Raw genomic sequence first — 440,139 nt, forward strand, 5'->3', positions numbered from 1 at the left:
GAAGACCCGGTAGTAGGGCTCCTCGGCGATGGCCAGCATCTCGGTGTCGCCCCCGGTGTCGCCATAGGCGGCGCGCACGCGGAGAGCGTCGCCGAACGCGGCCTTCAGGCGAATGACCTTCTCGGCACCGCGGTTGTTGGGGGACGCGAACGCGCCGGTGACTCGATCGCGCTCGTCGAAGACCAGTTGCGTGCCGAGGAGGTCATGCGCGCCGAGGCCGCGGGCGAACGGCGCCACGACCAAATCCGGCGAGGCGGTGACGATGACCAGCCGGACGCGCTCGCGCTGCCATCGCTTCCAGGCGAGCACGGCGTCCGGTCGCAGGAGGCGGCGCGAATAGAGCTCGGCGAACTTGCGGGCGTCGGCTTCCAGTCGCTCGCGGGGCGTTCCGCCAAGGAACACCTTGGTCGCGGCGGCCTTTATCCGGCCCCGATCGCGGTGGAACAGATAGGCGACGGCGGCGGGAATCAGCTTCAGGCCACCCGCAATCCAGGCCGCCTGCGGCGTGCGCCATTTGAGAAAGGCCGTGTAGCTGTCCCTGACCGTCAGGGTGCCGTCGAAATCAAACGCCACAAGGGGCGGAGCGGCCACCGGATCCTCTGGCAGGTCGTCACGCTCTTGTGCCATTTCAGCGCGTTTCCCATTTGGTAAGGCGAGCCGCCCGAGGATCGGGGGTCTGCGCCGCACAATGTCGCTCCCGCGAGCGAAGGCTTGTGATCCTGGCGCGGATCGGGGAATGTCAAGACTTGGACAACCCGCGGCGCGTATCCTGCAAGGCTAGGGCGCAGGCGTCCCGGGTCGGCGCGGGCCTGACCATCGGCCGGCTCCGTCGAAAGAGTGAGATGAGACCATGACCAAGGCCGCCAGCGGAGATTCGAAGAGCACGCTGTATTGCTCTTTCTGCGGCAAGAGCCAGCACGAAGTCCGCAAGCTCATCGCGGGCCCGACTGTGTTCATCTGTGATGAATGCGTCGAACTGTGCATGGACATCATCCGCGAAGAGCACAAGATTTCCTTCGTGAAGTCCAAGGACGGAGTCCCGACGCCGAAGGAAATCCGCGAGGTCCTCGACGATTACGTGATCGGCCAGGACCACGCCAAGAAGGTGCTCTCGGTCGCCGTCCACAACCACTACAAGCGCCTGAACCATGCGACGAAGAACAACGACGTCGAACTGGGCAAGGCCAACATCCTGCTGATCGGTCCCACCGGCACCGGCAAGACCCTGCTGGCGCAGACCCTGGCCCGAATCATCGACGTGCCGTTCACCGTGGCCGACGCCACGACGCTGACCGAGGCCGGCTACGTCGGCGAGGACGTCGAGAACATCATCCTCAAGCTGCTGCAGGCGGCCGACTACAACGTCGAGCGCGCCCAGCGCGGCATCGTCTACATCGACGAGGTCGACAAGATCAGCCGCAAGTCGGACAACCCGTCGATCACGCGCGACGTGTCGGGCGAGGGCGTCCAGCAGGCGCTGCTGAAGATCATGGAAGGCACCGTCGCCTCCGTGCCGCCGCAGGGCGGGCGCAAGCATCCGCAGCAGGAGTTCCTGCAGGTCGACACCACCAACATCCTGTTCATCTGCGGCGGCGCGTTCGCCGGCCTGGAGAAGATCATCTCCGCGCGCGGGCAGGGCACGTCGGTCGGTTTCGGGGCCAAGGTGTCGGACCCGGACGAGCGCCGCACGGGCGAGATCTTCCGCCAGGTGGAGCCGGACGACCTCCTGCGCTTCGGCCTGATCCCGGAATTCATCGGCCGTCTGCCGGTGATCGCCACCCTGGAAGACCTGGACGAGAAGGCCCTGGTGAAGATCCTCACCGAGCCGAAGAACGCGTTCGTGAAGCAGTACTGCCGCCTCTTCGAGATGGAGAACGTGGGCCTGACCTTCACCGACGACGCCCTGATGGCGGTGGCCCGCAAGGCGATCCAGCGCAAGACGGGCGCCCGCGGCCTGCGGTCGATCCTGGAAGGCGTGCTGCTCGAGACGATGTACGAACTGCCGACCTACGACGGCGTCGAGGAAGTGGTGGTCAACGCGGAAGTCATCGAGGGTCGCGCCCAGCCGCTGATCATCTATGCCGAGCGGCGGGACAAGGGCGGCGCGGCCTAGACAGTCTGCGACTTCGTGTGACTCGGGAGGCCCTGCAGGAAATCTGCAGGGCCTTTTCGATTCCCGGACCTTGCGCAGATATGATGACCATCATCTAATCGAAGCATGAGCGGATCTGTTGTCGTTATCGGAGCCGGCGATGCGCTTGGCGGCGCCATCGCCAGAAGGTTCGCCCGCGAGGGTTTGCAGGCCGTGGTCGTCCGCCGGCACGCAGACCAGTTGGAGCCGCTGGCCGCCCGGATCCGAGCAGAGGGCGGGAAGGCGCATCCCTTCGGCGTGGATGCGCGGGACGAGGATCAGATGGTCGCCCTGTTCCAGCGCGTCGAAACGGAAATCGCTCCGATCGAGGCATGCGTCTTCAACATCGGCGCGAATGTCCGCTTCCCAATCGCCGAGACCACGGGCCGGGTGTTCCGCAAGGTGTGGGAAATGGCCTGTTTCTCGGGGTTCCTGACCGGCCGGGAGGCGGCGATCCGCATGACGCCGCGCGGGCGGGGCACCATCATCTTCACCGGCGCCACGGCCAGCGTGCGGGGCCGCGAGGGGTTCGCCGCCTTCGCCGCGGCCAAGCATGGCGTCCGCGCCCTGGCCCAGAGCATGGCGCGGGAACTCGGGCCGAAGGGCGTGCATGTGGCCCACACGATCATCGATGGCGCGATCGACACCGCCTGGATCGCCGAAAATTTCCCGCAGCGATACGCGCTCAAGGACCAGGACGGGATTCTCGACCCAGACCACATCGCCGATGCCTACTGGATGCTGCACGCGCAGCCGCGGGACGCCTGGACGCATGAACTGGACCTGCGCCCCTGGATGGAGAGCTTCTGATGGGAAAGACGGTCGAATTCCTGTTCGATGTCGGCAGCCCGGCCAGCTACATCGCCTTCAAGCGTCTGCCTGGGATCGCCGAGCGGACCGGGGCTGAGATCGACTATCGGCCGTTCCTGCTAGGTGGCGTGTTCAAGGCGACCGGCAACCGGTCACCCGCCGAAACGCCGGCCAAGGCCGCCTGGACCAGCCGGGACCTGGCGCGGTTCGCGGCGAAGCACGACGTGCCTTTCGAGCGAAACCCGCACTTTCCGATCAACACCCTGCACCTGATGCGGGGCGCGGCGGGCCTTCAGGGCGACCCCAGGTTCATGCCCTACCTGGAGGCCGTGTTCGAAGCGATGTGGCGCACCCCGCGCAATCTCGGGAATCCGGCCGAGATGGCGCCGGTTCTGGAGCGCGCCGGCATCGGCGCCGAGGCGTTCCGCGAGCTGATCGAGGACGAGGCCACCAAGGCCCGTCTCAAGTCCACGACGGAGGACGCCGTCGCCCGGGGCGCCTTCGGGGCGCCGACGTTCTTCGTCGATGGCGAGCTTTATTTCGGCCAGGACCGGCTGGACTGGGTGGAAGAGGCGCTCTCCGCCTGAGGCCTGGGGTGGTGGCGTTCGGCGCCCGAATCCCTATCTGAGGCGCGTGTCCGGCACGGCCTTCCGTGTGGCGGGCGCTTCCGCCGTTCGGCCCTTTGGGCCCAAGGCGTGGGGCGCAGTGTCGCGCAGGGGTCTCGCAGCGCTTGAAAGGCGGGCGAAACCGTCCACATAAATCGTTGAACACGCCGCCGGTCCGGCGGACGGGTCGTCCGACTCAAGCGCATCGTTTGAGTGACCACGATCCGGCAGGCGAGGTCGCCACTTGAGGGGCCCGCCAGGAGTAAGAGCATCATGTCAGAGATCAAGATCCTGCCGATCCTGCCGCTGCGGGATATCGTGGTGTTCCCGCACCAGCCGGTGCCGCTATTCGTGGGCCGGGAAAAGTCCGTGCGCGCGCTCGAAGAGGCGATGCGCGGCGAAGGGAAGCAGATCCTCCTCGCCACCCAGAAGGACAAGGACGACGACGATCCGTCGCCGCAGTCCATCTATGACGTCGGTGTCGTCGCCACGATCCTCCAGCTGCTGAAGCTGCCCGACGGGACGGTGAAGGTCCTGGTGGAAGGCAAGGCGCGCGCCGGGATCACCCGCTTCACGAGCTCGGGCGAATACTACGAGGCCGAGATCGCCTTCGTGCAGGAGGATGGCGTCGGATCGCCCGAGGCCGAGGCGCTGTCGCGTGCGGTCGTCGAGCAGTTCGAGAACTACGTCAAACTCAACAAGAAGGTCCCGCCGGAGGCGCTGGCCGCGATCCCGCAGATCGAGAACCCGTCCGAGCTGGCCGACCGCATCGCCGGCCACCTGAGCGTCAAGATCGCCGAGAAGCAGCAGCTGCTCGAAATCTTCAACGTCGTGAAGCGCCTGGAGAAGGTCTACGCCCTGATGGAGGGCGAGATCTCGGTCATGCAGACCGAGAAGAAGATTCGGAACCGCGTGAAGCGGCAGATGGAGAAGACCCAGCGCGAGTACTACCTCAACGAGCAGATGAAGGCGATCCAGCGCGAGCTGGGCGAACAGGACGACCATCGCGACGAGCTGATCGAGCTCGAGAAGCGTATCAAGAAGACCAAGCTGTCGAAGGAAGCCCGGACGAAGGCCGAGGCGGAGCTGAAGAAGCTGCGCAACATGAGCCCGATGTCGGCCGAGAGCACGGTCGTGCGCAACTACCTCGACTGGCTGCTGTCGATCCCGTGGGGCAAGGCCAAGCAGAAGACCATCGACCTGCAGAAGGCCGAGGACATCCTCAACGAGGACCACTACGGCCTGGAGAAGGTGAAGGAACGGATCCTCGAGTACCTGGCGGTCCAGAGCCGCGTGGGGACGCTCAAGGGGCCGATCCTATGCCTCGTCGGCCCGCCCGGCGTCGGCAAGACCTCGCTCGGCAAGTCGATCGCCAAGGCGACCAGCCGCGAGTTCGTTCGCGTTTCCCTGGGCGGCGTGCGCGACGAGGCCGAGATCCGCGGCCACCGTCGGACCTACATCGGCTCGATGCCCGGCAAGGTCATCCAGTCGATGAAGAAGGCGAAGACCACCAACGCCTTCTTCCTGCTCGATGAGATCGACAAGATGGGCTCGGACTGGCGCGGCGATCCGTCGTCGGCGCTGCTCGAGGTGCTGGACCCGGCGCAGAACTCCACCTTCGCCGACCACTACCTGGAGGTCGACTACGACCTGTCGCCGGTGATGTTCGTCACCACGGCGAACTCGCTGAACATGCCCCAGCCGCTGCTGGACCGCATGGAGATCATCCGCATCCCCGGTTACACCGAGGACGAGAAGGTCGAGATCGCCAAGCGGCATATCCTGCCGAAGCTGACCAAGGACCACGGCCTGAAGCCGGAAGAGTTCGTGGTGCCGGAGGACGCGATCCGCGGCCTGATCCGCTACTACACGCGGGAAGCCGGCGTGCGGAGCCTCGAGCGTGAGCTGGGCAACCTGGCCCGCAAGACGGTGCGCGACCTGGGACGGGAGAACCTCAAGTCGATCACCATCGACGAGGCGCGGCTGGGCAAGTACGCGGGCGTCAAGAAGTACCGCTACGGCGAGACGGACCAGGACGATGCAGTCGGCATCATCACCGGCCTGGCCTGGACCGAGTTCGGCGGCGACATCCTGACTATCGAAGCGGTCAAGATGCCCGGCAAGGGGCGCATGTCCATCACGGGCAACCTGAAGGACGTGATGAAGGAGTCGATCTCGGCGGCGAACAGCTACGTCCGCAGCCGGGCCACGAAGTTCGGCATCGAACCGCCGATCTTCGAGCGAACCGACGTCCACATCCACGTTCCGGACGGCGCCACGCCCAAGGACGGTCCGTCTGCCGGCGCGGCCATGGCCACGGCCATCGTCTCCGTGCTGACGGGCATTCCGATCCGGGCCGACATCGCCATGACCGGCGAGGTCACGCTCCGTGGTCGGGTCACCGCCATCGGCGGCCTCAAGGAGAAGCTCCTGGCGGCGCTTCGCTCGGGCGTGAAGACGGTGCTGATCCCCGAGGAGAACGAAAAGGACCTCGCGGACATCCCGGACAACGTGAAGTCGGCGCTGGAGATCATCCCAGTGACGACCATGGACGAAGTATTGGCCAAGGCGCTGACACGGCAACCGACGCCGATCGAATGGGATGATTCGACGCCGGTCACGGTGGCCGCGGACGAGGCGGCGGAGGCCGACGCCGCCGACGCCATGGTTACCCACTAAGTTCGAAGGCCCGGTATCGCCCGGGCGCGATCAAAACTTGTGTCAACGAGGCGGCGCGGGGTCATACCCGCGCCGCTGGCGTTTGACGGCGCCGCTTCCTTTGGGCCTAATCGCCTTAAGGCGTAGGCGGGCGCGGCCCAGACCCTCCACGCCAAAAACGAAGAATTGGGGCTGGGAGAAAACAGAAGATGACAAAGGCCGAACTCGTCTCGGCGATCGCCGATCGTGCAGGATTGAACAAGGCTCAGGCCAAGGAGGCGCTGGACGCCTTCATCGCCTCGGTGTCGCACTCGCTGAAGGATGGGAAGGAAGTCCGCCTGGTTGGCTTCGGCAGCTTCGTGCCCGTGAAGCGCGCCGCCGGCACCGCACGTAATCCGCGCACGGGCGAGAAGGTGAAGCGACCGGCCACGCAGACTTGCCGCTTCCGGGTCGGCGACTCCTTGAAGAGCGCGCTCAACAGCTGACGACGGCGATCGTCGCGAAGAAGCAGCGGCCGTGCGACGCGGCCGCTGTTTTCGTTTGAGGCGAACGCCCACCGCGGCTAGGAGGATGCTGTCCTTCGGGGAGTAGCCGTCCGCATTTCAGCGGAGCCTTGCGTCAACAGACTTGGACCTTCGGGGCCATGGCGCAGGCGGCGGGCCTTCGGGCCCGGATTGGCGAGACCGGCGGCGCGGCTCCTTCAGCCTACGGGCGCGGCGGGAGTCTGGCGTCGTCGTGTCCATGCCGCGTCCCGATGTGTGTGCCCTTGGAAGCCTTCCTCGTCTCCACCGGCCTCGTGGCCGTCGCCGAAATCGGCGATAAGACCCAGCTCCTGGCCATGATGTTGGCCGCGCGATACCGCAAGCCGGTCCCGATCATCTTCGGGATCTTCTTCGCGACGATCCTGAACCATGCCGGCGCCGCAGCGCTGGGGTTCGTCGTCGCCAAATGGCTCAGCGGTCCGACCTTCCAGTTTCTCGTGGCCGCGGGCTTCATCGGCATGGGCCTGTGGGCCCTGGTTCCGGACAAGGAGGACGAGGACGCCGGCGCGCGGACGGCGGGCGGCGTGTTCCTCACGACCCTGGTGGCGTTCTTCCTGGTGGAGATCGGCGACAAGACCCAGATCGCCACAACGCTGCTCGCGGCGCGCTTCCAGGAGCTGTTACTTGTTACCGCCGGGACCACCCTGGGGATGATGCTGGCCAACGTGCCCGCGGTGTTCCTGGGCGAGGCCGCCACGAAGGTCGTGCCGTTGAAATATGTGCGGATCGCGGCCGCGCTCGTTTTCATCGCGATCGGCATTTCCGTGATGGCGGCGGCCTTTCTCAAGCCCGGCATTTTCTTCTAAGGTTCGGTCGAATTCGGAGCATTCCATGACGACCAGGTCCGCCGGTGACGGCGATACGGCCTTCCTCGGCCATCCCCGCGCACTGGGCTACCTTGCGTTCACCGAGGCGTGGGAACGTTTCTCCTACTACGGGATGCAGGCGCTCCTGGTCCTCTACATGACCAAGACCCTGCTGCTCGCTCCGCGCGTGGAGAATATCGTCGGCTACGCGGCGTTCGAGCAGGTCATCCAGTTCGTGTACCGGCCGGGCGCGTCCACCCAGGCCATCGCGTCGGCGATCTTCGGGCTCTACACCAGCCTCGTCTACCTGACGCCGATCCTGGGGGGCTTCCTGGCCGATCGCCTCCTGGGCAAGACGCGGACCATCATCATCGGCGGCCTGCTGATGGCGGCTGGCCATTTTCTGATGGCGTTCGACGAGACCTTCCTGCTGGCCCTCCTGTGCCTGGTGCTCGGCACCGGGTGCTTCAAGGGGAACATCGCGGGCCAGGTCGGAACGCTCTATGGCGAAAAGGACCTGCGACGGGCCGACGCCTTCCAGATCTTCTACCTGGCGATCAACGCCGGCGTGATCGCCGCGCCGCTGGTGGCCGGCACGCTGGGCGAGACGGTGGGCTGGCACTACGGCTTTGGCGCCGCGGGGGTCGGGATGCTGATCTCGCTGGCGATCTACCTCTGGGGACGTCGCCACCTGCCGCCCGAGCCGCCGCTTCGCCGCGGCGCGCGTGCGGAACGGCCTCGACTTCAGCCAGGCGAGGGGAGGACCGTGGCGCTGCTTGTCCTTCTGCTGCCCGTGCTGACCGCATCCGTCCTGTGCAATCAGCAGATCTTCAACGCCTACCTGATCTGGGCGGATACCGGCGTCGACCTGACGTTCGGCGGCGACAAGGTTCCGACGACATGGCTCGTCACGCTCGACAGCGTCGTGTCGGTGTCGTTCCTGGCGGGCATGGTGATCTTCTGGCGGCTGTGGGCGAGACGTTTCCCCGAACCGGACGAGATCGGGAAGCTGACCATCGGCGCCTTCATCTCGGTGACGGGCGTCCTGGCCCTGGCGGCGGGCGCGGCCATTGCGGAGTCGACGGGAACAAAGGTCAGCATCTGGTGGTGCGTGCTGTTCCATGTCCTCAACAGCATCGCCTTCGCCAACATGATGCCCGTCTCGCTGGCGCTCTACGCCCGTGCCGCGCCGGCGGCCCTCGGGGGAACGATCATCGGCGTCTACTACCTGCACCTGTTCGCCGGAAATCAGACGGTAGGGATCCTCGGTCGCTACCTCGAGCGGATGCCGGCGAGCCAGTTCTGGTTGATGCACGCGGCGATCGCGCTCGGCGCGGCCGTGGTGTTCCTGGTGGTGGGCCGGTTCTTCTCGGCGTGGCTGAGGGCCGACAACGTGGGCAAAACCCTCGCCAACCCGGCCTAGGCTGCTCTAGAAGCAGCGCCAAGGGCGGCTAGCTCAGCTGGTTAGAGCACCTCGTTTACACCGAGGGGGTCGGGGGTTCGAATCCCTCGCCGCCCACCATCCCGGGCAGACCAAGAGGACGCCGGACCCGCGGCGGAGCCGCAAATGGTGATCGGCGCGCTTTCCGAGAGCTGGGACTGATGCGCTACCGCGATCTGGGGCGCACGGGCTTGCGGGTTTCCGAACTCGGCTTCGGCTGCGCGAGCTGGTGGGGCAAGCCGCGGTTCGAGGAGCGGACGGCGCTGGGCCTGGTCCACGAGGCGATCGACCTCGGCGTCACGCTGTTTGACACTGGCGCGAGCTATTCGGCGGGGGAAGCGGAGCCACGACTCGGGCGGGCGCTGAAGGGGCGCGATACCTCGCAGCTCGTGATTGCGACCAAGGCCGGGACCTATCACGCCGGCGGCGGGCGCATCGCTCGCGACATGAGCCCATCCGCCATCGTCGCCAGCGCCGAGCGCAGCCTGGTCAATCTGGGCCTGGACGCCCTGGGACTGCTGCAACTGCACGGACCGTCAGCCGCCGAGCTCGATGCGTTGCTTCCGACGCTGGAAAGCCTGAAGGCTCGGGGGGTGGCGCGCGCCGTCGGCCTGAACAGCTTCGATCCACTCGTCATCGAGCATGCCGTCGGCCTGCCGCAGGTGGACGTCGTGATGGTCGACTACAACGTCCTCAGGCCCGAGCGGGAGCCGCTGATCGCGCGCGCGGCCGCGGGGGGTAAAGGCGTCCTCGCAGGGATGCCGCTGGCGATGGGACACACGCGGCCGCTGCTGGCGCGCCTCAAGGGGCCGCAGGACATCTGGTACGCCGCGCGGGCGCTAGCGAAGCACCGGGGCGAACTCGCCAAGGGTCGGCGCTTCAGCTTTCTGCACGACCTGCCCGAGATGACCGGCGCTCAGGCGGCGCTGGCCTATGTGCTGTCCAATCCGGGGGTCAGCGCGGCCGTGTTCGGGGCCACGCGCTCAGGACATCTGCGCGAAAACATCGCCGCCTCGGGCCTGGCGCTGTCTGCAGACCTCATCTCGCGCATACGCGCTGCGCAACAGTAAGCCTTTGACGTGGCGTGAGGACTTCCGCGACGCGGCGGCGGGAGTCATTCTGCCTTCCAGAACAACGATAACCTATGGGCAGGAGCGCATGTCGGAGATCCCGTCGAACCTGGAAGACGTACTGAAAGACGCTCACCTTCCGGCGCTGATGACCGCCATGGTCCACATGACCGGCGACACGAGCTGGCTGAAGGCGGACTGGACCCCGGTCTACAACCCGCTGTCGCGAGGCGACACCGGCCTGCCTGAAGACGTTCAGGCCGACATCCGCAAACGCGCCGCGGCGGCGATTCGGGAATATCTCGGCGGCAAGCCCCTGCAGATGCCCAATCCCCCTACCGAGATCCTGCGCAGGCAGATGGACTTCGTGGCCGGCGCGCCGATCCCCGAGCAGTACGTCGACTTCCTCATGGATGAGCTTGCCCTGAAGGGGGAGAGCTCCAAGGATCCGAAGTTCGACAAGCCAATCCACCAGGAGGCCGCGCGACGGCTGAAGGTGCTGGTGATCGGCGCCGGCATGTCGGGCATTCTGACGGGCATCCGGCTCAGCCAGGCGGGCGTGCCGTTCGAGATCGTCGACAAGAACCCCGACGTTGGCGGCACCTGGTTGGAGAACACCTATCCGGGCTGCCGGGTGGACAACTCGAACCACATGTACAGCTACTCGTTCGAGCCGAGCCACGAGTGGCCGCAGCATTTCTCGCCCCAGCCCGTGCTGCTGGAGTACTTCCGCAAGGTCGCCGCCAAGCACGATCTCAAGAAGCATATCCGCTTCGAGACCATGGTCGAGCAGGTGGCGTGGGACGACTCGCGCGGCGTGTGGCGCGCCACGCTGAAGGGCAAGGACGGCAAGACCGAGGTGGTGGAGGCCAGCGCCGTCGTGACGGCCGTGGGCCAGCTCAACCGCCCCAACTATCCTGACATCGAGGGCATCGGCAGCTTCGCGGGGCCGGCGTTCCACTCAGCCGAATGGCGGCATGACGTCGACCTGAAAGGTAAGCGCGTCGCCGTGATCGGGACCGGCGCGTCGGCCTACCAGTTCGTGCCCGAGATCGCCCCCACGGTCGGCAAGCTGAAGGTCTTCCAGCGCACGCCTCCCTGGGGCCTGCCCGTGCCGCACTACCACGAAGACGTTCCCGAAGGGATGAAGTGGACCCTCGAGCACGTACCGTTCTTCGACAAGTGGTACCGCTTCTGGCTGTTCTGGATGACCACCGAGGGCTTCCTGCCGATGGTGAAGTCCGACCCGAATTGGAGCGGCCCGACCTACGCCGTGGGGCCGGAGAACGCCATGCTCCGCGAGATGGTGATGGAATCCTACCGGGCCCAGACCGCCGACCGGCCGGAGCTTCTTGAGCGGGTCACCCCCAACTACCCGATCGGCGGCAAACGCTCGGTGCTCGACAACGGAACCTGGCTGGCGGCCCTGAAGCGGCCGAACGTCGAGCTGATCACCGACAAGATCGTGCGGATCACGCCCAAGGGTGTCGTCACCGCCGACGGGACCGTGCACGAGGTCGACGTGCTGATCTACGGCACCGGTTTCCAGGCCTCGAACTTCCTGTCGTACCTGAAGGTGAAGGGCCGCGGCGGCCGCGACCTGCATGACGCCTGGGGCGGCGACGCCCGGGCTTATCTGGGGATCACCCACCCCGGCTTCCCGAACTTCTTCACCCTGTACGGGCCGAACACCAACATCGTGGTCAACGGCTCGATCATCTTCTTCTCGGAGTGCGCGGTCCGCTACGTGATCGGCTGCCTGAAACTGCTGGCCGAGACCGGGGCCAGTGCGATCGAGCCGAAGCAGGAGGTCTACGACGACTTCAACCGTAGGGTCGACGAGGCCAACGCCGGCTGGGCCTGGGGCTCGCCTCACGTGTCGAGCTGGTACAAGAACCAGTTCGGTCGGGTCAGCCAGAACTGGCCCTTTGGCCTGATCGACTACTGGAAGGCGACGCTGGCGCCCAACCAGGACGACTTCGTGCTGGAGAAGGCGGCCGAGCCGGTCGCCTGACCGGCGTCAGCCGGTCAGCAGGGCGAGCAGGGCGAACGAAGCCAGCCAGTGCTCGCCCATGTAGTCGCCCGCCACATGGGGCAGGGCGGCGTTCAGGTGGTCCTGCGCCGCTCGCCTCATCACGGACTGGGCCGGGTGATCCATAGGCAGCGCCGCGGCGACCTCGCGCCAGCACCAGGCACGCGACAGGTTCAGGCCGTCGAGGTGGGCGATCTTGCCGTCCGTGCGGTCCGTCGGGGCGACCGGTGCGAACAGGCTGGCGGGCTGCTCGGCCGCGACGTCGGGCAGAAACTCCCCGAACCAGAGCTCGAAGCCCGCGGGCGCCATGAGGCGGGCCATGCAGGCGGCTTCCAGGAGAGTGGGCGATAAGAAGTCGTCGAGCGACGGCTCCCAGGCCTGCGCGCCGCGGTCGGCGGCGTACCAGCCGGCGGCGCGGCCGGCGAGGAGCAGGTGCATCTCCGCGTCGCCAGCCGCTTCGGCATAGTCGGCGGCCAGGCGCAGGGCGAAGGCGGTGGAAGAGTGGACGCCAGTCCGGATCGGGTAGGCGGCGATCGGCAGGAAGTCGCGCAGGCGCTGGGCGAAGGCGTCTGCGAGCGGCCGATGCGTCGCCGCCCACGGCGCGTCGTGGGCCAGCAGTTCGGCCTGCAGCTTCAGCAGCCAGCCCCAGCCATACGGGCGCTCGAAGCCGCGCGTGGAGGGCCGGGCGAGGTAGTCGAGTTCCGCGCCCACCTTGGCTTCAGTGAAACTGTCGTCGAACAGGGCGCGGATCGCCGGCCCTTCCGGGATGCCGGGAAACAGGCGCAGGAGCGTCGCCAGTGTCCAGTAGCCGTGGACGCAGGAGTGCCAGTCGAAGCTGCCGAAGTAGATCGGGTGCAGGTCCCTGGGCCCGCGCACGTCGGCTGGACCGTCCAGCACGTGGTCCATCTTGTTGGGGTACTCGCGGCCGACATGGCTCAGGGCGATGCGGGCGAAGCTGGAGGCCAGAGCTGGCGTCAGCTCAGAAGGCGAGGACATACATCAGCACCAGGTTGCCGACGAGTAGGGGCAGGGCGGTGGGGATCTGCGCCTTGATCACGGCGTAGCGGTCGGGCAGCTCCAGCAGGGCCGCGGGCACCAGGTTGAAGTTGGCCGCCAGCGGGGTCATCAGGGTCCCGCAGAATCCCGAGAGCATCCCGATGGAGCAGACCACGGCCGGGTCTCCCCCGAACTGTCCGATGAGGATCGGCAGGCCGATCCCCGCGGTCATCACCGGGAAGGCGGCGAAGGCGTTGCCCATGATGATGGTGAAGCCCGCCATGCCGAGGCAGTAGACCGCGACGGCGGTGAGGCGCGCGTCCATCGGGATCCAGTCCGTGACGAGTTGGCCGATCAGTTCCCCGACACCGGCCAGGGCGAACACCGCGCCTAGGGCGGCGAGCATCTGGGGCAGGAGCGCGGCCCACCCGACCGTGTCCATCAGCCGCCGGCCTTCCTGCAGCGGGCTCATCGGCGGCTGCCGCAGAAGGATGAGCGCGACAGCGACGGCGACGATGGCGGCCAGGGCGAGGGAGAGCAGCGTCGCCTGCTTCGGATCCAGCAACGGCTGGCCGCCGAGCTCGATGGGCTTCAGGACGAGCACGCCGAACGCCACCACGACGGGCAGCGTCAGAGCTGGGACGAAGAGCTTCTCACCGAACCGCTCCGCCAGGGCGCGGCGCTCCTCGGGCGAGGTGGTGGCGGGCTGGCCCCGGCCCAACATCCCGAACCCGGCAATGGCGGCGAGGCCCAGCACGAGGACGCCGTTGCCGAGGTCGCCGAGATGGTCGCCCGCCAGGAAGCTGAGCGAGACCAGCGCCCAGAACAGGGCGTTGCCGAACCGCTTGCCATTGTTGCGGTCGAGCGCGCTGAGGACCGCGAAGGCGGCGAAGACCAGCCCGGCCAGGACATAGACGGCGCCGAGCTTGATCATGGGCCGGCCCTCCGACGCAGGCGGCGGTCGAACAGGATCAGCCGGGCGGCGTGAATGACGAAGGCGACGATCGCGGTGGGGATGGCCCAGACCGACAGGTGGATCGGGTCGACGGTGATGCCGCTGGTGGCCAGGAAGCCCACCATCAGGAGGATCGACCCGATCGCGATGAATATGTCCTCCCCGAAGAAGAGGCCGATGTTGTCCGTGGCCGAGGCCATGGCGCGGGTCTGCTGCCGGGCGTCGTCATCCAGAGGGCCGGTTCGGGCCTCCACGGCCCCCTCCGCCATTGGGGCCACCATGGGGCGAATGCTCTGGGCGTGTCCGGCGATGGAGGTCAGGCCCAGCGCCGACGTGATCTGGCGGAAGGCCAGGTAGCCGATCAGGAACGGTCCGACCGAGACCCCGCGGAAGCGGGCGATCAGGGTGCGGGCGCGTTCCTGCAGCCCGGCGCGCTCGACCACGCCGATCACCGGGAGGACGAGATAGGCGGCGCTGACGAAGCGGTTCTCGTTGAACGCCCTGCCGAAGGCTTCCAGCACCTCGACGGGCGACAGGCCCGCGGCCAGCCCGGTGACGAAGGCGGCGATCACCACCACGAGGAGTGGATTCAGCCGCACGGCGAATCCGACCACGACGGCCGCGACGCCCAGGAGCGTCAGCATGGTTCCCCCTCCGAATCCCCGCTCATGGGACCCGCTGGATCAGCGGCGCGCAAGCCAGGCGTCGGCCAGCGCCAGGAAACCTTCGATGGAAATGACTTCGGCCCGGGCTTGCGGATCGAGCCCTGCCGCCACGATGAGCTCTTCTCCGCCCAGCGCCTTCAGGCTTGATCGCAGCATCTTGCGCCGCTGGCCAAATGCGGCGGCGGTGATGCGCTGGAGGGCGTCCAGCCGCTCGGAGCTGGGCCGGTCGGCGCGGGGCTCGAGGCGGACGACCGCCGAGTCCACCTTGGGCGGCGGCGTGAAGGCCCGGGCCGGGGCGTCCAGCACCCGCTGGGCGCGGCAGGTGGCCTGGACGACGACGCCGAGGCGGCCATAGGCGTCCTCTCCGGGCCCCTCCGTGATGCGGTCGACGACCTCACGCTGGAACATCAGGGTGAGTGATGCCGGCGTCCATGGGCCCGTCAGCCACTTGATGAGCAGCGGCGTGCCGACGTTGTAGGGCAAGTTCGACACAAGGTGCGCCGGTGCGCCGGCCGCGATGAGGGCTTCATCCACCTTGAGCGCGTCGTCGAAGATCAGGGCCAGGCGCCCCCCGGCCGCGGCGGCCACGTCTTCCAGCAGGGGGCGGAACCGTTCGTCCTTCTCAATGGCGGTCACGCGCGCGCCGGTTTCCAGCAAGGCGCGGGTGAGACCGCCAGGGCCCGGGCCCACTTCGATCACATGATCGCCTTCCCCTACCTGGGCGAGGCGGGCGATCTTACGGGTGATGTTGAGGTCGAGCAGGAAGTGCTGGCCGAACGCCTTCTTGGCCCACAGGCCGTGCGCCTCCAGCGCCGCGCGCAGGGTCGGCAGGTTGTCGAGGCTCATGGGCGGCGGCGGGCGATGTCGGCCGCCATCCGAATGGCGGCGATCAGGCTGTCCGCCCGGGCGATCCCGCGCCCGGCGATATCGAAGGCGGTGCCGTGGTCGGGTGATGTGCGCACGATGGGCAGGCCGAGGGTGACATTCACGCCCCCCCAGAAGTCGAGCATCTTGACGGGGATCAGCGCCTGGTCGTGGTAGAGGCAGACCACACCATCGTAGGTCTGGCGCGCCTCGGCGTGGAACAGGGTGTCTGCAGGGTAGGGACCTCGGGCGTCGACGCCGAGGTCCTTCAGCGCGCGCACCGCAGGGTCGACGATATCGATTTCCTCGCGGCCTATCGTCCCGCTCTCGCCGGCGTGGGGATTCAGGCCGGCCACGGCGACCCGCGGGCTGCCGACGCCGAAATCCCGCCGCAGCGCCTGGGCGGTCACGAGACCGGCGTTGACGATGGCCTCGATGGAGAGCTTGTCCGCCACCCTGGCCAGCGGCTCATGGACGGTGACCAGCGTGGCGCGCAGGCCGCCGGCCGTAAGCATCATCACAGGGCCGCGGGCGCCGTCATAGCGGGTGGCGGCGGTGAGCTCGCCCAGGAACTCGGTGTGGCCGGGAAACTTGAAGCCGGCCTCGTACAGAGGCGCCTTGGAGATCGGCGCCGTCACCACGCCAGAAACCGTGCGCGACAACGCCAGACCAACGGCCGTCTCGATCCACTGGATGATGGCCTGGGCGGCGCTGGGGTTGGGCTGGCCGGCCACCACGGGCGAACGCAGGGGCAGGTCGAGCACGGGCAGGCCATCGCGGAACGCGATCTCGGCCTCGGCGGGCGCAGAGATCGCGCGGATCGGCGTGGAGCCGGACGCGGGGGCAGAGGCGAGTGCGCGCGCATCGCCGACGACGAAGAACGGCGGCCCCTGATTCCGGAGCGCCCGCCAAGCCTTGACCACGATCTCGGGCCCGATGCCGGCCGGATCGCCGAGGGTCAGGGCGAGCGGTCCGGCGGTCACCGGGTCTCGATGGTGGCCGAATTGCGCAGGTCGCGCATGTAGCGGCGAGCGATCATGCTGAGCTGCTGGCTGTAGAGGCGCGCCTCGATTTGCTCCTTGTCAGCCTGGGCTCCGCCCGCCGAGCGACGGCCGCACACCGCGACGAGATGCAGGCCGGCTGAGGTTCGGATCGGATCGGAGATCTCGCCGACCTTCAGGTTCTCGGACGCCTCGCGGAAGGGCGGCGCCAGGTCGCCCGCCTCTGCCTCGCCGAGGTCGCCGGCGACCACGCCCTGAACGGCGCCGGCCGCGGCTTCCAGGCTGGCGCAGTCCTTGATCTGCGGCTTGAGCGCCAGCAGCTTGGCGCGGGCGGCGGCCTCGTCTGCGGCGGAGGCGCCCTGAGGCAGCGGCACGGCGGCCTGCTTGAGGTTCACGAGGGTCGTGTTGCCGCCAGCGCGCTTGTCCCGCAGATAAAGGATGTAGACGCCGTCCTTGACGGGGATCGGCTGCGAGAGTTGCCCAGGCCGAAGCTGTTCGAGCACTGGCGCGACCTCAGCCGGGACCTCGCTGGCGCTGACCCACCCGGCGTCGCCGCCCGCGGCCGCCGTGGGCAGGGCAGAGAACTGCCGGGCGACGGCCGGGAAGGGCGCACCCTGCTGCATCTGCGCCACGAGCTGCTGGGCGCCAGCCATGGCCTGCTGCATGCCGCCCACGCGCGTGGCGTCGATCAGCACTTCACCGATGTTGTACTGTGGCTTGGCCGCCTGGGCCGCGAGGCGCGCCTGGGTCGCGGCGATCTGGTCGTCGCCCACCCGAAGGCGGCTGCCGTAGCGGCCGCGGATCCAGCGGGTCCAGCTGATCTGGGCGCGCAGCTGCTGGCGGAGTGTGTCGGCGCCGATTCCACGGGAGGCCAGATAGCCGAGGAACTGCTCGGCGCTCATGTTGTTCTGCTTGGCCATGTCCGCGATCTCTTCGTCGATCTCGGTGTCATCGGCGACGATGTCGATCTTCTGCTCGCGCTCGACCCGGCGAAGCTCCTGGAACTGCAAGCGCTCGTCGACGAGGGAGATCAGCGCCTCACGCTGGAACTGAGGCACGTTCTCCTGCGTCGGCTGGACGCCGGACGTGGCGATCAGCAGGCGCATCCGCTGCCCGAGGTCATAGGTCGAGATGATGTCGTCGTTCACGACAGCCGCCACCGACTCCGACAGTCCCTCGGGGCGCGCAGGCGCGGCGGGAGCGGCGTCGGGCTGTTGGGCGATGGTGGGGCTGGCGCCCACGGTGGCGAGCGCGCAGGCCAGCGCGACGCTCCGCGCGGTCGGGCCCGTCAGGTAACGCATCATGGACGAGAGTCTTCCTTCATGGAGCCGCACGAGGCCCATTTTATCTGTCATTGAATGACCCGCCCAATGTGGCGAGCGTTAGGCGCACCGAAACGGACTCGCTGGGTAGCAGACGCCCGAGGATCGTGTCTTCGCGGCGATAGATCACGTCCACCCGCAGGCAATCGTCCCGGTAGAAGACGCCGACGTCCCGGATCACCCACGAGTCCTGCTGCAGGTCGCGGTTGCCGTACACGCTGACGCCGAAGTTCTTGCCGAGATAGACCTCGCCGCCAAGGTCGAGGTTCTCGCGCTTCACGCCATTGATATCGAAGTCGTCGGTCAGGTAGCGGACGAAACCGGAGCCGTACTTGTTGTAGGCGTTGGCGCCGGCTTCCAGGCGATGGATGTCGAAATTGTCGTTGTCGAGACGCGCCCGGGCGAACATCGACAGCCCGCGGATAGGCTGGACATCGGCGGCGACGATCCAGTCCGAGGTCTTGGTGCGCAAGCCGGAGCGATTGGTGAAGATCGCGTTTTCCTCGGTGCGGAAGCTGCGGCCGACCAGCAGGTTGGCGCGCCGGCCGTCATCCCAAAGGACCGTCGCGCGGCCGGCGAGGTTGAGGCGCACCCCGTCCTCGTAGAGGTCGTAGCCGGGGAACTTGTTGGGCCGGAAGAGCGTGGTCTCGTCGAACTCGAACGCGACGCTGTCCTCGTTGAGATAGACCGGATCCCCGGCCGCAGTCCTGCCGATGACGATCTGCTTGGCGTCGGGCGAGGCCGCAACCTGGGCCACGGGCTCGAGCACGATCGTGGCGTCCGAGGTTCGCTTGAACAGCGGATAGCTGATGTCGACCCCGGCAGTGGCCAAGCCACGGGTCATGTCATCCTTGCGCGTGGCCGAACCGACGCCCGTCAGGATGTCGCGGATCGCATAGGCGTCCGCCCGGACATTCACAAACGGAGACACCCGCAGACCGCCGGCCGAGGTGAACGACCGGCGCCAGTCGAGTTCGCCCGTGACGCGGGCGCTGTCGAGGCCGGGCAGCCGTTGGGTCAGGTCGCTCTGCGATTGCTCGCGGCTGAGGACGACAGCGCTCGTATGAGCCCGCAGGCGGCCGCCGGCGATCTTGGGCGCGGGTTCATAATGCCCCTCGATCAAGGGGCCGATGATCGGAAAGACCCGATCGTTCTCGCCGGATGCGAAGCCCGTGACCGGGTCGATCGACCCGGGGCGCAGGCCCTGGATCGTCATGGCCGCAGCCGAGAAGTACGACCGTTCGTCCTGGCGGATCGTGTAGAGCTGCGAGATCAGCCGCCGGTCGTCCGCCACGTAAGGGCCGCGGCTGATGTAGACCTTGCCGATCTCGTACTTGTCGAAGATCAGGTCGTCCGAGGCCCGCTCGGCGGTGAAACCCCAGAGCCACTTCTCGTCGATCTGGAACGAGCCGCGCCCCAGGATGTAGCTGCGATCGGTCTTGGTCCCGACCAGCTCGTTTCCCTTGCCGTCGAAGTCGCGGGCGTGGGTGTACCCGAACCGGACGTCGACATCGCCGGAGTAGAAGCGCTTGCGCACCTGGCCGTTCAGAAACGGCGCGATCTTGGTGTTGATCTGCGGGCTGATCGTCAGGTCCGTGGAAGGCGAGACGACCCAGTAGTAGGGCTGCTCGTACGACAGGCCACGACGATCCGAAACCGAAGCCTTGGGCACGAGGAATCCGGACGAGCGATCAGCGGCCGGGTCGGCGTGCCAGAACACCGGCAGGTAGGCGACAGAAACGCCGAACAGTCGGAAGCGGGCGTTGCGATAGTAGACGATGCGCCGCTTCTTATCGCGCACCACGCGCTCGGCCGCGACGGACCAGGTCGGGGTCTTGGGCGAACCATCCGCCGCGCAGGTCTCGCAGGGGGTGTAGATCGCCTTGTTCAGTTCCTCGATCGTCTCGCTGCGGCGGGCGACGCTGGCCGCGGCGATCTTCACGTTCTCCTGCAGGCGGGCCGAAAAGCCGAGAGCCACGCCCGCGCGCATCTTGTCGTCGAGCACCATCTCCTGGGCGAATTCGAAGGTGCCGTCGGAATTCACGACGGTGATGTCGCCATAGGCGCGGATCACGCCCGTCTGGTCGTTGTAGACGAGCTTGTTGGCGCGCAGGGTGCGGCCGTCATAGCGGATCTCGATGTTGCCCTGGGCGGTCGTGATCCCGGCGTCATCCTCGCGGATGACCTCGTCGGCCTCCATGTACATTTCGTCGGGCTGCAGCCCGTCGGGCGTCGCCGCCGGCTGGCCCGGCTGGGCGAGAGCCTGTGTGGCGCAAAGGAGCGCCAGAGCAGCGCCTGCCAGGAGTGCGCGCTTGCCTGCGGATCGCGGCGGTCGCCGACGCGGACTCATCAACCTTCTCGATCCCCTAACGGCGGCAGGTGCGGCGACAGTGCGCCGATTTCTTGTTCAGGCCTGCGATGCATAGCGCTGCAGGCCGGCGATTCAACCGTCTTCGGTATAGCAGAGGAGGGTGATCCCGAAGAGCAGGGCCACCACCGCAGGCGCCCAGGCAGCGGCGAACAGCGGGATGATGTCGGCCTTGGCCAGCGCGCCGGCGAACTGGTTGAGGAAGAACATCACGAAGCCGAGCGCCACGCCGGCCCCCGCGAGGCCTGCCAGTCCGCCCAGGCGGGCAAGACGGAGCGAGAAGGCCGCCGCCAGGATGGACATGGCGGCGAACAGCAGCGGCGTGGCCAGAAGCTGGTGCAGCCGTAGCCGGTAGCCCGACCCGGAGAAGCCCGCTTGCTCCGTGAGGCGGATCGCCCGCGGAAGACGCCAGAAGGCGATCGCTTCAGGCGAAGCGAGGCTCTCCATCGCCGCCTCGGCGTCGAGCGTGGAGCGGATCGAAAGCGTCGCGGAGCGAATCGACGAATCGCCGGCAGACGCCTCCCGGACGTCCTTCAGGCGCCAGAACCCCGGCATCAGCGTCGCCTCGGCCGCTTCCAGCCGCCGCCGGAATTCCAGGCGGCCCGAGGGGTTCTTCTCGTAGATGAACAGCGACACGCCCTTGAGGGTCGGCACGCTGCCCTGGAGGTCCCGGTCCCGGGCATGGATCACGATCTGGCTCGTGTCGTCGCCCTGCCGCAGCCAGATGTCCTGGGGCTGGTCCCCCAGGTAGTTCTCCATGAGGCGCGCGCGCTGGGCTTCGAAGCGGGCGTTGAGCGCAGCGGAGAGCGGGTTGAGCCCCCCGACCGCAAGAATCCCCAACACGAAAGCAGCGGCGGCGGAGGGCAGGATGAACCGCCAGGCCGACACGCCGGCGGCACGCATCGCGACGAGCTCGCTGCGACGGTTCAGGCCCACGAACGCGCCCATGCAGCCGAACAGGAAGCAGAACGGCAGGAGGATCTGCATCAGTGACGGCAGACGCAGGAGGGTGAGCTGGAAGATGCTGTCGGCGCCCACGTCGGCGCGGGTCCCGACCTGGCTGGTCAGCTCCACGAACTGAATCAGCAGCACCACGGACGACAGGATGGCGAGCGACGTGGCGACGCCCAGCAGGACGTAGCCCGCGACGTAGCGCTCGATGCGACCGAGGCCCATCATGCCGCCGCGCCTGCGGGCGGCCGGGAAGGGCGGCGGCTCATGGGGATGCGCCGGCCCACCTTCTGGCGGAAGATCATCGCCATGCCGGCCCATACCGCACCCAGGGGCACGGCGTATTGCAGCACGTTCAGCCAGGCGCTGTCCTCGCAGGCCGACTGCACCAGGAAGCCGACCAGCCGGACGCCCGCGGCGGCGGCGCCCATGATGGCGATCCGCCGCCCATAGCCCAGGCGCGAGAAACCGCCGCCGATGATGGCGGCGAGCGCCAGCGACATGAAGGCGATGTTGTAGAGCGGGGAGGCGATACGGGCGTGCCCCTCCGCCAGCAGTTCGAGACGGTTCCGGCGTTCCCAGTCCTGCTGGAGGTCGGGGAAGAACAGCTCGTGCAGCCAGCGGTCCGACGGCTTGAAGTGGATCAGCTCGTCCGAGTTGGCCATGGGCGAGAGGTCGAAGATGTATTCCTCGAAGGTCAGATAGTTGAGCACACCCCGGCTGGAGAATTCCTGGTTCGAACCGTTGGTCATGAACAGCACCGGCCGGCCTTGAGCCCTTCCGACGCGGCCCTTCTCGGCGGTGTAGGTCGTCGTCGCGCCGTCCGGCTTCACCTGGTGGATGAACAGGTTCTGCAGGTTGCCCTGGCCGTCGACGCTCTGCGCATAGACCGTGAGCCCGGGCGCCGGCTCGGTGAACTCGCCCTCGCGGACCAGGGTGGCGGCGAGGTCGGTCCTGACCTCGAACAGCTCCTGGCGCAGCGTGCGGAATGCGGCCGGCTGCACGAAGAGGTTCATGAGCAGGGCCAGGAAGGCCACGGTGCAGGCGAGCCGGATCGCCGGCGAGATCACCCGCCACCGGCTCATCCCGCCCGCGAAGCAGACGACGATCTCCTGCTCGGTGTGCAGGCGGTTGAGTGCGACCAGGGCGGCCACGAACACCGCGACGGGGAGGATCAGGTTGATGAGCTGCGGCATGTAGAGCAGCGTCACCTTCAGGAACACGAGCGCGCTCTGGCGCTGGTTCACGATCAGGTCGAGACCCGCGAGGCTCTGGGACAGCAGGGCGACCGCCGTCAGCGCCAGGGTGGCCAGGGCCACCGGCCCTGTGAGCTGGCGCAGCAGGTAGCGGTCGATCAGGCGCATCAGTCTTGCGAAAAGCAGCTAGCCCGGAGATTTAGACGCGCCCCGGCCGCGGAGCTGTTCTAAACCATGCGTCGCCGGTCCCGGCAACCGCACGCCGGACGGCTACGCCAGAGCTTCAAGAGAGAGTATCGATGGATATCCAATTCGTCGCCGCCAGCGCGGCGCTTCCCGCGAAGGCCGCGCTCGCCCGCATCGTCTTCGAAGGGGAGGCGCACGAGGGCGCGCTGGCGCAGGCGGTGGCGGCCAGCCGCTTCACGGGCGCCAAGGGGCAGACCCTGGACATCTTGGCGCCGCAGGGCGTGGACGTGGGCCGCCTGGTGCTGGTCGGCGCCGGGAAGCGGGAAGCCTTCGACGCGCTGGGCGCCGAACATGCGGCGGCGTCGGCCTATGCGGCCGTGAAGGCCTCGGGCCTCGAGGTGCTGCGCATCGAGGGCGTCGCCGGCGCCGAGATGGCGGCGCGTGCGGCGTTGGGCGTGCGCCTGGCGAGCTATCGCTTCGACAAGTATCGGACCAAGGAAGCGGCCGACAAGAAGCCGTCGATCGTGAAGACCGAGGTCGTGTCCGACGACCCGGACTCCGCGCTCGCAACCTTCCCGCCGCTGGCGGCCCTGGCGGACGCGGTCAGCTTCAGCCGCGACCTGGTGTCCGAGCCAGCGAACGTGCTCTACCCCGTCGAGTTCGCGCGTCGCGTGAAGGAACTGGAGCGGCTGGGCCTCGAGATCGAGATCCTCGGCGAGGCTGAGATGAAGGCCCTCGGCATGGGCTCTCTCCTCGGCGTCGGACAGGGCAGCATTCGCGAGAGCCAGCTTGTGGTGATCAAGTGGCTGGGCGCGGCCGACAAGGCGGCGCAGCCGGTGGCCTTCGTCGGCAAGGGTGTCTGCTTCGACACCGGAGGCATCTCGCTCAAGCCTGCCGACGGCATGGAAGACATGAAGTGGGACATGGGCGGCGCGGGCGCCGTCGCGGGGCTGATGTACGTTCTGGCCGCCCGCAAGGCCAAGGTGAACGCCATCGGTATCCTGGGTCTCGTAGAGAACATGCCGGACGGGAACGCCCAGCGCCCCGGTGACGTGGTGACGTCCATGTCCGGCCAGACCATCGAGGTGATCAATACCGACGCGGAAGGCCGGCTCGTGCTCGCCGATGCGCTCTGGTACTGCCAGGACCGCTTCAAGCCGAAGATCATGGTCGACCTCGCGACGCTGACCGGCGCGATCATCATATCGCTCGGCAACGACTACGCCGGCTGTTTCTCCAACAATGACGAGCTGGCGGGGAACCTGCTGGCCGCATCGGAAAAGGAGGGCGAGCCCCTGTGGCGGCTGCCGATGCCCGAGGCCTACAACAAGCAGATCGACTCGGTGATCGCCGATGTGAAGAACACAGGCGGGCGTCCCGGCGGCTCGATCACCGCGGCGTTGTTCCTACAGAAGTTCGTCAACGGCCTGCCCTGGGCGCACCTGGACATCGCCTCGACCGCCTGGAAGAAGCCGTCGAGCGTGCCGACCCTCCCTGAGGGCGCCACCGGCTATGGCGTGCGGCTCCTGAACCGGATGGTGCAGGACAAGTACGAGGACTGACGTCCGCGACCATGACCGCGCGCCTCGTTCTCCTGCACAGCCCGTTGCTCGGACCGCTCTCGTGGCGACCGGTGGCGGCTGCGCTGGCGGCGCAGGGGCGGGCGGTCGAGGCGCCGGCCTGGCCGCGCCTCTCGACGCTGGGGGAAGACTGCTATGCCGCGCTCGCGAACAGCATGGGCGCGACGCTCGCCGCGGGCGGTCCGGCGATCGTCGTCGCCCACAGTGGGGCGGGTGCGCTGATCCCGTCGGTCGCGGCGCTGGCCAAGGGCGTGCTGCAGGGAGTGATCTACTGCGACGCGATCCTGCCGCATCCGGGTCTGTCCTGGTTCGATACCGCGCCCCCGCAGCTCGCCAGCCAGCTGCGGGCCGGCGCCGAGGCGGGGCGGCTGCCATCGTGGGACCGCTGGTGGCCTCCAGGCGCGTTGGAACGACTGATCCCAGACTTTGTCCAGCGGACGGCTTTGATAGACGAGCTTGAGCCGATCCCCGTCGGCTACTTCGAGGAGCTGGCGCCCGAGCTGCCTTTGTCCGTCCCGGCCGCCTATCTCCAGCTCAGCGGCGCCTACATCGAAGAGGCGCAGATCGCCGGCCGCAAGGGCTGGCCCGTGGTGCGGCTTCCGCTGCATCATCTGGCCATGCTGACCCACGCTGAAGCGGTCGCCAACGCGATCCAGGGCCTTTCCATGCGGTTGGAGCCCACCGATGGCTGACACGCCATGTGAGGTCTGGTTCTACCACCTGGAGCGGACCGGGCTGGATCAGGCCTTGCCCGAACTGCTGGAGAAGACGCTGCAGCGGGGTTGGAAGGCCATCGTGCGGTCTTCGGCGAGCGAGCGGATCGAGCACCTGGACGGTTGGCTCTGGAGCTACCGCGACGACAGCTTCCTGCCGCATGCGCGTGCTGATGAGCCTGGCGCCAGTCGTCAGCCGGTGCTTCTGACTACGGGCGCGGACAACCCGAACGGCGCGGACGCGTTGTTCCTGGTCGACGGCGCAGAGCCTGGAGATCTGAACGGCTACCAGCGCTGCATCGTCCTGTTCGACGGGGCCGACGAGGCGCAGCTGCAGAATGCCCGCGGGCAATATCGGGCCGCCAGGTCGAGCGGTCATCCCGTCTCGTACTGGAAACAGCAGGCGCGCGGCTGGGAGAAACAGGGATGAGGCGATCGATCCTGGCGGCGTTCCTGGTGCTGGGCGCCTGTTCCACCCCGGCGCCTGACCCTGCCCCGGCGCCGCCATCCGCGCCGCCGCCGCCGGTCGCATCCGCCCCTCCGCCGGAGCCAGACACCTGCGGCGCGAAGGCCCATCAACATCTCGTCGGGAGGCCGAGGAGCGAAGTCCCCGTCCCGGTGCGGCCTGAGCTCCAGCGCGTGGCCTGCACCACCTGTCCGGTCACGATGGATTTCAACGAGAACCGACTGAACTTCTTCTTCGACGCGGCGACGGGGCTGATCAGGGAAGTCCGCTGCGGCTAGGCGGCCGGGATGTCGAGCCCCATCTCCCGCAGCAGGGAGATCCAGGCCTCACGTCCCTTCGCCCGGTCGAACTTGTCGATCGCCGTGTCCCGGGCCGCGGCGCGCATGGGTGCGACCGAGGCAGGATCCCGGCAGGCCGCGATCAGCGCGTCGGAAAGCGCCTCGACGTCGAAGAAGGGCAGGAGCCGGCCGTTCACGCCGTCCTCGATCGCGTCGTGCAGGGGCGGCGTGTCCGAGCCGATCACATAGCATCCGCTGGCCATGGCCTCCGCCAGCGACCACGAGAGCACGAACGGATAGGTGTAGTAGACATGCGCCGTGCTCAGGCGGAGCGCCGCGAGCATGCGGTCATGGGGGACGCGCCCCAGGAAGTGGACCCGCGCGGGATCGATCGCAACGCCTTCGAAGCATACATCCTGCCAGGTTCCGCCCCCGGGAGGCGCGCCGCCGTAGGCCTGCTTCCGAGGGTCGCCGATCAGGATGATCTGGGCGTCCGGAATCTCGGCCAGCAACCGGGGTAGGGCGCGGGCCAGGATGTGGAGGCCGCGCAGGGGCTCCATATGGTTGTTCACGTGCGTGATCACGGGCGTCCCCGGCAGGATGGTCCGGGTCTCGTCGACCACGAACGGCTCGGCCTGCCCGGGCCGGATCGCCTCCGTGTCGACGCCTTCGTGGATCACTTGCGCGATGGCGCGAAAGGCGGGGGGCAGGGCGCCGGCCTGGAAGGCGGTGGGCGCGACGATCGCGTCCGCCTCGGCATAGGCGAGGGCCATCACCGCGTTCTTGGCCTGGGCCCGGAAGACCGCTTCCGGCTCGAAAGGGAAGAACTCGGTGTCGAAGCCCACGTCGTAGCCGCGCCCGTGGTAGTAGAACTCGGCGAAGGCGACCCGCTTCGCAGCGGGCCAGAGGTCGGCCAGGAAGCTCATCTCACCCCAACCGGGATGGCCGACGATGACCTGCGGATCCCATCCCTCGTCCTTCAGGGCCCGCGCCGCATCCAGTGCATGGCGTGCGCGGATGAGATCGGCCTCGGCGCGCACCGCCAGCGGATAGATTCCCTCCGTCGTGCCGCGGGTCAGGCGGTAGCGGGCCGTGCGGACCCCCGGCAGCACCGCGGCGTGCTGCTGGCCGATGGCGGCGCAGGGAACGCCGCGCGCGACCAGCGTACGCGCCAGGTCGGCGAACTGGGCCGGGAAGTTGTTGTGAACGAAGACGACGCCGCTCGGCATTGCCGTCTTCTGCCCGGCGTCGCGCCGGCTGTCACGCCGCCAGAGGCCGGCTGGTGCGGATGAGAGGAGTCGAACCTCCACGCCTCGCGGCGCTGGAACCTAAATCCAGTGCGTCTACCAATTCCGCCACATCCGCACGCAGCGATCCTGCCATCGCGGCCCCGACGTCCCGCGTCAAGAGGGAGGGGCTTGGACGGGCCGGCCGACCGTGACATAAGGGCCGCTTCGCGCCGCCGGGCCCTGTCCGGCGGCCTTCCCCGTTTGACGTCAGAGGCGGACGAAGCGCATCGCGCGCCGGGTCCGGGAAACTAGAAAATGTCGCTGCAAATCGTTGAGAAGTCTGGCGAAGGTCTGAGCCGGGTCTACGGCGTCACGGTCCCCGTCGCGGAGCTGGCCGAACGTCTTGAGGCGCGGATCAAGGAAATCGCCCCGACCCTCAACGTGAAGGGCTTCCGCCCCGGCAAGGTGCCCGCGGCCCACGTGCGCCGCCTCTACGGCAAGGCGCTGATGAGCGAAGTGGTTCAGCAGGCCCTGACCGAAAGCACCCAGAAGGTGCTGGACGACAACAAGCTGCGCCCCGCTGGCGATCCGAACCTCACGCCGGAAGGCGACATCGAGGCCGTGATGGACGGCAAGGCCGACCTGGCCTTTGAGCTGGCCGTCGATCTGATGCCCGAGTTCGAGCCGGTGGATGCGGCGACGCTCTCGCTCGAGAAGCCGGTCTACGAGCCGACCGACGCCGAGGTGGACGAGGCGGTCGCCGACCTCGCCAAGCAGAACCGCACCTTCGAGCCCCGCACGGGCAAAACGGTCAAGGCCAAGGACGGCGATCAGGTGGTCATCGACTTCATCGGCCGCGTGGATGGCGAGGCCTTCGAGGGCGGGACGGCCAACGACGTGGAGCTGGTCCTGGGCTCCGGCCAGTTCATCCCCGGGTTCGAAGAGCAGCTCGTCGGCGCCAAGCCCGACAGTGACGTGACCGTTAAGGTGACGTTCCCGGCCGAATACCAGGCCGCTCACCTGGCCGGTAAGGACGCCGAGTTCGAGACCAAGGTGAAGGAAGTCCGCGCCCCCGTGGACGCGCCCGCCGACGACGAGTTCGCCAAGCGGCTGGGCCTCGAGAGTCTCCAGGCCCTGAAGGACCTGGTGAAGGGCAACCTCGAACAGCAGTACGCTGGCGCGTCGCGTTTCAAGCTGAAGCGCGCGCTGCTGGACCAGCTGGACACCAAGCACGACTTCCCGCTGCCGCCGAAGATGGTCGAGGCCGAGTTCGGCTCGATCTGGCAGCAGGTGCAGCAGGACAAGGAAGCCGGCTCGCTGCCGCCCGAGGACAAGGACAAGTCCGAAGAGCAGCTTGAGAAGGAATACCGCAAGATCGCCGAGCGCCGGGTCCGCCTGGGCCTCGTGCTGGCCGAGATCGGTCGGGGCGCCAATGTGACGGTGACCGAGCAGGAGCTGAGCCAGGCGATCCTGGCGGAAGCGCGCAAGTACGGTCCGCAGGCCCAGCAGGTGTTCAACCTGCTGCGCGAGAACCCGAACGCCCAGGCGCAGCTTCGCGCCCCGATCTTCGAGGACAAAGTCGTCGACCTGATCCTGTCCAAGGCGAAGGTCGAGGAGAAGGCCGTGTCGAAGGACGAGCTGCTGAAGGAAGACGACCTGCCGGAAGGCTACACCGGGTAGGCGCGACCCCTCGCAACAGATATCCGAACGGCGTCATCCTCTCCGGGGTGACGCCGTTTTCGTATCGAGGCATGTCCCGACATTCGCGCGCGCAGCAGCGGCGGCTCGTGACCGAGCTAAACCCGATTTCAGACGTGCGAAATATCTCGCCTCGGTGCGCTCAGAGAGAGCGAAGCCGGCGCAGCATCTCGGCGTTCTCCACCTGGGCCCGGCGCTCGTTGATCGCGCGGTGCAGGTCGAACGCCTCGGCCGGGTCCAGCGGCATCGCGCTGGCCGCGACGTCGTCGAACGAAGGGGTCGCGGTCTCGGGCACGCGTTCGGTCGGCATGTCCATGAAGGCTTCTCCCAGTCTCCCCGCACGGCGGGGGCCTCTCCCGTCGATTAAGGTATCATTTACCTGTGACGTCCGCCAAGGCGTGTTTGCGTGCAATCGTCGGCCCGCTGTTCACAGTTGCGTTGGAGGGATCGTGCCGAACGACGCCTGATGGGGTGATGGCCCGCGAAGTTGCTGCAATTGATTTCAGTGAACCGCGATCAGGAATCGGTTGGCTTCCCCAGCGTACCGGTCGTACCGTTCTCAGATGAACGCCGCGTCGGGGCGCGGGGCCAACTCTGCCGCGGGCAGGGTTCGTCTTCCAGGCCCCGGGAGTAGAGCGTCCCGGGAAGGAAGCGAGTTTTGCAGCGCACGGGTAAGCTTGAGTCCGACTATTTTCATAAGGTCGTAGACTGCCAGTGGGCCTGTCCCGCCCATACGCCGGTTCCTGAATACATCCGGCTGATCGCCGACGGGCGCTATGGCGACGCCTACCTGGTCAACTGGAAATCCAACGTCTTCCCCGGCGTGCTGGGTCGCACATGCGACCGGCCTTGCGAGCCGGCCTGTCGACGCGGGCGCGTCGAGGACGAGCCAGTGGCGATCTGCCGGCTGAAGCGCGTGGCCGCGGATAACAAGGGCGAGGTGGTCTCGCGCATGCCCGAGCCGGCGACGGCGCGCAACGGCAAGCGGGTGGCCCTGGTGGGGGCCGGCCCGGCCTCATTGACCGTGGCTCGGGACCTGGCGATGCTCGGCTACGATCTCGTGCTCTACGATGCAGAAGCGAAGGCCGGCGGTTTCATCCGCAGCCAGATTCCCCGCTTCCGGCTGCCGGAGGAGGTGATCGACGAGGAGGTCGGATACGTCACCCGCCTCGGGGGCATCGAATTGCGGCTGGGACAGCGGGTGGACAGTCTCAAGGCGCTGGTCGCCGAAGGCTACGACGCCGTTTTCGTGGGCTCCGGCGCGCCGCGCGGCCGGGACCTTGACTTGCCGGGCCGGCAGGAGGCCGCCGCCAATATCCACATCGGCATCGACTGGTTGGCCAACGTGTCGTTCGGGCACGTGGACAGGATCGGGCGACGGGTGATCGTCCTGGGCGGCGGCAACACCGCCATGGACTGCTGCCGCACGTCGCGCCGCCTCGGCGGCGAGGACGTCAAGGTGATCGTGCGGTCGGGGTTCGAGGAGATGAAGGCCTCGCCCTGGGAGAAGGAAGACGCGCTGCACGAGGACATCCCGATCCTCAACTACCGGGTTCCGAAGGCCTTCACCCACGAGAACGGCCGGCTCACCGGGGTCCTCTTCGAGGTGGTGGCCGCGGAATACGACGCGCGCGGCCGACGCAGGCTCGTGCCGTCCGGCGAGCCCGACGAACACTACGAATGCGACGATGTGCTGGTGGCCGTCGGGCAGGAGAACGCCTTCCCCTGGATCGAGGACGACATCGGCCTGGAGTTCGACGACTGGCATATGCCGAAGGTCGATCCCATCACGTTCCAGTCGACGCTTCCGAACGTCTTCTTCGGTGGGGACGCGGCGTTCGGGCCCAAGAACATCATCTGGGCGGTGGCCCACGGGCACGAGGCGGCGGTCTCCATCCACAAGTTCTGCCACGGGGAGGACGTTGCGGAGCGTCCGAGGCCCGGCGTGACGCTGGTCAGCCAGAAGATGGGCATCCACGAGTGGAGCTACGACAACGACATCTCCAACGACATGCGCCACCGGGTGCCGATGCGCGAGAAGGCCGAGGCGCTGCGAGACGTGCGGTTGGAGGTGGAACTCGGCTTCGACCGGGAGCTGGCGCTGCGGGAGGCCCAGCGGTGCCTGAACTGCGATGTGCAGACCGTCTTCACCGACAAGCTCTGCATCGAGTGCGATGCGTGCGTCGACATCTGTCCGATGGACTGCATCACCTTCACCGACGACGGCGAGGAGGGGGACCTCCGTGACCGGCTGAAGGCGCCGGCCCAGAACCTGACCCAGGATCTCTACGTCTCGGGGCGTCTGGCCACCGGCCGCGTGATGGCCAAGGACGAGGACGTCTGCCTTCACTGCGGCCTGTGCGCCGAGCGGTGCCCGACCGGCGCCTGGGACATGCAGAAGTTCTTCCTCGAGATGACGCACGCGGGGCCGCAATGCCTGACACGCTGAAGGCCCAGGCGGGCAAGCCCCGGATCAACGACTTCGTCGTCAAGTTCGCCAATGTGAACGGTTCGGGATCGGCGAGTGCGAATGGTCTCTTCGCCCGCTCCGTGATCCGGATGGGCGTGCCGGTCGCGGCCCGGAATATCTTCCCGTCGAACATCCAGGGACTGCCGACCTGGTACGAGGTGCGCATCACCGAGGCGGGCTATCTCGGCCGCAGGGGCGGGGTGGACCTGATGGTCGCGATGAACCCGCAGACCTGGGACCGCGACGTGGCCGAGATCGAGAGCGGCGGGTTCCTCTTCTACGACTCCACCAAACCTCTTCCGGGATCCAAGTTCCGCGACGACATCACGGTCATCGGTGTGCCGCTGACGGCCATGTGCAACGAGGCCTATGAGCTTCCGCGCGAACGCCAGCTCTTCAAGAACACCATCTATGTCGGAGCCTTGGCGGCGCTTCTTGGCATGGACACCGATGTGATCGAGGCGCTGCTGGCCGAGGATTTCGCCGGCAAGGACCGGCTGATCAGGGCCAACGTCGAGGCCCTGCACATGGGCTACGCCTATGCCCTCAAGCACCTCTCGCCGCTGCCGCTGCAGGTACGGCGCTCGGACGGGGTGGGCGACCGGATCTATGTGGAAGGCAACCAGGCCGCGGGCTTGGGCGCAGTCTACGGCGGCGCCACGGTATGCGCCTGGTACCCGATCACGCCGTCGACCTCACTGGCGGAAGCTTTCATGAGTTATTGCGGCGAGTTGCGCGAGGATCCTGAGACTGGAAAGTCGCGCTACGCCATCATCCAGGCCGAAGACGAGATCGCTTCCATCGGCATGGTCGTCGGCGCGGGCTGGAACGGCTGCCGCGCCTTCACGGCCACCTCTGGGCCAGGCGTGTCGCTGATGACCGAGTTCATCGGGCTCAGCTATTTCGCCGAGATCCCGGCGGTGATCTTCGACGTGCAGCGGGGCGGACCGTCCACGGGCATGCCGACGCGCACCCAGCAGGCGGACCTGCTGGCCGCCGCCTACGCCGGTCATGGCGACACCAAGCATGTGATGCTGCTGCCGGCCGACCCCGGCGACTGCTTCGAGATGGGCGCCCAGGCCTTCGACCTCGCCGACCGCCTGCAGACGACCGTCTTCGTGATGCTCGACCTCGATATCGGCATGCAGGAGTGGCTCACCAAGCCGTTCTCCTGGGACGACAGCCGCAAGCTGGACCGGGGCAAGGTGATGACCGCCGAGATGCTCGAGGCGGGCGCCGACTTCGGCCGATACAAAGAGGTCGATGGCGACGGAATTCCGTACAGGACCTATCCAGGGACGCACCCGACCAAGGGCGGCTACTTCACCCGCGGCACCTCCCGGAACCCGTACGCGCGCTACTCCGAGGAAGGCGCGGTCTACGTCGACAACATGGAGCGGCTGCTCCGGAAGTTCGAGACAGCCAAATCGCTCGTGCCGCAGCCGGTGCTGAAGCCGGCCAAGGGCAAGACCAAGGACGGGGTGATCTATTTCGGCTCCACCACCCCGGCGATGGACGAGGCGCTGGAGATGCTGGAAGCGCAAGGGCGCCGGCTCGACGCGCTGCAGGTGCGGGCCTTCCCGTTCCCGGATCTCGTCTACGAGTTCATTGCGGCGCACGAGCGCGTTTTCGTGGTCGAGCAGAACCGCGACGCCCAGCTTCGCACCCTGATCGTAAACGAGGGTGACGTGAACCCTGCAAAGCTGGAGCCGGTCCTCCACTACGACGGCACCCCCATCACCGCGCGCTTCATCGCGGGCGCCATCGCCCAGCGGATGGCGCTGGGCCAGATCGAGGCGGCGGAATGACCTACATCCTGAAGCCCCAGCTCCATCACCCGAAGCTGCCTACCAACAGTCTCGGCTATACGCGCCGCGACTACGAAGGTTCGGTCTCGACGCTGTGTGCGGGCTGCGGCCACGACAGCATCTCCGCAGCGATCATCCAGGCCTGTTTCGAGCTGGAGTTGCCGCCGCATCGGGTGGCCAAGCTGTCGGGTATCGGCTGCTCGTCGAAGACGCCGGACTACTTCCTGGGCAACAGTCACGGGTTCAACACCGTCCACGGCCGGATGCCGTCCGTTCTGACCGGCGCGAACCTCGCCAACCGAGACCTGATCTACCTGGGCGTTTCGGGCGACGGGGACTCGGCGTCCATCGGCCTCGGCCAGTTCGCCCACGCCATCCGGCGCGGCGTGAACATGCTCTACATCGTCGAGAACAACGGAGTGTACGGCCTGACGAAGGGCCAGTTCTCGGCCACGTCGGACAAGGGCTCGAAGTCGAAGAAGGGCGTCGTGAACCACGACGCCGGCATCGACATGGTCAGCCTGGCCCTGCAGATGGGCGCCACCTTCGTCGGACGGAGTTTTTCGGGCGACAAGGCGCAACTGGTTCCGCTGATCAAGGCGGGCCTGGCGCACAAGGGCGCGGCGTTCATCGACTGCGTGAGCCCGTGCGTGCAGTTCAACAACCACAACGGCTCGACCAAGAGCTACGACTATGTGCGCGAGCACAACGAGGCGGTGAACCGGCTCGATGTCATCACCCCGCGCGACCCGATCCACGTCGACTACAAGCCGGGGGAGACGGTCCGAGTGCAGCAGCATGACGGCTCGATCCTGTCGCTGCACAAGCTGAACGAGCTCTACAACCCGAACAGCCGTGCGCAGGCCCTGGGCTATCTCCAGGCCCGGCAGGCGAGGGGACAGATCGTCACCGGGCTGCTCTATGTCGATCCGGATGCGGGCGACCTGCACGAATCTATCGGCACCGTCGACACGCCGCTGAACCAGCTCGGGGAGGCAGAACTCGTGCCGGGGCAGGCGGCGCTGGACCGGATCAACGCCGGACTGCGCTGAGGCCAGGGGTCAGGAGGCCGGCGCGCGAGACCGGGCGAGCCAGGCCGCGAAGAGGCCGATGACAATCGCGGCGGCGAGCGCGGCGGCGGCGACCAGCGGCTGGTCGCCCTTCTCGGCGACCCACACGGCCACCAGGCCCCACGCGACGGGAACCCCATAGGCGATCAGTCGCGAGATCTTGAGGATGGCCAGGGTCACCCCGGATACGGCAAGGATCCCGAGGCCGGCGGCGGGTAGCGCCGAGGCCGGGGTTATGTACCCCTCCGCCGTCAGGACGGTGAGGATGTTCAGCGCAGAGGCGATGGTCAGCCAGCCCGCAAGAAGGCCCAGGGGCCACCAGGCCAGGAGCCAGTCCAGCAAGGCTCCGGTATCGTATCGTCTGGCCGCGAGCAGGCCGCTGATCAGGACGACGGCCGACACGACGATGATCGCGACGGTGGCCCAGCGCGCATCCAGCGCCGACGCCCAGATCCACAGGCCGATACCTACGATGGCGGCGGTGGCCGGCCAGCCGAGCCGACTCGTCAGCGGGGCGTCGCGATTGCGTGGCGCCGCCTGCCAGACCGCAAATGCCATGAGCCCGGCGTAGATCAGGCTCCAGATCGAGAAGGCGTAGCCGGCGGCGCGGAGGGTCTGGTCGCCGCTTCTGGAAAATTCTGAGGCGCTCAGGCCGATGTTCCCGAACGCCTGGATGATCGGCGACAGGACTGCAAAGACGACGGCGGCGATCACCGCGATCTGGCGAGCGTTCATTTGGTCTCCTCGCCCTCCGCCTTCTTGCCCTTCGCAGCGCTTGCCTGGGGGATGTAGAGACCCGTGGCGAACGAGGCCAGCCAGCCCTCGGGCCGGAAGCGCGGGCCGTACTGGGCGCAGGGATCGGGGTCTTCGATCTTCCGGTCCTCACGATCCTTCGGCGTCATCGCCGCGCCCACCGCATCGCCGAATGGCTCGGCGAACTGCAGGGCGTCCCCGATGCGGCTGAGCGAGGGATCGTCGGTCCCGATCGGCGTGGCGTTGCGGTTCCAGACGACGGCCGCCGCTTGTTTGCCGTCAGCCGTGATCATCTCGGCTTCGGCGCCCAGCCCGCCTACCGTGCCCGGCACGCGAATGCCGATCGGCCCGGGTATGAAGAAGCCGCTGGCGGCTGAGATGGCCGAGGCCGCGCGTCCGGTGGGTTCGACCCGCGAAACGACAGCGCGCACGCGTGCGTCCGCCGTCTCGCCGGGCGAGGCCAGAGCGAACCGCTCGGTGAGTTCGAAGCAGAGCTGCGCGTCGACTTCGCGTAGTAGACCCTCACGTTCGGCCTCGGAGAGCCATGCGGCGCTCTTGCCGGTTAGCAGCTGGGTCGGCTCGATCGTGATGCGCGATACGGCGGCGAGGCTAGCCTGGTCGCTCCGGCGCGCCACACTCGTGCGCAGGGCGCCGTCCTTGAGTTCGAGTCCCTCGTAGCTGGACAGATAGCCGGACTGGCGTCCCGGCGTCGCGCAAGCGCCCAGCAATAGGGCCGGGATAAGCAGAAAAGCGTAGTGCACGCGGAACCTCGTGACGCGCGGAGGTCCTGCCCGAACGCCGCGCGACGCGAGGAGGTTGCGGTCAGCCGGCCGCGAGCTCGCCCATCACGAACGCGTCCTCGCCGTCTTGGACGAGACCTTCCAGAACGTCCGGCAGATCGTGAGGCTCGACAATCAATACAAGGCCCACGCCGCAGTTGAAGGTGCGCCGCATCTCATGTTCGGCGATCCCGCCCGCTTCCTGCAGCCATTGGAACACCGGCGGCATGGTCCAGGCGTTCCAGTCGAACTGCGGGACGAGGCCTCCTGCGATGGCGCGCGGCGGGTTCTCGATCAGGCCGCCGCCGGTGATGTGGGCGAGGCCCTTCACGCGCCCGGCCTTCAGGTGGGGCAGCACGGAGCGGATGTAGATGCGGGTCGGCTCCAGCAAGGCCTGGGCGAGCGTTCGATCTTCGGCGAAGGGCGCAGGGGCGTCCCATGCGAGGCCGGAGCGCTCGACGACGCGGCGGATCAGCGAATAGCCGTTGGAGTGCGGCCCGGATGAGCCGATCCCGATGAGCAGGTCGCCGGCCTTCTGGTCTCCCAGGCGGGGCAGCACCTTGTCGCGGTCGACAGCGCCGACGCAGAAGCCGGCCATGTCGTAGTCGCCCTCGGCGTACATGCCGGGCATTTCAGCCGTCTCGCCGCCGACCAGGGCGCAGTTCGCCTGGCGGCAGCCCTCGGCGATGCCGGACACGACCGCAGCCGCGGCCTCCACGTCCAGCTTTCCGGTGGCGTAGTAGTCCAGGAACATCAGCGGCTCGGCGCCCTGGGCCAGCAGGTCGTTCACGCACATGCCGACGAGATCGATGCCCACCGTGTCGTGGATGCCCGTCTCGATGGCGACCTTCAGCTTCGTGCCGACGCCGTCGGTCGTCGTCACCAGCAGCGGGTCGTCGTAGCCGGCGGCCTTCAGGTCGAACAGGGCGCCGAAGCCGCCGAGCGACGGCTCGGACCCGGAGCGCCGGGTCGACTTCGCGAGCGGCTTGATGCGTTCGACCAGCTCATTGCCGGCGTCGATTGAGACCCCCGCCTGGGCGTAGGTGAGACCGTTTGGCCGTTCGGACATTTACGAACCCGGACTTGGAGTGCAGAGAGACGCGCGTGCGGCCTTGCAGAGTCGGCCGCGCGCGGGGCTATAGCTGATTTATGACGCCAATCACTACCACAGCGGAACTCGCAGCCTTCTGCGACCGGATCAAAGGGCAGCCTTTTGTCGCGGTCGACACCGAGTTCATGCGCGAGACGACCTACTGGCCGAAGCTTTGCCTGATCCAGGCCGCGACCCCGACCGACGAGGCCGTCATCGATCCGCTCGCGGACGGAATCGATCTGGAACCGTTCCTGGCCGTGCTGCGCGATCCGAAGATCCTCAAGGTGTTCCACGCCGCGCGGCAGGACGTCGAGATCTTCAACAATCTTCAGGCTATGCCCCGGCCCCTGTTCGACACCCAGATCGCGGGGATGGCGGCGGGCTTCGGCGAGCAGATCGCGTACGACGCCCTCGTGCGGCAGATGCTGAAGATCGAGCTCGACAAGAGTTCCCGCTTCACCGACTGGGCCCGCCGGCCGCTGACCGACAGCCAGCTCACCTACGCCATTGCGGACGTCACCCATCTGGCGCGGCTTTATCCCATGCTGCGCGAGCGTCTGGAGCGGGAAGGGCGCCTGGCCTGGGTCACCGACGAGATGGCCGACCTTACCGACGCGGCCAACTACGATGTGGAGCCCGAGAACGCCTGGAAGCGGCTGCGTCCGCGCCGGCACACGGCCAAGTATCTGGCGGTGTATCGCGCCGTCGCCGCCTGGCGCGAACGGACCGCCCAGCTTCGTGACCAGCCGCGCGGTCGGATCCTGAAGGACGAGGCGATCGACGAGATCGCCACCCAGGGTCCCACGGACGCTGAGGGCTTGGATCGGCTGCGCTCGGTGCCTAAGGGCTTCTCTGGCTCGCGCTTCGGGCCCGATCTCGTCGCCGCCATCCGGGAGGCGCTGAGAGACCCCGAGGCCTATGCCCCGGTGATCGAGAAGACGCGACAACACGCTTCCCCCGCCGCCGGGGCGGTCGTCGAGCTCCTGAAGGTGTTGCTGAAGGCGCGGGCCGAGGAGGCCGGGGTGGCGTCCAAGCTGATCGCGACGGTCTCCGACCTGGAGCAGATCGCCAACGACGACGACGCCGATGTCGGCGCGCTGAAGGGCTGGCGGCGGGAGGCCTTCGGCGAGGACGCCCTCAAACTGAAGAAGGGCGAACTGGCGCTCGTGCTGGATGGCGCCAGGGTCCGTGTCGTCGAGGTCCGGCGCGCGCCTCGTCAGGCCAAGCACGACTGACCGACGGATCCTGGGGACAACGGCAAGCCCCAGACTTGCAGAGCTTTTCCGGATCGGTCCCCGGATTGTCCACAGCTCGCCCACCGAGCTTTGCCTTGACGCTCCACAGGTGGCGGCGGAGCGGCCATTGCGGGGGCGGCGGGATCGCGTGAACCTCCACTTGCCGAGAGGGACTGCGGCGCGGCTGACCGGGCGACCGGGAGGCAGGCGGGCAGGAGGCTCTCCAGATCGGATGGTTCCGGGGCGACCCGGGGTCCTCGAGACGGAGGCGGCACGGAAGACGGTGCAGCGGTGGCTGGGCGACCAGCAGGACGATGCGGCGCTTCCACCTCGAAGGCTCAGGTCCCCCAACGGATCTGGTTCAGAGGGCGGTGTTCCGGGTGACCGGAGCGCCGCCTTCTTCATTTGCCCTCCGGCTTCAGATCCAGCACCCCGGATCGCGTCCTGCCGAAGGCCAACTGAAGGGGGGACGGGCGACCGCCCCCCAACTCCTCATCCGAACTCCAGCTTCAGCCTCAGCGCCTGAGCAAGGGCCTGCGCGCGCCGAGCGGTCTGCTCGCCCAGAAGCATGTCCTCCCAACCGGCCAGGACCGACAGGACGAGGCGGTCGCCGCGGATGGCGACGGCGGACATCTCCAGCAGGCGCGGATTGTGGCCGGACAGGTCGCACCCCAGGCGGATGGCTGAGCCCAGGGCCCGCGCGCGCTGGCGCCGCTCGTTGGAGAGGATCCGGCTAAGCGCCGCAGCGCCCGGCGGCTGGCTGGCGGCCGAGTGTCTCGAGAAGGCGACGCAGGCGAGGAAGGCCCGCTCGGGATGGCTGAGACCTGCCAGCGGCGCTCTGAGGACCTGTTCGAACGCGAGGTCGGCCCTATGGTCGGGGTGCAGCCGGGCGCCGAGATCGGCCAGGCGGCAGGCCGCGGACGTCAGGAGGGCGTCCCGGCCGTCGAAGAGGGGCGGTAGCCGTTCGAACATCGGCGCCAGCCACACTTCCAGCGCGTGACCAAGGGCCGGCGAAATCCCGCGCTGGGCGGTGAGCGCCTCGCAGCCCTCGGTCAGCGGATCGAGCTGCCGCACCTCGGGAGGCATGGCTTCGAGCAGCATGCCTTCGCGGACCCCATAGGCAGAGATGACGAGCCGCTGGATCCCCATGCGCTCGATCGCCCGCTCCAGCACCAGCGCAGAGTAGGGCAGGGTGTCGTAGCGCTTCTTGGAGAGGCCCTGGATGCCCTCGAGCGACGAGCGGGACTGGCGTTGCACGAAGCGTGTCAGCTCGAGCGCGTCGGCGCGAGTGATCTCATACTGATGGGCCACGTGCAGCGGGTAGTCCGCGACCTGCATGTGCAGGAGGGCGAGGTTTCGCCACGCGCCCCCGACGGCGTGAAACTCCGGGCTGGCGTAACGGCTTGCGAGGGGCGACAGATGGTCGTCCACCAGCCGACGGATACGGTCGGCGACCAGGGGCTTGGGAGCCCCCAGGGCGAAGGGGCCGAGCGGCAGGGTCACGCCCTCGGCGTCGGCCATCCCGTTCAGCCGGACCAGTTCCAGGCTCGAACCGCCGAGGTCGCCGACGACGCCCTCCGCGTCCGGCTGGCCGCAGATCACGCCGAGCGCGGCGTACCTTGCCTCCTCCTCGCCTGACAGGATGCGGATATCCAGTCCGGTCTCGTCATGCACCCGCTTCAGGAACGCGCGGCCGTCCGCCGCCTCGCGCACCGCGGCCGTCGCAGCGGTCGTCACTTCGTCGGCCTTCCAGCCGTCGAGAACCGCGCGGAACCGCCGGAGAGCCCCGATCGCGGCCTCTACGCCTTCCGGCGAGAGGCGGCCCGTCGCCGGCAGGTCCCTGCCAAGACCCGCGACCACCTTTTCGTTGTAGATCGTCCAGAGCGCGCGCCCGTCGACCCGGTAGATCACCAGGCGAACGGAGTTGGATCCGACGTCGATGACCGCCGCCTGGCGACCGTCGGGACGAACGGCGCTATCCCCGCGAGGCCACATTTTCGATCGCGCGCGGCATGTCCTTCACTTTCTGCCCGCGACCGGAAAGGCTGGGATTGGTCATGAAATACTCATGCGCCGAGAAGGCGTTCGGGTGGTCCCAGGCAGGATCACGCCTATAGCGGCCGTCGGCGTCCAGGGTCCAGCTCTGCGCCTCATCCTTCAGGTTGGCGAGCATGATCTGCTGGAGAACCTGCTGGTGCACTGTCGGGTTCTCGATCGGGGTCATAACCTCGACCCGCCGGTCCAGGTTTCGCGGCATCCAGTCCGCCGAGGACATGAACACGCGAGCATGCTGCGAGGGGATCGCGTGACCGTTGGCGAACGCGACGATGCGCCCGTGTTCGAGGAAGCGCCCGACGATCGACTTGACCCGGATGTTCTCGGACAGGCCGGGCAGGCCGGGGCGCAGGCAGCAGATGCCTCGGATCACCAGGTCGATGGGCACGCCAGCCTGACCGGCGGCGTAGAGCGCATCGATGATCTCCGGATCCACCAGCGAGTTCATCTTCGCCCATATGCCGGCCGGCTTGCCGGCGCGAGCGTTGTGCGCCTCGTCACCGATCATCCGCAGCAGGTCGCGCTTCAGGGTGATGGGCGAGAACGACAGCCGCTCCAGCCCGACGGGCTGGGCGTAGCCGGTGACGTAGTTGAACAGCTTCGCCGCATCGCGTCCGAACGGGGGCTCGGTCGTGAACAGGGAGAGGTCGGTGTAGATGCGCGCGGTGATCGGATGATAGTTGCCGGTCCCGAAATGGCAGTAGCTGCGCAGCTGCTCGCCTTCCTTTCGAACCACGACCGACAGCTTGGCGTGCGTCTTGTACTCGATGAAGCCATAGACGACGTGGACGCCGGCCCGCTCAAGGTCGCGGGCCCACTTGAGGTTGGCCTCCTCGTCGAACCGCGCCTTGATCTCGATGACCGCGGTGACGTTCTTGCCGTTCTCCGCCGCCTCGATCAGTGCGGCCACGATCGGACTGTCCTTCGAGGTGCGGTAGAGAGTCTGCTTGATCGCGAGGACGTTCGGGTCCCGGGCGGCCTGGCGCAGGAACTGGACGACCACGTCGAAGCTTTCGAACGGATGGTGGACCAGGATGTCCTTCTCGCGGATTGCGGCGAAGCAATCGCCGCCGTGGTCGCGGATCCGCTCCGGGAAGCGGGGCTCGAACGGCTTGAACTTGAGGTCGGGGCGGTCTGAGGGGATCAGCTGGGTGAGTTCGTCCAGGCCCAGGAGACCATCGAACACGATCACGTCCTCGGGTTCGACGCCCAGGCTCTGCAGGATGAAGGCCCGTAGCTCCTCGGGCATGTCGTCTTCGATCTCGATACGCACCACCGAGCCCAGCCGGCGCTGCTTGAGGCGCGCCTCGAACTCGCGGACGAGATCTTCGGCTTCTTCCTCGATCTCGACGTCGGAGTCGCGGATCAGGCGGAAGACCCCCTGCTGTTCGACCTCGCAGCCAGGGAAGAGATGGTCGAGGAAGAGCGTGACCATGCTTTCCAGCGAGATCACCCGACGCTGCGCCTTGCGACGCGTGGACGGGCGGCCGGGCGCCACATCCCAGAAGCGGGCAACCTGCGCGGGCAACGGCGCCAGGGCGTAGAGCTGCCGGCCATCCGCGATGCGGCGGATCTTCAGCACCAGCGAAAACGCCAGGTTGGGGATGAACGGAAAGGGATGCGCCGGGTCGATCGCCAGCGGGGTCAGCACGGGGAACAGTTCGGACAGGAAGCGGCGTTCCAGATGGACGCGCTCGCCCTCTGTGACCTCGTCCGCGGAAATGTAGCGCAGGCCTTCGCCCGCTAGCTCGTCGCGCAGTTCGCTCCACCGCTTCTGCTGGTCGGCCATCAGGTCGGCCGCCGCCTCGTTCACGCGCACGAGCTGTTCGGCGGGCGTCAGGCCGTCCTGGCTCAGCACACGCACGCTTTCGCGCACCTGCGCCTTCAGGCCCGCCACCCGGACCATGTAAAATTCGTCGAGGTTGTTGGCGCTGATGGCCAGGAACCGCAGCCGTTCGAGCAGCGGATGGCGGGGATTCATGCTCTCGGCGAGCACCCGCCTATTGAAGGCCAGCCAGGATAGTTCGCGGTTGAAGAAGCGCGCCGGCGAGGCGGCAAGGTCCTCGACAGACGCCGCGGCCGCATCGGGGACAGCCGGCGCCGTAGCGGAGACTGTCATTCGAGCGACGTCGTTGGGCGGCGGCATCTATGAATTCTCGACCAGCGTCAGGCGGGGCGCAAGCGTGGCCGGGAAAGGTTAAGGTCCTCATCATCGGCCGGGGCCGACCAGAAGGGGCGTGTGCGCCGATACGCCTTCAACGCGTCGTTGGCCGCGGTGAGCAGCTCTTCCTCACGTCGGCTGGCGCGGCCAAGCTCCAGGCCGGCGGCGAAGGCCAGTTCGCTGGAGCGCTTGCCCGCGGCCCGCGTGATCACGGCCTGCGCCACGGCGAGGTCGTTCAAGTCGCCCAGCCTGTCCTGGACCAGCTTGAGGGCGGCTGTGAAGCGTTGCCGTCGCTTCGGATGCTCGGGGAAAGCTTCCGCGAAGAAGGCGGTCGCATAGCGAAGCTTTTTCGCCTGTTTGCGCACGTCATGCCGGGCGTCGACGTCCAGCTTCGTGAACTTGTGCGAGCGACGACGCAGGCGATGATCCAGCCGATCCATGACGGGGGCCGCAAGAGCGGCGGCGGGCCCCTCCCTGAGGGTCTTTCGGCGACCGTCCGACGTCGCGCGCCAGGGACCGATTTCGATCCACTCCGCGAGGGTGAGGAGCAGCCTGCGGAATCGTTCCGAGCGCACCGCGGCCAGGGCGCGTTCGTAGGCCTCCGCCTGAGCGTGGCGCAGGGCGCGGAAGAGCGCAGCGCGGCCGGGGTTCTCCTCGATCTCGTCCTGATCGCGAGCCTTTTGTAGGAAGACGTCGATGTCGCGGGCTTCGGACAGCTCGGCGGCGAGCCAGCGGCTCTCTGCGCGGGCGACGTTGAGGCCTTCGGCATCCAGCATAGCCTTGAAGACCGACAACGCGGCGCGCAGGCGGCGTAGGCCGACCCTCAGCTGATGCAAGACGTCGGGATTGTGCGCGCGTTGTAGCAACCGGGCGTTGCCGGCGATCTGCACGAGGGCTTCCCGGGCGATGAGCTGGAAAGCCTCGCCACCGCTGGTTCTCGGCCCGACCGCTGTCTTCTGAGCGCGGAGCGCCGCCACCCCATCATGGCCCACGAGCCGATAGCCCCGCTCCGCCTTGCTCTCCAGCAGCAGGGTCAGGTCGGCTTCGTCCAGCAGGCGACGCGCCAGATCGAACAGGGCCTGCGGCGCGCCGCTCAGAAGCTCCAGCTCGAGCTCGCCGACCGGCTCGGTCCGACCGTCGGCGGTGATCAGCCCGGTATCGAAGCTGACCTCGATCCGCGTCTCGCCTTCGGACCAGATGTGGATCCTGCGCTCGACCTCGACGGTGAACGCGGGGGAGAGCTGCCCGTCACCCACGGTGGCGGGCGCTGGCGTCTCGGCCAGGGCCGTCAGGTCGAGGTCCGGACCCGCGACCGGGACTTCCCACTCGTTGCGTTCGAAGAGGGCGCCCGCGCCCCGGTGCTTGAGAGTCTGGATGTGCGCCTCGCCCTTGCGCCGCACCCGAAGGCTGAAGCCCCCATCACGCAAGGTGTGCCGGGCTGTGTCGAAATAGATCGCGTGTAGTCTGGAGGTCTTGGCCTGGTCGGCGGGAAACAGCTCCCGCTCCAGCGCCTCCACGGCGCCGACGCCAAGCTGAAACTTGATTTCCAGCTCCGGGGCGGCCGTTGCTGGAGCGCGCGCGAGCATCCTGGATGTCCGGCCGGACGTGGCCCGATGCGCCACGCGTCAGGACCACTGCCGGAAAACGAATCGGTTTGTCTATCGCGCCGCCGAAGAATCTTGGCCGCACCGCCGGATTTTCAGTCGAGGGGCAGTCCGGCTTCAAGAATCTGGCGCGCCAGCACCCGCGTCACCGGCCGGAAGCCCTCGTCGCCGGCCTCGTCCAGGCGGCGGACGATTTCCTCGGCGTCGGGGATAGAGCGGCTCATCCGCGCCAGCAGATAGGGATAGACCGCTTCCGGCGGCCGGATGTTCCGTTCCCGGAAGAACCGCCGCAGGACACCTTCCAGCACCTGGTCGTCGGGAGGAGATATCTCTGCCACCGGCAGGGCGTTCAGCCGCGAGCGTAGGTCGGGCAGGGCCGTGGGCCAGGACGCGGGCAAGGTGCGCGCGGTGAGGAGCAGACCACCACCTTCGCGCCCGGCCAGATTGATGAGGTGGAAGAGACTCTCGCTGGGCAGACCCTGGTCAGCGTCCTCGATCAGCACGTGACGGCCCATCGCCGACGTGAGGTCCGGCGCGGCGCGGTCGATGGTGACGGCGCCGGCCGTCTCGGCCCATGCCTTGGCCAGATGGGTCTTCCCCGCGCCCTTTGGGCCGACCAGGGTGAGGCAACCACCCGGCCAATTCGGCCAGCGGCGCACGGCTTCGAACGCTTCCGTATTGGACGGACCGCGAACGAAGTCGTCGAACGAGGGCAGGCTCTGCCGTCCCAGGCTCAGCCGAAGCTGTCGCGCCATGGCGGATGTCGGACGGTTGATCTCACGCGTCCAACTTAGGCTTCGACGATCGCGTGCGCCACCTGCGTGGTGGAATGGTCCACAGTCAGTCGACGGGGGGAAGGTCTCGCGCAGAGGCGAGCATCCAGCCATCCGGCCGGAGCAGCTCGATGGGCGTGAAGCGCACCTTGTAGGCCATCTTGTCGGACCCGCGGACCCAATAGCCGAGGTAGACGTAGGGCAGGCTGGTGAGCGTGGCCTGACGGATGTGGTCCAGGATCACGAAGGAGCCCAGGCTCCGGCGCGTCGCTACAGGGTCATAGAAACTGTATACGAGGGACAGGCCGTCATCCATCAGATCGACCAGCGCGCAGGCGACCAGATCGCCCGGCCCGCCATCCGCCGGCTTCATGCGGTACTCGATGATGTGGGTCCGGACGGCCGTATCCTCGACCATCGCGACATAGTCCGGCCAGGTCATCTCGGCCATGCCACCGTCGGCGTGACGGGCGAGAAGGTAGCGGCGGAGCAGATCGAACTGCTCCATCGTCGCCTCGGCCTCCACCAGGGCGCCCTCGAGGTCGCCGTTTCGCGCCAGGGTCTTCCGTTCTGAACGTGAGAACACGTAGTCCGCCGCCGGAATGCGCGCCGACACGCAGGCCGAGCAGGCCTCGCACGCCGGCCGGTAGGCGATGTTCTGCGACCGGCGAAACCCTACCTGTGTCAGGCTGTCGTTGACGACCGCGCCGTCGGACAGCGGGAGGTGGGCGAAGACTTTCCGCTCGAAGCGTTCGGGCAAGTACGGACACGGCGACGGCGCGGTGAGAAAGAACCGGAGCTGTCGGGTCGGAAAATGCTGCGTCACGGAGCTGCGTTCGCCTTCGAAGCCAAGCGCTTGATCCGATTAGGCGTCATGCCGGCCCTCCGCGCAAGCGCCCGCTAGAGACCCGGGTCCGCCGGAAGGACCGGCGCCTCCCGCAACAACACGATGGCGATGCGGCGGTTTCCAGGCAGCATGGGGTCGTCCGGGTAGAGCGGCTCGGACGCCGCCTTGCCGGACACCTGATAGACGCGGTCCCGGTCGACTCCGGCGCCGGCCAGCACCTTGCGGGAATTGTCAGCCCGAGCCGCGGACAGGGCCCAATCGGTCTCGGGTTTGACCCCGCCGGCGCTGGCGCTGGTGTGGCCATAGATGCTGATGCGGTTGGGCAGCTGATTGATGATCTTCGAAATCGCCCTCAGCAGCAGCTTGGCGCGCTCGTTCGGCTGCGAGGCGCCTTGGTTGAACATCGAGCGGCCTTCCTGGTCGACGAGCTGGATGCGCAGCCCCTCGGGCGTCTCGTCGATGATGATGTTCTTCGACAGCTCGGCCAACTCGGGCATGTCCTGCAGCGCCTGGCGCAGCGACTGGGCCGCTGAGGCGAAGGCCGCGGCCTCGCGCCTCGCGGCGGCCTGATCCTCGGCCGCGGCGGCCGCCTGCTCCGGCGTCATGGGCTTGGCGCCGTCGGCGGACTCGCCGTCGTTCGGGTTGCGGGATGAGGGCGCCAGCTCCTCGATCACATCGCTGGAGCCCGAGGCCTTTGCGCCATCGTTGCCGAGCGCGGTCCCCGCGAGGATGCCGCCGGCGCCGGAGGAGGTCTGCGAGACACTCGCCGGAGCGAAATAGTCGGCGATGCCGCGCTTCTGTTCGGGGCTGGTGGTGTTGATGAGCCACATCAGCAGGAAGAAGGCCATCATGGCCGTCACGAAGTCGGCGTAGGCTACCTTCCAGGCGCCGCCGTGGTGACCCCCGCCGCCGCCCTTCTTGATCTTCTTGATGATGATCGGCTGCTCGCCCACAGCCATGGTTCACCCGCCTTAACGCTGTTTCGCGGGCAAAGTCGGCGACGCACGTTAAGATGACGTTTCGCGATCCTTGCGGAGGGCGTTCGAGTGCGCGTGGTTCTTGAGACGGAACGGCTGATTCTTCGTGAGGTCGAGGCGGCGGACGCGCCCTTCGTGCTGGAACTGCTGAACTCGCCCGGCTTCCTCGAGAACATCGGCGATCGGGGCGTGCGCAGCGAGGATGAGGCGCGCGACTACATCGAGGAGCGGATGCTGGCCAGCTACCTGGAGCACGGATTCGGCATGTGGGTGGCGGTGCGGAAGTCGGACGGCGCCGCCGTCGGGCTGGCCGGGCTCGTCAAGCGCGACGGGCTGGACACGCCCGACGTCGGCTACGCCTTCCTGCCGAAGGCCTGGGGTCAGGGCTTCGCCCAGGAGGCGGCGGCGGCCGTGCTTCGGCACGCGACGGATGTCCTGGGGATTCCGAAGCTGGCGGCGATCACGACGCTCGAGAACTTCGCTTCGATGGCGGTGCTCAGGAAGATCGGCTTCACCTACCAGGGCACGATCCAGCTTCCGGGGATCGACAGAGAAAGCACCTACTTCACCGCGCCATGAACATCACGACCCACACCATCGAAGCCAACGGCTTCCGCTTCGCCGTGGACGAGGCCGGGGAGGGCGACCACCTGGCGCTCTGTCTGCATGGCTTTCCCGAAAGCCGCTTCTCCTGGCGGTTCCAACTGCCGCTTCTGGCGGAGCTGGGCTACCGGGCCTGGGCGCCTGACCTCAGGGGCTATGGCGAGACCGAGCCGAAGCCGCAAGACGTGGCCAGCTATCGCGTCGAACGGCTGATGGAGGACGTGGCGTCACTCATCGACGCCAGCGGGGCCAAGACGGTCACCCTGCTGGCCCACGACTGGGGCGCGGGCGTGGGCTGGACCTTCGCCATCAATCGCATTCGGCCGCTGGATCGGCTGGTGATCATGAACCTGCCACACCCGGCGGTGATGCAAGCGAACCTCCGCCGCAACTGGGCGCAGCTCAAGCGGTCCTGGTACATGTTCTTCTTCCAGCTCCCGGCGATCCCCGAGCGGGCGCTGACGCGGAACGACGCGCAAGGAATCCGTCGCGCCTTCTTCGACATGGCGGTCGACAAGAGCAACTTCGGCCCCGAGGTGCTCGACCGCTATGCGCGGGACGCTCAGCGGCCAGGCGCGATGCGGGCGATGATCAACTGGTACCGAGCCGCTTTCCGCACGCCGGGCAAGCTCGCGGGCCCGTTTCCGGTGCTCGAGACGCCGACGCTCGTCATCTGGGGCGAGCAGGACAGTGCGCTCGGCGTGGAACTTCTGGACGGGACCGATGCGTACGTTCGCAACCTGACCATCGAGCGCCTGCCGGGCGTGTCGCATTGGGTCCAGCAGGAGGCGCCCGAGAAGGTCAATGCGATCCTGAAGTCCTGGCTTCCCCGGGCAGGGTAGACAGGCGCACCGATCGGCCGTTCCATCCCATCCGGGAGGACGAACAGATGGCGACGGCCACGACTTTCGAGGGGGATGGGGCTCAGCGCTCACGCCGGCCTGACTGGAAGCGAGCCCGGGCCGCGGCGCGCATCCTGAGGCGTGACCCGAACCGGACCGAAAAGGCCTTCGAGGTCATCCAGGCGCTGGACCCGGATCGCAACGAGCGGGGCTTTGCCCGGCTTGTCGCCCAACCCGCGGGGCGGGCGCTCTACGAACGCCGGCCGGACCTGATGGCGGCCCTGCAGGATCGTGCGGTCCTGGAGCGACTGCCGGCAGGCAGTTTCGGGCGCGCGTTCCTGGACCATATCGATCGGTTCAGGTTGTCTCCGACCAAGCTCGTTGAGATGGGGAGGGCGGCGCGCGGCGGCCAGCCGCCGGAGGAAGGGCCCGCATGGTTCGCGGAGCGGCACATCCTGATCCACGACCTGCGACATGTCCTGACCGGCTATGCCGCCGATCCGCGCGGCGAGACCCTGCTCCTGTGGTGGAGCCACGGCCACGACGGCGGACGGTCGAACCGCCTCCTGATGGTCTCCTCGCTGCAGGCGCGGCTCCGCGATGAGGGGCTGGGCTTCGTGCTGGATTGCCTCAAGGCGTGGTGGCGGGGACGGCGGGCGAACCGGCTGGAGGTCCTACCGTTTGAAGACCTGCTCCCGAAGCCGCTCGGAGACGTCAGGCGCCTTGCGGGGGTGAAGGGTTAGCCCGCCAGGCGGGGCAGGATCTGGCCTAGCAGCAGGGGCGCCAGGGGCGTATCGCCTGGCGACGTCGGGTCGATCCAGCGCATCGCCTCGATCTCAGCCTGAATCTCAATTTCGCCTTCGATACCAACGATGTAGGCGTGGGATCTCACCGTCGCGTCAGGTTCGTTGGCCGCCGGCGCTTCGAAACGGCCCAGCAGATCCGCTCGGACCAGCCGGACGCCAAGCTCTTCGCGAAGCTCCCGCTCAAGCGCCGTCAGGTCGTCCTCGCCCGGCTCGCGCTTTCCGCCAGGCAGCATGAAGCGGGACGTCGCACGTTTCCTCACGGTGAGCACACGGCCCGCCGGATCGCGGATGACAGCGCCGACCACGTCGACGATCATCGCGCCAAGACCTTCCACAGAAAGGCGAGCGCATGGGACGGACGACGCGGATCCTCACCGAGGGCATCTATTTCGGCGAGGGGCCGCGCTGGCGTGACGGCCGGCTGTGGTTCAGCGACTTCTACGCCCATGCGGTGAAGTCCGTGTCGCTGGCCGGCGACCTGCGCACCGAGGTCGAGATCGACGACCAGCCCTCAGGCCTGGGCTGGATGCCCGACGGGTCGCTGCTGATCGTCGCCCAGATCAAGCGCCAGCTCCTGCGGCGGTTTCCAGACGGCCGGATCGCCGTCCATGCGGAACTCGGCCACATCGCCGACTTCCACTGCAACGACATGGTCGTCGATTCCCGCGGCGGGGCCTATGTGGGCAACTTCGGCTTCGACCTGGACGCCGCGATCCACGCGCGGGGCGTCGAGAGCGTCATCGCCGACCATCCGACGGTGAAGCTGGCCTATGTCTCGCCGACGGGGGACACACGGGTCGCGGCCGAAGACCTGCACTTCCCTAACGGCCCGGTGATCACGCCAGACGGCAGGACCCTGATCCTCGGCGAAACCCTGGGCGGCGTGCTGACGGCCTTCGACATCGGCGCTGACGGCGCCCTCTCGAACCGGCGGGTGTGGGCGCAGACCTGGCCGCGGGTTCCGGACGGCATCGCCCTGGACGCCGAGGGCGCCATCTGGATCGCCAACCCGATCGCTCCGGAGTGCGCCCGGATCGCCGAGGGCGGCGAGGTGCTGGAGGTGGTCGAGACCGGCCAGCCCTGCTTCGCCTGCATGTTGGGCGGCGACGACGGCCGCACGCTGTTCATGCTCACCGCCGCCAGCTCGGACCACGAGGCCGCGGCCGCGAAGCAGACTGGCCGCATCCTGGTCACCGAGGTGGACAGCCCGCGGTCGGGACGTCCCTAGGCCCCCAGCAGCCGCGCGGCGCGGGGCGCGAAGTAGGTGATGACCCCTGCGGCGCCCGCACGCTTGAAGGCGCCCAGGCTCTCCAGGATCGAGCGCTCCTCGTCCAGCCAGCCGTTCTGGGCGGCGGCCATGATCATGGCGTACTCGCCCGAGACCTGGAACGCGAAGGTCGGCACGTTGAAGGCGTCGACCACCTGCCGGACGATGTCGAGGTAGGGCATCCCCGGCTTGACCATGACCATGTCGGCGCCTTCGGCGATGTCGAGGGCCACCTCGCGCAGGGCCTCGGCGTGGTTGGCCGAGTCCATTTGATAGGTCTTCTTGTCGCCCGGGTTGTCGACGCTGCCCGTCCCGAGCTTTCCGGAGCCGATGGCCTCGCGATAGGGACCATAGAAGGCCGAGGCGTACTTGGCCGCATAGGACATGATCATCACGTCCTGCAGGCCCTCGGCCTCCAGCGCCGAGCGCAGGGCGCCGCAGCGGCCGTCCATCATGTCCGAGGGGGCGAGGATGTCGCAGCCGGCCTTGGCCTGGACCAGCGCCTGGGCCACCAGAGCCTCGATCGTGGCGTCGTTGACGATACGGCCGTTCTCCAGCAGGCCGTCATGGCCATGGTCGGTGAAGGGGTCGAGCGCGACGTCGCACATGATCCCGACCTCGGGCGCGGCGTCCTTCATGGCCTTCACGGCCCGGCAGACAACGCCGTCCGGATCGGCCGCCAGCTTGCCGGTGGCGTCCTTCTTCGACCCGTCGATGTGCGGGAAGACGGCGATGGCCGGAATACCCAGGGCTTTTGCTTCCTTGGCGGCCGCGGCGGCGTCCTTCACCGACAACCGGGAGACGCCGGGCATGGAGCCCACCGGGATCTGGCCCTCGCCCTCGTGGACCACCATCGACCAGATGAGGTCGTTCGGCGTCAGCACCGTCTCGCGCACCAGGCGTCGGACCCAGTCGGCCTGGCGCAGGCGACGGAGGCGCAGGGCGGGGTAGGCGGCGAGGGGGGCTTTGCTCATGGCCCGGGGGTTTGGACCCGCGGGGGTCGGGCTGGCAAGGGGCGCCGGCGCCGTCGCGGCAGATTGACAGTCCGGGCGGTCCGCGCGACGTCCCCGCCATGGACTTCAACCTCACCGAGGACCAGCGGGCGATCGAGGACGCGGCGCGCGCCTTTGCCCAGGCCGAGCTGGCTCCCAATTCCGCCCGCTGGGACGAGGACAAGCACTTCCCCGTCGACGTGGTGCGCAAGGCCGCCGAGCTGGGCTTCGCCGGGCTCTATGTCCGCGAGGACGTGGGCGGCTCGGCTCTTTCGCGGCTGGACGCCTCGATCGTGTTCGAGCAGCTCAGCTACGGCGACGTCTCGGTCGCGGCGTTCATCTCGATCCACAACATGGCCTCGTGGATGATCGACCGGTTCGGCTCGGAAGAGCTGCGCCGCCGCTACCTGCCGCGGCTGACCAGCATGGAGCTGATCGCGTCGTACTGCCTGACCGAGCCGGGTTCGGGCTCCGACGCCGTCGCCATGAAGACGACGGCCCGGAGGGACGGCGACCAATACGTCCTGAACGGGACCAAGGCGTTCATCTCCGGCGCCGGGACGTCGGACCTCTACGTCGTCATGGCACGGACAGGGGGCGAGGGCGCCAAGGGGGTCTCGGCCTTCGTGGTCGAGAAGGACATGCCGGGCATCTCGTTTGGCGCCCAGGAGCGGAAGATGGGCTGGAACGCCCAGCCGACCGCCCAGGTGAACTTCGACGACTGCCGCGTGCCCGAGGCCAACCGTATCGGCAACGAGGGCGAGGGGTTCAAGTTCGCCATGGCCGGCCTGGACGGCGGCCGGATCAACATCGCCTCATGCTCGCTGGGCGGCGCCGGGCTCGCGCTCGACACGGCCAAGGCGTACCTGGAGACCCGCAAGCAGTTCGGGCAGGCGCTCAAGGAGTTCCAGGGCCTGCAGTGGCGGCTGGCGGATATGGCGACCGAGCTGGACGCTGCCCGGCTCATGGTCCGCCGGGCTGCCCATGCCCTAGACACGAAAAATCCCAAGGCGACCCAGTACTGCGCCATGGCGAAGCGCTTCGCCACTGACGCCGGCTTCGAGGTCGCCAACCAGGCGCTGCAGCTGCACGGCGGCTACGGCTACCTGCGCGACTATCCACTGGAGCGGATCGTGCGCGACCTGCGGGTTCACCAGATCCTCGAAGGCACCAACGAGATCATGCGCGTCATCACCGCGCGGGAGCTGTTCCGGGCATGAGCGAAGCCGAAGTCCTCTGTCGCGTGGAGGGCCGCGTCGGCCGCATCACGCTGAACCGGCCGCAAGCGCTGCACGCGCTGACCACCAACATGTGCCGGCTGATGACCGAGGCGCTGCTGGCCTGGCGGACAGACCCGACCGTCGAGCTGGTGCTGTTCGACCATTCGGGCGAGCGGGGCTTCTGCGCCGGCGGCGACATCCGGATGCTGGCCGAGAGCGGGGCGGCCGACGGCAGGCTGGCGCGCGAGTTCTTCTTCATCGAGTACCGGCTGAACCACCTGCTGTTCGAGTATCCGAAGCCGACCGTGGCGATCATGGACGGCGTCACGATGGGCGGCGGCGTGGGGCTGGCCCAGCCCTGCCGGTTCCGGGTGGCGACCGAGCGGACCACCTTCGCCATGCCGGAGACGGGGATCGGCCTGTTCCCCGACGTCGGCGGCGGCTGGCACCTGTCGCGCATGCCGGACCATCTGGGTTTGTGGCTGGCGCTGACCGGCGCGCGGATCAAGGCGGCGGACTGCGAGCTGCTGGGCATCGCCACCGACTATGTGGAAAGCGCCCGGATCGCCGAACTCAAGGCCGCGATCATCGCCGAGCCCGATCGCGTCGAGACCCTCCTGACCGAGTTCGAGGCCGACGCGGGCCGCCCGCCGCTGGCGCAGCATCAGGACGAGATCGCCCGCCTGTTCGTCGGCGACAGCGTGGAAGCGATCCTTTCCGCGTTGGAGGCTGCCGGGACGGACTGGGCCAAGGACCAGCTCAAGGTGCTGGCGACCAAATCCCCCCAGACCATGAAGGTCGCCTTCCGCCAGCTTCAGCTAGGGGCAAAGGCCAGGTCCTTCGCCGAGAACATGGCGATGGAATACCGCATCGGCGCCCGCGTCGTGCAGCGGCACGACTTCATCGAGGGCGTGCGGGCGGTGATCGTCGACAAGGACAACGCGCCGAAGTGGAACCCGCCACGCCCGCAGGACGTGGACGAGGCGACCCTGGACGCCATCTTCGCGCCGTTGCCGGCCGACCAGGAATGGACCCCTCTGGAGGAGATCCGGGCATGACCCGCGTTGCGTTCATCGGCCTCGGCAACATGGGCGGCGGCATGGCCGCGAACCAGGCGAAGGCCGGTCGCGAGGTGCTGGCGTTCGACCTCTCGGCGGCCGCCCTGGACAAGGCTGCCGGCGCGGGCTGCGCGAAGGCGGGCTCGGTGGCCGAGGCGGTGAAGACGGCGGATGTGGTCATCACCATGCTGCCGGCCGGTCCGCACGTGCGCTCGGTCTACGCCGAGCAGATTCTGCCGAATGCGCCGAAGACCGCGCTGCTGATCGATTCCTCGACCATCGACGTGGAGAGCGCCCGGGCCGTGGCGGCCCAGGCCAAGGCCGCGGGCTTCCGATTCGCCGACGCCCCCGTCTCGGGCGGCACGGCGGCGGCCGATGCGGGGACGCTGGCGTTCATGGTCGGCTGCGACGAGGCCGACTTCGCCGCGGTGGAAGACGCCATCCAGCCGATGTCGCGAATCACCATCCGCGCCGGCGACCACGGGGCGGGGCAGGCGGCGAAGATCTGCAACAACATGGTGCTCGGCATCTCGATGATCGGGGTCTGCGAGGCCTTCGCCCTGGCCGAGAAGCTGGGCCTGGAGGGCGAGCGATTCTTCGAAATCGCATCCAAGTCCTCGGGCCAGTGCTGGAGCCTGACCAGCTACTGCCCCTGGCCGGGCCCGGTGCCGGCCGCGCCCTCCAACCGTGACTACGAGGGCGGTTTCGCCACGGCGATGATGCTCAAGGACCTGAAGCTCGCCCAGGAGGCCGCGGCGAAGGCCGGTGCGGCCACGCCGCTCGGCGCATCGGCGGAAGGACTCTACGCCCTGTTCGACAGGCTCGGCGGCGGGCCCAAGGACTTCTCGGCAATCCTCGAGATGCTGCGGGGGCGGTCCGTCCAGTCGGGTTGATAAACATCAAGGCGCGCGCCGCCCGCGAACTCTATGCGGCTGTTCACGAAACTTCGGGCCCCTGCGACCCGCGGTATTGTGGACAACCGAGCACCGCGGCGCCAAAAGGCTGGCAGATTTAAGGGGCCGGGCAGGGCGCGCCCAACAAGACGCGCTACCGGGATCAAGTCGATGGATTACAGGGCCGCTTTCCGCAATGCTCTCGACCGCGTCCGGTCCGAGGGGCGCTACCGGGTCTTCGCCGACCTGAAGCGACACCGCGGCGAATTCCCGCGCGCCACCTGGACCCGGGGCGACGGCTCCACCAGCGACGTGACGGTCTGGTGCTCGAACGACTACCTGGGCCAGGGGCAGAACCCCGTCGTGCTCGACGCCATGCACCGGGCGATCGAGGAAGCCGGCGCCGGCTCGGGCGGCACCCGCAACATCTCGGGCACCACCCACTACCACGTTGAGCTGGAGCATGAGCTGGCCGACCTGCACGGCAAGGAATCGGCGCTGCTGTTCACCTCGGGCTACGTCTCCAACGAGGCCTCGCTCTCCACGCTGTACAAGATCCTGCCCGGGCTGATCGTCTTCTCGGACGAGCTGAATCACAACTCGATGATCAGCGGCATCCGGGCCGGGAAGCGCGAACAGCGCCGGGTCTTCCGGCACAACGATCTGGAGCACCTCGAACAGCTCCTGATCGAGGCCGATCCCGAGGCGCCGAAGCTGATCGCCTTCGAAAGCGTCTACTCCATGGATGGCGACATCGCCGACATCCGCGGAACGATCGCGCTGGCGAAGAAGTACGGCGCGATGACCTACATCGACGAGGTCCACGCCGTCGGCATGTACGGCCCGCGCGGCGCCGGCGTTGCCGAGCGTGACGGCATGATGGCCGAGATCGACATCATCGAGGGCACCCTCGGTAAGGCGTTCGGCGTCATGGGCGGCTACATCGCCGCTGACAGGGTGATCGTGGATGCGATCCGCAGCTACGCGGATGGCTTCATCTTCACCACCTCGCTGCCGCCGGCCCTGGCCGCGGGCGCCGTGGCCTCGATCCGCTACCTGAAGGAACACAACGAGGTCCGCGTCGCGCACCAGGAGCGCGCGGCCGCTCTGAAGGCGCGCCTGAAGCGGGCCGGCCTGCCGGTGATGCCCTCCGTCAGCCATATCGTGCCGGTGCTGGTGGGCGACCCGGTCCACTGCAAGATGATCTCGGACATCCTGCTCGAGGACCACGGGATCTACGTCCAGCCGATCAACTATCCGACCGTGCCCCGCGGGACCGAGCGGCTGCGATTCACACCGTCGCCGGCCCACACGGACGGCATGATGGACGAGCTGGCCGAGGCGCTGGAAGCGCTCTGGGTCCGCTGCAACGTCAAGAGGATCGGTGGCTACGCCGCCTGATGCGGGAGCCGAGAGCCTGAGGATCGGGCCTCCCGGGCGCAACCTGGGAGGCCTTTTTCGTCGGGCTCACCTGAGGGGTGCGGCAAGTTCGACCGCGGCGTCTTGGCGCAACGGCCAAACCTGCGAAGCATGATCAACTTCAGATCAAGACCGGCGCCGACCACAACCCGACACGGTCCGGTCCCGGGCGCCCCTGCAGACACAGGGGCGCTCTCACTCCCAGAAGCTCTCACTCCCTAGAAGACGTCGGTGACCCGGCACGTTGCGCGCCAGCCACTGGGCGACTGGTCAAGCGCGATCACGGACACCTCCCGCACGACCCCACATCCTTCCAGGGTGAAACGGTCGCCGAGCCGGGGCGTGAGCGGGTCGTCGGCCAGGATCGCGAATTCGGCTCCACCGCGGGCCGCGCCGGCGTCCCGGATCTCGTAACCGCACGCGAAGAACGGCGCGATCCGCGGGTCCATGCGCGGCATGGCGAGGCTCACTTCCTGCGGCGCACGCCGCGTCCGAGGCCGATCTTCTTGGCGAAGTCCGAGCGACGCGCCGCGTAGGCGGGCGCGACCATGGGATAGTCGGGCGCCAGGCCCCAGCGCCGGCGATAGTCATCGGGGCTGAGATTGTAGCGCGAGCGCAGGTAGCGCTTGAGCATCTTCAGCTTCTTCCCGTCCTCGAGGCAGACGATGTAGTCGTGCTGGACCGAGCGGCCGACGGGCACGGCGGGCTTCGGCCGCTCCTCGGGCGTAGCCGCAACGGCATGTCCGTTGAGTTGCCGCAACGCCTGGTGGACCGAGCGGATGATATCCGGCACGGCGTCCGCGGGCACGGCGTTCCGACTGACATAGGCCGCGACGATGCCGGCCCCCAGGCGCATCAGATCCTCGCCGGCTGGTCCGGTGGAATCGGGTGCTTCGTTCATCAACTTCCCCTCTCGACACGCCTGTTGGCCGTGGCGCGAGCCTGCTGCGCCCCGGCATTTGCCGGTCAACGCGCGACCTGCCGGAAGGGTTCCCGAAAATCTCGCGTTCCGTCGCGGTTGGAAGCGACGGCGTTCGGGAGTAAAGGAGGCGCCTCCGCCGCCCAGCGATCCAAATGACCAGCGAAGGGACTTGCCCTTGAACCTGCACGTGTCCGCTCAGCCCTCCACCCAGGACTTCTTCAATCAAGGCGTCGACCAGGCGGATCCCGCGCTGGCGAAGATTCTGGCGGGCGAGCTCAAGCGGCAGCAGGACCAGATCGAGCTGATCGCCTCGGAAAACATCGTCTCCAAGGCGGTGCTGGATGCGCAGGGCTCGGTCCTGACCAACAAGTATGCCGAGGGCTACCCTGGGAAGCGCTATTACGGCGGCTGCGAGGTGGTGGACGAGGCCGAGCTTCTGGCCATCGAGCGCGCCAAGCAGCTCTTCGGCTGCGAGTTCGCCAATGTGCAGCCGCACTCCGGCAGCCAGGCGAACCAGGCGGTGTTCATGGTCACCATGAAGCCGGGCGACACCTTCATGGGCATGAACCTCGACCACGGCGGCCACCTGACCCATGGCAAGAGCGTCAATCAGTCGGGCAAGTGGTTCAATCCGGTGGCCTACGGCGTGCGGACCCAGGATCACCTGATCGACTATGACGAGGCCGCCGCCGTCGCGCGCGAGCACCGGCCGAAGGTGATCATCGCTGGCGGCTCGGCCTATTCGCGCCAGATCGACTTCGCGAAGTTCCGCCAGATCGCCGATGAGGTCGATGCGATCCTGATGTGCGACGTCGCCCACTATGCCGGACTTATCGTGGCGGGCGAGTACCCGAACCCGTTCCCCCACGCGCACATCGTCACCACGACGACGCACAAGACGCTGCGTGGTCCCCGCGGCGGTCTGATCCTGACCAACGACAAGAAGCTGGCCAAGAAGATCGACAGCGCCGTCTTCCCCGGCCTGCAGGGCGGGCCGCTGATGCACGTGATCGCCGGCAAGGCCGTGGCCTTCGGCGAGGCCCTGAAGCCGGAGTTCAAGACCTACGCCAAGCGGGTCATCGAGAACGCCCGCGCGCTGGCCGACAGCCTGCAGAGCGTCGGCTTCAAGATCGTCTCCAACGGCACCGACAGCCATCTGATGCTCGTGGACCTGACCCCGAAGGGCGTCAGTGGGGCGCAGGCGGAGATCGCCCTGGAACGCGCGGGCATCACCACGAACAAGAATTCCATTCCCGGCGATCCGCTGCCGGCGATGCAGACCTCGGGCCTCCGCGTGGGGACGCCGGCGGGCACGACCCGCGGTTTCGGCGTCGAGGAGTTCCGGCAGGTGGGGCGCTGGATGGGCGAGGTGCTGGACGCCGTCGCCACGGGCGAGGACTCCACGGCGGTCGAGCAGAAGGTGCGTGCCGAGGTGGTTCAACTCACCCAACGCTTCCCCATCTACAGCTAATAGCGTTTATTGGCCGCCGGGAGGCTAGATTATGCGCTGCCCGTTCTGCGGCCACGACGAGACTCAAGTGAAGGACAGCCGCCCATCCGAGGATGGCGCGGCCATTCGTCGGCGTCGGCTGTGCCCCCAGTGCGAGGGCAGGTTCACGACATTTGAGCGTGTGCAACTCCGCGAGCTGACCATCCTCAAGCGGTCGGGCCGGCGGACGCCGTTCGACCGAGACAAGCTGGCCCGCTCGATCGCCATCGCGATGCGCAAGCGCCCGGTCGAACCGGACCGGGTAGAGCGGATGATCTCGACCATCGTCCGCCAGCTGGAAAGCATGGGCGAGACCGAGCTGCCTTCGTCGACGATCGGCGAACTGGTCATGAAGCAGCTCAAGCAGCTCGATGACGTCGCCTATGTCCGCTACGCCTCGGTCTATCGCGACTTCAAGGAGACCGAGGATTTCGCCCGTTTCCTGGGTGAAGAGGGCCTGAGCGACGAAGTACGCTGAGAGCGGCGACCGTCGGCCGCCGCTCCCCATACGCTTGGCGATCTGCCTAGCAGAAGGCCGGCGCGACCTCCTCGATCCGGCGCCTCGCCGCGGGGCTCACCTCGCCCAGGGCCTTCAGGAAGCCCTGGTTTGACAGCGCAGAGCCGAGGAACGTCCAGCGCTGCGCCTGGTGCTGGCGAGCCAGGAAGGTGTCGCGGTCTGCCGGGACAAGCTTGCGCCCGATGGCCGCTTCCAGCGACGCAAGGTCCAACTCGGTCTGTTGCTTCAGGCGCCCGTCGATGAAGAGGCCGATTTCGAGGAAGTCCTCGACCCCCGCCACCACGCCTTCCGATCCTGCCGAAGCGGCCAGCTCGAAGAAGACCAGGGCGTCGAGCTTGGCGTGCTGGGACTCCTCCATCCAGTGATGCTGGAGCAGGCTCTTGATCTGGGGATCCAGGTCCTCGTCGCCCTGGACGCTCTCCAGCCAATGCTGCTGCGTCGCCCATTCGATCGCGAGGATGAAGAGCGAGACGCCCATGTCGGTGTGACTCCGGACGGTTGCGCCGATGTGCTCAGCGGGGCCGATGAAGCCGCAGTCGACGTCGAACCCGGCCTGAAAGGCCTGACGGAACGCCACGAAGAGCTCGATGTGCTTGGCCTCCTCGACGACGAAGTTGTTGAGGGCGGCCGTCCGGTGGGAATCCTGATCCGGGCGCGAGGGCGCATGGGCCTCGATCACCGGCAGGATGCAGCGTTCGACGAGTTCGAACATGGCCAGATAGCCAAAGCCGCGGATCTGGTTGAACTTGAGCCGCTCGGCGGGCGTGAGGAACTCGAGTTCGGCCGTCCGTGCGAAGCTCTCAGGCAGGAAAGGCTTCGTGAAATCCATCGGCTTGTCGGGACCGATGATGTCGTCCACGCGCCAGTTGATGCGCTTGGATATCTCGAGCAGTCGTTCGTAGTTGTAGCCTTGAAACATAGGTCTTCTCCACGCGCGGGCCGCGCCCGTCGCGCGTACGCCGCGATGGGAGGCAGGCCGCCGCTAGTTGTTGGCGGTTGTCGGGTCGATGATCTGCGGCACCTCGGTGATGCGCGTCACCGGGAAGCCGCTGAGTTCGGCGTGGGCATGGATCGTGTCCTCGCGTCAGCGAGGTAGATGCAGTACGTCCGGTCTCCAGCCACGTAGCTGTGTTGCCACTGGATGGCGCCGCCGATCTTGTCGATCGCCTGGTTCGAGGCGCGGGCCACCCCGCATAGTTCGACAATCGACATGCCGCCTATGCCGGGGACCTCCCGCTCGACCAGGAAACGTTTGAGTTGGCCCATGGCGCCGCCCCCTGCATTTCCTCGATGACGCCAGTGTCGCCGGACGACGGGTGCGGCTCAATCTAAACAATTTAGACTCAACTAAAGGTTTTGCTTAGTGTGGGCCATGGTCGCGCCCTCGTACCTCCGATCCCTGCAGGCCCTCGAGCTGGCCGTTCGTAAGGAGTCCTTCGTGGCGGCCGCAGAGGGGTTGGGCATCACGCCCGCCGCGGTCGGGCAGCGGGTGAAGGCGCTGGAGGATTACCTCGGCGTCGAACTGCTCTCCCGCGGTCGCACGGGACTGCGCCCCGCGCCAAGCCTCGAAGCGGCGCTCCCGCACCTGACCCGGGGTTTCGAGGCGCTCGAAGCGGCCGCGCGCGAGCTTGAACTCCAGCGTGGGCACGAACTGCACATCGCGGCGGCTTCAGACTTCGTCGAGCTCTGGCTGCGGCCGCGCCTGCACCGCTTCCGGTCCGAACATCCGAACATCCGCTTCAACATCAACGGCGAGGGCGATGCGCCGATGCGCCTAGGGCGCGTGGACTGCGAGATCAGCTTTGGCGGGCCCCGCGACGGCGTTGTCGCCGACCTCCTGTTCCGAGACTTCGTCGTCCCGATCACCTCTCCCGAGAACGTCCGGCGCACGTCCCAGATCGTCGCGGAGACGCGACTGGAAGGGTTTCCGCTCGTGCACCTGGACTTCTACAAGGACGACCCGGCGGGCCTGTCCTGGCCTGATTGGGTGCTCGCCAACGGGGTCAAGCGCACCGGACCGGAACGCGGCATGAGGTTCCGGCGCATGACCGCGGCCCTCGATGCGGTGGCGGCCGACGCCGGGGTGACCCTCTGCGGCCTGGCGCTCATCGGCGATCAACTCGAGAGCGGACAGGTCGGTCTCCCATTTCCGGTCGGGACTGGACGCTGGAGCGCGCACGGCTTCAGGGCGCGCTTCCGTGCGGATATCGAGGGACGGCGTCACGTCCAGCGCTTCCGCGCCTGGCTCCTGGCGGAGAGCGCGGCGACGGCGTCGGCGCTCGAAGCCAGCGTCGGCGTCTCATCCGATTGAAGTCGGCTTGGCGCCTCGGCGGTTCTCGGCCATTTACGAGCCGCATGACCGTCACCCTCAAGCTGGCGACGTCGCTGGACGGACGCATCGCCACCGCGGCGGGCGAGAGCCGCTGGATCACGGGACCCCAGAGCCGGGAGCAGGTCCACCGCCTGCGCGCCGCGCACAGCGCCGTCGTGGTCGGGGTGGAGACCGCACTTGCCGACGATCCCGAGCTCACGGTCAGGCTTCCCGGGTATCGGGGCCGCCAGCCGGCGCGTGTAGTCCTCGACAGCCGCCAGCGCCTGAATCCCGACTGCAAGCTCGTGCGGACGGCGGGGGAGATTCCGACCTATGTGATCGCGACGGGCGCGCCGGATCCGACCCTCGTCTCACACGGCGTGCGGGTCCTCTCTGCGCCCGCCGTCAGCGACGAGCGACCAGACCTGAGAAGTGTCGTCCAGATGCTTGGAGATGAAGGGTTGTCGAACCTGTTCGTCGAGGGGGGCGGCCAGGTGGCGGGCAGCTTCCTGCGCTGTGGGCTGGTCGACGCGCTCGAGTGGTTTCGGGCGCCGATCCTGCTCGGGGGGGAAGGGCGGCCGGGCGTCGGCGCGCTTGCGGTTGCGGCGCTTGCCGAGGCGCCCCATTTCCGGCGCGTGGAGGTCAGCGTCCTGGGCGAAGATCTCTGGGAACGGTACACGAGGGGCTGAATGTTCACCGGGATTGTCACAGACGTGGGACGCGTGCGCGCGGTCCGCGACACCAACCGCGACCGGCGGTTCGAGATCGAGACGAAGTTCGACCTCTCCACCGTCGACATCGGCGCCTCCATCGCCCATGCCGGGTGCTGCCTGACCGTGGTCGAGAAGGGCGAGGGCTGGTTCGCAGTGGAGGTCTCGGGCGAGACTCTGGGCCTGACCACCCTTTCCGACTGGAGTGAAGGCCGTCCGGTGAACCTGGAACGCGCGGCGCGGGTCGGCGACGAGCTGGGCGGTCACATCGTGTCAGGCCACGTCGATGGCGTGGGCGAGGTGCTGTCGATCGAAAGCGATGGCGGTTCTCACCGGATGCGGATCCGGGCGCCGCGCCCGCTTCACCGTTTCATCGCGCCGAAGGGGTCGATCACCGTCGAGGGCGTCTCGCTTACGGTCAATGAGGTCGAGGATGACGTCTTCGGGGTCAATCTCATCCCGCACACCTGGGATGTGACCACCCTGGGTCAGCTGAAGACCGGCTCACGCGTGAACCTCGAGATCGACATGCTGGCGCGCTATCTCGCGCGTTGGCGTGAAACGGCCTAAGAGCGTCCGCGAACCATCGAAGGACACTCCATGAGCGACGATCCGATCCGCATCCTGGTCGTGGAGGCGCGCTTCTACGACGACCTCGCCGACGCGTTGCTGGAGGGCGCGACGCAGGCCCTGTCCGCATTCGGGGCTGAGTTCGACGTGGTGACCGTGCCCGGCGCCCTGGAAATCCCCGGCGCGATCGCCTTTGCGGAGGAGGCGGGCCACAAGCCGGCAGGGAAGCGCTACGACGGCTACGTGGCCCTCGGAACCGTGATCCGCGGCGAGACCTATCACTTCGAGATCGTTTCGAACGAGAGCGCGCGCGGGATCATGGACCTCACCGTCGGGAAGCGTCTGTGCATCGGCAATGGCGTGCTCACGACCGAGGACGAAGAACAGGCCTGGGCCCGCGCCCGAATGAGCGAGGGCGACAAGGGCGGCGGCGCCGCGCGTGCGGCGCTGACCATGATCGCCCTTAAGCAGCAACTGATGGGCCACGCCCGGTGAGCGGTCATGCTTCCCGCTCGGTAGCCCGGCTGGCGGCGGTCCAGGCCCTCTACCAGATGGAGGTGTCCTCCATCGGTGTTGAGCATGTGATCCGCGAGTTCACGGACCACAGATTCGACCGCGATATCGAGGGCGTGACCCTGGCCTCTGCCGACGAGGCGTTCTTCGCCGAACTGGTCCGTGGCGTCGTCGCCCACCAGGCCAAGGTGGACGCCGCCATCGTGAAGCGGCTGGCTGACGGTTGGCGTCTGGAGCGACTGGACGCCACCGTTCGCGCCATTCTCCGCGCTGGCGTGTTCGAGCTGTCGCAACGATCGGACGTGCCCACCGAAGTCGTGATCGACGAGTACGTCGAGGTGGCGAAGAGCTTCTTCGAAGGGACCGAGCCCGGCTTCGTGAACGGCGCGCTCGACGCGGTGGCCCGCGATGTCCGGCCAGGCGCCTGACCGTCTCGACGAATTCGGCGAAATCGCGCGGCTGTTCCGCCCGCTGACCCGGGGCGCGCCGGGGGCGTTCGACCTGCTGGACGATGCGGCGGTCGTTCCGCAGCGCGCGGGTTGCGATCTGGTGGTGACGAAGGACGCCATCGTGGAGGGCGTCCACTTTCCCGTCGGCGAGGCGCCCGACCTGGTGGCGCGCAAGCTGGTCCGGGTCAACCTGTCGGACCTGGCGGCCAAGGGGGCGGAGCCATTCGGCTGCTTCCTGGCCGTGAGCTGGCCGCCGAACTTCGGCGCCCGCGACCGGGAACGGTTCGCCATGGGGCTGGCCTCAGATCTCGAGGCATTCAATGTGGACCTGTTGGGCGGCGATACGACGTCCACGCCGGGGCCTTTCACCTGCAGCCTGACCGCCCTGGGCTGGGTTCCGGCCGGCCGAATGATCCGCCGCGGCGGCGCGCGGCCCGGCGACCGGGTCCTGGTCAGCGGGGCCATCGGTGACGCGACGCTCGGGCTCGCCGCGGTGAAGGGGCAGATCGAGGATCCTAACGGCCGGCTGGGCCACCGCTACCGCCTTCCCGAACCCCGGTTGGACCTCCGCGCAACGCTGCGCCGGCACGCTACCGCGGCGGCCGACGTCTCCGACGGGTTGATCGCTGACGCGCGCCACATCGCCGAGGCCAGCGGCGTGGGCCTGTTCCTCGACCTCGACCAGATCCCGCTCTCGGGGGCCGCCGCCACGTGGCTTGAAGGCCAGCCGGACGTGGCCGCCGCGCTCGTCCGCCTCGCGACGGGTGGTGACGACTACGAGATCGTGTGCACCATGCCCTCGGGCGTCACCCGACCGCGCGGCTTCACCGTGATCGGCGAGGTGAGGGAAGACCCGGGCCTCGAAGTCCGGGCGGCGGGCCGGGCGGTGGATCCCGGCGACGGGGGGTGGAGACATGGCCAGGCGCCAGCCGAACGTGATCCTGATCCTGGCCGATGACCTCGGCTATGGCGACATAGGCTGCGACGGCGGCCGTTTCATTCGGACGCCCAACATCGACCGCATGGCGGCCGAGGGCGTTCGGCTCACCGACTTCTACGCCTCCGCCAACGTCTGCACGCCGTCGCGCGCGGGACTGATGACCGGCAGGTTCGCCATCCGCTCCGGCCTGGCGCACGAGGTTCTGCAGCCTGCCGACACCAAGGGGCTTCCGCTGTCGGAGGTGACGCTGCCCCAGGCGCTGAAGCCGGACTACGCCACGGCGCTGATCGGCAAGTGGCACCTGGGCCACGTCGCCCCGCACTGGCCGCCGACCGCCTACGGCTTCGACACCTTCTACGGGCTGCCCTACAGCCACGACATGCGCCCGCTGTCGCTCTACGAGGCGGCGGGTGAGACGCTCTCGGAGCACGAGGGACGCGTCGATTTCGCCACGCTGACGCAGCGGTTCTTCGAGCAGACGTTCGCCTTTGCGCAGTCCAACCGCGACCGCCCTTTCTTCGTGCTGCTCGCCCTGACGGCGCCGCACATTCCGCTCGTTCCGAACCCCTCCGACCCGATGGGGTCGCCTGCCGGGCTGTACGGCGAGGTCGTGGAGGAGATCGACCTCAACGTCGGCCGCCTGCTCGAGCGGCTCAGGGGCCTGGACCTCGACGAGGACACCCTGGTCATCTTCACCTCGGATAACGGCCCATGGTTCGAGGGCTCCTCCGGCCCGTTCCGAGACCGGAAGGGTGGATCGGCCTGGGACGGTGGATTCCGGGTGCCGTTCGTGGCGCGGTGGCCGCGGAGGATCGCACCAGGCACGGTGGCGAGCGGCCTCGCCAGCAATCTCGACCTGCTGCCGACTCTGACCAGCCTCGCGGGCTGTCCGCCTCCTGAGGGCGTGGATCTGGATGGCCGCGACATCTCTGGCCTCCTGACGGGGGAGGGCGGGTCGCCGCACGACGAGATCCTGTTGTTCGACAACAACCACGTCGCGGCGGTGCGGACCGAACGGTGGAAGCTGGTGACCCGGTCCTACTATCGCACCTACGACATCCCCCTGGATCGTCTGCCGTTGCTGTTCGACATGCGCGCAGACCCCGGCGAGACCTACAGCGTCGCTTCGCTGCATTCTGAGGTGTTGGCCGACATGCAGGCGCGGATCGCACGCGCCCGGGCGAAGTACGAGCCGATGGCCCACCTGTTTCCGCCCCACGTGGCGCCGCCGAGCGCCCGGGATCATCCCGACTAGCTTCCGTCTAACGACCCGGGGGCGCGAACAGGTCCGCGATCTCTTCCAGGGATGTCACGATGTGGTCAGGCGTCGCCCGCGGGTTCGGCGGCAGGCCGCGACGGAAGCCGTCGCACCAGATGGCGCGGATCCCGAGACGCTGGGGCGCCGCGACCTCCCACTCCAGATTGTCGCCCACGATCCAGGTCTCATGGGGCGCCGCATCGAGCGCCTGCATGGCGTGCCGGTAAGCCGCTTCCTCGGGTTTGCCGAAGCCCACCTCACCTTCGATCTGGATGTGATCGAAATACGGAGCGAGGGCGAAGCGCTCCACCTTCGCCCTCTGCGTCGCGGCCGACCCATTGGTCACCAGGGCTAGCTTGACGCCATGGGTGCGAATGGCCTCCAGGCCCGCTATGGCGCCCGGGAAGCAGACCGTATTCGTATCTCGCAGCTCGGAGAAACGTTCTGCGTAGCGATCGGCCAGGTCCGTGGGGAGCCCAATCTCCGCAAACGCCTCGCGCGCCACCTGCCGCCGAGCTGCGGGGATTCCGAAGCGCGCCACCCGGTGTCGGGACGGATCCGACCAGAACGATTCCAGCGCCGCCTCGAGTCGTCCGGCGACGACCTCGGGACTATGGGGACCGAGTTCCCCGCTCAGTTCGTCCGCGACCTGGCGAAGGATTATCGGCCGCTCGCCGGCGGCGATGATCGTGTCATCGAGGTCCACGAGAAGCGCACGCGGGACGGGCTGCATCATTCGCACGGGTCATTCAATCGCGTGGCGGCGCCAAAGGCGCAACCTACACGAAGTCGAACCGCACCTGCGACCGGCCGAAGTCGACGGCGACCCGTTCGAACTGAGTGAGGAGGTCCATGCCGATCACCAGGGCCGGCGTCTCCTCCAGGTCCCATATGCGGAACACGTGAGTGTCGGCGCAGGTGACCGGGACATTCCCCAGATGAAGCCCGCCCAGCCGCAGGAACGGCAGGAACACCGACTCGCCCGTGAACGGTTCGCCGGCCAGGGTTTCCATGCGGACGAGGACCGGCGCGTCCCGTCGCCCTTTGCGCGCCTCCTGAGCGCGGACGAGGTCGCGGAGTCTGCTGTTGCAGAGGCTGCCCTGGGCGCCGGAGTCGATGATCGCGCTGATCCGCCGTCCGCTCAGATCGGCGTCGACGATCGTCAGTTGCCCGTGCCTCCGGCGCGCGGGCACCACGACGACCCGACCGGCCTGGCTGGTGTCAGACTGTGAGCGGGTGATCTCCAGTCTGCGGGCCTTGAAGTCCAGAACCAGGCGCTGGCCCTTCAGCCAGTCGACACCAAGGATTCCGTCGATGTCAGCCCCCTTGATCGGCAGGGCAGGGGCGCGGACCTGGCGACGGTTTCGCGGGCCGACGCGAAGTTCGTCCAGCAGGACGATAGGCCGGTGACGGACGCCGACGACCGTATGAACCGGCGCCGTTCCGCCAGCTTCGAGATCGAGGCGCTCCATCAGACGGTGCGAGACGCAACTGGCGTTGGCGCCCGTGTCCAGAAGGAAGTGGAAGGGCCCCTGGCCATTGATCTGCACCGGAGCCAGCATGTGCTCGTTGCGGCTCTCGCGGGTCGCCAGCTCGGTATGCGGGTCGTCGTCGCGGTCCGGGCGCTCCAGCGGCGCCTCAGGGGACAAGGGCTGGGCCCAGGCGCGTGCGCCTGACAGCCCTCCGACGGCCGCGAGCAGACCGAGCGAGGCGTTCCGGCGGGTCGGCGACATGATCGGCGTCCTCCCTGAATGTGCAAGAATACCATCGTTCCGCCGGCGTCGCCATTTCGGGACCGGCTACCAATCTGAAACGGATGGGCTCCAGGATGCCCCCATGTTCCTTCGCGCCATCCTCGCTGTCCTCGCCCTCGTCAGCCTCGCCGGTCCCACTGCGGCCGCAGGCGCGAAGAAGGAGGAGAAGAAGGGCGACGCCGGGCAGTATGTGGATCTGCAGCCGGTCGGGCTGCCGATCGTCCACAACCGACGCCTGGTGAACTACGTGTTCGTCTATGTGCGCATCAACCTGACCAGCAGCGCCAACGTCGCCAAGCTGCGAGAGAAGGAGCCCTTCTTCCGGGACGCCTTGGTTCGTTCCGCGCATCGCACGCCGTTCACCCATCCGACCGACCTGTCGCAACTGGACGTTCCGAAGTTGAGCGCGGCGCTGGTCCGCGATGCGACCGCGATCGTCGGGTCCGGCCAGATCCGCTCAGTCGAGGTCACCTCCCAGGCCCCGCGTCGACGCATTGCGACGCCCCGCGCCTGATTTCCCCTGCGGCCGGTTGCGCCCTCCGAATAAACCCTATTAGCTTCGCCTCCTCCCGGGCGCGCCATGCGCTCGCGGAATAACAGTTGGGGAAACGCGTAGGGGGTAAGGGAGAGCCGACCGACGCACGCCCGACGTGCCGGCGAGCAATCACCCCCGCGAATAACACTCGCAAAGGGGCGAAACGCACTATGAGTTCGGTCTTATTACTGGTGATCGGCGCAGGCGCGCTGGCGGTGCTCTACGGCATCGTCCAGACGATGTCGCTGATGCGGGCCTCGCCCGGCAATGCCCGCATGCAGGAGATCGCCGCCGCGATCCAGGAGGGGGCGCAGGCGTACCTGAACAAGCAATATACGGCGATCGGCATCGTCGGCGTGGTGATCCTCATCGCCCTGGGCGTTCTGCTGGGCGCGCTGCCGGCGGTGGGCTTCCTGATCGGCGCGGTGCTGTCGGGCCTTGCGGGCTTCGCCGGGATGTTGATCTCGGTGCGCGCCAACGTCCGGACCGCCCAGGCCGCTTCCGAGAGCCTGGCCAAGGGGCTTTCCCTCGCGTTCCGGTCCGGCGCCATCACGGGCATGCTGGTCGCCGGCTTCGCACTGATCGGCGTGGCTGGATACTACTACGTCCTCACCGACGTCATGGGCCTGGAGAACACCAGCCGCGAAGTGGTGGACAGCCTGGTCGCGCTGGGCTTCGGCGCGTCGCTGATCTCCATCTTCGCCCGCCTGGGCGGCGGCATCTTCACCAAGGGCGCCGACGTGGGCGGCGACATGGTGGGCAAGGTCGAGGCCGGGATCCCCGAGGATGACCCGCGCAACGCCGCCACCATCGCCGACAACGTGGGCGACAACGTGGGCGACTGCGCCGGCATGGCCGCCGACCTGTTCGAAACCTATGCGGTGACCACGGTCGCCACCATGGTGCTCGCGGCGATCTTCTTCCGCGCCATCCCCGAAGTCGTCGGCAGCATGATGCTGCTGCCGCTCGCCATCTGCGGCGTGTGCATCGTCACCTCGATCCTGGGCACCTTCGCGGTGCGCCTGGGCAAGTCGAACAACATCATGGGGGCCCTCTATCAGGGCCTGATCGTCACCGGCGTCCTGTCGGTCGGCGCGCTCTACTGGGTGATCAACAGCCTCGTCACGGGCCCGGTCACCGTCGGGGACAAGACGTTCGGCGCGAGCGAGCTGTTCTACTGCGGCCTTGCCGGCCTGGTGGTCACGGCCCTGATCGTGGTGATCACCGAGTACTACACCGGCACCGGCTTCCGGCCGGTGAAGTCGGTGGCCAAGGCCTCGGTCTCCGGTCACGGCACGAACGTGATCCAGGGTCTCGCCATGAGCCTGGAGTCCACGGCCGCTCCGGCGCTGGTGATCATCGCCGGCATCATCGTCACCTACGGCCTTGCGGGCCTGTTCGGCATCGCCATCGCCACGACCTCGATGCTGTCGCTGGCGGGCTTCATCGTCGCCCTCGACGCCTTCGGCCCGGTCACCGACAATGCCGGGGGCATCGCCGAAATGGCCGGCCTGCCGCCGGAAGTCCGCGTCACCACCGACGCGCTCGACGCGGTGGGCAACACCACCAAGGCCGTGACCAAGGGCTACGCCATCGGTTCGGCCGGCCTGGGCGCGCTCGTGCTCTTCGCCGCCTACACCGAGGACCTGAAGTTCTTCGCGGCCAATGCCGCGGCGGGCTCCTTCTTCGAAGGCCTCGGCGCCGTCGCCTTCGACCTCTCCAACCCCTACGTGGTGGTGGGCCTGCTGTTCGGGGGGCTGCTGCCCTTCCTGTTCGGCGGGATGTCCATGACCGCCGTGGGCCGGGCCGCTGAATCGGTCGTCGCCGAAGTGCGGCGCCAGTTCAAGGAGAACCCCGGCATCATGACGGGCGAGGTGAAGCCCGAATACGGCAAGGCGGTCGGCATCCTGACCAGCGCGGCCATCCGCGAGATGATCGTGCCGTCGCTGCTCCCAGTGGCCTCGCCGGTCGTCCTGTTCTTCGTGATCAACGCCATCGCCGGCAAGGTGAACGGCTTCGCCGCGCTCGGCGCCATGCTGATGGGCGTTATCGTCACCGGGCTGTTCGTCGCGATCTCGATGACCAGCGGCGGCGGCGCCTGGGACAACGCCAAGAAGCTGATCGAGGAAGGCCACCACGGCGGCAAGGGCTCCGAGGCCCACAAGGCCGCGGTGACCGGCGACACCGTCGGCGACCCCTACAAGGACACGGCGGGCCCCGCCGTGAACCCGATGATCAAGATCACCAACATCGTGGCCCTGCTGCTGTTGGCGATCCTGGCCCACGGCGTGGCGTAAGCCGCACCGAAGCCAGAATGAAAAGCGCCCCGGAGAGCGATCTCCGGGGCGTTGTTCTTTCTCGACGGTCCCGGGACGGGCTTAGCGGCGGTCCCCGGGTCGCGTGCCGGGCACGCCCTCGTCATCCTGAGGCAGCATGGTGCCGCGGCCGACGCTGCCCAGAAGCTGTTCCAGCACCGTCATCTCGCGCCCACGGGTCGGCGTCTCGCGCGTGTTGTAGGCGATCACCTTGCCGTCCTTGAGCGTGTAGACGTTCACGCTCTCCACCATCTCGGTCTCCTTGTTGAAGGCGATGGCGGTGACGTTGCGGGCGGTGACGCGTGGCCGGCGGAACGCGACGCGCTCCTTCACCTGGTTCACGTAGAACCAGACATTGGGATCGAACGTGGACTGCACCGATGGCGAGCCCAGCTTGGCGCGAACGGTCGACTTCGTGTCGGTTCCGATCTTCACGTCCTTGGGGTCGCTGTCGATCGCCTGGAACCCGGAATAGCTGGTGATCGGCGAGCAGGCCGAAAGGCCGCCAGCGGCCAGGACGGCGGCGAGGGCGGCGGTAGCGAGGCTGCGGGACATTCGGACTCGTTTCTCGATGCCAGGACGGCAAGAGGCTTTGACCTATCGCTGGCCGCCCCTTAGTTCAATGCCGCCTTTACGCACGCCCTTCGGGCGAAATCGAGGCCGATTGATGCTCAAGCGCCTGTTCAAGCCTAAACCCGCGCTGGCCGCGGGGCGCGCGCTGTATGCATCCGTGGTGGCGCAGGCGCGGACGCCGGCGCTCTACGCCGACCTCGGCGTGCCCGACACGCCAGAGGGGCGGTTCGAGCTGTACAGCCTGCACGTCTACCTGATCCTGGAGCGACTCAAGGATCAGGGGCCTCAGTCCGCCCAGGTGGGACAGGCGCTGTTCGACACCTACCTCAGCGGCCTGGACCACGGCCTGCGGGAACTCGGTGTCGGCGACCTGTCGGTGGGCAAGCGCATGCGCAAGCTGGGCGAGGCCTTCTACGGCCGTGTCCAGGCCTTCGAGGGGGCGCTGGCGGCGCTGCCCGACCGCCAATTGCTGCAGGCGCTACTCGCGCGGACGGCCTATGCGGGCGCTGAGAACGCGGACCCAGCCCCCTTGACCGCCTATGTCGTTGACCAGCGCGCCGCCCTGGCGACCCAGCCCCTGGAGCGTTTCCACGCCGGGCAGATTGCATGGAGCGCCGCATGACCTGGGACAAGCCGCTGAAACTGCACGAGCTGGCGCGGGGACCCGTCCGGCTCCACCTTGAGCCGGAACCGGCCGAGCGCGAGGCGATCGGCAAGCGACTGGGCCTCAGGAGCCTGCCGGCGCTCACCGCCGACGTGACGGTCAAGCCGTGGTTGGATGGTGTGGAGATCACCGGGCGTTTCAAGGCCGTGGTCGAGCAGGTCTGCGGCCTTTCGCTGGAGCCGTTCGAGCAGCCGGTCGAGGGTGAGATCGAGGTGCGCGCCGTGCCAGCCGGCAGCCCGGGGGCGCCGACGGGCGACCTGGATGAACTGGAGTTGGACCTCGACGCTCCCGATGCGCCGGACGTTCTCGAAAACGACTCCGTGGATGTCGCGGGCTACGTCGTCGAACACCTCGCCCTGGAAATCGATCCCTTCCCGCGGAAGCCGGGCGCGACCTTCGACTATTCGCCACCGGAAGGTGAAACCTCGCCCTTCGCGGCGCTGGCCAAGCTGAAGGATCCGAAGGGCTGATTTCCTGTCCGCAATGCGGCGGGCTATGGTGCACGCGAATCCGGCAGGGGCTGCCGAGGGACGAAGCGCAGACTTGACCCAGCCATTGGTGATTTCCATCGACGCCATGGGCGGCGACCACGGTCCGTCCGTGGTCGTTCCGGCCTGTGCGCAAGCACTCGCGACCCTGCCGTCGGCGGCGCGACTTATTCTCCACGGAGACGAGGCGGCCGTCCGCGCCGAACTCGGGCGGCATGCGGCCCTGGCCGCTCGCGCCGAAGTGCGCCACGCCGAACGTGTGATCGCCATGGACGAGAAGCCCGCCCAGGCCCTGCGCCGCGGCAAGGGCACCTCCATGTGGGCGGCGGTCGAGGCGATCCGCGAGGGGCAAGCCGTCGTCGCGATCTCGGCCGGCAATACCGGCGCCCTGATGGCGATCTCCAAGCTCATCCTGCGCATGAGCGCCGACCTTGATCGCCCGGCGCTGGTGGCCAGCATTCCACAGACCAGGGGGCTCACGACCTTCCTCGACGTCGGCGCCAACGTCGACTGCGACGCCGGTCGGCTCGTCGAGTTCGCGATCATGGGCGAGGCCTATCATCGCGCCGCCCATGGCGTTGCGCGGCCGACGGTCGGGCTCCTCAACGTGGGGTCCGAGGACATGAAGGGCCACGAAGAGGTGCGGGAGGCCCATCGCATCCTGCGGGAAGGCGGCATCGAGCTGGACTACCGCGGCTTCGTGGAAGGCGACGACATCACCAAGGGAGCCGTCGACGTGGTCGTCACCGACGGCTTCACCGGCAACGTCGCCCTGAAGGCGATGGAGGGGGCCGCGCGCTTCATGTACGACGAGCTCCGCGGCGCCCTGACATCAGGCCCGCTGGCTACGCTCGGGGCTTTGATGGCGCGGAGTTCGCTTCGCCGGTTCCGTGACAAGATGAGCCCGCCGCCGGCCGCTCCGTTGCTCGGTCTCAACGGCCTTGTGCTGAAGTGCCATGGCGGCGCCGATGTCCGGGATTTCGCCAAGGCCATCCAGGTTGCCGCCGACATCGCGCAAAGCGGGTTTGCCTCAGAGATCGAACGGAATATGAGGCGGCTTCCCGCAGCGCTCGCCGACGCGGGCCCCGCATCCGCGGATGGAGCTGCCTGAATTGCCCAAAGTCCTGCGTAGCGTCGTCACCGGGGTCGGCGGCTTCCTGCCCGACCGCATCGTCACGAACGACGATCTGGCCAAGTTCGTGGACACGTCGGACGAATGGATCCGCGAACGCACGGGCATCCGCCAGCGGCGGCAGGCCGAGGACGGCACGCCGGTTTCGGATCTGGCTGTCGAGGCGGCGCGCAGGGCCTTGGCGGCTGCGGGTCGTACGCCGGACGATGTCGACCTGATCATTGTCGCGACGACGACGCCCGACCTGACTTTTCCAGCGGTGGCCACCATCGTTCAGCGCAAGCTGGGCTGCCCCATCGGCATCGCCTTCGACGTCCAGGCCGTGTGCTCGGGCTTCGTCTATGCGCTGTCGGTGGCCGACGGCTTCGTGGCCCGCGACCGAAGCAAGTGCGCGCTGGTCATCGGCGCCGAGACCATGACCCGGCTGATGGACTGGACCGATCGCGGCACCTGCGTGCTGTTCGGCGACGGGGCCGGGGCCTTCGTGGTCGAGCCCGGGGAAGGCGAGGGGGCGACCTCCGACCGCGGCCTCCTGGGCTTCGCTCTGCGCGCCGACGGGACGAAGCAGGACCTGCTCTATGTGGATGGCGGGGTCTCCACCAACCGCCAGACCGGATATCTGCGGATGCAGGGCAACCAGGTGTTCCGCCACGCGGTCGTGAACATCTCGGAGGCGGTCGTCGCCGCGGCGGCCGATGCGGGCATAGAGGTGCCCACCGTGGACTGGTTCATCCCGCATCAGGCCAACCAGCGCATCCTGGAAGGGGTCGCCAAGCGCCTGGGCATCGATGAGAGTAAGGTCATCTCGACCGTCGCCGAACACGCCAACACCTCGGCCGCTTCAATTCCCCTTGCGCTCGACCAGGGGCTGAAGGACGGTCGCATCAAGCCGGGACAACTGCTGCTGCTCGAGGCGATGGGCGGAGGCCTGACCTGGGGCGCCTGCGTCCTGCGGCTTTGAGGATCTCTTAGGCTTAAGCTGTAAAGCGTTACTTGAAGTCTCTGTCGCGATAGGACAATCAGGACTCATGAACGACGTGTCGGCGGGGGCCAGGGCGATCATGAAGGGCGCGACAGTTACGCGTGCGGATCTCTGCGAGGCGGTGCACGAGCAGGTCGGCCTCACGCGCCAGGATTGTTCCGAACTGGTCGAACGCGTTCTCGAACTGATGTGCCAGGCGCTTGAGCGGGGCGAGCAGGTGAAGCTCTCGGGGTTCGGCGTCTTCCAGGTCCGCGCCAAGCGGGCCCGTATGGGTCGCAACCCCAAGACTGGCGAGCCCGCCGCAATCGATCCGCGCCGCGTGATCGGCTTCCGCGCATCGCAGGTGATGAAGGCCCGGGTCGACCGCGCCTTGTCGCGGTGAGGACCGCGTAGGCGCCGTGGCCAAGGGGCCCGAAGCCTTCCGCACGATCTCCGAAGCGGCGGACGAGCTTCACGTGCCCCAGCACGTGCTCAGGTTCTGGGAAACCAAGTTCACCTTCATCAAGCCGATGAAGCGCGCTGGCGGGCGCCGCTTCTACCGCCCGTCCGACATCGCCGTGCTGCGCGGCGTGCGCCGCCTCCTCCACGAGGAGGGCTACACGATCAAGGGCGTGCAGAAGCTGCACCGCGAGCACGGGATCAAGCACCTCGTGGCCGCCGGCGAGGGCGACGCCGTGGCCCCGCCTGCGTCAACCGAGGCCAAGCCGGCCGCCGCCAGGCGCACCGCCGCTGGTCACACCGCGGCGCTGCTGGAAGCCCTCAAAGACCTTGAGACCGCCAAGCGCCGCCTGGACGGCCTTCTGAGGAAGTAGGGAAATCTCGCCGCCGGCCGCTGGTCGGAGCGACAGGATTTGAACCTGCGACCCCTTGACCCCCAGTCAAGTGCGCTACCAAGCTGCGCCACGCTCCGCGGGCCAGACGGCGAGGGCGGTCTTCTAGCGGAAGCGTCGATGAGGGCAACGGGAAAGTTTGTCGCCGCCCTTGTGGTTTGGCTTGCAGGCTCAGGCAGCGCGGTTGGCGCGGATCAGATCTGGGTCCGCGCGCCGACCCCGGTGGAACTCCTGGCGGCGTTTCCCCGGGACGGGGACAGGCTCGTCGAGGGCGTGGCCCAGCTTCGATGCGCCGTTGGCCCTGACCGCAAACTGGCCGACTGCGTCGTCGTCTCGGAGGCTCCGGCAGGCGTGGGCGTTGGCGCCGCCGCGCTGAGCCTGGCGCCGAACTTCGAAGTCGCCGCCGCGGCCGCCCACAAGCTGGCGGGGCGGGCGGTGGCGTTTCCGATCCGGTTTCAGGAGGGGCCACCCGCGCCACCTGCCCGACAGGCGAAGTTCCAGACCTCGAGGGCCTATCAAGGACTGGGGGACGCCGGCCCCTACTATCCCGAGCGGGCGGCAAGAGGCCGTGTCACCGGCGTCGTCGTGATGGACTGCAGGGTCCTGCCGCAGGGCGAGTTGAAGGCCTGCGAGGTGGTCCAGGTGTCGCCGAGCGACTATGGCTTCGACTTCGCAGCGGTCCGCATGGCGGAGCGAAAATGGATGACGGCGGGAGAACCAGCCGTTCCCGGCACGCCCGAGCCCGCAGACGGGGTCTGGCGCTTTCGTGTGGAGTTTTCGGGCCGGCGCTCGGCGCCCTGAGGGTCAGCCCTCGCGGTTCATCCAGCGGATCAGCGGAAACAACGGCACGCCCCAGAGTGTCCCGGAGAGGCCGTAGTAGACCAACTGGGCCAGCCAATGGTCCGGCACGTAGTCGCCGATCGTCGAGACAACGATCACGTAGACGGCCATGAACGCTAGGATGGCGATCATCCCGACGAATTTTCGCACCCGAGGAGTCATGCGCGGCTCATAGCGGGCTGGGCGGGCGGACGTAAGCCCGCTAAAGGGGGCTCGCCAAAGTTCAGCCGGATTGCTGCGCCAACCGCGCCACATGATTTCGTTCCTGAGTTCAGACCGCTCCAAGCCCGTCGCCATCTGGCTGTTCGCCGTAGCGCTGCTGGTGGTGGGCATGATCGTGGTGGGTGGCGCCACGCGCCTGACCGATTCCGGCCTGTCGATCACCGAATGGAAGCCGGTCACCGGCGCGATCCCGCCGATGAGCGACGCCGACTGGCAGTCGGAATTCGCGCTCTACAAGCAGATCCCTCAATACGCCCAACTGAACGCCGGCATGAGCCTCGCCGAGTTCAAGGTCATCTATTGGTGGGAGTGGTCGCACAGGTTCCTGGGCCGGGTGGTCGGCCTGGCTTTCGCCGTGCCGTTCGCCATCTTCGCCTTCCGCCGCCAACTACCCCGGCGCCTGTTGGTCCGGCTGGGGCTCATCTTCCTCCTGGGCGCGGCGCAGGGCGCCGTGGGATGGTGGATGGTGGCCAGCGGGCTGTCCGAGCGGGTCTCGGTGGCTCCCGAGCGGCTGATGGTTCACCTGGGCCTGGCGTTCGCCTTGCTGGGCGCCCTGCTTTGGACGGCCTTGGACTGCTGGGCCGGAGCGGCGCGGCAGACCCTGCCAAGTCCCTGGGGCCGGCGTGCGGCCTGGCTCCTTGGTCTCATCTACCTGCAGATCCTGCTCGGCGCGCTGGTGGCCGGAAACGACGCCGGTTTCGTCTACAACGACTGGCCGCTGATGAACGGGCGCCTGCTGCCCGATGACTATGTCCACGAGACGCTGTGGCAGACTCTGGCGCACAGCCAGGGCGCCGTGCAGCTCCACCACCGCCTTGTGGCCTATCTGCTGATGATCGCCGCCGTCGTCGTGGGCCTGGCCGCGTGGCGGTCGAACTACCTGGCGAGGGAATCCAAGCTCCTGGCGGGCGCCGTGGCGATGGGCGTCCTGGCTCAAGCGGTCCTCGGGATCGTGACCCTGATGGCTCGGGCGCCGGTCGGCCTTTCGATCGCTCACCAGGTTGCCGCCGCCCTCGTCCTCTCGCTCGCCGTGGCGTTTGCGTGGCGCGTTCGCCGCATCTGACGAGATAAAGGCGCGGTATAATATTACCGCATTTGAAATGTCGTTCAAATACAATGATATGAGAGAGGTGAGGCCCAATCTGTCGTGTTGACAGTCGCGGGCCGCTCCGGCATATGCCGCGCCTCACGCCGGGAGCGCAGTCCAGCGCCCCCGCAAGTTATCGGATCGTCCCTCATGCTGAAGAGCACTACGGCTTCTCTGAAGCCCGCCGAGGTCGAGAAGAAGTGGATCGTGATCGACGCCCAGGACGCCGTGGTCGGCCGCCTGGCTTCGTTCATCGCCATGCGTCTTCGCGGCAAGCATCGGCCTGACTATACCCCGCACGTCGATTGCGGCGACTTCGTCGTCGTCGTGAACGCCGACAAGGTTAAGTTCACCGGCAAGAAGCTGACGGACAAGATCTTCTACTGGCACACGGGTCACCCGGGCGGCGTCAAGCAACGCAACATGGGCCAGATCCTCGGCGGCAAGTACCCCGAGCGCGTTCTGGAAAAGGCCGTCGAGCGCATGCTGCCGAAGGAAAGCCCGCTGGCCCGGAAGCAGATGACGCACCTGCGCATCTACGCCGGCGGCGAGCATCCGCACGCGGCTCAGAACCCCGAGACCATCGCGTTCGCTGACCTGAACGCCAAGAACGTGCGGAGCGCGTAATGAGCGAAGCGACCACCGAAGCCACCGGTTTCGACGCCCTGAAGGGCCTCGGCACGCAGGCCGCCGAAGAGGCGATCGTCCGCGAACCGAAGATCGACGCCCAAGGCCGCTCCTACGCGACCGGCAAGCGCAAGAACGCCGTCGCCCGCGTGTGGATCAAGCCCGGCAAGGGCAAGATCACCATCAACGGCCGCGACCAGGAGATCTACTTCGCCCGCCCCGTGCTGCGGATGATGATCGCCCAGCCGCTGGAGATCGCCGATCGCCTCGGCCAGTTCGACGTCGACGTCACCGTCGAGGGCTCGGGCCTGTCCGGTCAGGCCGGCGCCGTGCGTCACGGCATCGCCAAGGCCCTGACCTACTACGAGCCCGGCCTGCGCACGGTCCTGAAGCCGCACGGCTTCCTGACCCGCGACCCGCGCGTCGTCGAGCGGAAGAAGTACGGCAAGGCCAAGGCCCGCCGCAGCTTCCAGTTCTCGAAGCGCTAACTCCTACGCTTCAATTTGTTTAACGAAAACAGGCGCTTAACGCAAGTTAAGCGCCTGTTTTGCCATTCACAGATGACTCACAAGCGGTTGTATTTTCCGCTCTTTCCAGTTAGCGTTTTGCACAGTTCCTTCACAGGAATTGGCGAGGCGCGCGATGCCTGGGAGCTTCTATCAAGAGGTCCACCGCCTCCGTGACGGGGCCGTCATGGTCTACCGCCGCGGCGACACCAAGCAGCAGGTCTACCAGGCCCGCCTGAAGGTGCCCGGGGTCAGCGGCTACGTCATCCGCTCCCTCAAGACCCGCGATCTCCCCACGGCGCTCAACCAGGCCGAAGACCTCTTCTACGAACTCCGCGCCGAGCAGAAGCTCGGCATGGACGTGCGCGTCTCCGGAAACCTGAAATTCAAGGAGCTGTGGAAGCGCTTCTACGCGGCCCACGAAACCGGGCTGTCGGTCCACCGCCAGCGGCTGCACCGGTTCATGGCGGAGAAGTACTTCAACCCGTACTTCGGCGAAGCCCGCGTCAACGACATGCCGGACGCCTTCGTCGAGCGGTACTGGGACTGGCGCATCAACTACCACAATCCCGAGCGGTGGGAGGGCGACGAGGAGATCCCGGCCAACGCCGTCAAGGTCCCCGCGCAGAAGACCCTCGACATGGAAGCCGGCATGCTCCGGCAGATCTTCCGCTGGGGTAAGCGGATCGGCTTCGTCAAGCGCGAGCCCTGGGTCAAGGCCACTAAGGTGAAGCACACCAAGGGCGTGGAGCGCCGGCCGACCTTTGACGAGGCCGAGTGGAAGACGATCTACACCTTCCTGCGGGACTGGGTGAAAGAGGACATGGTCTCGGCGGCCGGGGAGGGCGGCGGTCGGCTGCACCGTTCCGGCCCCACCGCCATGCACCGCTATCAGCGCGAGCTGCTGCGCGACTATCTTCTGTTCATGGCGAACTCGGGCCTTCGCCCCAACGAGGCCCGCCAACTCTGCTGGCGGGACCTGCGGATCGAGAAGGACGCCGAGAACAAGCCGGCGCTGGTCGTGGAGGTGGCGCCGACAACGAAGACGGGCGCCCGCACCGTCGTTTGCCGCGAAGGCACACAGACGTATCTGGACCGGCTCAAGAAGCTCTCGCGGCACAGCGCGCCCGACGACCTCGTGTTCTGCGGGTATGACGGCAAGCCCGTGGAGAACTTCAACAAGACCTTCGCCAGCGTCCTGTCGCGGCTGAAGCTCCTGGACGACCGCTGGGGCAAGCGGCGAACGGTCTATAGCCTGCGCCACTTCTATTGCACGCAGTGCCTGCTTTCCGGCATTCCCGTCCATGTCCTGGCCAAGAACATGGGCACCTCGATCACCTACATCGAGAAGCACTACAGCCACGTGCTCACCGTGATGCAGGCGAAGGAATTGCGGACCAAGAAGTTCAAGGCCAAGGCGTAGCTCGTTTCGCCAATAGGCGAGGGGGCGTCAGATGACGCCTCGTTCTCGCCGCCATGAAGATGGCGGCTGTCATGCGCCGCCCGTAGGGGCGGTGCGGATTGGGCAGGGAGGCCCGCTTGTGAACCAATTGCGCGCGCATCACTCGGCGCGGCAGCAGTGGGACGTGACGAAGGCGAAGACCTGACTCGTTGCTGACTGTCTGTGGGTCCGCTTTGAGGCCCGGCCGCGAGGACTTTGCCCACCGTACAGCTCGCGCGAGCTGAGCCGCCTGCGCACTTGTCAGATGTCGGCATCGGAGGCGAAGGTCGTTTCACCAGCTCCAGAACAAACCAGGTCCTAATCCGGGGTTCGCAACGGATTGTCCCGTGCGCCATACCCTATTAGGCTCGCGCCGTGCGCTACACTCAGGGACAGATTCGCGAACTGCTCTCCGTTCCGGTGGAGACCTTCCGGGCGTGGCGATCAGCCTTGCCCGCGCTGGCTCGTCACAAGGGCCACGGGCCGACGTTCACCCCCGGCGATCTCGTGGCTGTCGCGCTCGTGTCGGAACTCGTGCAGGTGTTCGGAGTGCGGATCGGGTCGGTGGCAAACCGCCTCAATCCGCCGCTTGAGGCCTGTCATGGATTGTCCTGGCCAGTTCTGGAGGAGTGCTGGCTCGTTCTCGACGCCGAAGGCGGCCGACTGGTCCAGGCCGACGAGGTAGCGCTGCGCCCTGCAGGGCGGGGTTCTTTCGTCATTGGCTGCGCGTCGATCGTTGAGCGCCTGCGCAGCGGGCTGGCCGCGGCGGAGGTCGAGGTGGCCCAAGGGTCGCTGCCATTCCCGCCGGCCGTCATCTCCGCGGCTGGGGGCTGAGATGAATCCCCCCGAAAATTCGGCCGCACGGACCAGGGACATGACGCCGCTTGCCGCCCAGGTGCTCGCCGCAACCGGCTACCTGGATTCCGATGGGACGCCGACGGAAGGCTTGGTGCTGCCGGAGGGGGCCGATCGCTCTGCCGCCGACGGAACGCGTATCGCGCCCCTTATGTCGACGGAGGATGGCGGCCTTGCCGCCGACGCCGTCTTCAAGGTGGGAACCGCCCCGATCATCGTCTTCAAGTCGACCGACCGCCTCGACGGAGACGAGGTTCAGTGGCACCGGCTGGCGTGGAACGCTGGCGTCGCGCCGCTCTTATGGGTGACGACGCCGCAGTATGTGCGAATCTACAACGCCTATCAGCCGCCCGCCGACTATGGCGGCGAATCGCCTGTCCTCGGGACCTTTGGCCTGGAAGACGATGTCGACGCGGTGCTCCGAAGCATCCGTGACATCTGCGGTCGCCGCCACGTGGCGATGGGTGGCTTCTGGCGATCTGCCTTCGCGCGGCCCGTGGACCGGCGCAATCGGGTCGACAACGTCCTCCTCCGTGAACTCACAGCGCTGTTACGCAAGCTGGTGGCCAAGGGCCTCAGCGCCGGCCTGGCCCAGAAGCTCGTCGGGCGCTGCATCTTCTTCCAGTACTTGGCGCACCGCGGCTACGTGGCGCCTGTCGAGTTGGAGCAGCGCTTCGGGCGGCCAGATCTGCATGCGATCCTGGAGGATCTCGACAGCACCTACCGACTCTTCCGCTGGATCCGCACGACCTTCAACGGCGACCTCTTCCCGATCGAGAACGAAGCCGCCGAGCGTGAACAACTCGGCGGGACGGCCGCTCCGCTGGAGCCGCTCAACGCCTTCTTCGGCCACTTCAATGTTTCGGACGCCCAGGGCCAGCTGTTCCCGTTCCGCTTCGAGGCGATCCCGGTCGAGCTGATCAGCTCGATCTACGAGAAGTTCGTGCACATGGCGGAGACCGACGACGCTCCCAAGCGGGGCGTTCACTACACACCGATCAACCTCGTGGATCTCGTCCTCGACCCGGTGTTCGAGGGCTTGTCCTCCGATGCGCGGGTGCTCGACCCGGCGTGCGGCTCGGGCGTCTTCCTCGTCGAGAGCTTGCGGCGCCTGGTCTGGCTTCGCTCCCGAAGCGGTCCGCTGACGCGCCAGGCGGTCCGGGACATCCTGATGGGTCAAATCCGGGGCATCGACATCAGCCCCGCGGCGTTGTCGGTGGCGGCCTTCAGCCTGTATCTCGCCTTGCTTGAGCTGGACCCGGACCCGCCCCGCGGCATCGACGCCCTCGACTGCTTGAGGTTCGAGCCGCTTGAAAATCAGGTGCTGTTCGCGACCAGCACCTTCGATCCGCGATTGGCAGAGCGCCTGGCAGGTTCGGGCGTCGACGCGCGTTTCGACGTTATCGTTGGCAATCCGCCATGGACGCATGACCCCAAGGCCAAGGCCTTGGACCGGGCGCTTGTGAAGGCGAGCCGGGATGCGACGGCGGCGGATGACGCTCCCGCTGCCGAGGAGGAGGATGAGAGCCGTCGCTCCGGCGTGACCTATGCGCGCAAGGCGGGCTTGACGCTTCCACAGCGGTCCAACGATTGGGCCTTCCTCTGGCGCTGTCGGGACTTCGCAGGTCCCGCCACGCGCATCGCGCTCGTCATGAAGGCTACGCCGTTCTTCAGCCTCGAGCGCGCTGCCGCCACCCGTGACCGGCTGTTGCGCGCGTTTCCCGACATTAGCCTCGTAAACCTCGCCCAGCTGCGGTTGTCGCGCCTCTTCCAGGAGTATGAAGGCGACCGAGGTGACGCCAAGGCGGCGGCCGGCCCGGCGCTTCTGTTCTTCTCGAACGTGCTGGCCGGCAATCCGGGCGCGATCACGGTGATCAACATGCCGTGGACCTCGGTCTTCCAGAGCACAGGGATTTTCGAACTTCCGGCCGATCCGCCGACGACGATGGCGGTAGATCTCCTCGCCAAACACCCGTCGCTGTTGAAGGCGGCGGCCTATGGCGAGGAGCGGGACGTCTGGCTTCTGCAGCGGTTCAGACGCAGCAAGCGGATGGCCTGTTTCGCGGACCTCGTGCGAAGCATGGGAGTCATAGCAGGGCAAGGCTGGCAGCCGGGGACGAAGTATCCCGCGTCGCACCTGCGCGGACTACCTGTCCTGACGGCCAAAACGTTCCAGGCGCTGCGCATCGCGGCCCCTTTGCCGCCGTTCAACGCGGATCGCGCTAACCGCGCCTACGCCCTTGATCGCTACAAGGGTCCGCTGGTTATGCTTCCAGAGGGTGGGCTGACCCACGCCCTCGAGCGCGGCCGCTACACCGCCGCCTTCGACACGCGGACGATTGCCTACAACGAGTCCTTCATTGGCGTATCGTTCAAGACCGCGCGGGCCGCGCGGGCCTTCAATGCGGTGATGAACAGCGCGATCGTCGCCTACCAACTCGCGTTCACCGGCTGCACGCTGGGCATCAAGCAGACGAAGGTCGAGCGAGTCGATCTGGACGAAGTCTGGTTGCCGCGTCTCGATCTGCTGAGCGAGTCGCAGATCGATCGCCTGGTGACGTTGGAAGGTGAGCTAGCGGAGGCCCACGGCCCGGGGCTCGACCTCATGATCCCGTCCTTGCTCCAGGAGCTCGACGCGCTGGTGTATGACGCTTGCGGCCTCGACGCGGCGGAACGCGCGATCCTGGACGATGCGGTCCGCCGCGCCCGTGCGGTGATGTTCGAAACGGCCAATGACCGCGGCCCGATGGATGCTGCGCCCACGGCCGAGGACGTCCAGGCCTACGCGAAAAACCTCTGCGCCGCCCTGAACGCCTACGCCGACGCGCCGGGAGATCTAGTCCTGATCCCGGACTGCTACGCGCCGGCGGCGAACGACATGATCGTCATGCGTTTCAGGCTCACGGCCGACGCTCGTCCCCAACCGGCTGAATTGAGCCTCGCCGCGGACACAGCCGCCGTCACCCCCTACGAACTTTCCGAGCAGATGGGCGGTCCCGATCTGCCGTACCTGCGGCCCTTGCAGAGCCTCAGGCTCTATGTCGGCGACATCCTGATCATCGCCAAGCCGGCGCGCTTCCGGTGCTTTACCGCCGCCGCGGCTTGGTCGGACGGAGACCGGGTTCTCGCCGACCTGATGCAGCCGAACGAGACCGTGCTGGTAGGTGGCGCGGCGGCGTGAGCGTTCTCGGAGACTTCGCGGATCAGCGTCCCAGCGTCCTCGCGGGGGCGCCGGCGTTTCATCAGGTTCGCCCGCAGGTGCTTCGGCGGGTTTTGAGCACGCTTGATGATGCGATCGGCGAGACGGTTCGGCTGCTGGGTGACGTGCCTCAGATCGAGCCGCGCTTCACCCGCCAGCTCGCCGCGTGCTTCGAAGACGCCCGTGACGCCGTGGGCGGCGTCCGTTACCACATCGACCATCAGGCCGAACTCCCGGTCGTCGACGCCAGCGGCCGCGTGATCGCTCATCGCCGCCTCGACATCAGGCTCCTCTTCACTCAGCAGGTCGGTCGGCGCGGCGACTACCTGGGCATCGAGTGCAAATATACCGATGCGTCTGACCGGCGGACGGACGACGACTACGTCGGCGAGGGTGTCGACCGAATCGTCTCAGGCGCCTACGCGGCTGGTCACCCGTTCGCGATCATGGTCGGGCTTGAGCGCGTCGGTCCACTCGCACGCACCATCGCCAACATTGATGCTCGGCTCCAGGCGCGATACGGGTCAGATCAAGGTCTGCGCGCGGCGTCGCTCTGGCGGCTCCCGATGGTCCGCGAAAGCGAGCACCCCCAGGCTGGCGGGCCACATCGCATCGTCCTCGTCCACGGGTTCTGGCCGGTCACGTCGGCCGCCACCGCCTAGGCTGGCAGGGCTCCGGCGGGTGCGCCAGGCTGGTCGGCTGCACCGGCTCAGGCCTTCTCACTTCCTCAGCGCCCCGCCCCCGGATCCAGGACAAAGGTGCGCCGGAGGCCGGTGGTTCAAGGCGTGAGATACTTGAGGACGGCCGCGCAGGCCCGAGCGGAACCCAGGTCGGAGAGCATCGCGTCGTCGGGATGCGGCCCCTTTCCCGTAAGGGCCCACTTCACTGCGGGATGACCCTTGGGCAGCAAGGCCGCGAGCGCCTTTGGGAGGTCGGTCGCACGGTCCTTGGCGGCGCAAATCATGAGGAGGATGAAGACCCGGCGCTCGGGGTGCGGCGCCAGCCGCTCGGCCGCGGCGCGAACTGCCGAGGGGTCGGCTCGCCACGCGACGATGATTGCGAGCGTCGCGGCGATGACATCCGCACGGCTGGTGAGGAGCTCGGGCGCAATGCTCTCGATGATCGAGCCGGCGAGGTGGTCGCTGGCGCCCAGCAAAGCTGACGCCGCCGCGCGTCGGACGTGCGCCCGGCCGGGCGTGATCGCCTGCTCCAGCAAGCGGGCCTGCGCCTTTGTGCCGCCATGCTCGGCCAGAAGATCGAAAATGGCCCCAAGCAAGGTAAGGTCGGACGTCTCAAGCGCGAGACTGTACAGCGCGCGTTCTGCCTCGGACGATAGCGGAAGCAGCTTTGCGATGGCCGTGACCGCTGCCTGTGCGATGGGAAAGTGGTCGTCCTCGCCGTAGTAGCGGGCGCTGGCGGACCAGGTGTCCTCGGCGAGCTTGAGCAGGGTGGGCAGGTGCTCCGCGTGGGGCTTGGCCAGGAGGAGCGCCGTCAGCGCCTTCCGGACCGGGCTGCCGGTGTCGGCGGCCTTTGCCAAAAGGCGCTCCGGCAAGGGCGCGGCAAGGGACTCTCCGACGAAGGTGAGCGCGGCGGCGCTCACGTCGGCGAACCGATGGTTGATGGCCTGGTCCACAGTTGCGGCCATGCCCTTCCGGATCGCGGCCTGAAGCGCCTCGACGGCGACGTCGGCGTCGTCGGTATGCGCCAGCAGTGCGTGAATGTCGTCCTCGACGCTCATTGGATAGTGGGCGTCCACCTGCAGGCGGAAGCGGCGGATGTCCTCGGCGTTGACCCGCAGAGTGGCGAGAACAGCGACCGTGTCGGCATTGAGCTTTGGCTTCCGCTCCTCGGCCAACGCCACCGCGGCGTCGCCGAGGTTCCGGAACACGCGCGGCAGATGGAGACGCGCCGCCTCGGCCGCCGCGGCGTGGCGCTCGCCATCCAACGCGCGGCGTCGTCCCAGGACGGCCAAGTCCAGGGCGATTTCGAGCAGACGCGCGGTCATGCCCTTGGCGACCAGCTGGTCGACAAGTCCGGCAAATTCGGCGGGCGCACGTTCCAACAGGCAAGCTAGCGCAGCCTGCCGCACGTCCGGGTCGAGGTCGAATGAGAGAAGGCGCGTTCTGAGTGGGTCGAGGTGAATGGCCCGCCAATGACGGCACAGGACGTACCACAGCAGATGTTCGTCGACGGTGCCGTAGCCGGCCGCGAAGGCGCCTTCGAGTTCCTCATCGTCGGGCGTTCCTCGCTCCACCTCGCGCAAGAGTTCGCCGAACCATTCCGCTCGCAGCCGGTCGCGGTGCCGGTGCTGCGCCAGCACGCGCCATCCCACTGTGGTCCGGGTCTTCTGGGCATAGGCCTTCAGGAATTGTTGGGCGGTGTACCCCTCGTCGTTGTCAGCGAGATGCTCGGCGTAGTCCTCGCTATAGACGCCGTTGACGACGTCGAGCCGCGTCTTGGCCGCCGCGGCGAGATCGGCGGCGCTCGGCGTCAAGACCTCGATGGCCCGGTCGATGACGTGCTCGAACCCTTCGCGGTCCCGCAGCGCGCCCGCCGCGATCACGTGATCGGTCGATAGGACGCCATACCTTACGGCTGTCTCAGCTGCGGCGAGGAAGGCTGGCGTCAAGCCGGGCGCAAGTCGCTCAAGCTTGGTAACGAGGGAAGTGGGATAGGAGACGCGCGCTTGGGGCAGGACCTCGCGCACGTATCGATCGAGCATCGGCTTGGTGGCCGGATCCTGCCGAATGCGCTCGCGCCAGGCCTCGTCCTTCCGGGGCTCGCCCCAACGCATGAGGCCGCCGAACGATCGGTCCGGGCGATGGCGCAGGTAGCGAGCGAGCTCCGCCACCGCGCTGTCGGCGGAGCCTGATGCGGCGGCGGTTTCGAGGAGCGCTTCGAAGTCCTTGCCATGGACGGCGGCGACTTGTTGCGCCAGCCATGCGTCGATCCTGCCGGCCGCGGTCGGCGCGAGGGTCGGACTAAGATCGGGCTTGTGGGCGGCCGCCGCGAGAAGCCGCGCCGCCACTCCGGCCCCCCACGCTTGGCCAGGTCCGTCGGGAGACACGAGAATGTCGACCACGCGCCGCAGGGTCTGGCGCACGAGGGGGGCATGGCGCGCAAGCGCCTGTTCAATCCCGGCCTCGACCCGGGGATGATAGTAGGCGACGGAGTCGTCGACCTGCCTGAGGTTGCGCGCGGCGACGAAGAACTCGATGAGCGGGGAAATTCCCCGGCTCATGTTGGGGTCGCGGTCCGCGAGCATGTCTTCGAGCGTGCGGACGAGCCGGCCGGTGACCTTGTCAACCGCCTTGAGTAACCCCCAGATGACGGCGGCGGCGCGGACGTCGTCGCGTTGCTCGATCTGCTCACGCACCGTCAGCTCGATCGAGTCCTGGTGGGCCCTCCGGATCGCCTCCGCGACGAAGCCCGGGGGGTTTTGGAGCGACTTGCGGTCGATCGTCGGCAAGGCGTCGAAGAACTTCTGTATCTCCAGGGGCGTCGCAAGTTGGGAAAGCACGTCCGCCTGGCTGTTGGCGGCGAGCAGTTGCAGGTCGCGGGGCAGGCCAGGAACGCGGGAGGTGTAGAGGCGTGCACGCTCCCGCTTCCCATAGTGCTCGGCCTCGAGGGGGATGATGAAGGCCTTCACACTGTCGAGCGCGCCGGCTTCGCGCGCCACGTCCAGACGCGATGTGGCGACGACCATGCGATCCGGGCGGGCCTTGCTCAGAATCTGCGCCAGCTGGTCATTCCAAGGCCGGCTGGCCGGGTCGAAATCGAAGCGACCCCAAGGATCTTCGACGTCGTACAGGACCGGCCCCTCGGTCTGATCGTCCCGCAACTGGTGCGGTCCGAGCTTGATCGGTACCCGCTTCAGCCCCGGGATCTGGTCCCGGAGCTCTTCAAACAGCTTGCGGGTGGCGAGCGTCTTGCCGGTGCCCGATTGCCCAACAATCAGGGCTGCACTGCGGTCTCCCATGGCGGTGCTGAGATCGGCCCAGTTGGTGGGGTAGACGTAGTGGTCGAGTTCGGGGGAGCTGGCGATATACCCCTCGTGCGCACGAATAACCGCCTCGATCTCCTCGCGGCGCCATCGTCCCGATCCGCCTTGAAGGATCCGAATGCGGGCCTCCTCCCTCAGCGCTGCGCGACACTCTCGCCAACGGGCGAAGGGCACCCGGAAGCTTTGGACGAGGAGGCGCTCGATGTCGGTGGCGACGCGTTCCTCGTCCTGTCCGCCGATGATCGCGACCCGACCCGCGGATCCAGGGGGCAAGGCGTTGACGAGGCTCGTCGGCATGCGGTCGGCCTTGGGCCAGACGCCCGCGCGGCGCACACCCAAGCCTCGGGTGCCACCGTTCAGGCCCACACTCGTCACCAGGAGGTAGCGCACCCCCGTTGCTTTGAGCCGTTCCGCTGCGGACAGGCGGCTTTCGCTGCCATGCTCGAGCAGGCGTTTTACGCCGGGCGCGGTCCACGCGTCCCCTGTGCGCAGCTTGACCTGGACGACCAGCGTGTAGTCGCCCATCGACGCATGGCTCGCGACGCGGCCCGGCTCGTGCTCCAGGAGCTGCGCTTCGACGTCCTCTTCCGTCGCGGGCTCCAGCACAAGCTCATGCGCGAGCTTGCCGGCCAGGACCACGTCGAGGGCGAGCCAGACCGACACGTCGATCTGATAGTCGTAGCCAGCAAGCGACGCGCCTCCCGAGCCTCGCTCCGCTGAATCGTCCTCTAACGCCATTGCGCCTCCTGGTGCGCTCACGTCTAGGTCGATCAAGCGGCGCGCTCAACCTGGCGGGCGGGAAGCTTCAAGCGATGCCGCGCGCATCGTGTCACCGCCTTCAGGGGGTGGCGCGAAGCGGTCCGATGCCTGCGAGGAGCAGCTTGGCCAGCAGATCATCACGCGGCTCGCGGCTGACCTGCGCCAGATCGACGAGCGCGGCTACGACGCGACGGGCGAGCTTGCGCGCCGTGAGGCGGGCGGCGCTCGGGATGTCCCCCATAATCCGGCCGTGAACATACTGGCTGCGGAGCTCGAAGAGCGTCTCATAGTCCCTGCCGGCGCGGACGTCGTCTAGGAGCGCGGTGATGCGCGCGGCGACGCGGGTCTTTGCGCCCGGATTGTCTGATCGGCTGAATTTCAACCGCCCCTTCGCGTCATAATCCTCCGGCGTGCCCAGGCTGGCCTCCAGGGTCATCACATGTGCGAGGAACTCGTCGATGGGCTCACCGAAGAAGGCGCGTACGAAGAAGTGGGCGATGGGCGGGCCGAACGCCGGATGGCTGAGGGCGGTTTGGTGACGGGACCAGGCCGCTGCATCGAGTTGCGCCGCCATGGGCTCGACCGTCTCCGCTAGGTCGATGACATAGGGACGCAACTCGGTGACGGTCTCGAGGCCGTCGTCATACGTGAAGTCCACTTCGGTGAGCGCATCGACGTCGGGACGGGCGGGCAGCCGGCCGAACAGATCGTCTTCGACGGTGTAGATCCACGGCACCCGGAACACGCGCCACTCCGGATTGTGGTGCGTATCGTGCTCTTCCCAGGGGAGCAGCAGCAGCGCCAGGAGGGCGTCGTCCACGGCTTGGGGACGGGCCTGCGCGTGCGGGACGATCCGTCCGAAGTCCTGGTTGAAGTTGATGGAGAGTTCCGGCAGCGCGCGGCGCTGCAGGTCGGGCGAAGTCACCGGTGAGGTCTCGTGAACCACCAGCCATTGCAAGGCCGAGAGGCGTTCGAGGTCGAGGCCGCCGGTGCGGCCGCGCGGCCCCGCCGGCCCCTGAAACAGGTCGGCCAACTCCGTCTTCGAGAACTGCCCCGCCCGGGCCGATCCAAAGCTGATCGTTGGGAAGCGGTCGGCCATGTCGAGGGGGCAGAGATGGGTCCGCGTGACTTCGGTTTGGCGGAAGGCAGCATTGAGCCGCCCAGCCGCCTCCTCTGCCGACATTGGGCTTTGCCCGGCGACAGGGTCGGTCGCCGGACAGGCAAGCGCCCGCATTGCCCGCGCTAGCGCGAAGTCCAGGGTCGAGGCTGAGCCGCTGTCAGGGAAGAGCCTCTCGCACGTCGCCCGCACGTGTCGAAAGGAAGGCGCGCGATAAAGGTCCGCGCGAATGGGCGAAGCCGCCCAGAGATCGCCGAGGGCGGCGCAAAGCTCCGGGGGCGGGTCATGTGGCTCGATGGTCGGCATCGTCGCTCTTCTCCTCGAAGGGTTCATACCGATTCTAGTGCCGGGCCGTGATGGCAGCTCCGCCGCCAGCCTCATTGTGAGCTAGGACCTTGGAAACATTGAAGGGCGCGACGCTGGCCCCCACGCCGGTGGCCCGGCGCATCGGGTGTCTTGCAGGCCGACTCGCTGAGGCCCAGCGCCGCGGTGAGGTCGGCCGTGCCGTGGCTGACCGCGCCTGGCGCGATCGGCTTGTCGTTGGAGTGAGGCGAGGAGAACAGATGGTCGCTGGCGCTTTGTGCCGAACTTTGTGAAGCTTGGAGCACCCGACGAGTTCCAAGGTCCGCCTCCGGCAGCTAGCCAACTTCCGCAACTGGCGCCGAGCGGTCTTGTCGGCGCTTTAGCCTGGCGAGCCCTTGGGGTCTTTGGATCGGGGGTAGGTGCGCTCTTCTTGAATGGTGTTGTCGACTTTGCGGATCCGCACTGACCCGCCGGTTGGACCCACGGCACCGCGCAAGTCTTTGAGAGCCTCGGACTTGGTGTCGAAGACCCGCTTTGCGCGGTCAGAGCCTTCCCTCTCGAGGCGCCACTTCTCGCTCTTGGAGTCCTTGTGCAGAGTGTATTTGTCGACAGCCATTTCGGTTTTCCCAGTCTATTGTTCCGACGCTTAGCTTTGGCCACGCCGCCCGAATAAGATCTCAGACACTCTCCCGCCATCGATTTGGAACCGCCTTCCGATGTCGCGCTGAGGGAGATCGGGATGCTCGCGGGCGAACTCGTGGACTCGCGCGGCCAATTCAATGTCCACCGCGCGAGACCGCACAGAGGCCCGCCGTCCGTGGTACTGACGCTTAGTCTCCTCCGCTAGGGAGGAGAGTTCCTGAATCCCGTGTTCAAGCGCGAGTTCATGAAGCCTCGCGCGGATCTCAGGCATCGTTCGGCTCATCGAAACTTTCTCGATTTGTTCATGCTCCAATCGAGATAGGCGCCAATGGCGCAGCTTCAAGTACGTTCGACGAACAAAGTTCTGGGCTCGCAGGCGATCCTGAGATCCGCTTCCGGGCACGGTCGCGTTGTTCGACACCGTGACGAAGAAGTCGTTCTCCCGCACGCACAAGAACACGGCCGAAGCCGCGCACTTCCTGATCCGGTGGCAGGAAGAGCAGCTCGTCGCGCAGAAGAGCAAGAAGGCGGCCTGAGGCTTCGGTCCGGCGTCTGAGGCCGGTTGAGTCCGGCCAGGGTGGCGGGGGCCGCGTTGCCTGGGAGGCGAAGCGAGGGCGCGTCCGGGCGGTCCCGATGTGGGGCCGTCACCGGGAGCGCCCGACATGTCCTGCCTTCTGCCCGTCGTTCCGGGCGCCGCCACGACGCCCGAGCTTTCTCAGAGGTTGTCCGCGTCCGGTCCCGAAGGCTTGGACGACGCCGAGGCGCTGCAGCTGGCGAGCGGGGCCTCGCCGGGGCAGATCCGGGCGCTGATCGACGAGTTCGGCTCCCTCCCGCAGGTGCTGGCGGCGTCGCCGGCGGCGCTGTGCCGGTTCGTGCGGCCCGCGGCGGCGGCTCGCCTGGCGCTGGCGCGGGACCTCGCGCAACGGCTGCTGCGGGCGCCGCTCCGCGAGCGGCCCGTGCTCAGCAGCTGGTCGGCGCTGACGGACTATCTCCGGGCCGGCCTGGCCGGCCGGTCGCGCGAGCGGTTCCACGTCCTCTACCTCGACAAGAGGAACCGGCTGATCCGCGACGAGATCGAGGGCGATGGCACGGTGGATCACGCGCCGGTCTATCCGCGGGAGATCCTGCGTCGGGCGCTCGAGCTCGACGCGAGCGCGCTGATCCTGGCCCATAACCACCCGGCCGGGGATCCGACGCCGTCGAGCGCCGACGTCGAGATGACCCGACAGGTGGTCGAGGCGGCGGGGGCGCTGCGGATCAGCGTGCACGACCACGTCGTGGTCGGCGGCGAAGGTGTCGCGAGCTTCCGCGCCCTGGGCCTGCTGTGAGCCGCGGTGGACTGGCGGCGATCGTGCGGGCGCTGGGCGGCGACCTCTACGCGGATGGCGGCCGCGCCAACGTGCCGGGACCGGGTCACAGCGCCGCCGACCGGTCGGTGTCGCTGATGCTGAGCGACGGCCGGGTGATCGCCCACAGCTTCGCGGGCGACGGCTGGCGCGCCGTGCTCGACGACCTTTTCGAACGCGGCCTGGTCGACCGCGACGGTCGTCTCGTTGACGCGGGCGTCGCGTCCGCCACGTCGGGCCCGTCGGCGCGGGCGCGCCGGGCGATCGCGCAGGATTTGTGGGCAGAGGGCCGCCCAATCACAGGGACCCTGTCGGAGATCCATCTGCGGCGCCGCGGCGTGGCGAGCGCTTCGCCGACGCTCCGGCATCATCCGGGCGTGCCCGCGGCCGTCTATGCGGCGCGGGGGCTCCGGCGACCCGCGCTGCTGGCGGCGATCACGGCGCCCGCGGGTGAGATCACTGGGCTTGAGGTGACGTACCTCGCGCCGAATGGCGGGCGGGCCCGCATGAGCCTGGCGCGGAAGACCATCGGGGTGCGGGCGTCGGGCTCCGCCGTCCGGCTCGACCCGCCGGCCCCGCGGATGCTGGTGGGGGAGGGGATTGCCACCTGCCTGAGCGCGGCGGCCCGCTTCGGCCTGCCGGCCTGGGCGCTGCTGTCGACCGGAAATCTGCGCGCCTGGCGGCCGCCGCCGGGGGTCGAGTTCGTGTTGATCGCGGCGGATCGCGGGCGGGACGGCGAGCGATCGGCTCTTGTCCTGGCGGCCGCGCTGCGGGCGATGGGCGTGCGGGGGGCGGTCCGCTGGCCGCCGGCGCCGTTCGGGGACTGGAACGAGGCCTGGGTGGCGAGCCGGGAGGGGAAGTGAGGCTCGGGCGGGCGGGCGCGGCGGACGGGTGGTCCGGGCCGCCGGCCCGGAGCGCCTGCCCATGACCCCGATGATGACCTCCGACACCGGCCTGGTCCTGATCCCGGACGACCTGCGCCCGACCCTGATCGCCAACGGTTTGCGTGACGGCGACCCCGTCCCGGTCCTGAAGCTGTTCAATCCCGTCGGGCCCGGGACCTGGCTAATCACCGAGCTCGGCGACGACGGCGACACCCTGTTCGGGCTCTGCGACCTCGACATGGGCTTCCCGGAGCTAGGCTCCGTCAGCCTGTCGGAGATCACCTCGGTGAAGCTGCCGCTGGGCCTGACCATTGAGCGCGACGTAAGCTTCCAGGGCCGGGTGCCGATCTCGCGGTGGACGGAGATCGCCCGGCAGACCGGCTCGATCCGCGCCGCCGAGGCCGTGGTCCGCGCGCTGCCCGCGATCAACGGAGCCGCCACGTCCTGACATCGAATTCGCCGGGCGTGTCCCGGCGATCCGTGGTCCGGCGCCGCCGGCCGCGAGCCGCGCCATCCCGGCGCAAGAGCCCTCGCCGTTGTCCCGCCGAAGCGTGGGTGGCGAGGGCCGACTCACACCCCTGACCCCCAGGAGTCCGACCATGAGACTGGCCTTTGCCGATCCCCGCAACCTGCGCCTTTCGCCGCTCAACATGCACCATGGGCGCCCCGACCCGGACGTCTCCGACATCCTGCCCTCGGTGCGCCAGCGTGGCGTCCTCCTCGCCCTGCTGGTCCTGGAGACCATGGCCGACGGCGAGGTGGTCCCGGATCACTTCGATGTGGTCGCCGGCCGGCGGCGCTGGACGGCGGCGCTCGCGGCCCTCGCCGAGGGCGTCGAGCTCGACCCGGTGCCGATCGCCATTCTCGAGCCCGGCGACGACGCCGCGGCGATCGAGGCCTCGCTGATCGAGAACCTCAATCGACTGCCGCCGGACGAGGTGGCGTGCTGGGAGACCTTCGCGCGCCTGACCAAGGCCGGCCGCACGGTCGAGGCGATCGCCGCCACCTTCGGGATGTCCGAAGCGGTAGTGAAGCGGACCCTGGCCCTGGGGGCGCTGCTGCCGCGGATCCGCGCCCTCTACCGCAAGGAGGCGATCGACGTGGCGACGGTGCGGTGCCTAACCCTGGCGAGCAAGGCGCAGCAGAAGGCATGGCTGGCGCTGTTCGACGGTCCGGAACAGCGGGCCCCGACGGGGTCGCAACTCAAGGCCTGGCTGTTCGGCGGGGCCTCGATCCCGACCAAACACGCCCTGTTCGCGCTGGACGACTACCCCGGCCAGGTGGTCGCCGACCTGTTCGGCGAGGACAGCTACTTCGCCGATCCGGACCTCTTCTGGACCCACCAGAACGCCGCCATCGCCGCCCACGTCGAGGCGCTGCAGGCGGCGGGGTGGAGCGAGGTGGTCGTGCTGGACGTGAGCGACCGCTTCGCCACCTGGACGCACGAGCAGGTCGGCAAGCGGGCCGGTGGCAAGGTGTTCATCGAGGTGAGCGGACGAGGCGAGGTCACCGTGCACGAGGGCTGGCTCACGACCAAGGAGACCCGCAAGGTCCGCGCCGCCGCCGAGAAGGCGGCGCGGGGCGAGGCCGGGGTGACCCCGCCGGCCGTGGTGCGGGCGGAGGTGACCAACGCCCAGGAGACCTACATCGACCTGCACAGGCTGGCGGCCGTGCGTGTGGCGCTGACCGAGGCGCCGGGAGTGGCGCTCCGCCTCCTGGTGGCGCACGCGCTGGGCGGGTCCACGCACTGGCGCGTGGAGGCGGACGGGCGGCACGGCGACGCCGCGCTCTCGGCCAGCCTCACCGCCAACACCGCCACCGCCGCGTTCGCCGAGCGCCGGCGGGCCGTGGCCCGGAGCCTGGGTCTCGATCCGGACCGGCGCGCTCTCGTGGGGCAGCGCCCGGAAGGCGGGGTCAGCGGCGCCTTCGCGCGGCTGCTGGAGATGCCGGACGACGAGGTGCTGGGCGTTGCGGCGGTGGTGATGGCCGAGACCCTGGCGGCCGGCAGCGCCGAGGTGGAGGCCGCCGGCGCTTGGCTCAAGGTCGAGATCGGCCGCTTCTGGTCTCCGGACGAGGCCTTCTTCAACCTGATCCGTGACCGTGAAGCGGTCAACGCCATGCTGCGGGAGGTGGGCGGCAAGCGGGTCGCGGACGGCAACCTCACCGAGCGGGTGAAGACCCAGAAGGCGATTATCCGCGACCACCTGGAGGGCGCCAACGACCGGCCGAAGGTCGAAGCCTGGACGCCGCGCTGGATGGCCTTCCCACCCACGGCCTACACCAAGCGGCCGTTCGCGCCGGCGGCGCGGGCCAGGTCGGTGGCGCCGCTGCTGCGGCGGGTGCGGCCGCCCGCTGATCCCACGGCGATCGCCGCCGAGTAGCCACGGCCAAGACGGCGAGGCCCCCGCGCCCGCGCGGGGGCTTTTGTCGTGCTGGCGTGCGGGAGGCGGAGGCAGGGCCGCCGCGGGTGAGCCGGCCCGCGGTGGGCTGGCGGTGGAGTGCCCTCCCATGACTCCTTCCTCTTGCGCCGCCGGATCGTCCGGCGGCTGGACCGACGACGCCGTCGAGACCCTGGTCCGGCTGTGGCGTCAGGGCGACCTCAGCGCCGCGATGATCGGCCGCCGGCTCGGCGTCACCCGCAACGCCGTCCTCGGCAAGATTCATCGGCTAGGGCTGTCGCAGCCCCGGCGTCCGCGACCGCCCGCGATCGCGCCGCCACCCAGGCCGGCGAAGCCCAGGCCGGTCGCATCGGCTCGCCGGGCGTCTGCCTCGGCGCCGGTTCGGATGTCGCCGCAGCCGACCGCCGAGATCGCTCAGGGTCTGGTGGCGCGTCTGGAGGACCTGCCGACACAAGCCTGCCATTGGCCGCTCGGCGATCCGCAGGCGGCGGACTTCGCGTTCTGCGGCCGGCGGGCCGAGACGAGGCCGTACTGCCCGGCGCACGCGGGCATGGCCTACCGTGGTCGGGGCGTCGACGTGGCGGAGCTGGCGCGGCTGCTGCGGCGCTGAGCGGGGCTCTCAGGGACCGCCGAAGCAGACGGTCGCGACGGAGCGCCACCGCGGCCCGCCGCCGGCAAGGGTGCGCTCGCGCCGCCTGACGGCGCCCTGGCCTGCGCCGGCTCCGCGGCGGCCGGAGGTCGCGAGCTTCGGCTCGTGACCCTTTGAGGAGCCCCCCCATGCGCACCGCACCTTCCTTCTTCAACACCGCCGACCTCGACGGTTTCGACGCCCGGACCGCCGCCCTGCAGGATCCCAGGCCACATCCCACCGAGCCGCAGCTCGTCCAGCTCGGCCGCAGCCTGATGACCGAGGTCCTGGACGTGGTCCTGGCGGGCGCGCTCGAGGATCACGCATCCACGATCTGCGAGACCCTGATCGGCGGACTGCACGCCGGCGTGCAGCGGCTGGAGCGCGACGCGGACCGCGAGCGCGAGGCGCTGGCCAACCTGCTGCACGACTTCGACGGCTCGGAAGTGGCCGACGTCGACCTGCAGGAGGCCAAGACGCGGGCCGACGCCCTGGACGTGGCGGCAGCTGCGCTGGAGTTCGTGCGCGATGCCGCGGCCGAGACCTACGGCTCGGCGACCGGCGAGGTCTGGAGCCCGTGGCGCGGGAGCGTGCGGGGTGGCGCGACGAGTGCGGCGCAGATCGATGCGCAGTCGGCGCTGCGGTCGCGGGAGGCCCGGCGGCGTTCGCAGACCGATCCGGGCGACGCCGTGGTGGCGTTCCGGGCGTCGCCGCGGAGCGACGCGCCGGAAGACGCGCGGCGGATCTTCGACGCCCTCAACTGGGCGCGGGCCGAGTGGCCCGACATGAGCCTGGCGCTGACCGACGCCAAGGGCGGCGAGCGGCTGGCCAAGCGCTGGGCGCAGCAGAAGGGCGTGCGTCTGGTGCTCGCGAAGCCCGACTTCGCCCGCTTCGGGCGCGCAGCGCCGTTCCGCGCCAACGACCAGATGTTGGCGCTGTCGCCCGTGTGTGTGCTGGTCTTGCCTGAGAGCCTCGGCCGGGCCGCCGCGGCGGGCGCGCCGCCGTTCGGACCGGCCATGAACCTCGCGGACGAGGCACGCCGCCGGGGCGTGCGGTGCGTGCGCATCGCACCTCGCTCCCAAGCTGATAGGCTAGATCCCTGGTTGGGCTGACAGGCCCTTGGGAAGGGCTCAGCCTCGCCTGACGAGAGGCTTTCGGATGCGAGTTGCTCAGTACGTCCGCATGTCCACGGACCATCAGGACTGCTCGATCGCCTACCAAGTGGCGCACAACGCATCTGCGGCGGTTGAGATGGGGTGCGAGATCGTCGAAACCTTTGCGGATGAGGGTATCTCCGGCCTGGAGCTGGAACCCCGCGAGGGACTGCGGAACCTGATCGAGCGCGTCACTGATGGCTCGGCGCGCTTCTCATCCATCCTCGTCTATGACGTCAGCCGCTGGGGCCGCTTTCAGAACCCGGACGAGGGCGCCTACTACGAGTTCCTCTGCGCGCGCGCCGGCATTCCCGTCATCTACACATCCGATCGGGCGCTGAACGACGGCAGCCTGACCGCGACCCTGCTTAAGTCGATCAAGCGGGTAATGGCGGCGGAATACAGCCGGGAACTCTCGGGGCGTCAGACCGCGTCGAAGCGCTCGCTTTGCCATCGCGGTCTCTGGGCCGGGGGACCCGCGCCGTTTGGCTACGTCCGCCAACTCGTCGGCCGGAACGGCATGCTGGGGCCGCGGCTGTCCTACGGCGAGCGGGTCATCATGCCGGGCTTCCACACCGTGCTCGTCCCCGGCGACGCCTCCGAGATCGAGACGGTGCGTCACATCTATCGCCTCTGTTCGCGAGGCCGCGGCGTCAATGCCATCACCCGCAAGCTGAACGCCGAAGGCCGGTTCTTCCGCTATCGGAAGTATTGGTACCCAGGCGCGGTCAGATGCATCCTCCGGAACGAGATCTACATCGGAACCCTTGTTCACGGCCGACAGAGGAAGCTGCTCGGGCGCACCCTGAAAGGGCCGGCCGCCCAGCAGGTTCGGATCGAGGGTTTCGTCGACCCGCTGATCAGCAAGGCGCTGTTTGCCCGCGCCCAAAGGCAGATGAGGGCGCGAACCACGACGAGCTTCCGCGGCGACCAGGCGCAGCTCCTAACGCAGCTCGCGTCCGTGCTCGCGCGTCATGGCCATCTCAGCGCGAAGATCATCGATGCAGACGCCGACTGTCCCTGCAGCACGACCTACAAACGCGCGTTCGGAACCCTGGCCGAGGCCTACCGTCGCGTTGGCTTCGTTCCCTCGGAGCATGGGCAGATGCTGGTCGAACGGATGCTGCACTGCCGTGAGGTGGCGCAGCAGCACCGGAATAAGTTGAGTGAGGCGAGGCTGCTGAACGATCTCCGGGGTCTGCTCGCGCGTGAGGGACGGATCAGCTGGGAGCTGGTTCGGGGGTCGTCTGAAATGGCAGCGCCATCCACCTACCTGAGACACTTCGGCGGGGCCGCGCGGATCTACGAGCTTCTGGGATATGCCCCTGACCGCAGACAGGCCGCGGGCATACGCCAGCAGGACAAGCGTGTACGAGTGGGCGCGTCCAGGAGCGTCCACTGAGCCTTCGCTAGGGTTCCAGGCGGCGGCCCTTTGGGGCGGCGCCGCCGCCCCACTTGGGGCGGGGATCAGGCGCGGCGAACGGCGGTTTGGCTCGGCCCGACGCCCGCTTCCACCAGCGACCAGGGATGGCAGCCCAGCGCCCCGGCGATCCGCCGAAGCCATGCACCGTCAGCTCGCGCTTGCCTAGTTCCAGGTGGCTGAGCTGCTGGTTGGTCGTCCCGATCCGCTCGGCCAGCGCCTGCAGCGTCAGCCCCGCGGCCTCGCGCTGTTCACGGATGCGGTTCGGGGGAGGAGCGGGGTGAGCATACAAGGTACCTGAAGGGGGAGTGGGACCATCGCCCTGGAGGTGGTCGCCGTTCAAGCCTTCCGTGGGCATGGACGAGTCGTGACTCAGTGCTGCCCCGCGAAAGTCCGCTGATCGGCAGATCAGTGGTGGGCCTTATCGAGGACACATAAGACGTCCCGCGTCCGCTAGACTAGTCTGAGCGATGGTCGGGCAGGTCGGTCGGGTGAGTGTGCGTCCGATTTTGTCGTAGATCGCTTGCCTAATATGCGCCGTAGATGGCGAGAGGGCCGATGTCGGGCTGGTTCCGAGTTCTGTTTCTATTCAGCTCGTTTGGCCCGCTCTACGGGGTGTTGTGCGTCGGTCTGGCGGTCCAGAAGCACTTCGCGCCTGCGGCGTTCGCAGGAGCAGCCGCGATCGCTTCGATCTACGTGTTTCTCTATCTACGATCCGGCTTCAAAGACAGCCAGCCATTTCAAGATTCAGCGGAAGTACAAGCTCAACTCGACGAGAACATACTGAGCTACTTAGTGGCCTACCTGCCGCCGCTACTCATAGATGATTTTCAGAATTTGGCGAAGGTCGCCCCCGCAGCTGGCTTCTACGTATTGGTCCTCGCCTTGATGCTCAGAACGGACACCTTGTACGTGAATCCGTTTTTCATCCTCCTCGGGTATCGCATCTATCGCGTGAAGCTCATCTCAGGCCGAACAGTGACCATAATCACCAAGAAGCTTGAGATAGTTGGTAGCGAGAAGCTCAACCTATACGAGGTCCAGCCGTCCCGCCTATATTTCGCTGACTGAACACGGCGGGAGGGCGAATGCCACTGCTAGACGATGGATATGCGGCGCTCGCCGATTTGCGCAGAGCGATCAACGCCGGGGACGGCTTGGCCTGTCACGTGTTTCTCAACGCGCGACCATCCCGAGAGCGGAGGGAGCCCTGGCATCGGATCAGCATGGACATCGCGCTCACGGAACGTCTGGCCGACGCCGCCCGCCAATCGCTTTCGGAGATCGAGGCGCGCGCAACAGATGCCGATGCTCTAGCCGAGTTCGATTTCGACGCCATGGTGGAAGGAAGCATTGGCGTCCTGAACGTGCGTGAAACGCCAGGTTTGGCGGAATGGCTCGAGGCGCTCCCCCGGCCCGACTGGCCGGTTGTGTTCGATGGCAGCGAGGAAACGCTGGGGCGGTCACGATTCTATGCCTTTCGGCTGGCCCTACCTGACGGCCGCACTGTCCGGGCCTTTCGGGGCAAGGCTGGCCTGGAAATCGCCGCGCGCAAGCGAAACGCAGTTTCCGCCGCGTTCCGGCGGGACACCCTGCAGATGGTACCCATCGAGGGCGCGGTGATCACCTTCGATCAGACCGTGGACTTCTTTGAATGGGATGGCCTGGTGTTCGTGCTCAACATCCGCACGTTTGAGTCCGTCACGAACATCCGCGAGGTCACGATCCGCAAAGCGGTTCAGGCTGTTGATGCGCTGGCTGCGCGGTTCGATCTTGGCGATGTGGATGCGCTGAAGACCCATGTCGAGCAGCGGACCCGCCTAGGAAAGCGGCTTGCGGCAGCGCACAAGCACGGGCTGGTGGGGGACATCAACGCGCCGGAGGTGACGAACCTCATTGCGGCGCGGGGCCTTAGGTTCACCTGTGTGGCGGACGATGGTGGTGTCAGGTTTGGCCTCGATCACGCCGATCCCCGGTCCGTCGAGGACTTCGTCGATCTTGTGAGTGACGTCTTTCTCGTTTCACCGACGACGAGAAGGGACTGGGAAGCACTGGCAAAGCGTCCGCCGCGCCGTCGGTAGATAGCAGCGGTGCTCATCATGCCGTTGGGTGATCAGGGTGCCCTGTCCGTTTTCGGCATTCGGGAGAGCGCGACAGATCGTAGCGCAGGCCGGCGCTCGTCCAGCGCGAGATCAGAGACGTCACCGCAACACCCCCTGGTCCAGATCAGGGCGACTTCCCAGCGATTACCCGGGGATGGCCTCGCTCGCGCAACGCGGTCAGCAAGCCGCGCGGCCGCGCTGTGCTTAGCGCGGCGTCGGGAGCGTTCCGAGGAACCCCACCAGCGCCGACTGCTGCGCGCGCGGCAGCCGGCCGTAGGTCTTCAGCAGCTCCAGCGCGCCGGGCGCGCCCAGCAGGTCGGCGAGTTCGTCGGTGAGGCCGCTCGCGGCGGCGTCGGTCCCGAAGAGCTCGGACACCGAGACCTGCAGGAAGGCGGCGATCTCCGCCAGCTTCGAGGCGCTGACCCGGTTGGCGCCGCGCTCGTACTTCTGGATCTGCTGGAAGGTGAGGCCGACCGCCTCGGCGAGCGCCTGCTGGCTGACCCCGCGCGCCTTGCGGGTCAGACGGATGCGGGCGCCGACGGCCATGTCGACGGGGTGGCGTTGGGATTCGGGCTTCAGGGGCATGGTCTCATATCGGATTGTGCGCACGGCGGACGCAAGGGTCCGGCCAGCGGCGTGGCGGTTGTTGGGCGGGGTTCACCAGAGGGCCTTGAGGTCGCGGACGGCGGTGTGGAGCAGGCCGTAGATGACCGGGAAGTCCTGCACGAACAGCTCGGCCATCACGACCTCGAACTTCAGCAGCACGCCGTCGCGCGTGGTCGCCGTGGACAGGGGCAGGCTGGGGGCGAGCGCCTCGCGTTCGGCGTGCAGCTGGTCGAGCCGGGCGTCGATCGCCCGTAGGGGCGCGGCCGGCGGTCCCGCCATCAGGGCGTCGCCCGGTCGTGGAGGGCCCTGGAGCCGCATCAGCTCGGCCTCGATGTCACCCCAGCGTTCCAGGAGCCGCATCGTCTCGGCCTTGTTCGCCAGCCAGGTCCGGCAGAGGGCGACGGTGTCCGCGTCGGCCCGAGCGGGGAGGACGGGCGGCGCAAGCCCGGCGGCGGGGGCGGCGAGCAGGGCCCGGCGCGACAGGCGGGGCGGGCGGGGGTGAGGATCGTCGGTCATCTCGCGTCCTCCAGCGTCAGCCATGGCGGTCACGGACGAGCGTGAGATAGGCCTCGGCCGCGGCCAGGGCGCATCGCGGGTCCGGCAGGGGCCAGGTGAGGAGCGCCGGGTAGCGGAAGGCCTGGGCGTGGTGCGGTCGGCTGAGCTGGCGGATGACGCCGCCGACCGCTCTGGCGCCGTGGACCTCGAAGCCGGCGTCCGACAGCGTCACGCGCCAGGCCCAGTCGAGGTCGTGGCCCAGCCACATCAGGCGCTCGTCGTCCCAGCCCGTGCGCGCGGCGACACTCTTCAGGGCGAGCTCCATCCCGTGGCCCAGGAGGCCGTAGAAGGGCAGCCGCACCTGTTCGAAATCGGGCGCAGCCAGGACGCCACGCGCCGCCGAGATATAGGCTTCGCCCAGCCTGAGGTAGCGGGCCGCCCGCATGTTGGTTTGTGGCGTCATCGCCGGTCTCGCGTCATGGGGCCGCCGCTCAACGCGGGGTGTAGATGCGCCAGGGGCCGGCGCAGTGTTGGCGGAGGAACTCGCCCACATGATCCAGGGCGACCAGCTCGTCGTCGTCGCCATTGTTTTTCATGAGCCAGCGGAGGTAGCCGAACTTGGCCCGGATCGCCGGTTCGTCGGTCGACGGCGTGAGCAGGATCAGCCGGTCCAGGTCGTCCACGCGCCGGAAGAGCTGGTCCCGGGGTCCCTCCGGGTCTTCCGGCAGGCTCCAGGCCAGGTCCATGGCGGCGTAGGCCTCGGCGACCCAGCGATCGAAGGGGTGGAGCCGAGCGCTGACATTCGGAGCGGGCAGGAGAGGTGCGGCCGTGACGCCGGCGAGAACGCCGCGACGGTTCAGGTTGAAAGGCGCTTTCCTGGACTCGCGCGTCATCATACGTCTCCTCTACCTGGACCGCGCAGCGCGGGCCCCGGGATGTGAGGCTGATAGTCGGTACGTTGAGCGCATTAATGATGTCATTGAGCGCGGAAGTCAACGCCATGAGCGCGTTTTGAGCGTGCCATGCTGACGCCGCTGCAAGTCAAGCTCGGCCGGACGGCGGCCGGCCTGGGCCTGCGCGACCTCGCCAAGGCGGCCGGTGTCGCGCCGTCGACCATCACCCGCTTCGAGAACGGCCGCGGCGGCATGCACAGCGGGACGATGGACCGCGTGCAGCAGGTGCTCGAGGAGGCCGGCGTGATCTTCATCCGCGCGGACGCCGAGGGCGGGGCCGGGGTCCGGCTGAAGCTGTAGGCCCGACCGGGCAGAGCCTCTCACGCCGCGGGCCGCTGGGATCGAGGGGCGGACGACACCGGGGCGGCGGCAAGACCTGTTGCGGGCGGGTGACGGCGTGGCGCTTCCGGCGCCGTGCCTGGGGGTGGCTGGGCGAAGACGGTAAGCCCTGCGGTCGTGCTCATGCCGCGGGCGGGGCTGGGCAGACGTCGCGGGACGGCTCGTTCGGCCGTGGGGCCCGTCGGCGCTTCTGGAGACCGGTGGGCGCGGGGTGCGGCTCCGGGTGTCGGCTTCGGCCTGCGCGGCCTCTCGTTGGCGCAAGGGGTTCAAGGTCCGGCGGGCGGCGCAACGGCGTCCGGCGGCTTTCTTCCCCTGGGCTGACGCCCATTCCTCGCGGCCCAAGAAAGCCGCCGGCCGCCATCCTCCGCTGACGCTGCGGGCCTTCAGCTGCGCCGCCCGCCGGCCCTCGACTCCAGGTCCGCCATCGAGGCCGCGGCAGGCGCGGTCCGAAACCCCAAGGAGACTTCCCATGGCGACCATCGGCACCTTCATGAAGAGCGGCGACGGCAGCTACAACGGCTCGATCCGGACCCTCAGCCTCAACGTCAAGCAGGCCCAGCTGAAGCCCGTCAGCAAGGAGAGCGAGAACGCCCCGGACTTCCGCATCTTCGCCGCCGGCACCGAGTTCGGGGCGGCCTGGAAGAAGACCAGCCGCGAGAACCGCGACTACCTCTCGGTCAAGCTCGACGACCCCAGCTTCCCGGCGCCGATCTACGCCAACTTGGTGGACGCGGAGGAGGGCTACAGCTTGGTCTGGTCCCGCAACACCCGTCCGGCGAACTGAGGCCTCAGGCGGCGGTGCTTCCGGGCGCCGCCGCCGATCTCCCGCGCCGCGGGCCGTGACGGGCCGCGGGTGCGAAGCGCCGGGGCGGCGATGGGTTGTCGATACGTATGGGTGTACGTATATTGGGCGCAGGGTTCGCCAGCCCTGAACCGGAGAGCACATGTCCACCAGGCCTACGCAGCGGTCCACGTCCCGTGGGGGCGCGACCGGTCGTTTCATGGCTCGCGCGCCGGCGGCGGGCGGGACGGAAGTTCGCGCCTACAAGGGCAAGGTCACCACGACCGGGAGCTCCAAGGCGGTGCGCCTCGGCAAGCAATTCTTCACGGACCACCCGGAGTTCGAGGTGAGCGCCGACGTGATGGTCCGCTCGGTGTCCCCCGGCTACGTGCTGATGGCCGTCGAGGCGCCGAAAACCACCGGCCGGAAGACCGATGAGCTCGATCCGGTCGTGGGCGCCTTCCTGTCGTTCATGGAAGCCGACCTGAAGGCCAACCCGCACAAGGTCCAGCCGCTGGACCTCTCCCGTGTGGCGGCGCTCGTCGAAGGCGTCGAGCCTTTGCGCGACGCCGAGGAACTGCCGGCGGACTTCACGCTCTGACGATGGGGGAGGGCGCGGCGCCGGTTCGGAACGGCTGGACCCTGCTGGCGACCGAGGAATTCAATCGCCAGCTCGCTCGCCTCGCCGCCGACGTCGAGGCGGTGCGGACGGCCGATCCGAAGGGGTGGCCGGCGCATCCGAAGGCCAAGTTCCTGGCGCGGGTGGTGGATATCCTGACGACCGAGGTGCCCGCCGATCCGGCGCACAAGGCGTTCCGGCAGGGCGCGACCCTGGGCGACAGCTATAAGCACTGGTTCCGGGTCAAGTTCCTGAGTCGCTTCCGCCTGTTCTTCCGCTGGGACGGCAAGGCGAAGGTGATCATCTTCTGCTGGCTGAACGACGAGAGCACGTTGCGCAAGGCCGGGTCCAAGACCGATCCCTATGCGGTCTTCACTAAGCGCCTGCAGAGCGGTGACCCGCCTGACGATTGGGCGGATCTGCTCAAGGCGGCCAAGCCGCTGGTGCCCTGAGCCGTATGAACCGGGAGTTGGAATAGGCCTCAGGCCGGCGCCGAGGCCGGTCCCGACGCAATCTTCCGTTCGAGCCTTTCGCATCGTAGCGTGCCCTGGGGGACTGGGATGGACGACGCAGAGGAACCGAGGACGTTTGCGGCGGTGCGCCGCAAGCTTGTCGACGCCGAGGTCGCGCAATGGGCCCCGGACGTGGAGCCTTCCAAGCGACGCTATTCCGAATACCACCGCGCTATCGATGCGATCACGGAAGCAGGCGTGGACTACGCCGAAGAGGTCGGCGCCTCACTTGAATGGCGGGATGACCGGTCGATCTATGGAATTCTCGAACAGGGGATGAGCGTTCTCTCAGACCTCAGATTCGCGGTCCGGGCCGGGGAGTACGACAAGAAGGATGAAGAGCCGCTGCGGCTTTGGTCCCACCGCAGCCAGCCGCTCTACGACCTCAAGATCAAGAAGACTCCGAGCCTAGCTCGGCAGGACATTGAGGCGGTCGTTGGAAGCTATCTTCGGCTGCCCTATCGCGCCCAGCCCATCGACAGGATGTTGGTCGATCTGCTCATCGCGTTGGAGCTCTACGGCTATGGCAATGAAATCCTGAATCCGGACTACATCAAAGGGCTCACGCCGACGCCTCCGCTAAAGCAGAGCGCGGTGCTCGGCTGGTTGACAGAAATCGGCGGGAGCTTGGCGGTGTGGGTCGTCATCGCTCTCCTCCTGTGGGGACTGAGTGCAGCCCACCTGTTCCCGACCGACTGGTTGTTGGGAGCCAATGCGCTCCTCGCGGTGATCTTCTTCGTCTACGCCGTATGGGTCTCCGTCCAGTTGCCGGGCGCCATGCTCGCGCTGCGCAAGCGGAAGCAGGCGATCCTGGGACTTCTCACCCAGATGAACAGCGTCTACGTCGAACTGAATTCGGACGGTCCGATCAGCGCGCGGCACATCGAGGAACGCGCGAAAAGGGCAGCCGACGCAGGCGTGGTTTGGCCGGGGCCACTGTTCGCGTTGCTCGACGACATCAATCGACGTGACGGCCGGTTTTAGGTCCAGGAGCGCCGCCTTGCGTCCCGCGACCAGAGAGCGCCACCATCCAGAGCCGCCGCGGGAGACTTGAAACATGTCCGACCAGGTGGAGCCGCACGCCGTGCGCGTCGCCCGTCTCTTGGCGTCGTCGCCGGAGGCGGTCTTCGAGGACATGCGAAGAGCCGCGGAGGGTCGCCGTTCGCTGTTGTCGACGGCGCTGGACGAGGAACTCGAAACGGCTCTCGGCCAGCGGCGCGAACCCCTCATCGACCTCGCCCTTGCACAGTTCGGCACATCGAGAGCGGTGGTGGCTCCCCTTCTCGCGACCGGCTTGTCCCAAGCCGTCCGGTCCGAGCGACGCTGCTCGTCGGCGTGGGTTAAGGGTGGCGTGTTACGCAAACACGCAGTTGGACTCGTTCCTGTCGCATGGCCTGCTGCATGAGCTTGCCCCGCTCCAGACCAAGGCGCGCATACTCGCGAGCGGCGCCTTGGATGAACTGGCAGTGCTGCTCCGGAATCCCGCGGTCGGGGACGAGGCCCTGGCCGATCTCTACCGAAAGGCGGGGCCGTTTCAAAAGCTGAGCGATGAGCGTTGGCGAAGACTGGTCGAACTGGCTGCTGACAATCCGAGGATTGTCGCCCCCGGCGACGAAGAGCACGGACCGGATTGGGGCTTCTGGGACATTCACAAGGCGTTGTTCGAGTTGGTGGTCAGCGCCCCGGTCACCGACGAATGGTGCAGGGTGCTGCACCGGACCTTAGTCCGGGTCCATCCGCCGACAGTGGCGATCAAGGTCCCGATCAATCCGACGCTCCAGAAGTGGGAAGCGTTCGAAGCCAAGGACTACAGGGGCGATCCAGCTGAGGGCGAGTTCACAGACCTCCCGCTCGCCGAGGAGTTCCGCTGCATCGTCGCGGCCGTCTACGGGACACGGCTCGTGGATTCCGCCTACGAGCGTGCAGGAACCCCGAACTCGGCGACGCTTCCCGAACGGTGCGCATACTACGCGGGCGCGTCCCTCACCAAGAAGGAGGTCGCGCAGTTTTCGGCGAGGGACGGCGCAGCGTTTGGCCTGGCCTTCTCGTTCAATGAGTCGGCCATGTGCTCACGCGAGTCGCGAGAGGCGTTCGAGGAGCATGCGAACTATCCGCTGCCTCTCTACCGCTCGCGCCTGGAGGTCATAGCGCGCCGGTGGAAGTACCTGCGAACGGTCATTGCGCGCTGGGATCAAGATGAGGACGAAGCAGACGATCCCGTCGGCACCTCGCTCCGTCGGATCGATCAGGGCGTGACGGCGCTGGCGAGGGAGGTGCGGCGCCTCTGGTGGCTATTGGTGGCGGGCCTCGCGGTCCTGGCCTGGATCGTTCGCAGGTAGGGCTCGTTCATGACCGGCCCTTCATCACAGGTCGAACAGCCCGGCGAATTCCCGGTCGGCGTAGTGGCGGATTTTGCCGGCGAGGAGCGGGTCGCGGCCTGGGCGTAGCACCAGCATCATGTGGTCGGGGAGCCGGATGACTTCGTCGGGCGTCAGCAGGTCGCGACGCACCCGCTGCTCGCTCCAAGACTCGCCATCGCCCGAAGAGCTCGAGCCGCCCTTCAGCGACGTGGTCGAGCCGGAGTTCATCGAGGTGCCGTGGGCGATGAAGGTCTCGGTGGTGACGCCGAGCGTGCGCGAGACCCACTGGGCGGTGTCGATGTCCGCGACGTTGAAGACCTGGGTGACGGCGGCGTTGGCGAGGAAGGTGCCGTGTCGCTCGCCATACAGCGCCTTCAACTGATGCAGGTCCTGCAGGATGGCCCAGAGCTGGACGCCGTAACCGGCCATCAGGCCATAGGCCTGGGCGAGCGGGTCGAGCCGCCCCAGCGTCGCGAACTCGTCGAGCAGGAAGAGGACCGGGGAGGGCTTCGCGCCGCCGCGCGTGGGGCCGCGGGCCAGGCTGTGCAGGGCCTGGGCGACGAGCAGACGCAGCCAGCGGGCATGCGTGCCGAGCCGTTCGGGCGGCAGCACGAGGAAGATGGTGGCGCGCTCGTCGCGCAGATCCTCGAAGCTGAAGTCCGCGCGGGCCAGGCTGTCGGTGATGCGGCGGCTGTCGAGGAAGTGGGTATGGCGCTGCGCGGCGGAGAGCACGCCGGTGGCTTCGCGATCCGCCTTGCCCAAGTGGCGGTTCGCAGCGCGGGCGACGAGGCCGTCGGCCGCGGGGCTGGCCTGCATCGCCTTCAGGGTTGCGGCGAAGCGCGCGGGCGCCGCCGTGAGCAAGTCACGCACCGCCGCCAGCGTGGGGCCCTCCGGAGGCGGGCGCGTGACGACGTGCATGATCACGCCGGCGATCAGCGCCTTGGCTTCCTCGTTCCAGTGCGCCTCGCTCACCTGCTCCGGCGGATCATAGACCAGCGCTTCGGCGATCAGCGCGGCGTCTTCGGCGAGGTCGAGGCCGAGCGGGTCCAGGGCGTCGAGGGGATTGTAGCTCGCGGTCGGCTGGCCCGACGCTTCGAAGGGATCGAGCACATGCACGGGCCCGAATCGCGCCCGTGCGCGGGCGGCGATGCGCGCGTTCTCGCCCTTGGGATCGACGCAGAGGATCGCGCTCTCGGAGAGCAGCAGGTTGGGGAGGACGACGCCCACGCCCTTGCCGGAGCGCGTCGGCGCAAACGTCAGTAGATGGCCCGGCCCGTCGTAGCGCATCAGCCAGCCGCCGGCGGCGCGGCCGATGATCAGGCCGTCAGGCCCGCCAAGCGCGCCGCGGGCGCGGCGCTCGTCCGCAAATTGCGCGCTGCCGTGGGTCGTGACCGGGCCTGTGGGGCCGTAGCGCCCCAACCAGAGCAGATAGCCCCACGCGCCGCCCACGAGCGTCGCCGTCAGTGGGATCACCCATTCGACGAGAAGGTCGGGCAGGCCGAAGTGATCCCGCACGATCAGGAAGGGAAGGTTGGCGACGACATTTCCCCAGAAGGCGCCGACCAGGGTCGGCCAGATCGCGCCGAGGGCGAGCCTCATCCGACCCGTTCCGCCTCGCTGGCGAAGGCGCGCTGGCCGCGGCGTCGCCACAGCAGCTTCGTCCCATCGCCGTCGGGCGCCTGCAGCCGATCGGCGAGCTCCAGGAAGGCTCCGTAAAGCGCGGCGCGATCGTCCTGCGCGAGATCGACGAGGCCGGCCTTGGCGACCAGGCCGCCGAGCTCGATCAGCTGATGGGTGCGTTCGCGGCGCTGCACGACCCAGGCCCTCGTGTCCGACCTTGCCTGCGCCGCCTCAAGCCGGTGGCGCGCCGCCGCCATCCGCCGGGCGGCCTTGGCCGTTGCGGCCAACGCTCCCGCCAGTCCGGCTCTGTCCCTGAAAGAAGCCGGCGCCGGCGCGCCGCCAGGCCTCCCGCGTGGACGCGTCGGCCTTGGCGGCCGCGACGAGCGCCCCCGCCAGTTCTTCGATGGACAGGTGATCGGCGCCGGTGGCGATCACCAGCTCGCCGAACTGGGTCACGCGCCGGCCCTTCAGCGCCTTGGCGCGCTGCTGCAGGGCCTGAAGTTCGGCGTCGAGGTCGCGCGGCTTCTTCATGACATTGCCTCCGTGCAAACGGAGCCCGAACCCTGCGCGGCCGCTCGTCGGACCGCCATGGGTAAGCTTACGCATGGCGGTCCCGTCACTCACGGCCGAAGGTCTGAGTGCGCGCTTATACGTCGCTGGCGCGACGTGCTTGGGTGGGGAGGGATCGCATGGCGATCTACCACTTCTCGGCGAAGGTGATCTCGCGGGCCAAGGGCTCGTCGGCCGTCGCGGCCGCGGCCTATCGGTCAGCGTCGCGGCTGCAGGACGAACGTCTCGATCGCGCCCACGACTTCTCGGCCAAGGCCGGCGTCGTGCATTCGGAGGTCATGCTGCCCGAGGGCGCGCCGGAGCGGTGGCGCGACCGCGAGACGCTCTGGAACGAGGTTGAGGCGCGCGAGGTCCGCAAGGATGCGCAGCTCGCGAGGGAGGTGGAGTTCGCCTTGCCGCGGGAGCTTTCGCAGCGGGATGGCGTCGAGCTCGCGCGGTCGTTCGTGCAGCGCGAGTTCGTCGGCAAGGGCATGGTCGCGGACCTGAACGTCCATTGGGACGTGGGCGCCGACGGCGAGGCCAAGCCGCACGCGCATGTGATGCTGGGGCTTCGCTCGGCGGGGCCGGAAGGGTTCGGCGGCAAGGTCCGCGACTGGAACGCCACGGACCAGCTGGTCGCCTGGCGGGAAGCCTGGGCGAATCACGCGAACCGTCGTCTCGCGGAACTTGGCATCGACACGCGGATCGATGCGCGCGCCCTCAAGGACCAGGGCATCGACCTGGAGCCGCAGAACAAGATCGGCGCGTCGGGCGCGCGGCGCGAGATCCATGGCGAGGCGGCGGAGCGCGCGGAAGATCACCGCGCCATCGCCCGGCGCAACGGCGAGCGGATCCTGGCGGAGCCGCAGATCGCGCTGTCGGCCATCACCCATCAGCAGGCGACGTTTACCGACCACGACCTGGCACGGTTCCTTCACCGGCACACCGACGGAAAGGCGCAGTTCGACGCTGCGTTGGCGAAGGTCCGGACCAGCGATGAGATCGTGCGGCTGGGACGTGACGGGCGCGGACGGGCGCGCTTCACCAGTCGCGAGATGATGCGCGTCGAGCGCGGGTTAGAGCGGGATGCGGACAGCCTGGCGGAGCGCCCCGGCCACCGCGTGAGCGAGCGCGACAAGGCGGCGGCCCTGGCGCGGTCGTCCGCCGCCGGCTTCGATCTGTCGACCGCGCAGCGCGACGCGCTCGACCACGTCACGCGCCGGGGCGATCTCGGGTTGCTGGTCGGCTACGCCGGAACGGGCAAGAGCGCCCTGCTGGGCGTCGCGCGCGAGGCGTGGGAGGCGCAGGGCTATCGCGTCCGTGGCGCGGCCTTGTCGGGCATGGCCGCCGAGAGCCTCGAAGGGGGCTCCGGAATTCCATCGCGCACCTTGGCGAGTCTGGAGCATGCGTGGGCGCGGGATCGCGACACGCTGGGGCCGCGCGACGTGCTGGTGGTGGATGAAGCGGGGCTGGTCGGATCGCGGCAGCTCGGCCGGGTGATGGCCCAGGCCCAGGCGGCGGGCGCGAAGGTGGTGATGGTGGGCGACGCCGAACAGCTGCAGGCCATCGAGGCCGGTGCGGCGTTCCGGGCGCTCGCAGAGCGCCACGGCGCCTACGAGCTCACCGAGATCCGGCGCCAGCAAATCGACTGGCAGCGGGATGCGACCCGCCAGCTGGCCACGGGCCGCACCGTGCAGGCGCTGGCGGCTTACGCGGGGGCCGGCGCGGTGCGCGGGCACGAGGACCCGGGCGACGCACGAGAGGCGGTGGTGGCGGGCTGGTGGGAAGCCAAGCAGACGGCGCCCGAATCTTCGCAGGTCATGCTGGCCTACACCCGCGATGACGTGGCCGCCCTCAACAGCCTGGCGCGTGCGCGGATGCAGGGCGCGGGGGCGCTGGGAACGGACCACCGCGTCGAGACCACGCGCGGCGCGCGGCTGTTGGCGGAAGGTGAGCGGATCGTCTTCCTGCGCAACGAACGCGAGCTCGGCGTGAAGAACGGGACGCTGGGCACCGTCGAGCAGCTGAGCGAGACGCGTATGGCGGTGCGGCTGGACGACGGCAGGCGCGTGGCCTTCGACCACAACGCCTACACGGACCTCGACCACGGCTACGCCACCACCATCCACAAGTCGCAGGGTGTGACCGTGGATCGGGCCCACGTGTTGGCCAGCGGCTTCATGGACCGGCACGCCACCTACGTGGCGCTGTCGCGGCATCGGGAGGCTGTGACCTTGCACTATGACCGCACGACCTTCGCCGATGACGCGGCTCTTGCGAAGGGGCTGGCCCGCGAGCGCGCGAAGGACTCGACGCTCGACTATCCCGACCTCTTCGCGGAGCGCCGTGGCATCGGCGCGAACTCGACTTCAGGAATCTTCGCACAGTTCCGAGGCGCGGCGCCCAGCGAGGGGCCGCTGCGCGAGGCTCATCAGGATGACCTGGCGAGGACGCAGGCGTTCGCACGGGCCTGGCGGGACATGCACCGTATGCAGGCCTCCGGACTGGAGGTCCTGCCGCACCAGCAGGTGGCGTTCGATCGGGCCGCGGGCGCGCTGGATCGGGCGCGTCCCGGACTGGCGGCGGGCATGGACGCCGCGCTGATCCGCGAACCGTCCCTGGCCATGGCGGCGGCGCGGGGCCGGCCGGAGGCGCTGATGCGCGCCGCCGAGCGTCATGTGGAGCTGGGCCGGGGCGGGCCAGACCTGTCGCGCAGCCTCGAGCGGGGCCGAGACACGGGGCTCGAGCGGTGAGCCTGCAGCCCAGCGATCCGGCGAGCGAGGCCTTCGAGCGGCTACGGCTGGAGGTGGCGCTGCTGCGGCGCGCCGTGGAAGGGCTCGCCGCCGAGCGCGATCAGCCGGCGCCGGACTATAGTCCGACTTTGGCGGCCTTGAAGAAATCGCTCGCCGACGTGCAGGCGGCCCTGGCGAACCTCGGCGAACGTCCAGCCCTGGTTCTCGGGCCGGAGCATCTCGGCCCGCTGTTCCATCAGGCCGCCGGGCGCCTGCTTGCGAAGCCGATCGCCGAGCTCGAGCGCGACAGGACGCTGCTGGCGCAGGCGACCGATGCCATCCGGGAGGCCCAGGCCGCGGAGGCGGCTCGGGTCGCGTCATGGCGCCGGCGACTGCGCCTCGTCGGCGGCGGTGCGGTCCTTGGGGCGTTCCTGTGGGTCCTGCTGGCCGGCCCGGTGGCGCGGTCGTTGCCGGCCGGTTGGCGCGTGCCGGAGCGCCTCGCCGCGGCCACTCTTGCCCTGCCTGGGGCGGCGGCAGGCCAGCGTATGCTGCAGGTCCATGATCCGGGGAGGTGGGAGAAGGTCGAGCTGGTCCAACGCCTCGGGGCGGACGAACTGAAGGAACTCCGGGGATGCGCCGAGGCGCGGGACCGCTCGTCGAAGCCGGTCACGTGTACGCTTAAGCTCAAGAGGAGATGAGTGGCAGAAATTCTGCCGGCCCCCGGCGAAGAAACTGTCGTCGGTGAATAGACGCTAGGTTGTGTTTGTCTGTGTTGCGTTGTTGAGGTAGCGTGCGCCCAGGTTTACGAATGCGCGGTGGGTCCATGCGTATGCTTAAGCTTGCCGATGCTTCGGCGTCATCTGTTGCGGATGAAGGAGCCTTGAGGCCCCGGCAGATCGAGTGCCTGACCTGGGCAGAGAAGGGAAAGAGCGCTCGCGACACCGGCCAGATCCTGGGAATTTCCCAGCGGACGGTCGAGAAGCATCTCGAGCAGGCTTGCGAGGTTCTCGGCGTACGCACGCGCATCCAGGCGGTCGTCAGAGCCCGGGAGTTGGGCCTGCTTCACTGATCGCGCGTGCGACACCAGAGGGCGTCGCCGGCGCGACTTAGGAGCGTATGCGCTGTTCGTTGGCCGGATCGTGTTCCGTCGCGCCGGGCGCAACGGCCGGCGGTGCAGGGGCGAGCCTCACGCCGATGGTGGCGAGACGGCGGTAAAGCCGCCGTTTTCGCACCAGCGGCTGCCAATCGTAGAGGAAGATCTGCACCGGGCGCCAGTTCGCCACCCATCCCAGGATGATCAGGCCTTCCTCGGAGATGCGGCCGAGATCCCCCGGCCCGAAGAGGTCGCCGAGCGCCCGGGCCACCACGACAGAGCTCACGAGCACGGCAATGCCCACGGCCAGCGAGCTCCGCCCGACGCGGAAGAGCTCTCGCAGTTCCCAGCCCAGCACTTTCGCCCGGTACGCAAAGTAGTTGCGAATGGCGTCTCGGACGTGCGCGGCTTCCTCGCGTGCGCACTGTTCTGCCGGCAGGTGAACCACGATCTCGCTCGGTCCGTGGGGCATCTCTCCCGCCCAGCCGACCACGTACTCCTCCACCCGCTCGTCCAGGTCCCGCTCGCGGTAGGGAAGGGGATCGAGGCTGTGGAACAGCTGACCGATGTCATGGACCCGCAGCTCGATGGCGCGGGCGCCGGTGGTCGCAGGTTTCAATGGATCACGAACAGGGGCGTGGGAGGGCCGGCGAGCAGCTCCCGACTGACGCCGCCGAGGATCAGTTCGCGCAGGCGCGTATGGCCGTAGAGGCCCATCACCACGAGATCGGCGCCGCGTTCAAGGGCTTCGCGCCGCAGGATATCGCCGGCCAGGGCGTCGTCGGCGTCATGCTCGACGAGGTTCGGCTCCACGCCGTGCCGCTCCAGGTGGCGCTGCAGGAGGTGGTCCGGGCCGATTCGGCCACGCCCCACGATCACTACGTCCACCGCGTCGGCCCTGCGCAGCATGGGCCAGGCCGCGTGGAGGGCGCGGGCCGATTCCCGGCTCCCGCTCCATGCGACCAGGACGCGGGCGAAGACACCCGGGGCAGCGGTTCGCGGAACCACCAGGGTGGGCACGCCGCTCGCCATGGCGAGCGCAGCCGGCGTGAGCGCGTCTGCGGTCCTGGCGTCGCCGGCGGGCAGGATCAGCAGATCGGCTCGTCGGGCGCAGGCCGCGAGCGCTGCAGCGTCCACGACGTCGGTCCACTCGCTGGCGACGCCTTGCGCCTGCGCGGCCCCTTCCAAGGCGCTTTGCGCAGTCTCCAGCGTTTTCCGGACGTCATCTTCGTGGGCGTCGAAGATGCGCTGGATTTCAGACGCCGAGAGGAAGGCGGCGCCGTCGGCCGGAACGAACGGCGGCGGGATCCGGCTGCGGGCGAACGCGCCGAGCAGCACTGCGTCGAACGTCGACGCGAGATTGGCCGCGTAGTGGGCCACTGCGTGTTGCGCGGGACTGCCGTCCAGGCTGACGAGGATGTCGCGGTAGGTCATGAAACGCTCCGTGGCTCCATCGTGCAGTGTGGCGCGTCCAGCCTGGGCGGCCTTGATCGCGCTCAAGCCTCAGGCGGCGCTGCTACTCGCACACTAGCGAGGCTGGAGACGCTCAAGCACGCCGCGGGCGATCACCACTTCCTCGTTCGTGGGGATCACGGAGACCTTGACCCGGCTGTCCGGGGCGCTGATGACGGCGGCGCTCCCGGCATTCGCGTTCGGGTCGAGCTTCGCGCCCAGCCAGGCCAGGCGGTCGACGACGCGCTCGCGGATCGCCGGCGCGTTCTCGCCGACGCCGGCGGTGAACACGACGGTGTCGAGGCCGCCCAGAGCGGCGGCGAGGCTGCCGACCTCCCGCGCCACGCGGTAGACATACACATCGAGCGCCTCCGCCGCGCGGGGGTCGGCGCTGGCGAGCAGCGTGACCATGTCGCCGCTGATGCCGGAGAGGCCTAGCAGGCCGGAGCGGTGGTAGAGCAGGTCCTCGATGGCCTCCGGGTCCATGCCCTTGGCTCGCATCAGGTGCAACATGACGCCGGGGTCCAGCGAGCCGCTGCGCGTGCTCATGGGCGGCCCCTGCAGCGCCGAGAAGCCCATCGTGGTGGCCACGCTGCGCCCCCGATCCAGGGCACAGAGCGAGACGCCGCTTCCGAGGTGCAGCACGATGGCGCGCCCGCCGGCGTCCCGTCCCTCCTGGTCCCGGAGCACCCCGGCGATGTACGCGTATGAGAGCCCGTGGAAACCGTAGGCGATGACCCCTTCGTCGATCAGCTCGCGCGGCAACCCGTAGAGCCGCGCGGTCCGGGGCTGGGTTGCGTGGAAGGCCGTGTCGAAGACTCCGACCTGCAGCGCCGACCGAAACCGCTCGGTCGCTGCGGCGACGGCGCTCAGGTTGAACGGCTGGTGCAGCGGCGCCAGCGCGGAGAGCCCCTCCAACTGCTCGACCACCCTCGAGCTTAGCACGGTCGGGGCGTCGAATTTAAGCCCGCCGTGGACGATGCGGTGCCCGACCGCCTCGATCCCGGCGCCCCAGCCGCTCGACTCCAGCCAATCGAAGACGCGGTCCAGCACCCGCTCCAAGCCCGAGGGCTGCGGCCAAGCCTCGTCCGCGAGAACCTCGCCGTGCGCGCGGGCCCTGAACCTCGGGGCGGTGTTCAGGTAGGACACCTGACCGGACATCAGCAGCGGCAGGTCGGGCTTCACGCCATAGACCGCGAATTTCAGACTCGATGAGCCGGCGTTCAGCGTGAGGAGGCGGCGCCCGGTCACCGGACGTACTTGCTCGGCGTGTGTTGGCTGACCAAGATGGCGAGGGTGCAGGACGCCAGCCTCGAGGCTTCGGGATCCGAGCGGCTGGTGAGCATGATCGGCACGCGGGCGCCCATGACGATCCCCGCCGACTGGGCGGGCGATAGATAGGACAACTGCTTGGCGAGCATGTTCCCGGATTCGATGTCGGAGGCCGCGCCGCTCACGGTGAACCGTTCCGCGCCGGCGGGGCTATGAATATGTCCCGATCTGCGGAGGCCAAGAGCGCCGTGGCCACGCTGCCGAGGAGAAGCGTTTCCAATGTGCTTCGACCGCGCGCGCCAATCACGACGAGGTCGGCCCGAAGACGGCGAGCGACAGCCTGGACAGTCTGTGCGGCATCGATGTCGATGGGTTCGGCCAGCCGCTCGTCCGCAGAGATTTCGGATTGATCGAGAAAGCCCTGAAGCTCTCGGACTGAGTGGTCGGCTTCTTCGGCCATGTACGCCTTCAGGTCCGCGCGGGGCGTAGGCGTTCTGAACATCAGGCCCTCGGCGGGCGCCGCGAACGCGTACAGCGCAGCAAGCCAGCCGTTCTCCAGAAGGCCCAAGCGGCGGACCGCTGCGGCGGCCGCCGCCGAATTCTGCGACAGGTCGGTCGCGAACAAGGCGCGGCGGTAGGGATGAGCAGGGACGCCGGCGGCGACGATAACCGGAGCCTGGGCGTGCTTCACCGATCGCCCGGCTGTCGTGCCGACGAACAGGTTTCGCACGCCCTCCGGTCGAGGTGGTCCTGTGACGATGAGGTCGGCGCCCGAGCTCAAACTCAGTGCGGCGATCGTCTCTGGCGCCCTGCCTTTCCTGATGCGAGCTTCGCAGGCCACGCCATCGAGCGAGCGGACGGTTTCCGCCAGGCCCGACAGAAGCGCTTCTGCTTCTCCAGGGAGCTCGTCGGCCGCCGTATCGCTGGCGGCGTGCGCGAGCACCATGGCGGCATGGCTCGCCTTCGCGAGCAGGGTAGCTCGACGGAGCGCGCGGTCCGCGCCGGGCGAGAAGTCGTAGGCCACGACGATGCGCTCAAGCTTGGGTTCTGGTCGTCGCCTCGCCACGGGCTCATTCCTTCTTGTCTTCGCCCCGGCACGAGGCCGGACATGCGGCCGCGCTATCTTGGCGTGCTCCGTTCCCCTGTCCCGGCAAACGCTGCGTGAGGCGGCTGCGGGGTGGGCGCGCCGCCCCGAAACGCAAGGCGCATCTGCTTTTCGGCTTCGATCACGGCAAAGAAGGTGGCGCCGACGGCGACGATAATGAGGCCATCCAGCAGCGGCACCGCGCGTGTGCCGAACACCTGCTGAAGCGGCGGCAGGTAGGTGAAGAGGAACTGCGCCGCCGTCACAGCTAAAACGCACGCCCATACGACCGGAGTCCCCTTGGCCGCCTTCCAGGTCAGCGACGCGCCGTAGATGTTGCGGATGAAGAAGAGGTGGAAGATCTCCAGCACCACGAGCGTGTTGACGGCCATGGTGCGGGCAAGCTCGGGGACGTAGCCCTTGTCCACCGCGTAGGCATAGACGCCGAACACCGCGGCCAGGAACAGGCCCGAGACTAGGACGACGTGCCAGATCAGTTCACCGGTCAGCAGCGGCTCCTCGCGCCGCCGGGGCGGGCGCCGCATCGTGTTCTCTTCGGTGGGCTCGAAGGCCAGCGCGATGCCCAGGGTCACTGCGGTGACCAGATTGACCCACAGGATCTGCACCGCCGTGACGGGCAGGGCCATGCCGGCGAGCAACGCGACGATGATGGTCATCGCCTCGCCGGCGTTGGTGGGCAGCGTCCAGCTGATGACCTTCTTGATGTTGTCATAGACCGTCCGACCCTCCCGGACGGCTGCGGCGATGGACGCGAAGTTGTCGTCGGCGAGGACGATCTCGGCGGCCTCCTTCGCGGCCTCGCTCCCCTTCTGTCCCATGGCGATGCCCGCGTCCGCGCGCTTCAGGGCCGGCGCGTCGTTCACGCCGTCGCCCGTCATCGCGACGACCAGCCCGTGCGACTGCAGAGCCGTGACCAGCCTCAACTTGTGCTCGGGACTGGTCCTGGCGAAGACGTCGGCTTCGACGATGGCCGCGGCGAGCTCAGCGTCGTCCAGACGGTCGAGATCCGTTCCGGTCAGCACCTCGTTCGGGTTCCGCAATCCGATATGGCGCGCGATGGCCGCCGCCGTGCCGGCGTGATCGCCGGTGATCATCTTCACGCGGATTCCTGCGCCATGACATTCCGCCACCGCCGCGACCGCCTCCGGACGCGGCGGGTCGATGAGGCCGACCAGGCCGATGAAGGTCATCTGACCCTCGAGATCGCTGGGATCGAGCTTGGCATGGCCGTCGGGAGCGGCTTTGACGGCGAAGCCGATCACCCGCTGGCCCTCGGCGGCGATCTCCTCCACCCGTTGGATCCAGTAGTCAGTGTCCAGCGGCTCGACCCCGGCTCCGGGCCGCCGCTCCGTGGAGCACATGGCCAGGATTCGTTCGGGCGCGCCCTTGACGTGGATCCAGGTGCGGCCGCCCGGATCGCGGTCGAGCGAGGCCATGTACCGGTGAGCGGCGTCGAACGGGATGGTGTCGACCCGGGTCCACTCGGCGAAGGCGTTCGGCCCGTGGCCGGTGATCTTGCCCGCAAGCGCCTTCAGGGCGCCCTCCATGGGGTCGCCCTCGACGGTCCATCCGCGTTCGTCGTTCCGCAGGGCGGCGTCATTGCAGAGGGCGGCCGCGCGCGCGAAGGCGTCCAGCAGGTCGTGCTCGGCGGGGTCTACCTCCGCATCGGCCAAGCGGATGCTCCCCTCGGGCGCATAGCCGTTGCCGGCGACAGAATAGGTGTGGCTGGCGCTGGCGAGCGTCGCCGCCATCATCTCGTTGCGGGTGAGGGTGCCGGTCTTGTCGGTGCAGATGACCGACACCGAACCCAGGGTCTCGATGGCCGGCAACCGCCGGACGATCGCGTTGCGGCGAGCCATCGCCTGGACCCCGACGGCCAGGGTGATGGTCAGAACGGCGGGCAGGCCCTCCGGGATGGCCGCGACCGACAGGCCGACGACGATCATGAACAGTCCGGCGAAATCCTCGTGGCCGACGAAGTAGCCGTAGACGAGCAGGCTGGCGGCGATCAGCAGGATGAAGACGGTAAGCCATCGCGCGAAGCGGTCCATCTGCCGGACCAGCGGCGTGGTGAGGGTCTGGACCTGCGCGAGCATGCCGCTGATGCGGCCGATCTCGGTGGCCGCTCCGGTCGCGACCACGAGTCCACGGCCGGCGCCGGCGGCCACCAGGGTGCCGCTGAAGGCCATGCTCGACCGGTCGCCAATGGACGCTTCGGCTGCCACAGGTCGAGTTCCCTTGTCGACCGGGACGGACTCTCCGGTGAGGATCGCTTCCTCAAGGCGCAGTCCGTTCGCCGTGACGAGGCGCAGGTCCGCCGGGACCTTCTCGCCGGCCTCCAGGAGGACGATGTCGCCCGGGACGACGAGTGCGCTATCTATGCTCACGCGTTCGCCGCCGCGAAGCACCGTACACTTCGGCGCCAGCATCTGCCGAATGGCGTCCATGGCCTGTTCGGCCCGTCCCTCCTGGATGAACCCGATGATCGCATTGGCGAGGACGACGGCCAGGATGACGCCCGTGTCGATCAGGTGACCCAGCGCAGCTGTGATCACGGCGGCGCCCAGCAGCACGTAGATGAGAAGGTGGTGGAACTGGGCCAACAAACGTCGGATCGCCGATCGGCCTGGAGCCGTTGGCAGTTCGTTGCGTCCATGGGCGGTCAACCGGCGGGCCGCTTCGTCGGGCGCAAGTCCTCGCGCGGTGCTGTCAAAGCGCTCCAGGGCGACCGCTTCGCTCACTGAATGCCAAGGCTCGGAGCCTGACGGGGCCATCCACGTCCTCCTTCCAGATGTGGCGCCGGCGGCGCCCGGCTCAGGCCGACTGTGCGCTGCGGGCAGCCCGGGGCTCGCGGATGAGGAGGACGTCGCCGGGCGCCCACTCGAGCAGCCGCTTGGCCGTCCCGCCGAGCCGCTTGTCGAACATCCCGCCCTGCCCGTGGGTGCCGACGACGACGAGGTCGACGTCCCTGTCCAGCATGTAGTCGCGCACCAGAACCTCAGGCGCACCGTGCTCGACCAGAACGCTCACGCGGGCTCGAGCTTCCCAGGTCAACTGGGAACGCTCCATGAAATCCTCGCAGGCCTTCCGTTCGTGCTCGCGCCACTGATCCCGGAAGTCGCCCTTGTCGAGGAACCCCGGGAAGGGGACCTCCCACGCGTGCAGGACTGTGATCGGCGCGCTGGGGAAGAACCTGTCCGCGGCCGTCAACGCGTATTGGGAGGACTCCGAGAAGTCCGTGGCGACGAGAATCTCGCCGTAATATTCGACGCGGCCCTTGACGATCAGCAACGGGACAGGCGTCTGGCGTGCGAGCTTGTCGACGGTAGAGCCCAGGAAATAGCGTCCGAAGGTCTGGTCTCTCGCGACACCCGTGACGATCAGCTCCGCGCCCACGTCGCGCGCCACCGCGTCGATGGTCGTGGAGGGATCCCCTTCCACCACGTGCAGGTCGGCGTCCTTGAAGACATCGCCGAAGTCCCGACGGATGCGCGCTGCGGCGAGCGCTTCCGGACCCGGCGGGCGCCGCCAGCTGTGCGGCTCGAAGGGCTCGTCTCGGATGGCCTCCTCAGGCTTGGGTTCGATGACCGTCAAGACAACCAGCTTGGCATGCCAGAGCTTCGCCAGCTGGATCGCCCGATCCGTCGCCCGGTCGCAGCGGCTGCTCAGATCCGTCGCCAATAGGATGGTTCCTGGAGGGCCTTTGGTCCACGTGGGGTCGGTCATGTGATCGCCTCGCTGTTGAGCCTGTGTCTCGTCTTCTTGTGGTTGATCGGCCCAGCGTGCCTTGACCTGGCGCAAGCGGCGGGAGGCCTTGCGACGTTTCAGACCAATGGTCCTGGGCGCCCGCTTCCGCGCCAAACCTCAGCCGAGATCCCGATGGTCGGATTGACCAGGCTCAAGGCGTCCCGCCGCGTGACCGGTCAGGCTGCCGACGATCACGCGCCAGCCGCGCCGGTCGAAGGGAGACGCCCTTGACGCGCAACGACTATGTCCGGAGGAAACCGTCATGACCTTCGAGGACTGGGCCAACGGATACGGCGTCATCCGACATACACCGGAGACGCGGGCCCGCGTGCGCGGCCTCGCGACCAGGCTGGTGTCGGACGGGCGCGCCCGAAGCGAAGCAGATGTCTTCGCCGTGCTCGCGGCGGCCGACCGGTTGACGAGCGCCGTCATGTGGACGGTCGTGCACATGACCTACGCTGATCGCGTGGACCTCTCCGGCGCGCCGCTGCCCGCGGAAGCCTTCAAGGTCGCGCCGGAGGGCCACACCGGCGGCGCGCTGAACGTAGCGCCGGCCTATGTGGGCTACCTGGCAGCAAACGTCCTCTCCGCAACGACCCGCGCCTGGATTCTCGGCCAGGGACATTGCGTCGCCGCGGTCGAGGCCGCCAACGCGCTGGTCGACAATCTCTCCGCGGCCCAGCAGGGGCGGTACGGTGCGCACGAGGAGGGTCTCAGCCGGCTGTGCGCCGACTTCTACAGCTATGCCATCGGGTCCGACGGTCGACCCAGCGCGCCGCTTGGAAGTCATGTGAATCCTCACACGGCGGGCGGCATATCCGAGGGCGGCTACCTCGGGTTCGCGGAAATCCAGTACGCCCATATGCCGCTGCCCGGCGAGCGGCTCGTCGCCATCCTGAGCGACGGCGCGTTCGAGGAGCAGCGGGGCAGCGACTGGTCGGAGCGCTGGTGGCGCGGCGAAGACTGCGGCCTGGTCGCGCCGATGATGGTGCTGAACGGCCGCCGCATCGAGCAGCGCACGGAAGTGGCCCAGGACGGCGGCGCCGCCTGGCTCGGCCGGCACCTGGACGTCAACGGCTTCGACCCGATCACGATCGACGGCCGCGATCCGGCCGCCTACGCCTGGGCCGTTCTGGAGTCGGAGGCACGGCTCAGCCTCGCCGGTGCGGAACGGATCGCGGGTCGCGCCGACTATCCCGTGCGTCTGCCCTTCATCATCGCATCGACGGTAAAGGGCTTTGGCTTCCCCGGCGCGGGCACGAACGCCGCCCACAACCTTCCGCTTGGTGCGGTCCCCCGCACCGACGCATCCGGCCGGGCGGCTTTCCATGCCGCGGCCGCCGCGTTGCATGTGTCCCCTGGAATGCTGAGCGCGGCGCGCGAGGCGTTTCTCGGGCACGCGGCGCAAGGTCGCCCGAAGGAGCGCGACCACGCGCTGGCGCATCGGAACCCGGCCGCGCCTGTCGTGCCCGCCTCACAGGCGCCCTCACAGGGCGCGGCCTCGGCGATGGCCGCGATGGACGCCTGGTTCGTGGACTTCGTCCAGGCCAACCCGGGCCACCGGTTCCGGGTGGGCAACCCGGACGAGCTGAGCAGCAACCAGATGGGGCGGACGCTCGAGCGCCTTAAGCACCGCGTCAACAGCCCAGAGGCCGGCGCGCCGGAGTCGGTCACCGGCGCGGTCATCACGGCCCTTAACGAGGAGGCGGTGATCGGCGCCGCGCTGGGCAACAAGGGCGGCCTGAACCTCGCGGTCTCCTACGAGGCGTTCGCCGTGAAGATGCTGGGTGCGCTTCGCCAGGACATCATCTTCGCGCGCCAGCAGGTCGAGGCAGGCCGGCCGCCGCAATGGATCGGCATGCCGCTCGTGGTCACCTCCCACACCTGGGAGAATGGCAAGAACCAGCAATCCCACCAGGACCCCACGATCGGCGAGGCGCTACTCGGCGAGATGTCGGACGTTTCGCGCGTCCTCTTCCCCGTGGACGCCGCGACCGCTGTGGAGGCGCTCCGGACGATCTACGCGGACAGGGGGGTCGTCGCCTGCATCGTGGCGTCAAAGCGGCCCACGGCTTGCGTGTTTCAGCCGAAGGCGGCCCACGCGGCCATGGGCTGCGGGGCGGCCGAGGTGGAGGCAGATCCCGACGCTGAGCTGCAGCTCGTGGCGGTGGGCGCGTATCAATTGGCGGAGGCCCGGCGGGCCGCCGAGCGGCTGCGGGCGAGGGGCCGCCGGACAAGCGTCGCCTGTATTCTCGAACCCGGCCGGTTGCGCGCGCCGCGGGACGAGTACGAGGCCCGCTTCGTCATGGGAGACACGGAGCTGAAGGCGCTCTTCCCGGAAGGTCTCCCGAGGGTCCTCATCAGCCACACCCGCCCTGAGCCCCTGCTGGGTGTGCTCCGCCGTATCGACGGCGGCCCGGCGCGCCTGCGGGCGCATGGCTACGTCAGCCGGGGCGGGACCTTGGACATTGCCGGGATGCAATTCGCGAACCGCTGCACCTGGGCGCACCTGGTGGCCTCGGCGGCTGAGGTGTTGGGGCTTAGGCTCGAAGAGCTGCTCGACGCCCCGGAACAGGATGCCGTGCTGGGCCGCGGGAGTCCGGCGGTTCTGCGGTGACTGCGCCCGGTTCTGGCTTCGTTGGCTCCGGATCAGTACCTAGGGGTGGGCCCCAGCTGTCGCGGGATGCAGGCGCCCGGTACCCCTACCGGCATGGTTGCAGGCGCGAAAATCTTGCCGGCTCTGGTGGGCGCCGCCGCGATTCTGAGCGCCTCGGCTGCGGCTGAGGCCTCCGTCTGCACCGGCAGCCCGCCTGCGAAGGGCGCGGAGGTGCACGGCCCTGTCCTGCACGTGACCGATGCGCGGCGGGTTTGCGTCGCGACCGGGGCCAATCCCGCGGATTGGATCGAGCTGCGCCTGGCGGACGTCCCCGGGCGAGGGGCCTGGACCCACGAGGGTCGCGGGGCGCTAATGGCGGCCGCCTTCTCCGAGAACGTCACCTGTACGGTGCTGCGTCGGAGGCGCGGCGAGGCGCTGGCGATCTGTCATCTAGACGGCGTGTCGATCGGGCGGCGCGCACAGCAATCGGACATCGTGGCCGCGGGCCGGGCCTGGCGCTAGGCCGCGACTGCACCCGCCAAGCCCTGCCGTCGCCGCCAATCTCGGAGCCTTGGATGTCATCACCCCACCTCAGATTTCTCGGTGGCGCAGGCACCGTCACGGGGTCGCGCCATCTCCTGTCGCTGGGCGGCCGCAAGCTCCTCGTCGATTGTGGTCTCTTCCAAGGCCTGAAGGCGCTGCGGCTGAAGAACTGGGCGCGCTTTCCCGTGGAGCCGGCGGAGATCGACGGCGTCGTGATCACCCACGCTCACCTCGACCATTCCGGCTACCTGCCCAAGCTGTCGCATGAGGGCTTCGACGGGCCAGCTTACTGCACGCCAGCCACCGCCGACCTCTGTGAACTCCTGCTCCTGGACAGCGCCAAGATCCAGGAGAGTGACGCCGAGTTCGCCAACCGCCACGGCTTCTCGAAGCACCACCCCGCGCTGCCTCTCTACGGCAAGCGGGCTGCGCTGAAGGCGCTCCGCCTGCTGGAGCCGCGAGCATTCGATCGGGCGCACGACCTCGGCCATGGCGCGACGCTGCGCCTTCGACGAGCGGGGCACATCCTCGGCGCGGCCACCGCCGAGGTCCGATGGGGCGGCCGGACCGTCGTATTCTCTGGCGACCTCGGGCGCTACGACGATCCGCTGATGCCGGACCCGGAGGCCGTTGGCTCGGCCGATTACCTCGTGGTCGAGTCCACCTATGGTGACCGGGAGCACCCCAAGGTCGCCCCGGCTGATGCGCTCCTGGAGGTGATCGAGCGGACCAGCCGCCGTGGCGGGACCGTGATTATCCCCGCGTTCGCGGTCGGGCGGGCGCAGGAACTGCTCTATCTCTGCTGGAAGCTGAAGCAGAGCGGGCGCCTGCCGCTGACCCCCATCTTTCTCGACAGCCCGATGGCGATCAACGCGACCGGCCTGCTGCAGCACCATCTCGATGATCACCGCCTCTCGGCCGAAGCGTGCGCGCAGGCGATGTCGGTCGCCACCTACGTCGACGACGTGGAGCAGTCGAAGGCGCTGAGCCACAACACCATGCCGAAGGTCATCATCTCGGCGAGCGGCATGGCGACCGGCGGACGCGTGCTCCACCATATGAAGGCGTTCGGTTCGAACCCGAAGAACACCTTGCTCTTCGCCGGCTACCAGGCCGCCGGCACGCGCGGTGAGGCGCTTATCAACGGCGCCCGCGAGGTGAAGATCCACGGCGCCTGGGTCCCGATCCGCGCGGAGGTCGACAATCTGCCGATGCTTTCGGCGCACGCCGACGCCGGCGAGATCCTGCGCTGGCTGGGCGGGTTCGAGCGCCCGCCCGAACGGACCTTCATCGTGCACGGGGAGGCCAACGGCTCCGAAGCGCTCAAGCTCCGGATCGAGAGCGAGCTGGGCTGGGACTGTGTTATCCCGCAGGAGGGCGAGGAGCACGTTCTGCGATGACCAATCTCACGGCGCCGCCCACGGTGCGCGCCCGCCGCCTGAAGCTCCTCACCCAACACGACGCCATCGTGCTCATGCACGAGGACTGCGCCGTATGCCGCTCCGAGGGCCACGCGCCCCGCGCGCAGGTGATGCTCAGCGCCGGCGGTCGCGAGGTGATGGCGACCCTTTACCAGATCGGCAACGGGCTTGTGGCCCCGGGCGAAGCCGGCCTGTCGGAGGCGGCCTGGCAGCGCCTGGGCCTCGACGACGGCGATGAGATCCTCATCCGCCACCCGCCGGCGCTGGAGTCGCTGTCGAATGTGCGGCGCCGCATCCACGGCCGGCGCCTGGATGCCGGCGCCATGACCGGTATCGTTCGCGATGTTGCGGCCGGACGCTACACGGATGTCCACCTCTCCGCGTTCCTGACGGCGTGCTCGGCGCTGCCTCTCGACGCCGAGGAAGTCATCCACCTGACCCGCGCCATGGTCGACGTCGGCGAGCGCCTCGAATGGGGCGCCGACGTGGTCGTCGACAAGCACTCCGTGGGAGGGCTTCCGGGGAATCGAACGACCCCTCTCGTCGTCGCGATCGTTGCTGCCCAGGGTCTGGTGATCCCGAAGACGTCCTCCCGGGCCATCACCTCGCCCGCCGGTACGGCCGACACCATGGAAACGCTCACCAATGTCGCGTTGGACCTCCCTTTGATGCGGCGGGTCGTGGAACAAGAGGGGGGCTGCCTGGCGTGGGGCGGCGCTGTCCAGCTGAGCCCTGCCGACGATGTCCTGATCCGGATCGAGCGCGTGCTCGACATCGACACCGTGGGCCAGCTGGTCGCCTCGGTGCTCTCCAAGAAGATCGCCGCCGGCTCCACGCACGTGGTGCTCGACATCCCGGTGGGACCCACGGCCAAGGTCCGCTCGGATGACGAGGCGGCGACCGTGTCCGCCTCGTTGACGGCCGTGGCGGAAGCCTGCGGCCTGAAGGTGGTTTGCCTCCAGACCGACGGCGGCCAGCCCGTGGGCCGCGGCATTGGTCCGGCCCTGGAGGCTCGCGACGTGCTCGCCGTGCTGCAGGGCGCGCCAGAGGCGCCCGCGGATCTGCGCCGGCGCGCCTGCCGCATCGCCGGCGCCGCCCTCGAGCTCGCCGGGCGGTGCGAGCCGGGGCAGGGGACCGCGGCTGCCGAGGAGACCCTTCGCGACGGCCGCGCCTGGCGCAAGTTCGTCGCCATCTGCGAAGCCCAAGGCGGCCTGAAGACGCCGCCGAGGTCCACCGTCAGCCGTCCCCTCCTTGCACGCCACGCCGGCCGGGTTTCCGGGGTGAACAATCGGACGCTCGCCAGATTGGCGAAACTCGCCGGCGCTCCGGACGACAAGGCGGCCGGCGTGGAGCTGCACGTGCGGCTGGGCGACGAGGTCGCCGCCGGCGAACCGCTGCTGACCGTGCACGCCGAGGCGCCAGGCGAGCTCGCCTATGCGCTGGACTACGCCGGCGCCAACCCCGAGATGATTTCCGTGGAGGCCTGATGTCGCGCCTGCTTCTGCCCATGCCGGGCAACGGCGACTTCGCCGCCCGGCTGGCCGCCGCCGGGGCGTTCGAACTAGGGCCCCTTGAGGTCCGCGCGTTTCCGGATGGCGAGCGCTACGTTCGTATCGACGCGGACGTCGGGGGACGCGACGTCGCTCTCGTCTGCACCCTGGCTCAGGCGGATCAGCACTTCCTTCCCCTGGCGTTTGCGGCGGACGCCTTGCGTGACCTCGGCGCCGCGTCCGTGACCCTGGTGGCGCCCTACCTCGGCTACATGCGGCAGGACGCGCGGTTTCAACCCGGTGAGGCGGTCACCTCGCGGACTTTCGCCCGCCTGCTCAGCAGCACCGTCGACGGCCTGCTTACGGTCGACCCGCACCTGCACCGGTTCACCTCGCTGGACGAACTCTACTCCGTGCCCGCCCAGGCGTTGCCGGCGGCAGCGGAGATCGGCGCCTGGGTCGCGCGCGAGGCGCCGGACGCGCTGGTCGTCGGTCCGGATTCGGAGAGCGTGCAGTGGGCTGAGGACATCGCGAACGCCGCCGGCGTCCCCTTTGTCGTGCTGCAGAAGCGCCGAACAGGGGACCGGCAGGTCAGCATCGAGGTTCCGGACCTCAACGCGTATCGCGGCCGCCGCGCGGTGCTGGTGGATGACATCGCCTCCTCTGGCCGCACCTTGGCGACCGCGGCGCACGGCATCATCGACCAGGGGTTCGGCGCGCCGGACATGGTCGTCGTCCACGCGCTCTTTGCGGACGATGCACTCGCGGCGGTCCAACGGCTTGCGCAGCGCGTGATCTCCACGGACACCGTAGCGCACTCTACCAACGCGATCAGCGTTGCGCCGCACGTCGCCGAGGCGCTCGCGCGCTTCTGAGTGGTCGACTGCAAAGCGGGGCCGTCGTCGCCTTCGGAATGACCTGCGTCAAAGCGAGCCCCCAGTCGCTGAGCGATCATGGGCTCCCCCGCGGAGGTCCATCGCCCATGAAAGATATCCTGCTTCACATCGACAGCTATCCGGACTCGACGCCGCCCGAGGCGATCGACCAGGCGGTCCGCTTCGCGGGCGCGGTCGGCGCAAGCCTGACGGCACTGGCGGTTCAGGTCGATCTCCAGGCGCCGGGCAACTGGCTGGCCGACCGGCTCATTAATCTCAGGGGGGTCTGCGCCGAACAGGAAGCCAAGAGTCTCGCGGCCTGCCAGGAAGCCCTGAGGGTGTTCGAGGGCTGCCTCGCGAAGCACAAGGTGGGCGGGGAGGGTCGCCTCACAAAGGCGGACCTCTATCTCGTGGGCAATCACGTGGCCCTGCAGGCGCGCACCCGCGACCTGTGCCTCGTCCCGATGATGGACCGCCTGGATGGACAGCGTGGAATCGCTGAGGCCATCGTGTTCGGATCCGGGCGTCCGGTGCTGTTGTATCGGCCTGGGATCGCCGACCTGCTGGGCGGCGGCCTGAGCACGGCGGTGCTGGCCTGGGACGGGAGCCGCACCGCCGCGCGGGCGCTCGCCGATGCGCTGCCGGTTCTATTGAAGGCCCGCCAGGTCCGGGTGCTCACGGTTATGAACGACAAGCCGGAGGCCCGGTCTGGGATTGCGGATGACGTGCTGCGCCACTTGAAGGCTCATGGGATCGACGCTGTCGTCGACGAGGTCGACGGTTCCCGGCGGAAGACGGGTGAGGTGTTCGCAGACTACGCCGCCCAACATAAGTCGGACCTGTTCGTGATGGGCGCCTACGGCCGATCGCGCGTTCGCGAGTTCATCCTCGGGGGCGCCACCGAACACATGCTGCACGATCCCAAAGTGCCGCTGTTGCTGTCGCACTGACTTTCTTCCGAGGACGGCGGCGCTGCCGGCGGAGCGCTAACGGTTCCGGCGGCGTCGCTCGCGCCGACCGATCCAAATCAGCGCCACCACCCCGGCGAGGATCGCGACCGCGCGTTCGGGCCGATGCGCGACTGCCGCGGCGAAGCGCTGCGCGAGCTTGACGGCGATCAAGGGCGCTGCGGCGGCTGCGTCCCTTAGATCGTCCGGCGTATCCGAGAGGTCATGCGTCAAATTGTGCGCGACGTCCCGAACGGCCGGCCCGACTTCGTCCGGGTCCGGCAAGAAGCCTGCAGCTTCGGGCGGATCTTGGGTGGGAGAATTGGCCATGGGGGTCTCGCTGCTGGTGTTTGCGATACGGCCGACCTCAAGTCGGGCTGTCCTCAGGTCCGAGCGGTCCCCCGCCCCCCGCTGCGTGACGCCTAGGCGGTCGCGAGCCGATCCATAGCGGCTTGCAGTTTCGCGCCGACAGCCGCCGCCTGCGCGCGGAGCTGCGGATTGCCGATCGCCTGCATCGAAGCTTCCGGGTCGATCGCGGCTACCTCGGTGCGGCCGCCGCCGGCGTCCTGCACGACGACGTTGCAGGGCAGCATGGTCCCGACCTTGTCCTCGAGCTTCAAGGCCTCGTGCGCCAGGGTCGGATTACACGCGCCGAGGATTCGGTAGGGCCGGAAGTCGGCGCCAATCTTGGCCTTCAGCGTCTGCGCCACGTCGATTTCGGTGAGCACGCCGAACCCCTCTTCGGCCAGCGCCGCCTTGGTGCGCGCCACCGCCTCCTCGAAGGGCAGGTCGAGGGTCCTGGCGAAGTAGTAGGTCATGAAGCCCTCTGAAGCGGCAGGGGTTGAGTTCATGGTCGCGTTGACCTTACCGCGATGCCCGTGCATTGGCACGTTTGCAGGCCTTCTCTCGAAGGCTACGCGCCAGTCGGACCCGCAACGGACGGCTGACCTACTTTGGGCGGCCAATGCGACTTGAACCTGCGCAGGGACGAACGAGGAACGAGACAAGATGCGCTTCACAGATCATTCACAAGACTTTTTCGTCATGATTTTGCGATGAAAAACAATATGTTAGAGAACTTCCAGTTCTCGAAGCGCTAACCGGCGCGCGACAACTCGCGTTTACGGCAAGGGCGCTTCGGGAAACCGAGGCGCCCTTTCTCATTGGTCCCTGTCCATCGGAGGCCGCCATGGCCCACACAGTGTTCATCGACGGCGAAGCTGGAACGACCGGCCTGCAGATCCGCGAACGGCTGGCCGGACGGACCGACCTCGAGGTCGTGTCCATCGACCCGGCGCGGCGCAAGGACCCCGAGGCGCGCCGCGAGTTGCTGAACGGCGTGGACGCCGTAGTCCTTTGCCTGCCCGACGACGCCGCGCGCGAGGCGGTGTCGATGGTCAGTTCGAACAGCGTGAAGGTGGTCGACGCCTCCACCGCCCATCGGGTGGCGGCGGACTGGGCCTACGGCTTTGCGGAAATGTCGGGCCAGCGCGAGGCGATTCGGGCCTCCAATCGCGTCTCCAATCCGGGCTGCTATCCCACGGGCTTCATCGGCTTGGTGCGGCCGCTGGTCTCGGCGGGCCTGATCCCGGCCGACTTCCCGCTGACCGTGAATGCGGTGTCCGGCTATTCCGGCGGGGGGAAGGGGCTGATCGGCGAGTTCGAGGCCGCCGCGCCGCCGTCCGGCACGGACGACGCCTTCCGCGCCTATGGCTTCACCCTGGCCCACAAGCACCTGCCGGAGATGCAAGCCTATGCCGGCCTCGCCCATGCGCCGGTCTTCGCGCCGTCGGTCGGCCGTTACGCCCAGGGGATGCTGGTAGAGGTCCCGCTTCAGCTCTGGGCCATGCGCGGGACGCCGAACCCTGCCGACCTGCATGCGGCCCTGGCGGAAGCCTATGAAGGCGAGGCGTTCGTCGAGGTGGCAAGCTGGGACGAATGCCAGGCGCTGCAGAATGAGCGTGCCGGCGCGGCTGGATATGTCGCGGCGCTGGATCCTCAGAGTCTGAACGACACGAACCGGATGCGCTTGTTCGTCTTCGGCAACGCCGTGCGGGGCCAGGCCCGGCTTGTGGCGGTGCTGGATAATCTGGGCAAGGGCGCCTCGGGCGCGGCGGTCCAGAATCTGAACCTGATGCTCGGACTGCCGGAAGCCGCAGGTCTCTGACCCAAGGCGGCGCTTGCATCCCGGCTGTGAGGGATCACGTAATCGGGGCATGAACGCGCATCGTCTCCTCGACCGCCGCGGCTTCCTGGCCGCAGTGTCCTTCGCCGCCCTCGGCGCGCCCAGCCTTGCTGCCGCCGCCAAGGACGCCTACGCCGATAGCGCCTGGCGAAAGGTCAGTGACGCGGAATGGCGTCGGCGTCTGCCGCCGGCCAGCTATCGCGTGCTGCGCCACGAGGATACCGAGCGGGCGGGGACCAGTCCGCTGAACCGAGAGAAGCGGAAGGGGACCTACGTCTGCCTTGGCTGCGACCTGCCGCTGTTCAGTTCGGAGACCAAGTTCGACAGCGGTACGGGCTGGCCCAGCTTCTACCGTGCGCTCCCAGGCGCCGTGGCGACGAAGACGGACTACAAGATTGGCGTGCCGCGCACCGAATACCACTGCGCGCGCTGCCTGGGGCATCAGGGGCACGTTTTCGACGACGGGCCCCGGCCGACCGGCCTGCGGTACTGCAACAACGGCGTCGCCTTGAGATTTGTCCCGCCCTAGTGGACGCGGGAGACGACCCGGATCAAGGCGCTCTCTTCCACCGGCGGTGGCGCTGGCTTTCGCGACGGCGCTGCGAGGGCGACAAGGGCCAGCGCCATGCTGGCGACGAAGGCGGCGATCACGAACTTCATGGCGTCCTCTCCCCAGGGACGACGGTTCGAAAGGGCCGGCCTGGGCGCGTCATGCGCGCCCAGGCCGCAGGCTTCCTAGAGCTTGCTGCTCTTGGGGGACGGTGAGGGCGTAGCCGGCGTAGAGGAGGGCTCCTCCGACGGACCTTGCGGGCTCTCCTCGCGCACCCGGCCAGCCCCCGAGATGTCCGTTTCGAGGCGGGCGGGGCGGGTCAGCAGGCGCACGTCCCCCATGCCGGAGATCTCAAGCCTGGCCCATTCGGTCGGCGCCACGGTCGCATCCCCTGCGCCCGAGATGTCCACCACGGCCCCGCGGGTCTTGAGCGCCGCCAAGTCGACGTCGCCACGGCCGGAGATGTCCAGGTTCACCTCCTGCGCCTCTCCGGCGGCTTCGACCTCGGCCTCGCCGGACACTTCGATCCGGAGGCTGTCCTGGCGATATCCTTCGATCGCAAGCGAGCTGCGGCCGGAGACATCAAAACTGCTGATGGCCGGTGCGCGCACGACGATCGTCAGCTTCGGCCCCGAACCCATGTGGTGACGATGCCGGTACCGGATCGAGTCGCCCCGGACGACCACGCGCTGGACGGCGCGTTCCGGGCCGGTGACCGTCACGCTGGCCGGGCCATCCGTCTGGATGTAGCGCACGTCGGCCGGGAGATTGACGTCAAGGCTGTCGGCTCCCGTCCATTCCAGCGTGCGGGTGACCTGCGGGCCGCTGTCGGTGTCGTGGTGGTCGCTGTCCCAGCTCCACTCGTTGTGGCCGCTCCAGCGGCCGTCGGCCAACCACCAGCCGCCGCGGGCGATGGCGTCGGGACCGCCGATGGCCACCGCCGCCGACAGGGCGCCGACGCTGAGGACGAAGCCCGCGACGGCGATCATCAGAAGAACGCGGATCATATGCGATCCTCCGTTTAGGGTTCGAGCGCCGGCTTGAGCAGCCGGTAGTGCAGGCGCCCGTACCAGACGAGCGCGTTCATCAGGCCGATGGACACGATGGTCAGGATCGCGCCGCCGGAGGCGGAGCCGGCCATGATGCCGATACCGCCCAGGAGGGCCGTCGCCGGCCCGCCAGGTGGATCCATGAAGGGCCCCGCGGCGAACACGACCGCGCCGGCGAAGAAAGCGACCACCACCGCTACGGCGATCCCTACAAGGGCGCTGGCCACTCCGATGAGGATCGGGAGCAGGACCAGGATGTCGATGGCGCCCAGGCCCAGCACCGCAAACACCGCCGCGGCGGCGGACGAGGGGCTGCGCTCCTCGCGCCAGCGATTCAGGGTGCTCTCGGCGCGAAGTTCCCGGGCAAGCCGGTCCGGATCGCCGAGCGCGGCGGCCACTTCCGCTTCCGTGCGGCCGGCGGCCTCGCCGTCCGCGAAGTGCGCCTCATAGTCGGCCAAGATGTCGGCCACGGCCTGAGGGGGAAGGCCGCGCAGGCCGTCCCGAAGCCGGGCCAGGAATGCCTGGCGTGTCATTTCGCCCCTCCAAAAACGATCTGGTCCACGGCGCCGGAGAAGGACGACCAGGCGTCCTTCTGACCCTGGAATGTCTGCTTTCCGCTCTGGCTGAGCCGGTAGTACTTGCGCGGGGGACCGGCTGGGCTCTCAACCAGATAGGTCTCCACGAGGCCGTCCGACTGCAGGCGGCGCATCAGCGGATAGATGGTGCCTTCGCCCATCCCGATGGCGCCCGACAGGCGGCTGGCGATCTCATAGGCGTAGCTGTCGTGCTGGGAGAGCAGGGCGAGCACACACAGTTCGAGCGCCCCCTTCTTCAGCTGGATTTCGATGGCTTCGGGCACGTGGTCGCACCTCCTTGATGAGCCATTGGGTACGGCAAGGTAGCGGGCGGTGCAAGGTAGCTTGCATTAAACCTTAGTAACGCCAGGTCCGGCATTACATCGGGGTCATGACGCAGACTTAACTCGGCTTCGGCGGCGTGACCGTGGCACCCACCGGTCCAGATTCTGATGGAGTTCGCCCTTGATCCGTCGCCTGTTCCTCGCCGCGGTGGCCAGCGCCGCTGTTCTGCCGACCACTGTCCTCGCGGGCGACCTGACGGCCCAAGGCGCAGGTGATGTGCTGGACCAGATCATCGCGGGGCTGGATCGCTACATGGACCCCGCCGTCGGGACGAGGGCGCAGGCTGTGCTGCGCGATCATCGGGAGGAGTATCTCAAGCTCGATTCCCGGGAAGCTTTCGCCGCGGCCGTCAGCCGCGACCTGCTTTCGGCCAGCGGCGACAAGCATCTGAAGGTCTCGGTGCAGACCGTGGACGCTGGACGCCAGGCTCGCATCACCGACGAACAGCAGGACCTCGTCGATCGCCGCCTCGCGTACGGGCTCTCAGCCGCGCGCCGACTGCCGGCGAACATCGGCTACCTGAAGCTCAGCTACTTCGGGCAGACCGAGCCGGGCGCCAGGATGGTGGACGCCGCACTAGGCCTCCTGAAGGATACAGACGCCCTGATCATCGACCTGCGCGAGAACCGCGGCGGTGGCGGCGCCTCCGATGAGACGCTTGTGGGCCATCTGGATCGGGAACTGCGCCCCATGGTCCGCATCGCCTGGCGAACGGACGAGGGCGGAACCGAGACTATGCAGCGACTGCCGCGCAAACCTGCGGGCGAGGCGCTCTATGCGTCCAAGCCAGTGTATCTGCTCACCTCGAACAGGACCTTCTCGGCGGCCGAGGGCTTTGCCTATCACCTGAAAGCCATTGGGCGTGCGACCGTGGTGGGGCAGACGACGGGCGGCGGCGCCAATCCGTCCAACCGTCCGACACCCTTGTCCTACGGTTTCCGCATCTTCATCCCAAACGGCAAGGTCACGCACCCTGTGACGGGAGCCAACTGGGAAGGCGTCGGCGTGGCGCCCGACGTGGCGGTCCCGGCCAACGAGGCTCTGACGGCGGCCTACAGGCTCGCGCTGGCGGCCGCCCAGCCCTTGGTCTCCACGGCAAAGTCCGAGGCCGAACGAACAGCAGCGATCGCCGACCCGGGCGCGGCGCTGCTGGCCGACCAGGCTCTCTAGCTCTTCACCTTCACATAGTCTCCCGGCGCATCGCCCAGCGGTGCGAGCGGACCTGTGGCGGGATCGCGCGCGGGGACCATCTTGCCCGAGCGCGCCTTCAGCCACTCCACCCAGTGCGGCCACCAGGACCCGGGCGCCTCGACGGCCCCGGCCTGCCATTCCTCGAGCGTCGGGGGCAGGGCGCTGTTCGTCCAGTGCTGGTACTTGTTGGCGACCGGGGCGTTGATCACGCCGGCGATATGCCCGGAGCCGGCCATGGTGAATGTCACCGGCCCGCCGAACAATCTGGCTCCTTTGTAGACCGACCGCGCCGGGGCGATGTGGTCCTCCTTGGACGACTGGACATAGACGGGAACCTTCACGTCGCCGAGGTTCAGCTTCACGCCGTCCATGACCAGCTCGCCCTTGGCCAGGGCGTTGTCGCCGTAGAAGCGGCGCAGGTAGAACAGGTGCAAAGTCCTCGGCATCCGCGTCTGGTCGGAGTTCCAGAACAGCAGGTCGAACGGCTTCGGCTCCTTGCCCAGGAGGTAGTTGTTCACGAAAAACGACCAGATCAGGTCGTTCGACCTCAGCGCGTTGAAGGTGTCGGCCATCGACTGGCCGGAGAGGACGCCGCCGCCCTCGTCCATCTTCTGCTCTAGGGTCTTCAGCCAGTTCTCGTTGGTGAACAGGAGAAGGTCGCCTGCCTCCGAGAAATCCTGCTGGGCGGCGAAGAAGGTGGCCGATCCGATCGAGGTGTCGCCCTTGGCCGCCATGTGGGCGAGCGTGGCCGAGAGCAGCGTGCCCCCGATGCAGTAGCCGACGGTGTTCACATGATCGACGCCGGCCTGCTTCATGGCCGCGCCGACGCCCTCGTAGATGCCCTGGCGCATATAGTCTTCGAAGGTCTTGGTCGCGAGCTCTGGCGTCGGATTCACCCAGGAAGCGACAAAGACGGTGATCCCCTGGGCAGCGAGCCAGCGGATCATGGAATTCTCGGGACGCAGGTCCAGGATGTAGAACTTGTTGATCCAGGGCGGGAAGATCACCAGCGGGATCTCGAAAACCTGCTCCGTAGCCGGCGAGAACTGCAGAAGCTCGATGATCTCGTTGCGGAAGATCACCTTGCCCGGCGCGGTCGCGACATTCTCGCCGATCTTGAACATGTCGTAGTCGGTCTGGGCGATGGCGAGCTGCCCGCCGCCCCGCTGCAGGTCGGCGGTGAAGTTCTCCATGCCCTTCACCAGGCTCTCGCCGCCGGTGGCCATCACCGCCTTCAACGCCGTGGGGTTCGAGGCGAGGAAATTCGACGGAGAGAAGGCGTCCGTGAGCATCTTCATGAAGAACTCGACCCGGCGCTTCTCCATCGGCTCGACGCCGTCGACCTCGGCGACCAGATCGTTCAGGAAGTTGGCCGTGAGCAGGTACGACTGCTTGATGACGTCGAAGAGCGGGTTCTCGGACCAGTCAGGATCGGTGAAGCGCTTGTCGCCCTTGGCCGGTGTGACGACCGGCTCCGGCGCCTCGCCGGTCATGCGGCGGGTGGCCGACTGCCACAGGTCGAGGTAGCGCGAGAACAGGTCGGCCTGGGCCCGCATCATCCTGTCGGGCTGTGCGGCCAGGCGGCCCATGACGTGGGTCAGGGCAGGGGCGACATGAAAAGGATCGGGGGACAGGGCGGCCGGGCGGTCCGCCTGGCGCAGCGCCATCTCGGCGATGGCGCCCTGGGCCGTGATGGCGGCGCGCGCCAGGTTCATGGACAGCTTCTCGAGCTGCTCCCGGTGCTCGGCGTTGAATTGCGCGGGATTGAACGCGGCGCCCAGAAACGCCGGCTGTTCGGCCGCCTTGGCCTGCGGCGGCGGTTCGACCGGGGTGGCCGAGGCTTCGACTCGGGACGCCTTCTTGGTCCCTTTGGCTTCCTTCGCGGCCTTGCCGCCTCCCTTGGCGCCGGACTTCTTGGCCTTCGCCTTCGCGGGGGCCAGGGTCTCTTCGCTCATCAGTCCGTTCTCCCGAGCGGCGCGATCTCACCTCGCGCTCTTTCGCCGACCACGATCATCGCATAAGACCTTGGCTCAAATGAATGCGTCGCGCCCGCTTTTTCCGATGGCCCTGCGCCTTGTCCAATCCGCGAGCCTGGTCGCGGGGTGCGCGCTGCTGACCGGCTGCGCGGGGAGTCCGTTCAAGGACGCCAAGGTGGACCCGGCCTCGCCCGTGGCCGCCGACGTGACGCGCATCACTCGTCAGCCGGCGAAATACCCGACCTTCGCCGACATCCCCAAGCCGCCGACCGACATCCGTCCGCTCGCCCAGTACGGCGCCGACGCCCGGACGGTCCTGGCCGCCGGCGAGGCCCTGGAACGCGCCACGGCCCCTGGAACCTGGACGCTGGAAGGCACCGACGACTTCGCCGAGAAGGCCCGTCGCGACGCGGGCCCCCAGCTCGAGCCGCCGAACCCCGGCGATGCCGAAGCGTTCGCCCGGGAACTCCGGGAGCGAGCTACCCCGCCTCCGCCGCGCTAGGCGCCTAGTCCGGTCGGAACTTGCCGATTGGACAATAGGAAGCAGGCGGCGGGGGCATAAATTTCCTCGAACCGGCTTGGCTGACTCCCGCCTGGAGTCTATCGAAGCCTGCCCCTTCAGCTCGCAGATCGGCCGCATCGGCGAACGCGGCGCAAGAGCTCTTAAATGACACCCGAATTCCACCGTATCCGACGCCTCCCGCCCTACGTCTTCGAAGAGGTCAACCGCATCAAGGCCCGCCTGCGGGGGCAGGGCGTCGACATCATCGATTTCGGCATGGGCAATCCCGACATGCCGACGCCAAAGCACATCGTCGACAAGCTGGTCGAGACGGCGCGCGACCCCAAGGCCGGCCGCTATTCCGCGTCCAAGGGCATCACCGGCCTCCGAAAGGCCATGGCCAACTATTACGGCCGCCGCTTTGGCGTGAAGCTGGACCCGGACCGGGAGGTCATCGCGACCCTCGGCTCCAAGGAGGGCTTCGCCAACCTGGCCCAGGCCCTGACCGCGCCCGGCGACGTGATCATCTGTCCGAATCCGGCGTACCCGATCCACGCCTACGGCTTCATCATGGCTGGCGGCGTGATCCGCCACGTCCCGGCTGGCAGCCCCGAGGAATATCTGTCGGGCATCAGCCGCGCCGTGAAGCACTCGGCCCCCCCGCCCAGCGTGCTGATCGTGAGCTATCCGTCGAATCCCACCGCCCAGTGGGTGGATCTCGACTTCTACAAGGAAGTGGTGGCCCTGGCGCGCAAGCACGACCTGCTGGTGCTGTCCGACATCGCCTATTCGGAGATCTATTTCGACGACAACCCGCCGCCCTCGCTGCTCCAGGTCGAAGGCGCCAAGGACATCGCGGTCGAGGTCAACTCGCTTTCGAAGACCTACGCCATGGCCGGCTGGCGCGTGGGCATGGTGGTGGGCAATGAGCGGATGTGCGCCGCGCTGGCGCGCGTGAAATCCTATCTGGACTACGGCGCCTATACGCCGATCCAGGTCGCGGCGGCCGCGGCGCTGAACGGGCCGCAGGACTGCGTCGACGAGATCCGCGCCATCTACAAGGGCCGCAGGGACACGCTGGTCGAGTCCATGAAGCGGGCCGGCTGGGATATTCCGGCTCCGCCCGCCTCGATGTTCGCCTGGGCGCCGCTGCCGAAGCAGTACGAGTCCGCCGGCTCCATGCTGTTCTCGAAGCTGTTGGTGGAGGAGGCGGGCGTCGCCGTGGCGCCCGGCGTCGCGTTCGGCGAGTATGGTGAGGGTTATGTTCGGATCGGCCTGGTCGAGAACGAACACCGCATCCGGCAGGCTGCACGCAACGTGAAGAAGTTTCTCTCCAACGCCGACGAAATCCTGGGACGGGCGCACAACGCCCTAGGCTCCCAATGAGCGAGTTCATGGATCGCAAACCGTGGGGGATCGGCGTCGCCGGTCTTGGCACCGTGGGCGCTGGCCTCCTGCAGTTCCTGGGCGAGAACCCGGCCTTTGCCCCGGCGGGCGGTCTGGCCTACGTCAGCGGCGTTTCGGCCCGTTCGCGGTCCCGGCCGCGGCCTGTGGACATCTCGAACATCCCCTGGTTCGACGATCCGGTGGCGCTGGCCCAGGCCGACGCGACCGAAATCTTCGTGGAACTGATCGGCGGCTCGGATGGCCCCGCAAAGGCGGCGGTCGAGGCGGCGCTCCGGGCCGGCAAGCCGGTCGTGACCGCGAACAAGGCGCTGATCGCCGAGCACGGGGCCGAACTCGCGGCCCTGGCTGAGGAAAACGACGCGCCCCTGCTGTTCGAGGCTGCCGTGATGGGCGGCGTGCCGGCGGTGAAGGTGGTGCGCGAGGCCCTGGTGGGTGACGACATCCACTCGATCGCGGGCATCCTCAACGGCACCTGCAACTACATCCTCACCGAGATGGAAGCCACAGGGCGCTCGTTCGAGGAGGTGCTGGCCGAGGCTCAGCGTCTGGGCTACGCCGAGGCCGATCCGACCATGGACGTCGGCGGGTTCGACGCCGCCCACAAGATCACCATCCTCGCCGCCCTGGCGTTCGGCTGCGCGCCCAACTTCGCCGCGGCCGAGATCGAGGGCATAGACCAGGTCGCCTTGCTCGACATCCGGATGGCGAAGGACCTTGGGTACCGGATCAAGCTGGTGGCGTCCGCCGAACGCTCGCCGCACGGCGCGCTGGTGCGGGTCCACCCGACCCTGGCTCCCCTGGACCATCCGCTGGCCCGCGCCGGCGGCGCCTTGAACGCCCTGTTCATCGAGGGCGAACGCACCGGCCGCCTGTTCCTGCAGGGGCCCGGGGCCGGCGCCGCGCCCACGGCCGCGGCGGTCGCCGCCGACATCTCCGACGTGATCGCGGGCGCGCGCCGCCCGGTCTTCCAGGCGCCGGCCGAGGATCTCACGCCGTTCGATCCGGTCGATCCTTCGAAGCTGATGGGCCGGGCCTATCTTCGCTTCCTGGTGAAGGACGAGCCGGGGGTGATCGCCGCGGTGTCCGAGACGCTGGCGGAAGCCGGCGTCTCCATCGAGAGCTTCCTGCAGAAGCCGACCGAGGGCGCGGAAGGGGTGCCGATCGTGCTGACGACCCACGCCGTGGCCGAGTCGGCCCTGTCTGCCGCCGTGGAGCGCATCGCCGGCCTGCCCGCGGTGCTCGATCGTCCTAGATTGTTGCGAATTGCCCGCATCTAAGATCAAAGGCGCCCCAGAAGGCGCTCGCTGGGGTTGGAAACGAGATGAGCTCTGAAGTTCTGGACCGCAGCCTGATCCTGGACGCGGTCCGGGTGACGGAGGCTGCCGCCATAGCGGCGTGGAAACTCGCCGGCCGGGGTGACGAGATAGCCGCCGACCAGGCCGCCGTCGACGCCATGCGCACGGCGCTGAACGAACTGGCCGTAGACGGCGAGATCGTGATCGGCGAGGGCGAGCGGGACGAGGCGCCGATGCTCTATATCGGCGAAAAGGTGGGCAAGGGCGGCAAGGCCAAGATCGACATCGCCCTCGACCCGCTGGAAGGCACCACCCTGACGGCCAAGGCCATGGCCAATGCGCTGGCCGTGATGGCCTGGGCGCCGAAGGGCACCCTGCTGAACGCACCCGACACCTACATGGACAAGATCGCCTGCGGCCCCGGCTACCCCGCCGGCGTGATCGACCTCGACAAGAGCCCGGCCGACAATGTCCAGGCGCTGGCCAAGGCCAAGGGCGTGAACCCGAGCGAGATCACCGTCTGCATCCTCGACCGGCCCCGCCATGCCGAGATCATCGCCTCTGTCCGCTCGGTCGGCGCGCGGGTGCACCTGATCACCGATGGCGACGTGGCCGGTGTGATCAACACCGCCGATCCGGAAACCGGCATCGACCTCTATGTCGGCTCCGGCGGCGCGCCCGAGGGCGTGCTGGCGTGCGCCGCGCTGAAGTGCGTGGGCGGTCAGTTCCAAGGGCGGCTCGTGTTCCGCAACGGCGATGAGCGCGCCCGCGCCGCCCGCGTGGGCATCACCGACCTCGACAAGAAGTACGACCTGCACGAGATGGTCCGCGCCGACGCGATCTTCGCGGCGACCGGCGTCACCAAGGGCGCGCTCCTGGACGGCGTGCGAGTGGCCGGGGGCTTCATCCATACGCACACCCTGGTGATGAACTCCGCCACCGGGACCGTGCGCGAAGTGCGGATGAAGCGCCCGCTCTGAACTGCGTCCGTTTCTGACGCCGAGTCGCGCTAGCGACTCGCCCAGCCGCGGCCGATAAGGCCGTGGAGTGCGAGGTGGTGAGCCAATGGCCGACGGCGGCGATCATCTGGGCTATCTGGGGGTGAGCCGGTCGCTGTCCGGGCGGGCGTGGCGCCAGCGTCCTGCCTGCCCGGAACTCACCCGCCGCCACCAGCTCGATCATGGCCTGTCGGAGCTGTTGGCCCGCAGCTTGGCTGCGCGGGGCGTCACCGCCGAGGCCTGTGGCGATTTCCTGAATCCGACCCTGAAGTCGTTGTTTCCCGATCCGTCGTCCTTCGCCGACATGGATCGCGCGGCGACGGTGCTTGTCGACGCCCTGGAAGCTCGGCGGCGGATCGTGGTCTTCGCCGACTACGACGTGGACGGCGCCTCGTCGGCGGCGCTGATCGTCAGGTGGTTCCGGGCCATGGGCCTGGAGCTGTCGATCTATGTGCCGGATCGCATCACCGAGGGCTATGGACCGTCGCCCGCCGCATTCCGCCGGCTGAAGGATGAGGGTGCGGACCTCGTAGTGACGGTGGACTGCGGCGCCGCCGCCCACGACGCCCTGGCCTGCGCGGCGGAGATCGACCTGCCCGTCGTGGTGATCGACCACCACCTGATGCGGCCCGGCGAAATTCCGCACGTCGCCGCCCTGGTGAACCCGAATCGGCCGGATTGCACGTCTGGGCAGGGACACCTGGCCGCTGCCGGCGTGAGCTTCGTGCTGCTGGCCGCCTTGAATCGGGAAGCGCGCCGCCGGGGCCTGTTCGACGGCGTGAGAGAACCCGACCTGAGGGCCTGGCTGGATCTCGCGGCCATGGGCGCCGTCTGCGACGTGACTCAGCTCACGGGCTTCAATCGCGCGCTCGCCGCGCAGGGGCTCAAGGTGATGTCCGGCTGGGCGAACCCCGGCCTGAAGGCCCTGATGGAGGTCGCCAAGGGGCAGGGGCCGGCGTCGGTCTTCCACGTCGGGTTCCTGTTGGGGCCGCGCATCAACGCCGGAGGACGAATCGGCCGGTCCGACCTGGGCGCGCGCCTGCTGTCGACCGACGATCCCGAAGAGGCCACGGCGCTGGCGGCGGAGTTGGATGAGCTCAACGCCTCCCGCAAGGATGTCGAGCGGGAGGTGCAGGAGGCGGCCGTCCGTCAGATCGAGCACGCCAGCAACCAGGCCGATGCGCCGTGCCTGGTGGTCGCCGAGGATGGCTGGCACCCCGGTGTGATCGGGATCGTCGCGGGCCGGTTGCGCGAACGCTACCGCAAGCCGGTGATCGTCATCGGCATCGATCGGGCGGCCGACGTGGGCAAGGGCTCCGGCCGATCGCAACCGGGCGTGAACCTCGGACGGGCGGTCCAGGCGGCGTACGAGGAAGGCCTGCTGCTGGCCGGCGGGGGCCACGCGATGGCGGCGGGTCTCTCCGTGCGGCCGGCCGTGATCCCGGAACTCCGGGAATTCCTGTGCGCCCGGATGGCCGCGGAGGCTGAGATCGCGGCCGCCGAGGACGCCTTCGAGATCGACGCCCTGGTGACGGCGCGGGGAGCGGACCGGGGCCTCTGGGCCGAGTTCCAGCGGCTTGCCCCGTTTGGACCCGGCAATCCCGAACCGACGTTCGCGCTCGCGGACGTTCGGCTCGAGCGTCCCATGGCGATGCGCGGCGGTCACGTGCGTTGCACCCTGACCGATCGTTCCGGCGGACGACTCAAGGCGGTGGCCTGGCGCTGCGAAGACACCGAGGCCGGCCGTCGGCTGCTGCAGGAGGGCGGCGCGGTCCACGTGGCCGGCCGCCTGAAACCCGACGATTGGCAGGGGCGGGAGGGCGTCCAGCTCGAGATCGAGGACGTCGCCGATCCGCGTCGCGCATGAAGTGATTTTGGCCGCTTGCACCCCCATTAGAAGGCCGCTATAGACCCGGCCTCGCGCGACGCGGTCCCTTCGTCTATCGGTTAGGACGTCAGGTTTTCAACCTGAAGAGAGGGGTTCGACTCCCCTAGGGACTGCCACGCGATTTCCCCCACATTCTGGTTTTCTCCACGGGTGCGCGCCGCGTCACGATGCGAATCAATCATTGACGACGCCGGCGTTACAAGAACAGTGTTATAGTTGGCCCTTAACCCAATCGACGGGGGGTAACGGGCCGAGGGGCGAATGGCTGGTTACGAATTCGAGCAGATCGATGTCGCGCTCCCGGCGGTGCGGATCTCCGGGCGTGTGAAATGGTTCGACGCAGGCAAGGGCTACGGCTTCATCGTGCCGGACGACCCTAGCCAGACCGACTTGAAGGATGTGCTGCTCCATGTGACCAGCCTGCGCAGTTCAGGCCGCGAGAGCTGCCTGGAAGGCTCGCTCATCACCTGCGATGTCGTGCGACGTGCGAAGGGGTGGCAGGTGGCCGAAGTCGTCCTGGTCGACGAGAGTTCGGCCACACCGGCCGAGCGGCGCCCTGAGTTCGGCCGACCGCGCGACGGCAGTGTCGCGCCCCGGCCGACGCGCCGCCCATTGCAGGCGACCGGTCCCCTGGAAGAGGCGAAGGTGAAGTGGTTCAACCGCGCCAAGGGCTACGGCTTCGTGGTGCGCGACAGCCAGCCCGGCGACATCTTCGTCCATATCGAGACCCTGCGCCGCTCGGGAATGGAGGATCTCCAGCCGGGCGATTGCGTAATGGTGCGCTTCGCCGAAGGCCCGAAGGGCCTTGTCGTCGCCGAAATCGAAGCGTCTAACCTCGCCTGACCTGACGCGCTTCGGAGTTGGCTTGGTGTCCCTTGTTTCGCATGGCCGGCGCGGCCTCTTCGCGCTCGCCGTCCTGTCCGTATTCGCAGCGCCAGCCTCGGCGCAGATCGCACGGATGGATCCCAAGCATTGCCGGGGTCAGCCCGAGATCAAGCCCCTCGAAGCGTTGCAGGTGCGCACCGACCGGGGCGTGACCTCCTTCATGGTCGAAGTCGCCGACAGCGAGCGGGAGCGGGAGTACGGCCTGATGTGCCGCCGTTCGCTCCCTGCCGACCGCGGCATGCTGTTTCTGTTTCCCAAGGCCGCGCCCCAGATGTTCTGGATGCGGAACACCCTGATCCCGCTCGACATCATCTACATCGGCGAGAATGGACGGGTCGTCTCGATCAGCCGCAATGTTCAGCCCCTCGACGAGAGCGGCGCGCCGTCGGCGGGTCCGGCGAAGTTCGTCCTGGAACTGGCGGCCGGGCGCGCCGCGCAGATCGGCCTCCTTCCTGGCGACCGGGTGCTGCACAGGGCGCTGCCCCATGGATGAGTTGATCCCCGATCCGCCGCCCGGCTTCGTCCGTTCGAAGGGGCGCGGCCCGTTCTCCACGCACAACGGGCCCTATTTCCATCGGATGGGCGAGGACGGCCTCGTGGAACAGGCCTTCTACGTCCTGCCGCGCCACGCCAACGGCATCGGCATCGTCCATGGCGGGATGCTGTCGGCCTTCAGCGACGGCCTGCTGGCGGCTGCCGTGGGGCGCGGGACGGACAAGGTGGGCGTGACCATCCATCTGTCCATCGACTTCCTGCACATGGCGCGGCAGGGCGACTGGATCATCGGCGAAGCGCGAATGTCACGGGCGACGAAGGATGTGGCGTTCGCCGACGGGCGGTTGCACGCCCGGGGCGTGGACATCGTGCGGGCGTCCGGTGTGTTCAAGCTGATGAGCCGACACGGTTAGTTTGCGGAAAGGCCGAAACGGCTATATCGCAGGGCCGCCGGCGCCTCGGGGCGTAGCGCAGCCTGGTAGCGCATCTGCTTTGGGAGCAGAGGGTCGCAGGTTCAAATCCTGCCGCCCCGACGCCGGAAATTATTGAACTTTTCGACCCTCCAAGCTTAACACTTGGGGGGTCGTTTTGCATTCGGTTTTTCACTCGATGTCCGCTGGGCGTTCTCATTGATTCGCCGGATGCGGTCCCTCAGCAGCTCATCTTTCTTCACGTAGCGGTCGATCAGCCCCTCAACGTAGTCCTCGCTCCACGTCATGATCTCTGCGATCTCGCGGATCGAAAGGCCCCCGAGATAGAACCGCGTCGCGGCGGTTCCGCGCAGATCGTGAAAGTGAAGGGCTCTCAGTGTGGGGGCGTTGTTCTTGGCGCCCTTCCAGCTTGAGCCGAAGCCAGACTGCCAAGGGCGCCCCTTGGTGTTCACCAGCACGGTTGTCGCCTTCTTCGGCACGCTGGCGAGGTAGTCCCGCAGTTCGTCGTAGAGCGGGATCAGCGTCGTCTTGCGCTTCCGGCTCTTGCCGGTGGCAATCTCAATGCTGTGCGGCTGGACGTGCGACCACGACAGGCGAAGCAGATCCGATTGCCGCAGGCCGGTGAGGGCGGCTAGGCGGGCGGCCCGCATGATCTCTGGCGCCGCGTGCTTCTCCAGCTCTGCCAGGTCGTCAGCCGTCCAGATCAGGCCCGAGCGGTCAACGTCGTAGATGCTGCCGATACCCTTGCAGATATTGTTCAGCAGCTTGCCTTCCTCCATGCCGAACGACAGAAGGCGGGACAGAACCTGAATGCCCATATCGGCCGCGCGAGGCGTCGCAGCGTACCGATTGCGCCACTTGATGATGATGGGGCGCATGGCCGGGCGGTCGAACTGTTCGACGCGAAGATCCCCAAATTCGACCTGAATACGGTCCAGCCACGTTGACCAGCTCGCGCGGGTCTTCGCGCTGATCGGGCGAGGCCCCTTTCCGTTCCAGGCGTCCGACGCGCGGAACATCGCGCACAGCCCGGAAAGTCGAGCCTTGTCACCACCCTTGCGGTCTGCGTGGTGGTGCGCAAACTCCGCGGCGAATGCGGGCGTACCGTAGGGCGCCAGAATGCGCGGACCGCCGCGCCAAGCGTAGTGGTACACCCGGCCCTTGGCACGGACGGTGTAGAGCCCCTTCAGATCAACCATAGCCACGTTTCGCCCGCCATGCCGCCAGCTCGTCCTCAAGCTGGTCGGCAGGGGGAGCCTGCTCAGTTGCGGCGGGCAAGATGGCGAGGGCGCCGTTCTCCACAGCGATCTTGAAGCTACCCACAGGCAAGCCGCCTTTGAGCGCGCCCTGGACGGCTCGTGCGTAGTCGGCGGCTGAGAATGCGGCTTTCCGGCTCACCCCCCACCCCCCGCGTTATCCCGGCTGGGGGGTTGGGGGGCGGTCCGCTTCTGAAGAGGTCGCGGGGGAGAGTCGGCATCCGCAATTGCGGTTCCTGCTTCATTGAAGGCCGAAGCCAACTCCACAGGCACTAACGGCGTACCTCGCCGCAGTATGTTGATGGCCGCGTTGTGGTCGGCGTGGGCGTCGTGGCCGCAGGCCCGGCAGGCGAAGCGAGTTCCATCCCGGCTATCTGCATCTACCACGCCGCACGCCGAACACGTCCGGCTCGTGTCCTTCGGATTGACGGTCAGCAGATAGCCGCCGCGCTCCTCCAGCTTGTAAGCGAGCATCTGTCGGAACATGCCCCATCCTTGGTCGAGGATGGCGCGGTTCAATCCAGACTTTGCCCTGACGTTACGGCCTGGAGTCTCAACCGTACCCCTGGCCGAAGCCGTCATATTCCGCACTTTCAGATCCTCCAGCACGACCACGCCGTGGCTCTTGGCGAGGCCGGTAGAAATTTTGTGCAGGAAGTCCTTTCGGGCGGCGGCCACCCGAGCCTGTAACCGGGCGACGCGAAGTCGCGCCTTCCGACGGTTGTTTGAGCCCTTTTTCTTGCGGGCTAGGCGGCGCTGCGCTGTCGCAAGCGATGCCGCAGCTTTGCGTCCAACGTTCGGTCCGTCGATCAACTCGCCGGTCGACAAGGCGGCGAAGACGGTGACGCCGCGATCTATCCCGACGCTCGATTGAACGGGGGTGCTGACTGCTCGCGCGATCTCGTGGGCTAGGCTCACTCGCCACTGTCCTGCGTAGTGCGAAACAGCCACGCTCAGCCATCTTCCACGAAGTTCGCGTGTATCGCGGAATTTCACCCAGCCGATTTTGGGCAGGCGAATGGCGGACCACCTCGCATTGAGGCGCTTCACCGCAAGATCTCTGGATATAAACTGGATAACTCCCCTGGCGTCCTTGACGCGCGGATGGGGGTAGCCGTTGCGGCCGGCAAAAAAAGCGCGGTATGCGGCGTCCAGATCGCGCAGTGCTCGCTCTAAGGCGTCGCGCGGCACGTCGGCCAGCCAATCAACCTGGCGCCGCAGCTCAGACACTTCCTGCGACTGCTGCGCCCACGTCAGGTGCCTTCCGGTCTGCCGGCGGTACTGCCGCCAGAAGTCGCGCCGCTGCTCCAGGCACAGATTGTAGACGAACCTGGTAGCACCGATCCATTGGCGAAGGCGCTCCGCTTGAGCCGCGGTCGGGTGGAGGCGATAGGCGAAGGATCTGTGGATCGTTGCCCCCATCCTACTTCTCCCCCTCGGCCAGGACGTACTGCTCACAGCGCGGCGAGAAGTCGGCCCAAGCGACCGGACCGCCCGGACCGCCCCACCATCGCTCAACGCGCTCATGCAGGTCGTCAGGCGGGTTCCGGTGGCAGTCTCGCGTCGCGCATTTCGCGGAACAGAAGGTCATGTCGCGGTAGGAGGTCACGGCTTCTCCCCCTCGGCCTGGGTGGCGGGGAGGAGGGCGCGGGCGGCCTCTTGCTCCATGATCGCGTCGACGAGCGCGACAAGGCAGGCTTTCCCCCACGCCGTGGACCTGTCGTGGCCCTCGATCAGGTCGGGGTATTTGTCGTGGCGCTCAGGCCAGAACTCGGCCCCGAAGTGGACGTTGTTCCCGTTGCGCTCCCCCGTGTTCGGGTCAACACCAGACGAGCCCTGCATCTGGATGCGGCCGCATCGCATGAGGGCGCGCCAGCGGTTGGCGTCCCCCTCCAACACCCGCACCCGCTCGGCCTGAGCGCGTAGGGCGGCGAGGAGGCGGAGGACCGTGGGCGGGTCGAAGGTGGATACGTGCGTGGCGTTGGCGGCCCACGGGTCGGTTTTGTCGGCTCGATGCATATCGAGCGCGCCCCCGAAAACCCTGGGGTCCTTAATCTGAGCTATGAACGCGCCATCGCCGTCAGTCACCCAGCCCCAATCATAAGGAAACACAGCGCGATACTCCCATGAACCCGGCGTCGCATCCCTCGCCACCTTCTCCAGCGCGTCGAGGTCCAGTCCTTCCGCTTCATTCGTCATGGCTGTTCTCCAGGGCGCGACGGCCGGCGATCTCGGCGAGCACGGCTTCGATCCGCTCGGCCTCGGCTCGCTTCTCTATGGCTGCGTGCTTCAGCGCCGCAGCGACCTTGAACGCTGGGATCGACACGTCTCGGCGCCAGCGCTTAGGCGCGGTGTCGTGGTAGGCCCGCGCCGTCCGCTCATCGAACACGCCAGCCTGCGTCACGTCATTCGTGTAGCCGCACGCGGTGCCGTCTGATGACCGACGATGCCAGCAGTTGTGGTAGTAGGACCAAATCAGCCACGGCCCCCTCTCAGCCTGGAACGGCCGGAAGCGCTTCGGCGGGGAAAAGGGCTTAGTCAGCATCGCCCGGCCTTGTACTTTACCGGTCATGCGGGGCTCCTGGGGTGGGGGTGAGGGCGGCGCGAAGGGCGGGCTGCAAGTACGGACTGGCGGCCTCTATCGGCAGAGCGTCGCTGACGGCCTTCCCAAGCGGGGTAAGGCGCGCAAAACCGCACTTCCCATTGGGGCTGCTGATCTCGATGTGGAAAATTCCCTTTCGGATCAGCGACCTGATCGTGACGATTGAACAGTCCCCGTGGGCAGACCCGTCCTTGACATACATGCGCTGGATCTTCGTGAGGCCGCGCTTTGCGGCGCGGATTTCCGCTGCGGTAAAATCGCCCATCACGCCGCCTCCCGCGCACTCTCGCGCCATACGACGCGCCAACAGCAGCCGGTGCGGCGCCTGATCGTTGCGCCAGGCCAGTAGCGGGCGTGATGCTTCACCCACCGGGAAACGTCCTCGGGCGTGTACAGCGCAAACTGATGCATCGGGACGCCGTAGGCGGTGAAGGCGGTGTAGCTCGGTTGCATGTGTCCTAAGCTCCAATCATCACCATCGCGGCCAGCGCGAGGGCGAAGGGCATAAGGGCGAAGCGGAGGTTGAGGAGGGCGCGGGTCATTCGCTGTCTTCCCGGTCGTAAGCAGCGTTCGCCTCGTTCATTTCCTCCCAGCACTCGGAGCAGTAGAGTTCTCCGATCTGCTCAAAACATTCGGCGAGGTGAGGCTCCATGCCATCCACCGTCCCGCCGCAATTGCCGCACTCCGGCATCACACAGCTCCCATCGTTACCGCCCAGCACACCCCCGCGAACGCGAGGGAAAGCGCCACAAGGGCGAGGTGAAAGAGGAGGTAGCCGGGGCGGGTCATGGGCGCTTCTTCCGGCGCAACGCCGACTCGATCTTCGCGAGAACCCGCAGGATCACGTAGGCGCCAAACAAGATCGCCACCAAGGCCAGCGGGATCGCCGCATCAGCAAGCTGCTTGCCGATCCAGAAATAGAAGCCGTCAGCGATGCTCATCACACAGTCTCCACATGGCTAAGGGCGTCGAGAGACGCGAGGGTCGAGAGAGCTTCGGCGACGCGAGCGGCGTTGCTCTCGCTGACGAAGGCTTTCCAGAGGCGGCCATTGACCGTCACCCGGCCGCCGTCCTGGTCAATGAAGGCCGGCGAGGGGGCGCGGACCGGCTGGCGGGGGAAGGGGACAATGCGGGCGGTCATTGGGCGGCCTCGTCAGTCGGTCGCGGTATCGGGCCGCTGATGACGGTCGGCCGCAGCTCGTTGCCGTCGAGGCCCCAGAAACACCCGACAAACCACCTAGCTACGGTCCACTTGCCCTCGTCTGGGCCATACGCTGGCTTGACCCAATACATGGCGTCCTCTTCGAGGATCACGGTCGGAAGCTCGCTCACCCCTCGCCCCCATCGGCTTGAGGCGGGGCGGGGAGGGCGGCCCACGGCTTGCCGCGGTTCAGGCGGTAGAGCGCGGAGCGATAGTTGACGCCAGCCAGTTCGCAGGCCTCGGACAGCGGCATAGACCGGCCACCATGATTGACGAGGCGATGGTTTCGCTTGTTGCGGGCCTGCTCTTTGGGGGAGGCCCAGCGGCAGTTTTCGGGCGCGTAGGGTCCATCGACGTCGATGCGGTCTATGGTGGCAGCGGGCGTTGGCTTCGTGCCCATGTCCGCGAGGAACGCCTCAAAGCTTGCATCCCACGCAGCACAAACCCGAATGCCCCTTCCGCCATAGTCGGCGTACTTAGGATCGCTGGGGCTCTGGCAGCGGGATCGCAGCTTGAGCCACGAATTGTATTCGCGGCTCCTCGTCATGGCGTGGGTGGATCGGCGTCGGCAAGCTGATGCTACCGCCGCGCGCTGCCGGCAGCCGCAGCTTGTCGTGTGGCCGCCTCGGAGCGCCCGAGGCTCAGTCGTAAAGATTGATCCACAATCGCAACGGCATGAAACGCGCCGCCGCCCGTTCGCATTGGGCGCTGCGTCGCTTTCGACAACGCACGCGCCGAAACGCTGGCCGACCACATCAATCTTGGCTGGCATCGTCACCCTCCGTCTCGATCGGCAACCACCCATCCGCGCTGGGGGCATCCGGGCGGCGGGAGAGGGCTTCGATAGCGTCTCGCAGCTCGGCGGCCTCGTAGCCGCACGCCGTGAACACCTCGCACTTCGTCGGCATGGCCGCAGCTTCGAGGCTTGGCAGATGGCGGCGAAGAACCGCCAGAGCTGCGTCAGGGCTCATGGTCACCGTTCAAACTCCTGCAAGAACCGCTCGCCCTTCGGCGTGACGCGGTAGAAGGGGCGGCCTGCCGTGCCGTCGTCGGCGTAGCCGTGACGGAGGGCGAGGCGCATGTAGGGGCGATCCCAGGATGTGAGGTCGGCGAAGGTCATGATCGCGTGCCTCTTGATGAAGATGAGCAGGCACGCGATCATCACTCGCTCGCTCTCCGTCAGCGGCTCACCCCGCACGAACAGGCGGCGGAGGAAGGCGAAGGGGCCGGTCATCCCCGCTCTCCGGTGGCGCGAGCGATGGCGGCGCGGGCGGCTTCTTCAACGCGATCCCAACCGACGCCGTACAGGTCGCCGTGGTGTTCGCGGATGTACCGCCAGCCGGCGAGCGCATCCTTCAGCGCCTCCAGAAGGTCGGGCGCGGCGGCGATTAGGGGGGCGTTTTCGGGCGCACACTGCGCGATCTGAAACCGGCTCTCGCTGATTTCTGGATCGCCGCAGCAGCTGGAATATCCTCGACCGCAGCAAAGCCTGATGAACTCCACGGCGTGGACATATTCACCGTCTGCGACCCACGGCCCCGGCGTATGCTTCGCGCTCATCCCGCCTCTCCAGCGGCTTTGGCGATGGCGGCGCGATCGGCGAACTGATCGACCCACGCGAGGACAAGGCCCAACTTTCGAGCATCGACGCGACACATCAGGCGGGCGCTCAGGTCTGCCGTCGTTGTGTGCTGCATCGTGTTGGCGGCGTCAGTCCGCACCACTTCGCAGGCGTCGGCGACGGCCTTCGGCATGACGGGCGCCATCAATCGCACCCCGACCAAGAGATCAGGTACGAGGCGAACTTGCCGGGGTTGGCGGCCTCGATGCTCGCGATGAACTGGCGCTCTTCGCCGACCTCGAACGGGGCCGTTTCCGGCCGGTGGCCAAACGGGGTCCACCACTCGCAGTGCTTGCCGTGATCGGCCTTCTGTTCGGCCGTGTAGTAGGCGTACACGGTCGGGATGTCGGAGTAGCCACGCGCGTTGCGGGCTTCCATGATGATGGGTTCGCTCATCCCCGCACCGCCATGTCATCGGCCAGCCGGTAGGCTTCCTCGCTGGCGTGTTCGGCTCGCATGGGCCGTTCCTCTCTTGTGAAGTGATTGGCGCGGGCCCTCCCGAACACTCGGGCGCCGGGCTGGACGACGGTGAAGTCCTGGCCGCTGTTGAGGATCGCCAAGGCCTCGAGGCCGTAGCGGGTGATCTCGTAGCCGAAGCCTTGCTCGTGGCTGACCAGGCCGTGACGGAACAGGGCCGACATGAGGAAGCCCAGCTTCTTCGCGCGGTTGCCGCGGATCCCGGCCTCCTCGCGAAGCTCAGCCAGCGTTGCGGAGCCTTCCGATAGCCTGGAAAGGACGAAGTGGCCCGAGCCGCGATAGGAGATGTTCATGCGGCCCTCCTCAGCGCGTGGGCGCGAAGCCGCGCGAGCGGATCCGGGCCTTTGATTTCGGATGGATGCCAAGGTGCTTCGCGCGGATGCGATTAGCCTTGGACATCGCGGCGCGGTCGTCGCGGGTCTTAACCTTGTGGGCGTCAGCCAGCGCTGGGGCGAGGTTGCTCTCGCGGTTCTCGCCCCCGAGGCCGATAGCTCTGACGTGCTCGACTTCCCAAGTCTCGCCGGGGCCGATCTTGCGACCTGACAGGTAGCAGCGGCCTTGATACCGCTCGAACACCCTGAGTTTCACGCGGGCCGGGACCGGCGTGTCTGGCGTCGCTCCGATCCATTCCGGCACGGAGCGGCGGTCAAGGGCGGTAGGCTCGACCAGCATCAGGCGGCGCGCGGGGGCGCTTGTTCGGCGCCTCCCGCTCCCTCGTCGCTGAAGTGTTCGACCTTCAGGCCTTCGCGAGCGCACCAGGCCAGGATCATCTCGATGAGGTCAGAGAAGCGCTGCTTCCCTAACGCCGACGTGCTGAGGCCCAGGGGGAACATGCCATCCCCGTCCAGGGTCGGCAGAAACCGGACTTCCTCGCCCAGCGCCTGCATGAACACGGCCTTGTAGAGGGCCTTATCCATCTTCACGCCGTTGTGGATCGGGCGCTGCTTCAGGATCTGATCGATAAGCCCATGTAGGGCGTCGTTCTGTTCGTCCGATCGCTTTGCCGGACGCAGTTCCAAAGTCCAGCCGCCCTTAGCAGCCGCGACGCGAACGCCCTGTATCGCGCGCTCCAGCGTCGCGGGTGACAAGGCTACTGTGTGACGTTCGGCGCTCATGCCGCGAGCGCCGCCTTGGCGCCGTGAGTGCGGACGCGCTCGACCATAGCCGCCAACTCATCGTTGAAGCGGTCGATTTCGCCCTTCAGGTTGGCGATGTAATCCCGATCGGGCGATACGCGGCGCGTGACGAGGGGGAGCTTGCGGCAGTAGATCGCCAAGTCGATCCATTCCCGCTCGGTGACGAGAAGGAAGCCTTGGAGCTGCGCCCGGTGTTCCGGGGGAATGTCGTCGCGTAGAAGCGCTTCGATGTGAAGGTGCGCCGCTTTAGTCTTGATCTCCAGACCGCCGCGCTCTCCGATCAAGGAGTCAGGGGAGCAACCCATGTCGCCACGCCGCAGGAAGCCGACAATCTGAGGGTCGGCCTCGTGCTCGAAAGCGTATTGCTCCCGCGCCTCAGCCTCCCATTCCTTGCCGCGCTCCATGTGGCCGTTGGAGTAGCTATCCATCGGCTGGCCCGTCAGGCGCTCTCCTGCCAACTTCATCATGTAGGTCTTGCGAGTGAGGCTGGCGCCGCCGTCACGGCCCTTCGCCATGACCGTCGCGAACTCGCTCGCGGTCGGAATGCCGAGCCGGGCCTCGTACCACTCAGGGGTGCCCTGCTCGCAGTTGAACACCTGCAGATCAGCCATTGGCCTGGCCCTCGCCTTTGGCGGCCTTCAGCCGGCGATTCCAGAGCGCGACGACTTCGCGAAGCTCTTCCTGGCGCAGCGACTTCGATAGGCGGTCGAAGTGGTCGCCGCGCCATTTCCGCAGGTCGTCAAGACTCGCTGCCATGTTGATGTTGGCGATGGCGTCTTGCGCCTCTTGGCTCATCCCGGCTCCGCGGCCGTCGTCGTCTCGGTCGCGCTTGTGACGGCTGGTGATGTTCAACAGGGCGATGGCGGCGTAGCGCTTGCCGTAGGAGAGGGACGAACCGACGCCTTGCACGGCGTTTTTGCCGCCACTGGAGTCGAGTGGGAGCGTGATCTCAGCCTCTTCGGCATGTCCCGCGACGTGCGTCAGGACGCCAGTCACGATCACCTTGCCCTCCGAAGAGGTGCCCGGCCGGAACGCCAGGTCGAAGCCGTGTTCCGTAAGGATCGGCTCGATCGCCTCGTTGATGTCCTCCCATTCGGCATAGGTCGACTGGACCCTGCCGGCGCTGTTCAGGATCTGGCCGCGCTCATCGATCACGGGGAGGCTGGGCTTCATGGCCAACTTGGCCTTGGTGAAGGCGACCTTGGCCTCGTGCGCCCGAATGCGCTCGGCCATGCCCAGCATCCGCTCGAATTTGTCGACATCGGTATTCGGGTCGGCGGCGAGGCGGGCGATGAGGTCCATCATGCTCGCGCCGGTGACGGAGGTCACTTCGGCGCTCTGCCGGGGCGCGACCTGTTGACGTGCGGGCTCGCTCATCTGCGACTCCTGTTTGGCGTGGGGTGCGAGGCTCACCGTTCCGCCCTCGCGCTGATCGCCTCGACGGACTGGACGCGGGCATCGAGGTCTTCGGCCAGCCGGCGGGCGGCCTCGCGAATGCCCGGTGCGTAAGCCTCGCCTCCGTCCGCGATCTCGGCCGCGAACTGCTGCAGGTCGACCATCGCCACGGCGAAGGCCTTCACGTGGTCCCGCGCGGCCTGGCGGGCCTCGGCTTGCAGCCTGCGGACGCGCTCTGCGACGGTCTCGGGTTTGGTGGTGGCGTCGCGGACGACGGAAAGGACGCGGGTCATCAGAGGCCCTTCGCGGTGAGGATGATGTGACAGGCCAAGGCGAGCGTTCCGCTCACGGCATAGACCCAGGGGGAGAAGGGGAGAGGCATCACGCAGCCCGCCCGAGCGCAGCCCGCAGCTCCCGAACAAGGCGAAGGGCCTCGGCGTGTGATCCTGTGGGGATGATGATGTTCTGGCCGTCGTACTGAATGTCCCGATCCACCAGGGCTCGGGCGGCCATGCGGATGGCGATCTCGGAGACCGCGCTATCCGCCGCCTCGCCAGCGGTGACGAAGCCAGGGACGAAGGGACGGCGCATCAGACGTTCCCCTCCGGCGCCATGGCGAGGCACGCAGCCAACATCGCCATCGCCTCACGCGCGGCCCTGAGGCCTGCGCTCACGCCGTCGAAGTCGGGATAAACCGCGACTTCCTCGTCACCGAACCGAAGCGCGAACCCGTCGCGATGGCCGGTCAATTCCAGATGCGGCTCCGGCTTCATGGTTAGGCCGCCTCATCCAGCGCAGCTTTGCCGTGCGCCTTCGCGGCGTCCCGCAGCGCATCCTGCGCCGCCAGCAGGTCCGTGACCGTCAAGCCCTCAAGATGCTCCGGCGTCCGAATGAGGCGGTCGCCAAGGATGCGGAGCTGATGCCCCACCCACGTCGCCTTCTTGCGCAGAAGCGACGCGCCATCGAGCCGACCAGCCGCCTCGCCAATCCAGCGAGCAACCGCAGCGTCCATCTGGGTCTTGTTGGGATGAGGGTGCATCGGCATCTCCTTCGATGGGAGACACTAAAGCATTTATGCTCTCACGATGGCAAGAGCAAAAATGCTCACGCGCACATTTTTAGCGCCGTAGCGCTCGCGGGAACGGGGGTGGAGAGCGTGTTTTTCCCGCGCGAGTTGCGGACCAGCGACTAGCGCATCCCGCGATACGCCCCAATCACAAGGCCCACCAGCTCAACCTCGACGCCTTCGCCTGGCGCAGAGAGTTCAAGGGGCTTGTCCCACGCTGGATTGTGAGAGCGAGGCCAAAGCTCGACGCGCCCCTCGCGGATCGCGATTTGCTTGATTGACCGCTCTCGCAGTCGGCCCTGGTCTCGCCGTCGCTCAACGACAACGAAATCGCCGTCAATAGGGGAATACCCCATCTCTATGGCGTCCACGACGTGGGCGAAGTGCCCCGGGGGGATCTCCCGATCCACGCTGTCGCCGACGACCAACTCCAGCCATTGCGGCCACTCTGCATAGTCATCGTCTGGCCGAACGCCCTTTGGCGGGGCTGGAAAGTCCTGCTCGGCTAAATCAACCTCGATCCAATGTCCTGCTTGCACTCGATGCCTCACTGGCAGGTAAAGCGGTACAATCTTCGCCTGCGCAGTTTGCCGAAAGTCCGGCGCATCCGCCCCCACAGCTTGCGCAAGCTTGGCGAGTGTGCGGCTGGACGTGACGAAAGCATAGCCCTCTTTTACGGGTCGCGCGATGGTTGTGCGCGCGACGCCAGCGGCCTTGGCCCAGGTCGCGGGGTTCAGGCCTTTCTCCTCCATCACCCGGAGCATCCAGGCGCGGATTTCTGCGGCGAGCTGTGCGTTCTGATCCACGGCGCGCACATGCCGCAGGGGAGGCGATCTACGCCACAAGCATGAATGCGCTTGCGGAATGAGCATTTATGCTCCATTGTAGCGAGCATGTCCGATATGCTCACCGAGTTCGAACGTGATTGCGCCGCAGCCGACGTGTCGCCGGTCGCCGCGCTCAAGGCCGGCGGGGTTCATCCGACCCTCTGGTCAAAGTGGAAGAGCGGCATGTCGCCGACGCTCAAGAATTTCCAGCGCGCTCGCAGCGGGCTGGAGGCGCTGAAGCGTGAACGGGCGGCATGATCTACTTCATCCGCGATACGGCCACTGGCCTTGTGAAGATCGGCTTCTCCGATAGCCCGCGTGGGCGGCTGGCGAAGATGCAGGTGGATTGCCCTGGGCAACTCCTGCTGCTCGCCACGCAGGAAGGCGGTCGGCGGGTGGAGTCGACTCTGCACGAGCGGTTCGCTCATCTCCACGTTCGCGGTGAATGGCATCGCCTCGGCGACGATCTCGACGCCCACATCGGCTCGCTTCCTCCCGCCAGCCTCAGTTCGCCGGCCGTCGAGCGGGCGAGACCGAAGCACGTACTTCTTGTTGAAAGCCTGTGTGACGCCACGGGCGTCGGCTTCATCACCGCGAGGTCGTGGCTGCGCCGGAAGAGCATTCCGGGTCGCTATTGGCTGGCGATCTCCAAGGCCGGTGTGATGAGCTTGGAAGAGTTGGCCGTCATGATGGCTGACCCGACCCCCGACACCGACGATCACCGCCACCAGCACGGGGGCTTGCGGTCTTTCCGCGCTCGCCGTGAGGGGCAGGAACAGAATTGCGAGGCCGCATGATGCGCGCCTTCGCCAGCACCCCAGCGCACGATGGGTCTCTCTCCCGCCCGCGTACGTGCGCCGCGCCGCCGGCCTTTGTGTCGGCGGCGCCCAAATTCCGTGGCCCGCTTCGTGCGGCGTCATTGGTCGGTGGAGGCGTTGCAGCGCCTCACCGTCCATTCCGTCAGCGCCAGCTCGGCGCGGGCGTGGTTGACCTCCGCAGCTTGTTCAAAGGTGTCTGCGGCGGCCGGAAAGTCTCGGGCTGCGACGCGGAAAGCGCCAGCCCGGATTGCGTACTCGATAGCTCTGAGAAGTCCGTTTCCCTCCATGTCTACGGCTCCGTGCCCCTCCGTCAAGGTCATCAGAAATGACCTACGGAGGCTGGGAAGTCGTGGGCACGGATTACCGAGAACTGCCCCTTGGAACCACGATCGGAGACGCCTTGCGGCGCCTCGTTCGGGAGCGTTTCAAGCACAACACTGCCAAGCGGATCGAAGCCCGTTGGGGTCTCGATCCGCGCACGGCGCGCAACGTCGTCACGCAAGGGAACGTCTCCGAACGCACGCTGACCAAGGCGGCGCTCGCGGAGCGCTGGGCCCTGTGGATGGCGTTGGGAGAAGAGCTGTTCGGCCAGTCCTACGCGGAGTGGGAGGAGCAGCGCCTGAAGTCAATCATCGAGGAGGCCGAACGTGACCTGGACAGGGTTCGTCGGCTGCGCCCGCAGGGTCCGGCTCTTTCTGAGCGCTCCTTTGCTCAACGTGCGGCTGGCGTGGTGGACGATGCTGAAGGCGATGAGCCTTCCGGTAGCCGAGACTGCAGCGGATCGGTGCGCCGCTCTAGCGGCAGAACTCGCCAAGCGCAGGGCTGAGGAGGGCAACCGATGATCCGCTTGTTCCGCAACTACCTGGCCCGCGCAAGGGCGAGAGCGGCCCGGGATCATCACGAGGCCATCGCCGCGCTGATCGCCGCGGTTCGGGTCAGCCCGCCGACTGCCTGACGAACTAACCGGGCCTGCGTCGAGCCTTGGATCGGCGCGAGAAGGGGAGGGCAGCGAATGCGCTGGCTTCAAGGTCTGTTCAGCCCCGGCAAGGCCGAGGCTCATCAGCAAGCGGTCGCGATGGCCGCAGAGCTTCAGGACGCCCGGCTCAAGCGCAAGGCAGCCCTGACTGAATACCGCCTCGCCAGAGAGGCCGGTGACACCCGCCGGATGAACGCGGCCTCCAAGGCCGCTCGCCGCGCGACCAACCTCCTCATGCGCCTGGAAACCAGCCGGTGACGCGAAAGTTCCGCAACGTCCCTACGGAAGTCGACGGCGTGACGTTCGCCAGCCGCAAGGAGGCCCGCCGGTTCGGTGAGCTGCGGCTTCTGGAGCGAGCAGGCGAGATTTCCGAACTCCAGATCCAGCCCGCATTCCCCCTCACGGTGAACGGCAAGCTGGTCTGCAAGTACCTCGCCGACTTCGCCTACCAGCGCGGCGGCGTCCGCGTGGTCGAGGACGTGAAGTCGGAGATCACCCGCAAGCACCCCGTGTACCGCATCAAGAACAAGCTGTTCCGCGCGGTCATGGGCTTTGAAATCACAGAGGTCTGACATGATCGCGCATCAACGCGCAGCCACGTCCACATCATGGACACCGGAGCGGATGGAAAAGCTTCGTGAGCTTCACGCTCAAGGCCTGTCGGCTGCGCAGATGGCCAAGGCCCTTGGCGGGGTCTCGCGCAATTCTGTGATCGGCAAGTGCAGCCGGATGCGGCTTGGTCCGATCGGCGGCGTCAAGGCCCCGCCGCCGGCGCGGTATTGCCCGCCTGCGAAGCCTCGCTCTCCCAAGGGCGTTATGGTCCTCGCCCGGCAAGGCGGCCCGACGCAGCGCAACCCGGCTGAGAACAAGCGCGCGAACATCAAGGCCAATGCTGAGGTGCGCGAAACGCCCGCTGCTAACGTCCTGGCCCGCGCCCGCGCCTTCTTGCCTCTGGACGGCTGTGTGCCGGTTCAGTTCGGCGCGCACGGCTGTCGCTGGCCGGTCGGCGGGGAGGGGGCCGACATGCTCCAGTGCGGAGCCAAGCGCGCCGACGGCAAGTCCTACTGCGCAGAGCATTCCGCCGTGGCCGACGTCCTGCCGCCTCCCGGCTACCGCACCGGCGCCCAGCTCGCCCGGTCCCTTCGGAGGTGGGCGGCATGAGCGAGATCACCCGATCCGCACGCGCTGGCGAGTTTGCCATCGCTGGACGTCCGAAAGCCGCAGACAATTGGGACTTCATCATGGCCAAGCACCGGGAGGGATTCCCCGCCTCGGCTATCGCCCGCATGTGCGGATGCCGTGTCGAGAGCGTGCGCGAGATCATCGCCATATCGGGCCAGGAGCAACCGGCCCGTGTGATCTACAAGTCGCCGTCGCTGGTGGCTCAAACCCCGCCCGCTTCCGTCGAGCCCAAGCCCGCCGGCAAGCTCTCAAAGCGAGGTATGCCGCCCAAGATCCGCCGCCGCGTCGTCGCAGTGGCGCGCAAGCACGGCGTCACCCTTGAGGCCCTGATCGCCAAGCACGACCGGAGGGGCCTCGCCGATGCGCGACATGAGGCCTGGTACGTCGTGCGCTTTTTCAGCGACGCCAGCCTGCCGATGATGGGCGCATGGTTTGACCGAGACCACTCCACGATCCTGAACGGCATCCGGCGGCACGAAGAGCGGCTACTGAACAACGCCGATCTTGCGAGCGGGGACGCGCTTGGCCTGCCGATCGTCGAGCGAGAGGCAGCATGAGCAAGTTCCGTGAGGAAGTGATCGGCGATGCGCGGCTGATCCTTGGCGATTGCCGCGAGGTGCTGCCGACGCTCGGGAAGGTGGACGCGGTTGTGACCGATCCGCCGTATGGGATCGCGCACAGCTCCAATCGCGGAGCGACCTGGCAGGGAACGCAGATTGCGAACGACCAAGATACCTCGGTTCGCGACGCGGTGTTGGCCTCGGCGATGGCACCGGCCGGAATAGTGTTTGGAAGCTGGAAACGCCCGAAACCAGATGGCACCCACACCGTACTGATCTGGGACAAGGGTGATGCCGCCGGCATGGGCGACCTCTCCATCCCGTGGAAGCCTAACCACGAGGAAATCTACATCATCGGCCGCGGCTTCGCAGGACACCGCGGCCCAGCCATTCTTCGTCACACCAATATCACTTGGGAGAGGAAGGGGCGCGCACACCCTCACGCGAAGCCGGTCAGTCTTATGGTGGACCTGATCGCAAAGGTGTCGGGGGGCGTCATCCTCGACCCCTTCATGGGCTCCGGTACGACAGGCGTAGCCTGCGTGCGTCTGGGTCGTCGCTTCCTAGGCGTTGAAATCGAGCCTTCTTACTTCGACATCGCCTGTCGCCGGATCGAGGAGGCTTACCGCCAGCCTCGACTGTTCACAGATCCCCCCGCCAAGCCCCAACAGCCCAGCATGTTCGGGGATGCAGCATGAGCCTCACCGGACGCGCCGCAGAGGCATATGTCTCGCGGCTTGACCTTGCCGTCATTCCAACAGGCCCCGATTGCAAGCCGGGCTCTGTGAAGAAGTTCGGCGCGCTCCTGGAAGCGGCGAAGGAGCCGAAGGACCGGGTGTTCTCGGTGAAGGACGCGACCAAGGACGTCGAGCTTATTCGTGCGATCTGGACCCGGACGCCGAAGGCCAACGTCAGCATCGTCACCGGCGCCGTCTCTGGCGTGTTCGCGCTCGATATTGATGCCAAGGGCAAGGTGAACGGGTTCGAGGCCCTGGCTCGGCTTGAGGCGATGTTCGGGCCTCTCCCGTCGACATGGCGGGCGCTGACCCCATCGGGCGGCGAGCATCGCTACTTCGTCCAGCCATCCCGGTGGGTGCTTCGGAACAAGGTCGGGCTTCGCATCTACGACCGGCGCGGCCGGGTCTCAGAGCTATTCGACGGCCTGGACATCAGGACGGACGGCGGGGCCTGTGCTGCGCCCCCTAGCGAGAAGACGTCAGGGACCTATCGCTGGGCAGATCACCCGCTCTCGACGCCGGTCTCAGAAGCGCCGGAATGGCTGCTGAAGCTCGCTATCGACCCGCCCCCGCCTCCGAAGGTGGACCGCCCGCCGCTGCGTCGGGGACACGCCGACAAGCTGGCCCGCTACATCGACAGGGCCATAGACTCTGAGTGCGCCCGCGTCACCGGCACCAAGTCGGGCCGGAACGTCCAGCTCTTCAAGTCGGCAGCCAACCTCGGCTCCCTCGTCGGGGCTAACGTCCTGCCGCAGGACTTGGCCGAAGCCGAGCTTTGGAAGGCCGCCACCGACTGCGGACTCGTCGCCGATGACGGCGCCCATTCCGTCCGCGCCACCATTGCCTCTGGGATGCGGAAGGGGATGCAGAACCCGCGCGAGGTGACGGCATGACCGTCACCGCCCGTCGCGACGAAATCCAGCGCCACATCACCGGTGCAACGGCCCCGGCCGCCGTCGAGGCGGAAAAGGCCTTGCTCGGCATCGCTCTCAGCAACGCCGAAGCCCTGGACCTGATCGAAGGCCTGACGCCAGCCCACTTCTATGAGCCGCTTCACGGCCGGATCTGGGGCGCGATCCAATCCCGCTACGCATCTGGATCGCTAGCAGACACCGCCATTCTCGATGGCCTGTTTGTTCAGGACGAAGCTTATCGCACCAAGGGCGGTCTTGCCTACCTTGACGCCCTGGTGGCGGTTGCGCCTGGCGCCTCGCGGACTGAGGCCTACGCCGCAGAAATCCGCGACACCGCCGCTCGCCGCGCCATCATGCAACTCGCGAACGAGATCGCCGACAAGGCCGCCGGGGATGAAGCGGAGGAGGCCAACGCGGCCGAAATCCTCGCCATGCTTGAGGCCGGCGCGTCTGAGATCGCCAAGACCGCAGACGTGGGCGACGCATGGATGAACCCGGGCGAGATGATCGCAGGGGCCGTCGAGCGCGCCAGGGCCTCCCGAGGGGTCATTGAGTTCCCGCTAGGCATTCCGGAGCTGGACCGGCTGCTGGGCGGCCTGCATCGGCAGGAGGTGACCGTTCTCGCCGCCCGTCCCGGCGTTGGCAAGACGGTCGGCGCCCAGGCCTATGCCCGAGCCATCGCCCAGAACGGCATGGCGGTGGCGTTCTTCGCGCTGGAGATGGGGCCTGACCCCATGGCCCTACGTCTGGCCTGCGACCTCGCCTACGACCGTGACCTGCCCTGCCACATGGGCGTCACGTCCAACATCACCCTGTCCAAGATCAATGCCGGAGAGCTTAACGAAGGCCAGTGGGAACAACTGTCCCAGGCCCAACGGTGGGCCGCCCGGATGCCGCTGCGCTACGACGCCCGTCCCGGCCACACCATGGCCCGCATCGAGGCCCTGTCCCGCCGCCTGTTCCGCAAGGCCGAGCGCCACGGCGTGAAGCCCGGCCTGATCGTCATCGACCACATGGGCAAGGTCAGGCCTCCGAAGGGCCACAGGGGCGACCTGCGTGCCGAAGCAATCAGCGTAAGCCGCGACGCCTCGGAAATGGCCAAGCGGCTAGACGTCCCGGTCTTGCTGCTCTGCCAGCTCAATCGCGGCGTCGAGGGGCGCCAGGACAAGCAGCCGAACCTCGCCGACCTCCGCGAAGCCGGACAGATCGAGGAAGATGCTCGCCAGGTCATCTTCCTCCACCGCCCAGAATACTACCTCCGCCCGCCGGCCGACACCGAGTCCGAGACCTTCGACCAGCGCCTTGACCGTGAGGCCAAGCTGGAGGCCGCCCGGAACAAGCTGCACTGGATCGTGGCCAAGAACAGCCACGGCCCGACCGGCTCTGCCCTGACTTTCTGTGACATCGCGGCGTCCGCCGTGAGGGAGTGGAGATGACACGCCCGCTAACCCCCCCCGATTGCGATCTGACCGACTTCCCGAGGATGATGATCGACATTCCGCGGCTGCGCGGATCTGACTTCGACGCTACGCCTAGCGATGCTGCGTGGCGGGCCGGCCTGAATCTCTGGATGACGTCTTGGCATCAGGTCCCGGCTGGATCGCTTAGCGACAACGATGTGATCCTGACCAAAGCCGCCGGTCTCGGACGGGACATCAAGGCGTGGAAGAAGGTCAAGGCAGAGGCGCTTCGCGGTTGGGTGAAGTGCGACGACGGCCTGCTTTATCACCCGGTAGTGGCTGAGTACGCGCTGGAGGCGTGGCTGGAGAAGCTAGCTCAAGCTCTCTCCAGTGGAGCGGGAAACGCGAAGCGCTGGAAGGTCTCTTTCGATCCTGGGCCGATCGACGCCGATATCGACCGCACCGCTGCAATGCTGAAGGCATTGAATCCTAAGTCAAAAGCGCTCGCCAAAATCGAGCGGCGCCGGTCCCGGCCGATGTCGGCAGCAATTCCCGACGTCGACCCGGATGATTCCCGTCGGCATCCCGATCCTGTCCCGTCGGGATCGCAAGAAGAAGGGGAAGGGGAAGGGACTCTATTAGGGACTACCGTCCCTGTCGCATCGGCTTCGCCAGACGCGACCGATGGGCTCCTCGCTCTCGCCCTTGAGGACATCGCTGGACAGGCCAAGGCGAAGGCCGATCCGTGGGAGGCCGACGAGGACTTCACCCGGCTCTGGGACATGGCGCCGCCCAAGATGCGAGTGCGCGCCAAGTCGAAGGCCAAGGTCTGGAGCGCCTGGACCGCCGCACGCAAGCTGGCCCTGCCGAAGACGATCCTGGCCGGTTTCGCCCGCTACAAGTCGATGGACACGGACCTCCCACGTTCCGGCGGCCCTGGCCTGCACATCTGGCTGAAGGACCGGGCTTGGGAGCCGTGGGTCGGCGGCGTCGAAACCGACCGCGCCGCGTCCTGGACCGAAAGCGAATGGTCGATCGCCATGCGGATCTGGCGCGAGACCGGGACCTGGGGCGAGGGCATCGGCGCGCCTCCAGGCCAGCCCGGATGCCGCGTGCCCGCCCGTCTTCTCGTCCAACCCGCCCACACCACAGGAGCCACCGCATGAGGGTCGCCACCGTCAGGCGCGAACCTACGCTAGCCGAGCGCCGCAAACGGGCGGACGCCACCGCCATCGCCGACCGCGCCTTTGCCGCCTTCGTGGCTACGCTGCCAGCCGACCCGGTGACGCGGCGCTGGGCCTGTGAGCGCCTTACCCGGCTCACCGGCGCCCAGGTGGCGGCTGACCACGGGGAGGCTGCACTGCACTGCGCCTTGAGCGGAGCGGTCGTGGCGGGAGCCCCGGCGTACCGCGCCGCCAAGCCTGGTTTCGTGGCCGCCGAGGCGTTGTTCACCAGACCCCACGCCGAAACATCGGCGCTAGGGCGGGAAAACTGCGCCGTGGATGGCCTTGCGATGTCTCCGGCTACCCAACTACCAGAACACCGCAAATCGGCCTCAGCGGCCAAAATTTCAGGGGGCGACCAGTAATGACCAAGCTCGACATCACCGACGCCTTCAAGCCGGATTTCGACGGCGACCGGCCCAAGACCACGCTGACGGGCCCGGAGCGCAACCAGCACCGGCTCGTGAAGCAGGCCGTGATCGACCGCCTTCACGCCGCGATGCTGACGCTGATCTGCCAGCCGCGGGTCGGGCCGAAGGCCAATCTCGCCGGCGGCGCGCCGCCCTACATCGTAGAGTTCTCTGACCGAGTAGGGGCAGAGCTTGAGGAGCCGAAACGGGCGCGGTACGAGCCGACGACCGCGGACGTGTCGGACATGCTTCCGGCCCTGTCCCTGATGGACGGCCTGCATCGCCCGTTCTTCAAGGTGGTGATGCTCCGGGCTCTCAACGAGTTCGCGGTCGAGAAGGGGGAATCCGAGCCCTTCCCGTGGGACGTGATCGGCGAGGAGTGCGGCGGCATGTCCGGCCGGTGGGCCGAGGACGCCTACAACGCCGCGATCGTCCAGGCCACGCGTCGGGCCGGCCTCCTGCCCATGGTCTCCCGCGACTACGGCGTGGTGGTGGTCTCGTTCTGGGTGGATCGGGGCTGGATGACGAAGCTCGCCACCGCCTCGGATCCGCGCCAGGCGGTGTCGAACGCCAAGGCCGGAAGCCCCGTGCGGCCTGAGCAAGCCTTCGTTGTGTGGGTCCCGGGTCAGCATGAGGCGAAGCGGATCGTCGACGCCATGCGCCCCGGCCTTCGAGGCCTGCAGGCCCACAGCGCCTACTTCAAGGTCCACCCCGACGTCATGGCAGAGCGCATCATCGACGCCGCCAGGGCCCTTGGCGTAGGCTGGACCTTCGAGGACATCAGCGTCAGGAGCGCGTTGGCGGCATGAGCGAACCGACAGCACCGTCGCGGGGCGAGGCGACTTTCGACTCGATGGCAGACGCCTTCTTCGCGGCACTGCCTGAGCCCCGCGCCGTCATTCCGCCGCCGCCGCAACGCGACCGGCCGCATCCCGGCTCTGTCCCCGCCTTTGGAACAGCAGCCTACCGCAGGTGGCTTTGGAGACGCCAGCGATGACCGCCGACCCGGGCTTTATCAATCCGCCGTGGCCGATGGACTGGAGTGTAACGCTCTGTCTTGGTCATGACGAGGACGCCCCCGCCCTCGCCTACAACATCGAACTTGGTCCGGCGCCCAGAACCCAAGCCGAGGAACGCGAAGACCCCATGGACGAACGGCGCCCTTGCCGCGTCAGGGGCCAGATGATCCCCGGAATGCCTGATGTCTCGGCGGGGGATCAGGTCGCCCTGTCGATCCGCTACCCTGGCCCCGTGGTCGATCGCTTTCAGGCGACGATCCTGGCCGCAACGGTCGCCGGGCCAAACGCCTGGCCGGTCGAGCGGACCCTCGATTTCCTCGTGACCTCGCCGATTTATCGGAGGCTCTAGCCCATGACCGTCGCCGAACTGATCGCAAAGCTGCAGGCAGCACCGCAAGACGCCCGCGTTGTGGTGATTGACGACTGGGAGCTGCGGCCAGTCAGTGGAGCGCAAGCTTACAAGGTCGAGGGCGACTTTTACGATCAGCCCGGCGAAGTCCGCCTCGGCCGAGGCGTGAAGCTGGGCGACTTCGTGGTGGAGATCGGATGATGACCCCCGCCCTGAAAGCCATGGTCGAGGAGGACGGCGTCTTCTGGCGCATCGACGAAATGAATGGCCTCGCTCTCGTCTTTGAGTTTCGAGACGACAATGGCGACGTCGAGATCAGAGGGTTTCACAAGTCGGACGGATGCGTAAATTGGAAGACTAGCGACACCTGCATGGCGCACTTCTGCAGCCTTGAGGACGCGGTCGAGCTTCTGGTCAAGTTCCGCACCGTCGCCCGCATCGCCAAGCGCGAGATCGCGCGATACGACCCCCAAGCGGATTGGCCGGAGCAATGACGCCAGCGATGAAGGCCATGGTCGAGGCGATGGCGGCCGAAATTGTGCGCCAGGGCAACGAGGAAAAGAGCCGCGGAACGGCCGTCTGGTATCCGTCGGACCCGACCAACCCCGCGGACGTCAGGTCAATCTCGCTCGATGGCGATATCTGCCTGGAGAAGGTCGCCCGCGCCGGGCTGGCGGCGATCCCTAAGGCCGCGCTCGCTTCCGGCGTCGCTGCTGCTTTCTATGAGGTCGGTGGGACAGCCGACGACGGCGGGTGGGAGGTCCCCAGCCCTGACGCGGCGCTCGAGGCGATGCTCAACGCCATCCTGAAAGACGATCCAACCGCTACCTATTGACAACTAGCCCCATGAATCACTAGTAATTGCGTATCGGGTGCGTCGCGCGCCTGATTTGGACCCCGCCCTCACTCGGCGGGGTTCTGCGTTTCTGCCCCTACCGTCTTTGTGCGGATGCTACGGCGAAGGCCAGCTCGGCAGGATAGGAAGCGCAACCCCACGAGGTTCGCTCGCCGGCACGGCTTCGGCTGTGTGCTCATAGCCGGTTGAGCCGCGCTGACCCTTAACGAGCCTGGGCAGCGCTCCCCAACATGCCGCAGCCCTTCGGGGCGGCCAGCCAGCCACGCGGCGCTATACCCGAGGCCTCGCGATGTTCGACCAGTTCGCCTTCTGGCTCTGGCTGCGCCTCACTGCTGCCGGCGTGCCGCGCAACTGACAGAGGACCCATGCCCGTACTGAGGAACGCCCGTCACGAGCGCTTCGCTCAGGAGCTGGCGAAGGGGAAGAGCCAGTCGGAAGCGTACGAGGCGGCGGGCTATAATCCCAGCCGCAGTGCAGCCGCCCGCTTGGCCGCAGACGTGAACATTTGTGCGCGCCTCGCGGAAATCCAGGGCCGGGCGGCTGTCAGGGCCGAGATCACGGTCGCCACCATAACCGATCGCCTTCTGGCCATCGCCACAAAGGCCGAGGAGAAGGACGAGGCGTCCATGCTCCAGGTGGCCAGAGCATCCTTGATGGATGCCGCCAAGCTGAACGGCCTGATCATCGACAAGGCCGACCTCACGTCGTCGGACGGAAGCCTTTCCCCGAAACCGACGATCATCGAGTTCGTGGCCCCGGATGCGAGCGACGATTGAGGAAATCCCGAAGATCACGCGGAACTTCGCCAGGCCGGCGCGGACGCGGGTCTTCAAGGGGGGGCGGGGTTCTGGGAAGACAAGGGGTCTAGCGCTCAGGTCCGCCCTTCGGGTTTACCAGCTCGCTGAGCGAGGCGTCGAGGGCGTGTTCCTCGCCAGCCGCGAACACCTGAACAGCCTCGACGAATCCTCGATGGAAGAAATCAAGGCCGCCATCGGGTCCGTCCCGTGGCTGGCGAGCTACTTCGACATCGGCGAGAAGTACGTAAGGACGAAGAACCGGCGGATCAGTTACGCCTTCGCTGGCCTTCGGCACAACCTCGACAGCATCAAATCCAAGGCCCGGATCATCGGGAACTGGACCGATGAAGCCGAGAGCGTCTCGGAGGTGGCCTGGCGCAAGCTGGTGAACACGCTCCGGGAAGAGGGTGATGGCTGGATCGCCGAGAACTGGATCAGCTACAACCCGGAGAGCCCAGAGAGCGCGACCCACAAGCGCTTCGTGAAGTCGCCGGCGGAAGACTGCATCGTTACGACGGTCAACTGGCAGGACAACCCGTGGTTTCCGAGCTTGCTGAACGCGGCGCGGCTCGAGGACCAGCGGCTTAGACCTGAGACCTATGAGCATGTGTGGGAGGGTGAGTTCCTCACCCTCACTGACGCCCAGGTGTTCTCAGGCCGGTATGTCGTCGAGGAGTTCGAGCCCGAAGCTAGTTGGGATGGCCCCTATCAGGGCCTCGACTTCGGCTTTGCCCAGGACCCGACCGCGGCCGTTCGCTGCTACATCCATGATCGCCGGCTCTGGATCCGCCATGAGGCCGGCTCGGTGCGACTGGAGTTGGATGGCACCGCGCCACATGTGAAGGCGCGCATCTCCGACTTCGACCGCTACGTCATCCGCGCGGATTCGGCTCGCCCGGAGAGCATCAGCTACCTGAAGCGCCACGGCCTGCCGCTTATCCAGGCGGCCGAGAAGTGGCCGGGAAGCGTTGAGGACGGGGTGGCCTTCATCAAGGCCTTCGACAAGGTGGTCATCCACCCCGACTGCGAGCAGACCGCCCGCGAGTTCAGGCTCTACAGCCACAAGGTCGACAAGCGGAGCGGGGACATCCTGCCCGAGATCGTCGACGCCCATAACCACTACATCGACGCGACCCGCTATGCTCTGGCCCCGATGGTCAGGCGCCGGGATGCGCCGATGGCTCTCTTCGGAACCTACGCAGCACAGGGGAGGCGTTGATGGCGATCCGCACCACGCCGGAAACCCCGTCGTCAGACTACGAGGCGATGCTGCCGGCGTGGACGAAGGTCGAGACGATCCTTGACGGCCAGGCGGCCATGCAGGCGGCCGGCACGACGTACCTGCCTCAGTTCCCCAACGAGACCGACGCCGATTACGAGTACCGGCGCCAGAACGCCAAGTTCACCAACATCTACGCAGACATCGTTGAGAACCTGTCGAGCAAGCCCTTCTCCGAGGAGGTCACGCTCGACGAAGGGGCCGGCGATCGGTTCAAGCAACTCGCCGAGGACATCGACGGGCGCGGGAACAACCTGCACGTCTTCGCTTCCGAGGTGTTCTTCGGCGGGGTGAACTGCGCCGTCGACTGGATCTTCGTCGACTTCACCAAGGCGCGGCCTAGGCCCGATGGCCAGCCGCTGTCTCTGGCTGATGAGAAGTCGCAAGGCCTGCGTCCGTACTGGGTTCGCGTGCCGGCCAAGCGGATGCTCGCGGCCTACACCGACACGGTGCGCGGCAAGGAGATCTTCGTTCACGCCCGGATGCTGGAGACGGTGACCCGGCGCGACGGTTGGGGCGAGGTCGCGGTCAACCGCATCCGCGTCCTGAACCGCGAGCCTATCTTCGAGACGGTCGGGGGTACGGTCACGGATCGCGTCGTTGACTACGCGCCCGCCACTTTCGAGGTGTGGGAGAAGAAGACCCGCGGCAACGGTCGGCTGACGTCCTCTTGGTCGATGGTCGAAAGCGGAGCGGTGACGATCGGCGAGATCGCCCTGGTCCCGTTCGTCACCGGGCGCCGGAAGGGGGCGGGCTGGCAGTTCTCGCTACCGCTGCAAGGCGTGGCTGATCTGCAGGTCGAGCACTTCCAGGCCGAGACCGCGCTCAAGCACATCAAGGAGCTGACCGCCTTCCCGATGCTGGCCGGCAACGGGGTGCAGCCGCAGATGCAGGACAATGGGCCTGTTGCGGTCCCGGTCGGGCCCCAGGCCGTGCTCTACGCCCCCCCATTCGGCGACAGCGGGCAGCATGGCGAGTGGACGTTCATCGAGCCGAGCGCCGAGAGCCTGAAGTTCCTCGCCGAGGAAGTGGCCGCCATAGAGACGCAGATGCGCGAGCTTGGCCGGCAACCGCTCACGGCTACCGCTGGGATCACGGTCGTCACAGCGGCCCTGGCGTCGCAGAAGGCGTCCTCGGCGGTGCAGGCCTGGGCGCTGGCCCTTAAGGATGCGCTGGAGCAGGCGTTCATGTTCACGGCCAAGTGGCTGAACGTCCAGGCGACCGAGGCGCCACAGGTCAAGGTCTTCACCGACTTTGCGATGGAGGCCAATGACGAGAAGGGGCCAACGTCGCTGATGGAAGCCCGGCGCAACGGGGACCTGTCGCGCCGCACGCTGTGGGCTGAGTACCAGCGCCGAGGAATCCTGTCGGGCGACTTCGACGCCGATGCGGAAGAGCAGGCCCTAGAGGAAGAGGCCCCGGACCCGGATGCGGCCCTGGATCTCACCGGCGCGCTGACACCACCCGACCCCGAAGCGCTGGCCGCATAAGGAAATCCGCATATGTCGAGCCTGTTCATCGCGCTTGGGCCGGGCGTGAACCGCAACGGCGTGGTCGTGCCCCATGCTCGCCCTCGGATTTCGGGCGACGTCGACGTGGCAGCCTCATCCGCGGTGCTGCAGATCGGCGGAGCCGACGTGACCGGGGGCGAGGGTGAGTTCTGGTTCCTCACCGCCCGCAGCGCCGACATCGTGATCGCCGTGGGTGACGCTCCGACGGCGGGGACGGACCCGGGGCATCTCTGCCCGACGGGCACTCCGATGGCCTTCCCGGTCAACAAGGCCGGCGAGAAGATCGCGGCGAAGAACGCATGAGTCTGATCGACCACAAGGCAGGCTGCGCCGTGGGCGATGGCGTGAACGTCTGCACTTGCGGAGCGCTCAACGCCTTTATCGCTGGGCGCGGCGGCGTTCACCCAAGCGCCTTCATTCACCCGCTCGCCCATGTGGACGGGACCTGTGGCGTCAATGCCGACGTCAAGGTCTGGCAGTTCGCCTCGGTGACCCGTGGGACGGTCCTTGGGCCGGGTTGCAGCGTGGCGCCGTTCGCCGTGCTCGATGGGCCGAAGATCGGAGCCCGGTCGATCATCTCCATGCATGTGGCGATGGGGCCCGGCTTTGAGATCGGATCCGATGTGTTCGTGGGCCCGAACGTCACCCTCTGCAACGACGCTTGGCCCCGCGCCGATAAGACCGGATGGGACGCCGAGCCCTACCGCAGCGGCCGGCTTGTGTCGGTCGTTGTCGAGGACGGGGCCAGCATCGGCGCGAACGCCGTGATCCTGCCGGGCGTGACGCTGGGCAACGGCTGCATGGTCGCCGCCGGCGCCGTGTGTGGCCGGGACGTTCCTGCTGAGCACCTGTTCCGGCGTGACGGGCAAGTCGTGCCTATCCACCCATCGGCCCGGAACCGCATGAAGGCGGCGAGGGTCAACTTCGCAGGCGCTGAGGCGGCGTGATCACGGTCGCGACCCTGCTCTGGACGCCGAACGGCCGGAGCCTGCCGTTCTCGCGCATGTACGACGAAAGCTGGGTGGCGAAGCTGCTGAACGGCTTCGCCCGCAACCTCTCGCACGAGTTCCGCTTCGTCCTTTTCACCGACCGCGAACGCGATCTGCCGGGCTGCATCGAGCAGCGCCGCATCAGCGCGGACCGGCCGGACTACTCGACCTGCATCGAGCCCTTTGGCTTGGGCGTGCCGATGATCCTTTGTGGGCTGGATACGGTCGTCACGGGCGACTGCGACGCCTTGGCGGCCTCGTGCTTTACCCGCAAGACGATCGGTCTCCCGCGCGATCCTTACGCGCCGCACCGGGCGTGCAACGGTGTCTGTCTCGTGCCGGCCGGCTTCGAGAGCGTCGCGAACCTGCATCGCGGCGAGAACGACATGGAGTGGGTGCGGAAGTTCCCGCACAGCTTCATCGACGATGAGTTTCCTGGCGAGGTTTTGAGTTACAAGGGAGACGTCGAGGGGAAGTGTCTAGGTAGCGCCAAGGTGGTGTACTTTCACGGGCGGAAAAAGCCCCATGAATTGTCACATTTATCTTGGATAAAGGAGCACTGGCGCTAGAATAGACGAGCCCGCCGGACGTTGGCGCGTCGCGACGGGCTCTAACCGAAACGACCGTTGGAGGGTCGAGTGGCTGAACCCAAACTATGCAGTGTTATCGGCTGTGTGAAGCCGCATCTGGCGCGCGGCTGGTGTAGAGCCCACTACCTGCGCTGGTGGAAGCGCGGGGATCCTGAGTGGGCATTGGATACACGAAACGCGCCGCTGCGCTGGCTGCGGGAGCACCTTGACTGGCAATCGGACGATTGTCTGATCTGGCCCTTCGGTCGGACCGGCATGGGGTACGGGGCGGTCTACCCGAAAGGTGATCGCCAGCAGATGGCGCACCGATGGGTCTGCGAGCAAGTTCACGGTCCACAGCCCGCAGATCGCCCCTGGGTCGCGCACTCGTGCGGCAACGGCCACAAGGGCTGCGTCAATCCGCGTCACCTGCGATGGGCGACCCCAAAGGAGAACGGGGAAGACCGTTGTGCCCATGGAAACGCCCCGCGCGGTGAAGCCCACCGGGGCGCCCGCCTGACAGAGTCCGAGGTTCGGCAAATCCGAAGGCTCGCCGGGACGCTCAGTTTGCGGCAGGTCGCCAAGCAATTCGGCGTCACCAGCGGCGCGGTGAGCGCAATACGGAGCGGCCGAACATGGTCATGGTTGAGGGATGGGCCGGAATAGCCCACGGGCGCGAGAAGCCCCATGAACTGCCGCCGGGACACCCGATCCTGGCGCACTGGATTTGACGTCGGCCCTGGTCCTGGGCGGGGCTGCGACCGTCTGGGATGACGTGAAGGCGGCCCTGGAACTGGGCGAGTTCTCCGGCGTGGTCGCGGCGAACGACGTGGGCGCAGAGTGGCCGGGCCATCTCGACGCCTGGGTCAGCCTGCACGCCGACAAGTTCAAGCTCTGGGCGCAGAGGCGGGCCAAGCGGGGATTCGCCCCCGCCGCCGCGGTATTCGCTCACGAGAACCGGAAGGGAACAGCCCCGGGCGTCACCCACGCCACGGAGTGGAAGTTCCCGGGGCAGCGGGAGACCGGATCCTCGGGCCTGTTCGCCCTCAAGGTGGCGCTGGTCGACCTCGGCTTCGATAAGGCCGTGCTTTGCGGTGTGCCGATGTCGGTCGACGGGGCGCACTTCTTCGACACGCGACCCTGGCGGGCGGCGATGAGCCACCGGCAGGGCTGGAGCGAGGCGCTCCCGCACATCAGACACAAGGCCCGCTCCATGGGCGGGTTCACGGCTGACCTCCTAGGCCGGCCGACGACGGAATGGCTGGGCGGCTGACCGCCTGACCATGGCTGCACAGGGGACCTGTGCGGCCACTTCAACGGGCGGGACGCCCACCAATTCCGGGATGGAATGATCTATGGCCCTGAAAGCCGTGCTGACCTCGCTCGACGCCGCGCCCGAACCGCTGCGTGAGCACTACGCCGAGAAGGACGGGAAGTTCTATCTCTCGGTCGACGCCGTTGACGGTTACGCCCTGGAGGACGTGACCGGCCTCAAGTCCGCCCTGGGCGCCGAGCGCACCAAGCGCGAACAGCTTGAGGCCTCCGTCGTCAAGTTCAAGGATCTGGACCCCGACAAGGCCCGCGCGGCCCTGACGGAACTCGAGGAGCTGAAGAAGATCGACCCCTCCAAGGAGGCGGACAAGATCGCCAACAGCAAGTTCGAGGCCGCCAAGGCGCAGCTTCTGGAGAAGCACGGCGAGGAGATCGGCGCACGCGAGGAGCGCATCGGAAAGCTCACCGGCGCCGTGGACAAGCTGGTCCGCCAGGCCGCCGCGACCTCGGCCATCGCCGAGGCCAAGGGCTCCATCGAACTCCTGCTCCCGCACGTGCTCTCCAGCACGCGGGTCAAGGAGACCGAGGACGGCGACTTCGTGGTCGAAGTGGTCGACGCCAAGGGCAATGTCCGCATCGGCGACGCCAAGGGCTCCCCGATGGACCTCAAGGGCCTCATCTCCGAGATGCGGGCCTCCGACACCTACGCTCGCGCCTTCGATGGCGACGGCCATTCCGGTACCGGAAAGGAGGCCGACAAGGGCGACGGCGGCGGCGGTGGGGGTGGCGGCACTGACCGCGCCTCCCACTACGCCAAGAAGTTCAACCTGCCGATCAACTAGGCCGGCAAAGGACTGAAGGCCTGGTTTCTCGGGATGAGGGCCAGCCGATCAACCGTCGGGCGGGATGCCCGGCAAAAACCCCGAGAAACCAACCCCTTAAGCAAAGGAGCGCCAGATGGCCCTCTCGAATATGCAGGTCTTCAACCAATACTACCAGCCCGCCATCATCGAAGAGCTTTCGCAGATGGTGGACAAGTTCAACGAAGCCTCCCGCGGCGCGATCCAGCTCACCACGGACGGCTTCGACGGCGACTTCCTCCAGCGTTCGTTCTTCTCGGCGCTTCACTCGGCCAAGCGCCGCGTGGACCGCTACGCCTCCAACGGCACGGTCTCCTCGACCTCTCTGGCGCAGGTGAAGGAGAGCGCGGTGAAGGTGGCCGGCGGCTTCGGCCCGATCCTCTTCGAGCCCGGTCAGATGACCTGGCTGCAGAAGCCGACCGGCGAAGCCATCGCGCATATCTCGAAGAACTTCGCCGAGGCGATGATGCAGGACCAGCTCAACACGGCCATCGCGGCCCTGGTGGCGGCCCTGTCGGTGTCGAGCGACAGCAAGTATGACGGCATCGCGGACGTGTCCCCGAACGTCGGCATCAGCCAGTCGACGCTCAACAAGTCGCACGCCAAGTTCGGCGACGCCTCCGCTTCGCTGGTCTGCCAGATCATGACGGGCTCGGTGGCGCACAAGCTGATCGGCCAGGCTCTGACCAACTCGGGCAGCCTGTTCACGGCCGGCAACGTGACCGTGCTGGACATCCTCGGCAAGGCCGTGGTCGTCACCGACGCCCCGGCGCTCTACGAGGACGCCTCGCCGCTGGACAAGGAGAAGGTGCTCTCGCTCACCGAGGGCGCCGCGGTCGTGTTCGATGGCGGCGACATGATCGCCAACATCGAGACCTCGAACGGTAAGAGCCGCATCGAGACCACCTTCCAGGCGGACTACACCTTCGGCCTCGCGCTGAAGGGTTACACCTGGGACACGGCCAGCGGCGGCAAGTCGCCGACCGACGCCGAACTGGCGACCGGCTCGAACTGGGACCGCACGGTGACGTCGGTCAAGCACAGCGCGGGCGTGATCGCCATCGGCGACGCCACGGTCGCCTAAGACGGAACGGGGGCGGCTTCGGTCGCCCCCTGACCCGTGGGGAAGCACATGAGCAAGATCGAACTGATCTACAGCCAGCAGAGCGGCGACTTCATCAAGGGTCGCGCGTACAGCAACCCGCGGTTCTTCACGACGCCGCGGACGGACGTCTCCAAGGTGTTCCTGGTGGGCGAGTGGCCGAACATCCGGGCTGCCTACGAGGCACAGGGCGTGCCCGTCGAGCAGATCGACGAAGGCAAGGCCGTGGCTGCCGAGCCGGTGGAGCGCCGGGCGCCGGCCGACCTGACCCCGGCGGCTCCTGCGCCGCAACGTGGCGAGATCCACATCCCCGACGACTGGCGCGACTTGCCGTACCGCGGCGGGGCCGACGTCCTGACCCTGCGCCAACTGGCCGCGCTGGTCAGCGATGAGCCGGTGATCAACAAGGCCCAGGCCGTCGCCGCGGTCGAGGCCGAACTTCGCCGCCGGCACGCCGATGAGGAAGGCCCGAACGGCCTGACCCGTCGCGAGATGAACGCCGACCTCGAAGCCGCCGGCATCGAGCCGGACCCGACGCTTTCCATCGAAGAACTGGCCGATCTGGCCGGCATGGCGAAGGAGTAGGGCGGGCGTGACCACAATCGCCTATCGGGATGGGGTGTTGGCGTCCGACAGCCGGGCCTACAGCGGCGACAAGACGCCGATCGGGTCAAAGCAGAAAATCCACCGGCTAGCCGATGGCACGCTACTAGGTGTCAGCACGGCCAGCATAGGCGGCGACGCCCTCGTACGCCGATGGGTCGAGGCGGGTTGCCCGGCGGCGAGAAACGACGACCTGAAGCCCGATAGCTTCACTGCGCTGATGGTGCGGGCGAACGGTGACGTGTTCTACGCCAACAACAACCTCGAATGGACTGGCCCGCTCGATGTACCGTTCATCGCGGCCGGAAGCGGGGAGCACTATGCTCTCGGCGCCATGGCTATGGGTGCATCGGCCGAGCGGGCGGTCGAGGTGGCCTGTGAACTAGACGTGTGGTCGGCGCATCCGATCCGCACCCTGCGGCTTGAGGGCTGACGCATGACGCTCACGGTAGAGGACGGAACGGGCCTCGCTGCGGCCGACGCCTTCGTGAGCGTCTCGGACTGCGACATCTTCTGCACCAGCCACGGCCTGACGGACTGGACCGACGCCACGTCGGACCCTGACGCAGATGAGGCTGCCATCCGCCGGGCGACGGCGTGGCTGTCGACGGCGTTTCGCTGGAGCGGGACCAAGCTCAACGGCCGATCGCAGGCCCTGGCGTGGCCTCGCGAGGACGCGACCGACGGCGAGGGTGACGACATCGCCTCTGACGAGGTTCCTGTCGAGATCGTCCAAGCGACCTGCATCGCGGCGGCCTACGAGCGCGCCAACCCTGGCGGCCTTGCCCCCTCGGTGACGATGACCGACCGCGTGAAGCGGGAGCGGGTCGGGTCGCTGGAAGTCGAATACGCCACGGCGGCGCAGACCCCGGAATCGGCCCGGCCGGTGCTGACACGGGTCATGGACCTGATCGGGGGCCTCACGGATGGGGCGAGCGCCTCCTACGTCGGGCGCGCGGTGCGCGGCTGATGCCGACCTTCGACTACACCAAGAGCCGGGCAACTGCCGACCGCCTCATCGCGAAGTTCGGCCAGACGGGCGCCATCCGGCGGCCGACGGCAACGGGCCCGGACTACAACCCGACCATCACCACGGCGGACCATTCGGCCACGTTCGCGGTGATGGAGTACGAGAGCAACGAGATCGATGGCTCCCGCATCCTGGCGACCGACAAGAAGGTTCTGCTGAAGGCAGGAAGCCTCGCCGTGACGCCAAACACGACGGACAAGCTGGTGGTCGGGGGCATCGAGCACAGCATCGTCCGGGTGGAGCCTCTGGCGCCGGGTGGCGTCGTGGTCATGTTCCAACTACAGTGCCGCCGGTGATCGAGCAGAACCCCCGCAAGGCCCTGCTGTTGGCCACGGCAGCCTGGACGCAGCTCCACGGACTGACGCAGGCCTATCAGGCGGCGGTCATGCGAGGGGACCAGCGCGGGGCCGAAGCCATTCGCCAACAGGCCCACGCCTTGCTCGACAGTAACCTCGACCTCAACGCCGAAGCCGCGACGATCACGCGGGCGATGCTGGGCGGCTGAGGCTCAAGTTCTCCTGTTCCGCGGTAGATGAAAGGAAGGGGATGTTCGGCGCCTCGCCGCGCAAGGCGTGATACGCGATCTGCACCTTGGCCGAGGAAATGATCTTCCCGGCTGTGTTGTTGATTTCGACCGCTTCGCGCGCCTCCATGGTTCCGTTCTTGAGACCATTGAAGACCTCAATGAGGTCATTGCGAATGTCAGCGATGGTGGTCATCCAGATCTCCGTTTATTCAACTCTCTAGCGAGGTGATTTCGCGCCTCGGCGGCGGCCTTCACAGCTCGAACGCCCGATTGGATCCGCTCGACGGCGACGCGGCACTTGGCGCAACTTGGGTTGTTCGCGGCCTTGACAACCCAAGACAGCGTCGGACTGTCGCGGCGGCCCAACATGCTCAGGGGACTTGAAAGGAAAGAGCCGCGCAGATCGTCCGACGGTCCCCATGTTCCGCAGCCACCGCAGGGCAAAACGCGGGTAAACGGTGCCGCCCAAGAGACGACCTTCATTTCGGGGGTGAACTGCCAGTATCGGACGTTGTCGCTGTATCGCGGCGGATAGAAGTGCCCATGCCGATGAAAGTAGACGCTGTCGCGCAAGCCCTTACGTAGCGAGAGGCGCTTTAGCGTGATCGGATGGGCAACATCGTCCGTCCAGTCGACCCAACGAGGGCCAGCGGGGGCCACGAAACGACGATTGTCCCAGGGGCGGGGCGAGACCCCCGCTATCCACCGACGGCGCGTTTCATCCTTTCGCCAGTTCAAATCGGCATAGCGCTCCCATTCTAGGGGTGTTGCGAGATCGAATTGGCGCCGTGCCTCAGTTTCACGGGGGGATAGAAGTGGCAACGAGGGAGTCGGGGGAAGCTTCGGTAAGAGGGACAGGCGATAGCGCTCGGCCTCGTCCCGCGTGTCGAATACGCGCCGAGCATTTTGCGTCCAGCGACCAGCCACGGCCCATCTGCCGCGGGGACGCGGTCGCACTACGTACTCGGTCGGGTCAATCTTGGCGCTCAAGACCCCGCCCCGCTCGCTTGCCTACGACCGTTCAACCACGCGTCGACGGCGGACTGGTCCCAGACGCGCGTATTCGCTGACAGGTAGAAGCCTGCTGGAAAACCTTCGCGGTCAACCAGCCGCTTCAACTGGGGCCAGCTTTTCACGATACCGGCGGCCTTCAGGTCGGCAAATCGCAGGAGCCGTGAGATTGATTGAGAGTCTGTCGGCATTAGCGGAATTTAGCTTAGAGGTAGGCCGTAAGTCAATGGGTCGAGGCGGCTGAAGTGCCCCGCAAACCGACGCAGGCCCAGGTCTATGACGACCTGTTGACCCGCTATGGCCTGGAGGTGGCGGACGCGTTCGAGCGCGCTGTGGCCGACATCGCCACGGCGGCCGAGTTGCAGCGCCTCGCCGCTGCCATCGAGACGGGGAACCTTGAGGCTGTCGTTGCGGCCCTGAACCTGGAGCAGGCGGCCTACAGCCCGCTCCTCGAAGCCATCCGCACCGCCTACGCCACGAGCGGGGCGACCGCGGCGTCATACTTCCCGGCCCGTCTGGTGGCCCGGTTTGACGTTCGCAACCCCCGCGCCGAGCGGTGGCTGGCGGAACAGTCCTCGAGGCTCGTGCGCGAGATCATCGCGGATCAGCGCGTCGCCCTGCGTCAGGCCCTCACGGCCGGCATGGAGCGCGGCGCTGGGCCGAAGACGGTCGCGCTGGAGATCGTCGGCCGAGTGAACAAGGCCACGGGCCAGCGCGAGGGCGGTATCCTCGGCCTGACCAGCCAGCAGGAGGGCTATGCGCGGGCGGCGCGGGCCGAGCTGGAGAGCGGCGACCCGGCGCAGCTTAGGGCCTACCTAGACCGCAAACGACGCGACAAGCGCTTCGACCGGACCATCCGCAAGGCACTGGCCGAGGAAACCCCGGTTCCGGCCGAGACGATCCGCAAGGCCGAGGCAGCCTATAGGACGCGGCTCTTGCAACTTCGGGGGCAGATGATCGGCCGGACGGAGAGTCTGACGGCGCTCCGGGCCGCCAAGCACGAGACCTATCGCCAGGCCGTCGACAAGGGCCAGATCACCGAGTCCGCAATCACCCGCATCTGGCGGGACAGTTCGGACCTTCGGGTGCGCCACTCGCACGCAGTTCTCGACGGCAAGAAGGTCCAAGGCCTGAGTGAGCCGTTCCGCAGCCCTGTGACGGGCGCCTTGATGCTCTACCCGGGCGACCGGAGCTTTGGGGCTCCGGCCTCCGAACTGATCGGATGTCGATGCGACGAGGAAATCCGCATCGACTTCTTCGCTGAGGTGGTCTGATCGGTGGCCCGCTCGTTCTCGGCTGTGGTGTCGGCGAAGGTGGCCGCCCGCAAGGATCTGATGCGCGCCGTGTTCAAGTCGAGCGTGCAAGGCGTGGCCGCCATCGCCCAGACGCCGGGCCCCTCCAAGGCCAACCCAGGCGGGGGGAGGGGCGGACACCTGCCGATCGACACCGGGTTTCTGCGAGCATCCTTCACGGCGACGCTCACGCCCGCGCTGCCGGCCGCAATGCCGCGGCCCGATGGAGAGGCGAGCTACAGCTACGACGCTACGGCGGTGAACCTCGTGATCGCGGGGGCCGACCTCGGCGACACCATCACCCTGGCCTATACGGCCAACTACGCCCGGTTCGTTCACCGGAACTATCAGTGGGTCACCCTGGCGGCCCAGCAATGGCCCCAGGTGGTCGCTCGCAACGCCGCAGAGGCTGAGAGGAGGTTCCGGCTGTGAGCAAGGCCTCCGAAATCCCCGCGGCGCTCCTGGCCCGGTTGTCCAGCTTGGCCATAGGCTCGCCGCCCCTGCCCATCGCCTACCCGGACATTCCCTTCGACCCGGCTACACAGTCGCTCGCCGGCAAGTACCTGCAGGCCGGATACTTCCGAAACACGCCGGCCTTTGAGGGGCTATCGAGCGGGGTTCTCGATCAAGGCGTGCTGGTGGTCAGCGTGGTCTTCCCCAAGGACAGCGGCGTGATCGCGGTCAACGCAGCCGCGCAAGCGGTCGCCGACCACTTCCCCAAGGCGAGCGCGCTCAAGAACGGCTCGACGCGGGTCAAGATCAGTAAGGAGCCGGTGATCGGATCGCCGCTCCAGGAAGGCGACAAGACCATCGTCGCCGTGACGATCTCGTGGGTCTCCTGACCCTCTGAGGACTGCCCTTAGCCGAGATGGGCGCCGGCTTTTTCACAATAGAAGGAGCCAGCCATGGCCTACTCTTCGAGCGAAGGCGCGAAGTTCTACTACTGCGCCACCGCGAACCCGACCGCGGACACGGTGTCGGAATATGCCGCCCTGACGTGGGTCGAACTGACCGGCGTCGAGACGATCAGCGAGTTCGGCGACAGTGCCCAGCTCGTGACCTTCAACCTTCTCGCCGAGGGGCGCGTCCGCAAGCTGAAGGGTTCCAAGGACGCCGGCGACATCACCGTCGCGTGCGTCCACGACCCTCTCGCCGCCAGCCAGGCCGCCATGAAGGGCTTCGCCGGGACGAAGTTCAACTACGCCTTCAAGGCCCTGCTCGCGGACGGTGCGGACAGCAACGACACGGACTCGGTGTTCTACTTCACCGGCAAGGTGATGAGCGCGCCGCTGAACATCGGCGGGGCCAACGACCCGACCCGCCGCAACTACAACATCGCCATCGACACCGAGGTCCTGGAGGACATCGGCGAGGCGGTCTCGGGCGGCTAAGCCGACCCTCACAGAACAAAGAACCTTCCCCACCAACTTTAAGGGCCAGTCGCGCTGGCCTGCTTTTTCGGAGCAACCCCCATGGCGGACCTCGCCACGATCGCAGCCTACAATCCCGACGAAGCCTCGACGCTGGAACTGCGGGGCATCGACGGCGCCCAACTCTTCAACGAAGACGAAGGGCGGACCCCGATGACCATCTCCCTCCTCGGGGAAGACAGCGACGTCGCCGTGAAGGCCCGCAACAGCCAGACGAACCGCCGGATCCAGCAGGGCCCGCGCGCCAAGCTTACGGCCGAGGGGCTGAACTCTGATGGCGCCGCCTACCTCGCCAAGCTGACGGTGGGCTGGAACATCACCATGGGCGGAGAGAAGGCCGAGTTCAGCCAGGAGGCTGCGCTCAAGCTCTACTCGAACCCGAAGCTCGCTTTCATCCGCGAACAGGTCGCCGCGTTCGTGGAGGACCGCGCCAATTTTTTGCGGGCCTAGTCGAGGAACTCGTCACCTTCGCGGGAGCGGTCAGCCTCAAGAAGAAGCCCGACCCGCTTCCGCCCTTCCCGGAGGAGCTTGAAGCCCTCTGGGGCGTGTTCCTCAAGCTGTCGTCCCGGCGCACCGCTGGGATGGCGGCTAACCCCATCACCTTCGCGGATATCGAGGCCTTTCAGCGTCTGACCCTGACCGACCTGTCGGCTTGGGAGGTGGACGTGATCTGCCAACTCGACGACGCGGTTATGTCGGCTTGGGCCGGCGAGGTGAAGAAGGCCAAGCCCAAGGCGGACGCTCCTGCGGCGATTCCTGTGAGCGACACGAAGAGCATGAAGGCGATGTTCCGGGGCCTTGCAGCCCGGAAGCGGTTGGCGGCCGAGCAAAAGCAGGGCTAGGTTGCGAATCATGCGTTGGTTGGCGGCTCTTGTGATCTTGGCGGCGCCGGCGGCTTCGGCCCAACCGGCGCCAGAGATCGTCAGTAAGGCCGCCGCGAAGGCTCGATCCGAGCTTGAGGCGCGCTTGCTGGACTATCCCAGCGCGCGGTTCGCGGACGTCAAGGCTCACGTGGCAGATGGCGGCAAGGCCGTCCTGTTCTGCGGCAAGGTGAACGCGAAGAACCGCTCCGGCGGCTATGTCGGGTGGGAAGGCTTCGCGGCCTTTGTCACTGACAGCGCAACCGTCACCGCCGGCGCATCCGACGCACCCATGACCGCCATCTACTGCAGCGAGCCGATCGGCTCTCCTGTCCCAGGCGACTTCTCGGCCGCTATGGCCCACCGCTAGACCACCCGACAACCTACGCCCCCTGACGCACCGCTGACCAGCGGGCGCCGGCGCTTGTCCACACATCAGAGGAGCAGACCATGGCCGACGTCGCCGACCTGATCATGCGCGCCTCTGTTCCGGGAGGCAAAGAGGCCGAAGCCACTCTCGACAGCATCGCCACTAGCGCCGACCGGGCCAGCGCCGCCGCCGACAACTACGGCGCCGGCACGCAGCGCATGGCGAAGCAGATGCAGGCGGCGAACGCGGCGCTCAAGGCGCAGGACGTGGCGCTTCAGGCTCACGCCCGCGCCGCCGGCCTCTCCCGCCACGCCCTGCTCAACCTCGGCTATCAGGTGCAGGACATCGGCGTTTCCCTCGCCAGCGGCGCCAATCCCTTCATGGTGATGGCGCAGCAGGGCTCGCAGATCGCTCAGATCTACGGCGGGTCGGGCGTCGGCGTCGGCGCGGCCCTGCGCCAACTCCTCGGCATTCTCGGCAAGTTCGCCCCCATGGGGCTTGCCATTGGCGCGGTGGCTGGCGCCTTCGCCCTGTTCGAGCGCGAGGTCGACAAGAGCACGAAGGGCGCGACGACCTGGGGCCAGACCTTCCAGGCGACGATCAACGTCGTCGGGAAGATGATCAAGGACGGCCCGATCGGCGACGCGCTGAAGTGGCTGGCCGGGTTCTTCGGTGCGACCTTCGACGCGATCCTCGACGGGGTCATGTGGTTCGTCGACAAGATGGTCGGCCACTTCGGCGCGGCCTTCACCCTGATCGTGAAGAACTGGCAGCGCCTACCCGAGGTGTTCGGCGTCATCGCCCAAGGAGCCGCGAACATCACGATCCAGGCTGTCGAGGGCCTGATCAACAAGGTGATCGAGGGCCTTAACTACATCCTCAAGAAGGTCGGCAAGGAAGCGATCGGCTTCGTCGACCTGCCGGAGATCAAGCTCGCGAACGCTAAGCTGGCCGCGGAGTACAAGCAGCTCGCGACGACCATCGAGGGCAACTTCCGCAAGAGTCGCGAGGGCTTGTTCGGCAAGATCGTCGCTGAGACGGAGCGTCTGGCGGCAGCCCAGAAGAAGGGGGCGAAGGCGGCCAAGGAGAACGCCGCGGCGCAGGATGAAGTCGCCAAAGCGCTCGAAAAGGAACTCGAGGCGCTGAGGAACTACTCGGACGCCATCGACCGCGCCGGCATCGACGCCGAGACGCTGAAGATCGTTGAGGCGCAGACCATGGCCGCGCGCGCCATGGCGCTGATGACGAAGGAGGGCGACGCGCTGGCCGCGAAGTTCCTCGAGTACGCCTACGCGCTGGAACAGTCCAAGGACCAGCAGAAGGCCTGGAACCCGCAGATCGAGAAGTCGATCACGGCGACGGACAAGTTCGCGGACCAACTGGAGACTGCCAGGGAACGCGCCGAGCGGCTGGCTGAGGCCTTCGGCCGGGTCCAGTTCTCCCTTCGCGACATGCTCCGCTCGATGACGAGCGGGGACATAGGTTCGTTCATCCTGAACATTCAGGACCTGATCGGCGGTGTCGGGTCGCTTCTGAAGCAGGGCCCTGCCGGCATCGCCTCCCTTGGAGCAATGGCCGCCAACGCCATTGGCGGAAAGGCGGGCCGGGCAATCGGCGGCGGCCTGGGCATTGCGGCGGGGGGCCTGGGCCTGGGAGCCTTCGCGGCGAGTGGCGCGGGCGCGGCGGCCCTGGGAACGCTTGGCTTGGGCGCGGGGGCGATCAGCGGCATCGCGGCGCTTGCCGGCCCCATCGGCCTAGCCGCGGGCGCCCTCTACGCCGCAGCGAAGCTGTTCAACCTCGGCGGCAAGCCGACGAACGCTGGCGCGGGCTACGATCTGCGTACCGGCGCGATCAGCGGGAACAAGCGCACATCAGAGACGGAGGACGCCGCGCGCTCGGCCGGTGAAGCCATTCAAGGCATTCAGGACGCGCTCAAGGCCGCCGGCATCGGCCTGACCGACGCGGTGACCGGCCTCGTGATTGGGACGCGCGATCAGACGCAGATCTACCTGCAGAGCGGCCAGACGCTACGCTCTGCGGTGGGCGACAGCGGCGCGGCGGTCGATACCGCCATGCGCGCCCTGCTTTCCTCGGCGACGTTTGTTTCCGAGGCGCAGAAGGCGCTTGTGGATAGTGCGCTCGCCGCCGGAAAGGGCTTCGACGCCATCGCGGAAATCCTGGCGAAGTACGAGGCCGCACAGGGCATCGCAAAGTCGCTCGACGACGAAATCCTGCGCCTTACGGACGCCAAGGCCTACGATCTCAAGGCGGTGCGTGACGCCATCGAGGAACAGCGCAAGGCAGCACAGCAGCTCGCCGCCGACGGATATCTCACCGCCGATCAGCTTGCGGTCATCACGACCAAGCTCGCGACGTTGGAGGGCCTGCAACTCGACGAAGTGCTGAAGCGGTACGGTCAAGCCGTGAACGACGCCACGCAGGCGACGCAGGCCAGCATCGAGGCGGCTACCGGCGCCACGGAGAGCGCCCGATCCGCTCTGGTAGAGGCCTACAACCGCGAAGCCGACGCCCTGCGAGAGACGATCGACCGCTTCACCGAACTCGCTGACAGCATGAAGGACTTCAAGGCCGAACTCACGACGGGTTCGCTCGCCGGCCTGAACCCCTTCGCACAATACCGGGCATCGGCCCAGGCCTTCACGAGCGCTCGCAATGCCCTGGCCGCGAACCCGGGCGACGCCGCGGCCTACGGCGCGCTGCAGACCGCCTCTCGGCAGTTCCTGGAGGCGTCAAAGGCCATCGCGCCGAACTCGGCCATGTACGACCGGGACCTCGCCGCAGTGCGCGCCGCCACGGAACAGGCCGAGACCTACGCCCGCGCCCAGGTCGGCACGGCTGAGGCCCAGCTTGCCCAGCTCACCGCCACCGTGGGCCAGCTCGCGCAACTCAATGCCGGCGTGGTGACGGTCGCCCAGGCCATCGCGAACCTGCAGAACGCCCTGATCGTTGAGCGCCAGCTCGGCGTGACCCCCACGGCGAACGACAACTTCGACGTCAACCGCTACCTCGCGAACGGCCCCGACCTCGCTCAGAACTGGATGGAAGGCGGGGTCCTTCGCCAGTACGGCTCCACCCTCCAGGAAGCCGCCGCCGTCCACTACAGGCTGCAGGGCATGCCTGAGATCGCCGCCGGCCTGCGCAAGTACGCCGACGGCGGGATGCACCCCGGCGGCCTGCGGCTGGTCGGCGAGCGCGGCCCGGAACTCGAGGTCACCGGCCCGGCCCGCTACTTCAGCGCCGAGGACACTCAAGCGATGCTTGGTGGGGGCGGGGACACCGCCGACGTCGTGGCTGAGTTGCGCCAGGTCCGCGCTGAGATCGCCGAGGTTCGGCGCTCTTCTGACCGCACCGCTCTAGAGCTGCAGAAGATGGCCGGAAGCGGGCTCTACGTCCGCGGCCGGTCTCCCGATGACCCCGTGACCACTGAGGCCGCCTGATGACGTCCGCCGGCGTGATGAGGGTGATCGAGTCCCTCAACCCCATCGGCGCGACCGAAGAGGTGTTCTTCTCGGTCACGGAAGCCATGCTCACGGCAACGAACGTGCCGGAGACGAAGCCGGCCGCCTACAACGGCGCGACCACCTACGCCGACGGCGACCTGGTGAGCGTGTCGGCCAGCGGCAACGCCTTCGACGTCTATGAGAGCCTGCAGGCCGGCAACACTGGGAACACCCCGGCAAGCTCGCCGACGTTCTGGAAACTGCTGGCGCGAACCTACGGCGTCTATGCCGCCGGTACCTATGCGCTCGGCGATCGGGTCATCGACGCGACCACACACCTCCAGTACGTCAGCCTGGAGGCCAGCAACACCGCAGCCCCGACCGACACGGCGAAGTGGCGCCTAGAAGGCCCGACCAACCGCTGGCGGCTGTTCGACCTGAAGCGCAATCAGGTCACGACCGTCGCCTCGCCGCTGATCGTGGAGATCACCCCGGGCAAGCGGGTCGACGCGATAGGCCTCACCGGCCTGGTGGCCGATGAAATCACCATCGAAGTGATCGTCGGTGGGCACGTCATGGAGACGTTCACCGACAGCCTGTCGACCCGCAACACCACCACGTGGTCGCAGTATTTCTTCGGCGAGTTCACCTACAAGAGCCGCTATTCGCGCTTCGATCTGCCGCCGTACTCCAGCGCGACCGTCCGCATCACCTTGGAGCGCGCGAGCGGCGACGTCTCCTGCGGCCGGATGGTGCTCAACAAGCACGTGTTCCTCGGCGAGGTCGAAGCCGAAGCCGATGACGACGCCCTGAACTTCTCCTCGGTGACGCGCGAGTTCGACGGGACAACAACGCTCGTTCCACGCCGTTCAGCGCCGACCGTGGCCTGCAGGGTGTGGTGCGACAAGGACAACGTGCCCGCGGCCCGCGCCCTCCGGGACCGCTTGCCGGCCACTCCCGCCTTCTGGAGCGGCCTGACCGACACCGACAGCGGTTACTACGACAGCGTGACCATCCTCGGGTTCTACACCCGGTTCAGGATCGGCCTCGACCACCCCGACAACGCTCCCATTGACCTCGAAATCGAGGAGGCCTGACCGTGCCGACGGCTCCGACCCCTATTGCGGCCCTGCCGACGCCAGTCCCGACGACTGCGGATCCGGCCAACTTCGACACCCGAGCCGACGCCCTTCTTGAGGCGATGCCCGACATGGTGACGGAGATGAACTCCGTTGCTGATGTCACCTATGACAACGCCGTCGAGGCAGCGGCCTCGGCCGCAGAAGTCGCCGGCCAGGCCGCAGTCGCCGCCGATGCGGCGGGCCTTGTCGGACGCAGCACGACGACGCTGACGGTCGGGGCGGGAACCAAAGCGGTCACGCTCACGTCTGCGAAGGCGTCGCTTATGACGGCTGGGCGGCAGGTGGTTATCTCGCTGCTGTCGGACCCTTCGATCCGCATGATCGGGGTGATCGCGGCGAGCCCGGCGCCGACGTCGACGACGGCTTCGGTGACGGTGACGAGTGGCGGCGTCTTCGGATCTGGCTCTTATTCGAGCTGGCAGATCATGGACGCAAACTTCTTCTCGCCATCGGCCACAGCGGCAGAGGTGTGGGAGGGGACCAGCGAGGTCGCGCCGATGACGCCCAAGGCGCTGATGGACTCCATGGCGCCGGTCACCGTCAGTTATGCCTCGACGCTGGCGCTGGACATGGATGCCGGCTGGTACCGCCGCTGTTCGGCGGTGTCGGCGTCTTTCACGCTCGGGGTGTTCACCAACGCCAAGGCGGGCCAGCCGTTCGTGCTCGACCTCGTGAATAGCGCCGGCTCCGTCGTGCTGGCCGTCAACGCGGTGTGGGACTTCGCAGACGGGCTTCTTGGCGTGCTGAACCCGGACAACGGGGCAAAGAACAAAATCGCCGGCATCATTGATGAGGTCGACGGCAGCGGAAACGTGACGCGGGGGACGCTTCACGTGATCCCCGGGCTGGCCTGATGCTCCCGCAATTGCTGGCGACCCTGCTGCTTATGCGGCGGCGGGGGCTGGAGTTCATGGCGTCAGCGCAAACCGCGCCGAGCGCCTCGGCGGGGTCGGTCGTAAAGCCGACTGGTGTTGCGGTCGATGAGCTCGCATTTGTCTGGGCGCAGGATTGCGACGCCGCCACGGTTCTATCCACATCGGGTGGCGACGCGTGGTCAGGGCAGGACGTGTTCGCGGCGACGACGAACAATCGATACGCGAAACTGTTCTGGAAGACCCTCAACACCACGGATGTCGAAAACGACTGGCTTCTCGATAGGCCGGCGCGCGATGGCGTCAGAAGCCTTCGCTACCAGGTAAGCGGGCCTTGCGCGGTTTCCGTTAGGGCGACCGCCGTGCCGCTCGGCGGCGAGACATCCATGATCCTCGCCGGGTTCTCTCGTTCGCCTGGCCACTACGGCGCCCTGGCGTTTGTAGGGGTAGCCGGCAGCACGGGTGCGGCCGGGATCGTCATTCCGGCCGGCTTTACAGAGCGCAGGCGCGACATTGGGTCCGGCATCGAAGAGACCTACGCGAGCATCGTCTGCGACACCCTCGGCAGCTACGTCGACGGCGCGGCCGTCAGCTTCACCAACTGCAATGCGAGCGCCGCGGAGTGCGGCATCCTTGTGGAGGTCACCGGCACATGAGTTTCGCCTTCAAGCCGCCCGGCGGCGACTGGATCGAGATCAGCGAGGCGGGGACGCTACTGCCAGGCGGCGGCGAGAACGGCGAGGACGTGCGCTTGTCGCAGGCCTTCGTTCTCAGCCTCTCGGCCCCTCAGCGTCTCGCCCGCGGCTTCTACGAGGTCGGCGAGACCGCCGCGCCGGAAGGGGCCGTCGGCTGGACGATTGGCGACGACGACGGGCTGCCCGTTCGCGTCTGGACTGTGCCGGAGTAACGAAAACATGGTCCGCCGCTTCAGCCTTGGCCTTGGCATCATTCCAGCGCGAGCCCGGCCGGTCCCGACCGCGCCGCCAGTCAATACCGTCCTGCCTTCCATTACGGGAGTCCTGACGCAGGGCCAGACGCTCACGGCCGACCCGGGGAGCTGGACTGGCTTGCCGTCTGGGGCGTTCTCGTACCAATGGCAGCGCAGCGGCTCCAATATCTCCGGCGCCACGAACTCGACCTATGTGGCGCAATCTGCCGACGTGTCGGCCGGCGCCAACGCGATCACCGTCGAGGTCACCGCGACCAACGACCTCGGCTCGACCACGGCGGAATCGGCCGGCGTCACGATCGCCGCGCCGCTTTCGATCAGCGGGACGCCGGGCGGGGCGAATGTCGGCGCGGCCTACAGCTTCACGCCCTCCAGCGCCGGCGGCCACACGCCCAAGACCTACGCGCTCACCGGCACGCTTCCCGAGGGCCTGTCCTTCAACACCTCGACGGGCGCGATCACCGGCACGCCAGTAAGCTCGGGCACGGCGAGCGGGCTGAACATCACCGTCACGGATGCGGACGGGCTTACGGCGAGCCTGGGGACGTTCAGCATCGTGGTCAGCGCCGGTTCCACGGCGGACATCGACAGCTTCACCATCGTCGGCGCCACGGCGCTGGACCCGGTGAACGTCGGCGGAACCGACTACGGGATCGACGGCCACGGCATCCTTGCCGAAGTCGTGACGGATGAACTGACGGGCACGCCGCTGGGCTCCTCGTTCTCCGTCCGCGTGCGGAACCCCGGCTTCAAGAACGGGGTGGCGGCCGACCGGGACACCGTCTTCAAGGGCGTCGGCCTCCTGCCGAAACAGGCGACGAGCGCGACCTACGTCAACACCCCGCACACCGAGACGCCGTCCGCCGGCAAGCTCAAGTTCTGGGTAGTCCTGCACTACGACCCGGACGGCACCAACGCCCTGGCCGCCGATGGCGTGGACGTCTGCCGCTACGTCGATCAGATCTTCTCTGCCACCGAGATCGTGTCGGTCACGGTTGAGGAGGGCTGGTACTCGACGGCCGGCGGCGGCGACGTCAGCTCTGGCGTGATCACGAACTCCTCGACGCTCGACATCGACACCCCGCCCATCGAGGTGAAGACGCTCAATCTGGAGCGCGACGTCAACGAGGGCTCGACCCGCACCTTCCGGGCCAAGGTCTCGCACCTGTACGGCCAGAGCGGGCGCATGTTCGACGTGGTCAAGGTGCGCGGGCGCGACGCCAGCAACAATTACACCGCCTATACGACGGTGAGCGCGACCACGGCCTATGATCCCGTGGGCGATGGCCTGACCTACACCGAGATCGTCGAGGCGACCTACTCGACCACGGGCCTGAATGACGGCGTGATGTGCCGGGACGAGTACCTGGCCTATCCGCTGATCGGCACGGCGCCGCTGGACAGCACGACGCTGGAGAGCGACCCGAAGGACACCCGCTATCCGCAGGAGTACCGCAACATCCGCTCGACGGCCTGGCAGCGGGTCTATGCCGTGGTGGAAAGCGGGGCGGCGGGGCCGGGCACGGCGAGCACGACGCTGGCGACGGCGGAGGCCGACCCGTTCCCCTCCTGGCACGCGGCCTACAACGCCATTCAGGCCGCGAACAACACCGCCAACGGCTCGAACACCTGCGACAGCGGCGTGATCTACGCGCGCAACACGACGGGATCGCCGATCACGCTGGACAAGGCGGGAAACTTCACCGGCGTCATCGGGTCCGCCTGTTGCGAGATCAAGCCGCACCCGAGCAACACCGCCGACCTGATCTTCGGCATGGCGGCGGCGGCGCACACCTTCCCGACGCGCGTGATCTGGCGCGACATGAAGTGGGTGCGGACGGGGACGGCGGGCGCCTTCACGCCGGGCCAATCGCAGGCCGGGAACGAGCTTACGGTGTTCCAGTCCGAGGGCTGCACGATCAACCACGACACCACGTCGGGCACGCTGCCGTGGTTCGATGACGACTGGGCGCGGGCCAACCTCATCGGCTACACGTTCTCGTCCAACACCACGCCCGGAGCGGCGACGTCTGGCCTCGGTGCAGCCTCGACCAAGGCCTATCACGCTCGCCTGGCCTGTGGCGTGCGCAACACCACGACCACCAGCCTGCGCGTCGTCGCCTACACCTTCCTTTGCGCCAAGGGTTCGTTCAACTTCTTCGCCAAGGGCAGCGGCCAGCCCGCCCGTGAGGGGATGCTTCTCGGGTCCACGATCCTTACCGCCACGGCGGCGGCGCAAGGCATCGCCTCGGATGGCGCGACGGAGTTCCCAGTGGACGGCCGCGGCTTCCACTACGAACAGAGCGTCATGGAATATTCCGTTGACGACATCTTCTTCAACATCGGCGCGTCCAGCACCAACCCGGCCGACAACGGGATCATCACCTACTTCGGCCACCCGCAGAGCGCCACAGGCGGGAGCACAACGCCCACCGCAACCACGAACGTCGCCTATTGCGACGTGAGCGGGCTGAAGGGCGTCAAGCGCCACATTCGGATGCAGCTTTCCGGCGTCGCCCGCTACGCGATCAAGACGTGCTGGTTTGAGTACGTCGCCGAGGGCGCCGGCCGCGTGAGCAACTGGAAGTCCTGGCTCAAGGCCGGATGGGCGTTCAACGCCCTGATGTACGGCCGCGATCCTGGCTCCGAGGGTGTCGCGGGTTCCGGTGCGCAACCGGAGTGGGCTGGCTTCTGCGCGGGCCCTGGCGAGATCTTCGGCGACGGCGATCCGACCTTCACGGACAACAACCAGGGCCTCACTGGCGGCGGCGGAACCTACACCCTGTCTGGCTCAAGCCAGCCGCTCGCGACCGTCCCCACGGGCCACCAGAAATACACCTACGACCTGGCCGGCAATACCCGCCGTACGGACGGCACCGGCTACGCTTGGCCTTACGAGGGACCGTGATCGCCGGCCATCGCCGACAGGGCAGCGATCAGCATTCCAACGACGATGGCCAGCAAGCCCAGCGCGGCGCCTGTCGTCCATAGGCTGATGCCGCCGCCGACCACGAGCAAGAGACCGACGGTAACGCCGGCCGCGCGGGTGACGGTCACTAGATGTCGCAGTCCTGGGTTTCGCGCAGCCCGTCGCGGATGGCGCGGACGTACCCCCGGATCGCGTTGATGAGCAAGTCGATCATGCCGGCATTTGCCGCCCAAGCGGCGCAGGCGTCAACCCGATACCAGCGTGAGGCGAAATGAAAACCCTGCAACTCGCCCCCGGCGAGCATCGGCTCGCAAACCTGACCGACACGGTGATCGACGGCGCGGAAGTGTCGAAGATCAAGCTGGTCGGGTGCCGGAACGTCCGCGTCGAGAACCTTCGCCTCCAGCTCGTCGCCACGGCGAGCACCGTCACCCACGTCAACGCGGTTGAGATCGACCAATGCGAGGGCGTGACCTTTTCCGGTGGCAACATCACGGGCGCGTGCCGGCCGGGCGAGACCAAGCCCATCGGCCGGGGCATGATGATCAACCGCAGCCGGGGGATCACGGTTGAAGACCTGTCGATCGACGGCGTCGGCAAGGGGATCGTCCTCAGCCGGGTCGAGGATCTGATCCTCCGTCGCCTGGACATCGGTCACTTCACGCAGTCCGGCGTGGTCGGCGGCGTCGAGCTGATCAACCTCCTGATGGAAGGGTGCCGCATCCACGATAGCGCCGACGTGATCGGCGACGCGGTGCACGCGGATCTGTTCCACATCTGGAGCGCGCCGACCAATACGCTGGTGGGCGCGGTTCGCCCGTCCAGCAACATCGTCCTCCGCGGCAACCTGCTGGACATGGGGCAGGGGACGCCGATCATCGCCATCCTGATCGACGACAACCGCACCGGCATCGGCTTCGACAACTTCCGAGCCGAGGACAACGTGATCATCAGCGCCCACCCGGTGGCGGTCGGGCTGGAGAACGTGCGCTCTGGCGCGCTGCTGCGGAACCTGCTGCTCCAGGGCGCGCCGACCGACCGACGCTCGGCGCCCGACTTCACCCTCGACCGCTGCGGCGTTCTGGACGTGCGCGGCAACACCGCTGCCGACCGGCACGGGGCCTTCACCCTCTACCCCGACAACGTGACCCTGCCTGAGGGCGTGCGGCCGGCTGAGGAACTGGAGGCGGCCCGCAAGGCCTGGGCGGAGAAGTGGCGTGGGCCACCCGAGCCGCCTCCCCCGCTGACGCTGGAGGACCGCGTGGCGGCCCTAGAAGCCCGCGTCGCGAGGCTTGAAGCCCGATAGTTCGGCGCGAGCCGGGGGTGCGACCCCGACCCGCGCCCGGCCCCCGTGTCTTGCGCCGCAGAAGCCGGCTGACGCCAGCGGTCGAAGCGTGAGCTCACGTGGCCTTTCGCAACCCTTAACGAAGGGAGGCGGCTTGCGACCCTCGATGACCGCCCGTGTACCTAACAGACTGGAGTCGACCGATGACCGATGACGAACTCGCTGACGCCCTGGCGCCGCTGATCAGGGAGGCGCACGAGCGCATCGATGCCAGCGGAGCCTTGCCGGTGCGGATCAAGCGTAAGGCCGCGTTCGCTCACGCCCTCCTCGAGGAGGTGCTGACCTTCGTGAAGGGTGAGGGGATCGTCTCCCCCATGTCGGGTGGCGATCCGAAACCCGAAGATCCGAACGGCCCGTAACTACCGTGTCAGAGACCGGCCAACTCATAGTGTGGAGTATCGCCGTGGTGATCCCGTTCGGCCTGAGTTGGGCCACCCGGCGTCTCGACGCCCAGGTGATGGCGACGATGCTCCTGATCGGCTGGTGTTTCGGCCGCATCATGGGCGTCTTCCTGTCCCCGCCGCAGTCGATGCAGCTATATCCGCTCATCGATCTGTGCTTCGGCGTGTTCGCGTTCCTGTCATGGCGACGCGATCCGCGCCTATGGAAACTTGGGCTGGTCGGTCTCCTACTCGCGCAATCGGCAGGCCATGCCGCGTTCTGGCTCGCCTACGGCGACACTTTGCCCCCACGGGAGGCCTACGCGGTCATAATTCGCTACATGGTCGCGAATAACGCTATATTCGCGGCGCAGTTGCTACTTGTCGCATGGGCAGGGGGTGTCGATGACCTGGCAAGGGGTCTTCTCTCTCTTCTGTCTCGTGTGTTTCGGATGGGCCGTAACGTCGGGGCTCCCCAATGAGCGGGGAAGGAAGCGCCCCTCGCCGCCGCAAGACGACTGATACCGCGCCCTCACATCAGGATATCCTTATGCGCCTTGAGGCGCTGGTTGAGCGGTTCGACAAGTCGGAGGCCGACCGCGCCAACTTCCGAATTGAGCAGGCGATCACGCAGCAGCGCATGACGCAGGGCCTCGCGGACCTGTTTCAGAAGGTCGAAGACCTTGAGGTCAAGCTTGGAGAGGAGCCGGACAGCGACGGCAACGGCGGCCGTGGCCTGATCGGCGACCTTCGCAAAGTCTCTCGCGACGTCCGGGCCCTGATGGACCTGAGGCTGCAGGTTGTGGGGGCAGTGGGCGCCCTGGTCCTCACCGGGACCTTGCTCGTGCTTGGCGCGACGAAGTGGATCGAAGGCATTGTGAAGGGGGCCAGCACATGAAGACGCCTCAGTTCCTCGTGTCCTTGGCGCTGGTGGCTCTGTTCGCCTTCGCCTACTTCTCGAACCCGGCCGATGAGATGATGAAGGGCGCCATGATCGCGGCCTTCGCCGCGGCCTACACGTTCTGGCTGGGGTCATCGTCTGGATCCAAGGCCAGCGGCGACGTGGTGCGGCAGATCGCGACCCAGCCGACCGTCACGGCCACAGGCGACAAGCCAACGATCATCGCACCGGCGGCTGTGCCGGAACCGGAGGATGACGGCGAACTCCCGCAAGACCAGCGTGTGAGGCTGTGAGCGAGGCCCTAGACCACCTCCGAGCGGCAGAGGACGCGCTGGCGCGGCTGCGGGCTGCGCTGGAGGCGGCATCCGCCTCGCCCGGCCCAGTGACGCCGCCTGAGCCGCAAAGCCCGCCCACGGCCAGGAATTTCGACCCCGCTGCGTTCTTCAACGCCCTGCGCTCCAGCAAGGCGCTAGGTCCCACGCTCTCGCCGGATGAGGTTTCAGGCTGCGAAGCCATTCTCGCCGCGTGCGAGGGCCTGCCGATCGCCTGGGCGGCTTACCCGCTGGCGACAGCAATTGTCGAGACGGCCGGGACCATGCAGCCGATCAAGGAATACGGCGGACGGGCCTACTTCCGCCGCATGTACGACATCGAGGGCGACCGGCCAGCGAAGGCGCGGGAGCTGGGGAACCTGACGCCGGGCGACGGGTCGCGGTTCTGCGGCCGAGGCTACGTCCAGCTCACCGGGCGCGCGAACTACGACAAGGCCGGGCGAGAACTCGGCCTTCCGCTGGTCGACGATCCCGACCTAGCCCTTCAGCCCGCCGTCGCCGCGAAGATCATGCGCCGCGGGATGCTTGAGGGGTGGTTCACTGGCAAGCGGCTCGACACCTATCTCCCGGCCGAGGCGAGCCACGTGCAATTCAGGAACGCTCGGCGGATCATCAACGGCTTGGACCGGGCAGACGAGATCGCGACCTACGCGATGGAGTTTCAGGGCGCACTTCGCGCTGGAGGTTGGAAATGATCCCTCTCGCCATCCCCGCCGCACTCTCCGGCGCGAAGACGCTCGCCCGCTCCTGGTGGAAGGCCGGGCTGGGCGCCGTCGTTGGCGCGGCTCTCGCGCTCCCGGTGGGCCAGTGCCAGGGGGCCAGCGCTGAACGGGCGCGCCAGGCCGCGCGCGAGGCCGACGCAGCCCTCAGGGAAGCGGTGAAGGACGCCGCGATTAAGGAGCGGCTCGCCGCCGACCGTCTCGAGAACACCCTGACCATCCATCAGCAATCGAAGGAGAGGACCGATGCGATCCAAGCGGGGCCTGATGACCATGTGTCTGCTGCTCAGCGCCGGCTTAACTGTCAGCGCCTGCGAGACGCCGGCTTCTCGGAAGCCAAGTTGGCCGGACGCTGCTGATCTGCAGGTCGAGCCGAAGCCGGCCATGTCGGTCGATATCCTCAGCAGCGACATCGCGTCGGCCAAGCTGAACGAGAGCATCGAGACCCAGCGCGACACCCTCGCCGGCCGGCTTGAGCGTGTCTGCCAATGGTTCAAGGCTAAGGGGATGCCCAACGCGCCATGCAAGTGAGGAAGCCGGCGGGCCCACGCACTCGACCCACGGGTTGAGGCTCGTGCCTCCCCGATAGACACCGCTTCGGCGCTGAACTGGCCCCCGGCTTCGGCTGGGGGCCTTTTGCCGTTCTAGGCCGCTGTAGCGGGGTGTGGGTGAACAAGAACCCCAAAGGCTACCCAGCAAAGGGCTCTACCCGTGGCCCGCTTCCGCCTGGACGTTCCGATCCAGTGCCGTTGTGGTGGCCCGTCGCGTTCGTTGCGACCTGCCTTGGCTTATGGGCTTTGGCGAGTGGTTTGGGTGGTGGGTAGCTGCGGCGGCCTTTCGGCAACCTGCCGTCAGTGCTCTTTGCTAGCGGCGCTCGCTTTGATTCCATCTCCTGCCCAGCCTAAGCCGGAGCGGCGCGTATCGCAGGGAGTCTTTACGGGTTCCTGTGGCGTCAATTCGTCCGCGCCGCAGCTCTCAGGAGTCTACGCTATCCGAGGCGGGAGGCAAGGGGGAGCTATAGAAACGGTCAAGTTCCGGCTCATGCGTTTTGCCGGCTCGCCAGTTGTCAATGCGCCGCGACCATGCGCTCTCGCACCTTTCACACCGCCGCTCGTAGTAGTGTAGCTCTTCTGGCGTTAGCGGTGTCGCGCAGTCTTCACACGCGCAGCTCACCGCCCCTCCTCCTGCACCTCTGCCACCAGGGCGTCTATGGCGGCGGCCCAGCGACGTGAATTGATGTGATGCTCGGTCGGGTGATCGGCGGCCTCTTCGGCTTCGGACCACGCCTCGCGCATCCCCTCACTCGGCTCCCTCACCGCCCCCAGCACAGCCAACACCACCTCCCGAGCTTCAGCGGGAGAGAGGTAGGCGAAACGGGGGAGGGAGCGCACGGCGGCGATGGGGGAGGTCATTGGTCGGCCCCAATCTCCCGGGCCGCACCGGTTACTTCCCAATCACACATCTCGGCGCCGTTCATTCCGTCGTCGTAGAATGCGGCTCGCTGAGCCTTCACAACCGCAGCAGCGGCACTGTCGGCTTGCACTGTGACCGTCGTCCTGAACGTGATGGTCATGGGCACTTCGTAGTCCTTCATCCTACTGCTCCTTCAGCATTGGGGCGAAACGGGGGAGGGCGCGGACTGCGGCGATGGGGGAGGTCATTGGGTTTCCCTTGCCTTCGAGTGCAGCATCCTGACTGCCTCACGCGCGGCCGTCACGCATCTGCGGTGGGCGATGTAGTGGCCCGCCTGTTCGGGAGGCACGCTGCCCTCTGCGATGACGGCAAGCACCTTCCCCGCCTCCGCTAGTAGTTCCTCCTGACGGGCGAGGGCTTCGGCGGCGCGGCGGACGATGGCCGGGCGACGAGCACGAGCGAGATCGCTTTCCATAGGGTGCTGACTGACGCAAAATTCCAGCAGCTCCGCGATCAGTTGGGCGATGGGGGTGGTGGTCATCGGTAGGCCATCCATTTCGTGAGCGTGTTTCGTGCCCGCGCCTGCCAGTCAGAGAGATCGGTGTCGTACTGGTCGAGGACCCAAAGCGCAGGCGTCAGGCAGCGGGTGCCCTCCTGGCCTTCCGGCGTACCGACAGCGACGGCTCTGCTCACGTCGTCGTCCAGCTTTTTGGCCCTGACGCACAGGTCAAGGCCCTCGGAAAGCAGCTCGGCGAGTTCTTCTTCAGTCGGCTTTAGGCCCATCACCTCGTCTCTCCGTTGGCGCGAGAGACAGCATCGTCCGTCAAGCACCAGTAGATATCGTTGACGGCGCTGTAGCCGGAATGGCGTCTGACAAGGCTGCGGCGCTCAAGGCGAAACAAGAGCTTGCGAGCGTCTGCCGTGGCCCATCCTAGACGCTGCGCGATCTTCCATGTGCGTGCTCCACCAGAGATCGCGAGGTGCGTCATGACTGCAACTTCATGAGGCTCCATCACCCCACCTCCCCGATCTTCGCCTTGACGATGGCGTCCGTCCGCCGGTTGTAGGCCTCGGCGAGCAACTTCGCGGCGCTGTGCAGACCGACCGCCACGATGACCGATCCCAGAATGATGGCGCCGCCCATTATCGCGCCCCACCCTCAAGGCGCGGCAAGAGCGCTGCGAGTTCGTCCTTCATCCTTCACCACCCTAGCTCATTGCGCCCCGGATGGGGGCTCAGATCCAATCCCACGCGCCCTCGATGTCAGGCGGCGGGTCGTCGGAGTAGGCTGTCCACACTCGGTTGCCGTGAGCGTCGAAGGCGCTCTCAATCAGAAACGCTTCGATCTCGCTCGTGTAGGAGAACCACTCGGAGCGAATGCGGTGCTCGCCGAACTCGGCATGCAGATGCTGCTCCAGCTTTCGCGGGCGCGGATGCGGGATCACGGCCAGCAAGACCAGGTCGTGCATCGCTCCCGTCTGAAGCTCGCGAAGCCGCGTGCGAGGGCTCTTTGCGGAGCCGATTTTCACCGCCTTGGCGCCTTCGGCGGAAATGAAGTAGACGAACCCCGCTGGTTTTTCGGTCGTCTCGTAAGTCATTGAGTCCATTTGGGCCGTTCCGAAGCGGTTTAACCGGCAAGCTATTGACTATCTTGGCGCGTTCCCTGCTTTGGGAGCAGAGGGTCGGGAGTTCGAATCTCTCCGCCCCGACCACGCCGGCGATATTGAAGGGTCGATCAGAGAACATGCTCGCGCGCATCTTCCGTCCGTCCAAGACCGCCATGCAGTCGGGCAGGGCCAAGGCCACCGACTGGGTGCTGGAGTTCGAACCGAAGGACGCTCGGCGTCCCGACCCGTTGATGGGCTGGACCGTCACGAGCGACACTGAATCGAGCCAGGTGCGCCTGACCTTCGAGACCAAGGAGGAAGCCGTGCGCTACGCCGAGCAGCATGGCATTGCCTTCCAGCTCGTGGAGCCGCCTCCGGCCAAGCGGATCATCAAGGCCTACGCCGACAATTTCGCGTTCGGCCGCCGCATCCCCTGGACCCACTGAGACGGCAGATTTCGCGCCCGTAGCTCAACCGGATAGAGCATCCGCCTTCTAAGCGGACGGTTGCAGGTTCGAGTCCTGCCGGGCGCGCCATGCAGAGGCCCCATGCCCTGGACCCGCACCTACGACGAAGCCGAGCCGCAGCGGGTCAACAGATGGCTCGCGCAGAGCGGGGTCTGTTCGCGGCGAGAGGCCGAAGCCCTAATCGCCGACGGCCTGGTGAGCATCGACGGCGAGACGGTGTCGGATGCCGGCCGCAAGATCCTGCCGGGCCAGACCCTGACGCTGGCGGATCGCGCGCAGGGCCAGTTGCAGGGTTTCACCGCGGTCCTGAACAAACCTGTCGGCTATGTCTCCGGGCAGCCCGAGCCTGGGCAGACGCCCGCGGTGAGGCTGCTGACGCGGGCGGCGCTGATCGGTGATGGCGCGGTTCCGGACGCCAGGGCCAGCCTGCCGCCTCTGGGCCGGCTCGACATGGACAGCCACGGGCTCCTGATCCTCTCGAACGACGGGGTTCTGGCCAAGGCGATCATCGGACCGCAGTCGGAGCTCGACAAGGAGTACCTGGTCCGGGTGGCGGGCCAGGTCGCCGAGTCCAAGCTGGCGCGCCTGCGGCACGGCCTGTCGCTGGACGGTCGGACGTTGAAGCCGGCGAAGGTCAACGTCGTCCAGGGCCAGACGCTGCGCTTCGTGCTGAAGGAGGGTCGCAACCGCCAGATCCGCCGCATGTGCGAACAGGTAGGCCTGCACGTGGTGGACCTGCAGCGGACCCGGATCGGCCCCCTCAAGCTAGGCGATCTGCCGGAAGGCAGGTGGCGCCCGCTCACGGCCGCCGAGCGCGACGCTATGATTCGAGCGTCATCGGCACCGGCGTCCGGTCGGGATTGAGTTTCACGACCCAGTCCGCGCGGCTCGGCATCTCTTCCAGGATCCAACGGGTCAGGCGCTCGTAGTGCTGGACGAAGCGGCCGATCTCGGCGTCGGTCATGCCGCCGCCGCCGCGGCCCCGCAGCTTGGCCTCCTGCTCGGTGCGCCAGCCGCGGACGACGTCCCAGCTTGGGGCCTCCAGCAGGACCAGGCGATCCAGCCGGCCGAACAACGCCTGATAGGCCTCGCCCAGCTGACGATTCACATAGCCGCGCCAGGCTCCCGTCGGGTCGTCGCGCTGTTCAAGGGGGTTGATGGGGCGGCGCAGGCGCTCCGGCGGCTCCGGCCGCGCTCCGACGCACCAGCCCTCGAGGATAATCACGTCGACCGGACCCTCGACGATTCTCCATTGGCCCTTCGACACCCGTTCGTCAGTCGCCTTGTCGAACTCGGGCAGGGGCGTCTCGCCCGCCTGGCGCAGATGGTCGAGAATGCTGCACGCCAGGGCGACATCATGGGTGCCGGGCGGCCCGCGCACCTGGAGCAGCCGATGGACCTTGCCCGCCAGCCAGGCCCGCGCCTCTCGCCCCAGGTAGAAGTCGTCCAGCGAAAGGGCCACCGCCTTGAGACCGCGCTTGGCGAGGAGATTGACCGTCGCTGCGGCGATGGTGGTCTTCCCGGAGCCTTGCGCACCACACAGGCCCACCACCGCCGTCCGGCCGAAGTCGGAACGCCAGTCGCAGGCGCGGTCGGCTAACGGCCAGACGACATCCTCGAAGGTTCGCAGGAACCCCTCGGGCAGGCGCTCCTGCGCCAGGAACCTGGCTAGCCAATCGTCCAATCCGCCCCCGCCTGCGAATCAGTATCCGCCGATCACCGGCAGGATCTCGCCCGTGATGTAGCTGGACATCTGAGCGGAGGCCAGGAAGACGAACGCCGGTGCATCAAACGGCAAGGCGAGCATAGGCGTCGAGCCCGGCCCGCAGGTCCGCGATCAGGTCGTCGGGATCCTCGAGCCCGACGTGGAGGCGGATCAGGGGGCCGCCGTAGTCCTTGGGGAACCGGCGGGGCTTGAGCTGCGGATCGCAGGAGATGGCCAGGCTCTCGAAGCCACCCCAGGAGAATCCAAGTCCAAAGACCGTCAGGGCGTCCAGAAACGCGTCCACGGCCGCTTCCGGCGCGGGCCGCAGCGCGAAGCCGAAGAGGCCGCAGGCGCCCTTGAAATCCCGCGCCCAGAGCGCGTGGTCCGGGCAACCCGGGAGGGCAGGGTGGAATAGCGCCGCCACCTCGGGCTGATCGCGCAGCCAAGCGGCCACCCTAAGTCCGCTAGCGCCCTGGCGCTCCATGCGGACGGGCAGCGTGCGCAGGCCGCGCAGAATGGCGTAGGCATCCTCGCCGCTGACCGCCCATCCCATGTGATTGATCCCGTCGGCGAGCCGCCGGACCACGGCCGGATCACGCGCGGCGGCGGAACCCATGAACACGTCGGAATGGCCGCCCACGTACTTGGTCAGCGCCTGGATCGAAACATCGACGCCATGGTCCAGGGGGCGGAAAAGGATCCCGGCCGCCCAAGTATTGTCGATGGCGGTGAGGATCCCGCGAGCCTTGGCCAGCGCCGCGATCGCCGGCACATCCTGCATTTCGAACGAGAGGGAACCCGGGCTTTCCAAGAGGATCATGCGGACGGCGTCCGACGCCTCGCCGACCAGCCTGTCGGGCGCCGTGGCGGGATCGAAGTAGCTCACCGTCACGCCAAACCGCTTCAGGACGCTGTCGCAGAACCGGCGCACGGGTTTGTAGACGTTGTCGACCACCAGCACCTCGTCGCCGGCGCCCAGCAGGGCGAGCATGGCTCCAGAGATCGCGGCTATGCCCGAGGGATAGAGCGTGACGCCGTCCGCGCCTTCGAGGGTGGCCAGCGCATCCTGCAGGCAGGCCTGCGCAGACAGCCCGGCGCGGCCGTAAGTCAGGTGGTTGGCGTCGTCGTAGAGGGCGGCGGCGTTCGGGAGCAGGACCGTCGAGCCCTTCTGGATCGGCGGTCCGACCGTCCGGGCGAGAGGCTCGGCGTGCTTGCCGGCGTGGATCAGGCGGGTATCGTCGGACATGCGGGGTTGCGGGTCACTGCGACGCTGGCGAAAGTGCCTCGGGCACTTAGAGCCCCAAGCGACTCTTCTTCAAGGAGCAGGGATGGCGCGGCGCCTTTTGGCGATAGCGATTGCGGCGGCGTCGCTCGCCGCGTGCGGCGCCCCGAAGCCCACCGAAAAGGCGCCCGCGCCGAAAGCCGCGGCGCCGGCGGCCGAGCCTACAGGCTATGCGGTGGCGAAAAGTCCGACCCTGGAGAAGGTGAGGGCGCGTGGCTACCTGCTCTGCGGTGTCCACCCAGGCCTGCCCGGCTTTGCGATGCGCGATGCCCGCGGCGAGTGGCGGGGCTTCGACGTCGACATCTGTCGCGCCGTCGCGGCGGCGGCGCTGGGCGACTCTGCGAAGGTCCGCTTCGCGACGATCGACGCCCAAGACCGCTTTGCCGCCTTGAGGAAGGGCGAAGTCGACATCCTCTCCCGCAACACGTCTCAGACCTTTGCGCGAGATGCCGGGCTGGGCGTCACCTTCCCGGCGACCACCTACTACGATGGCCAGGGCTTCCTCGTGCCCCGGTCCCTAGGGCTGACCAGCGCAGAGGAACTGTCGGGCGCGCGCATCTGCGTGCAGGACGGCACGGCGAGCGCGGACAACCTCGATGACTACTTCAGGGTGCGGGGCATGAAGTACGCGCCGCTCAAGACCAAGTCCGAGGAACAGGCCCGGCAGTCGTACGAGGCGGAGGCGTGCGACGCGTTCACGGCCGACGTCTCGGCGCTCGCGGCCTCCCGTTCGCTTTTGGGCAATCCCGGGGCGCATGTGATCCTCCCGGACGTGATCTCGAAAGAGCCGCTGGGGCCCGTGGTCCGCGACGGCGACCCGGTCTGGGCCGATATTGTGCGCTGGACGATCTACGCGACGCTGCTGGGCGAGGAACTCGGACTTTCTTCGGCGACGGTGGAACAGACCCGCGAGACCGCCACCGATCCCGAGACGCGTCGACTGCTCGGCCTGGAAGACGATCTTGGCGAATTGCTCGGGCTAGAGGCCGACTGGGCCTATCAGGTGATCCGCCAGGTCGGGGCCTATCATGAAATCTTCCGTCGGGACCTCGGCGGAGACTCCGCGCTCCGCCTGGAGCGCGGCCTGAACGCCCTCTGGAGCGCGCCGAAGCCCGGTCTGATGTACGCGCCGCCGATGCGTTAGAGCACCATCACCATCGCACAACGGTCGGGTAGGCCACGCGCGGATTCCTCGGCAAGGGCCTGGCGAATGGTCGGGGGGATCTCATCGTCCGACCATTCCCTGAAGCCCAGCGACGCATAGAAGGGCCCATTCCAGGGAATCGAGCGGAAGGTCGTCAAACTCGCCCGACCGACGCCGTGGTCGCGCGCCCAATCGATCGCCGTCGCAAGCAGGCGGCGGCCAACCCCACGGCCCTGATACGATCTATCCACGTCGAGCTCGTCGATATGCAGTCGCGCGTCCTCGACCCGGGCGGCAAGAAACCCGACGGGCTGGCCGTCAGCCTCGGCGATCCAGAGCGTGCCGGCCCTCAGGTGCGGAACCCATGCGTCCGCCGCCGCGCAGTCCGCCATCAGGAAGCCCGGCATTCCGGTTCCGGCAAACGCCTGCGCCGCCGAGAGCTCGATCCGTGGGAGATGGGGCAGATCCTGTTCGCACGCGGGGCGGATTTCGATGGATCAGTCTCCCGTGATGACCGGGACATCGGGGCGGGCGCCCCATTCGGACCACGAGCCATCGTAGACGGCCGCATCGAAACGGCCCAGCCGCGCCAGCCCGATGGCTAGGATCGAAGCGGTGACGCCGGAACCGCAGGTGGTGACGATCGGACGATCCAGGTCGATCGCTCCGAAGGCCTCGCGCAGCGCATCTGCCGGCTTCAGCGTGCCGTCTTCGTTGAGGAGCTTGTCGAATGGCAGGTTGAACGCTCCGGGCATATGTCCGCTTCGGAGTCCGGGGCGCGGCTCGGCTGCATCGCCCCGGAACCTGGCGGCAGAACGGGCGTCAACGACCTGCGCGGAGCCGTCATCGAGGACGCGGCGCACTGTGTCGAGATCGGCGACGAGATCCGGCTTGAATGCGGGCGCCAGGGTCGTCGGCGTGGGCGTCACGGCCTCAGTGTCGACCTGTCGCTCCTCGCTACGCCACTTCTTCAGGCCGCCATCGAGAACGAAGACCCTCGGGTAGCCCATGGCCCGAAGCGTCCACCACACCCGGGGCGCCGAGTAGATGCCGTGCGCGTCGTAGACCACGATCGTGGCCTCGCGAGGCAGGCCCAAGGCGCTGGCCGCCTCGGCGAACGCCTCCGGCGTCGGGAGCATGTGCGGCAGGTCCGTCTCGGGATCGGCGATGGCGTTGATGTCGAAGAAGACGGCGCCCGGGATGTGGCCGGCGACATAGCTGTCGCGCCCATGCCCTGACTGCCCAACCAGAGGCAGGGTGGCGTCCACGATCCGGACGCCGGGATCGGTCAGCCGCGCTGCGAGCCAGGCCGTGGAGACGAGTGGGTCGTCCATCGCTATTCCAGCCAGCCCGGCACGGGCAGCCCCTTCTCGCGCAGGAATTCGGGATTGTAGATCTTGGACTGGTAGCGTTGTCCGTGGTCGCAGAGCATCGTCACGACGGTGTGGCCCGGCCCCAGGTCCTTCGCCATGCGGATCGCGCCGGCGACATTCACCCCTGTCGAGCCGCCCATCACCAGCCCCTCGAACTCCATCAGGTCGAAGATCGCGAGCAGCATCTCCTCATCCGAGATCCTGTAGGCGCGATCGATGGTCAGCCCCTCCAGGTTGCCGGTGACCCGTCCCTGGCCGATGCCCTCGCTGATCGACGAGCCTTCCGATCCCAGTTCACCCTGGGTGTAGTAGCGAAACAGAGCCGACCCATGCGGATCCGCCATTCCGATCTGCACGGCCGGATTGCGTGCCCGCAGGGCCTCCGCGACACCCGCAAGGGTGCCGCCGGAGCCCACGGCGCAGATGAAGGCGTCGACCTTGCCCTCGGTCTGCCGCCATATCTCGGGACCGGTGCCGCTGACGTGGGCCTGGCGGTTGGCGACGTTGTCGAACTGGTTGGCCCAGACCGCGCCGGCCGGGGATTTCGCGTCAAGTTCTGCAGCCAAGCGTCCGGAATATTTCACATAGTTCATCTCGTTGGCATAGGGGACGGCGTCCACCTCCACGAGTTCCGCGCCGTACAGGCGAATGGCGTCTTTCTTCTCCTGGCTCTGGGTGCGCGGGATGACGATCGTGCACTTGTAGCCCAGCGCCTTGCCGACCATGGCGAGGCCGATGCCGGTGTTTCCGGCCGTACCCTCGACAATCCGGCCACCGGGCCTGAGGAGTCCCCTCTGCTCGGCGTCGCGAATGATGTAGAGGGCGGCCCGATCCTTCACCGACTGGCCCGGGTTCATGAACTCGGCCTTGGCGAGGATCTCGCAGCCGGTCTCCTCGCTGGCGCGCCGGAGCCGGATGAGGGGCGTGTTTCCGATGGCGTCCAGGACGCTGCGAGCGATCTCCATAGCCGCCTACTTAGGCAAGCGGGGCGGCCAGGAATAGAGGGCGCCTAAGCTTTGACGAGGCTGAGCTGGACGACATCCGTCCGGGCCGTGCGGAATCCGGCCTCGCAGTAGCTGAGATAGAAGCGCCAGAGCTTCCGGAACCGTTCGTCGAATCCGAGATGGGTGATGTCGTCCCACGCCGCCTCGAACCGCCGGGCCCATTCGGCGAGGGTATCCGCATAGCAGACCCCGAACCGCGATATCGGCCCCCAGTTCAGCCCCGCCTTGTCGGTCACCGCCTTCAGCCGCTCCTCCGAGGGCAGCATGCCGCCCGGGAAGATGTATTTCTGGATGAAGTCAGGCGTGCGCTTGTAGTGCTCGAAGTACTCGTCGCGGATGGTGATGATCTGCAGCCCGGCCTGGCCGCCGGGTTTCAGGCTCTCCCGGACCTTGCCGAAATAGGTGGGCCAGTACCGTTCGCCGACGGCTTCGAACATCTCGATTGAGGCGATGCGGTCGAAGCGGCCCGAGACGTCCCGGTAGTCGACCAACTGGACGTCGGCCTTTTCGTTCAGGCCCAGCCGGAACATGCGTTCCTTGGCGAACTTGAACTGCTCCTCGGAGATGGTGATTGCGGTCACCCGGGCGCCGACGTCCTTGGCGGCAAACTCGGCAAAGCCGCCCCAGCCGCAGCCGATCTCGAGCACATGGTGATCGGGGGCCAGACCCATACTCTCGCACAGCGTCCGGTATTTGCGCTTCTGCGCGTCGGGCAGGGGCTCGCCGGGGCGCTCGAAGCGCGCCGCCGAGTAGGTCATGGTGGGGTCGAGCCAGCGGGAATAGAACGCGTTGCCCAGGTCATAGTGGGCGTGGATGTTCTTCTTTGAACCCGAGCGGCTGTTGTCGCGGTGGAACATGTGCTCCAGCAGGTTCAGCGCGGCCATGAAGCGCGACCCGAAGGAAACCCTCTCGAAGCGGGCATAGTTCTGGGCCAGAACCTCGAGCAGCCGCGAGAGGTCGGGCGTATCCCATTCGCCCGCCATGTAGCCTTCGCCGAAGCCGATCGTGCCGTTCGAGATCGTGCGCTTGATGAATCCGTAGTCGTTGACGATCAGCGTCGCCTCGGGACCGGGTTCAGCGCCTTCGAGTCGGATCCGCCGTCCGTCTGGCAGCACGAAGGTCATGACCCCCGTGTTCCAGTTCCGGATGATGGTCTGCGCCGCGGTCCTGAAGACGAACGGCGTCCCAGAGAGGTCCGGCATCTGCGAACCCGCCTTCATACATCGACCCCCGTACCCACGCTGAGGATATCACCGGCAGCGGGGCGCGCTATCGGCTGAGCCAACGATACGGTCAAGGGGCGCGAGCAGACGCGCGAATGCGCTTGAGATGACCGCCGCGTCAGGCGACTAGACCGCAACACCGCGAAGGAAGTCCCATGGCCGTCCTCACCCTCGACCGCTGGAACCTATCGATCGGCGACGGCCAGCCACTGGTCGTGATCGCCGGCCTCAACGTGCTTGAAGACCTGTCGATGGCGATCGAGGTCGGTCGTCATCTGAAGGCGGTCACTGCCGATCTCGGCCTGCCGTACGTATTCAAGGCCAGCTTCGACAAGGCCAACCGATCCTCGATCACCAGCTATCGCGGGCCTGGACTGGAGAAGGGGCTCCAGATGCTGGCGGCGGTGAAGGCCGAGCTGAACGTCCCGATCTGCACCGACCTGCACGAGGTGGACCAGGCCGACCCGGTCGCCGCCGTGGCGGACATCGTCCAGATTCCCGCCTTCCTGTGCCGGCAGACGGACCTCGTGGTGGCCACGGCCAGGGCGACCGCCGCCGCCGGCGGGTTGCTGCATGTGAAGAAGGGGCAGTTCCTTGCACCGTGGGACTGTCGCGCCATCGTCGACAAGATCGGCGATGCGACCGGCGGAAAAGCCATCACCATCCTGTGTGAGCGTGGGGTCTCGTTCGGCTACAACAATCTTGTCGTGGACATGCTGGGTATCGGCCGGATGAAGGATCTGGGCGTGCCGGTCACGATCGACGCCACCCATGCGGTCCAGCTGCCCGGAGCCGACCCGCGGGGAAACAGCGTGGCCACGGGAGGGCGGCGCGAAGGCGTGCCGGTGATCGCGAGGGCGGCGGTAGCCTCAGGCGCTGACGGGGTGTTCCTCGAGTTCCACCCCGACCCGGACCGAGCGCTGTGTGATGGTCCCAGCGCTCTTCCGATCAGCGAGGCCGCCGGCCTCCTGGCGCAGCTCAAGGCGATCAGATCGGCGGTCGGCGGCGCTTGACCGCCTCCGCAACCGGCCGCACACGCTAGCCGCATGGACTTGGCCTCTCTTCAGAGTCTTCTCGGCGCCCTTCCGGGCAAGCGGGTCGCCTGCGTCGGCGACCTGATGGTCGACCGCTTCGTCTATGGCTCGGTGAGCCGCGTGTCCCCCGAAGCGCCAATCCCAGTGCTGGCTCGCCAGCGCGAACTGAAGATGCTGGGCGGGGCAGGCAATGTCGCCCGCAACATCGCCGCCCTGGGCGGCTCGGTGGCCCTGGTCGGCGTCGTTGGCGGGGACGCGGAGGGCCACGACGCATCGCGGCTCGTGGGGGAGGAGGAGCCGACGATCGAGGGTTACCTCGTCACCGACCCGGGACGCCCCACCACCTTGAAGACGCGCTTCGTCTCCGGCAGCCAGCAGCTCCTCCGCGTCGACCTTGAGGAGAGCCGGCCCGTCACCGGGGAGGTTGAACAACGTCTTGTGCGAACCGTGCGAGACGCCGCGCGCGGCGCCGGCGTGGTCCTGATCTCCGACTACGGCAAGGGCGTGGTCACCGACGCGGTCATCGCGGCGGCGCGCGAGGCGGCGGCCGAGACCGGCGCCCGGGTGATCGTGGACTCCAAGGCCCGTTCGTTCGCCCGCTATGGCGAGATCGATCTCGTGAAGCCGAACGCGGTCGAGCTGTCTTACGCCACGGACCTGCCGACCGAGAGCGATAGCGAGGTTGAGATCGCCATTGCTCGGGCCCTTGAGCTATGGGCCGCAAAGGGCGTGCTGGTCACCCGCGCGGGGAAAGGCGTGTCCCTGGGGCTTCGAGGAAAGCCCATCCGGCATTTCCGGACGACCCCGCGCGAGGTGTTCGACGCGTCCGGGGCTGGCGACACGGCGCTCGCCGCCCTGGGTCTGTCGCTTGCGGCAGGGGCCGGCATCGAGGATGCCATCGCCTTCGCCCAGCTCGCATCCGGCGTCGCGGTGGGCAAGGCGGGGACGGCCACTGTTACGCCGGACGAGCTGGTGGAAGCCCTGCTTTCCGCGCACGCCTCCGTCGCCGAGGGCAAGATCGCTACACCCCAGCGGATGGTGGATGAGGTCGCGCGCTGGCGGGCGCAGGGGCTGAAGGTGGGGTTCACCAATGGCTGCTTCGACATCCTCCATCGCGGCCATGTCGCTTACCTCACCCAGGCGCGAGGCTGGTGCGACCGCCTGATCGTGGGCGTCAATTCCGACGCCTCGGTGCGGGCGCTCAAGGGGGAAGGCCGACCCGTCAACGATCTGGAGAGCCGCGCGCTGGTGCTGGCGGGCCTCCGCAGCGTCGATCTCGTGGCTCCGTTTGACGACCCGACGCCGATCGGGTTGATCGAGGCGGCCCGGCCCGATGTGCTGATCAAGGGGGCGGACTACACCGAGGAACAGGTGGTCGGCGGCGACATCGTGAAATCGTGGGGCGGCGAAGTGCGCCTGGCGGAGATCGTCGACGGCTATTCCACCACGGCCGCCATCGCTCGGATGGCGCGAAAGGAGCAGGCATGACCCGGCGGATCGTCTTCGTCACCGGCGGCGCGGGCTTCATCGGTTCGAATATCGTCGCGCGGCTGGCCGAGGATCGCGGACTGGACATCGTCGTCTGCGATCGGCTGCGCGAAGCCGAACTGGGCAAGTGGCGCAATATCGCGAAGCATCCGATCGGGGATTTCGTCGCGCCAGACGACATGTTCGACTGGCTGGAGAAGCGCTGGCGCGACGTCGAGCTGGTCGTCCACATGGCCGCGGTGTCGTCCACGACCGAGCCGGACGCGGACAAGATCGTCCATTCGAACTTCACGCTCAGCCGCGATCTCTTTCGCTGGTGCGCCGACCGGCAGCGGCGGCTCGTGTACGCGTCCTCGGCGGCGACCTACGGCGCGGGGGACCAGGGATTCGTCGATGACAACAGCTACGAGGCGTTATCGGCCCTGCGCCCGCTGAATACCTACGGCTGGTCCAAGGCTCTCTTCGACCTGTTCGCGGTCCGCCAGGCGAGCCGCGACTATGCGCCCCCGCAGTGGGTGGGTCTGAAGTTCTTCAACGTCTACGGGCCGAACGAAGAGCACAAGCACAGCATGAAGTCCGTAGCCTCGCAGATCTGGCCGCACGTCCGCGACGGACACGCTGTCCAGCTGTTCCAGAGCTATCGACCCGACGTGCCGGACGGGGGCCAGAAGCGGGACTTCGTGTACGTCCGCGACGTGGCCGACGTGACCCGCTGGCTCTACGATAACCCGCAGGTCAACGGCATCTACAACCTCGGTTCGGGTCAGGCCCGCACGTTCGAGGATTTGGCGCGGCAGGTGTTCGCGGCGGCCGGCAAGACCGCTCAGATCGACTACACGCCCATGCCGCCGGCCATCCGCGACAAGTACCAGTATTTCACCGAGGCCCGGATGGAGCGTCTGGTCGAGGCCGGATACTCGGCTCCCATGACGTCTCTGGAAGATGGGATCGGGGACTACGTCGGCCGTTTCCTCAGCCAGCCCGATCCATACCGCTGACGATGAGCGAGCCGCAGCCGATCCAGCGCCGCCGGGGCTGGTGGCTGACGAGCCTACTCGGCGTGGCGCTGATCCTGGCCATTGCGGTCGTGGTCTTCTGGGGCGATCTGGTTTCGACGGCGCTCGATCCCAAGGTGCCCTTCCAGACCTACGACCCGCCCCCGGCGCCAGACTACGCGAACGCCGCGTCCTGGTACCTGAGGCCCGGTTCGGCGAACGGCCTCGACGCCGATGTCTTCTTCATCGCGCCGACCACCTACGACGGCGGGCGGAACTGGAACGCGCGGCTGAATGCGCGAAAGGCAAGCCGGCAGTTCGAGCGGGTCATGGCGCCCAACTACGTCGGTCCGTTCGTGGGCGTCGGCCGGGTCTTCGCGCCGCGCTACAGGCAGGCGAGCCTCTACAGCCTGACAACGCTCCGGGAGGACGCGCGCGAGGCGCGACAGTTCGCCTATAGCGACGTCCGAGACGCGTTCCGCCACTACATCCAGCACGACAACGGCGGCCGCCCGTTCCTGATCGTGGGCGTGGAACAGGGGGGCACCCTGGGTCTCCGGCTCCTGGCCGAGGAGGTCGCCCGGGACCCGATGCTCCAGGGACGTCTCGTGGCCGCGTATCTGGTGGACACCGTCGCCCCTGCCGACAGCCCGCCCATTCCCCCCTGCGTGGAGCGGCGCCAGGCCGGGTGTCTGGCGGCATGGGCCCGGGTCTACGAAGGCGATTTCGACGCGGCCCAGCGCCTCCTGGATCGCGCCCTGGTCTGGAACGCCAGGGGTGAGCTCGTCAACCTGGCTCCCCGCCCGGCGCTTTGCTTCAACCCCATCCTTGGTGCGGTTTCCGACCAGCCCGCGCCCGCACGCCTGCACCTCGGCGCAGCCAACGCCACCGGCTTGGAGTGGGGGGCCCGCCCCGCCTTCACCGCCCGGCATGTTTCCGCACGCTGCGAGGGGGGAATTCTCAAGGTGAGCCGGCCCAGATCGTCCGCGTTCAAGCGCAGCGGGAACTGGGCGGATCGGCGCAAGGCTCCAGGTTTCAATCTCTTCTATGCGGACATCGAGGCGGACGCGAAGCACCGGCTGGCGGCCTGGCGCGCGCGATGACAAGCTCAACCCAAGCGAGGGAGGGGCGCGCCATGGACAACCGCCAGCACGTTCTTGAGCGGATGATGAGGGGCTGATGTCTGAGAGTCCCTTTTCGGCGACGTATGCGGCGGCGCGAGGCAAGTTCGTCGAGGCGGCGCGCGCAGCCGGCGCCCAGATCGCGACCTACGGTCATCCTGAGCGGGGCCCCGACGGCGGCGATCTCGCTACCGATGTCGCTTGGATCGGACCCGCGGACGCGCCGGCCGTCCTGGTGCTGGTGTCCGGCACGCACGGCGTCGAGGGCCATTGCGGCTCGGGCGCCCAGATCGACTGGCTGCGGCGAGGGGAGGCGGCGCATCGGGGGGCCAATACAGCCGTGATGCTGGTGCATGCGATCAACCCCTATGGCTTCGCCTGGAGCCGGCGGGTGACCCACGAGAACGTCGACCTGAACCGCAACTTCATCGACTTCTCGCAACCGTTGCCGGAGAACCCGGCCTACGACGCCCTGGCCGACGCCGTGAAGCCGGCGACCTGGACCGAAGAGAGCCGCGCCGAGTCGCGAGCGGTCCTGCTCGGGTATGCGCGAGAGCACGGCTTCCCGGCGCTCGTGCAGGCGATGTCGGGCGGCCAGTACCGCCACCAGGACGGGATTTTCTATGGCGGCAAGACCGAGACCTGGTCCCGGGTCATGCTCACCCGGATCTTCGGTGAACGGCTGGCGCAGGCCTCGGACGTCGGTGTGATCGACTATCACACGGGCCTCGGGCCGCTGGGCTACGCGGAGCAGATCGTCAGCGCCATGCCCGACACCGACGAGTATCGCCGCGCCGCCCTGTGGCACGGCCTTGCGGTGGCCAGTCAGAGCGGAGGCGAGTCCGTGTCCGCCAAGCTGGCCGGCGACTGGCTCGATGCGGCCCCCGGCCTGCTTCCCCACGCCCGTGTCACCGGGATCGCCCTTGAATACGGCACGGTCGACAGCACCGTGGTCCTGGAAGCCCTCCGCGCCGACAACTGGCTGCATGCTCACGGCGATCCGCTGAGCCCCGACGGGCAGGCGATCAAGGCCCAGGTCCGCGAAGCGTTCTACGTGGACGACGACGTCTGGCGGGGGATGGTCCTCGGCCAGTCGCTGATCGCCTGTCGCCAGGCCATGGCAGGGCTAGCCCGGTCGGCGGCGGCATAAGAAGATCAGCCGGCGTCTCGCAGCGCGAGCCCCGCCTTCCAGTCGAAGAGTTCTTGCAGGACCTGCAGCGCGCGGCCGCGGGGGCTGGTCAGCTCGGGATCCCTGGCCACGATCAGCCGCGCGTCGTCACCGGCCGCCGCGATCAGCTCGCGATGGACGAATGGATCGGCGAACACATAGTCGGGGAGGCCGCTTTGCCTCAGGCCAAGGGCGTCGCCGCCACCGCGCAGTTCCAGGTCCTTCTCGGCGATGACGAACCCGTCGTCCGTGCGGCGTAGGATGTCCAGCCTCTGCTGGGCCGTTTCCGACAGTGGCGGGTCATAGAGAAGGACGCAGGCGCTCTCCCGCCGGCCGCGCCCGACCCGCCCTCGAAGCTGGTGAAGCTGGGCGAGACCAAAGCGCTCCGCCTGTTCGATGACCATGATCGTGGCGTTCGGCACGTTGACACCCACCTCGACGACGGTCGTGGCCACCAGAACCGAGAGCTTGCCGTCGGCGAAGTCGGCCATGACCGCGTCCTTCTCGGCGCCGGCCATCTTGCCGTGGACGAGCCCGACGCCCGGCCCGATGACCTTCCAGAGCGCCAGGGCGCGCATCTCCGCGGCCGCCAGGTCGCTGACTTCGGATTCCGAAACCAGGGGGCAGATCCAGAAGGCCTGGGCGCCGCCGGCAACCGCCTCGCGCAGGCGGCCGACGATCTCGTCGATCCGGGGCATGGGAACGGCCCTCGTGGCGACGGGCGTGCGGCCCGGTGGCTTCTCGTCGATGCGGCTGACGTCGAGGTCGCCGTACATCGTCAGTTCCAGGGTCCGCGGGATCGGGGTCGCCGACATGGCGATGAGGTGGGTCGCCTCGCCCTTTGCCTGCAGGCGCTGGCGCTCGGCCACGCCGAACCGGTGCTGCTCGTCGATGACCACGAGTTGGAGGCGATGGAACCGCACCTCGTCCTGGAAGAGGGCATGGGTGCCGACGGCCACCCGCGCTTCGCCCGACGCAAGGGCGCGGAGCTTCTCGGCCCGACCCGCGCCCTTGTCCCGTCCCGTCAGCAGGACGACGCCGACGCCATGGGCGGCGAGGGGCCCGGAGATCGTCTCGTAGTGCTGGCGCGCCAGGATCTCTGTGGGCGCCATCAGCGCGCTCTGGCCGCCGCCCTCGGCGACGTCGGCCATGGCGCACATGGCGACCACGGTCTTGCCCGAGCCCACGTCGCCCTGGACCAGGCGGCTCATGCGCTCGCCGGCGCGAAAATCCTGGCGGATGTCGTCCAATGCGCGGTTCTGGGCGCCGGTGAAGGCGAACGGCAGGTCGGCCTTCAGCGCCTCGGCCAGGGTGCTGGGCGCGATCCTGGCGGCCGGCTCGCGGCGGCGGGCGGCCTTCCGCTGGGCCATGGCGAGCTGGTGGGCCAGCAGTTCGTCGTAGGCGAGGCGACGGCAATGCAGGCTGAGCGGGGAAAGGTCGGCCTCGCTCCGCGGGGAATGCAGCAGCTCAAGGGCCTCCCGCCATGGAGGGAAACGCTCCCGCGTCAGGAAGGCCGGGTCCTGCCATTCGGGCAGGTCCGGGACCCGCGACTGGGCTTCGAGAACGAAGCCCCGAACCCGCCGGGCCGGTAGCCCCTCGGTCGCGGGATAGACGGCCTCGATCTCGGGGATGTCGTCCCGCCGCTCGGGGTCGACCATGTAGTCCGGATGCACCATCTGGCGGCCGAACCGGGTCTCCTCGACCTTGCCCGACACGATCCGGCGGGCGCCGACGGGATGGCGCTGCTGAAGCTGGTCCCCGAAACGGCCGAAGAACACCAGGGTGATCAGGCCGGTCGCGTCGGCCGCCTGCACCCGCCAGGGCTGACTGGCGGCGCGGGGCTTCTGATAGTCCTGAATGGTGACCTCGAAGGTCATCACCTGGCCATCGACGGCGGCCGACAGCATCGCCGGCGTACGCACAACGATCGAGTGCGGCCTGAGCCACAGCACGTCGCGCACGATGGGGCCCGCCACCTTTTCCAGGAGCGGAGCCACGCGCGGGCCCACGCCCTTGAGGGACGTGATGGGAGCGAAAAGCGGGAACAGAATCTCCGGCCGCATCCTTGGAGCATAGCTGACTGGCGCGAAGGACCGCGCCGCTCTATATCCGCGACCTCTCGCATGACCACAGACGAAGCACGGCTCAAGAAGCTGAAGCTGCGGGCCTGGCGCCGCGGCTTCCGGGAAGCGGACCTCATCCTGGGGCCGTTCGCGGACCAGCATGTCCCATCCTTCACCCCCGCCGAACTGGACTGGTTCGAAGCGCTGCTGGAGCAGCCCGACCAGGATCTCTACGGCTGGATCCTGGAGCGCGAGCCGACGCCGGCCGAGTTCGACGGCCCTCTTATGGACAGGCTCAAGGCTTTTCGGGACCAGGCCCACCGACACGTCACCGACGGCCCAGATCATGGCTGACGGGGCCCGCCCGCTATCCGCAGCGCAGATGCGCCGCGTGGCCGACGATCCGGGCCGCCTCGACCTGGTCGGCGCGCCCGAGGGATTCGACGCCCTCGTGGTTGCCGATATCGTCCGCGCCCGGAAGAACCTGGTGGTCTTCGTCGCGCGGGACGGCGCCCGCCTCTCGGCCTTCACGGAGGCCTTCCGGTTCTTCGGTCAGGGCGTCGAGGTTCTGACGTTTCCCTCCTGGGACTGCCTGCCCTACGACCGCGTGGGCCCCTCGGCGGGGGTGGCGGCGCAGCGAATGGCGACCCTGTCGCGCCTGGCTGAGGGTCTGGACGCCAAGCCGCGCCTGCTTGTCACGACGGTTCCAGCCCTGATCCAGCGCGTGCCGCCGATCAAGGCCGTCAAGCGGGCGAGCTATTCCGCGAAGGCCGGCAACTCGGTCGAGATCGCGGATCTGGAGGCCTATTTCGCGGTCAACGGCTACAGCCGCGCCTCGACCGTTTCGGAGAAGGGCGAATTCGCTATCCGCGGCGGGGTGATCGACGTCTTCCCGCCCGGCGCAGAGGAGCCGGTACGCCTCGATCTGTTCGGCGACACGCTGGAATCGATCCGGGCCTTCGACCCCGAGACCCAGCGGTCGACGAAGCAGCTGAAGGACGTGTCGCTGCTGCCGGTCAGCGAGGCGTTGCTGGACAAGGAAGCCATCAGCCGCTTCCGCACCGGCTACCTTGAGACCTTCGGCGCGCCGGGCGACGATCCGCTGTACGCCGCGATCTCCGAGGGCGGCCGGCGCGCGGGGATGGAGCACTACCTGCCGCTGTTCTATCCTGAGCTGGCGAGCCTCTTCGACTACCTGCCTCAGGACACCGTCGTCGCGCTCGACCATCTGGCTCGCGACGCGCGGGACGAACGCCTGGCGATGATTTCCGACGCCTACGAGGCCCGGGCCAACACCGAGCGACGGACCCACTATCATCCGCTGGAGCCCACGCGCCTCTACCTCGACGAGGCGGAATGGGGCGAGGCGCTGCGGGTTCGCCCCAGCCGCCGATTCAGCGCCTTCAACGAGGCCGAAAGCGAGGCCGTGATCGACATGGGCGCGCGGGCGGGCCGCAATTTCTCCGCCGAGCGCAAGCTGGACAGCGTCAATCTGTTCGAAGCCACCGTCGATCACGCCAAGGCGCTGAGCGCGAATGGCAAGCGCGTCCTCTTTGCGTCTTGGTCCGAGGGCTCGTCCGACCGGCTCGGCCACATGCTGGCCGATCACGGGCTCAACAAGCTGCCGCTGGCGCCGTACTGGGACGCCGCGAAGGCCGCCGATCCCAAGACCCCGCAGCGCGTGGTGCTGCCTCTGGACGCCGGGTTCGAGACCGAGACCCTGGCGGTCGTTTCCGAGACCGACATCCTCGGCGACCGGCTGGCCCGGCCTCGCAAACGGCGGCGGGCGTCGAACTTCCTGGCGGAAGCCTCGGCGCTGACGCCCGGGGACCTGGTCGTCCACATCGACCATGGTATCGGGCGCTACGAGGGCCTGAAGACGCTGGACGTCCAGGGCGCTCCGCACGACACGCTGGAACTCCAGTACGGCGGCGAGGCCAAGCTCTATCTGCCGGTCGAGAATATCGACCTGCTCACCCGCTATGGCGCAGACAGCGAGGGGGTCCAGCTGGACCGCCTGGGCGGCGCGGCGTGGCAGGCGCGGAAGGCGAGGGCCAAGGAACGCCTGCGGGAGATGGCCGACGGCCTCATCCGCATCGCCGCGGAGCGGGCCATGCGGCAGACCGAGGCCGCCGAGCCGCCGCAGGGCCTGTTCGACGAGTTCTGCGCCCGGTTCCCCTACGAAGAGACCGACGACCAGCTCGCCGCCATCGGCGACGTGCTGGAGGACCTGGGCGCCGGCAAACCCATGGACCGCCTGATCTGCGGCGACGTCGGTTTCGGCAAGACCGAGGTGGCGCTGCGGGCGGCGTTCGTGGTCGCCATGAGCGGCAAGCAGGTGGCCATCGTCGCGCCGACAACCTTGCTCGCCCGGCAGCACTACAAGACCTTCTCCGAACGGTTCGAAGGCTGGCCGGTCAAGGTCCGACGCCTGTCGCGCCTGGTCCCGGCGAAGGAAGCCTCAGAAACCCGCGATGGGCTGGCGAACGGCGAGGTCGAGATCGTCGTCGGAACGCACGCCGTGCTGTCGAAGCAGGTCAGCTTCAAGGAACTGGGCCTCGTGATCGTCGACGAGGAGCAGCACTTCGGGGTGAAGCACAAGGAGAAGCTCAAGGAGCTTCGCGCCGACGTGCACATGCTCACGCTCACCGCGACGCCGATTCCGCGCACCCTTCAGATGTCGCTGTCCGGCATCCGCGAGATGTCGATCATCGCGACCCCGCCGGTCGATCGCCTGGCGGTCCGCACCTACATCACCCCCTGGGATCCGGTCGTGATCCGCGAGGCGCTGCTGCGGGAGAAGTACCGGGGCGGCCAGGCCTATTTCGTCTGCCCCCGGATCAACGACCTGCCCGAGCTGGAGCGGTTCCTGCGTGAGCAAGTGCCCGAGGTGAAGTTTGTCGTCGGCCACGGCCAGATGGCGCCGACCCAACTCGAGGAGGTGATGACCGCCTTCTACGATGGGCAGTACGATGTCCTGCTCTCGACCACGATCGTGGAGAGCGGCCTCGACATCCCGACCGCCAACACCATGATCATCCACCGGGCGGACATGTTCGGCCTGGCCCAGATGTATCAGCTCCGCGGGCGGGTGGGGCGATCCAAGGCTCGCGCCTACGCCTATCTGACGACGCCCGCCGAGAAGCAGATCACCCTGTCGGCAGAGAAGCGCCTGAAGGTGCTGCAGTCCCTCGACAGTCTGGGGGCGGGTTTCCAGCTTGCCAGCCATGACCTCGACATCCGAGGCGGCGGCAACCTGCTGGGCGACGAACAGTCGGGTCACATCAAGGAGATCGGCGTCGAGCTCTACCAGCAGATGCTGGAGGACGCCGTGAACGAGCTGAAGGCGCGCGCCGACGTGGACGCGCTCGTCCCGGATCGCGGCTGGTCGCCCCAGATCAACACGGGCGCCGCAGTGCTCATACCCGACGAATATGTGCCGGACCTGAACGTGCGCCTGGCCCTCTATCGCCGGATCTCGGACGCCGAGAAGGCGCAGGATCGGGAGGCGCTGGCGGCCGAGCTCATCGACCGCTTTGGTCCGCTACCGCCCGAGGCGGACCAGCTCCTGAAGGTCGTGGCCATCAAGGGACTGTGCCGCCAGGCCAACGTCGCCAAGATCGACGTGGGGCCGAAGGGGGCCGTGGTCACCTTCAGGAACGACGACTTCAAGAACCCGATGGGCCTCGTCCAGTTCGTCGGAAAGAACGCCGTGGCCTGGAAATTGCGCCCGGACCACAAGGTGGTCGTGAAGGGCGAATGGGAGACACCCCGGCAGCGCCTTGATGCGGCCGAAAAGGTGTTGTCCGAACTGGCCAAGCTGGCCGCCTGAGCGCGTTCGCGCGGCTCGAGAGAGGAATTCCCGATGCGCTACGCTGTCACGACCCTTGCCGCGGCGCTTGCCGTCTCGACGGCCGCGCCGCCGGCGTTCGCCCAGGCCGGCGGCGCCGCAGACTCGGCCGACGTCCGGTGCCTGATGGTCCTGCAGGTCGTCGCGCGCGACCCTAAGCAGGCCGAGCAGGCTTCGAAGGGGATGTTCTACTACCTGGGGCGACTGACCGCCCGGGGGCCGACCGCGCGCATTGAGGGTCTGATGAAGGCCGAGGCCACCCGTCTCCAGCCTAAGCAGGCGCAGGCGGAGCTGCAACGCTGCGGCAGCGAACTGAGCGCGCGCACCAAGGAATACCAAGCGGTCGGCCAGCGGCTCGCGGCGGCGGCCCGTCCGCCCGCGGCCGCGCCTGCCAAGAAGTAGGCTGTGCCCTAGCTGGCCTTGCGGCCGTGCGCCATGGCGGCGGCCTGCTCCAGCGCGAGGCCGACGCCCTCGGGGCAGGTGATCTCGGCGACGCCGAGATCGAACTCGACGACGAACGGCGTCGCGCCTTGGCCGGCCTCGAACGCCGTGCAGCCGATGACGGCCGCGATCCGCTCGCCGGCGGCCCGCGCGGCGTGCAGGGGGGTCGCCGGCAGCGCCAGGGCGAAGACCTCGGGGGCAAGCCGCGCGGCCGTGTCCTCCACCCGGACCAGGCGACCGATCATGGAGCCGATCTGTGGGACGGCGCGGGCGACCCAGCCGCCGGCCCGAGGCGCCTTCAGCTCCGGCTTCTCGGAAACCTTCAGCATGCAGACGCTCAGCGGCCGGTTGCGCTCCCGGGCGCGGCGCGCGAGGCGCACCAGGTGGCTGGCGAACAGGTCGCGCGTAAAGAGGCCCGTGGCGGCGTCCATGAGGCCTGAGCTTCGGGCCTGTTCGAGCGCAGAGCGGATCGCCTTCTGCCGTCGATAGGCGCGCGCCAGTTCCACGACCCGAAGCGCCGTCTCGCTCTCCGGCGTCTCGGGCGAGGCCACATCGGAGATGCCGCGATGGTAGGCCTCGGACGCCGTCACCGGCGATTCCGCGCGCATGTAGAGCAGGGCGGGGGTGTGGTAGAGGCGTGTATTCCGGCGGAGGCCCGCGGCTATGGACAACGCCTCCTGCGGCGCTTCTCCGGCCCACAGCACGACGGCGTCGAACTGGCGCTCGTGCAGGTAGTCGAACGCCGTGAACGCGGTGAAGGCGCCCACCACCTCCGCGCCGTTGCGGGCCAGGGCGTTGGATAGCGCCAGGAACTGCGGGGCCGGTTCGCCGATGGCCAGCACGCGATAAGGCGTGGAGTCGGTCTCGGGAGGATCCAGCGGATGGCCACGCTCGGTGAAGGTCTCCAGCCGGACTTCGAACTCTTCTTCCGCGACGGCGGTGCGGACCAGCGTTTCCAGGCGCATGGCGGCCTGGGCCGGGTGCAACGGCGCGGCCAGGGTCACGTCGTAGCCGCGGTCATTCTGGAACGGGTCCGGCGCGCCCATGGCGATGACCGGCAGATGGCGGGGCGCGCAGGCGGCTCTGAGACGATCGGGAAGCCCCTCCGCCTCTCCTTCCAGCGCGGACAGATCCACGATGGCGGCCTGGATTTGCAGATCGGCGAGCGCGACAGCCGCAGCAGCCTCGCTGCGCGCCGTCACGGTGCGCCAGCCAAGGCGGTCCAGCCCCTCCGCGAGGGGACCAGCCGTGGAATCGTCACGCGCGACGATCAGGACTCGCGCCTGGATCCCTGCCGCCATATCCCCATCCGTTAGCGCCCTGTCCGTCCTAAGCACGGAATCACCCAGGGCCGGTAGAGTTGTTCCATATCCCTTCGCAGGTTGCGGAAGGGTTTCATTGTCGCAGGGAGGGGAACCTTGGCGGGAATTCTGACGGGGAAGACGGCGTTCATCACAGGCGCGAGCGGCGGCCTGGGCGAACACTTCGCGCGGCTCCTGAGCCGCCATGGCGCCGCGGTGGCGCTGACGGCGCGGCGTGAAGAGCGCATCCGAGCCCTGGCGGACGAGCTCAACGCAGGCGGCGGCCGAGCCGTCGCCCTGCCGCTGGACGTCGCCGACGCCGCGTCGATCGGTCCCAGCCTCGACCGCGCCATCGCAGAGCTCGGCGGCCTGGACATCCTGGTGAACAACGCGGGGGTCGGGGGAGAGGGGCTGGCCCTCGACCTGTCGATCGAGGAGTTCGACCGCACCTTTGACGTCAACGTGCGGGGGACCTATTTCGCCGCCCGGGAAGCGGCCCGGCGCATGATCGCCTCGGGCGTCGAGGGACGAATCCTCAACATTGCTTCGATCGCCAGCCACACCGTGCTGCCCGGCCTGTCCGCCTACTGCGGCTCGAAGGCGGCGGTCGCCATGCTGACGCGCAGCCTGGCCCGCGAGTGGGCTCGCCGGGGGATCGCCGTGAACGCGCTCTGCCCAGGTTACATCGAGACCGACATCAATGCCTCGTGGTGGCCCACCGAAGGCGGCCAGAAGCAGCTCAAGGGCTTCCCCCGACGCCGCCTGATGGATGCGTCGGAGCTGGACGAAGCGGTGCTGATGCTCGTGGGCCCCGGAGCCAGCGCGATCACCGGCAGCGTGATCACCGTTGATGACGGACAGTCCCTGCCGGGGGGCGGCTGACCCGACGGGGTTGGCTGACCGAAGGGCAAGCCGCTTAGATCGACGAAAGCTTTCTTGGGAGAAGACGCAATGCGCCAGGGTCCGCTGACCGGCCTGAAGATCGTGGAATTCGCCGGCATCGGGCCGGGACCGTTCTGCGGCATGCTGTTGTCGGACCTGGGCGCCGACGTTGTTCGGGTGGACCGCAAGGGGCAGGGCCGGGGGGCGCCGTCCGACGTCACGTCGCGCGGCCGGCGCTCCGTGGCGCTCGATCTCAAGAGTCCCGACGCCGTGGAGGCCTGCCTCAAGCTCATGGAAAAGGCTGACGGCATCATCGAGGGCTTTCGTCCCGGCGTGATGGAGCGCCTGGGCCTGGGGCCGGACGTGGCGCTCAAGCGGAACCCGAAGCTGGTCTATGGCCGGATGACCGGCTGGGGCCAGACCGGCCCCTACGCTCAGGCGGCCGGCCATGACATGAACTACATCGCCATCACAGGCGCGCTGCACGCCATCGGCACCAAGGACAAGCCGGTTCCGCCGCTGAACCTGGTGGGCGACTTCGGGGGCGGCGCGCTCTATCTGGCGTTCGGTCTGCTGGCCGGGATCGTCCAGGCCCGCGAGACCGGCAAGGGCCAGGTCGTCGACTGCGCCATGAGCGACGGCGCCGCCTCGCTGATGGCCATGTTCTATGGCTTCAAGGGCGCGGGCATGTGGCAGGAGGAGCGGCGCTCCAACCTGCTGGATGGCGGCGCGCACTTCTACGACACCTACCAGTGCAGCGACGGCAAGTGGGTCTCGATCGGCTCGATCGAGCCACAGTTCTACGCGCTGCTGCTGGAGAAGACCGGCATCACCGATCCCGAATTCCAGCGCCAGATGGACAAGTCCATGTGGCCCCAGCTGCGCGAGAAGCTGGCCAAGGTGATCGCCACCAAGACCCGGGACGAATGGACCGAGATCATGGGGGGCACCGACGTGTGCTTCGGCCCAGTGCTCGACCTCGACGAAGCGCCAAAGCATCCGCACAACGTGGCCCGCGAGACGTTCGTGGAAGTGGCCGGTGTGATACAACCCGCGCCGGCGCCGCGATTCTCCGCCACGCCGGGCAAGATCCAGGGACCGCCACCGGCCATCGGAGCCCACACCCAGGAGGCGCTCGCCGAGTGGGGCTTCTCCGAGGCTGAGATCGCCGCGCTGGCCTGAACAAGCTGAGCCTTAACAACCGCGTACCTGAAGGCGGCATTCAGGTGTGGTTCAGCCGCCGGGGCGGAGACTGACGGTCGGATCGGTCGTCGCGCTCTCCCGTCCCTCGAAGCGGCGAACGGTCCGGATGGAACGACACGCCCATCGGCGGCGCGCCACCTACTAACCCGGGTGGCGCGCCGTTATCCTTTTGGCGGCTTGCCACTCCGTGAGTCGGTCACCACCCTCCGCGCGCATGACGCCCCTTGAGATCATCCGGAGCTTCCGGGCCCGGGACTGGGACCCGATCCACATCCTGCGGATTGTCCTGACCGTCCTCGGCAAGGCGCTGTCCCGGCTGTGGGGACGCGACGTGATGCTCTACACGGGCGGCGTTTCGTTCTTCATCATGCTGGCGATCTTCCCGGCCATCGCGATCGTCATGGGGCTCTACGGCGTGCTCGCCGACCCCGCACAGGTGGCGCGCCAGGGCGAAGCGATGGCCCGTGTCATGCCCGACGCCGCCCGTTTGATCTTCCAGAACGAGTTGGTCCGCCTGGCTCAGGCGCCTGTCGCCGTTTCCTTCCAGAGCGGCATGGCGCTGATCATCGGCGGCTACGCCTCGCATCGCGGCTTCAAGGCTCTGCTCGCCGGCCTTTCGTTCATCCACGACGAGGACAATCCGCGGGGCTTCGTCAGCTTCAACCTGCTGGCTCTGGCCGTGCTGATCGCCGCCATCGCGGCATTGGGCGTGCTTTCGATCGTCTTCTTCGCCTTCCGCATCTTCGGGGAGACATTCGAGCTCCGTCCGCTGCGGGGTGCGCCGTGGCTATACAGCGAGTGGACGTGGGCCAGCGCGGGCATGGTGGCCGGCATGACGCTGATCTACCGCTGGGCGATGTCGCGAGAGCCCGTCGATTGGCGGGCCTCGGGACTGGGCGGCGTGGCCGCAGCGGCGCTCTGCATCTTCGCCTCGTGGGCGCTCGGCTTCTACGTCGAGCAGATCGCGGAACTCGGCGCCACCTACGGCTCGGTGGCGACGGTGGTGATCTTCCTGATCTGGCTTTCGTGGAACGTGAACGCGCTCTTCTTCGGGGGAGCCCTCGCCACGGAGGTCGAACTTGCCCTGCATAGCCGGCGGGTGCCCCTGGCCTCGACCCAAGGGCCGGCAGGCGTCAGTCCTTCGCCACCAGGAAGCTGAGCGCGCCGTCCACGTCGGCCTGATCGATCAGGCGCACGCCGGCCTGGCCGGCGAAGTGAGGGACGTCGATCCGGGCGAGGGGGTCGTCAGCCAGGAGGCGGATGTGCGCGCCCGGCGGCGCCTGCTCCAGGGCGCGGCGCAAGCGGAGGGTCGGCACAGGACATCGGTGCCCGCGCGCGTCGACCAGGATCTCTAGGGGGGGCATCCAGGCCGGATACACCAGCCTGGGGCCAAGGCCTATAGCGGCGGCGCCCGTCGGAGCGCCGCCGCCTGGGCGTCATTTGGACAGGTGCAGCGCCGCGATCTGGCCGGCGATGCTCTGGAAGACGTTCGTGAGGTCCGACGAGCTTCTCACGTCGTAGAAGTAGTCGTCCGCGGTCGCACAGGTCTTGAGCAACTGGCTGGAGCCGGAGTCGACCTCCACCCGCACCGTGTAGATGTCGATGCCCTTGGCCTTCATGTTCTCGCAGACCAGAGCCAGGCGCGAATCCAGCGCCGCCGTACGATCTTCCGAGGATGCGCCCTGCTGCAACGGCGCGCCGTTGGCCTTGAGCACGCGGCCCTGCCAGATGTAGCCGGTCCCCGCGTAGCTGCCGTCATTGGGCGTGTCGCGCTGGTCCATGGTGTTGTCGCCGTCGGTCATCAGCACGATGACCTTCTTGTGTCCCTTCTCGGTGTAAGCGGCGCCGTCCGCGAAGGGCGCGTGCGGGGCCACGATGTTCCAGCCCCAGGACATGCCGATCGGGATGTTGGTGTTCCCGGTCGCCGACAGCGCGTCGATGGCCGTCCGCAGCGAGTCGTAGTTCGTGGTCAAGCGCATCATCCGGGAAACGCCGCAGCCGCGGTTGGGGCCGAATGTCGTGGACATCGAACCCTTCCGGTTGCCGGTGTACTTGTTCACCATGCCCTGGCGGACGCGCCAGTTCGAGTTGCTGGTGTTGTCCGGCACGTAGTCGTTCTGATAGTCGCGGCCATAGCCCGACGTCTGGACGTCCGGCTCGTCCGGGGCGAAGTAGGGGGTGTAGAGCGTCGCGCCCGTGGTGGGCGGAGTATCCTGCACGTCGTAGGGCGCCTTGCGCATCTCGACGCAGCCCCTCCAGCTCGTGCCGAGCTGCGAGAACAGGTTGAAGCGGTTCGCGAACTGGGTGCCGGTCGAGGTCGTGAAGATCTCGTTGTTGATGGGCGAGGCCCCGCTCTGATCGATCCAGGTCGAGTAGCGGTAGGCCGACTCGTCGACACGCACCGCATTGGCGAAGGGAACGAGGCCGATCTTGATCGCGTCGGGCTCGACGGCCTTCTCCGACACCTCCTCCATGAAGGTGATGAACTGCTTCGCCGCCCGCTTCATGTCCGACAGCTTGCTGCCCTCGGTCATGGATCCGGTCGTATCGAGCACGAGGGCGATCTCGAGCTTCTGGTCCGCGCGGACAACCTCGGCCGAGGCGCTGACCCCCATCGCGCCTCCGGTGACGAGGCCGGCGACGAACGGCGTGACCTCGAGACGAGCTGACGCCACGACCTCCCCCTTCTCGCCGAAGGTGAAAGAGGTGCTCGTCAGCTCGAAGTCTGTGCTCAGCTCCCTGAGGTTCTGCTTGAGGTAGCGGTCACCCGCGACCTTCAATTCCTCGGGTGTGGTGGCGTTGGTTCGGGCGGCCGCCAGCGCAGCGGCGTCCAGCGCGTCCTGAAGTTGGGACCGCGCGCTTGAGACCCGCGCAAGGTCCATGGCGCCCAGACCTGCGACGCAAATCGGCCCCATGGCTAGCGCCGCCACGAGCGCCACGTTCCCACGGTCGTCGAGGGGGCGGACCAGACGCCGAAGTCCGGCGATACGCGACCTGCTCATGAGACCCATCCTGGCGAGATTGAAACTTCGCTCGATGGATAGGCCGGGACGGATAATCTCAGCTTATTCCAGGTAGTTAACTTACATTCACTCTAAATTCCCACGAGTTGTTTTCCCAGCCCTGCGACGGTGTCCCCATGTCGCGAAAGGCTGCTCTTTTCAGGATCGGGCGCGACGAGCGCGGTGCGACGGCGATCGAGTTCGCCTTCGTCGCCCCCGTCATGTTCTTCGCCCTGATGTCACTTCTCGAGATCGGCATGCTCGGCATGATGTCGAGCGGGCTGGACAATGCCGTCGTCGAAACGTCCCGGCTCTTGCGAACCGGACGCGACGAGGGCGCGACCTCGGCCGACGCTTTCGAGATCCAGATCTGTGAACGGATCGGGGGCAGATATGCCTCCTGTCGCGACCGCGTGACCGTTGGCGTGCAGCGGTTCACGCGCTTCAGCGATGCGAACGCGGTGGCGGCCGACCAGCCGGACGGCCAATTCAACAGGGGGCAGGCAGGCGACATCATCGTCGTGAAGGTCAACTACCGCTGGCCGCTCATGACCCCATTCCTGGCGACCGCCTATGGTCGGGAGGGCCCGATGGAGGTGACCCTCGGCTCGCGCGTCGCCTTCAAGAACGAGCCCTACGAATGATCCGCATCCTTCGCGAGGCCGCCACCGACCGCCGGGGGGCGGCGGCTATCGAGTTCGCCCTGATCTTCCCGATGATCTTCATGCTGAACATCGCGGCGGCAGAGGCGCTGCAGGTCTACCAGGCGCAGCGGGCGGTGGCCCACATCGCCGCGACCATGGCCGACATCACGGCCCAGGGCAGAACCGTGACCGACGCCGACCTGACCGACATCCTCTCGGCCTCGACGGTGATGATCCATCCGTTCCCGAGCGCCAGCCTGCAGCAGCGGGTGTCCAGCCTCGTCGCCAACGGGAGCGGCAGCGTCAGTTTGGACTGGACGGCGAAGCGGGACTACTCGGGGAGCGACACGCCCTCGGTGCCCAGCGGCTACCTGGCCGCCAACGAGAGCGCCATCGTCGCCGACGTGATCTACGACTACCGTCCCAGCTTCGGCTTCTTCCTGCCAGATACGATCCGGTTCGAGCGCCACGCCTACGCGCGCCCGCGTCTCTCGACCAAGGTCGAAAAGAGCGCCAACTGATCGAAAGGATGCTGGCGGACGGGGTGGGATTCGAACCCACGGTAGGCTTCCACCTACGGCGGTTTTCAAGACCGCGCAGGTGGTTTCCCTCACGTGCCCGCGCTTTCCGCTCGATCCCCCAACTCATTGACGCGGCGAGGAAATGTGCGCCCGTCCTCACCCTCGCGTTACCTCGCATTTCCTTAGTTTCCCGCGTCTCTTGTGGCCTCGCGGTGGCCTCATCGATCGTTACAGGTACTTTGCCAGCGCCTCTCCCGCGGCCACGTCGCGATCGTCCACTTTGTCCGCATAGAGGCGGAGAGTGATGACCGGCGTGGAGTGACCGAGCCGGGCCTGCGCAGTCTTCACGTCCGCGCCATCCGCAATCATCAACGTCGCCGCTGCATGTCGCCACCCGTGGACCGGCTGAACATCCTCGACCTTGGCCCGGCGCCGAAACTGGCGCAGCTTGAGCGTCAGCGCCATCGGTGGCATCGGCCCGCCTGCCAGACCCGGGAACAGGTACATGGGCTCCCGGCTGTACTCGGCGCCCCATGCCATCGCGGCTTCAAGCACGCGGGCCTTCTGCTGACGGAGAAGCGCGACGACCGGGGAGGGGATTGAGAGGGTCCGCATCGAGGTCTTTGACTTCGCAATCTCGCGCACGACCGGGCGCCCATTCACCTCTGTCACCGTTCGCCGCACGGTGATGATCCCGGCGTCGAGATCCACGGTGTCGAGAGCCAAGCCCAGCAGCTCGCTACGCCGCAAGCCAGTAGTCAGAAGCACCGCTTGAGCGCAGTAGCCTTCCGCATCACCCTGGGCGGCCTCCATAAGGCGGGCAATCTCGTCCTTAGTGTAACCCCGCGAAGGCTTGAACGGCACGGATGGGGGCGAGGCATCGGTCGCCGGGTTGGATCCGATCAGCCGCCACCGGCAGGCCTGGCGAAGCGCCGTGTGAAGGCACCTGTGAACGTGAAGGACCGACTGGCGAGACAGGGGGCGTGACGGCTTACCGTCGGCGCGGGGCTTCCCCCCTTCAGCCATGAGAACGGCGTAGAGCCGATCGAGGTCCAACGGCGCGAGCTTCTCAAGGGCCACGTGGCCTATGTGGTGGATCGCCATCTCAGCATGACGCCGATAGCCGGCCAGCGTCGTCGGGGCGTGATCCTGCCGCGCTTCCAGGTGGGCAAGCCAGCCTTTCAGGTACGAGGCGACCGTGTGCTTATTCGGGTCGCCGATTCCGCGGCCTTCGCGCTCCGCCTCCATCTTTCGAGCGTGGGCCTTCGCCTCGCGCTCCGTCGGGAAGTTGGCCTTGCGGTCGATTCTCTTGCCGCCCGGGCCCGTCTCCCGCCACCGGGCTTCCCAGCGGATCGAGCCCGCGCGCGTCGTGATCTTTCGGGTTGAAGCCATGGGGTGAAGTCCTGTTGTTGCCCGCGGCGGCGCGGCAGGAAGCCGAGCAGAACTCCGCCCGCGGATGGTTGATGTTGAACCAGGATGTGCAGTAGGCGCACCGGCGCATCGGCCGTGCTTGGCGCAGAGACGCCGCCGCCGCTGCGTAGAGATAAGCCTCCAGCGTTTTGGCCGTGACGATGGGCTCAAGGCCGCTGTGGTCGACGCCTAGGTCTTCGTCCCAGCCCTTCGGCAGGCGCGCGAGAAAGTCGCGAGAGCGCCCTTCGTCGCCCAGGAATGCACTCGGCTGAAAGTCATCACGAGGCTCCCAAGCCTGAGCGGCCTCGCGAAGACGGGAACTGATCTCTTGCCAGCCCAGCGTGAAGGTGGGGCGCCCTCTAGAGAGGCCCACGAGCTGGTCATTCGGACGGTCGGGCCTGTCTTGCGGCCGATCAAGAGGATCACCCCGGCGGCGAACAAAACTCAAAGCCCGGTCCAGATCCGAGGGGCGCAGCTCGGACAGATCACGCCACCAGCCTTCCGGGTGGCGCACTCGATAAGCCCGCCCCTTACCGGTGGCGCTGATGACGAACATCGGCGCTGACGCAGCCCCCGACGCATCGCGAAAGACCGCCCCCTCTGAGGAAAGCGTCGCGTCGGCGGCGGGCCAACTGCGGCCCTCGAAATACAACAGTTCTCTTGCTCGCATTTGCCGCTCGCTTGCCACTCCACCCCTTGCTTACTCCCCTCCCTTACATTCCGCAAGATACGTTCTTGTGCGCTAGCGCAAACCGTATCATCTCTAAGTCCCATTAGGTGATTTGAGCTGACTTGAGAGGAGGTTCGCGTGTCGGAAGTGACTTCAAAGCGCCGGAGCGGCGCGGGCTACAGCATCCCCGCGGCAGCGGCGGAAGTTGGCGCCAGCTACAAGACTTTCCTAGCGGCGGTGGATCGCGGCCACGTCCGCGTCGTCGAATTCGGCGGCCTGCGCCGCGTGCCTGCGGCCGAGGTGGCCCGACTGAAGGCGCTCTTCTCGGGCGCAGGCGAGGCAGCGTGACGCTATGGACGCCCGACCGCCCGCATTCGGTGTGATCCGCATTGCCTCGGCATCACGCCAGCCCTGGCTCGTCTTCAGGACCGAGCTCGGCGCCGACCCTGACGACGCGGTCATGCACGACGTCGCCCGATTTGATGACATCGGCGAGGCCCGGGCCCTAGCCCGGACGTTGCAGCAATACGCCGACGCCAACCGCCGACCAATCGGGAGGTAGTGTGAGTGTCGACGGCTTCACCGCGCGTCGCCTCGTGATCCTCGAGGCGATCCTACGAGACCCCGCTGTGTCGCCCTTCGCGGCGCGCGTCGCCGGTCTGTTACTTCTGCGCTACGCCAGTCGCGAGGTCTTTGCTTCTACCGGGCTGATCGAGGCCTGGCCGGCGCAAACCACGCTGGCGCGTGAGGCCGGAGGGAAGCCGGAGTCCGTTCGCCGGGCCCGGATCCAGCTCGCGGGGTACGTCACTGCGGAACTGCGTGACGGTCGCGGCAACACAACCCGGTACCGCTTTGACGGCCCGCTATCGCTCGGAAAGGGCCACGCAGGAGAGGGGGTTTCGGGCCACAAACCCCCACGCGAGAGGCTGCCTTTTGGCGCGCAAAACCCCCACCGTCCGGGAATGAAAACCCCCACCGTTGGGGATCGAAAACCCCCACCGGAAGGGGCGACAAACCCTATGAAGGAACCCATTGAAATAGAACCCTGTGAGTCACGCGCACGGCGCGCGCGCTCGCCCAGCAAGCCGCGCTCGTCATTGCCGGCGAATTTTCCCGACGCCGCCGCCCTCATGCGGATGCGTGACCGGTTCGAGGCTGAGGGCCTGCCAGTCGACCTGGCCGACGAGAGCGAGCGCTTTCGCGCCTACCACGAGGCCCGCGGAACGCTGTCTGCCTCGTGGCCGGCAAGCTGGACCACCTGGACCCTGAACGGCCTCCGCATGGCCCGCGAACGCCGCGCCGCGTCACCACAACCCGCATCGCCCATCGATTGGGCCCTCCAAGGGATCGCCAACAGATGAACGCCCTGACCACACGTGCACGAACTCCGGCGCCCGCCGGCCGCCGGGACGTCGGCCGAGCGCTGGAGGCACTCGACGCAAAGCACCTTGCCGCTGTGAGGGGCGAGCCCTGGACCGATCTGAGAGACCTGCTCAACCGGGCCGAGTTCGATAACGTCCGCCGCGAGGACCAACCGGCCGCGGCGAAGCAGCTCCTGGCCGACTTCCCCACGGTCGAGGCACTGGACGCCTACGAGGCGGAGATCCGGCGAGCCGCTCTGGCTCCTCCTGACAGGCAAGACGCCCGGGCGATGATCGGCCTAATGCTCGCGGCCTTCCCGAACGCCCGCCCGGTCGACCTGGGAGCCTACGCAGATAGCTTGCTGCACTACGTGGTGAGCGACGGGTACAGCCCGACCGTGCTGGCCGAGGCCTGCGGCCAGATCGTGAGGAAGTCGACCTTCGCGCCCAGCATCGCGGAGGTATTGGCCGCGTGCGAGCAAGCCCGTGCATCCCTGCAGAGCAGGCTCGGCATCGTTGCCATGGTGCGTCGCCACCGCGAGCGCGTGGAGCGGCGTGCGGCATGAGCGGGCAGGCTAGGTCCGCCCCCCCCGGGGGCGGGGGTCAAAATCGTGTCGCCGCCGACCGGCTCGGACCAGCGGGGGCGGCACAGATTTACGGAATTGAGGATTTGAGATGAACTTGAAGCACCTACGACTTGCCGCCGACCAGCCGGAACCGCCCGCTCACCTTGGGCCGGACGGCGCCTTGCTCTGGCGTGACGTGGCGCGAGAGTACGGGATCACGGACCCTGCGGGCCTCGCGCTTCTGGGAACTGCAGCGGAGTGCCTGGACCGCGTCCGGGCCGCTCAGGTGGCGATCCGGCAGCACGGCGAGTGCGTCACGGATCGATACGGTCAGGTGAAGATCAACCCGGCGTGTGGTTTGGAAAAGGATGCACGCGCTGGAATGCTGGCAGCATTGAAGGCGCTCCACCTCGACCTTGAGCCGCTGCGCGACCGACCCGGCCGCCCGTCTGGTGGCCGCTGATGCCGACGAACAGAACCTACCGTCGCCGCATCCATGCGCCGACCGTGACGCCGGCGCAGTGGGCGTTCCTCAACGATCAGCCGCTCGATCCTGAGGAGGGCCAGCGGCCCTTTGAACACTGGATGCTTGAGTGCGACTTCGGCCTCGGCTTCGGAGGCGAGGCGCGCGGCGGAGGATACACGCGCAACCTCTGGCAGACACTTGGCCAGAACGTCCTCGGCCGCTGGGTGGTGGAGCGGCCGGGCACGCGCCCTCGCTGCTGGTGGCGCTACGACGCGCCGGAGCCACGGCTTCGCGTGGGCGGGGTCGGGGACCCGATGGCGGCTCTGCCTTCCGTCGCGAGTGATCTGGAGCTGGGCGTTCCGAAGTCGTGGCTGACGCGCGAACTGGCCGCTTACTACGGCTCGCCGGCGCCGCAGGTAGGCGACCGCTACTTCGGCGCCCAAGGCCCGCGCGAAGCCAACTTCCGACCGCCGGCCTGGCAGCCGCTCGCGGTGACCGGCGTCGACCCTGACGACCCGCCGACGTTTGAATCGCAGGCTGCCTACCTGCAACGGCTCGACCTGTTCGCCGAAGGTGAGGCGGAACGGCTTGACGAGACGGCGTTCCTCCCTGAGCCGATCATGATCGGCGGAGGTGCGGCGTAGCCAATGCCCCCGGCCGCTCTCGCCCCAGCTACCGCGCTGATCGCTGAGGCTCGCCGCTCAGGCGATGGCCTGGCCGCGCGGCTGGCGGATGCGCTTGAGTGGGCCCAAGCCCAGCTCGCCGGCGCCACGGACGAGGACGCCGAGATGCTCGCGGCGGTCGCTGCCGTTCGGGGCGATCGCAGCACGTCGACGGCTCGGCTGATTGAACTGGCCGACGCGCTGGTGACGCTCCGCGCGGCTCTCATCGGTGCGGTGGGCGAGCCTCTTACCGCCCAACGCCTGGGGTGCCGGTTCCGCCACTTAGAGGGGCTGAGCCTCCGCGGGCGGCGCATCGTTCGGGAAGGGAGGGACAAGACGGGCGCGGTATGGGCGGTTCGCCCAAGGTGACGATGAGCCCCCCTGAGCGTCACCTTGCGTGTTGGCACGACGCAGAGGGGCGCCGACACTCGTGTCATGTCCACCCGAACGCCCCGCGTCGTGAAACTCCCCGCCGGCCACCTGGCGGACGTCGCGCGCGAGATCGGCGAGCGCGAACGCCGCATCGATGAGCTTCAGCGCAAGATCGACACCGCTCCCGCCGCCGAACTTATCGCCCGTGGCGATGCGTGGCTCGGCGCTATCCGCGACCTGCAGGCGACGCTCCCGGCTCTTTACGATCGCCAGGCCCGGCTCGAGGCCGGGATCGCCGATCCGCCCACGCCATCCCGGAAGGCCGCCACCAAGGCGGCGGTGCCAAGCGTTGTGCTCCCAAAGGCTTGGCCGCCGGCGCCGGTGAAGCTCGGGGATGGCCCTGAGATCGAAGCCGATGATCACCAGCGGCTCGCCGCCGCCGATGAGGCTATCCGAGCCGTGGTCGCGTCCTATGGGCGCAATGCTATGGCCGGCCTCTATCAGGGGATCGTCCTCGCGTTCGGACATGCGGCGACGGCCGCGGACGTTCTTGCCGAAGAAGTCCGCGCCCTCCGCCAGCGCGTCGCGGAATTGGAGGACAGGATCTCCGAGGCGCCGCTCAAGTGGTGCGGGTCGTACCAACGCGCTCTCGAATACGGTCCCGGCGCGGTCGTCACCCGCGGGGGTTCGATGTGGGTCGCCCTCCGCAGCGTGCCTCCGAACAATCTCCCGGGCGAGAGCAATCCCGAATTCTGGCAGCTCGCGGTCAAGCACGGCCGCGACGGAAAGGACGCGCCTCATGCGTAGGTTTGTCAGCGAGCTGATGCTTCGCGCAGTCGACGAAGATGAGCGCGTCATCGAGGGTATCGCGTCGACGCCGGCGCCTGATCGGATGGCCGATGTGGTCGAGCCGCTCGGCGCCCAGTTCAAGCTGCCCCTTCCGCTGCTCCTAGACCACAACCACAGCCAGGCGGTCGGCGCGGTCGAGTGGGCGAGTGCGAACAAGGACGGAATTCGGTTCCGGGCTCGCATTCCCAAGATCGAAGAGCCGGGAGACGCGCAGGCGCTCGTCGACAAGGCGTGGCACCTCACCAAGCATGGGCTGCGCCGCTCGGTCTCAATCGGCTTCCGGCCCCTAGAAACCACGCGCCTGGACACTGGTGGATACCGCTATGTGAAGTGGGACTGGTACGAACTCAGCCTCGTGAGCGTGCCTGCTCAGCCGGAGGCCGAAATCCTGGCCGTCCGGGCCGCGGAGAACGGCCGGCGCGCGCATGTCGCGAAGATCACGCCGGCGACGGCCGGCCACACGGTCAAGCTTGGCCCTGTCGAGCTGGCGCTGGGCCGGGAGCTCGCCGCGTCGCGGCAGCGGACGGCAGGCCAGCGCGGCCATGTCGCGCGCCTCCCGGCCAGGCTGTGCACCGCTGCGCAGCTCGCCGCCCAGGCCGAGAAGGACGCGCGAGACGCGGCCCACGCCCGCGCTCTTGCGGAACTCGAAGCCAGGAAATGGAGAAGCTGATGGCCGTCACCGCATCCGAGATCCGCGCCAAGGTCGCCGACGCCATGAACGGGGCTGATACCGGGCTCACAGCTCGGGCGCAGGCGTTCGCCCTTGCCGTCGCTGGCGGAATGTCCCCGGACGAAGCCGCCGCGGCCGTGGGGGCGGTCGTCCGCATGAAGCCGCGGGACGAGCGCCTCGACGGGCCCGCCATGGGGAACGCGTGATGCGGTTCGACGCCCGCGCCTTCCTGGCCGACCCTCACGCCGAACTTGATCGAGTGACCGCGGAGGCGGTGCGCGATGTCGAGCGCCAGGTTGACCCGGCGACCCTGACGCCCGCCCAGGTCAAGGCGGCAGCGGAGGTCAACCGCGCCCGTGCGGCCGAACTCCGCGAGGAACTGCGCCGCCACGCAATCCGACAGGCGCGTCGCCGCGGCCGGCTGCTGCCGGCGAGCTTTGGCGCGCCTTCGGCGGACCTGACCGCCATCACGCCTGAAGGAGGCGTCCAGTGACCTCATCTTCTGTGTTTCCGCCCGATCTTCTGGCCGACGTCCAGTTCGCACGCGTCCTTGCGGACCTTGAGGGTCGCCTCGAAGTCATCAACCGCGACTTTGACGCGGCCGAGGCCGCCACTGATCCGCAGGTGAGGGCTCGCATTCTTGCGCGAGCCTATGCGGCCACCGCCGCTGCTCACGCGGCTGCGGCTGTCGAGCCCCGCATCGCGATCGTCGACAGCGGGGGTCAGGCCTGATGGTCCGCCGCCTCAGCCTTGGCCTTGGCATCCTCCCTGCGGCCTCCCGGCCCGTTCCGACGTCGGCGCCCGTGAATTTGGTCGCCCCGTCGTTCCCGGCGCCGCTCACCCAGGGGCAAACGGTCGAGATCGCCCCGGGTTCGTGGGATGGACTCCCGAGCGGATCCTTCGAATACAAGCGGCAGCGCTGGAATGGCTCGAGCTGGGTGGATGTGGGCTCGTTCTCCAGCGATCCGAACGTCACGTTCGACGCTTCCGACGTCGCCGCAGGGGCCAACGGTGTCAGGCCGGTCGTTCGCGCCACCAACATCATCGGCCCCACCACGGCCAATGGGACCGCGGCGACCATCGCCGCGCCGCTTTCGATCAGCGGGACGCCTGGGGCGGCCACCGTCGGCGCGGCCTACAGCTTCACACCCTCCAGCGCCGGCGGCCACACGCCGAAGACCTACGCGCTCACCGGCACCTTGCCTGACGGCCTGTCCTTCAACACCTCGACGGGCGCGATCACCGGCACGCCGACCACCAGCGGCACCGCGAGCGGGCTCGACATCACGGTCACGGATGCGGATGGCCTTACGGCGAGCCTGGGCGCCTTCTCCATCGTGGTCAGCATCGGGTCCTCGTTCGCCGACATCGACAGCCTGACCATCGTCGGCGCCACGGCGCTGGACCCGGTGAACGTCGGCGGGACCGACTACGGCATCGACGGCCACGGCATCCTTGCCGAGGTGGTGACGGACGAGTTGACGGGAACCCCGCTGGGCTCCTCGTTCTCCGTCCGCGTGCGGAACCCCGGCTTCAAGAACGGGGTGGCGGCAGACCGAGACACCGTCTTCAAGGGCGTCGGCCTCCTGCCGAAACAGGCGACGAGCGCCACCTACGTCAACACCCCGCACACCGAGACGCCGTCCGCCGGCAAGCTCAAGTTCTGGGTGGTCCTGCACTACGACCCGGACGGCACCAACGCCCTGGCCGCCGATGGCGTGGACGTCTGCCGCTACGTCGATCAGATCTTCTCCGCCTCCGAGATCGTGTCGGTCACGGTTGAGGAGGGCTGGTACTCGACGGCGGGCGGCGGCGACGTCAGCTCTGGCGTGATCACGAACTCCTCGACGCTCGACATCGACACCCCGCCCATCGAGGTGAAGACGCTCAATCTGGAGCGCGACGTCAACGAGGGCTCGACCCGCACCTTCCGGGCCAAGGTCTCGCACCTGTACGGCCAGAGCGGGCGCATGTTCGACGTGGTCAAGGTGCGCGGGCGCGACGCCAGCAACAATTACACCGCCTACACGACGGTGAGCGCGACCACGGCCTATGATCCCGTGGGCGATGGCCTGACCTACACCGAGATCGTCGAGGCGACCTACTCGACCACGGGCCTGAATGACGGCGTGATGTGCCGGGACGAGTACCTGGCCTATCCGCTGATCGGCACCGCGCCGCTGGACAGCACGACGCTGGAGAGCGACCCGAAGGACACCCGCTATCCGCAGGAGTACCGCAACATCCGCTCGACGGCCTGGCAGCGGGTCTATGCCGTGGTGGAAAGCGGGGCGGCGGGGCCGGGCACGGCGAGCACGACGCTGGCGACGGCGGAGGCCGACCCGTTCCCCTCCTGGCACGCGGCCTATAACGCCATTCAGGCTGCGAACAACACCGCCAACGGGTCGAACACCTGCGACAGTGGGGTGATCTACGCCCGCAACACGACGGGCTCGCCGATCACGCTGGACAAGGCCGGGAACTTCACGGGGGTTGTCGGTTCCGCCTGCTGCGAGATCAAGCCGCACCCGAGCAACACCGCCGACCTGATATTCGGCATGGCGGCTGCGGCGCACACTTTCCCGACGCGCGTGATCTGGCGAAACATGAAGTGGGTGCGGACGGGGACGTCAGGCGCCTTCACACCGGGCCAATCGCAGGCCGGGAACGAGCTTACGGTGTTCCAGGCCGAGGGCTGCACGATCAACCACGACACCACGTCGGGCACGCTGCCGTGGTTCGATGACGACTGGGCGCGGGCGAACCTGATCGGCTACACCTACAGCTCCAACACCACCCCGGGGGCGGCGACTTCCGGGCTCGGGGCGGCTTCGACGAAGGCCTACTTCGCGCGCCTCGTCTGCGGTGTCCGCAACACGACAACCACTAGCCTTCGTGTCGTCGCCTACACGTTCCTTTGCGCCAAAGGCTCGTTCAACTTCTTCACGAAAGGCAGCGGCCAGCCGGATCGCCAAGGGATGCTCGTCGGATCGACGATGTTTTCGGCCTCTGGCTCTTCCTTGGCGCTGGCATCGGATGGGGCCACGGAGTTCCCGGTGGATGGGCGCGGCTTCCACTACGAGCAGAGCATCGCCGAATACTCGATCGACGACATCTTCTTCAACATCGCCGCATCGAGCACGAACGCGGCGGACAATGGCGTCATCACCTACTTCGGCCACCCGCAAAGCGCGACCGGTGGCAGCTCCACGCCGACCGCCACGACCAATGTCGCCTACTGCGACGTCAGCGGCCTCAAGGGCGTAAAGCGGCATATCCGCATGCAACTCTCGGGCGTCGCCCGCTACGCCATCAAGACGTGCTGGTTTGAGTACGTCGCGGAAGGCGCCGGCCGGGTCGCCAACTGGAAATCCTGGCTCAAGACCGGATGGGCGTTCAACGCGCTCATGTACGGTCGCGATCCTGGCTCGGAAGGCGTGGCAGGCAGCGGGGCGCAATCTGAGTGGGCGGGCTTCTGCGCCGGTCCCGGGGAAATCTTCGGCGACGGAGATCCGACCTACACGGACAACAACCAGGGCCTCACCGGCGGGGGTGGGGATTACACCCTGTCTGGCGCCAGCCAGCCGCTCGCGACCGTCCCCAGCGGCCACCAGAAATACACCTACGACCTCAAGGGCGACCTGCGCCGGACAGACGGCACCGGCTACGCCTGGCCTTACGAAGGGCCTGCATCATGACCCCCCTGCACCTTCCCCCCGGCGAGCACCGAGTCCAGAACCTCGCCGACACCGTCATCACGGGCGCGGCCGGGGCGCTGGAGCGGGCGTCATGAGAACAGATCAAGCAGCACGCGTGCGACGCCTCTACGACGCCCTGGCCGAGATCGTGCACCCATCGATCGTGTCCAACGGCCTCGCGGCTGAACTCGCCGGCATCGACGCGGCCGAGGTCGACCGCCGCGTGGGAGCCTGCCTCTTGCTGTGTGCGGACATTGCCGGGGCTGCAGATCTTGCTGCGAGTCTCATCCGCGTCGGCATCGGCGCTCCCGAGGCGTGGAAGATCGCGTCCGCCGGTATGGCGCACGTCGGCGGCAGGACCGACTTCGCGCCTGCGAATGAGCAGGAGCCCGCCTGATGGCCGCCGCCAACGCTACGATCGCCGCCCTCAAAGTCTCGCTCGGGCTGGACTCTGCGCGGTTCACTACGGGCCTTCGCGACGCATCGGCCACGATGCAGCGAGAGTCGCGGAAACAGGCGCAGGCGGTCGAGCAACTGGCGAGCCGCGTGGACCGGCTGCGCAGTTCGCTGTCGCCAGTGTACGCCGAACAGAAGCGCCTCACCGGCCTCATGAAGGAGGCGCAGGCCCTCTATAGGGCCGGGGCGATCTCCGGCGCGGAGTACGGTCGCTCGATGGGGGATCTCACGACCCGGCTAAAGGCCGCGTCGGCGGGTATGGTCGCCCTGGCGTCTGTTCAACGGGATGCGGCCCAATCGGCGAAGGTTCTGCAGAACGCCGGCCTTGGCCTCTCGCGGCAGTTCGCCGACGTGGGCGTCAGCCTTGCCGGCGGCATCAACCCGATGATGGTCCTGATTCAACAGGGCCCGCAGATCGCCGACGCCTTCGCGGTGGCGAAGGGCCAGGGCGCGGGGTTCAACACCGTAGTCAAGGAACTCGCTGGATCGGTCGGCGGGTTCCTGAAAACCTGGGGCGGGATCATCGCCATTGGTGGCGCGGTAGCCGGCGTGTTCCTGCTTTGGCAGAAGCACCTGGCCGACACCAAGGCGGCGATGGAGGCCACGGCCAAGGCGACGCAGGGCCTTGCCGAGGTCCAGAACACGACCCGCGACGCTCTCGCGAGCGCGGCCGACTTCGCCGAGAAGTACGGCGTGGCCAACGCAGGCCTGACGAAGACGCTTGACGACCTGCTGATCGCCCAGAACTCCGCGTACAAGGAGACCCTGGCCGGGATCGACGCGAACGATCAGGCGGGCAGGGCGGCGGTGCGGCGTGCCGAGCTTGAGCGCCTGCTGACGGTCTCGATCCTCAAGCGCGCGGCGGCCGAAGCCGAGGCGCGGGCCAAGGAGTCGGACGCCGCGGCGGAGAAAGCGGCCTCTCCAGCCAGGCGTTACGGGGCTATCGTTGGGTTCGGCCTCGCGGGTGATCCCTTGGTGCTGCAGGCCGCCCAGGAAGCCGAGGCGGCTGAGTTCCGGAAGCGGGGCGGCGAGACCGCGAAGAAGGCCGCAGCCGAGGAGCGCGCCTACGCCAAGTCGCTGAACGAGACCGCCGACGCGCTGCTGAAGATGAAGCTGACGCTGCCCGAAACGGCAGAGCGCAAGCGCGAAGCGGCGTCGGCGTCGCGCGCTGCGGCCAAGGCGACCAACGAGCACGCCAAAGCCGAGGAAGAGTTCGACCGCGCCTTGAAGGCGGCGCTGCAGACGGTCGAGACCGCGAACGAGCGCCAGCTTCGCGAAATGCACGAGGTCATGCTCACCCTCCGCGAGGGCCTTGAGCGCGGCAAGATCAGCATTGAGCAGTTCCGCGAGGCCATCGAGCGCCTGTTCCCAGTCGTGGTCAGCGTCAAGGACGCCCAGAAGGCCTGGAACCCGCAGATCGAGAAGTCGATCACGGCGACGACCAAGTTCGGCGGCAAGGTCGAGACGCTGGAGGAACAGCTTCGCAGCCTCGCGGACACCTTCGGCCGGGTCGAGTATTCGATCAACGATATGTTCCGCTCGCTCAAGAGCGGGGACTTCGGTTCGTTCCTACTGAACATCCAAGACCTTCTTGGCGGGCTGAAGTCGCTATCTGGCCAAGGCGCGGCCGGTCTTGCATCCATCGGCTCGATCGTCGCCAACACGATCGGCGGAAGTGGCGGGCGAGCGATCGGCGGTGGCCTGGGCATTGCGGCGGGTGGCCTGGGCCTGGGAGCCTTCGCGGCGAGTGGCGCGGGCGCTGCGGCCTTGGGAACGCTCGGCCTAGGCGCGGGCGCGATCAGCGGTATCGCGGCGCTTGCCGGCCCGATTGGCCTAGCCGCTGGCGCGCTCTATGCCGCCGTGAAGCTGTTCAACATCGGCGGCAAGCCGACGAACGCAGGCGCGGGCTACGACCTGCGCACCGGCGCGATCAGCGGCAACAAGCGGACGGCTGAGACCGAACAGGCGGCCACCGGCGCCGGCGAGGCGATCAAGGGTTTCCAGGAAGCCGTCAAGGCCGCCGGCATCGACCTGAAGACGGTCGTGAACGGCCTCGTGATCGGCACGCGCGACGCGTCTCAGATCTACCTTTCGACGGGTCAAACGCTCACCAGCGCGGTCGGGGACGCCGCGGCGGCCGTGGACACTGCGGCCCGCGCGATCCTCGCCGATGCGGTCTATGCCAGCGAGCAGCAAAAGAAGGTTGTCGAAGGGCTGGTGGCGGCCGGCAAGACGGTCGAAGACATCATCGCTGCGCTCCAGGTCTACGAGGGCGCCCAGCAGATCGGCAAGCAACTGGCCGATCAGATCCTCCAGCTCACGGACCCCAAGGCCTACGACATCAAGGCCGTGAAGGCCGACATCGAGGCGCAGCGGAAGGCCTACGCCCAGCTCGCGACCGAGGGCTATCTCACGGCCGAGCAACTGGCCGGGATCAACGCTCAGCTCTCGACCCTGGAAGGCCTGCGCCTCGACGAAGTGCTGAAGCGCTATGCCGAGGCCGTGGTCGATACAACGCCGGTCGACAACACCAAGGACACCCTGGCCGCCGCGGCAGAGAGCGCAAAGTCCAGCCTCCTCGACGCATACAACGCCTTTGCTGATGCGAAGCGGGCGGAAATCCAGGCCCTTCGGGATGCCGCGGAGGGCCTGAAGGCGTTTCGGCGCGAGCTCTCGTTCGGAGACCTGGCCGGCCGCGACCCGCTGGCCCAACTGGACAGCCTGCGCCGCGAGTTCCAACGGCTTGCCGCGCTCCCGGCTACCGATCCAGAGCGCCTGGCCAACCTGCAGTCTGTGTCTCAGGCCTTCCTGCAGGCCTCCCGCGCCGCATCTCCGAACGCCCTGGCCTACAACCGCGACCTCGCCGCCGTGCGGCGCGCGGTCGAAGCCTCGCAGGCTGGCGCCACGTCGCAGGCCGACACGCTCCAGGCGCAGCTCGACGCCCAGACGGCCATGCTTACGCAGCTTGGCCTAATCAGCACGTCGACGCAGGACATGGCGTCGGCGCTTAAGGCCTACCTTGGCGCCCTGGAGAACGCCAAGGCGGGCGGCGTCGCTAACGACAACTTCAACGTGGCGGCCTACCTGGGCGCCAACCCCGACCTCGCCCGGAACTGGAACGCGGGCGGCAGCCTGCGTGGCGTCGGCGGCTCGCTTGAAGAAGCGGCCTTTGCGCACTGGATATTGAAGGGCCGGGACGAGGTCGCCGCCGGCCAACGGACCCGGGGCTTCGCTACCGGCGGCCAGTTCCGCGTCGGCGGCTCCGGCGGCATCGACAGCCAGCTCATGCAGTTCTGGGCCTCGCCGGGCGAAATGGTGAGCGTCAGCCACGGCGATCCGCAGTCGGCCATGGCAGATGGCTTCCGCCAACTCGACGCCCGCCTTGCTACCGTGGAGGCTGGTATCGTCCGCATTGCCGGCTATTCCCGGCGTCAGGACCAGACGCTGCGCAAGTGGGATGGCGACGGCCTCCCGACTGAGAGGGTCGTCTAGAGCGCGGCTATTCGGCGGCGTGTCCACGACCGTGGATAGATGCGATTCCAGGATGACAGGCCGAGCAGCCCGGGCCTAGATGGAGGGTAGGGGAGCCGCCGGTCTCACCCTCTGCCGCCCTCGGGCTGGTACCACACCGGAGCCGCTGCAGGACGTCCAATCTTCGCGGCTATGACTTCTCCGGGGGCGAGGCGTGAACTCGCTTCCCGGAGGGTCACCGGCGGTGCTGCGGTGCTCACTTATGCCTATCGATTTCGCACGCGTGTGCTAGCCCTGGGGCAGGTTCGTCCACACAAGACGGTCGCGTCACAGTGTGGCCGTTTGTCGAAAGCACACCGAGATGCCCCCGCGCGGCGCAAACCGGCGGGGGCGGCAGCTCTCAGTGGGAGCGCTCTCGCGAGACGCTCTAGCCCGCGTCCAGGGTAGGCGCGCGGGCCGCGCAAGTCCCCGGAGCTGCATCTCGTGCTGGCGTCAGGGCCAAACAGGGTCGTCCGAGGCCCTGACGACTACCGCGTCGGCCAAGCGATAGACCGCCTCTGACGCCTCCTCGGGCCCTTCTGTTACGACCAACCCTGCAGCGGTGTGAGCCAGCAGCTCGCGCAGGAACCGACCGCGCTCGGGCTCTGGGCGTTCGCCCACCGCCGACGCCACGAGCGTAGCGGCGTCGCCGCGTACCCCTTCACGCCGAAATTCGAGCTCGCGCATGATTAGCGCTCCGGCCTCACCCCGGCCCTTATAATAGGGCGCCTCATGTAGTGGTGCGCCGCCGTGGGCGAGGGAGTAGACGTTGCCTAGGTCCCGACCATCCTCGAGCATCTCCAGCGCTTCCCGTTCAAGTTCTTCCCTGAAGCGCGCGAAGACCTTCGGCTTGAGAGCACGCCGCGCGGCCGCGAAGACGGCGATGATCAGACGGTCCGCCGGGAGTTCGCGGATGTTGTTCGCGGCGCTCATGCCGACGCCCCCGGAATGATCTCTGCGCCGCTCCCACGCGCTATCGGGCGGTATTCGCCGACGAAGCCGGGCTGGGCGGTGAAGTAGGGCTTTTGGCCCGTCCGCCAGTCTCCAAAATAGAGGATCGGATAACCGCCGGCCACGTGAGGGCCGGAGAGGGTGACGGCGGATAGGGTGGACGGGTCTAGCCCGGCGCCCATCGCAGCCTCGACAGCACGCCCGCCGTCCGGGTGGAGGGCGCACGCCTGCCTGCGCAGCTCGCTCCAGAGTTCTTCAGTCGTCTTGCCTGCCATCGTGGCCTCCGCAGTTGGGATGGGCTCATGACGGCGGCGCTTGGCGTCAGATGCGGACGTAGCCGCGCGACGCATGGTAGGCGGATGGGTAGCCAAGACCTGATCTCCATAGGATCGGTTGCGGTAGGGCCGGGCGGGAGTTGCCGCTTCCGCTCGGTCCGTTTAATGTAGTGCACGAAATCAGAGGGCGGTCAATTCGCGCACTACATGAGAGGCGTCAGCCGGCCACGGCCGAAGAACCTTGCAGCCCCGACACAGGTGCGACTGCCGCCTGAGCTGCAGGCGCGCATAGATGCCTATGCGGCGCGCGCCGGCATCACGCGGTCTCAGGCCATCCGCGCGTTGATTGAGGCCGGCTTGGCGGGGCAGGGGTGACGTGTCTCCCCGCGCTGAGATCCTGGCGTTGATCCGATCCTTGCCGGACGGTGACCCTTTGCGGCGCGTCGCAATGGCCACGGCGTACCTAGACGGACTCCCGCCCGAGAAAGCAGCGGCTGCTGAGCGCCGGATGCTGGCCCTGACGCAAGTCTACTTGGCGGCAATGGAAGGTGACCCGGATGCGCGGTCCGGCGACTTTCTCGCCATGGTCGACGCGGCCGAGCGCCGGCTGCTTAACTAGCGCCCGAAGTCGATCGCCCAGGCCAAGATCACGGCGCCGCGGTAAGTCCCGAGAGGCTCGCCGCTGCACCGGCCCAGGTCGTCCGTGACGCCGATCCGGTAGCCCTTGGCGATGTTTGTGAGGCCGGCGGGGATATAGCCGCCGCGCATCTCTTCGATCAGGCTGAGCACCCGCGAGAAGCCGTCAGGAGGCACGCCCAGCGCCTCCAGCGCGTAAGCCGCATCCATGACGCCGCGATCAGCCCAGCCCGCACGCGGCGACGCCATATCGGCTAGCCAGGCCGCGCGGCGGCGGAACTCCAGGGCAGTCTCGCGCATCGAGAGCCACCCACATCGGGCGGCTGCTGAAGGTCAACTGACAGGAGGACAATTGCACCTCTCTGTTGGCGCTGCAGCGGAGGCAACGCTAGGGTGAAGCCGTGAAGTCGACGCCTTTGAGATCGTTGCCGGGCGCCATCGCTACGAGGCCGCGCTCTCCCTCAAGTGGACCCACATCAGCGCCGTCGTGCGCCCTTGGGACGAAGACGACGCGTCGCTCTGGGAGATCGACGAGAACCTGATGCGGGCCGAGCTGTCGGATGCGCAGCGCGCCGACCACCACGCCCGCCGCGAGGCCATCATGGTTCGGAAGGGGCTAGTCCGATCTGGACCGGGCCAGCCGAAAAAGAATTCGGACAAATTGTCCGCATACTCTGCGACCGCCGCCGCCGAACTTGGAGTTGACGAGCGGACCGTCCGCCGCGACCTCTCCCGCGGCAAGAAGATCGCCCCTGAGGTTCTCAGCGAAGTCGCCGGGACCGACCTCGACAAGGGCGTGGTGCTCGATCGCCTCGCCGCGACCCCGATATCTCAGCAGTGCTTGGCCGGGATCAAAGGTTGTCCCGCGACGGCGGCTTGATTCCCTCCTTCGGAAACGTCGAGGGAACCCGCGGCCGATCGCCCTGTGGCCTCACTGTGGCCTCGCAGCGCGATTTAAGGGCTATGCCGAGATGTGGAAGCGCGAATTAATCCCGTAAACTCAACGGGTTATGGCGGACGGGGTGGGATTCGAACCCACGGTAGGCTTCCACCTACGGCGGTTTTCAAGACCGCTGCCTTAAACCACTCGGCCACCCGTCCGGCGAGACGGCCTATAGCAGGGAAGGGCGCGGCGTCTCCACCGCAACGGATGGTTAACCCTGTTTCAAGGTTCGGCGCCGAACCTTGGCCGTCGAGTCGGAGACCGGACCATGCCCCATTCCATCACCCCGGCGCACCACGGCCGCCTGGCGGCGGTGCTCCTGGCCGCGGCGTCCCTTGCGGCCTGCGCCACGGTGGAGCCGCGCTACTCAAGTCGCGGCGAGGGGGCGACCCCAGGACCGACGGCGCGCGGCGAGCGAAAGGTCGGCAAGCCCTATCAGGTGGCGGGGGTCTGGTATGTGCCGCGCGAACAGCCCGACTACGATCAGACGGGAATCGCGTCGTGGTACGGTCAGGCTTTCCATCAGAAAGCCACCGCTAACGGCGAGCTCTTCGACATGAACGCCGTTTCGGCGGCGCACACGACCTTGCCGCTGCCGTCCCTGGTCGAGGTGACCAACCTGGAGAATGGCCGACGCCTCGTCGTGCGGGTCAACGATCGCGGCCCGTTCGTCGACAACCGGATCATCGACCTGTCGCAGGAGGCGGCGCGCCAGCTCGGCTATGATCGACGAGGGCTGGCGAAAGTGCGGGTCCGCTACGTCGGGCCAGCGCCGCTGCTGGGCCGGACAGACGGGGTTCGGGTCGCCGACGCGAGGCCCGCGACGACATGGGCCGCGGCCGCGCCGATGGCGATGACCGCCCGATCGACGCTTGCCGCCGAGGACGATCCGGTCATGGAGATCGCTGCCGGCGCGCCCCGGCGGGCCTCGGTTCCAGCGGAGACGCGGCTGGGCTCCGGCCCGCCGGCGCCGGTCACCGGAGCTGAGATTTCCGATACGCCGATAGGTTCCGCGCCCCTCGCGCCGCTGAAGCCCGTCGAAACCGCGAGCCTCGCGCCGCTGCCCCCTGCAGTAAGGGCTCCCACGGCGCCTCTTCCCTCGATCATGCCGGACGCCACGGCGATCGGATTGCGCATCCAGGCGGGGGCGTTCTCCAGTCACGCCAACGCCCAGCAGGCGGTGATGCGCCTGTCGGCGGCCGGACAGGCGCTCATCGAGCCCCTGCAGCGGGACGATGGTTTGACGCTCTATCGCGTGTTCCTGCCAGCGCCCGCCGATGAAGCCGCCGCCTATGCGCTGCGCGACCGGGTCGCCGAGATCGGCTTCGCCGACGCGCGTGTCGTCCGCGCCTTCTAGACAAAGGCGCCGAACCGGCCAATTTGGCCACGTGACACGCGGACGGTTCATCACCTTCGAGGGCGGCGAGGGCGCGGGCAAGTCGACCCAGGTGCTTCGCCTCGTTGCGCGCCTCGAGTCGGCGGGCCATGAGGTGGTGAAGACCCGGGAGCCTGGCGGCTCGCCGGGCGCCGAGAGCATCCGCGATCTGGTCCTCCGGGGCGCAGCGGACCGCTGGAGTCCCGTCACCGAGACGCTGCTGATGTACGCCGCTCGCCGCGATCACATCGAGCGGGTGATCCGGCCCGCCCTTTCGCGCGGCGCCTGGGTGGTCTGCGACCGCTTCGCCGACTCCACGCGAGCGTATCAGGGCGCCGCCGGCGGGACCGCGCCAGGGCTGATCGCCGCCCTCGAGACCTTTGTCCTCGAAGACATAAAGCCCGATCTGACCCTGGTGTTCGATCTGCCGGTCGACATAGGCCTGGCCCGCGCCCACGCCCGCGCCGGCGCCGAGATGCGGTTCGAATCCAAGGGCGCGGCGTTCCACGAGCGCTTGCGCGAGGGCTTTCGCGCGATCGCTGAGGCCGAACCGGAGCGCTGCGCGCTCATCGACGCCAGCGGCGGCATGGACGAGGTGGAAGGCGAGGTCTGGCGGGCGGTGAGCGATCGGCTGACCATCCATGGCTGAGATCGAGGTTCCGCATCCGCGCGACGTTCACGATCTCTCCGGCCAGGAGGCCGCCGAGGTCGCGTTCGAAGCCGCGCGCGCGCGCGGGCGCCTCCACCACGCCTGGCTGCTGACCGGACCGGAAGGAGTCGGCAAGGCCACCTTCGCCTATCGGGCCGCGCGACGCCTGCTGGGCGCGCCGGCTGACCCCCGGCATGGCGTCTTGGGCTCCGACCCCGGCCACCCCGTGAGTCGGCAGGTGGCCGCCCGCAGCCATCCGGACCTGCTGGTCCTCGAACGGGAGGGGCCCGACGGCAAGCCACGCAAGGTCATCCCGGTGGATGACGCCCGTCGCCTCGCCGAGTTCTTCTCCAAGTCGCCCGCCAGCGCCCCGCATCGGGTCGCGATCATCGACGCCGCGGACGACCTGAACGTCAACGCCGCCAACGCCATACTGAAAACGCTGGAGGAGCCGCCGCCGCGCGGCGTCCTGCTGATGGTGTCGCATTCGCCGGGCCGGCTTCTGCCCACCATACGTTCGCGATGCCGGCGGCTGGCGTTCCAGCCGCTCGGCCTGGAGGAGGCGGCGGCCTTTGTTCGGGCCCGGACCGACGTGAATGACGAGGAAGCGTTCAGGCTTGCACGCATGGCCGACGGCGCGCCGGGCCGGGCGCTCCAGCTCGCCGCCGCCCAGGCCATCGCCATGGACGATGCGGCCCGTGACCTCCTGGCCGACCTGCCGCAACTCGACGAAGGCCGGGCCCTGCTGCTGGCCGAGCGGTTCCGGGGCGGGGAGGGGCCGACACAGTTCAACCTCCTCTTCGAACGCCTGGCCGACCGGGTGCACGCGCTGTCCATGGACCGCGCCCTTCACGGGATCGGGGCGCTTGATCGCTGGGCTCAGGCGTGGGAGACGCTCCAGCGCCTGCCGCGCGAGGTCGAGGCGCTGAATCTCGACCGCACGGACGCCCTGTTCACCGCCCTCTCGGAGCTTCGCCAGGCCGCGCAGGCCTAAACCGGCCCACCGCCATGCTGATCGACAGCCACGTCAACCTGCACGCCCCGCAATTCGACGGCGACCGCGACGAGGTGATCGCGCGGGCGCGCGAGGCCGGCGTGCGGTTGATGGTCAATATCTGCGACCGCGTCTCGAACTTCCCAGCCTGCCGCGCCGTCGCCGACGCGCCCGACATCTGGTGCACCGTCGGCACGCACCCCCACGAGGCCAAGGAGAATCCCGACCTGACAGCCGCGGAACTCGTCGCGCTCGCGAAGGATCCCCGTGTGGTGGGCATCGGCGAATGCGGCCTCGATTTCCACTACGACCTCAGTCCACGCGATATCCAGGCGACGGTCTTCCGCGCCCACGTGGCCGCCGCGCGCGAGACGGGCCTGCCGCTCGTGGTCCACACGCGCGAGGCGGACGAGATCATGGGGGGCATCCTCGAGGAGGAGTTCGCCCGCGGGCCTTTCCGCCTGCTGATGCACTGCTACACCTCGGGCCCCGACCTCGCTCGTCGGGCGGCCGCCCTCGGTGCGTGGTTCTCGGTGTCCGGAATCGCGACCTTCAAGGCCGCAGAGGACGTGCGCGAGGTGATCCGCGAGATGCCGGCCGACCGCATCATCGTGGAGACGGACTGCCCCTATCTCGCGCCCGTGCCACATCGCGGCCGCCGTAACGAGCCGGCATACATCCCGCACATCCTGGCAAAGCTGGCCGAAATCAGGGGCTGGAGCCTCGATGAGGCCGACGCCCGCACGACAGAGGCGTTCTTCGCCCTGTTCGACCGGATCCCGCGCCCATGACCGCGGCGCTGGAGTTCACGATTCTGGGCTGCGGCTCCTCAGGCGGGGTTCCGCGCGCCGATGGCGAATGGGGCGTGTGCGACCCCGCCAACCCCAAGAACTTCCGCACCCGCTGTTCGATGCTGGTCCGCCGCCTCGGCGGCGAGGCTCAGACCACGGTCCTCGTGGACGCCTCTCCCGAGCTGCGACTGCAGACGGCCAAGGCGGGGGTGAAGCGCGTCGACGCCGTGGTCCTCACCCACGACCACGCCGACCAGGTTCACGGCCTGGACGACGTACGGGCCTTCTACCTGCGCCAGCAGGCGAAGATTCCGTGCTGGATGGACCCCGTGACCGACCTGACGATGATGCGCCGCTTCGGCTATATCTTCGAGGGTGAGGGGGGATACCCCGCGATCTGCGAACGGTCCCCGCTTCCGCCGCATGGGCAGTCTTGGCGCGTGGACGGCCCTTCCGGCGCCATTCCCATCACCACCTTCGACCAGGACCACGGCGGCATCCGGTCCGTGGGCTACCGGTTCGGCGGCGTAGCGTATTCGAGCGACGTCGTCGGGCTGGACGACGCGGCCTTCGAGGCGCTGGCGGGCCTGGATGTCTGGATCGTGGACGCCTTGCGGCGGCGTCCGCATCCGACGCACGCCCACCTGGAGCTCGCGCTCGAATGGATCGCGCGGGTCAGGCCCAGGCGGGCGATCCTGACGAACATGCACATCGACCTGGACTACGAACAGCTCCGCGCTGAGCTTCCGCCAGGGGTCGAACCGGCCTTCGACGGGATGACGTTCCAGCATCAACTCGAAACGGAAACGCCGTGAAATCTTCGCCGCTTAGACTGGGTTTCCTCGCGTCGGGGAACGGTTCCAGCGCCGAGGCCATGGTGGAGGCTATCGCGGGCGGGCGGCTTGCGGCCGAGGCGCGATTGCTGGTCAGCAATCGCCGGGACGCGCCGGCGCTCCGGTGGGCGGAAGACCGTGGGGTCCGCGCTCGCCACATCCCGACCCTGCCGAACCCCGAGCGCGCCGACGCCGCCATCGCGGAAGCCATGAAGGCGGCCGGCGTCGACCTGATCGTCCTGTCCGGCTACCTGCGCCGCCTCGGGCCCGTCACGCTCAAGGCCTATGCGGGCCGGATCCTCAACATCCATCCCGGTCCTCTTCCGCGTTTCGGCGGCGAGGGGATGTACGGCGCGCGAGTGCACCAGGCCGTGATCGACGCGGGGGTGTCTGAGAGCGCCATCGTCATTCACCTGGTGGATGGCGAATACGATCATGGCCCTGAGATCGCCCGCCGGGCGGTGCCGATCTCGCCAGGCGACACCGCCGAAGCCCTGGAGGCGCGTGTGAAAGCGCTGGAGCCCCCATTCTTCGTCGAGACTCTCCAGCGGATCGCCACGGGCGAGCTGGCGCTGCCCGACGCGGCCTGACCGCAGGGCCGCAATGATCGACGGTGCGGGCCTGGGGTAGGCCTCGGCTCCACGCTAAGGTCGGCGTATCGGACGGGAACCGCCATGGCGCACGAGCTGCTCTGCATTGGCCTTCTGACGCTGGACGTGGTCGCGCGGCCCGTCGACACCTTGCCCGCAGGCGAGGGGACCACGCTCATCGAGGGCCTGGCTGTCGCGCCCGCGGGCACCGCCGGCGGCGCAGCTCTGGTCGCGGCGAAACTGGGCCTGGATGTCGGCCTTGCGGCGGTCGTCGGCGATGACCTGTCCGGCCGGTTCGTTCGGTTGGCGCTCGAGGAGGAGGGCGTCGACTGCGCCCTGGTGCGGGTCCGGCCCGGCCGCCGGACATCGGCCACCGTGCTGCCGATCGACTCCCTGGGCCGGCGCCCGACCCTGCATGCGCCGGGCGCCGGGTTCCTGGCGGATGCGTCCGACGAAGTCGTCACCGCGGCCTGCTCTGCGCGCTTCGTGCACTATGGCGGCGTAGGGGGGCCGAAGCTCGACGGCGGACCGGGCGCGGCGCTCCTCGCCAGGGCGCGGGCGGCGGGCGCGGTCGTGACCTGCGACCTCATCGCCCCGGGCTCGGGCGCGCTCGACGAACTCCGTCGTCTGCTTCCCCATGTGGACGTGTTCATGCCCAGCGCGGCGGAAGCCTTCGCGCTGTCGGGGGCCTCCACGCCGGAGGCTGCAGCGGCCTTCTTTCACGCGCTCGGCGCGGGCGGCGTGATCATCAAGCTGGGCGGCGAAGGCTGCTACGTCGACGTTGCCGGGGCTCCGGAGCGCCTTCCAGCGCACGATATTACAGTCGTTGATACAACGAGTTGTGGCGATTCCTTCTGCGCTGGATTCATCGCCGGCTTGGCCCGAGGCATGCCTCCGGTTCAGGCCGCCAGGCTGGGCTCCGCCGTCGCGGCCCAGGTGGCGCAAGGGCTTGCCACCCTGGGCGCGCTGGAAGGCTATGCGGCGAGCGTCCGACTGATGGAATCGCTCACCGCCGGGGAGACCGCGCAATGAACGACGAAGAAGCCAGGCTGCGGTCGTCCATGGTGGAGGCCATGCAAGCCCTCGACGCCAGGGGCTTGAACCGGGGAACCTCGGGCAATGTCTCCGTCCGCCTGGACGATGGCATCCTGGTGACCCCGAGCGGCGTCCCGCCGGCACGGCTCACCCCGGAAAGCATGGTGAAGGTGCTGGCCGGAGGCGTGGTGGCTCCGGAGCAGCTGAAACCGTCCAGCGAGTGGCGCATGCACTGGCGACTTCTGGAGCGGCGACCGGACGCGGGCGCGGTCGTTCATTGCCACTCGCGGCACGCGACGATCCTGGCCTGCGCGGGGCTGGCGATCCCGCCGGTGCACTACATGGTCGGCGTCGCCGGGACCGCCAGCGTTCCGCTGGCGCCGTACGCGGTGTTCGGCTCGGAGGCGCTGGCCGATGGCGTGGTCGACGTCCTTGGCTCGGGACGTGCGGCGCTGATGGCGAACCATGGCCAGGTGACGGTCGCGCCAAGGCTGGCCCAGGCCGTGCTGATCGCCGAGGAGATCGAGGAGCAGGCGGCCATATATTGGGGAACCCTGGCGGTGGGCGGTCCACGGCTGCTGACCGAGGATCAGATGGCGGACGTGCTCGAGCGGTTCGGCGGCTACGGCCAGAAGACCCGCTGAGCTCCAGCCCGTCGACAATTTCCGATAATCTTCCTTAGGCGATAACCGTTGATGGCGAGCGAGGCCTTGCCGCCCGTGGGCAAAAGCCCCGCCCTCTACTGACGTGGCCGCCGGTCAGACCACCGCCGCCAGCTCCGACGCCTGGTTGATCGCCCGCTTGGCGTCGAGCTCGGCCGCCTCGAATGCGCCGCCCACCAGGGTCGCCTTCACGCCAGCCCGCGTCAGCGCGTCGTAGAGGTCGCGCTTCGGCGTCTGACCGGCGCACACGATCACCGTGTCCACCTCGAACAGCGCCGGCTGGTCGCCCACGCGCGCGTGGAGCCCCGCGTCGTCGACGCTCAGGTACTCGACCGCATTCAGCATCTTCACGCCCCGCCGCTGCAGCGTCAGCCGATGGGTCCAGCCCGTGGTCTTGCCCAGGGTCTTGCCCACCGCGTCCGACTTGCGCTGCATCAGGGTGACCTCACGGCCCGACGACGCCACCTCCGGCTCGACGCCCGTCACGCCGCCGCGCGGATGGTTCTTGAAATCGATGCCCCACTCCTTGGCGAAGACGTCGACATCGAGGGAGGCGGACGTTCCGGCATGGGTGATCAGTTCGGCGACGTCGAAGCCGATCCCGCCAGCGCCGATGATCGCCACCTTCTGCCCGACGGGCTTTCGGCCTTGGATCACGTCGATGTAGCCGACCACCTTCGGGTGATCGATGCCCGGCAGGTCAGGCGTCCGGGGCTCGATGCCGGTGGCCACAATCACCTCGTCGTAGCCGGACTTCAGGTCGTCGGCGCACACTCTGGTGTTCAGCTTGAGGTCGATCCCGAGCACTTCGATCCGCCGGCGGAAATAGCGGAGCGTCTCGTCGAACTCCTCCTTCCCCGGAATCCGGCGCGCCAGGTTGAACTGGCCGCCGATCTCGGAGGCGGCGTCGAACAGGGTGACCTTATGGCCCCGTTCCGCCGCGACCGTGGCGTAGGCCAGCCCGGCGGGCCCGGCGCCGACGACGGCGATGCGCTTGGCGGCCTCCGTCCTGGGGTAGTTGAGCTCGGTCTCGCGGCAGGCCCGCGGGTTCACCAGGCAGCTCGTCAGCTTGCCCGTGAACGTGTGGTCCAGGCACGCCTGATTGCAGGCGATGCAGGTGTTGATCTCGTCCTCGCGCCCCTCGAGCGTCTTCTTCACCAGGTCGGGGTCGGCCAGCATGGGCCGCGCCATCGAGACCAGGTCGGCGTCCCCCCGCGCCAGCACCTGCTCCGCCACGTCGGGCATGTTGATGCGATTGCTGGTGATCATCGGAACGGTCAGTTCCTTCCGCAACCGGCCGGTGACCTGGGCGAAGGCGGCGCGCGGGACCATGGTGGCGATGGTAGGCACCTGCGCCTCGTGCCAACAGAAGTGCGTCGAGACGATGGTCGTCCCCGCCTCCACCACGGCCTTGCCCAGGCTGACCACCTCGTCCCAGGCCAGGCCGCCCTGCAGCATGTCCATCGCCGAGATCCGGAAGATGACGATGAAGTCCGGGCCCACCGCCTCACGCACCCGGCGGACCACTTCCACCGGGAAGCGCATGCGCTTCTCCCACGAACCACCCCACTCGTCGGTGCGCTGATTGGTGCGCTCCACCAGGAAGGTCGACAAGAGATACCCAGCCGAGCCGATGATCTCGACGCCGTCGTAGCCGGCCAGCTTGGCCATGGCCGCGCAATTGGCGAAATCGGCGAGCTGCTTCTCGATGCCTTCCGCGTCCAGCTCGTTCGGCACGTTCGGCGCGATCCGTGCCCGGATGGCCGACGGCGCGACGGCGTCCGCGTTGCGGGCCAGTGAGCCGGCATGCAGGATCTGCAGGCAGATCTTCACGTCGGGATCGGCGGCCCGCACCGCGTCAGTCACCATGCGGTGCTGGGCCGCCTCCTCCGGAGTGGACAGTTTGGCGCCCCCGCCAGCCTCGCGGTTCGGACCGATGCCGCCGGTGATGATCATCCCCACGCCGCCGCGCGCCCGTTCAGCGAAATAGGCCGCCTGCCGCTCGAAGCCACCCGGAATGTCCTCCAGCCCGGTGTGCATCGATCCCATGATCACGCGGTTCTTGATCCGGGTGAATCCCAGGTCCAGCGGCTGGAACAGGTGCGGATACTTCTTGGTCGCGTCCATGTCGCCCCCCTCGGCGGTCCGTCGGCCGGACGTGCGCGGCCGCATCGCTATCGTTCTTTGGCGGCGATTTTCGGAAGTTTGCGCAAGGTCAGTCCAGCGCGTCGTGCGCGGTTGACGCGCCCTGCCCTCAATGGCCCGCGCGGGTCGGTCTCGGCTTCAGAACGTCCGGGCGATGGCCCAGATGATTGCGGACCAAAGCCCTGCCGAGACCAGCCCACCGATGGCGAGGCCGTAGCCGACCGGCAGCTTTCGCGGTTCGACGCTGTCGCGCAGCCGAGCCGCCGCCTTCAAAGGCCCGGATCCGGTCGAGATCACGTCGCTCATCTGTCGCCTCCCGCAGCGCCAGACTGAAGCCCCTTGCCCAGATAGCGCGCGGGGCGCGCGTTGAGTTCAACGGCGCGGCGACAGATTTCGCCTATCAGGCGAGTCGCGCCACCAAAATCCGCCATGGGGCGGCGCGGCTTGTTGCCGCGTGACCCGCGGGCGCCCATGTGTTAAGTTCTTACTGTATTTCACGGAGGCTCGCATGCGTACGATGATCCTCTCCGCGGCCGCCTGGGCCGCCATCGCCAACGTCGCCGCCGCGGCGCCCGCCGAAGTTCGGGTCGCCGTCGCGCCCGCCCTGCAGGCGACCTTCGAAAAGACCTATGGCGTCCGCGAGGCGAACCTGCTGAAGGACGAGCTGCGCAAGTCGGTGGAGCAGTCCCTGGCCGACTCCAGGGCGCTTGACGGCGCCCGGATCGAGCTCACCCTGGTCGACGTGAAGCCCAACCGGCCCACCTTCAAGCAGCTTGCGGACACCCCCGGGCTGTCGATGCAGAGCTTCGGCGTCGGTGGCGCGGCCCTCGAAGGCCGGGTGATCACTGCGGACGGCACGGAACGTCCGGTCGCCTACAGCTGGTACGAGAGCGACTTCCGTCAGGCCTATGGCCGCTGGGTGTGGAGCGACGCCGAGTGGGCGTTCGACCGGTTCGCGCGCAAGCTCGCGCGCGGTGAGACCCTGGCGCGTCGCTGACGTCCTGGCCCGGCTTGCGCCAGGAACCGGCGCGCGGTCTGATCGGCGCATCATCGCCGCCCGCCGAGTTCAAGACCATGACCCGCCCTGCCCCGCCGGCCGAACAGCGTCCCATCGACCGCCTGCTGGCGATCATGGCGCGCCTGCGTGATCCGCAGGACGGCTGTCCCTGGGACCTGGAGCAGACCTTCGCCACGATCGCGCCCTATACGGTGGAAGAGGCGTATGAGGTCGCCGACGCGATCGAACGAGGCGATCTCGGCGACCTGCGCGACGAGCTCGGCGACCTGCTGCTGCAGGTCGTCTTCCATAGCCGCATGGCCGAGGAAGCCGGGGCTTTCAGCTTCGATGACGTGGCTACCGCGATCAACGACAAGATGATCCGCCGGCACCCGCATGTCTTCGGCCAGGAGACCTACGCGTCGCTCGACCATCAGAAGCAGGGCTGGGAGGCCATCAAGGCGGCCGAGAGGATGGAAAAGGCCGGAGCGACGAGCCTGCTCGACGACGTGCCGGTCGGCCTGCCCGGCCTGACCCGGGCCGTGAAGCTGTCCAAGCGCGCGGCGACCGTCGGCTTCGTGTGGCCCACGGTCGGGGATGTGGTCCACAAGCTGCACGAGGAGGTCGGCGAAATGCTGGCGGAAGTCGAGGCCGGAGATCTCGACAAGGTCCGCGAGGAGCTGGGCGACGTGCTCTTCGTCGTCGCGAACCTGGCCCGGACCCTGGATATCGACCCCGAGGACGCCGTCCGCGCGACCAACGCCAAGTTCGTGCGCCGCTTTCGGTTCGTGGAAGCCGAGCTCGCCGCCCGGGGCAAGACCCCGGACCAATCCGATCTCGCGGAAATGGACGCGCTCTGGGACAAGGCGAAGAAGGTCGAGAAGGCCGGTAAACGCTGATGTCGCTCGCGCCGGAACATGGGGTCGCGACGAAGCTCAATCTGGGCTGCGGCTTCGACAAGCGTGAGGGTTGGCTCAACGTCGACAATTTCGCGGCGTGCGAGCCTGACCGGCTCCTGGACCTCGAGACGACGCCTTGGGACCTGCCCAGCGACGCCTTCGAACACGTGCTGCTCAAGCATGTTCTGGAGCACGTCGGGGCCGCCTTCCCGGTCTTCGCCAGCGTGATGCAGGAGCTCTATCGGGTGACGGCTCCCGGCGGGATCGTGGAGATCCACGTGCCCCACATCCGCCACGACAGCTACTGGACCGATCCCACCCACGTCCGGCCCTTCACGCTGGAAACGTTCCAGATGTTCTCCAAGCGAGCCAACCGCGACTGGGCCCAATCGAAGGCGAACGTCAGTCTCATCGCCCTCATGATCGACGTCGACTTCGAGCTGGAGCACGCCGAGCAGACCTATGAGGCCGAATGGAGCCGCAAGCTTCGCGCGGGCGAGGTGAGCCCGGCGGAGCTCTATGAGATCTCGCGCAGCCGCTGGAACGTGGCGCGAGAGATCCAGGTCAGACTTCGCGCCGTGAAGTAGCCCCGCCTCAGTCGGGCTCGAGACCCGCCGGCGAGAGCCCCAGCGCCTCGACGACACGGCCGACGTAGCTGGCGCCGACATCGACGACGGCCCCATCCTCCATGTGCAACCGCATCACGCCGCGGCCAGCCCGTTCGACGCGCGCCACGCAACTGATCCGCACGAAGGCGCCCCGGTGGACCCGCAGGATCTGCCGCGGGTTCAACTGTCGTTCGAGTTCCCGCATCGTCGTGCGCAGGATGTGCGTCTTCAGCGACGTGTGGATCAGCGCATAGTCCTTGTCGGCCTCGATGCGCCGGATGTCGGCGACCGGGACGCGCACACGGCCGTTGCGCTGGCGGACCCAGAAGGCGCTCGGGAATTCCTCGGCGGGCTCCTGCGCCCGCTCCACTTCGGCGAGCCGCTGTTCCAGCGCGACCAGCCGCTGGTGCGCCCGGCTCGCCTCCCGCCGGCGCCGCGCCCGGCTCATCGCTTCGGCCAGGCGATCGTGGCGCACCGGCTTCAACAGGTAGTCGGCCGCATCCAGGTCGAAGGCGTCGGCGGCGAAGTCCGAAAAGGCGGTGACGAAGACCACATCCGGCCCGGCCCCGGTCGACAGCACACGGGCGACGTCGAGCCCGGTGCGACCAGGCATCTGGATGTCGAGGAATACGAGGTCGGGCTTCAGCGACGCGACCTTGGCCAGGGCCTCATCGCCATCGCCGGCTGATCCCACGACCTCGGCGTCGGGCAGGCCTCGCAGGCCCTGGATCACCCAGTCGACCGCGAGGGGCTCGTCGTCGACAACAAGAACCCGCATCTAGACAGCTCCGGAGAACGCGAGCGGCAGGGTCACCTCCGCGCTGAAGCCCGTGGGCGACCCATAGACCGACAGCCGTCCCTTATCGCCGTAGAGCGTCGTCAGGCGCGCGGCGACGTTGCCCAGGCCGACCCCGAGGCCGGCGCGCGCGCCGCCCTCTCCGCTCCCGTCATCCGAAACCTCAAGATGAAGACGCCCGCTGTCGGCTTTCGCGGAGACGCGGATCGTCACCGGCCGCTTGCTGGGCGCTACGGCATGCTTGATCGCGTTCTCCGCCAGCGGCTGCAGCAGCAGATGGGGCGTGCGCGCCTCGCTGAGCCGCGGGGGCAGCTCCATGACCACGTTGAGGCGATCGCCAAAGCGGGCGGCTTCGATATCGAGATAGGCGCCCAGCAGATCGAATTCCTCCTCGAGGGTCACCATGGCGTTCGGTTCGTTGGAGAGGGTGGCGCGGAAGAACTCGGCCAGGCGCGCCACCACGGTCTCTGCGTCGCGGTTTCGACCCGCCCCGACCAGCGACATGACCGCGTTCAAACTGTTGAAGAGGAAGTGCGGATTGATCTGGAACCGCAGCGCCGCCAGCTGTGCTTCCTGGGCCGCCGCCAGGGCCCGCGCCAGCCGCTGCTCGCGTTCCGCGACCGCCCGCAGGGAAAAACCCATGCCGAGCGCGGCCGCGTAGGTCACGTGGGTCGGTGTGAGATAGAGCAGATTGTTCAGGAACATGACCCCCTCGCCGCTCACCAGGGCGTTGGGTCCCGTCTTGTAGCTTTCGCCGAGGTAGAGCTGGGCCACGATCAGGTCGACCCACGCGTGGAGGCCGGCCAGTCCGGCGAGCACGGCGAGGCTCGTCAGCCCCCGCAAGGCCAGCGACCGTTGGTGCGTGGCCAGAATCTGGAGGTAGAACAGCACCGAGAAGGCCGCCCCGAGGAGGGAGCTGCCACCCAGATAGACGACGTTCCGCGGACCATAGTTTCCCGCGGCAACGCCCGGCGCGACATAGCCGATGAACGCTACGAACCAGAGCAGGCCGGCAAATCCCACGGCCAGTCCGGTGGCGCTGCGACCGAGGTCGATCTTCAATCCGTGTTCCCCTCGCCGGCTCCGTCCGACGTACCCTGCGTGTGCGGCCCATCGCGCGCCCCCGCCAAGACGCGTGCGACGAACGGCGACGCCACCGCGACGAGTTCGTCAGCGACCGCTTATCGCGCGCCGACGACCGCCTGCGGAAAAAGCTGTTCGAACTGGCCCAGCGCCTGGGCGGTCAGGCTCACCGACATCCGCACGCCGCCGTCCTCGGTCTCGTCTCGCTCGATCACGCGGCCGTGCTGGTACAGCCAGGCCACGGCCGCGCCCTCGCCGGCAGGCGTCGTCACGTCGATCGGCGGCGCTTCATCCACGAGCCCGCAGACCGCGGCCAGAAGCGCCTCACAACCCTCGCCCGTCACGGCCGAGACGACCACGGCTGGAGGGTTCGCCTTGCCGGCGTCCCGGACCAGGTCTTCCCGTTCCTCGTCGGGCAGGAGGTCGGCCTTGTTCCACACCTCCAGGATCCGGCGCTCGTCCATGTCGATGCCGAGCCGCCCCAGGACCGCCCGCACATCCTGCGCCTGGGCCTGGCTCTCCTCGCTGGCGATGTCGCGCACGTGCAGGACCACGTCGGCCTCTCGCACCTCCTCCAGGGTGGCGCGGAAAGCCTCGACCAGCTCGTGCGGCAGGTCGGAGATGAATCCCACGGTGTCGGACAGTATCGCCGGACGACCATCCGGCAGCTTCAGCGACCTAAGCGTGGGATCGAGGGTGGCGAAGAGCATGTCCTCGGCCAGCACCTCGGCGCGGGTCAGGCGATTGAACAGCGTCGACTTGCCGGCATTGGTGTAGCCCACCAGCGCCACGCTCGGGAACGGAACGCGGCGGCGGGCCGACCGCTGGAGCGTTCGCGTCCGGCGGACTTCCTCGAGTTCGCGCTTCAGCTTGCCGATCTTGTCGGCGATCAGGCGTCGGTCGGTCTCGATCTGGGTTTCGCCCGGGCCGCCCATGACCCCGAATCCACCACGCTGCCGCTCAAGGTGCGTCCAGGTCCGCACGAGGCGCGAACGCTCGTAGCTCAGGCGGGCCAGTTCCACCTGCAGCCGCCCCTCTCGCGTGCGGGCCCGCCGGGCGAAGATCTCCAGGATCAGCCCGGTCCGGTCGATGACCTTGGCCTTCCAGGCCTTCTCCAGGTTCCGCTGCTGCACCGGAGTCAGCGCGTCGTCGACGACGACGACGTCCAACTCCTCGACCTCCACCAGGGTGGCGATCTCCTGCACCTTGCCCGCGCCGAACAGGGTGGCGGGGGTCAGCTTCCGCAGCGTGACGATCATCGCCTCGCGGACCTCGAGATCGAGGGCCAGCGCCAGCCCGGCGGCCTCCTCGAGACGCGCCTCAGGGTGGCGCGCGGTCCCGCGCCCCTCCCGGTCGGGATGGATGACAAGAGCGCCCTGGACGGGCGCCTCCCGGTCTACGAACTTCGAAGAGCTCAATCGGCCTCGTCGTCGGCCGGCTCATAGAGCTGCACGGGCTGAGCCGGCATGATGGTGGAGATGGCGTGCTTATACACGAGTTGCGACTGGCCGTCCCGGCGCAGCAGCACACAGAAGTTGTCGAACCAGCTCACCACGCCCTGCAGCTTGACCCCGTTCACCAGGAAGATGGTGAGCGGCGTCTTCGACTTCCGCACGCTGTTGAGGAAGGTGTCCTGCAGGTTCTGTTTCTTGTCGCTCACGGCTTTCCGCCTTTTCGTTTTGATCGGGCGGCTATCCGCCCACACACAGGAGTCACGCTATGCCGCAATTCGCGGCGGTTGCAATCGCGGGAGACGTGGATCAGATCGCCGTCGCCTTCGCGCGCTCGATATAGAGGCGACGAAGCCTCATGGCCACCGGCCCCGGCGCGCCGTCGCCCACTGGCTTTCCGTCCACCGACACCACGGGCAGCACGAGGCTCCCCGCCCCGGTGATGAAGGCCTCCTTCGCCTTCAAGGCCTCGTCGGGTGTGAAGGGGCGCTCCTCGACCTTCAGGCCGGCTTCGCGCGCCACATCGAGGAGGGACAGGCGCGTGACGCCACGCAGGATGTTGGCGTTCGTGTCGCGGGTCCGCAGCGTGCCGTCCTGGTCCACGATCCAGGCGTTGGATGACGCGCCTTCGGTCACCAATCCCAGGTCGTCAATGAACCACGCCTCGACCGCGCCAGCCTCGCGCGCCTTCTGCTTGGCCAGGGCGTTGGGCAGCAGGCCCACCGTCTTGATGTCGCACCGGCCCCAGCGGTTCTCCGGCGTCGTCACCACCCCGACGCCCTTGGCGGCGCGGGCCTCGGTGGCCGCGCGGTCCACCCGGCTGACGGTGATGACCACCGACGGTGCGACCGGCGTGGTCGGGAAGGCGTGGTCCCGCGTCGCGACGCCACGGCTGACCTGGAGATACACGAGGCCTTCGCGGACCCGGTTCCGGCGCACCGCTTCCTTGAGCACCAGGGTCAGAGCCCTGCGGCTCATCGGCATGGAGATGCGCAGTTCCGCCAGGCTCCGTTCGAGGCGGGCGAAGTGCCCCTCGGGGTCAGCCAGCAGGCCGTCGAACAGCGCCCACACCTCGTAGACCGCGTCGGCAAGCTGATAGCCGCGGTCCTCGATGTGGACCATGGCGTCGCGCTTCGGCACGAAGCGGCCGTTCACATAGGCGATGCGCCCCACGCTCAGACCTCCTCGGCTTCCAGGGACCGGGCGCCCGATAGGCCCAGCGACTTCAGCTTACGGTGAAGCGCCGATCGCTCCATGCCGATGAAGGCCGCTGTACGCGAAATATTTCCCGAAAAGCGAAGCATCTGGGCATTCAGGTATTCGCGCTCGAACACCTCGCGAGCCTCGCGCAGCGGAAGGGCGATGATCCGCTCGGCCCCCAGGGACGTGGACGGCTCGTTCACGCTCGCCTCGGGGGGCAGCATGTCCGCGGTGATCGGCTCCGAAGGCGAACCGGAGGCCAGGATCAGCATCCGCTCCACGTTGTTGCGGAGTTGCCGCAGGTTGCCGGGCCAGGCGCGAACCTGGAGCATCGCCAGCGCATCGTCCGACAGGCGCCGACGAGACAGGCCCGACGCCTCGCAGATGCGGACGATGAAGTCCTCGATCAGCTCCGGAATGTCCTCTCGCCGCTCGGACAGACCGGGGACGTTGACCGGAACCACGTTGAGGCGGTGGAACAGGTCTTCCCGGAACCGCCCCGCGGAAATCTCCTCCCGCAGGTCCCGCGAGGTCGACGAGATCACGCGCACGTCCACCTGTACGTCGGCGTCGCCCCCCACGCGGCGGAAGCACTGTTCCACCAGCACGCGGAGGATGCGTCCCTGGGTCTCGCGAGGCATGTCGGCCACTTCGTCGAGATACAGCGTCCCACCGTGGGCCTGCTCGAACACGCCGATCTTGGCGGGCCGGCCGCCCGCTCCCTCCTCGCCGAACAGTTCCACGTCCATCCGCTCCGGCGTCATGCCGGCCGCGCTGATCGGTACGAACTCGTTGCGGGAACGGTGGCTGGAGGTGTGGATAAGACGCGCCACCGTCTCCTTGCCCGCGCCGGGCGGACCAGAAATCAGCACACGGCTGTTCGCGCCGGCCAGCTTGGCGATCATCTGTCGGAGCTGTTGCGCCGCCATCGACTTGCCCAGCAGCCCCTCGGGCTGGATCGTCTGGGCGCGCAGCCGCCGGTTCTCGCGACGAAGGGTGCTGGTCTCCAGCGCCCGCTCCACCACCATCAGCAGGCGGTCGGACTTGAACGGCTTCTCCAGGAACTCATAGGCGCCGCGCTTGATCGCGCTGACGGCGGTCTCGATGTTGCCGTGACCGCTGATCATGACGACCGGCAGGTCGGGGTCGAGTGTCTTGACGAGGTCGAGGAGTTCCAGGCCGTCCATGCCGCCCCCGGACATCCAGATGTCCAGGATGAGCAGCGCCGGCTTGCGCGCCCGCACCGCCTGCAACGCGCTTTCGGAATCGTTCGCCGTGCGAACGTCGTAGCCCTCGTCGGTCAGGATCCCCGCGACCAGTTCGCGGATATCCGCCTCGTCGTCGACCACCAGAACGTCAGCCGCCATCGTACACCTCGTCACGCCGATACGGCGTCGGTTGGGTTGGAGACGCGCTCCACCGGCGCCACGGGCAGCCGCAGGATGGCCAGGGCCCCCTGCCCGCTGCGCGAATCAGTCAGCTCCAGCTCCCCACCGTGATCCTCCAGGATGCGCTTGACGATCGCGAGGCCAAGCCCCGTGCCCTTCTCGCGCGTCGTCACATAGGGCTCGGTGAGCCGGTCGCGGTCCTTGGCCGGCAGTCCCACGCCATTGTCCTCGACTTCGAAGACCGCCGAGCCATCCTCGATGACCATCCGCGCGGTGATCCGGCCCTTCAGCCGCGGCGTACGGGCCTTCCGTGCCTCGATGGCCTCGGTCGCATTCTTCAGCACGTTGGTCAGCGCCTGGCCCAGCATCCGGCTGTCGGCGACGAGCTCGGTGTCGGCTGCCGGCTCTTCCAGTTCGACCGCGATGTCCGGGGCCGCGACACGCTGGGCGAACGTCGCCGCGCGCAGCAGCTCCGCGGCGCCGACCCGGGCGAACTTTGGTGCGGGCATGCGCGCGAAGGCCGAGAATTCGTCCACCATCCGGCCGATGTCGCCAACCTGGCGGATGATCGTGTCGGTGCAGCGGTCGAAGATCTCCAGCTCGGACGCGGCGATGTCCTTGCGATACTTGCGACGAAGCCGTTCGGCGCTGAGCTGGATGGGTGTCAGCGGGTTCTTGATCTCGTGGGCGATGCGTCGCGCCACGTCGCGCCAGGCGGCGTTGCGCTGGGCGGCGACCAGCCGGGTGACGTCGTCGAAGGTCAGGACGAGGCCGCCCTCGCTCTGGCTGGCGCGCACGCGCAGCCGCCGGGTGTCCCGGCCCCGGGCCACATCGATCTCGTCCTCCGCGTCGCCGCGCCGGCCCGCGGCGGCCAGTTCTGCAATCTCGGGCGCCACGTCGACGAGAGGCCTTCCGCGGCCCCGATCCTCGGGCAGGTCGAGCAGGATGGCGGCCTGCCGGTTCGCCACCGAAATGCGACCGTCGGCGTCGAGGCCGATCACGCCCGCGCTGACCTCGGCGAGCACCGTCTCGATGAACTGGCGGCGCTCCTCAGCCTCTGCGCTCGCCCGCCGAAGGGCTTCCTGCTGCGCCTGAAGATCGCTCGTCATGCTGTTGAACGCACGGGACAACACGGCGATTTCCTGAAAGTCCGACCCCTCGTCGACTCTGGCGTCGAGATCTCCGCTCGCCACCCGGCCCGCAGCCTGCACTAGGCGCCCGATCGGTCCCGAAATGGCGTTGGCGGCGGCTAGGCCAAGCCAGACCGCGCCGACCAGCATGAGCATCGCCGTCTCGGCATAGCTCAGGGCGAAGATCGTCTGCACACGAGAGCGGTTCTGGGCCACCTCGCGATAGGAGACGAGCGACCCCTCGGCGTCGCGGAGATGGGCGATGATCCCCTTCTCCAGCGGCCGCGCCACATACAGGTACACGTCCGAATAGGCCTGCAGGCGATAGAGCGCCCGCATGACATCCGAGCCCGCGAAGTCGGGCACGCTGATATCGCCGTCATCCGCCGCATCGAACGTCGAGGCCTTCGGCGCGACGAAGCCCGGGGCGCCCTGCGGTTCGAAACGGGCGAGGATCCGACCCTGGCGGTCCACAAGATAGGCCGCAGCAAAGCCGTGGAAGTCGGCCAGGGCCGAAAGGTATCCATCCGCGCGGCCCGGGCCGGCCTGGAGCGCGGCGGCCTCACGGTTGAGGTCGAGCGCCATGGGCAGCACATGGTCGACCATGTAGCGGTTCTGCTCTTCCACGTAAGAGCGGAAGACCGTCGCCGAATTCTCCACGACCGTCTGCACGCGGTCGCTGAACCAGTTCTCCACGCCGCGGGTGACCAGTACGCCGTAGAACAGGAACACGACCGCGGCGGGCGCGGCCGCCGCGAGCGCGAACAGGAAGACAAACCGCACGTGCAGCCGTGCGCCGGCATCGCTCGATCGCGCCTTGAGCAGCTCGAACACCCGCAGGCCGACGACGGTCATCAGGCCCAGGATCAGGATCAGGTTGAGCCCGAGCAGCGTCAGGATGAGCTGACTGGCAGGACCGAGCGGTCCTGTCTCCGGGGGCGAGGCGGCCAGCAGGATGGCGAGCCCTGTCAGGCCCGCGGCGACCCCGTAGCCGACCCCTAGGACGACCCGGGACTGCAGCGCGCTTCGGATCCGGGCAAGCGCCGGATGACGGAACACGGGGTGCGCAAGCAACGCCATTGGCGCCGGAGCCTAGGGAGCTGTGCTCCAAAATCAACAGCTATGTTGCGCGGATGCACAGTGGCGCTCGCGGACGAGGCCACTGGCGACCGCGTCAGCGCCGGCCCCTGGCCATCTCCACGCCCAGGTCGTGAATCTTCTTGCGCAGGGTGTTTCGGTTCAGCCCGAGGATCTCCGCCGCGCGCACCTGATTGCCCCGCGTCGCGGCGAGCGTGAGCTGGATCAGGGGTCGCTCGACCTCCTCCAGCACCCGGTCGTAGAGCCCCGCGGGCGGGATGCCGTCCGGCTGGTCGGCGAAGTAGGCGGACAGCTTCTGTTCCACGAGCTGCGACAGCGTCGCGGGCCCCTCATGACCCTGGACGACCGGCTGCTGGTCGGCGAGCTCCTTCTCGACGATGCGGGCGGTGATCAGGTCCTCGCCGTAGAGGGCGCAGATCCGTCTGACGAGGTTCTCCAGCTCGCGGACGTTGCCGGGCCAGGTGTGCCGCTTCAGCCGTTCCAGCGCGCTCGCGTCGATAGTCTTGGCCGGCAGGCCCTCGCGGTTGGCGCGCAGGAGGAAGGCGCGGGCAAGGTCCGGAATGTCCTCGGCCCGATCGCGCAGCGGCGGGATCCTCAAGGGCGCGACGTTCAGGCGGAAGAAGAGGTCCTCTCGGAACAGTCCCTGCTGGATGAGCGCCCGCAGATCGCGATTGGTGGCGGCGATGATGCGCACGTTGGGCCGGCGGCCGGTCTTGGGGTTGAGCGCCGGCTCCGACCCGTCGATCACGCGCAGCAAGCGCGTCTGGGCGTCGAGCGGCATGTCGCCGATCTCGTCGAGGAACAGCGTGCCGCCGTCCGCCTCCACCAGCTTGCCGTAGTCGCCATCGTCCTTGCCGAACAGCTCGGTCTCGACGCGCTCCCGCGGCGTCGCGGCCAGGTTGATGACCACGAACTTCCCGTCGCGCCGCCGCCCCATGTCGTGCAGCGCCCGGGCGACCAGCTCCTTGCCTGCACCGCTCTCGCCCGTGATGAGAACGGTCAGGTCGGCCCCAACCAGCCGTGCGATGGTCCGATAGACCTCCTGCATCGGGGCCGAGCGGCCGATCAGCGGCAGACGGTCGTCCCGGACCGCGCGGGCCTGGGCCTTCGACGCCTCGCTGTCGGCAGGGCGCGCCAGGGCCCGGCGCGCCGCCGAGGTCATGTCGTCCAGGTCGAACGGCTTCGGGACATATTCGAAGGCGCCCACCTCGGCCGCATTCACCGCCGTGATGAGATTGTTCTGCGCGCTCATCACGATGACCGGCAGCTTGGGCCGTTGCTTCTTGATGCGGGGGAGCACGTCGAAGACGTTCTCGTCGGGCATGACCACGTCGGTCACGACCAGGTCGCCCTCCCCGTCCGACACCCACTTGAGCAGCGTGGTCGCGTTGCCCGTAGCTCGGACCTGGTAGCCCAGTCGCGTGAAGGCCTGACTGAGCACGAGGCGGATCGAGGAGTCATCGTCCGCGATCAGGATTTTCTTGGAAGCCGCATTCATTCGTGAACGTCCTCAGGAGAGGCGACCGGGAGCAGCACGCGGAACACGGTGCGGCCAGGCTCGGACTCGAAATCGATCAGGCCGCCATGTCCGGCGACCAGCTTGGCGACCAGCGCCAGGCCGAGGCCCGCGCCGTTCGCCTTGGACGTGACGAAGGGCTGGAACAGGCTCTCGCGGATGTGCTCCGGAATGCCCGGCCCGTTGTCCTGGATGCGGACCTCGATCGGCGCGCCCCGCAGGACCTGCCCCTTGGCCGACCGCACCTTCACGCCGTGACGATAGGCGGTGTGGATGGTGATCTCGCCGCGCCCGTCCCCGCGGGCGTGGGCGGCCTCGGCGGCGTTCTTCACCAGGTTCAGGAACACCTGGATGAGCTGATCCTCGTCGCCCGACACCGGCGGCAGCGACGGGTCGTAGTATTCCTTCAGGCCCAGCCCGTCTGCCACGCCGTTGGCGGCCAGCGCCCGGACCCGGTCTAGGATCTGGTGGATGTTGATCGGCGCCAGCGACGGCAGGGCGTCGTCGGAGAAGGCCTCCATCCGGTCCACCAGCCGGCGGACCCGGTCGGTCTCGTCCACGATGAGCTGGGCAAGCGGCGCATCCTCCGCCTTCGCGCCCGACTTCAGCAGTTGGGCCGCGCCCCGGATCCCGGCCAGGGGGTTCTTGATCTCATGGGCGAGCATGCGTCCGAGACCGACCAGCGATCGCAGGCCGGCGGCCTCGTGGGCGCTGCGCTCCACGCCCAGGCCGTTCTTGACGGTCAGAGTGAGCAGGATGGAGCCGTCGCCCAGCGGCGCGGCCGCGCCGTCGGCTTCGAAGGGCGGCAGCCCGAAGAGACTTATCTGCAGTCCCCGCTCCCGGACCCGCGTCCCCTCGTCGATCGCCCGGTCCAGCAGCGACACCAGCGCCGAGCCCGGCGGCAGAGCGGCCCGGAATCGTCCTCTCGACAACAATCCCAGCCCCTGGCCAAACAAGGCCTCGGCGGCTTCATTCACCGCGACGAGCCCGCCCTCGGCGTCGACGACCATCGCCGGGTCGGGACTGAGCTCGAAGGCCGCCGCCTTCAGGGCGCCGACGTCCGCCCCCCTTGCCTGTAGTCGCGTACTGCTACTCATGCCGCCAGTCTCCGGTCGGGCGTTGTCCAGAGGGCCTCAAGCCCCCGTTCGACCGATCGGGCGTCCTCCAGGCGGCAGAGCGCCGCGCGCGCCTCTCTCCGAGCCTGCGCATCCGCGGGCCGGGGGGCGTTCTCGATGTATGCGGCCAGGTGCTTGCGGAAGATCCGCAATCCCAGGCGTTCGCCATAGAATTCCAGGCTGTCACGGAGGTGAGCCACCGCGATCGACAGCCGCGCTTCCGCGTCGGGCTCGGCGAATGGCCTGCCGTCCAGCTCGGCCTCGATCTGCGCCGCGATCCAGGGCCGGCCATAGACGCCACGGCCCACCATGACCGCATCGGCGCCGGACGCGTCCAGGGCTTCCCGGGCGCTGGCGCCGTCCACGATGTCGCCGTTGACGATCACCGGCAGGCTCACCGCTTCCTTCACCGGCTTCACCGCCGCCCAGTCGGCCCGCCCCTTGTAGAACTGGCAGCGAGTCCGCCCGTGCACCGTCACCGCGCGAACGCCGATCCGCTCCGCCCGCGCGGCGAGCTCAGGCGCATTGCGGGACTGGTCGTCCCAGCCCAGGCGCATCTTCACAGTGACCGGGACCTCCGTCGCCTCGACCGCGGCGGCCATCAATTCGGCGGCGAGCGCCGGCTCGCGCATCAGCGCCGACCCTGACTGGGCGCCGGTGACTTCCTTCGCGGGACATCCGAAGTTGAGGTCGATGATCTGGGCCCCTGCCTCGGCGGCGAGACGCGCGCCGGAGGCCACGAGTTCGGGTTTGCGGCCGACGAGCTGGACCACCATCAGCGGCAGCCCCTCGCCGACTGCTGCTCGGCGGACCACGTCCGGCCGGCCCTTCGCGAACTCGGCGCAGGCGACCATCTCGGTGGCCACATAGCTTGCGCCCAGTCGGCTCGCGGCCCGCCGGAACGGGAGATCGGACACGCCCGTCATCGGCGCGATCCAGACCCGTCCACCAACCTCTACATCCCCGACCCGGAGCGCACTGCTCATTTTGTAATCAGCTCCCACTGCTCTATTTCTAGGCACGATGTTGCGGCGCCGTAAAGCGGGAATGCTGGCGCTTCGTGACGCAGTTTCCTAAACGGACCCCATGAGTTTTTCCGCTGTCATCGTGGCCGCCGGCGAGGGCCTGCGAGCCGGCCCAGGCGAGCCCAAGGCATGGCGCAACCTCGGCGGGCGCCCCATCCTGCGCTGGTCGGTCGAAGGGCTGCTGGCCGCCGGGGCTCGCGAAGTCGTCGTGGTCGTCGCCAGCGATCGCCTCGGGCATGCCGACGACGCGTTGGCGGGCCTGGCGAACTGGACGGCGGTCGCCGGTGGTCGGACGCGCGCCGAATCCGTCCAGGCCGGCCTCGCAGCGCTGTCGGCGGGCGCCACCCAGCCGGTCCTCATCCATGACGCGGCCCGTCCGTTCGTGACGCGGACCCACGTGGAACGCCTGCTCGCGGCCCTGGACGTGGCCGACGGGGCCATCCCGACCCTTCCTGTGCCGGACACCCTGAAGAGAGGCGACGGGATCGTCGACGAAACCGTCCCGCGCGACGGGCTCTGGCGCGCCCAGACGCCACAGGCGTTCAGGTTGGGGAAGCTCAAGACCGCCTACGGCCGCTGGCCGGCGGGCGAGGAGCCAACCGACGACGCGTCGGTGATGGAGCGCGCCGGCGGGTCGGTGGCCATGGTTCCCGGCGATCCGCTGCTGATGAAACTCACCTATCCGGAGGACTTCGTGTTGGCGGAGCAGCTTTGCGGGGCCCGGCGCATCGTCCGCACCGGCTTCGGCGTCGACGCCCACCGCTTCGGCCCCGGCGACGTGGTCTGGCTGTGCGGCATCCGCATCCAGCACGACCTTGGTCTTATCGGGCACTCGGACGCTGACTGCGGGCTCCACGCGCTGACCGACGCCGTGCTCGGGGCCATCGCCGAAGCCGATATCGGGGAACATTTCCCCCCCTCCGATCCGCGGTGGAAGGGCGCCTCGTCCGATCGATTCCTGAGCCACGCGGTCGGCCTGGTCGCCGCGCGGGGCGGACAGATTCTGAACGCGGACGTGACCCTGATCTGCGAGCGACCGAAAATCCGCCCACATCGCGACGCCATGCGCGCCCGGCTGGCGGAACTGCTCGGCCTTCCGGTCGACCGCGTGAGCGTCAAGGCCACCACCACGGAGGGCATGGGCTTCACCGGTCGCGAAGAGGGCCTGATGGCCCAGGCGGTCGTGACGGTGGAGACGCCTCTCTAGGCTCTAGGGCAGCCAGCTCCAGCGCCCCTTGAGGTTGGCGTAGAGCGAGCCCGCGAGGTTTGTGTAGTCGTCCGTCCAGGGACGGGCGAGGAACGGATTCACCGCCTTCCACTTGCCCGACCTCGCATAGGCCTCCAGCGCCTCAGGGTTCCGGGCGACGATGACCGCGTCCTCCGCAGACTCCCAGCTGCCCTCGGGCTCCTTGTCCGGGCGGTAGGTCTGGATCAGCCCATGGCCCCCCGCCGCCCGCGCGACGGCTTGGGCGGGGCCAAGGAGGTCCAGGTTGCGGTTGGACAGGTGCAGGATGAGGATGCCGTCCGGCTTGAGCTTGGCCAGGTAGCCGCGGACGGCCTCGACGGTCAGCAGGTGCGCCGGCACGGCGTCGGACGAGAAGGCATCGATCAAGAGGATGTCGAAGCTCGCGTCGGGCTGATCGGCCACGGTCAGGCGGGCGTCGCCGATCACATAGTCCAGCCGACCCCGCGCGCATTCGGTCGTGTAGGTGAAGTTCTTCGGGTCGGTGGCCACCTTCACGACCAGGGGATCGATCTCGAAGAAGGTCAGGTGGTCCCCCGGCCGGGTGTACGCCGCCACGGACCCGGTCCCGAGCCCGACCGCGCCGATCCGCAGGCTTGGCGCGGCCGCAATCCTGGTCGTGAACACCTGCCCGATCGGCGTGCTTGGAGTGTAGTAGACCATCGGCTTGCACCGGTAGGCGTCGGCCTGCGCCTGGGCGCCGTGCAGGGTTGTCCCGTGCGCCAGCATCTTCACCTCGCCGCCGATGTTCGGGACATAGGTCTCGGAACGCTTCAGGACGCCGAAGAAGCTGCGCCAGCTCTCGCGCGTGTCGGTGCGGTCGGCCGTGACCTCCGAGGCGTAGGACAGCACCGCGATGATCGCGAAGAAGAACAGGGCGTAGCGGCGGATCATGAAGGCGCAGATGACCGCAAGGATCAGCAGCGTCTTCATTCCCATGTCGAACAGCTCGGACTGGTCGAAGGCGCCGACCACGGATTCGGTCGTCACCCGCGCCCCTGCGAAGGTCACGACGATGGGCGTCAGCACGGCTGCGACCACCCCCACGACGAACATCACCCACGTCGCGATCGGAACCTTGGTGAGGACGCCCCAGGGCCTGGCCAGGCAGGACAGCGCCAGGATCAGCGGGTACTCCCAGACGTCATTGAAGATGACCGGCGCCACGAAGGCGTTGAATCCTCCGCCGACGACCCCGCCCAGCGACAGGCAAAGGTAGAACTCCGTGAGGTGGGTGGGGTCCGGCCGCTGGGCCACAAGGCGCTGGTGGCACATCAGCGCGGTCAGGAAGAACGCCGCCAGGTGCACGAACAGCACGAGGCCGAAGAACGTCGCCCGGAACGGCAGCAGCGCCACGCAGGCCGCGAGCGCCGCGCCCTGCAGGGTCAGCGTCAGCGTCGGCGAAATGGCGGGCCGGTCCTGGAACGCCACGATGAAGGTGGTCAGGTAAAGCGCGAGCGGCAGCACCCAGAGGAAGGGCGCGGAGGCGACGTCGGTCGTGATGTAGGTGGTCACCCCCAGCATCAGGCTGGAAGGAATCGCCGCCAGGAGGACCCATATGATCCGCTGGCGCCATGACGGCTTGGGCGTTGCGGCCGCCGCCTGCCCTTCCACAGCTTGAGCCCGGACCCGCGAGACCGCGATCGCCAGGACTCCGATGATCAGGACGAAGACTCCGTAGCCGAGGCTCCAGCCCAGCCGCTGGCCCAGCAGCGTGAAGGCCGGCTCCACGGCGATCGGATAGGCCAGCAGCGCCAGCAGGCTGCCCAGGTTGCTGGCCGCGTAGAGGACGTACGGCTCCTTGCCCTCCGCCGCCCCGATGGTCCGCGCGTGCCAGGCCTGCACCAGCGGGGCGGTCGCGGAAAGCACCGCGAATGGCGCGCCGATCGACAGGGTCAGCACCGCGAGCAGCCAAAGGTTCGGATGTTCCGACGACGGAGGGCCGGCCAGGCCGTTTACCCGCAATGGAAGCGCGACGGCGGCGATCACGACGGCCGCCACATGGGTCAGCGCCTGGCCGCGGACGGTGGGAATCCGCTGCAGCAGGTGGGCGTAGAAATACCCCGCCAACAGCGCGAGCTGGAAGAACGCCATCGAGGTGTTCCAGACCGAGGAACTCCCTCCCAGCAGCGGCAGCACGAGCTTGGCCACCATCGGCTGGACGACGAAGACGAGCGCCGCGCTGCTGAAGACGGTCACTGCGAACAGCGCGGGCGGCGCGCGATGCGAGGCCGGCATGTCTGCGAGCGTGGTCATGGGTCTCGAATCGTCTTGATCAGGAGGGACCTGCGATGCTCTGTGGTTGGGCCCGCCCGGTAAAGGGGACTTAGTGTCGATGTTCAACCTGGAGATCGTGACGCTCGCCCGTCTGTTGATCGACGAGGCGCGGGAGCGCTCGCTCCGGATCGTCACGGCGGAAAGCTGCACCGGCGGACTGGTGGCCGGAGCGATCTGCTCGATCCCCGGCTCGTCAGACGTGTTCGAGCGTGGCTTCATCACCTATTCCAACCGCGCCAAGCAGGAGATCCTGGGCGTGCCCGGCGACCTGATCGCCGACCTGGGCGCGGTGTCCGAGCCGGTGGCCCGGATGATGGCCGAAGGCGCCCTCGAAGCCTCGAACGCCCACCTCGCGGTGGCCATCACGGGCGTCGCCGGCCCCGGCGGCGGCACACGGATGAAGCCGGTGGGCACCGTCCACATCGCCACCGCCCGCTCCAACCAGCGCATCATCCACGAGGAACACTTCTTCGAGGTCGAGACGCGTGAGGCGGTTCAGCTCGCCGCTGTGCAGGCGGCGCTGCAGATGCTGCGGGATCGGCTAGCCTGAGCGACGCGCCAGACCTTCTGAGGGCCCTTCGCCGGCGCGACCTCGTCGGCATCCTGCTGAACGCCATGATGGGCGCGGGCATGCTGGCCGCACCCGCGAAGGTGTTCGACCTCGCAGGGGGATGGAGCTTCGCGGTCCTGGCGGTCAGCGCCGTGATCCTGCTGCCTCTGATCCTGTGCTTCGCCGACCTTGGCAGCCGCTTCACCGGCACCGGCGGCCCCTACCTCTATGCGCGCGCCGCCCTGCCCGGCTGGATGGCCTTCTCGGTGGGCTGGCTGCTGTGGATCAGCCAGGCTCTTTCGGTGGCGACCCTGGCCAACCTGCTGGTGAGCTACCTCGCCGGCTTCGTCCCCAGTCTGGGCGCGGGTCTCCCCCGGGCCGCCGTGATTGTCGCCCTGGGATTGGGGTTCACCTGGATCGTGCTGCGCGGCATCCGCCAGTCCGCACGGGCCAGCAATGTGCTGATCGTCCTGAAGGTGGGTTTCGTGCTCGGCTTCTTCGCGGCCGGGGCCGCGTTCGTTCAACCGCACCGGCTGGCCGAGCCCGCCCCCATCCCGGACGCCGTCACCTTCGTCCAGGCGGTGCTGATCTACCTGTTCGCCTATTCAGGCTTCGAGCGGGCGGCGGTCGTCGCCGGCGAGGCGCGCGAACCTCGCCGCGATGTGCCGGCTTCCCTGCTGAGCAGCGTGGCCTTGGTCACCCTCGCCTACGCCGCCGTCCTGCTGGTGTGCATCGGCGTGCTGGACAACCCCGCCTCCACGGACCGCCCGCTCGCCGAGGTAGGGCGCCAGCTCTTCGGCCCGGTCGGCCAGATCGCGGTCTCGGCCGGCGCCATCGCCGTTATCCTCGGCACGATCCTGGTGATCACCCTCTCCATGCCTCGCATGCTTCTTGCGCTTGCCGAGCGCGGCCAGCTTCCCGAAGGCCTGGGCCGGGTGCATCCGCTATGGCGCACGCCACACCTGGCGATTGCGGTGTCTTCCGTGCTGGCGTTCGGCTCGGCGCTGATGAGCGACCTGCTCAGCAGCCTGACCTTCGCCACCGCCACGCGCATCCTGGGCTATGTGCTGTGTTGCGTGGCGCTCTGGCGTTTCTCCAGGCGGACCGACGCCCCGCCGGCGCAGTTCAACCTGCCCGGTCGGGGTCCCGTGGCGCTTCTAACCGCCGCGCTGTTCCTGGGCGTTCTGGCCGTGGGCGCGGCGAAGGAACTGCCTGCCCTCGCGGCCGTGCTGATCGTCGGGCTGGCGCTCCTCGCGTTCACGTCGCGCCGTAAAGCACCCTAGCGCGGTCCTCGAAGCAGCTCATCAGACGCTCCACCGCATGGTGGAAATTGGCCGCCAGCAGCCCCTCCAGCAGCCGCGATTTGAACTGGAAGTCGATGTCGAACTCGATGCGCGTCCCGGCCGGATCCTCCAGGAACCGCCAGCGGTTCGTCAGCTTGCGGAACGGACCGGATAGCAGGTTCACGTCGATCTGACGGTTGGTCCCGTCGCGATGGACCCGGGTCGCGAAGCGCTCCTTCAGGAACGAGAACCCCACCCCCGCCTCGGCGTCCAGGCTGTCGACGCCCTCGCCCAGCGCACGCCGGTTCCACGTCCGCATGGACGTGATCCAGGGTACGAACTTGGGATAGGCCTCGACGTCCCCCACCAGGGAGAAAAGCTGGTCGGGAGTGTAGGGCAGAACCCGGGAGACGTGGTGATGCACGGGCGCTACGCCCTCGCCTCTCGCTCCCGCCGCGCCGCCTGCAGGCGGGCGAAATCCTCGCCGGCATGGTGGGACGAGCGGGTCAGAGGGCTGGACGAGACCATCAGGAAGCCCTTGGCCCGGGCGATCTCCTCATAGGCCTTGAACTCGTCGGGATGGACGAACCGGTCGATCGGCGCGTGCTTGCGGGTGGGCTGCAGGTACTGGCCGATGGTGATGAAGTCGACGCCGGCCGACCGCATGTCGTCCATGACCTGCATCACCTCCTCCTTGGCCTCGCCCAGGCCGACCATGATGCCGGACTTGGTGAACTGTTGCGGGTCGCGCTCCTTCACCCGCTCCAGCAGGCGCAGGGAGTTGTAGTAACGGGCGCCCGGGCGGATCGGCAGGTACAGCCGCGGCACGGTCTCGAGGTTGTGGTTGAAGACGTCGGGCCGCGCCTCGATCACCTCGTAGACCGCGTCCAGCGGCTTGCGCAGGAAGTCGGGCGTCAGGATCTCGATGGTGGTCTGAGGCGAGGCCTCGCGAATGGCCCGGACCACGGCGGCGAAGTGCGCCGCGCCGCCGTCCGCCAGATCGTCGCGGTCGACCGAGGTGATGACCACGTGGGCCAGCCCCATCTTGGCGACCGCGTCCGCCACCCGGGCCGGTTCGGTCGGGTCCAGCGGGTCCGGCTTGCCCGTCGCCACGTTGCAGAAGGCGCAGGCCCGGGTGCAGGTCTCGCCCATGATCATCATGGTCGCGTGGTTCTTCGACCAGCACTCACCGATGTTGGGGCAGGCCGCCTCCTCGCAGACCGTGACCAGGCCGTGCCCCTTCACGATCTCCTTGGTGGCGTTGTAGCCGGGCGCCCCGGGCGCGCGGACGCGCAGCCACTCGGGCTTGCGCAGGATCGGACTGTCCGGACGCGACTGCTTCTCGGGGTGACGCGGGCGCTTGGCGCCCAGGGTGTCGATGACCACGGCCATGGGCCCTAGATCGTCCGTCCGCGCCTCCGGATCAAGCGCGCACGCCGCCGCGGGCCTGACCTCACGGCAAGTTACCGATCTTTTCAGCGCCGACGGGCGCCTATAGGGTCCCCCCCAACGATAAACTGGGAGGCGTTCGCCCTTGCGTGCGTTCGACAGCGCGTCTGCGCAGTCATCTATCTTTGACGCCCTGATTGCGGCGTCTCGGAAATACGGGGCCAAGAAGCCGATCCTGGAGGACCAGGAACGCAATCCCCTCACCTATCTCGACCTGATCCGCGGTTCGTTCGCCCTGGGGCGGAAGATCAGCGCGTTCACGAGGAAGGGGGAGCGCGTCGGCGTCATGCTGCCCTCCAGCTCGGGCGGCGTCGTGACGTTCTTCGCCCTCCACGCGTTCGGCCGCGTCCCGACCATGCTGAACTTCACGGCCGGCATCCGGAACCTGAAGGCGGCCTGCGAGCTGGCCGGCGTGCGCACGGTGCTGACCTCCCATCGCTTCGTCGAGCAGGGCAAGCTGCACGACCTGATCGACGCCCTCGAGACCATGACCAACGTGGTCTACCTTGAGGACGTTCGGAACACGGTAGGCCTGGCCGACAAGCTCTACGCCGCCGCGGCCGGCGCCCTGCCGATGCAGTTCCGGGCGCCCCTTTCCCCGCGCGAGCCGGGGGTGATCCTCTTTACATCGGGCAGCTTCGGCGCGCCGCGCGGCGTGGTGCTGAGCCACGCCAACCTTGTGTCGAACTGCCGGCAGATCGCCCAGCACATCGCGCTCGACACCAACTGGGTGTTCTTCAACCCGCTGCCGATCTTCCACGTCTTCGGCCTGACCGGCGGCGCCCTGCTGCCGATCTTCAGTGGCCTCAAGGCGTTCCAGTACCCCTCGCCGCTGCACGTGAAGCAGATTCCGGCGCTGGTGAAGGACACCAAGGCGAACGTGCTGTTCGCCACCGACACCTTCATCAACCAGTACGCCCGTTCGGCCGAGAAGGACGAACTTTCGGGCCTGACCTTCGTGGTCTGCGGCGCCGAGAAGGTGCGCGACGAGACCCACAACCTGATCCACGAGAAGTTCGGGCCGATCCCGCTGCTCGAGGGCTACGGCGCGACGGAATGCTCGCCCGTGATCGCGGTGAACCAGCCCGGGGACAACCGCCGCGGCACGGTCGGCGCCCTGCTGCCCGGCATGGAGACCCGCCTGGAGCCGGTCGAGGGCATCCCCGGCGGCGGAAAGCTGCTGGTGCGCGGGCCCAACGTCATGTCCGGCTACCTGCGCCCCGACGGCGGCGTCGAGCCTCCCAACGACGGCTGGCACGACACGGGTGACGTGGTGTCCATCAGTGACGACGGCTGGGTGAAGATCCTCGGGCGGGTGAAGCGCTTCGCCAAGGTGGGCGGCGAGATGGTCTCCCTGACCGCCGCCGAGGACCTGGCCGCCGCCGTCTGGCCCGACTGCCGCCACGCCGTGGTCGCCTTGCCCGACCCGAAGAAGGGCGAGCGCCTGGTCCTGGTGACCGACCGCCGCGACGCCGAGCCAGCGCCCCTGCTCGCCCACGCCCAGCAGATCGGCGCGCCGGAACTGGCCGTGCCGCGCAAGATCATCCGGGTGCCCGAGATCCCCGTGCTGGGCACCGGCAAGACCGACTACGTCGCCCTCCAGCGGATCGTCGACGCGGAGATCAAGCGGGCGGCGTGAGCCTCGCCCGCTGCGGCGGGCGACCTCAGAGGTGCAGTACGCGCCCGTAGGCGTCGAGCGCGGCCTCGTGCATCGCCTCGCTCATGGTCGGGTGCGGGAAGACCGTGGCCTGGATCTCGGCCTCGGTGGCCTCCAGGGTCATGGCCAGGGCGAACCCCTGGATCATCTCGGTGACCTCGTGGCCGACCATGTGCGCGCCGATCAGCGCGCCGGTCCTGCCGTCGAAGATGGTCTTCACCAGGCCGTCCGGTTCGCCGGCGGCCACCGCCTTGCCGTTCACCCGGAACGGAAAGCGGCCGACCTTCGGCTCCAGCCCCTGCTCCTTCGCCTGCGCCTCGGTGAGGCCCACCGACGCCACCTGCGGCGTCGTGTAGGTGCAGCCGGGGATCGGCGCCGTGAGGTTGGTCGGCTTCAGGCCGGCGATGTGCTCGATGCAGTGCACGCCCTCGTGGCTCGCCTTGTGCGCCAGCCAGGGCGGACCGGCCACGTCGCCGATGGCGTAGAGCCCGGGCACGCCGGTCGCGCCGTGCGCGTCGGTGACCACGTGGGTCTTCTCGATCCTGACGCCCAGGGCCTCCAGGCCCAGGTCCTCGACGTTGCCGACGATGCCGACCGCGACGATGGCGACATCGGCCTGCAGGGTCTCGGCCTTGCCGCCCGCCTCGATCTCCAATGACACGCCCGTCTTGGTCTTCGTGAGCTTCTTCACATTGGCCGGCGCGCGGAACTTGATCCCGCGCTTCTCGAACACCTTGTGCGCGGCCTTGGAGATTTCCTCGTCCTCGACCGGCAGGATGCGCGGCATCATCTCGACGACCGTAACATCCGCGCCCAACGCCCTGTAGAAGCTGGCGAATTCCATGCCGATAGCGCCTGACCCGATGACCACCAGCGACTTCGGCGCCGCCTTGGGGACCAGGGCCTCGCGGTACGTCCAGACGCGCTCGCCGTCCGGCTCCAGCCCGATGGCGGGGATGGTCCGGGCGCGGGCGCCGGTGGCGAGGATCACATGCTTGGCGGTCAGCTTCCGTTGGCCCACCACGACGGTCGGCGCGGGCGAGCCCTTTTCCAGCTGGGCGCTTCCCTGCACCACCTCGATCTTGTGCTTCTTCATCAGGAAGGTGACGCCGGAATTCATCTGCGCCGCCACCTTGCGCGAGCGCTCGACCACGGCGCCGAAGTCGAAGCCGCGCTTCTCCACCGACAGGCCAAAGTCTTTCAGGTGGTCGAGTTGTTCGTACACCTCGCCCGACTTCAGCAGCGCCTTGGTGGGAATGCAGCCCCAGTTGAGGCAGATGCCGCCCAGCTCGGCCCGCTCCACGATGGCGACCTTGAAGCCGAGCTGCGAGGCGCGGATGGCGGTCACATAGCCGCCCGGCCCCGAGCCGATCACCACGACGTCGAACGCATCAGCCATCAGAGCAAAGCCTCGATCGCGCCTTCCAGCGACTTGGGTTCATCGGTGGGCGCATAGCGGTCGACGACCTTGCCCGAGCGGTCGATCAGGAACTTGGTGAAGTTCCACTTGATCCCCTCGGTGCCCAGCAGGCCCTTCTTCTGGCCCTTGAGGAAGACGTAGAGCGGGTGCGCGGTCGGGCCGTTCACGTCGATCTTCCGCATCATGGGGAAGTCCACGTCATAGGTCAGCGAGCAGAAGGATTTGATCTCCTCCTCATCGCCGGGCTCCTGCGCGCCGAACTGGTTGCAGGGGAAGCCCAGCACCACGAAGCCGCGGTCGCGGTACTTTCGGTAGAGCTCCTCCAGACCGGCATACTGGCGCGTGAAGCCACACTTGCTGGCCGTATTGACGATCAGCAGCACCTTGCCCTGGTAGTCCGCCAGCGGCGCCGGCTGGCCGTCGATGGTTTCGGCCGTGAAATCGTACACGCTCGCCATTTCGTCCCGTCCCTTCGATCAGACGATCATCGTCAGCGGTTCTTCGATCAGCGCCCTGAACGCCTGCAGCCAGCGGGCGCCTGTCGCCCCGTCGACCACGCGATGGTCGCAGGTCAGGGTGACGCTCATCACCGTGGCGATCTCCAGCTTGTCGCCGCGCACCACGGGCCGCTTCTCGCCCGCACCGACCGACAGGATGCAGCCCTGCGGCTCGTTGAGGATCGAGGCGAAGGTCTTGATGCCGAACATGCCGAGGTTGGAGACCGAAAAGGTGCCGCCCTGGAATTCCTCGGGCTTCAGCTTCTTGTTGCGCGCCCGCTCGGCGAGGTCCTTGGCCTCGGTGGCGATCTGGGCGAGACCCTTGGTCTCCGCGGCGCGGATGATGGGCGTGATCAGCCCGCCGGGCACGGCCACCGCCATGGCGATGTCGGCGTGATGGTGCATGGCGATGCCTTCGGGCGTGTAAGAGGCGTTGGCCTCCGGCACCCGCTTCAGCGCCACGGCCGCCGCCTTCATGACGAGGTCGTTGACGCTGACCTTCACGCCCTCCTTCTCGAGCAGGGCGTTGATCCGCGTGCGCGCGGCCAAGAGGCCGTCGATCTCCAGGTCGATGGTCAGCGGGAAGTGCGGCACGTCGCGGAAGCTGTCGGTCATCCGCCGCGCTACCGTCTTGCGCATGCCGTCCAGGGGGATCAGGTCGTAGCTGCCAGCCGGGATGCCCATCTGCTCCAGGCTCTGCGCCTGGCGTGGCGCCGCGGCGGCCGGAGCCGCGGCGGCTGCGGGCCTGGCCTGGCCGGGCTGGGCCTTGTCGATGTCGACCTTGACGATCCGCCCGTGCGGGCCGCTGCCGGTGACCGCCGACAGGTCGACACCCTTCTGCTCCGCCAGTCGTCGAGCGAGCGGCGAGGCGAAGATCCTGGAACCTCCCCCGTTCACGGGGGAGGGGGACCGCGAAGCGGTGGACGGGGCGGTGGCGACAGGCTCGGGCTTGGAAGCCGGCGCAGGCTCCGATTTGGCAGGCGCAGGTGCGGCCGCACCGCCCCCTCCACCCTTCGGGTCCCCCTCTCCCACCTTGGCGGGAGAGGTTTGAGGCGCGGCGGTCTCGCCGTCGCCGGCCAGCCGCGCGATCGGGGTATTCACCTTCACCCCTTCCGAGCCTTCGGAGACGAGGATTTCCCGGACGACGCCCTCGTCGACCGCCTCGACCTCCATGGTCGCCTTGTCGGTCTCGATCTCGGCGATCACGTCGCCGGACTTCACCGTATCGCCGACCTTCACGTGCCACTTGGCGAGGGTGCCCTCCTCCATCGTCGGAGACAGGGCGGGCATGAGGACGTCCGTCATGCGGGTTCCTTGGAGAGATGGGACAGGGAATGCGCGTTGGCTTCCCAGTTCTGACCGTCGAAGGCCTCGATCACGAGTTCGAAGCCGTCGACCGAGTCGAGGCAGCGGGCGTTGACGCTCCAGCCGTCCGGGTTGGATCGCGGCCGGTAGAAGCTCTTCACGCCGCACTCCGAGCAGAAGAGGTGCTTCGCCACCCGGGTGTTGAACGTGTATTCGGCCAGCCGGTCCGCGCCCTTGGTCAGGCGGAAGCGGCTCTCGGGCACGATCACGTGCACGAAGCCGGTCTTGGCGCACATGGAGCAGTTGCAGGTCTGCGCCTCCACCGTGGCCGGCAGGGCCGCCTCGAAACGCACGCCGCCGCAGTGGCAGCCCCCCGCGCGCCAGGTGAAGGGGCTTTCGCTCATCGGTAGCTCACGGCCTTGGCCGCCTTCACGATCCGGTCCACCGAAGGCATCGACAACGCCTCCAGATTCGCGGCGTAGGGCAGCGGCACGTCCTCCTGGTGGACCCGCGCCGGCGGGGCGTCGAGGTAGTCGAAGGCGAGTTCCGTGACCTTGGCCGCGACCTCGGCGCCGACGCCCATCGGCCCCCAGCCTTCCTCGACGGTGACCAGGCGGTTGGTCTTCTTGACGCTCTCGACCACGGTCTCGATGTCCATGGGGCGGATCGTGCGCAGGTCGACCACCTCGGCCTCGATCCCTTCCTTGGCCAGTTCTTCGGCGGCCTGCAGGCAGAAACCCACCATGCGGGAATAGGCCACCAGCGTGACGCCGGTCCCCTCGCGGCGGACCTTGGCCTTGCCGATCGGCACGACCCAGTCGACGTCTTCCGGCACGTCGAACTCCTGACCGTAGAGCATCTCGTGCTCCAGGAAGACCACGGGGTTCGGGTCGCGGATCGCGGCCTTCAGCAGGCCCTTGGCGTCGGCCGCGTCGTAGGGTGCGATCACCTTCAGGCCGGGCACGTGGCCGTACCACGCGGCGTAGTCCTGGCTATGCTGGGCCGCCACCCGCGCCGCCGCTCCGTTCGGGCCGCGGAAGACGATGGATGTCTTGATCTGCCCGCCCGACATATAGAGCGTCTTGGCGGCCGAATTGATAATATGATCAATGGCCTGCATGGCGAAGTTGAACGTCATGAACTCGACGATCGGCTTCAGCCCGGCCATCGCCGCGCCCACGCCCAGGCCGGCGAAGCCGTACTCGGTGATCGGCGTGTCGATCACCCGCTTGGGGCCGAACTCGTCCAGCAGGCCGCGGCTCACCTTGTAGGCGCCCTGGTATTGGGCGACTTCCTCGCCCATCAGGAAGACGTCGCCGTCGCGGCGCATCTCCTCGGCCATCGCGTCGCGCAGGGCGTCGCGGACCGTGGTCTTCACCAGCTTCACGCCCTCCGGCAGCTCGGGATCCCGCAGGGCCGGCTTCGGCGTCACCGGGGCCACGCCCTCGCCTTCCGGCTGGGGCCTGGCGGTCTCCGGCGGCTGCTTCTCGGGGTCTCCGGCCGACGCGGGGGGCGCCTCGACCTTCGCGGGCTGGGCCGCCCCACCCTCGCCGCCCAGGCGGGCGATCGGGGTGTTGACCTTCACCTCTTCCGAGCCCTCGGGGACCAGGATCTCGGAGACCACGCCCTCGTCGACGGCCTCGACCTCCATGGTCGCCTTGTCGGTCTCGATCTCGGCGATCACGTCGCCGGACTTCACCGTATCGCCGACCTTGACGAACCACTTGGCGAGCGTGCCCTCCTCCATGGTGGGCGAGAGCGCCGGCATCAGGATGTCGGTCACGCGCTGAGCTCCGTGTAGACGTCGGTGTAGAGTTCGGACGGTTCGGGTTCGGGCGAGGTGCGGGCGAACTCCGCGGCGTCGGCGACGATCTTCTTCACCTCGGCGTCGATGGCCTTCAGCGTGGCCTCATCGGCCCAGCCGTTCTTCTCCAGCAGTTCCTCGACATGGTCGATGGGATCGCGGGTCTTGCGGACCTCGTCCACCTCCTCGCGGGTCCGGTACTTGGCCGGATCGCTCATGGAGTGGCCGCGGTAGCGGTAGGTCTTCATCTCGAGGATGTACGGCCCTTGCCCCGACGCGGCGTGCGCGCGGGCCTTCTCGGCGGCGGCCTTCACGGCCAGCACGTCCATGCCGTCCACTTCCTCGCCCGGGATGCCGAACGAGGCGCCGCGCTTGTGCAGCCGGGTCTCGGACGACGAGCGCTGGATCGCCGTGCCCATGGCGTACTGGTTGTTCTCGATCACGTACACGACCGGCAGCTTCCACAGCTCGGCCATGTTGAACGCCTCGTACACCTGGCCCTGGTTGGCGGCGCCGTCGCCGAAGAAGGCGAAGCTGACCTTGCCGTCGTCACGGTACCAGTTGGCGAGCGCGAGGCCCGTGCCCAGCGGCACCTGGGCGCCGACGATGCCGTGGCCGCCATAGAAGGCCGCCTCGGTCGAGAACATGTGCATCGACCCGCCCTTGCCCTTGGACGAGCCGCCGGCCCGGCCGGTGAGTTCGGCCATGACCTCTCGGGGGTCCATGCCGCAAGTCAGCATGTGGCCGTGGTCGCGGTAGCCGGTGATGATCTCGTCGCCCGGCTGCTTGGCCGCCTCGACGCCGACCGCGATGGCTTCCTGGCCGATATAGAGGTGGCAGAAGCCGCCGATCAGGCCCATGCCGTAGAGCTGACCCGCCCGCTCCTCGAAGCGCCGGATAAGCAGCATGTCCCGGTAGTATTTGAGCAGTTCGTCCTTGCCGGCCGCGGTCTTGTCCGCGCCATTGGCCTTCCGCCGACCGGTCGCCCCGGCCTGTGCGCGCGCCATGCGTCGCTCCCGTGATCGTTCTTCAACCCGTGGGAGACTGCCGAAGCAGGCTCAGGGTTTCGTCCGGATCACATAGTCCCTCGGGTCGGCGAAGCCTAGAAGGGAGCGCGCCCTTTCCTCCAGCAGATCGGCGGAAAGGCTCGTATCGCGCAGCAGTTGTGCGCGAACTTCCAGGTCCCGCCGCTGGGCGGTCAGTTCGCGTAGCTCCTGGCTCTTGGCTACCAGGGCGGCGTCACGCTTGTCGGACTGCAGCAGGCCACCCTCGCCGGTGAAGGCGTGCACCCCGAAATAGAAGATCAACAGCGCCAGGAACGCGGTCGACAGGTAGGGGCGGAGGCGAGCAAGCACGGCGATTCTCAAGGAAGTCTCCGCCCATATCCCGCCCAGATGGTTAAGGCCGCGATAACCTCGTTCAGAGGTTCTTCAGCGCGCCCCGGCCCGCGTAGACGGCCTGGTCGCCCAGCTCCTCCTCGATGCGCAGGAGCTGGTTGTATTTGGCCGTGCGGTCCGACCGGGCCAGCGAGCCGGTCTTGATCTGACCGCAGTTCGTGGCGACGGCGAGGTCGGCGATCGTGGAGTCCTCGGTCTCGCCCGAGCGGTGGCTCATCACGGCCGTGTAGGCGTTGCGGTGCGCCAGATCGACAGCGTCCAGGGTCTCGCTGAGCGTGCCGATCTGGTTGACCTTCACCAGGATCGAGTTGGCCAGGCCCTTGCCGATGCCCATGCCCAGGCGTTCCGGGTTGGTGACGAAGAGATCGTCGCCCACGAGCTGCACCTTGCCGCCCAGCTTGTCGGTCAGGAGCTTCCAGCCATCGAAGTCGTCCTCGGCGCAGCCATCCTCGATGGTGACGATCGGGAACTTGGCCACCAGGGCGGCGAGGTAGTCGACCATGCCGGCCGGATCCACCGTCTTGCCCTCGCCTTCCATCACGTACTTGCCGCCCTTGAAGAACTCGGTGGAGGCGACGTCGAGGCCCAGGTGGAAGTCCTTGGCCGCCTTGTAGCCAGCGCTCTCGCCCGCCTTGACGATGAACTCCAGGGCAGCCTCGGCGCTGGAGAGGTTCGGCGCGAAGCCGCCCTCGTCGCCGACGTTGGTGTTGTGGCCGGCGGCTTTCAGCTGGGCCTTCAACGCGTGGAAGATCTCCGCGCCCATGCGCAGGCCTTCGGCGAAGGTTTCTGCGCCGGTCGGCAGGATCATGAATTCCTGGATGTCGATCGGATTGTCGGCGTGGGCGCCGCCGTTGATGATGTTCATCATCGGCACCGGCAGGACGCGGGCCGAGACGCCGCCGACGTACTTGTAGAGCGGCAGCGCCGCCGAGCTGGCCGCCGCCTTCGCGGTGGCGAGGCTGACACCCAGGATGGCGTTGGCGCCCAGTCGACTCTTGTTCTTCGTGCCGTCGAGCTCGATCAGCAGGGCGTCGACGCGGCGCTGGTCCTCGGCGTCGGAGCCAGACAGCGCGTCATAGATCTCGCCGTTCACGGCTTCCACGGCCTGGCGGACACCCTTGCCCAGGTAGCGGCCCTTCTCGCCGTCGCGCTTCTCGACCGCCTCGTGGGCTCCGGTCGAAGCGCCCGAGGGCACCGCCGCGCGGCCCATGGAGCCGTCCTCGAGGATCACGTCCACCTCGACCGTCGGGTTGCCCCGGCTGTCCAGGATCTCGCGGGCGATGATGTCGACGATCTCGGTCATGGGGTCCTCTGGCGACGTACGGAGCGGGCGGAGCCTTAGCCAGCTTCTCCCTCCGGGGCAACGCCGCCTTGACGGACGTTGCGGGAGCGCCCCATGGCCTCGGACCCTGGAGGAGTGTTCCCATGCTGCTGGTCGAGAAGCCCCTGGACGGCGTCGCCGTCGTCACCCTGAACCGCCCCGAGGCGATGAACGCCCTGTCGAAGGCCCTGCGCGCGGCGCTGGCCAAGGCGATCACGGAACTGGACGCCGACGCCTCTGTGAAGGTGATCGTGCTGACCGGAGCCGGCGAGCGGGCCTTCACCGCCGGGCTCGACCTGAAGGAGCTCTCCACCGACCCACTCGGCATGGGCGCGGCCAACGCCGAGGATCCGGCCCAGAACCCCGCCAACGCGGTCCTCGCCTGCTCCAAGCCCATCATCGGCGCGATCAACGGCGTCGCCATCACCGGCGGCTTCGAGGTGGCCCTGGCGTGCGACGTGCTGCTCTGCTCCACCAACGCCCGCTTCGCCGACACCCACGCCCGGGTCGGCATCACGCCCGGCTGGGGCCTGTCTCAGAAGCTGTCCCGCTGCATCGGCCCCTATCGCGCCAAGGAGCTGTCGCTGACCGGAAACTTCATGTCGGCGCAGCAGGCCTACGACTGGGGTCTGGTGAACCGCGTGGTCGCCCCCGACCAGCTCATGCCCGCCGCCCTGGAGCTGGCGGCCCAGATGGCCGACATCGAGGCCGACATGCTGGTGACCTACAAGGCGATGATCGACGACGGCTACGCCGCGACCATGGCCGAAGGTCTCAAGCTGGAGCACGAGCGCTCGGTGGCGCACAACCGCGTGGTGACCCCCGAGATGGTCGCGGCGCGACGCGAGAAGGTGCAGGCCCGCGGCCGCAGCCAATAGGTCAGAGGCACCCTTCCACATAGTCGATCGACCGGCCGGCGTGGATCGCCGCGACGCGCCGGTCGGCCCCGATCTCGTAGCGGACGCCCAGGCCGCCCTTCGCCACCCGATAGGTCAGGTACGCCGCCGGCGGGTCCTCATAGGCGTGGCGGGTGGCGCGAAGGGCCGCGCCGTAGGCGTTCCGGACTTCGGCCGCGGTGGAGCCGACCGACAGGCCGCGGTCCGTCTTCAGCGAACCGCGGTCGTACAGCGTCAGGCGCGTGACCTTGCCGTCCTCGGTCATGACCGTCAGTCCGGAGGGTCCGGGCAGCCGGCTCTCGCGGCACGCCGGCCCGTTCACCCCGTCGTCCGGCGCGAGTGTCAGTCCGAAGCGGCGGACCGCTTCCGCCTCGCTCATCCCGATCCGCAGCTCGCCCCAGCCGGCGGGCGTCAGCGGTGGGTCCATGGCGAGCGCAGCCGTGGCCGCCAGCGCCCAGACCGAGGCTGCCGACGCCATCGCGCTGGCCGCCGGCCCGATCACGCCCTGAGCTTGTCCCAGGGGCCGGTGATGGCGATGGTCATTCCCGGCCAGTAGGCGTTGACGAAGAGCGTCGAGCCGTCCGGCGAGAAGCAGACCCCGGCCAGCTCGGTCGTCGGCATCGGTCCGTCGGATGGCGTCCGCACCATACGGCCCATCGCGTAGACCTTCCCCTCGGGCGTGATCCCCTTGAGGTAATTGACGCCGCGCAGTTCGATCTTGTCCTCGCAGACCATCAGGTGCCCGTTCGGCGCGATGGCGAGGTTGTCGCACATGTTCATGACCTTCGGATCCGCCGACTCCATGAACAGCTGCACCCGGCCCGGCTCGTCCTTCTCGCGGGCGTCGCCCTCGAAGCGGCTGGGCCTGTACCGCAGCACCTGGCCCAGGCGCTTGGGCCCGCCGCTGGTGCAGGTGAAATAGAGCTCGCCCTCGCCGAAGAAGATGCCCTCCCCGCGCGCGAACCAGGCGGCGCCCTTGGCGTGGCCCCGGTCGCGCAGGTCGTCGTTCGGATTGTCGACGCCGTCCAGGTCGATCCAGACCGCGTCCCGCCACTGGCCTGGCAACCAGTCCGTTCCGTTCCAGTTCCGGCTGTCGCCGCCATCCTTGAACGCCAGCGCCTGCAGACGGCCGCCCTTGGCGAGCTTCTGACGGTCATTGGGCAGAAAGCGGTAGAACAGCCCCCGCCCATCGCCCTCGTCCTCGGTCAGGTAGACCACGCCCGTCCGCGGGTCGATCGCGGTGGCCTCGTGCTTGAACCGGCCCAGCCCGGTCAGCGGAACCGGCTCCACCAGGCCGCTGGCGCGGCTCGGGACCTCGAACACCCAGCCGTGGGACTTCTGCAGCGTCACGCCGCCCGGGTTCGGGCCCGGGTTGAGCACGATCTCCTCGCAGGTCAGCCACGAGCCCCACGGCGTCACGCCGCCGGCGCAGTTGATCGCGGTCCCGACCAGGCTGAGGTGGCTGCTGACCAGCTTCCTGGCCCGCAGGTCGTAGACCAGCGTCGTCGTCCCCCCGCAGAGCGCCCTGCCGTCGCCGGTCTGATCGTACACCCGCGCCCGGTCGATCTTGTCCGCCAGGACATGCCCCTTGCCGAAGGCGCCGTAGTTCAGATCGGTGGGCTTCAGCTCATGGTTCCGCACCAGGATCACCCGGTCGCGGTCCAGCGGGAAACAGCCCATGCCGTCCGCCTTGTGCGGGGTGACGAGCCCGTCGCTCATGGGCTCGCCGGCGCGCGAGACGATCTGGTAGCTGAACCCCTCGGGCAGGTCGAAGACGCCCTCCGGATCGGCCTTGAGCGGTCCATAGCCCGCGACCTCGTTCACATAGCCGCCCACGGCCGCGTCCTGGGCCGAGGCGAACCGTGAGAAGCCGGCGAAGGCGGCGCCGGTGGCGGCGGCTGACAACAGGTGGCGGCGCGAAAGGGTCATGGGAACTCCGGGAACAGTTGCGCACCCTATTCCGTCACGTCGTGACGTGGTGATGACAAATCCACGCGGCCGAAACGCAAAACGCCGGCCTCGCGGCCGGCGTCTCGACAAGCGGCAGAGCGCCTGAAACTTAGTCTTCCTTGGGCGTCAGGACCTGGCGGCCCTTGTACATGCCGGTCTTCAGGTCGACATGGTGCGGACGCTTCAGCTCGCCGGTTTCCTTGTCCTCGTGGAAGGCGTTCGGACCCAGGGCGTGGTGCGAGCGACGCATGTTACGCCGCGAGGGCGAAGTTTTTCGTTTCGGAACGGCCATCGGACTATCTCGCGGCGTGAAAGATCAGCGGCGGTCCCGGGGGCCGCCTTTTGTGAGCGGCGGCTTATGCATGAAACGCCGCGCGCGATCAAGCCGCCTCGGCTAGTCTTTACGCTGGCGGACGCCTGGGGAGGCCGGTATGTCGCAGGAAATCATCTTCGCGCCGATGGGGGTGATGGCGCTGATCACCTTCGTGGTGCTCGGCTTCATACCCGCGCGACGCTTCCGGGCCGCCGCTGCCGGCCGGGTCAAGGCCGACGACTTCCGATTCGGCGAATCGGCGGCGGTGCCGGGCGACGTCTCGATCCCGAACCGCAACTACATGAACCTGCTGGAACTGCCGACGCTCTTCTACGTCGCGGGCCTGATGTATTACGTCGCCGGCCGTGTCGATCAGACGGCGCTCGCCGTCGCCTGGACCTACGTGGGCCTGAGAGCGCTCCACTCGGTGATCCACCTCACCTACAACAACGTCTTTCACCGGCTGACGGCGTTCGGCCTCTCGAACGTCGTCCTGATGGCGTTCTGGCTGCTGTTCTTCGTCTAGGACCGCAGGAGCCGCTTGGGAGCGACGGTGGCCCAGGCTAGGCGCAGCAGCTCGGCCAGGCGGCCGGCGTCGATCTTCTCGAACCAGACGAAGGTCCACCCCTTGCGCCCGTAGCTCCCGTCGGCGGGGGTCACCGTGTCACCATCCAGCAGATTGCGCTGATCCTCGGGATCCAGCTTCAGCACGATCCGCGGCGCGTCCAGGTGGACCGTACAGAAGATCTTCTTCGCCACCCCAAACGACGGGATGTCGAAGTGAGCCTCCTCATAGGCCTCGGGCAGCGCCAGGGCGATCCGGCGCACATCGTCTCGCGTCAGCATGGCCCCAGTCTAACGGAGCCCCGCCCGCCCGCCACCTAGACCAGGCGGCTCCGCTCCTTCGCCGCCCCGACGAAGCTCTTGAACAGCGGATGCGGATCGAAAGGCCGGCTCTTCAGTTCCGGGTGGTACTGCACGCCCACGAACCACGGATGGTCCTGGCGTTCGCACAGCTCGGGGAGCACCCCGTCCGGCGAGAGCCCCGTGAACTTCAGGCCTGTCTTCTCGATGGCGTCGCGATAGGCGATGTTCACCTCGTACCGGTGCCGATGGCGCTCGCTGATGGTGGGTGAGCCGTAGATTTCCGCCACCCGGCTGCCCGGCGTCAGCACGGCCTCGTAGGCGCCGCACCGCATGGTGCCGCCCAGCTCGCCGCCCTGCGTGCGCACTTCCTTTTCGTTGCCGCGGACCCACTCGGTCATCAGCCCGACGATGGGCTCGGACGTCGGGCCGAACTCGGTGGACGAGGCCTGGCGGATCCCCGCCAGGTTCCGCGCCGCCTCGATCATCGCCATCTGCATGCCGAAGCAGATGCCGAAGTACGGGATTTCGTGCTCGCGCGCGAACCGGACGGCCTGGATCATCCCTTCCGAGCCGCGCTCCCCGAACGCGCCGGGCACCAGCACGCCGTGGACGTTGGTCAGCCGCTCGGCGATCAGGGCCTCTTCCTTCTCGAAGACCTCGCCCTCGATCCAGTCGAACCTGACCCGCACGTTGTTGGCGACGCCGCCGTGGACCAGCGCCTCGATCAGCGACTTGTAGGCGTCGGTCAGGGCCGTGTACTTGCCGACGATGGCGATGTTCACCTCCCCGTCGGGATGGCTCAGGCGGTGGGAGATGTCCTCCCATCGGGACAGGTCCGGCTTCGGCGCGGTCGCCGACATGCCAAAGACGTCAAGCACCTCGGTGTCCAGCCCCTGGGCGTGATAGTCCAGCGGCACGGAATAGATGTTCGCGCTGTCCATCGCCTGGATGACGGCGCTGGGCCGCACGTTGCAGAACAGCGCCAGCTTCCTGCGCTCGCCCTCGGGGATCGGGATCTCGCAGCGGCACAGCAGGATATCCGGCTGGATGCCGATCGACCGCAGCTCCTTCACCGAGTGCTGGGTCGGCTTGGTCTTCATCTCGCCGGCGGTCTTGATGAAGGGCAACAGCGTGAGGTGGATGAAGCAGGCGTGGCCGCGCGGCAGTTCCTGGCCGAGCTGGCGGATCGCCTCGAAGAACGGCAGGCCTTCGATGTCGCCCACAGTGCCGCCCACCTCGATCAGCACGAAGTCCACGCCCTCGCCCGGATCCGAGAGGACGAAGTCCTTGATCTCCCCCGTGACGTGCGGGATCACCTGGACGGTCGCGCCGAGGTAGTCCCCGCGCCGCTCCTTCTCGATGATCTTCTTGTAGATCTGTCCGGTCGTGATGTTGTCCGCGCGCGTCGCGTTGACGCCCGTGAAGCGCTCGTAGTGACCGAGGTCGAGATCCGTCTCCGCGCCGTCGTCGGTGACGAACACCTCACCGTGCTGGGTGGGGCTCATCGTCCCCGGATCCACGTTCAGATACGGGTCGAGCTTGCGGAGGCGCACCTTGTAGCCTCGCGCCTGCAAAAGGGCGCCCAGCGCTGCGGACGCGAGACCTTTTCCGAGGGAGGAGACCACGCCCCCGGTGATGAAAATGTACCGGGCCATGGGCGTTCAGATTAGCCGCGATTCGGGCGGCCGACTCGGGCCGAATGCCATCTATCCACGGCTACTTCGCCGCAGGCTGGGCCGGCGCGGGCTGCGCGGGCTCGGCGGGGATGGCGCCGAAGGGGCTGTTGATGGTGGGCGTGGGCGCCTGCAGCGGCGCAGGGCCCGACGGCTGGGTCCCGGCCGGCGGCTGCGGCACGGCCTTGTTGAGTTCGGCCGGGTTGATCGCATTGACCTTCAGCCGGTCGACGACCGAGGCCGAACCCCGTTCGCGCCCTGCGACGACCGTCAGCAGCAGGCCCAGCACGAAGAAGATCGTCGCCAGGATCCAGGTGGTGCGGGTCAGGAGGTCGGCCGAGCCGCGCACCGACATCATGGCGTTGCCGCCGCCGCTCACGAGGCCGCCGCCTTCCGAACGCTGCAGCAGGACCACCACGACCAGGAAGAAGGCCACGATGATCTCGATCACCAGCAGGATGTTCAGCAGCATCTAAGGTCTTTCCGGTGCGATCGGGCGGATGCGCCCGCCGAAATGAAGCGCGCGCTCTATCACCAGGACCGCGCCAAGGCCATAGCTAGTGCGCCGCACCCCGATTGGCAAAGGGCCGCTGCGCAGCTTACCTGAACCGCATGAGCCATCCGATCGCTATCCAGGGCTTCGACCACATCGTGCTGCGCGTCCGCGACAAGGCTCGCGCCCTGGCCTTCTATCGCGACATCCTCGGACTCGCCGTCGACCGGGACCGCCCCGACATCGGCCTGACCCACATCCGTGCGGGACGCCAGATGATCGACCTCGTCACCCTGGACGGCCCGATTGGCAAGCTTGGCGGCACGGGCCCGGGCGCCGACGGACGCAACCTCGACCACTTCGCCCTCCAGGTGCGCCCGTTCGACGAAGCGGCGATCCGCGCCCACCTGGCCGCCCACGACGTGCAGATCGTGGAGGAAGGTCCGCGCTACGGGGCCGATGGAGATGGCTTTTCCCTCTACATCCGGGATCCGGACGGCAACACGGTGGAACTGAAGGGGCCGGCCCGCTAGGCCGCGATGCGGGCGGCTTCCGCCGCCTCAAGGATGAGGGGCAGTCTCTCGTCCCAGGTATGATGCCCCACAGCCCTCGCCTTCGCCGCGCGGCCAATTTCGAAAGCGCGTTCCGGGTCGTCGACCAGGGCCCTCAGGTTGGCCATGGCGCCGGGAAGGTCCTTCCAGCGGAACAGAGCGATCTCACCGGGGGCAAACGCCCGGTCATAGTAGCGGCTGTGGTCGGAGAACGGCGCGGCCCCGGCCAGGGCCGCTGAGAATACCCGCTCGTGCGATCCCGCGCCGAAATTGGCGTTGGTGTTCAGGACGACGCGTGATCGCCGCATGAGTTCGACCATGCGGGTCATCTCCACCGGCCCCTCGAACGTCGCGTTCTTGAACCGGTAGAGATGGCGCTGCCACCCCTCGCCGCAGATATGGACGGGCAGACCTGCCTTGGCCAGGGCCTTCAGGAACTCGGTGCGACGCGTGCTGCGGACCACGTCCTGCACACAGCTCGCGATCTTCAGCTTCCACCGTTCCCGCGGATCGGCCGTGTTGACGCCGTGGGCGCGCAACGCCTGATCGGCCGCCAGATGAGGCGGGGTCCATTCTTCCGACAGGGCGATATCGACGGCCTCCCGGAGGGGCCGTCTGAGCTCTGCCGGGACGTTGCCCCAGGCATCTTCCGGCCGCTGAAAGCCCCCGCACCAGAGCAGCGGTATCGGGCGCGCGGCCTGAAAGGCGGCGGCGTCGACATCGTCCGGTCCCGGAGCGCCGACGGCGGGGTGGGGAAAAAAGCGGACATCTGGGTGCCTAGCCTCGCCATAGGTCGCCCTGACGGCGTCGGCCTGTGTCGGGTCAACGACCAACAGCCGAGTTTGCGGCGGCGTCTGCTCGAGGCGGGCGAACTGGCCAAGCAGATAGTCCACGTGCCAGAGGAGATGAGGCGCCCCGAAGGCCTCGGCAAGCGAACGCCCACTAGGCTCCCGATACTCGCCGAGAACGCCGATCGAGAAGATCGCGTCTGGCTTTAGGACTGTCGCGCTCGCTTCCAAGAGCGCCCGAGGATCCGCCGTCTCGGCAAGATCCAGAACATCGCATTCGTGCCCGAGCTTCCGGAGCGCCTCGGTCGCAGAGTCGATGAAAAGGCGTGTGCCGCCGTAGAGCGAATGCCCCTTGATCAGGAGCCAACGCATGACCGAAGCGACTCGACGAACACAACCATGTCGCGAGCTTACGCTCGCAACAATGGCTCCACCACCTTATCGTGCACGTCCCCCGTCTACAGCGCCCGGATGATCCCCAGGAAATCCTCCGCCTTGAGCGAGGCGCCGCCGACAAGTGCGCCCCCAACCTCCGCCGCGTGCAGGATCTCGGCAGCATTCCCCGGCTTCACCGATCCGCCGTAGAGGATCGGAACCTTGCGGCCTTCTTCCGCGAACTGCTCCACCAGCGTGGCCCGGATGGCCTTGTGGACCTCTTCGATTTGCTCGAGCGTCGGCGTCAGGCCGGTGCCGATGGCCCAGACCGGCTCGTAGGCCACGGCGAACGCCTTGCCGCGCAGGTCGGCCGGCAGAGAGCCCCGGGTCTGGCCCGTGACGACGGCCAGGGTGTCGCCAGCCTGACGCTGCTCCAGGGTCTCGCCGACGCAGACGATCGGCTCCAGGCCGGCGCGGAGTGCCGCGGAGACCTTCTGGGCCACGACCTCGTCCGTCTCCCGATAGCCGGCCCGGCGCTCGGAGTGCCCGAGGATCGCCAGCTTCGCCCCGGCGTCGGCCAGCATCTCCGCGGAGATGTCGCCGGTGAAGGCGCCGGCGTCGTCCCAGTGGTGGTCCTGGCCGCCCACCAGAACCGGCGTGCCCTTCAGGGCGTCGGCCAGACGATGAATCAGGATCGAGGGCGGGCAGATGGCGACGCGAGCCGGCGTCTGCCCGAGGCCGGCGGCGACGGCCTTGGCTTCGGCCACCGAGGCCGAGAGGCCGTTCATCTTCCAGTTCCCGGCGATCAGCGGCTGTGGCGCGGTCATCAGTGCTCTCTTTTTCGGAGTCCGTTTCGAGCCCGCGCGGTTAAGCCAAGCCGGCTCGCCTGTCACCTCCCCCGCCCGCGCGCTTGCCGTGGAGAAGGCCCCTCCACTATACCGGCGCGCACGCTACGCCCCGGGAAAGGACCCGAATGCTCGCCGCCATCCGCAACTTCGCGAAATCCTGGCCTGCCCGGATCCTCCTCATCATCCTCGCGATCAGCTTCGTGGGCTGGGGGGCGAACCAGAGCGGCCTGGCGGTGATGTCGGGCGACCACATCATCAAGGCCGGGTCGCGCACCGTCGGCACGCTGGCGTTCCGCCGCGAGTACGACACCTACAAGAAGCGGATGGAGGAGCAGGCGGGCCAGCCCATCACTCAGGAGTTGGCCGAGCAGAACCGCCTCGACACGGTGGTGCTGAACGGACTCGCGACCCGCGAGGCGTTCGCCGAGATGCTGTCCAAGGTCGGCATCCGGCCGTCCGACAAGCTGATCCTCGACCAGATCCAGAAGATTCCGGCCTTCTTCGACCCGATCACCGGCCGCTTCGACAAGAAGACCTTCCAGCAGCGGCTCGGCGAGAATGGCCTGACGCCCAAGGCCTTCGACGCCGTGTTGCGCGACGAGATGGCCACCCAGCACTGGGCGGTCGCGGTGCAGAACGGCCTCGCCGTGCCGCGCACCTATGGCGGACTGGCCGCGGTCTTCGCGCTCGAAAGCCGTGACCTGTCCTATTTCGCCCTGACGCCCCAGAGCGTGCCGCAGCCGGCCGCGCCGACCGACGCCCAGCTCACGGCCTTCATCAACGAGAACAAGGCCCAGCTGACCCGGCCGGAGATGCGGGTCCTGACGATCGTGCCGTTCACGCCGCAAACGGCCGCCGCGGCCGCGTCGGGCCCGATCGACCCAGCCGAACTGGAGAAGCGCTACAATTTCCGCAAGGACACCCTCTCCCAACCCGAGACCCGCACGCTCGTGCAGATCCCGGTGAAGGACCAGGCGGCCGCCCAGCAGGCCGTGGCCCGGCTCCAGAAGGGCGAAGCGCCCGCCGCCGTGGCCAAGTCCCTGGGCGTCGACCCGGTCACCTATGAGGACAAGCCCCAGTCCGCCATCGCCGACCGCAAGGCGGGCCAGGCGGCCTTCAAGCTGCAGGCCGGACAGGTCGGCGCGGTCCAGGGCGACCTCGGCCTCTCCGTCGTCAAGATCGTTTCGGTCGTCCCCGGCCGCGAGGTGACCCTGGAGCAGGCGCGCCCGATGCTGGAGGCCGAACTCCGCAAGGACATGGTCGCCGAGAAGGTCTACGCCCAGACCCAGGCCTTCGACGACGCCCACCAGGGCGGCGCCAGCTTCGCGGAGGCCGCCCAGAAGGCTGGCGTCTCGACCCAGACCATCGGCCCGATCAGCGCCCAGGGCGTCGACGACCAGGGCCGCCAGCTTCAGGGCCTGCCGCCGAAGATCCTTGAGACCGCCTTCGCCCTGCCCGCCGGCGGCGACAGTGAGATCACCGAGCTCGGCGACGGGGCCTACTTCGCCGTGCGCGTCGAGAAGATCGTCCCCGCGAGCGTGCCGCCGCTGGCCGAGATCCGGCCGATGCTCACCCAGGCGTGGATGCGCCGTGAGATCGTCCGGGCGCTGGAAGCCAAGGCCACCGCCCTCACCGCCCGCGTCCAGAAGGGCGAAAGCCTGGAAGCCGTCGCGGCGTCCGCCGGCGCGGCCGTCGTCCGCGTCCCGGGCCTGACCCGCCGGACGGCCCAGTCGCAGCAGCAGCAGCTTGGCGGCGAGGTGCTCGGCCGCACGTTTGCGAGCAAGCCGGGCGAGGCCTGGTTCGCCCGCCTGCCCAACGCCATCGCGGTGGGCCAGATCAGCAATGTCCGTGTCGAGGCCGGCCCTGCCGCCGCTCAGATCGCCGAGGCGAACCGGGGCGAGCTGACCCAGGCCGTGTTCCGCGAGATGGGTGAGGCTGCCCAGGCCTATGCCCGCACGAAGCTGAAGGTGAAGGTCGACGCCGAGAAGGCGCGCGCGGCCGTTGGCTTCGCGCCGCTCGCCGAGGCCAAGTCGGAAAAGGCGGCCCCGGAGAAGGCGAAGTGACGCTGGAGCCGCCGTTCGAGGCCTTCCGTTCCACTTATGACGGCGGCGCGCCCCAGGTCGCCTGGACCCGGCTGATCGACGACCTGGAGACGCCGGTTTCGGCGTTCCTCAAGATCGGCCACGGCAAGCCGTACGCCTTCCTGTTCGAGTCGGTGGAGGGCGGCGCCTTCCGCGCCCGCTATTCGATCATCACGCTCAATCCCGACCTGGTCTGGCGCTGCCGCGGCGACGAGGCGGAGATCGCCACGGGCGCCGACATCGCCGCCGGGCGCTTCACGCCGCAGGCCGGCGGAGCGCTCGACAGTCTGCGCGACCTCCTGGCCAAGTCGCGGATCGAGCTGCCGCCGGGCCTGCCGCCCATGGCCGCCGGCGTGTTCGGTGCGCTGGGGTATGACACCATCCGCCTCGTCGAGGACCTCCCGAACATCAATCCGGACCCCCTGGGCCTGCCCGACGGCGTGCTGGCGCGGCCCTCGATCATCGCGATCTTCGATGCCATCGCCCAGGAGATCCTGCTGGTCACGCCCGTCCGCCCGGATGGGACGTCCGCCGCCGACGCCTATGCCGCCGCGCAGGCCCGCCTGCAGACCGTGGCCGCCGATTTCCGCAAGCCCGCGCCGCCGCTGAAGGGCGACGCCCAGCCCGAGCCCGACCGCTTCACCACGCCGGTCAGCCGCGAGGACTATCGGGGCATCGTCGAGAAGGCGAAGGAGTACATCCGCGCGGGCGACATCTTCCAGGTGGTGCCCAGCCACCGCTTCCGCGCGCCCTTCGCGCACGATCCGTTCGCCCTCTATCGCTCGCTCCGCCGCTCCAACCCCTCGCCGTTCCTGTTCTTCCTGAACTTCGGCGATTTCCAGCTCGCGGGCTCCTCCCCCGAGATCCTGGTCCGGCTTCGCGACGGCAAGATCACCATCCGCCCCATCGCCGGCACCCGTCCGCGCGGGGCGACTCCCGAGGAGGACCGCCGCCTCGAAGAAGAGCTGATCAACGACCCCAAGGAGCGCGCCGAGCACCTGATGCTGCTCGACCTGGGCCGCAACGACGTGGGCCGCGTCGCCATGCTCAAGCAGGCGGGCGCCAACGAGCCGCCGAAGCCGAGCCGCCGGCCCCGCGTTCGGGTGACCGACAGCTTCTTCGTGGAGCGCTATGCCCGCGTCATGCACCTGGTCTCCAACGTCGAGGGCGACGCGCCCGACGGCCTGGATCCGGTGGACGTGGTCATGGCGGCCCTGCCCGCCGGCACGCTCTCGGGCGCGCCCAAGGTGCGGGCCATGGAGATCATCGACGAGCTGGAGATCGAGAAGCGAGGCATCGGCTACGCCGGCGCGGCGGGCTATTTCGGCTCGGACGGCTCGGTGGACACCTGCATCATCCTGCGCACCGCCCTGTTCAAGGACGGGACGATGTACGTCCAGGCCGGCGGCGGCGTGGTGGCCGACAGCGACCCGGACGCCGAGTACGACGAGACCCTGCACAAGGCCCGCGCGCTCCGCGACGCAGCCGTGGAGGCCTGGCGGTTCGTCTAGCGCGATCGCCTACTCCGGCGCGCCCTGCGCCGTGTGCGCGGTCTCGACCGGCGGCGCCAGGACCATGATCGTGGCGAACACGACCGAGGTGAGCGCCAGGGCCGTGGCCGCCACCAGGGCCGGCCACATGGGGTCCTTGCGCTGCGGGTTCTTCAGCAGGCGGCGCGCGCGGGCGACCGCAGCAGCGTCCAGGGCCGAATCGGACATCGTCATGGCGCCAGCATCCCGCTTGGCGTTCGTCGCTGCAAAGCCTATGGAACCGGCATGATCCTGGTCGTCGATAACTACGACAGCTTCACCTACAACCTCGTCCACTACCTGAACGAGCTGGGGGCGGAGACGCTTGTCCATCGCAACGATGCGATCACCGTCGACGAGGCGCTGGGTCTTCGTCCCGAGGCCATCCTGCTGTCGCCCGGGCCGTGTACGCCAAATGAAGCCGGCATCTGCCTCGGCGTCATCCGCGAAGCGCCGGAAACCCTGCCAATCCTGGGCGTCTGCCTCGGCCATCAGGCGATCGGCCAGGCGTTTGGCGGCGAAGTCATCCGCGCCCGCGCCCTGATGCACGGAAAAACGAGCCTTATCCATCACACCGGCACGGGTGTCTTCAAAGGCTTGAAGAACCCTTTCACGGCCACCCGCTACCACAGCCTTTCCGTGCGAAAGGACGATCTGCCGCAGGTTCTGGAGGCCACGGCCTGGACCGACGATGGCGAGATCATGGGCATCCAGCACAGGACCCGCCCGATCCATGGCGTGCAGTTCCATCCCGAGTCCATCGCCACGGAATGCGGCCATGAGCTGCTGGGCAACTTCCTGGACCTGGCCGGCGTGAAGCGGCTGGCCGAGATCTGACCCACCCACCATGTCCGCCGCCTTCAAGCCGCTCCTCTCGCGCCTGGCCGATGGCGCGACCCTCTCGGAAGACGACGCCCAGGCGTTCTTCGCCGCCTGCCTGCGGGGCGAGCCGACGGCCGCCCAGATCGGCGCGGCCCTGACCGCCATGCGCATGCGCGGCGAGACGCTGGGCGAGATCACGGCCTGCGCCCGGGCCATGGGCCGGGCGGCGATCCACCTTGATCCGCCCTACCCGACGATCGACGTCTGCGGCACCGGCGGCGACGGCCTGCACACCTACAACATCTCGACGGCGGTCGGCTTCGTGGCCGCGGGCGGCGGGCTGAAGGTGGCAAAGCACGGCAACCGCGCCCTGTCCTCGAAGTCCGGCGGCGCCGACGTCCTGTCCGAACTGGGCGTCGCCATAGACGCCGGGGCCGAGCGCCAGCTTCGGGCGCTGGACGAAGCGGGCATCTGCTTCCTGTTCGCGCCGGCGCATCACGGCGCCATGCGCCATGTCTCCCCGATCCGCGCCGAGCTGGGCTTCCGCACGATCTTCAACCTGCTGGGCCCGCTCACCAATCCGGCCGGCGCGAAGAGGCAGGTCGTCGGCGTCTTCGCCGAACGGTGGGTCGCGCCCCTCGCCGAGGTGCTGGGCGCCCTCGGCTCCGAGCGCGCCTGGGTGGTCCATGGCGGCGGCATGGACGAGCTGACCACCACGGGAGAGACCAGCGTCGCCGAACTGCGTGACGGTCAGGTCCGGCTGTTCACCATCACGCCCGAGGCCGTGGGCCTGAAACGTGCGGCGCTCGCCGACCTAACGGGCGGAACGCCGGCCCAGAACGCCGACGCCCTTCGCCGCGTGCTTGGCGGCGAAGCCGGGCCCTACCGCGACATCGTGTTGCTCAACGCCGCCGCCGCGTTCCTTGTCGGCGACAAGGTGGAAACCCTCCGAGAGGGGGTGGAATTCGCCGCGCAGGTGATCGACGACGGCCGCGCCCAGGCCGCGCTCGACAAGCTGCTGGAGATCGCTCCGCTGGAGGGCGCCGGCGCGTGAGCGACATCCTCGCCAAGATCGCCGCCTACAAGCGCGACGACGTCGCCGCCCGCAAGGCCGCCCGGCCGGTCGTCGACACCGCAGGAGCCTCGGCCCCGCGAGGCTTCCGCGCCGCGCTGGAACGCGCCCATGCACCCGGCCGGCTGGCGCTGATCGCCGAGATCAAGAAGGCCTCTCCGTCCAAGGGACTCATCCGCGAGGACTTCGACCCGCCGGCCCTCGCCCGGGCCTACGAGGCCGGGGGCGCCGCCTGCCTGTCGGTGCTCACCGACGGCCCCAGCTTCCAGGGCGACGACGCCTATCTGACCGCCGCCCGCGCCGCCGTCGCCCTGCCCTGCATCCGCAAGGACTTCCTCGTCGACCCGTGGCAGGTCGCCGAGAGCCGTGCGCTGGGCGCCGATGCGATCCTCGTGATCCTCGCCATGGTCGATGACGCGCTCGCCGCCGAGCTCATGGCCGAGGCGAGGCGTCTCGGCATGGACGCGCTGGTCGAGGTGCATGACGAGGCAGAGATGGCCCGCGCGGGCAGCCTCGGAGCCGACCTCGTCGGCGTGAACAACCGTGACCTGCGCACCTTCACCGTGGACCTTGCGATCACCGAGCGCCTGGCCGCGGCCGCGCCGACGGGCGCCCTCCTCGTCACGGAGAGCGGCATCTTCACGGCCGCCGACGCCGAGCGGCTGGAGCGCAGTGGCGCCAAGGCCATGCTGGTGGGCGAGAGCCTGATGCGGCAGGCCGACGTGACCGCCGCGACTCGCGCCCTGCTCGCCTGAGTCGCGCCATCATCGCGAATTCCTGCGTCTTTTCAGTGGCGCTGTGGGTAACTTGACATTAATCAGGAACACCTAGAGAACACGTACAGCCGTTTCGGCTTTGTTCTTCGAGGTTGAACCATGCTCACCCGCAAGCAGCACGAGTTGCTCATGTTCATCCATGAGCGGATCAAGGAAAGCGGCGTCTCCCCCTCGTTCGACGAGATGAAGGAGGCATTGGACCTCGCCTCGAAGTCCGGCATCCACCGGCTCATCACGGCACTGGAGGAACGCGGATTCCTCCGCCGCCTGCCTCACCGCGCCCGAGCTCTCGAGGTGGTGAAGCTGCCGCAACAGGCGACGGCCGCCGCGCCGCCCAAGGGACGGGCGCCGTTCAAGCCCCAGCTCGTCGAAGCGGGCCAGGCGATGCCCGCAGCGGCGAACGACACGCGCGAACTGCCGATCCTCGGCCGCATCGCCGCGGGCACGCCCATTGAGGCGATCCAGCAGGAACGCGACCGCATTCCGGTGCCCGAGACCATCCTCGGCGCCGGCGAGCACTTCGTCCTCGAGATCTCGGGCGACTCGATGATCAACGCCGGCATCCTCGACGGTGACTTCGTGGTCATCCGCCGCACCGACAGCGCATCCTCGGGCGACATCGTCGTGGCTCTGGTGGATGGCGAGGAAGCCACCCTGAAGCGTCTGCGCAAGAAGGGCGCCTCCATCGCCCTGGAGGCCGCCAACCCGGCCTACGAGACCCGTATCTTCGGGCCCGACCGGGTGTCGGTGCAGGGCAAGCTGGTCGGCCTCATCCGCCGCTACCACTGACCTCAGCGCGGGTCGTAGCCCCAGGTCCATGGCCGCCGGCCGCGCTGGTCCTGACCCCAGACGATCCGCCATCCGCCCTTCGTCCGGTAAAGCTCGGCTGAGCCCCCGGCCGCGAAGTCCCGCCCGGTCAGGACGAGCGGCGCCGCGCAGCTCTCCGGTCGGAAGTCGTTGCGCAGGATGACGATCTCGGCCTGGGCGCAAAGCGCCTCCAGGCGACCTGGCTTCAACGGCCGGCGCAGATTCCAGGCCGCGGACAACTCGACCGGCGCGCCCGGTTGCGGCGCACAGCTCCAGCGATCACACGCGAAGACCGCATCGCGCGCGGCCTCGCTGGCGACGGGGGCCAGACCCCGCCGACGGGCCCAGAGCTCGGCGCCGAACAGCTTCACGTCGGGTCTCAGCAGAATGGCGTCCGCGCCATCGCGCACCGCGACCGCCGCGCCGTCCGCCGCGACCCAGACTTCCGGCGTAGGCGGCCTTGGCGCCCAGAGCACGGCCGCGGCGACCGGCAGGCCGATCCACCGCAGCGGTCCGCGCCAGAGACAGACGAACAGCAGGCCGATGAAGCTGGCGGGCAGCGCCCAGCCCGGAGCGCTGGCGACGACCACCTGGGAGCCAGGCGCGGCCGCGGTCGACTCCGCGATCCGCATCATCAGCCCGATCGACCAGCCGGCGACCTCCAGCGGCGCCTGGCCGAGCCCGATTGGCGTCAGCGCCGCGCCGATCGCCAGGCCCGGCATCATCAGGAACGACGAGACCGGCGCCACGGCCAGGTTGGCCAGCAGGCCCCACGTCGAGACCCGGTTGAAATGCTGGATGGCGAACGGCCCTGTCGCCAGTCCGGCAACGAAGCTCACCGCTATGCTCGCGGCCGTCCAGGTGGCCGCCGCCTGGACGGCGCGGATCGGCCACGGCACGTCGATCTCCCGCACGGGTCGCGGCCAGATCTCGGCCAGGGCGACCAGCGCGGCGGTGGCGGCGAACGACATCTGGAAGCCGGGCTCGGTCACGGCTTCCGGCTGGAGCAGCATCACCCCCATCGCCGCGAGGGCGAGGGCATGCAGGCTGATCGCCTGGCGATCCACCAGAATCGCGGCGAAGGCCGCCGCTGCCGTGATCGCGGCCCGCTCCGCTGGCGGCGGCGCGCCCGACAGGACGAGATAGCCGCCGACGGCCGCGAGCCCCACCAGCGCCGCCGCCTTCTTGCCGTGAAGGCGCAGGGCCAGCCATGGCCACGCGGCGATCGCCAGTCGCGCGGCCGCGAAGACGAAGCCCCCTACGATCGCCATGTGCAGGCCGCTGATGGAGACGATGTGCGCCAGCCCCGCGGCCCGCAACGCGTCCACCTGTTCGCGCGGGATGAAGGCCTCGTGCCCCGTCGTCATAGCCGCGGCCAGACCGCCCGTCTCGGGGCCGAGCGATTCCACGATCCGGTGGGTGAGCGCCCAGCGGGCCGCGTTCACCCGCATGGAGAGCCTGAGGCGCCAGGGCGCCGGTCGCTCGAAGCTGGTCGCCTCTGGCGAACGGAGCGCCAGGCCCACCGCCCCCATGCTCTCGAAGTAGGCGTCCCGCGCGAAGTCGTACGCGCCAGGAGCGGCCGGCGGCGGCGGCGGGTTGAGGATCGCCAGGACGCGGACCGCATCGCCAGGCCGGGGCAACGTCGTCCCGGGTCGAAGGGTCACGCGCAGGCGGATAGGCGTCGCGCGGGCCGCCCAGTCGCCGACGGAAACCGGGGCCAGCAGCAGTCGCTGGCCGCCCTGCCCCGGTGACGCGATGTCGACCACCCACGCGTCCACCCACTGAGGCCGGGCCCCGGCCTGGGCGACCGGCGCCTTCACCGCATCCGTCCGCAGTTTGGCCACTGCAAAGCCGCCCGTCATGCAGGCCGCCAGGACTAGCGCCATCGTCACCACGCGATCGGGACTCCGCCGCGTACAGGCCAGCAGCCCGGCGGTCAGCGCCAGCAGCGCCCAGGCCACCCAGAGCTGCGGCTCCCGCAGGAGACCAAAGTAGAGGCCGCAGCCGACTCCAAACGCCACGGGCGTCCACAGCGTCCACCGCTCCGACTGGGCGCCCACCTGCGCGCCGAGCCAAGGGCCCAGGCCGCGCCATGCCTGCGCGGCTCCGCTCCCCCTGGCGACCCCCGCCTCTACGCTCACCGATCCCCCGCCCTTTGACCGGCGGCACCTTGCCCCAATCACAACCGGAAGGCCACGCAGGGAAAGCCCGCGCGCGCGACGCGAGGCTCTCGCCCCGCCACGTTCCCTTTTCAGGTCCCCGTGCTAAGAGGCCGGCCCGCACAAGCCCCGCAAAACCTCACCTCGTCAGAACCGATCCCATGACCGACCGTCCCGTCCGCACCCGCATCGCCCCCTCGCCCACCGGCATGATGCACATCGGCACGGCGCGCGTGGCGCTGTTCAACTGGCTCTACGCCCGTCACACCGGCGGCCAGTTCCTGCTGCGCATCGAGGACACCGACCGCGAGCGCTCCACCGAGGCGGCCGTCCAGGTGATCTTTGACGGCCTGAGCTGGCTGGGCCTGGAGCCCGACGAAGCCCCGGTGTTCCAGTTCGCCCGCGCCGAACGGCATCGGGCGGTCGTGGACGAGATGCTGGCCCGGGGCGCGGCCTATCGCGACTACATGACCCCCGAGGAACTCGAGGCCGAGCGCGAGGTCGCGCGCGCCGAGGGGCGCGTGATCCGATCACCCTGGCGGGACCTGTCCCCCAACGATGCGCCGGACCGCCCGTTTGTGGTCCGACTCAAGGCGCCTCTGGACGGCGAGACCCTGGTCGACGATCAGGTGAAGGGCGAGATCCGCTTCGAGAACCGGACGCTGGACGACCTGATCCTGCTGCGGACCGACGGGACCCCGACCTACAACCTCGCCGTCGTGGTCGACGACCACGACATGGGGATCACGCACGTGATCCGCGGCGACGACCACCTCAACAACGCCGCACGCCAGACCCTGATCTACCAGGGCCTCGGCTGGGAGGTTCCCGTCTGGGCGCACCTGCCGATGATCAACGGCCCCGACGGCAAGAAGCTGTCCAAGCGCCACGGATCGCAGGCGGTCAGCGAGTTCGACGACATGGGCTACCTGCCCGAAGCCATGCGCAATTACCTGGCCAAGCTGGGCTGGGGCCATGGCGACGACGAGATATTCTCTGACGCCCAGGCGATCTCCTGGTTCGACATCAAGGACGTGGTCAGCGCACCCGCCCGCCTGGACTGGGACAAGCTGAACCACCTCAACAACCACTACATCCGCGAGGCCGACCCGGCGCGCCTCGCGGGCCTGGTCGTGAAGATCCTGAAGAGCCGCGACGTGGCGGTGAAGTCCGCCGACGAGGCGCTGATCGCCCGCACCATTCCCTTCGTCCGCGACGGGGCCAAGACCACCCTGGATCTCGCCGACGCGGTGATCTTCGTTCTCAAGGATCGTCCGCTGGAGCTGCCGGAGAAGACCCGCGCCCAGCTCGCCGAGGCCGAGATGCGCGAACGGTTCGTCCGCCTGCGCGCCGCGCTCGGGGCCGTGACGGCCTGGGAGGTGCCCGGGCTCGAGCAGGCGCTGCGGCTATTCGCGGAATCCGAGAGTATCGGCCTGGGCAAGTTCGGCCCCCAGTTGCGGGCCATATTGTCGGGCGGATCGCCGGCCCCGGACCTCGCCGGAGCCATGACCGCGCTTGGCCGCGATGAGAGCCTTGGCCGCATCGACGATGCGCTTTCGCTCCCCGCGTAAACCGCTATAAGCGCCGAACAAACGTTTCATCTCGCAATCGCGAAGGGGACCATATGGGCGATACGGCGAAGTTTGAAATCAACGGTCAGGTCGTCGAGTTGCCCGTCCTGAAAGGCACCGACGGGCCGCCCGTGGTGGACATCCGCAAGCTGTACGGCGCTGCGGACGTGTTCACCTACGATCCGGGCTTCACCTCGACCGCCTCCTGCGAAAGCAAGATCACCTTCATCGACGGTGACAAGGGCGTGCTGCTGCACCGCGGCTACCCGATCGACGAGCTGGCCGAGAAGTCCAGCTTCCTCGAAGTCTGCTACCTGCTGCTGCACGGCGAACTGCCGAAGGCGCCGGAGTTCGCCGAGTTCGAGAAGAACATCGTGTACCACACCATGGTCCACGAGCAGTTCGACCGCTTCTTCCAGGGCTTCCGGCGCGACGCCCACCCCATGGCCATCATGGTCGGCGCCGTGGGCGCCCTGTCGGCCTTCTATCACGACAGCACGAACATCGATGATCCGGCCCAGCGGATGATCGCCACGCACCGCATGATCGCCAAGATGCCGACGATCGCGGCCCGGGCGTTCAAGTACTCGCGCGGCCAGCCGTTCGTGTACCCGCGCAACGACCTGTCCTACGCCGAGAACTTCCTGCGCATGTGCTTCTCGGTGCCGGCCGAGGACTGGACGCCGAATCCGGTCCTGACGCGCGCCATGGACCGCATCTTCATCCTGCACGCCGACCACGAGCAGAACGCGTCGACCTCGACCGTCCGCCTGGCCGGCTCGTCGGGCGCCAACCCGTTCGCCTGTATCGCCGCGGGCATCGCCTCGCTGTGGGGCCCCAAGCATGGCGGCGCCAACGAAGAAGCGCTCAACATGCTCAAGGAGATCGGGACGGTCGAGAACATCCCCGACTTCGTGAAGGGCGTGAAGAACCGCGAGCGGCTGCTCATGGGCTTCGGCCACCGGGTCTACAAGAACTACGACCCCCGCGCGAAGGTCATGCAGAAGACCTGCCACGAGGTGCTCGAAGCGGTGGGCCACTCCAACGACCCGCTGCTGAAGGTCGCCATGGAGCTCGAGAAGATCGCCCTGAGCGACGAGTTCTTCATCGAGCGCAAGCTGTACCCGAACGTCGACTTCTATTCCGGCATCACCCTGCGCGCCCTGGGCTTCCCGCCCGAGATGTTCACGGTGCTGTTCGCCCTGGCTCGCACCGTGGGCTGGATCGCGCAGTGGAAGGAAATGATCGAGGATCCGTCCCAGAAGATCGGCCGTCCGCGCCAGATCTACACGGGCGCCCCCCTGCGCAGCTACGTGGCCCTCGACAAGCGCTGAGGCGCTGGCGCACGCAAGGATCGAGAGGCCGGATCGAAAGGTCCGGCCTCTTTCTTTTTAAGAGCCATGTCGCCTTCCAGTTGCGATAGCCGGCGAGCAGCCTAAGGATGCCTTTCTCGAACAACCTTGTTCGATGAAACGCAGGAGGCTGCGATGGCAGTGATGGCCATCTATCGGCGCGGGGATGTCTCGCCCGAGCTCTACCAGGCGTATCGAGACCAGGTCCCTGTGGAGCGCGTGCCGCACGGCGCCATCGCCCATTTCTACGGACGCGAAGGGACGGGCTTCGTGGTGGTGGACGTCTGGGAAGACGAGGCCGCCATGTGGCGCTTCATCAAAGACAAGGTAATCCCGGCGACCGAGCGCCTTGGCGTCGCCTTCGAGCCCCCGCAGGTCATCCCGCTGGAGACGATCATCACGACCACGGCGACACGGGCGTATGACGTTCCCTTCGAGAGAGCCGACGCGAGGGACGTAGCGAGGGATCTAGCGGTCGCCCACTAGCTCCAGCACGGCCCCGGCGGCGACGTCGTTGGGGTCTGCCCCCCCCCGTCCCATCTTCGCCAGCGCCTCGCTCTGGCGTGACACCTGCCGCGCCCGCAGCTCCGGGTCGTCCAGCCGAGCTGCGACCTCGCGCGCCAGCGCCGGGCCGTTGCAGTCGTCCTGGATCATCTCGGGCGCGACGAAATCCTGCGCGGCGATGTTGAACAGGGTCACGTACTTCGTCCGGATGAGCCGCTTCAGAACCGCATAGGTCAACGGGCCCAGTCGATAGCCCACCACCATCGGACATCCCGCGAGGGCCAGTTCCGTCGTGACCGTACCCGAACACGCCAGGGCGACCGTGGCCGCCTTCATCGCGTCGCGCTTCGCCGCCTCGCCCTCGACCACATGCGCCCGGTGCGGCCAGCCCGCGACGCGAGCCTTCACGGCCTCCGCGACGGTCGGCGCGGCGGGGATCACGACGTGCAGGTCAGGGCGTTCGGCCTTCAGGCGATGAACAGCCTCCTCGAAGGCCGGCATCACCCGCTCGATCTCGGACGGACGGCTGCCCGGCAGCACCAAGAGGATCGGCTCGTCGGACCGAGCCCCGATGGTCGCCCGCAGCCGCGCCGGATCGGCCGCGCCGAAGTCGATGGCGAGCGTCGAGTCGCCCACGAAGACCGTCCGCAGTCCCTCCTTCTCGAACAGCTGCGCGTCAAACGTGTGGATGGTCAGCAGCAGGTCATAGGCCTGCGCGGCCGTACGCGCCCGCCCGGGCCGCGACGCCCAGACCTGGGGCGCGACGTACTTCACCAGCGGCAGCTTCGGGTCCAACTTCCGCAGGCGTTGCGCGACGCGCAGGGTGAAGCCCCAGGAATCGATCAGCACGGCCACGTCCGGGCGCTCGCGCGCCGCCAGGGCGGCCACCTCGTCGGCCCGCCGCACCACCCGGCGCCAGGCCATCAGTCCCTCGGCGAGGCCGAAGATCGACAGTTCGGCGATGTCGAACGGACTCGCGACGCCCTCGGCCGCCATCCGCTGTCCACCGACACCGACGAAGCGGACGCGGTCTCCCAGGCGCTGCTTCAGCGCCCGCGCCAGCCCCGCGCCCCGGTCGTCGCCGGAAGCCTCGGCGGCCACCAGCATCACCGTGAGCGGTCGGCCGGTCACCGGCTGTCCGCCTCGACGCCGAGGATGAACACCCCCAGCTCGTCGGCGAGGGCGGTGGTCGCCTCACGATCCAGGACCAGCAGGCGGCCGGCTTCGCCGACGATCCCCGCCAGGCCGGCGCGCGCCACGCCCTGCACGGTCGCCAGCCCGATGGTCGGCAGATCGACCCGGGTCTCCTGGATCGGCTTCGGGGCCTTGGCGAGCACGCCAGCGCCGGCGCCCGGCCGGCCCTTCAGGTGCGCCGGCAGGTCTGTCACCCGCGCCAGCATGGCGTCCGTACCCTCCTGGGCCTCGACGGCCAGCACCAGCCCCTGCGCCACGACGGCCGCCTGACCGATGTCGAGCCGACCGATCGCACGCGCGACCTCCAGCGCCCGCATCGCGTCCGCCAGCGCCGCTTCGTCCGCCATGTGGGCCCCCAGGGGCCCCTCTGGCAGGGTCAGGTCCTCCATGACCTCGTGGGCGCCCTCGACCTCGAACCCCTCCTTCTCGAACTCGGCGACGAGGAGGCGCAGCAGGGCGTCGTCGCCCTTCCGGGCCGCCGCGATCACCTTGGGGAGCAGCATCAGGCCGCGCAGATCAGGCACGAGGCTCGTGAAGTCCGGCCTGGCCACGTTGCCCGCCAGGCAGATCGAGCGGCAGCCTGCGCGCTTCAGGGCCTTGAGGCACTTCCCCAACTCGGCCAGCCCCACCTCGGCGCCGGCATATTCCGACAGGTCGCCCCCGGCGAATCCCTTCAGCCGGACTACGAACAGGGCCCGCCCGGAGCGCTCGCAATGCTGGGCGATCTCCACCGGCAGGCTCCCGCCGCCGGCGATCAGGCCAAGCTTCTGCCTCATAGCTCGCGTTCAGGCAGGCACAGCGGCCGGCTCGCGTCCGCGCGGATGAAGTCGATGATCTCCATCACCGGCGCGCTGTGGCCGAACGTGGCGGCGGTGTCCTCGATCCGCTCCTGGAACGTGCCCTCCTCCGCGAACAGCAGCCGGTAGGCGGAGCGCAGCTCGCTGATCGTCTCGCGGCTGAAGTTGCGGCGCTTCAGGCCCACCAGGTTGAGGCCTTCCAGGTGGGCGTGGTTGCCCCACACCAGGCCGTAAGGGATCACGTCCTTGGTCACGGCCGCGAGGCCGCCGATGAAGGAATAGCGCCCGACGCGGCAGTATTGGTGCACCGCCGCCAGGCCGCTCACCATCACGAAGTCGCCCACGTGAACGTGGCCGCCCAATGTCGCGGAATGGGCCAGGATCACGTTGTCGCCCACGGTGCAGTCGTGACCCACGTGGCTGGTGGCCATGTACATGCCGTCGTCACCGACGCGCGTGATCCCACCCCCATCGGGCGTGCCGATGTGCATGGTCACGTGTTCCCACAGGCGGTTCCGGTCGCCGATCACCAGCTCGGTGGGCTCGCCCTTGTATCCCATGTGATGGGGCGGCCCGCCCAGGTTGGCGAAATTCCGAACCGAGCAGTCCTCGCCGATGGTCGTACGGTTCTCGATGACCACGTGGGCCAGGATCTGCGTCCGCGCGCCAACCCGCACGTGCTCGCCGATGATCGAGAACGGGCCGACCGAGACGCCGTCGGCCAGCTCGGCGCCCTTGGCGACGAGCGCGGTGGGATGGATGTCGACTGCCAAGGGCTCAGGTCTCCACGACCATGGCGGCGAACTCGCACTCGGCGGCCACCTTGTCGCCGACGATCGCTTGGCCCGCGAACTTGAAGACGTCACCACGATGGCGGACCACGCGCACCGGCATACGAACCACGTCGCCGGGCCGCACAGGCTGCCGGAAGCGACAGTTGTCGGCCGACATGAAGAAGATCGCCTTGCCGGCCGTATCGACCTCCAGGGACTTCGACATGAGCACCGCGCCGGTCTGCGCCATGGCCTCGATCAGTAGCACCCCGGGCATAACCGGATAATCGGGGAAGTGTCCCTGGAAGAAGGGCTCGTTCACCGTGACGCACTTGATGCCCACGATGGATTCCGACGGCTTGTATTCCTCGCACCGGTCCACGAGCAGGAACGGGTATCGGTGCGGGATCCGGGTCAGGATCTCGGTGATGTCGATATCGGTGGGGCTGGTCCCCGCCGGCGCCTTGCGCGTCATGCTTCTCCCCCGGCCTTGCGAGCGGCCATCCGGGCCAGCCACGCGGTTTCCTTCAGCCAGTGACGGATGGGCCGCGCGGGCATGCCGCCCCAGGTCTCCCCCGCTGGAATGTTCTTCATCACGCCCGACGCCGCGCCAACCCGTGCGCCGGCGCCGATGGTCACGTGGTCCGCCACGCCGGCGCGCCCGCCGAACTGAGCGCCGTCGCCGATCGTCACGCTGCCCGAAATTCCGGTGTGCGCCGCCATCACGCAGTTCCGGCCGACGTGGACGTTGTGGGCGATCTGCACGAGGTTGTCGATCTTGGTGTTCTCGCCGATCACGGTGTCGTCGAAGGCTCCCCGGTCTATCGTCGTATTGGCGCCGACCGAGACCCCGTCCTGCAGGATGACGCGGCCCAGTTGCGGGATATCGATCAGCCCCTTCGGTCCGACAGTGGCGCCGAAGCCCGGCTCCCCGATCCGCGCCCCGGCCAGCACCTTCACCCGGTCTCCGACCAGCGCGAAGCCGATGGAGACATTGGGGCCGATCTCGCAATCCCGGCCTATGGCGACGCCCGGACCAATCACGGTGTTGGGCCCGATCCGCGTGCCGCGGCCGACCTGGGCCGCTGGGCCGATGACCACACCGGCGCCCAGGACCACACCGTCCTCGATATGGGCGTCGTCCGCGATCGCGTCCAGCCCGGCCGGCCGGGGCCGATGCAGCCGCTGGGCGGCCAGCGCATAGGCGCCTTGTGGGTTTGCGGCGATCAGGACAACGCAGCCTTCGGGGGCCTGGTCGGCAAGCGCGGAGGGCAGGAAGCAGGCGCCCGGGCGTACGCGCGCCAGTTCCGCCGCGTACTTCCGGTCGTTGAGAAACGTGACGCTGTCAGGCCCTGCGTGAGCCAGCGTCGAGACCCGGCTCACCCGGCGATCGGACGAGTCCGCCCCGACAAGCTGGGCCCCCGTCAGGGTGGCCAGCTCGCCGAGGCTCGTCGGCCCCAGGTCTTCGAAGAAGCGCGGGTCAGGCATGACTCGCCTTTTAGGCGGACTCGCCCCGCGCGTCTCTTATCGGCGCGGCGCCGCGGCGGCGGCCGGCGCGGCCGGCTGCGGCTGGTCGAGACGTTCGCGATCGAAGGTGAACTGGGTGATCTTGGCGTTCAGGGCGGTCACCACCTGCTGGGTGATGTCCGACGCCGGATTGCCGAGGATGATGGAGTTGCGGTTGAGCAGCACGGAGCAGCCCTTGGCCTGGTAGGCTTGGCGGATCAGCGGCTCCATCTCGGTGCCGACGCGGTTGAACGCCTTCTGCTCGGTCGCCTGGATCTCGCGGTCGCGGAGCTGGGCCTTGCGCTGCAGGGCGTTGGCGCGCACCTGCAGGGCGGCGGCGCGCTGCTCGAGCGCGTTCTGGTCCAGGGTCGCGCGCTGGCCTTCCAGGGCCTTGGCGTCATTGTCGATGGCGGTCCGCTCGGCGCTGAGCTCGGCGTTCACCTGGCCGACGAGCTGCTGCAGGCGGGTGTTGACGTACTTGCCGACCGTGGAGGCGCCGATGGCGTTCTCGATCGACACCACGCAGAGGCCGGTGATGGGCGCGCCGTGAGCCACCTGCGGCGCAGCCGCGGCGGGGGCCGCGGCAGGGGCCTGAGCGAAGGCCGGGGTCGCGCCGGTGAGCGCGACGGCCGCGGCGCAGGCGGCCGTGGCGAGGGTCTTGAACGTCATGTTTCCTAGAACCTGGTTGAAGTGGAGAACCGGAAGGTTTCTTCCTGATCGTAATCTTCCTTGGCCAAAACACGGCTGAAGTCGAACCGGATGGGACCCATCGGCGACTTCCAGAAGATGCTGAGGCCGGCCGAAGCGCGGAGCGACAGGTCGTCCCGGATGCAGGTGTTGCGCGTGCCGGGGACGGCGTAGTTGGGAACCGTCTGCGTGGGATCCGTCGGGCTGACGACCGTCGGGTTGACGCAGTCGACCTCGCCGACCTGATAGGTCTTGTCCTTCTTGTCGAGCTTGCCCAGCGTGCCGAAGTCGCTGAACAGGGCGGCCTTGATGCCGTACTGCTCCGGCAGGAACGTCGGCACCGTCAGCTCGACCGTACCAATGGCGTAGGCCTTGCCGCCCAGGGCGTCCGTCCGGCCGAAGCTGAGGTCGCGCGGACCGATGCCGGCAGTTTCGAAGCCCCGGAAGCTCAGGCCGCCCTTGTAGTAGCGGTCGTTGATCCGAACATTGTCGCCAGCCCAGCCCGTGACGTAGCCCGCGGACCCGGTCACCGAGAGGATGAAGTCCTTGGTGAACCCGTGGAACCACGCCGTCTCCAGGTCGGTGCGCACGTAGTTCACATCGCCGCCAAGACCCGCCACGTCCTGGTTGAAGTCGATGTAGAAGCCGCGCGTGGGGTTCAGATAGTCGTTGCGGCGGTCCAGGCGGGCGCCATAGCCCACCAGCGACGTCAGCCGCTTGCCGACCTGGCTGCAGAGCGACGTCGACAGCAGCGCGCCCTGGCTCGGGTCGCAGAACAGGTTGTCGATCTGGATGTCGTCCTGCCGCAGGGTGTAGCGGACCTGGCCCCGGCTATCGATGCTCAGCGGGAACCCGGCCCGAAGGGTGATCCCATAGGTCTCGGTCTCGTAGGCCGAATACTCCGACAGGTCGTAGCGATAGCCGTACACATCGATGCCGGCGGCGACATCCCGGTTCAGGAACCGCGGCTCGGTGAAGGAGAAGTCGAGCTGCTGCCGCAGCGAGCCCACCGAAATCCGCGCACGCACGTCCTGGCCGCGGCCACGGAAGTTGCGCTGCGAAATGCCCAGGTCCAGCACCAGTTGATCGACCGAGGAGTAGCCGGCGCTGAATGACAGCTCGCCCGTCGGCTGCTCTTCGACCTGCACCTGCAACGCGGTCCGGTCCGGCGCCGAGCCGGCGACCTCGGTGATGTCCACTTCCTTGAAGTAGCCCAGGGCCCGGATCTGGCGCTTGGACCGATCCACCAGTGCGCGATTGTAGGCGTCGCCCTCCACCACGCTCATCTCGCGGCGGATCACGTAGTCCAGCGTCTGGGTATTGCCCACGATGTCGATGCGATCGACGTAGACACGCGGCCCCTCGCGGACCTGGAAAGACACGTCCACGACGCCCTTGTCGCGGTCCGGCGTGTAGCGCGGACGCACGTCGACGAAGGCGAAGCCCGCCGCGCCGGCGGCGAAGGTCAGGGCGTCGGTCGCCTGCTCGATCGACTCGTCCTGATAGGTCTGGCCCGACCTGACCGGCACCAGCGCGGTCAGGACCTCCTTGTCGAGCTTCTGAAGCTCGGTCTCCACCTCGACCTTGCCGAACTTGTACCGCGGCCCTTCGTCGACGGTGTAGGTCACCACGAAGCCGTTCTTGTCCGGCGCCAGCTCGGCCACCGCGGAAGAGACGCGGAAGTCGTAGTAGCCGCGGTTGCGGTAGTGCTTGCGCAGCTGCTCCTTGTCGTACTCCTGGCGGTCAGGGTCGAAGTTCGCCTGGGTCGCGAAGAATTTGTACCAGCGCGTCTCCTCGGTGACGATCACGTCGCGCAGGTCGTTGTCGGAGAACGCCTTGTTGCCGAGGAAATTGACCGAGAGGATGCCGCTCTTGGGGCCTTCGTCGACCTTGAAGATCAGGTCCACACGCTTCTGCGGGAGCTCGATGATCTGCGGCGTCACATTGGTCGAGATCCGGCCCGACCGACGATAGAGTTCTACGATCCGCTGAACGTCACCCTGCACCTTGGCGCGTGTGAAGATACCGCGCGGACGAACCGTGACCTCGTCGCGGAGCTTGTCTTCCTTGAGCCCCTTGTTCCCCTCGAAGATCACCCGGTTGATGATCGGATTTTCCACGACGGTGACGATCAGGTCGCCGTTCTGGAAGTCCATCTTCACGTCCGAGAACAGGTCGGTGCGGAACAGGGCCTTGATCGCCAGGTCGAGGCGCGCCGCGTCCACGCTCTCCCCGGGCGCGACCGGCAGGTACGACACCACGGTCGACTGCTCGATCCGCTCGTTCCCCTGCACCAGGATGCGCTGGATGACACCACCCTGGAACTGCTGGGCGGACGCAACGCCGGGCGCGACGATGGCGGTCGAGCCCAGGAGCAGGGCAAGGCCGGTGGCAAGCGCGGCGCAGGGTACGCGGGTCATGAGCATCGAATCAGCCGTTTGAGGGACGAACGGGCCTAGGAGAATAGGCCGCCGAACAGATTGAACACACGCAGGCGCTGCAAATCGTTCCAGGTGGCGAACAACATCAATCCGAGAACGAGCGCAAGGCCCACCCTGTACCCTGCCACCTGAACCTTGGCGGCAAGAGGGCGGCGCGTGACCGCCTCATACGCGTAGAACATCAGGTGGCCGCCATCCAGGACCGGCACCGGCAGCAGGTTCATGAACCCGATGCTCACCGAGATCAGGGCCGCCAGTTGCAGCAGATGCAGGCCTGACCTGCCAAGCGTCTCGCCGAGGCTGGTCGAGCCCTCGGCGCCGAGCGCCGCCACCTTCCCCGTCACCGAGGCGATCCCGAGCGGTCCGCGCAGCTCGTCGGCATGGACCTGGCCGGTGATCATGCGGCCCAGATAGTAGACCGTGGTCTCCAGGGTCTTCCAGGTGCGCTCGGTCGCCCGCGCGACCGCCTCGACAGGATTGTAGCGGAGCTGGACGTAGTCGCTCTCCTGCTGAGCCGGGATGATGCCCAGGCTCCCGAGACGCTGGCGACCGGCCACCGGGTCATCCGCCGTCCGCCAGGTCGGCGTCGCGGTCAGGACCACTTCGCTGCCGCCCCGATCGACGGTGAAGGTCATCGGGACGCCCGCGCGCACGCTCACCAGCTCCCGCACCTCGTCGAACCGGTCGATGTGGCGGCCGTTGGCCTCGACGATCAGGTCGCCCGGCCGGAAGCCGGCCGCCGCAGCCGCCGAATTCGGGACCACCTGGGCGATCTTGGGCGGCACCACCCATTCGCCGAACGCCATCAGAAGGCCCGCGAAGATCGCGATCGCCAGAGCGAAATTGGCGAACGGGCCCGCCGCCACGATGATCGCGCGCTGCCAGGTCGGCTTGAAGTGGAAGTAGCGGTCGATCTCCGCGCTCCGTCCCTCCGCCACCAGCTTGCGGCGCATGGCGGCCAGGTCGTCGGCGTCGGGGATCGAGGCGGCGTTCTCGTCACCGGAGAAGCGGACATAGCCGCCGATCGGCGCCCAGCCGATGCGCCATTCGACGCCGGCCTTGTCTGTCCAGGCCGCGATCGCCTTGCCGAACCCGATCGAGAAGCGGTCGATCTTGGTGCCCAGGGCCTTGGCCGCCAGGAAGTGTCCGAGCTCGTGCACCGTCACGACCACGCCCAGCACAAGGACGAAGGACAGGAGGGTGACGAAGAGACCCTGGATCATCTGCATGGGGACGGCCTACTCCATCAGGCGGCGCAAAGGCCGGTCACGACCTGGTCTGCGACACGGCGGGCCGCCGCATCGGTTTCGCGCGCAGTCTCCACCGCGTCGCCGTCGGTGAAATCCATGGCCGTTTCGCGGCCCATGCGCTCGAGAGTCTCCGCGACCACGTTCGGGATATCGAGAAAGCCGATCCGGCGGTCAAGGAAGGCGGCCACGGCGCGCTCGTTGGCCGCATTCATTGCGGCGGGCGCGCGGCCGCCCGCCGCCAGCGCCTGCTTGGCGATAGCCAGGGCCGGGAACCGCTCCGGATCCGGAGCCTGGAAGGTCAACGGGCCCGCCGACACCAGGTCCAGCTTCGGCGCCGGCCAGGGTAGCCGGTCGGGCCACGCGAAGGCGCACGCGATCGGCGGCCGCATGTCCGGCGGGCCGAGCTGCGCCAGCGTGGAGCCGTCGGCGTACTCCACCAGGCTGTGGATAATCTGCTGCGGATGGACCAGGACTTCGATGCGCTCGGCCGGCATGGAGAACAGGTAGGCGGCCTCGATCACCTCGAGGCCCTTGTTCATCATCGTCGCGGAATCGATCGAAATCTTGGCGCCCATCGAAAAGTTCGGATGCGCCAGCGCCCGCTCCGGCGTCGCCGCGGCCATCTCCTCGCGCGTCGCATTCCGGAACGGCCCGCCCGACGAGGTGAGGATGAGCCGCGACACCGTGCCGGCCACTTCCGGATCCAGCACCTGGAAGATGGCCGAATGCTCGGAGTCGACCGGGATGATCGCCCCGCCCGCCATCTTCGCCCGGCGGAGGAGCGAAGGACCGGCGCAGACGAGGCTCTCCTTGTTGGCGAGCGCGATCACCGCCCCCGCCTTCGCCGCCGCCAGGGTGGGCGCGAGCCCCGCGAAGCCGACGATGGCCGACATCACCCACTGGGCGTCCGCGCCGGCCACGTCGACGATGGCCTGGGCTCCTGCCGCGGTCCGGATCCCCGACCCGGCAAGCCGCTCGCGCAGTTCGGGCAGCGCCTTTTCGTCCTCGATCACCGCCACCTGCGGACGCCAGCGCAGCGCCTGCTCCGCCAGGCGCGCGGCGTTGCGGCCCGCCGTCAGGCCGACCATCTCGACCTCGACCCCCGCCTGCTCGAACAGGTCCAGCGTCGAGACGCCGATCGAGCCCGTCGAGCCCAGGACACTCACCTTGCGCGGCAGGTTCAATGCCATCCCCACTGATTGGCGAGCCGGGCGGCGGCCATCACCACGACTGCAAACATCAGGCCATCGACCCGGTCCAGGAGCCCGCCGTGGCCGGGAATCAGGTCGCCCGAGTCCTTGACGCCGAACCGCCGCTTGATGGCCGACTCCCAGAGGTCTCCCGCCATGGTGGCGAGGCCGACCGCGAAGCCGATGAACGCCGCGGCCAGCAGGTTCAGCCGGAACGCAGGCAGCGACGCCATGATCGCCCCGACGGCCGTTGCGGCGGCCAGTCCGCCGACGAACCCGGACCATGTCTTGTTCGGCGAGAACCGCGGCCACAACTTGGGGCCCTTCAAGGTGCTGCCCACCGCAAAGGCGCCGATGTCCGCGGCCCAGGTCGCCGCGAAGAGCATCATCATCCACCAGGCCCCCTGGTCCGTCTGGCGCAGCCAGACCAGGCACAGCGCCGCGGGGGCGATGTAGAGCACCCCGAAAGCCGCGTCCGTGGGTCGCTCGGCGACTCCGCGCGCCACCACGGCGGCGCCCGCCGCGGTCAGGCCGATGGCGCCCCAGGCCCAGCCATAGTCGCCGCGATAGCCGATGAACACCGAGATGAGCACCGCCGCCGCCACCACGGCCGCGACCCGGGTCGGCGCGACCGGCGCGGTCATGCCGCCCCACTCGATCGCGAGCAGCGCCACCCCGATGGCGATGAGGACGAGATAGGGCCAACCGCCGAACCAGGCGGCCGCCAGCGCGGCAGGCCCGATCACCGCGGCCGACGCCACGCGCAGGCCGAGGTTGGACCAGTCGAACCGCTTAACCGGCGGCGAGGACGTCATCGGCCACAATTGCGCCATAGCGCCGATCCCGCCCTGCGAACTCGGCGAGCGCGGCCCTGAGGTGCTCTTCGCCGTAGTCGGGCCACAGGACGTCCTGGAACACGAGCTCCGCGTAGGCCGCCTCCCAGAGGAGGAAGTTCGAGAGGCGCTGTTCGCCGGAGGGGCGAACAATCAGGTCGGGCGGCGGCGCGTCGGCCGTGGCCAGGAAACTGCCGAACAGAGCCTCGTCCAGGTCTTCCGGCCGGCGTCGCCCGGCGGCGACGTCCTCGGCGAACCGCCGCGCGGCGTCGGTGATGTCGCCCTGCGCTCCGTAGTTGAAGGCGATGTTGAGATTGAAGCGGCTGTTGTGGGCCGTCCGGGCCTGAGCGTTCTCCACCAGGCGGACCAGCTCCTTCGAGAGCCCCTCGCGGCGACCGATCACCCGCACGCGCACGCCTTCGCGCTCCAGCCGCCCGAGATCGCTCTCGAAGTAGCGCTTCGGCAGCGCCATCAGCTCGGCGACTTCCGCCGCCGGCCGGCTCCAGTTCTCGGTCGAGAAGCCGAAGACCGTCAGCCACCCGATCCCAAGACCCGGCGCCGCCGATACCGTCCGGCGAAGCGCCTCGACCCCGGCGCGATGCCCCAACGGCCGCGGCAAGCCTCGCTGCTTCGCCCAGCGACCATTGCCGTCCATGACAATGGCCACATGGAGCGGCCGGACGGTCCCTTCGGGAGCGCCCGCATTCGGCGACGTGTCGGCGGCGGCCATGGAGGGAACGCGATCCTGTACGGGGCTCAGACCTGCATGATCTCTTGTTCTTTTGTTTTCAAGGCTTCGTCGATGCGCTTGATGGCTTCGTCGGTGATCTTCTGCACCTCGCCCTCGAAACGCTTCTCCTCGTCCTGGCTGATGACGCCGTCCTTCTGGGCCTTGCGGCTGTCGTCATTGGCGTCACGCCGGATATTGCGCACCGCGACCCGCTGCTGTTCCGCGTACTTTCCGGCGAGCTTGGCCAGGTCCTTCCGGCGCTCCTCGGTGAGCGGCGGGATCGGCAGACGGAGGGTCTGGCCGTCCACGACCGGGTTCAGGCCCAGGTCCGAGGCGCGGATCGCCTTTTCCACCGAGACCACCAGGCCACGGTCCCAGACGCTGATGGTGATCATCCGCGGTTCCGGCACGCTGATCGCGCCTACCTGGTTCAGCGGAGTCGAGGCCCCGTAGGCGTCTACATGGATCTGGTCCAGCAGGCTGGCCGAGGCCCGCCCGGTGCGAAGCGAGCCGAACTCGTCCTTCAGCGCTGCGACGGCCTTGTCCATGCGGTCCTTGTACTTCGAGAGCACAGGCTTTTCGGTCGTGGCCATGGAGGCGTCTCCGTCCTTCGTCGTCTTGAACTGGATACTAGGGCTCAGGCGATGGTCGTGAAGACCCCTTCGCCGTTCAGCACCTTCAGCAGGTTGCCGCGCTCGCGGATGTTGAACACCACGATGGGGATATGGTTCTCGCGCATGAGGCTCACGGCCGAGGCGTCCATCACCTTCAGGTTCCTGGACAGCACCTCGTGGTAGCTCAGCGCCTCATAGCGTTCGGCCTTCGGGTCCTTCTTCGGGTCGGCCGTGTAGACGCCGTCCACGCTGGTGCCCTTGAGCAGGGCCTCGCAGCCCATCTCGGCCGCGCGCAGGGCCGCCCCCGAGTCGGTGGTGAAGAACGGCGCGCCGACGCCGGCGGCGAAGATCACCACCCTGCCCTTCTCCAGGTGCCGCAGGGCCCGGCGGCGGATGTACGGCTCGCACACCGCTTCCATCGGGATGGCCGACTGCACCCGGGTGTAGACGCCGAGCTTCTCCAGCGAAGCCTGCAGGGCCAGGGCGTTCATCACCGTGGCCAGCATGCCCATGTAGTCGGCGCTGGCCCGTTCCATACCGGCCTCGGCCAGGGCCGCGCCGCGGAAGATGTTGCCACCGCCGACCACCACGCAGACCTCGACGCCCGCCTTGGCGACCTGGGCGATCTCCTCGCTCACTGCGCCAAGCGTCTTGGGATCGATGCCGAAACTGTCCCCGCCGACGCCCGCCTCGCCCGAGAGCTTCAGGAGGATGCGTTTGTAGCGCGGTCCCGAAACGTCTGAAGGGGCGGCATCGGCCATGGGCGGGAATCCTCGCGAAATCGACGGAACATACAGCAAGGGCGCGACGCGTCGAACGCGTCGCGCCCTCTTTTAGTCAGGCCGCGGGGCTCAGCCCTGGCCGGTCATCGAAGCGACCTCGGCGGCGAAGTCGCCTTCGGGGGCCTTCTCGACGCCTTCGCCCAGGGCGAAGCGCACGAAGCCCTTCAGCACGACCGGCGAGCCGGTTTCCTTGGCGGTCTCGGCGACCAGTTGCTCGATCGTCTGGTCCGGGTTCATGACGAAGGGCTGCGCCAGGAGCACGACCTCTTCCTGCCACTTCCGGATCCGGCCCTCGACCATCTTCTCGGCGATTTCCTTCGGCTTGCCCGACTCCATCGCCATCTGGACCTGGATCTCGCGCTCCTTGGCGACCACGGCCGGGTCGAGTTCGGCGGCGGTGAGGGCCAGCGGCGGGGTCGGCGTGCCGGCCACGTGCAGGGCGATGCGGCGCGCCACTTCGGCCAGGGCCGACTGGTCGCCGGCGCCTTCCAGCGCCACCAGCACCGCGAGCTTGGCCACGTCGTCGCCCTGCTTGTTGTGCAGGTACAGCGACACGGCGCCTTGGCCGACCGACAGCTTGGCCGCGCGGCGCAGCTGCATGTTTTCGCCGATGGTCGCGATCAGGTTGGTGACCGCGTCCTGGACGGTCTCACCCTTGGCGGTCTTGGCGGCGCGGATCGCCTCGACGTCGCCGTCGACCGTCAGCGCCACGTTCGCGAACTCGCGGGCCGCCGACTGGAACGTGTCGTTCTTGGCCACGAAATCGGTCTCGGCGTTCAGCTCGACCAGCACGCCGGTCTTGCCGTCGGTGGCGATCTTGCCGGCGACCAGGCCTTCCGCCGCGGCGCGGTCGGCCTTCTTGGCGGCCTTGGCCAGACCCTTGGTCCGCAGCCAGTCCATCGACGCCTCGACGTCGCCGTTGTTCTCCTGCAGCGCCTTCTTGCAGTCCATCATGCCGGCGCCGGATTTTTCGCGCAGGTCCTTGACCAGCGCAGCGGTGATTTCCGCCATGGTCAGCTCCTTCAAAGCTCGTTGAATCACGACAGACCCTCTCGTGAGGGCCCGTCGTCACGGTTTCATGTCAGCCCGGCGCGGAGGCGCCTGACCGGATTACTGCTCGCTCGCCGCGTCCGCAGCTTCAGCCGTCGAGGCGTCCGCGGCGGGGGTATCCAGTTCGCGAGCCAGCGTCGGCTCGACCGGCGCTTCCGAGGCGCCCAGGTCGACGCCCGAGGCCGCCTGGCCAGCCGCGAGGCCGTCCAGGATCGCGTCGGCCATCAGGTCGCAGTAGAGCTGGATGGCGCGCGCGGCGTCGTCGTTGCCGGGGATCGGATAGGTGATGCCATCCGGATTGCAGTTCGTGTCCAGGATGGCGATCACCGGGATGTTCAGCTTGCGGGCTTCCTGGATCGCGATCGCTTCCTTGTTGGTGTCGATCACGAACATCAGGTCGGGGATCCCGCCCATGTCCTTGATCCCGCCCAGGCTGAGCTCCAGCTTGTCGCGCTCGCGGGTCAGGGTCAGCAGCTCCTTCTTGGAGCGGCCTTGGCCTTCGCCCGAAACCACGCCGTCCAGCTCGCGCAGGCGGGCGATCGAGCCCGACACGGTGCGCCAGTTGGTGAGCGTGCCGCCCAGCCAGCGGTGGTTCACGTAGTACTGGGCGCAGCGCTTCGCGGCCGTGGCGATCGGCTCGGAGGCCTGGCGCTTGGTGCCGACGAACAGGATGCGGCCGCCGCCGGCGGCGACTTCACGCACCTTCACCAGGGCCTGGTGCAGCAGCGGGATCGACTGCGACAGGTCGATGATGTGGATGTTGGAGCGCGAGCCGAAGATGTACTTGTCCATCTTCGGGTTCCAGCGGTGCGTCTGGTGGCCGAAGTGGGCGCCGGCTTCCAGCATCTGGCGCATGGAGAATTCAGGCAGAGCCATCGTCTGTATCTCGTCTTTCTTCCGGTTGGACCGCCGCGGGCAAACCCTCCGAAGAGGACCGGAACGCACCCGGTCGGGATGTCTCCCCGACCAAGCCGCACACCCGCGTGTGGATTGGAGCGGCGCATGTAGTTGGAATGCGCCGGAAAATCAAGCCGGCTGAAGCTACGGCTTCTTCCGGGAGTCCGGCCCGAACACGCTGTTGGGCTTGTAGGGCTGATACGGCTTGAAAGGCTCGGCCTTGGGCGCCGACGGCGGGCTGTAGATGCGAGCGGTGGATGCGCCCCCGTTCGCCGATGACGGCGAGGCGACCGGCGCGCCATAGCCTGGTGATGGCTTCCACGCCGCCGGCGGCTTCGCGCCGCCCGTCCCCCACGTCCCATTCGGTTTGGAGACGCCGAACGTCCCCTCGGCGGCGGCTGGCGCAGGGCCAAGGGCCAGGGCGGCAAGCAGCAGGATCTCGCGTCTCATCGCATTTCCTCGCGTTTTCCGCCCGTTCTTATCGCGCACAACCTTTACGATACTTCAACGCGTCCGGCCCCGCGGTCGATCTTCTCCGCCAAGGCTGTCTCCGCCGCGTGCGGCGCGTCACAGATCCTCGACGAACACCACGCCCGGCGCGGTCTTGAGCGCGCCGCGCACGGCCCCGTCCAGGGTGAAACGGCCGGGCAGCTTCAGCTCCACCTCGCGACCGCCGTCCAGGCCCGCCACCAGGATCACCTCGCCGCCCCGGGCGTTGCTCACCCCCTCGAGCCGCTTCTTCAAGGCCTCGATCTCGGCGCTGCGGGGCGCGACGTGGACCCTCAGGCCCGCGACGACGTTCTCGATCACCTTCTCGACCGGCTCGACGTCGTCGCCGAAGAACCGCACCTCGCCATCGCTGGCCTTGGCCCGCACCTTCAGCGACACCGCCCGCCCCGGTTCCAGCAGGTCGCGGCACTTGCGCAGCGACTCGGGCGGGAACAGCACCTCGTACTCGCCCGTGGGATCCGAGAAGGTGACGAAGGCGAACTTCTCGCCGGACCGCGACGGCCGCTCCTGCTTGCGGCGGATCACCCCGGCCATCCGCAGCGCCTCGGCGCCAGCGATCGCCTTGGCCGTGGCGTCGGTCAGCAGGTCGGTCCGCTTGCGCCGAAGCGCTTCAACCATGTCGTCCAGCGGGTGGCCGGAGAGATAGAATCCCACCGCCGCCAGTTCCTCGTCCAACCGCTCGGTCGGCGTCCAGGGCTCAGCCCGGGTCAGCCGGGGCCGGTGACCACCCGACAGGTCGTCTCCGAACAGGCTGACCTTACCCTCCGCCCTGTCCGCCGCCAGCGCCTGGCCGTGCCCCACCAGGGTGTCGGCCGAGGCCATCAGCTCGGCCCGGTTCGGGTGGATGGAATCGAACGCCCCCGCTCGCGCCAGGGTCTCGAACGTGCGCTTGTTGACCTGCTTGGGATCGATCCGCTCGACAAAATCGAAGATGTCGCGGAACGGGCCACCCTCGCGGCGCACCTGCGCCACATGCTCCATCGCCTGCAGGCCGACGTTGCGGATGGCGCCCAGGGCGTAGAGGACCTCGCCGTTCTCCACCTCGAAGTCCGCGCCCGAGCGGTTGACGCACGGTGGCCGGATCTTCACCCCGAAGCGCTTGGCGTCCTGGTAGAACACCGACAGCTTGTCGGTGTTGGCGATATCCAGGCTCATCGACGCGGCGAAGAACTCAACCGGCGTGTTCGCCTTCAGCCAGGCGGTCTGGTAGCTGACCACGGCGTAGGCGGCGGCGTGCGACTTGTTGAAGCCGTAGCCGGCGAACTTGTCCACCAGGTCGAAGATCGAGCCGGCCTGGGCGCCCGGAACGCCCTTGGCCTCGGCGCCCGACACGAAGCGGGCGCGCTGGAGGTCCATCTCCTCCTTCTTCTTCTTGCCCATCGCCCGGCGCAGAAGGTCGGCTTCGCCTAGGCTATAGCCCGCCAGGATCTGGGCGATCTGCATCACCTGTTCCTGGTAGACGATGATGCCGTAGGTCTCCTTCAGCACCCCTTCCAGCGTCGGGTGCAGGTAGTCGATAGGCTTGCGGCCGAACTTGCAGTCCACGAAGGCCGGGATGTTGTCCATCGGTCCCGGCCGGTAGAGCGAGACGATGGCGGTGACGTCCTCGATCGAACCGGGCCGCAGCTGGCGCAGGGTGTCGCGCATCCCCTGCCCTTCGAGCTGGAAGACCCCGATCGTCTGGGCGTTGCTCATCAGCTCGTAGGTGGGCCCGTCGTCCAGCGGAAGCGCGCCCATGTCGACGCTGACCCCGCGCTTCTCCAGGTACTTCACCGCCCGGTCGATGACGGTCAGCGTCTTCAGGCCGAGGAAGTCGAACTTCACCAGGCCGGCGCTCTCGACCCATTTCATGTTGAACTGGGTGGCAGGCAGCTCCGAGCGCGGGTCGCGGTAGAGCGGCGTCAGTTTCGTCAGCGGCCGGTCGCCGATCACCACGCCGGCGGCGTGGGTCGAGGCGTTACGGTAGAGCCCCTCAAGCTGCAGTGACACGTCCAGCAGCCGGGCCACGGCCTCGTCCCGGCGCGACTCCTCCTTGAGCCGCGGCTCGATGTCGAGCGCCTGGGCCAGGGTCACCGGATTGGCGGGGTTGGCCGGCACCATCTTGGCCAGCCGGTCGACCTGGCCCAGCGGCAACTGCATCACCCGGCCCACGTCGCGCAGGACGGCCCGCGCCTGCAGCGTGCCGAAGGTGATGATCTGGGCCACCTTGTCCCGCCCATAGCGCTGCTGGACATAGGAGATCACCTCCTCCCGCCGCTCCTGGCAGAAGTCGATATCGAAGTCGGGCATCGACACCCGCTCGGGGTTCAGGAAGCGTTCGAACAGCAGGCCGTACTGAAGGGGATCGAGGTCGGTGATCGTCAGCGAATAGGCGACCAGCGAACCGGCGCCCGAACCGCGCCCCGGCCCCACCGGGATACCGCGCGCCTTCGCCCACTTGATGAAGTCCGACACGATCAGGAAGTAGCCCGGGAACCCCATCTGGGTGATCACCTGGATTTCGCGGTCCAGGCGGGCCTCGTAGTCCTCGGGCGGGAAAGCGTTGGCCCGGCCCGCCGCCATCCGCGCCTTCAGACCGTCCCGCGCCTGCTGCGCCAGTTCGTCGGCCTCGGAGCGCTCGCCGGCGGTGAAGCGGGGCAGCAGAGGGTCGCGCTTGTTGACCATGAAGGCGCAGCGGCGCGCGATATCCAGGGTGTTGTCGCAGGCCTCGGGCAGGTCGGCGAACAACGCCCGCATCTCGGCCGACGACTTGAAGCCGTGCTCCGGCGTCACCCGCCGCCGCTCGTCCTGCCCCACGAAACTGCCGTCGGAGATGCACAGCAGCACGTCGTGAGCCGCATAGGCGGTGGAGTTCTTGAAATAGACGTCGTTGGTCGCGACGAGCGGCACGTCCTCGTCGTAGGCGAAGGCCACCAACTCACCCTCGGCCGCCGCCTCGCCCGGAGCGCCATGCCGCTGAAGCTCGACGTAGAAGCGATCGCCGAACACGCGCTTCATCTCCGCCAGCGCCGCGCGGCCCTCCTTGACCTTGCCGGCGGCGAACAGGTGGTCCACCGGCCCGTCCGGTCCGCCCGACAAGAGGATCAGCCCCTCCGAGAACTGGCAGACCTTCTCCCACGGCACATGCGGCTCGTCGCTGGGCTCGATGTCGAGATAGGCGAACGAGGACAGGTCGCAGAGGTTGAGATAGCCCTGCTCGCTCTGGGCCAGCAGCATCACCGTCGGCGTCTTGGCCCAGCGCTCGGGCGGCTTCTCGCCGATGCCGCTCACCGGCAGGGCGCAGCCCACGATCGGCTGCACACCCTCGCCCTTGGTGGCGACCGAGAACTCGAGGGCGCCGAACAGGTTGGCCCGGTCGGCCAACGCCACCGCGGGCATCCCGTCGGCCTTGGCCAGGGCGCCGATCTTGTCGGCCTTGATGGCCCCTTCCAGCAGCGAATAGGCCGACCGGACCCGCAGGTGGACGAAACCCGTCGCCGCATCCCCCGCCAAGGCCACCTCCCCCATTCGCATGGCGGTCAGCTCACCAGGCCGGCCACCGAGCAGACCATCCAGACAAAGCTCGCCACCGACGCAAACGCCAGCGATTCCCGGGCCAGACGAACCATCTTCCGCATCCTCTTGTGGGGCGCCTGTGGACAAGCTGTTGGCGCGTTCTGGAAACGTTCTTATTCGCCTTTTGTTCTTCCCGTCAAGCTGCTATCAACAAGCGCAACCATGGAGAGAGCGGTGAGATTTGACGGCTTCGCCTTGTTCCTTGCTTTGGCGCTTTTCGTTGCGGCCCCGGCTCGAGCGGGGTGCGGCGACCCGCTGCCTGGCCCCGGGACCCCGGTCGCCATCGCTGAGGTGCTGCCCGAGTCCGATCGCCTCGCCCTGTCGGCGGCGGTCTACCTTGCGCTGTCCGACGACGCGGGCCGGACGGACCGACCGTGGCGCGACATCGAGGCCGCGCCGCCCTGCCCGCTGTCCACGATCGACGACGACGGCGTCACCTGGCGCGTATCCGGGGGCGAAGGGAGCGCGCCACTGCGATGGGCTCGCGCGACGGGCGTGGACGTGTACTACTTCCTCGTCCAGGGGCCGAACCTCGAGGAGAGCAAGGCTTGGCTGCAGACCCGTCGGCATGGGGCCGCTGGCGGGCGATCGGCCACGTTCCTGGTCGGAACCGACGGCGGCCTGCAGTACGCACTCAAGATGTATGAAGGCGCGCCCGACGCGCGACGCCTTGCCGCCGACCTCGCCGAGGCGATTTCCGGCCGGACCGTCCCTTTCGCTGCTTTTGATCCCACCGGCAACGCCGTGACCTTGCGGAACGACACGGACAGCGGCGTGAGGAGCGAGCTTTTCCGTCCGTCGATGCTGGGCCCCAACCGCCCGGCGATCTTGCTGGGTCCCGATGGTCACTTCTTCGCGCCGGCGCCGGGCGGCGTTCGCCTCCGGGGCGCCGAGATCGTCTGCGCCGACGCCTACGGACCGTTCGCGCGCGGCCGGACGACGGTGATCTCCCCTGATGACGAGACCCTCGATCTGAGCTGCAGCCTGAATTCGGACGAGAGCTGGATCACCATCTTCAGCACCCACATTGCCCATGATCGCGGCGACAAGGCCATGTTCCGGTCCGCGATCAAGGCCACGCAGTCCGAGACCGGCGTGAAGCGACGCCCGGTCGAAAGCCGCCCTACCCGCGGCGACCAGATGCGCGCCGGAGCCGTCTGGATGGACCGGAACGACATGGGCCAGGGCCTGTGGTTCATCCGCCGCGGCGAATATGTCGTCGAAGTGCGCGCGACCTTCCGGCTGGACGAGACCGACGCGGTCTTCGATCTCCTCGCAGCGGTGCTCAGGAACGAAGTTCCGCCGGCGCGGGCAGGCGAGCCTACGGAGCCGCTCGGCTGATCAGGCCAGCGCCGATTCGGGCGTCCACGGCTCCAGGTGGCCGTCCTTGAGGGCGAAGACCCGGTCCATGTGGGCGGCGAGCTGGAAGTTGTGCGTGGCGACCAGGGCGGCCACGCCCTGGCTGCGGGCCAGGGCGTAGAGGTTGTCGAACACGGCCGTCGAGGTCGCGGGATCGAGGTTGCCGGTCGGCTCGTCGGCCAGCAGCAGCCGCGGCCTGTTGGCCAGCGCCCGGGCGATCGCGACCCGCTGTTGCTCCCCGCCCGAAAGCTGTGGCGGCTGGTGGTGCGCCCGGTCTTTCAGGCCCAGCTCGGCCAGCAACTCGCGCGCCCGCGCCCGCGCCGCCTTCTGCTCCACGCCGGCGATCATCATCGGCAGGGCCACGTTGTCCTCGGCCGTGAACTCGGGGAGCAGGTGGTGGAACTGGTAGACGAAGCCGATCGTGGCCAGCCGCACCCGCGTGCGCTCGCGCTCTGAGAGGGCCGTGCAATCGGTCCCGAGGATCGAGATGCGCCCGCCCTGCGGCCGCTCCAGCAGGCCGGCGGCGTGCAGCAGGCTGGACTTGCCCGAGCCCGATGGCCCGACCAGGCCGACGATCTCCCCCGGCTGCACGTCGAGGTCTGCGCCGCGCAGGACCGTGAGCGACCCGGCCTGCGTCACATAGGTCCGCTCCAGCCCGCGGATCGAGAGGACGGGCTCACTCATAGCGGAGGGCATCCACCGGATCGAGACGCGAGGCCCGCCACGCCGGCAGCAGGCTCCAGACGCAGGCCATGCCGAGCGAGAAGATCGAGATACCCGCCACCTCCGCCCAGTCCACCTTCGCCGGCAGTCGGGAGAGATAGTAGACGTCCGAGGCGAACACCGGCGTCCCCGAGGCCCATTCCACGAACGACTGGATCGGCCCGATGTAGACTGAGAACAGCACGCCCAGGACGACGCCCGCGAACGTCCCCAGGCCGCCGATGCTGGCGCCGGCCATGAAGAAGATCCGCAGGATCGACCCCTGCCCCGCGCCCATGGTCCGCAGGATCGCGATGTCCCGGGTCTTGTTCTTCACCAGCATCACCAGGCCCGAGATGATGTTCAGGGCGGCGATGACGATCAGCATGCCGAGGATCAGCCGCATCGCCGTCCGCTCGACCGCCAGGGCGCCCCAGAAGGCCACGTCGCGCTGCGTCCAGTCCGTGACCACGGCCGCCGGCCCCGCCGCGCGGGTGATGGGGGCCCGCATGGCCGCCGCGCCGTCGGGATCGGCCACCTTCACCTCGATGGCGTCGGCGGTGTCCTCGCGGCCGAAGAACAGCTGCGCCTGCTCCAGCGGCATGTAGATGTAGGCCTGGTCGTACTGGCTCATGCCGATGCTGAACGTGGCCCCGACCGTGTAGGGCTTCTGCAGCGGCGTCCCGCCGAAAGCGGTCGCGCCGCCCGCCGGCGAGATCAGCGTCAGGGTGTCGCCCACCCCCACGCCCAGCATCTGCGCCAGCCGCTCGCCCACGATCACCACGTCGCCGCCGTAGTCCCCGGCGCCGAAGTCCTTCAGCGAGCCGCGGGTCAGGTTGCCCGCCACCAGCTTCGTCGCCGCCAGGTCCTTCGGCCCGATGCCGCGCACCAGGGCGCCGGTGATCTGGCTGGGTCCGATGGCGATCGCCTGCGCCTCGATGATCGGCGCGGCCTGGGTGACGCCGGGCACCTTCAGAATCCGCGCCGCCGCCCCGTCGCGCCCCGGCCCGTCCAGCACCCCGCCGGTGACGAACAGATGCCCCTGGAAGCCGAGGATCCGGCCCAGCAGCTCGGACCGGAAGCCGTTCATCACCGACATGGTGGCGATCAGGACGCCCACCGCCAGCATGATGCCGATGAACGAGATGACCGAGATCAGCGCGACGCCGCCCTGGCTGCGCTTGGCCCGCAGGTAGCGACCCGCGAGCATTCGCTCCCAGAGACCGAACGGCGGCGCGCGGCCGCCGATGACGGCGCCCGTTTGGCTCACCCGATGATGGCCTTCAGCGCCGCCTCGAGCGGCAGCGTCTGGCGCTCGCCCGTCGAGCGACGCTTCAGCTCGACCACCCCGTCCGCCACGCCCTTGGGGCCGACGATGAGCTGCCAGGGAATGCCCACGAGATCCGTCGCGGCGAACTTCGCGCCCGGCCGGTCGTCGCGATCGTCGTACAGCGGGTCGATCCCCGCGTCCGAAAGCGCCTTGTACGCCTGTTCGCAGACCGCGTCGCAGCCGGCGTCGCCGGCCCGCAGGTTCAGCACCGCCGCGCCAAAGGGCGCCACGCTGTCCGGCCAGATGATGCCGCCGTCATCGTGGCTGGCCTCGATGATCGCACCAACCAGGCGCGAGACGCCGACGCCGTACGAGCCCATCTGCACGGGCGTGTCCTTGCCGTCCGGCCCGGTCACGTTCGCCTTCATCGGGGCCGAATATTTCGTGCCGAAGTAGAAGATGTGGCCGACCTCGATGCCTCGGGCGGTCATCTGCTTGTCCTCGGGCAGCGCAGCGTAGGTCGCCTCGTCATGCATCTCGTCCGAGGCGGCGTACAGCCGGGTCCGCTGCTCCACGAGCGGCTGCAGGTCGCCGTCCCAGTCGATGTCGGGGCCGGGCGCGCCCATCTCGACCAGGTCGCGATGGGCGAACACCTGGCTTTCGCCCGTCTCGGCCAGGATGATGAACTCGTGGGAGAGGTCGCCGCCGATCGGCCCGGTGTCGGCCCGCACCGGGATCGCCTTGAGGCCCAGGCGCGAGTAGACGTTGAGATAGGCGAGGAACATCCGGTTGTAGGCCCGCCGCGCCGCCGCCTCGTCGATATCGAAGCTGTAGGCGTCCTTCATCAGGAACTCGCGGCCACGCATCACGCCGAAGCGGGGCCGGCGCTCATCGCGGAATTTCCACTGGATGTTGTAAAGATTCTTCGGCAAGTCCTTGTAGGACTTCACATAGCTGCGGAAAATATCGGTCACGACCTCCTCGGCCGTGGGCCCGTACAGCAGGTCCCGCTCGTGGCGGTCCTTGATGCGCAGCATCTCCTCGCCATAGTCCTCGTAGCGGCCGCTCTCGCGCCACAGGTCGGCGAGTTGCAGGGTCGGCATCAGGATCTCGACCGCGCCGGCGCGGTTCATCTCCTGGCGGACGATCTCCTCGATCTTCTTCAGCACCTTCAGGCCCAGCGGCAGCCAGGCGTAGATGCCCGCCGCCTCCTGCCGGATCAGCCCGGCGCGGAGCATGAGCTGGTGCGAAACGATCTGCGCGTCGGCGGGCGCCTCGCGAAGCGTGGGCATGAAGTATCGCGAAAGGCGCATCGACTCTCAGGCTCTCAGTGGGCGGCGAAGGCGCCCTGATAGCCTTGCCCCCCGAACCTTGGCAACGATGAGGCGGCCGAGAGGTTGCGTTCGCGCCTCAGCGCAGCGGCGGAAGCTTGATCAGGCCGAGGGTCAGGACCAGCCACAGGATCGCGAACACCACGACCGAGATCGCCGTGGTGATCAGGAATTTCTGCTTCAGCTTCGGGTTGACCGGCGAGCCGGGCTCGCCGCCCCCCGGAACCTTCACCCCGGCGTCGGCGTGGCTCTGCACGCCCCACGGCAGCACCATGAACAGCACCGTCCACCAGATGGTGAAGAAGATCGCGATGCTGGTGAACACGCCCATCAGTGGGCGCCCTTCGGAGTTTCCATCAGTTCGACCAGCACGCCGCCCATGTTCTTCGGGTGCACGAAGATCACCGGTGTGCCGTGCGCGCCGATCCGCGGCTTACCGCCGTTCAGCACGGTGGCGCCCTTGGCGACCATGTCGTCGCGCGCCGCCTCGATGTCCGGCACCTCGAAGCAGATGTGGTGCTGGCCGCCCGCCGGGTTCTTCTCGAGGAAGTTCTTCAGCGGCGAGGCCTCACCATAGGGCTCGATGAGCTCGATCTGGCTGTTCGGCAGGTCGACGAAGCAGACCCAGACGCCCTGCTCCTCCATCACGAACTTCTCGCCGATCTTCGTGGCGCCCAGCATGTCGCGATACATCGCGACCGACTGGTCGATGGAGGGGGTGGCCACGCCGACGTGGTTGAGCTTTCCGATGTGCATGGCCGCCATATACGCCGGTCCGGCGCGGGGCGCGAGATCACGCGACGGAAGCGCCCTGCGATACTTTCGCTATGCCGCCCAGGCCGTCGCCGGCGAAGACCGCGCCCTGGGCCAACAGGTCGGCGATGCGCCCTTCCGCCACGCCCCAGTCCCGTAAGATCTCGGCCGAGTGCTGGCCGATGTCCGGCGTCGGCCGCGTGAATCCCGACGGCGTCCGCGAGAAGTCGGCATAGCCCCGGCTGCTGAGGGCAGGCCCGAGCCGGCCATGGCTCCAGCTCTCCAGGAAGCCGTTCTCGGCCAGCCACGGATCGTCATAGGCCTCGGTCCCGCGCAACACCGGCGCCGCCGCGACGCCGGCGGTAAGCAGGGCCTCCAGCACCTCGCCCCGCTGACGACCGGTCAGCGCCGCCGCGACCCGCATCGCCAGCTCGCCGTCCCGAGGTTCGGACAGCGGCGCCCCGCCCATCTCGACCGCCAGCACCTGTCCCAGCCGCGCCGCTTCGGCTTCGGTCTCGCAGACCAAGCCGATCCAGCCGTCGGCGCAGGCGTAGTAGCGATGCAGCGCGCGCACCCCCACACAGTCAGGCCCGCCCGGATCGTTGGGCGGCCGCCCCTCGTAGGTCACCAGCTCGCCGAGCTGAAACAGCAGGCTCTGGGCCATCAGACTGGTCAGGATCTCCTGCCCCTCACCTGTCCGCTCGCGGGCGTTCAGCGCGGCGATCACCGACATGGCCACCACGCTCGCCGTCGCCACGTCGTTCACCGCGATGGTGTGCAGCACCGGGTCGCCCTCGCCCCCTTGCCCGGCCATCATGCCGCCCTCGGCCTGCAGCAGAGGATCGAAGCCGGGCAGCGGGGCCCGCGGCCCCTTGGTCCCATAGGCGTTGATCGAGCACGAGATGATCCGCGGGTTCACCGCCTTCAGCGCCGGGTAGTCGATACCCAGCCGGCCGCGCACGCCCAGCCGGTAGTTGTCGATGACGACGTCGGCCTGCCGCGCGAGATCCAGGAACAGGTCCCGCGCCCCGGGCTCGCGCAGGTTCAGCCCCAGCGCCCGGACGCCGCGGTTGTAGCCCACGAACTGCGCCCCGTCCGACCGGAAGGGGTCCGCCTCCGGCCCCTCGATCTTGATCACCTCGGCGCCCAGGTTGGCGAGCAGCGTGCCCGCGTAGGCGCCCGCGATCACGGTCCCGAGGTTCAGCACCTTCACGCCCGCCAGTGGCGGTCCTTTGGAAGGTCGCGCGGCGAGGACGCGCGGCTCCCAGGCTGGGAGCGCCCCGCCAAGCCGCGGCAGCGACCGCACCGACGCGGGGGTCATTGAAAGCTCCGCGGGCGGCGCCGGCATCGCCACCGCCCCCCGCTGCGGATCCTCCAGCGTCAGCCGCAGGCCGCCATCGGCCACCGCCTGGCTGGCGAACCACGCCTCGCGCCGCCGCACCGGCCCGCACGGGACGTCGTTCGCCGCCATGGCCTCCAGCCACTCGTCGCGGGTGCGGGTCAGGAACATCCCCTCCAGCAGGTCGCGCGCGGCGAGCTGGTCGTCCTCCAGCGCCTCGAAGGCGTCCTCCAGGCCCAGGACGGCGAAGGCCTTGCGATAGAAGCCGGTGAACAGCGTCCCGAGGAAGAACCACTCCCCGTCGGCGCACTGATAGAGCCGGTAGCGCGGATTGGCGCCCGGGGGCGTGCCCCGGGGCATCGGCGGCACGCTGGCCACGTTGCAGGGGTTCATGACCTCTGCCACGCCATGCAGGCCGCTGACCGTCACCGCCTGTCCCCGGCCGCTGCGCGACCGTTCCAGGAGGGCCGCGCCGATGGCGGCCGCGCCCAGCACCGCTTGCGCGTACCAGGCGATCGGCAGGACCAGGTGGATCGGCTGGTCCGCATAGGCGCCCTGCCGGAACGCCGCGCTGGTCAGGCCCATCAGCAGGCTGTGGTGCGCCGGCAGGCCGCTCCAGCGGCCGGTCGTCCCGTACGGTGGCATCCAGGCGTGCACCAGGGCGGGGAACGTCGCCGTCAGCGTTGCGCTATCCAGGCCGAGCGCCTCGAGCCGCCCCGGCGCGGCGTCGAAGATCGCCACGTCCGCGCCCGCGATCAGGGTCTTCGCCGCCGCCAGCCCCTCGGCCGCGTCGAGGTCCAGTTCGACGACCCGCTTGTTGCGGTTGAAGGCCAGGTAGCCGGGCTGGTGTTTAAGCCGGTCGCCCCCGGGCGGCTCGACCTTGACCACCTCGGCCTCGAAGTCCCCCAGCAGCATGGCCGCCATCGGTCCGGCCACGCCCTGGCTGAAGTCGACTATCCTTACACCCCGATAGGCGGACATCGGCGGCCTCCCCTGCCAGCCCGGCGGCGCGTGTTCGCGTCTCGCCTGCGCCGACCAGCAAACCGGGACTTCGATCTTCCGGCAAGGCCGAAGGCGCGCCTGCCACCCCTGAGGACCGAATGATGTTCATCAAGCGGCACACCCACCCTCGGTGGTAGCCTGCGGCCACAATGGCGCGTCGGCGCTGTACCGGCGGCCGCAGAGACGGGAGGTCTCGATGACGATGGCCCATGCCGGCGCCCGCAAGGCGCGCTTCCCCAGCCCGCTCGACGCCTGGCGCGGACAGGCCAGCCTGTTCGTGGTGTTCTGGGGCTACGGAGTCCTGCTCAGCACCGTCCTGATCGCCGCCTTCGTCGCGGCGCTCTACCGCAGCGACGCCGTCGCCCAGCAGATCCTGCTGCCGCTCTTCGGAATTTACACCGCCTGGGTGCTTGTCTCGGTCTGGCGCTGCGCCCAAGGCGCCCGCGCGCCCTGGGGAATGATGGCCCAGCTCCTGACGATCGCCTGGGCGGGCAACGCAATCATGGTCACCGGCTTCCTCCAGCTCCGCCTGCTAGAGGGCTATCTCGGCGGCTGACCATCACCGCGGGACTGTCGACGGGCCAGCCCCGCCAGGCGCCCCACAATTCGCCCACAGCGCGAACTTTGTCAGCTTCGTCGCAATAGCGAATGGGTTCATCGCCGCGGACCGTGCATCCGGCCGGGCGCGTCTGTACGCGTGGGCCGGAAAGCAAGGGAAATCAACATGAACCACAAGTCAGCAGGCCTAGCCGCCGCCGGGATGTTCCTGTCGTTCGTTGTCGCCGGACCGGCGGCCGCCGCGACGATCGTCCTGAACTTCGACGACCTGACAGGTGTCGGCCTCGTTCCCACCACCTACGGCGGCGTCATTTTCGGCGACGACTTCAGCCACTACGACACGCCTGTCGAGAACTTCCCGCCGGCGTCCGGCCTGACGACCATCTACGCCAACTACGCCAAGTACCAGCCCGGTCCGCAGTCGACGCAGACCTTTCGCTTCGCCGAGTTGGTGCGCTTCGACGGAGCCTTCTTCGCCGGCCGGATGACGGTGTCGTACGACTTCTACCGCGAAGGCCAGAAGGTGGGATCCGCCGGTGATTTCGCGCTGAACGGCCAGGCCCGGTATTATGCGTCCGGCTACACCGGCCTCGTCGATGAGGTCCGTCTCAGCGGCAGCACCGGCAACTGGGTGCTGGACGACCTGACCTATACGACCGGCGTCGCGGCAGTGCCCGAGCCAACGACCTGGGCGCTGATGATCCTCGGCTTCGGAGGCGCCGGCGCGGCGCTGCGCACGCGGCGAAGGGCGGCGTTGGCCTAGATCCTTAGGACCGTCGTCTCCACGACCGGCCGGCGGCCCCAGATCCGCTGGCTGGCCTTCTTCACGGCGCGGGAGATCGCGGTCTCGACCGTGTCGTCGAACTCCGCCTCCTCCCCCTTCAGCCGCTTGATGGCCTGGGCGGCTTCGTCCGCCAGGTCGCCCAGCACCTCGTTCAGCGGGTAGTCCTCGTCCGTGGGCAACCCCAGCGCCCGCACCTGAGGCCCGGAGGCGATCCGGTTGCGCCCGTCCAGCACGACCGACACCGCGACCACGCCGTTGAACGCCGCGTGACGCCGCTCGCGCAGGGCCTCGCCGTTCTCCGGCGTCAGGACCCCCGCGTCCACGAACAAGCGCCCAGAGGGCACCTCGTCGATCACCTCGGCGCGGCCCGGCGCCAGCCGCACCATGTCGCCGTTGCGGGGCGTCACCTGCTGCGGCACCTGCAAATCGCGGGCGAAGGCGGCGTGCTCCATCAGGTGGCGACGCTCGCCATGGGTCGGCACGGCGATCTGCGGCCGCGCCCAGCGATACATCTCGGCCAGTTCGTCACGGCACGGATGCCCCGAGACGTGGATGCCCGGATGGTCGCGCTCGGTGTAGAGGCGCACGCCGCGTTCGGTCAGCTTGTTCTGCAGATTGCGGATCGGGATCTCGTTGCCCGGGATCACCCGGCTGGAGAACACGACGCTGTCGCCGGCGCCCAGCTTCACGTGCGGATGGGTGCCGTCGGCGATCCGCGCCAGCGCCGCTCGCGGCTCCCCCTGGCTGCCAGTGCAGAGGTAGAGGATCTCGTTCTCGGGAACGTGCTTGGCCTGACTGTCCTCCAGGAACGGCTTCACGTCCTGCATCAGCCCGACCGACTTGGCCGCCGCCGCCATGCGGATCATCGAGCGGCCCACTAGGCACACCCGACGCCCGTTCGCCTCCGCGGCCCGGATCACGCTGTCCATGCGCGCCACGTTCGAGGCGAAACACGCCACGGCGACCTTGCCCTTGAGGCCGGCGATCAGCGGGATCAACGCGTCCCGCACCTCGGCTTCCGAGCCGGCGTGGCCGTCGACGAAGACGTTGGTGGAATCGCACACCATCGCCAAGACGCCCTCGTCGCCGAGCCGGCGGATCGCCTCCACGTCGGTGGTCTCGCCCAGCAGCGGGTCGGGGTCGATCTTCCAGTCGCCGGTGTGCAGGATCGTCCCCAGCGGCGTGCGGATCGCCAGCCCGTTCGGCTCGGGGATCGAGTGCGTCAGGGTGATCAGGTCCAGCTTGAACGGGCCCAGTTCGATGGTCCCGCCCAGCGGAACCTCGGTGATCTCGGCCTCGTCGAGCAGGTCGGCCTCGCGCAGCTTCTCGCGCAGGATGAAGGCCGTGAACGGCGTGGCGTAGATCGGCGCCTTCAGCCGCGGCCACAGCCAGGCCACCGCCCCGATGTGGTCCTCGTGTGCGTGGGTCAGCACGATGCCGAGGATCCGGTCGGCGTATTCCTCGATGAAGGTCGGGTCGGGAAGGATCACCTCCACCCCCGGCGTCGTCTGATCCCCGAAGGTGACGCCCAGGTCCACGACGATCCAGCGCCGGTCGTGCGCCGGGCCGAAGCCGTAGAGGTTGAAGTTCATCCCGATCTCGTTCGAGCCGCCCAGCGGCAGGAATACGAGCTCGTCGTCGCGCTTACCCATCAGGTCCTGTTCCGCCGCCAGATCTCGAGCATCCCGCGGATGGTGAGATCGGGGTCAAAGTGGTCGATGCTGGTCGTCGCCCCGTGGAAGAGCGAGGCGACGCCGCCGGTGGCGATCACGGTCAGCTCTTCCTCGCGCTCGGCCCTGATCCGGGCGATCAGGCCTTCGATCAGCGAAATATAGCCCCAGAAGACACCGGACTGCATGGCCCCCACCGTATCGGTGCCCACCACCCGCTGCGGCTTCTGGATGGCGACCCGCGGGAGTTTGGCCGCCGCGTTGTGCAACGCCTCCATCGACAGGTTGATCCCGGGCGCGATCACCCCGCCCTCGAAGCCGCCGTCCGCCGACACCACGTCGAAGGTCGTCGCGGTGCCGCTGTCGATCACGATGAGGGCGCCGGGATAGACCACATGGGCCCCGATGGCGTTGACCAGCCGGTCGGCGCCCGCTTCCGACGGCTTGTCGATCCGGATCGGGATGCCCAGGTCGACGTTCTCGCCGATCACCAGCGGCTCCACGTGCAGGTAGCGCCGCGCCAGGTTGCGCAGGTTGAAGATCGACTGCGGCACCACGCTCGAGACGATGCAGCCGTCGAAGGCCTTCAGCGTCAGGCCGGCCATGTTGAGCAGTTGCGACAGCCAGACGGCGTATTCGTCGGCCGTGCGGCTGGAGTCGGTCGCCGCGCGCCACTGCGCCGTCCAGCGCTCGCCGTCGTGCACCGCGAAGAGCGTGTTGGTGTTGCCCTGTTCGATCGCCAGCAACATCGCTCAACTCTCCCCGAAGAACACGTCGCCAGCGGTTATCCGCTCAAGCCCGCCGTCGTCCAGCCTCAGGCGCAAAGCCCCGTCGGGATCGAGCCCCTCGGCCACGCCCGTCAGCGTCCGGCTGGGCAGCCGCGCCTCGCAGCGCTGGCCGATCCCCGTGGCGCGGTCCGACCAGCCGGACGCGATCGGTGCGAACCCTTGCGTCGCCCACGCCGTACGCCAGCGTTCGAAGGCCTGGGCCAGCACCTCCAGCGCCGCGCGGGGCTCGGGCGGTGGACCGGACATGAACTCGGCGAAGGCGGCGGCCGGCCGTTCCACGTCCTGTGGCGCATGGGCCAGGTTCACGCCGATCCCGACGGCCAGCCAGAGCCGCCCATCCGTCCGCGCGCCAGACTCCACCAGGATGCCGACCGCCTTGCGGCCGTGGACCAGCACGTCGTTCGGCCACTTCAGGCGCGCCGCGCCGGGCCCCAGGCAGGCGTCCGCCAGGTCGCAGGCGGCCAGCGCGGCCACGAACGACATCTGCGCCGCCTCGGCCGGGGGCCGGTCTGTGAGGGTCAGGAGCGTCGCAGCCAGGTTGCCGCGCTGGGTGGACCAGGCCCGCCCCCGCCGTCCGCGGCCCGCGGTCTGCAGGGCCGCCGTGATCCAGACGGGGCCGGTCTCGCCCGCTTCGGCCCGACGTCGCGCCTCGGCGCTGGTGGAGTCGAGTTCGTCGTAGGCCTCGATCGGCGGGTGTTTCGCCAATCCCCTAAGCCAGTCCGAACGCGTGCGCGGCCTTGGCTACCGCCGGGTCCAGCCACGTCAGGGCCACCAGCACCAGCGGGAAGGCGAACAGGGCCAGCCCGACAGCCACGGTCTTGGCCTCGACCGGCGGCCGGTCGGTGGCGCCGGCGCTGCTGTCGAACCACATCGCCTTGATCAGGCGCAGGTAGTAGAATGCGGCCACGACCGAACCCACAAGGCCGATCACCGCCGGTCCCCACAGGCCCGCGTCCAGCGCCGCCTTGAAGACGTAGAACTTGGCCCAGAAGCCGGAGAACGGCGGCAGACCCAGGGCCGACAGCGCGAACACCGTCATCGCCAGGGCCAGCGCCGGCCGTTCCTTGATCAGGCCCGCCATGTCCTCGATCGTCTCCATCGACCGCCCCTGGCGCGACAGCGCGGTGAGGCAGGCGAAGAAGCCCGTCACGTCGATCATGTAGAGGACCATGAACATCAGCATGGCCTGCACGCCCTCGCTCGTGCCCGAGGCCAGGCCCAGCACCGCGTAGCCGACGTTGGCGATCGACGAGTAGGCCCAGAGGCGCTTGAGGTTGCTCTGCACGAGGCCGGCGAAGGCGCCCACGGCCACCGAGGCCAGGGCGATGACCACCAGCACCTGCTGCCATTGGCCCGCGGCCGCCGGGAAGGCGTCGCCCAGCACGCGGGCGAACAGCACCATGGCGGCCAGCTTCGGCGCGGCGGCGAAGAAGGCCACGACCGGCGTCGGCGCGCCCTCATAGACGTCCGGGGTCCACATGTGGAACGGCGCGGCCGACACCTTGAACGCCAGGCCGCAGATCACGAAGATCAGGCCGAACAGCAGGCCCGTGTTGGCCTGCTGGCCCGCCGCCACCGCGATGTCGCTGTAGAGCGTGGAGCCGGCGAAGCCGTAGATCAGGCTCGAGCCGTACAGCAGCAGGCCCGACGACAGCGCGCCCAGCACGAAGTACTTCAGGCCCGCTTCCGACGCCTTGGCGTTGTCACGGTGCATCGCGGCCAGGACGTAGAGCGCCAGGCTGTGCAGTTCGACACCGACGTACAGCGAGATCAGGTCGCCCGAGGACGCCATCATGCCCATGCCGAGCGCGGCCAGCACGATCAGGACCGGGAACTCGAAGGTCTTCACGCCCCGGCGCTCGAACCAGGGCTGGCCCAGCGGGATCGCCACGGCCGAGGCCAGGTAGATCGCGACCTTCGAGAAGGCGGCCGCGGCGTCGGTCACCAGGGCGCCGCTGAACGCGACCCCGAGCGGCTGGGTCGCGGCGGCGAAGGCGGCGACCAGCAGGAGCACGACGGCTCCGCCGCCCACCAGCGTCGTCTGCTTGGGCGCGAAGGCGCCGGCCACCAGCAGGGCCAGGGCCCCGATGGCGAGGATCAGCTCAGGATAGGCGTGCGCTAGGTCGGCGGAGATCATTCTCTTAGGCCCCTCACCCGCCGATCGCCGCCTGGTAGGCCCGCACGAGCTGGTCCACCGAGGCGTTCGTCAGGTCGAACACGATGTTGGGCTGCACGCCCATGTACAGGGTCGCGACGATCAGCGGCGCGAAGATCGCCACCTCCCGCCATTCCAGGTCATTGATCGTCGCGAGCTTCGGGTTGGTCATCGTCCCGAACACCACGCGCCGATACAGCGTCAGCATGTAGACGGCCGACAGGATGACGCCGGTGGCGGCGAGGATCGCCGTCCAGGTCGACACCTGGTAGGCGCCGGTCATCGACAGGATCTCGCCGACAAAGCCCGAGGTGCCCGGCAGGCCGACGTTGCCCATGCTGAACAGCAGGAACACGGCCGCGTACCAGGGCATCCGCGTCACCAGCCCGCCGTAGAAGGCGATCTCGCGGGTGTGCATCCGGTCGTAGATCACGCCAACGCAGAGGAAGAGCGCGCCCGAGATCACCCCGTGGCTCAGCATCTGGTAGATGGCGCCCTGCTCGCCCGCCTCGTTGCCGGCGAAGATGCCCATGGTCACGAGGCCCATGTGGGCCACCGACGAGTAGGCGATCAGCTTCTTCACATCGGTCTGCCGGAAGGCGACCAGCGAAGTGTAGATCACCGCGATCACGCTCATGGCGAACACCAGCGGCGTGAACAGATCGGAAGCGTTCGGGAACATCGGCAGGCTGAAGCGCATGAAGCCGTAGCCGCCCATCTTCAGCAGGATGCCCGCCAGGAACACCGAGCCGGCGGTCGGCGCCTCAACGTGCGCGTCGGGCAGCCAGGTGTGCACCGGCCACATCGGCATCTTCACTGCGAACGAGGCGAAGAAGGCCAGCCAGAGCCAGGTCTGCGCCTCGGCCGCGAACTCGTAGGTCATCAGCTCGGGGATCGAGCTGGTCCCGCTCATGCCGATCATCCACAGCATGGCGGCCAGCATCAGCACCGAGCCGAGCAGCGTGTAGAGGAAGAACTTGAAGGCCGCGTACACCCGCCGCGCGCCGCCCCAGATGCCGATGATCAGGAACATCGGGACGAGGCCGAACTCGAAGAAGATGTAGAACAGCACGAGGTCCAGCGCGCAGAACACGCCGATGACCAGCGTCTCCAGGATCAGGAAGGCGATCAGGTACTCGTGCACCCGCTTCTCGATCGACTTCCAGGAGGCCGCGATACAGATCGGCATCAGGAAGGCGGTCAGCAGGACGAACAGCACCGAGATACCGTCCACGCCCATCCGGTAGGCGAGCACGCCGAACCACGGGGCCTCTTCCACGAACTGGAAGCCCGGGTTGGCCGGGTCGAACTGGGCGACCAGCAGCACCGACAGCGCCAGCGTCGCCAGGGTGGTGACGAAGGCGATCCACTTGGACGCCTCGACCGTCTTGGACTCGTCGGCGCGCGACGACAGGCGCAGGGCCAGGATGCCCAGCACGCCCACCAGCGGCGCATAGGTGATGAGGGAGAGAAGCGGCATCAGATCAGATCCCTCACGCGGCCCAGGCCCACAGGGCGAAGGTCAGGAGACCCGCGACCCCGAGCAGCATCACGAAGGCGTAGTGGTAGACGTAGCCCGACTGCAGCCGGCCGGCGCCCTTGCCCACCTGGACCGACAGCGCCGAGACCCCGTCCGGGCCCAGCCCGTCGATGAGCTTCTGGTCGCCGCCCTTCCAGAACAGGTCGCCCAGGAACTTCGCCGCGCGGACGAAAGTCGCCTGGTACAGCTCGTCGAAGAACCACTTGTTGTAGAAGAAGACGTAGAGCAGGCCGTTGTTGGCCGCGAGCTTCGCGCCCAGGCCCTCGCGCCAGATGTACATGTAGGCCGCGATCAGCAGGCCGCCGACGGAGGCCACGATCGGCGCCAGCACCACCCACAGCGGATAGTGGTGGCCGGCGGCGTGTTCGGCCGGGGCGTTGAAGATGGCGCCCTTCCAGAACTCGCCGTTGTGCTCGCCGATGAACTGGTGATGGAAGGCGAAGCCGGCCGCGATCGCGCCCACCGACAGCACCAGCAGCGGGATCCGCATGGTCCAGGGGCTCTCGTGCGGCAGGTGGTCGCCGTGGCCGTGGCCGTGGTGTGCCTCGGGCAGAGGCTCGTCGTGCGTCTCGTGCTGGGCGTGGCCGTGCGCGTGGTCGTCATGGACGGCGTCGTGCGCATGGTCGCGGTTGTGCCAGTGCTGCTCCAGGTCCTCCGGCGTCCAGCGGGCGTGGCCGTTGAACGTGAAGAACGCGACGCGCCACGAGTAGAAGGCGGTCAGGCCGGCCACCAGGACGCCGATGAAGAAGGCGAAATAGCCCACCGGATGCCCTGCCCCGCCGGCCGAGTAGGCCGCGTGGATGATGGCGTCCTTGGAGTAGAAGCCGGCGAAGCCCCAATCGAGGAACGGGATGCCCAGGCCGGTGATGGCGATCGTGCCGATGGTCATCACCGCATAGGTGATCGGGAGGTACTTCTGCAGCGCGCCATAGCGGCGCATGTCCTGCTCGTGCGCCATCCCGTGGATCACCGAACCGGCGCCCAGGAACAGCAGCGCCTTGAAGAAGGCGTGCGTGAACAGGTGGAACATCGCCGCCTGGTACGCGCCCACGCCCGCGGCGAAGAACATGTAGCCGAGCTGCGAGCAGGTCGAATAGGCGATCACCCGCTTGATGTCGTTCTGCGTCAGGCCGACCGTCGCGGCGAACAGCGCCGTGACCGCGCCGATCACCGTCACGATGGTCTTCGCCACCGGGGCGTATTCGAACATCGGCGACAGCAGGCAGACCATGTAGACGCCGGCGGTCACCATGGTCGCCGCGTGGATCAGGGCCGACACCGGCGTCGGGCCTTCCATGGCGTCCGGCAGCCAGGTGTGCAGGAAGAACTGCGCCGACTTGCCCATGGCGCCGACGAACAGCAGCGCGCAGGCCAGGTCGATGAGGCTGAAGTAGCCGCCCGCGAAGTCCCAGCCCTTGCCGACGCTGGCTTCGATCAGCGGGAACAGCTTGGCGAACTCGATGGTCCCGAAGGCCCAGAAGCAGGTCATGATCCCGAGGGCGAAGCCGAAGTCGCCGACCCGGTTGACCACGAACGCCTTGATCGAGGCGGCGTTGGCCGTGTCCTTGTGGTGCCAGAAGCCGATCAGCAGGTACGACGCCAGGCCCACGCCTTCCCAGCCGAAGAACAGCTGCATGAAGTCGGCCGCGCTGATCAGGCTCAGCATGGCGAAGGTGAACAGCGACAGGTAGGCGAAGAACCGCGGCTTGGACGGATCGTCCGCCATGTACCCCCAGGAATAGAGGTGCACGAGCGAGGACACCGTCGTCACCACCACCAGCATCACCGCCGACAGGCCGTCGAGGCGGAAGGCCCAGTTGGAGATGAAGTCGCCCACGTGGATGAACGGAGCGTAGGTGACGGTGAAGGGCTCCAGATGGCCCCAGGTCCACTGGCTGAACACCACCCACGACAGGATGGCCGACAGGAACAGGAATCCCGTCGTGACGCCCATCGACGCCTTGTCGCCGATGCGGCGGCCGAACAGGCCGGCGGTGATCGCGCCGATCAGCGGCCCGAACAGGATGATGGTGACGAGGACTTTCGGATCCACGGCGATCAGCCCTTCATCATCGAGGCGTCGTCCACGGAGATGTCCCCGCGGTTACGGAAGAAGGTGACGAGGATGGCGAGGCCCACGGCGGCCTCGGCGGCCGCCACGGTCAGCACGAACATGGCGAAGATCTGCCCGGTGACGTTCCCCAGGTACGCCGAGAAGGCCACCAGGTTGATGTTCACCGCGAGCAGGATCAGCTCGATCGACATCAGGATGACGATGATGTTCTTCCGGTTCACGAAGATGCCGAAGACGCCGATCGTGAACAGGATGGCCGCCACGGCCAGGTAGTGTGCGAGGCCGATGATCATTCCCCGATCCCTTCGCCCGGCTTGGGGTTGGCGATCTTCATCCCGGTCTTGGGCGAGCGCAGCACCTGGTCCATGACGACCTGGCGCCGGACGCCCGGCTTGTGGCGCAGGGTCAGCACGATCGCGCCGATCATGGCCACCAGCAGCACCAGCCCCGAGGCCTGGAAGAAGTAGACGTAGTCCGTGTAGAGCACCCGCCCGATCGCCTCGGCGTTCGGAGCGTCCATGCCGAAGCCCGAGGCCATCGGCGTGTCGTTGTGGGCCGCGGCGCCCTTGGTGGCGACCGTCGAGGCCACCAGCACCATCTCGGCGGCCAGGAACACCGCGATCAGCAGGCCCAGCGGCATGTACTGCGCGAAGCCCTGCCGCAGCGCGGCGAAGTCCACGTCCAGCATCATGACGACGAATAGGAAGAGCACCGCCACGGCGCCCACGTAGACGACCACCAGCAGCATCGCGAGGAACTCCGCGCCCATGAGGACGAAGAGGCCCGCGGCCGAGAAGAAGGTCAGGATCAGCCACAGCACCGAGTGCACCGGGTTGCGGGCCGAGACCACGCAGAACCCGGCGATCACGGTGACCGCCGCCATGACGTAGAATGCGATCGCCTGCAGGGCCATTCGGCTCTTCTTTGTCCCTCGAATTGCTCAGGTCCGACGAGGACCCGTGCGGTCCCTGACGGCAGTCGAATTGCGGCGCTCGGATTCGCGCCGGGTGTTTATCGGTACGGCGCGTCCAGTTCCAGATTCTTCGCGATCTCGCGCTCCCACCGGTCGCCGTTATCCAGCAGGCGCTCCTTGTCGTAGTAGAGCTCCTCGCGGGTCTCGACGGCGAACTCGATGTTCGGGCCTTCCACGATGGCGTCCACCGGGCAGGCCTCCTGGCACAGGCCGCAGTAGATGCACTTGACCATGTCGATGTCGTAGCGGGTCGTCCGGCGCGAGCCGTCCTCACGCGGTTCGGCCTCGATGGTGATCGCCTGCGCCGGGCACACCGCCTCGCAGAGCTTGCAGGCGATGCAGCGCTCTTCCCCGTTGGGATAGCGGCGCAGCGCGTGCTCGCCGCGGAAGCGCGGGCTCTGCGGGTTGCGCTCGTGCGGGTACTGCACGGTCTTCTTCGGCGCGATCATGTACTTCATGCCGAGGCCGAAAGCCCCCGCGAAGTCCAAGAGCGCCGCGCCCTTCAGCGCCTGTCCGATCCGGTTCAGCATCAGTTCTTCTCGCAGGCGTAGTCGTCGAGGAACTTGGCGTCGCCGTTCTTCTGGAGACGCAGGGTTCCCCCCTTGTCCGCGCAGGCCTTCTGCGCGGTCCTGAGGTCGTCGTAGGTGGCCAGGCCGCCGCTGTTGCCGAACCCGGCGCCCGAAGCGCACGCGGTCAGGGCCAGGGCGCCCAGGAGGACGAGGGCCTTCATCCGATCGGCCCCCGTCCATAGACGAGCCAGCCGGCCATGACGCACACGGCCACCAGCGACGCGGGCAGGAACACCTTCCAGCCCAGCCGCATGAGCTGGTCGTAGCGGTACCGGGGCACGATCGCCTTCACCATGGCGAACATGAAGAAGAAGAAGATGACCTTCCCGAAGAACCACATGAAGTGGAAGAAGCTGGCGGCCGTCGGCGACCAGGCGCTGGTGAAGTCGGTTGGGAACGGCGCGTGCCAGCCGCCGAAGAAGAGCACGGTGATCATCGCGCACATCAGCACGATGTTCGAGTACTCGCCGATCATGAACAGCAGGTACGGCGTGGAGGAGTATTCCACCTGATAGCCGGCGACGAGTTCGGATTCGGCCTCCGGCAGGTCGAACGGAGGACGGTTCGTCTCCGCCAGGGCCGAGATGAAGAAGATCACCGTCATGGGGATCATCACCAGGGCGCCGACGAGACCGGGAAGGCCGCCGCCGCCGCCGAGCACGTTCCAGTTCCAGAACCCACCGGCCTGCTTCTCGACGATCGTGCCGAGGTTCATCGAGCCGGCCAGCAGGATCACCGTGATGATCACGAAACCGATCGAGACCTCGTAGCTGACCATCTGCGCCGCCGAGCGCAGGGAGCCGAGGAACGGGTACTTCGAGTTCGACGCCCAGCCGCCCATGATGATGCCGTAGACGCCGAGCGAGCTGATCGCGAACAGGTAGAGGATGCCGACATTGATGTCGGCCACCACCCAGCCGGGGGCCAGCGGGATCACCGCCCAGGCGCCGAACGCCAGGACGAAGCTGATCAGCGGCGCCAGCAGGAACACCGCCTTGTCCGCGCCGGCCGGGATCACCACCTCCTTCAGCACGAACTTGATAAAGTCGGCGAAGGACTGCAGCAGGCCGAACGGGCCGACCACGTTGGGGCCCTTGCGCATCTGCACGCCGGCCCAGATCTTCCGGTCCGCCAGCAGCAGGAAGGCGAGCGACAGCAGCACCCAGATGGTCACCGCCAGGACCTGGCCGACCGTCAGCAGCACCCAGCCGCCCGGCGTGGCCCAGAAATCCGTCGTGGTGGCGTTCATGCCCTACTCCGCCGCGATCTTGGCAGCGCCCGAGGCGGTCTGCGCGCATTCGGCCATCGTCACGCTGGCGCGGGCGATGGGGTTGGTGAGGTAGAAATTGGCCACGGCGCTCCACAGCGGCGTGTCCGATAGATCGCCCTTCCGGCCCAGGGCGGCGAAGTCGACCGCCGCCGGCGTCTCGGCCACATAGCCGATGCGGCCGAAGCTCGGATGCTCGGCGAACAGCTTGCCCCGCAGTTCGTCCAGGCTGTCGTACGGCAGCTTGGCGCCGACCCGCTCGCTCAGCGCCCGCAGGATCGCCCAGTCCTCCCGGGCCTCGCCCTTCGGGAACACGGCGCGGAAGCCCATCTGCACCCGGCCCTCGGTGTTCACATAGAGGCCGTTCTTCTCGGTGTAGGCCGCGCCCGGCAGGATCACGTCGGCGCGGTGCGCCCCGGCGTCGCCGTGCGTGCCCAGATAGACGACGAACGCGTCGGTCTGCTTCAGGTCGATCTCGTCGGCGCCCAGCAGGACCAGCAGGTCCGCGCCACCCTTGGCGACCAGTTCGCCGGCGGTCTTGCCGCCCTCGCCCGGGACGAAGCCCAGGTCCAGGCCGCCGACCCGGCTGGCCGCGGTGTGCAGCACGTTCCAGGTCATGCCGAAGGTCTTGGCGACGCCCGCCGCCGCAGCCAGCACGGCCGCGCTGTCGGCGCGGGTCAACGCGCCGGCCCCGACGATGATCGCCGGCTTCTTCGCCGCCTTCAGCCCAGTGACGAAGTCCGACTTCGACTTGGCGAGACCCGCGAGGGCCGAGGCGCCGTCGCCCAGGTGGGTATAGCTGTAGGTCAGGTCGGCCTGCGGGCCGATCACGCCGACCTGCAGCGCGCCGGCCAGCCAGCGCTTGCGCAGGCGGGCGTTCAGCACCGGCGCCTCGAGGCGCGGATTGCTGCCGACCAGCAGAACAAAGTCCGCGTCTTCAATACCTTGGATCGAGGAGTTGAACAGCCAGCTCTCGCGCTGGCCATCGCCGAGGACCATCCCGTCCTGCCGGCAGTCGAGGCTCTTCACCCCCAGGCCGCCGAACAGGTCGAGGGCGGCCTTCATCGACTCCGCGTCCTGCAGGTCGCCGGCGATCACGCCGATGCGGTCCGGGCTGGTCGCCTTGATCCTGGCCGCCACCACGTCCAGGGCCTCGGCCCAGGTCGCGGGCTTCAGCTTGCCGTTCTCGCGGACGTACGGCCGGTCCAGCCGCTGGCGGCCCAGGCCGTCGACGGCATAGCGCGTCTTGTCCGAGATCCACTCCTCGTTGACCGCCTCGTTGATGCGCGGCAGCACGCGCAGCACCGCCGGCCCGCGGGCGTCGACTCGGATCGCCGAGCCCAGCGCGTCCATCACGTCGACGCTCTCGGTCTTCTTCAGCTCCCAGGGCCGAGCGTTGAACGCATACGGCTTGCTGGTCAGGGCGCCGACCGGGCAGAGATCGATGACGTTGGCCGACAGTTCCGACGCCACGGCCTTGTCGAGATAGGTCGTGATTTCAACGTCTTCGCCGCGCGAGATGAGACCGATGTCCGGCACCCCGGCCACTTCTGTGATGAAGCGGACGCAGCGCGTGCACTGGATGCAGCGGGTCATCACCGTCTTGATGAGCGGACCCATATGCTTTTCCTCGACCGCGCGCTTGTTCAGCGCGTAGCGGGAATCGTCGCGGCCATAGCCCATGGCCTGGTCCTGCAGGTCGCACTCGCCGCCCTGGTCGCAGATCGGGCAGTCCAGCGGGTGGTTGATGAGCAGGAACTCCATCACCCCGTGGCGCGCCTTCTTCACCATCGGCGTGTCGGTGAAGATCTCCTGCCCTTCGGCGGCCGGCAGCGCGCAGGACGCCTGCGGCTTCGGCGGACCGGGCTTCACCTCGACCAGGCACATCCGGCAGTTGCCGGCGATGCTCAGGCGCTCGTGATAGCAGAAGCGCGGGATCTCCTTGCCGGCGAGCTCGCAGACCTGGAGGACGTTCATCCCCGCTTCGAACTCGACCTCGACCCCGTCGACCTTGGCGATAGGCATTAGTCGCTACTCCGCCGCGATGCTGGCGCCGGCATAAGAGCCCCTGCGCGCGCGGTAATTGGTGATCCGCTCCTCCACCTCGTGGCGGAAGTGGCGGAAGAGGCCCTGGATCGGCCACGCGGCCGCATCGCCCAAGCCGCAGATGGTGTGGCCTTCCACCTGGCTGGCCACGTCGAGCAGCATGTCGATCTCCGACATCTCCGCCTCGCCCGTCGCCATCCGCTCCATGACCCGCCACATCCAGCCGGTGCCCTCGCGGCACGGCGTGCACTGGCCGCAGCTCTCGTGCTTGTAGAAATAGCTGGCCCGGGCGATGGCCTTCACCAGGTCGGCGTCCTTATCGAACACGATCATGGTGCCGGTGCCGAGGCCCGAGCCGCGCGCGGCCAGGTCCTCGTAGGTCATGATCGCCTCGTCGCACTGGTCGGCAGGGATCATCCGCACCGAGATCCCGCCCGGGATCACGGCCTTCAGGTTGCTCCAGCCGCCACGCACGCCGCCGAAGTGGTCCTCGATCAGCTGCTTGACGCTGATCCCGACCGCGTCCTCGACCACGCAGGGTTTGTTGAGGTGGCCCGAGCCGGCGAACAGCTTGGTGCCGGTCGACTTCTCGGTGCCGAAGCCAGCGAACCACTCCGCGCCGCGGCGCAGGATCGTGCCGACGACCGAGATCGTCTCGACGTTGTTCACCGTCGTCGGGCAGCCGTAGATGCCGGCGCCGGCCGGGAACGGCGGCTTCAGGCGCGGCTGGCCCTTCTTGCCCTCGAAGCTCTCCATCAGCGCGGTCTCGTCGCCGCAGACGTAGGCCCCGCCCCCGTGCTGGATGCCGACGTCGCAGTCCCAGCCGTGGATGTTGCCCTTGCCGATCAGCTTGGCGTCGTAGGCCTGCTTGATCGCCGCCGTCAGGCGCTCGCGCTCATGCACGTACTCGCCGCGGATGTAGATATAGGCCTGGTGCGAACGCATCGCCCGGCAGGCGATGAGGCAGCCCTCGATCAGCAGGTGCGGGTCGTTGCGCAGGATCTCGCGGTCCTTGCACGCGCCCGGCTCCGACTCGTCGGCGTTGACCAGCAGGTAGTGCGGACGCTCGCTCTCCTGCTTGGGCATGAAGGTCCACTTCAGGCCCGTGGCGAAGCCCGCACCGCCGCGGCCGCGCAGGCCCGAGGCCTTGATCTGGTCGCAGATCCACTCGGGCGTCTGGGCGACGATGTCCTTCGTCCCGTTCCACGCGCCGCGCGACTTCGCGCCCTCCAGCGTCCAGTCGTGCTGGCCGTAGAGGTTGAGGAAGATGCGGTCCTTGTCGGCGAGGATGCCCGCCATCACGCCTTCTCCTTGGTCGGCTTGGCCGGCAGGTTCGGGATCTTGATCTTCTTGCCCAGCGAACCGTCGTACAGCTTGGGATCGGTCAGGGTCGTCGGGCCGCCCGCGGGCGCCGAGTTCTGGCGGCCGATCTCCGACCCCGGCGGCGGGTTCTTGCCGGCCGCGAAGTCGTCCAGCAGCTTCTCGAGACCCTCGGGGGTGAGGTCCTCGTAGTAGTAGTCATTGATGGCCGCCATCGGCGCGTTCGAGCACGCGCCCAGGCATTCCACTTCCTGCCAGTAGAACTTGCCGTCGGCCGAGCGATGGTTCTGCGGCCCGATCTTCTTCTTGCAGACCGCCATCAGCGCCTCGGCGCCGCGCACCTGGCAGGGCGTCGTGCCGCACACCTGCACCAGCGCATGGGTGCCCACCGGCTCCAGCATGAACATGGTGTAGAAGGTCACCACCTCCAGCACCCGGATCACCGGCATGCCGAGCAGTTCGGCGACGGCGCGGATCGCGGGCTCGCTGACCCAGCCTTCCTGCTTCTGCACCAGCCACAGCACGGGCACCACGGCCGACTGCTGCTTCCCGGCCGGGAAGTTGGCCATCCAGGCCTTGGCCTTCTCCAGCGTCTCGGGCGTGAACTCGAAGCTGGCCGGCTGGTTCGGCGATAGTCTGCGGACGCTCAAGGCCTCGCCCTCACTTCACGAAGTCCACGCGGACGATCTTGCCGCCCGCGATGGTGTAGATCGGCGCCACTTCGAACGACTCTCCACCCGGCGCGCGCTCGACGGCCTCGTGGTCGATGACGTTCGCGCCGACGACGATGCGGTTCTTCAGCTCGGCCCGGTTCTGCGGGAAATCCGCGAACAGCTTGGCGTGGCGCTCGCGGATAGCCGCCAGCCCCCGGGTCGCGATCTCGCCGTTGTAGGCGCCCAGCACCGCGTCGTCCGCATAGAAGCGGCAGAAGGCGTCCAGGTCCTGGGCGTTGTAGGCGTCGAGCTGGCCCTGCACGATCTCGGCGGGCGAAAGGTTGGTCGGCGCGGTCACCGGTCGATCTCCCCGAACACGATGTCCAGCGAACCCAGGATCGCCGAGACGTCGGCCAGCATGTGGCCGCGGTTCATCCAGTCCATGGCCTGCAGGTGCGGATAGCCCGGCGCGCGGATCTTCAGGCGGTACGGCTTGTTGGTGCCGTCGCTCACCAGATAGACGCCGAACTCGCCCTTCGGCGCCTCGACGCAGCCGTAGACCTCGCCCGGCGGGGTCCGATAGCCCTCGGTGAACAGCTTGAAGTGGTGGATGAGCGCCTCCATCGAGCGCTTCATCTCCCCGCGGCTCGGGGGGGCGACCTTGTTGTCCTCGGTCTTCACCGGCCCGGGCGACTTCAGCAGCGCCTCGCAGCACTGCTTCATGATCTTCGTCGACTCCCGCATCTCCTGCATCCGGCAGAGGTAGCGGTCGTAGCAGTCGCCGTGCACGCCCAGCGGAATGTCGAATTCCATGTCGTTGTAGGCGGCGTAGGGCTGGCTGCGGCGCAGGTCCCAGGCGATGCCCGAGCCGCGCACCATCACGCCGGAGAAGCCCCAGCGGATCGCCTCGTCCTTGCTCACCACGCCGATGTCGACGTTGCGCTGCTTGAAGATGCGGTTGTCGGTGATCAGGCCTTCGATGTCGTCGCAGACCTTCGGGAAGTGGTCGCACCAGTCCGAGATGTCGCGCACCAGCGCTTCGGGCAGGTCCTGGCGCACGCCGCCGACGCGATAGTAGTTGGCGTGCATCCGGGCGCCCGATGCGCGCTCGTAGAACACCATCAGCTTCTCGCGCTCCTCGAAGCCCCACAGCGGCGGGGTGAGCGCGCCGACGTCCATCGCCTGGGTCGTCACGTTGAGCAGGTGGTTCAGGATCCGCCCGATCTCGTCATACAGCGTGCGGATCAGCAGGCCCCGGTACGGGACCTCGATGCCCAGCAGCTTCTCGATCGCCAGGCAGTAGGCGTGCTCCTGGTTCATGGGCGCCACGTAGTCGAGGCGGTCCATGTACGGGATCGTCTGCTGGTAGGGGCGCGCCTCCACCAGCTTCTCGGTGCCCCGGTGCAAGAGGCCGATGTGCGGGTCGACCCGCTCGACGACCTCGCCGTCCAGCTCGAGCACCAGGCGCAGAACGCCGTGCGCCGCCGGGTGCTGCGGGCCGAAGTTGATGTTGAACTTGCGGATCCTGGTCTCGCCCTCGGCGAGCTGCAGGTCGTTGTCGAAGCCGCCCACGTCGGAGGCTTGCGCAGGTGCGTTGGCGCCGGTCATGCCTTGCCCTCACCCTTCTCGTCGCCCGGCAGCACGGTCGGCGCGAACCCGCGCTCCATGCCTTCCCACGGCGAGAGGAAATCCCAGTTGCGCCACTCCACCGACTTCACCGGCTCGTAGACCACCCGCTTCAGCTCCTCGTCGTAGCGGACCTCGACGTAGCCGGTCATCGGGAAGTCCTTCCGCAGCGGGTGGCCGTGGAAGCCGTAGTCGGTGAGGATCCGCCGAAGGTCGGGGTGACCGTCGAAGAAGATCCCGTACATGTCGAACGCCTCGCGCTCGTACCAGTCGGCGCAGGGGAACACCTCGACGGCCGACGGGACGGCGGTGTCCTCGTCGGTCTGCACCTTCAGGCGGATGCGCTGGTTCTTGGTCATCGACAGCAGGTGGTAGACCACGTCGAAGCGCCGCTCGCGCTCCGGATAGTCGGCCCCGCAGAGGTCGACGAGCTGGTGGAAGCCGTACTGGTCGCGAAGCTGGGTCAGCGCCTGCAGCACCCGGCCCGCCGGGCCCGTCAGCGTCAGCTCGCCGAAGGCCACGTGGGCGGACGTCACCGCGCCCGTCGCGTTCGCCACGATTTCCTGGCCGAGCGCTTCCAGCTCGGACGTCGTCATGGGCCAGCTCATCGCACGATCGTCCCGGTGCGGCGGATCTTCTTCTGCAGCTGCAGCACGCCGTAGACCAGCGCCTCGGCGGTCGGCGGGCAGCCCGGGACATACACGTCCACCGGCACCACGCGGTCGCAGCCGCGCACCGTCGAATAGCTGAAGTAATAGTAGCCGCCGCCGTTGGCGCAGCTGCCCATCGAGATCACGTACCGCGGCTCTGGCATCTGGTCGTAGACCTTGCGCAGGGCCGGAGCCATCTTGTTTACCAGCGTGCCGGCGACGATCATCACGTCGCTCTGCCGCGGGCTGGCGCGCGGCGCGAAGCCATAGCGCTCCAGGTCGTAGCGCGGCATCGAGGCCTGCATCATCTCGACCGCGCAGCAGGCCAGGCCGAACGTCATCCACATCAGCGAGCCGGTGCGCGCCCAGGTGATGAGGTCGTCGACGCTCGCCGTCACGAAGCCCTTGTCGGCCAGGCGCTGCGAGACGCCGTCGAAGAACGGGTCGTGCTTCTTCGGGTCGTAGCCCTCGACCGTGGTCCGGCCGGCGGACAGGGCCGGCGCCGAATTGGGGGGGACGATCACTCCCATTCCAGGGCGCCCTTCTTCCACTCGTAGATGAACCCGACGGTGAGGACGCCGAGGAACGACATCATCGACCAGAAGGCGAACTGGGCCTGCTCGGCCGGCAGCTTCATGAGCGACACCGCCCACGGGAACAGGAACGCCACTTCCAGGTCGAAGATGATGAAGAGGATCGACACGAGGTAGAACCGCACGTCGAATTTCATCCGCGCGTCGTCGAAGGCGTTGAAGCCGCATTCGTACGACGACAGCTTCTCCGGGTCGGGCGCCGTTGGCGCCAGCACGACCGCGGCCAGGATGAAGGCGATGCCCAGCGCCGCCGCGATCCCAAGGAAGATCACGATGGGCAGGTACTCGAGCAGGAAGGCGTTCATGGAGTCTCCGGAGGGAGTCGCGGCGCCCTTCTAGACCGATCATTCCGGCGTTTCAAACAGGGCTTGTGCGACGCGAAATCGCCCCCATGCGAACCTTTGCGAATGCGTCGCAAACGCTCGCAACCCAGGCGCTCACAGCCGTCGCGCCATGAGCTGCACACCTGTCGCTGGCCGCAGGGCGATGTCGGCCCGGGGCCAGGCGTCGTGGCCCGCCACGGGTTCGAACGCGAACGCCGTCAGCCAGCGCGACAGGAGGATCAGCGCCTCGGCCTGGGCGAAGGCCATGCCGATGCAGATTCGCGGGCCGGCGCCGAACGGCAGGTACTGATAGCGGTGCATCCCTGCCCGCCCCTCGGGGTCGAAGTTCTCCGGATTGAACTCGTCCGGCCGGTCCCAGAGCGTCCGGTGCCGGTGCAGCACCCAGGGCCAGATGGTCACCATGTCGCCCTTCCGCACCGGCTCGCCGCACAGCACGTCGTCGTCCAGGGCCTCGCGGTCGATGCGATGCACGGGCGGATACAGCCGGAGCGTCTCGTCCCACACCATCTTCAGATATGGCAGGCGCTCGGGGACGGCGGCGGGGTCGCCGTCCCGCCAGGCCGCCACCGCCTCCTCCCGCGCCCAGGCCTGCGCCTGCGGATCTCGGCTCAGCAGATAGAGCGCCCACGCCAGCCCGTTGGCCGTGGTCTCGTGCCCCGCGACGAAGAAGGTCATGGCGTTGTCGAGCGTCAGGCGCTGCGCGTCCTCCCGGCCGTGCTCGGCGCTGAAGGCCTGGAGCAGCCGGGTGATGAAGTCGTCCGGCGGGCTGTCGGCCGCGGCGCGTGTCCGGATCATCGCCGCCATCCGGGTCCTCAGCCGCCGCCGCGCCGCCCGTCCGCGCCGCTGCGCCGGCGCCCAGTCCAGCGCCTCCAGGCCGAAGACCTGCCCCAGCCGCAGTTCGCCCTCGCCCGCCAGCAGGTCGCGCACATCGCCCGCCGCGTCATCGAACGCCATGCCGCTGGCGCCCGAGAACAGCGCGCCGTCGATCACGTCCAGGGTCGTCCGCGTCGCCTCGGCGGCCATGTCGACCGCGGCGTCGGTCCGGATGCGGGCGCAGCTCCGGTCGGCCACGCCGGCCACCAGCGGCGCCGCGGCGGCCACCGCGGCCGGAGCGAACGCGGAAGCCATCAGGCGCCGCTGGCCGCGCCAGGCCTCCCCCTCGGCGTTCAGCAGCCCTTCGCCGATCATCCGGCGCATCATTCGGCGCACCAGCCAGGGCCGGCCGTAGTTGGCGGCGTTGTCCAGCAGCACCCGCTTGATCGCGTCGGGGTCGTTCAGCCCGTGATAGGTCAGGTGCAGCACGCGCATCCGCCGGTAAGGCCGCTCGAACGCCTCCCGGGGCAGCGCCGTCAACGGATTCCGCGCCATGCGCCGGTCGAACAGCATCCTGAGGCCGGGGTCGCGCTCGAGCGGCTCCGGCGCCGGGGGGCGAAATCGCAGGCTGGGGAGGGCGATTTCCGCGGCGGCGGCGTGTGGCATCTTCGGCTGAACCTCGCGTTCCACGCAGGAACATCCCTGGATTGCGATCCCGGGCAAAACGATATAACCGCGATACTCTTGTGAGTTCAGATCACAAGATGGGCGGCCTCGCGGACCGCCGGCCCCTGCCCTCGCTGACCGCGCTCAGGGCGTTCGAGGCCTTCGCGCGCCTGGGACAGATGACCCTCGCCGCCGACGAGCTTTGCGTCACCCACGGCGCGATCAGCCGCCAGATCCGCAGCCTGGAGACGACCCTGGGGCTCGCCCTCACAGAAGGGCCGCGGCATCGCCTGCGCCTCACCGACGGGGGCGCACGGCTGGCGGCCGCGCTCTCCGGCGCCTTCGGCCAGGTGGATGCCGCGCTGGCCGACCTTCGGGGCGACCTGCACGCCGAGCTGCGCCTGTCCTGTGTGGGCACCCTGGCCATCCGCTGGCTCATCCCGCGCCTGCCGGCCTTCCACGCCCGTCACCCGGAAGTCCGGGTCAGGGTGACCGAATCCTACGCGCCGGTGGATTTCGCCCGAGACCGGTTCGACGCCGCCATCCGCGTCAACGAGACGGCCCCCATCGTCGGGGCCGAGGCCGTGGCCTTCCTCGACAATTTCCACGGCCCCGTCGTGGCCCCGGCGCTGCTGGGCGATGGCCCGACGGGCCTTGAGGGCCTCACGCGGCTGACGACCGGCTCCCGTCAGACGGCCTGGGCGGAATGGGAGCAGCACTCGGGCATCCGCCTGCCCGAGCCGCCGGACGTCCAGGAGTTCGAGCACATCTTCTATACGCTGGAGGCCGCCGCCGCGGGCCTGGGCGTCGGGCTGACCCCGTGGGTCTATGTCGCCGCCGATGTCGCCGCCGGCCGGCTGGCCGCGCCGCTCGGCTTCGCGCCCACGCCCTCCCGATTCTGGTTCCTCACCCCGGCGGGCCCCCAGAAACCGGCGGTCGCCCGGTTCCGCGACTGGCTCATCGAAGAGGCGGGGAACGTCGCGCCGCCCCCGAGCGCGGTCCGCACCGCTGCCTGAGCGCATTTTTCCGCGACCGAACGTCCGTCTTCCACTCTCCCGTTGACACGATTCCGACAGCCCCATATGAGGGCCGCCTTCGCAGCGCCGGACGGCATTGCGCGGGTGTAGCTCAGTTGGTTAGAGCGCCGGCCTGTCACGCCGGAGGTCGCGGGTTCGAGCCCCGTCACTCGCGCCACTTCCGGTGGCGGACCCCCTTACGAACGAGCAGACTCCTGACGCCAGGCGCTGTCCGCTTGCGCACCCGGAGCCATTGATGCCCTTCCCTGCCAGCCACCCGGCGCTCGCCCGCGCGCTCGACGCGCAAGGCTATCGCGAACCCACCCCCGTCCAGGCCGCGGTCCTCGAGGCCGAGCCGGGCCGCGACCTGCTGGTCTCGGCCCAGACCGGCTCGGGCAAGACCGTGGCCTTCGGCCTCGCCGCCGCCCCGACCCTCCTGGGGGACGCCGAACGGTTCGGCCGCGCCGAATCGCCCCTGGCCCTGGTGATCGCGCCGACGCGCGAACTCGCCCTGCAGGTCGCCCGCGAGCTGGGCTGGCTCTATGCCGAGGCCGGCGCCCGCATCGCCACCTGCGTCGGCGGCATGGACGCGCGCGCCGAACAACGCGCCCTCGCCGCCGGCGTCCACATCGTCGTCGGCACGCCCGGCCGCCTGCGCGACCACCTGGAGCGCGGCAACCTCGACCTCTCCGCCGCCCGCGTCGTCGTGCTCGACGAGGCCGACGAAATGCTCGACATGGGCTTCCGCGAGGACCTCGAGGAGATCCTCGACGCCGCCCCGGCCGAACGCCGCACCTTCCTGTTCTCGGCCACCATCGCCAAGGACATCGCCGCCCTCGCCCGCCGCTATCAGCGCGACGCGGTGCGCATCGACACCATCCGCCGCGACGAGAGCCACGGCGACATCGAGTACCGCGCCGTCCGCGTCGCTCCGAACGACGTCGAGCACGCCATCGTCAACCTGCTGCGCTATTTCGAAAGCCCCGGCGCGCTGATCTTCTGCGCCACCCGAGAGCAGGTGCGCCACCTGCACGGGGTCCTGCGCGAGCGCGGCTTCGGCGTCGTCCAGCTCTCGGGCGAGCTCAGCCAGAAGGAGCGCGCCGACGCCCTCCAGGCTCTGCGGGACGGCCATGCCCGCGCCTGCGTCGCCACCGACGTCGCCGCCCGGGGCCTGGACCTGCCCGAGCTGGGCCTCGTCATCCACGCCGCCCTGCCGGCCAACACCGCCACGCTGCTCCATCGCAGCGGCCGCACGGGCCGCGCCGGCCGCAAGGGCGTCTCCGCCCTGGTCGTGCCCTACACCAAGCGCCGGCAGGCCGAGCGCCTGCTCGACCTGGCCCGCGTCGACGTGGTCTGGTCGGGCGCGCCGACGCCTGACGAGATCCGCGCCCGCGACCAGGCGCGCATGCTCGACGATCCGCTGCTCGCCGCCGAGCCGGCGGCCGAGGATCTGGAGCTCGGTCGTCGCCTGCTGGAGGGACGCAGCGCTGAGGCCGTGGCGGCCGCGCTCGTCCGCCTCTATCGCTCCCGCCTGCCGGAGCCCGAGGAACTGTTCGACGACGGCGCGCCGAGCGGTCCCGAGCCGCGCCGCGAGCGGCCGCCGTCGAACATCCCGGCGGCGGACGGCGTCTGGTTCCGCCTGCCCGTGGGCCGCGCCAAGAACGCCGACCCCAAGTGGCTGGTGCCACTGATCTGCCGCCTGGGCCACGTGACCAAGGCCGATATCGGCCTCATCCGCATCTTCGACCGCGAGACCAAGTTCCAGATCGCGCCGGCTGCCGAGGCGCGTTTCCTCGAAGCGGTCCGCGCCACGGCCGACGCCGGCGAGATGCGGATCGAATCCACGACGCCGCCGGCGGCCCAGGGTCCGCGCCAGGGGCCCCGCCCCGACAGACCTCCGGGCAAGCCTCGCTTCGCGGGGAAGCCCGGCGCCGGGCCTAGGCCGAAGCCGCCTCGCGGTCCGAAGCGCCCGCGCTGAGCACCTCGTCCAGCGCACCGTAGAAGGTCGACAGGTCCAGCGGCTTGGCGATGTGTCCGTCCATGCCCGCGTCCAGGTACGACTCGATCTGGTGGCTCATGACATTGGCCGTCAGCGCTAGGATCGGCGTCGTGGGCCCGCCCCGCCGCGCCTCCAGCTCGCGGATCGCCTGGGTGGCGTCCAGGCCGTTCATCCGAGGCATCTGGACGTCCATGAGCACGACGTCGAAGGCGCCGCGGGAGAAGGCCTCGACCGCTTCAAGCCCGTCGGCGACCATGGTCACCTCGGCCCCCAGCGGCTCGAGCAGCGCGCGCAGGACGAGCTGGTTGGTGGCGTTGTCCTCGGCGGCCAGCACCCTCAGCGGCGCGTCCCGCACGAACGCCGGGGGCGTCTCCACCGGCGGCGGCGGCGGGGGCCGCACGATCTCTCCCGCCGACCGGCGCAGCGGCATCACGACCGTGAAGATCGAGCCTTCCCCCGGGCGGCTGGTCGCCTCGATGGTTCCGCCCATCATCTGGACCAGCCGGTGCGAGATCGCCAGCCCCAGGCCCGTGCCGCCGTAGCGGCGCGTGGTCGAGGCGTCCGCCTGGGCGAACTTGCTGAACAGCTTCGGCAGCTTGCTGCGCTCGATGCCGATCCCGGTGTCGCTGACCACGAACCGGACGCCGCGCGGCGTCGCGTCCACGGCAAGCGCGACCCGGCCCTGGTCGGTGAACTTCACGGCGTTCGAGACGAGGTTCGACAACACCTGACGTAGCCTCAAGCCGTCCCCGATCCACACGCCGGCGACCGTCGGGTCCACGGTGTGGTCGAGCGCCAGGTTCTTGGCCGCCGCGACCCCGGCGAACGTTCCGCACACCCGTTCGGTCAGCTCGTCGACCCGGAACGGCGCTTCCACGATCTCCAGCTTGCCCGCTTCGATCTTCGACAGGTCCAGCACGTCGTTCAACAACGACAGCAGCGTCGCCCCGGACTCCCGGATGACCCTCAGCCGCCCCCGCTGGTCGGGCGACAGGTCGTGCGCCTCCATGACCTGGGCCATCCCGAGCACGCCGTTCAGCGGCGTGCGGATCTCGTGGCTCATGTTGGCGATGAAGTCCGACTTGGCGCGATCGCCCGCCTCGGCGCGGTCCCGCTCCCGCACCACGTCCTCGGCCAGGCCCCTCACCCGCAGGACCACCACCGCCACGAGGAGCATCATCATCGCGCCGACCCCGGCGATCTCCCAGGCGGCGTTCCGATAGACGCCCACCCCTGGGCGCTCGGGCTTCCAGGCCATGCGCCCTACGATCTCGCCGCCGGGGCCCGTCAGCGTCACCGCGGGCCGGGTTCGGCTTCCCGGCGGCAGCAGTCGGGCCGCCTTCAAGCCATAGTCCGCCTCCAGGCTCGCGAGGTAGGTGGGACCGATCTTGATGGCGGTGACCACGACGGTTTCCGGGCCGACCAGCAGGGGCCGCTCATATTCAGGCTCGGGCACGATGGTCGCCGCCCCCGCGATGAACAGCTGATCGCCGACCTTCAGCGCGGCTTCCGCCGCCCCGAACCGATCGAACCCCAGTGCGTCCGGGTTCCGGGAGATCTTCTCGGCCGTCGCCCGCCGCGCGTTGGCGGCGAGGGGGACGGCCGCCCTGGCGAACGGCGCGAGGCTGCGGGGATCCACGGTCGCCCCGTCGACCGACGCATAGATCACCCTGTCGCCGGCATCGAAGACCAGGCTCAGGTCATGCCCCATGTACGGATGGAAGTAGTCGCCGTAGTTGATCTGGGCCCACTCGGGATCATAGTCCCTCGCGGTCCTGTCATAGGCGTCCGACCACACCGCCACCGACGCCAGCTCGTCCCGCAGCCGCGACTCCCGGCGCGCGATCACGCGCTCCATGAGGCGGGTTTCCCGCGCCTCGGTGAGCCGATCCACGGCCGCTCCCGAATACCAGATCAGCGCCCCGCACCCGGCGAGGACGATCAGCGCCGCGGCGATGGCCAGCGCCATCACGGCGTTGGGCGATGCCCACGCGCGGTCCCTGGCCTCACCGCCCAAATCGCGCCTCCCCGCCGCACGATCCCCGATCGGCCGCTCTCCCGGCGCCGTCCGCGGACGTGAAGTCGTAGCGCATGCGAAGCTTGGCCATGGCGCGCGAATCGTCGCGCCCCGGGACCTTGGGCGCTCGGGGGATAGCCCGAAGGCGAGGCTGTCGCATGAGCGCGACTAATCACGCGCACGGCTAACAGAGCCTTGCGCGCACGCCGCGACAACCGGTCCCACGCGCTGGAGTCGTCCTCGGCGAAACTGCGCCCGAAGGCTGACGGCTATTCGCCCGGCCGATAGGTCCGACGCGCGTGCGCGGCCACCTCCTCCGGATGGAAGCGGACCTCGCGCAGGTCGCCGTCCGCGTATCGCTGGGCCTGGTCGGCGAAATGCGGCGACGCCGGGTCGCCGCTCTCACCGCCGGCGCTCACGGCCCGCGCTCGCACCTTCGGGCCGAACTCCACCACCGCCACGAAGCTGTTGCCGCTGGTCCCGTAGTACCGCTTCGTCCCCGGATAGCGCCGCGCCCCGAATGAGGCGAGCGAGCCCCACTGGCCCGACGTGAACGGCACGGCGATCGACGGCGCATCGTCCTTGAACGCCTGGGTGATGTCTCCCGTCAGGCGCTGATAGCGGTTGATCTCGCCCCACGGCGTCCTCCAGCTCCCGAAGTCGGCCGCCAGCCGGTCGGTCGCCTCGGCCAGCGCCTGCAGCTTCTCCGCGGCGCTCGTGTGCAGGACCATCTGGTCGTAGGTGTTGCGCCCGGCCGCCTTCGCCGCTGGGACCGCCTTGGCCCACAGCGCCTCGCCCCAGAACACCGCCAGCGCGGTCTCCGTCGACTCCTTGCTCCAGCGGCGGTCCCAGGCCTTCAGCGCGGCCATCTGGTCGCCCAGCCGGGCCCTCAGCGGATCGCCCTCCGGCGTCGCCTCATAGGCCTCCGCCAGCGCCGGGATCAGCCGGTCGAACGCCGGCAGCGCCGGGTCGTAGGCCGCGGTCACCAGCCCATCCAGCGTCCAGGCGCCGGATCCGCTCAGCAGGTTCAGCGCATGCACGCCCCGGGGGTTCTCGCCGAAGGTGTCCATGTATTTCGGGAACGCCTCGCGCCGGGAGCTGTCCGACCCCGCGTTCGAGTACGGCCAGTTGTTGGTGTTGAACGCCCAGCCGCTGTCCGGCGACTTCACCTCGGGCCGCTCGCCGGCCGGATGCAGCCCCTTCCAGTCCGTCGCCGGGTCCGCGCCATCCACCGGCTTGGTGTAGTCGAACCGATCGTCCCGCACCGGGATGAACTGGGGGTGCAGGTAGGCGATCGCCCCCTTCGCGTCCGCAAACAGCGTGTTGTTCGACGAGTTGGCCCGATAGGTCTCGGCCACCCGCGCGAATTCGGGCAGGTCCTTCGCCTTCGTCCGCAGGAACGACTGCGACAGGGCCGCCGCCGGCTTGTGCATCAGCGCCATGGCGATCCAGCGATCGCCCTCCGCCCGCACGATCGGACCGTGGTGGGTCCGATAGGTGGTGAACGTCCGCTGGCCGGACGTCCCGTCGTCCCGGCGGAACGCCAGCGTCACCTCCCGCGTCTCCATCGGCCTGGCCTCGCGTCCGTAGCGGTACCTCAGCGCGCCCGACGTTCGGACGATCGTCTCGGCGAACTCGTCCACCACGTCCACGCCGCTGGAGGTGTGCATCCACCCCGCCGTCGCGTTGAACCCCTGGTAGATAAAGAACTGACCCCAGGTGACCGCCCCGTAGGCGTTCAGCCCCTCCTCGCTCGTCACCTGCAGCTCCGAGCGGAAGAAGAAGCTGGTGTGGGGATTGATCAGCAGCAGCGCCCGCCCGTCCTTCGTCAGCTTCGGCGCAATGGCGATCCCGTTGGATCCGGTCGGTTCGCGGAACACGAACGGCATTTCGGCCTCGGCCGTGCGGGTTCCGCCATAGAAAGCTTCCAGCTCCTTCAGCGACACGCGCTCGATGTCGCCCCCGATGCTGCCCTCGGTGAAGCTCAGGGCCATCCAAGGCTCGAAGCGGGTGATCACCTTCGGCTTCACCGCCGGGTGGGTGGCCAGGTAGTGGTTCAGCCCCGCCGCCCAGGCGTCCATCAGCGCCCTCAGCCACGCCGGGCTCTTGGCGTATTCGCTCTTGAGTTCGGCCGGATCGATCCACAGGCGCTGGCGCAGGTCCTGCCAGATCGCCGCCTCGCCCTCGGCCTCGGCCACGCGGCCCAGGGCGGTGAGGTAGTTCATCTCCACGCGGTTGAAGTCGTCCTCGGCCTGGGCGAAGGCCATGCCGAACACCGCGTCCGCGTCGGTCTTGCCTCGCACATGGGCGATGCCCCAGTCGTCCCGGGTGATCGTCACCCGCGCCGCCTGCGCCTTCCAGTCGGCCGGCCCCTCGGCCGCGGCGGCCGGCAGGGCAAGGAGGAACAGGGCCAGGCCGTAAGCAGCAGGACGCACGCGCGGGTCTCCAGGATCGGGAAAGCCGCCACCTCGCCCGTCCGGCGCCGCCTTGTCCAGCCCGCGCCCGGCTGTGCGGCCTTGTCACGCTTGGAGGCCATGCGGACTCACGTTCTCATCGCCCTCGGGACTGGGTTCATGGAGTGGAGCATGCCCGACGCCACCTACGTCGCCTTCGTGCCCAACGGCATGAGCGCCAAGCTGCGCAACGTCCTGCAGCAGGAAGACACCGGCGCCATCACCTGGCGCGAGCGCAAGGTCATGTTCGGTTCGGAGTTCTACTTCTCCGGCCCGCCCAAGCTGGCCCGCGCGACGCACGCCTACGTCAGCCAGTGGGTGGTTGGTCACTAGAATCCCGGGACGCTCGGAACCGATTTTCACGCCTTGACGAATATCAAGTTCGACGAACCCCCATTGCTCTAGCTGCCCCGGTTCGAGTGATGGGGGTGTGTAATGGGACAATTTGTCCTGGGTAGGCCGCGCATGTGCGTCGGCAAGGTGGCGCCATGACCAGCGCCGACGGCCCTGATTCCCCCTCTCCGTCCGAATCCCTCCCTGAAGCGCTGCGGGGCCGCCTGGATCAGGTCCTCGCCAGCATCCTGGGCATCGCGACCGAGGGCATCATCGTCCTCGACGCCGCCATGCGCATCGTCGTCTTCAGCGAGGGCGCCGAGGCCATCTTCGGCTATCGCGCCGCCGAGGTCCTGGGCAGCAACATCGAGATCCTGGTGCCGGAGGACCGGCGCGGCGTCCACCGTCGACACGTGACCCGGTTCCGGTCCGGCGGCGAATCCTCCCGCGCGATGCTCGCCCGCACCGACATCGAGGGCCTCTGCAAGGACGGCCGGATCGTCCCGGTGGAGATCGGTCTCTCCCGCCTCGCCGCCGGCAAGGACCGGCTCTTCACCGCCATCGTCCGCGATGTCACCGACCGCCGCGAGGCCGAGGCCGCGCTCAACCGCGCGGTCCGCGAGGCCACCGCAGCCAACGACGCCAAGAGCGCCTTCCTCGCTCAGATGAGCCACGAGATCCGCACGCCCCTCAACGGCGTCCTTGGCATGGCCCAGGCGATGGCCCGCGAGGAACTCGCCCCGCGCCAACAGGAACGGCTGCGGGTCCTGCGCGAATCCGGCGAGGCCCTGCTGGCCATTCTCAACGACATCCTCGACATCTCCCGTATCGAATCCGGGCGCATGACCCTGGAGGACGTCGAGTTCGACGTCGGCGGACTGGCCCACAGCGTGCGCGAGACCTTCTCCGCCGTGGCTACCCAGAAGGGGCTCGCCTTCTCGGTCAGCGTGACCTCCGGCGCGGCGGGGACCTACCGAGGCGATCCGCTCCGGCTGCGCCAGATCCTCAGCAACCTCGTCTCAAACGCGCTCAAGTTCACCGACGCCGGCGCGGTGTCGGTGGTGCTCGGCGCCTCGCGCGGCGCCCTGGTCGCGACGGTCCAGGACACCGGCATCGGCATCCCCCCGGACGTGCTCCAACGGCTGTTCACGAAGTTCGAGCAGGGCGACGCCTCGATGAGCCGCCGCTACGGCGGCACGGGCCTCGGCCTCGCCATCTGCCGGGATCTCGCGGCGCTGATGGGCGGCGACATCGCTGTGGAGAGCACCCTGGGCGACGGCGCGACCTTCCGGCTGCGCCTGCCGCTGCCCCGGGTCCGCGCCCCGCGCCGCATGGCGCCGCCCGCCCCCCCGTCCGCCACCGTGATCATGAACCCGGGCGAACGGGCCCTGCGGCTGCTGGTGGCCGAGGACAACCCCACCAACCAGGCCGTCATCCGCGCCATCCTGGAGGTCGTCCAGATCGAGCCGGAGGTGGTGGCCGACGGCCAGGCCGCGGTCGAGGCCTGGGAGGACGGCCACTGGGACCTGATCCTCATGGACGTGCAGATGCCCCGCATGGACGGCGTCACCGCCACGTCCATGATCCGCGGCCGGGAAGCCGCGGAGGGCCTTCCGCGCACGCCGATCGTCGCCCTGACCGCCAACGCCATGGAGGATCAGGTGCGCGAGTACCGTCAGGCCGGCATGGACCTGGTGGTCACCAAGCCCATCCGCGCCGAGGAGCTCTTCGCCGCGCTCTCCGCGATCCTCGACGACACCCGGACCGCCGCGGGCTGATCCCCCGCTTGTCAGGGCCGGTGGCCGGGCGTACGGCGAAGGCATGAGCCCATCGCCGCCCCCTGAACGCGACCCCGCCGCCGAACGCCGCGCCAAGCTGCTCGGGCGCCTGATGCTGGTCGGCTTCTTTCTGCTGGTGGCCCTCTACTTCGTGCCGTCCTTCCTGCGGTGACCGCCTCGCCGTTCGGGGAGCGGCCGGGGCGCGTGCTCCTGCCCGTGGCCGCCGTCATCGGCGCGACCGCCGCCTTCCAGGTCGGCGCCGCCCTCGCCAAGGGACTGTTCCCGGCGCTCGGGCCCGAGGGGACCGCCGCGCTGCGGATCCTGCTGGGCGCGCTGATGCTCGCGGTGCTGATCCGCCCCTGGCGCCACTGGCCCGCCGACGCGCCGCTGCTGCCGATGCTGGGCTTAGGGGTGACGACCGCCGGGGCGATCCTCTTCTTCTACATGGCCCTCGGCCGGCTGCCCCAGGGCGTCGCCATCGCCCTGCAGTTCCTGGGTCCGCTGGCGGTCGCCATCGCCGGCTCGCATCGCCCGCGTGACTTCCTGTGGGCCGCCCTGGCCGCCGGCGGGGTGTGGGCGCTGCTCGGCCGCGACCTCACCTCGGGCCCCAGCCGCCTCGACCTCGTGGGCGTCGGCTTCGCCCTGGCCGCCGCCGCGAGCTGGGCCGCCTATATCGTCTGGGGCCAGACCGCCAGCCGGGCCTTCGGTCGCGCCACCCCGGCCCTGGCCACCGGCATCGCCGCCCTGGTGATCGTGCCGGTCGGCGTCGCGCATGCCGGTCTTCCCGCCCTGCTGGACCCGCGCCTCCTGCCCCTGGCCCTCGTGGTGGCGGTGATATCCACCGCCATCCCGTTCACGCTCGAGATGTACGCCCTGCCGCGCCTGCCCGCCCGGACCTTCGCCGTGCTGACCAGCCTCGAGCCGGCGTTCGGCGCCCTGTCAGGGCTCCTCCTGCTGCGCGAGGCGCTGCGGCTCGAACAGGTCCTGGGCGTCGCCGCCGTCATGCTCGCCGCCGCCGGCGCCGCCTGGGCCAGCCGCCCGGCGGCCCACGCCGCCCCGACCGACGCGCCCCCGACCTGACGGGCGTCAGCTCTTCTTCATCCAGGGCTTGGATTTCGACTGCGACCGGGCCGCGGCCGAGCGTTCGCTCTCACGGCCGGCGCCGGGCGCCACCTGGCGCGCCGCCTGCGCCGCCTTCTTGAGGCGCAGCGCACGCTGCATGGGGGTCTCGTTGGCCGTCGGATCGTCGTGCATGCCGCACCCTATCCCACCTCGCGCCCGAATGCGCCGTGCTACCTCAGCGCAGCCGGGAACTTCGGCAGGCTCTCGAAATCCTCGGGAACATGCTGGCGGATCACCCGCGCCTTCTCCTTGGCCGCCAGCGCCTCGATCCTGTCCATGCTGGCCAGGGTCTTCGTCCGGTCGACGTTGAACCGCGGCACCCGCCGCGCCGCCCGACTCTCGGCGATGTGCCACATGTCGCCGGTCAGCAGCACCGCCCCGGCCTCAGGCAGCCGCACCAGCAGCACGGTGTGGCCAGGCGTGTGCCCGGGGGTCGGGACCACCTGCACCGACCCGTCGCCGAACACGTCATGGAGCGCATCGCCCTCCACCGGGATGGTCCTGGCGGTCTCCAGCGCCGAATAGGCTGCAAAGCCCTTGGCGTCCTTCCGCGCCTCGGGCCTGAAGGCGTAGGCCTTCTCGTCGGGGTCCACGATCCAGGTCGCGCCGGCGAACAGCCCGGCGTTGCCGATGTGGTCGAAGTGGCTGTGCGAGATCGACAGATACTCGATGTCGGCCGGCGTCAGCCCCAGGTCCTTGAGCTGGTCTGTCAGCTTGCGCTTCATCGTCAGCGCCTCGCCGCCCTCGCTGGCGGGCTTGTCGGCCGTCGATTCGGGGATCCCCGTGTCCCAGACCAGATCGCCCTTCGGGTGACGGATCAGGTAGCAGGGCACGACCATCGACTTCGGCACGCCCTTGTACGCCCCGTCGTCGGCGAACATGTCGGCGTCCTTGAGGCTGATCCGCCCGCAGTCCATGGCGTAGAGCCGGACGTCCGCGGCCTCGGCGACCGATCCCCCGAGGCAGGCGGCCGCAAGCGCCAGCACCGGCGCCAGGATCTTCGTTCTCATCCGTCTCTTCCCCACAGGCCGTTATGGGCGCAGCCTGCGACGGCTTAGCGCACGGCTCAAGCGCCGCCGTGCCTCGCCGCTGGGCGCCGCCCGCCCAAAACCGCGTCCGCGCGACGAATCTCCGCGGCGGAAGCAGCTGCGGGCGCTCCCATCGCGGCCGGGCGCGGCTAGGCCAGTGCTCAGGTCACGAGGGGAGCTTGAGTACGATTATGGAGTCCGGACGCCAGACGCCTACCCGCCGCCAGCTGATGCGCGCCATCGGCCTGTTGGGCGGCACGGCGGCGATCTACCAGATGATGACCACCTTCGGTCATGCCGCCGAGACGCGCTTCCCCGGCCCGCCCAACCTCGCCGGCGCGCGCAAGGGCGCCTCGGTGGTCGTGCTGGGCGCCGGTCTCGCCGGCATGCTCGCCGCCTATGAGCTCGAGAAGGCCGGCTACAAGGTCCGCATCCTGGAGTTCCAGGACCGCCCCGGCGGCCGCAACTGGACCCTGCGCGGCGGCGACACCTACACCGAGCTCGGCGGCGCCACCCAGAAGGTGACGTTCGCAAAGGGCAACTACTTCAACCCCGGCCCGTGGCGCATCCCGCATCACCACAAGACCCTGCTCCATTACTGCAAGGCCTTCGGCGTGGCGCTGGAGCCGTTCATCCAGCTCAACCACAACACCTACATCCACAACACCGACGCCTTCGGCGGCGCCCCCCAGCGCTTCCGCTCCCTGAAGGCCGACTTCGAGGGCGGTGTCGCCGAACTGCTCTCCAAGGCCATGGACCAGAAGGGCCTCGACTCCCCGCTCACCAGCGAGGACCTCGACCGCCTGAAGGAGGCCCTGCGTGGCTGGGGCATGCTCGACAAGGACATGCGCTACGCCAAGAACCTGCGCTCGGCGAGTCACCGGGGCTTCGACCTGCCGCCCGGCGGCGGCGTGGGCGGCGCGCCCCAGCCCTCCGACCTGTTCCCGTTCGACGAGGTGCTGAAGTCCGGCGTCTGGGCCAACATGGCCTTCTTCATGAACGAGGAGTTCCAGACCACCATGTTCCAGCCGGTCGGCGGCATGGACATGATCGGCAAGGGCTTCGCCAAGCACGTCGGCCACCTGATCACCTACAACGCCAAGGTGACGAAGCTCATGCAGGGCAAGGGCGGCGTCACGGTCACCTACACCGACACCGCCAAGGGCGTGGTCTCGACCGCCGAGGCCGACTTCTGCGTCTGCACCATCCCCCTGACGGTGCTCAGCCAGATCGAGACCAACCTGTCGGAGAAGAAGACCGCGGCCATCTCCTCGGTCCCCTATTCCAACTCGGTGAAGATCGGCCTGGAGATGAAGCGCCGGTTCTGGGAACAGGACTACGACATCTACGGCGGCCACTCCTTCACAAACCAGGAGATCGGCCTGATCTCCTACCCCAACAACAAGTTCTTCGACGACGGTCCGGCGGTCCTGCTCGGCGCCTTCGCCGGCGGCCCCGGCGGCTACCGCCTCGGCGGCATGACGCCCGAGGAACGGATCCAGGTCGCGCTGGAGCAGGGCTCGGTCTTCCACCCCGACAGCTACCGGAAGGAGTTCCTCTCCGGCGCCTCGGTGGCCTGGAGCCGGGTGCCCTGGGTCATGGGCTGCTGCGCCCGCTGGAACGAGGACACCCGCAAGGAACACTACCAGGAGCTCGTCGCCCTCGAGGACCGCATCGTCCTCGCCGGCGAGCACGCCTCCTACCTCGGCTGCTGGATGGAGGGCTCCCTCCTCTCGGCCATCGACGCCATCACCCGCCTGCACAAGCGCGCCCTGGAGGCCTGAGCATGAACCGTCCCATCCTGCTCGCGACCACGCTCGCCGCCCTCGCCTTCCCCGCCCTGGCCGACGAACCGGGCCCCGGCGGCTCCAAGCCGCCCGTCCCGAAGACCGGCGAGGAGGTCTATGTGATGATGTGCCAGTCCTGCCACATGGCGGGCGGCAAGGGCGCGGTCGGCGCCGCGGCCTTCCCGGCCCTGGCCAACAACCCCCGCCTCGGTACGGCCGCCTACCCGATCTACATCATCGAGAAGGGCAAGGGCGGCATGCCCTGGTTCCGCGACACCCTCACCCCGACCCAGGTGGCCCAGGTGGTGACCTACATGCGCACCCACTTCGGCAACAACTTCCCCGACCCGGTCACTCCCGCCGAGGTCGAGGCGATGCGCAAGCCCTGAGACCGGCGGCCAACGGTCCCAAGATGACACCCGACCCGGTGTCATCCCGGTTTGGCCGCAAGCCCAAGACCGGGAACCAACCCAGGGCCGTGCGCCCGGGCTCGCCGCCGGACGCGTCGAGGTTCGGGCTGCACCCCGCCATCCGGCGCTCCCGGACGGTTGGGTCCCGGCCTTCGCCGATGGCGAAGCCGGGATGACACGGAGAGGTCGGCAGGATCAGCTGAGACCACGTCGACCCAAGTCCGCTTCCAGCCGCTGGGCAGTTTCGGGCGCCGATGCTGAGTAGAAAACACAGCGCCAAGCCGGCCTCGACCCTGAATAGATGAGCGCATGAGGATCGCCGGGGCCTTCTTGCTGATCGTGGGTATCGCGTTGGCGTTGTTCGAGCTTCCAATGGCGCTCTCCCCACGCGGCGACGTGGGGCATGGGTGGGCGGTCGTTGGCATGATGCTAGCCACGATCCTGGTCGCGCTTGGCGCGATGCTGATGGTTCTCTCGCTGTTGCGCCGTCCACGGCCCAAACGAGCGGGGCAATAGTCACCTTCCAACTCCAGAGCTGAGGAACATCCGCCCGCCCCCCAATCGGGGGATGCGGGCCGCGCCGGAAGCCGCTAGCCAGGAATCGCCCGTCCCTCCGGACGGGTGGATTTCCGCGGTGTTCCTCCCCAACTCAGGCGGGCATGAAGCGTATGGAAGCGTACCTCCGCCTCGCCGAGCTGTGCGAGCGCGAAGCCGGCAGTGCGCGCGATCCGCGCGAGCGGCGGCAGTTCAGCATTCTCAGCCGCGCGATCCGCAGTTGGGCTGAGGAAGAGCACATCCACGCCCCCTCGGCCCGCCCGTCGGCCCCGTCGGAAGCCGAAGCCCGCTGAGCCCCCTCTATGCCGCCTGCGGCGTCGCCGCGGCGTCGAACTCGGCCTTCCAGCCGGCCAGCTCGGCGCGGTTGTCCTGGTCCCAGGGGTGGAAGCCCGGGCGATACCAGGCGAAGTAGGTCTTCCAGCCGCGGCGGAACAGGCCCGGCTTGCCCCACACGTAGCGCTCAACGGCCTTCGTGGCGGCCTCGGGCGAATAGCCGTCGGCTTCCAGCAGCCGGGCGGCGTAGCGGGTGATGTTACGGGTGAACATGACCGTCACGATCGCCATGGCGATGCAGCGCCGGCGGTAGCGCAGGAACGGCGACCAGTCCTTCGTGGCCTCCATGAACACGTCATAGGCCACCGCCTTGTGCTCGGTCTCCTCCATGGCGTGCCAGCGCCACATGCGCTCCACATCGGCGGGCGTGCCGTCGAACAGCTCGGGATTGTCCATGAACATCTCGGCCATCATCGCCGTGAAATGCTCCAGGGTGATGGTCGACATCAGCATCGCCATCTTGCCGCGCTCGCGGGCCTTGGACACCCGCTGGCGGACCTGCGCCTCGATCTCGGCGACCGGATAGCGCTCGCGGTCGATGAGCTGGTTCAGCACATGGTGCTCGCGCGAATGGATCGCCTCCTGGGCGATGAAGCCCTTCACGTCGTCCAGCAGCTTGCCTTTCAGCTCGCCGCGGAAGTTGCGCACCGCGTCCATGAACAGCCGCTCGCCGTCGGGGAAGGTCAGCGACAGGGCGTTGAACACCGCCGTGCCGACCGGATCGCCCCCCAGCCAGGCGCCGCGCCCGCCGGTCTCGACGTCGAAGCGGATGTCCCGCGGCAGGACGTCGACAGTGTCGGGGGTGCGCTTCTTGGCGGTCATTGGCGGGCTCCGGCCGGGCAGGTTACGAAGGGCCATGCGCCCTTCCGTCCTGACCTCATATCGCTACTATCGACAAAAATGTCAATAGAAGCATCGCCCCCGCCGGCCCGCCGCGCCCGCCGATCGCCCGAAGCCGCCCGCGAGAACATCCTCGCCGCGGCCGAGGCCCTCCTGACCGAACGCGGCCCCCAGGCGCTGAAGCTCACCGACGTCGCCGCGGCGGCGGGGATCTCGCACGGCACGGTGCTGCACCACTTCGGCTCGATCGCCGACGTCCAGACCGCGCTGATGGAGCGGATGATCCGCCAGCTCGTGGCGCACATCCTGGCCGCCGACCCGCCCACCGAAGACCCGGCGGCCAAGGCCGACTTCGGCGCCCGCGCCCTGTTCGACGCCTTCGAGTCGCGTGGCGCGGCCCGCCTCGCCGCCTGGCTGGAGCTGACGGGCGAGACCCGCCGTCTCACCATGGTCCGCGAGGCCGTGCAGGAGATCGTCCGCGGGCGCCTGGCGCACCACGGCGCCGACCCCGCCGCGGCCGAGGACCTGATCCTGGTGAGCGTCCTCCTGGCCATGGGCGTCGGCCTGTTCGGCCCCACCTTGGCGGACCTGCTGGGCAAGCCCGCCGACGCCCCGCGCCGCCTGGCCCTCGACCTCCTCCGCCGCCAGATCGCCAGCCTGCCGCCGGCCTGACGCTCAGCCGGCCCGGGCCGCCAGCAGGGCCTCGGGATCGCCACCCAGCGCCCGCACCTTCTCGCGCCAGCGGTCCATGGCGTCCTCGTAGTAGTCGAAGATGCACGGGCAGCACCCGCGCTGGCAGCACATGTAGTCCTCGGGACGGTCCGGCGGCGGCGGCAGGCTCTGGGTCACGCCCTCACCTACCGCCCCACGCGCCGGGCTGGAACAGCTCCACCACATTGCCCGACGGATCCTGTGTCAGGATCTGTTGGCCGCCCGGCCCTTTGACGATGTCGTTGAGGAACGGGACGCCGAGCCCTCGCAGCCGCGCCACCTCCTTCGCCAGGTCCTCGACCACCAGCTGGACCCGGTTCCAGCCGCCAGGCTCCGGCTGGCGTCCGTCGGGCATCGGCCGCCCGGCCGAGCTCGCCGCCCCGCTGAGCAGCAGCAGCAGCGCCCCGCGCTCCACCGCCGCGAACGCCGGCGAGGCGTTCGGCAGCCGGCTGAAGCCCAACTTGTCCACGTACCAGTCCGCCGCCGCGGCGACGTCCCCCACCATATACCTCACGTTCACCGGGCTCGCGCTCATGGATCGTCCTCCCTATGGCGCCAGGCAGCGCCGCAGCAGGGACTGCAGCGCGGCCAGAATCTTGTCGCGATCGGCGCCGCCCGCCACGGCGTCGGCGGCCTCGTGGATGGCGGCGAACATCAGCCGGGCGGTGGACTCTGGGTCGACGGGTCCGAACGCCTCGGCCTCCTGCCCGGCCCGGATCACGGCCGAGAGCCGCAGGATGGCGTTGTCGGCCAGCGGCCGGCGCTCGGCGAAGTCGCCGTGGAACACCGCCTCCCCGACGCCGCGCCTCGCCAGCGTGTAGTCGATGAAGGCGGCCGCCTGCGTCTCCACCAGCCGCGGCCAGTCCACCGGCCCCTCCAGCTCGGTCGGCAGCGGATGCCTGGCGTCGAACGTGGACACTAGCCGCTGGCGCACAGCCGCCAGCAGGTCGTCCCAGCTCGGGAAGTAGAGGAAGAACGTCCCCTTCGCGACGCCCGCCTCGCGACACACGTCCTCCACCCGCACCCGCGCCCCGTGGGCGTTCAGCAGCCGCTCCGCCGCGTCCAGGAGCTCGCGCTTCCGCTCTTCGGGCGCCAGCCGCCGGCGTGCGGGCTTGCCCATGGGCGCCCTCCTAATGACCTCGGGTCATTAGTTACTGACCGCCGGTCAGTGTCAAGCAGCGCCCTTCGCCCTTCGTGGCAGCCGGTTGCGGACCAACCAGTAGGCCATGAAAGCCAGGGTCGCGATCGACGGGATGAACAGCACCGGCGAGCCGGCCATGAACCAGAACACGTCGTCCTGCTGTCCCAGGAACAGCGACGTCGCGGCCAGGAAGTAGGCCACGCACATCCGCCACAGGTGGCGGGCGATGCGGCCGCGATAGGCCAGCGCCGGCCCCAGGAACACCCTCAGGTCCGTCAGCGCGCCCAGCGCCGCGAGGGCGCCGAAGGCCAGGAACACGGGCGCGGGAAAGCCGTCCAGCTCCCCGCCCGGAGCCGCCGTCGCGGCCGCCGCGCCCTGCACATAGGCCGCGAAGCACAACACGGCGACGCCCAGCCCGGCCCAGTCGGCGACCTGCGCCCCGCCCTGGCGCCGTCGCGCCGTCCGCCACGAGGTGAAGACGAGATAGCCCGTCAGCACACCCGACAGCAGCGACAGCCGATCGGGCTCGGCCGCGGCCAGCATCGCCGCAGACCCCGCCATCAGCATCATCGATCCGAAGAACCAGGTCCCGGCCCGGGCGTGCAGCGGCCCGCCCTTGCGCCCGATCATGGCCACGAGGCCGGCGACTAGGCCGACCGCCCCGCCCGCGATGTGCAGCACGAGGAGTCCGGTGAGCGCATGTCCGATCACGCCGCGCCCCTCCCATCCCTGCGCGTGGCCCAGGCGATCAGGGCCAGGCCCGCCATCGCGGCCGCCATCACCGCCACCGCCGCGTTGACGCCCGCGAACGCCAGCTCGGTCCCGTCGCTGTGCTTCATGCCGCCGCCGTACGCGGGAGCCAGGGCCAGGGCGGCCAGGAACCCGCCGACCACGATCGCCGCGATCCCGGTCGCCAGGCGCACCTCACCCCGCGCCCAGGCGAGCCACAGGCACAGGGCCGCGAGGCCGCAGTGGGTCGCGAGCTGCCACACCTCGTGCAGCCGGGCGTGCGCCGGCCAGTCGGGGTTGAACACATGGGTGGGGCCGATCTCGAGCAGGGGCGTGATCAGCCCGAACGGAAGGAGGCAGGCCGTCAGGGCCAGTCTGTAGCGCACGTCGAAACTCCATATTGACACCGTCAATTGGCATTGCGATATAGACGGTGTCAATATGGCGAGATGAAGAGAGGACAGCACCACGGCGCCCTTCGGGAAGCGCTCATCGACGCATCGCTCCAGCTCCTGGACACGGAGGGTGTGGAGGCGGTCACCATCCGGGCCGTCGCGCGCCGGGCGGGGGTCTCCCACGCCGCGCCGATCAACCACTTCCCCGACCTGCGGGCGCTGCTGACAGCGGTGGCCACGCGCTGCTTCGAGCACCTGCTCGGCGCCGCCCGCGCGGCCCGGGACGCCCGGAGCGACGCCTACGGCCGGCTGGAGGCCTTCGTCGACGCCTACATCGACTACGCGCTCGCCCATCCGGGCCGCTACCGGATGATGTGGCGCATGGACATTCTGGACCCCGAGGATCCGGCCCTGGATGGTCTGGTCGAGGGGCTCTACGGAGACGTTGAGGAGATGGTCGCCGCCCTGCCCCAGCCGACGCGCCGGATCGATCCGACCACGGTCGTCATCGCGCTGAGCTCCCTGGTGCACGGGTACGCCTCGATGCGGATCGACCGGAACTTCATCCCCGCCTCCGACGCCATCACCGGCCAGCCCCGGCAGCACGTCATGCTGAAGGTGGCCCTCGGCCTTCCGATCGACTGACGGACAGAGGACCTCTGATGAACACCAAGGCCATGATCGCCGCGCTGTGCGCCTTCGCGCTGCCGGCCGCCGCCCACGCCGCCACCGCCTTCGATTTCGAGGGCGAGGCCGGCTACTACGACGGCTCGCGGATCATCGCCGACGGCGACCTCGTCCTCACCATCACCCCCGAGGGCGCGGACTATCTCTACTTCGGCGACCTCGGCGTCGCCCTGCTGGGCGCCTCGGCCGTGACCGCCAGCGCCTACAACCCGCTCCAGTCCGACGGCTTCGCGCCGATCCGCTTCGCCTTTGACCGCGCCATCGCCTCGATCACCTTCAACTTCGGCGACGCCGGCGGCGACGACGACGGCGCGGTGACCGTCGCCGCCTACGGCGCGGGCGGCGACTTCCTGGGCTCGGCCAGCAGCCTCTACGGCCCCGGCGCCGCCCAGGGCGGGTCGCTGATCCTCGCCTTCGCCGGCGCGCGCTACTTCATCGCCTCCACCGACGCGGCCCAGAACCCCCACAGCCTCGGCTGGGACATCGGCGCCGTTCAGGCCGCCGGCGCCGCGGTGCCCGAGCCGTCCGCCTGGGCGCTGATGATCCTCGGCTTCGGGGCGGTGGGCGCGGCCGTCAGGCGCCGGCCGCTTCCCGCGCCAGCTCCGCGGCCCGCCGCCGGGCCCGCGCCTCGGCGCTGTTGACCAGCGCCCAGCGCATCCCCCGGCCCAGCGCCTGCACGCCCGCCCGGGCCACCGCCCGCCGCGCTCCCGACAGCCGGAACCCGTGCAGTTCCGCCGCCCACGGAGGCAGCAGGTCCCGGGCTGCGTCGAACGCCGCCGCCATCGCCGGGGCGGCCGCCGCGCTGGGCGCCGGGGCCGAGGCCAGGGCCGCCGCCACCGCCCGCGTCCTGAGGTCGTGGCGCAGCTGCGGCCGCACCGCCTCCAGATAGGCCGCCACCTCGCCCCGGCTCTCAGGCACATCCGTCGCCCCCAGCCGCCGGGCCACCTCCGCCGTCTCGCGGTAGTAGCGGTCCTGCGCCTCCGCCGGGAACGCCGGGTCGACGTAGCGAAGGTAGGCCGCCAGGAACGAGCTCACCTCCGCCACATGCACCCAGGTCAGGAGGTCGGGATCGTCCGCCGAATACGCCCCCCCGTCGGGCAGCGTCCCCGACACCTGCGCATGGATCCCCCGCACCCGGTCGATCAGCCCCTGGGCCTCGGCCCGGTCGCCATAGGTGGTGCCGGCGATGAACCGCGCCGTCCGCCTCAGCCGGCCCAGCATGTCCTTGCGGAAGTCCGAATGGTCCCACACCCCCGCCAGCGCGCCGGGATGCAGCATCTGCAGGTACAGCGCCGCGATCCCGCCCACCATCATGCTGGTCAGGTCGCCGTGCACCTTCCAGCAGGCGCTGTCCGGCCCGAACAGGCCGGTGTCCTGCCGGTTGCGCTCCACGGTGTCGTCCCCGGTCCCGCCCACCAGCAGGCGCACCTGACGCACGACGGCGTCACGGATCGGCGCGGGCGGAGACATCGAACGGCTCATGCCCGGCCAAGATAGGCCTCCCCGCCGCCAGCGGAAGCCCGCCTCAGTCCACCAGCTCCCCCGAGGCGTCCCGCACCACCTTCACCCCCGGCACATCCTCGGGCTGCACCCGCCCCGAGGTCAGGTCGTCGTACAGCGCGCGCCGCGCCTCGTGGGTCAGACGCTTGGCCGGCTCGGTGAACTCCACCACCCGCCCGTCGGGCACGCAGGCCCAGCCATGACCCACCAAGCCGCACACGTCCCAGTCGCTTACCGTTCAGGACTCCCTCATAAAGCGACCGTAACGTGGCGCGATGTCTCCCGAGATCGTCGCCCTCATCGATAAACCCCACCTGCTGATCATCGTAATCTGCGTCGGCGCCGCGTTCGGCATGGCCGTGGAGCGTTTCGTCAGCCGTATGCGCCGCCGGGCCTGGCGCCGGACCGCGCCGCCGCAATCGCAGCGCGCCGCTCCCCACCCCAGCATTGCCGCCAGGATCGCCGAACTGTCCGATGCGCAGACTGGCCGCCCCCGCCCGGACGCCGCCGATCAGCTCCGCATCGTCATGGGCGCCACCTTCACGATCCAGCCGGTGCTGAACCGGGGCGAGGCCCGCCTGTTCCGCGAACTGGACCGCGCCGTCACAGCCCGCAATCCCGACTGGCAGGTTCTGGCGCAGGTGTCCCTCGGCGAGATCCTCCGCAGCCGGGACGCGGCGGCCTACGGCTGTATCAACGCCAAGCGGATCGACCTCCTGCTGATGGACGAGGCCTGCCGCCCCCGTCACGCCATCGAATACCAGGGCGCCGGCCACCACCAGACCGCCGCCGCCGCTCGCGACGCGGTCAAGAAGGAGGCGCTCCGCCGCGCCGGCGTCGGCTTCCACGAAGTCGTCGCCGGCCAAACCACCCCCGCCGACCTCCGCCGCCTCGTCGAAAAGCTGGTGGACGCGCCGGAGGCGGCGACCCGCCCGCCCACACCGTGAGCGGGCGACCGCTGCGTCGGATCAGGCCGCGAACGCCCTGCGGCGGCGCAACATGGCGCCGGCGCTGGCGAACCCGCCGATCATCAGCGCCCAGGTCGAGGGTTCCGGCACCACGCCCCCTTCGCCGATGAAGGCGAGGCCCGCGATGTTCGCGCTCGCGCCATAGCCGCCGACGACCGTGCCGGCGCCGGTGGTCTTGTTCAGGGTGAGCAGGGAATAGGTGCTCGACGTCGCGCCGAACATCACATTGTCCTCAGGCCGCGTCGCGATGTCGAAGATGAGCCCAAAGCCCGGCGAGCCGATGGACGCCGCGGCCCCGGTCGCGATGCTGATGGAAAGCAGATCGCCGCCATCCTGGACCCCAAACAGCGCGCCGTCCTGGCCGAAGCCCAGGGCGTAGACATTGGTGAAGCCCAAGGCGCCGATCAGCGTCGCCGCGCCGGTGCCGGTGTCGATCCGATACAGCGTATCGGCGCCGCCAAAGCCCGAGGTCGTATTGCCGTACAGCGCACGGGAGACGGGGTCCCAGGCGATCGACGTGATCACGCCTTGCGTGCCGGTGATGGCCAGCCCGCCCGAGGCCGCGCCGGTCGCCGTGTCGAGCGTGTGGAGGGTGTTGGAAGACAGATCGACGCCGACGAGGCTGTTGTCGATGCTGGTGAGATCCCCGAGGTTCCTCCCAGTGGCGCCGATCAGGGTGAGCGCGCCGGTCGACTGGTCGACGCTGTAGAGGTTGCTTTGCGGTCCACCCGTATAGCTCGCCCCATAGAGCGTTGACGCCTCTGCGGCGCCGGATGCCGCCAACGCCAGGGCGGCGGTGATGAGAACGCGTTTCATGGTCGTTCCTCCAGATTTCTGAGCGCCTCACCGTCGCCATCCAGCAAGGTCGACGAACACTGGATTCCCACCTCCTCGCGCACGAGCCCTTTCCCCTGAGAGGAGAGCGCCGCCGCTCAGCTCAACGCCGGACTGCAGGGCCCGGCAGTTGATGCCAGGGCGCGTTCAAGGCGCTCGACGCCTGCCTCTGCCTCCACCAGCCGCTCTCCCCCCGCGTGTCATCCCGGTTTCGCCGCAAGGCGAAGACCGGGACCCAACCCGCCGAGTGCTCCGGATGTCAGGGCGCGCCTCGACCCTCGACACTCCATGCGGCGCACCCAGGCGCACGGCTCCGGGTTGGGTCCCGGTCTTGGGCGTCCGCCCAAACCGGGATGACACCGGATGGGAGCTGATCTCCTACCTCCCCCTCAATCCTCCCCGTCCACCATCACCAGCCGGCTGGTGGTCGAGCGATGCCGCCGCGCGAACAGGTCCTGCGCCTCCGGGTCGGCCAGGAACGCCTGGGCGTGACCGCGGGACGGGAACTCCAGGATCACCAGCCGCTGAGGCGCCCAGTCCCCCTCCATCACCACGGGATCGGCGCCCTTCGACGCATAGCGGCCGCCATGCCTGGCGATGAAGGCGGGGATCGCCTCCACGTAGGGAAGGAAGTCCCAGAGGTCGTTCACCGTTAGGTCGAGGACGAGGTAGGCGGGCATGGTGGTGTCCTGTTTGGGCGGTCAGCGTACGCGCAAACCTTTCGGCGTGCGCCACTTCCGGACTCTGGCTGCGATCCCAAGCGCGGACATCGATGGGCGGGTCTGGTGCTGTCCGCGCCAACGACACCTCTCGTTAGGCCCAACGCCGCCACTATGAGCCATGGCTCGACCGCGACCGTTTCCCTATGCGGAGCGCGCAGAACGCTTTCGGACGGCCCAGCAGGCCCTGGATGATGCTTGTCGTCACCCACTGTTCGCTGGAAGAGCCGCCGCCCTTGACGCCTTCTGGTCGGCGCTTGAGGGCGCGCTGCCGGAAGGGTTCGATCAAGCCTTTCAGCAAGTGAAGGCAGGTGATCCAGCCGGCGCAGAACTCCTCATCGAGTTCCTTGAAGCCGATCCCCGCTTCTTCCGATCCGGCTATTTGAAGGCTGATGCCGCCCAATACCTGAAGCGCGTGGGCCTCACGGAGACGCAGCGCGAGCGCCTCCGAGAGGTCATCGTGAAGGTCGTAGCGAGTCGGGACGGTCGGGAGCTACGTCGATACTGCCATCTGGCGACTGTCCTCGATGCCCCGGCTTTTCGCGACGAACTGCAACGCCTCGCCACCTCGTCGGACGCGGGCGCTCGCCGTCGGGCCAGTTGGGTATTGGCCGCATTGAGCTGACCCAGGGCCGACGTGATGCAGCCGCTGTGGCTGATCGGCTGCGCGCCAACAATTCGCCTTGCCCCCGCAAAGCGAACGAGCCTCCCGCCCCCCTACTTCTGCACCGGCCGCATCATCGTCGACCGCGGCGGCGCCCCGGCCGCTTCCGCGTCGCCCACCGCCTCGGCCAGCAGGCCGTCCACGAACGCCGGCAGCCAGGAGTTCCGCCCCGGCTTCATCCGCTCGGCGCGGTAGATGTGGCCGAGGTCGGCGTAGGCGCGGTCGAAGTTCTTGTTGACGATCACGTAGTCGTAGAGCCGCCAGTGGCGGATCTCCTCCTGCCCCAGGCGCAGGCGCTGCTCCATGATCTCCTCGCTGTCCTGGGCCCGGGCCTTCAGCCGCCGCTCCAGGTCGCCCCAGGCGGGCGGCAGGATGAAGACCCGCACGGCGTCGTCCGGCGCCTGCTCGGCCACCTGGGCCGCGCCCTGCCAGTCGATGTCGAAGATCACGTCGTGGCCGGCCTCCAGGGCCGCCATCACCGGCGCCTTGGGGGTGCCGTAGTAGTTGCCGTTGACGGTGGCCCACTCCAGGAACTCGCCCGCCGCGATCATCGCCTCGAACTCAGCGCGGGTCTTGAAGTAGTACTCGCGCCCCTCCTCCTCGCCGGGCCGCGGCGCCCGCGTGGTGGCCGAGATCGAGAGCATCAGGCTGTCGTGGTCGGCGACGAGCGTGCGGGTCAGCGAGGTCTTGCCCGCGCCGGCGGGGCTGGACACCAGCAGCAGCAGCCCGCGCCGCACGGTCTCCCACGGCTTGCCATGTTCGTCAGCGCTCAACCCAACCTCCGAAAGACGTAACACGGCTCCCCATAGCGGCCTTCGGCCCGCTACTCCACATTCTGAACCTGCTCGCGGAACTGCTCGATGGTCGCCTTCAGGTCCAGGCCGATCGTCGTCAGCGCCCCGAGCTGCGACTTCGAACACAGGGTGTTGGCCTCGCGCATGAACTCCTGGGTCAGGAAGTCCAGCCGCCGGCCGACCGCGCCGTCGGCAGCCAGGAGGCCGCGCGCGGCGTCCACGTGGCCCGAGAGGCGGTCCAGTTCCTCCTGCACGTCGGCCTTCACCGCCATGGCGGCGGCCTCCTGCACGATGCGCTCCTCGCTCGCCGCCTCGCCGGCCAGCTCCTTCAGCCGCGCCTCGAACCGGGCCTTGATCGCCGCCGGCTGGCCCGCCGCCGTGGCGCGCGCCTGGCCGGCCAGCTCGCCGATCCGGTCCACCTGGCCGTTCAGCACCGGCGCCAGGGCCTGGCCCTCCTCGCGCCGCGCGGCCAGGAGGCCGTCCAGCGCCTGGCCGATGGTGGCCGCCATGGCCGCCTCCAGCGCCGCCTGCGCCTCGGGGTCCAGCCCCGCGTCGTCGGCCTCGACCACCCCGCGCAGGGCCAGCAGGCCGTCCATGGCGGGCGGCTGCGCCCGGCCGTCGGCCACATAGGCCGAGGCCAGCGCCAGATAGCGCTCGAGCTGTTCCACGTTGATCCGGACGGCCGCCGCGCCTTCCGAGCGCTTGGCCTGCACGCCGACAGTCACCTGGCCGCGCTGGAAGCGGCTTTGCGCCCCCTCGCGCGCGGCCCGTTCCAGCCCCTCGAACCCCGGCGGCCCGCGGAAGCGCACTTCGAGATTGCGGCCGTTGACGCTCCGCGCCTCCACGGCCCAGGTCCAGCCCGCCAGCGCGCCCTCGGCCCGCCCGAACCCGGTCATCCCCGAAATCGACATCTGTCCTCCCGCGCCGCGACAGCCTGGCCGCCGCGCGCCGGAGATACACGAATCTCGCCGTCAGCCCACCCTTGCGGGCTGGTCTGCGTCAGGCGAACGCAGCCTGACGCCGCCGCAGGGCCGCGCCCGCCGCGCCGAAGCCCAGGATCATCAGCGCCCAGGTCCCCGGCTCGGGCACCACGCCGCCGCCCAGCCGCTCGTACTGGATCTCGGCCACGTTCGCGACTTCGCTGGTGAACCAGCCCACCTGGCTGAAGGCGGTGTCGCTGATCACGCCCAGGAACGTGAAGGTGTGGAAATCGTAGGCCGCGGCCGTCGCGAACGTCGTCTGGCCGTTGATGATCAGGAAGTTCGTCTGCGGCAGGTTGGTGTTCACCAGGACGCCGAACGCCTTCACCGCGTAGGGCAGCGTCACCCTGACGCCCTGCTGGGCATAGAAGAAGTCACCGAGATCGAACCCGGCGGGGCTCTGATCCATCGACAGGCTTTGGCCCGAGGTGCTGTTGTAGAAGTTACCGACCACGCCACCGCCCGGGCCGCCGACGAAGTCGTAGGTCAGAGCGCCCAGCGTGCCGCCGTCGGCGATGGTCGTCCCCGCGGCATAGCCCGAGTAGTCCTCGGTCGTCAGGCTGCCCGCCGCCGCCTCGAAGGCCGCCTGCGAGGTGAACACCGTCACCGCCGCCGCCGCGGGCGTCGCCAGCGCCAGCGCCGCCGCCGCCCCGATCAGCCCCAGTATCCCATTGCGCACCGCAAGCATGTCCCGACAGCCCCTGATGTTGTGACCGCGCACGGAGTCGCGCCGGCTTTGGGGTAACTCTGATCGGTGACGTTGTTACCGTAAACCGCACACCCCTCTCAGGCGAGCCGCTACGCTCAAGCTCAACGGGGAAGAGACCTACCGTCCGGCGCCCGCCGCCCGGTCGCGCTCGATCTGCCGCCAGCGGGCGACGTTGGCCTGGTGCTGCTCGTAGGTGGCGGCGAAGGCGTGGCCGCCCGTGCCGTCGGCCACGAAATAGAGCTCGTCGGTCTTCGGCGGGTTCAGCACCGCCGCCAGGGCCTCGCGGCCGGGGTTGGAGATCGGCGTCGGCGGCAGGCCGGTGATCCTGTAGGTGTTGTACGGCGTCTCCCCCGCCAGCTCCGAGGCGCGGATGCCCCGGCCCAGGGGCCGCCCCTTGGTGATGCCGTAGATGATCGTGGGATCGCTCTGCAGCATCATCCCCGTGCGCAGGCGGTTGACGAACACCGCCGCCACGCGCGGCCGCTCCGACGCCACGCCCGTCTCCTTCTCGACGATCGAAGCCAGGATCACCGCCTGTTGCGGCGACGAGATCGGCAGGCCCGGCTGGCGCGTGGCCCACAGCTCGGCCAGGAGCTCGTCGTGCGCGTCCCGCATCCGCTGGATCACCGCCGCCCGGTCCTCGCCCCGGCGCACCTGGTAGGTGTCGGGCAGGATGGAGCCCTCGGGCGGCTCATCGGCCACGCCGGTCAGCACGGGATAGGCGTTGACCGCCTCGACCACCATGCCGCTGGTCCAGCCTTCGGGAATGGTGATCTGGCGCCGGATCACCTTGCCGGCGCGGATGTCGGCCAGCACGCTGGCCATCGAGGCGCCCGATCCGAACTCGTACTCGCCGGCCTTCAGCTCCGCGGCCGCCCCGGTAAGCCGGGCCGCGAGGCTGAAGAGCCCGGCGGAACCGATCACCCCGGCGTCGTCGAGCGCGGTGGCGATCTGGCCCACGCCCGCGCCGCGCTCCAGGACGACCGCCGTCGCGTCGCCGGATGCCGCCTTCGGGCCGGGGCCGACATAGGTCCACACGGCGGCCAGGGCCAGCAGGATCGCCAGCCCCAGGGCGATCAGGCCGCCGCCCGCCGCGCGGCGGCTCAGGCGGCGCTTCCGGGTCACGCGTACTTCTTGAAGATCACCGAGGCGTTGGTGCCGCCGAAGCCGAAGCTGTTCGACATGACGACATTGATCTCCATCGGCTTGGCCTTGTGGGGCACGAGATCCAGCACCGTCTCGACGTCGGGATTGTCGAGGTTGATGGTCGGCGGGGCGATCTGGTCACGGATGGCCAGGATCGAGAACGCCGCCTCGATGGCGCCGGCCGCGCCCAGCAGGTGGCCGGTCATCGACTTGGTGGACGACATGGCCTTGCCGGGCGCCGCGTTGCCGAGCAGGCGCTCGACGGCGCCCAGCTCGATGCCGTCGGCCATGGTCGAGGTGCCATGGGCGTTGATGTAGTCGATGTCGGACGCGCTGAGGCCGGCGTCCTTCAGGGCGGCCTTCATGGCCCGGAAACCGCCGTCGCCGTCCTCGACCGGGGCGGTGATGTGGTAGGCGTCGCCCGAGAGACCGTAGCCGACCACCTCGGCGTAGATCTTGGCCCCGCGCGCCTTGGCGTGCTCCAGCTCCTCGATCACGAACACCGCCGCGCCCTCGCCCATGACGAAGCCGTCGCGGTCCTTGTCGTAGGGCCGGCTGCCCTTCTCGGGCGTGTCGTTGAACGCCGTGGCCATGGCGCGGCAGGCGATGAAGCCGGCGATGCCCACCGGCACCACGCTGGCCTCGGCCCCGCCGCAGATCATCACGTCGGCGTCGCCGTACTTGATCAGCCGGGCCGCGTCGCCCATGGCGTGCGCGCCGGTGGCGCAGGCGGTGACGACGCTGTGGTTCGGCCCCTTGAAGCCGTAGCGGATCGAGACCTGGCCGCTGGCCAGGTTGATCAGCGACGAGGGGATGAAGAACGGGCTGACCTTGCGCGGGCCGCGCTCGTGCAGCTCGATGGCCGTGTCGGCGATGGTGCCGAGGCCGCCGATGCCCGAGCCGATCATGACGCCCGTGCGCTCGCGGCTCTCCTCGTCCTCGGGCGTCCAGTTCGCGTCGCGCACCGCCTCGTCGGCGGCGGCGATGGCGTAGAGGATGAAGTCGTCGACCCGCCGGCGGTCCTTGGCCGACATGGTCTGGTCCGGGTCGAAGCTGCCCTCGACGTCGGGCCCGCCGCCGCCCCGGCCGTCGATGCGCGGCACCTCGCAGGCGATCTGGCACGCATAGTCCGTGGTGTCGAAGGCGGTGATCTTCCCGGCGCCGGACGTGCCGGCCAGGATCTTCTTCCAGGTCAGTTCGGTCCCCTGCCCCAGCGGGCTCAGGATGCCGATCCCCGTGACGACGACTCGACGCATGGCGCTACCTCAAACGAAAACCGCCGCGCCCGCGGGGAGGTCCCAGCGACGCGGCGGCCCTTGATTCCGTATCAGCGGGCGAGATCAGCCGCCCAGCCGCTCCTGGATGAACTTCACGGCGTCGCCGACCGTCTGGATATGCTCGGCGGCGTCGTCCGGGATCTCGATGTCGAACTCTTCCTCGAAGGCCATGACCAGCTCGACGTTGTCGAGGCTGTCGGCGCCCAGGTCGTCGATGAAGCTGGCCTTCTCGGTCACCTTCTCGGGATCGGCATCGAGGTGTTCGATCACAATCTTGCGGACGCGTTCAAGAACGTCGGACATGTAGCTGGTCCCTCAGGGGTTAGTCGGTGTCTGCATCAACGACGGCGACCGCGAAGTCAACTGCCGCTTGGGTGTTCAAATCGGGGGGCGCGTACCACGTTCCCCCCGGGGTGGCGAGCGTCAGATCATCACCATGCCGCCGTTCACGTGCAGCGTCTGGCCCGTCACGTAGCCGGCCTCGTCGGACGCCAGATAGGCGCACGCGGCGGCCACGTCACCCCCCGCGCCCAGCCTGCCGGACGGGATGGTCGACAGGATCTGCGCCTTCTGCTGCTCGTTGAGCGCATCGGTCATCGGGCTCTCGATGAAGCCCGGCGCGACACAGTTCACGGTGATGCCACGGGTGGCCACCTCCTGCGCGAGCGCCTTGGAGAAGCCGATCATTCCGGCTTTCGAGGCCGCATAGTTCGCCTGGCCTGGGTTGCCCATCACGCCGACCACCGAGGTGATACCGATGATCCGGCCGAAGCGCCGCTTCATCATTCCGCGCATCGCGGCCCGGCTGAGTCGGAAGTAGCTCTCGAGGTTGACCTTCAGGACGGTCTCCCAGTCCTCGTCCTTCATCCGCATCAGCAGGCCGTCCTTGGTGATGCCCGCGTTGGCCACCAGGATGTCGATGGGCGCGCCGGCCGCGGCTTCAGCAGCCTCGATCAGGCGGTCGACCGCGCCCGAATCGGAGAGGTTGGCCGGCGCGACCGAAACGCGCTCGCCGAGGCTCGCAGCCAACTCCTGCAGCACAGCCTCGCGGGTGCCAGACAGCACCACATGGGCGCCCTGGGCGTGAAGCGTCTTGGCGATCTCGGCGCCGATGCCGCCGGTGGCGCCGGTGACGAGGGCGGTCTTGCCGGTCAGGTCGAACATGCGTCCCTCCTCAGAGGCATTGGGCGAAGGCTTCGAGGTCGGCCGGCGCGTTCAACGGCGTCGCCTCGGCGTCGGGGGCGATGCGCTTGGCCATGCCGGACAGCACCTTGCCGGCGCCAGCCTCGGCGAAGCGGGTCACCCCGCCCGGACCGGCCATCCAGGTTACGCTCTCGCGCCAGCGCACCCGACCGGTCACCTGCTCCACAAGCAGCCGGCGGATGGTCTCGGGATCATTGGTGGGTTGGGCGGTGACGTTGGCGACCACCGGCGCACGCGGCGCCAGGATCGTGGCGGCCGCCAGCGCCTGCGCCATCTCGTCCGCCGCAGGCTGCATCAGCGGGCAGTGGAAGGGTGCGGAGACGTTGAGCGGAATGGCCCGCGCGCCTAGCGCTTTGGCGGCCTCGATGGCCTTGTCCACGGCGGCCTTGTCGCCCGAGATCACCACATTGCCCTGGTTGTTGTCGTTGGCGACCACGCAGACGCCGACGTCCGAGCCAGCCTTGGCGGCCTCTTCGGCCAGCGCCAGGTCCGTCTTCGGTCCGATGAGCGAAGCCATCGCCCCCTGCCCGACCGGCACGGCGCGCTGCATCGCCTGGCCGCGCAGCTTCAGCAGGCGCGCGGTGTCCGACAGGCTGAGCGCCCCCGCCGCCGCCAGCGCCGAGTATTCGCCCAGACTGTGACCGGCCACAAACGCGGCCTTCTCGATCCCGATGCCGAACTCCTTCTCCAGGGTCCGCATCACCGCCACGCTCACGGCCATCAGCGCGGGCTGGGCGTTCTCGGTTAGGGTGAGCTGGTCCTCGGGCCCGTCGCGCATCAGCGCCGACAGCTTCTGCTGCAGCGCGTCGTCCACTTCCTCGAAGACCTCGCGGGCGGAGGCGAAGGCCGCGGCCAGCTCCTGGCCCATGCCGACGGCCTGGCTGCCCTGTCCTGGGAAGAGAAAGGCGAGGCTCATGACGATCCCGCTCCTGGTGATTCCAAGGCGCGAGGGTTAGGGGATAGAACCGCCAAGAACAAGAATGACGAGTAGGGGAGTGAACGCATGAAGGCCGTGATCCGGCGCGAGAAGCGCCTGGTGTGTGACGAAATCGCAGAGTTGCAGCCCGGCGAAGGTCAGGTGCTGGTCAAGACCCTGGCCTGCGGAATCTGCGGCTCGGACCTCCACGCCCTCCATCACATGGAGCACATGATCGACCTGTCCCGGCGCGCCGGCGCGGCCGACAACGGCTTCGATCCCGCCGCCGACACCGTCTTCGGTCATGAGTTCTGCGCCGAGATTCTCGACCACGGCCCAGGCTCGCCCAAGACCCTCAAGGCCGGCGCGCGCGTCGTGAGCATGCCGGTGACCATGCACAACGGCGCGATGGAAGCCCTGGGCTTCTCCAACCGCCTGCCCGGCGGCTTCGCCGAGCGGATGCTGCTCACGGAAGCCATGGTGCTCGAGGTGCCGAACGGCCTCTCCACGGACCACGCCGCCCTTACGGAGCCGTTCGCCGTCGGCGCCCACGCGGTCGCAAAGGCGCGCATGGAACCCAGGTCGGTGGCGCTCGTGGTCGGCTGCGGCCCCGTAGGGCTTGCGGTCGTTGGCGCGCTGAAGGCCCAGGGCCATGGCCCCGTGATCGCCGCCGACTTCTCGCCTCGCCGCAGAGCCGCGGCCGAACGTCTGGGGGCGGACATCGTCATCGACCCCGCCGTCGAGAACCCGCACGACCGCTGGGAGGCCTTGGGCGTTCCCAAATCCCGCGCCGCGCAAGGCATGATGGCGATGATGGGTAATCCGGTCGCGCGCCCTGTCGTGTTCGAATGCGTCGGCTCGCCTGGCGTGCTCCAATCGCTGATCGAAGCGGCTCCGGCAGGCGCTCAGATCGTCGTCGCGGGCGTCTGCATGGAGACGGACCGCATCGAACCCTCGATCGCGATCACCAAGGAGATCGAACTCACCTTCGTGTTCGGCTACACGCCTGAGGAGTTCGCCCTGACGCTTCGGCAGCTTTCCGAGGGCATCATCGACGTCTCGCACCTGGTGACCGGCAAGGTGGGCCTGGAGGGTGTGGCGGGGGCCTTCACCGCGCTTGGCGATCCCGAAGCGCACGTGAAGATCCTGGTGCAGCCAGGCCTCTGACCCGCCGGGTCGCCACCACCGCTACCGAAGAATACCGCGGTCACGCAGATAGGCGTCGGCTGCTGCGCGGAAGGCCGGGCTTGCCACCCCGTCCATCGGCCCCGCGTAGTAGCCGTGTCGCGCGAGCAACGCTTGCGTCTCCGCGACAGTGGTCGCTGGCGCGATGACCAACGTCGCCAGTTCGTCACCTCGACCCGGGCCCGACGGTGCGCTCGGCGCCGGAATGCCCAGGGCGGCGCGCTCCGTCGCCCCAAGCTGGCGGGCCACCGCCAGCTGCTTCTGGCGCGCCGCCGGATCACCTGCTTCCGCCGCTCGCGCGAACCAGCGGTAGGCCTCCGGCAGGTTCCGATCCACGCCCCGGCCGCTCTCGTAGAGCAGGCCCAGATTGTACTGGGAATCCAGGACTCCCTGTTCGGCGGCCTTGCGAAACCAGTGAGCCGCGTCGGCCACGTCCCGCACGCCCCCTTCGCCCTGCATCAGGAAGAGGGCCAGGTTGTGCTGGGCGAACCGATCGCCCGCCTGGGCCGCCCGCACCGTCCACTGGCGGGCCGCCGCCAGGTCCTGCGGCAGTCCGCCCTGCCCCGTCTCGTGGAGGCTAGCGAGGTGAAGTTGGGCTTGTGTGTCTCCGGCCTCGGCCAAGCTCGCGAGCCGCGGCAAGGCGCTGGCCTCTCCCCGGGCCAAGGCGTCCGAGACCGCCACGTAGCTATCCTGCGGCTGGGGCGCGACAGGTCCGGAAGACGCCTCGCCCCCGACCGCCGCCCGCGGCTCCTGGTCAGGCCGAGACTGCAGGCGCTCGGCCACCGGCGGAAGGAGGCGCGACGCAAGAGCGGGGTCGATCACCAGCATCGCTCCAGCGCCCACGACGCCCAGAGCCGCCACCGCGCTCGCGGCGACCATCACCGTACGGGCAGATGAGGGGGTCTGGCGGACCGTCCCGGCCTCTGCTGCGGCGCGGGCCCGGCCGAGCTGTTCCAGCATGAGGTCCAGTCGCGCGCTCATCGCCGCCTCGCGCGCGGCCTCGATCCCGGGCTGCGCCTCCGGCCGCCGGGCGACCTGCTCGGGCGCCGCCCGCCGTTCGCTGGCTACCCGTTCGGACCCGACCTCCAACGCCGTCAGGCGCCGGGCGAGATCGTCGAGAGAATGGATCAGGGGGACGAGCGTGTCGCCCAGGACAACGGTCGCGCGATCGTCGGCCAGACGCCGCTCCGCCTGGCTGAACACCACGCGCAGCTGGTCAATCGCCACGCGCGTGCGTGCGTCACCAGACTCCCAGGACTCCGGGCCTGCCCCTATGGGCCAGCCCCCATCGTCGGCCATCCGCCCCTCTCGAGCCGGCCGCATGGCCGCTTCGCGTTCGATGTTACACGGAACCGGGAGTCGAGCGTAAAGCCCAGTCTGTCGACGGACCGACGCGTCCGTCGGTAGGCGCCATTCATCTTTTATCGCAGGCAGAACGACGATCGCGCAACGAGCCTCTTCCTTTCCGCGCGTCCGGCCCTAGGTAATCAATCGCGCCGCTTTCGATCAGAACACGCCGGAGGAACCAACATGAAGCGCCTCGTCTTCGCCGCCGCCGCGACGGCCCTCGTCGCCGCCTCGCCCGCCGCGGCCGCCCTCAAGCCCGGCGACAAGGCCCCGATGTTCAATGCGTCAGGCTACCTCTCGGGCGATCCGGTCAACCTGTCGCTCGCCGAGGCTCTGAAGAAGGGGCCGGTGGTGCTCTACTTCTTCCCGGCCGCCTACACGAAGGGCTGCAACCTGGAAGCCAGCCTGTTTTCTCAGGCTGTGGATCAGTTCAAGGCGAACAAGGCCACGGTGATCGGCATTACCGCCGGCAATACCGACCGCCTCGCCACCTTCTCCAAGGACACCGAGCACTGCGCCGGCAAGTTCGCCGTCGCGGCCGACCCGGGCGCCAAGATCGCCAAGCAGTACGACGCCGTCCTGACCATGAAGCCGGACTGGTCCGATCGCACCTCCTACGTGATCGCGCCGAACGGCCAGATCCTGCACGCCTACTCCAAGCTCGACCCTACCGAGCACGTCAGCGAGACCCTGGCGGCGGTGAAGGCCTATAGTCAGAAGAAGTAGCGGCGCCCATCGGCGCCTCGAAAACCCTTGCTCCGGCGGGGGTTTTCGCCTATTGGCCCGCCTCTTCACGGAAGGCGGTCTCACGCGGAGCCTTCAAGGGCCGGGAAACTCCCGGTCGCCGCGTCGCAGATCCATCGTATCCGGCGGTCTTCCGCCCCCGGACGCGCCGCCTCCCACAACGGAAGAAGGACCTATGGCGCTCTACGAGCACGTCGTCATCTCGCGGCAGGATATCTCGCCGCAACAGGCCGAAGCCCTCAACGATCAGCTGAAGCACCTCATCGAGGAAGGCGGCGGCAACGTCGCGAAGATCGAGTACTGGGGCCTCCGGAACCTCACCTACCGGATCAAGAAGAACCGCAAGGGTCACTACTCCCTGCTGGCCATCGACGCCCCGTCGGACGTGGTCAAGGAGATGGAGCGTCAGCTGTCGATCAACGAAGACGTGCTGCGCTACATGACCGTTCGCGTCGACGAGCTCGACCTTGAGCTTTCGCCGATCCTCGCCCGCCGCGATCGCGACCGCGAACGCCGCGACGACGCCCCGCAATTCTAAGAAAGGGAGGCTCTCGCAATGACCGACGAAACCTCCGCCGCCCCGGCTCCGGCCGCCGGCGCCTCCGCGGGTGGCGCGCGCCGCCCGTTCTTCCGCCGCCGCAAGGTCTGCCCGTTCTCCGGCGCCAACGCCCCGAAGATCGACTACAAGGACGTGAAGCTGCTCCAGCGCTACGTGTCCGAGCGCGGCAAGATCGTGCCGTCGCGGATCACCGCGGTGTCGGCCAAGAAGCAACGCGAACTGGCCAAGGCCATCAAGCGCGCTCGCTTCCTGGCCCTGCTTCCCTACGTCGTGAAGTAAGGGAGCGCGGCACATGAAAGTCATTCTGCTCGAACGGCTGGAAGGCTGGGGAACGCTCGGCGACGTGGTCACCGTCAAGGACGGCTACGCCCGCAACTTCCTCCTGCCCCGCCAAAAGGCGCTCCGCGCCAACGCGGCCAACCTCAAGGTCTTTGAAGCCCAGCGCGCCGAGATCGAGGCCCGCAACGCGAAGACCAAGGAAGCCGCCGGCAAGGCTGGTGAGAAGCTCGACGGCACGTCGTACATCATGATCCGCCAAGCGGGCGAGAGCGGTCAGCTCTACGGCTCGGTCGCGGGTCGCGACGTGGCCGACGCGGTCAACGCCGAAGGCGGCAAGATCGAACGCTCGATGGTCGTGCTGGACAAGCCGATCAAGACGCTCGGCCTGCATGAAGTGAAGGTTCGCCTCCACTCGGAAGTCACCGTCACGGTCACGCTCAACATCGCCCGCAGCCAGGACGAAGCCGAGCGTCAGGCCCGCGGCGAGAACGTGATCAACGCGCAGTTCGAGGAAGAGCGCCTCGCCGCCGACCAGGCGGCGGCCGACCTCCTTGAAGGCGGAGCCGGCCAGGCCGCGCAGGACTACGTCGAGGCCTGATCGGCCTGACAACTCACGAAGGATTGCGGCGCGGAGGCCTCCTCCGCGCCGTTTTCTTTGGTCACTGTTGCCGAATTGTCATTTGCGTCAAAAGCGACGCTTCCTAGCCTCTTCCCCAACAACGACCGAGGCCGGACGTCCGGCCCAACAAGGGGAACGCCATGCATCGTCGCCACATCCTGCTCGCCGCGGCATCAGCCGCCGGCCTTCTGACCGCCGCCGCGCCCGCCGCCGCCCAGACTGGCGACTCGGAGGTCACGGAACTGGTCGTCACCGGCACCCGCGCCGCAGGCCGCACTGCCCTCGACACCGCCGTACCGGTAGACGTTATCAGCCAGGACAGCCTGAACCGCGTCGGCGTCACCGAGGTGAACCAGGCGCTCTCGGTCGCCCTGCCCTCGTTCAACTTCCCGCGCCCGGGCTTGGCGGACGGCACCGACACCATCCGGCCCGCCACCCTGCGCGGCCTTGCCCCCGACCAGACGCTGGTGCTCGTCAACTCCAAGCGCCGTCACTCGGCCTCGCTGGTCAATGTGAACGGCACCATCGGTCGCGGGTCGTCGGCGGTGGACCTCAACACGATCCCTTCGGCCATGGTGCAGTCCATTGAAGTCCTTCGTGACGGCGCCTCCGCCCAGTACGGCTCCGACGCCATCGCCGGCGTCCTGAACCTGCGCCTGCGCGAGGCGTCCAGCGGCGGGAATCTCACCGCCACGTACGGCGCCCGAGTCACCGACGTCAGCACCCTCGTCCAGGCGCCGCCCACCGGCGCCAACTGGACCGTCGCGGACAAGGCAAAGTACGACCGTACCGACGGCGAGACGATCAACCTGTCGGGCTGGGTCGGCCTTCCCCTTGGCGCTGACGGCTTCCTCACGCTCGCCGGTGAGTACCTCGACCAGAAGAAAACCATCCGCACCGCCCCGGACTGGCGCCAGCAGTATCCGCTCGTGAACGGCGCCTTCGACCCGCGCGAGGCCAGCTTCGATCGATACAACGCCTGGTTCGGCGAGCCGGATCTCGAGCAGTATTCGCTGTTCGCGAACGCCGGATACAATCTCAGCGACACCACCAAGCTCTACGGGTGGGCCAGCTACCAGAACCGCGATTCGACCTCGGCCGGCTTCTTCCGCCGCGCCCTGGACGATCGGAACGTCATCCAGATCTATCCCGACGGCTTCCTGCCCCTGATCAATCCCGAGGTGGAGGACATCTCCGGCGCGGTCGGCCTGACTTGGAAGCTCGGCGAATGGGACATGGACACGTCCCTCGTCTACGGCTCGAACCGGATGGACTTCACCATCCGCGACACCCTGAACCGATCCATCGGGCCGACCAGCAAGACGGTCTTCGACGCCGGCGGCTTCAAGTACGAGCAGGCCGTCTTCAACTTCTCGGGCGTGCGCACCTACGACGTGGGCCTGGCCACGCCGCTCAACGTGGCGGCCGGGGTCGAAGTCCGGCGCGAAGGGTACGAGATCTTCGCCGGCGAGCCCGACTCGTACCGCAACGGCGGCGTGCTGCTGAACGGCGCGCCGACCCCCTCGGGCGCCCAGGTGTTCCCGGGCTTCCGTCCGGCCAACGAGGTCGACAAGCACCGGACCAGCGTCGGGGCCTACCTCGACCTGGAAGCCAACCTCACCGAACAGCTCCTGATGTCCGCCGCCGTCCGCGCAGAGCACTATTCGGACTTCGGCGAGACCGTCACGGGCAAGCTCGCCCTCCGCTACGACGTGAACGACAACTTCGCGATCCGCGGCTCTGTGCAGAACGGCTTCCGTGCCCCGTCCCTGCAGCAGCAGTTCTTCACCGCCACCTCGACCAACTTCATCAACGGGGTGCCGTTCGACATCACCACCTTCCCGGCCACCGATCCGGTGGCGGCGGCCCTGGGCGCCAAGCCGCTCGACGCCGAGGAGTCGCTGAACTTCGCCGTAGGCATCGTCTACCGCGAAGGACCGTTCAACCTGACGATCGACGCCTACCGCATCGACGTCGACGATCGGATCGTGCTGTCCGAAAACCTCACCCAGGCGAACGTCCGGGCCTTCCTCCAGGCCCAGGGCTTCATCGGCGTCGGGGGCGGCCGGTTCTTCATCAACGGCGTCGACACCGAGACCTGGGGCGTGGACATCATCGCCAACTACCGGCTGGTGACCGACACGCTCGGGACCTACGGCTTCACCGTAGGCGCCAACTTCAACAACACCGACGTCACCCGCGTGCCACAGACGGCCCAGCTCGCGGCCCTGAACCCCGCCCCGATCCTCTTCGACCGGGTGAATATCCTGACCTTCGAGGAAGGCACGCCGGAGTCGAAGCTCAACGCCTCGGTCGACTGGAGCCTCGGGGCGTTCGGCGCCACGCTGCGCGCCACCCGCTACGGTCGCGTCCTCAGCCCCGGCACGACTCCGACGCAGGATCTCGTCCTGACGCCGAAGACGGTGGTCGACGTCGAGGCCCGCTGGAATGTCACCGAGAAGATCCGCCTCTCGGTCGGCGCGGACAATGTCTTCGACGAGTATCCCACGAAGACCCCGCCGGCGCTGAACACCACGTCCAACACTCCATTCTCCAACTACGCTCCGTTCGGCCGGTCCGGCCGGTATGTCTACGGACGCGTGTCCGTGAACTTCTGACGGCCGATCTACGACCGAATCTGACGGCGGCGCGGGCGAGAGTCCGCGCCGTCTTCATTTGGAGCGCGACGCTATGGCGCAGCTTTATCCACAGGCGGAATTTGTGTGTGGACGGCTTCTCAAATGTGTCATCGGGCGCGGTGATCGATGTCCCCAGATTGGGTACCGATAGGTCATGGCCCTCGTCCCGGCGCTCGACCTTCGCCCCGTCAACACCGACGTCCCGATCGCGCACACGCCGTCCAACGTGGAGGCGGAGCAGGCGCTGCTAGGCGCGATCCTGTACGACAACGCCGCCTTCGAGCGTCTGGGCGACAATCTGCAGGCGCGGCACTTCTACGAGCCGTTCCACCAGCGCCTGTACGCCGCGATCGAGACCAATATCCGCAAGGGCCAGCTCGCCGAGCCGATCCTGATGGCCGAACAGTTCAGCCGCGACCCGGCCTTCGAGGAACTGGGCGGCATCCGGTATCTCGCCGATCTGGTCGACCGGGCGCCCCCGGCCGCCAATGCGCCGGACTACGCCCGCCTCGTCTATGATCTCGCCCTGCGACGCGACCTCATCCGCATCGGCGGGGAGATCGCCACGACGGCCCAGCATGGCGACGCCGAACTCGACGCCCGCGACCAGATCGAGGCCGCCGAGCAGCAGCTCTACCAACTCGCCGAGACCGGCGGCGTCTCCTCCGGCTTCGTCAATTTCGCGGACGCCCTGCGCGGCGCGGTGGCCATGGCCGCCGAGGCGCACAGCCGCGACGGCGGCCTCGCAGGCCTGTCGACCGGCCTGATCGACCTGGACCAGAAGATCGGCGGCCTGCACCCCTCCGACCTGGTGATCCTCGCGGCCCGTCCGTCGATGGGGAAGACCTCGCTGGCGTGTAACATCGCGTTCGACGTCGCCCGGCACTACGCCTGGGAGCCCCAGCCCGACGGCTCGAAGAAGACGGTCCGCGGCGGCGTCGTCGCCTTCTACTCGTTGGAAATGTCGTCCGAACAGCTCGCCATGCGTCTTCTGGCGGAGGTTTCGGGCGTGTCGGGGGACCGCCTCCGCAAGGGCGAGATCGACGCCATGGAGTTCGGCCGCATCCGCGACGCCGCCCTCGAGATCCAGGAAGCGCCGCTCTACATCGACGACACCGGCGGCATCACCCTGGCGAAACTCACCGCCCGCGCCCGCCGCCTGAAGCGAATGGTCGGACTCGATCTGATCATCGTGGACTACCTGCAGCTCATCACCACCGGCGCCGGCGGCCCCGACAACAGGGTGCAGGAGGTCTCGATGATCACCCAGGGCCTCAAGGCCCTGGCCAAGGAGCTGTCGGTCCCCGTCATCGCCCTGTCCCAGCTCTCCCGCCAGGTCGAGAACCGCGAGGACAAGAAGCCCCAGCTCTCCGACCTGCGGGAATCCGGCTCGATCGAGCAGGACGCCGACATGGTGATGTTCGTCTACCGCGAGAGCTACTACCTCTCGCGCCTGGAGCCGCGCGAGGGCACCGAGGAACACTTCCGCTGGCAGGAGCAGATGGATCAGGTCCGTGGCATGGCCGAGCTCATCATCGGCAAGCAGCGTCACGGTCCCATCGGCACCGTGAAGGTCAGCTTCAACGAGGATCTGACCAAATTCGGCAACCTCGCCCGCGATCACCATCACCGCTACGAGGAGCACTAGCGGCGCGCCTACCAATCCGGCTACGCCTCCGCTGATGCCGCACCCGCCCGACCACGCTGTCCTGACCATCGACCTGGACGCCCTGGCGCACAATCGCGCCGTCCTCGCCGCCGAGGCCGCCGGCGCCGAGATCGGGGCCGTGGTCAAGGCTGACGGCTACGGTCTGGGGGCCGGGCCCGTGGCGCGCCGGCTCTACGCCGAGGGCGCACGGAGTTTCTTCGTGGCCCGCGTGAGCGAGGGCGAGGCGTTGCGGAGTGAACTCGGCGCGCGGGACGCGGCGATCTACGTCCTCGACGGCCTGCCGACCGGGACCGCGGACCGCATGGCGGCCGCGCGCCTCATCCCGGTGATCTCGACCCTGCCCCAGGCCAACGCCGCCCTCGCCCGCGCCGCCGCCATGGGCCGCTATGCGGTGGCGCTGCAGGTGGATACCGGCATGAACCGCCAGGGCCTCACGCTCCCGGAGGTCCGCGCCCTGCTGGCGACGCCAGGCGCCCTCGATCGCCTGGAGGTCGTGCTGGTGATGAGCCACCTCGGCTCGGCCACCGTTCCTGGAGAGGCGCGCAACCCCGCTCAGCTCGCCCGCTTTCGTGAGGTCCGCGCTCTGTTTCCGGGGGTTCCGGCAAGCTTTGCGGCCTCGGCCGGGGCCTTCCTCGGAGTGGACTACCGGCACGACCTGGTCCGCGGCGGCGTCAGCCTCTACGGCGGCGGGCCGGAGGAGCGTCCCGACGGGCGTCTGAAGGCCGTCGCCACCCTCACCGCCCCGATCCTCGATATCCGCAACCTCCAGCCGGGCGATCGGTTGAGCTATGGGGAGGTTTTCACCGCCGTACGCGCCGTGCGCGCAGCCGTCGTGGCGGCGGGATACGCCGACGGCATCCTGCGCGGTGCGGCCGGCAAGGGCTACGCCTGGGCGGCCGGGGCGCGCCGGCCGCTCCTGGCCGTGAACATGGACCTGACGATCATCGAGATCGGGGACGCGCCGTTGGCGCCCGGCGAGTCGGTGGAGCTCCTGGGCCCCAACGTCCTCATTGATGACCTCGCCACAGCAGCCGGCACGGTGGCGCACGAGATCCTGGTCCGCCTCAGTCGCAGGGCCGAACGTGTCTACCTTGGAGATGTCGCCTAATCCGCCTTGGCCAAGGCCTCCAGGCGGGCGACGCCCACTGCATCTACGGCGGCTTTCAGCTCGGCAATCGTCACTCCATCGCCCCGCGCCTCGACCATGAAGCGCTGGCCGACCAGGACGCTGTACTCTCCGGATTTCGCGGCGCGATCGTAGCTCTCCTGGGTCAGCCGCCCATCGATCGTGTCCACGCGCTCGTAGCCGGTGGCGGTTTCCTTCGACGACTTCACCTTGAACGCGCTGGCCATCCCGGCCAGGGCTCCAGCCTCGCCCAGGTCGGTCACCTGTAAGCGCAGGTTCGCCCCCGCCCGTTCATAGGTGGCCTCGGCCTGGGAGCCCTCGATCCCAGCGGCGGCGCCGCTGGACGCCTCGACTTCGGTCCGCGTGAACCCGGACACGCTGCCGGGCAGCAGCGCCTTGAGCGCGTCCGGGTCGCTGGCCGCCAGACCCTCGCCCGACTGGATCCTCCGGGCGGCCTCTTGCGCCCGCTCGGCCTGAGCCTCGAGACGCCCGAGGTCCACCTCGCCCTGACCAGGCACGGTCACCTTGCCGCTCATCGCGCCGGGGCCCGCCATCCGCGCCATCCGGTCGACGCCCATGATGCTGTTCGTGGCGATCGCGGCGACGATCGACGCCAGGATGGCCACCGCCACCACGGCGCCGAAGTAGGGCATGGCCCGCTCCGGCGGAGCCTTCATCAGCTTCGGCAGGCCGACGTACAGCAGATAGAGGCTGTAGAGCCCGCCCAGGAACGCCAAGATCCCGAGTTGCGGCACGATCATCACCGCGCCGGCCACCCAGCTCGCGGTAGGCGCGTAGGCCGCCACCTTGATGGCCTGGGTGTGGTCCTGGACGGCGCCGAAGGTCTTGGCGAGGCCATTGATGACCACGCCCAGAATGAACACCATCGCCACGCCGAGGCCGTACTGCAGCAGCGCATTGCCCACGACCCACAGCGGCGACGGTCGCCAGCTGAAGCCAAAGCCCATGAAGCCGCCGCTGATCCCAAACGTCATGAGGCCGATGGCGCCGGCGACCGCCGGGATCGCCGCCAGCGGCAGAACCCAGCCCCGAAACAGCCCGCCTACCGTCGCCGGCTCGACGTCGATCTGATCCCACGTGGCCGAAGGCCGAGTCAGCAGCGCCTTAGCCCGCGCCACCATCCCCGCGCCGGCGGCGCCAGGTTCCACTACGCTCATGCCGTGCACTCCCTCGCCCATTTACCTGGCGACACCCTGGGCCGGCCGGAGGTCCGCCGCAAGTCGTGGGACAGGGTCAGATAACGGGCGCCGTGAACCCCGTTCTGCACCGTGCGTTGACACCGTGACCGTCCGACGTATGTTCCGCGCGCGCGGCGATGTCCGTCCGCGCCGCCGCGTGGCGCACTACCCGCGTGCCCCAAGGGGTCAATCGGGGAGCGCCCCGCACCCTCAAGTAGCGAATGACCGAATTTTCAGACCTGGGCCTGTCCCCCGCGACCCTCGCCGCCGTCGCCGAGACCGGCTACACGACCGCCACGCCGATCCAGGCCGCCGCCATTCCGGTGGCGCTGCAGGGTCGTGACGTCCTGGGTATCGCCCAGACGGGCACCGGCAAGACCGCCGCCTTCACCCTTCCGATGATCGACCGCCTGGCCGCGGGCCGGGCGCGGGCGCGCATGCCGCGGGCCCTCGTGATCGCTCCCACCCGGGAACTGGCCGACCAGGTCGCCAGCTCCTTCGAAAAGTACGCCAAGGGCCAGAAGCTCACCTGGGCCCTGCTGATCGGCGGCGTGTCCTTCTCCGACCAGGAGCTCAAGCTGGACCGCGGCGTCGACGTCCTGATCGCCACGCCCGGTCGCCTGCTGGACCATTTCGAGCGCGGGAAGCTGCTGCTCACGGGCGTACAGATCATGGTCGTGGACGAGGCCGACCGCATGCTCGACATGGGTTTCATCCCGGATATCGAGCGCATCTTCAAACTGACCCCGCCAAAGCGTCAGACGCTGTTCTTCTCGGCCACCATGCCGCCGGAGATCACCCGGCTGACCAAGCAGTTCCTGAAAGATCCCGAACGGATCGAGGCCGCGCGTCCGGCCACGACCGCTGAGACGATCGCCCAGCACCTCGCGCGCATTCCCTCAGCGGACCCGAAAGCCAAGCGCACGGCGCTTCGCGCGCTGATCGAGCGATCGGACATCAACAACGGCATCGTCTTCTGCAATCGCAAGAGCGAGGTCGACATCGTCGCCAAGTCGCTCAAGAAGCACGGCCTGGACGCCGCTCCGATCCACGGCGACCTCGACCAGTCCACGCGGATGCGCACGCTGGAGTCCTTCCGGAAGGGCGAGCTGAAGCTGCTGGTCGCCTCCGACGTGGCCGCCCGTGGCCTCGACATTCCCGCCGTGAGCCACGTTTTCAACTACGACGTCCCGCACCACGCCGACGACTACGTCCACCGCATCGGCCGGACCGGCCGCGCAGGGCGCACCGGCGAGGCGTTCATGATTGTCACGCCTGCGGACTCCAAGAACCTCGACAAGGTCCTGAAGCTCATCGGCAAGACCCCGGACGAGGTTACCTTCGACATCGATTTCTCGACCATCAAGGACGAGCCACGCCCCGGCCGGGGCCGCGAGAAGGGTGGCCGCGGCCGCGAACGTGGCGTGCGCGACCGGGCGCCACGCGGGCGTCGACCCGAGGCTGAGGCCGAGACGCCCGTCGAAGCGCCGGTGGCGGCCGAGGCCGAGGCCCCCGCTCGTCCCCGTCGGGACGCCAAGCCCAGGGAGCGCCGCGAGATCGAGCCCACCACACGGCGCGAGGCGGAGTCTCGCCCCGTTCAACCGCGCGGCGAGCGGCCGGCCCGGGCCGATCGCGGAGAGCGCCGGCGGGATCGTGACGACGGCGACCGCGTGGTCGGCTTTGGCGGCGAAACCCCGGCGTTCCTGTTGCGGCCCGCGATCACCCGGCCGGACGACGAATAGTCGCCGGCCTTAACGGGCTGTTTGGGGTCCCGAGCTATTTCTTGGGATCATGCCGTCGGAAATCGATTCCCTGCTCCGCAGCCCCAAGGCCTATCAGGTGGCCCGCAAGGTGCTTGACGCGATGGAAAGCCATCGGGTCTGGCCGACGGCGCTCAACTTCGAATTGTGGCTGCACTACGTCGCGGCCAAGGATAGCGAGGTTGCGGCCAAGATCGATTCCGTCCTCCAGTCCGGCGGAACCTTCACCGATCAGCTCGGCGAACAGATCGCCGCCCAGCATCTGCCGGCCGCCAAGCTGTCGGGGGAAATCCTGGATGCCGGAAAGAGCCTCTCCGAGGAACTGGACAGCGTCTCACGCGCCATCGAGTCGGCGCGCGAAACCAGTGAAGCCTACGGACAGCAGCTGGCCACGGCGAGCGAGTCCCTGGTGGACCAGGACGCCGACGCCGTCCGCGCCATGGTGGAAACCCTGAGCGTGGCGACCCGCAAGGTTCGCGAGGAGAACCAAGCCCTCGAGAGCCAGCTCGCCGATACGACGGAGGAGCTGACCCGCCTGCGCGAGAGCCTGGCCCAGGTACGTCGCGACGCCATGACCGACGGCTTGACCAACCTTTCCAACCGCAAGGCGTTCGACGAGTCCTTGGAGCGCGCGTGCGCCGAAGCCGAAGCCAGCGGCCAGCCACTCACGCTCGCCGTCGTCGACATCGACCATTTCAAAATCTTCAACGACACCTGGGGCCATCAGACCGGCGACCAGGTCATCCGCTACGTGGCCAGCGTCATCGGGCGCATCGCCGATGCGCCGCGCTTCGCCGCCCGCTACGGCGGCGAAGAGTTCGCCGTGATTTTTCCGGGCGAGACGCCGGAAACGGCGGTCACCGCCATGGAAGCGGCCCGCGCCGAGATATCCTCCCGCATCCTGAAGCGCCGCTCCACCAACGAGGACCTGGGCGCGATCACCATCTCGAGCGGCATCGCCCAGCGGCGGCCTGGTGAAGCGCCCGCCACCCTGATCGAATCCGCCGACCGCGCGCTCTATGCGTCCAAGCACGCCGGCCGCAACCGCACCTCAGTGGCCGAGCACGGGTCACCGCCTCGCGGGGCCTCCCGCGCCGCCTGATCTTTGGGCCTTGGCTGACGCCGGGGTATTCTGACTTCCATTGAAGCAAGACAGTTTCAATGGAGGATCGCCATGGACGGCGCGCAGGCCCCCGCCAAGGTCAAGACCAGCATCGACGGCGGCGTCGGCATCATCACTCTGTCGGATCCCACGACGCTGAATGCGGCGGGCCTGGAACTGATGGCTGATCTGCAGGCGGCGTTCGATGATTTCGCCTATGGCGACAAGGTCCGCGCGATCGTCATCACCGGCGAAGGCCGTGGCTTCTGCTCCGGCGCGAACCTGACCGCAGGCGGCGGCCGACCCGATCCGGCGGGCGGCCCCAACCAGTCGCTGCTGCGGGTCTTCAACCCCTTCGTCGCCTCGGTGCGCAAGTCGCCCAAGCCGCTGGTGTCGGCGGTGAACGGCGTTGCCGCCGGCGTCGGCGTCTCGCTGGCCCTTGCGTCGGACCTGGTGGTCGCCGCCGAGAGCGCCTACTTCCTGCTGGCTTTCCGCCGTATCGGCCTCGTCCCCGACGGCGGCGCCACCTGGATGCTGCCCAAGCTGGTGGGCAAGGCGCGCGCCATGGAACTGATGCTCCTGGGCGAGAAGCTGCCTGCCAAGACGGCGGCCGAGTGGGGCCTGATCAACAAGGTCGTGCCGGACGCCGAGGTGATGGATGCGGCCATGCAGTATGCTCGCGCCCTGGCCGATGGGCCGTCGTCGCTGGGTCTGACGCGGAACCTCGTGTGGGAGTCGCTGAACAACTCCTGGCACGAGCAGCTCGAGGCCGAAGCCTACGCCCAGGGCATCGCCGCCCGGAGCGAGGACGCCCGCGAAGGCATCATGGCCTTCGTTCAGAAGCGCCCGGCCGAGTTCAAGGGCCGCTGATCCCGAGCTAGAGAGCGACCGCCCGGCGACATCATCGTCGGGCGCGTCGGCTCATTCCGGCTTGGCGGGCTCGATCGTGACGCTCTCGCCACAGCCGCAGGCGTCCGTCTCGTTCGGATTACGGAAGACGAACTTCGCGGACAGCCGATTGACCTCGTAGTCGATCTCGGTGCCCAACAGGAACAGGACAGCCTTGGGCTCCACCAGAATGGTGACCCCCTTGTCCTCCACGACCTCGTCGAGCGGGTGAGCGTCCTCGGCATATTCAAGGACATACTCCTGGCCGGCGCAGCCGCCGTTCTTCACTCCGACGCGCAAACCGGCGTAGGGCTTCTCCGCCTTGCTCATGATCTCGCGCACCCGCGCGGCGGCGGCTTCGGTCAGGGTGACCACCTTGGGGCGCGGCCGGCGCGGCCGCGGAGCGGACGGGGTGAGGTCGACGTTCGTCATCAGAACATGTTCAGGGCAAGCTTGGCCTCGTCGCTCATCCGCGACGGGTCCCACGGCGGGTCGAAGACCAGGTCGACCTTGCAGGACCGGATCTCGGGAATCTCCGTGACCGCGTCCTCCACCCAGCCGGGCATCTCGCCGGCCACAGGACAGCCCGGAGCGGTCAGGGTCATGTCGATCGCCACATCCCGATCATCCGAGACATCGACCTTGTAGATGAGCCCGAGCTCGTAGATGTCGACCGGAATCTCGGGGTCATAGACCGTCTTCAGCTTCTCGATGAGCTTGTCGGTCAGCACATCCAACTCCGCCTGGCTGAGCGGTTGCGATCCCGTAGGCTCCAGGGCTGTGGCGTCGTCCATCGAACTCATCTGTCTCAAGCGAAAAAGGCTTGGGTCTTGGTCAAGGCGTCCACGAACGCGTCCGCCTCGTCCTCGGTGTTATATAGGGCGAAGGAGGCCCGCGCGCTGGAGGAGACCCCAAAACGCCGCATCAGGGGCTCGGCGCAGTGGGTCCCGGCGCGGACCGCCACGCCGTAGCGGTCGAGGATTTGGGCCACGTCATGGGCGTGAGCGCCATCCACCGTGAAAGACAGGATGGCCCCCTTCCCCGGCGCTTCGCCGATCACCTTCAGCCAATTTGCTCCGGCGAGGCGGTCGCGGACCCGTGCGTAGAGGCGGTGCTCGTGCGCCGCGATGGCCTCGCGATCCTGGGCGGCCAACCAGTCGACGGCGGCGCCCAGGCCGATCGCCTCCAGGATCGGCGGGGTCCCCGCCTCGAACCGGTGCGGCGGGTCTGCGTAGGTGATCTCGTCGCGGGTGACGGTCGCGATCATCTCGCCGCCGCCCTGGTAGGGGGGCAGCGCGGCCAGCCTCTCGGCCTTGCCGTAGAGGATGCCGATCCCCGTGGGACCGTAGAGCTTGTGCCCCGAGAAGACGTAGAAGTCGGCGTCGATGTCCTTCACGTCCACCGGCTTGTGGACGATGGCCTGGCAGCCGTCGAACAGCACGAGCGCGCCTGCCTCGTGCGCCATCCGCGCCAGGGCCTTGGCGTCATTGATCGTGCCCAGCACGTTCGACATATGACTGAGCGCCACCAGCCTGGTCTTCGGCCCCAGCAGGTCCTGATAGGCTTCCAGGTCCAGCCGCCCATCGTCGGTCACCGGAACCCACTTCAGCACCACGCCCTTGCGCTCGCGCAGGAAGTGCCAGGGCACGATGTTGGCATGGTGCTCCATCTCGGAGAGCACGATCTCGTCGCCCGGCTGAAGCGAGGCTCCGATCCCGCTCGCCACCAGGTTCACGGCCTCGGTGCCGCCTTTGGTGAAGACGATCTCGTGCGGGTCTGCGCCGATGAAGCCCGCAATCTTGCTACGGGCGCCCTCGTAGGCGTCGGTGGTCTCGTTCGCCAGCGTGTGCAGGCCGCGGTGCACATTGGCGTAGGAGTGCTCCATCGCCCGCGTCATCGCCTCGATCACCGCCCGCGGCTTCTGGGCCGAGGCGGCGCTATCCAGATAGACCAGCGGCTTGCCATGGACGTGCCGCAGCAGGATCGGGAACTCGGCGCGGACGGCCTGGACGTCGAAGGCCATGCTCAGCCCCTCAACCGGTCTGCCGCCCAGGCGCGGACGATGTCGCGTGCGGTCTCGTGACCAATCCGGTCCACCACCTCGCCAATGAAGGCCTCGGTCAGCAGCGCCTTCGCCTCGGCTTCCGGGATGCCGCGCTGGCGGGCGTAGAAGAGGGCGTCCTCGTCGAGCGCACCGACGGTATTGCCATGCGCGCACGAAACGTCATCGGCGTAGATTTCCAGCTCGGGCTTGGCGTCCACCTCGGCGCGATCCGACAGGATCAGCGCGTGATGACCCATCCGGGCGTCGGTGCGGTCCGCGCCTTCGGCCACGACAATCCGCCCCTGGAACACGCCGCGAGCCTGGTCGCGCACGACGCCCTTGATCAGTTGATCTGTCCGTCCGTCGGTGGCGGCGTGGGTCACAACCGTCGTCAGGTCCGCGTGCCGCTTGTCCGCCAGTAGGTAGACGCCATCGGCGCGGAGTTCGGCATGGCCGCCCGGATGATGGATCACGGTCTCCAGCCGCTGCCGCCGCGCCCCGGTGGTCAGCACGACCTGCGCGAACGCCGATCCGGGCGCCATCTGCACCTCGGCCTGGCTGACGCTGACGCCATCGGCGGCGTCGCCGGCCAGGATCACCCGTTCCAGCACGGCATCCTTGCCGAGACTGAACACCAGGCCGGCATGGGAGAGATATCCGCCCTCGCCGTCGTAGCTCTCCAGCAGCGTGAGGCGGCCGGCGGCCTCCACTTCCACCGAGACCCGCGCCGCATGCGCGCCGTCGCCGCGCGACACGAACCGCAGTGCTACGACTTTCGCTTCGCCCGGCTCCACGCCGACATGCGCCGCGCCCTGGCCGTTCGCGACGGTAAGGACCTCGTCGGTGAGGGCGTCAAAGGGCCCGGCGCCGAGCTGCGCGACGTCCACCGCCGCGGAGGGTTCGGGCGCCGTCCGGATCAGGCCGCGCAGATCAGTCCAGCGCCAATCCTCGTCCCGCTTGCCGGGAAGCTGGGCGACGTCCCGCTCGCGTATGGCCGCCGCGATGCTCAAGCCGCCCTCGCGTACTTGTCGTAGCCTTCGCGCTCCAGCTCGAGGGCCAACTCCGGGCCGCCGGACGCGACGATCCGGCCGGCCGACAGCACGTGAACGCGGTCGGGTTTGATGTAGTCGAGCAGGCGCTGGTAGTGCGTGATGACCAGCATCGCGCGATCGGGGGAACGCAGCGCATTGACCCCGTCCGAGACGATCCGCAGCGCATCGATGTCGAGGCCGGAGTCGGTCTCGTCCAGGATCAGGAAGCGTGGCGAAAGCATCGCCATCTGAAAGATTTCCATCCGCTTCTTCTCACCGCCGGAGAACCCGACGTTGAGCGCCCGCTTCAGCATGTCGAAGTCCATCTTGAGCTCCGCGGCCTTGGCGCGCGCCAGCTTCAGGAACTCCGGCGCGGTGATCTCGGGCTCCCCGCGCGCCTTGCGCTGGGCGTTCATGGCGGTCCGGATGAAGGTCAACGCCGGCACGCCCGGGATCTCCAGCGGATACTGGAACGACAGGAAGACGCCCTTGGCGGCCCGCTCGTTGGGCTCGAGGGCCAGCAGGTCCTCCCCGTCGAGCGTGGCGGATCCTTCCGTGACCTCGTAGCCCTGTCGGCCCGTGAGGACGTAGCTCAACGTCGACTTACCGGCGCCGTTGGGGCCCATGATGGCGTGAACCTCGCCGGCGGGCACGTCGAGGGTGAGCCCCTTCAGGATCTCCTTGTCCTCGATGGACGCGTGCAGGTTCTTCACGGAAAGCATTCAGAGGGTCTCGTCGGCGAGGAACTGGGCCATGACCTGCAGTGCGTCCTCGACGCTCTCTGCGGTCTGCTGCTTGCGCGGGGCCGCCGCGCCGGAAAGGGCGGTGCGCTTGTCGGAGAGGGTGACGTTCGCCTGACCCGCTTCGAAGTAGGCGGCGATCCGAAAGTCCGGGTGGTCCAGCGACACGGTGTAGCGGCGGACGTCCGCGCTCAGCCCGCGGGAATTCAGAAAGTCCTCTTCGGCGGTCACGGCCGCATGCAGCGCCTTGGCGTTGGCCAGGTCGGCCTCCTGCTGCTGGCGCTCGGCCTCCTCGCGGGCGCGGCGCTCGAGTTCGCGACGCGCAAACTCGGTCTCGAAGGCGTCGCGGAGCGTGAGCGCCCGGGGCTTCCTGACGCCAGCGTTCATATCTCGACCGCCTTCTTGTCCTCGATGCGCTCGACGACCCGTACATCTGCTCCGGTCCCATGGGCGAACGCGTAGAGGTCGCCGGTGGCGTCGAGATAGCATTCGAGGTCGAACACACCCTTCTCGGCGTCGAGCAGCGTGATGGCCGTCGCCCGGGTTCCCGCCGGGATCACATCGGGCATCGCTTCACAGTTGCCCTGGGCCGTGGGCGTCAGCGCGCGCACCAGCACCACACCGTCCCATTCCCGGAGCATCGCTCCGTCGGCGTCCACCGCCGTCTGTTCCCCTTCATGGGTAGGTCGGCCACTCATCCGACACTCCCTTCCAGGGAGATCGCGACCAGCTTCTGCGCCTCGACGGCGAACTCCATGGGCAGCTCCTGCAGCACGTCCTTCACGAACCCGTTCACGAGGAGCTGGACGGCTTCCTCCTGAGACAGGCCACGCTGCATCGCATAGAAAAGTTGATCTTCGGATAGCCGCGTTGTCGTTGCTTCGTGTTCGAAGACCGACTGGCCATTACGCGCCTCGATGTAGGGCACGGTATGGGCCGCGCAGGTCTTGCCGATCAGCAGGCTGTCGCACTGGGTGAAGTTGCGCGCGCCCTTGGCCTTGGGGTGGGCCGAGACCAGGCCGCGATAGGTGTTGCTGCTGCGGCCCGCGCTGATTCCCTTGGAGATGATCCGCGAGCGCGTGTTGGCGCCCAGATGGATCATCTTGGTGCCCGTATCGGCCTGTTGGCGGCCATTGGTGATGGCGATCGAGTAGAACTCGCCCGAGCTGCCCTCGCCTCGCAGGACGCAGGATGGATACTTCCAGGTGATCGAGGAGCCGGTCTCGACCTGGGTCCAGCTCACTTTTGAGCGATCGCCTCGGCAATCGGCGCGCTTGGTGACGAAGTTGTAGATGCCGCCCTTCCCCGTCTCGGGATCGCCCGGGTACCAGTTCTGGACCGTGGAATATTTGATCTCCGCGTCGTCCAGGGCGACCAGCTCGACCACAGCGGCGTGGAGCTGGTTCTCGTCCCGCATCGGGGCCGTGCAGCCTTCCAAGTACGAGACGTAGGCGCCCTTGTCGGCGATGATCAGGGTGCGTTCGAACTGACCCGAATTCTCGGCGTTGATCCGGAAATAGGTGCTGAGCTCCATGGGGCAGCGCACGCCCGGCGGCACATACACGAAGCTGCCGTCCGAGAAGACCGCGCTGTTCAGGCAGGCGAAGTAGTTGTCGCTCACCGGCACGACCGAGCCTAGGTACTGCCGCACGAGATCGCCATGCTCGCGGATCGCCTCGCTCATCGAGCAGAAGATGACGCCGGCCTGGGCCAGCTCCTTCTTGAAGGTGGTGACGACGCTGACGCTGTCGAACACCGCGTCGACCGCGTAGCGCGGCGCGCCCTGCACGCCGGCCAGAACCTCCTGTTCCTTCAGCGGGATGCCGAGCTTCTTGTAGGTCTCGAGCAGATCCGGATCGACCTCATCGAGGCTCTTCGGGCCCTCCTTCGCCTTGGGCGCGGCATAGTAATGGAGGTCCTGGTAGTCGATGCGGGGGAAGCTGACCTTGGCCCAGTCAGGCTCCTCCAGCGCCAGCCAGCGCTCGAACGCCTCCAGGCGCCACTGCAGCATCCACTCGGGCTCGTCCTTCTTGGCCGAGATGAAGCGGACGATGTCGGCGTTGAGGCCCTTCGGCGCATACTCCTGGTCGATGTCGGTGACGAAGCCGTGCTTGTACCGCTCCAGCGCCTGGACGTGTTCGACGGTCTGTTTGACGGCGGCCATCAGGCGACTTCCTTCCGCCGTGCGGCGTGGCGGGCATGGGCTTCCAACCAGGCGGCGGCAAACGCGGCCCAGTCGGCTTCGGTGGTGTTCCAGCCGCCGCTGACGCGGATGGCGCAGGCGGCGAGATCGCCGAGGTTCATGGCGGCTAGGACAGGACTGGCCTTCACCTTGCCCGACGAGCAGGCGGAACCGGCGCTGACCATGACGCCGGCGAGATCCAGGGCCATCACCTGCAGGTCGGAGGTCCAGCCGGCCGTGACGAGGCAGAGCGTGTTGGGCAGGCGGGGCGCGCTCTCGGCGACGACGACCGCGCCAGAGGCCTTGAGGCGCTCGACGATCGCGATCGGACAGGACCCGCCTGTCTTCGCATTGTGAACCGAGTTAGCCGCCGCGCCGAACCCACTGATTCCGGGTAGATTTTCCGTCCCGCCGCGCCGGCCGCGCTCCTGGCCGCCGCCGTGCTGGCGCCGGGAGAGAACCGCGCGGGGCCCGAAGGTCAGGGCGCCCACGCCCATCGGCCCGCCGATCTTGTGGGCGGAGATCGAGAGTGTGTCGGCCCCCAGCGCACGGCTGTCGACGTCGATCTTGCCGGCGGCCTGGACCGCGTCGACGTGCATCCAGCCGTCGGCGGCGCGGACCAGCTCGGCGGCGGCCTGGACGGGCTGGATCACTCCGGTTTCGTTGTTGGCGAGCATCAGGGCGACGAACGGGCGGCCGTCGGCGGCGTCCCAGCGCGCCAGGCGGCCGCGTAGCCAGTCGAGATCAGCCACGCCGTCGGAGGTCACCGGCATGACCTCGACCGCGGCGTCCGAGGCCGCGGCCGTATCGACGATGCTGGGATGCTCGATGGCCGAGATGATCAGACGACGGGACCCCGCGGCGACCGCGCTTTCGAGAGCGATCGCATTGGCCTCGGTGCCGCCGCTGGTGAAGATGACGGTGGAGGCCGGCGCCGCGATCAGGGTCGCCACATGGCCGCGGGCCTCTTCCATCGTCGCTCGCGCCGCGCGGCCGGCGGCGTGGATGGAGGACGGGTTGCCCACCTTCTCCATGGTCGAGACCATGGCCGCGATGGCCTCGGGCCGCACGCGGGTCGTGGCGTTGTGGTCGAGATAGACGCTCATGCCGCGGCCCGATCCTGGCGCAGCCGCCCGCCGATCACGTCGGCCAGGCTGACCGACGACAGGTAGCCCTCGATCTGCGCGCCCAGGTCCGCCCACAGGTCGTGGGTCAGGCAGCGCTCGCCTTTCATCATGCAGCCCTTCGACGCCTGGCAGCGGGTGGCCCGCAGGGGCTCGTCCACGGCGTGCACGATGTCGGCGATGGTGGTGGCCTCGGCGGCGCGCGCCAGTCGGTAGCCGCCGCCAGGGCCGCGCGCGCTCTTCACCAGGCCCTTGCGGCGCAGCCGCGCGAACAGCTGCTCCAGGTAAGAGAGCGAGATCTCCTGGCGCGACGCGATATCGGCCAGGGCGACGGCCCGGGAGGCGTCGCTTTCCCGGCGCGCGAGGTCGGCCATGGCCATGACGGCGTAGCGGCCTTTCGTGGAGAGACGCATGCGATGCGGTCCAGTGCAGTTTTCTCGCGTTTCGCGGCGACCCTATGTTACAAGCCGCCGCCTTGCGCGGGACCGGTCCAACCGGCTGGTCGGGACTTAGGAAGACCTAGCGCAGCAGTCAAGTATTCCAGGGCCGAAGAGGGATCGAATGCCAGAGGTGGTGCTGACCGGTGCAGCCGGGCGGATCGAGGGGCGCTACTCCCAGGGCAAGAGCGAGACGGCTCCCGTAGCCCTGATCCTCCATCCGCACCCCAAGGCGGGCGGGCAGATGAACAACCCCGTCGCCGTGCAACTCTTTCACCTGTTCATGAAGCGGGGCTTTTCGGTCCTGCGCTTCAACTTCCGCGGCGTGGGCCGCAGCCAGGGCGAGTTCGACGGCGGTATCGGCGAACTCGCCGACGCGGCGACGGCGCTGGACTGGCTGCAGAGCACCAATCCCGCCGCCAGCCAGTGCTGGGTGGCCGGCTATTCCTTCGGCGCCTGGGTCGGCATGCAGCTCCTGATGCGCCGGCCGGAGACGGACGGTTTCATCTCGGTCTCGCCGCCGACCAACGCCTATGACTTCAGCTTCCTGGCCCCCTGCCCCGCCTCGGGCCTGATCCTGCACGGCGGATCCGACACCGTGGTGCCGCCGATCGATGTCGAGCGCGTCGTCTCCAAGCTGCGCACCCAGAAGGGCATCGTCATCGACTACGACGTGGTCGAGGGCGCCAGCCACTTCTGGATGGAAAACCTGCCCGACGTGGAATCCCGCGTCGGCGCCTATCTGGACAAGCGCCTGGCCGCCAACCCGGCGTAGGCGCGTCGGAAATCTAGAAGGCCCGCGTCAGCCCGAAGCTGAACTGGCGGTAGTCGTAGGTGTAGCCCGCGCCCACCGGCGTGTTGCTGTAGGCGAAGGCTGCATCCAACGCCCAGCCATGCTGGGCAGGCGGGCTGGTGAGTTGGCCGCTCACCGTCCGCGCCGCGCGCCACTTGCCGCCCGTCTGCTTCTGTGCGCCCAGGCCGGCCGCCACGACGTAGCGCCAGCCGTGCGTCCGGCGGCGGATCTGCAAGGTCGGCGTCACCTGGATGAAGTTCCGAGGCGAGAAATAGTCGTATTCGCCTGGGTCACTGCTGTGGAACCAGCGCGAGCGGAGTTGGGCGGTGAGCCCCCACTCGGGCTGCACGACGTGGACGTAGCTGGCCCTGAGGTGGAGCCGCTCGTTCCGGCCCGTGAACGCCTGCACGGCGCCCACCGCCGTCAGCGTGTTCCGCGCATCGATCGGCAGGTCCAGGGCCGCGCCCGCAAAGGTGTAGTAGACGCCCCGCGCGAGCCCCTGCGGTGTCTCGATGATCTCGCGTTCGACGAAATACTCCTGACGCCAGCGGGCGTTGTTGTGGGCGTTGAGGGCGCCGAGCACGGTGTCACCGTCGGTTCCCACCTGGGCCTTCCAGGTCCAGTCCCCTGCGACGTCCGCCTGGCGGTAGTAGACTCGGATGTCCTCCGTCGTCTTCTGTCCGAGCGGGCTGAACCTGGCCGTCTCGACCCGGACGCCCTGGTGGCGGTCGGGCCCTTCGCGCCGCCAGTCCACATTAGCGCCGAACCGAGCGACCTCGGTCTTGTCCGCGTCGGACGATGTGAAGGCGTCGACCGTGATCGCCTGACCAGCCGCGGCTGTCGGCGCCGCCCCGAGCACCAGCAGCGCAAGGATCGGCCCGCGCCTCATGGCCGCCCCCAGCTCTTCCGAAGCCCCAGCGCCTCGGACGCATAGCCCAGCACGCAGATGGGCTGGAGGATCATGTTGTAGGCGAAGGCGTACAGCATGAAGCCGGAGACGTTGTGGCGGACCCTGAGACGCTCCTGACGGAAGGTGCGCCGCTCGACCTTGAACATCAGCAGGTTCCAGATCGCCGCCAGAGGCAAGACCGCCAGGGTGATCGGCCCGGCGATCTCGTAACGGCCGAAGGCCGCCAGGACGAGGCCGGGGATGAAGACGAAGGTGTAGATCACGTCCATCGGCGGGAAGCAGAGGTTCCACCAGACGAACACCGTCCGAAAACGAGCCCTGAACAGAAGCCGCCAATGCGCCCGGAAGGCCTCCATCAGGCCCCGCGACCAACGCCGTCGCTGCTGAGCGAAAGCGCCGAGACGCGTCGGAACATTGGTGAAGCAGATGGCGTCCTCCGCATGTCCGATACGGTCGCCCCGCTCCAGGATCGCCCAGGACAGGACGATGTCCTCGCCCACGCACGGCGGCCAGCCGCCGACCGCCTCCAGCGCCTCGCGGCGATAGATCGAAAAGGCGCCCTGGGCGACGAGCGTGCCGTGGAACATGCTCTGCATGCGCTTCACGGCGGCGATGCCATGGAAGTAGTCCCACTCCTGGGCGGCCGTTAGCAGATTGTGGCGCGAATTCCGCACCATGATCGAGCCGGCCACGGCCTGGGTCTCGGGCGGGTCCGAGAGGATGCGCTCGACCAGATGCGTGAGCCCGTCGGGATGGATCCAGGAGTCCCCATCGACGGTGACGATCAGGTCATGGCGCGCGCGGCTGAGACCGCGGTTCAGCACCGTCGCCTTCCCGGCGTTGCGGGGAAAGTCCACCAACCGGACATGGAAGCTGGCCGAGAACGGCAGGTCGTCGATCGCGGCGCGCACGACGTCCGCGGTCCCATCTGTGGAGCCGTCGTTCAGGACCACGATCTCCACCTCGCCCGGATAGTCCTGCCGCGACAGGCTGAGCAGCGTGTCGCGGATCGCGCCGGCCTCATTGTAGGCGGCGATCAGGATACTGACCGGGGGATAGGCGGCCGGGCGCACGCGCGGGGGACGTCGATCCAGGAGCAGCGTCCCGAACACGAAAGCGTTCATGAACCCCGGCACGTAGGCGATGAAGGTGATGGCCGTCAGGGCGAAGAGCGGATGTGTGACCGCCGACAGGTCCTGCAACCACGGCTGCGACAGCCAGATGCTGAGTCCCATCCATCCGAAGGCCAGCGCGCAGATCGCCGCAAACTTCACCGGGATAGTGTGAAAGGACCGATGCGGCGCGGGACCGCCGGGATCGGCGCCCGTGCCCGCGCGCCGGAAGTCGACCTCGCCTGCGAGACGCGCGTCGCTTGGGTCGCCAGATCCGACCTTCAGGACAGTTGTGGTTAACAATTCTTAGGACCGCGCAAACATTTGGCCCGCCCTCATCAATGGAAACCGGCTGGCCTCCTCGAGGTGGACGTCACATTTCGTCGCTCACCTACACTCGCGCGGCACTTAACTGAGGATGTAGAATATTGTCGCATCGACCCATTATGGGGAGGCGTTGATCCGCAAATACAACTGACAAGCGAAAATGGATAATCATTGCGAGTATTCGCGCGCCAACGCGCGTCGCGCGAGTGGATTGCGGGCGGCGCGAGCGCCGCGATAGCGTCGCCACATGACGCCCGACGACGCCCGACGCCTGCAGGACGGACTGGCCGCGTGGGCGCGGATCGAACCCGGCTGCCGGGCCCTCGCCCTGGTGGGCTCATGGGTCCGAGGGGCGGCGCGCCCCGACTCCGACCTGGACCTCATGCTGCTGGCGACGGATCGCGACCACTGGGCGGCGAACGACGGCTGGCTCCGGCAGGTTCTGCGCGAGATCGGCTTTGCTTCAGTGACCATGGCGCCCGAGACCTATGGCGTCACCCGGGCGTGGCGGGCGTCTCTGGGACCGCAGATCGAGGTGGAAGTGGGGATCGCCGACCAGCAGTGGGCGGGTCTCAATCCATTGGACGCCGGGACGCAGCGCGTCGTCCGCGACGGGCTGAAACCCCTGGTGGACAAGGACGGCCTGCTCCGCGCGCTGGTCGATGCCTGCGACGGGGAACCCTAGTCCTCACTCCGCCGCCGCCATCTCCTCAGCCAGCATGGCCCGCAGTTCGGCCTTGGCGACCTTTTCCAGAGTGGAGCGCGGCAGGCTGTCGACCAGACGGATGAGGTGCGGGCGTTTGAAGGCGGCCAGGCCCGTGGCGCACGCCGCTGCGATCAGGTCCGCCAGGTCGTCCGGCGCGCCAGGCGTCGCGATCACGAAGGCCGCCGGGGCCTCGTCCAGCATCGGGTGGCGCATGGCGACCACCGCCACCTCGGATACGCCGGGAACCCCGGCGATCACCCGCTCGATCTCGGAGGCGGCCACGTTCTCGCCGCCGACCTTGAGCATGTCCTTCGAGCGGTCGGCGAAATAGAGGAAGCCGTCCTCGCCCCGACGCACGCGGTCGCCGGTGATGAACAGGCCGTCCGGGCGGAAGGCCGCGGCGGTGGCGGCGGGATCGCCCGCGTATTCCAGGAACAGCGACACGCCTCGCTGGCCGCCGACGAAGAGGTCGCCCACTTCGCCGGGCGCCACCGGCTCGCCGTGCTCGTCCAGGACATGGATCTCATAGGCCGGCGACGGGCGGCCCATCGACATCGGCGCGTCAGGCTGGTGCGCGGAGCCGACCGTGCCGTGGGTGATCGTCTCGGTCATGCCCCACCAGCCGATGGTCTTGACGCCGAACAGGCGGTCCCACGCCGGCTCGCATACCCCGTTGCCCCAGAAGCGGTAGCGGTGGTCCTTCGGGACCGGCTGGCTGGCCAGGGCCTTGGCGCAGAACGGCACCAGCGAACTCCACGTGGCTCCGTGCTTCAGCGAGACGTCCCAGAAGCGGGAGGCCGAGAAGCGCGGCATGAGCACCACCGTCGCCCCGGCCCACAGCGCCGCCAGCACCGAGTAGGACTGAGCATTGGTGTGGAACAGCGGCAGGTGCGTCAGGTGGACGTCGTCGGGCCGCAGGTCCTCGTTCTGGGCGCACATACGCGCGCCCCACAGGGCGTTGGCGTGGGTCCAGAGCACGGCCTTGGGCCGGGCCGTCGTGCCAGAGGTGTACTGGATGCCGAAGTGCGCCCACGGATCATGCGGCCGCGACGCCAGGGCGCCCGGGTCGCCGAGCAGCGCGTCGAAGGCCTCGAAGGCGGCCACGTCGTCCTGCGCCGGCGCGCCGTTGTCCGTCTCCGTCACGACGACCCAGGGCAGGTGCGGTGCGGACTCGGCCAGCAGCGCAGCGAACTTCGGCTGGGTGACCGCGCCGACAGCCCCGCTATGCGTGGCGAAGTAGGCCAGCTCGTCCTTGGCGGACTTGGCGTTGGTGGTCACGGCCACCGCCCCGGCGTAGGCGCAGCCCAGCCAAGCGATCACCGACTCCGGGCAGTTGTCGAGGTGGACGATGATCCGCTGGCCGAGCTGGACCCCGCGCGCCTGAAGACCCGCGGCGAAACGTCGGACATCATGAGCGAATTCCGCATAGCTCCAGGTGCGGCCGCCGCCCTCGAACGGCTCCCAGATCAGGAACGGGTGGTCGCCCCGATGGACCGCCTGGTTGTCGATCGGGGTGCGGATGTCCATGCCCTCGAAGGGCGTCAGCGGTCGCGGGCTCAATGGGCGGCTCCGGAAGGGTCCTGAAAGGCGGCGGCGTAGGCGCCCTGGCGTACGATCTCCTCGCTGGCCTGGGCGGCGATCTGGTCGGCCTCGCCGCCCGCCAGGCCCAAGCCGCGGAGCAGAAGCGACAACATCTGCTGGGAGAGGCTGACGGCCAGGCTGGAGGTCGGCTCCTGAACCACTCGAACGAGGGCCAGCTGCGTCACGCCTAGAACGTAGAGCACGGCGGCTTCGAGCGTCGGGACGACAAAGCGGCCGGCCGCGAGGCCGGCCGAGACGTCGTCCACCAAGCCGCGATTAAGCGGCGCGCTCATCGAGGTATGCCCGCTGTGGACGCGCACCAGCACGCCCGCGCGCTCGGGCTCGTCCAGGGCAAAGCGGAGATAGGTGCAGACCGCGCGGGCGACCCGTCGGGCCGGATCCTCGACCTCGGCGTTGGCGCGGTCGACAGCGCGCTCGATTCTGCCCCGGATCTCGGCCGAGATGGCGCGAACGAGCCCCTCACGGTCGGTGAAGTGGTTGTAGAAGCTGCCCTTCCCGACCTCGGCCGCCTGGACGATGTCGTCCACGGTGACGGCGTCGACCGGCCGCTCGCAGAACAGCCGGCGCCCCGCGGCGATCAGCGCCGCGCGTGTGCGTTCGGCGCGAGGGTTACGGCGCTCAGCCGGAGTCACGTTCAGACCTCCGATCTCAACCTCATCTCCTCGCCCAGGATCGCGACGAGCTCCGGACGCGCAAGCAGCGCCTGCTGGAACCGGTCGAGATTCGGGTAAGCGGGCAAGCGGCCCGCGAAGGCCGGCGCGGCGCGCCACATCAGGAACGTGAGCAGGTAGAGGTCGCAGACGCTGAAGGCGTCCAGCAGGTGGTCGCGGCCGTCGAGCCGGGTGTCGATGTCGGCGAGGGCGGCGGCCACGCGTTCGAGCGCCGCGTCGCGGGCGGCGTCGCTGTCGCAGCCGGGCGGCGGGAACATCGCCGCCGAGAGCGCGGCGTGCAGGGTGCTGGACAGGAACGAGAGCCAACTCTGGGCCTGGGCGCGCTGGAACGTGCCCACCGGCGGTAGGAGTCCGGACGCGGGCGCGAGGTCAGCGATGTAAGGCAGGATGGCCGTGGACTCGGTCAGGACCCCGTCGCCTGTCTCGAGGGCGGGAACCTTTCCGCGCGGGTTAATCTGCAGATAGGCCGGCGCCTTCTGCTCGCCCCGGGTCGTGCGGACTACGACGATCTCGTGCGGCAGGCCTGAGAGGGCCAGGGCGAAGCGGCTGGCGAGCGAACACGCCATGGGGGCGTGGTGGAGGCGAAGCATCGAAGGGTTCCCTGACGATCAGGCGGCGCGCTGGAGCGGCGCCAGGGCGCGGTCCCAGGCTGCCAGCAGCGCGGCCGGCTCCCCGGTCCCGAAGACGTAGCGGTCGGGGCGAACCAGCACGGCCGGGGCGTCCTGCGCCTCCAGCCAGGCGAGGACGCCGGCGCGGAAGGGCGCGATCAGGTCGTCCTGGACGCAGACCACCTCGACGCCGCGCGCCGAGACCGGCGCCGGCGCGCGAGTGATCAGCCAGGCGCCGCCACCCAGCGCGTCGTCCAGGCGCAAGCGTCGCACCCCCTCGCCCGCCGTCGGCTGCGGGAACATCCCGCCAGCGCCGGGCGAGCCGGCCAGGATGCAGCCAGTAGCGAACGGCGCCGGCCGAATCGGCGGCAGCGGCGGCGCCCCGGCCGCCCGGCGGGCCAGCATTTCGGCGTCGCGCGCGGCGGCGGCGGCAGGGTCCAGCGCGCAGACCACCCGGCCCATGCCGATGGCCAGCTCGATCAGCGCCCGCGTATGGGGCTCGCGCTCGGCCTGATAGGTGTCGAGCAGGGTCTCATCCGCCCCGTCGCGCAGGACGGCGGCCAGCTTCCAGGCGAGATTGGCCGCGTCACGCAGGCCCGAGCACATCCCCTGTCCCGCGAAAGGCGGCGTCTGGTGGGCCGCATCCCCCGCCAGCAGCACCCGCTGCTGGCGCCAAGTCTCCGCCACCAGCCCGTGGAAACGATATACGGCGCGGCGCTCGATCTCCACGGGCCCGCAGTCCCAAGGCGCGATGAGCGACTGGATAACCTCGTCGGCCAACATGGCGTCGACCGCTTCGCCCGGCAACAGCATGAACTCCCACCGATGCCGCCCCGGGCCGCTGAGCACACAGGTCGTGGGCCGGGCGGGGTCGCAGATCTGCAGGTTGACGTCCGGCGTGCGCGCGCCGGGCAGCACCTTCACGTCGACCACCAGCCACGGCTCGTCGAACTGATAGTCGAATAGCCGCCCGCCGGTCGCGGCGCGGACGGCGCTGGAGCCTCCGTCGCAGCCGACCAGGTAGTTGGCCCGGATCGTCGCCGGGCCATCGGCGTCGCGGATCTCGGCCGTGACGCCCTCGGCGTCCTGCGTCAGGCGTTCGAAGGCGCAGCCCAGGCGCACGTCGGCCAGTGGCGAGCCGGCGAGGACGTCGCGCAGGGCTCGCTCCAGGCTGGGCTGGTGGAACATGTAGCCGGCCGCCCAGCCCGAGGGCGTCTGCGCCGGCGGATCCAGGCACATGAGCAGTTGGCCGTCCGCGGCGCGGAATTCGTAGGCCGGCAGCTCACGGGCGTTGCGGCGCACCTGCTCGGCGACGCCGAGCTGCTGCAGAATCCGCATGATCTCGTGGTCGAGGTGGACCGCGCGGGGCATTGGATAGATCTCGGTGTCGCGGTCAATGGCGATCACCGAGACGCCGGCGTCGACCAGCAGCGCCGCCAAGGCGGCGCCCACGGGGCCCAGGCCGACGATGAGCACGTCGCATTCGTCAAACGCGGCCATGATCACACCTCGTTGGCGCAGGGGTTGTCGAGGGCGCCCAGGCCGTCGATCTCGACGCGGACCCGGTCGCCGTCCTTCAGGAACCGCATGGGCTTCATGGCCGCGCCGATGCCGCCCGGCGTGCCGGTGAAGATCAGGTCGCCGGGCTCCAGGGTCATGGCGTGGCTGAGGTGCTCGACCTGGTCCCAGACGTCGAAGACCAGGTGGCGGGTGTTGGAGCTTTGGCGCTCCTCGCCGTTGACGAGGCAGCGGATGCCGAGGGCGTGCGGGTCGGGGACCTCGTCGGCCGTGGTGATCCACGGACCGAACGGCGCGTGCGTGTCGAACGACTTGCCCAGCACCCACTGCGGCGTGCGGTGCTGCCAGGCCCGCTCGGTGGCGTCGTTGCCGCAGCAGTAGCCGAAGATGGCGGCGGGCGCGTCCTCGCGGGTGATGTGGCGGCCGCCCTGCCCGATCACGGCCACCAACTCGGCCTCGTAGTCGAGCGCCTGGGAGACCCTGGGCACCTGGATCGGATCATAGGGTCCGTTGGCGGCGGTAGGCGCCTTGGAGAACCAGACCTGGTGCTCCGGCGTGCCCAGATTGCTCTCGGCGATGTGGTCGGCGTAGTTCAGGCCGATGGCCATGATCTTGCCGGGGCGGCGGATCGGCGCGAGCAGTCGCACCTGGTCCAGCGAGACGGCGTCCGCCTGGGCCTCAACCACAGTGCGGACCTTGGCCTCGACCTGCGGCCAGGCGGCGATCAGGGCGGTCATCTCGACGGGCAGCCCAGCGCCGAGGGGGACGATGCGGTCGCCGACGACGGCGCCCAACTGCGGGCCTGCGCCCGCGTCGAAGGTGGCGAGTTTCATGGGAGTCCTCTGAATTCAGGCCATGGTCGGGGGTGCGGCGGGGCCCCACTGGACGCCCAAGAGGTCCTGCAGGGTGGCGACGTTCGAGCCGTCGGCGGCGGTGAAGAGGTCCCCGTCGGTCCAGTGCTCCAGCGTGTGACCCCAGGGGTCGCGCCAGTAGTCGAAGACCTGGCTGCCCAGGATGTGACGGCCGACGCCCCACTCGGCGTGCCGGCCGGCGTCCTTGAGGCGTTGGTGCCCCAGCATCAGGTCGTCGAGGTCGGCCACCTCGAAGGCGGCGTGATTGAAGCCCGGCCCCTTGGGGCTCTGGGCGAGAAACAGAGTGTGGTGGTCTGTAGGCGTGTCGCCTCGGTCGCAGCGCATGAAAGCCCCGAGCGCGAACTCGGGTGCGACCTGGATCTCATCAGAGGTGATGAAGCCGAAGCGGTCCTTGTACCAACGCTCGGAGGCGCGGAAGTCGGAGACGTTGAGCACGACGTGGCCCAGGCGCAGGACATGGGCGGGACCCGCCGCGAAGCGTTTGGTGCGGCGCAGCCGGTCGTGGCCGGCTGCGATGTTCCAGGCCTGGGCGGCCGGGGTCGCGAGCGGTTCGGCCGCCGCCTGGCCCGCGACCACCTCGACCCGGTGACCGTCAGGGTCGGCCAGGACAACGCGGTGGCCGCCGCCGGGAGTGTCGAGCGGCTCGACGGCCAGGCCCTCGTGAGCAGCCAGCGCCTCCAGGTCCTCAAGGCTGGCGGCGCGGAAGCCGACAGCCAGGAAGCCGGGTTCCCCGCGCTCGGTGACGTGGGCGACCGGCGATGTCCCTGCCCCGCGCGCGACCAGCCGGTCAGCGGTCTCCTCCACGACAACGAGCCCGAAGTCCTCAAGGAAGGCGCGCATCTGCGCCAGGTCCGGCGCCCGGAAGCGCACGAAGGCCACGTCTTCGATCCTGATGACGCTCATGGCGTCGCCTCCCCGCTATCTGACGATTTCGTCAACTAAAGCAGGCGACGGGCTTGAACGCAAGTCGGCGACCCAACCCTTGCCCTGGCGCGCCCCTGCCGCGCGGCCTAAGCACGTCGGCATGACCGCCCCTGCCGACGCCATTCGCGCCCGCCGCAAGCTGACCAACAAGCTGATCGCCGCGCACGAGGCCGCCCGCCTGCGGCCCTTCTTCATTCCAGACGTGAAGGTGATCGTCGGCGACGGAGGGCTCATCCTCGGAGTGGACGAGGTTGTCGCAGCCTTCGCCGCCCAGTTCGCCGAGCCGGAGTTCATCGCCTATGTCCGCGAGACGGACGACGTCGAGATCGATGCGAACGGAGCGCGGGCGGCGGAACGCGGACGCTGGACCGGGCGCTGGACCGATCGCGAGATGGGCGGGAGCTATCTGGCGGTCTGGCGAAAGGCCACCGGCCAGTGGGTTCTCGAAAGCGAGCTCTACGTCACCCTGACCCGCTGACCCCAGCGCCGCCCGCGCCGAACGGCCACGGTCTAAAACCGCCGGCGGCGGGTCCGTGTCAGCGCCTCGGCGGTGAAGGCGGCGAAGGCGGCTGACCGCCGGGCGCTGGTCCGGTCCGGGGCGAGACCGGTCAGGCTGGTACCCTCAGGCGTGGTCAGCCGCCAGGACCAGGCCTGCCCGGCAGCCGCGAGGGAGAGGCGATAGCCGCTGGGCGTGGGAAGAAGAGGCTCGTCCATGGGCGCGATCCTGGACCCGCCAGATGCAGCCCGCGCCTAGTCCGACGTGAAGAAGCCGTGCAGGCGGTCAGGTCGCACGGGTCAGCCAGGCCGCGAGCGCTGTCCACCATCCCGCACCGGCGAACGCCCAGGTGACGGCAAGATGGAAGAGTCCGGTCGCGCCGAGCGCCACCAGCCAGGCCGGGTGAACACGCCCTTCCCGACGGCTGTCCCAAAGGGTCACCCCGAGCAGCATCAGCTCGATGACGACAAACGATCCATGCATTTGCCATTGGGGCACGCCAGCCGGGATGAAGAACCGTCCGATCGCCGGCTGGGCGATCATGATGAAGCCCGCGGTCATCAGCCGCTGATGCCAGTCGCGCCGGCGGCGCATCATCAGGGCCAGCCCGACCACGGCGATGAGCGCTGGAATGCCAAGGAGCGGCAGCGCCATGAACACCAGCGGCGGCGGCGAACCCGGCGGCGCATGACCCAGCCGGCCGGCGGTGATTGCGGTGGATACGCCCAGCACCATCATGGCGCCGAACAGCATCGCGCCGACCATGCCGAGCTGCCGATGGAGCGCGATCCGCCGCGCAGGGACGAGACAGGCCTGGATCACGAAGAGAACCATCCACGCCGTATAGACGAGGCCGTGGGTCATCGAGAGCGGCGTCAGAGGCGGCGGCGCCTGGATGAAAGGCTTCAGGTAATAGGACGGCGCGAAGCCAAGGAAGATGATCAGAGCCGTGAGCGCAGCCACCACCACGTAGAAGTCTGGCCGCGCGCCGCGTCCGGGCCCGCTATCGATCGCCTGCTGAACCATGTCCCCCCTCCGGACAAGCGCACCAGTCGCCAGCGTAACTCGGAATCGATGAACGTCGATACCCGACCTAGCTGTCCGCCCGGGGCAGTATGAGCTGGAACGTCGCGCCCTCCCCGTCCGCCAGGGTGATCGTGGCGTGACTGGCGGCGAGCAGCGAGCGGGCGATGGACAGACCAAGCCCGGTGCCCCCCTCGGCCCGTCGACTGGTGAAGAACGGCTCGAACAGCCGCGCGCGGTCCGCGGGCGACACCCCGGGCCCGTCGTCGGTGACTTCGACGCGGACGGCCTCCGCTGTCGCCTCGGCGGTGACCGAGACACGCCGCGCGCCAGCCTGCCGGGCGTTCTGAAGCAGGACGTCCAGCACGCTCTCGATGGTCGCGGCCGGGACCGCCACAAGCGGCAAATCCCTGGCCACCTGGACCGTCACCGCGAATTCCGGTCGCAGCTGGGCGTCGGCGACGCGCCGAAGCGGCTCGACGAGATCGACGGCGGCTCCAGCCTCGGGCGTCGCCATGTCGGCGCGCGCCATGTCCAGCAGACGGCCGACGAGCTGGCTCAGCCGTTCGCTGTCGCCCTCGATGTTCGTCAGGAAGCGTCTCCGGTCTTCCGGAGACATGGTGTCGAAGTGGTCCTGGAGGAGTTCGACCGCGCCCCGGATACCGGCCAGGGGCGTCTTGAACTCGTGGCTGACGGCGGCGGCGAAGTCGCGCAGGTAGGCGCTGCGGCGTTCGATGCGTTCCGCCATGGCGCCGAAGTCCTCGTAGAGATCGCGGATCTCGGCGGCGGCGGTGCGGGGCGTCGCAGGGATCTCGCCCCCACCCGCCGCCACTTCGCGGGCCGCGGCCGACAGCTTCTCGACCGGCCGCGTCACGCCGCGCGAGACCAGGCTGGCCAGCAGCACCAGCACGCCGAAGATGACCCCGATGGCGAGCAGGAACTTGCCCCGGTCCTCGTACAGCCCCCGGAACAGGGCGCGCGGGGACCGCGAGATCAGCAGGACGCCTCTCACGTCCCCGTCCACCACGATCGGGCGCGCGTAGTGCAGGCGGATCGTCGAGGCCTTGGAGAGCCATTCGAAGCGGTAGCGGGGCGAAATGTCGCCGTTCACCCGCAAGACCGTACGGGAGTCTCCCTTCAGCGCATCGCGGACCTCCGGCAGGTCGGCGTACGAGCCGCCCAGGTGCGGCCCAAGAACTATGACGCCGCGCGCGTCCATCATCGCCACCGACGCCAGGGTGGTTCGAAGCGTGCGCTCCACGATCGGCGCGAGGCCACGGGCCACGCGCGCAGCCTCGGGGTCGGCCGTCTGCGTCGTCCGCCGGGCCGGCGGGCGTTCGGGCAGCACGGGGTCGCGGCTGAGGTCGATGGTAGTGAATTCGGGGCTGAAGTAGCCGGGCGGCGGGTCTTTGGGCCGCGGCGGCTGCGGCGCGGCGTCCGGCCAGCTCAGCGAGGCGACGGCCGCAAGGGCCGCGCCCTGCGCGACCAGCTCCGCTTCGGTCTGGCGCACCAGCGTGTTTTCATAGACCCGAAGCGAGACCATCCCAATCAACGGCATGGCCGCAGCAAACAGCAGCACCGCGAACAGGATGGTGCGCAGCCGCATCCGTGGCCACCAGCTCCCCACCCAGTCCTTGAAGCGTTCGATCAAGCCGCTCCGCCCTGACAGGGGCCGAGACGATAGCCCACGCCAGCGCGGGTCTCGACGACATCGTGTCCCCCGAAGGCCGCGAACTTGCTGCGCAGATTGCGGACGTGGCTGTCGATGGTGCGGTCCGTGATCGCGAAACCCGGACCGTGCAGGCGATCGATGATGGCGTCGCGGGTAAAGACCCGAGAAGGCGCGCCGATCAGGATCTTCAGGATGCCGAACTCCGTGACCGTCAGCGCCACCTCCCGGCCGCTCCAGGTTGCGGTCCAGGACTCCTGGTCGAGGGTCAACTGCCCCTGCGCCAGCCGGCCGTCGGCGGCCGGCGGCGTCGGCGCTCGGGCGCGACGCAGGATGGCCTGCACGCGGGCCACCACCTCACGAGGGCTGAACGGCTTGACCACATAGTCGTCGGCGCCCAGCTCGATGCCGAGCACACGGTCGATCTCGTCGTCCCGGGAAGAGAGGAACAGGATCGGCAGCTCGCCCTGCGCCCGCAGCCGCCGGCACACCTCCAGGCCGTCCAGCTTGGGCATGTTGATGTCCAGGATGACGAGGTCCGGCGAGGCCTGGCCGATCTGGGTGAGCGCCGCTTCACCGTCCTCGGCCTCGCGGGCCGACAGGCCGGCCTTCTCCAGAGCGAAGACCAGGAGCTGGCGGATGTGGGGGTCGTCATCGACAACCAGGACGTTGGGCATGCGGCGCATGTTCCGGCCCGCGGCCGGCGCGTCAACGGCTTGAACGTGCATCGATTGACCCTCATGAACGACGGCCTGGCTGTAGCCGGCCGTCGTCAGGGGGTGATCCGCACCGCGTGCAGATGCAGTGCAGGCCGCCTCAGGTGTTGAGTTCGAGCCCCTTCAGCTCGCCCTCGGCCCGCCAGTCGTCGAGCACCTTGGCGAAGGCCACCGGGCCCGCGCCGTAGGAGGTGTTCTTCTTGTTCATCAGCTCCACCTTCCCCTCGTTGTTGTAGTAGCCGGGGGTGCATTCCTTGAGGAACTGATCGCGCATCGCCGATAGCTTCACGATGGTGTCGACCCAGGCGCTTTCGGCCTCGGCCGACGCCTCCAGGGTGCGAACCTGACGATCGGTCGCGTGGCGGATGATGTAGGCGAGGTGGTTGGCCTGCTCGTTCAGCATGTGCGGGAAGTTGGCCGAGAACCCCGACTGACCCGTAGAGACCACGAAGAGGTTCGGGAAGCCGCGGACGTGGAAGCCGTGGAAGGTCTCCATGCCGTTGGCCCACTTGCCGGAGAGGGTCTGCCCATCCTTGCCGTAGACCTGGTAGCCGGCCCTGCGGGCGTAGTCGGTGCCGACCTCGAAGCCGGTGGCGTAGATCAGGCAGTCGACCTCGAACTCCTGGCCGTTGGCGACGACGCCGGTCTCGGTGATCCGCTCGACGCCGCGGCCCTGAGTGTCGATCAGGTGGACGTTCGGCCGGTTGAACGTGGCCAGGTACTCGTCATGGAAACACGGCCGCTTGCAGAATTGATTGTACCAGGGCTTCAGCGCCTCGGCGACAGCGGGGTCCTTGACCTCCTTGTCCACCCGGGCCCGCACCTGCTCCATCTTCTTGAAGTCGGCGAGTTGCATCAGCTCGGCGGGGTTCGCGACCGGCTCGCCAGCCTCGGCCTTGCGCCGCGCCAGCAGCAGGATGTTGCCGATGATGTCGGTCCAGCCGTCGTTGACGAGGTCCTCCTCGGCGAAGCCGCCCGAGACCAGGATGTTGAAGTTGTCCATCCGGTGCTGGTGCCACCCAGGCTGCAGGCTGGCGGCCCACTTCGGGTCGGTTGGCCGGTCGTTGCGGACGTCGATCGACGATGGGGTGCGCTGGAAGACGTAGAGCTCCTTGGCCCATTCGCCGAGATGCGGGATGCACTGCACGGCGGTGGCGCCGGTGCCGATGATACCGACGCGCTTGTCCTTGAGGTTCGTCAGGCCTCCCAGGGAGTCGCCGCCGGTGTAGTCGTAGTCCCAGCGGCTGGTGTGGAAGCTGTGACGCTTGAAGCCTTCGACGCCGGGAATGCCGGGCAGCTTGGGCCGATGAAGCGGACCGTTGGCCATGATCACGAACTTCGCCTTCATGGCGTCGCCGCGGTTGGTCTCGATGATCCAGCGCGCGGCGTCGGCGTCCCAGCGGACGGCCTTCACCTCGGTCTGCAGGCAGGCGTTCTTGTAGAGGTCGTACTTCTCGGCGATCTGGGCGCTGTAGCGCATGATCTCCGGCGCACGTGAGTATTTGCGCTCGGGCATGAAGCCCAGCTCTTCCAGCAGCGGCAGATAGACATAGCTCTCGATGTCACAGGCCGCACCGGGGTAGCGGTTCCAGTACCAAGTGCCGCCGAAGTCGCCGCCCTTTTCGATGATCCGCAGGTCCTGGATCCCGGCCTCGCGCAGGCGCGCGCCGGCCAGGAGCCCGCCGAAACCGCCGCCGATGATCACGACCTCGGTGTCGTCCGTAAGCGGCTCTCGGGCCAAGGGCTTCTCGACGTAGGGATCCTCGAGATAGTGAGCGAACTGGCCCACCATCTCGACATACTGCTCGTTGCCTTCCGTACGGACGCGGCGGTCGCGCTCGGCTCGGTACTTCTCAGCCAGCGCGTTCGGGTCGAACCCCAGATCGTCCGCCATGCCGTTCCCTCCGTTTGTTATCGGCGTTCACCGTGCCGAACGATCGTTTGAACGGCAAGAGGGACGTGGCGGAAGCCGGAACGGCGACGCTTCACCGGCGTTGGCGCACCCATGGGCGACCTCGAGGACATCCGCGGCATCGTATTGTTCGCGATCGGCCGAACCCCAGTGACCCTTGGCGGCGTGGTGGCGGGCGTGCTCGTCTTCACGGTCGCCGTCGTCTTAGCACGACTGGCCGGAGTGGCCATTCGACGGCTTCGCGGTCGTTCCCGGCATGGGCGGGAGGCGCTCTATATCGTTGAGAAGCTGACCACTTACGGTCTGACGCTGATCGGCTTGGTCGCGGGGCTGTCCACGGTGGGGCTCAACCTCTCCAGTCTGGCGATCTTCGCTGGCGCGGTCGGCGTGGGCGTGGGCCTCGGCCTGCAGGGCATCGTGAAGGAGTTCGTTTCAGGTCTGGTCCTGATCTTCGACCGGGTGCTCAACGTCGGCGACTACGTGGAACTGGAGGACGGCAAGCGGGGGCTGGTTCAGGAGATCGCCCCGCGGGCCGTCCGCATCCGCACGAACGACAACATCGATGTCATCGTCCCGAACTCCAAGTTCATCGACGGTCCAGTCGTGAACTGGACGCTGCGCAACCGTACGAGCCGCATCCACATCCCGTTCAGCGTGGCCTACGGCTCGGACCGAAACAGGGTGCGGGAGGTGGTGTTGGAAGCCGCCCGCAGCGTGCCGTTCACGATGCCCGAGTCCGAGGATCGCCGAAGCCAGGTCTGGCTGACTGGCTTCGGCGACTCTGGCCTCGACTTCGAGCTCCTCGTCTGGCCGACGCTGGACGCGGTGAAGCGGCCGGGCGCCATGCAGGCGGCCTACACCTGGGCGATTGCCGAGGCCCTGGAACGGGCGTGCATCGAGATCCCGTTTCCACAGATGGACGTTCGCTTGCGCAGCCTCTTCGGGCACGAGGGCGGCAAGGCGATGGAAGCCTTGCGCCTGAACGAGCCGGAGGCGCCGACCGCGGTCGAGCACGCGGTCAGCGTCAACGACGCTGCGGAAGACCTCGCACGCCCCCTACCCGAGCCCGAGCCGGACGAGGCCGACCCCCGCGCCTAGCGCTTGGCCGTCGCCAGGTAGTCCAGGGCGGTCAGCGCCTGAGCCCGGACACCCACCTCCAGCGCGCTCTCGTCCATCACGTTGAAGAACGGCGAGTGGTTCACGCCCTTCGGGAAGCCGATGCCCAGGTCGTAGAACAGGCCCGGGATCTCGCGCTGGTAGTACGAGAAGTCCTCGGCGCCCGTGATGTAGTCGATGTCGTCCTTGATCTTCCCGCCCGCGGCGCGGCTCAGGGTCGGTTTCATCTTCGCCGTCAGCGCCGGGTCGTTGCTGGTCACGGGGTTCGGCGTGCCCCATTCGATCTGGCCCGAACCGCCGTAGCGCTCGGCGATGCCCTTCACCGCCTTCTCGGCCCTGGCCATGACGTCCTTGCGCAGCTCGGGGTCGAACGTCCGCAGGGTGCCGGCCAGGGTGAAGTCGTCCGGGATGATGTTGTAGCGGACCCCGCCATGGACGGTGGCCACCGTCAGGATGGTCGGCGTGCGGGTCACGTTGATCTGGCGCGCCGCGATCTGGTTGAAAGCCAGTACGACCTCGGCCTGCATCGAGGCGATGTCGATGCCCGACCACGGGTTGGCCCCGTGGGTCTGCTTGCCCTTCAGCTTGATCTCGTAGCGATCCGAGGCCGCCATCATCGGGCCCGGCCGCCAGGTGAGCTGGCCCACCTCGCCCGGGACGACGTGCAGGCCGAAGATGGCGGCGGGCGCGGGATTCTTCAGCGCGCCTTCCTTGATCATCAGCGGCGCGCCGCCCTCCTCGCCCACGGGCGGGCCCTCCTCCGCGGGCTGGAAGACGAAGACCACCGTGCCCGGGATCTTGTCGCGCATCCCGGCCAGAACCTCGGCCGCGCCCATCAGAATCGCCACGTGGGCGTCATGGCCGCAGGCATGGGCCACATGCACGGTCTGGCCGTTGTAGGTGGTGGTGACCTTGGAGGCGAACGGCGCCCCCGTCTGCTCCTGCACCGGCAGGCCGTCCATATCCGCGCGCAGGGCCACAACCCCGCCGGGCCGGCCACCCTTCAGAACCCCCACGACGCCGGTCTTGCCAACGCCCGTGCGCACCTCGATGCCCAGCTTCTTCAGGTGCTCGGCCACCAGCTTCGCTGTGCGGACCTCGTTGTTCCCGAGTTCCGGGTGCTCGTGGATGTCGCGGCGCCACTCGACGACCTTGGGCTGGATCTTCTTGGCGGCGGCGAACACGGCGCCGTCGAACGACTGCGCGGCGGCGGGCGAGGCCAGCGCGAGGGCCGAGACGGCCGCGATCCAGAATCCCTTGGGCATGGCGTACTCCTCTTACGGTCGGACGATCCGACCGCCGGCCAGGGGCGTCTCTACGCCCGTGGTCGCCGGCCAGGTGATGGGAAGGCCGCGCTGGCAGCGCGCGGCCAGGAAGGCGATGGCCTCGGCCTCGATGGCGTCGCCCCGCCAGCCGTGATCCTCGGCCGGCCGCACCGGCATTGGCAGGCGCTCGGCCAGCGCTTTCATGATCTCGGGATTGTGGCGGCCGCCGCCGGTGACGATCAACTCGGCGGATTCTGCAGGCGCATGCGCCAGGGCCAGCTTCACGGCCTCGGCCGTGAAGGCGACCAGGGTCGCGGCGGCGTCCTCGAGCTGGAGCGGCTCCAGGGGCTCGAGCGAGAAGTCGAAGCGGTCGAGGGATTTAGGCGGCGGGGCCTCGAAGTAGGGATGGGCCAGCAATGCCCGCAGGACGCCCTCATCGACGCGGCCAACGGACGCATATTTGCCGCCGGCGTCGTAACGGCCGGCGCGGCGCGACTGCATGAGGAGGTCGAGCATCCCGTTGCCGGGGCCGGTGTCGAAGGCTGTGAACCGATCCTCTCCCGACCAGAAGGTGATATTGGCCACCCCGCCCAGGTTCAGCACCGCCAACGGCGGGACCAGGCCCGAAGCCCGAGCCCGCGCGACATGGTAGGCCGGCGCGATCGGCGCCCCCTCCCCGCCAGCCGCCATGTCGGCCGAGCGGAAATCGGACGCCACGGGGCGCCCGGTCAGCCGCGCCAGCGACTCGGCGTCGCCGAGCTGGACCGTCCGGCCTGGCCGGCCGTCGCGCGGCCGCTCGTGCAGCACGGTCTGCCCGTGCATCCCGATCAGATCCAGGTCGGGCCAGGAGAGATCGTGCGCCTGCAGGAACCCCTCGGCGGCGGCGAAATGTTCCTCCGCGACCATCTCGGCGGCATGGCGGAAGATCGCCGGCTCGGGCGCGCCGCGTTCCCAGGCCAGAGCCTGCTTCGTCGTCTCGATCAGGACATCCCGCAGAGCGTCGCTCAGCTTGCGCTCGCCCGCAGGGCCGAAGGCCTGAATCGTCACGCCATCGGTCTCCAGAACGGCCATGTCGATGGCGTCCAGCGAGGTTCCGGTCATGAATCCCAGCACGAGCATGCGAGCTTGACTGCCATGTCCGCGGACCGCTAGCTAGCCCGCGATGATCGGACCTGCCGCCCACACTGGCCGCTATTACCGCCTGCCCCTCTAGCAGGCGACCGATCCAACGCGCCTGCCTCCACAAAGGCCGGCGCGACCTCCCGAGAACCAGGACCCGCCGGCCTCCACCTTCAAAGGAGTCCGCCATGTCCCTCGAAATCCCCGACATGCCCGTGCTAGAGCGCGCGCCATCGTCAAACGAGATGCCCGCGATGTCCGAGCCCGCGTTCAAGTCCGAGTTCCTGAAGACCATGCAGGCGCGCGGCTACATTCACCAGGTCAGCCATCCGGAGGAGCTGGACTCGGCCGCCGCCAGCGGGATTGTCACCGCCTACGTCGGCTTCGACGCCACGGCGCCCAGCCTACACGTCGGCAACCTGATCTCGATCATGATGCTGCGCCGGCTCCAGCAGGCCGGTCACAAGCCCGTCGTCCTGATGGGCGGCGGGACCACGAAGGTCGGCGACCCCTCGGGCAAGGACGAGAGCCGCAAGCTGCTCACCGAGGCCGACATCGCCGCCAACATCGCCAGCATCCGCACGGTCTTCGAGAAGTTCCTCACCTTCGGCGACGGCCCGACCGATGCGGTGATGGTCAACAACGACGACTGGCTATCGAAGCTCGGCTACATCGAGTTCCTGCGCGAGTACGGGCCGCACTTCACGGTCAACCGCATGCTGACGTTCGACTCCGTGAAGCTCCGGCTGGAGCGCGAGCAGCCGCTGACGTTCCTGGAATTCAACTACATGCTGATGCAGGCGGTGGACTTCCTGCACCTGAACCGGACCCGTGGCGTCCAGCTCCAGATGGGCGGATCGGACCAGTGGGGGAACATCATCAACGGCGTCGAACTGGTCCGGCGTATGGACCAGAAGTCGGCCTTCGCCCTGACCACGCCGCTCCTGACCACGTCGTCGGGCGCGAAGATGGGCAAGTCGGCGGCCGGCGCCGTCTGGCTGAACGCCGACATGCGCAGCCCCTACGACTACTGGCAGTTCTGGCGGAACACCGAGGACGCCGACGTGGGCAAGTTCCTGCGCCTGTTCACCGACCTGCCGCTTGACGAGGTCGCCCGCCTGGAAAGCCTGCCGGGCGCCGAGATCAACGAGGCCAAGAAGGTGCTGGCGAACGAAGCCACCCGGATGCTCCACGGCGCCGCCGAGGCCGAGAAGGCCGCCGCGGCCGCGCAGGCGGCTTTCGAACAGGGCGGCCTGTCCGCCGACCTGCCGACCCACGAGATCGCCGCTGCCGAGCTTGAGACGGGCGTACAGCTCGCCGACCTGGTCGTCGCGGCGGGGCTGGCCGGCTCCAAGGGCGAGGCGCGCCGGCTGGCGCAGGGCGGCGGCCTGCGGGTGAACGATGCGGCAGAGACCGACGCCAACCGGACGATCGCCACCGCCGACCTCCTGGATGGGGTGGTGAAGCTGGGCGCCGGAAAGAAGAAGATCGTGCTCGTGAAGCCGGTCTGAGGAGCGAGAGATGACCGACCCGACCGAAGGCGCCGCGGCGCCCGACTTCGAACTTGAAACGACCGAGGGCCGCGTGCGGCTCTCGGACTTCGCCGGCAAGACCCTGGTGCTCTATTTCTACCCCAAGGACGACACCTCCGGCTGCACCAAGGAGGCGCAGGCGTTCTCTGCGCTGGCTCCCGAGTTCGCAAAGGCGGGCGCGACCGTGGTTGGCGTCTCGAAGGACAGTCTGGCCGCGCATGGCAAGTTCACGGCCAAGTACGACCTGAAAATTCCCCTCGCCTCGGACCCGGACGGCCAGGTGGTCGAGCGCTATGGCTCGTGGGTGGAAAAGAGCCTCTATGGCCGCAAGTACATGGGCATCGACCGGTCCACCTTCCTGATCCGTGACGGCAAGGTGACCAAGATCTGGCGAAAGGTGAAGGTGCCGGGCCATGCCGAGGCGGTGCTGGCCGCGATCCAGGGCGACTGACCGTTGGATTGTCGTTAATCGATATTAACCGCGCGGCAGGTCGTCGCTGGAGCGCGAATCCGATCGCTTGCGGGTTGCCTGCTGCAAAAAAGTCGTCGCATATCCCCGGGTCCTTACGGGGTCAGGGGACCACAGCCCAAGCATGCACCGCCTGACGCAGCTTCGCCGCTCGCTCGTCGAGCTGTTTCCTGAACGGCACCTCTATGTGCGCTCCGGCGGCGCCATGAGGGCCTTCGTCCTCAGCACCAAGAAGCAGCTCGTGATCGCGAGTGGCGTGGCGGGGGCGGCCCTCTGGATGGGCGTCTCGACCGCCGCCATGCTGGTCAACCTGCTGTCCGTCTCCGCGGCGGACCGGGAGATCGCCCGTCTTAAGGCCCAGTCCGAACGCTATGTCGCCGACCGGCAGGCGCGCCTGGACAGCGCAATGGCGCGCCTCAACGCCGCCTCGGGCTCAAGCAACGACCTCGCCGCCTCCATCGAGAAGCGGCATGCGGCCCTGGCTCTGCTGCTCACCGATCTGAAGGGCGCCCCGGGCGCCGCCGACGCGCTGACGCCCGCCATCAACCGCGCGCTCGCCAACAACGCCGACGCCACGCCGATGCGCCGGGTGGAAATGGTCCGGATCGGCCAGGAGCAACTCCTGGACGCCGCCGACAGCTACGCCAAGAGCCGAGCCGATCGGCTCAGGCTGGCGTTCCGCATGGCAGGCCTGCAACCCTCATCCTTCTCCGACCGGACCGGCTCGCTCGGCGGCCCCCTGATCGAATCCAAGGATCCCCGCGCCCTGGCCGCCGTGCTGGACGTGGACGACGATTTCGCCCTGCGCATCCAGCGTGCCGCGCGCGAGCTCAATGAAGCCCATGTGCTGAGCGAGGCGGCCCAAAGCCTGCCCATTCAACGCCCGACCGCATCTGGCAGCCAGACCAGCGGCTTCGGCGTACGCTTCGACCCCTTCACACGGCGGCCAGCCTATCATTCGGGCCTCGATTTCTCGGGCGGCCACCGCGCGCCGATCTACGCCACAGGGCCCGGAGTGGTGGCGTTCGTCGGCCAGCGGTCGGGCTATGGCAACGTCGTCGAGATTGACCACGGCCGCGGCCTAAAGACCCGCTACGCGCACCTGGCCGGTTTCGCCGTCCAGCGCGGGCAGCGCGTGGCGGTCGGTCAACGGATCGCCGCCATGGGCTCCACCGGGCGTTCGACTGGGACGCACCTGCACTATGAGGTATGGGTGAATGGTCGGGCCCAGAACCCGGGCCGCTTCCTCAAGGCCGGCCAGTATGTTCTCCAAGCCACCCAAGGCGACTGAACCGGCCGACGCCGGGCGCAAGCTGGCCGTTGCGTCGCTCGTGGCGGACGGTGTCCGTATCCACGGCAATCTGGAGACCGGCGGCGACCTTCACCTGGACGGCGTCGTGGAAGGCGATCTTCGGGTCGGCTGCCTCGTCATCGGCGAGAGCGGATCGGTCTCCGGCGCGATCCACGCCGACGCTGTCGAGGTTCGCGGCCGCGTCACGGGCGTGATCTGCGCCAGGCGGGTCAAGCTTTGGCCGACGGCGCGCGTCGACGGCGACATCAGTCACACCGAACTGGCGATCGAGGCGGGCGCTCACTTCGAGGGCCGAAGCCTGGCGCTGATCCGCCCCGAAACGCCAGCTCTCGAAGCGCCCACGCTCAGCGTCGTGGCGGCGGAGTAGCTTCTCCCCCAGGTCGGGAAGTCGACGCCTACCCTTCCCGCGTCGCACCCACGCGCTGGGCCAGCGCCGCGCCCATGAACTCATCCAGATCGCCGTCCAGAACGCCCTGGGTGTCGGAAGTCTCGACGTTGGTCCGCAGGTCCTTGACCATCTGGTACGGCTGCAGGACGTAGCTGCGGATCTGATGGCCCCAGCCGATGTCGGTCTTCTGGTCCTCCAGCGCCTGCTGCGCCGCCTCGCGCTTCTCCAGCTCGGCCTCGTAGAGGCGGGCCTTCAGCATTTTCCAGGCCTGGTCGCGGTTCTGGTGCTGCGAGCGCTGGGTCTGGCAGGCCACGACGATCCCGGTCGGGATATGCGTGAGACGCACCGCCGAGTCCGTCTTGTTCACGTGCTGCCCGCCGGCGCCCGAGGCCCGGTAGGTGTCGGTGCGCACATCGGCCGGGTTGATGTCGATCTCGATGGTGTCGTCGACCACCGGATAGACCCACACCGAGGCGAAGCTGGTGTGCCGCTTCGCCGCCGCGTCGAAGGGCGAAATCCGCACGAGGCGGTGCACGCCGGCCTCGGTCTTCAGCCAGCCGTAGGCGTTGGTTCCCTTGACCTGGAGGGTCACCGACTTGATGCCGGCCTGTTCGCCCGAGGTCTCTTCAAGGAAGTCCACTTCCATGCCATGGGCGTTGGCCCAGCGAGTGTACATGCGCAGCAGCATGCCGGCCCAGTCGTTGGACTCGGTGCCGCCGGCGCCGGAGTTGATTTCCACATAGGCATCGTTGCCGTCGGCCTCGCCGGACAGCAGCGCCTCCAGCTCCGCCCGGGCGGCGCGCTCCTTGATCGACTTGAGCTGGCCCCTCGCCTCTTCGAGGCTGGCTTCGTCGCCCTCCTCGTCAGCCATCTCGGCGTAGCCAAGGGCGTCGGCCAGGTCGCGTTCCAGCGACTGCACCGCCTCGACCTGGGCTGCAAGGCGCGCGCGATCACGGGATACCGCCTGGGCTTCGGTGGGATTGTCCCAGAGGGTCGGGTCCTCGACCCGGGCGTTCAGTTCGTCGAGTTTTCGGAGGGCAGGTTCCCAGTCAAAGACGCCTCCTGAGCAGTTCGATCGACTGCTCGATGTCGGCCTTTGCGGCCTCGACATCCGCTCTCATGGAGAGACTCCCAAATCCAAGGGCGCGGGGTCTAGCCCGCGCCGGCCACAAGCACAACCCGATGTCAGAACAAGTCGGACAGGTCGTCCTTCTTCTTTGGTGGCGGCGGAGGCGCGGGCGCAACCGCGGCCCCGGCGCTGGGGGCGCCCGTAAGCCCCTCCTGCCACACCTTGTTGTAGGGCTGTGGCCCCGACGGCGTCGCAGCCGCCCCCATGCCGAGCGCCGGGCCTTGGGGCTCGGTGCCAGGGCGGAACGCCTCCCGGATGCCGCGGATCATGGCGTACTTCGCATTGGCCGGGGCCTTGAAAGGCTCGGCCGGCTTGTCCTTCAGGGCTTGCCCCATGAACTCGGTGAAGATCGGCACCGCCGCCACACTGCCGGTCTCGTTGTTGCCGAGGCTCCGGTTGTCGTCGAAGCCGATGTAAACGCCGACGACCAGCTTGGGCGAGAAGCCCATGAACCAGGCCGAGCGGTAGTCGTTGGTGGTGCCGGTCTTGCCGCCCAGGGGCTTGCCGATCGACGAGGCCTGGGTCGCCGTGCCGCGCTGGACCACGCCTTCGAGGAACGAAGTGACCTGATAGGCCGTGATGGGATCCATCACCTGGTCGCCGCTTCGCGGGATACGCGGGCTCTCGGCGTCGCCGGTGAACGGGGCGCTGCAACGGTCGCACTCCCGCCGATCAGCCTTCCAGATGACCTTGCCGTTGCGGTCTTCGACCGTCTCGATCAGGTGCGGGGTCACCAGCTTGCCGCCGTTGACGAAGGTGGAGTAGGCGCCGGCCATCCGGAAGACCGTGGTCTCGCCCGACCCGAGGGCCATGGCCAGGACCTTGTCCATCTTCTTGGTCACGCCCATGCGCACGGCGAGGTCCGAGATCTTGGTCATGCCGACGCTCTGGGCCAGACGCACCGTCATGGTGTTGCGCGACAGCTCCAGGCCCCGGCGCAGGGTCAGGGCGCCGTAGTAGTCGCGGCTGTAGTTCTCCGGGCTCCAGTCCTGGCCGCCATAGCCCTTCAGGGTGATCGGCGCGTCCAGCACGGTGGACGCCGGGGTGTAGCCACTCTCCAACGCAGCCGCGTACACAATGGGCTTGAAGGAAGACCCCGGCTGCCGCAGCGCCTGGGTGGCCCGGTTGAAGCTTGAGAGCGAAAAAGAGTAGCCGCCGACCATGGCGACGACGCGCCCGGAATAGGGCTCCATCGCCACCAGCGCGCCGTTCACCGCCGGCACCTGACGCAGACGGAATCCGGCGCCATCCTTGTTCGGCTCGACAAACACCAGGTCGCCGGTGCCGATCCCCTTCCCGGCCCGCGCCCAGGCCACGTCCTGGCCAGCGATCGAGCCCACGCCGCCTTCGATAGTTCGAACTTGCACCTGGCCGCCACTGACGCTGGTGACCACAGCGCGCTTCCATTCCTGGCGCTCGCGGGGCTTGGTGGTCTCCCGGGCGACCTTTTCCCAGCCGTCGAGGGTCGTCACGTGTCCGAAGGCGCCTCGCCAGCCGTGACGGCGGTCGTAGCTTTCGAGGCCGTTCATCAGCGCTTCCTTGGCCGCGCTCTGCAGCGTCGGATCCAGCGTGGTGCGCATGTAGTAGCCGCCGGCGTTCAGCCGCTCGTCGCCGAGTTCCTTCATGTCGAGGGCGATCCGGCGCACCTCTTCGACGAAATAATCGGCGTCGCGGTACTGCGAGCGCGTCGGCGCCGGCTGCACCACGAGGTCTTCTTTCATGGCCGCTTCGGCCTCGGCCCGGGTGATCCAGCCGTGATCGGCCATCTGGTCGATCACCCAGTTGCGCCGCCCGATGGCCGCCGCCTTGCGGCGAGCCGGGTGGTAGTTGTCGGGCCCCTTCGGCAGGGCCGCCAGGTAGGCGCTCTCTGAAAGGGTCAGCTCGCTGACCGACTTGCCGAAGTAGTTGTAGGCGGCCGCGCCAACGCCATAGGATCGGTAACCGAGCCAGATCTCGTTCATATACAGCTCTAGGATCCGCTCCTTCGATAGTGTCGCCTCGAGCTGCGAGGCGAGGATCGCCTCCTTGAGCTTCCGGCCAATGGTCTGGTCGCTGGTGAGCAGGATGTTCTTGGCGACCTGCTGGGTGATCGTCGAGCCGCCTTCCAGCCGCCGGCCCTGGGCCAGGTTCACGACATTCTTCATCATGGCCCGGCCGAAGCCGCCCACGTCGACGCCGCGATGCTTGAAGAACCCATGATCCTCGGCCGCCAGGAAGGCCTCGGCCGTCTGCCTTGGGATCGCATCGTACGGCACGAAGATGCGGCGCTCGCGCGAGAATTCGCCGATAAGGGTGCCATCCCAGGCATAGGCGCGCGTCGCCGTCGGCGGATGGTAGTCCACCAAGTCCGTCGCGTCGGGCATGTCGTGGAACAGCCAGGCCGCGTAGACGCCGATGCTGACGGCCGCCATGGCCACCAGGCTAAGCGCCGCGATTCCGAGCACTCCGAGGCGACGGAGGGCAGGTGTCCGTTCAGGCGCGGACGGCTCAGGGCTGGCGGGGGGCGTCAACTTAACTCAGGCTCTCGCGCTCCAGACCGTCGTCTAGCCTGTGTCGGTCCGGGCGCCAACGCCCGCAAGGCCGATGCGTCAGCGCGACGCCAGCCGCACCTGCTCGCCGAAGTGGGCGTCGATCGACTGGGTGACGGCGCGCATCAGCCTGGCGCGCTGGGCGGGGTCACGCAGCCGCGCCTCGTCGTCGGGATTGTTGACGAACCCCATCTCCAGCAGCACCGCCGGCACGTCGGGCGCCAGCAACACCATGAAGCCGGCGTCGCGGTGGCTGCGGCGCAGGAGTGGCGCCTTGCCCTCGATGTTGGACACCAGGGTCTGGGCGAAGACCGCCGAGCGGTTTCGCGTCGCGCGCTGCGTCAGGTCGAAGAGGATGTCCCGCACGCCCTGGTCGCCCGAGAGGCTGGCCTTCACGAACCAGTCGTTCTGGCTGACGAACTGGGTCGCGCGGCGCGAGGCCTTGTCGGAGAGGGTGTAGACGCTGGCGCCGGACAGGTTCGTCTCGGGCGCGGAGTCGGAGTGGAGCGAGATGAAGAGATCCGCCCCCGCCCTCTGCGCCACCCTCACCCGGTCTTCCAGGGGGATGTAGACGTCCGTCGAGCGGGTCAGCACGACCTTGTAGCGGCCGGTGCGCTTCAGCTGTTCCGCCAGCGTCAGGGCCGAGGCGAGGTTGATGTCCTTTTCGTAGCCCTGGCCGCCCTTGGCCCCCACGTCCCGGCCCCCGTGGCCGGCGTCGATGACAATGACCTTCTTCAGCGGCAGGGCCGGCTTCTTCTCGGGCAGGAATTGCGCGCGAATCTCAGGCGTCGGCTTGACCTTGGACGCCGGCGCATTGGTCATCACCGCACCGGGCGCGGCAGCCACGTCGATGACATAGCGATAGTTCGCCACGCCGTCCGCCGGCGGCAGCAGGAAGCGCCGCTTCACCCGGGCGTCGCCCGACAGATCCATCTGGAGCCGCGCCCCGCCCTGCGCCTGGTCGATCATCCAGGCCTTCACGACCCCCCGGCCGGCGCCCTGCTGGACCTGCACGGCGGTGACATTCGGCAGCATGACCACAACGCGGCGGTCGAGGGCGCCATCGGCAACCAGCTTGGCGCTCGTCGCCCCGTCGAGCTCGACCACCAGTCGGGTTTCGGCGGCGTCTCCACCCATGCGAACTTTAAGCAGCGAAACAGTTTCAGTCGCCGCGTGCCCCACGGCGAACGCGGCGAAGCCGACCGCTGTGGCCGCGGCGGCGGCGATCGCCCGCCCCCGGCTCCATCCCAGCGCTCGTTTAAGCCGCCCAATCATCCAACGCCTCGGCAAGCGGGATTCGCGATTGCGAATGTCGCTCCCATATAGGCGACGCGCCTGTGGACAAAGGGTTAACGAGGTCTTGCCGTCGGTTCGACATCTGGCAGCGAGGCCGCGCTTCCCTTTTGCCCCCCCATGTTGCAATGTCGCGCCGCGCGACGTCGAAGCGCCCGTTCCGGGCCCGACCGCCGCGCGAAAAAGCCACCCAGCGTCGGGATCGACCGAGTATTCGGTGACGGCGCTTCATCCCTTCCGCGCCCGTACGGACGCGACGAGGAACACACCTGATGAGCTGCGCAGCTCGAGCCACCCATGGCCATGAGGCCTCCCGAGGCGCCGTTTCCGGCGTCGCCGGAGCCCCCGCGCGCGCTCGTCCCCATTGCCGGCAGCGCCAGACCCTGAGGGGCGTGGCGCGCCGCGGAGACTGTAATGCCCAAGACGATGTTGATCGACGCAGCCCACGCGGAAGAGACGCGTGTGGTGGTCGTCGACGGGAACCGCGTTGAAGAGTTCGATTTCGAGAGCCAGAACAGAAAGCAGCTTCGAGGGAACATCTATCTCGCCAAGGTGACGCGCGTTGAGCCGTCCCTCCAGGCGGCCTTCGTCGAATATGGCGGCAACCGTCACGGCTTCCTGGCCTTCAACGAAATCCACCCCGACTACTACCAGATCCCGGTCGCCGACCGCGAAGCCCTGCTGCGCGAGGAAGCCGAGGACCATGAGGACGACCGCCCCGAGCCCCGGGCCCGTAACCCCGAGGACGAGGATGACGTCGATCTCGGCGCCTCCGACGACGAAGACGACGTTATGGAGGAGGAGCTGGCGCGCCGCCGTCGCCGGCTGATGCGCCGCTACAAGATCCAGGAAGTGATCCGCCGCCGGCAGATCATGCTGGTGCAGGTCGTCAAGGAAGAGCGCGGCAACAAGGGCGCGGCCCTGACCACCTACCTTTCGCTGGCCGGCCGCTACGGCGTGCTAATGCCCAACACCGCCCGGGGCGGCGGCATCAGCCGCAAGATCACAACGGTGACGGACCGCAAGCGCCTGAAGAGCGTCGTGGCCAGCCTGGAAGTGCCCGCGGGCATGGGCCTGATCGTGCGTACGGCCGGCGCCAAGCGAACCAAGGCCGAGATCAAGCGCGACTACGACTACCTGCTGCGCCTGTGGGAGAACATCCGCGAGACGACGCTTCATTCGATCGCGCCCGCGCTGATCTACGAGGAAGAGGATCTCGTGAAGCGCACGATCCGCGACCTCTACGACAAGGACATCGACGAGGTCTGGGTCGAGGGCGAGGCCGGCTACAAGGAAGCCCGCGACTTCATGCGCATGCTGATGCCGTCGCAGGCGAAGAAGGTGCAAGCCTATCGCGATCCGACGCCGCTGTTTGTGAAGCACCGGGTCGAGGACCATCTCAGCCAGATCTATTCGCCGGTCGTTCCCCTGCGTTCGGGCGGCTACCTGGTGATCAACCAGACTGAGGCGCTTGTCGCCGTCGACGTGAACTCGGGCCGCGCCACGCGCGAGCGCAACATCGAGGCCACGGCGCTGAAGACCAACATGGAGGCGGCCGAGGAAGCCGCCCGCCAGCTCCGCCTGCGCGACCTCGCCGGCCTGATCGTCATCGACTTCATCGACATGGATGAGGCGAAGAACAACCGGGCGGTCGAGAAGAAGCTGAAGGACTGCCTGAAGGACGACCGCGCGCGGGTCCAGATGGGCAAGATCAGCCCGTTCGGCCTGATGGAGATCAGCCGCCAGCGTCGACGCACAGGCGTGCTGGAAGGCACGACCCACGTCTGCGAACACTGCCAGGGCACTGGTCGCGTACGGTCGGTCGAGTCTTCGGCCCTCGCGTCTCTGCGGGCGCTGGAAATCGAGGCGCTGAAGGGCGGCGGTGAAGCCACCCTTCGGGTGCCGCGGGCCATCGGCCTATACATCCTGAACGAAAAGCGCGCTCACCTCGCGCGGCTGCATCAGGCGTTCGGCCTGTTCGTCACCGTCGTCATCGAGGACGAGATGGCGCACGCCGACCACGCCATCGAGCGGACGTCCATGGAGACCTCGCCCGAGCATGCGGCCGCCCTGGCCGCACCGGTTCAGGGCTATGCGCCACCGTCCACGGACGACGACTACGACGACGAGGCCTTCGAGGACGAGGAAGAGGTCGAAGAGGACGAGGAGGACCTCGAACGCGAGGACACCGACGACGACCAGCCGCATGCCCGCAACCGCCGCGAGGACTCTTCTCGCGACGACGAGGAAGGCGGCCGGCGAGGCCGGCGCCGTCGGCGCCGCGGCCGGCGAGGCGATGAGCCGCGTGAGGATCGGACCGAACGGGAGCCCGCTGAACGCGATCGCCCGGCCCGCGCCGAAACCGAGGAAGACCGGGAGGGCCGCCGCCGTCGCCGGGGTCGCCGCGGTGGTCGCCGGATGCGCGACGACTTCCGCCCGCAGGACGCCTTCTCCTGGGTCCGTCCGTGGGTGCCCTATGGGGACGACCCGTTCGTCTGGTACGATCCGTCCGAGGATCTGAAGCCCCTGGCGTCACCCCAGTCGGCGGCCGGTCCCCGGTCCGCGCCGCCCGCCGTGGCCGCGACCGAGAGCGCGCCCGTTGTTCTTGCTGCGCCCGCGACGCAGAGCGACGACGACATCTGGGTCGAACTGCCGGAAGTCGAGGAGAAGCCCAAGCGAAGCCGCACCCGTCGCGGCCGTGGCAAGGGTCGCGCCGACGACGCCGCGGTCGAGGCGGCTCCTGAAGCCGTCGCAGCGCCGGCGGAACCCGAGCCCGAGTCCCCGGTCGCGTCGGCGCCCGGGCCGGAGACGGTGGACGAAACGCCGGCTAAGCCTAAGCGCACCCGCAGCCGCAAGAAGGCCGCCGAGGCGCCTGCCGAGACCGTCGAAGAGCCTGTGGCGGAGCCTGTCGCGACCGCGCCGGCCGTGGCGGCCCCGGCCGAGCCGGAACCCGAGCCCACGCCGCAGCTCCCGGACCCTAACGAGATCTCCGGCCCCGCGCCGGCGCCTCGCCGGGGCTGGTGGCGTCGCGGCTGATCACTGGCGCCGCCGGGTCTGGTTTTGACCCGGCGGCGACCCCATCTGATCGGCGGCCCATGGTGGAAAAGGGAATTCCACTTTCGGCAAGGCCGCTCTAGCATTCACGGGCTTCGGGGGCGGACGGACGTCGCAAGAGTTGAAGAGCATGGCCTCCCCCTTCCGGTCGGTTTCCCGCATCGCGCTCGCGGCCGCCGCGGCCCTCGGGATGGCGTTGACCGCCGCCCCGGCCACCGCCCAGTCGCTCATTCGGGACACCGAAATCGAGGAGATCCTCAAGAAGGACTCCGAGCCGATCCTCCGCGCCGCCGGGATCAATCCCGACAGCGTCGAAATCCTGCTCATAGGCTCCAAGGAACTGAACGCCTTCGCCGGTCCGCGGGTGATGGGGTTCAACACCGGCCTGATCCTGGAGGCCGACGACCCCAACGAACTGCAGGGCGTGATCGCCCACGAGGTGGGTCACCTGGCCGCCGGCCACAGCGCGCGGCGGGGCGAGATGAGCTCGGCGGGCATGAAGCCGTTCCTGCTGACCATGGGTCTCGGCGTGCTTGCGGCGATCGCCGGTTCGCCCGAGGCTGCCGCCGGTTTGGCCGGCAGTGCGAGCTACTTTGGAACCCTCGGCGCGCTGGGCTTCAGCCGCGAGCAGGAGGGGCGCGCCGACCAGGCAGGTGCGATGCTACTCGACAAGGCCGAGCTGTCAGGGCGCGGCCTCGCCGAATTCTTCGACAACTTTCGCTACCAGGAGGTCTTCGACGAGGCGCGGCGCTATGCGTACTTCCGCAGCCACCCGATCTCGTCGGACCGGATCGAATCACTGCGCCGGAAGGTCCAGGGCCAACCGCACTACGACAAGAAGGACAGCCCCGAAGCCCTGGCTGAGCATGCGATCATGAAGGCCAAGCTGGACGGCTTCCTGAACCCCGGCGTCGCCATCACCAAGTACGACGAGAAGGCCACGGACTATCCGTCGCGCTACGCCCGCGCCATCGCCTACTACCAGCTCAAGGAGCCGGACCGGGCGATCAGGCTGATCGACAAGCTGCTCGAGGAACAGCCGGAAAATCCCTATCTCTGGGAGCTCAAGGGCCAGATCCTGTTCGAGTTCGGCCGCACAGCCGAGGCCGAGGCGCCTCAGCGGCGGTCGGTCGAGCTGAAGCCCGACGCGCCGCTGCTGCGGGTGAACCTGGGCCAGACGCTGATAGCCCTGGATGACAAGGCCAAGATCAACGAGGGCGTGCTCGAGCTGAAGAAGGCCCTGACCCAGGAAGAGGACAACGCCGTCGCCTGGCGCATCCTGGCCGAAGCCTACGACCGCCTCGGCGAAGACGGCCTCGCGCGTCTCGCCACCGCAGAATACAATTACAACATCGGCGACAAGCGCCAGGCTCGCGTTTTCGCCATGCGCGCCCGCGAAATGCTGAACCGCGGCACGCCTGAATGGCGCCGGGCCACGGACATCGTGCTGGTGGCCGAACCGACCCGCGATGACCTTCGCGAACTCGCCCGCGAGGGCTCGGTCGGCTCCACGCGCCGCTGAGACCCCAACGACACCAACCGACCTGGACCTGATGACCCGACCCTACGCCCTGGCCGCCCTCGCCGCGACCACCCTTGCCTTGACGGGCTGCCAGAAGCCTGACGACGAGGCCTTCGGCAAACAGGTGCGCGCCTACCTGCTCGAACACCCCGAGGTGATCGAGGAGGCGATCACTAAGCTGCGTCAGAACCAGATGCTGGAGCAGGCCAAGGCCACAGCGCCGAACGTCGCCCGCTTCCGCCAGCAGCTGGAACGCGATCCGCGCGATCTCGTGATCAACCCGAAGGGCGAGTTCACGATCGTCGAGTTCTTCGACTACCGTTGCGGCTACTGCAAGGTGGTGGCTCCCGAGATGCTGAAGCTGATCCGTGAGAACCCGGACGTCCGCTTCGTGTTCAAGGAACTGCCGATCTTCGGCGAAGTCTCCGACACCGCCGCGCGGATGGCGTTGACCCCGCAGGCCAAGGCCAAGGGTCTGGAACTCCACAAGGCCTGGATGGCCGACCGCGGCCTGGACGAGGCGGCGCTGGATCGGCATCTCACCGAAGTCGGTCTCAATCCTGCCGAGGTGCGCAAGGCGGCCGCCAGCCCAGCCATAGAAGCCCAGTTGCAGGATGTCAGGACCCTCGCGGGCAATCTGGGCCTGCAAGGCACGCCGGCCTTCGTCGTGGGCGACTATCTCATCCCGGGCGCGGACATGAACGCCGTTCGCGCCGCGCTGGCCAAGGTGAAGGCCGAGGCCATGAAGCGGCCCGGCGCCCCGACGTAAAGCGCCCGACCCGACGTCAAGATCGCGTTCTGGTAGACTTCCCCCGACGCTTCATCGAGGGGTGCGACATGATTGAGCGGGTGCTGGTGATCGGAGCTGGCATGGCGGGACTCTGGACGGCGATGGCGCTGGCCGGACCCGGCCGCGAGGTCACGGTTCTCGACCGCGATCCGCCACCGCCGGAGGGCGGCCCCGACACCGCGTTCCAGGATTGGCAGCGCCGCGGCGTAGGCCACCTGCGGCACAGCCATGCGTTCCTCGCCCGCCTGCGCACCCTGGTTCGGGACAAGCACCCGGCGCTGCTGGAGGCGCTGCACGCCGCCGGCGTGCGCGAGCTTGGCTTCGAGGGCTCGCTGACAGCCCGCCACAAGCAGAAGTACGTCCCCGCCCCGATCGATGGCGACCTGGCGATCCTGACCAGTCGGCGCACGACGCTTGAGCTGGTCATGCGCCGCTACGTCGAGGGGTTGGCTGGCGTAACGATGCGCCCGCAGACGTTCGTGAAGACCCTCAGGATCGAGCCCGGATCTCCGCCCACGGTCCGCGGCGTCGTCCTCGAGGACGGGACCGAACTCGACGCCGACATCGTGGTGGACGCCGCAGGCCGCACCTCCCAGGCCTACGAACAGCTCGCCGAAGCCGGCGCGGCCGTGCCCGAGACGTCCGAGCCCTGTGGAGTGGTCTACTTCACGCGCCACTACCGCCTGCTTCCGGGCCAGCAGGAACCGGCCAGGGGGCCGGGCTCGACCACCGGCGACCTCGGCTTCCTGAAGTTCGGCGTCTTCCCCGGCGACAACGGCTGCTTCTCGGTCACCCTCTGTGCGCCCGAAGTCGAGGAGGAGATGCGCAAGTCGATCGTCGACCCCGCGGTATTCGACGGCATGTGCCGCGAACTGACCGGCGTCGCGCCCTGGATCGACCCGGCCCGCGCCGAACCCACCAGCCGGGTCTTCGGCATGGGCCAGCTGGAAAGCCGCTGGCGCGAGCTGGCGCCTGGGGGCGCGCCCGTAGTGCTGGGCTTCTTCCCGGTCGGCGACTGCCTGGTGCGCACAAACCCGCTGTACGGCCGCGGCTGTTCCTTCGCCGCGGTGAGCGCCTATGAGCTGGCGGAAAGCCTGCGCACGAGCGCGGATCCGGCTCAGCGCCTGCTCCGCTATCGCGAGGGTCTGGAGCGCGAGCTTCGCCCCTACTACGACGTCATGCGCCAGGCTGACCGCTCGGCCATCCGCCGCGCCGAGGCCGCGCTTCGCCCGCCCACCAAGGGCTCGCTCAAGGGCCGCATCGTGAAGAGCTTCCTGGAGGACGGCGTTGCCGTGGCCATCCGCGACGATGTCGAGCTGCTGCGCGAGTTCATGCGCGGCTTCCATATGCTGGAGCATCCCCAGGCCTGGCTGAAGCGGCCGAAGAACGTGGCCAAGATCGTGAAGGTCTGGGCCCGCGGCAAGAAGGCCAACGCCGATCTCTATCCCGCCCTGGGGGCCCCAGGCCGGCGCGAACTGCTGGAGGCGGTCGGCGTCTCGGCGACGGCCGATCTTCGCCCGGCCGCCTGAACCCTGGTCGGGTCCGCGCGGCGCGGGAGTTTGATCTTGCCTTCGCCGCCGACGGGCTTCACAGCCAGCGCGACAGGTGAACGGAGCCCTATGCGTATGAAGACCCTGACCGAGTGGCTTTCCGGCCAGGAGACCGCCTCCGATAGACTTCGGCGCGGCGTCGAGCGGATCGGCGCGGCCTGCATCGAGATCGCGGGCCTGATCGAGCGCGCGCCTT

Annotated in this window: 472 protein-coding genes, 9 tRNA genes and 2 pseudogenes (2 of these 483 running past the window's edge); 247 read left to right on the forward strand and 236 right to left on the reverse strand. The window is 68.3% G+C overall.

What is annotated here, in order from left to right:
- On the reverse strand, window positions 1–627 hold the 5' portion of the coding sequence (locus DJ019_RS01035) for an HAD-IB family hydrolase (protein ID WP_111274130.1). 15 nt of this gene lie to the left of the window's left edge; the window shows 627 of its 642 coding nt (coding positions 1–627); it begins with the start codon at window positions 625–627; its stop codon lies beyond the left edge, outside the window.
- Between the two features lie 223 nt (window positions 628–850).
- Here DJ019_RS01035 and clpX point away from each other — a divergent pair, with 223 nt between their 5' ends.
- The 10 genes from clpX (at window position 851) to DJ019_RS01085 (ending at window position 12,077) form a co-directional block, all read left to right on the forward strand.
- Window positions 851–2,113 (forward strand): ATP-dependent Clp protease ATP-binding subunit ClpX, encoded by a 1,263-nt coding sequence (clpX, locus tag DJ019_RS01040; RefSeq protein WP_111274131.1) that lies wholly within the window; start codon window positions 851–853, stop codon window positions 2,111–2,113.
- A gap of 105 nt (window positions 2,114–2,218) precedes the next feature.
- On the forward strand, window positions 2,219–2,941 hold the full coding sequence (locus tag DJ019_RS01045; RefSeq protein WP_111274132.1) for an SDR family oxidoreductase: 723 nt from the start codon (window positions 2,219–2,221) through the stop codon (window positions 2,939–2,941).
- Window positions 2,941–3,528 carry a 2-hydroxychromene-2-carboxylate isomerase gene (locus DJ019_RS01050; protein ID WP_111274133.1) on the forward strand — a complete coding sequence of 196 codons (588 nt, stop codon included), beginning with the start codon at window positions 2,941–2,943 and terminating at the stop codon, window positions 3,526–3,528. The genes DJ019_RS01045 and DJ019_RS01050 overlap by 1 nt, the downstream gene beginning before the upstream one ends.
- Before the next feature lie 291 nt (window positions 3,529–3,819).
- Window positions 3,820–6,225 carry an endopeptidase La gene (lon, locus tag DJ019_RS01055; protein ID WP_111274134.1) on the forward strand — a complete coding sequence of 802 codons (2,406 nt, stop codon included), beginning with the start codon at window positions 3,820–3,822 and terminating at the stop codon, window positions 6,223–6,225.
- A 164-nt stretch (window positions 6,226–6,389) separates the two neighbouring features.
- Window positions 6,390–6,689 carry an HU family DNA-binding protein gene (locus DJ019_RS01060; RefSeq protein WP_276309968.1) on the forward strand — a complete coding sequence of 100 codons (300 nt, stop codon included), beginning with the start codon at window positions 6,390–6,392 and terminating at the stop codon, window positions 6,687–6,689.
- Window positions 6,690–6,970: 281 nt separating this feature from the next.
- Window positions 6,971–7,552, forward strand: coding sequence for a TMEM165/GDT1 family protein (locus tag DJ019_RS01065; RefSeq protein WP_111274732.1), 582 nt, complete (start codon window positions 6,971–6,973; stop codon window positions 7,550–7,552).
- 25 nt (window positions 7,553–7,577) lie between these two features.
- Complete coding sequence (locus DJ019_RS01070) at window positions 7,578–8,975, forward strand: peptide MFS transporter (RefSeq protein WP_111274136.1); 1,398 nt, start codon at window positions 7,578–7,580, stop codon at window positions 8,973–8,975.
- 22 nt (window positions 8,976–8,997) lie between these two features.
- Window positions 8,998–9,074, forward strand: a tRNA-Val gene (locus tag DJ019_RS01075).
- A gap of 80 nt (window positions 9,075–9,154) precedes the next feature.
- Window positions 9,155–10,063 (forward strand): aldo/keto reductase, encoded by a 909-nt coding sequence (locus tag DJ019_RS01080; RefSeq protein WP_111274137.1) that lies wholly within the window; start codon window positions 9,155–9,157, stop codon window positions 10,061–10,063.
- 88 nt (window positions 10,064–10,151) lie between these two features.
- Window positions 10,152–12,077, forward strand: coding sequence for a flavin-containing monooxygenase (locus tag DJ019_RS01085; RefSeq protein WP_111274138.1), 1,926 nt, complete (start codon window positions 10,152–10,154; stop codon window positions 12,075–12,077).
- Window positions 12,078–12,083: 6 nt separating this feature from the next.
- Here the strand turns inward: DJ019_RS01085 and DJ019_RS01090 are convergent, their stop codons facing one another.
- The 9 genes from DJ019_RS01090 to lptF form a co-directional block, all read right to left on the reverse strand.
- Window positions 12,084–13,091 carry a DUF2891 domain-containing protein gene (locus DJ019_RS01090; RefSeq protein WP_111274139.1) on the reverse strand — a complete coding sequence of 336 codons (1,008 nt, stop codon included), beginning with the start codon at window positions 13,089–13,091 and terminating at the stop codon, window positions 12,084–12,086.
- On the reverse strand, window positions 13,075–14,025 hold the full coding sequence (locus DJ019_RS01095) for a DUF979 domain-containing protein (RefSeq protein WP_111274140.1): 951 nt from the start codon (window positions 14,023–14,025) through the stop codon (window positions 13,075–13,077). The genes DJ019_RS01090 and DJ019_RS01095 overlap by 17 nt, the downstream gene beginning before the upstream one ends.
- Window positions 14,022–14,690, reverse strand: a complete 669-nt coding sequence (locus tag DJ019_RS01100; protein ID WP_111274141.1) for a DUF969 domain-containing protein — start codon at window positions 14,688–14,690, stop codon at window positions 14,022–14,024. Before DJ019_RS01100 ends, DJ019_RS01095 begins: the two co-directional genes overlap by 4 nt.
- A gap of 39 nt (window positions 14,691–14,729) precedes the next feature.
- Window positions 14,730–15,557, reverse strand: coding sequence for a 16S rRNA (adenine(1518)-N(6)/adenine(1519)-N(6))-dimethyltransferase RsmA (gene rsmA / locus DJ019_RS01105; protein WP_111274142.1), 828 nt, complete (start codon window positions 15,555–15,557; stop codon window positions 14,730–14,732).
- Window positions 15,554–16,558, reverse strand: coding sequence for a 4-hydroxythreonine-4-phosphate dehydrogenase PdxA (pdxA, locus tag DJ019_RS01110; RefSeq protein ID WP_111274143.1), 1,005 nt, complete (start codon window positions 16,556–16,558; stop codon window positions 15,554–15,556). The genes rsmA and pdxA overlap by 4 nt, the downstream gene beginning before the upstream one ends.
- Window positions 16,555–17,880 carry a peptidylprolyl isomerase gene (locus DJ019_RS01115; protein WP_240606336.1) on the reverse strand — a complete coding sequence of 442 codons (1,326 nt, stop codon included), beginning with the start codon at window positions 17,878–17,880 and terminating at the stop codon, window positions 16,555–16,557. The genes pdxA and DJ019_RS01115 overlap by 4 nt, the downstream gene beginning before the upstream one ends.
- 40 nt (window positions 17,881–17,920) lie before the next feature.
- A complete protein-coding gene (locus DJ019_RS01120) occupies window positions 17,921–20,248 on the reverse strand; it encodes an LPS-assembly protein LptD (protein ID WP_111274145.1) in 2,328 nt (775 codons plus the stop codon).
- A 93-nt stretch (window positions 20,249–20,341) separates the two neighbouring features.
- The gene (lptG, locus tag DJ019_RS01125) at window positions 20,342–21,445 is read right to left on the reverse strand and encodes an LPS export ABC transporter permease LptG (RefSeq protein WP_111274146.1); all 1,104 of its coding nucleotides are present in this window, start codon (window positions 21,443–21,445) and stop codon (window positions 20,342–20,344) included.
- A complete protein-coding gene (gene lptF / locus DJ019_RS01130) occupies window positions 21,442–22,581 on the reverse strand; it encodes an LPS export ABC transporter permease LptF (RefSeq protein ID WP_111274147.1) in 1,140 nt (379 codons plus the stop codon). Before lptF ends, lptG begins: the two co-directional genes overlap by 4 nt.
- A 131-nt stretch (window positions 22,582–22,712) precedes the next feature.
- Here lptF and DJ019_RS01135 point away from each other — a divergent pair, with 131 nt between their 5' ends.
- From DJ019_RS01135 to DJ019_RS01150, 4 genes are read left to right on the forward strand one after another with little or no spacing between them, the layout of a single operon-like run.
- On the forward strand, window positions 22,713–24,161 hold the full coding sequence (locus DJ019_RS01135) for a leucyl aminopeptidase (RefSeq protein ID WP_111274148.1): 1,449 nt from the start codon (window positions 22,713–22,715) through the stop codon (window positions 24,159–24,161).
- An 11-nt stretch (window positions 24,162–24,172) separates the two neighbouring features.
- Window positions 24,173–24,871, forward strand: coding sequence for an alpha/beta fold hydrolase (locus DJ019_RS01140; protein ID WP_111274149.1), 699 nt, complete (start codon window positions 24,173–24,175; stop codon window positions 24,869–24,871).
- Window positions 24,864–25,322, forward strand: coding sequence for a DNA polymerase III subunit chi (locus tag DJ019_RS01145; protein ID WP_111274150.1), 459 nt, complete (start codon window positions 24,864–24,866; stop codon window positions 25,320–25,322). The genes DJ019_RS01140 and DJ019_RS01145 overlap by 8 nt, the downstream gene beginning before the upstream one ends.
- Entirely contained in the window at window positions 25,319–25,636 is a 318-nt protein-coding gene (locus tag DJ019_RS01150) for a peptidase inhibitor I78 (protein ID WP_165843846.1), read from the forward strand. Before DJ019_RS01145 ends, DJ019_RS01150 begins: the two co-directional genes overlap by 4 nt.
- Here DJ019_RS01150 and DJ019_RS01155 read toward each other — a convergent pair.
- Both DJ019_RS01155 and DJ019_RS01160 read right to left on the reverse strand, forming a co-directional pair.
- A complete protein-coding gene (locus DJ019_RS01155) occupies window positions 25,633–26,865 on the reverse strand; it encodes a glycosyltransferase (RefSeq protein WP_111274152.1) in 1,233 nt (410 codons plus the stop codon). The genes DJ019_RS01150 and DJ019_RS01155 overlap by 4 nt on opposite strands.
- Window positions 26,866–26,916: 51 nt before the next feature.
- Window positions 26,917–27,001: transfer RNA gene (locus DJ019_RS01160), tRNA-Leu, on the reverse strand.
- Window positions 27,002–27,186: 185 nt separating this feature from the next.
- Between DJ019_RS01160 and tig the strand changes: the two genes are divergently transcribed.
- Window positions 27,187–28,545: a trigger factor gene (gene tig / locus DJ019_RS01165; RefSeq protein ID WP_276309969.1), complete on the forward strand. Its 1,359-nt coding sequence runs from the start codon at window positions 27,187–27,189 to the stop codon at window positions 28,543–28,545.
- A 160-nt stretch (window positions 28,546–28,705) separates the two neighbouring features.
- Here tig and DJ019_RS20825 read toward each other — a convergent pair whose 3' ends face one another.
- Window positions 28,706–28,879, reverse strand: coding sequence for a hypothetical protein (locus tag DJ019_RS20825; protein WP_165843847.1), 174 nt, complete (start codon window positions 28,877–28,879; stop codon window positions 28,706–28,708).
- 342 nt (window positions 28,880–29,221) lie between these two features.
- On the opposite strand from DJ019_RS20825, the gene DJ019_RS01170 reads away from it, so the two are divergent.
- Genes DJ019_RS01170 through DJ019_RS01180 form a run of 3 tightly spaced genes read left to right on the forward strand, consistent with a single transcriptional unit; the run spans window position 29,222 to window position 33,893 of the window.
- Window positions 29,222–31,012: an FAD-dependent oxidoreductase gene (locus DJ019_RS01170; protein ID WP_111274154.1), complete on the forward strand. Its 1,791-nt coding sequence runs from the start codon at window positions 29,222–29,224 to the stop codon at window positions 31,010–31,012.
- Entirely contained in the window at window positions 30,997–32,841 is a 1,845-nt protein-coding gene (locus DJ019_RS01175) for a 2-oxoacid:acceptor oxidoreductase subunit alpha (protein WP_111274155.1), read from the forward strand. Before DJ019_RS01170 ends, DJ019_RS01175 begins: the two co-directional genes overlap by 16 nt.
- Window positions 32,838–33,893 carry a 2-oxoacid:ferredoxin oxidoreductase subunit beta gene (locus DJ019_RS01180; RefSeq protein ID WP_111274156.1) on the forward strand — a complete coding sequence of 352 codons (1,056 nt, stop codon included), beginning with the start codon at window positions 32,838–32,840 and terminating at the stop codon, window positions 33,891–33,893. Before DJ019_RS01175 ends, DJ019_RS01180 begins: the two co-directional genes overlap by 4 nt.
- 9 nt (window positions 33,894–33,902) lie before the next feature.
- On the opposite strand, the gene DJ019_RS01185 is transcribed toward DJ019_RS01180, so the two are convergent.
- The 3 genes from DJ019_RS01185 to purM form a co-directional block, all read right to left on the reverse strand.
- Complete coding sequence (locus DJ019_RS01185) at window positions 33,903–34,646, reverse strand: hypothetical protein (protein WP_111274157.1); 744 nt, start codon at window positions 34,644–34,646, stop codon at window positions 33,903–33,905.
- The gene (locus tag DJ019_RS01190) at window positions 34,643–35,425 is read right to left on the reverse strand and encodes a DUF3313 domain-containing protein (protein ID WP_111274158.1); all 783 of its coding nucleotides are present in this window, start codon (window positions 35,423–35,425) and stop codon (window positions 34,643–34,645) included. Before DJ019_RS01190 ends, DJ019_RS01185 begins: the two co-directional genes overlap by 4 nt.
- 61 nt (window positions 35,426–35,486) lie before the next feature.
- Window positions 35,487–36,512, reverse strand: a complete 1,026-nt coding sequence (gene purM, locus DJ019_RS01195) for a phosphoribosylformylglycinamidine cyclo-ligase (protein WP_111274159.1) — start codon at window positions 36,510–36,512, stop codon at window positions 35,487–35,489.
- Window positions 36,513–36,592: 80 nt separating this feature from the next.
- On the opposite strand from purM, the gene rnd reads away from it, so the two are divergent.
- Window positions 36,593–37,771, forward strand: coding sequence for a ribonuclease D (rnd, locus tag DJ019_RS01200; protein WP_111274160.1), 1,179 nt, complete (start codon window positions 36,593–36,595; stop codon window positions 37,769–37,771).
- A gap of 492 nt (window positions 37,772–38,263) precedes the next feature.
- On the opposite strand, the gene DJ019_RS01205 is transcribed toward rnd, so the two are convergent.
- The 6 genes from DJ019_RS01205 to DJ019_RS01230 all read right to left on the reverse strand — a co-directional run bounded on the left by DJ019_RS01205 (window position 38,264) and on the right by DJ019_RS01230 (window position 46,170).
- Window positions 38,264–39,766 carry a Ppx/GppA phosphatase family protein gene (locus tag DJ019_RS01205; protein ID WP_111274161.1) on the reverse strand — a complete coding sequence of 501 codons (1,503 nt, stop codon included), beginning with the start codon at window positions 39,764–39,766 and terminating at the stop codon, window positions 38,264–38,266.
- Window positions 39,747–41,945, reverse strand: a complete 2,199-nt coding sequence (locus DJ019_RS01210; protein WP_111274733.1) for an RNA degradosome polyphosphate kinase — start codon at window positions 41,943–41,945, stop codon at window positions 39,747–39,749. Before DJ019_RS01210 ends, DJ019_RS01205 begins: the two co-directional genes overlap by 20 nt.
- Window positions 41,946–41,992: 47 nt before the next feature.
- Window positions 41,993–43,573, reverse strand: a complete 1,581-nt coding sequence (locus DJ019_RS01215; protein WP_111274162.1) for a CYTH and CHAD domain-containing protein — start codon at window positions 43,571–43,573, stop codon at window positions 41,993–41,995.
- Window positions 43,574–43,686: 113 nt separating this feature from the next.
- Window positions 43,687–44,346 (reverse strand): DnaA ATPase domain-containing protein, encoded by a 660-nt coding sequence (locus tag DJ019_RS01220; protein ID WP_111274163.1) that lies wholly within the window; start codon window positions 44,344–44,346, stop codon window positions 43,687–43,689.
- A gap of 85 nt (window positions 44,347–44,431) precedes the next feature.
- Window positions 44,432–45,190 (reverse strand): arginyltransferase, encoded by a 759-nt coding sequence (locus tag DJ019_RS01225; RefSeq protein WP_111274164.1) that lies wholly within the window; start codon window positions 45,188–45,190, stop codon window positions 44,432–44,434.
- Window positions 45,191–45,264: 74 nt separating this feature from the next.
- Window positions 45,265–46,170 carry a flagellar motor protein MotB gene (locus tag DJ019_RS01230; RefSeq protein WP_111274165.1) on the reverse strand — a complete coding sequence of 302 codons (906 nt, stop codon included), beginning with the start codon at window positions 46,168–46,170 and terminating at the stop codon, window positions 45,265–45,267.
- Window positions 46,171–46,257: 87 nt separating this feature from the next.
- On the opposite strand from DJ019_RS01230, the gene DJ019_RS01235 reads away from it, so the two are divergent.
- Genes DJ019_RS01235 through DJ019_RS01245 form a run of 3 tightly spaced genes read left to right on the forward strand, consistent with a single transcriptional unit; the run spans window position 46,258 to window position 48,376 of the window.
- Window positions 46,258–46,767 (forward strand): GNAT family N-acetyltransferase, encoded by a 510-nt coding sequence (locus DJ019_RS01235; RefSeq protein ID WP_205854057.1) that lies wholly within the window; start codon window positions 46,258–46,260, stop codon window positions 46,765–46,767.
- Window positions 46,764–47,633, forward strand: coding sequence for an alpha/beta fold hydrolase (locus DJ019_RS01240; protein WP_111274166.1), 870 nt, complete (start codon window positions 46,764–46,766; stop codon window positions 47,631–47,633). Before DJ019_RS01235 ends, DJ019_RS01240 begins: the two co-directional genes overlap by 4 nt.
- 47 nt (window positions 47,634–47,680) lie before the next feature.
- Window positions 47,681–48,376: a Coq4 family protein gene (locus DJ019_RS01245; protein WP_111274167.1), complete on the forward strand. Its 696-nt coding sequence runs from the start codon at window positions 47,681–47,683 to the stop codon at window positions 48,374–48,376.
- Here the strand turns inward: DJ019_RS01245 and DJ019_RS01250 are convergent.
- The gene (locus tag DJ019_RS01250; protein WP_111274168.1) at window positions 48,373–48,756 is read right to left on the reverse strand and encodes an NUDIX hydrolase; all 384 of its coding nucleotides are present in this window, start codon (window positions 48,754–48,756) and stop codon (window positions 48,373–48,375) included. The genes DJ019_RS01245 and DJ019_RS01250 overlap by 4 nt on opposite strands.
- A gap of 32 nt (window positions 48,757–48,788) precedes the next feature.
- Here DJ019_RS01250 and DJ019_RS01255 point away from each other — a divergent pair, with 32 nt between their 5' ends.
- Window positions 48,789–49,667 (forward strand): SMP-30/gluconolactonase/LRE family protein, encoded by an 879-nt coding sequence (locus tag DJ019_RS01255; RefSeq protein WP_111274169.1) that lies wholly within the window; start codon window positions 48,789–48,791, stop codon window positions 49,665–49,667.
- Here DJ019_RS01255 and hemB read toward each other — a convergent pair.
- On the reverse strand, window positions 49,664–50,680 hold the full coding sequence (hemB, locus tag DJ019_RS01260) for a porphobilinogen synthase (protein ID WP_111274170.1): 1,017 nt from the start codon (window positions 50,678–50,680) through the stop codon (window positions 49,664–49,666). The two genes, DJ019_RS01255 and hemB, sit on opposite strands and share 4 nt — an antisense overlap.
- A 98-nt stretch (window positions 50,681–50,778) precedes the next feature.
- On the opposite strand from hemB, the gene DJ019_RS01265 reads away from it, so the two are divergent.
- From DJ019_RS01265 to hemA, 4 genes are all read left to right on the forward strand, one after another.
- Entirely contained in the window at window positions 50,779–51,918 is a 1,140-nt protein-coding gene (locus DJ019_RS01265; RefSeq protein WP_111274171.1) for an isobutyryl-CoA dehydrogenase, read from the forward strand.
- The gene (locus tag DJ019_RS01270) at window positions 51,915–52,976 is read left to right on the forward strand and encodes an enoyl-CoA hydratase/isomerase family protein (protein ID WP_111274172.1); all 1,062 of its coding nucleotides are present in this window, start codon (window positions 51,915–51,917) and stop codon (window positions 52,974–52,976) included. Before DJ019_RS01265 ends, DJ019_RS01270 begins: the two co-directional genes overlap by 4 nt.
- Window positions 52,973–53,869, forward strand: a complete 897-nt coding sequence (gene mmsB / locus DJ019_RS01275) for a 3-hydroxyisobutyrate dehydrogenase (protein ID WP_111274173.1) — start codon at window positions 52,973–52,975, stop codon at window positions 53,867–53,869. Before DJ019_RS01270 ends, mmsB begins: the two co-directional genes overlap by 4 nt.
- Window positions 53,870–54,040: 171 nt before the next feature.
- A complete protein-coding gene (gene hemA / locus DJ019_RS01280; protein ID WP_111274174.1) occupies window positions 54,041–55,270 on the forward strand; it encodes a 5-aminolevulinate synthase in 1,230 nt (409 codons plus the stop codon).
- A gap of 236 nt (window positions 55,271–55,506) precedes the next feature.
- On the opposite strand, the gene DJ019_RS01285 is transcribed toward hemA, so the two are convergent.
- A complete protein-coding gene (locus DJ019_RS01285) occupies window positions 55,507–55,746 on the reverse strand; it encodes a hypothetical protein (protein ID WP_111274175.1) in 240 nt (79 codons plus the stop codon).
- A gap of 8 nt (window positions 55,747–55,754) precedes the next feature.
- Window positions 55,755–56,189 carry a Ros/MucR family transcriptional regulator gene (locus DJ019_RS01290; protein ID WP_111274176.1) on the reverse strand — a complete coding sequence of 145 codons (435 nt, stop codon included), beginning with the start codon at window positions 56,187–56,189 and terminating at the stop codon, window positions 55,755–55,757.
- Window positions 56,190–56,391: 202 nt separating this feature from the next.
- On the opposite strand from DJ019_RS01290, the gene glyA reads away from it, so the two are divergent.
- Together glyA and nrdR are read left to right on the forward strand one after the other, a co-directional pair.
- A complete protein-coding gene (glyA, locus tag DJ019_RS01295) occupies window positions 56,392–57,681 on the forward strand; it encodes a serine hydroxymethyltransferase (RefSeq protein WP_111274735.1) in 1,290 nt (429 codons plus the stop codon).
- A gap of 31 nt (window positions 57,682–57,712) precedes the next feature.
- Window positions 57,713–58,177, forward strand: coding sequence for a transcriptional regulator NrdR (nrdR, locus tag DJ019_RS01300; RefSeq protein WP_111274177.1), 465 nt, complete (start codon window positions 57,713–57,715; stop codon window positions 58,175–58,177).
- Between the two features lie 46 nt (window positions 58,178–58,223).
- On the opposite strand, the gene DJ019_RS01305 is transcribed toward nrdR, so the two are convergent.
- Window positions 58,224–59,135 (reverse strand): hypothetical protein, encoded by a 912-nt coding sequence (locus DJ019_RS01305; RefSeq protein ID WP_111274178.1) that lies wholly within the window; start codon window positions 59,133–59,135, stop codon window positions 58,224–58,226.
- A 116-nt stretch (window positions 59,136–59,251) separates the two neighbouring features.
- A complete protein-coding gene (locus DJ019_RS01310) occupies window positions 59,252–59,482 on the reverse strand; it encodes a nickel-binding protein (protein ID WP_205854058.1) in 231 nt (76 codons plus the stop codon).
- Window positions 59,483–59,588: 106 nt separating this feature from the next.
- Between DJ019_RS01310 and DJ019_RS01315 the strand changes: the two genes are divergently transcribed.
- The 7 genes from DJ019_RS01315 to DJ019_RS01345 are packed head-to-tail and all read left to right on the forward strand — an operon-like array spanning window position 59,589 to window position 64,964.
- Window positions 59,589–60,527: a LysR substrate-binding domain-containing protein gene (locus DJ019_RS01315; RefSeq protein WP_111274179.1), complete on the forward strand. Its 939-nt coding sequence runs from the start codon at window positions 59,589–59,591 to the stop codon at window positions 60,525–60,527.
- Window positions 60,528–60,571: 44 nt separating this feature from the next.
- A complete protein-coding gene (locus DJ019_RS01320; protein WP_111274180.1) occupies window positions 60,572–61,216 on the forward strand; it encodes a RibD family protein in 645 nt (214 codons plus the stop codon).
- On the forward strand, window positions 61,217–61,807 hold the full coding sequence (locus DJ019_RS01325) for a riboflavin synthase (RefSeq protein WP_111274181.1): 591 nt from the start codon (window positions 61,217–61,219) through the stop codon (window positions 61,805–61,807).
- Window positions 61,808–61,837: 30 nt separating this feature from the next.
- Window positions 61,838–62,302 (forward strand): 6,7-dimethyl-8-ribityllumazine synthase, encoded by a 465-nt coding sequence (gene ribH, locus DJ019_RS01330; protein ID WP_111274182.1) that lies wholly within the window; start codon window positions 61,838–61,840, stop codon window positions 62,300–62,302.
- Window positions 62,299–62,748, forward strand: a complete 450-nt coding sequence (gene nusB / locus DJ019_RS01335) for a transcription antitermination factor NusB (protein WP_111274183.1) — start codon at window positions 62,299–62,301, stop codon at window positions 62,746–62,748. Before ribH ends, nusB begins: the two co-directional genes overlap by 4 nt.
- Window positions 62,729–63,727: a thiamine-phosphate kinase gene (thiL, locus tag DJ019_RS01340; RefSeq protein ID WP_111274736.1), complete on the forward strand. Its 999-nt coding sequence runs from the start codon at window positions 62,729–62,731 to the stop codon at window positions 63,725–63,727. Before nusB ends, thiL begins: the two co-directional genes overlap by 20 nt.
- Window positions 63,684–64,964 (forward strand): sulfatase family protein, encoded by a 1,281-nt coding sequence (locus DJ019_RS01345; RefSeq protein ID WP_111274184.1) that lies wholly within the window; start codon window positions 63,684–63,686, stop codon window positions 64,962–64,964. The genes thiL and DJ019_RS01345 overlap by 44 nt, the downstream gene beginning before the upstream one ends.
- A 7-nt stretch (window positions 64,965–64,971) precedes the next feature.
- On the opposite strand, the gene DJ019_RS01350 is transcribed toward DJ019_RS01345, so the two are convergent.
- The gene (locus DJ019_RS01350) at window positions 64,972–65,703 is read right to left on the reverse strand and encodes an HAD family hydrolase (protein WP_111274185.1); all 732 of its coding nucleotides are present in this window, start codon (window positions 65,701–65,703) and stop codon (window positions 64,972–64,974) included.
- Between the two features lie 43 nt (window positions 65,704–65,746).
- A complete protein-coding gene (locus tag DJ019_RS01355; protein ID WP_111274186.1) occupies window positions 65,747–66,700 on the reverse strand; it encodes a retroviral-like aspartic protease family protein in 954 nt (317 codons plus the stop codon).
- Window positions 66,701–66,803: 103 nt separating this feature from the next.
- Between DJ019_RS01355 and DJ019_RS01360 the strand changes: the two genes are divergently transcribed.
- On the forward strand, window positions 66,804–67,235 hold the full coding sequence (locus DJ019_RS01360) for a hypothetical protein (RefSeq protein ID WP_111274187.1): 432 nt from the start codon (window positions 66,804–66,806) through the stop codon (window positions 67,233–67,235).
- A 191-nt stretch (window positions 67,236–67,426) separates the two neighbouring features.
- Window positions 67,427–69,553, forward strand: a complete 2,127-nt coding sequence (locus DJ019_RS01365) for a sodium-translocating pyrophosphatase (RefSeq protein WP_111274188.1) — start codon at window positions 67,427–67,429, stop codon at window positions 69,551–69,553.
- 81 nt (window positions 69,554–69,634) lie between these two features.
- Here the strand turns inward: DJ019_RS01365 and DJ019_RS01370 are convergent, their stop codons facing one another.
- Entirely contained in the window at window positions 69,635–70,126 is a 492-nt protein-coding gene (locus tag DJ019_RS01370; protein ID WP_111274189.1) for an outer membrane protein assembly factor BamE, read from the reverse strand.
- A 112-nt stretch (window positions 70,127–70,238) separates the two neighbouring features.
- Here DJ019_RS01370 and DJ019_RS01375 point away from each other — a divergent pair, with 112 nt between their 5' ends.
- The 6 genes from DJ019_RS01375 (at window position 70,239) to DJ019_RS01400 (ending at window position 74,222) form a co-directional block, all read left to right on the forward strand.
- Window positions 70,239–70,766 carry a ubiquinol-cytochrome C chaperone family protein gene (locus tag DJ019_RS01375; protein WP_111274190.1) on the forward strand — a complete coding sequence of 176 codons (528 nt, stop codon included), beginning with the start codon at window positions 70,239–70,241 and terminating at the stop codon, window positions 70,764–70,766.
- Window positions 70,763–71,278 carry a YceD family protein gene (locus tag DJ019_RS01380; RefSeq protein WP_111274737.1) on the forward strand — a complete coding sequence of 172 codons (516 nt, stop codon included), beginning with the start codon at window positions 70,763–70,765 and terminating at the stop codon, window positions 71,276–71,278. Before DJ019_RS01375 ends, DJ019_RS01380 begins: the two co-directional genes overlap by 4 nt.
- Window positions 71,279–71,351: 73 nt before the next feature.
- A complete protein-coding gene (plsX, locus tag DJ019_RS01385) occupies window positions 71,352–72,407 on the forward strand; it encodes a phosphate acyltransferase PlsX (RefSeq protein ID WP_111274191.1) in 1,056 nt (351 codons plus the stop codon).
- Window positions 72,394–73,389, forward strand: a complete 996-nt coding sequence (locus tag DJ019_RS01390; protein WP_111274192.1) for a beta-ketoacyl-ACP synthase III — start codon at window positions 72,394–72,396, stop codon at window positions 73,387–73,389. The genes plsX and DJ019_RS01390 overlap by 14 nt, the downstream gene beginning before the upstream one ends.
- 100 nt (window positions 73,390–73,489) lie before the next feature.
- The gene (locus DJ019_RS01395) at window positions 73,490–73,792 is read left to right on the forward strand and encodes an integration host factor subunit alpha (protein ID WP_111274738.1); all 303 of its coding nucleotides are present in this window, start codon (window positions 73,490–73,492) and stop codon (window positions 73,790–73,792) included.
- 16 nt (window positions 73,793–73,808) lie between these two features.
- Window positions 73,809–74,222: a MerR family transcriptional regulator gene (locus tag DJ019_RS01400; protein ID WP_111274193.1), complete on the forward strand. Its 414-nt coding sequence runs from the start codon at window positions 73,809–73,811 to the stop codon at window positions 74,220–74,222.
- Window positions 74,223–74,243: 21 nt separating this feature from the next.
- Here DJ019_RS01400 and DJ019_RS01405 read toward each other — a convergent pair.
- Window positions 74,244–74,320 (reverse strand) — tRNA-Pro (locus DJ019_RS01405).
- A 40-nt stretch (window positions 74,321–74,360) separates the two neighbouring features.
- Between DJ019_RS01405 and DJ019_RS01410 the strand changes: the two genes are divergently transcribed.
- Window positions 74,361–75,041 (forward strand): TonB family protein, encoded by a 681-nt coding sequence (locus DJ019_RS01410; protein WP_111274194.1) that lies wholly within the window; start codon window positions 74,361–74,363, stop codon window positions 75,039–75,041.
- A gap of 3 nt (window positions 75,042–75,044) precedes the next feature.
- Here the strand turns inward: DJ019_RS01410 and DJ019_RS20830 are convergent, their stop codons facing one another.
- Window positions 75,045–75,242, reverse strand: coding sequence for a DUF2842 domain-containing protein (locus DJ019_RS20830; RefSeq protein ID WP_165843848.1), 198 nt, complete (start codon window positions 75,240–75,242; stop codon window positions 75,045–75,047).
- 91 nt (window positions 75,243–75,333) lie between these two features.
- On the opposite strand from DJ019_RS20830, the gene DJ019_RS01420 reads away from it, so the two are divergent.
- The 7 genes from DJ019_RS01420 to DJ019_RS01450 all read left to right on the forward strand — a co-directional run bounded on the left by DJ019_RS01420 (window position 75,334) and on the right by DJ019_RS01450 (window position 83,679).
- Window positions 75,334–76,365: a COX15/CtaA family protein gene (locus tag DJ019_RS01420; protein WP_111274196.1), complete on the forward strand. Its 1,032-nt coding sequence runs from the start codon at window positions 75,334–75,336 to the stop codon at window positions 76,363–76,365.
- Between the two features lie 177 nt (window positions 76,366–76,542).
- Entirely contained in the window at window positions 76,543–77,016 is a 474-nt protein-coding gene (gene rplM, locus DJ019_RS01425; RefSeq protein ID WP_111274739.1) for a 50S ribosomal protein L13, read from the forward strand.
- On the forward strand, window positions 77,016–77,504 hold the full coding sequence (gene rpsI, locus DJ019_RS01430) for a 30S ribosomal protein S9 (protein ID WP_111274197.1): 489 nt from the start codon (window positions 77,016–77,018) through the stop codon (window positions 77,502–77,504). Before rplM ends, rpsI begins: the two co-directional genes overlap by 1 nt.
- 205 nt (window positions 77,505–77,709) lie before the next feature.
- Window positions 77,710–78,945, forward strand: coding sequence for a tyrosine-type recombinase/integrase (locus DJ019_RS01435; RefSeq protein ID WP_165843849.1), 1,236 nt, complete (start codon window positions 77,710–77,712; stop codon window positions 78,943–78,945).
- A gap of 393 nt (window positions 78,946–79,338) precedes the next feature.
- Complete coding sequence (locus tag DJ019_RS01440) at window positions 79,339–79,797, forward strand: MerR family transcriptional regulator (protein ID WP_111274199.1); 459 nt, start codon at window positions 79,339–79,341, stop codon at window positions 79,795–79,797.
- Entirely contained in the window at window positions 79,682–82,999 is a 3,318-nt protein-coding gene (locus tag DJ019_RS01445; protein WP_205854059.1) for an N-6 DNA methylase, read from the forward strand. Before DJ019_RS01440 ends, DJ019_RS01445 begins: the two co-directional genes overlap by 116 nt.
- A gap of 92 nt (window positions 83,000–83,091) precedes the next feature.
- Entirely contained in the window at window positions 83,092–83,679 is a 588-nt protein-coding gene (locus DJ019_RS01450) for a hypothetical protein (RefSeq protein ID WP_133255210.1), read from the forward strand.
- Window positions 83,680–83,795: 116 nt separating this feature from the next.
- Here DJ019_RS01450 and DJ019_RS01455 read toward each other — a convergent pair whose 3' ends face one another.
- The 3 genes from DJ019_RS01455 to DJ019_RS21610 form a co-directional block, all read right to left on the reverse strand.
- The gene (locus tag DJ019_RS01455; protein ID WP_111274202.1) at window positions 83,796–87,758 is read right to left on the reverse strand and encodes a hypothetical protein; all 3,963 of its coding nucleotides are present in this window, start codon (window positions 87,756–87,758) and stop codon (window positions 83,796–83,798) included.
- Window positions 87,759–87,858: 100 nt separating this feature from the next.
- Entirely contained in the window at window positions 87,859–89,202 is a 1,344-nt protein-coding gene (locus DJ019_RS01460) for a hypothetical protein (RefSeq protein WP_133255211.1), read from the reverse strand.
- 376 nt (window positions 89,203–89,578) lie between these two features.
- Window positions 89,579–89,815, reverse strand: a complete 237-nt coding sequence (locus DJ019_RS21610; RefSeq protein WP_111274204.1) for a DUF2188 domain-containing protein — start codon at window positions 89,813–89,815, stop codon at window positions 89,579–89,581.
- Between the two features lie 436 nt (window positions 89,816–90,251).
- Between DJ019_RS21610 and DJ019_RS21485 the strand changes: the two genes are divergently transcribed.
- The 8 genes from DJ019_RS21485 (at window position 90,252) to DJ019_RS01505 (ending at window position 97,654) form a co-directional block, all read left to right on the forward strand.
- Complete coding sequence (locus DJ019_RS21485; protein ID WP_276309956.1) at window positions 90,252–90,377, forward strand: hypothetical protein; 126 nt, start codon at window positions 90,252–90,254, stop codon at window positions 90,375–90,377.
- A 126-nt stretch (window positions 90,378–90,503) separates the two neighbouring features.
- The gene (locus tag DJ019_RS01475; protein WP_111274206.1) at window positions 90,504–91,169 is read left to right on the forward strand and encodes a JAB domain-containing protein; all 666 of its coding nucleotides are present in this window, start codon (window positions 90,504–90,506) and stop codon (window positions 91,167–91,169) included.
- Complete coding sequence (locus DJ019_RS01480; RefSeq protein WP_240606338.1) at window positions 91,166–92,050, forward strand: DUF7146 domain-containing protein; 885 nt, start codon at window positions 91,166–91,168, stop codon at window positions 92,048–92,050. The genes DJ019_RS01475 and DJ019_RS01480 overlap by 4 nt, the downstream gene beginning before the upstream one ends.
- Window positions 92,051–92,111: 61 nt before the next feature.
- Window positions 92,112–92,519: a DUF2958 domain-containing protein gene (locus DJ019_RS01485; protein WP_240606339.1), complete on the forward strand. Its 408-nt coding sequence runs from the start codon at window positions 92,112–92,114 to the stop codon at window positions 92,517–92,519.
- 151 nt (window positions 92,520–92,670) lie between these two features.
- The gene (locus DJ019_RS21490; protein ID WP_111274207.1) at window positions 92,671–94,452 is read left to right on the forward strand and encodes a ParB/RepB/Spo0J family partition protein; all 1,782 of its coding nucleotides are present in this window, start codon (window positions 92,671–92,673) and stop codon (window positions 94,450–94,452) included.
- A 127-nt stretch (window positions 94,453–94,579) separates the two neighbouring features.
- Complete coding sequence (locus DJ019_RS01495; RefSeq protein WP_111274208.1) at window positions 94,580–95,080, forward strand: GcrA family cell cycle regulator; 501 nt, start codon at window positions 94,580–94,582, stop codon at window positions 95,078–95,080.
- A 167-nt stretch (window positions 95,081–95,247) separates the two neighbouring features.
- Window positions 95,248–96,210 carry a DUF2493 domain-containing protein gene (locus tag DJ019_RS01500; protein ID WP_111274209.1) on the forward strand — a complete coding sequence of 321 codons (963 nt, stop codon included), beginning with the start codon at window positions 95,248–95,250 and terminating at the stop codon, window positions 96,208–96,210.
- A gap of 46 nt (window positions 96,211–96,256) precedes the next feature.
- Window positions 96,257–97,654, forward strand: a complete 1,398-nt coding sequence (locus DJ019_RS01505; RefSeq protein ID WP_111274210.1) for a recombinase family protein — start codon at window positions 96,257–96,259, stop codon at window positions 97,652–97,654.
- Between the two features lie 7 nt (window positions 97,655–97,661).
- Here DJ019_RS01505 and DJ019_RS01510 read toward each other — a convergent pair whose 3' ends face one another.
- Window positions 97,662–97,964 (reverse strand): helix-turn-helix domain-containing protein, encoded by a 303-nt coding sequence (locus tag DJ019_RS01510; protein ID WP_205854061.1) that lies wholly within the window; start codon window positions 97,962–97,964, stop codon window positions 97,662–97,664.
- A 266-nt stretch (window positions 97,965–98,230) separates the two neighbouring features.
- Between DJ019_RS01510 and DJ019_RS01515 the strand changes: the two genes are divergently transcribed.
- Together DJ019_RS01515 and DJ019_RS01520 are read left to right on the forward strand one after the other, a co-directional pair.
- Entirely contained in the window at window positions 98,231–98,743 is a 513-nt protein-coding gene (locus DJ019_RS01515; protein ID WP_111274211.1) for a hypothetical protein, read from the forward strand.
- A gap of 155 nt (window positions 98,744–98,898) precedes the next feature.
- Window positions 98,899–99,753: a Kiwa anti-phage protein KwaB-like domain-containing protein gene (locus DJ019_RS01520; protein WP_205854062.1), complete on the forward strand. Its 855-nt coding sequence runs from the start codon at window positions 98,899–98,901 to the stop codon at window positions 99,751–99,753.
- Window positions 99,754–99,978: 225 nt separating this feature from the next.
- On the opposite strand, the gene DJ019_RS01525 is transcribed toward DJ019_RS01520, so the two are convergent.
- The 4 genes from DJ019_RS01525 to DJ019_RS01540 form a co-directional block, all read right to left on the reverse strand.
- Complete coding sequence (locus DJ019_RS01525) at window positions 99,979–100,359, reverse strand: helix-turn-helix domain-containing protein (protein ID WP_111274213.1); 381 nt, start codon at window positions 100,357–100,359, stop codon at window positions 99,979–99,981.
- Between the two features lie 72 nt (window positions 100,360–100,431).
- The gene (locus DJ019_RS01530) at window positions 100,432–100,896 is read right to left on the reverse strand and encodes a hypothetical protein (protein WP_111274214.1); all 465 of its coding nucleotides are present in this window, start codon (window positions 100,894–100,896) and stop codon (window positions 100,432–100,434) included.
- A 16-nt stretch (window positions 100,897–100,912) separates the two neighbouring features.
- Window positions 100,913–101,338 carry a hypothetical protein gene (locus tag DJ019_RS01535; RefSeq protein WP_133255213.1) on the reverse strand — a complete coding sequence of 142 codons (426 nt, stop codon included), beginning with the start codon at window positions 101,336–101,338 and terminating at the stop codon, window positions 100,913–100,915.
- Window positions 101,339–101,366: 28 nt separating this feature from the next.
- A complete protein-coding gene (locus DJ019_RS01540) occupies window positions 101,367–101,771 on the reverse strand; it encodes a hypothetical protein (protein ID WP_111274216.1) in 405 nt (134 codons plus the stop codon).
- 126 nt (window positions 101,772–101,897) lie between these two features.
- On the opposite strand from DJ019_RS01540, the gene DJ019_RS01545 reads away from it, so the two are divergent.
- The 7 genes from DJ019_RS01545 (at window position 101,898) to DJ019_RS01570 (ending at window position 106,418) form a co-directional block, all read left to right on the forward strand.
- Window positions 101,898–102,128 carry a helix-turn-helix domain-containing protein gene (locus tag DJ019_RS01545; protein ID WP_111274217.1) on the forward strand — a complete coding sequence of 77 codons (231 nt, stop codon included), beginning with the start codon at window positions 101,898–101,900 and terminating at the stop codon, window positions 102,126–102,128.
- Window positions 102,129–102,636: 508 nt separating this feature from the next.
- Window positions 102,637–102,951: a DUF736 domain-containing protein gene (locus DJ019_RS01550; RefSeq protein WP_111274218.1), complete on the forward strand. Its 315-nt coding sequence runs from the start codon at window positions 102,637–102,639 to the stop codon at window positions 102,949–102,951.
- Window positions 102,952–103,168: 217 nt separating this feature from the next.
- Window positions 103,169–103,549 (forward strand): type II toxin-antitoxin system PrlF family antitoxin, encoded by a 381-nt coding sequence (locus DJ019_RS01555; RefSeq protein ID WP_165843850.1) that lies wholly within the window; start codon window positions 103,169–103,171, stop codon window positions 103,547–103,549.
- 2 nt (window positions 103,550–103,551) lie between these two features.
- A complete protein-coding gene (locus DJ019_RS01560; protein WP_111274220.1) occupies window positions 103,552–104,019 on the forward strand; it encodes a type II toxin-antitoxin system YhaV family toxin in 468 nt (155 codons plus the stop codon).
- A gap of 108 nt (window positions 104,020–104,127) precedes the next feature.
- Window positions 104,128–105,063, forward strand: a complete 936-nt coding sequence (locus DJ019_RS01565; RefSeq protein ID WP_111274221.1) for a hypothetical protein — start codon at window positions 104,128–104,130, stop codon at window positions 105,061–105,063.
- A gap of 73 nt (window positions 105,064–105,136) precedes the next feature.
- Window positions 105,137–105,484, forward strand: a complete 348-nt coding sequence (locus DJ019_RS20720) for a hypothetical protein (RefSeq protein ID WP_133255215.1) — start codon at window positions 105,137–105,139, stop codon at window positions 105,482–105,484.
- Window positions 105,450–106,418 (forward strand): hypothetical protein, encoded by a 969-nt coding sequence (locus tag DJ019_RS01570; RefSeq protein ID WP_111274222.1) that lies wholly within the window; start codon window positions 105,450–105,452, stop codon window positions 106,416–106,418. Before DJ019_RS20720 ends, DJ019_RS01570 begins: the two co-directional genes overlap by 35 nt.
- A gap of 24 nt (window positions 106,419–106,442) precedes the next feature.
- On the opposite strand, the gene DJ019_RS01575 is transcribed toward DJ019_RS01570, so the two are convergent.
- From DJ019_RS01575 to DJ019_RS01585, 3 genes are read right to left on the reverse strand one after another with little or no spacing between them, the layout of a single operon-like run.
- Window positions 106,443–108,038, reverse strand: coding sequence for a type IV secretory system conjugative DNA transfer family protein (locus DJ019_RS01575; protein ID WP_111274223.1), 1,596 nt, complete (start codon window positions 108,036–108,038; stop codon window positions 106,443–106,445).
- Entirely contained in the window at window positions 108,035–108,346 is a 312-nt protein-coding gene (locus tag DJ019_RS01580; RefSeq protein WP_240606340.1) for a conjugal transfer protein TraD, read from the reverse strand. The genes DJ019_RS01575 and DJ019_RS01580 overlap by 4 nt, the downstream gene beginning before the upstream one ends.
- Window positions 108,291–108,590: a conjugal transfer protein TraD gene (locus tag DJ019_RS01585; RefSeq protein WP_111274225.1), complete on the reverse strand. Its 300-nt coding sequence runs from the start codon at window positions 108,588–108,590 to the stop codon at window positions 108,291–108,293. Before DJ019_RS01585 ends, DJ019_RS01580 begins: the two co-directional genes overlap by 56 nt.
- Window positions 108,591–108,748: 158 nt before the next feature.
- Here DJ019_RS01585 and traA point away from each other — a divergent pair, with 158 nt between their 5' ends.
- From traA to DJ019_RS01600, 3 genes are all read left to right on the forward strand, one after another.
- Window positions 108,749–111,361 (forward strand): Ti-type conjugative transfer relaxase TraA, encoded by a 2,613-nt coding sequence (traA, locus tag DJ019_RS01590; protein WP_111274226.1) that lies wholly within the window; start codon window positions 108,749–108,751, stop codon window positions 111,359–111,361.
- Window positions 111,358–112,038, forward strand: a complete 681-nt coding sequence (locus DJ019_RS01595; RefSeq protein ID WP_111274227.1) for a DUF6118 family protein — start codon at window positions 111,358–111,360, stop codon at window positions 112,036–112,038. The genes traA and DJ019_RS01595 overlap by 4 nt, the downstream gene beginning before the upstream one ends.
- Before the next feature lie 182 nt (window positions 112,039–112,220).
- Window positions 112,221–112,409 (forward strand): response regulator transcription factor, encoded by a 189-nt coding sequence (locus DJ019_RS01600; RefSeq protein ID WP_240606341.1) that lies wholly within the window; start codon window positions 112,221–112,223, stop codon window positions 112,407–112,409.
- A 37-nt stretch (window positions 112,410–112,446) separates the two neighbouring features.
- Here the strand turns inward: DJ019_RS01600 and DJ019_RS01605 are convergent, their stop codons facing one another.
- The 7 genes from DJ019_RS01605 to DJ019_RS01635 all read right to left on the reverse strand — a co-directional run bounded on the left by DJ019_RS01605 (window position 112,447) and on the right by DJ019_RS01635 (window position 120,063).
- Window positions 112,447–113,052, reverse strand: coding sequence for a hypothetical protein (locus DJ019_RS01605; protein ID WP_205854063.1), 606 nt, complete (start codon window positions 113,050–113,052; stop codon window positions 112,447–112,449).
- Window positions 113,049–113,867: a universal stress protein gene (locus DJ019_RS01610; RefSeq protein WP_133255216.1), complete on the reverse strand. Its 819-nt coding sequence runs from the start codon at window positions 113,865–113,867 to the stop codon at window positions 113,049–113,051. Before DJ019_RS01610 ends, DJ019_RS01605 begins: the two co-directional genes overlap by 4 nt.
- A gap of 93 nt (window positions 113,868–113,960) precedes the next feature.
- Window positions 113,961–115,136 carry an acetate/propionate family kinase gene (locus tag DJ019_RS01615; protein WP_111274230.1) on the reverse strand — a complete coding sequence of 392 codons (1,176 nt, stop codon included), beginning with the start codon at window positions 115,134–115,136 and terminating at the stop codon, window positions 113,961–113,963.
- A complete protein-coding gene (locus tag DJ019_RS01620; RefSeq protein WP_205854064.1) occupies window positions 115,133–115,306 on the reverse strand; it encodes a hypothetical protein in 174 nt (57 codons plus the stop codon). Before DJ019_RS01620 ends, DJ019_RS01615 begins: the two co-directional genes overlap by 4 nt.
- A gap of 32 nt (window positions 115,307–115,338) precedes the next feature.
- The gene (locus DJ019_RS01625; RefSeq protein ID WP_165843851.1) at window positions 115,339–116,181 is read right to left on the reverse strand and encodes a universal stress protein; all 843 of its coding nucleotides are present in this window, start codon (window positions 116,179–116,181) and stop codon (window positions 115,339–115,341) included.
- Between the two features lie 95 nt (window positions 116,182–116,276).
- The gene (locus DJ019_RS01630; protein ID WP_111274232.1) at window positions 116,277–119,036 is read right to left on the reverse strand and encodes a cation-transporting P-type ATPase; all 2,760 of its coding nucleotides are present in this window, start codon (window positions 119,034–119,036) and stop codon (window positions 116,277–116,279) included.
- Window positions 119,037–119,076: 40 nt separating this feature from the next.
- Window positions 119,077–120,063: a universal stress protein gene (locus DJ019_RS01635; protein WP_133255217.1), complete on the reverse strand. Its 987-nt coding sequence runs from the start codon at window positions 120,061–120,063 to the stop codon at window positions 119,077–119,079.
- Window positions 120,064–120,271: 208 nt separating this feature from the next.
- On the opposite strand from DJ019_RS01635, the gene DJ019_RS01640 reads away from it, so the two are divergent.
- The 6 genes from DJ019_RS01640 (at window position 120,272) to DJ019_RS01665 (ending at window position 127,884) form a co-directional block, all read left to right on the forward strand.
- Window positions 120,272–122,626 carry a phosphoketolase family protein gene (locus tag DJ019_RS01640; protein ID WP_111274234.1) on the forward strand — a complete coding sequence of 785 codons (2,355 nt, stop codon included), beginning with the start codon at window positions 120,272–120,274 and terminating at the stop codon, window positions 122,624–122,626.
- Between the two features lie 114 nt (window positions 122,627–122,740).
- A complete protein-coding gene (locus tag DJ019_RS01645; RefSeq protein ID WP_133255218.1) occupies window positions 122,741–123,127 on the forward strand; it encodes a hypothetical protein in 387 nt (128 codons plus the stop codon).
- A gap of 53 nt (window positions 123,128–123,180) precedes the next feature.
- Complete coding sequence (locus DJ019_RS01650) at window positions 123,181–124,548, forward strand: MBL fold metallo-hydrolase RNA specificity domain-containing protein (RefSeq protein WP_111274236.1); 1,368 nt, start codon at window positions 123,181–123,183, stop codon at window positions 124,546–124,548.
- On the forward strand, window positions 124,545–126,056 hold the full coding sequence (locus DJ019_RS01655; RefSeq protein WP_111274237.1) for a thymidine phosphorylase family protein: 1,512 nt from the start codon (window positions 124,545–124,547) through the stop codon (window positions 126,054–126,056). The genes DJ019_RS01650 and DJ019_RS01655 overlap by 4 nt, the downstream gene beginning before the upstream one ends.
- Window positions 126,056–126,934 carry a ribose-phosphate diphosphokinase gene (locus tag DJ019_RS01660; RefSeq protein WP_111274238.1) on the forward strand — a complete coding sequence of 293 codons (879 nt, stop codon included), beginning with the start codon at window positions 126,056–126,058 and terminating at the stop codon, window positions 126,932–126,934. The genes DJ019_RS01655 and DJ019_RS01660 overlap by 1 nt, the downstream gene beginning before the upstream one ends.
- A 107-nt stretch (window positions 126,935–127,041) precedes the next feature.
- Complete coding sequence (locus DJ019_RS01665) at window positions 127,042–127,884, forward strand: universal stress protein (RefSeq protein ID WP_165843852.1); 843 nt, start codon at window positions 127,042–127,044, stop codon at window positions 127,882–127,884.
- 36 nt (window positions 127,885–127,920) lie between these two features.
- Here the strand turns inward: DJ019_RS01665 and DJ019_RS20725 are convergent, their stop codons facing one another.
- Together DJ019_RS20725 and DJ019_RS01670 are read right to left on the reverse strand one after the other, a co-directional pair.
- Window positions 127,921–128,211 (reverse strand): hypothetical protein, encoded by a 291-nt coding sequence (locus DJ019_RS20725; RefSeq protein ID WP_133255219.1) that lies wholly within the window; start codon window positions 128,209–128,211, stop codon window positions 127,921–127,923.
- 92 nt (window positions 128,212–128,303) lie between these two features.
- On the reverse strand, window positions 128,304–128,699 hold the full coding sequence (locus tag DJ019_RS01670) for a DUF302 domain-containing protein (RefSeq protein ID WP_111274240.1): 396 nt from the start codon (window positions 128,697–128,699) through the stop codon (window positions 128,304–128,306).
- 371 nt (window positions 128,700–129,070) lie between these two features.
- Here DJ019_RS01670 and argC point away from each other — a divergent pair, with 371 nt between their 5' ends.
- Window positions 129,071–130,048 (forward strand): N-acetyl-gamma-glutamyl-phosphate reductase, encoded by a 978-nt coding sequence (argC, locus tag DJ019_RS01675; protein WP_111274241.1) that lies wholly within the window; start codon window positions 129,071–129,073, stop codon window positions 130,046–130,048.
- A 49-nt stretch (window positions 130,049–130,097) separates the two neighbouring features.
- Window positions 130,098–130,595: a peptide-methionine (R)-S-oxide reductase MsrB gene (msrB, locus tag DJ019_RS01680; protein ID WP_111274242.1), complete on the forward strand. Its 498-nt coding sequence runs from the start codon at window positions 130,098–130,100 to the stop codon at window positions 130,593–130,595.
- On the opposite strand, the gene DJ019_RS21495 is transcribed toward msrB, so the two are convergent.
- The 4 genes from DJ019_RS21495 to DJ019_RS01695 form a co-directional block, all read right to left on the reverse strand.
- Window positions 130,592–130,726, reverse strand: a complete 135-nt coding sequence (locus DJ019_RS21495; protein WP_276309957.1) for a hypothetical protein — start codon at window positions 130,724–130,726, stop codon at window positions 130,592–130,594. The two genes, msrB and DJ019_RS21495, sit on opposite strands and share 4 nt — an antisense overlap.
- Window positions 130,727–130,801: 75 nt before the next feature.
- Complete coding sequence (locus DJ019_RS01685; RefSeq protein ID WP_111274243.1) at window positions 130,802–131,623, reverse strand: GIN domain-containing protein; 822 nt, start codon at window positions 131,621–131,623, stop codon at window positions 130,802–130,804.
- Between the two features lie 14 nt (window positions 131,624–131,637).
- A complete protein-coding gene (locus DJ019_RS01690) occupies window positions 131,638–132,198 on the reverse strand; it encodes a DUF1700 domain-containing protein (RefSeq protein WP_111274244.1) in 561 nt (186 codons plus the stop codon).
- Window positions 132,195–132,524, reverse strand: a complete 330-nt coding sequence (locus tag DJ019_RS01695; RefSeq protein WP_111274245.1) for a PadR family transcriptional regulator — start codon at window positions 132,522–132,524, stop codon at window positions 132,195–132,197. The genes DJ019_RS01690 and DJ019_RS01695 overlap by 4 nt, the downstream gene beginning before the upstream one ends.
- A 181-nt stretch (window positions 132,525–132,705) precedes the next feature.
- On the opposite strand from DJ019_RS01695, the gene DJ019_RS01700 reads away from it, so the two are divergent.
- On the forward strand, window positions 132,706–133,755 hold the full coding sequence (locus DJ019_RS01700; protein WP_111274246.1) for a S41 family peptidase: 1,050 nt from the start codon (window positions 132,706–132,708) through the stop codon (window positions 133,753–133,755).
- On the opposite strand, the gene phaC is transcribed toward DJ019_RS01700, so the two are convergent.
- Window positions 133,752–135,731: a class I poly(R)-hydroxyalkanoic acid synthase gene (phaC, locus tag DJ019_RS01705; RefSeq protein WP_420849825.1), complete on the reverse strand. Its 1,980-nt coding sequence runs from the start codon at window positions 135,729–135,731 to the stop codon at window positions 133,752–133,754. The two genes, DJ019_RS01700 and phaC, sit on opposite strands and share 4 nt — an antisense overlap.
- A gap of 106 nt (window positions 135,732–135,837) precedes the next feature.
- Here phaC and DJ019_RS01710 point away from each other — a divergent pair, with 106 nt between their 5' ends.
- From DJ019_RS01710 to DJ019_RS01755, 10 genes are all read left to right on the forward strand, one after another.
- Entirely contained in the window at window positions 135,838–136,254 is a 417-nt protein-coding gene (locus tag DJ019_RS01710; RefSeq protein WP_111274247.1) for a hypothetical protein, read from the forward strand.
- Between the two features lie 165 nt (window positions 136,255–136,419).
- Window positions 136,420–137,640 carry an LL-diaminopimelate aminotransferase gene (locus DJ019_RS01715; protein ID WP_111274248.1) on the forward strand — a complete coding sequence of 407 codons (1,221 nt, stop codon included), beginning with the start codon at window positions 136,420–136,422 and terminating at the stop codon, window positions 137,638–137,640.
- Window positions 137,641–137,648: 8 nt separating this feature from the next.
- Window positions 137,649–138,938 (forward strand): homoserine dehydrogenase, encoded by a 1,290-nt coding sequence (locus DJ019_RS01720; RefSeq protein WP_111274743.1) that lies wholly within the window; start codon window positions 137,649–137,651, stop codon window positions 138,936–138,938.
- A gap of 44 nt (window positions 138,939–138,982) precedes the next feature.
- Window positions 138,983–139,936 carry a class II fructose-bisphosphatase gene (gene glpX / locus DJ019_RS01725; RefSeq protein WP_111274249.1) on the forward strand — a complete coding sequence of 318 codons (954 nt, stop codon included), beginning with the start codon at window positions 138,983–138,985 and terminating at the stop codon, window positions 139,934–139,936.
- A gap of 85 nt (window positions 139,937–140,021) precedes the next feature.
- Entirely contained in the window at window positions 140,022–141,821 is a 1,800-nt protein-coding gene (gene recJ / locus DJ019_RS01730; RefSeq protein WP_111274250.1) for a single-stranded-DNA-specific exonuclease RecJ, read from the forward strand.
- 62 nt (window positions 141,822–141,883) lie between these two features.
- Window positions 141,884–141,958: transfer RNA gene (locus DJ019_RS01735), tRNA-Glu, on the forward strand.
- A 145-nt stretch (window positions 141,959–142,103) separates the two neighbouring features.
- A complete protein-coding gene (locus tag DJ019_RS01740; protein ID WP_111274251.1) occupies window positions 142,104–142,685 on the forward strand; it encodes a cold-shock protein in 582 nt (193 codons plus the stop codon).
- Between the two features lie 25 nt (window positions 142,686–142,710).
- The gene (locus DJ019_RS01745; protein WP_111274744.1) at window positions 142,711–143,220 is read left to right on the forward strand and encodes a DUF192 domain-containing protein; all 510 of its coding nucleotides are present in this window, start codon (window positions 142,711–142,713) and stop codon (window positions 143,218–143,220) included.
- On the forward strand, window positions 143,213–143,635 hold the full coding sequence (locus tag DJ019_RS01750) for a PaaI family thioesterase (RefSeq protein ID WP_111274252.1): 423 nt from the start codon (window positions 143,213–143,215) through the stop codon (window positions 143,633–143,635). Before DJ019_RS01745 ends, DJ019_RS01750 begins: the two co-directional genes overlap by 8 nt.
- 46 nt (window positions 143,636–143,681) lie before the next feature.
- Window positions 143,682–143,755, forward strand: a tRNA-Pro gene (locus tag DJ019_RS01755).
- A gap of 35 nt (window positions 143,756–143,790) precedes the next feature.
- On the opposite strand, the gene DJ019_RS01760 is transcribed toward DJ019_RS01755, so the two are convergent.
- The 25 genes from DJ019_RS01760 to DJ019_RS01875 all read right to left on the reverse strand — a co-directional run bounded on the left by DJ019_RS01760 (window position 143,791) and on the right by DJ019_RS01875 (window position 155,213).
- A complete protein-coding gene (locus DJ019_RS01760; RefSeq protein WP_111274253.1) occupies window positions 143,791–144,852 on the reverse strand; it encodes a tyrosine-type recombinase/integrase in 1,062 nt (353 codons plus the stop codon).
- A gap of 195 nt (window positions 144,853–145,047) precedes the next feature.
- Window positions 145,048–146,331, reverse strand: coding sequence for an RNA-guided endonuclease InsQ/TnpB family protein (locus tag DJ019_RS01765; protein WP_165843853.1), 1,284 nt, complete (start codon window positions 146,329–146,331; stop codon window positions 145,048–145,050).
- 1 nt (window position 146,332) lies between these two features.
- Window positions 146,333–146,518 (reverse strand): hypothetical protein, encoded by a 186-nt coding sequence (locus DJ019_RS20835; RefSeq protein WP_165843854.1) that lies wholly within the window; start codon window positions 146,516–146,518, stop codon window positions 146,333–146,335.
- Window positions 146,515–147,108, reverse strand: a complete 594-nt coding sequence (locus DJ019_RS01770) for a hypothetical protein (protein WP_111274255.1) — start codon at window positions 147,106–147,108, stop codon at window positions 146,515–146,517. Before DJ019_RS01770 ends, DJ019_RS20835 begins: the two co-directional genes overlap by 4 nt.
- The gene (locus DJ019_RS01775) at window positions 147,098–147,481 is read right to left on the reverse strand and encodes a hypothetical protein (RefSeq protein ID WP_133255220.1); all 384 of its coding nucleotides are present in this window, start codon (window positions 147,479–147,481) and stop codon (window positions 147,098–147,100) included. Before DJ019_RS01775 ends, DJ019_RS01770 begins: the two co-directional genes overlap by 11 nt.
- Window positions 147,471–147,776 (reverse strand): hypothetical protein, encoded by a 306-nt coding sequence (locus DJ019_RS01780; RefSeq protein WP_111274257.1) that lies wholly within the window; start codon window positions 147,774–147,776, stop codon window positions 147,471–147,473. The genes DJ019_RS01775 and DJ019_RS01780 overlap by 11 nt, the downstream gene beginning before the upstream one ends.
- Window positions 147,776–147,964, reverse strand: a complete 189-nt coding sequence (locus DJ019_RS01785; protein ID WP_111274258.1) for a hypothetical protein — start codon at window positions 147,962–147,964, stop codon at window positions 147,776–147,778. Before DJ019_RS01785 ends, DJ019_RS01780 begins: the two co-directional genes overlap by 1 nt.
- A 332-nt stretch (window positions 147,965–148,296) precedes the next feature.
- Window positions 148,297–148,452 carry a hypothetical protein gene (locus DJ019_RS20840; protein ID WP_165843855.1) on the reverse strand — a complete coding sequence of 52 codons (156 nt, stop codon included), beginning with the start codon at window positions 148,450–148,452 and terminating at the stop codon, window positions 148,297–148,299.
- Window positions 148,452–148,652, reverse strand: a complete 201-nt coding sequence (locus DJ019_RS01790) for a hypothetical protein (protein ID WP_111274259.1) — start codon at window positions 148,650–148,652, stop codon at window positions 148,452–148,454. The genes DJ019_RS20840 and DJ019_RS01790 overlap by 1 nt, the downstream gene beginning before the upstream one ends.
- A 187-nt stretch (window positions 148,653–148,839) precedes the next feature.
- Window positions 148,840–148,965, reverse strand: coding sequence for a hypothetical protein (locus DJ019_RS21500; protein WP_276309958.1), 126 nt, complete (start codon window positions 148,963–148,965; stop codon window positions 148,840–148,842).
- A gap of 502 nt (window positions 148,966–149,467) precedes the next feature.
- Window positions 149,468–149,683, reverse strand: a complete 216-nt coding sequence (locus tag DJ019_RS01805) for a hypothetical protein (RefSeq protein ID WP_111274262.1) — start codon at window positions 149,681–149,683, stop codon at window positions 149,468–149,470.
- Between the two features lie 2 nt (window positions 149,684–149,685).
- Window positions 149,686–149,946: a hypothetical protein gene (locus DJ019_RS01810; RefSeq protein ID WP_111274263.1), complete on the reverse strand. Its 261-nt coding sequence runs from the start codon at window positions 149,944–149,946 to the stop codon at window positions 149,686–149,688.
- A complete protein-coding gene (locus DJ019_RS01815) occupies window positions 149,943–150,272 on the reverse strand; it encodes a hypothetical protein (RefSeq protein ID WP_111274264.1) in 330 nt (109 codons plus the stop codon). Before DJ019_RS01815 ends, DJ019_RS01810 begins: the two co-directional genes overlap by 4 nt.
- Window positions 150,269–150,466, reverse strand: coding sequence for a hypothetical protein (locus DJ019_RS01820; RefSeq protein ID WP_133255221.1), 198 nt, complete (start codon window positions 150,464–150,466; stop codon window positions 150,269–150,271). The genes DJ019_RS01815 and DJ019_RS01820 overlap by 4 nt, the downstream gene beginning before the upstream one ends.
- Before the next feature lie 11 nt (window positions 150,467–150,477).
- Entirely contained in the window at window positions 150,478–150,729 is a 252-nt protein-coding gene (locus DJ019_RS01825; protein WP_111274266.1) for a hypothetical protein, read from the reverse strand.
- Window positions 150,726–151,103 (reverse strand): hypothetical protein, encoded by a 378-nt coding sequence (locus DJ019_RS01830; RefSeq protein ID WP_111274267.1) that lies wholly within the window; start codon window positions 151,101–151,103, stop codon window positions 150,726–150,728. Before DJ019_RS01830 ends, DJ019_RS01825 begins: the two co-directional genes overlap by 4 nt.
- Window positions 151,104–151,113: 10 nt before the next feature.
- Window positions 151,114–151,482, reverse strand: a complete 369-nt coding sequence (locus DJ019_RS01835) for an HNH endonuclease (protein WP_111274268.1) — start codon at window positions 151,480–151,482, stop codon at window positions 151,114–151,116.
- Window positions 151,482–151,925, reverse strand: coding sequence for a recombination protein NinB (locus DJ019_RS01840; protein ID WP_111274269.1), 444 nt, complete (start codon window positions 151,923–151,925; stop codon window positions 151,482–151,484). Before DJ019_RS01840 ends, DJ019_RS01835 begins: the two co-directional genes overlap by 1 nt.
- The gene (locus DJ019_RS01845) at window positions 151,922–152,557 is read right to left on the reverse strand and encodes a lambda exonuclease family protein (protein WP_111274270.1); all 636 of its coding nucleotides are present in this window, start codon (window positions 152,555–152,557) and stop codon (window positions 151,922–151,924) included. Before DJ019_RS01845 ends, DJ019_RS01840 begins: the two co-directional genes overlap by 4 nt.
- A complete protein-coding gene (locus DJ019_RS01850; protein WP_111274271.1) occupies window positions 152,550–153,323 on the reverse strand; it encodes an ERF family protein in 774 nt (257 codons plus the stop codon). Before DJ019_RS01850 ends, DJ019_RS01845 begins: the two co-directional genes overlap by 8 nt.
- 32 nt (window positions 153,324–153,355) lie before the next feature.
- A complete protein-coding gene (locus tag DJ019_RS01855) occupies window positions 153,356–153,634 on the reverse strand; it encodes a hypothetical protein (RefSeq protein ID WP_111274272.1) in 279 nt (92 codons plus the stop codon).
- An 88-nt stretch (window positions 153,635–153,722) separates the two neighbouring features.
- On the reverse strand, window positions 153,723–153,932 hold the full coding sequence (locus DJ019_RS01860) for a hypothetical protein (protein ID WP_111274273.1): 210 nt from the start codon (window positions 153,930–153,932) through the stop codon (window positions 153,723–153,725).
- A complete protein-coding gene (locus DJ019_RS01865) occupies window positions 153,932–154,114 on the reverse strand; it encodes a hypothetical protein (RefSeq protein ID WP_111274274.1) in 183 nt (60 codons plus the stop codon). The genes DJ019_RS01860 and DJ019_RS01865 overlap by 1 nt, the downstream gene beginning before the upstream one ends.
- Before the next feature lie 2 nt (window positions 154,115–154,116).
- Window positions 154,117–154,380, reverse strand: coding sequence for a hypothetical protein (locus tag DJ019_RS01870; protein ID WP_111274275.1), 264 nt, complete (start codon window positions 154,378–154,380; stop codon window positions 154,117–154,119).
- A gap of 149 nt (window positions 154,381–154,529) precedes the next feature.
- Entirely contained in the window at window positions 154,530–155,213 is a 684-nt protein-coding gene (locus tag DJ019_RS01875; RefSeq protein ID WP_133255222.1) for a LexA family protein, read from the reverse strand.
- 96 nt (window positions 155,214–155,309) lie between these two features.
- Between DJ019_RS01875 and DJ019_RS01880 the strand changes: the two genes are divergently transcribed.
- The 32 genes from DJ019_RS01880 to DJ019_RS02040 all read left to right on the forward strand — a co-directional run bounded on the left by DJ019_RS01880 (window position 155,310) and on the right by DJ019_RS02040 (window position 176,195).
- Window positions 155,310–155,492: a hypothetical protein gene (locus DJ019_RS01880; RefSeq protein WP_111274277.1), complete on the forward strand. Its 183-nt coding sequence runs from the start codon at window positions 155,310–155,312 to the stop codon at window positions 155,490–155,492.
- On the forward strand, window positions 155,489–156,031 hold the full coding sequence (locus tag DJ019_RS01885; RefSeq protein ID WP_111274278.1) for a GIY-YIG nuclease family protein: 543 nt from the start codon (window positions 155,489–155,491) through the stop codon (window positions 156,029–156,031). The genes DJ019_RS01880 and DJ019_RS01885 overlap by 4 nt, the downstream gene beginning before the upstream one ends.
- A 346-nt stretch (window positions 156,032–156,377) precedes the next feature.
- Window positions 156,378–156,878 (forward strand): hypothetical protein, encoded by a 501-nt coding sequence (locus DJ019_RS01895; protein WP_133255223.1) that lies wholly within the window; start codon window positions 156,378–156,380, stop codon window positions 156,876–156,878.
- 186 nt (window positions 156,879–157,064) lie between these two features.
- On the forward strand, window positions 157,065–157,286 hold the full coding sequence (locus DJ019_RS01900; protein ID WP_111274281.1) for a hypothetical protein: 222 nt from the start codon (window positions 157,065–157,067) through the stop codon (window positions 157,284–157,286).
- Window positions 157,283–157,600, forward strand: coding sequence for a DUF1064 domain-containing protein (locus tag DJ019_RS01905; RefSeq protein WP_111274282.1), 318 nt, complete (start codon window positions 157,283–157,285; stop codon window positions 157,598–157,600). The genes DJ019_RS01900 and DJ019_RS01905 overlap by 4 nt, the downstream gene beginning before the upstream one ends.
- A 1-nt stretch (window position 157,601) precedes the next feature.
- On the forward strand, window positions 157,602–158,189 hold the full coding sequence (locus DJ019_RS01910; protein WP_111274283.1) for a GcrA family cell cycle regulator: 588 nt from the start codon (window positions 157,602–157,604) through the stop codon (window positions 158,187–158,189).
- Window positions 158,186–158,767 carry a helix-turn-helix domain-containing protein gene (locus DJ019_RS01915; RefSeq protein ID WP_111274284.1) on the forward strand — a complete coding sequence of 194 codons (582 nt, stop codon included), beginning with the start codon at window positions 158,186–158,188 and terminating at the stop codon, window positions 158,765–158,767. The genes DJ019_RS01910 and DJ019_RS01915 overlap by 4 nt, the downstream gene beginning before the upstream one ends.
- Window positions 158,764–159,468 (forward strand): DNA-methyltransferase, encoded by a 705-nt coding sequence (locus DJ019_RS01920; RefSeq protein WP_111274285.1) that lies wholly within the window; start codon window positions 158,764–158,766, stop codon window positions 159,466–159,468. The genes DJ019_RS01915 and DJ019_RS01920 overlap by 4 nt, the downstream gene beginning before the upstream one ends.
- Window positions 159,465–160,400, forward strand: coding sequence for a bifunctional DNA primase/polymerase (locus tag DJ019_RS01925; protein WP_111274286.1), 936 nt, complete (start codon window positions 159,465–159,467; stop codon window positions 160,398–160,400). The genes DJ019_RS01920 and DJ019_RS01925 overlap by 4 nt, the downstream gene beginning before the upstream one ends.
- The gene (locus DJ019_RS01930; RefSeq protein ID WP_111274287.1) at window positions 160,397–161,857 is read left to right on the forward strand and encodes a replicative DNA helicase; all 1,461 of its coding nucleotides are present in this window, start codon (window positions 160,397–160,399) and stop codon (window positions 161,855–161,857) included. The genes DJ019_RS01925 and DJ019_RS01930 overlap by 4 nt, the downstream gene beginning before the upstream one ends.
- 47 nt (window positions 161,858–161,904) lie before the next feature.
- Window positions 161,905–162,987: a hypothetical protein gene (locus DJ019_RS20730; RefSeq protein ID WP_133255224.1), complete on the forward strand. Its 1,083-nt coding sequence runs from the start codon at window positions 161,905–161,907 to the stop codon at window positions 162,985–162,987.
- Complete coding sequence (locus tag DJ019_RS01940) at window positions 162,984–163,409, forward strand: hypothetical protein (RefSeq protein WP_111274289.1); 426 nt, start codon at window positions 162,984–162,986, stop codon at window positions 163,407–163,409. Before DJ019_RS20730 ends, DJ019_RS01940 begins: the two co-directional genes overlap by 4 nt.
- Window positions 163,409–164,263 carry a hypothetical protein gene (locus tag DJ019_RS01945; protein ID WP_111274290.1) on the forward strand — a complete coding sequence of 285 codons (855 nt, stop codon included), beginning with the start codon at window positions 163,409–163,411 and terminating at the stop codon, window positions 164,261–164,263. The genes DJ019_RS01940 and DJ019_RS01945 overlap by 1 nt, the downstream gene beginning before the upstream one ends.
- Window positions 164,264–164,447: 184 nt before the next feature.
- A complete protein-coding gene (locus DJ019_RS01950; RefSeq protein ID WP_111274291.1) occupies window positions 164,448–164,822 on the forward strand; it encodes a hypothetical protein in 375 nt (124 codons plus the stop codon).
- Window positions 164,823–164,825: 3 nt separating this feature from the next.
- A complete protein-coding gene (locus DJ019_RS01955) occupies window positions 164,826–165,023 on the forward strand; it encodes a hypothetical protein (protein ID WP_111274292.1) in 198 nt (65 codons plus the stop codon).
- Entirely contained in the window at window positions 165,020–165,316 is a 297-nt protein-coding gene (locus DJ019_RS01960; RefSeq protein WP_111274293.1) for a hypothetical protein, read from the forward strand. Before DJ019_RS01955 ends, DJ019_RS01960 begins: the two co-directional genes overlap by 4 nt.
- 8 nt (window positions 165,317–165,324) lie before the next feature.
- Entirely contained in the window at window positions 165,325–165,657 is a 333-nt protein-coding gene (locus tag DJ019_RS01965; protein ID WP_111274294.1) for a hypothetical protein, read from the forward strand.
- Window positions 165,658–166,043: 386 nt separating this feature from the next.
- A complete protein-coding gene (locus tag DJ019_RS01970) occupies window positions 166,044–166,454 on the forward strand; it encodes a terminase small subunit (protein ID WP_111274295.1) in 411 nt (136 codons plus the stop codon).
- The gene (locus DJ019_RS01975) at window positions 166,438–167,694 is read left to right on the forward strand and encodes a PBSX family phage terminase large subunit (protein ID WP_111274296.1); all 1,257 of its coding nucleotides are present in this window, start codon (window positions 166,438–166,440) and stop codon (window positions 167,692–167,694) included. The genes DJ019_RS01970 and DJ019_RS01975 overlap by 17 nt, the downstream gene beginning before the upstream one ends.
- The gene (locus tag DJ019_RS01980; protein WP_111274297.1) at window positions 167,694–169,244 is read left to right on the forward strand and encodes a DUF4055 domain-containing protein; all 1,551 of its coding nucleotides are present in this window, start codon (window positions 167,694–167,696) and stop codon (window positions 169,242–169,244) included. Before DJ019_RS01975 ends, DJ019_RS01980 begins: the two co-directional genes overlap by 1 nt.
- A 12-nt stretch (window positions 169,245–169,256) precedes the next feature.
- The gene (locus DJ019_RS01985; protein WP_111274298.1) at window positions 169,257–169,568 is read left to right on the forward strand and encodes a hypothetical protein; all 312 of its coding nucleotides are present in this window, start codon (window positions 169,257–169,259) and stop codon (window positions 169,566–169,568) included.
- Window positions 169,565–170,212, forward strand: a complete 648-nt coding sequence (locus DJ019_RS21305; protein WP_111274299.1) for a DapH/DapD/GlmU-related protein — start codon at window positions 169,565–169,567, stop codon at window positions 170,210–170,212. The genes DJ019_RS01985 and DJ019_RS21305 overlap by 4 nt, the downstream gene beginning before the upstream one ends.
- The gene (locus tag DJ019_RS01995; RefSeq protein WP_111274300.1) at window positions 170,209–170,823 is read left to right on the forward strand and encodes a hypothetical protein; all 615 of its coding nucleotides are present in this window, start codon (window positions 170,209–170,211) and stop codon (window positions 170,821–170,823) included. The genes DJ019_RS21305 and DJ019_RS01995 overlap by 4 nt, the downstream gene beginning before the upstream one ends.
- 318 nt (window positions 170,824–171,141) lie before the next feature.
- Window positions 171,142–171,489, forward strand: a complete 348-nt coding sequence (locus DJ019_RS21615; RefSeq protein ID WP_420849834.1) for an HNH endonuclease — start codon at window positions 171,142–171,144, stop codon at window positions 171,487–171,489.
- A 61-nt stretch (window positions 171,490–171,550) separates the two neighbouring features.
- Entirely contained in the window at window positions 171,551–172,096 is a 546-nt protein-coding gene (locus tag DJ019_RS02005) for a hypothetical protein (RefSeq protein ID WP_111274302.1), read from the forward strand.
- Between the two features lie 82 nt (window positions 172,097–172,178).
- A complete protein-coding gene (locus tag DJ019_RS02010; protein ID WP_111274303.1) occupies window positions 172,179–172,937 on the forward strand; it encodes a hypothetical protein in 759 nt (252 codons plus the stop codon).
- A gap of 115 nt (window positions 172,938–173,052) precedes the next feature.
- Complete coding sequence (locus DJ019_RS02015) at window positions 173,053–174,039, forward strand: major capsid protein (RefSeq protein ID WP_111274304.1); 987 nt, start codon at window positions 173,053–173,055, stop codon at window positions 174,037–174,039.
- Window positions 174,040–174,087: 48 nt separating this feature from the next.
- Window positions 174,088–174,642 (forward strand): hypothetical protein, encoded by a 555-nt coding sequence (locus tag DJ019_RS02020; protein ID WP_111274305.1) that lies wholly within the window; start codon window positions 174,088–174,090, stop codon window positions 174,640–174,642.
- Window positions 174,643–174,649: 7 nt separating this feature from the next.
- The gene (locus DJ019_RS02025; protein ID WP_111274306.1) at window positions 174,650–175,093 is read left to right on the forward strand and encodes an Ntn hydrolase family protein; all 444 of its coding nucleotides are present in this window, start codon (window positions 174,650–174,652) and stop codon (window positions 175,091–175,093) included.
- Between the two features lie 3 nt (window positions 175,094–175,096).
- Entirely contained in the window at window positions 175,097–175,630 is a 534-nt protein-coding gene (locus DJ019_RS02030; protein WP_111274307.1) for a DnaT-like ssDNA-binding protein, read from the forward strand.
- Window positions 175,630–175,986 carry a hypothetical protein gene (locus tag DJ019_RS02035; protein WP_111274308.1) on the forward strand — a complete coding sequence of 119 codons (357 nt, stop codon included), beginning with the start codon at window positions 175,630–175,632 and terminating at the stop codon, window positions 175,984–175,986. The genes DJ019_RS02030 and DJ019_RS02035 overlap by 1 nt, the downstream gene beginning before the upstream one ends.
- Window positions 175,983–176,195, forward strand: a complete 213-nt coding sequence (locus DJ019_RS02040; RefSeq protein ID WP_133255226.1) for a hypothetical protein — start codon at window positions 175,983–175,985, stop codon at window positions 176,193–176,195. The genes DJ019_RS02035 and DJ019_RS02040 overlap by 4 nt, the downstream gene beginning before the upstream one ends.
- Here the strand turns inward: DJ019_RS02040 and DJ019_RS02045 are convergent.
- The gene (locus DJ019_RS02045) at window positions 176,170–176,409 is read right to left on the reverse strand and encodes a hypothetical protein (protein ID WP_111274310.1); all 240 of its coding nucleotides are present in this window, start codon (window positions 176,407–176,409) and stop codon (window positions 176,170–176,172) included. The two genes, DJ019_RS02040 and DJ019_RS02045, sit on opposite strands and share 26 nt — an antisense overlap.
- A gap of 1,063 nt (window positions 176,410–177,472) precedes the next feature.
- Between DJ019_RS02045 and DJ019_RS02050 the strand changes: the two genes are divergently transcribed.
- From DJ019_RS02050 to DJ019_RS02110, 13 genes and pseudogenes are all read left to right on the forward strand, one after another.
- Entirely contained in the window at window positions 177,473–178,501 is a 1,029-nt protein-coding gene (locus DJ019_RS02050; protein ID WP_111274311.1) for a phage minor head protein, read from the forward strand.
- Between the two features lie 3 nt (window positions 178,502–178,504).
- Window positions 178,505–178,951 carry an HK97 gp10 family phage protein gene (locus DJ019_RS02055; protein ID WP_111274312.1) on the forward strand — a complete coding sequence of 149 codons (447 nt, stop codon included), beginning with the start codon at window positions 178,505–178,507 and terminating at the stop codon, window positions 178,949–178,951.
- Window positions 178,948–179,361 (forward strand): phage tail terminator-like protein, encoded by a 414-nt coding sequence (locus tag DJ019_RS02060; RefSeq protein ID WP_111274313.1) that lies wholly within the window; start codon window positions 178,948–178,950, stop codon window positions 179,359–179,361. The genes DJ019_RS02055 and DJ019_RS02060 overlap by 4 nt, the downstream gene beginning before the upstream one ends.
- Window positions 179,362–179,424: 63 nt before the next feature.
- Window positions 179,425–179,910, forward strand: a complete 486-nt coding sequence (locus DJ019_RS02065; protein WP_111274314.1) for a phage tail tube protein — start codon at window positions 179,425–179,427, stop codon at window positions 179,908–179,910.
- Between the two features lie 81 nt (window positions 179,911–179,991).
- Window positions 179,992–180,399 carry a hypothetical protein gene (locus DJ019_RS02070; RefSeq protein WP_111274315.1) on the forward strand — a complete coding sequence of 136 codons (408 nt, stop codon included), beginning with the start codon at window positions 179,992–179,994 and terminating at the stop codon, window positions 180,397–180,399.
- A gap of 71 nt (window positions 180,400–180,470) precedes the next feature.
- A pseudogene (locus DJ019_RS02075) lies at window positions 180,471–180,791 on the forward strand (phage tail assembly chaperone); the annotation flags it as partial.
- Between the two features lie 124 nt (window positions 180,792–180,915).
- Window positions 180,916–181,179, forward strand: coding sequence for a hypothetical protein (locus DJ019_RS02080; RefSeq protein ID WP_133255227.1), 264 nt, complete (start codon window positions 180,916–180,918; stop codon window positions 181,177–181,179).
- A gap of 80 nt (window positions 181,180–181,259) precedes the next feature.
- Entirely contained in the window at window positions 181,260–184,637 is a 3,378-nt protein-coding gene (locus tag DJ019_RS02085) for a phage tail length tape measure family protein (RefSeq protein ID WP_111274318.1), read from the forward strand.
- The gene (locus tag DJ019_RS02090) at window positions 184,637–185,737 is read left to right on the forward strand and encodes a hypothetical protein (RefSeq protein WP_111274319.1); all 1,101 of its coding nucleotides are present in this window, start codon (window positions 184,637–184,639) and stop codon (window positions 185,735–185,737) included. The genes DJ019_RS02085 and DJ019_RS02090 overlap by 1 nt, the downstream gene beginning before the upstream one ends.
- 2 nt (window positions 185,738–185,739) lie before the next feature.
- Window positions 185,740–186,636: a hypothetical protein gene (locus tag DJ019_RS02095; protein WP_111274320.1), complete on the forward strand. Its 897-nt coding sequence runs from the start codon at window positions 185,740–185,742 to the stop codon at window positions 186,634–186,636.
- Complete coding sequence (locus tag DJ019_RS02100) at window positions 186,636–187,310, forward strand: hypothetical protein (RefSeq protein ID WP_111274321.1); 675 nt, start codon at window positions 186,636–186,638, stop codon at window positions 187,308–187,310. The genes DJ019_RS02095 and DJ019_RS02100 overlap by 1 nt, the downstream gene beginning before the upstream one ends.
- Window positions 187,307–187,561, forward strand: coding sequence for a hypothetical protein (locus tag DJ019_RS02105; RefSeq protein ID WP_111274322.1), 255 nt, complete (start codon window positions 187,307–187,309; stop codon window positions 187,559–187,561). The genes DJ019_RS02100 and DJ019_RS02105 overlap by 4 nt, the downstream gene beginning before the upstream one ends.
- A 160-nt stretch (window positions 187,562–187,721) precedes the next feature.
- The gene (locus DJ019_RS02110) at window positions 187,722–190,511 is read left to right on the forward strand and encodes an Ig domain-containing protein (protein WP_165843858.1); all 2,790 of its coding nucleotides are present in this window, start codon (window positions 187,722–187,724) and stop codon (window positions 190,509–190,511) included.
- Here the strand turns inward: DJ019_RS02110 and DJ019_RS20845 are convergent.
- Complete coding sequence (locus DJ019_RS20845; protein ID WP_165843859.1) at window positions 190,496–190,660, reverse strand: hypothetical protein; 165 nt, start codon at window positions 190,658–190,660, stop codon at window positions 190,496–190,498. The genes DJ019_RS02110 and DJ019_RS20845 overlap by 16 nt on opposite strands.
- 143 nt (window positions 190,661–190,803) lie before the next feature.
- On the opposite strand from DJ019_RS20845, the gene DJ019_RS02115 reads away from it, so the two are divergent.
- The 8 genes from DJ019_RS02115 (at window position 190,804) to DJ019_RS20850 (ending at window position 194,740) form a co-directional block, all read left to right on the forward strand.
- On the forward strand, window positions 190,804–191,838 hold the full coding sequence (locus DJ019_RS02115) for a right-handed parallel beta-helix repeat-containing protein (protein WP_111274324.1): 1,035 nt from the start codon (window positions 190,804–190,806) through the stop codon (window positions 191,836–191,838).
- Between the two features lie 182 nt (window positions 191,839–192,020).
- Window positions 192,021–192,236: a hypothetical protein gene (locus DJ019_RS02120; RefSeq protein WP_111274325.1), complete on the forward strand. Its 216-nt coding sequence runs from the start codon at window positions 192,021–192,023 to the stop codon at window positions 192,234–192,236.
- Between the two features lie 44 nt (window positions 192,237–192,280).
- The gene (locus DJ019_RS02125; RefSeq protein ID WP_111274326.1) at window positions 192,281–192,739 is read left to right on the forward strand and encodes a hypothetical protein; all 459 of its coding nucleotides are present in this window, start codon (window positions 192,281–192,283) and stop codon (window positions 192,737–192,739) included.
- A gap of 68 nt (window positions 192,740–192,807) precedes the next feature.
- A complete protein-coding gene (locus DJ019_RS02130) occupies window positions 192,808–193,155 on the forward strand; it encodes a hypothetical protein (protein ID WP_111274327.1) in 348 nt (115 codons plus the stop codon).
- Complete coding sequence (locus tag DJ019_RS02135; RefSeq protein WP_111274328.1) at window positions 193,152–193,451, forward strand: hypothetical protein; 300 nt, start codon at window positions 193,152–193,154, stop codon at window positions 193,449–193,451. Before DJ019_RS02130 ends, DJ019_RS02135 begins: the two co-directional genes overlap by 4 nt.
- On the forward strand, window positions 193,448–194,185 hold the full coding sequence (locus DJ019_RS02140) for a glycoside hydrolase family 19 protein (protein ID WP_205854066.1): 738 nt from the start codon (window positions 193,448–193,450) through the stop codon (window positions 194,183–194,185). The genes DJ019_RS02135 and DJ019_RS02140 overlap by 4 nt, the downstream gene beginning before the upstream one ends.
- On the forward strand, window positions 194,182–194,568 hold the full coding sequence (locus DJ019_RS02145) for a hypothetical protein (RefSeq protein WP_111274330.1): 387 nt from the start codon (window positions 194,182–194,184) through the stop codon (window positions 194,566–194,568). Before DJ019_RS02140 ends, DJ019_RS02145 begins: the two co-directional genes overlap by 4 nt.
- A gap of 25 nt (window positions 194,569–194,593) precedes the next feature.
- Window positions 194,594–194,740 (forward strand): hypothetical protein, encoded by a 147-nt coding sequence (locus DJ019_RS20850; protein WP_165843860.1) that lies wholly within the window; start codon window positions 194,594–194,596, stop codon window positions 194,738–194,740.
- Between the two features lie 638 nt (window positions 194,741–195,378).
- On the opposite strand, the gene DJ019_RS20855 is transcribed toward DJ019_RS20850, so the two are convergent.
- The 6 genes from DJ019_RS20855 to DJ019_RS02170 all read right to left on the reverse strand — a co-directional run bounded on the left by DJ019_RS20855 (window position 195,379) and on the right by DJ019_RS02170 (window position 197,229).
- On the reverse strand, window positions 195,379–195,543 hold the full coding sequence (locus tag DJ019_RS20855; protein WP_165843861.1) for a hypothetical protein: 165 nt from the start codon (window positions 195,541–195,543) through the stop codon (window positions 195,379–195,381).
- A 74-nt stretch (window positions 195,544–195,617) separates the two neighbouring features.
- Window positions 195,618–195,803, reverse strand: coding sequence for a hypothetical protein (locus tag DJ019_RS02155; RefSeq protein WP_111274332.1), 186 nt, complete (start codon window positions 195,801–195,803; stop codon window positions 195,618–195,620).
- Between the two features lie 63 nt (window positions 195,804–195,866).
- Entirely contained in the window at window positions 195,867–196,163 is a 297-nt protein-coding gene (locus DJ019_RS02160; protein ID WP_111274333.1) for a hypothetical protein, read from the reverse strand.
- Window positions 196,160–196,405: a hypothetical protein gene (locus DJ019_RS02165; protein ID WP_111274334.1), complete on the reverse strand. Its 246-nt coding sequence runs from the start codon at window positions 196,403–196,405 to the stop codon at window positions 196,160–196,162. Before DJ019_RS02165 ends, DJ019_RS02160 begins: the two co-directional genes overlap by 4 nt.
- A gap of 229 nt (window positions 196,406–196,634) precedes the next feature.
- Window positions 196,635–196,766 carry a hypothetical protein gene (locus tag DJ019_RS21505; protein WP_276309959.1) on the reverse strand — a complete coding sequence of 44 codons (132 nt, stop codon included), beginning with the start codon at window positions 196,764–196,766 and terminating at the stop codon, window positions 196,635–196,637.
- Window positions 196,767–196,857: 91 nt separating this feature from the next.
- The gene (locus DJ019_RS02170) at window positions 196,858–197,229 is read right to left on the reverse strand and encodes a GIY-YIG nuclease family protein (protein WP_111274335.1); all 372 of its coding nucleotides are present in this window, start codon (window positions 197,227–197,229) and stop codon (window positions 196,858–196,860) included.
- Window positions 197,230–197,366: 137 nt separating this feature from the next.
- Here DJ019_RS02170 and DJ019_RS02175 point away from each other — a divergent pair, with 137 nt between their 5' ends.
- The 3 genes from DJ019_RS02175 to DJ019_RS02185 all read left to right on the forward strand — a co-directional run bounded on the left by DJ019_RS02175 (window position 197,367) and on the right by DJ019_RS02185 (window position 198,560).
- Window positions 197,367–197,675: an ETC complex I subunit gene (locus tag DJ019_RS02175; RefSeq protein ID WP_111274336.1), complete on the forward strand. Its 309-nt coding sequence runs from the start codon at window positions 197,367–197,369 to the stop codon at window positions 197,673–197,675.
- A 13-nt stretch (window positions 197,676–197,688) separates the two neighbouring features.
- Window positions 197,689–197,765, forward strand: a tRNA-Arg gene (locus tag DJ019_RS02180).
- A 12-nt stretch (window positions 197,766–197,777) separates the two neighbouring features.
- Window positions 197,778–198,560: a pseudouridine synthase gene (locus DJ019_RS02185; RefSeq protein WP_111274337.1), complete on the forward strand. Its 783-nt coding sequence runs from the start codon at window positions 197,778–197,780 to the stop codon at window positions 198,558–198,560.
- Here DJ019_RS02185 and DJ019_RS02190 read toward each other — a convergent pair.
- The gene (locus DJ019_RS02190) at window positions 198,517–199,380 is read right to left on the reverse strand and encodes a kinase (protein ID WP_111274338.1); all 864 of its coding nucleotides are present in this window, start codon (window positions 199,378–199,380) and stop codon (window positions 198,517–198,519) included. The two genes, DJ019_RS02185 and DJ019_RS02190, sit on opposite strands and share 44 nt — an antisense overlap.
- Before the next feature lie 103 nt (window positions 199,381–199,483).
- The gene (gene metC, locus DJ019_RS02200; RefSeq protein ID WP_111274339.1) at window positions 199,484–200,647 is read right to left on the reverse strand and encodes a cystathionine beta-lyase; all 1,164 of its coding nucleotides are present in this window, start codon (window positions 200,645–200,647) and stop codon (window positions 199,484–199,486) included.
- Window positions 200,648–200,729: 82 nt separating this feature from the next.
- Between metC and DJ019_RS02205 the strand changes: the two genes are divergently transcribed.
- Complete coding sequence (locus tag DJ019_RS02205; RefSeq protein ID WP_111274340.1) at window positions 200,730–201,827, forward strand: amino acid ABC transporter substrate-binding protein; 1,098 nt, start codon at window positions 200,730–200,732, stop codon at window positions 201,825–201,827.
- On the opposite strand, the gene DJ019_RS02210 is transcribed toward DJ019_RS02205, so the two are convergent.
- The 4 genes from DJ019_RS02210 to DJ019_RS02225 all read right to left on the reverse strand — a co-directional run bounded on the left by DJ019_RS02210 (window position 201,824) and on the right by DJ019_RS02225 (window position 205,406).
- Complete coding sequence (locus DJ019_RS02210; protein WP_111274341.1) at window positions 201,824–202,234, reverse strand: GNAT family N-acetyltransferase; 411 nt, start codon at window positions 202,232–202,234, stop codon at window positions 201,824–201,826. The two genes, DJ019_RS02205 and DJ019_RS02210, sit on opposite strands and share 4 nt — an antisense overlap.
- Window positions 202,235–202,324: 90 nt before the next feature.
- Window positions 202,325–203,161 carry a 3-mercaptopyruvate sulfurtransferase gene (sseA, locus tag DJ019_RS02215; RefSeq protein WP_111274342.1) on the reverse strand — a complete coding sequence of 279 codons (837 nt, stop codon included), beginning with the start codon at window positions 203,159–203,161 and terminating at the stop codon, window positions 202,325–202,327.
- A 2-nt stretch (window positions 203,162–203,163) separates the two neighbouring features.
- Entirely contained in the window at window positions 203,164–204,165 is a 1,002-nt protein-coding gene (locus DJ019_RS02220; RefSeq protein ID WP_111274343.1) for a cysteine synthase A, read from the reverse strand.
- 44 nt (window positions 204,166–204,209) lie between these two features.
- A complete protein-coding gene (locus DJ019_RS02225) occupies window positions 204,210–205,406 on the reverse strand; it encodes an SAM-dependent methyltransferase (RefSeq protein ID WP_240606343.1) in 1,197 nt (398 codons plus the stop codon).
- Window positions 205,407–205,582: 176 nt separating this feature from the next.
- Between DJ019_RS02225 and kdsA the strand changes: the two genes are divergently transcribed.
- The 5 genes from kdsA to DJ019_RS02250 all read left to right on the forward strand — a co-directional run bounded on the left by kdsA (window position 205,583) and on the right by DJ019_RS02250 (window position 211,215).
- A complete protein-coding gene (kdsA, locus tag DJ019_RS02230) occupies window positions 205,583–206,440 on the forward strand; it encodes a 3-deoxy-8-phosphooctulonate synthase (protein ID WP_111274345.1) in 858 nt (285 codons plus the stop codon).
- Between the two features lie 33 nt (window positions 206,441–206,473).
- On the forward strand, window positions 206,474–207,949 hold the full coding sequence (rfaE2, locus tag DJ019_RS02235; RefSeq protein ID WP_111274346.1) for a D-glycero-beta-D-manno-heptose 1-phosphate adenylyltransferase: 1,476 nt from the start codon (window positions 206,474–206,476) through the stop codon (window positions 207,947–207,949).
- A complete protein-coding gene (gene rfaD / locus DJ019_RS02240; RefSeq protein WP_111274347.1) occupies window positions 207,946–208,947 on the forward strand; it encodes an ADP-glyceromanno-heptose 6-epimerase in 1,002 nt (333 codons plus the stop codon). The genes rfaE2 and rfaD overlap by 4 nt, the downstream gene beginning before the upstream one ends.
- A 2-nt stretch (window positions 208,948–208,949) precedes the next feature.
- Window positions 208,950–210,047 carry a DUF3089 domain-containing protein gene (locus DJ019_RS02245; protein ID WP_111274348.1) on the forward strand — a complete coding sequence of 366 codons (1,098 nt, stop codon included), beginning with the start codon at window positions 208,950–208,952 and terminating at the stop codon, window positions 210,045–210,047.
- A gap of 76 nt (window positions 210,048–210,123) precedes the next feature.
- The gene (locus tag DJ019_RS02250; RefSeq protein WP_111274349.1) at window positions 210,124–211,215 is read left to right on the forward strand and encodes a M14 family metallopeptidase; all 1,092 of its coding nucleotides are present in this window, start codon (window positions 210,124–210,126) and stop codon (window positions 211,213–211,215) included.
- A gap of 5 nt (window positions 211,216–211,220) precedes the next feature.
- Here the strand turns inward: DJ019_RS02250 and recG are convergent, their stop codons facing one another.
- Window positions 211,221–213,296, reverse strand: coding sequence for an ATP-dependent DNA helicase RecG (gene recG, locus DJ019_RS02255; RefSeq protein ID WP_111274350.1), 2,076 nt, complete (start codon window positions 213,294–213,296; stop codon window positions 211,221–211,223).
- A gap of 60 nt (window positions 213,297–213,356) precedes the next feature.
- Here recG and DJ019_RS02260 point away from each other — a divergent pair, with 60 nt between their 5' ends.
- The 3 genes from DJ019_RS02260 to DJ019_RS02275 are packed head-to-tail and all read left to right on the forward strand — an operon-like array spanning window position 213,357 to window position 217,548.
- A complete protein-coding gene (locus DJ019_RS02260; RefSeq protein ID WP_111274351.1) occupies window positions 213,357–213,650 on the forward strand; it encodes an FAD assembly factor SdhE in 294 nt (97 codons plus the stop codon).
- A 28-nt stretch (window positions 213,651–213,678) separates the two neighbouring features.
- Window positions 213,679–217,128 (forward strand): transcription-repair coupling factor, encoded by a 3,450-nt coding sequence (gene mfd / locus DJ019_RS02265; RefSeq protein WP_111274352.1) that lies wholly within the window; start codon window positions 213,679–213,681, stop codon window positions 217,126–217,128.
- Window positions 217,129–217,161: 33 nt separating this feature from the next.
- Window positions 217,162–217,548 (forward strand): hypothetical protein, encoded by a 387-nt coding sequence (locus DJ019_RS02275; protein WP_133255228.1) that lies wholly within the window; start codon window positions 217,162–217,164, stop codon window positions 217,546–217,548.
- Window positions 217,549–217,556: 8 nt separating this feature from the next.
- Here the strand turns inward: DJ019_RS02275 and DJ019_RS02280 are convergent, their stop codons facing one another.
- Window positions 217,557–218,888 (reverse strand): diguanylate cyclase domain-containing protein, encoded by a 1,332-nt coding sequence (locus DJ019_RS02280; RefSeq protein WP_111274355.1) that lies wholly within the window; start codon window positions 218,886–218,888, stop codon window positions 217,557–217,559.
- A gap of 117 nt (window positions 218,889–219,005) precedes the next feature.
- Here DJ019_RS02280 and DJ019_RS02285 point away from each other — a divergent pair, with 117 nt between their 5' ends.
- From DJ019_RS02285 to DJ019_RS02295, 3 genes are all read left to right on the forward strand, one after another.
- Window positions 219,006–219,770: an SDR family NAD(P)-dependent oxidoreductase gene (locus DJ019_RS02285; RefSeq protein ID WP_111274356.1), complete on the forward strand. Its 765-nt coding sequence runs from the start codon at window positions 219,006–219,008 to the stop codon at window positions 219,768–219,770.
- A 69-nt stretch (window positions 219,771–219,839) separates the two neighbouring features.
- The gene (locus DJ019_RS02290) at window positions 219,840–220,952 is read left to right on the forward strand and encodes a CaiB/BaiF CoA transferase family protein (protein ID WP_111274357.1); all 1,113 of its coding nucleotides are present in this window, start codon (window positions 219,840–219,842) and stop codon (window positions 220,950–220,952) included.
- A gap of 235 nt (window positions 220,953–221,187) precedes the next feature.
- Window positions 221,188–222,132, forward strand: coding sequence for a YihY/virulence factor BrkB family protein (locus DJ019_RS02295; RefSeq protein WP_111274358.1), 945 nt, complete (start codon window positions 221,188–221,190; stop codon window positions 222,130–222,132).
- Here DJ019_RS02295 and DJ019_RS02300 read toward each other — a convergent pair.
- Together DJ019_RS02300 and DJ019_RS02305 are read right to left on the reverse strand one after the other, a co-directional pair.
- Window positions 222,107–222,337 carry a sulfurtransferase TusA family protein gene (locus tag DJ019_RS02300; RefSeq protein ID WP_111274745.1) on the reverse strand — a complete coding sequence of 77 codons (231 nt, stop codon included), beginning with the start codon at window positions 222,335–222,337 and terminating at the stop codon, window positions 222,107–222,109. The genes DJ019_RS02295 and DJ019_RS02300 overlap by 26 nt on opposite strands.
- A 72-nt stretch (window positions 222,338–222,409) precedes the next feature.
- Window positions 222,410–223,975: a pilus assembly protein TadG-related protein gene (locus DJ019_RS02305; protein WP_165843863.1), complete on the reverse strand. Its 1,566-nt coding sequence runs from the start codon at window positions 223,973–223,975 to the stop codon at window positions 222,410–222,412.
- Between the two features lie 137 nt (window positions 223,976–224,112).
- Here DJ019_RS02305 and DJ019_RS02310 point away from each other — a divergent pair, with 137 nt between their 5' ends.
- Together DJ019_RS02310 and DJ019_RS02315 are read left to right on the forward strand one after the other, a co-directional pair.
- Window positions 224,113–224,619: a TadE/TadG family type IV pilus assembly protein gene (locus DJ019_RS02310; protein WP_111274360.1), complete on the forward strand. Its 507-nt coding sequence runs from the start codon at window positions 224,113–224,115 to the stop codon at window positions 224,617–224,619.
- A complete protein-coding gene (locus DJ019_RS02315) occupies window positions 224,616–225,140 on the forward strand; it encodes a TadE/TadG family type IV pilus assembly protein (RefSeq protein ID WP_111274361.1) in 525 nt (174 codons plus the stop codon). The genes DJ019_RS02310 and DJ019_RS02315 overlap by 4 nt, the downstream gene beginning before the upstream one ends.
- A 12-nt stretch (window positions 225,141–225,152) precedes the next feature.
- Here DJ019_RS02315 and DJ019_RS20860 read toward each other — a convergent pair.
- Window positions 225,153–225,239 (reverse strand) — tRNA-Ser (locus tag DJ019_RS20860).
- A gap of 129 nt (window positions 225,240–225,368) precedes the next feature.
- Window positions 225,369–226,532: a tyrosine-type recombinase/integrase gene (locus DJ019_RS02320; protein ID WP_111274362.1), complete on the reverse strand. Its 1,164-nt coding sequence runs from the start codon at window positions 226,530–226,532 to the stop codon at window positions 225,369–225,371.
- An 826-nt stretch (window positions 226,533–227,358) separates the two neighbouring features.
- Here DJ019_RS02320 and DJ019_RS02325 point away from each other — a divergent pair.
- The 5 genes from DJ019_RS02325 (at window position 227,359) to DJ019_RS02350 (ending at window position 230,257) form a co-directional block, all read left to right on the forward strand.
- On the forward strand, window positions 227,359–227,568 hold the full coding sequence (locus DJ019_RS02325) for a hypothetical protein (protein WP_111274363.1): 210 nt from the start codon (window positions 227,359–227,361) through the stop codon (window positions 227,566–227,568).
- 215 nt (window positions 227,569–227,783) lie between these two features.
- Complete coding sequence (locus DJ019_RS20735; protein WP_133255229.1) at window positions 227,784–228,581, forward strand: hypothetical protein; 798 nt, start codon at window positions 227,784–227,786, stop codon at window positions 228,579–228,581.
- Window positions 228,578–229,147, forward strand: coding sequence for a hypothetical protein (locus tag DJ019_RS02340; protein ID WP_133255230.1), 570 nt, complete (start codon window positions 228,578–228,580; stop codon window positions 229,145–229,147). Before DJ019_RS20735 ends, DJ019_RS02340 begins: the two co-directional genes overlap by 4 nt.
- A gap of 109 nt (window positions 229,148–229,256) precedes the next feature.
- Entirely contained in the window at window positions 229,257–229,610 is a 354-nt protein-coding gene (locus DJ019_RS02345) for a P27 family phage terminase small subunit (RefSeq protein WP_205854067.1), read from the forward strand.
- Entirely contained in the window at window positions 229,610–230,257 is a 648-nt protein-coding gene (locus DJ019_RS02350) for a hypothetical protein (protein ID WP_111274367.1), read from the forward strand. The genes DJ019_RS02345 and DJ019_RS02350 overlap by 1 nt, the downstream gene beginning before the upstream one ends.
- A gap of 57 nt (window positions 230,258–230,314) precedes the next feature.
- On the opposite strand, the gene DJ019_RS20740 is transcribed toward DJ019_RS02350, so the two are convergent.
- Window positions 230,315–230,557: a hypothetical protein gene (locus DJ019_RS20740; RefSeq protein WP_133255231.1), complete on the reverse strand. Its 243-nt coding sequence runs from the start codon at window positions 230,555–230,557 to the stop codon at window positions 230,315–230,317.
- 153 nt (window positions 230,558–230,710) lie between these two features.
- On the opposite strand from DJ019_RS20740, the gene DJ019_RS20865 reads away from it, so the two are divergent.
- The 8 genes from DJ019_RS20865 (at window position 230,711) to DJ019_RS02390 (ending at window position 239,812) form a co-directional block, all read left to right on the forward strand.
- A complete protein-coding gene (locus DJ019_RS20865) occupies window positions 230,711–231,454 on the forward strand; it encodes a hypothetical protein (RefSeq protein ID WP_165843865.1) in 744 nt (247 codons plus the stop codon).
- Window positions 231,455–231,539: 85 nt separating this feature from the next.
- Window positions 231,540–232,166, forward strand: coding sequence for an HK97 family phage prohead protease (locus DJ019_RS20870; RefSeq protein ID WP_165843866.1), 627 nt, complete (start codon window positions 231,540–231,542; stop codon window positions 232,164–232,166).
- Complete coding sequence (locus tag DJ019_RS02365) at window positions 232,166–232,372, forward strand: hypothetical protein (protein ID WP_111274370.1); 207 nt, start codon at window positions 232,166–232,168, stop codon at window positions 232,370–232,372. Before DJ019_RS20870 ends, DJ019_RS02365 begins: the two co-directional genes overlap by 1 nt.
- Window positions 232,372–232,659: a hypothetical protein gene (locus tag DJ019_RS02370; protein WP_111274371.1), complete on the forward strand. Its 288-nt coding sequence runs from the start codon at window positions 232,372–232,374 to the stop codon at window positions 232,657–232,659. The genes DJ019_RS02365 and DJ019_RS02370 overlap by 1 nt, the downstream gene beginning before the upstream one ends.
- Entirely contained in the window at window positions 232,656–232,898 is a 243-nt protein-coding gene (locus DJ019_RS02375; RefSeq protein WP_111274372.1) for a hypothetical protein, read from the forward strand. Before DJ019_RS02370 ends, DJ019_RS02375 begins: the two co-directional genes overlap by 4 nt.
- Before the next feature lie 71 nt (window positions 232,899–232,969).
- Window positions 232,970–235,864: a putative Ig domain-containing protein gene (locus DJ019_RS02380; protein WP_165843867.1), complete on the forward strand. Its 2,895-nt coding sequence runs from the start codon at window positions 232,970–232,972 to the stop codon at window positions 235,862–235,864.
- 115 nt (window positions 235,865–235,979) lie between these two features.
- Window positions 235,980–236,261, forward strand: a complete 282-nt coding sequence (locus DJ019_RS02385; protein WP_111274374.1) for a hypothetical protein — start codon at window positions 235,980–235,982, stop codon at window positions 236,259–236,261.
- Window positions 236,261–239,812, forward strand: coding sequence for a phage tail length tape measure family protein (locus DJ019_RS02390; protein ID WP_111274375.1), 3,552 nt, complete (start codon window positions 236,261–236,263; stop codon window positions 239,810–239,812). The genes DJ019_RS02385 and DJ019_RS02390 overlap by 1 nt, the downstream gene beginning before the upstream one ends.
- Before the next feature lie 471 nt (window positions 239,813–240,283).
- Here DJ019_RS02390 and DJ019_RS02395 read toward each other — a convergent pair whose 3' ends face one another.
- On the reverse strand, window positions 240,284–240,763 hold the full coding sequence (locus DJ019_RS02395) for a hypothetical protein (RefSeq protein WP_111274376.1): 480 nt from the start codon (window positions 240,761–240,763) through the stop codon (window positions 240,284–240,286).
- The gene (locus DJ019_RS02400) at window positions 240,760–241,056 is read right to left on the reverse strand and encodes a hypothetical protein (protein WP_111274377.1); all 297 of its coding nucleotides are present in this window, start codon (window positions 241,054–241,056) and stop codon (window positions 240,760–240,762) included. Before DJ019_RS02400 ends, DJ019_RS02395 begins: the two co-directional genes overlap by 4 nt.
- Window positions 241,057–241,263: 207 nt before the next feature.
- Here DJ019_RS02400 and DJ019_RS21620 point away from each other — a divergent pair, with 207 nt between their 5' ends.
- Complete coding sequence (locus tag DJ019_RS21620; protein WP_111274378.1) at window positions 241,264–241,431, forward strand: ribbon-helix-helix protein, CopG family; 168 nt, start codon at window positions 241,264–241,266, stop codon at window positions 241,429–241,431.
- 240 nt (window positions 241,432–241,671) lie between these two features.
- On the opposite strand, the gene DJ019_RS02415 is transcribed toward DJ019_RS21620, so the two are convergent.
- Window positions 241,672–241,992 carry a hypothetical protein gene (locus DJ019_RS02415; protein WP_111274380.1) on the reverse strand — a complete coding sequence of 107 codons (321 nt, stop codon included), beginning with the start codon at window positions 241,990–241,992 and terminating at the stop codon, window positions 241,672–241,674.
- A gap of 118 nt (window positions 241,993–242,110) precedes the next feature.
- Between DJ019_RS02415 and DJ019_RS21625 the strand changes: the two are divergent.
- Window positions 242,111–242,218, forward strand: a pseudogene (locus DJ019_RS21625) (hypothetical protein); the annotation flags it as partial.
- Between the two features lie 15 nt (window positions 242,219–242,233).
- A complete protein-coding gene (locus tag DJ019_RS02420; protein WP_240606344.1) occupies window positions 242,234–242,572 on the forward strand; it encodes a hypothetical protein in 339 nt (112 codons plus the stop codon).
- A gap of 131 nt (window positions 242,573–242,703) precedes the next feature.
- On the opposite strand, the gene DJ019_RS02425 is transcribed toward DJ019_RS02420, so the two are convergent.
- Window positions 242,704–242,793, reverse strand: a tRNA-Ser gene (locus tag DJ019_RS02425).
- Window positions 242,794–242,903: 110 nt separating this feature from the next.
- Here DJ019_RS02425 and DJ019_RS02430 point away from each other — a divergent pair.
- From DJ019_RS02430 to DJ019_RS02465, 8 genes are all read left to right on the forward strand, one after another.
- The gene (locus DJ019_RS02430) at window positions 242,904–243,992 is read left to right on the forward strand and encodes a septal ring lytic transglycosylase RlpA family protein (RefSeq protein ID WP_111274382.1); all 1,089 of its coding nucleotides are present in this window, start codon (window positions 242,904–242,906) and stop codon (window positions 243,990–243,992) included.
- A gap of 31 nt (window positions 243,993–244,023) precedes the next feature.
- A complete protein-coding gene (gene tmk, locus DJ019_RS02435) occupies window positions 244,024–244,659 on the forward strand; it encodes a dTMP kinase (RefSeq protein WP_111274383.1) in 636 nt (211 codons plus the stop codon).
- Complete coding sequence (locus DJ019_RS02440) at window positions 244,652–245,653, forward strand: DNA polymerase III subunit delta' (RefSeq protein WP_111274384.1); 1,002 nt, start codon at window positions 244,652–244,654, stop codon at window positions 245,651–245,653. The genes tmk and DJ019_RS02440 overlap by 8 nt, the downstream gene beginning before the upstream one ends.
- A gap of 14 nt (window positions 245,654–245,667) precedes the next feature.
- Window positions 245,668–246,444, forward strand: a complete 777-nt coding sequence (locus DJ019_RS02445) for a TatD family hydrolase (RefSeq protein WP_111274385.1) — start codon at window positions 245,668–245,670, stop codon at window positions 246,442–246,444.
- Window positions 246,441–247,259, forward strand: coding sequence for an MBL fold metallo-hydrolase (locus tag DJ019_RS02450; protein ID WP_111274386.1), 819 nt, complete (start codon window positions 246,441–246,443; stop codon window positions 247,257–247,259). The genes DJ019_RS02445 and DJ019_RS02450 overlap by 4 nt, the downstream gene beginning before the upstream one ends.
- Window positions 247,256–247,867, forward strand: a complete 612-nt coding sequence (gene purN, locus DJ019_RS02455) for a phosphoribosylglycinamide formyltransferase (protein ID WP_111274387.1) — start codon at window positions 247,256–247,258, stop codon at window positions 247,865–247,867. Before DJ019_RS02450 ends, purN begins: the two co-directional genes overlap by 4 nt.
- 84 nt (window positions 247,868–247,951) lie before the next feature.
- Entirely contained in the window at window positions 247,952–248,899 is a 948-nt protein-coding gene (locus DJ019_RS02460; protein ID WP_111274388.1) for a carbohydrate kinase family protein, read from the forward strand.
- Window positions 248,896–249,546: a class II aldolase/adducin family protein gene (locus DJ019_RS02465; protein ID WP_111274389.1), complete on the forward strand. Its 651-nt coding sequence runs from the start codon at window positions 248,896–248,898 to the stop codon at window positions 249,544–249,546. Before DJ019_RS02460 ends, DJ019_RS02465 begins: the two co-directional genes overlap by 4 nt.
- Window positions 249,547–249,660: 114 nt before the next feature.
- Here DJ019_RS02465 and DJ019_RS02470 read toward each other — a convergent pair whose 3' ends face one another.
- Both DJ019_RS02470 and DJ019_RS20875 read right to left on the reverse strand, forming a co-directional pair.
- Entirely contained in the window at window positions 249,661–251,691 is a 2,031-nt protein-coding gene (locus tag DJ019_RS02470; protein ID WP_111274747.1) for an NADPH-dependent 2,4-dienoyl-CoA reductase, read from the reverse strand.
- Between the two features lie 156 nt (window positions 251,692–251,847).
- A complete protein-coding gene (locus DJ019_RS20875; RefSeq protein ID WP_165843868.1) occupies window positions 251,848–252,015 on the reverse strand; it encodes a hypothetical protein in 168 nt (55 codons plus the stop codon).
- 202 nt (window positions 252,016–252,217) lie between these two features.
- Here DJ019_RS20875 and DJ019_RS02475 point away from each other — a divergent pair, with 202 nt between their 5' ends.
- From DJ019_RS02475 to DJ019_RS02485, 3 genes are all read left to right on the forward strand, one after another.
- Window positions 252,218–252,706, forward strand: a complete 489-nt coding sequence (locus tag DJ019_RS02475) for a hypothetical protein (protein ID WP_111274390.1) — start codon at window positions 252,218–252,220, stop codon at window positions 252,704–252,706.
- Between the two features lie 77 nt (window positions 252,707–252,783).
- Window positions 252,784–253,605 (forward strand): nucleoside triphosphate pyrophosphohydrolase, encoded by an 822-nt coding sequence (mazG, locus tag DJ019_RS02480; RefSeq protein WP_111274748.1) that lies wholly within the window; start codon window positions 252,784–252,786, stop codon window positions 253,603–253,605.
- Window positions 253,605–254,192, forward strand: coding sequence for a class I SAM-dependent methyltransferase (locus DJ019_RS02485; RefSeq protein ID WP_111274391.1), 588 nt, complete (start codon window positions 253,605–253,607; stop codon window positions 254,190–254,192). Before mazG ends, DJ019_RS02485 begins: the two co-directional genes overlap by 1 nt.
- Before the next feature lie 7 nt (window positions 254,193–254,199).
- On the opposite strand, the gene DJ019_RS02490 is transcribed toward DJ019_RS02485, so the two are convergent.
- The 10 genes from DJ019_RS02490 to dusB all read right to left on the reverse strand — a co-directional run bounded on the left by DJ019_RS02490 (window position 254,200) and on the right by dusB (window position 265,976).
- Window positions 254,200–254,991 carry a LytR/AlgR family response regulator transcription factor gene (locus tag DJ019_RS02490; RefSeq protein WP_111274392.1) on the reverse strand — a complete coding sequence of 264 codons (792 nt, stop codon included), beginning with the start codon at window positions 254,989–254,991 and terminating at the stop codon, window positions 254,200–254,202.
- Window positions 254,992–256,071 carry a sensor histidine kinase gene (locus DJ019_RS02495; protein WP_111274393.1) on the reverse strand — a complete coding sequence of 360 codons (1,080 nt, stop codon included), beginning with the start codon at window positions 256,069–256,071 and terminating at the stop codon, window positions 254,992–254,994.
- Between the two features lie 119 nt (window positions 256,072–256,190).
- The gene (gene hflX, locus DJ019_RS02500) at window positions 256,191–257,510 is read right to left on the reverse strand and encodes a GTPase HflX (protein ID WP_111274394.1); all 1,320 of its coding nucleotides are present in this window, start codon (window positions 257,508–257,510) and stop codon (window positions 256,191–256,193) included.
- The gene (hfq, locus tag DJ019_RS02505) at window positions 257,507–257,752 is read right to left on the reverse strand and encodes an RNA chaperone Hfq (protein WP_111274395.1); all 246 of its coding nucleotides are present in this window, start codon (window positions 257,750–257,752) and stop codon (window positions 257,507–257,509) included. The genes hflX and hfq overlap by 4 nt, the downstream gene beginning before the upstream one ends.
- A gap of 100 nt (window positions 257,753–257,852) precedes the next feature.
- Window positions 257,853–258,716 carry a D-amino-acid transaminase gene (locus DJ019_RS02510; RefSeq protein WP_111274396.1) on the reverse strand — a complete coding sequence of 288 codons (864 nt, stop codon included), beginning with the start codon at window positions 258,714–258,716 and terminating at the stop codon, window positions 257,853–257,855.
- A gap of 2 nt (window positions 258,717–258,718) precedes the next feature.
- Window positions 258,719–260,110, reverse strand: a complete 1,392-nt coding sequence (gene ntrX, locus DJ019_RS02515; protein ID WP_111274397.1) for a nitrogen assimilation response regulator NtrX — start codon at window positions 260,108–260,110, stop codon at window positions 258,719–258,721.
- An 11-nt stretch (window positions 260,111–260,121) separates the two neighbouring features.
- A complete protein-coding gene (locus DJ019_RS02520) occupies window positions 260,122–262,341 on the reverse strand; it encodes a sensor histidine kinase (RefSeq protein ID WP_111274398.1) in 2,220 nt (739 codons plus the stop codon).
- A gap of 94 nt (window positions 262,342–262,435) precedes the next feature.
- Window positions 262,436–263,857 (reverse strand): nitrogen regulation protein NR(I), encoded by a 1,422-nt coding sequence (gene ntrC / locus DJ019_RS02525; RefSeq protein WP_111274399.1) that lies wholly within the window; start codon window positions 263,855–263,857, stop codon window positions 262,436–262,438.
- Window positions 263,854–264,972, reverse strand: coding sequence for a two-component system sensor histidine kinase NtrB (locus tag DJ019_RS02530; RefSeq protein WP_111274400.1), 1,119 nt, complete (start codon window positions 264,970–264,972; stop codon window positions 263,854–263,856). The genes ntrC and DJ019_RS02530 overlap by 4 nt, the downstream gene beginning before the upstream one ends.
- The gene (gene dusB, locus DJ019_RS02535; RefSeq protein ID WP_111274401.1) at window positions 264,969–265,976 is read right to left on the reverse strand and encodes a tRNA dihydrouridine synthase DusB; all 1,008 of its coding nucleotides are present in this window, start codon (window positions 265,974–265,976) and stop codon (window positions 264,969–264,971) included. Before dusB ends, DJ019_RS02530 begins: the two co-directional genes overlap by 4 nt.
- Before the next feature lie 100 nt (window positions 265,977–266,076).
- Between dusB and DJ019_RS02540 the strand changes: the two genes are divergently transcribed.
- A complete protein-coding gene (locus tag DJ019_RS02540) occupies window positions 266,077–267,222 on the forward strand; it encodes a bifunctional 2-C-methyl-D-erythritol 4-phosphate cytidylyltransferase/2-C-methyl-D-erythritol 2,4-cyclodiphosphate synthase (protein WP_111274402.1) in 1,146 nt (381 codons plus the stop codon).
- Between the two features lie 3 nt (window positions 267,223–267,225).
- Here the strand turns inward: DJ019_RS02540 and DJ019_RS02545 are convergent, their stop codons facing one another.
- Window positions 267,226–269,514, reverse strand: a complete 2,289-nt coding sequence (locus DJ019_RS02545; RefSeq protein WP_111274403.1) for a fused MFS/spermidine synthase — start codon at window positions 269,512–269,514, stop codon at window positions 267,226–267,228.
- 79 nt (window positions 269,515–269,593) lie between these two features.
- On the opposite strand from DJ019_RS02545, the gene DJ019_RS02550 reads away from it, so the two are divergent.
- Complete coding sequence (locus DJ019_RS02550) at window positions 269,594–270,085, forward strand: CinA family protein (protein ID WP_111274404.1); 492 nt, start codon at window positions 269,594–269,596, stop codon at window positions 270,083–270,085.
- 53 nt (window positions 270,086–270,138) lie between these two features.
- On the forward strand, window positions 270,139–271,368 hold the full coding sequence (locus DJ019_RS02555) for an APC family permease (RefSeq protein WP_338066058.1): 1,230 nt from the start codon (window positions 270,139–270,141) through the stop codon (window positions 271,366–271,368).
- Here the strand turns inward: DJ019_RS02555 and DJ019_RS02560 are convergent.
- Window positions 271,343–271,792 (reverse strand): type II toxin-antitoxin system RatA family toxin, encoded by a 450-nt coding sequence (locus tag DJ019_RS02560; RefSeq protein ID WP_111274406.1) that lies wholly within the window; start codon window positions 271,790–271,792, stop codon window positions 271,343–271,345. The genes DJ019_RS02555 and DJ019_RS02560 overlap by 26 nt on opposite strands.
- A gap of 5 nt (window positions 271,793–271,797) precedes the next feature.
- A complete protein-coding gene (lipA, locus tag DJ019_RS02565; RefSeq protein ID WP_111274407.1) occupies window positions 271,798–272,760 on the reverse strand; it encodes a lipoyl synthase in 963 nt (320 codons plus the stop codon).
- A 142-nt stretch (window positions 272,761–272,902) separates the two neighbouring features.
- Between lipA and DJ019_RS02570 the strand changes: the two genes are divergently transcribed.
- Window positions 272,903–274,456, forward strand: a complete 1,554-nt coding sequence (locus DJ019_RS02570) for an AMP-binding protein (protein ID WP_111274408.1) — start codon at window positions 272,903–272,905, stop codon at window positions 274,454–274,456.
- Window positions 274,457–274,481: 25 nt separating this feature from the next.
- Here DJ019_RS02570 and lpdA read toward each other — a convergent pair whose 3' ends face one another.
- The 8 genes from lpdA to eno all read right to left on the reverse strand — a co-directional run bounded on the left by lpdA (window position 274,482) and on the right by eno (window position 282,200).
- A complete protein-coding gene (lpdA, locus tag DJ019_RS02575; RefSeq protein ID WP_111274409.1) occupies window positions 274,482–275,873 on the reverse strand; it encodes a dihydrolipoyl dehydrogenase in 1,392 nt (463 codons plus the stop codon).
- Window positions 275,873–276,352: a glutathione peroxidase gene (locus DJ019_RS02580; RefSeq protein ID WP_111274410.1), complete on the reverse strand. Its 480-nt coding sequence runs from the start codon at window positions 276,350–276,352 to the stop codon at window positions 275,873–275,875. The genes lpdA and DJ019_RS02580 overlap by 1 nt, the downstream gene beginning before the upstream one ends.
- Window positions 276,353–276,370: 18 nt before the next feature.
- Window positions 276,371–277,696: a pyruvate dehydrogenase complex dihydrolipoamide acetyltransferase gene (locus DJ019_RS02585; RefSeq protein WP_111274411.1), complete on the reverse strand. Its 1,326-nt coding sequence runs from the start codon at window positions 277,694–277,696 to the stop codon at window positions 276,371–276,373.
- A complete protein-coding gene (locus DJ019_RS02590) occupies window positions 277,693–278,100 on the reverse strand; it encodes a GFA family protein (protein ID WP_111274412.1) in 408 nt (135 codons plus the stop codon). Before DJ019_RS02590 ends, DJ019_RS02585 begins: the two co-directional genes overlap by 4 nt.
- A complete protein-coding gene (locus DJ019_RS02595) occupies window positions 278,097–279,479 on the reverse strand; it encodes a pyruvate dehydrogenase complex E1 component subunit beta (RefSeq protein WP_111274413.1) in 1,383 nt (460 codons plus the stop codon). Before DJ019_RS02595 ends, DJ019_RS02590 begins: the two co-directional genes overlap by 4 nt.
- Window positions 279,476–280,507: a pyruvate dehydrogenase (acetyl-transferring) E1 component subunit alpha gene (gene pdhA, locus DJ019_RS02600; protein ID WP_111274414.1), complete on the reverse strand. Its 1,032-nt coding sequence runs from the start codon at window positions 280,505–280,507 to the stop codon at window positions 279,476–279,478. The genes DJ019_RS02595 and pdhA overlap by 4 nt, the downstream gene beginning before the upstream one ends.
- 51 nt (window positions 280,508–280,558) lie before the next feature.
- Window positions 280,559–280,855, reverse strand: coding sequence for an FtsB family cell division protein (locus tag DJ019_RS02605; protein WP_111274749.1), 297 nt, complete (start codon window positions 280,853–280,855; stop codon window positions 280,559–280,561).
- A gap of 64 nt (window positions 280,856–280,919) precedes the next feature.
- On the reverse strand, window positions 280,920–282,200 hold the full coding sequence (eno, locus tag DJ019_RS02610) for a phosphopyruvate hydratase (RefSeq protein WP_111274415.1): 1,281 nt from the start codon (window positions 282,198–282,200) through the stop codon (window positions 280,920–280,922).
- A 122-nt stretch (window positions 282,201–282,322) separates the two neighbouring features.
- Here eno and DJ019_RS02615 point away from each other — a divergent pair, with 122 nt between their 5' ends.
- A complete protein-coding gene (locus tag DJ019_RS02615; protein ID WP_111274416.1) occupies window positions 282,323–283,096 on the forward strand; it encodes an enoyl-CoA hydratase in 774 nt (257 codons plus the stop codon).
- A gap of 1 nt (window position 283,097) precedes the next feature.
- Here DJ019_RS02615 and DJ019_RS02620 read toward each other — a convergent pair whose 3' ends face one another.
- From DJ019_RS02620 to rpmF, 3 genes are all read right to left on the reverse strand, one after another.
- On the reverse strand, window positions 283,098–283,592 hold the full coding sequence (locus tag DJ019_RS02620) for a hypothetical protein (protein ID WP_133255233.1): 495 nt from the start codon (window positions 283,590–283,592) through the stop codon (window positions 283,098–283,100).
- Between the two features lie 20 nt (window positions 283,593–283,612).
- Entirely contained in the window at window positions 283,613–285,043 is a 1,431-nt protein-coding gene (locus tag DJ019_RS02625) for an alkaline phosphatase PhoX (protein WP_111274418.1), read from the reverse strand.
- Window positions 285,044–285,173: 130 nt separating this feature from the next.
- A complete protein-coding gene (gene rpmF / locus DJ019_RS02630) occupies window positions 285,174–285,356 on the reverse strand; it encodes a 50S ribosomal protein L32 (protein WP_111274419.1) in 183 nt (60 codons plus the stop codon).
- Window positions 285,357–285,495: 139 nt separating this feature from the next.
- Between rpmF and DJ019_RS02635 the strand changes: the two genes are divergently transcribed.
- On the forward strand, window positions 285,496–285,903 hold the full coding sequence (locus tag DJ019_RS02635; RefSeq protein ID WP_111274420.1) for an MAPEG family protein: 408 nt from the start codon (window positions 285,496–285,498) through the stop codon (window positions 285,901–285,903).
- Here the strand turns inward: DJ019_RS02635 and DJ019_RS02640 are convergent.
- The 3 genes from DJ019_RS02640 to secG all read right to left on the reverse strand — a co-directional run bounded on the left by DJ019_RS02640 (window position 285,900) and on the right by secG (window position 288,389).
- Entirely contained in the window at window positions 285,900–286,223 is a 324-nt protein-coding gene (locus tag DJ019_RS02640; RefSeq protein WP_111274421.1) for an MmcQ/YjbR family DNA-binding protein, read from the reverse strand. The two genes, DJ019_RS02635 and DJ019_RS02640, sit on opposite strands and share 4 nt — an antisense overlap.
- Before the next feature lie 35 nt (window positions 286,224–286,258).
- Complete coding sequence (locus tag DJ019_RS02645; RefSeq protein WP_111274422.1) at window positions 286,259–287,899, reverse strand: CTP synthase; 1,641 nt, start codon at window positions 287,897–287,899, stop codon at window positions 286,259–286,261.
- A gap of 61 nt (window positions 287,900–287,960) precedes the next feature.
- Window positions 287,961–288,389: a preprotein translocase subunit SecG gene (gene secG, locus DJ019_RS02650; RefSeq protein WP_111274423.1), complete on the reverse strand. Its 429-nt coding sequence runs from the start codon at window positions 288,387–288,389 to the stop codon at window positions 287,961–287,963.
- 140 nt (window positions 288,390–288,529) lie between these two features.
- Between secG and DJ019_RS02655 the strand changes: the two genes are divergently transcribed.
- Window positions 288,530–288,943, forward strand: a complete 414-nt coding sequence (locus DJ019_RS02655) for a VOC family protein (protein WP_111274424.1) — start codon at window positions 288,530–288,532, stop codon at window positions 288,941–288,943.
- Here DJ019_RS02655 and DJ019_RS02660 read toward each other — a convergent pair.
- Window positions 288,940–290,121: a glycosyltransferase family protein gene (locus DJ019_RS02660; RefSeq protein WP_111274425.1), complete on the reverse strand. Its 1,182-nt coding sequence runs from the start codon at window positions 290,119–290,121 to the stop codon at window positions 288,940–288,942. The two genes, DJ019_RS02655 and DJ019_RS02660, sit on opposite strands and share 4 nt — an antisense overlap.
- 86 nt (window positions 290,122–290,207) lie before the next feature.
- The gene (gene tpiA, locus DJ019_RS02665) at window positions 290,208–290,951 is read right to left on the reverse strand and encodes a triose-phosphate isomerase (RefSeq protein ID WP_111274426.1); all 744 of its coding nucleotides are present in this window, start codon (window positions 290,949–290,951) and stop codon (window positions 290,208–290,210) included.
- A 146-nt stretch (window positions 290,952–291,097) separates the two neighbouring features.
- Between tpiA and DJ019_RS02670 the strand changes: the two genes are divergently transcribed.
- Together DJ019_RS02670 and trpE are read left to right on the forward strand one after the other, a co-directional pair.
- The gene (locus DJ019_RS02670) at window positions 291,098–293,035 is read left to right on the forward strand and encodes a peptidylprolyl isomerase (protein WP_111274427.1); all 1,938 of its coding nucleotides are present in this window, start codon (window positions 291,098–291,100) and stop codon (window positions 293,033–293,035) included.
- Complete coding sequence (gene trpE, locus DJ019_RS02675) at window positions 293,032–294,564, forward strand: anthranilate synthase component I (protein ID WP_111274428.1); 1,533 nt, start codon at window positions 293,032–293,034, stop codon at window positions 294,562–294,564. Before DJ019_RS02670 ends, trpE begins: the two co-directional genes overlap by 4 nt.
- 9 nt (window positions 294,565–294,573) lie before the next feature.
- Here trpE and DJ019_RS02680 read toward each other — a convergent pair whose 3' ends face one another.
- Complete coding sequence (locus tag DJ019_RS02680; RefSeq protein ID WP_111274429.1) at window positions 294,574–294,777, reverse strand: hypothetical protein; 204 nt, start codon at window positions 294,775–294,777, stop codon at window positions 294,574–294,576.
- 51 nt (window positions 294,778–294,828) lie between these two features.
- Between DJ019_RS02680 and DJ019_RS02685 the strand changes: the two genes are divergently transcribed.
- From DJ019_RS02685 to lexA, 4 genes are all read left to right on the forward strand, one after another.
- Entirely contained in the window at window positions 294,829–295,419 is a 591-nt protein-coding gene (locus DJ019_RS02685; protein ID WP_111274430.1) for an anthranilate synthase component II, read from the forward strand.
- A 10-nt stretch (window positions 295,420–295,429) separates the two neighbouring features.
- A complete protein-coding gene (trpD, locus tag DJ019_RS02690; RefSeq protein ID WP_111274431.1) occupies window positions 295,430–296,458 on the forward strand; it encodes an anthranilate phosphoribosyltransferase in 1,029 nt (342 codons plus the stop codon).
- Window positions 296,455–297,231, forward strand: coding sequence for an indole-3-glycerol phosphate synthase TrpC (gene trpC / locus DJ019_RS02695; RefSeq protein WP_111274432.1), 777 nt, complete (start codon window positions 296,455–296,457; stop codon window positions 297,229–297,231). Before trpD ends, trpC begins: the two co-directional genes overlap by 4 nt.
- Before the next feature lie 120 nt (window positions 297,232–297,351).
- On the forward strand, window positions 297,352–298,041 hold the full coding sequence (gene lexA, locus DJ019_RS02700) for a transcriptional repressor LexA (RefSeq protein ID WP_111274433.1): 690 nt from the start codon (window positions 297,352–297,354) through the stop codon (window positions 298,039–298,041).
- A gap of 2 nt (window positions 298,042–298,043) precedes the next feature.
- On the opposite strand, the gene DJ019_RS02705 is transcribed toward lexA, so the two are convergent.
- A complete protein-coding gene (locus DJ019_RS02705) occupies window positions 298,044–300,200 on the reverse strand; it encodes a ComEC/Rec2 family competence protein (protein ID WP_240606346.1) in 2,157 nt (718 codons plus the stop codon).
- 179 nt (window positions 300,201–300,379) lie between these two features.
- Between DJ019_RS02705 and gltX the strand changes: the two genes are divergently transcribed.
- From gltX to DJ019_RS02720, 3 genes are all read left to right on the forward strand, one after another.
- The gene (gene gltX / locus DJ019_RS02710) at window positions 300,380–301,789 is read left to right on the forward strand and encodes a glutamate--tRNA ligase (RefSeq protein WP_111274434.1); all 1,410 of its coding nucleotides are present in this window, start codon (window positions 300,380–300,382) and stop codon (window positions 301,787–301,789) included.
- 53 nt (window positions 301,790–301,842) lie between these two features.
- Window positions 301,843–303,123, forward strand: coding sequence for a citrate synthase (gene gltA, locus DJ019_RS02715; RefSeq protein ID WP_111274435.1), 1,281 nt, complete (start codon window positions 301,843–301,845; stop codon window positions 303,121–303,123).
- 153 nt (window positions 303,124–303,276) lie between these two features.
- Window positions 303,277–303,627 carry a hypothetical protein gene (locus tag DJ019_RS02720; protein WP_111274436.1) on the forward strand — a complete coding sequence of 117 codons (351 nt, stop codon included), beginning with the start codon at window positions 303,277–303,279 and terminating at the stop codon, window positions 303,625–303,627.
- Here DJ019_RS02720 and lpxB read toward each other — a convergent pair.
- From lpxB to dnaE, 17 genes are all read right to left on the reverse strand, one after another.
- Window positions 303,610–304,776, reverse strand: coding sequence for a lipid-A-disaccharide synthase (gene lpxB / locus DJ019_RS02725; RefSeq protein WP_276309960.1), 1,167 nt, complete (start codon window positions 304,774–304,776; stop codon window positions 303,610–303,612). The genes DJ019_RS02720 and lpxB overlap by 18 nt on opposite strands.
- Complete coding sequence (lpxI, locus tag DJ019_RS02730; RefSeq protein ID WP_111274437.1) at window positions 304,773–305,615, reverse strand: UDP-2,3-diacylglucosamine diphosphatase; 843 nt, start codon at window positions 305,613–305,615, stop codon at window positions 304,773–304,775. Before lpxI ends, lpxB begins: the two co-directional genes overlap by 4 nt.
- Entirely contained in the window at window positions 305,612–306,409 is a 798-nt protein-coding gene (lpxA, locus tag DJ019_RS02735; protein ID WP_111274438.1) for an acyl-ACP--UDP-N-acetylglucosamine O-acyltransferase, read from the reverse strand. The genes lpxI and lpxA overlap by 4 nt, the downstream gene beginning before the upstream one ends.
- A gap of 4 nt (window positions 306,410–306,413) precedes the next feature.
- Complete coding sequence (fabZ, locus tag DJ019_RS02740) at window positions 306,414–306,884, reverse strand: 3-hydroxyacyl-ACP dehydratase FabZ (RefSeq protein ID WP_111274439.1); 471 nt, start codon at window positions 306,882–306,884, stop codon at window positions 306,414–306,416.
- Window positions 306,881–307,897 (reverse strand): UDP-3-O-(3-hydroxymyristoyl)glucosamine N-acyltransferase, encoded by a 1,017-nt coding sequence (lpxD, locus tag DJ019_RS02745; RefSeq protein WP_111274440.1) that lies wholly within the window; start codon window positions 307,895–307,897, stop codon window positions 306,881–306,883. The genes fabZ and lpxD overlap by 4 nt, the downstream gene beginning before the upstream one ends.
- Window positions 307,898–307,933: 36 nt before the next feature.
- Window positions 307,934–308,584 carry an OmpH family outer membrane protein gene (locus DJ019_RS02750; protein WP_111274441.1) on the reverse strand — a complete coding sequence of 217 codons (651 nt, stop codon included), beginning with the start codon at window positions 308,582–308,584 and terminating at the stop codon, window positions 307,934–307,936.
- Between the two features lie 5 nt (window positions 308,585–308,589).
- Window positions 308,590–311,028: an outer membrane protein assembly factor BamA gene (gene bamA / locus DJ019_RS02755; protein WP_111274442.1), complete on the reverse strand. Its 2,439-nt coding sequence runs from the start codon at window positions 311,026–311,028 to the stop codon at window positions 308,590–308,592.
- A gap of 29 nt (window positions 311,029–311,057) precedes the next feature.
- Window positions 311,058–312,272, reverse strand: a complete 1,215-nt coding sequence (gene rseP, locus DJ019_RS02760) for an RIP metalloprotease RseP (RefSeq protein WP_111274443.1) — start codon at window positions 312,270–312,272, stop codon at window positions 311,058–311,060.
- Between the two features lie 17 nt (window positions 312,273–312,289).
- Window positions 312,290–313,483 (reverse strand): 1-deoxy-D-xylulose-5-phosphate reductoisomerase, encoded by a 1,194-nt coding sequence (dxr, locus tag DJ019_RS02765; protein WP_111274444.1) that lies wholly within the window; start codon window positions 313,481–313,483, stop codon window positions 312,290–312,292.
- Complete coding sequence (locus DJ019_RS02770) at window positions 313,474–314,298, reverse strand: phosphatidate cytidylyltransferase (RefSeq protein ID WP_111274445.1); 825 nt, start codon at window positions 314,296–314,298, stop codon at window positions 313,474–313,476. Before DJ019_RS02770 ends, dxr begins: the two co-directional genes overlap by 10 nt.
- Window positions 314,276–315,046, reverse strand: coding sequence for a polyprenyl diphosphate synthase (gene uppS / locus DJ019_RS02775; protein WP_111274446.1), 771 nt, complete (start codon window positions 315,044–315,046; stop codon window positions 314,276–314,278). Before uppS ends, DJ019_RS02770 begins: the two co-directional genes overlap by 23 nt.
- Window positions 315,047–315,072: 26 nt before the next feature.
- Window positions 315,073–315,639 (reverse strand): ribosome recycling factor, encoded by a 567-nt coding sequence (frr, locus tag DJ019_RS02780; RefSeq protein WP_111274447.1) that lies wholly within the window; start codon window positions 315,637–315,639, stop codon window positions 315,073–315,075.
- Between the two features lie 44 nt (window positions 315,640–315,683).
- Complete coding sequence (pyrH, locus tag DJ019_RS02785) at window positions 315,684–316,421, reverse strand: UMP kinase (RefSeq protein ID WP_111274448.1); 738 nt, start codon at window positions 316,419–316,421, stop codon at window positions 315,684–315,686.
- A 90-nt stretch (window positions 316,422–316,511) separates the two neighbouring features.
- On the reverse strand, window positions 316,512–317,453 hold the full coding sequence (gene tsf / locus DJ019_RS02790; protein ID WP_111274752.1) for a translation elongation factor Ts: 942 nt from the start codon (window positions 317,451–317,453) through the stop codon (window positions 316,512–316,514).
- Window positions 317,454–317,552: 99 nt separating this feature from the next.
- Window positions 317,553–318,368: a 30S ribosomal protein S2 gene (rpsB, locus tag DJ019_RS02795; RefSeq protein ID WP_111274449.1), complete on the reverse strand. Its 816-nt coding sequence runs from the start codon at window positions 318,366–318,368 to the stop codon at window positions 317,553–317,555.
- A 165-nt stretch (window positions 318,369–318,533) separates the two neighbouring features.
- Window positions 318,534–318,839: a hypothetical protein gene (locus tag DJ019_RS02800; protein WP_111274450.1), complete on the reverse strand. Its 306-nt coding sequence runs from the start codon at window positions 318,837–318,839 to the stop codon at window positions 318,534–318,536.
- A 117-nt stretch (window positions 318,840–318,956) separates the two neighbouring features.
- Window positions 318,957–322,391, reverse strand: a complete 3,435-nt coding sequence (dnaE, locus tag DJ019_RS02805) for a DNA polymerase III subunit alpha (RefSeq protein ID WP_420849826.1) — start codon at window positions 322,389–322,391, stop codon at window positions 318,957–318,959.
- Here dnaE and DJ019_RS02815 point away from each other — a divergent pair.
- Window positions 322,359–323,795: a hypothetical protein gene (locus DJ019_RS02815; protein ID WP_240606348.1), complete on the forward strand. Its 1,437-nt coding sequence runs from the start codon at window positions 322,359–322,361 to the stop codon at window positions 323,793–323,795. The two genes, dnaE and DJ019_RS02815, sit on opposite strands and share 33 nt — an antisense overlap.
- Here the strand turns inward: DJ019_RS02815 and DJ019_RS02820 are convergent, their stop codons facing one another.
- The 6 genes from DJ019_RS02820 to DJ019_RS02845 form a co-directional block, all read right to left on the reverse strand.
- Window positions 323,796–324,497 carry an ABC transporter ATP-binding protein gene (locus DJ019_RS02820; RefSeq protein ID WP_111274453.1) on the reverse strand — a complete coding sequence of 234 codons (702 nt, stop codon included), beginning with the start codon at window positions 324,495–324,497 and terminating at the stop codon, window positions 323,796–323,798.
- A complete protein-coding gene (locus tag DJ019_RS02825) occupies window positions 324,490–325,725 on the reverse strand; it encodes a lipoprotein-releasing ABC transporter permease subunit (protein ID WP_111274754.1) in 1,236 nt (411 codons plus the stop codon). Before DJ019_RS02825 ends, DJ019_RS02820 begins: the two co-directional genes overlap by 8 nt.
- A 56-nt stretch (window positions 325,726–325,781) precedes the next feature.
- Window positions 325,782–327,098 (reverse strand): proline--tRNA ligase, encoded by a 1,317-nt coding sequence (proS, locus tag DJ019_RS02830; RefSeq protein WP_111274454.1) that lies wholly within the window; start codon window positions 327,096–327,098, stop codon window positions 325,782–325,784.
- Between the two features lie 97 nt (window positions 327,099–327,195).
- Complete coding sequence (locus DJ019_RS02835) at window positions 327,196–327,447, reverse strand: DUF1467 family protein (RefSeq protein ID WP_111274455.1); 252 nt, start codon at window positions 327,445–327,447, stop codon at window positions 327,196–327,198.
- Window positions 327,447–327,872 carry a methylmalonyl-CoA epimerase gene (gene mce / locus DJ019_RS02840; protein ID WP_111274755.1) on the reverse strand — a complete coding sequence of 142 codons (426 nt, stop codon included), beginning with the start codon at window positions 327,870–327,872 and terminating at the stop codon, window positions 327,447–327,449. The genes DJ019_RS02835 and mce overlap by 1 nt, the downstream gene beginning before the upstream one ends.
- Before the next feature lie 37 nt (window positions 327,873–327,909).
- Window positions 327,910–330,189, reverse strand: coding sequence for a CaiB/BaiF CoA-transferase family protein (locus tag DJ019_RS02845; RefSeq protein WP_111274456.1), 2,280 nt, complete (start codon window positions 330,187–330,189; stop codon window positions 327,910–327,912).
- 217 nt (window positions 330,190–330,406) lie between these two features.
- On the opposite strand from DJ019_RS02845, the gene DJ019_RS02850 reads away from it, so the two are divergent.
- Window positions 330,407–330,766, forward strand: a complete 360-nt coding sequence (locus DJ019_RS02850; protein ID WP_111274457.1) for a hypothetical protein — start codon at window positions 330,407–330,409, stop codon at window positions 330,764–330,766.
- Window positions 330,767–330,934: 168 nt separating this feature from the next.
- A complete protein-coding gene (locus DJ019_RS21125) occupies window positions 330,935–331,531 on the forward strand; it encodes a PEPxxWA-CTERM sorting domain-containing protein (RefSeq protein WP_205854068.1) in 597 nt (198 codons plus the stop codon).
- Here DJ019_RS21125 and DJ019_RS02860 read toward each other — a convergent pair.
- From DJ019_RS02860 to DJ019_RS02955, 20 genes are all read right to left on the reverse strand, one after another.
- Complete coding sequence (locus DJ019_RS02860; RefSeq protein WP_420849828.1) at window positions 331,528–333,204, reverse strand: ribonuclease J; 1,677 nt, start codon at window positions 333,202–333,204, stop codon at window positions 331,528–331,530. The genes DJ019_RS21125 and DJ019_RS02860 overlap by 4 nt on opposite strands.
- A complete protein-coding gene (locus DJ019_RS02865) occupies window positions 333,204–333,971 on the reverse strand; it encodes a type III pantothenate kinase (RefSeq protein ID WP_111274459.1) in 768 nt (255 codons plus the stop codon). The genes DJ019_RS02860 and DJ019_RS02865 overlap by 1 nt, the downstream gene beginning before the upstream one ends.
- A gap of 3 nt (window positions 333,972–333,974) precedes the next feature.
- A complete protein-coding gene (locus DJ019_RS02870) occupies window positions 333,975–334,715 on the reverse strand; it encodes a biotin--[acetyl-CoA-carboxylase] ligase (protein WP_111274460.1) in 741 nt (246 codons plus the stop codon).
- Window positions 334,716–334,719: 4 nt separating this feature from the next.
- On the reverse strand, window positions 334,720–336,147 hold the full coding sequence (nuoN, locus tag DJ019_RS02875) for an NADH-quinone oxidoreductase subunit NuoN (RefSeq protein WP_111274461.1): 1,428 nt from the start codon (window positions 336,145–336,147) through the stop codon (window positions 334,720–334,722).
- A gap of 13 nt (window positions 336,148–336,160) precedes the next feature.
- Window positions 336,161–337,645, reverse strand: a complete 1,485-nt coding sequence (locus DJ019_RS02880; RefSeq protein WP_165843869.1) for an NADH-quinone oxidoreductase subunit M — start codon at window positions 337,643–337,645, stop codon at window positions 336,161–336,163.
- Window positions 337,646–337,658: 13 nt separating this feature from the next.
- Window positions 337,659–339,758 (reverse strand): NADH-quinone oxidoreductase subunit L, encoded by a 2,100-nt coding sequence (gene nuoL / locus DJ019_RS02885; RefSeq protein ID WP_111274463.1) that lies wholly within the window; start codon window positions 339,756–339,758, stop codon window positions 337,659–337,661.
- A 5-nt stretch (window positions 339,759–339,763) separates the two neighbouring features.
- Window positions 339,764–340,069 (reverse strand): NADH-quinone oxidoreductase subunit NuoK, encoded by a 306-nt coding sequence (nuoK, locus tag DJ019_RS02890; RefSeq protein ID WP_111274757.1) that lies wholly within the window; start codon window positions 340,067–340,069, stop codon window positions 339,764–339,766.
- A complete protein-coding gene (locus tag DJ019_RS02895) occupies window positions 340,069–340,692 on the reverse strand; it encodes an NADH-quinone oxidoreductase subunit J (protein ID WP_111274464.1) in 624 nt (207 codons plus the stop codon). The genes nuoK and DJ019_RS02895 overlap by 1 nt, the downstream gene beginning before the upstream one ends.
- A gap of 98 nt (window positions 340,693–340,790) precedes the next feature.
- On the reverse strand, window positions 340,791–341,282 hold the full coding sequence (gene nuoI / locus DJ019_RS02900) for an NADH-quinone oxidoreductase subunit NuoI (RefSeq protein ID WP_111274465.1): 492 nt from the start codon (window positions 341,280–341,282) through the stop codon (window positions 340,791–340,793).
- On the reverse strand, window positions 341,282–341,482 hold the full coding sequence (locus DJ019_RS02905) for a hypothetical protein (protein WP_111274466.1): 201 nt from the start codon (window positions 341,480–341,482) through the stop codon (window positions 341,282–341,284). The genes nuoI and DJ019_RS02905 overlap by 1 nt, the downstream gene beginning before the upstream one ends.
- On the reverse strand, window positions 341,479–342,570 hold the full coding sequence (nuoH, locus tag DJ019_RS02910) for an NADH-quinone oxidoreductase subunit NuoH (protein ID WP_111274467.1): 1,092 nt from the start codon (window positions 342,568–342,570) through the stop codon (window positions 341,479–341,481). Before nuoH ends, DJ019_RS02905 begins: the two co-directional genes overlap by 4 nt.
- Window positions 342,571–342,573: 3 nt before the next feature.
- Entirely contained in the window at window positions 342,574–344,613 is a 2,040-nt protein-coding gene (gene nuoG, locus DJ019_RS02915) for an NADH-quinone oxidoreductase subunit NuoG (protein WP_111274468.1), read from the reverse strand.
- A gap of 6 nt (window positions 344,614–344,619) precedes the next feature.
- On the reverse strand, window positions 344,620–345,933 hold the full coding sequence (nuoF, locus tag DJ019_RS02920) for an NADH-quinone oxidoreductase subunit NuoF (protein WP_111274469.1): 1,314 nt from the start codon (window positions 345,931–345,933) through the stop codon (window positions 344,620–344,622).
- Window positions 345,933–346,604 (reverse strand): NADH-quinone oxidoreductase subunit NuoE, encoded by a 672-nt coding sequence (nuoE, locus tag DJ019_RS02925; protein ID WP_111274470.1) that lies wholly within the window; start codon window positions 346,602–346,604, stop codon window positions 345,933–345,935. Before nuoE ends, nuoF begins: the two co-directional genes overlap by 1 nt.
- A 10-nt stretch (window positions 346,605–346,614) precedes the next feature.
- The gene (locus DJ019_RS02930; RefSeq protein ID WP_240606349.1) at window positions 346,615–346,965 is read right to left on the reverse strand and encodes a nuclear transport factor 2 family protein; all 351 of its coding nucleotides are present in this window, start codon (window positions 346,963–346,965) and stop codon (window positions 346,615–346,617) included.
- Entirely contained in the window at window positions 346,962–348,215 is a 1,254-nt protein-coding gene (locus DJ019_RS02935; protein ID WP_111274471.1) for an NADH-quinone oxidoreductase subunit D, read from the reverse strand. The genes DJ019_RS02930 and DJ019_RS02935 overlap by 4 nt, the downstream gene beginning before the upstream one ends.
- Window positions 348,212–348,829 (reverse strand): NADH-quinone oxidoreductase subunit C, encoded by a 618-nt coding sequence (locus tag DJ019_RS02940; RefSeq protein ID WP_205854069.1) that lies wholly within the window; start codon window positions 348,827–348,829, stop codon window positions 348,212–348,214. The genes DJ019_RS02935 and DJ019_RS02940 overlap by 4 nt, the downstream gene beginning before the upstream one ends.
- An 8-nt stretch (window positions 348,830–348,837) precedes the next feature.
- Window positions 348,838–349,434, reverse strand: a complete 597-nt coding sequence (locus DJ019_RS02945) for a NuoB/complex I 20 kDa subunit family protein (RefSeq protein ID WP_165843870.1) — start codon at window positions 349,432–349,434, stop codon at window positions 348,838–348,840.
- Window positions 349,404–349,781 (reverse strand): NADH-quinone oxidoreductase subunit A, encoded by a 378-nt coding sequence (locus DJ019_RS02950; protein WP_111274474.1) that lies wholly within the window; start codon window positions 349,779–349,781, stop codon window positions 349,404–349,406. Before DJ019_RS02950 ends, DJ019_RS02945 begins: the two co-directional genes overlap by 31 nt.
- A 132-nt stretch (window positions 349,782–349,913) precedes the next feature.
- On the reverse strand, window positions 349,914–351,323 hold the full coding sequence (locus tag DJ019_RS02955) for a cytochrome P450 (protein ID WP_111274475.1): 1,410 nt from the start codon (window positions 351,321–351,323) through the stop codon (window positions 349,914–349,916).
- A gap of 74 nt (window positions 351,324–351,397) precedes the next feature.
- Between DJ019_RS02955 and DJ019_RS02960 the strand changes: the two genes are divergently transcribed.
- The 3 genes from DJ019_RS02960 (at window position 351,398) to DJ019_RS02970 (ending at window position 354,293) form a co-directional block, all read left to right on the forward strand.
- The gene (locus DJ019_RS02960; protein ID WP_111274476.1) at window positions 351,398–352,315 is read left to right on the forward strand and encodes a LysR substrate-binding domain-containing protein; all 918 of its coding nucleotides are present in this window, start codon (window positions 351,398–351,400) and stop codon (window positions 352,313–352,315) included.
- Window positions 352,316–352,416: 101 nt separating this feature from the next.
- A tRNA-Asp gene (locus DJ019_RS02965) sits at window positions 352,417–352,493 on the forward strand.
- A gap of 78 nt (window positions 352,494–352,571) precedes the next feature.
- Window positions 352,572–354,293, forward strand: a complete 1,722-nt coding sequence (locus DJ019_RS02970; RefSeq protein ID WP_111274477.1) for a DEAD/DEAH box helicase — start codon at window positions 352,572–352,574, stop codon at window positions 354,291–354,293.
- On the opposite strand, the gene DJ019_RS02975 is transcribed toward DJ019_RS02970, so the two are convergent.
- Together DJ019_RS02975 and DJ019_RS02980 are read right to left on the reverse strand one after the other, a co-directional pair.
- Entirely contained in the window at window positions 354,253–356,283 is a 2,031-nt protein-coding gene (locus DJ019_RS02975) for a hybrid sensor histidine kinase/response regulator (protein WP_133255235.1), read from the reverse strand. The two genes, DJ019_RS02970 and DJ019_RS02975, sit on opposite strands and share 41 nt — an antisense overlap.
- A 317-nt stretch (window positions 356,284–356,600) precedes the next feature.
- Window positions 356,601–358,766: a penicillin acylase family protein gene (locus tag DJ019_RS02980; protein WP_111274479.1), complete on the reverse strand. Its 2,166-nt coding sequence runs from the start codon at window positions 358,764–358,766 to the stop codon at window positions 356,601–356,603.
- A 150-nt stretch (window positions 358,767–358,916) separates the two neighbouring features.
- Here DJ019_RS02980 and DJ019_RS02985 point away from each other — a divergent pair, with 150 nt between their 5' ends.
- The 4 genes from DJ019_RS02985 (at window position 358,917) to DJ019_RS02995 (ending at window position 361,975) form a co-directional block, all read left to right on the forward strand.
- Window positions 358,917–359,117 carry a hypothetical protein gene (locus DJ019_RS02985; protein ID WP_111274480.1) on the forward strand — a complete coding sequence of 67 codons (201 nt, stop codon included), beginning with the start codon at window positions 358,917–358,919 and terminating at the stop codon, window positions 359,115–359,117.
- Between the two features lie 155 nt (window positions 359,118–359,272).
- Complete coding sequence (locus DJ019_RS02990) at window positions 359,273–360,895, forward strand: PAS domain-containing hybrid sensor histidine kinase/response regulator (RefSeq protein WP_111274481.1); 1,623 nt, start codon at window positions 359,273–359,275, stop codon at window positions 360,893–360,895.
- Between the two features lie 43 nt (window positions 360,896–360,938).
- Window positions 360,939–361,067 (forward strand): hypothetical protein, encoded by a 129-nt coding sequence (locus DJ019_RS21510; RefSeq protein WP_276309963.1) that lies wholly within the window; start codon window positions 360,939–360,941, stop codon window positions 361,065–361,067.
- 32 nt (window positions 361,068–361,099) lie between these two features.
- Complete coding sequence (locus DJ019_RS02995) at window positions 361,100–361,975, forward strand: EamA family transporter (RefSeq protein WP_111274482.1); 876 nt, start codon at window positions 361,100–361,102, stop codon at window positions 361,973–361,975.
- Window positions 361,976–361,981: 6 nt separating this feature from the next.
- Here DJ019_RS02995 and DJ019_RS20880 read toward each other — a convergent pair whose 3' ends face one another.
- Window positions 361,982–362,149, reverse strand: coding sequence for a hypothetical protein (locus DJ019_RS20880; protein ID WP_165843871.1), 168 nt, complete (start codon window positions 362,147–362,149; stop codon window positions 361,982–361,984).
- A 38-nt stretch (window positions 362,150–362,187) separates the two neighbouring features.
- Window positions 362,188–363,027: an N-acyl homoserine lactonase family protein gene (locus DJ019_RS03000; RefSeq protein ID WP_111274483.1), complete on the reverse strand. Its 840-nt coding sequence runs from the start codon at window positions 363,025–363,027 to the stop codon at window positions 362,188–362,190.
- Between the two features lie 197 nt (window positions 363,028–363,224).
- Here DJ019_RS03000 and DJ019_RS03005 point away from each other — a divergent pair, with 197 nt between their 5' ends.
- From DJ019_RS03005 to DJ019_RS03020, 4 genes are all read left to right on the forward strand, one after another.
- Window positions 363,225–364,829, forward strand: a complete 1,605-nt coding sequence (locus DJ019_RS03005) for a flavin monoamine oxidase family protein (protein WP_240606350.1) — start codon at window positions 363,225–363,227, stop codon at window positions 364,827–364,829.
- Window positions 364,830–364,831: 2 nt separating this feature from the next.
- Window positions 364,832–365,221, forward strand: coding sequence for a c-type cytochrome (locus DJ019_RS03010; protein WP_111274485.1), 390 nt, complete (start codon window positions 364,832–364,834; stop codon window positions 365,219–365,221).
- Window positions 365,222–365,551: 330 nt separating this feature from the next.
- Window positions 365,552–365,758, forward strand: coding sequence for a hypothetical protein (locus tag DJ019_RS03015; protein ID WP_111274486.1), 207 nt, complete (start codon window positions 365,552–365,554; stop codon window positions 365,756–365,758).
- A 143-nt stretch (window positions 365,759–365,901) separates the two neighbouring features.
- Complete coding sequence (locus tag DJ019_RS03020; RefSeq protein WP_133255237.1) at window positions 365,902–366,090, forward strand: hypothetical protein; 189 nt, start codon at window positions 365,902–365,904, stop codon at window positions 366,088–366,090.
- Between the two features lie 7 nt (window positions 366,091–366,097).
- Here DJ019_RS03020 and DJ019_RS03025 read toward each other — a convergent pair whose 3' ends face one another.
- Window positions 366,098–366,952, reverse strand: a complete 855-nt coding sequence (locus DJ019_RS03025) for a metal-dependent hydrolase (RefSeq protein WP_111274488.1) — start codon at window positions 366,950–366,952, stop codon at window positions 366,098–366,100.
- A 78-nt stretch (window positions 366,953–367,030) separates the two neighbouring features.
- Between DJ019_RS03025 and DJ019_RS03030 the strand changes: the two genes are divergently transcribed.
- A complete protein-coding gene (locus tag DJ019_RS03030) occupies window positions 367,031–367,642 on the forward strand; it encodes a TetR/AcrR family transcriptional regulator (RefSeq protein WP_111274489.1) in 612 nt (203 codons plus the stop codon).
- A 3-nt stretch (window positions 367,643–367,645) separates the two neighbouring features.
- On the opposite strand, the gene DJ019_RS03035 is transcribed toward DJ019_RS03030, so the two are convergent.
- From DJ019_RS03035 to DJ019_RS03055, 5 genes are read right to left on the reverse strand one after another with little or no spacing between them, the layout of a single operon-like run.
- Window positions 367,646–367,819: an oxidoreductase-like domain-containing protein gene (locus DJ019_RS03035; RefSeq protein WP_205854070.1), complete on the reverse strand. Its 174-nt coding sequence runs from the start codon at window positions 367,817–367,819 to the stop codon at window positions 367,646–367,648.
- 4 nt (window positions 367,820–367,823) lie between these two features.
- A complete protein-coding gene (locus DJ019_RS03040) occupies window positions 367,824–368,216 on the reverse strand; it encodes a VOC family protein (RefSeq protein WP_111274491.1) in 393 nt (130 codons plus the stop codon).
- A 12-nt stretch (window positions 368,217–368,228) separates the two neighbouring features.
- On the reverse strand, window positions 368,229–368,801 hold the full coding sequence (locus DJ019_RS03045; protein ID WP_111274492.1) for a TetR/AcrR family transcriptional regulator: 573 nt from the start codon (window positions 368,799–368,801) through the stop codon (window positions 368,229–368,231).
- Between the two features lie 51 nt (window positions 368,802–368,852).
- Window positions 368,853–369,533, reverse strand: a complete 681-nt coding sequence (locus DJ019_RS03050; RefSeq protein WP_111274493.1) for a hypothetical protein — start codon at window positions 369,531–369,533, stop codon at window positions 368,853–368,855.
- On the reverse strand, window positions 369,530–369,937 hold the full coding sequence (locus DJ019_RS03055; protein ID WP_111274494.1) for a hypothetical protein: 408 nt from the start codon (window positions 369,935–369,937) through the stop codon (window positions 369,530–369,532). Before DJ019_RS03055 ends, DJ019_RS03050 begins: the two co-directional genes overlap by 4 nt.
- A 63-nt stretch (window positions 369,938–370,000) precedes the next feature.
- On the opposite strand from DJ019_RS03055, the gene DJ019_RS03060 reads away from it, so the two are divergent.
- Entirely contained in the window at window positions 370,001–370,591 is a 591-nt protein-coding gene (locus tag DJ019_RS03060) for a TetR/AcrR family transcriptional regulator (RefSeq protein ID WP_111274495.1), read from the forward strand.
- Window positions 370,592–370,608: 17 nt separating this feature from the next.
- The gene (locus DJ019_RS03065) at window positions 370,609–371,274 is read left to right on the forward strand and encodes a PEPxxWA-CTERM sorting domain-containing protein (protein ID WP_111274496.1); all 666 of its coding nucleotides are present in this window, start codon (window positions 370,609–370,611) and stop codon (window positions 371,272–371,274) included.
- On the opposite strand, the gene DJ019_RS03070 is transcribed toward DJ019_RS03065, so the two are convergent.
- Together DJ019_RS03070 and DJ019_RS03075 are read right to left on the reverse strand one after the other, a co-directional pair.
- Complete coding sequence (locus tag DJ019_RS03070) at window positions 371,207–372,103, reverse strand: oxygenase MpaB family protein (protein ID WP_205854071.1); 897 nt, start codon at window positions 372,101–372,103, stop codon at window positions 371,207–371,209. The two genes, DJ019_RS03065 and DJ019_RS03070, sit on opposite strands and share 68 nt — an antisense overlap.
- 55 nt (window positions 372,104–372,158) lie before the next feature.
- Window positions 372,159–372,341 (reverse strand): hypothetical protein, encoded by a 183-nt coding sequence (locus DJ019_RS03075; protein WP_133255238.1) that lies wholly within the window; start codon window positions 372,339–372,341, stop codon window positions 372,159–372,161.
- A 67-nt stretch (window positions 372,342–372,408) separates the two neighbouring features.
- Between DJ019_RS03075 and DJ019_RS03080 the strand changes: the two genes are divergently transcribed.
- A complete protein-coding gene (locus DJ019_RS03080) occupies window positions 372,409–373,080 on the forward strand; it encodes a DUF2726 domain-containing protein (protein WP_111274499.1) in 672 nt (223 codons plus the stop codon).
- 21 nt (window positions 373,081–373,101) lie between these two features.
- Here DJ019_RS03080 and DJ019_RS03085 read toward each other — a convergent pair whose 3' ends face one another.
- Both DJ019_RS03085 and DJ019_RS03090 read right to left on the reverse strand, forming a co-directional pair.
- Entirely contained in the window at window positions 373,102–373,917 is an 816-nt protein-coding gene (locus DJ019_RS03085; RefSeq protein ID WP_111274500.1) for a PEPxxWA-CTERM sorting domain-containing protein, read from the reverse strand.
- Window positions 373,918–374,324: 407 nt separating this feature from the next.
- Window positions 374,325–374,615 carry a DUF1330 domain-containing protein gene (locus DJ019_RS03090; protein ID WP_111274501.1) on the reverse strand — a complete coding sequence of 97 codons (291 nt, stop codon included), beginning with the start codon at window positions 374,613–374,615 and terminating at the stop codon, window positions 374,325–374,327.
- Window positions 374,616–374,775: 160 nt separating this feature from the next.
- Here DJ019_RS03090 and DJ019_RS20750 point away from each other — a divergent pair, with 160 nt between their 5' ends.
- Complete coding sequence (locus DJ019_RS20750) at window positions 374,776–375,279, forward strand: hypothetical protein (protein WP_133255239.1); 504 nt, start codon at window positions 374,776–374,778, stop codon at window positions 375,277–375,279.
- A gap of 92 nt (window positions 375,280–375,371) precedes the next feature.
- On the opposite strand, the gene gmk is transcribed toward DJ019_RS20750, so the two are convergent.
- From gmk to fabD, 8 genes are all read right to left on the reverse strand, one after another.
- On the reverse strand, window positions 375,372–376,091 hold the full coding sequence (gmk, locus tag DJ019_RS03100; RefSeq protein ID WP_111274503.1) for a guanylate kinase: 720 nt from the start codon (window positions 376,089–376,091) through the stop codon (window positions 375,372–375,374).
- A 50-nt stretch (window positions 376,092–376,141) separates the two neighbouring features.
- Window positions 376,142–377,023 carry a YicC/YloC family endoribonuclease gene (locus tag DJ019_RS03105; protein ID WP_111274504.1) on the reverse strand — a complete coding sequence of 294 codons (882 nt, stop codon included), beginning with the start codon at window positions 377,021–377,023 and terminating at the stop codon, window positions 376,142–376,144.
- Between the two features lie 88 nt (window positions 377,024–377,111).
- The gene (locus DJ019_RS21515; RefSeq protein WP_205854072.1) at window positions 377,112–377,780 is read right to left on the reverse strand and encodes a PEPxxWA-CTERM sorting domain-containing protein; all 669 of its coding nucleotides are present in this window, start codon (window positions 377,778–377,780) and stop codon (window positions 377,112–377,114) included.
- A 138-nt stretch (window positions 377,781–377,918) separates the two neighbouring features.
- Window positions 377,919–378,926 carry an endolytic transglycosylase MltG gene (gene mltG / locus DJ019_RS03115; protein ID WP_111274505.1) on the reverse strand — a complete coding sequence of 336 codons (1,008 nt, stop codon included), beginning with the start codon at window positions 378,924–378,926 and terminating at the stop codon, window positions 377,919–377,921.
- Window positions 378,923–380,203 carry a beta-ketoacyl-ACP synthase II gene (gene fabF / locus DJ019_RS03120; protein ID WP_111274506.1) on the reverse strand — a complete coding sequence of 427 codons (1,281 nt, stop codon included), beginning with the start codon at window positions 380,201–380,203 and terminating at the stop codon, window positions 378,923–378,925. Before fabF ends, mltG begins: the two co-directional genes overlap by 4 nt.
- A gap of 84 nt (window positions 380,204–380,287) precedes the next feature.
- Entirely contained in the window at window positions 380,288–380,527 is a 240-nt protein-coding gene (locus DJ019_RS03125; RefSeq protein ID WP_068877152.1) for an acyl carrier protein, read from the reverse strand.
- Window positions 380,528–380,647: 120 nt separating this feature from the next.
- Window positions 380,648–381,388 (reverse strand): 3-oxoacyl-[acyl-carrier-protein] reductase, encoded by a 741-nt coding sequence (gene fabG / locus DJ019_RS03130; protein ID WP_111274507.1) that lies wholly within the window; start codon window positions 381,386–381,388, stop codon window positions 380,648–380,650.
- Between the two features lie 10 nt (window positions 381,389–381,398).
- On the reverse strand, window positions 381,399–382,343 hold the full coding sequence (gene fabD, locus DJ019_RS03135; RefSeq protein WP_111274508.1) for an ACP S-malonyltransferase: 945 nt from the start codon (window positions 382,341–382,343) through the stop codon (window positions 381,399–381,401).
- Between the two features lie 87 nt (window positions 382,344–382,430).
- On the opposite strand from fabD, the gene DJ019_RS03140 reads away from it, so the two are divergent.
- The gene (locus DJ019_RS03140; protein WP_111274509.1) at window positions 382,431–383,510 is read left to right on the forward strand and encodes a zinc-binding dehydrogenase; all 1,080 of its coding nucleotides are present in this window, start codon (window positions 382,431–382,433) and stop codon (window positions 383,508–383,510) included.
- 21 nt (window positions 383,511–383,531) lie between these two features.
- Here DJ019_RS03140 and DJ019_RS03145 read toward each other — a convergent pair whose 3' ends face one another.
- Window positions 383,532–384,827: a tetratricopeptide repeat protein gene (locus tag DJ019_RS03145; RefSeq protein ID WP_165843872.1), complete on the reverse strand. Its 1,296-nt coding sequence runs from the start codon at window positions 384,825–384,827 to the stop codon at window positions 383,532–383,534.
- A 231-nt stretch (window positions 384,828–385,058) separates the two neighbouring features.
- Here DJ019_RS03145 and DJ019_RS03150 point away from each other — a divergent pair, with 231 nt between their 5' ends.
- The 7 genes from DJ019_RS03150 (at window position 385,059) to alr (ending at window position 392,492) form a co-directional block, all read left to right on the forward strand.
- Window positions 385,059–385,601, forward strand: a complete 543-nt coding sequence (locus DJ019_RS03150; protein WP_111274511.1) for a peroxiredoxin — start codon at window positions 385,059–385,061, stop codon at window positions 385,599–385,601.
- Window positions 385,602–385,794: 193 nt separating this feature from the next.
- Complete coding sequence (rpsF, locus tag DJ019_RS03155) at window positions 385,795–386,157, forward strand: 30S ribosomal protein S6 (RefSeq protein ID WP_111274512.1); 363 nt, start codon at window positions 385,795–385,797, stop codon at window positions 386,155–386,157.
- An 18-nt stretch (window positions 386,158–386,175) separates the two neighbouring features.
- A complete protein-coding gene (rpsR, locus tag DJ019_RS03160; protein ID WP_111274513.1) occupies window positions 386,176–386,457 on the forward strand; it encodes a 30S ribosomal protein S18 in 282 nt (93 codons plus the stop codon).
- 13 nt (window positions 386,458–386,470) lie between these two features.
- The gene (gene rplI, locus DJ019_RS03165; RefSeq protein WP_111274514.1) at window positions 386,471–387,055 is read left to right on the forward strand and encodes a 50S ribosomal protein L9; all 585 of its coding nucleotides are present in this window, start codon (window positions 386,471–386,473) and stop codon (window positions 387,053–387,055) included.
- A gap of 161 nt (window positions 387,056–387,216) precedes the next feature.
- The gene (locus DJ019_RS03170) at window positions 387,217–389,694 is read left to right on the forward strand and encodes a TonB-dependent receptor plug domain-containing protein (protein ID WP_111274515.1); all 2,478 of its coding nucleotides are present in this window, start codon (window positions 387,217–387,219) and stop codon (window positions 389,692–389,694) included.
- Between the two features lie 175 nt (window positions 389,695–389,869).
- Window positions 389,870–391,363, forward strand: coding sequence for a replicative DNA helicase (locus DJ019_RS03175; RefSeq protein ID WP_111274516.1), 1,494 nt, complete (start codon window positions 389,870–389,872; stop codon window positions 391,361–391,363).
- Between the two features lie 34 nt (window positions 391,364–391,397).
- Window positions 391,398–392,492 (forward strand): alanine racemase, encoded by a 1,095-nt coding sequence (gene alr / locus DJ019_RS03180; RefSeq protein WP_111274517.1) that lies wholly within the window; start codon window positions 391,398–391,400, stop codon window positions 392,490–392,492.
- On the opposite strand, the gene DJ019_RS03185 is transcribed toward alr, so the two are convergent.
- Entirely contained in the window at window positions 392,489–393,688 is a 1,200-nt protein-coding gene (locus DJ019_RS03185) for a Yip1 family protein (RefSeq protein WP_165843873.1), read from the reverse strand. The two genes, alr and DJ019_RS03185, sit on opposite strands and share 4 nt — an antisense overlap.
- A 242-nt stretch (window positions 393,689–393,930) precedes the next feature.
- Here DJ019_RS03185 and DJ019_RS03190 point away from each other — a divergent pair, with 242 nt between their 5' ends.
- From DJ019_RS03190 to DJ019_RS03200, 3 genes are all read left to right on the forward strand, one after another.
- Window positions 393,931–395,451, forward strand: a complete 1,521-nt coding sequence (locus DJ019_RS03190; protein WP_111274519.1) for a DEAD/DEAH box helicase — start codon at window positions 393,931–393,933, stop codon at window positions 395,449–395,451.
- A 49-nt stretch (window positions 395,452–395,500) separates the two neighbouring features.
- Window positions 395,501–396,571, forward strand: a complete 1,071-nt coding sequence (locus DJ019_RS03195; protein WP_111274520.1) for a GGDEF domain-containing protein — start codon at window positions 395,501–395,503, stop codon at window positions 396,569–396,571.
- Between the two features lie 72 nt (window positions 396,572–396,643).
- Entirely contained in the window at window positions 396,644–397,441 is a 798-nt protein-coding gene (locus DJ019_RS03200) for an enoyl-CoA hydratase/isomerase (protein ID WP_111274521.1), read from the forward strand.
- A gap of 51 nt (window positions 397,442–397,492) precedes the next feature.
- Here the strand turns inward: DJ019_RS03200 and DJ019_RS03205 are convergent, their stop codons facing one another.
- Genes DJ019_RS03205 through DJ019_RS03250 form a run of 10 tightly spaced genes read right to left on the reverse strand, consistent with a single transcriptional unit; the run spans window position 397,493 to window position 404,993 of the window.
- Window positions 397,493–397,891 (reverse strand): HesB/IscA family protein, encoded by a 399-nt coding sequence (locus DJ019_RS03205; RefSeq protein ID WP_111274522.1) that lies wholly within the window; start codon window positions 397,889–397,891, stop codon window positions 397,493–397,495.
- Window positions 397,891–398,253, reverse strand: a complete 363-nt coding sequence (locus tag DJ019_RS03210) for an SUF system Fe-S cluster assembly protein (RefSeq protein ID WP_111274523.1) — start codon at window positions 398,251–398,253, stop codon at window positions 397,891–397,893. Before DJ019_RS03210 ends, DJ019_RS03205 begins: the two co-directional genes overlap by 1 nt.
- Window positions 398,254–398,267: 14 nt before the next feature.
- A complete protein-coding gene (locus DJ019_RS03215) occupies window positions 398,268–399,482 on the reverse strand; it encodes a cysteine desulfurase (RefSeq protein ID WP_111274524.1) in 1,215 nt (404 codons plus the stop codon).
- 2 nt (window positions 399,483–399,484) lie between these two features.
- Window positions 399,485–400,513 carry a Fe-S cluster assembly protein SufD gene (gene sufD, locus DJ019_RS03220; protein WP_111274525.1) on the reverse strand — a complete coding sequence of 343 codons (1,029 nt, stop codon included), beginning with the start codon at window positions 400,511–400,513 and terminating at the stop codon, window positions 399,485–399,487.
- The gene (gene sufC, locus DJ019_RS03225; RefSeq protein WP_111274526.1) at window positions 400,510–401,256 is read right to left on the reverse strand and encodes a Fe-S cluster assembly ATPase SufC; all 747 of its coding nucleotides are present in this window, start codon (window positions 401,254–401,256) and stop codon (window positions 400,510–400,512) included. Before sufC ends, sufD begins: the two co-directional genes overlap by 4 nt.
- Window positions 401,257–401,661 carry a hypothetical protein gene (locus DJ019_RS03230; protein ID WP_111274527.1) on the reverse strand — a complete coding sequence of 135 codons (405 nt, stop codon included), beginning with the start codon at window positions 401,659–401,661 and terminating at the stop codon, window positions 401,257–401,259.
- Complete coding sequence (locus tag DJ019_RS03235; protein WP_133255240.1) at window positions 401,658–401,972, reverse strand: hypothetical protein; 315 nt, start codon at window positions 401,970–401,972, stop codon at window positions 401,658–401,660. Before DJ019_RS03235 ends, DJ019_RS03230 begins: the two co-directional genes overlap by 4 nt.
- Window positions 401,969–403,438, reverse strand: a complete 1,470-nt coding sequence (gene sufB / locus DJ019_RS03240) for a Fe-S cluster assembly protein SufB (RefSeq protein ID WP_111274529.1) — start codon at window positions 403,436–403,438, stop codon at window positions 401,969–401,971. The genes DJ019_RS03235 and sufB overlap by 4 nt, the downstream gene beginning before the upstream one ends.
- Window positions 403,438–404,562 carry a cysteine desulfurase family protein gene (locus DJ019_RS03245; protein WP_111274530.1) on the reverse strand — a complete coding sequence of 375 codons (1,125 nt, stop codon included), beginning with the start codon at window positions 404,560–404,562 and terminating at the stop codon, window positions 403,438–403,440. The genes sufB and DJ019_RS03245 overlap by 1 nt, the downstream gene beginning before the upstream one ends.
- Window positions 404,559–404,993, reverse strand: a complete 435-nt coding sequence (locus tag DJ019_RS03250) for an Rrf2 family transcriptional regulator (protein WP_111274531.1) — start codon at window positions 404,991–404,993, stop codon at window positions 404,559–404,561. Before DJ019_RS03250 ends, DJ019_RS03245 begins: the two co-directional genes overlap by 4 nt.
- 148 nt (window positions 404,994–405,141) lie before the next feature.
- On the opposite strand from DJ019_RS03250, the gene DJ019_RS03255 reads away from it, so the two are divergent.
- The gene (locus DJ019_RS03255) at window positions 405,142–405,792 is read left to right on the forward strand and encodes an alpha/beta hydrolase (protein WP_111274532.1); all 651 of its coding nucleotides are present in this window, start codon (window positions 405,142–405,144) and stop codon (window positions 405,790–405,792) included.
- A gap of 13 nt (window positions 405,793–405,805) precedes the next feature.
- Here the strand turns inward: DJ019_RS03255 and DJ019_RS03260 are convergent, their stop codons facing one another.
- Together DJ019_RS03260 and DJ019_RS03265 are read right to left on the reverse strand one after the other, a co-directional pair.
- Complete coding sequence (locus DJ019_RS03260) at window positions 405,806–406,699, reverse strand: hypothetical protein (protein WP_111274533.1); 894 nt, start codon at window positions 406,697–406,699, stop codon at window positions 405,806–405,808.
- Window positions 406,696–407,955 carry a glycosyltransferase family 2 protein gene (locus DJ019_RS03265; RefSeq protein ID WP_240606351.1) on the reverse strand — a complete coding sequence of 420 codons (1,260 nt, stop codon included), beginning with the start codon at window positions 407,953–407,955 and terminating at the stop codon, window positions 406,696–406,698. The genes DJ019_RS03260 and DJ019_RS03265 overlap by 4 nt, the downstream gene beginning before the upstream one ends.
- A gap of 451 nt (window positions 407,956–408,406) precedes the next feature.
- On the opposite strand from DJ019_RS03265, the gene DJ019_RS03270 reads away from it, so the two are divergent.
- Window positions 408,407–408,844, forward strand: coding sequence for a nucleotidyltransferase domain-containing protein (locus DJ019_RS03270; RefSeq protein ID WP_111274534.1), 438 nt, complete (start codon window positions 408,407–408,409; stop codon window positions 408,842–408,844).
- Window positions 408,845–408,847: 3 nt separating this feature from the next.
- On the opposite strand, the gene DJ019_RS03275 is transcribed toward DJ019_RS03270, so the two are convergent.
- Genes DJ019_RS03275 through DJ019_RS03300 form a run of 6 tightly spaced genes read right to left on the reverse strand, consistent with a single transcriptional unit; the run spans window position 408,848 to window position 415,039 of the window.
- On the reverse strand, window positions 408,848–410,425 hold the full coding sequence (locus DJ019_RS03275; protein ID WP_205854073.1) for an AMP-binding protein: 1,578 nt from the start codon (window positions 410,423–410,425) through the stop codon (window positions 408,848–408,850).
- Window positions 410,422–411,099 carry a TetR/AcrR family transcriptional regulator gene (locus DJ019_RS03280; RefSeq protein ID WP_165843874.1) on the reverse strand — a complete coding sequence of 226 codons (678 nt, stop codon included), beginning with the start codon at window positions 411,097–411,099 and terminating at the stop codon, window positions 410,422–410,424. Before DJ019_RS03280 ends, DJ019_RS03275 begins: the two co-directional genes overlap by 4 nt.
- 2 nt (window positions 411,100–411,101) lie before the next feature.
- Complete coding sequence (locus DJ019_RS03285; protein WP_111274536.1) at window positions 411,102–411,728, reverse strand: glutathione S-transferase family protein; 627 nt, start codon at window positions 411,726–411,728, stop codon at window positions 411,102–411,104.
- 18 nt (window positions 411,729–411,746) lie between these two features.
- On the reverse strand, window positions 411,747–413,246 hold the full coding sequence (locus DJ019_RS03290) for a bifunctional 3-(3-hydroxy-phenyl)propionate/3-hydroxycinnamic acid hydroxylase (RefSeq protein WP_111274537.1): 1,500 nt from the start codon (window positions 413,244–413,246) through the stop codon (window positions 411,747–411,749).
- A gap of 2 nt (window positions 413,247–413,248) precedes the next feature.
- Window positions 413,249–414,097, reverse strand: coding sequence for a fumarylacetoacetate hydrolase family protein (locus tag DJ019_RS03295; RefSeq protein WP_111274538.1), 849 nt, complete (start codon window positions 414,095–414,097; stop codon window positions 413,249–413,251).
- A gap of 15 nt (window positions 414,098–414,112) precedes the next feature.
- A complete protein-coding gene (locus tag DJ019_RS03300) occupies window positions 414,113–415,039 on the reverse strand; it encodes a VOC family protein (protein ID WP_111274539.1) in 927 nt (308 codons plus the stop codon).
- A gap of 121 nt (window positions 415,040–415,160) precedes the next feature.
- Here DJ019_RS03300 and DJ019_RS03305 point away from each other — a divergent pair, with 121 nt between their 5' ends.
- Window positions 415,161–415,538 (forward strand): DUF4440 domain-containing protein, encoded by a 378-nt coding sequence (locus tag DJ019_RS03305; RefSeq protein ID WP_111274540.1) that lies wholly within the window; start codon window positions 415,161–415,163, stop codon window positions 415,536–415,538.
- 32 nt (window positions 415,539–415,570) lie between these two features.
- Here DJ019_RS03305 and DJ019_RS03310 read toward each other — a convergent pair whose 3' ends face one another.
- The 5 genes from DJ019_RS03310 to DJ019_RS03330 form a co-directional block, all read right to left on the reverse strand.
- The gene (locus tag DJ019_RS03310; protein WP_111274541.1) at window positions 415,571–415,774 is read right to left on the reverse strand and encodes a hypothetical protein; all 204 of its coding nucleotides are present in this window, start codon (window positions 415,772–415,774) and stop codon (window positions 415,571–415,573) included.
- A gap of 67 nt (window positions 415,775–415,841) precedes the next feature.
- The gene (locus DJ019_RS03315; protein ID WP_111274542.1) at window positions 415,842–416,582 is read right to left on the reverse strand and encodes a hypothetical protein; all 741 of its coding nucleotides are present in this window, start codon (window positions 416,580–416,582) and stop codon (window positions 415,842–415,844) included.
- A 67-nt stretch (window positions 416,583–416,649) separates the two neighbouring features.
- Window positions 416,650–418,230, reverse strand: coding sequence for a sensor histidine kinase (locus DJ019_RS03320; protein WP_205854074.1), 1,581 nt, complete (start codon window positions 418,228–418,230; stop codon window positions 416,650–416,652).
- Window positions 418,227–418,976: a response regulator transcription factor gene (locus DJ019_RS03325; RefSeq protein ID WP_240606352.1), complete on the reverse strand. Its 750-nt coding sequence runs from the start codon at window positions 418,974–418,976 to the stop codon at window positions 418,227–418,229. The genes DJ019_RS03320 and DJ019_RS03325 overlap by 4 nt, the downstream gene beginning before the upstream one ends.
- 88 nt (window positions 418,977–419,064) lie before the next feature.
- On the reverse strand, window positions 419,065–420,858 hold the full coding sequence (locus DJ019_RS03330) for a flavin-containing monooxygenase (RefSeq protein WP_111274543.1): 1,794 nt from the start codon (window positions 420,856–420,858) through the stop codon (window positions 419,065–419,067).
- A gap of 111 nt (window positions 420,859–420,969) precedes the next feature.
- Between DJ019_RS03330 and DJ019_RS03335 the strand changes: the two genes are divergently transcribed.
- On the forward strand, window positions 420,970–421,974 hold the full coding sequence (locus tag DJ019_RS03335; RefSeq protein ID WP_111274544.1) for a mechanosensitive ion channel family protein: 1,005 nt from the start codon (window positions 420,970–420,972) through the stop codon (window positions 421,972–421,974).
- On the opposite strand, the gene DJ019_RS03340 is transcribed toward DJ019_RS03335, so the two are convergent.
- Both DJ019_RS03340 and DJ019_RS03345 read right to left on the reverse strand, forming a co-directional pair.
- Window positions 421,971–423,257: an amidohydrolase gene (locus tag DJ019_RS03340; protein ID WP_165843875.1), complete on the reverse strand. Its 1,287-nt coding sequence runs from the start codon at window positions 423,255–423,257 to the stop codon at window positions 421,971–421,973. The genes DJ019_RS03335 and DJ019_RS03340 overlap by 4 nt on opposite strands.
- A 12-nt stretch (window positions 423,258–423,269) precedes the next feature.
- Window positions 423,270–424,376, reverse strand: a complete 1,107-nt coding sequence (locus DJ019_RS03345) for an anhydro-N-acetylmuramic acid kinase (protein ID WP_111274545.1) — start codon at window positions 424,374–424,376, stop codon at window positions 423,270–423,272.
- 188 nt (window positions 424,377–424,564) lie between these two features.
- Between DJ019_RS03345 and tyrS the strand changes: the two genes are divergently transcribed.
- The 4 genes from tyrS (at window position 424,565) to DJ019_RS03365 (ending at window position 428,056) form a co-directional block, all read left to right on the forward strand.
- Window positions 424,565–425,887, forward strand: coding sequence for a tyrosine--tRNA ligase (gene tyrS, locus DJ019_RS03350; RefSeq protein ID WP_165843876.1), 1,323 nt, complete (start codon window positions 424,565–424,567; stop codon window positions 425,885–425,887).
- A gap of 10 nt (window positions 425,888–425,897) precedes the next feature.
- A complete protein-coding gene (locus tag DJ019_RS03355) occupies window positions 425,898–426,359 on the forward strand; it encodes a peroxiredoxin (RefSeq protein ID WP_111274546.1) in 462 nt (153 codons plus the stop codon).
- Window positions 426,360–426,501: 142 nt separating this feature from the next.
- Window positions 426,502–427,668: a M23 family metallopeptidase gene (locus DJ019_RS03360; RefSeq protein ID WP_111274547.1), complete on the forward strand. Its 1,167-nt coding sequence runs from the start codon at window positions 426,502–426,504 to the stop codon at window positions 427,666–427,668.
- Complete coding sequence (locus DJ019_RS03365; protein WP_165843877.1) at window positions 427,640–428,056, forward strand: bactofilin family protein; 417 nt, start codon at window positions 427,640–427,642, stop codon at window positions 428,054–428,056. The genes DJ019_RS03360 and DJ019_RS03365 overlap by 29 nt, the downstream gene beginning before the upstream one ends.
- Before the next feature lie 28 nt (window positions 428,057–428,084).
- Here DJ019_RS03365 and prfB read toward each other — a convergent pair.
- From prfB to DJ019_RS03380, 3 genes are all read right to left on the reverse strand, one after another.
- Window positions 428,085–429,198, reverse strand: a protein-coding gene (gene prfB / locus DJ019_RS03370; protein WP_111274549.1) for a peptide chain release factor 2 whose coding sequence is annotated in 2 segments (ribosomal slippage) — window positions 428,085–429,128 and window positions 429,130–429,198 — 1,113 coding nt in all. Because the reading frame shifts where the segments join, the coding sequence is not laid out codon by codon here.
- Between the two features lie 64 nt (window positions 429,199–429,262).
- The gene (locus DJ019_RS03375) at window positions 429,263–431,617 is read right to left on the reverse strand and encodes a penicillin-binding protein 1A (RefSeq protein ID WP_111274550.1); all 2,355 of its coding nucleotides are present in this window, start codon (window positions 431,615–431,617) and stop codon (window positions 429,263–429,265) included.
- Between the two features lie 177 nt (window positions 431,618–431,794).
- Window positions 431,795–432,871 carry an N-acetylmuramoyl-L-alanine amidase family protein gene (locus tag DJ019_RS03380; protein ID WP_240606353.1) on the reverse strand — a complete coding sequence of 359 codons (1,077 nt, stop codon included), beginning with the start codon at window positions 432,869–432,871 and terminating at the stop codon, window positions 431,795–431,797.
- Between the two features lie 570 nt (window positions 432,872–433,441).
- Between DJ019_RS03380 and DJ019_RS03385 the strand changes: the two genes are divergently transcribed.
- From DJ019_RS03385 to DJ019_RS03405, 5 genes are all read left to right on the forward strand, one after another.
- Window positions 433,442–436,063: an Rne/Rng family ribonuclease gene (locus tag DJ019_RS03385; protein WP_111274552.1), complete on the forward strand. Its 2,622-nt coding sequence runs from the start codon at window positions 433,442–433,444 to the stop codon at window positions 436,061–436,063.
- A 148-nt stretch (window positions 436,064–436,211) separates the two neighbouring features.
- The gene (locus tag DJ019_RS03390; protein ID WP_111274553.1) at window positions 436,212–437,603 is read left to right on the forward strand and encodes a M48 family metalloprotease; all 1,392 of its coding nucleotides are present in this window, start codon (window positions 436,212–436,214) and stop codon (window positions 437,601–437,603) included.
- A gap of 31 nt (window positions 437,604–437,634) precedes the next feature.
- On the forward strand, window positions 437,635–438,372 hold the full coding sequence (locus DJ019_RS03395; protein WP_111274554.1) for a DsbA family protein: 738 nt from the start codon (window positions 437,635–437,637) through the stop codon (window positions 438,370–438,372).
- A 68-nt stretch (window positions 438,373–438,440) separates the two neighbouring features.
- Window positions 438,441–439,922 carry an FAD-dependent oxidoreductase gene (locus DJ019_RS03400; RefSeq protein WP_111274555.1) on the forward strand — a complete coding sequence of 494 codons (1,482 nt, stop codon included), beginning with the start codon at window positions 438,441–438,443 and terminating at the stop codon, window positions 439,920–439,922.
- Between the two features lie 90 nt (window positions 439,923–440,012).
- On the forward strand, window positions 440,013–440,139 hold the 5' portion of the coding sequence (locus DJ019_RS03405; RefSeq protein ID WP_111274556.1) for a class 1 fructose-bisphosphatase. Its footprint extends 863 nt past the window's final position; only the first 127 of its 990 coding nucleotides appear in the window; the start codon lies at window positions 440,013–440,015; its stop codon lies beyond the right edge, outside the window.

It is taken from the genome of Phenylobacterium kunshanense (genome assembly GCF_003254525.1).
Taxonomy (GTDB): domain Bacteria; phylum Pseudomonadota; class Alphaproteobacteria; order Caulobacterales; family Caulobacteraceae; genus Phenylobacterium; species Phenylobacterium kunshanense.

Bases quoted from the DNA above. Each gene is read 5' to 3' on its own strand.
- clpX (WP_111274131.1), top strand. From the start codon at position 851: ATGACCAAGGCCGCCAGCGGAGATTCGAAGAGCACGCTGTATTGCTCT.
- DJ019_RS01045 (WP_111274132.1), top strand. From the start codon at position 2,219: ATGAGCGGATCTGTTGTCGTTATCGGAGCCGGCGATGCGCTTGGCGGC.
- DJ019_RS01050 (WP_111274133.1), top strand. From the start codon at position 2,941: ATGGGAAAGACGGTCGAATTCCTGTTCGATGTCGGCAGCCCGGCCAGC.
- lon (WP_111274134.1), top strand. From the start codon at position 3,820: ATGTCAGAGATCAAGATCCTGCCGATCCTGCCGCTGCGGGATATCGTG.
- DJ019_RS01070 (WP_111274136.1), top strand. From the start codon at position 7,578: ATGACGACCAGGTCCGCCGGTGACGGCGATACGGCCTTCCTCGGCCAT.
- DJ019_RS01080 (WP_111274137.1), top strand. From the start codon at position 9,155: ATGCGCTACCGCGATCTGGGGCGCACGGGCTTGCGGGTTTCCGAACTC.
- DJ019_RS01085 (WP_111274138.1), top strand. From the start codon at position 10,152: ATGTCGGAGATCCCGTCGAACCTGGAAGACGTACTGAAAGACGCTCAC.
- DJ019_RS01090 (WP_111274139.1), bottom strand. From the start codon at position 13,091: ATGTCCTCGCCTTCTGAGCTGACGCCAGCTCTGGCCTCCAGCTTCGCC.
- DJ019_RS01095 (WP_111274140.1), bottom strand. From the start codon at position 14,025: ATGATCAAGCTCGGCGCCGTCTATGTCCTGGCCGGGCTGGTCTTCGCC.
- DJ019_RS01100 (WP_111274141.1), bottom strand. From the start codon at position 14,690: ATGCTGACGCTCCTGGGCGTCGCGGCCGTCGTGGTCGGATTCGCCGTG.
- rsmA (WP_111274142.1), bottom strand. From the start codon at position 15,557: ATGAGCCTCGACAACCTGCCGACCCTGCGCGCGGCGCTGGAGGCGCAC.
- DJ019_RS01115 (WP_240606336.1), bottom strand. From the start codon at position 17,880: ATGATGCGTTACCTGACGGGCCCGACCGCGCGGAGCGTCGCGCTGGCC.
- DJ019_RS01120 (WP_111274145.1), bottom strand. From the start codon at position 20,248: ATGAGTCCGCGTCGGCGACCGCCGCGATCCGCAGGCAAGCGCGCACTC.
- lptG (WP_111274146.1), bottom strand. From the start codon at position 21,445: ATGATGGGCCTCGGTCGCATCGAGCGCTACGTCGCGGGCTACGTCCTG.
- lptF (WP_111274147.1), bottom strand. From the start codon at position 22,581: ATGCGCCTGATCGACCGCTACCTGCTGCGCCAGCTCACAGGGCCGGTG.
- DJ019_RS01135 (WP_111274148.1), top strand. From the start codon at position 22,713: ATGGATATCCAATTCGTCGCCGCCAGCGCGGCGCTTCCCGCGAAGGCC.
- DJ019_RS01140 (WP_111274149.1), top strand. From the start codon at position 24,173: ATGACCGCGCGCCTCGTTCTCCTGCACAGCCCGTTGCTCGGACCGCTC.
- DJ019_RS01145 (WP_111274150.1), top strand. From the start codon at position 24,864: ATGGCTGACACGCCATGTGAGGTCTGGTTCTACCACCTGGAGCGGACC.
- DJ019_RS01150 (WP_165843846.1), top strand. From the start codon at position 25,319: ATGAGGCGATCGATCCTGGCGGCGTTCCTGGTGCTGGGCGCCTGTTCC.
- DJ019_RS01155 (WP_111274152.1), bottom strand. From the start codon at position 26,865: ATGCCGAGCGGCGTCGTCTTCGTTCACAACAACTTCCCGGCCCAGTTC.
- DJ019_RS20825 (WP_165843847.1), bottom strand. From the start codon at position 28,879: ATGGACATGCCGACCGAACGCGTGCCCGAGACCGCGACCCCTTCGTTC.
- DJ019_RS01175 (WP_111274155.1), top strand. From the start codon at position 30,997: ATGCCTGACACGCTGAAGGCCCAGGCGGGCAAGCCCCGGATCAACGAC.
- DJ019_RS01180 (WP_111274156.1), top strand. From the start codon at position 32,838: ATGACCTACATCCTGAAGCCCCAGCTCCATCACCCGAAGCTGCCTACC.
- DJ019_RS01185 (WP_111274157.1), bottom strand. From the start codon at position 34,646: ATGAACGCTCGCCAGATCGCGGTGATCGCCGCCGTCGTCTTTGCAGTC.
- purM (WP_111274159.1), bottom strand. From the start codon at position 36,512: ATGTCCGAACGGCCAAACGGTCTCACCTACGCCCAGGCGGGGGTCTCA.
- rnd (WP_111274160.1), top strand. From the start codon at position 36,593: ATGACGCCAATCACTACCACAGCGGAACTCGCAGCCTTCTGCGACCGG.
- DJ019_RS01205 (WP_111274161.1), bottom strand. From the start codon at position 39,766: ATGTGGCCTCGCGGGGATAGCGCCGTTCGTCCCGACGGTCGCCAGGCG.
- DJ019_RS01210 (WP_111274733.1), bottom strand. From the start codon at position 41,945: ATGACAGTCTCCGCTACGGCGCCGGCTGTCCCCGATGCGGCCGCGGCG.
- DJ019_RS01215 (WP_111274162.1), bottom strand. From the start codon at position 43,573: ATGCTCGCGCGCGCTCCAGCAACGGCCGCCCCGGAGCTGGAAATCAAG.
- DJ019_RS01220 (WP_111274163.1), bottom strand. From the start codon at position 44,346: ATGGCGCGACAGCTTCGGCTGAGCCTGGGACGGCAGAGCCTGCCCTCG.
- DJ019_RS01230 (WP_111274165.1), bottom strand. From the start codon at position 46,170: ATGGCTGTGGGCGAGCAGCCGATCATCATCAAGAAGATCAAGAAGGGC.
- DJ019_RS01240 (WP_111274166.1), top strand. From the start codon at position 46,764: ATGAACATCACGACCCACACCATCGAAGCCAACGGCTTCCGCTTCGCC.
- DJ019_RS01245 (WP_111274167.1), top strand. From the start codon at position 47,681: ATGGCGACGGCCACGACTTTCGAGGGGGATGGGGCTCAGCGCTCACGC.
- DJ019_RS01250 (WP_111274168.1), bottom strand. From the start codon at position 48,756: ATGATCGTCGACGTGGTCGGCGCTGTCATCCGCGATCCGGCGGGCCGT.
- DJ019_RS01255 (WP_111274169.1), top strand. From the start codon at position 48,789: ATGGGACGGACGACGCGGATCCTCACCGAGGGCATCTATTTCGGCGAG.
- hemB (WP_111274170.1), bottom strand. From the start codon at position 50,680: ATGAGCAAAGCCCCCCTCGCCGCCTACCCCGCCCTGCGCCTCCGTCGC.
- DJ019_RS01265 (WP_111274171.1), top strand. From the start codon at position 50,779: ATGGACTTCAACCTCACCGAGGACCAGCGGGCGATCGAGGACGCGGCG.
- DJ019_RS01270 (WP_111274172.1), top strand. From the start codon at position 51,915: ATGAGCGAAGCCGAAGTCCTCTGTCGCGTGGAGGGCCGCGTCGGCCGC.
- mmsB (WP_111274173.1), top strand. From the start codon at position 52,973: ATGACCCGCGTTGCGTTCATCGGCCTCGGCAACATGGGCGGCGGCATG.
- hemA (WP_111274174.1), top strand. From the start codon at position 54,041: ATGGATTACAGGGCCGCTTTCCGCAATGCTCTCGACCGCGTCCGGTCC.
- DJ019_RS01285 (WP_111274175.1), bottom strand. From the start codon at position 55,746: ATGCCGCGCATGGACCCGCGGATCGCGCCGTTCTTCGCGTGCGGTTAC.
- DJ019_RS01290 (WP_111274176.1), bottom strand. From the start codon at position 56,189: ATGAACGAAGCACCCGATTCCACCGGACCAGCCGGCGAGGATCTGATG.
- nrdR (WP_111274177.1), top strand. From the start codon at position 57,713: ATGCGCTGCCCGTTCTGCGGCCACGACGAGACTCAAGTGAAGGACAGC.
- DJ019_RS01305 (WP_111274178.1), bottom strand. From the start codon at position 59,135: ATGTTTCAAGGCTACAACTACGAACGACTGCTCGAGATATCCAAGCGC.
- DJ019_RS01310 (WP_205854058.1), bottom strand. From the start codon at position 59,482: ATGGGCCAACTCAAACGTTTCCTGGTCGAGCGGGAGGTCCCCGGCATA.
- DJ019_RS01315 (WP_111274179.1), top strand. From the start codon at position 59,589: ATGGTCGCGCCCTCGTACCTCCGATCCCTGCAGGCCCTCGAGCTGGCC.
- DJ019_RS01320 (WP_111274180.1), top strand. From the start codon at position 60,572: ATGACCGTCACCCTCAAGCTGGCGACGTCGCTGGACGGACGCATCGCC.
- DJ019_RS01325 (WP_111274181.1), top strand. From the start codon at position 61,217: ATGTTCACCGGGATTGTCACAGACGTGGGACGCGTGCGCGCGGTCCGC.
- ribH (WP_111274182.1), top strand. From the start codon at position 61,838: ATGAGCGACGATCCGATCCGCATCCTGGTCGTGGAGGCGCGCTTCTAC.
- thiL (WP_111274736.1), top strand. From the start codon at position 62,729: ATGTCCGGCCAGGCGCCTGACCGTCTCGACGAATTCGGCGAAATCGCG.
- DJ019_RS01345 (WP_111274184.1), top strand. From the start codon at position 63,684: ATGGCCAGGCGCCAGCCGAACGTGATCCTGATCCTGGCCGATGACCTC.
- DJ019_RS01350 (WP_111274185.1), bottom strand. From the start codon at position 65,703: ATGATGCAGCCCGTCCCGCGTGCGCTTCTCGTGGACCTCGATGACACG.
- DJ019_RS01355 (WP_111274186.1), bottom strand. From the start codon at position 66,700: ATGTCGCCGACCCGCCGGAACGCCTCGCTCGGTCTGCTCGCGGCCGTC.
- DJ019_RS01360 (WP_111274187.1), top strand. From the start codon at position 66,804: ATGTTCCTTCGCGCCATCCTCGCTGTCCTCGCCCTCGTCAGCCTCGCC.
- DJ019_RS01365 (WP_111274188.1), top strand. From the start codon at position 67,427: ATGAGTTCGGTCTTATTACTGGTGATCGGCGCAGGCGCGCTGGCGGTG.
- DJ019_RS01370 (WP_111274189.1), bottom strand. From the start codon at position 70,126: ATGTCCCGCAGCCTCGCTACCGCCGCCCTCGCCGCCGTCCTGGCCGCT.
- DJ019_RS01375 (WP_111274190.1), top strand. From the start codon at position 70,239: ATGCTCAAGCGCCTGTTCAAGCCTAAACCCGCGCTGGCCGCGGGGCGC.
- DJ019_RS01380 (WP_111274737.1), top strand. From the start codon at position 70,763: ATGACCTGGGACAAGCCGCTGAAACTGCACGAGCTGGCGCGGGGACCC.
- DJ019_RS01390 (WP_111274192.1), top strand. From the start codon at position 72,394: ATGGAGCTGCCTGAATTGCCCAAAGTCCTGCGTAGCGTCGTCACCGGG.
- DJ019_RS01395 (WP_111274738.1), top strand. From the start codon at position 73,490: ATGAAGGGCGCGACAGTTACGCGTGCGGATCTCTGCGAGGCGGTGCAC.
- DJ019_RS01410 (WP_111274194.1), top strand. From the start codon at position 74,361: ATGAGGGCAACGGGAAAGTTTGTCGCCGCCCTTGTGGTTTGGCTTGCA.
- DJ019_RS20830 (WP_165843848.1), bottom strand. From the start codon at position 75,242: ATGACTCCTCGGGTGCGAAAATTCGTCGGGATGATCGCCATCCTAGCG.
- DJ019_RS01420 (WP_111274196.1), top strand. From the start codon at position 75,334: ATGATTTCGTTCCTGAGTTCAGACCGCTCCAAGCCCGTCGCCATCTGG.
- rpsI (WP_111274197.1), top strand. From the start codon at position 77,016: ATGAGCGAAGCGACCACCGAAGCCACCGGTTTCGACGCCCTGAAGGGC.
- DJ019_RS01435 (WP_165843849.1), top strand. From the start codon at position 77,710: ATGGTCTACCGCCGCGGCGACACCAAGCAGCAGGTCTACCAGGCCCGC.
- DJ019_RS01455 (WP_111274202.1), bottom strand. From the start codon at position 87,758: ATGGCGTTAGAGGACGATTCAGCGGAGCGAGGCTCGGGAGGCGCGTCG.
- DJ019_RS01460 (WP_133255211.1), bottom strand. From the start codon at position 89,202: ATGCCGACCATCGAGCCACATGACCCGCCCCCGGAGCTTTGCGCCGCC.
- DJ019_RS21610 (WP_111274204.1), bottom strand. From the start codon at position 89,815: ATGGCTGTCGACAAATACACTCTGCACAAGGACTCCAAGAGCGAGAAG.
- DJ019_RS01475 (WP_111274206.1), top strand. From the start codon at position 90,504: ATGTCCTGCCTTCTGCCCGTCGTTCCGGGCGCCGCCACGACGCCCGAG.
- DJ019_RS01485 (WP_240606339.1), top strand. From the start codon at position 92,112: ATGACCCCGATGATGACCTCCGACACCGGCCTGGTCCTGATCCCGGAC.
- DJ019_RS21490 (WP_111274207.1), top strand. From the start codon at position 92,671: ATGAGACTGGCCTTTGCCGATCCCCGCAACCTGCGCCTTTCGCCGCTC.
- DJ019_RS01495 (WP_111274208.1), top strand. From the start codon at position 94,580: ATGACTCCTTCCTCTTGCGCCGCCGGATCGTCCGGCGGCTGGACCGAC.
- DJ019_RS01500 (WP_111274209.1), top strand. From the start codon at position 95,248: ATGCGCACCGCACCTTCCTTCTTCAACACCGCCGACCTCGACGGTTTC.
- DJ019_RS01505 (WP_111274210.1), top strand. From the start codon at position 96,257: ATGCGAGTTGCTCAGTACGTCCGCATGTCCACGGACCATCAGGACTGC.
- DJ019_RS01515 (WP_111274211.1), top strand. From the start codon at position 98,231: ATGTCGGGCTGGTTCCGAGTTCTGTTTCTATTCAGCTCGTTTGGCCCG.
- DJ019_RS01520 (WP_205854062.1), top strand. From the start codon at position 98,899: ATGGACATCGCGCTCACGGAACGTCTGGCCGACGCCGCCCGCCAATCG.
- DJ019_RS01525 (WP_111274213.1), bottom strand. From the start codon at position 100,359: ATGCCCCTGAAGCCCGAATCCCAACGCCACCCCGTCGACATGGCCGTC.
- DJ019_RS01530 (WP_111274214.1), bottom strand. From the start codon at position 100,896: ATGACCGACGATCCTCACCCCCGCCCGCCCCGCCTGTCGCGCCGGGCC.
- DJ019_RS01535 (WP_133255213.1), bottom strand. From the start codon at position 101,338: ATGACGCCACAAACCAACATGCGGGCGGCCCGCTACCTCAGGCTGGGC.
- DJ019_RS01540 (WP_111274216.1), bottom strand. From the start codon at position 101,771: ATGATGACGCGCGAGTCCAGGAAAGCGCCTTTCAACCTGAACCGTCGC.
- DJ019_RS01545 (WP_111274217.1), top strand. From the start codon at position 101,898: ATGCTGACGCCGCTGCAAGTCAAGCTCGGCCGGACGGCGGCCGGCCTG.
- DJ019_RS01550 (WP_111274218.1), top strand. From the start codon at position 102,637: ATGGCGACCATCGGCACCTTCATGAAGAGCGGCGACGGCAGCTACAAC.
- DJ019_RS01555 (WP_165843850.1), top strand. From the start codon at position 103,169: ATGGCTCGCGCGCCGGCGGCGGGCGGGACGGAAGTTCGCGCCTACAAG.
- DJ019_RS01560 (WP_111274220.1), top strand. From the start codon at position 103,552: ATGGGGGAGGGCGCGGCGCCGGTTCGGAACGGCTGGACCCTGCTGGCG.
- DJ019_RS01565 (WP_111274221.1), top strand. From the start codon at position 104,128: ATGGACGACGCAGAGGAACCGAGGACGTTTGCGGCGGTGCGCCGCAAG.
- DJ019_RS20720 (WP_133255215.1), top strand. From the start codon at position 105,137: ATGTCCGACCAGGTGGAGCCGCACGCCGTGCGCGTCGCCCGTCTCTTG.
- DJ019_RS01575 (WP_111274223.1), bottom strand. From the start codon at position 108,038: ATGAGGCTCGCCCTCGGCGCGATCTGGCCGACCCTGGTCGGCGCCTTC.
- DJ019_RS01585 (WP_111274225.1), bottom strand. From the start codon at position 108,590: ATGAAGAAGCCGCGCGACCTCGACGCCGAACTTCAGGCCCTGCAGCAG.
- traA (WP_111274226.1), top strand. From the start codon at position 108,749: ATGGCGATCTACCACTTCTCGGCGAAGGTGATCTCGCGGGCCAAGGGC.
- DJ019_RS01610 (WP_133255216.1), bottom strand. From the start codon at position 113,867: ATGACCTACCGCGACATCCTCGTCAGCCTGGACGGCAGTCCCGCGCAA.
- DJ019_RS01620 (WP_205854064.1), bottom strand. From the start codon at position 115,306: ATGCTCGCCAAGCAGTTGTCCTATCTATCGCCCGCCCAGTCGGCGGGG.
- DJ019_RS01630 (WP_111274232.1), bottom strand. From the start codon at position 119,036: ATGGCCCCGTCAGGCTCCGAGCCTTGGCATTCAGTGAGCGAAGCGGTC.
- DJ019_RS01640 (WP_111274234.1), top strand. From the start codon at position 120,272: ATGACCTTCGAGGACTGGGCCAACGGATACGGCGTCATCCGACATACA.
- DJ019_RS01650 (WP_111274236.1), top strand. From the start codon at position 123,181: ATGTCATCACCCCACCTCAGATTTCTCGGTGGCGCAGGCACCGTCACG.
- DJ019_RS01655 (WP_111274237.1), top strand. From the start codon at position 124,545: ATGACCAATCTCACGGCGCCGCCCACGGTGCGCGCCCGCCGCCTGAAG.
- DJ019_RS01660 (WP_111274238.1), top strand. From the start codon at position 126,056: ATGTCGCGCCTGCTTCTGCCCATGCCGGGCAACGGCGACTTCGCCGCC.
- DJ019_RS01665 (WP_165843852.1), top strand. From the start codon at position 127,042: ATGAAAGATATCCTGCTTCACATCGACAGCTATCCGGACTCGACGCCG.
- DJ019_RS20725 (WP_133255219.1), bottom strand. From the start codon at position 128,211: ATGGCCAATTCTCCCACCCAAGATCCGCCCGAAGCTGCAGGCTTCTTG.
- DJ019_RS01670 (WP_111274240.1), bottom strand. From the start codon at position 128,699: ATGACCTACTACTTCGCCAGGACCCTCGACCTGCCCTTCGAGGAGGCG.
- argC (WP_111274241.1), top strand. From the start codon at position 129,071: ATGGCCCACACAGTGTTCATCGACGGCGAAGCTGGAACGACCGGCCTG.
- msrB (WP_111274242.1), top strand. From the start codon at position 130,098: ATGAACGCGCATCGTCTCCTCGACCGCCGCGGCTTCCTGGCCGCAGTG.
- DJ019_RS21495 (WP_276309957.1), bottom strand. From the start codon at position 130,726: ATGAAGTTCGTGATCGCCGCCTTCGTCGCCAGCATGGCGCTGGCCCTT.
- DJ019_RS01685 (WP_111274243.1), bottom strand. From the start codon at position 131,623: ATGATCCGCGTTCTTCTGATGATCGCCGTCGCGGGCTTCGTCCTCAGC.
- DJ019_RS01690 (WP_111274244.1), bottom strand. From the start codon at position 132,198: ATGACACGCCAGGCATTCCTGGCCCGGCTTCGGGACGGCCTGCGCGGC.
- phaC (WP_420849825.1), bottom strand. From the start codon at position 135,731: ATGAGCGAAGAGACCCTGGCCCCCGCGAAGGCGAAGGCCAAGAAGTCC.
- DJ019_RS01710 (WP_111274247.1), top strand. From the start codon at position 135,838: ATGGCCCTGCGCCTTGTCCAATCCGCGAGCCTGGTCGCGGGGTGCGCG.
- DJ019_RS01715 (WP_111274248.1), top strand. From the start codon at position 136,420: ATGACACCCGAATTCCACCGTATCCGACGCCTCCCGCCCTACGTCTTC.
- DJ019_RS01720 (WP_111274743.1), top strand. From the start codon at position 137,649: ATGGATCGCAAACCGTGGGGGATCGGCGTCGCCGGTCTTGGCACCGTG.
- glpX (WP_111274249.1), top strand. From the start codon at position 138,983: ATGAGCTCTGAAGTTCTGGACCGCAGCCTGATCCTGGACGCGGTCCGG.
- recJ (WP_111274250.1), top strand. From the start codon at position 140,022: ATGGCCGACGGCGGCGATCATCTGGGCTATCTGGGGGTGAGCCGGTCG.
- DJ019_RS01740 (WP_111274251.1), top strand. From the start codon at position 142,104: ATGGCTGGTTACGAATTCGAGCAGATCGATGTCGCGCTCCCGGCGGTG.
- DJ019_RS01750 (WP_111274252.1), top strand. From the start codon at position 143,213: ATGGATGAGTTGATCCCCGATCCGCCGCCCGGCTTCGTCCGTTCGAAG.
- DJ019_RS01760 (WP_111274253.1), bottom strand. From the start codon at position 144,852: ATGGTTGATCTGAAGGGGCTCTACACCGTCCGTGCCAAGGGCCGGGTG.
- DJ019_RS01765 (WP_165843853.1), bottom strand. From the start codon at position 146,331: ATGGGGGCAACGATCCACAGATCCTTCGCCTATCGCCTCCACCCGACC.
- DJ019_RS01770 (WP_111274255.1), bottom strand. From the start codon at position 147,108: ATGACGAATGAAGCGGAAGGACTGGACCTCGACGCGCTGGAGAAGGTG.
- DJ019_RS01775 (WP_133255220.1), bottom strand. From the start codon at position 147,481: ATGACCGGTAAAGTACAAGGCCGGGCGATGCTGACTAAGCCCTTTTCC.
- DJ019_RS01780 (WP_111274257.1), bottom strand. From the start codon at position 147,776: ATGGGCGATTTTACCGCAGCGGAAATCCGCGCCGCAAAGCGCGGCCTC.
- DJ019_RS01785 (WP_111274258.1), bottom strand. From the start codon at position 147,964: ATGCAACCGAGCTACACCGCCTTCACCGCCTACGGCGTCCCGATGCAT.
- DJ019_RS20840 (WP_165843855.1), bottom strand. From the start codon at position 148,452: ATGAGCATCGCTGACGGCTTCTATTTCTGGATCGGCAAGCAGCTTGCT.
- DJ019_RS01790 (WP_111274259.1), bottom strand. From the start codon at position 148,652: ATGACCGCCCGCATTGTCCCCTTCCCCCGCCAGCCGGTCCGCGCCCCC.
- DJ019_RS21500 (WP_276309958.1), bottom strand. From the start codon at position 148,965: ATGCCGCTGTCCGAGGCCTGCGAACTGGCTGGCGTCAACTATCGCTCC.
- DJ019_RS01805 (WP_111274262.1), bottom strand. From the start codon at position 149,683: ATGAGCCCTGACGCAGCTCTGGCGGTTCTTCGCCGCCATCTGCCAAGC.
- DJ019_RS01810 (WP_111274263.1), bottom strand. From the start codon at position 149,946: ATGACCGGCCCCTTCGCCTTCCTCCGCCGCCTGTTCGTGCGGGGTGAG.
- DJ019_RS01815 (WP_111274264.1), bottom strand. From the start codon at position 150,272: ATGAGCGCGAAGCATACGCCGGGGCCGTGGGTCGCAGACGGTGAATAT.
- DJ019_RS01820 (WP_133255221.1), bottom strand. From the start codon at position 150,466: ATGCCGAAGGCCGTCGCCGACGCCTGCGAAGTGGTGCGGACTGACGCC.
- DJ019_RS01825 (WP_111274266.1), bottom strand. From the start codon at position 150,729: ATGAGCGAACCCATCATCATGGAAGCCCGCAACGCGCGTGGCTACTCC.
- DJ019_RS01830 (WP_111274267.1), bottom strand. From the start codon at position 151,103: ATGAACATCTCCTATCGCGGCTCGGGCCACTTCGTCCTTTCCAGGCTA.
- DJ019_RS01835 (WP_111274268.1), bottom strand. From the start codon at position 151,482: ATGCTGGTCGAGCCTACCGCCCTTGACCGCCGCTCCGTGCCGGAATGG.
- DJ019_RS01840 (WP_111274269.1), bottom strand. From the start codon at position 151,925: ATGAGCGCCGAACGTCACACAGTAGCCTTGTCACCCGCGACGCTGGAG.
- DJ019_RS01845 (WP_111274270.1), bottom strand. From the start codon at position 152,557: ATGGCTGATCTGCAGGTGTTCAACTGCGAGCAGGGCACCCCTGAGTGG.
- DJ019_RS01850 (WP_111274271.1), bottom strand. From the start codon at position 153,323: ATGAGCGAGCCCGCACGTCAACAGGTCGCGCCCCGGCAGAGCGCCGAA.
- DJ019_RS01855 (WP_111274272.1), bottom strand. From the start codon at position 153,634: ATGACCCGCGTCCTTTCCGTCGTCCGCGACGCCACCACCAAACCCGAG.
- DJ019_RS01860 (WP_111274273.1), bottom strand. From the start codon at position 153,932: ATGCGCCGTCCCTTCGTCCCTGGCTTCGTCACCGCTGGCGAGGCGGCG.
- DJ019_RS01865 (WP_111274274.1), bottom strand. From the start codon at position 154,114: ATGAAGCCGGAGCCGCATCTGGAATTGACCGGCCATCGCGACGGGTTC.
- DJ019_RS01870 (WP_111274275.1), bottom strand. From the start codon at position 154,380: ATGCACCCTCATCCCAACAAGACCCAGATGGACGCTGCGGTTGCTCGC.
- DJ019_RS01880 (WP_111274277.1), top strand. From the start codon at position 155,310: ATGCTCACCGAGTTCGAACGTGATTGCGCCGCAGCCGACGTGTCGCCG.
- DJ019_RS01885 (WP_111274278.1), top strand. From the start codon at position 155,489: ATGATCTACTTCATCCGCGATACGGCCACTGGCCTTGTGAAGATCGGC.
- DJ019_RS01895 (WP_133255223.1), top strand. From the start codon at position 156,378: ATGACCTACGGAGGCTGGGAAGTCGTGGGCACGGATTACCGAGAACTG.
- DJ019_RS01900 (WP_111274281.1), top strand. From the start codon at position 157,065: ATGCGCTGGCTTCAAGGTCTGTTCAGCCCCGGCAAGGCCGAGGCTCAT.
- DJ019_RS01910 (WP_111274283.1), top strand. From the start codon at position 157,602: ATGATCGCGCATCAACGCGCAGCCACGTCCACATCATGGACACCGGAG.
- DJ019_RS01915 (WP_111274284.1), top strand. From the start codon at position 158,186: ATGAGCGAGATCACCCGATCCGCACGCGCTGGCGAGTTTGCCATCGCT.
- DJ019_RS01920 (WP_111274285.1), top strand. From the start codon at position 158,764: ATGAGCAAGTTCCGTGAGGAAGTGATCGGCGATGCGCGGCTGATCCTT.
- DJ019_RS01925 (WP_111274286.1), top strand. From the start codon at position 159,465: ATGAGCCTCACCGGACGCGCCGCAGAGGCATATGTCTCGCGGCTTGAC.
- DJ019_RS01930 (WP_111274287.1), top strand. From the start codon at position 160,397: ATGACCGTCACCGCCCGTCGCGACGAAATCCAGCGCCACATCACCGGT.
- DJ019_RS20730 (WP_133255224.1), top strand. From the start codon at position 161,905: ATGATGATCGACATTCCGCGGCTGCGCGGATCTGACTTCGACGCTACG.
- DJ019_RS01940 (WP_111274289.1), top strand. From the start codon at position 162,984: ATGAGGGTCGCCACCGTCAGGCGCGAACCTACGCTAGCCGAGCGCCGC.
- DJ019_RS01945 (WP_111274290.1), top strand. From the start codon at position 163,409: ATGACCAAGCTCGACATCACCGACGCCTTCAAGCCGGATTTCGACGGC.
- DJ019_RS01950 (WP_111274291.1), top strand. From the start codon at position 164,448: ATGACCGCCGACCCGGGCTTTATCAATCCGCCGTGGCCGATGGACTGG.
- DJ019_RS01955 (WP_111274292.1), top strand. From the start codon at position 164,826: ATGACCGTCGCCGAACTGATCGCAAAGCTGCAGGCAGCACCGCAAGAC.
- DJ019_RS01960 (WP_111274293.1), top strand. From the start codon at position 165,020: ATGATGACCCCCGCCCTGAAAGCCATGGTCGAGGAGGACGGCGTCTTC.
- DJ019_RS01965 (WP_111274294.1), top strand. From the start codon at position 165,325: ATGAAGGCCATGGTCGAGGCGATGGCGGCCGAAATTGTGCGCCAGGGC.
- DJ019_RS01970 (WP_111274295.1), top strand. From the start codon at position 166,044: ATGCCCGTACTGAGGAACGCCCGTCACGAGCGCTTCGCTCAGGAGCTG.
- DJ019_RS01975 (WP_111274296.1), top strand. From the start codon at position 166,438: ATGCGAGCGACGATTGAGGAAATCCCGAAGATCACGCGGAACTTCGCC.
- DJ019_RS01980 (WP_111274297.1), top strand. From the start codon at position 167,694: ATGGCGATCCGCACCACGCCGGAAACCCCGTCGTCAGACTACGAGGCG.
- DJ019_RS01985 (WP_111274298.1), top strand. From the start codon at position 169,257: ATGTCGAGCCTGTTCATCGCGCTTGGGCCGGGCGTGAACCGCAACGGC.
- DJ019_RS21305 (WP_111274299.1), top strand. From the start codon at position 169,565: ATGAGTCTGATCGACCACAAGGCAGGCTGCGCCGTGGGCGATGGCGTG.
- DJ019_RS21615 (WP_420849834.1), top strand. From the start codon at position 171,142: ATGGCGCACCGATGGGTCTGCGAGCAAGTTCACGGTCCACAGCCCGCA.
- DJ019_RS02010 (WP_111274303.1), top strand. From the start codon at position 172,179: ATGGCCCTGAAAGCCGTGCTGACCTCGCTCGACGCCGCGCCCGAACCG.
- DJ019_RS02015 (WP_111274304.1), top strand. From the start codon at position 173,053: ATGGCCCTCTCGAATATGCAGGTCTTCAACCAATACTACCAGCCCGCC.
- DJ019_RS02020 (WP_111274305.1), top strand. From the start codon at position 174,088: ATGAGCAAGATCGAACTGATCTACAGCCAGCAGAGCGGCGACTTCATC.
- DJ019_RS02030 (WP_111274307.1), top strand. From the start codon at position 175,097: ATGACGCTCACGGTAGAGGACGGAACGGGCCTCGCTGCGGCCGACGCC.
- DJ019_RS02035 (WP_111274308.1), top strand. From the start codon at position 175,630: ATGCCGACCTTCGACTACACCAAGAGCCGGGCAACTGCCGACCGCCTC.
- DJ019_RS02045 (WP_111274310.1), bottom strand. From the start codon at position 176,409: ATGACCACCATCGCTGACATTCGCAATGACCTCATTGAGGTCTTCAAT.
- DJ019_RS02065 (WP_111274314.1), top strand. From the start codon at position 179,425: ATGGCCTACTCTTCGAGCGAAGGCGCGAAGTTCTACTACTGCGCCACC.
- DJ019_RS02070 (WP_111274315.1), top strand. From the start codon at position 179,992: ATGGCGGACCTCGCCACGATCGCAGCCTACAATCCCGACGAAGCCTCG.
- DJ019_RS02085 (WP_111274318.1), top strand. From the start codon at position 181,260: ATGGCCGACGTCGCCGACCTGATCATGCGCGCCTCTGTTCCGGGAGGC.
- DJ019_RS02090 (WP_111274319.1), top strand. From the start codon at position 184,637: ATGACGTCCGCCGGCGTGATGAGGGTGATCGAGTCCCTCAACCCCATC.
- DJ019_RS02100 (WP_111274321.1), top strand. From the start codon at position 186,636: ATGCTCCCGCAATTGCTGGCGACCCTGCTGCTTATGCGGCGGCGGGGG.
- DJ019_RS02105 (WP_111274322.1), top strand. From the start codon at position 187,307: ATGAGTTTCGCCTTCAAGCCGCCCGGCGGCGACTGGATCGAGATCAGC.
- DJ019_RS02115 (WP_111274324.1), top strand. From the start codon at position 190,804: ATGAAAACCCTGCAACTCGCCCCCGGCGAGCATCGGCTCGCAAACCTG.
- DJ019_RS02120 (WP_111274325.1), top strand. From the start codon at position 192,021: ATGACCGATGACGAACTCGCTGACGCCCTGGCGCCGCTGATCAGGGAG.
- DJ019_RS02130 (WP_111274327.1), top strand. From the start codon at position 192,808: ATGCGCCTTGAGGCGCTGGTTGAGCGGTTCGACAAGTCGGAGGCCGAC.
- DJ019_RS02135 (WP_111274328.1), top strand. From the start codon at position 193,152: ATGAAGACGCCTCAGTTCCTCGTGTCCTTGGCGCTGGTGGCTCTGTTC.
- DJ019_RS02145 (WP_111274330.1), top strand. From the start codon at position 194,182: ATGATCCCTCTCGCCATCCCCGCCGCACTCTCCGGCGCGAAGACGCTC.
- DJ019_RS20850 (WP_165843860.1), top strand. From the start codon at position 194,594: ATGTCGGTCGATATCCTCAGCAGCGACATCGCGTCGGCCAAGCTGAAC.
- DJ019_RS02155 (WP_111274332.1), bottom strand. From the start codon at position 195,803: ATGAAGGACTACGAAGTGCCCATGACCATCACGTTCAGGACGACGGTC.
- DJ019_RS02160 (WP_111274333.1), bottom strand. From the start codon at position 196,163: ATGACCACCACCCCCATCGCCCAACTGATCGCGGAGCTGCTGGAATTT.
- DJ019_RS02165 (WP_111274334.1), bottom strand. From the start codon at position 196,405: ATGGGCCTAAAGCCGACTGAAGAAGAACTCGCCGAGCTGCTTTCCGAG.
- DJ019_RS21505 (WP_276309959.1), bottom strand. From the start codon at position 196,766: ATGGGCGGCGCCATCATTCTGGGATCGGTCATCGTGGCGGTCGGTCTG.
- DJ019_RS02170 (WP_111274335.1), bottom strand. From the start codon at position 197,229: ATGGACTCAATGACTTACGAGACGACCGAAAAACCAGCGGGGTTCGTC.
- DJ019_RS02175 (WP_111274336.1), top strand. From the start codon at position 197,367: ATGCTCGCGCGCATCTTCCGTCCGTCCAAGACCGCCATGCAGTCGGGC.
- DJ019_RS02185 (WP_111274337.1), top strand. From the start codon at position 197,778: ATGCCCTGGACCCGCACCTACGACGAAGCCGAGCCGCAGCGGGTCAAC.
- metC (WP_111274339.1), bottom strand. From the start codon at position 200,647: ATGTCCGACGATACCCGCCTGATCCACGCCGGCAAGCACGCCGAGCCT.
- DJ019_RS02205 (WP_111274340.1), top strand. From the start codon at position 200,730: ATGGCGCGGCGCCTTTTGGCGATAGCGATTGCGGCGGCGTCGCTCGCC.
- DJ019_RS02210 (WP_111274341.1), bottom strand. From the start codon at position 202,234: ATGCCGGGCTTCCTGATGGCGGACTGCGCGGCGGCGGACGCATGGGTT.
- sseA (WP_111274342.1), bottom strand. From the start codon at position 203,161: ATGGACGACCCACTCGTCTCCACGGCCTGGCTCGCAGCGCGGCTGACC.
- DJ019_RS02220 (WP_111274343.1), bottom strand. From the start codon at position 204,165: ATGGAGATCGCTCGCAGCGTCCTGGACGCCATCGGAAACACGCCCCTC.
- DJ019_RS02225 (WP_240606343.1), bottom strand. From the start codon at position 205,406: ATGCCGGACCTCTCTGGGACGCCGTTCGTCTTCAGGACCGCGGCGCAG.
- kdsA (WP_111274345.1), top strand. From the start codon at position 205,583: ATGGCCGTCCTCACCCTCGACCGCTGGAACCTATCGATCGGCGACGGC.
- rfaE2 (WP_111274346.1), top strand. From the start codon at position 206,474: ATGGACTTGGCCTCTCTTCAGAGTCTTCTCGGCGCCCTTCCGGGCAAG.
- rfaD (WP_111274347.1), top strand. From the start codon at position 207,946: ATGACCCGGCGGATCGTCTTCGTCACCGGCGGCGCGGGCTTCATCGGT.
- DJ019_RS02245 (WP_111274348.1), top strand. From the start codon at position 208,950: ATGAGCGAGCCGCAGCCGATCCAGCGCCGCCGGGGCTGGTGGCTGACG.
- DJ019_RS02250 (WP_111274349.1), top strand. From the start codon at position 210,124: ATGTCTGAGAGTCCCTTTTCGGCGACGTATGCGGCGGCGCGAGGCAAG.
- recG (WP_111274350.1), bottom strand. From the start codon at position 213,296: ATGCGGCCGGAGATTCTGTTCCCGCTTTTCGCTCCCATCACGTCCCTC.
- DJ019_RS02260 (WP_111274351.1), top strand. From the start codon at position 213,357: ATGACCACAGACGAAGCACGGCTCAAGAAGCTGAAGCTGCGGGCCTGG.
- mfd (WP_111274352.1), top strand. From the start codon at position 213,679: ATGCGCCGCGTGGCCGACGATCCGGGCCGCCTCGACCTGGTCGGCGCG.
- DJ019_RS02275 (WP_133255228.1), top strand. From the start codon at position 217,162: ATGCGCTACGCTGTCACGACCCTTGCCGCGGCGCTTGCCGTCTCGACG.
- DJ019_RS02280 (WP_111274355.1), bottom strand. From the start codon at position 218,888: ATGGCGGCAGGGATCCAGGCGCGAGTCCTGATCGTCGCGCGTGACGAT.
- DJ019_RS02290 (WP_111274357.1), top strand. From the start codon at position 219,840: ATGCGCCAGGGTCCGCTGACCGGCCTGAAGATCGTGGAATTCGCCGGC.
- DJ019_RS02295 (WP_111274358.1), top strand. From the start codon at position 221,188: ATGACGCCCCTTGAGATCATCCGGAGCTTCCGGGCCCGGGACTGGGAC.
- DJ019_RS02300 (WP_111274745.1), bottom strand. From the start codon at position 222,337: ATGCCCCCCCTAGAGATCCTGGTCGACGCGCGCGGGCACCGATGTCCT.
- DJ019_RS02305 (WP_165843863.1), bottom strand. From the start codon at position 223,975: ATGAGCAGGTCGCGTATCGCCGGACTTCGGCGTCTGGTCCGCCCCCTC.
- DJ019_RS02310 (WP_111274360.1), top strand. From the start codon at position 224,113: ATGTCGCGAAAGGCTGCTCTTTTCAGGATCGGGCGCGACGAGCGCGGT.
- DJ019_RS02315 (WP_111274361.1), top strand. From the start codon at position 224,616: ATGATCCGCATCCTTCGCGAGGCCGCCACCGACCGCCGGGGGGCGGCG.
- DJ019_RS02320 (WP_111274362.1), bottom strand. From the start codon at position 226,532: ATGGCTTCAACCCGAAAGATCACGACGCGCGCGGGCTCGATCCGCTGG.
- DJ019_RS02340 (WP_133255230.1), top strand. From the start codon at position 228,578: ATGAACGCCCTGACCACACGTGCACGAACTCCGGCGCCCGCCGGCCGC.
- DJ019_RS02345 (WP_205854067.1), top strand. From the start codon at position 229,257: ATGAACTTGAAGCACCTACGACTTGCCGCCGACCAGCCGGAACCGCCC.
- DJ019_RS02350 (WP_111274367.1), top strand. From the start codon at position 229,610: ATGCCGACGAACAGAACCTACCGTCGCCGCATCCATGCGCCGACCGTG.
- DJ019_RS20865 (WP_165843865.1), top strand. From the start codon at position 230,711: ATGTCCACCCGAACGCCCCGCGTCGTGAAACTCCCCGCCGGCCACCTG.
- DJ019_RS20870 (WP_165843866.1), top strand. From the start codon at position 231,540: ATGGCCGATGTGGTCGAGCCGCTCGGCGCCCAGTTCAAGCTGCCCCTT.
- DJ019_RS02365 (WP_111274370.1), top strand. From the start codon at position 232,166: ATGGCCGTCACCGCATCCGAGATCCGCGCCAAGGTCGCCGACGCCATG.
- DJ019_RS02370 (WP_111274371.1), top strand. From the start codon at position 232,372: ATGCGGTTCGACGCCCGCGCCTTCCTGGCCGACCCTCACGCCGAACTT.
- DJ019_RS02390 (WP_111274375.1), top strand. From the start codon at position 236,261: ATGGCCGCCGCCAACGCTACGATCGCCGCCCTCAAAGTCTCGCTCGGG.
- DJ019_RS02395 (WP_111274376.1), bottom strand. From the start codon at position 240,763: ATGAGCGCCGCGAACAACATCCGCGAACTCCCGGCGGACCGTCTGATC.
- DJ019_RS02400 (WP_111274377.1), bottom strand. From the start codon at position 241,056: ATGGCAGGCAAGACGACTGAAGAACTCTGGAGCGAGCTGCGCAGGCAG.
- DJ019_RS21620 (WP_111274378.1), top strand. From the start codon at position 241,264: ATGAGAGGCGTCAGCCGGCCACGGCCGAAGAACCTTGCAGCCCCGACA.
- DJ019_RS02415 (WP_111274380.1), bottom strand. From the start codon at position 241,992: ATGCGCGAGACTGCCCTGGAGTTCCGCCGCCGCGCGGCCTGGCTAGCC.
- DJ019_RS02420 (WP_240606344.1), top strand. From the start codon at position 242,234: ATGCGGGCCGAGCTGTCGGATGCGCAGCGCGCCGACCACCACGCCCGC.
- DJ019_RS02430 (WP_111274382.1), top strand. From the start codon at position 242,904: ATGCCCCATTCCATCACCCCGGCGCACCACGGCCGCCTGGCGGCGGTG.
- DJ019_RS02440 (WP_111274384.1), top strand. From the start codon at position 244,652: ATGGCTGAGATCGAGGTTCCGCATCCGCGCGACGTTCACGATCTCTCC.
- DJ019_RS02445 (WP_111274385.1), top strand. From the start codon at position 245,668: ATGCTGATCGACAGCCACGTCAACCTGCACGCCCCGCAATTCGACGGC.
- DJ019_RS02450 (WP_111274386.1), top strand. From the start codon at position 246,441: ATGACCGCGGCGCTGGAGTTCACGATTCTGGGCTGCGGCTCCTCAGGC.
- DJ019_RS02460 (WP_111274388.1), top strand. From the start codon at position 247,952: ATGGCGCACGAGCTGCTCTGCATTGGCCTTCTGACGCTGGACGTGGTC.
- DJ019_RS02465 (WP_111274389.1), top strand. From the start codon at position 248,896: ATGAACGACGAAGAAGCCAGGCTGCGGTCGTCCATGGTGGAGGCCATG.
- DJ019_RS02470 (WP_111274747.1), bottom strand. From the start codon at position 251,691: ATGGACGCGACCAAGAAGTATCCGCACCTGTTCCAGCCGCTGGACCTG.
- DJ019_RS20875 (WP_165843868.1), bottom strand. From the start codon at position 252,015: ATGAGCGACGTGATCTCGACCGGATCCGGGCCTTTGAAGGCGGCGGCT.
- DJ019_RS02475 (WP_111274390.1), top strand. From the start codon at position 252,218: ATGCGTACGATGATCCTCTCCGCGGCCGCCTGGGCCGCCATCGCCAAC.
- mazG (WP_111274748.1), top strand. From the start codon at position 252,784: ATGACCCGCCCTGCCCCGCCGGCCGAACAGCGTCCCATCGACCGCCTG.
- DJ019_RS02485 (WP_111274391.1), top strand. From the start codon at position 253,605: ATGTCGCTCGCGCCGGAACATGGGGTCGCGACGAAGCTCAATCTGGGC.
- DJ019_RS02490 (WP_111274392.1), bottom strand. From the start codon at position 254,991: ATGCGGGTTCTTGTTGTCGACGACGAGCCCCTCGCGGTCGACTGGGTG.
- ntrX (WP_111274397.1), bottom strand. From the start codon at position 260,110: ATGGCGGCTGACGTTCTGGTGGTCGACGACGAGGCGGATATCCGCGAA.
- DJ019_RS02520 (WP_111274398.1), bottom strand. From the start codon at position 262,341: ATGGCGTTGCTTGCGCACCCCGTGTTCCGTCATCCGGCGCTTGCCCGG.
- ntrC (WP_111274399.1), bottom strand. From the start codon at position 263,857: ATGAATGCGGCTTCCAAGAAAATCCTGATCGCGGACGATGACTCCTCG.
- DJ019_RS02530 (WP_111274400.1), bottom strand. From the start codon at position 264,972: ATGAGTAGCAGTACGCGACTACAGGCAAGGGGGGCGGACGTCGGCGCC.
- dusB (WP_111274401.1), bottom strand. From the start codon at position 265,976: ATGAGCAGTGCGCTCCGGGTCGGGGATGTAGAGGTTGGTGGACGGGTC.
- DJ019_RS02540 (WP_111274402.1), top strand. From the start codon at position 266,077: ATGAGTTTTTCCGCTGTCATCGTGGCCGCCGGCGAGGGCCTGCGAGCC.
- DJ019_RS02545 (WP_111274403.1), bottom strand. From the start codon at position 269,514: ATGACCACGCTCGCAGACATGCCGGCCTCGCATCGCGCGCCGCCCGCG.
- DJ019_RS02550 (WP_111274404.1), top strand. From the start codon at position 269,594: ATGTTCAACCTGGAGATCGTGACGCTCGCCCGTCTGTTGATCGACGAG.
- lipA (WP_111274407.1), bottom strand. From the start codon at position 272,760: ATGGCCGTGGTCATCGACACCCTGGGCGCCAAGCGCCCGCGTCACCCC.
- lpdA (WP_111274409.1), bottom strand. From the start codon at position 275,873: ATGGCTGATGCGTTCGACGTCGTGGTGATCGGCTCGGGGCCGGGCGGC.
- DJ019_RS02580 (WP_111274410.1), bottom strand. From the start codon at position 276,352: ATGGCGAGCGTGTACGATTTCACGGCCGAAACCATCGACGGCCAGCCG.
- DJ019_RS02585 (WP_111274411.1), bottom strand. From the start codon at position 277,696: ATGACGGACGTCCTCATGCCCGCCCTGTCTCCGACGATGGAGGAGGGC.
- DJ019_RS02590 (WP_111274412.1), bottom strand. From the start codon at position 278,100: ATGAGCGAAAGCCCCTTCACCTGGCGCGCGGGGGGCTGCCACTGCGGC.
- pdhA (WP_111274414.1), bottom strand. From the start codon at position 280,507: ATGGCGCGCGCACAGGCCGGGGCGACCGGTCGGCGGAAGGCCAATGGC.
- eno (WP_111274415.1), bottom strand. From the start codon at position 282,200: ATGACCGAGATCGTCGACATCATCGCCCGCGAGATCCTGGACAGCCGG.
- DJ019_RS02615 (WP_111274416.1), top strand. From the start codon at position 282,323: ATGCTGCTGGTCGAGAAGCCCCTGGACGGCGTCGCCGTCGTCACCCTG.
- DJ019_RS02620 (WP_133255233.1), bottom strand. From the start codon at position 283,592: ATGGCGTCGGCAGCCTCGGTCTGGGCGCTGGCGGCCACGGCTGCGCTC.
- DJ019_RS02625 (WP_111274418.1), bottom strand. From the start codon at position 285,043: ATGACCCTTTCGCGCCGCCACCTGTTGTCAGCCGCCGCCACCGGCGCC.
- rpmF (WP_111274419.1), bottom strand. From the start codon at position 285,356: ATGGCCGTTCCGAAACGAAAAACTTCGCCCTCGCGGCGTAACATGCGT.
- DJ019_RS02635 (WP_111274420.1), top strand. From the start codon at position 285,496: ATGTCGCAGGAAATCATCTTCGCGCCGATGGGGGTGATGGCGCTGATC.
- DJ019_RS02640 (WP_111274421.1), bottom strand. From the start codon at position 286,223: ATGCTGACGCGAGACGATGTGCGCCGGATCGCCCTGGCGCTGCCCGAG.
- DJ019_RS02645 (WP_111274422.1), bottom strand. From the start codon at position 287,899: ATGGCCCGGTACATTTTCATCACCGGGGGCGTGGTCTCCTCCCTCGGA.
- secG (WP_111274423.1), bottom strand. From the start codon at position 288,389: ATGCTGCTGAACATCCTGCTGGTGATCGAGATCATCGTGGCCTTCTTC.
- DJ019_RS02655 (WP_111274424.1), top strand. From the start codon at position 288,530: ATGAGCCATCCGATCGCTATCCAGGGCTTCGACCACATCGTGCTGCGC.
- DJ019_RS02660 (WP_111274425.1), bottom strand. From the start codon at position 290,121: ATGCGTTGGCTCCTGATCAAGGGGCATTCGCTCTACGGCGGCACACGC.
- tpiA (WP_111274426.1), bottom strand. From the start codon at position 290,951: ATGACCGCGCCACAGCCGCTGATCGCCGGGAACTGGAAGATGAACGGC.
- DJ019_RS02670 (WP_111274427.1), top strand. From the start codon at position 291,098: ATGCTCGCCGCCATCCGCAACTTCGCGAAATCCTGGCCTGCCCGGATC.
- DJ019_RS02680 (WP_111274429.1), bottom strand. From the start codon at position 294,777: ATGACGATGTCCGATTCGGCCCTGGACGCTGCTGCGGTCGCCCGCGCG.
- DJ019_RS02685 (WP_111274430.1), top strand. From the start codon at position 294,829: ATGATCCTGGTCGTCGATAACTACGACAGCTTCACCTACAACCTCGTC.
- trpD (WP_111274431.1), top strand. From the start codon at position 295,430: ATGTCCGCCGCCTTCAAGCCGCTCCTCTCGCGCCTGGCCGATGGCGCG.
- lexA (WP_111274433.1), top strand. From the start codon at position 297,352: ATGCTCACCCGCAAGCAGCACGAGTTGCTCATGTTCATCCATGAGCGG.
- gltX (WP_111274434.1), top strand. From the start codon at position 300,380: ATGACCGACCGTCCCGTCCGCACCCGCATCGCCCCCTCGCCCACCGGC.
- gltA (WP_111274435.1), top strand. From the start codon at position 301,843: ATGGGCGATACGGCGAAGTTTGAAATCAACGGTCAGGTCGTCGAGTTG.
- DJ019_RS02720 (WP_111274436.1), top strand. From the start codon at position 303,277: ATGGCAGTGATGGCCATCTATCGGCGCGGGGATGTCTCGCCCGAGCTC.
- lpxI (WP_111274437.1), bottom strand. From the start codon at position 305,615: ATGAGGCAGAAGCTTGGCCTGATCGCCGGCGGCGGGAGCCTGCCGGTG.
- fabZ (WP_111274439.1), bottom strand. From the start codon at position 306,884: ATGACGCGCAAGGCGCCGGCGGGGACCAGCCCCACCGATATCGACATC.
- lpxD (WP_111274440.1), bottom strand. From the start codon at position 307,897: ATGCCTGACCCGCGCTTCTTCGAAGACCTGGGGCCGACGAGCCTCGGC.
- DJ019_RS02750 (WP_111274441.1), bottom strand. From the start codon at position 308,584: ATGACGTTCAAGACCCTCGCCACGGCCGCCTGCGCCGCGGCCGTCGCG.
- bamA (WP_111274442.1), bottom strand. From the start codon at position 311,028: ATGCTCATGACCCGCGTACCCTGCGCCGCGCTTGCCACCGGCCTTGCC.
- rseP (WP_111274443.1), bottom strand. From the start codon at position 312,272: ATGCAGATGATCCAGGGTCTCTTCGTCACCCTCCTGTCCTTCGTCCTT.
- dxr (WP_111274444.1), bottom strand. From the start codon at position 313,483: ATGGCATTGAACCTGCCGCGCAAGGTGAGTGTCCTGGGCTCGACGGGC.
- DJ019_RS02770 (WP_111274445.1), bottom strand. From the start codon at position 314,298: ATGACGTCCTCGCCGCCGGTTAAGCGGTTCGACTGGTCCAACCTCGGC.
- uppS (WP_111274446.1), bottom strand. From the start codon at position 315,046: ATGGCCGCCGCCGACACGTCGCCGAATGCGGGCGCTCCCGAAGGGACC.
- frr (WP_111274447.1), bottom strand. From the start codon at position 315,639: ATGGCCACGACCGAAAAGCCTGTGCTCTCGAAGTACAAGGACCGCATG.
- pyrH (WP_111274448.1), bottom strand. From the start codon at position 316,421: ATGGCCGATGCCGCCCCTTCAGACGTTTCGGGACCGCGCTACAAACGC.
- tsf (WP_111274752.1), bottom strand. From the start codon at position 317,453: ATGGCGGAAATCACCGCTGCGCTGGTCAAGGACCTGCGCGAAAAATCC.
- rpsB (WP_111274449.1), bottom strand. From the start codon at position 318,368: ATGGCTCTGCCTGAATTCTCCATGCGCCAGATGCTGGAAGCCGGCGCC.
- DJ019_RS02800 (WP_111274450.1), bottom strand. From the start codon at position 318,839: ATGAGACGCGAGATCCTGCTGCTTGCCGCCCTGGCCCTTGGCCCTGCG.
- DJ019_RS02820 (WP_111274453.1), bottom strand. From the start codon at position 324,497: ATGAGTGAGCCCGTCCTCTCGATCCGCGGGCTGGAGCGGACCTATGTG.
- DJ019_RS02825 (WP_111274754.1), bottom strand. From the start codon at position 325,725: ATGCTCGCGGGTCGCTACCTGCGGGCCAAGCGCAGCCAGGGCGGCGTC.
- proS (WP_111274454.1), bottom strand. From the start codon at position 327,098: ATGCGCCTTTCGCGATACTTCATGCCCACGCTTCGCGAGGCGCCCGCC.
- DJ019_RS02835 (WP_111274455.1), bottom strand. From the start codon at position 327,447: ATGGGCGTGTTCACCAGCATCGCGATCTTCTTCACCATCTGGTGGACG.
- mce (WP_111274755.1), bottom strand. From the start codon at position 327,872: ATGCACATCGGAAAGCTCAACCACGTCGGCGTGGCCACCCCCTCCATC.
- DJ019_RS02845 (WP_111274456.1), bottom strand. From the start codon at position 330,189: ATGTCCGCCTATCGGGGTGTAAGGATAGTCGACTTCAGCCAGGGCGTG.
- DJ019_RS02850 (WP_111274457.1), top strand. From the start codon at position 330,407: ATGACGATGGCCCATGCCGGCGCCCGCAAGGCGCGCTTCCCCAGCCCG.
- DJ019_RS21125 (WP_205854068.1), top strand. From the start codon at position 330,935: ATGAACCACAAGTCAGCAGGCCTAGCCGCCGCCGGGATGTTCCTGTCG.
- DJ019_RS02860 (WP_420849828.1), bottom strand. From the start codon at position 333,204: ATGGGTAAGCGCGACGACGAGCTCGTATTCCTGCCGCTGGGCGGCTCG.
- DJ019_RS02865 (WP_111274459.1), bottom strand. From the start codon at position 333,971: ATGTTGCTGGCGATCGAACAGGGCAACACCAACACGCTCTTCGCGGTG.
- nuoN (WP_111274461.1), bottom strand. From the start codon at position 336,147: ATGATCTCCGCCGACCTAGCGCACGCCTATCCTGAGCTGATCCTCGCC.
- DJ019_RS02880 (WP_165843869.1), bottom strand. From the start codon at position 337,645: ATGCCGCTTCTCTCCCTCATCACCTATGCGCCGCTGGTGGGCGTGCTG.
- DJ019_RS02895 (WP_111274464.1), bottom strand. From the start codon at position 340,692: ATGGCCCTGCAGGCGATCGCATTCTACGTCATGGCGGCGGTCACCGTG.
- nuoI (WP_111274465.1), bottom strand. From the start codon at position 341,282: ATGCTGAACCGGATCGGACAGGCGCTGAAGGGCGCGGCGCTCTTGGAC.
- DJ019_RS02905 (WP_111274466.1), bottom strand. From the start codon at position 341,482: ATGAAGGCCCTCGTCCTCCTGGGCGCCCTGGCCCTGACCGCGTGCGCT.
- nuoH (WP_111274467.1), bottom strand. From the start codon at position 342,570: ATGAACGCCACCACGACGGATTTCTGGGCCACGCCGGGCGGCTGGGTG.
- nuoG (WP_111274468.1), bottom strand. From the start codon at position 344,613: ATGCCTATCGCCAAGGTCGACGGGGTCGAGGTCGAGTTCGAAGCGGGG.
- nuoF (WP_111274469.1), bottom strand. From the start codon at position 345,933: ATGGCGGGCATCCTCGCCGACAAGGACCGCATCTTCCTCAACCTCTAC.
- DJ019_RS02935 (WP_111274471.1), bottom strand. From the start codon at position 348,215: ATGACCGGCGCCAACGCACCTGCGCAAGCCTCCGACGTGGGCGGCTTC.
- DJ019_RS02940 (WP_205854069.1), bottom strand. From the start codon at position 348,829: ATGACGACGTCCGAGCTGGAAGCGCTCGGCCAGGAAATCGTGGCGAAC.
- DJ019_RS02950 (WP_111274474.1), bottom strand. From the start codon at position 349,781: ATGAACGCCTTCCTGCTCGAGTACCTGCCCATCGTGATCTTCCTTGGG.
- DJ019_RS02960 (WP_111274476.1), top strand. From the start codon at position 351,398: ATGGGCGGCCTCGCGGACCGCCGGCCCCTGCCCTCGCTGACCGCGCTC.
- DJ019_RS02970 (WP_111274477.1), top strand. From the start codon at position 352,572: ATGCCCTTCCCTGCCAGCCACCCGGCGCTCGCCCGCGCGCTCGACGCG.
- DJ019_RS02975 (WP_133255235.1), bottom strand. From the start codon at position 356,283: ATGGCGCTGGCCATCGCCGCGGCGCTGATCGTCCTCGCCGGGTGCGGG.
- DJ019_RS02985 (WP_111274480.1), top strand. From the start codon at position 358,917: ATGCCCGACGCCACCTACGTCGCCTTCGTGCCCAACGGCATGAGCGCC.
- DJ019_RS02990 (WP_111274481.1), top strand. From the start codon at position 359,273: ATGACCAGCGCCGACGGCCCTGATTCCCCCTCTCCGTCCGAATCCCTC.
- DJ019_RS21510 (WP_276309963.1), top strand. From the start codon at position 360,939: ATGAGCCCATCGCCGCCCCCTGAACGCGACCCCGCCGCCGAACGCCGC.
- DJ019_RS20880 (WP_165843871.1), bottom strand. From the start codon at position 362,149: ATGCACGACGATCCGACGGCCAACGAGACCCCCATGCAGCGTGCGCTG.
- DJ019_RS03000 (WP_111274483.1), bottom strand. From the start codon at position 363,027: ATGAGAACGAAGATCCTGGCGCCGGTGCTGGCGCTTGCGGCCGCCTGC.
- DJ019_RS03010 (WP_111274485.1), top strand. From the start codon at position 364,832: ATGAACCGTCCCATCCTGCTCGCGACCACGCTCGCCGCCCTCGCCTTC.
- DJ019_RS03015 (WP_111274486.1), top strand. From the start codon at position 365,552: ATGAGGATCGCCGGGGCCTTCTTGCTGATCGTGGGTATCGCGTTGGCG.
- DJ019_RS03020 (WP_133255237.1), top strand. From the start codon at position 365,902: ATGAAGCGTATGGAAGCGTACCTCCGCCTCGCCGAGCTGTGCGAGCGC.
- DJ019_RS03025 (WP_111274488.1), bottom strand. From the start codon at position 366,952: ATGACCGCCAAGAAGCGCACCCCCGACACTGTCGACGTCCTGCCGCGG.
- DJ019_RS03030 (WP_111274489.1), top strand. From the start codon at position 367,031: ATGTCAATAGAAGCATCGCCCCCGCCGGCCCGCCGCGCCCGCCGATCG.
- DJ019_RS03040 (WP_111274491.1), bottom strand. From the start codon at position 368,216: ATGAGCGCGAGCCCGGTGAACGTGAGGTATATGGTGGGGGACGTCGCC.
- DJ019_RS03045 (WP_111274492.1), bottom strand. From the start codon at position 368,801: ATGGGCAAGCCCGCACGCCGGCGGCTGGCGCCCGAAGAGCGGAAGCGC.
- DJ019_RS03060 (WP_111274495.1), top strand. From the start codon at position 370,001: ATGAAGAGAGGACAGCACCACGGCGCCCTTCGGGAAGCGCTCATCGAC.
- DJ019_RS03065 (WP_111274496.1), top strand. From the start codon at position 370,609: ATGAACACCAAGGCCATGATCGCCGCGCTGTGCGCCTTCGCGCTGCCG.
- DJ019_RS03070 (WP_205854071.1), bottom strand. From the start codon at position 372,103: ATGTCTCCGCCCGCGCCGATCCGTGACGCCGTCGTGCGTCAGGTGCGC.
- DJ019_RS03080 (WP_111274499.1), top strand. From the start codon at position 372,409: ATGTCTCCCGAGATCGTCGCCCTCATCGATAAACCCCACCTGCTGATC.
- DJ019_RS03085 (WP_111274500.1), bottom strand. From the start codon at position 373,917: ATGAAACGCGTTCTCATCACCGCCGCCCTGGCGTTGGCGGCATCCGGC.
- DJ019_RS03090 (WP_111274501.1), bottom strand. From the start codon at position 374,615: ATGCCCGCCTACCTCGTCCTCGACCTAACGGTGAACGACCTCTGGGAC.
- DJ019_RS20750 (WP_133255239.1), top strand. From the start codon at position 374,776: ATGGCTCGACCGCGACCGTTTCCCTATGCGGAGCGCGCAGAACGCTTT.
- DJ019_RS03105 (WP_111274504.1), bottom strand. From the start codon at position 377,023: ATGTCGATTTCGGGGATGACCGGGTTCGGGCGGGCCGAGGGCGCGCTG.
- DJ019_RS21515 (WP_205854072.1), bottom strand. From the start codon at position 377,780: ATGCTTGCGGTGCGCAATGGGATACTGGGGCTGATCGGGGCGGCGGCG.
- fabF (WP_111274506.1), bottom strand. From the start codon at position 380,203: ATGCGTCGAGTCGTCGTCACGGGGATCGGCATCCTGAGCCCGCTGGGG.
- DJ019_RS03125 (WP_068877152.1), bottom strand. From the start codon at position 380,527: ATGTCCGACGTTCTTGAACGCGTCCGCAAGATTGTGATCGAACACCTC.
- fabG (WP_111274507.1), bottom strand. From the start codon at position 381,388: ATGTTCGACCTGACCGGCAAGACCGCCCTCGTCACCGGCGCCACCGGC.
- fabD (WP_111274508.1), bottom strand. From the start codon at position 382,343: ATGAGCCTCGCCTTTCTCTTCCCAGGACAGGGCAGCCAGGCCGTCGGC.
- DJ019_RS03140 (WP_111274509.1), top strand. From the start codon at position 382,431: ATGAAGGCCGTGATCCGGCGCGAGAAGCGCCTGGTGTGTGACGAAATC.
- DJ019_RS03145 (WP_165843872.1), bottom strand. From the start codon at position 384,827: ATGGCCGACGATGGGGGCTGGCCCATAGGGGCAGGCCCGGAGTCCTGG.
- DJ019_RS03150 (WP_111274511.1), top strand. From the start codon at position 385,059: ATGAAGCGCCTCGTCTTCGCCGCCGCCGCGACGGCCCTCGTCGCCGCC.
- rpsF (WP_111274512.1), top strand. From the start codon at position 385,795: ATGGCGCTCTACGAGCACGTCGTCATCTCGCGGCAGGATATCTCGCCG.
- rpsR (WP_111274513.1), top strand. From the start codon at position 386,176: ATGACCGACGAAACCTCCGCCGCCCCGGCTCCGGCCGCCGGCGCCTCC.
- rplI (WP_111274514.1), top strand. From the start codon at position 386,471: ATGAAAGTCATTCTGCTCGAACGGCTGGAAGGCTGGGGAACGCTCGGC.
- DJ019_RS03170 (WP_111274515.1), top strand. From the start codon at position 387,217: ATGCATCGTCGCCACATCCTGCTCGCCGCGGCATCAGCCGCCGGCCTT.
- DJ019_RS03175 (WP_111274516.1), top strand. From the start codon at position 389,870: ATGGCCCTCGTCCCGGCGCTCGACCTTCGCCCCGTCAACACCGACGTC.
- alr (WP_111274517.1), top strand. From the start codon at position 391,398: ATGCCGCACCCGCCCGACCACGCTGTCCTGACCATCGACCTGGACGCC.
- DJ019_RS03185 (WP_165843873.1), bottom strand. From the start codon at position 393,688: ATGAGCGTAGTGGAACCTGGCGCCGCCGGCGCGGGGATGGTGGCGCGG.
- DJ019_RS03190 (WP_111274519.1), top strand. From the start codon at position 393,931: ATGACCGAATTTTCAGACCTGGGCCTGTCCCCCGCGACCCTCGCCGCC.
- DJ019_RS03195 (WP_111274520.1), top strand. From the start codon at position 395,501: ATGCCGTCGGAAATCGATTCCCTGCTCCGCAGCCCCAAGGCCTATCAG.
- DJ019_RS03200 (WP_111274521.1), top strand. From the start codon at position 396,644: ATGGACGGCGCGCAGGCCCCCGCCAAGGTCAAGACCAGCATCGACGGC.
- DJ019_RS03205 (WP_111274522.1), bottom strand. From the start codon at position 397,891: ATGACGAACGTCGACCTCACCCCGTCCGCTCCGCGGCCGCGCCGGCCG.
- DJ019_RS03210 (WP_111274523.1), bottom strand. From the start codon at position 398,253: ATGGACGACGCCACAGCCCTGGAGCCTACGGGATCGCAACCGCTCAGC.
- DJ019_RS03215 (WP_111274524.1), bottom strand. From the start codon at position 399,482: ATGGCCTTCGACGTCCAGGCCGTCCGCGCCGAGTTCCCGATCCTGCTG.
- sufC (WP_111274526.1), bottom strand. From the start codon at position 401,256: ATGCTTTCCGTGAAGAACCTGCACGCGTCCATCGAGGACAAGGAGATC.
- DJ019_RS03230 (WP_111274527.1), bottom strand. From the start codon at position 401,661: ATGAACGCTGGCGTCAGGAAGCCCCGGGCGCTCACGCTCCGCGACGCC.
- DJ019_RS03235 (WP_133255240.1), bottom strand. From the start codon at position 401,972: ATGAGTGGCCGACCTACCCATGAAGGGGAACAGACGGCGGTGGACGCC.
- sufB (WP_111274529.1), bottom strand. From the start codon at position 403,438: ATGGCCGCCGTCAAACAGACCGTCGAACACGTCCAGGCGCTGGAGCGG.
- DJ019_RS03245 (WP_111274530.1), bottom strand. From the start codon at position 404,562: ATGAGCGTCTATCTCGACCACAACGCCACGACCCGCGTGCGGCCCGAG.
- DJ019_RS03250 (WP_111274531.1), bottom strand. From the start codon at position 404,993: ATGCGTCTCTCCACGAAAGGCCGCTACGCCGTCATGGCCATGGCCGAC.
- DJ019_RS03255 (WP_111274532.1), top strand. From the start codon at position 405,142: ATGCCAGAGGTGGTGCTGACCGGTGCAGCCGGGCGGATCGAGGGGCGC.
- DJ019_RS03260 (WP_111274533.1), bottom strand. From the start codon at position 406,699: ATGAGGCGCGGGCCGATCCTTGCGCTGCTGGTGCTCGGGGCGGCGCCG.
- DJ019_RS03265 (WP_240606351.1), bottom strand. From the start codon at position 407,955: ATGGGACTCAGCATCTGGCTGTCGCAGCCGTGGTTGCAGGACCTGTCG.
- DJ019_RS03270 (WP_111274534.1), top strand. From the start codon at position 408,407: ATGACGCCCGACGACGCCCGACGCCTGCAGGACGGACTGGCCGCGTGG.
- DJ019_RS03285 (WP_111274536.1), bottom strand. From the start codon at position 411,728: ATGCTTCGCCTCCACCACGCCCCCATGGCGTGTTCGCTCGCCAGCCGC.
- DJ019_RS03290 (WP_111274537.1), bottom strand. From the start codon at position 413,246: ATGGCCGCGTTTGACGAATGCGACGTGCTCATCGTCGGCCTGGGCCCC.
- DJ019_RS03295 (WP_111274538.1), bottom strand. From the start codon at position 414,097: ATGAAACTCGCCACCTTCGACGCGGGCGCAGGCCCGCAGTTGGGCGCC.
- DJ019_RS03300 (WP_111274539.1), bottom strand. From the start codon at position 415,039: ATGAGCGTCATCAGGATCGAAGACGTGGCCTTCGTGCGCTTCCGGGCG.
- DJ019_RS03305 (WP_111274540.1), top strand. From the start codon at position 415,161: ATGACCGCCCCTGCCGACGCCATTCGCGCCCGCCGCAAGCTGACCAAC.
- DJ019_RS03310 (WP_111274541.1), bottom strand. From the start codon at position 415,774: ATGGACGAGCCTCTTCTTCCCACGCCCAGCGGCTATCGCCTCTCCCTC.
- DJ019_RS03315 (WP_111274542.1), bottom strand. From the start codon at position 416,582: ATGGTTCAGCAGGCGATCGATAGCGGGCCCGGACGCGGCGCGCGGCCA.
- DJ019_RS03325 (WP_240606352.1), bottom strand. From the start codon at position 418,976: ATGCACGTTCAAGCCGTTGACGCGCCGGCCGCGGGCCGGAACATGCGC.
- DJ019_RS03330 (WP_111274543.1), bottom strand. From the start codon at position 420,858: ATGGCGGACGATCTGGGGTTCGACCCGAACGCGCTGGCTGAGAAGTAC.
- DJ019_RS03335 (WP_111274544.1), top strand. From the start codon at position 420,970: ATGGGCGACCTCGAGGACATCCGCGGCATCGTATTGTTCGCGATCGGC.
- DJ019_RS03340 (WP_165843875.1), bottom strand. From the start codon at position 423,257: ATGCCCAAGGGATTCTGGATCGCGGCCGTCTCGGCCCTCGCGCTGGCC.
- DJ019_RS03345 (WP_111274545.1), bottom strand. From the start codon at position 424,376: ATGCTCGTGCTGGGATTCATGACCGGAACCTCGCTGGACGCCATCGAC.
- tyrS (WP_165843876.1), top strand. From the start codon at position 424,565: ATGTCCCTCGAAATCCCCGACATGCCCGTGCTAGAGCGCGCGCCATCG.
- DJ019_RS03355 (WP_111274546.1), top strand. From the start codon at position 425,898: ATGACCGACCCGACCGAAGGCGCCGCGGCGCCCGACTTCGAACTTGAA.
- DJ019_RS03360 (WP_111274547.1), top strand. From the start codon at position 426,502: ATGCACCGCCTGACGCAGCTTCGCCGCTCGCTCGTCGAGCTGTTTCCT.
- DJ019_RS03365 (WP_165843877.1), top strand. From the start codon at position 427,640: ATGTTCTCCAAGCCACCCAAGGCGACTGAACCGGCCGACGCCGGGCGC.
- DJ019_RS03375 (WP_111274550.1), bottom strand. From the start codon at position 431,617: ATGGCGGCCGTCAGCATCGGCGTCTACGCGGCCTGGCTGTTCCACGAC.
- DJ019_RS03380 (WP_240606353.1), bottom strand. From the start codon at position 432,871: ATGGGTGGAGACGCCGCCGAAACCCGACTGGTGGTCGAGCTCGACGGG.
- DJ019_RS03385 (WP_111274552.1), top strand. From the start codon at position 433,442: ATGCCCAAGACGATGTTGATCGACGCAGCCCACGCGGAAGAGACGCGT.
- DJ019_RS03390 (WP_111274553.1), top strand. From the start codon at position 436,212: ATGGCCTCCCCCTTCCGGTCGGTTTCCCGCATCGCGCTCGCGGCCGCC.
- DJ019_RS03395 (WP_111274554.1), top strand. From the start codon at position 437,635: ATGACCCGACCCTACGCCCTGGCCGCCCTCGCCGCGACCACCCTTGCC.
- DJ019_RS03400 (WP_111274555.1), top strand. From the start codon at position 438,441: ATGATTGAGCGGGTGCTGGTGATCGGAGCTGGCATGGCGGGACTCTGG.